General features: G+C 66.2%; 396 protein-coding genes, 5 tRNA genes and 10 pseudogenes (2 of these 411 running past the window's edge). 218 read left to right on the plus strand and 193 right to left on the minus strand.

What is annotated here, in order from left to right; translation table 11 throughout:
- Both CSW63_RS03800 and CSW63_RS03805 read right to left on the minus strand, forming a co-directional pair.
- Positions 1-92, minus strand: partial view of a Crp/Fnr family transcriptional regulator gene (locus CSW63_RS03800; protein ID WP_062094507.1) — the 5' portion only. The gene continues 604 nt to the left of window position 1, outside the view; the window shows 92 of its 696 coding nt (coding positions 1-92); the start codon lies at positions 90-92; its stop codon lies off the left edge, out of view.
- A gap of 431 nt (positions 93-523) precedes the next feature.
- Positions 524-1,183, minus strand: a complete 660-nt coding sequence (locus CSW63_RS03805) for a DUF542 domain-containing protein (protein WP_062094509.1) — start codon at positions 1,181-1,183, stop codon at positions 524-526.
- Positions 1,184-1,419: 236 nt separating this feature from the next.
- Between CSW63_RS03805 and CSW63_RS03810 the strand changes: the two genes are divergently transcribed.
- Both CSW63_RS03810 and CSW63_RS03815 read left to right on the plus strand, forming a co-directional pair.
- Positions 1,420-2,271, plus strand: coding sequence for a helix-turn-helix domain-containing protein (locus CSW63_RS03810; protein ID WP_231737347.1), 852 nt, complete (start codon positions 1,420-1,422; stop codon positions 2,269-2,271).
- Between the two features lie 142 nt (positions 2,272-2,413).
- Positions 2,414-3,604: a hypothetical protein gene (locus CSW63_RS03815; RefSeq protein ID WP_062094511.1), complete on the plus strand. Its 1,191-nt coding sequence runs from the start codon at positions 2,414-2,416 to the stop codon at positions 3,602-3,604.
- A 20-nt stretch (positions 3,605-3,624) separates the two neighbouring features.
- On the opposite strand, the gene CSW63_RS03820 is transcribed toward CSW63_RS03815, so the two are convergent.
- Positions 3,625-4,248, minus strand: coding sequence for a class I SAM-dependent methyltransferase (locus tag CSW63_RS03820; RefSeq protein WP_062094513.1), 624 nt, complete (start codon positions 4,246-4,248; stop codon positions 3,625-3,627).
- A gap of 349 nt (positions 4,249-4,597) precedes the next feature.
- Between CSW63_RS03820 and CSW63_RS03825 the strand changes: the two genes are divergently transcribed.
- The gene (locus CSW63_RS03825) at positions 4,598-5,092 is read left to right on the plus strand and encodes a hemerythrin domain-containing protein (RefSeq protein ID WP_062094515.1); all 495 of its coding nucleotides are present in this window, start codon (positions 4,598-4,600) and stop codon (positions 5,090-5,092) included.
- Here the strand turns inward: CSW63_RS03825 and CSW63_RS03830 are convergent.
- The 8 genes from CSW63_RS03830 to CSW63_RS23490 all read right to left on the minus strand — a co-directional run bounded on the left by CSW63_RS03830 (position 5,057) and on the right by CSW63_RS23490 (position 12,856).
- Positions 5,057-6,178 carry a PepSY domain-containing protein gene (locus CSW63_RS03830; protein ID WP_099502857.1) on the minus strand — a complete coding sequence of 374 codons (1,122 nt, stop codon included), beginning with the start codon at positions 6,176-6,178 and terminating at the stop codon, positions 5,057-5,059. The genes CSW63_RS03825 and CSW63_RS03830 overlap by 36 nt on opposite strands.
- Positions 6,178-8,346, minus strand: coding sequence for a TonB-dependent receptor (locus CSW63_RS03835; RefSeq protein ID WP_062094519.1), 2,169 nt, complete (start codon positions 8,344-8,346; stop codon positions 6,178-6,180). The genes CSW63_RS03830 and CSW63_RS03835 overlap by 1 nt, the downstream gene beginning before the upstream one ends.
- 127 nt (positions 8,347-8,473) lie before the next feature.
- Positions 8,474-8,974, minus strand: coding sequence for a hypothetical protein (locus tag CSW63_RS03840; RefSeq protein ID WP_062094521.1), 501 nt, complete (start codon positions 8,972-8,974; stop codon positions 8,474-8,476).
- On the minus strand, positions 8,971-9,471 hold the full coding sequence (locus CSW63_RS03845; protein WP_099502855.1) for a hypothetical protein: 501 nt from the start codon (positions 9,469-9,471) through the stop codon (positions 8,971-8,973). The genes CSW63_RS03840 and CSW63_RS03845 overlap by 4 nt, the downstream gene beginning before the upstream one ends.
- A gap of 177 nt (positions 9,472-9,648) precedes the next feature.
- Positions 9,649-10,065, minus strand: a complete 417-nt coding sequence (locus CSW63_RS03850) for a hypothetical protein (RefSeq protein ID WP_231737493.1) — start codon at positions 10,063-10,065, stop codon at positions 9,649-9,651.
- 141 nt (positions 10,066-10,206) lie between these two features.
- Positions 10,207-10,650, minus strand: a complete 444-nt coding sequence (locus CSW63_RS03855; protein WP_062095840.1) for a hypothetical protein — start codon at positions 10,648-10,650, stop codon at positions 10,207-10,209.
- A gap of 25 nt (positions 10,651-10,675) precedes the next feature.
- Positions 10,676-12,415 carry a TonB-dependent receptor domain-containing protein gene (locus CSW63_RS03860; protein WP_197425249.1) on the minus strand — a complete coding sequence of 580 codons (1,740 nt, stop codon included), beginning with the start codon at positions 12,413-12,415 and terminating at the stop codon, positions 10,676-10,678.
- Positions 12,416-12,469: 54 nt separating this feature from the next.
- Positions 12,470-12,856 carry a TonB-dependent receptor plug domain-containing protein gene (locus tag CSW63_RS23490; RefSeq protein ID WP_197425248.1) on the minus strand — a complete coding sequence of 129 codons (387 nt, stop codon included), beginning with the start codon at positions 12,854-12,856 and terminating at the stop codon, positions 12,470-12,472.
- A gap of 325 nt (positions 12,857-13,181) precedes the next feature.
- Here CSW63_RS23490 and CSW63_RS03865 point away from each other — a divergent pair, with 325 nt between their 5' ends.
- From CSW63_RS03865 to CSW63_RS03885, 6 genes are all read left to right on the plus strand, one after another.
- Positions 13,182-14,189, plus strand: a complete 1,008-nt coding sequence (locus tag CSW63_RS03865; RefSeq protein WP_062095838.1) for a PAS domain S-box protein — start codon at positions 13,182-13,184, stop codon at positions 14,187-14,189.
- A 27-nt stretch (positions 14,190-14,216) separates the two neighbouring features.
- The gene (locus CSW63_RS23650) at positions 14,217-14,528 is read left to right on the plus strand and encodes a sensor histidine kinase (protein WP_246842043.1); all 312 of its coding nucleotides are present in this window, start codon (positions 14,217-14,219) and stop codon (positions 14,526-14,528) included.
- A gap of 136 nt (positions 14,529-14,664) precedes the next feature.
- Positions 14,665-15,174, plus strand: a complete 510-nt coding sequence (locus tag CSW63_RS03870; protein ID WP_082749455.1) for an SCP2 domain-containing protein — start codon at positions 14,665-14,667, stop codon at positions 15,172-15,174.
- 2 nt (positions 15,175-15,176) lie between these two features.
- The gene (locus CSW63_RS03875) at positions 15,177-16,169 is read left to right on the plus strand and encodes a peptidase U32 family protein (protein WP_062095832.1); all 993 of its coding nucleotides are present in this window, start codon (positions 15,177-15,179) and stop codon (positions 16,167-16,169) included.
- Positions 16,166-17,068, plus strand: a complete 903-nt coding sequence (locus tag CSW63_RS03880) for a U32 family peptidase (RefSeq protein WP_082749456.1) — start codon at positions 16,166-16,168, stop codon at positions 17,066-17,068. Before CSW63_RS03875 ends, CSW63_RS03880 begins: the two co-directional genes overlap by 4 nt.
- A 1-nt stretch (position 17,069) precedes the next feature.
- A complete protein-coding gene (locus CSW63_RS03885) occupies positions 17,070-18,224 on the plus strand; it encodes an FAD-binding oxidoreductase (RefSeq protein ID WP_099502853.1) in 1,155 nt (384 codons plus the stop codon).
- A gap of 870 nt (positions 18,225-19,094) precedes the next feature.
- Here the strand turns inward: CSW63_RS03885 and CSW63_RS03890 are convergent.
- Positions 19,095-19,685 carry a hypothetical protein gene (locus CSW63_RS03890; RefSeq protein ID WP_099502851.1) on the minus strand — a complete coding sequence of 197 codons (591 nt, stop codon included), beginning with the start codon at positions 19,683-19,685 and terminating at the stop codon, positions 19,095-19,097.
- Positions 19,686-19,774: 89 nt separating this feature from the next.
- Here CSW63_RS03890 and CSW63_RS03895 point away from each other — a divergent pair, with 89 nt between their 5' ends.
- Complete coding sequence (locus CSW63_RS03895; protein ID WP_168193593.1) at positions 19,775-20,860, plus strand: transcriptional regulator; 1,086 nt, start codon at positions 19,775-19,777, stop codon at positions 20,858-20,860.
- Positions 20,861-20,899: 39 nt separating this feature from the next.
- Here the strand turns inward: CSW63_RS03895 and CSW63_RS03900 are convergent, their stop codons facing one another.
- Positions 20,900-21,184 (minus strand): DNA -binding domain-containing protein, encoded by a 285-nt coding sequence (locus CSW63_RS03900; protein WP_371415238.1) that lies wholly within the window; start codon positions 21,182-21,184, stop codon positions 20,900-20,902.
- 139 nt (positions 21,185-21,323) lie between these two features.
- Here CSW63_RS03900 and CSW63_RS03905 point away from each other — a divergent pair, with 139 nt between their 5' ends.
- Entirely contained in the window at positions 21,324-22,217 is an 894-nt protein-coding gene (locus tag CSW63_RS03905; protein ID WP_082749424.1) for a DUF2285 domain-containing protein, read from the plus strand.
- A 135-nt stretch (positions 22,218-22,352) separates the two neighbouring features.
- Positions 22,353-22,676: a transcriptional regulator domain-containing protein gene (locus tag CSW63_RS24090; RefSeq protein WP_369797851.1), complete on the plus strand. Its 324-nt coding sequence runs from the start codon at positions 22,353-22,355 to the stop codon at positions 22,674-22,676.
- On the opposite strand, the gene CSW63_RS03910 is transcribed toward CSW63_RS24090, so the two are convergent.
- A complete protein-coding gene (locus tag CSW63_RS03910; protein WP_231737402.1) occupies positions 22,618-23,112 on the minus strand; it encodes a helix-turn-helix transcriptional regulator in 495 nt (164 codons plus the stop codon). The two genes, CSW63_RS24090 and CSW63_RS03910, sit on opposite strands and share 59 nt — an antisense overlap.
- A gap of 350 nt (positions 23,113-23,462) precedes the next feature.
- Here CSW63_RS03910 and CSW63_RS03915 point away from each other — a divergent pair, with 350 nt between their 5' ends.
- The 3 genes from CSW63_RS03915 (at position 23,463) to CSW63_RS03925 (ending at position 26,801) form a co-directional block, all read left to right on the plus strand.
- Positions 23,463-24,095 (plus strand): GntR family transcriptional regulator, encoded by a 633-nt coding sequence (locus CSW63_RS03915; RefSeq protein WP_231737407.1) that lies wholly within the window; start codon positions 23,463-23,465, stop codon positions 24,093-24,095.
- Positions 24,096-24,360: 265 nt separating this feature from the next.
- Positions 24,361-25,041, plus strand: coding sequence for a lasso peptide biosynthesis B2 protein (locus tag CSW63_RS03920; protein WP_062095321.1), 681 nt, complete (start codon positions 24,361-24,363; stop codon positions 25,039-25,041).
- A 2-nt stretch (positions 25,042-25,043) separates the two neighbouring features.
- Entirely contained in the window at positions 25,044-26,801 is a 1,758-nt protein-coding gene (locus tag CSW63_RS03925) for an asparagine synthase-related protein (RefSeq protein ID WP_062095323.1), read from the plus strand.
- Here CSW63_RS03925 and CSW63_RS03930 read toward each other — a convergent pair.
- From CSW63_RS03930 to CSW63_RS03945, 4 genes are all read right to left on the minus strand, one after another.
- Complete coding sequence (locus tag CSW63_RS03930) at positions 26,798-29,203, minus strand: prolyl oligopeptidase family serine peptidase (RefSeq protein ID WP_062095326.1); 2,406 nt, start codon at positions 29,201-29,203, stop codon at positions 26,798-26,800. The genes CSW63_RS03925 and CSW63_RS03930 overlap by 4 nt on opposite strands.
- Positions 29,204-29,248: 45 nt before the next feature.
- Positions 29,249-32,281 carry a TonB-dependent receptor gene (locus CSW63_RS03935; protein WP_062095328.1) on the minus strand — a complete coding sequence of 1,011 codons (3,033 nt, stop codon included), beginning with the start codon at positions 32,279-32,281 and terminating at the stop codon, positions 29,249-29,251.
- 225 nt (positions 32,282-32,506) lie between these two features.
- On the minus strand, positions 32,507-33,538 hold the full coding sequence (locus CSW63_RS03940; protein WP_062095331.1) for a FecR family protein: 1,032 nt from the start codon (positions 33,536-33,538) through the stop codon (positions 32,507-32,509).
- 10 nt (positions 33,539-33,548) lie between these two features.
- Positions 33,549-34,124 carry an RNA polymerase sigma factor gene (locus tag CSW63_RS03945; RefSeq protein WP_082749425.1) on the minus strand — a complete coding sequence of 192 codons (576 nt, stop codon included), beginning with the start codon at positions 34,122-34,124 and terminating at the stop codon, positions 33,549-33,551.
- A 107-nt stretch (positions 34,125-34,231) separates the two neighbouring features.
- On the opposite strand from CSW63_RS03945, the gene CSW63_RS03950 reads away from it, so the two are divergent.
- The 4 genes from CSW63_RS03950 (at position 34,232) to istB (CSW63_RS03965) (ending at position 37,489) form a co-directional block, all read left to right on the plus strand.
- A complete protein-coding gene (locus tag CSW63_RS03950) occupies positions 34,232-34,477 on the plus strand; it encodes a helix-turn-helix domain-containing protein (protein WP_062095333.1) in 246 nt (81 codons plus the stop codon).
- 81 nt (positions 34,478-34,558) lie between these two features.
- A complete protein-coding gene (locus CSW63_RS03955) occupies positions 34,559-34,816 on the plus strand; it encodes a helix-turn-helix domain-containing protein (RefSeq protein WP_082749430.1) in 258 nt (85 codons plus the stop codon).
- A 443-nt stretch (positions 34,817-35,259) separates the two neighbouring features.
- The gene (gene istA, locus CSW63_RS03960; RefSeq protein ID WP_066684306.1) at positions 35,260-36,774 is read left to right on the plus strand and encodes an IS21 family transposase; all 1,515 of its coding nucleotides are present in this window, start codon (positions 35,260-35,262) and stop codon (positions 36,772-36,774) included.
- Positions 36,761-37,489, plus strand: coding sequence for an IS21-like element helper ATPase IstB (istB, locus tag CSW63_RS03965; RefSeq protein ID WP_066684304.1), 729 nt, complete (start codon positions 36,761-36,763; stop codon positions 37,487-37,489). The genes istA (CSW63_RS03960) and istB (CSW63_RS03965) overlap by 14 nt, the downstream gene beginning before the upstream one ends.
- Before the next feature lie 402 nt (positions 37,490-37,891).
- Here istB (CSW63_RS03965) and CSW63_RS03970 read toward each other — a convergent pair whose 3' ends face one another.
- Together CSW63_RS03970 and CSW63_RS03975 are read right to left on the minus strand one after the other, a co-directional pair.
- Complete coding sequence (locus CSW63_RS03970; RefSeq protein ID WP_082749426.1) at positions 37,892-39,151, minus strand: transposase zinc-binding domain-containing protein; 1,260 nt, start codon at positions 39,149-39,151, stop codon at positions 37,892-37,894.
- 16 nt (positions 39,152-39,167) lie between these two features.
- On the minus strand, positions 39,168-40,034 hold the full coding sequence (locus tag CSW63_RS03975; protein WP_062095345.1) for a site-specific integrase: 867 nt from the start codon (positions 40,032-40,034) through the stop codon (positions 39,168-39,170).
- A 290-nt stretch (positions 40,035-40,324) separates the two neighbouring features.
- Between CSW63_RS03975 and CSW63_RS03980 the strand changes: the two genes are divergently transcribed.
- From CSW63_RS03980 to CSW63_RS04005, 6 genes are all read left to right on the plus strand, one after another.
- Positions 40,325-43,507 (plus strand): PAS domain-containing protein, encoded by a 3,183-nt coding sequence (locus tag CSW63_RS03980; RefSeq protein WP_231737409.1) that lies wholly within the window; start codon positions 40,325-40,327, stop codon positions 43,505-43,507.
- Entirely contained in the window at positions 43,497-43,922 is a 426-nt protein-coding gene (locus CSW63_RS03985; protein WP_062095348.1) for a response regulator transcription factor, read from the plus strand. Before CSW63_RS03980 ends, CSW63_RS03985 begins: the two co-directional genes overlap by 11 nt.
- A 188-nt stretch (positions 43,923-44,110) precedes the next feature.
- The gene (locus CSW63_RS03990) at positions 44,111-44,665 is read left to right on the plus strand and encodes an RNA polymerase sigma factor (protein ID WP_062095350.1); all 555 of its coding nucleotides are present in this window, start codon (positions 44,111-44,113) and stop codon (positions 44,663-44,665) included.
- The gene (locus CSW63_RS03995; protein ID WP_062095352.1) at positions 44,665-45,612 is read left to right on the plus strand and encodes a FecR domain-containing protein; all 948 of its coding nucleotides are present in this window, start codon (positions 44,665-44,667) and stop codon (positions 45,610-45,612) included. The genes CSW63_RS03990 and CSW63_RS03995 overlap by 1 nt, the downstream gene beginning before the upstream one ends.
- 117 nt (positions 45,613-45,729) lie before the next feature.
- Entirely contained in the window at positions 45,730-48,228 is a 2,499-nt protein-coding gene (locus CSW63_RS04000) for a TonB-dependent receptor (RefSeq protein ID WP_062095354.1), read from the plus strand.
- A gap of 67 nt (positions 48,229-48,295) precedes the next feature.
- Positions 48,296-49,813, plus strand: a complete 1,518-nt coding sequence (locus tag CSW63_RS04005) for an alkaline phosphatase (RefSeq protein ID WP_062095356.1) — start codon at positions 48,296-48,298, stop codon at positions 49,811-49,813.
- A 161-nt stretch (positions 49,814-49,974) separates the two neighbouring features.
- On the opposite strand, the gene CSW63_RS04010 is transcribed toward CSW63_RS04005, so the two are convergent.
- Positions 49,975-50,814 carry a helix-turn-helix domain-containing protein gene (locus CSW63_RS04010; RefSeq protein ID WP_062095365.1) on the minus strand — a complete coding sequence of 280 codons (840 nt, stop codon included), beginning with the start codon at positions 50,812-50,814 and terminating at the stop codon, positions 49,975-49,977.
- A gap of 126 nt (positions 50,815-50,940) precedes the next feature.
- On the opposite strand from CSW63_RS04010, the gene CSW63_RS04015 reads away from it, so the two are divergent.
- Positions 50,941-53,130 (plus strand): TonB-dependent receptor, encoded by a 2,190-nt coding sequence (locus CSW63_RS04015; protein WP_082749428.1) that lies wholly within the window; start codon positions 50,941-50,943, stop codon positions 53,128-53,130.
- 339 nt (positions 53,131-53,469) lie between these two features.
- Here CSW63_RS04015 and CSW63_RS04020 read toward each other — a convergent pair whose 3' ends face one another.
- The 6 genes from CSW63_RS04020 to CSW63_RS04040 all read right to left on the minus strand — a co-directional run bounded on the left by CSW63_RS04020 (position 53,470) and on the right by CSW63_RS04040 (position 58,305).
- On the minus strand, positions 53,470-53,883 hold the full coding sequence (locus CSW63_RS04020; RefSeq protein WP_099502847.1) for a Fur family transcriptional regulator: 414 nt from the start codon (positions 53,881-53,883) through the stop codon (positions 53,470-53,472).
- Between the two features lie 25 nt (positions 53,884-53,908).
- Positions 53,909-54,265, minus strand: a complete 357-nt coding sequence (locus CSW63_RS04025; protein WP_127846931.1) for a hypothetical protein — start codon at positions 54,263-54,265, stop codon at positions 53,909-53,911.
- The gene (locus CSW63_RS04030) at positions 54,262-54,948 is read right to left on the minus strand and encodes a protein-S-isoprenylcysteine O-methyltransferase (protein ID WP_197425241.1); all 687 of its coding nucleotides are present in this window, start codon (positions 54,946-54,948) and stop codon (positions 54,262-54,264) included. Before CSW63_RS04030 ends, CSW63_RS04025 begins: the two co-directional genes overlap by 4 nt.
- Positions 54,949-55,043: 95 nt before the next feature.
- Positions 55,044-55,217, minus strand: coding sequence for a hypothetical protein (locus CSW63_RS23315; protein WP_168193594.1), 174 nt, complete (start codon positions 55,215-55,217; stop codon positions 55,044-55,046).
- The gene (locus CSW63_RS04035) at positions 55,214-56,308 is read right to left on the minus strand and encodes a PepSY domain-containing protein (RefSeq protein ID WP_062095370.1); all 1,095 of its coding nucleotides are present in this window, start codon (positions 56,306-56,308) and stop codon (positions 55,214-55,216) included. The genes CSW63_RS23315 and CSW63_RS04035 overlap by 4 nt, the downstream gene beginning before the upstream one ends.
- An 8-nt stretch (positions 56,309-56,316) precedes the next feature.
- Positions 56,317-58,305 (minus strand): TonB-dependent receptor, encoded by a 1,989-nt coding sequence (locus tag CSW63_RS04040; RefSeq protein WP_062095372.1) that lies wholly within the window; start codon positions 58,303-58,305, stop codon positions 56,317-56,319.
- Between the two features lie 157 nt (positions 58,306-58,462).
- On the opposite strand from CSW63_RS04040, the gene CSW63_RS04045 reads away from it, so the two are divergent.
- The gene (locus CSW63_RS04045) at positions 58,463-59,491 is read left to right on the plus strand and encodes an AraC family transcriptional regulator (RefSeq protein ID WP_062095374.1); all 1,029 of its coding nucleotides are present in this window, start codon (positions 58,463-58,465) and stop codon (positions 59,489-59,491) included.
- A 68-nt stretch (positions 59,492-59,559) separates the two neighbouring features.
- Here CSW63_RS04045 and CSW63_RS04050 read toward each other — a convergent pair whose 3' ends face one another.
- Genes CSW63_RS04050 through CSW63_RS04060 form a run of 3 tightly spaced genes read right to left on the minus strand, consistent with a single transcriptional unit; the run spans position 59,560 to position 61,797 of the window.
- Positions 59,560-59,877, minus strand: a complete 318-nt coding sequence (locus tag CSW63_RS04050; RefSeq protein ID WP_062095376.1) for a DUF3325 domain-containing protein — start codon at positions 59,875-59,877, stop codon at positions 59,560-59,562.
- Positions 59,867-61,432: a PepSY domain-containing protein gene (locus tag CSW63_RS04055; RefSeq protein WP_062095379.1), complete on the minus strand. Its 1,566-nt coding sequence runs from the start codon at positions 61,430-61,432 to the stop codon at positions 59,867-59,869. The genes CSW63_RS04050 and CSW63_RS04055 overlap by 11 nt, the downstream gene beginning before the upstream one ends.
- Before the next feature lie 56 nt (positions 61,433-61,488).
- The gene (locus CSW63_RS04060) at positions 61,489-61,797 is read right to left on the minus strand and encodes a hypothetical protein (RefSeq protein ID WP_197425242.1); all 309 of its coding nucleotides are present in this window, start codon (positions 61,795-61,797) and stop codon (positions 61,489-61,491) included.
- Positions 61,798-61,954: 157 nt separating this feature from the next.
- On the opposite strand from CSW63_RS04060, the gene CSW63_RS04065 reads away from it, so the two are divergent.
- The 9 genes and pseudogenes from CSW63_RS04065 to cobA all read left to right on the plus strand — a co-directional run bounded on the left by CSW63_RS04065 (position 61,955) and on the right by cobA (position 74,432).
- Positions 61,955-64,219, plus strand: a complete 2,265-nt coding sequence (locus CSW63_RS04065) for a TonB-dependent siderophore receptor (RefSeq protein WP_168193595.1) — start codon at positions 61,955-61,957, stop codon at positions 64,217-64,219.
- A 158-nt stretch (positions 64,220-64,377) separates the two neighbouring features.
- A pseudogene (locus CSW63_RS04070) lies at positions 64,378-64,830 on the plus strand (ATP-binding cassette domain-containing protein); the annotation flags it as partial.
- Between the two features lie 155 nt (positions 64,831-64,985).
- Positions 64,986-65,558, plus strand: a complete 573-nt coding sequence (locus tag CSW63_RS04075; protein ID WP_062095385.1) for an ANTAR domain-containing response regulator — start codon at positions 64,986-64,988, stop codon at positions 65,556-65,558.
- Positions 65,555-66,697, plus strand: a complete 1,143-nt coding sequence (locus CSW63_RS04080; protein WP_062095386.1) for a CmpA/NrtA family ABC transporter substrate-binding protein — start codon at positions 65,555-65,557, stop codon at positions 66,695-66,697. The genes CSW63_RS04075 and CSW63_RS04080 overlap by 4 nt, the downstream gene beginning before the upstream one ends.
- Positions 66,698-66,931: 234 nt before the next feature.
- The gene (locus tag CSW63_RS04085) at positions 66,932-68,152 is read left to right on the plus strand and encodes a NarK/NasA family nitrate transporter (RefSeq protein ID WP_062095388.1); all 1,221 of its coding nucleotides are present in this window, start codon (positions 66,932-66,934) and stop codon (positions 68,150-68,152) included.
- A gap of 28 nt (positions 68,153-68,180) precedes the next feature.
- Positions 68,181-70,649: a nitrite reductase large subunit NirB gene (gene nirB, locus CSW63_RS04090; protein ID WP_062095390.1), complete on the plus strand. Its 2,469-nt coding sequence runs from the start codon at positions 68,181-68,183 to the stop codon at positions 70,647-70,649.
- Entirely contained in the window at positions 70,646-70,990 is a 345-nt protein-coding gene (nirD, locus tag CSW63_RS04095) for a nitrite reductase small subunit NirD (RefSeq protein ID WP_062095391.1), read from the plus strand. Before nirB ends, nirD begins: the two co-directional genes overlap by 4 nt.
- A complete protein-coding gene (locus tag CSW63_RS04100; RefSeq protein WP_062095393.1) occupies positions 70,991-73,669 on the plus strand; it encodes a nitrate reductase in 2,679 nt (892 codons plus the stop codon). It begins immediately after the preceding gene.
- Positions 73,659-74,432, plus strand: coding sequence for a uroporphyrinogen-III C-methyltransferase (gene cobA, locus CSW63_RS04105; RefSeq protein WP_062095395.1), 774 nt, complete (start codon positions 73,659-73,661; stop codon positions 74,430-74,432). Before CSW63_RS04100 ends, cobA begins: the two co-directional genes overlap by 11 nt.
- 160 nt (positions 74,433-74,592) lie before the next feature.
- Here the strand turns inward: cobA and CSW63_RS04110 are convergent, their stop codons facing one another.
- From CSW63_RS04110 to CSW63_RS04120, 3 genes and pseudogenes are all read right to left on the minus strand, one after another.
- Positions 74,593-75,957, minus strand: a complete 1,365-nt coding sequence (locus tag CSW63_RS04110) for a cation:proton antiporter (protein WP_062095397.1) — start codon at positions 75,955-75,957, stop codon at positions 74,593-74,595.
- Between the two features lie 263 nt (positions 75,958-76,220).
- On the minus strand, positions 76,221-78,878 hold the full coding sequence (locus CSW63_RS04115; protein ID WP_246842044.1) for a glycosyl hydrolase 115 family protein: 2,658 nt from the start codon (positions 78,876-78,878) through the stop codon (positions 76,221-76,223).
- Between the two features lie 246 nt (positions 78,879-79,124).
- A pseudogene (locus CSW63_RS04120) lies at positions 79,125-79,190 on the minus strand (DUF1674 domain-containing protein); the annotation flags it as partial.
- 142 nt (positions 79,191-79,332) lie between these two features.
- On the opposite strand from CSW63_RS04120, the gene CSW63_RS04125 reads away from it, so the two are divergent.
- Positions 79,333-79,575, plus strand: a complete 243-nt coding sequence (locus tag CSW63_RS04125; RefSeq protein WP_099502843.1) for a hypothetical protein — start codon at positions 79,333-79,335, stop codon at positions 79,573-79,575.
- Positions 79,576-80,008: 433 nt separating this feature from the next.
- On the opposite strand, the gene CSW63_RS04130 is transcribed toward CSW63_RS04125, so the two are convergent.
- From CSW63_RS04130 to CSW63_RS04145, 4 genes are all read right to left on the minus strand, one after another.
- A complete protein-coding gene (locus CSW63_RS04130) occupies positions 80,009-80,416 on the minus strand; it encodes a DeoR family transcriptional regulator (protein ID WP_062096234.1) in 408 nt (135 codons plus the stop codon).
- 261 nt (positions 80,417-80,677) lie between these two features.
- Positions 80,678-82,198 (minus strand): PepSY domain-containing protein, encoded by a 1,521-nt coding sequence (locus tag CSW63_RS04135; RefSeq protein ID WP_062096236.1) that lies wholly within the window; start codon positions 82,196-82,198, stop codon positions 80,678-80,680.
- Positions 82,198-82,761 (minus strand): hypothetical protein, encoded by a 564-nt coding sequence (locus CSW63_RS04140; protein ID WP_062096238.1) that lies wholly within the window; start codon positions 82,759-82,761, stop codon positions 82,198-82,200. The genes CSW63_RS04135 and CSW63_RS04140 overlap by 1 nt, the downstream gene beginning before the upstream one ends.
- On the minus strand, positions 82,758-85,088 hold the full coding sequence (locus tag CSW63_RS04145) for a TonB-dependent receptor (protein ID WP_062096240.1): 2,331 nt from the start codon (positions 85,086-85,088) through the stop codon (positions 82,758-82,760). The genes CSW63_RS04140 and CSW63_RS04145 overlap by 4 nt, the downstream gene beginning before the upstream one ends.
- A gap of 540 nt (positions 85,089-85,628) precedes the next feature.
- Here CSW63_RS04145 and CSW63_RS04150 point away from each other — a divergent pair.
- The 3 genes from CSW63_RS04150 to CSW63_RS04160 all read left to right on the plus strand — a co-directional run bounded on the left by CSW63_RS04150 (position 85,629) and on the right by CSW63_RS04160 (position 89,703).
- On the plus strand, positions 85,629-86,639 hold the full coding sequence (locus tag CSW63_RS04150) for an ArdC family protein (protein WP_082749480.1): 1,011 nt from the start codon (positions 85,629-85,631) through the stop codon (positions 86,637-86,639).
- Positions 86,640-86,853: 214 nt separating this feature from the next.
- Positions 86,854-88,671, plus strand: a complete 1,818-nt coding sequence (locus CSW63_RS04155) for a ParB N-terminal domain-containing protein (protein WP_062096242.1) — start codon at positions 86,854-86,856, stop codon at positions 88,669-88,671.
- Positions 88,672-88,761: 90 nt separating this feature from the next.
- Positions 88,762-89,703: an IS481 family transposase gene (locus tag CSW63_RS04160; RefSeq protein ID WP_062094136.1), complete on the plus strand. Its 942-nt coding sequence runs from the start codon at positions 88,762-88,764 to the stop codon at positions 89,701-89,703.
- Between the two features lies 1 nt (position 89,704).
- On the opposite strand, the gene CSW63_RS23655 is transcribed toward CSW63_RS04160, so the two are convergent.
- Positions 89,705-90,157: a DUF736 family protein gene (locus CSW63_RS23655; protein ID WP_246842045.1), complete on the minus strand. Its 453-nt coding sequence runs from the start codon at positions 90,155-90,157 to the stop codon at positions 89,705-89,707.
- A gap of 275 nt (positions 90,158-90,432) precedes the next feature.
- Between CSW63_RS23655 and CSW63_RS04170 the strand changes: the two genes are divergently transcribed.
- The 5 genes from CSW63_RS04170 (at position 90,433) to rlxS (ending at position 94,593) form a co-directional block, all read left to right on the plus strand.
- The gene (locus CSW63_RS04170; protein ID WP_099502840.1) at positions 90,433-90,759 is read left to right on the plus strand and encodes a DUF736 family protein; all 327 of its coding nucleotides are present in this window, start codon (positions 90,433-90,435) and stop codon (positions 90,757-90,759) included.
- Positions 90,760-90,963: 204 nt separating this feature from the next.
- Positions 90,964-91,206 (plus strand): AlpA family transcriptional regulator, encoded by a 243-nt coding sequence (locus CSW63_RS04175; protein WP_062096464.1) that lies wholly within the window; start codon positions 90,964-90,966, stop codon positions 91,204-91,206.
- Positions 91,199-91,723 (plus strand): S26 family signal peptidase, encoded by a 525-nt coding sequence (locus CSW63_RS04180; RefSeq protein WP_197425263.1) that lies wholly within the window; start codon positions 91,199-91,201, stop codon positions 91,721-91,723. The genes CSW63_RS04175 and CSW63_RS04180 overlap by 8 nt, the downstream gene beginning before the upstream one ends.
- Complete coding sequence (locus CSW63_RS04185; protein WP_082749516.1) at positions 91,711-92,280, plus strand: lytic transglycosylase domain-containing protein; 570 nt, start codon at positions 91,711-91,713, stop codon at positions 92,278-92,280. Before CSW63_RS04180 ends, CSW63_RS04185 begins: the two co-directional genes overlap by 13 nt.
- Before the next feature lie 327 nt (positions 92,281-92,607).
- Complete coding sequence (gene rlxS, locus CSW63_RS04190; RefSeq protein ID WP_062093814.1) at positions 92,608-94,593, plus strand: relaxase/mobilization nuclease RlxS; 1,986 nt, start codon at positions 92,608-92,610, stop codon at positions 94,591-94,593.
- Positions 94,594-94,765: 172 nt separating this feature from the next.
- On the opposite strand, the gene CSW63_RS04195 is transcribed toward rlxS, so the two are convergent.
- The 3 genes from CSW63_RS04195 to CSW63_RS04205 form a co-directional block, all read right to left on the minus strand.
- On the minus strand, positions 94,766-95,299 hold the full coding sequence (locus CSW63_RS04195) for a DUF2059 domain-containing protein (protein WP_127846932.1): 534 nt from the start codon (positions 95,297-95,299) through the stop codon (positions 94,766-94,768).
- A 211-nt stretch (positions 95,300-95,510) separates the two neighbouring features.
- Positions 95,511-95,930, minus strand: coding sequence for a DUF5615 family PIN-like protein (locus CSW63_RS04200; RefSeq protein WP_062093812.1), 420 nt, complete (start codon positions 95,928-95,930; stop codon positions 95,511-95,513).
- Positions 95,927-96,550 carry a DUF433 domain-containing protein gene (locus CSW63_RS04205; protein ID WP_062093811.1) on the minus strand — a complete coding sequence of 208 codons (624 nt, stop codon included), beginning with the start codon at positions 96,548-96,550 and terminating at the stop codon, positions 95,927-95,929. Before CSW63_RS04205 ends, CSW63_RS04200 begins: the two co-directional genes overlap by 4 nt.
- 253 nt (positions 96,551-96,803) lie before the next feature.
- Here CSW63_RS04205 and CSW63_RS04210 point away from each other — a divergent pair, with 253 nt between their 5' ends.
- The 14 genes from CSW63_RS04210 to CSW63_RS24095 all read left to right on the plus strand — a co-directional run bounded on the left by CSW63_RS04210 (position 96,804) and on the right by CSW63_RS24095 (position 109,504).
- Positions 96,804-98,831, plus strand: a complete 2,028-nt coding sequence (locus CSW63_RS04210) for a conjugal transfer protein TraG (protein ID WP_062093810.1) — start codon at positions 96,804-96,806, stop codon at positions 98,829-98,831.
- A 12-nt stretch (positions 98,832-98,843) separates the two neighbouring features.
- Positions 98,844-99,242, plus strand: a complete 399-nt coding sequence (locus tag CSW63_RS04215) for a CopG family transcriptional regulator (RefSeq protein ID WP_062093809.1) — start codon at positions 98,844-98,846, stop codon at positions 99,240-99,242.
- A complete protein-coding gene (gene trbB, locus CSW63_RS04220) occupies positions 99,239-100,246 on the plus strand; it encodes a P-type conjugative transfer ATPase TrbB (protein WP_171012846.1) in 1,008 nt (335 codons plus the stop codon). Before CSW63_RS04215 ends, trbB begins: the two co-directional genes overlap by 4 nt.
- Positions 100,243-100,590 (plus strand): TrbC/VirB2 family protein, encoded by a 348-nt coding sequence (locus tag CSW63_RS04225; protein WP_062093808.1) that lies wholly within the window; start codon positions 100,243-100,245, stop codon positions 100,588-100,590. The genes trbB and CSW63_RS04225 overlap by 4 nt, the downstream gene beginning before the upstream one ends.
- The gene (locus CSW63_RS04230) at positions 100,587-100,871 is read left to right on the plus strand and encodes a VirB3 family type IV secretion system protein (protein ID WP_062093807.1); all 285 of its coding nucleotides are present in this window, start codon (positions 100,587-100,589) and stop codon (positions 100,869-100,871) included. The genes CSW63_RS04225 and CSW63_RS04230 overlap by 4 nt, the downstream gene beginning before the upstream one ends.
- Positions 100,865-103,306, plus strand: a complete 2,442-nt coding sequence (gene trbE / locus CSW63_RS04235; RefSeq protein ID WP_099502837.1) for a conjugal transfer protein TrbE — start codon at positions 100,865-100,867, stop codon at positions 103,304-103,306. The genes CSW63_RS04230 and trbE overlap by 7 nt, the downstream gene beginning before the upstream one ends.
- Positions 103,303-104,046 carry a P-type conjugative transfer protein TrbJ gene (trbJ, locus tag CSW63_RS04240; protein WP_062099207.1) on the plus strand — a complete coding sequence of 248 codons (744 nt, stop codon included), beginning with the start codon at positions 103,303-103,305 and terminating at the stop codon, positions 104,044-104,046. Before trbE ends, trbJ begins: the two co-directional genes overlap by 4 nt.
- 64 nt (positions 104,047-104,110) lie before the next feature.
- A complete protein-coding gene (trbL, locus tag CSW63_RS04245; protein ID WP_255357784.1) occupies positions 104,111-105,451 on the plus strand; it encodes a P-type conjugative transfer protein TrbL in 1,341 nt (446 codons plus the stop codon).
- 3 nt (positions 105,452-105,454) lie between these two features.
- On the plus strand, positions 105,455-106,228 hold the full coding sequence (trbF, locus tag CSW63_RS04250; protein ID WP_062099209.1) for a conjugal transfer protein TrbF: 774 nt from the start codon (positions 105,455-105,457) through the stop codon (positions 106,226-106,228).
- A complete protein-coding gene (gene trbG, locus CSW63_RS04255; RefSeq protein WP_099502835.1) occupies positions 106,225-107,208 on the plus strand; it encodes a P-type conjugative transfer protein TrbG in 984 nt (327 codons plus the stop codon). The genes trbF and trbG overlap by 4 nt, the downstream gene beginning before the upstream one ends.
- Positions 107,205-108,452, plus strand: coding sequence for a TrbI/VirB10 family protein (locus tag CSW63_RS04260; RefSeq protein ID WP_062099213.1), 1,248 nt, complete (start codon positions 107,205-107,207; stop codon positions 108,450-108,452). Before trbG ends, CSW63_RS04260 begins: the two co-directional genes overlap by 4 nt.
- Before the next feature lie 11 nt (positions 108,453-108,463).
- Positions 108,464-108,697, plus strand: a complete 234-nt coding sequence (locus CSW63_RS04265; protein WP_062099215.1) for a DUF2274 domain-containing protein — start codon at positions 108,464-108,466, stop codon at positions 108,695-108,697.
- Positions 108,697-109,128, plus strand: coding sequence for a DUF736 family protein (locus tag CSW63_RS04270; protein ID WP_062099217.1), 432 nt, complete (start codon positions 108,697-108,699; stop codon positions 109,126-109,128). The genes CSW63_RS04265 and CSW63_RS04270 overlap by 1 nt, the downstream gene beginning before the upstream one ends.
- Positions 109,129-109,237: 109 nt before the next feature.
- Positions 109,238-109,504, plus strand: a complete 267-nt coding sequence (locus tag CSW63_RS24095) for a helix-turn-helix domain-containing protein (RefSeq protein ID WP_082749499.1) — start codon at positions 109,238-109,240, stop codon at positions 109,502-109,504.
- Here the strand turns inward: CSW63_RS24095 and CSW63_RS04280 are convergent.
- The 5 genes from CSW63_RS04280 to CSW63_RS04300 form a co-directional block, all read right to left on the minus strand.
- Positions 109,410-110,720 carry a site-specific integrase gene (locus CSW63_RS04280; protein WP_062096411.1) on the minus strand — a complete coding sequence of 437 codons (1,311 nt, stop codon included), beginning with the start codon at positions 110,718-110,720 and terminating at the stop codon, positions 109,410-109,412. The two genes, CSW63_RS24095 and CSW63_RS04280, sit on opposite strands and share 95 nt — an antisense overlap.
- A gap of 147 nt (positions 110,721-110,867) precedes the next feature.
- Positions 110,868-110,957, minus strand: a tRNA-Ser gene (locus tag CSW63_RS04285).
- Between the two features lie 208 nt (positions 110,958-111,165).
- Positions 111,166-112,011: an MBL fold metallo-hydrolase gene (locus CSW63_RS04290; RefSeq protein ID WP_168193733.1), complete on the minus strand. Its 846-nt coding sequence runs from the start codon at positions 112,009-112,011 to the stop codon at positions 111,166-111,168.
- Positions 112,012-112,101: 90 nt separating this feature from the next.
- Positions 112,102-112,767 (minus strand): hypothetical protein, encoded by a 666-nt coding sequence (locus tag CSW63_RS04295; RefSeq protein WP_062096406.1) that lies wholly within the window; start codon positions 112,765-112,767, stop codon positions 112,102-112,104.
- Between the two features lie 97 nt (positions 112,768-112,864).
- Positions 112,865-113,899 (minus strand): RluA family pseudouridine synthase, encoded by a 1,035-nt coding sequence (locus CSW63_RS04300; RefSeq protein ID WP_062096404.1) that lies wholly within the window; start codon positions 113,897-113,899, stop codon positions 112,865-112,867.
- Positions 113,900-113,991: 92 nt separating this feature from the next.
- On the opposite strand from CSW63_RS04300, the gene CSW63_RS04305 reads away from it, so the two are divergent.
- Complete coding sequence (locus CSW63_RS04305; protein ID WP_062096399.1) at positions 113,992-116,490, plus strand: TonB-dependent receptor; 2,499 nt, start codon at positions 113,992-113,994, stop codon at positions 116,488-116,490.
- A gap of 68 nt (positions 116,491-116,558) precedes the next feature.
- A complete protein-coding gene (locus CSW63_RS04310; RefSeq protein WP_062096397.1) occupies positions 116,559-118,253 on the plus strand; it encodes an alkaline phosphatase in 1,695 nt (564 codons plus the stop codon).
- Between the two features lie 3 nt (positions 118,254-118,256).
- Here CSW63_RS04310 and CSW63_RS04315 read toward each other — a convergent pair whose 3' ends face one another.
- Entirely contained in the window at positions 118,257-118,883 is a 627-nt protein-coding gene (locus CSW63_RS04315; RefSeq protein ID WP_062096395.1) for a LysE family translocator, read from the minus strand.
- Complete coding sequence (hisI, locus tag CSW63_RS04320; RefSeq protein ID WP_062096393.1) at positions 118,870-119,289, minus strand: phosphoribosyl-AMP cyclohydrolase; 420 nt, start codon at positions 119,287-119,289, stop codon at positions 118,870-118,872. Before hisI ends, CSW63_RS04315 begins: the two co-directional genes overlap by 14 nt.
- 90 nt (positions 119,290-119,379) lie before the next feature.
- On the opposite strand from hisI, the gene CSW63_RS04325 reads away from it, so the two are divergent.
- Positions 119,380-120,264, plus strand: a complete 885-nt coding sequence (locus CSW63_RS04325; protein WP_082749497.1) for a DUF817 domain-containing protein — start codon at positions 119,380-119,382, stop codon at positions 120,262-120,264.
- Between the two features lie 140 nt (positions 120,265-120,404).
- Here CSW63_RS04325 and folE read toward each other — a convergent pair whose 3' ends face one another.
- Positions 120,405-121,043 carry a GTP cyclohydrolase I FolE gene (gene folE, locus CSW63_RS04330; protein WP_062096391.1) on the minus strand — a complete coding sequence of 213 codons (639 nt, stop codon included), beginning with the start codon at positions 121,041-121,043 and terminating at the stop codon, positions 120,405-120,407.
- A gap of 195 nt (positions 121,044-121,238) precedes the next feature.
- Here folE and cysS point away from each other — a divergent pair, with 195 nt between their 5' ends.
- The 6 genes from cysS to CSW63_RS04360 are packed head-to-tail and all read left to right on the plus strand — an operon-like array spanning position 121,239 to position 126,759.
- Positions 121,239-122,630 (plus strand): cysteine--tRNA ligase, encoded by a 1,392-nt coding sequence (gene cysS / locus CSW63_RS04335; RefSeq protein WP_062096389.1) that lies wholly within the window; start codon positions 121,239-121,241, stop codon positions 122,628-122,630.
- Between the two features lie 2 nt (positions 122,631-122,632).
- The gene (locus CSW63_RS04340; protein WP_062096387.1) at positions 122,633-123,094 is read left to right on the plus strand and encodes an SRPBCC domain-containing protein; all 462 of its coding nucleotides are present in this window, start codon (positions 122,633-122,635) and stop codon (positions 123,092-123,094) included.
- A gap of 6 nt (positions 123,095-123,100) precedes the next feature.
- Positions 123,101-123,562 (plus strand): iron-sulfur cluster assembly scaffold protein, encoded by a 462-nt coding sequence (locus CSW63_RS04345; RefSeq protein ID WP_062096385.1) that lies wholly within the window; start codon positions 123,101-123,103, stop codon positions 123,560-123,562.
- A gap of 52 nt (positions 123,563-123,614) precedes the next feature.
- Positions 123,615-123,869, plus strand: coding sequence for a membrane protein insertion efficiency factor YidD (gene yidD / locus CSW63_RS04350; protein WP_062096383.1), 255 nt, complete (start codon positions 123,615-123,617; stop codon positions 123,867-123,869).
- On the plus strand, positions 123,866-125,833 hold the full coding sequence (gene thrS / locus CSW63_RS04355; protein WP_062096382.1) for a threonine--tRNA ligase: 1,968 nt from the start codon (positions 123,866-123,868) through the stop codon (positions 125,831-125,833). Before yidD ends, thrS begins: the two co-directional genes overlap by 4 nt.
- Positions 125,833-126,759 (plus strand): glycosyltransferase family 2 protein, encoded by a 927-nt coding sequence (locus CSW63_RS04360; RefSeq protein WP_062096381.1) that lies wholly within the window; start codon positions 125,833-125,835, stop codon positions 126,757-126,759. The genes thrS and CSW63_RS04360 overlap by 1 nt, the downstream gene beginning before the upstream one ends.
- 157 nt (positions 126,760-126,916) lie before the next feature.
- On the opposite strand, the gene CSW63_RS04365 is transcribed toward CSW63_RS04360, so the two are convergent.
- From CSW63_RS04365 to CSW63_RS04375, 3 genes are read right to left on the minus strand one after another with little or no spacing between them, the layout of a single operon-like run.
- Positions 126,917-127,282: a hypothetical protein gene (locus tag CSW63_RS04365; protein ID WP_062096380.1), complete on the minus strand. Its 366-nt coding sequence runs from the start codon at positions 127,280-127,282 to the stop codon at positions 126,917-126,919.
- Positions 127,279-128,178 carry a hydroxymethylglutaryl-CoA lyase gene (locus tag CSW63_RS04370; protein ID WP_062096378.1) on the minus strand — a complete coding sequence of 300 codons (900 nt, stop codon included), beginning with the start codon at positions 128,176-128,178 and terminating at the stop codon, positions 127,279-127,281. Before CSW63_RS04370 ends, CSW63_RS04365 begins: the two co-directional genes overlap by 4 nt.
- Positions 128,175-129,854, minus strand: a complete 1,680-nt coding sequence (locus CSW63_RS04375; RefSeq protein ID WP_062096377.1) for a glycosyltransferase family 39 protein — start codon at positions 129,852-129,854, stop codon at positions 128,175-128,177. The genes CSW63_RS04370 and CSW63_RS04375 overlap by 4 nt, the downstream gene beginning before the upstream one ends.
- A gap of 56 nt (positions 129,855-129,910) precedes the next feature.
- Here CSW63_RS04375 and CSW63_RS04380 point away from each other — a divergent pair, with 56 nt between their 5' ends.
- Together CSW63_RS04380 and CSW63_RS04385 are read left to right on the plus strand one after the other, a co-directional pair.
- The gene (locus CSW63_RS04380) at positions 129,911-130,648 is read left to right on the plus strand and encodes a glycosyltransferase family 2 protein (protein WP_062096376.1); all 738 of its coding nucleotides are present in this window, start codon (positions 129,911-129,913) and stop codon (positions 130,646-130,648) included.
- 98 nt (positions 130,649-130,746) lie between these two features.
- On the plus strand, positions 130,747-131,169 hold the full coding sequence (locus CSW63_RS04385) for a hypothetical protein (protein ID WP_099502833.1): 423 nt from the start codon (positions 130,747-130,749) through the stop codon (positions 131,167-131,169).
- Between the two features lie 3 nt (positions 131,170-131,172).
- On the opposite strand, the gene CSW63_RS04390 is transcribed toward CSW63_RS04385, so the two are convergent.
- On the minus strand, positions 131,173-131,631 hold the full coding sequence (locus tag CSW63_RS04390; protein ID WP_062096373.1) for a tRNA (cytidine(34)-2'-O)-methyltransferase: 459 nt from the start codon (positions 131,629-131,631) through the stop codon (positions 131,173-131,175).
- Positions 131,632-131,835: 204 nt separating this feature from the next.
- Between CSW63_RS04390 and petA the strand changes: the two genes are divergently transcribed.
- From petA to CSW63_RS04405, 3 genes are read left to right on the plus strand one after another with little or no spacing between them, the layout of a single operon-like run.
- Positions 131,836-132,387 (plus strand): ubiquinol-cytochrome c reductase iron-sulfur subunit, encoded by a 552-nt coding sequence (gene petA / locus CSW63_RS04395; RefSeq protein ID WP_062096371.1) that lies wholly within the window; start codon positions 131,836-131,838, stop codon positions 132,385-132,387.
- A gap of 5 nt (positions 132,388-132,392) precedes the next feature.
- The gene (locus CSW63_RS04400) at positions 132,393-133,673 is read left to right on the plus strand and encodes a cytochrome b N-terminal domain-containing protein (protein WP_062096369.1); all 1,281 of its coding nucleotides are present in this window, start codon (positions 132,393-132,395) and stop codon (positions 133,671-133,673) included.
- 5 nt (positions 133,674-133,678) lie between these two features.
- Positions 133,679-134,524 carry a cytochrome c1 gene (locus CSW63_RS04405; RefSeq protein ID WP_099502831.1) on the plus strand — a complete coding sequence of 282 codons (846 nt, stop codon included), beginning with the start codon at positions 133,679-133,681 and terminating at the stop codon, positions 134,522-134,524.
- A gap of 77 nt (positions 134,525-134,601) precedes the next feature.
- On the opposite strand, the gene CSW63_RS04410 is transcribed toward CSW63_RS04405, so the two are convergent.
- The 6 genes from CSW63_RS04410 to ychF form a co-directional block, all read right to left on the minus strand.
- A complete protein-coding gene (locus tag CSW63_RS04410; RefSeq protein WP_062096366.1) occupies positions 134,602-135,375 on the minus strand; it encodes a hypothetical protein in 774 nt (257 codons plus the stop codon).
- Positions 135,376-135,440: 65 nt separating this feature from the next.
- Positions 135,441-135,968 carry a histidine phosphatase family protein gene (locus CSW63_RS04415; protein WP_231737477.1) on the minus strand — a complete coding sequence of 176 codons (528 nt, stop codon included), beginning with the start codon at positions 135,966-135,968 and terminating at the stop codon, positions 135,441-135,443.
- 2 nt (positions 135,969-135,970) lie between these two features.
- Entirely contained in the window at positions 135,971-136,648 is a 678-nt protein-coding gene (locus CSW63_RS04420; protein ID WP_062096363.1) for a dienelactone hydrolase family protein, read from the minus strand.
- Entirely contained in the window at positions 136,648-137,328 is a 681-nt protein-coding gene (locus CSW63_RS04425; RefSeq protein WP_062096361.1) for a dienelactone hydrolase family protein, read from the minus strand. Before CSW63_RS04425 ends, CSW63_RS04420 begins: the two co-directional genes overlap by 1 nt.
- 109 nt (positions 137,329-137,437) lie before the next feature.
- Positions 137,438-138,118 carry a hypothetical protein gene (locus CSW63_RS04430; protein WP_099502829.1) on the minus strand — a complete coding sequence of 227 codons (681 nt, stop codon included), beginning with the start codon at positions 138,116-138,118 and terminating at the stop codon, positions 137,438-137,440.
- 122 nt (positions 138,119-138,240) lie between these two features.
- A complete protein-coding gene (gene ychF / locus CSW63_RS04435; protein WP_062096357.1) occupies positions 138,241-139,341 on the minus strand; it encodes a redox-regulated ATPase YchF in 1,101 nt (366 codons plus the stop codon).
- Between the two features lie 121 nt (positions 139,342-139,462).
- Here ychF and CSW63_RS04440 point away from each other — a divergent pair, with 121 nt between their 5' ends.
- A complete protein-coding gene (locus tag CSW63_RS04440) occupies positions 139,463-140,293 on the plus strand; it encodes a pirin family protein (protein WP_062096355.1) in 831 nt (276 codons plus the stop codon).
- A gap of 43 nt (positions 140,294-140,336) precedes the next feature.
- On the opposite strand, the gene CSW63_RS04445 is transcribed toward CSW63_RS04440, so the two are convergent.
- From CSW63_RS04445 to lgt, 8 genes are all read right to left on the minus strand, one after another.
- On the minus strand, positions 140,337-141,086 hold the full coding sequence (locus CSW63_RS04445) for a tetratricopeptide repeat protein (RefSeq protein ID WP_062096353.1): 750 nt from the start codon (positions 141,084-141,086) through the stop codon (positions 140,337-140,339).
- Between the two features lie 117 nt (positions 141,087-141,203).
- On the minus strand, positions 141,204-141,812 hold the full coding sequence (gene pth / locus CSW63_RS04450) for an aminoacyl-tRNA hydrolase (protein ID WP_062096351.1): 609 nt from the start codon (positions 141,810-141,812) through the stop codon (positions 141,204-141,206).
- Between the two features lie 87 nt (positions 141,813-141,899).
- Positions 141,900-142,496, minus strand: a complete 597-nt coding sequence (locus CSW63_RS04455; RefSeq protein WP_062096349.1) for a 50S ribosomal protein L25/general stress protein Ctc — start codon at positions 142,494-142,496, stop codon at positions 141,900-141,902.
- Positions 142,497-142,652: 156 nt separating this feature from the next.
- Positions 142,653-143,729, minus strand: coding sequence for a hypothetical protein (locus tag CSW63_RS04460; RefSeq protein WP_062096347.1), 1,077 nt, complete (start codon positions 143,727-143,729; stop codon positions 142,653-142,655).
- A 229-nt stretch (positions 143,730-143,958) separates the two neighbouring features.
- A complete protein-coding gene (locus tag CSW63_RS04465) occupies positions 143,959-144,897 on the minus strand; it encodes a ribose-phosphate pyrophosphokinase (RefSeq protein ID WP_062096345.1) in 939 nt (312 codons plus the stop codon).
- A gap of 125 nt (positions 144,898-145,022) precedes the next feature.
- Complete coding sequence (gene pgeF / locus CSW63_RS04470) at positions 145,023-145,808, minus strand: peptidoglycan editing factor PgeF (RefSeq protein ID WP_062096343.1); 786 nt, start codon at positions 145,806-145,808, stop codon at positions 145,023-145,025.
- Positions 145,805-146,956, minus strand: a complete 1,152-nt coding sequence (locus tag CSW63_RS04475) for a class I SAM-dependent methyltransferase (RefSeq protein ID WP_062096341.1) — start codon at positions 146,954-146,956, stop codon at positions 145,805-145,807. Before CSW63_RS04475 ends, pgeF begins: the two co-directional genes overlap by 4 nt.
- On the minus strand, positions 146,943-147,851 hold the full coding sequence (gene lgt, locus CSW63_RS04480; RefSeq protein WP_062096339.1) for a prolipoprotein diacylglyceryl transferase: 909 nt from the start codon (positions 147,849-147,851) through the stop codon (positions 146,943-146,945). The genes CSW63_RS04475 and lgt overlap by 14 nt, the downstream gene beginning before the upstream one ends.
- Positions 147,852-147,965: 114 nt before the next feature.
- Between lgt and CSW63_RS04485 the strand changes: the two genes are divergently transcribed.
- The 6 genes from CSW63_RS04485 to rplL all read left to right on the plus strand — a co-directional run bounded on the left by CSW63_RS04485 (position 147,966) and on the right by rplL (position 151,704).
- Positions 147,966-148,223, plus strand: coding sequence for an accessory factor UbiK family protein (locus tag CSW63_RS04485; RefSeq protein WP_012639990.1), 258 nt, complete (start codon positions 147,966-147,968; stop codon positions 148,221-148,223).
- 130 nt (positions 148,224-148,353) lie between these two features.
- Positions 148,354-148,860: a YbjN domain-containing protein gene (locus CSW63_RS04490; RefSeq protein WP_010918381.1), complete on the plus strand. Its 507-nt coding sequence runs from the start codon at positions 148,354-148,356 to the stop codon at positions 148,858-148,860.
- Between the two features lie 177 nt (positions 148,861-149,037).
- Positions 149,038-149,820 (plus strand): pyrroline-5-carboxylate reductase, encoded by a 783-nt coding sequence (proC, locus tag CSW63_RS04495; protein WP_062096337.1) that lies wholly within the window; start codon positions 149,038-149,040, stop codon positions 149,818-149,820.
- Between the two features lie 67 nt (positions 149,821-149,887).
- Positions 149,888-150,424 carry a hypothetical protein gene (locus CSW63_RS04500; RefSeq protein ID WP_062096413.1) on the plus strand — a complete coding sequence of 179 codons (537 nt, stop codon included), beginning with the start codon at positions 149,888-149,890 and terminating at the stop codon, positions 150,422-150,424.
- A 332-nt stretch (positions 150,425-150,756) separates the two neighbouring features.
- Positions 150,757-151,275 carry a 50S ribosomal protein L10 gene (gene rplJ, locus CSW63_RS04505; protein WP_062096335.1) on the plus strand — a complete coding sequence of 173 codons (519 nt, stop codon included), beginning with the start codon at positions 150,757-150,759 and terminating at the stop codon, positions 151,273-151,275.
- A gap of 45 nt (positions 151,276-151,320) precedes the next feature.
- On the plus strand, positions 151,321-151,704 hold the full coding sequence (gene rplL, locus CSW63_RS04510) for a 50S ribosomal protein L7/L12 (RefSeq protein ID WP_062096334.1): 384 nt from the start codon (positions 151,321-151,323) through the stop codon (positions 151,702-151,704).
- Positions 151,705-151,888: 184 nt separating this feature from the next.
- Here rplL and CSW63_RS04515 read toward each other — a convergent pair whose 3' ends face one another.
- Entirely contained in the window at positions 151,889-152,983 is a 1,095-nt protein-coding gene (locus tag CSW63_RS04515) for a sensor histidine kinase (protein WP_082749503.1), read from the minus strand.
- A 214-nt stretch (positions 152,984-153,197) separates the two neighbouring features.
- On the opposite strand from CSW63_RS04515, the gene CSW63_RS04520 reads away from it, so the two are divergent.
- From CSW63_RS04520 to CSW63_RS04545, 6 genes are all read left to right on the plus strand, one after another.
- A complete protein-coding gene (locus tag CSW63_RS04520) occupies positions 153,198-154,229 on the plus strand; it encodes a YCF48-related protein (protein WP_062096330.1) in 1,032 nt (343 codons plus the stop codon).
- An 84-nt stretch (positions 154,230-154,313) separates the two neighbouring features.
- The gene (locus CSW63_RS04525; RefSeq protein ID WP_062096328.1) at positions 154,314-154,472 is read left to right on the plus strand and encodes a hypothetical protein; all 159 of its coding nucleotides are present in this window, start codon (positions 154,314-154,316) and stop codon (positions 154,470-154,472) included.
- Between the two features lie 125 nt (positions 154,473-154,597).
- Positions 154,598-155,002 (plus strand): hypothetical protein, encoded by a 405-nt coding sequence (locus CSW63_RS04530; RefSeq protein ID WP_062096326.1) that lies wholly within the window; start codon positions 154,598-154,600, stop codon positions 155,000-155,002.
- Between the two features lie 323 nt (positions 155,003-155,325).
- Positions 155,326-159,396 carry a DNA-directed RNA polymerase subunit beta gene (rpoB, locus tag CSW63_RS04535; RefSeq protein WP_062096325.1) on the plus strand — a complete coding sequence of 1,357 codons (4,071 nt, stop codon included), beginning with the start codon at positions 155,326-155,328 and terminating at the stop codon, positions 159,394-159,396.
- Between the two features lie 101 nt (positions 159,397-159,497).
- A complete protein-coding gene (gene rpoC / locus CSW63_RS04540) occupies positions 159,498-163,688 on the plus strand; it encodes a DNA-directed RNA polymerase subunit beta' (protein ID WP_062096323.1) in 4,191 nt (1,396 codons plus the stop codon).
- Between the two features lie 344 nt (positions 163,689-164,032).
- Positions 164,033-165,835 (plus strand): methyl-accepting chemotaxis protein, encoded by a 1,803-nt coding sequence (locus CSW63_RS04545; protein ID WP_062099224.1) that lies wholly within the window; start codon positions 164,033-164,035, stop codon positions 165,833-165,835.
- A gap of 8 nt (positions 165,836-165,843) precedes the next feature.
- Here the strand turns inward: CSW63_RS04545 and hemF are convergent, their stop codons facing one another.
- Complete coding sequence (gene hemF / locus CSW63_RS04550) at positions 165,844-166,716, minus strand: oxygen-dependent coproporphyrinogen oxidase (protein ID WP_062099225.1); 873 nt, start codon at positions 166,714-166,716, stop codon at positions 165,844-165,846.
- A 114-nt stretch (positions 166,717-166,830) separates the two neighbouring features.
- Complete coding sequence (locus CSW63_RS04555) at positions 166,831-166,896, minus strand: hypothetical protein (RefSeq protein WP_024265562.1); 66 nt, start codon at positions 166,894-166,896, stop codon at positions 166,831-166,833.
- Positions 166,897-166,964: 68 nt separating this feature from the next.
- Here CSW63_RS04555 and CSW63_RS04560 point away from each other — a divergent pair, with 68 nt between their 5' ends.
- The gene (locus tag CSW63_RS04560) at positions 166,965-167,267 is read left to right on the plus strand and encodes a hypothetical protein (protein ID WP_062099227.1); all 303 of its coding nucleotides are present in this window, start codon (positions 166,965-166,967) and stop codon (positions 167,265-167,267) included.
- Here CSW63_RS04560 and CSW63_RS04565 read toward each other — a convergent pair.
- Together CSW63_RS04565 and phaR are read right to left on the minus strand one after the other, a co-directional pair.
- Complete coding sequence (locus CSW63_RS04565) at positions 167,264-167,587, minus strand: hypothetical protein (protein ID WP_062099229.1); 324 nt, start codon at positions 167,585-167,587, stop codon at positions 167,264-167,266. The two genes, CSW63_RS04560 and CSW63_RS04565, sit on opposite strands and share 4 nt — an antisense overlap.
- Before the next feature lie 49 nt (positions 167,588-167,636).
- Positions 167,637-168,281 (minus strand): polyhydroxyalkanoate synthesis repressor PhaR, encoded by a 645-nt coding sequence (gene phaR, locus CSW63_RS04570; RefSeq protein WP_062099231.1) that lies wholly within the window; start codon positions 168,279-168,281, stop codon positions 167,637-167,639.
- A gap of 217 nt (positions 168,282-168,498) precedes the next feature.
- On the opposite strand from phaR, the gene CSW63_RS04575 reads away from it, so the two are divergent.
- From CSW63_RS04575 to CSW63_RS04590, 4 genes are all read left to right on the plus strand, one after another.
- Positions 168,499-169,674, plus strand: a complete 1,176-nt coding sequence (locus CSW63_RS04575) for an acetyl-CoA C-acetyltransferase (RefSeq protein WP_062099233.1) — start codon at positions 168,499-168,501, stop codon at positions 169,672-169,674.
- Positions 169,675-169,744: 70 nt separating this feature from the next.
- Complete coding sequence (locus CSW63_RS04580; RefSeq protein WP_062099235.1) at positions 169,745-170,467, plus strand: beta-ketoacyl-ACP reductase; 723 nt, start codon at positions 169,745-169,747, stop codon at positions 170,465-170,467.
- A 123-nt stretch (positions 170,468-170,590) separates the two neighbouring features.
- Entirely contained in the window at positions 170,591-171,373 is a 783-nt protein-coding gene (locus tag CSW63_RS04585; protein WP_062099237.1) for a DUF4908 domain-containing protein, read from the plus strand.
- Positions 171,374-171,594: 221 nt separating this feature from the next.
- The gene (locus tag CSW63_RS04590; protein WP_062099240.1) at positions 171,595-172,584 is read left to right on the plus strand and encodes a LacI family DNA-binding transcriptional regulator; all 990 of its coding nucleotides are present in this window, start codon (positions 171,595-171,597) and stop codon (positions 172,582-172,584) included.
- A 16-nt stretch (positions 172,585-172,600) separates the two neighbouring features.
- Here CSW63_RS04590 and CSW63_RS04595 read toward each other — a convergent pair whose 3' ends face one another.
- The 3 genes from CSW63_RS04595 to gloB form a co-directional block, all read right to left on the minus strand.
- Positions 172,601-173,041 carry a hypothetical protein gene (locus tag CSW63_RS04595; protein WP_062099242.1) on the minus strand — a complete coding sequence of 147 codons (441 nt, stop codon included), beginning with the start codon at positions 173,039-173,041 and terminating at the stop codon, positions 172,601-172,603.
- Positions 173,042-173,292: 251 nt separating this feature from the next.
- Positions 173,293-173,763 carry a cupin domain-containing protein gene (locus tag CSW63_RS04600; protein ID WP_082749816.1) on the minus strand — a complete coding sequence of 157 codons (471 nt, stop codon included), beginning with the start codon at positions 173,761-173,763 and terminating at the stop codon, positions 173,293-173,295.
- A complete protein-coding gene (gene gloB / locus CSW63_RS04605) occupies positions 173,760-174,509 on the minus strand; it encodes a hydroxyacylglutathione hydrolase (RefSeq protein ID WP_062099850.1) in 750 nt (249 codons plus the stop codon). The genes CSW63_RS04600 and gloB overlap by 4 nt, the downstream gene beginning before the upstream one ends.
- Positions 174,510-174,574: 65 nt before the next feature.
- Here gloB and CSW63_RS04610 point away from each other — a divergent pair, with 65 nt between their 5' ends.
- The 3 genes from CSW63_RS04610 to CSW63_RS04620 all read left to right on the plus strand — a co-directional run bounded on the left by CSW63_RS04610 (position 174,575) and on the right by CSW63_RS04620 (position 177,400).
- Positions 174,575-175,381 (plus strand): class I SAM-dependent methyltransferase, encoded by an 807-nt coding sequence (locus CSW63_RS04610; protein WP_062099851.1) that lies wholly within the window; start codon positions 174,575-174,577, stop codon positions 175,379-175,381.
- A gap of 72 nt (positions 175,382-175,453) precedes the next feature.
- Entirely contained in the window at positions 175,454-175,798 is a 345-nt protein-coding gene (locus CSW63_RS04615; protein ID WP_047411696.1) for a P-II family nitrogen regulator, read from the plus strand.
- Between the two features lie 84 nt (positions 175,799-175,882).
- Positions 175,883-177,400, plus strand: a complete 1,518-nt coding sequence (locus tag CSW63_RS04620; RefSeq protein WP_062099852.1) for a phospholipase D-like domain-containing protein — start codon at positions 175,883-175,885, stop codon at positions 177,398-177,400.
- Here CSW63_RS04620 and CSW63_RS04625 read toward each other — a convergent pair.
- From CSW63_RS04625 to CSW63_RS04635, 3 genes are read right to left on the minus strand one after another with little or no spacing between them, the layout of a single operon-like run.
- Positions 177,357-178,136 (minus strand): endonuclease/exonuclease/phosphatase family protein, encoded by a 780-nt coding sequence (locus tag CSW63_RS04625; RefSeq protein WP_062099853.1) that lies wholly within the window; start codon positions 178,134-178,136, stop codon positions 177,357-177,359. The two genes, CSW63_RS04620 and CSW63_RS04625, sit on opposite strands and share 44 nt — an antisense overlap.
- Positions 178,133-178,801, minus strand: a complete 669-nt coding sequence (gene metW, locus CSW63_RS04630) for a methionine biosynthesis protein MetW (RefSeq protein WP_082749819.1) — start codon at positions 178,799-178,801, stop codon at positions 178,133-178,135. The genes CSW63_RS04625 and metW overlap by 4 nt, the downstream gene beginning before the upstream one ends.
- Positions 178,798-179,946, minus strand: a complete 1,149-nt coding sequence (locus tag CSW63_RS04635) for a homoserine O-acetyltransferase (protein ID WP_062099854.1) — start codon at positions 179,944-179,946, stop codon at positions 178,798-178,800. The genes metW and CSW63_RS04635 overlap by 4 nt, the downstream gene beginning before the upstream one ends.
- 78 nt (positions 179,947-180,024) lie before the next feature.
- Here CSW63_RS04635 and CSW63_RS04640 point away from each other — a divergent pair, with 78 nt between their 5' ends.
- From CSW63_RS04640 to CSW63_RS04665, 6 genes are all read left to right on the plus strand, one after another.
- Positions 180,025-180,537, plus strand: a complete 513-nt coding sequence (locus CSW63_RS04640; protein ID WP_062099855.1) for a histidine phosphatase family protein — start codon at positions 180,025-180,027, stop codon at positions 180,535-180,537.
- The gene (locus CSW63_RS04645; protein WP_062099856.1) at positions 180,534-180,878 is read left to right on the plus strand and encodes a DUF952 domain-containing protein; all 345 of its coding nucleotides are present in this window, start codon (positions 180,534-180,536) and stop codon (positions 180,876-180,878) included. The genes CSW63_RS04640 and CSW63_RS04645 overlap by 4 nt, the downstream gene beginning before the upstream one ends.
- Complete coding sequence (locus CSW63_RS04650) at positions 180,875-181,933, plus strand: quinone-dependent dihydroorotate dehydrogenase (protein ID WP_062099857.1); 1,059 nt, start codon at positions 180,875-180,877, stop codon at positions 181,931-181,933. The genes CSW63_RS04645 and CSW63_RS04650 overlap by 4 nt, the downstream gene beginning before the upstream one ends.
- Positions 181,930-182,667, plus strand: a complete 738-nt coding sequence (locus CSW63_RS04655; RefSeq protein ID WP_062099858.1) for a TVP38/TMEM64 family protein — start codon at positions 181,930-181,932, stop codon at positions 182,665-182,667. Before CSW63_RS04650 ends, CSW63_RS04655 begins: the two co-directional genes overlap by 4 nt.
- A gap of 9 nt (positions 182,668-182,676) precedes the next feature.
- On the plus strand, positions 182,677-184,173 hold the full coding sequence (locus CSW63_RS04660; protein ID WP_062099859.1) for a sensor histidine kinase: 1,497 nt from the start codon (positions 182,677-182,679) through the stop codon (positions 184,171-184,173).
- Positions 184,174-184,255: 82 nt separating this feature from the next.
- Complete coding sequence (locus CSW63_RS04665; protein ID WP_062099860.1) at positions 184,256-184,486, plus strand: hypothetical protein; 231 nt, start codon at positions 184,256-184,258, stop codon at positions 184,484-184,486.
- Between the two features lie 7 nt (positions 184,487-184,493).
- Here the strand turns inward: CSW63_RS04665 and ggt are convergent, their stop codons facing one another.
- Positions 184,494-186,233, minus strand: a complete 1,740-nt coding sequence (gene ggt, locus CSW63_RS04670) for a gamma-glutamyltransferase (protein WP_062099861.1) — start codon at positions 186,231-186,233, stop codon at positions 184,494-184,496.
- A gap of 253 nt (positions 186,234-186,486) precedes the next feature.
- Here ggt and CSW63_RS04675 point away from each other — a divergent pair.
- The 6 genes from CSW63_RS04675 (at position 186,487) to CSW63_RS04700 (ending at position 193,368) form a co-directional block, all read left to right on the plus strand.
- Positions 186,487-186,563 (plus strand) — tRNA-Arg (locus CSW63_RS04675).
- A 738-nt stretch (positions 186,564-187,301) separates the two neighbouring features.
- The gene (locus CSW63_RS04680) at positions 187,302-188,420 is read left to right on the plus strand and encodes a DUF4297 domain-containing protein (RefSeq protein ID WP_168193597.1); all 1,119 of its coding nucleotides are present in this window, start codon (positions 187,302-187,304) and stop codon (positions 188,418-188,420) included.
- Positions 188,417-189,730 (plus strand): hypothetical protein, encoded by a 1,314-nt coding sequence (locus CSW63_RS04685; protein WP_099502823.1) that lies wholly within the window; start codon positions 188,417-188,419, stop codon positions 189,728-189,730. The genes CSW63_RS04680 and CSW63_RS04685 overlap by 4 nt, the downstream gene beginning before the upstream one ends.
- A gap of 78 nt (positions 189,731-189,808) precedes the next feature.
- The gene (istA, locus tag CSW63_RS04690) at positions 189,809-191,323 is read left to right on the plus strand and encodes an IS21 family transposase (RefSeq protein WP_066684306.1); all 1,515 of its coding nucleotides are present in this window, start codon (positions 189,809-189,811) and stop codon (positions 191,321-191,323) included.
- On the plus strand, positions 191,310-192,038 hold the full coding sequence (gene istB, locus CSW63_RS04695) for an IS21-like element helper ATPase IstB (protein ID WP_066684304.1): 729 nt from the start codon (positions 191,310-191,312) through the stop codon (positions 192,036-192,038). The genes istA (CSW63_RS04690) and istB (CSW63_RS04695) overlap by 14 nt, the downstream gene beginning before the upstream one ends.
- Positions 192,039-192,309: 271 nt before the next feature.
- Positions 192,310-193,368 carry a hypothetical protein gene (locus CSW63_RS04700; RefSeq protein WP_127846933.1) on the plus strand — a complete coding sequence of 353 codons (1,059 nt, stop codon included), beginning with the start codon at positions 192,310-192,312 and terminating at the stop codon, positions 193,366-193,368.
- A gap of 79 nt (positions 193,369-193,447) precedes the next feature.
- Here the strand turns inward: CSW63_RS04700 and CSW63_RS04705 are convergent, their stop codons facing one another.
- Complete coding sequence (locus tag CSW63_RS04705; protein ID WP_127846934.1) at positions 193,448-194,320, minus strand: AbiJ-NTD4 domain-containing protein; 873 nt, start codon at positions 194,318-194,320, stop codon at positions 193,448-193,450.
- 174 nt (positions 194,321-194,494) lie between these two features.
- Between CSW63_RS04705 and CSW63_RS04710 the strand changes: the two genes are divergently transcribed.
- Entirely contained in the window at positions 194,495-195,076 is a 582-nt protein-coding gene (locus tag CSW63_RS04710; protein WP_099502817.1) for a tyrosine phosphatase family protein, read from the plus strand.
- A gap of 212 nt (positions 195,077-195,288) precedes the next feature.
- Here the strand turns inward: CSW63_RS04710 and CSW63_RS04715 are convergent, their stop codons facing one another.
- On the minus strand, positions 195,289-196,977 hold the full coding sequence (locus CSW63_RS04715; protein ID WP_099502815.1) for a recombinase family protein: 1,689 nt from the start codon (positions 196,975-196,977) through the stop codon (positions 195,289-195,291).
- Positions 196,978-198,513: 1,536 nt separating this feature from the next.
- Here CSW63_RS04715 and CSW63_RS04720 point away from each other — a divergent pair.
- The 3 genes from CSW63_RS04720 to CSW63_RS04730 all read left to right on the plus strand — a co-directional run bounded on the left by CSW63_RS04720 (position 198,514) and on the right by CSW63_RS04730 (position 200,278).
- Positions 198,514-199,095 carry a hypothetical protein gene (locus tag CSW63_RS04720; protein ID WP_099502814.1) on the plus strand — a complete coding sequence of 194 codons (582 nt, stop codon included), beginning with the start codon at positions 198,514-198,516 and terminating at the stop codon, positions 199,093-199,095.
- 69 nt (positions 199,096-199,164) lie between these two features.
- Entirely contained in the window at positions 199,165-199,509 is a 345-nt protein-coding gene (locus CSW63_RS04725; protein WP_099502812.1) for a hypothetical protein, read from the plus strand.
- Between the two features lie 4 nt (positions 199,510-199,513).
- On the plus strand, positions 199,514-200,278 hold the full coding sequence (locus CSW63_RS04730) for an SOS response-associated peptidase (RefSeq protein ID WP_099502810.1): 765 nt from the start codon (positions 199,514-199,516) through the stop codon (positions 200,276-200,278).
- Between the two features lie 32 nt (positions 200,279-200,310).
- Here the strand turns inward: CSW63_RS04730 and CSW63_RS04735 are convergent, their stop codons facing one another.
- The 5 genes from CSW63_RS04735 to CSW63_RS04755 all read right to left on the minus strand — a co-directional run bounded on the left by CSW63_RS04735 (position 200,311) and on the right by CSW63_RS04755 (position 206,370).
- Entirely contained in the window at positions 200,311-201,354 is a 1,044-nt protein-coding gene (locus CSW63_RS04735; RefSeq protein ID WP_210408498.1) for an HNH endonuclease, read from the minus strand.
- A gap of 141 nt (positions 201,355-201,495) precedes the next feature.
- A complete protein-coding gene (locus CSW63_RS04740; protein ID WP_099502808.1) occupies positions 201,496-202,020 on the minus strand; it encodes a hypothetical protein in 525 nt (174 codons plus the stop codon).
- 199 nt (positions 202,021-202,219) lie between these two features.
- The gene (locus CSW63_RS04745; RefSeq protein WP_099502806.1) at positions 202,220-204,004 is read right to left on the minus strand and encodes a hypothetical protein; all 1,785 of its coding nucleotides are present in this window, start codon (positions 204,002-204,004) and stop codon (positions 202,220-202,222) included.
- 526 nt (positions 204,005-204,530) lie between these two features.
- Positions 204,531-205,757, minus strand: a complete 1,227-nt coding sequence (locus CSW63_RS04750; RefSeq protein ID WP_231737436.1) for a serine hydrolase — start codon at positions 205,755-205,757, stop codon at positions 204,531-204,533.
- A gap of 247 nt (positions 205,758-206,004) precedes the next feature.
- Positions 206,005-206,370 carry a PRC-barrel domain-containing protein gene (locus CSW63_RS04755; RefSeq protein WP_197425250.1) on the minus strand — a complete coding sequence of 122 codons (366 nt, stop codon included), beginning with the start codon at positions 206,368-206,370 and terminating at the stop codon, positions 206,005-206,007.
- Between the two features lie 477 nt (positions 206,371-206,847).
- Here CSW63_RS04755 and CSW63_RS04760 point away from each other — a divergent pair, with 477 nt between their 5' ends.
- Entirely contained in the window at positions 206,848-209,781 is a 2,934-nt protein-coding gene (locus CSW63_RS04760) for a TonB-dependent receptor domain-containing protein (protein ID WP_062095856.1), read from the plus strand.
- A gap of 334 nt (positions 209,782-210,115) precedes the next feature.
- Here CSW63_RS04760 and CSW63_RS04765 read toward each other — a convergent pair whose 3' ends face one another.
- On the minus strand, positions 210,116-212,881 hold the full coding sequence (locus CSW63_RS04765) for a DUF5695 domain-containing protein (RefSeq protein ID WP_062095857.1): 2,766 nt from the start codon (positions 212,879-212,881) through the stop codon (positions 210,116-210,118).
- Between the two features lie 207 nt (positions 212,882-213,088).
- Between CSW63_RS04765 and CSW63_RS04770 the strand changes: the two genes are divergently transcribed.
- Genes CSW63_RS04770 through CSW63_RS04780 form a run of 3 tightly spaced genes read left to right on the plus strand, consistent with a single transcriptional unit; the run spans position 213,089 to position 218,267 of the window.
- Positions 213,089-215,461: a glycoside hydrolase family 127 protein gene (locus CSW63_RS04770; RefSeq protein WP_062095859.1), complete on the plus strand. Its 2,373-nt coding sequence runs from the start codon at positions 213,089-213,091 to the stop codon at positions 215,459-215,461.
- The gene (locus CSW63_RS04775) at positions 215,458-216,495 is read left to right on the plus strand and encodes an Ldh family oxidoreductase (protein ID WP_062095861.1); all 1,038 of its coding nucleotides are present in this window, start codon (positions 215,458-215,460) and stop codon (positions 216,493-216,495) included. Before CSW63_RS04770 ends, CSW63_RS04775 begins: the two co-directional genes overlap by 4 nt.
- Before the next feature lie 2 nt (positions 216,496-216,497).
- Positions 216,498-218,267: a DUF885 family protein gene (locus CSW63_RS04780; protein WP_062095863.1), complete on the plus strand. Its 1,770-nt coding sequence runs from the start codon at positions 216,498-216,500 to the stop codon at positions 218,265-218,267.
- A 269-nt stretch (positions 218,268-218,536) separates the two neighbouring features.
- Here CSW63_RS04780 and CSW63_RS04785 read toward each other — a convergent pair whose 3' ends face one another.
- From CSW63_RS04785 to CSW63_RS04795, 3 genes are all read right to left on the minus strand, one after another.
- The gene (locus CSW63_RS04785) at positions 218,537-219,178 is read right to left on the minus strand and encodes a GntR family transcriptional regulator (RefSeq protein ID WP_062095865.1); all 642 of its coding nucleotides are present in this window, start codon (positions 219,176-219,178) and stop codon (positions 218,537-218,539) included.
- A 113-nt stretch (positions 219,179-219,291) separates the two neighbouring features.
- On the minus strand, positions 219,292-220,290 hold the full coding sequence (locus tag CSW63_RS04790; protein WP_062095868.1) for a 4-hydroxyproline epimerase: 999 nt from the start codon (positions 220,288-220,290) through the stop codon (positions 219,292-219,294).
- Positions 220,291-220,309: 19 nt separating this feature from the next.
- Positions 220,310-221,227: a dihydrodipicolinate synthase family protein gene (locus tag CSW63_RS04795; RefSeq protein ID WP_171012844.1), complete on the minus strand. Its 918-nt coding sequence runs from the start codon at positions 221,225-221,227 to the stop codon at positions 220,310-220,312.
- A gap of 74 nt (positions 221,228-221,301) precedes the next feature.
- Here CSW63_RS04795 and CSW63_RS04800 point away from each other — a divergent pair, with 74 nt between their 5' ends.
- From CSW63_RS04800 to CSW63_RS04810, 3 genes are read left to right on the plus strand one after another with little or no spacing between them, the layout of a single operon-like run.
- A complete protein-coding gene (locus CSW63_RS04800; protein ID WP_168193598.1) occupies positions 221,302-222,564 on the plus strand; it encodes an FAD-binding oxidoreductase in 1,263 nt (420 codons plus the stop codon).
- Positions 222,561-223,769 carry a Xaa-Pro peptidase family protein gene (locus tag CSW63_RS04805; protein ID WP_062095873.1) on the plus strand — a complete coding sequence of 403 codons (1,209 nt, stop codon included), beginning with the start codon at positions 222,561-222,563 and terminating at the stop codon, positions 223,767-223,769. The genes CSW63_RS04800 and CSW63_RS04805 overlap by 4 nt, the downstream gene beginning before the upstream one ends.
- A 39-nt stretch (positions 223,770-223,808) precedes the next feature.
- Positions 223,809-225,239 carry an amino acid permease gene (locus CSW63_RS04810; protein WP_062095875.1) on the plus strand — a complete coding sequence of 477 codons (1,431 nt, stop codon included), beginning with the start codon at positions 223,809-223,811 and terminating at the stop codon, positions 225,237-225,239.
- A 214-nt stretch (positions 225,240-225,453) separates the two neighbouring features.
- Here the strand turns inward: CSW63_RS04810 and CSW63_RS04815 are convergent, their stop codons facing one another.
- Positions 225,454-226,812, minus strand: a complete 1,359-nt coding sequence (locus CSW63_RS04815) for a spinster family MFS transporter (protein ID WP_369797859.1) — start codon at positions 226,810-226,812, stop codon at positions 225,454-225,456.
- 180 nt (positions 226,813-226,992) lie between these two features.
- Here CSW63_RS04815 and CSW63_RS04820 point away from each other — a divergent pair, with 180 nt between their 5' ends.
- Positions 226,993-228,618: an NAD(P)/FAD-dependent oxidoreductase gene (locus tag CSW63_RS04820; RefSeq protein WP_062095877.1), complete on the plus strand. Its 1,626-nt coding sequence runs from the start codon at positions 226,993-226,995 to the stop codon at positions 228,616-228,618.
- A 46-nt stretch (positions 228,619-228,664) separates the two neighbouring features.
- Here the strand turns inward: CSW63_RS04820 and CSW63_RS04825 are convergent, their stop codons facing one another.
- Both CSW63_RS04825 and CSW63_RS04830 read right to left on the minus strand, forming a co-directional pair.
- Positions 228,665-229,195 carry a nuclear transport factor 2 family protein gene (locus tag CSW63_RS04825; RefSeq protein WP_062095879.1) on the minus strand — a complete coding sequence of 177 codons (531 nt, stop codon included), beginning with the start codon at positions 229,193-229,195 and terminating at the stop codon, positions 228,665-228,667.
- A gap of 27 nt (positions 229,196-229,222) precedes the next feature.
- Positions 229,223-230,788, minus strand: a complete 1,566-nt coding sequence (locus tag CSW63_RS04830) for a glucose 1-dehydrogenase (protein ID WP_062095881.1) — start codon at positions 230,786-230,788, stop codon at positions 229,223-229,225.
- A gap of 154 nt (positions 230,789-230,942) precedes the next feature.
- Here CSW63_RS04830 and CSW63_RS04835 point away from each other — a divergent pair, with 154 nt between their 5' ends.
- The gene (locus CSW63_RS04835) at positions 230,943-231,770 is read left to right on the plus strand and encodes an enoyl-CoA hydratase/isomerase family protein (RefSeq protein WP_062095892.1); all 828 of its coding nucleotides are present in this window, start codon (positions 230,943-230,945) and stop codon (positions 231,768-231,770) included.
- A 114-nt stretch (positions 231,771-231,884) separates the two neighbouring features.
- Here CSW63_RS04835 and CSW63_RS04840 read toward each other — a convergent pair.
- Positions 231,885-233,389: pseudogene (locus CSW63_RS04840) on the minus strand (enoyl-CoA hydratase-related protein).
- A gap of 242 nt (positions 233,390-233,631) precedes the next feature.
- Between CSW63_RS04840 and CSW63_RS04845 the strand changes: the two are divergent.
- Positions 233,632-235,269, plus strand: a complete 1,638-nt coding sequence (locus CSW63_RS04845; protein ID WP_062095885.1) for a long-chain fatty acid--CoA ligase — start codon at positions 233,632-233,634, stop codon at positions 235,267-235,269.
- A 17-nt stretch (positions 235,270-235,286) separates the two neighbouring features.
- On the opposite strand, the gene CSW63_RS04850 is transcribed toward CSW63_RS04845, so the two are convergent.
- The gene (locus CSW63_RS04850) at positions 235,287-236,060 is read right to left on the minus strand and encodes an IclR family transcriptional regulator (protein WP_062095886.1); all 774 of its coding nucleotides are present in this window, start codon (positions 236,058-236,060) and stop codon (positions 235,287-235,289) included.
- Positions 236,061-236,229: 169 nt separating this feature from the next.
- Between CSW63_RS04850 and CSW63_RS04855 the strand changes: the two genes are divergently transcribed.
- Both CSW63_RS04855 and CSW63_RS04860 read left to right on the plus strand, forming a co-directional pair.
- Complete coding sequence (locus tag CSW63_RS04855; RefSeq protein ID WP_099502804.1) at positions 236,230-239,133, plus strand: TonB-dependent receptor; 2,904 nt, start codon at positions 236,230-236,232, stop codon at positions 239,131-239,133.
- 133 nt (positions 239,134-239,266) lie between these two features.
- On the plus strand, positions 239,267-240,082 hold the full coding sequence (locus CSW63_RS04860) for an SDR family NAD(P)-dependent oxidoreductase (protein ID WP_168193599.1): 816 nt from the start codon (positions 239,267-239,269) through the stop codon (positions 240,080-240,082).
- A gap of 104 nt (positions 240,083-240,186) precedes the next feature.
- Here CSW63_RS04860 and CSW63_RS04865 read toward each other — a convergent pair whose 3' ends face one another.
- The 6 genes from CSW63_RS04865 to CSW63_RS04890 all read right to left on the minus strand — a co-directional run bounded on the left by CSW63_RS04865 (position 240,187) and on the right by CSW63_RS04890 (position 245,965).
- On the minus strand, positions 240,187-241,335 hold the full coding sequence (locus CSW63_RS04865) for an acyl-CoA dehydrogenase family protein (RefSeq protein WP_062096433.1): 1,149 nt from the start codon (positions 241,333-241,335) through the stop codon (positions 240,187-240,189).
- Between the two features lie 7 nt (positions 241,336-241,342).
- The gene (locus CSW63_RS04870) at positions 241,343-242,515 is read right to left on the minus strand and encodes an acyl-CoA dehydrogenase family protein (protein ID WP_062096431.1); all 1,173 of its coding nucleotides are present in this window, start codon (positions 242,513-242,515) and stop codon (positions 241,343-241,345) included.
- A 13-nt stretch (positions 242,516-242,528) separates the two neighbouring features.
- Positions 242,529-243,410 (minus strand): SMP-30/gluconolactonase/LRE family protein, encoded by an 882-nt coding sequence (locus CSW63_RS04875; protein WP_062096428.1) that lies wholly within the window; start codon positions 243,408-243,410, stop codon positions 242,529-242,531.
- Positions 243,407-244,045: an SDR family oxidoreductase gene (locus CSW63_RS04880; RefSeq protein WP_062096426.1), complete on the minus strand. Its 639-nt coding sequence runs from the start codon at positions 244,043-244,045 to the stop codon at positions 243,407-243,409. The genes CSW63_RS04875 and CSW63_RS04880 overlap by 4 nt, the downstream gene beginning before the upstream one ends.
- Positions 244,042-244,785, minus strand: a complete 744-nt coding sequence (locus CSW63_RS04885; RefSeq protein WP_062096425.1) for an SDR family NAD(P)-dependent oxidoreductase — start codon at positions 244,783-244,785, stop codon at positions 244,042-244,044. Before CSW63_RS04885 ends, CSW63_RS04880 begins: the two co-directional genes overlap by 4 nt.
- A gap of 76 nt (positions 244,786-244,861) precedes the next feature.
- The gene (locus CSW63_RS04890; RefSeq protein ID WP_062096423.1) at positions 244,862-245,965 is read right to left on the minus strand and encodes an NADH:flavin oxidoreductase; all 1,104 of its coding nucleotides are present in this window, start codon (positions 245,963-245,965) and stop codon (positions 244,862-244,864) included.
- A 220-nt stretch (positions 245,966-246,185) separates the two neighbouring features.
- Between CSW63_RS04890 and CSW63_RS04895 the strand changes: the two genes are divergently transcribed.
- Complete coding sequence (locus CSW63_RS04895) at positions 246,186-247,784, plus strand: acyl-CoA synthetase (RefSeq protein WP_062096420.1); 1,599 nt, start codon at positions 246,186-246,188, stop codon at positions 247,782-247,784.
- Positions 247,785-247,794: 10 nt separating this feature from the next.
- On the opposite strand, the gene CSW63_RS04900 is transcribed toward CSW63_RS04895, so the two are convergent.
- Entirely contained in the window at positions 247,795-248,649 is an 855-nt protein-coding gene (locus CSW63_RS04900; RefSeq protein WP_082749505.1) for an acyl-CoA thioesterase II, read from the minus strand.
- A 198-nt stretch (positions 248,650-248,847) separates the two neighbouring features.
- Here CSW63_RS04900 and CSW63_RS04905 point away from each other — a divergent pair, with 198 nt between their 5' ends.
- Positions 248,848-250,518: an NAD(P)/FAD-dependent oxidoreductase gene (locus tag CSW63_RS04905; protein ID WP_062096418.1), complete on the plus strand. Its 1,671-nt coding sequence runs from the start codon at positions 248,848-248,850 to the stop codon at positions 250,516-250,518.
- Positions 250,519-250,578: 60 nt separating this feature from the next.
- On the opposite strand, the gene CSW63_RS04910 is transcribed toward CSW63_RS04905, so the two are convergent.
- The 3 genes and pseudogenes from CSW63_RS04910 to CSW63_RS04920 all read right to left on the minus strand — a co-directional run bounded on the left by CSW63_RS04910 (position 250,579) and on the right by CSW63_RS04920 (position 253,264).
- Positions 250,579-251,724, minus strand: coding sequence for an acyl-CoA dehydrogenase family protein (locus CSW63_RS04910; protein ID WP_062096417.1), 1,146 nt, complete (start codon positions 251,722-251,724; stop codon positions 250,579-250,581).
- Between the two features lie 21 nt (positions 251,725-251,745).
- Positions 251,746-251,880, minus strand: a pseudogene (locus CSW63_RS04915) (3-oxoadipyl-CoA thiolase); the annotation flags it as partial.
- A 646-nt stretch (positions 251,881-252,526) separates the two neighbouring features.
- Positions 252,527-253,264 (minus strand): hypothetical protein, encoded by a 738-nt coding sequence (locus CSW63_RS04920; RefSeq protein WP_062096321.1) that lies wholly within the window; start codon positions 253,262-253,264, stop codon positions 252,527-252,529.
- A gap of 138 nt (positions 253,265-253,402) precedes the next feature.
- Between CSW63_RS04920 and CSW63_RS04925 the strand changes: the two genes are divergently transcribed.
- Entirely contained in the window at positions 253,403-255,397 is a 1,995-nt protein-coding gene (locus CSW63_RS04925) for a winged helix-turn-helix transcriptional regulator (protein WP_062096317.1), read from the plus strand.
- Here CSW63_RS04925 and CSW63_RS04930 read toward each other — a convergent pair.
- Positions 255,394-256,734, minus strand: a complete 1,341-nt coding sequence (locus CSW63_RS04930) for a sigma-54 dependent transcriptional regulator (protein ID WP_062096316.1) — start codon at positions 256,732-256,734, stop codon at positions 255,394-255,396. The two genes, CSW63_RS04925 and CSW63_RS04930, sit on opposite strands and share 4 nt — an antisense overlap.
- 1 nt (position 256,735) lies before the next feature.
- Complete coding sequence (locus CSW63_RS04935; RefSeq protein ID WP_062096315.1) at positions 256,736-258,568, minus strand: ATP-binding protein; 1,833 nt, start codon at positions 258,566-258,568, stop codon at positions 256,736-256,738.
- A 241-nt stretch (positions 258,569-258,809) separates the two neighbouring features.
- On the opposite strand from CSW63_RS04935, the gene CSW63_RS04940 reads away from it, so the two are divergent.
- The 14 genes from CSW63_RS04940 (at position 258,810) to CSW63_RS05005 (ending at position 274,967) form a co-directional block, all read left to right on the plus strand.
- Positions 258,810-260,153 (plus strand): dicarboxylate/amino acid:cation symporter, encoded by a 1,344-nt coding sequence (locus tag CSW63_RS04940; protein WP_231737475.1) that lies wholly within the window; start codon positions 258,810-258,812, stop codon positions 260,151-260,153.
- Between the two features lie 57 nt (positions 260,154-260,210).
- Positions 260,211-263,276, plus strand: a complete 3,066-nt coding sequence (locus tag CSW63_RS04945) for a TonB-dependent receptor domain-containing protein (protein ID WP_099502798.1) — start codon at positions 260,211-260,213, stop codon at positions 263,274-263,276.
- Positions 263,277-263,351: 75 nt separating this feature from the next.
- Complete coding sequence (locus CSW63_RS04950; RefSeq protein WP_062096312.1) at positions 263,352-264,683, plus strand: hypothetical protein; 1,332 nt, start codon at positions 263,352-263,354, stop codon at positions 264,681-264,683.
- Positions 264,684-264,848: 165 nt separating this feature from the next.
- Positions 264,849-265,274, plus strand: a complete 426-nt coding sequence (locus CSW63_RS04955; protein WP_127846936.1) for a hypothetical protein — start codon at positions 264,849-264,851, stop codon at positions 265,272-265,274.
- A gap of 160 nt (positions 265,275-265,434) precedes the next feature.
- Entirely contained in the window at positions 265,435-265,866 is a 432-nt protein-coding gene (gene rplK / locus CSW63_RS04960; RefSeq protein WP_010918527.1) for a 50S ribosomal protein L11, read from the plus strand.
- 4 nt (positions 265,867-265,870) lie between these two features.
- A complete protein-coding gene (gene rplA / locus CSW63_RS04965; protein WP_062096308.1) occupies positions 265,871-266,560 on the plus strand; it encodes a 50S ribosomal protein L1 in 690 nt (229 codons plus the stop codon).
- Between the two features lie 144 nt (positions 266,561-266,704).
- Entirely contained in the window at positions 266,705-266,944 is a 240-nt protein-coding gene (locus CSW63_RS04970; protein WP_062096306.1) for a type II toxin-antitoxin system VapB family antitoxin, read from the plus strand.
- Positions 266,944-267,339 (plus strand): type II toxin-antitoxin system VapC family toxin, encoded by a 396-nt coding sequence (locus tag CSW63_RS04975; RefSeq protein WP_062096304.1) that lies wholly within the window; start codon positions 266,944-266,946, stop codon positions 267,337-267,339. The genes CSW63_RS04970 and CSW63_RS04975 overlap by 1 nt, the downstream gene beginning before the upstream one ends.
- The gene (locus CSW63_RS04980) at positions 267,305-268,552 is read left to right on the plus strand and encodes a TIGR03862 family flavoprotein (RefSeq protein ID WP_062096302.1); all 1,248 of its coding nucleotides are present in this window, start codon (positions 267,305-267,307) and stop codon (positions 268,550-268,552) included. Before CSW63_RS04975 ends, CSW63_RS04980 begins: the two co-directional genes overlap by 35 nt.
- Positions 268,553-268,716: 164 nt before the next feature.
- Positions 268,717-269,508: an ABC transporter permease gene (locus CSW63_RS04985; RefSeq protein WP_062096300.1), complete on the plus strand. Its 792-nt coding sequence runs from the start codon at positions 268,717-268,719 to the stop codon at positions 269,506-269,508.
- A gap of 9 nt (positions 269,509-269,517) precedes the next feature.
- Positions 269,518-270,270: an ABC transporter ATP-binding protein gene (locus tag CSW63_RS04990; RefSeq protein WP_062096299.1), complete on the plus strand. Its 753-nt coding sequence runs from the start codon at positions 269,518-269,520 to the stop codon at positions 270,268-270,270.
- A complete protein-coding gene (locus CSW63_RS04995) occupies positions 270,267-272,720 on the plus strand; it encodes a glycoside hydrolase family 99-like domain-containing protein (protein WP_062096298.1) in 2,454 nt (817 codons plus the stop codon). The genes CSW63_RS04990 and CSW63_RS04995 overlap by 4 nt, the downstream gene beginning before the upstream one ends.
- The gene (locus CSW63_RS05000) at positions 272,717-273,772 is read left to right on the plus strand and encodes a DUF563 domain-containing protein (protein WP_062096297.1); all 1,056 of its coding nucleotides are present in this window, start codon (positions 272,717-272,719) and stop codon (positions 273,770-273,772) included. The genes CSW63_RS04995 and CSW63_RS05000 overlap by 4 nt, the downstream gene beginning before the upstream one ends.
- A gap of 10 nt (positions 273,773-273,782) precedes the next feature.
- The gene (locus CSW63_RS05005; protein ID WP_062096296.1) at positions 273,783-274,967 is read left to right on the plus strand and encodes a DUF563 domain-containing protein; all 1,185 of its coding nucleotides are present in this window, start codon (positions 273,783-273,785) and stop codon (positions 274,965-274,967) included.
- On the opposite strand, the gene CSW63_RS05010 is transcribed toward CSW63_RS05005, so the two are convergent.
- Both CSW63_RS05010 and CSW63_RS05015 read right to left on the minus strand, forming a co-directional pair.
- Positions 274,964-275,317, minus strand: coding sequence for a response regulator (locus tag CSW63_RS05010; RefSeq protein WP_062096295.1), 354 nt, complete (start codon positions 275,315-275,317; stop codon positions 274,964-274,966). The genes CSW63_RS05005 and CSW63_RS05010 overlap by 4 nt on opposite strands.
- Positions 275,314-276,459 (minus strand): sensor histidine kinase, encoded by a 1,146-nt coding sequence (locus CSW63_RS05015; RefSeq protein WP_062096293.1) that lies wholly within the window; start codon positions 276,457-276,459, stop codon positions 275,314-275,316. The genes CSW63_RS05010 and CSW63_RS05015 overlap by 4 nt, the downstream gene beginning before the upstream one ends.
- Positions 276,460-276,745: 286 nt before the next feature.
- Here CSW63_RS05015 and CSW63_RS05020 point away from each other — a divergent pair.
- Positions 276,746-276,822: transfer RNA gene (locus CSW63_RS05020), tRNA-Arg, on the plus strand.
- A gap of 28 nt (positions 276,823-276,850) precedes the next feature.
- Here CSW63_RS05020 and CSW63_RS05025 read toward each other — a convergent pair.
- From CSW63_RS05025 to hsdR, 15 genes are all read right to left on the minus strand, one after another.
- Positions 276,851-277,927 (minus strand): tyrosine-type recombinase/integrase, encoded by a 1,077-nt coding sequence (locus CSW63_RS05025; protein WP_127846937.1) that lies wholly within the window; start codon positions 277,925-277,927, stop codon positions 276,851-276,853.
- Positions 277,920-278,105: a hypothetical protein gene (locus CSW63_RS05030; protein ID WP_099502792.1), complete on the minus strand. Its 186-nt coding sequence runs from the start codon at positions 278,103-278,105 to the stop codon at positions 277,920-277,922. The genes CSW63_RS05025 and CSW63_RS05030 overlap by 8 nt, the downstream gene beginning before the upstream one ends.
- Before the next feature lies 1 nt (position 278,106).
- Positions 278,107-278,385, minus strand: a complete 279-nt coding sequence (locus CSW63_RS05035) for a head-tail connector protein (protein WP_099502790.1) — start codon at positions 278,383-278,385, stop codon at positions 278,107-278,109.
- Positions 278,382-279,425 (minus strand): phage portal protein, encoded by a 1,044-nt coding sequence (locus CSW63_RS05040; RefSeq protein WP_246842052.1) that lies wholly within the window; start codon positions 279,423-279,425, stop codon positions 278,382-278,384. The genes CSW63_RS05035 and CSW63_RS05040 overlap by 4 nt, the downstream gene beginning before the upstream one ends.
- Before the next feature lie 170 nt (positions 279,426-279,595).
- Entirely contained in the window at positions 279,596-280,135 is a 540-nt protein-coding gene (locus tag CSW63_RS05045) for an HK97 family phage prohead protease (protein ID WP_099502786.1), read from the minus strand.
- Between the two features lie 3 nt (positions 280,136-280,138).
- Positions 280,139-281,365 carry a phage major capsid protein gene (locus tag CSW63_RS05050; protein ID WP_099502784.1) on the minus strand — a complete coding sequence of 409 codons (1,227 nt, stop codon included), beginning with the start codon at positions 281,363-281,365 and terminating at the stop codon, positions 280,139-280,141.
- Between the two features lie 176 nt (positions 281,366-281,541).
- Entirely contained in the window at positions 281,542-282,126 is a 585-nt protein-coding gene (locus tag CSW63_RS05055; protein ID WP_099502782.1) for a MerR family transcriptional regulator, read from the minus strand.
- Between the two features lie 378 nt (positions 282,127-282,504).
- On the minus strand, positions 282,505-282,771 hold the full coding sequence (locus CSW63_RS05060) for a hypothetical protein (protein WP_099502778.1): 267 nt from the start codon (positions 282,769-282,771) through the stop codon (positions 282,505-282,507).
- A 267-nt stretch (positions 282,772-283,038) separates the two neighbouring features.
- Positions 283,039-284,658, minus strand: coding sequence for a terminase large subunit (locus CSW63_RS05070; RefSeq protein WP_210408499.1), 1,620 nt, complete (start codon positions 284,656-284,658; stop codon positions 283,039-283,041).
- 94 nt (positions 284,659-284,752) lie between these two features.
- The gene (locus tag CSW63_RS05075; RefSeq protein WP_099502772.1) at positions 284,753-285,502 is read right to left on the minus strand and encodes an AAA family ATPase; all 750 of its coding nucleotides are present in this window, start codon (positions 285,500-285,502) and stop codon (positions 284,753-284,755) included.
- Complete coding sequence (locus CSW63_RS05080; protein WP_099502770.1) at positions 285,502-286,539, minus strand: helix-turn-helix domain-containing protein; 1,038 nt, start codon at positions 286,537-286,539, stop codon at positions 285,502-285,504. Before CSW63_RS05080 ends, CSW63_RS05075 begins: the two co-directional genes overlap by 1 nt.
- A gap of 312 nt (positions 286,540-286,851) precedes the next feature.
- Positions 286,852-287,523 (minus strand): hypothetical protein, encoded by a 672-nt coding sequence (locus CSW63_RS05085; RefSeq protein ID WP_062096291.1) that lies wholly within the window; start codon positions 287,521-287,523, stop codon positions 286,852-286,854.
- The gene (locus tag CSW63_RS05090) at positions 287,520-288,917 is read right to left on the minus strand and encodes a restriction endonuclease subunit S (protein WP_127846938.1); all 1,398 of its coding nucleotides are present in this window, start codon (positions 288,915-288,917) and stop codon (positions 287,520-287,522) included. Before CSW63_RS05090 ends, CSW63_RS05085 begins: the two co-directional genes overlap by 4 nt.
- Entirely contained in the window at positions 288,914-290,395 is a 1,482-nt protein-coding gene (locus CSW63_RS05095; RefSeq protein ID WP_099502768.1) for an N-6 DNA methylase, read from the minus strand. Before CSW63_RS05095 ends, CSW63_RS05090 begins: the two co-directional genes overlap by 4 nt.
- Positions 290,396-290,479: 84 nt before the next feature.
- On the minus strand, positions 290,480-293,863 hold the full coding sequence (gene hsdR, locus CSW63_RS05100) for a type I restriction-modification system endonuclease (RefSeq protein WP_099502766.1): 3,384 nt from the start codon (positions 293,861-293,863) through the stop codon (positions 290,480-290,482).
- A gap of 297 nt (positions 293,864-294,160) precedes the next feature.
- Between hsdR and CSW63_RS05105 the strand changes: the two genes are divergently transcribed.
- Complete coding sequence (locus CSW63_RS05105) at positions 294,161-294,493, plus strand: hypothetical protein (protein WP_127846939.1); 333 nt, start codon at positions 294,161-294,163, stop codon at positions 294,491-294,493.
- A 186-nt stretch (positions 294,494-294,679) separates the two neighbouring features.
- Here CSW63_RS05105 and CSW63_RS05110 read toward each other — a convergent pair whose 3' ends face one another.
- Positions 294,680-295,102, minus strand: coding sequence for a hypothetical protein (locus CSW63_RS05110; RefSeq protein ID WP_127846940.1), 423 nt, complete (start codon positions 295,100-295,102; stop codon positions 294,680-294,682).
- Positions 295,103-295,898: 796 nt separating this feature from the next.
- Here CSW63_RS05110 and CSW63_RS05115 point away from each other — a divergent pair.
- The 14 genes and pseudogenes from CSW63_RS05115 to CSW63_RS05185 all read left to right on the plus strand — a co-directional run bounded on the left by CSW63_RS05115 (position 295,899) and on the right by CSW63_RS05185 (position 313,643).
- Positions 295,899-296,078 (plus strand): hypothetical protein, encoded by a 180-nt coding sequence (locus CSW63_RS05115; RefSeq protein WP_099502757.1) that lies wholly within the window; start codon positions 295,899-295,901, stop codon positions 296,076-296,078.
- Between the two features lie 197 nt (positions 296,079-296,275).
- Complete coding sequence (locus tag CSW63_RS05120) at positions 296,276-296,785, plus strand: prepilin peptidase (RefSeq protein WP_099502755.1); 510 nt, start codon at positions 296,276-296,278, stop codon at positions 296,783-296,785.
- A 29-nt stretch (positions 296,786-296,814) separates the two neighbouring features.
- The gene (locus CSW63_RS05125) at positions 296,815-297,708 is read left to right on the plus strand and encodes a hypothetical protein (protein WP_127846941.1); all 894 of its coding nucleotides are present in this window, start codon (positions 296,815-296,817) and stop codon (positions 297,706-297,708) included.
- Positions 297,709-297,730: 22 nt separating this feature from the next.
- Positions 297,731-299,080 (plus strand): type II and III secretion system protein family protein, encoded by a 1,350-nt coding sequence (locus CSW63_RS05130; RefSeq protein WP_168193600.1) that lies wholly within the window; start codon positions 297,731-297,733, stop codon positions 299,078-299,080.
- A 229-nt stretch (positions 299,081-299,309) separates the two neighbouring features.
- Positions 299,310-300,154 (plus strand): annotated as a pseudogene (locus tag CSW63_RS23660) (CpaF family protein).
- Between the two features lie 11 nt (positions 300,155-300,165).
- The gene (locus CSW63_RS05145) at positions 300,166-300,858 is read left to right on the plus strand and encodes a type II secretion system F family protein (protein ID WP_210408500.1); all 693 of its coding nucleotides are present in this window, start codon (positions 300,166-300,168) and stop codon (positions 300,856-300,858) included.
- Positions 300,851-301,351, plus strand: a complete 501-nt coding sequence (locus tag CSW63_RS05150) for a type II secretion system F family protein (RefSeq protein ID WP_099502743.1) — start codon at positions 300,851-300,853, stop codon at positions 301,349-301,351. The genes CSW63_RS05145 and CSW63_RS05150 overlap by 8 nt, the downstream gene beginning before the upstream one ends.
- 165 nt (positions 301,352-301,516) lie before the next feature.
- On the plus strand, positions 301,517-301,957 hold the full coding sequence (locus CSW63_RS05155) for a hypothetical protein (protein ID WP_099502741.1): 441 nt from the start codon (positions 301,517-301,519) through the stop codon (positions 301,955-301,957).
- 1,658 nt (positions 301,958-303,615) lie between these two features.
- Positions 303,616-303,975: a helix-turn-helix transcriptional regulator gene (locus CSW63_RS05160; RefSeq protein WP_062097279.1), complete on the plus strand. Its 360-nt coding sequence runs from the start codon at positions 303,616-303,618 to the stop codon at positions 303,973-303,975.
- Positions 303,965-305,248: a type II toxin-antitoxin system HipA family toxin gene (locus tag CSW63_RS05165; protein ID WP_062097282.1), complete on the plus strand. Its 1,284-nt coding sequence runs from the start codon at positions 303,965-303,967 to the stop codon at positions 305,246-305,248. Before CSW63_RS05160 ends, CSW63_RS05165 begins: the two co-directional genes overlap by 11 nt.
- A gap of 307 nt (positions 305,249-305,555) precedes the next feature.
- Complete coding sequence (locus CSW63_RS23495; RefSeq protein WP_197425270.1) at positions 305,556-305,741, plus strand: hypothetical protein; 186 nt, start codon at positions 305,556-305,558, stop codon at positions 305,739-305,741.
- Positions 305,742-306,239: 498 nt separating this feature from the next.
- Entirely contained in the window at positions 306,240-309,284 is a 3,045-nt protein-coding gene (locus tag CSW63_RS05175; protein WP_062097285.1) for a TonB-dependent receptor domain-containing protein, read from the plus strand.
- 16 nt (positions 309,285-309,300) lie between these two features.
- Entirely contained in the window at positions 309,301-311,811 is a 2,511-nt protein-coding gene (locus tag CSW63_RS05180) for a zinc-dependent metalloprotease (RefSeq protein WP_231737517.1), read from the plus strand.
- Between the two features lie 26 nt (positions 311,812-311,837).
- Positions 311,838-313,643, plus strand: coding sequence for a CIA30 family protein (locus CSW63_RS05185; protein WP_062097287.1), 1,806 nt, complete (start codon positions 311,838-311,840; stop codon positions 313,641-313,643).
- Positions 313,644-313,769: 126 nt separating this feature from the next.
- Here the strand turns inward: CSW63_RS05185 and CSW63_RS05190 are convergent, their stop codons facing one another.
- The 5 genes from CSW63_RS05190 to CSW63_RS05210 form a co-directional block, all read right to left on the minus strand.
- Positions 313,770-315,560, minus strand: coding sequence for an alkaline phosphatase (locus CSW63_RS05190; protein WP_099502739.1), 1,791 nt, complete (start codon positions 315,558-315,560; stop codon positions 313,770-313,772).
- Positions 315,561-315,622: 62 nt separating this feature from the next.
- Positions 315,623-317,833 carry a TonB-dependent receptor gene (locus CSW63_RS05195; protein ID WP_210408501.1) on the minus strand — a complete coding sequence of 737 codons (2,211 nt, stop codon included), beginning with the start codon at positions 317,831-317,833 and terminating at the stop codon, positions 315,623-315,625.
- A gap of 246 nt (positions 317,834-318,079) precedes the next feature.
- Entirely contained in the window at positions 318,080-319,234 is a 1,155-nt protein-coding gene (locus tag CSW63_RS05200) for a TetR/AcrR family transcriptional regulator (protein WP_168193601.1), read from the minus strand.
- 365 nt (positions 319,235-319,599) lie between these two features.
- Entirely contained in the window at positions 319,600-320,226 is a 627-nt protein-coding gene (locus CSW63_RS05205) for a 2-hydroxychromene-2-carboxylate isomerase (RefSeq protein WP_082749700.1), read from the minus strand.
- Entirely contained in the window at positions 320,223-320,960 is a 738-nt protein-coding gene (locus CSW63_RS05210; RefSeq protein WP_062099108.1) for an SDR family NAD(P)-dependent oxidoreductase, read from the minus strand. Before CSW63_RS05210 ends, CSW63_RS05205 begins: the two co-directional genes overlap by 4 nt.
- A gap of 94 nt (positions 320,961-321,054) precedes the next feature.
- Here CSW63_RS05210 and CSW63_RS05215 point away from each other — a divergent pair, with 94 nt between their 5' ends.
- Positions 321,055-321,513 (plus strand): helix-turn-helix domain-containing protein, encoded by a 459-nt coding sequence (locus CSW63_RS05215; protein ID WP_082749699.1) that lies wholly within the window; start codon positions 321,055-321,057, stop codon positions 321,511-321,513.
- A gap of 136 nt (positions 321,514-321,649) precedes the next feature.
- Here CSW63_RS05215 and CSW63_RS05220 read toward each other — a convergent pair whose 3' ends face one another.
- From CSW63_RS05220 to CSW63_RS05245, 6 genes are all read right to left on the minus strand, one after another.
- Positions 321,650-323,179 (minus strand): cryptochrome/photolyase family protein, encoded by a 1,530-nt coding sequence (locus CSW63_RS05220; RefSeq protein WP_062099105.1) that lies wholly within the window; start codon positions 323,177-323,179, stop codon positions 321,650-321,652.
- Between the two features lie 12 nt (positions 323,180-323,191).
- Positions 323,192-323,830 carry a cadmium/peroxide/UV radiation responsive anti-sigma factor ChrR gene (chrR, locus tag CSW63_RS05225; RefSeq protein WP_062099103.1) on the minus strand — a complete coding sequence of 213 codons (639 nt, stop codon included), beginning with the start codon at positions 323,828-323,830 and terminating at the stop codon, positions 323,192-323,194.
- A complete protein-coding gene (locus CSW63_RS05230; protein ID WP_062099101.1) occupies positions 323,827-324,438 on the minus strand; it encodes a sigma-70 family RNA polymerase sigma factor in 612 nt (203 codons plus the stop codon). Before CSW63_RS05230 ends, chrR begins: the two co-directional genes overlap by 4 nt.
- Before the next feature lie 101 nt (positions 324,439-324,539).
- Positions 324,540-324,911, minus strand: a complete 372-nt coding sequence (locus CSW63_RS05235; RefSeq protein ID WP_062099100.1) for a DUF6491 family protein — start codon at positions 324,909-324,911, stop codon at positions 324,540-324,542.
- A gap of 75 nt (positions 324,912-324,986) precedes the next feature.
- On the minus strand, positions 324,987-326,177 hold the full coding sequence (gene nhaA / locus CSW63_RS05240; RefSeq protein ID WP_062099098.1) for a Na+/H+ antiporter NhaA: 1,191 nt from the start codon (positions 326,175-326,177) through the stop codon (positions 324,987-324,989).
- Between the two features lie 12 nt (positions 326,178-326,189).
- Positions 326,190-327,491 (minus strand): DUF5690 family protein, encoded by a 1,302-nt coding sequence (locus tag CSW63_RS05245; protein ID WP_062099122.1) that lies wholly within the window; start codon positions 327,489-327,491, stop codon positions 326,190-326,192.
- A gap of 217 nt (positions 327,492-327,708) precedes the next feature.
- On the opposite strand from CSW63_RS05245, the gene CSW63_RS05250 reads away from it, so the two are divergent.
- Positions 327,709-330,039 (plus strand): PAS domain S-box protein, encoded by a 2,331-nt coding sequence (locus CSW63_RS05250; protein ID WP_062099096.1) that lies wholly within the window; start codon positions 327,709-327,711, stop codon positions 330,037-330,039.
- 67 nt (positions 330,040-330,106) lie between these two features.
- Here the strand turns inward: CSW63_RS05250 and CSW63_RS05255 are convergent, their stop codons facing one another.
- Entirely contained in the window at positions 330,107-330,616 is a 510-nt protein-coding gene (locus tag CSW63_RS05255; protein WP_062099094.1) for a CarD family transcriptional regulator, read from the minus strand.
- 350 nt (positions 330,617-330,966) lie between these two features.
- Positions 330,967-331,308, minus strand: coding sequence for a ferredoxin FdxA (fdxA, locus tag CSW63_RS05260; RefSeq protein WP_010918540.1), 342 nt, complete (start codon positions 331,306-331,308; stop codon positions 330,967-330,969).
- Positions 331,309-331,572: 264 nt separating this feature from the next.
- Here fdxA and CSW63_RS05265 point away from each other — a divergent pair, with 264 nt between their 5' ends.
- Positions 331,573-333,657: a bifunctional diguanylate cyclase/phosphodiesterase gene (locus CSW63_RS05265; RefSeq protein WP_062099093.1), complete on the plus strand. Its 2,085-nt coding sequence runs from the start codon at positions 331,573-331,575 to the stop codon at positions 333,655-333,657.
- Here CSW63_RS05265 and CSW63_RS05270 read toward each other — a convergent pair.
- The 5 genes from CSW63_RS05270 to CSW63_RS05290 all read right to left on the minus strand — a co-directional run bounded on the left by CSW63_RS05270 (position 333,638) and on the right by CSW63_RS05290 (position 339,760).
- Positions 333,638-334,438: a hypothetical protein gene (locus CSW63_RS05270; RefSeq protein ID WP_062099091.1), complete on the minus strand. Its 801-nt coding sequence runs from the start codon at positions 334,436-334,438 to the stop codon at positions 333,638-333,640. The two genes, CSW63_RS05265 and CSW63_RS05270, sit on opposite strands and share 20 nt — an antisense overlap.
- Before the next feature lie 51 nt (positions 334,439-334,489).
- A complete protein-coding gene (locus CSW63_RS05275) occupies positions 334,490-334,795 on the minus strand; it encodes an RNA-binding S4 domain-containing protein (protein WP_062099089.1) in 306 nt (101 codons plus the stop codon).
- A complete protein-coding gene (locus CSW63_RS05280; RefSeq protein ID WP_062099087.1) occupies positions 334,792-337,350 on the minus strand; it encodes a helicase-related protein in 2,559 nt (852 codons plus the stop codon). The genes CSW63_RS05275 and CSW63_RS05280 overlap by 4 nt, the downstream gene beginning before the upstream one ends.
- A gap of 203 nt (positions 337,351-337,553) precedes the next feature.
- Positions 337,554-338,015, minus strand: coding sequence for a hypothetical protein (locus CSW63_RS05285; RefSeq protein WP_062099086.1), 462 nt, complete (start codon positions 338,013-338,015; stop codon positions 337,554-337,556).
- 110 nt (positions 338,016-338,125) lie between these two features.
- Positions 338,126-339,760, minus strand: a complete 1,635-nt coding sequence (locus CSW63_RS05290; RefSeq protein WP_062099084.1) for an amidohydrolase — start codon at positions 339,758-339,760, stop codon at positions 338,126-338,128.
- An 80-nt stretch (positions 339,761-339,840) separates the two neighbouring features.
- Here CSW63_RS05290 and CSW63_RS05295 point away from each other — a divergent pair, with 80 nt between their 5' ends.
- Positions 339,841-340,416, plus strand: a complete 576-nt coding sequence (locus CSW63_RS05295; protein WP_062099082.1) for a methylated-DNA--[protein]-cysteine S-methyltransferase — start codon at positions 339,841-339,843, stop codon at positions 340,414-340,416.
- A gap of 159 nt (positions 340,417-340,575) precedes the next feature.
- Here the strand turns inward: CSW63_RS05295 and CSW63_RS05300 are convergent, their stop codons facing one another.
- Positions 340,576-341,061, minus strand: a complete 486-nt coding sequence (locus CSW63_RS05300; protein ID WP_062099080.1) for a DUF3617 family protein — start codon at positions 341,059-341,061, stop codon at positions 340,576-340,578.
- A 265-nt stretch (positions 341,062-341,326) separates the two neighbouring features.
- Here CSW63_RS05300 and rpmB point away from each other — a divergent pair, with 265 nt between their 5' ends.
- Positions 341,327-341,626 (plus strand): 50S ribosomal protein L28, encoded by a 300-nt coding sequence (rpmB, locus tag CSW63_RS05305; RefSeq protein ID WP_010918547.1) that lies wholly within the window; start codon positions 341,327-341,329, stop codon positions 341,624-341,626.
- Positions 341,627-341,783: 157 nt separating this feature from the next.
- On the opposite strand, the gene CSW63_RS05310 is transcribed toward rpmB, so the two are convergent.
- On the minus strand, positions 341,784-343,709 hold the full coding sequence (locus tag CSW63_RS05310; protein WP_062099078.1) for a TonB-dependent receptor domain-containing protein: 1,926 nt from the start codon (positions 343,707-343,709) through the stop codon (positions 341,784-341,786).
- A 514-nt stretch (positions 343,710-344,223) separates the two neighbouring features.
- On the opposite strand from CSW63_RS05310, the gene CSW63_RS05315 reads away from it, so the two are divergent.
- The 4 genes from CSW63_RS05315 to CSW63_RS23320 all read left to right on the plus strand — a co-directional run bounded on the left by CSW63_RS05315 (position 344,224) and on the right by CSW63_RS23320 (position 345,320).
- Complete coding sequence (locus tag CSW63_RS05315) at positions 344,224-344,433, plus strand: cold-shock protein (protein WP_062099076.1); 210 nt, start codon at positions 344,224-344,226, stop codon at positions 344,431-344,433.
- 142 nt (positions 344,434-344,575) lie between these two features.
- Positions 344,576-344,935 (plus strand): DUF6481 family protein, encoded by a 360-nt coding sequence (locus CSW63_RS05320; protein ID WP_082749698.1) that lies wholly within the window; start codon positions 344,576-344,578, stop codon positions 344,933-344,935.
- A gap of 54 nt (positions 344,936-344,989) precedes the next feature.
- Positions 344,990-345,196, plus strand: coding sequence for a hypothetical protein (locus CSW63_RS05325; RefSeq protein ID WP_062099074.1), 207 nt, complete (start codon positions 344,990-344,992; stop codon positions 345,194-345,196).
- Positions 345,180-345,320 (plus strand): hypothetical protein, encoded by a 141-nt coding sequence (locus tag CSW63_RS23320; RefSeq protein ID WP_156447809.1) that lies wholly within the window; start codon positions 345,180-345,182, stop codon positions 345,318-345,320. The genes CSW63_RS05325 and CSW63_RS23320 overlap by 17 nt, the downstream gene beginning before the upstream one ends.
- A gap of 143 nt (positions 345,321-345,463) precedes the next feature.
- Here CSW63_RS23320 and CSW63_RS05330 read toward each other — a convergent pair whose 3' ends face one another.
- From CSW63_RS05330 to cobT, 4 genes are all read right to left on the minus strand, one after another.
- A complete protein-coding gene (locus CSW63_RS05330) occupies positions 345,464-345,763 on the minus strand; it encodes a hypothetical protein (RefSeq protein WP_168193602.1) in 300 nt (99 codons plus the stop codon).
- A 230-nt stretch (positions 345,764-345,993) separates the two neighbouring features.
- Positions 345,994-346,293 (minus strand): hypothetical protein, encoded by a 300-nt coding sequence (locus CSW63_RS05335; protein WP_197425299.1) that lies wholly within the window; start codon positions 346,291-346,293, stop codon positions 345,994-345,996.
- A gap of 206 nt (positions 346,294-346,499) precedes the next feature.
- On the minus strand, positions 346,500-347,582 hold the full coding sequence (locus tag CSW63_RS05340) for an esterase-like activity of phytase family protein (protein ID WP_062099068.1): 1,083 nt from the start codon (positions 347,580-347,582) through the stop codon (positions 346,500-346,502).
- A complete protein-coding gene (gene cobT, locus CSW63_RS05345) occupies positions 347,579-349,507 on the minus strand; it encodes a cobaltochelatase subunit CobT (protein WP_062099120.1) in 1,929 nt (642 codons plus the stop codon). Before cobT ends, CSW63_RS05340 begins: the two co-directional genes overlap by 4 nt.
- 107 nt (positions 349,508-349,614) lie before the next feature.
- On the opposite strand from cobT, the gene CSW63_RS05350 reads away from it, so the two are divergent.
- A complete protein-coding gene (locus CSW63_RS05350; protein WP_062099067.1) occupies positions 349,615-349,797 on the plus strand; it encodes a DUF1328 family protein in 183 nt (60 codons plus the stop codon).
- Positions 349,798-349,845: 48 nt separating this feature from the next.
- Here the strand turns inward: CSW63_RS05350 and CSW63_RS05355 are convergent, their stop codons facing one another.
- On the minus strand, positions 349,846-351,003 hold the full coding sequence (locus CSW63_RS05355) for a DUF3089 domain-containing protein (RefSeq protein WP_062099065.1): 1,158 nt from the start codon (positions 351,001-351,003) through the stop codon (positions 349,846-349,848).
- A gap of 143 nt (positions 351,004-351,146) precedes the next feature.
- Here CSW63_RS05355 and CSW63_RS05360 point away from each other — a divergent pair, with 143 nt between their 5' ends.
- Positions 351,147-352,193 (plus strand): IMCp domain-containing protein, encoded by a 1,047-nt coding sequence (locus CSW63_RS05360; protein ID WP_062099118.1) that lies wholly within the window; start codon positions 351,147-351,149, stop codon positions 352,191-352,193.
- 3 nt (positions 352,194-352,196) lie between these two features.
- On the opposite strand, the gene CSW63_RS05365 is transcribed toward CSW63_RS05360, so the two are convergent.
- From CSW63_RS05365 to groES, 4 genes are all read right to left on the minus strand, one after another.
- A complete protein-coding gene (locus CSW63_RS05365) occupies positions 352,197-352,511 on the minus strand; it encodes a hypothetical protein (RefSeq protein ID WP_062099064.1) in 315 nt (104 codons plus the stop codon).
- Between the two features lie 40 nt (positions 352,512-352,551).
- Positions 352,552-352,683, minus strand: a complete 132-nt coding sequence (locus tag CSW63_RS23665) for a hypothetical protein (protein ID WP_231737572.1) — start codon at positions 352,681-352,683, stop codon at positions 352,552-352,554.
- A 399-nt stretch (positions 352,684-353,082) separates the two neighbouring features.
- Positions 353,083-354,726: a chaperonin GroEL gene (gene groL / locus CSW63_RS05370; RefSeq protein ID WP_062099062.1), complete on the minus strand. Its 1,644-nt coding sequence runs from the start codon at positions 354,724-354,726 to the stop codon at positions 353,083-353,085.
- A 59-nt stretch (positions 354,727-354,785) separates the two neighbouring features.
- Entirely contained in the window at positions 354,786-355,076 is a 291-nt protein-coding gene (gene groES / locus CSW63_RS05375; RefSeq protein WP_062099116.1) for a co-chaperone GroES, read from the minus strand.
- A 175-nt stretch (positions 355,077-355,251) separates the two neighbouring features.
- Between groES and CSW63_RS05380 the strand changes: the two genes are divergently transcribed.
- The 3 genes from CSW63_RS05380 (at position 355,252) to CSW63_RS05390 (ending at position 356,905) form a co-directional block, all read left to right on the plus strand.
- Positions 355,252-355,662 (plus strand): VOC family protein, encoded by a 411-nt coding sequence (locus tag CSW63_RS05380; protein WP_062099060.1) that lies wholly within the window; start codon positions 355,252-355,254, stop codon positions 355,660-355,662.
- A gap of 18 nt (positions 355,663-355,680) precedes the next feature.
- On the plus strand, positions 355,681-356,109 hold the full coding sequence (locus tag CSW63_RS05385) for a DUF4345 family protein (RefSeq protein WP_062099058.1): 429 nt from the start codon (positions 355,681-355,683) through the stop codon (positions 356,107-356,109).
- 112 nt (positions 356,110-356,221) lie between these two features.
- Complete coding sequence (locus tag CSW63_RS05390; protein WP_062099056.1) at positions 356,222-356,905, plus strand: TlpA disulfide reductase family protein; 684 nt, start codon at positions 356,222-356,224, stop codon at positions 356,903-356,905.
- Here the strand turns inward: CSW63_RS05390 and CSW63_RS05395 are convergent.
- On the minus strand, positions 356,842-357,399 hold the full coding sequence (locus CSW63_RS05395; protein ID WP_062099054.1) for a methylated-DNA--[protein]-cysteine S-methyltransferase: 558 nt from the start codon (positions 357,397-357,399) through the stop codon (positions 356,842-356,844). The two genes, CSW63_RS05390 and CSW63_RS05395, sit on opposite strands and share 64 nt — an antisense overlap.
- Positions 357,400-357,578: 179 nt before the next feature.
- Positions 357,579-358,886: an acyl-CoA dehydrogenase family protein gene (locus CSW63_RS05400; RefSeq protein ID WP_062099052.1), complete on the minus strand. Its 1,308-nt coding sequence runs from the start codon at positions 358,884-358,886 to the stop codon at positions 357,579-357,581.
- Positions 358,887-359,043: 157 nt separating this feature from the next.
- Here CSW63_RS05400 and CSW63_RS05405 point away from each other — a divergent pair, with 157 nt between their 5' ends.
- The 3 genes from CSW63_RS05405 (at position 359,044) to CSW63_RS05415 (ending at position 361,784) form a co-directional block, all read left to right on the plus strand.
- Positions 359,044-359,640, plus strand: a complete 597-nt coding sequence (locus CSW63_RS05405) for a GNAT family N-acetyltransferase (protein ID WP_082749704.1) — start codon at positions 359,044-359,046, stop codon at positions 359,638-359,640.
- Between the two features lie 66 nt (positions 359,641-359,706).
- On the plus strand, positions 359,707-360,942 hold the full coding sequence (locus CSW63_RS05410) for a hypothetical protein (RefSeq protein WP_062099048.1): 1,236 nt from the start codon (positions 359,707-359,709) through the stop codon (positions 360,940-360,942).
- Between the two features lie 74 nt (positions 360,943-361,016).
- Positions 361,017-361,784: a MerR family transcriptional regulator gene (locus CSW63_RS05415; RefSeq protein ID WP_062099046.1), complete on the plus strand. Its 768-nt coding sequence runs from the start codon at positions 361,017-361,019 to the stop codon at positions 361,782-361,784.
- A gap of 164 nt (positions 361,785-361,948) precedes the next feature.
- Here CSW63_RS05415 and mutL read toward each other — a convergent pair whose 3' ends face one another.
- Complete coding sequence (gene mutL / locus CSW63_RS05420) at positions 361,949-363,862, minus strand: DNA mismatch repair endonuclease MutL (protein ID WP_062099044.1); 1,914 nt, start codon at positions 363,860-363,862, stop codon at positions 361,949-361,951.
- A 117-nt stretch (positions 363,863-363,979) separates the two neighbouring features.
- On the opposite strand from mutL, the pseudogene CSW63_RS05425 reads away from it, so the two are divergent.
- The 3 genes and pseudogenes from CSW63_RS05425 (at position 363,980) to CSW63_RS05435 (ending at position 366,448) form a co-directional block, all read left to right on the plus strand.
- A pseudogene (locus CSW63_RS05425) lies at positions 363,980-365,022 on the plus strand (TraB/GumN family protein).
- A 58-nt stretch (positions 365,023-365,080) separates the two neighbouring features.
- A complete protein-coding gene (locus tag CSW63_RS05430; RefSeq protein WP_062099041.1) occupies positions 365,081-366,022 on the plus strand; it encodes a TraB/GumN family protein in 942 nt (313 codons plus the stop codon).
- A 54-nt stretch (positions 366,023-366,076) separates the two neighbouring features.
- A complete protein-coding gene (locus CSW63_RS05435; protein ID WP_062099039.1) occupies positions 366,077-366,448 on the plus strand; it encodes a VanZ family protein in 372 nt (123 codons plus the stop codon).
- Here CSW63_RS05435 and CSW63_RS05440 read toward each other — a convergent pair.
- Entirely contained in the window at positions 366,445-369,681 is a 3,237-nt protein-coding gene (locus CSW63_RS05440) for a carboxyl transferase domain-containing protein (protein WP_062099037.1), read from the minus strand. The two genes, CSW63_RS05435 and CSW63_RS05440, sit on opposite strands and share 4 nt — an antisense overlap.
- A gap of 109 nt (positions 369,682-369,790) precedes the next feature.
- Between CSW63_RS05440 and CSW63_RS05445 the strand changes: the two genes are divergently transcribed.
- From CSW63_RS05445 to CSW63_RS05460, 3 genes are all read left to right on the plus strand, one after another.
- Positions 369,791-370,591, plus strand: a complete 801-nt coding sequence (locus CSW63_RS05445) for an ImuA family protein (RefSeq protein WP_168193603.1) — start codon at positions 369,791-369,793, stop codon at positions 370,589-370,591.
- 199 nt (positions 370,592-370,790) lie between these two features.
- Positions 370,791-372,161 carry a DNA polymerase Y family protein gene (locus CSW63_RS05455; protein WP_062099112.1) on the plus strand — a complete coding sequence of 457 codons (1,371 nt, stop codon included), beginning with the start codon at positions 370,791-370,793 and terminating at the stop codon, positions 372,159-372,161.
- 14 nt (positions 372,162-372,175) lie between these two features.
- Complete coding sequence (locus CSW63_RS05460; RefSeq protein ID WP_062099035.1) at positions 372,176-375,427, plus strand: error-prone DNA polymerase; 3,252 nt, start codon at positions 372,176-372,178, stop codon at positions 375,425-375,427.
- 51 nt (positions 375,428-375,478) lie between these two features.
- Here the strand turns inward: CSW63_RS05460 and CSW63_RS05465 are convergent, their stop codons facing one another.
- Positions 375,479-376,522 carry an NAD(P)-dependent alcohol dehydrogenase gene (locus CSW63_RS05465; protein WP_062099033.1) on the minus strand — a complete coding sequence of 348 codons (1,044 nt, stop codon included), beginning with the start codon at positions 376,520-376,522 and terminating at the stop codon, positions 375,479-375,481.
- 191 nt (positions 376,523-376,713) lie between these two features.
- On the opposite strand from CSW63_RS05465, the gene CSW63_RS05470 reads away from it, so the two are divergent.
- A complete protein-coding gene (locus tag CSW63_RS05470; RefSeq protein WP_062099032.1) occupies positions 376,714-377,619 on the plus strand; it encodes an AraC family transcriptional regulator in 906 nt (301 codons plus the stop codon).
- Positions 377,620-377,627: 8 nt separating this feature from the next.
- Here the strand turns inward: CSW63_RS05470 and CSW63_RS05475 are convergent, their stop codons facing one another.
- The 3 genes and pseudogenes from CSW63_RS05475 to CSW63_RS05485 all read right to left on the minus strand — a co-directional run bounded on the left by CSW63_RS05475 (position 377,628) and on the right by CSW63_RS05485 (position 381,757).
- Complete coding sequence (locus tag CSW63_RS05475) at positions 377,628-379,511, minus strand: nucleoside-diphosphate sugar epimerase/dehydratase (RefSeq protein ID WP_062099030.1); 1,884 nt, start codon at positions 379,509-379,511, stop codon at positions 377,628-377,630.
- An 87-nt stretch (positions 379,512-379,598) separates the two neighbouring features.
- Complete coding sequence (gene glp, locus CSW63_RS05480; RefSeq protein ID WP_062099028.1) at positions 379,599-380,825, minus strand: gephyrin-like molybdotransferase Glp; 1,227 nt, start codon at positions 380,823-380,825, stop codon at positions 379,599-379,601.
- Between the two features lie 9 nt (positions 380,826-380,834).
- Positions 380,835-381,757 (minus strand): annotated as a pseudogene (locus CSW63_RS05485) (ferredoxin--NADP reductase).
- Between the two features lie 359 nt (positions 381,758-382,116).
- On the opposite strand from CSW63_RS05485, the gene CSW63_RS05490 reads away from it, so the two are divergent.
- The 4 genes from CSW63_RS05490 (at position 382,117) to nusG (ending at position 384,069) form a co-directional block, all read left to right on the plus strand.
- Complete coding sequence (locus tag CSW63_RS05490) at positions 382,117-382,533, plus strand: hypothetical protein (protein ID WP_062099025.1); 417 nt, start codon at positions 382,117-382,119, stop codon at positions 382,531-382,533.
- 473 nt (positions 382,534-383,006) lie between these two features.
- A tRNA-Trp gene (locus tag CSW63_RS05500) sits at positions 383,007-383,082 on the plus strand.
- 98 nt (positions 383,083-383,180) lie between these two features.
- The gene (gene secE / locus CSW63_RS05505; RefSeq protein ID WP_062099021.1) at positions 383,181-383,501 is read left to right on the plus strand and encodes a preprotein translocase subunit SecE; all 321 of its coding nucleotides are present in this window, start codon (positions 383,181-383,183) and stop codon (positions 383,499-383,501) included.
- A 10-nt stretch (positions 383,502-383,511) separates the two neighbouring features.
- The gene (gene nusG / locus CSW63_RS05510) at positions 383,512-384,069 is read left to right on the plus strand and encodes a transcription termination/antitermination protein NusG (RefSeq protein ID WP_062099019.1); all 558 of its coding nucleotides are present in this window, start codon (positions 383,512-383,514) and stop codon (positions 384,067-384,069) included.
- A 69-nt stretch (positions 384,070-384,138) separates the two neighbouring features.
- On the opposite strand, the gene CSW63_RS05515 is transcribed toward nusG, so the two are convergent.
- On the minus strand, positions 384,139-384,429 hold the full coding sequence (locus CSW63_RS05515) for a DUF1330 domain-containing protein (RefSeq protein WP_062099017.1): 291 nt from the start codon (positions 384,427-384,429) through the stop codon (positions 384,139-384,141).
- Positions 384,430-384,453: 24 nt separating this feature from the next.
- Entirely contained in the window at positions 384,454-385,518 is a 1,065-nt protein-coding gene (locus CSW63_RS05520; RefSeq protein ID WP_062099015.1) for an alpha/beta fold hydrolase, read from the minus strand.
- 139 nt (positions 385,519-385,657) lie between these two features.
- Here CSW63_RS05520 and CSW63_RS05525 point away from each other — a divergent pair, with 139 nt between their 5' ends.
- On the plus strand, positions 385,658-386,347 hold the full coding sequence (locus tag CSW63_RS05525) for an FABP family protein (RefSeq protein ID WP_062099013.1): 690 nt from the start codon (positions 385,658-385,660) through the stop codon (positions 386,345-386,347).
- Here the strand turns inward: CSW63_RS05525 and CSW63_RS05530 are convergent.
- Both CSW63_RS05530 and CSW63_RS05535 read right to left on the minus strand, forming a co-directional pair.
- On the minus strand, positions 386,344-387,126 hold the full coding sequence (locus tag CSW63_RS05530) for a hypothetical protein (RefSeq protein ID WP_099502733.1): 783 nt from the start codon (positions 387,124-387,126) through the stop codon (positions 386,344-386,346). The genes CSW63_RS05525 and CSW63_RS05530 overlap by 4 nt on opposite strands.
- Before the next feature lie 130 nt (positions 387,127-387,256).
- On the minus strand, positions 387,257-387,523 hold the full coding sequence (locus CSW63_RS05535) for a hypothetical protein (protein ID WP_082749695.1): 267 nt from the start codon (positions 387,521-387,523) through the stop codon (positions 387,257-387,259).
- A gap of 23 nt (positions 387,524-387,546) precedes the next feature.
- Between CSW63_RS05535 and rpsL the strand changes: the two genes are divergently transcribed.
- The 5 genes and pseudogenes from rpsL to CSW63_RS05560 all read left to right on the plus strand — a co-directional run bounded on the left by rpsL (position 387,547) and on the right by CSW63_RS05560 (position 393,120).
- Entirely contained in the window at positions 387,547-387,918 is a 372-nt protein-coding gene (rpsL, locus tag CSW63_RS05540) for a 30S ribosomal protein S12 (protein WP_004624021.1), read from the plus strand.
- A gap of 13 nt (positions 387,919-387,931) precedes the next feature.
- Positions 387,932-388,405, plus strand: a complete 474-nt coding sequence (gene rpsG, locus CSW63_RS05545) for a 30S ribosomal protein S7 (RefSeq protein ID WP_099502731.1) — start codon at positions 387,932-387,934, stop codon at positions 388,403-388,405.
- 114 nt (positions 388,406-388,519) lie between these two features.
- Entirely contained in the window at positions 388,520-390,598 is a 2,079-nt protein-coding gene (gene fusA, locus CSW63_RS05550) for an elongation factor G (RefSeq protein WP_062099009.1), read from the plus strand.
- Positions 390,599-390,718: 120 nt separating this feature from the next.
- The gene (gene tuf / locus CSW63_RS05555) at positions 390,719-391,909 is read left to right on the plus strand and encodes an elongation factor Tu (protein ID WP_010919120.1); all 1,191 of its coding nucleotides are present in this window, start codon (positions 390,719-390,721) and stop codon (positions 391,907-391,909) included.
- A gap of 228 nt (positions 391,910-392,137) precedes the next feature.
- Positions 392,138-393,120: pseudogene (locus tag CSW63_RS05560) on the plus strand (sensor histidine kinase).
- A 79-nt stretch (positions 393,121-393,199) separates the two neighbouring features.
- Here the strand turns inward: CSW63_RS05560 and CSW63_RS05565 are convergent.
- From CSW63_RS05565 to CSW63_RS05575, 3 genes are read right to left on the minus strand one after another with little or no spacing between them, the layout of a single operon-like run.
- The gene (locus tag CSW63_RS05565) at positions 393,200-396,325 is read right to left on the minus strand and encodes an efflux RND transporter permease subunit (RefSeq protein ID WP_099502729.1); all 3,126 of its coding nucleotides are present in this window, start codon (positions 396,323-396,325) and stop codon (positions 393,200-393,202) included.
- Complete coding sequence (locus CSW63_RS05570) at positions 396,325-397,440, minus strand: efflux RND transporter periplasmic adaptor subunit (RefSeq protein WP_062096174.1); 1,116 nt, start codon at positions 397,438-397,440, stop codon at positions 396,325-396,327. The genes CSW63_RS05565 and CSW63_RS05570 overlap by 1 nt, the downstream gene beginning before the upstream one ends.
- The gene (locus tag CSW63_RS05575; protein ID WP_168193605.1) at positions 397,398-398,909 is read right to left on the minus strand and encodes an efflux transporter outer membrane subunit; all 1,512 of its coding nucleotides are present in this window, start codon (positions 398,907-398,909) and stop codon (positions 397,398-397,400) included. Before CSW63_RS05575 ends, CSW63_RS05570 begins: the two co-directional genes overlap by 43 nt.
- A gap of 136 nt (positions 398,910-399,045) precedes the next feature.
- Here CSW63_RS05575 and CSW63_RS05580 point away from each other — a divergent pair.
- Positions 399,046-402,418, plus strand: a pseudogene (locus CSW63_RS05580) (TonB-dependent receptor).
- A gap of 105 nt (positions 402,419-402,523) precedes the next feature.
- On the opposite strand, the gene CSW63_RS05585 reads toward CSW63_RS05580, so the two are convergent.
- The 3 genes from CSW63_RS05585 to CSW63_RS05595 form a co-directional block, all read right to left on the minus strand.
- On the minus strand, positions 402,524-403,639 hold the full coding sequence (locus CSW63_RS05585) for a hypothetical protein (protein WP_062096167.1): 1,116 nt from the start codon (positions 403,637-403,639) through the stop codon (positions 402,524-402,526).
- Positions 403,640-403,730: 91 nt separating this feature from the next.
- A complete protein-coding gene (locus tag CSW63_RS05590; protein WP_062096165.1) occupies positions 403,731-404,957 on the minus strand; it encodes a TetR/AcrR family transcriptional regulator in 1,227 nt (408 codons plus the stop codon).
- A gap of 224 nt (positions 404,958-405,181) precedes the next feature.
- Complete coding sequence (locus CSW63_RS05595) at positions 405,182-407,110, minus strand: ATP-binding protein (protein WP_062096163.1); 1,929 nt, start codon at positions 407,108-407,110, stop codon at positions 405,182-405,184.
- A gap of 124 nt (positions 407,111-407,234) precedes the next feature.
- On the opposite strand from CSW63_RS05595, the gene CSW63_RS05600 reads away from it, so the two are divergent.
- The 5 genes from CSW63_RS05600 to CSW63_RS05620 all read left to right on the plus strand — a co-directional run bounded on the left by CSW63_RS05600 (position 407,235) and on the right by CSW63_RS05620 (position 414,447).
- Positions 407,235-408,461, plus strand: a complete 1,227-nt coding sequence (locus CSW63_RS05600; protein ID WP_062096161.1) for a serine hydrolase — start codon at positions 407,235-407,237, stop codon at positions 408,459-408,461.
- 409 nt (positions 408,462-408,870) lie between these two features.
- Complete coding sequence (locus tag CSW63_RS05605) at positions 408,871-410,961, plus strand: 3-hydroxyacyl-CoA dehydrogenase NAD-binding domain-containing protein (protein ID WP_168193606.1); 2,091 nt, start codon at positions 408,871-408,873, stop codon at positions 410,959-410,961.
- Positions 410,962-411,114: 153 nt separating this feature from the next.
- Positions 411,115-412,671, plus strand: a complete 1,557-nt coding sequence (locus CSW63_RS05610; RefSeq protein WP_062096160.1) for a class I adenylate-forming enzyme family protein — start codon at positions 411,115-411,117, stop codon at positions 412,669-412,671.
- Between the two features lie 127 nt (positions 412,672-412,798).
- Entirely contained in the window at positions 412,799-413,797 is a 999-nt protein-coding gene (locus CSW63_RS05615; protein WP_062096159.1) for a DegT/DnrJ/EryC1/StrS family aminotransferase, read from the plus strand.
- Positions 413,798-413,967: 170 nt separating this feature from the next.
- Entirely contained in the window at positions 413,968-414,447 is a 480-nt protein-coding gene (locus CSW63_RS05620; protein ID WP_062096158.1) for a DUF2199 domain-containing protein, read from the plus strand.
- Here CSW63_RS05620 and corA read toward each other — a convergent pair.
- Together corA and CSW63_RS05630 are read right to left on the minus strand one after the other, a co-directional pair.
- The gene (corA, locus tag CSW63_RS05625; RefSeq protein ID WP_062096157.1) at positions 414,444-415,412 is read right to left on the minus strand and encodes a magnesium/cobalt transporter CorA; all 969 of its coding nucleotides are present in this window, start codon (positions 415,410-415,412) and stop codon (positions 414,444-414,446) included. The two genes, CSW63_RS05620 and corA, sit on opposite strands and share 4 nt — an antisense overlap.
- Before the next feature lie 3 nt (positions 415,413-415,415).
- Positions 415,416-416,441, minus strand: coding sequence for an adenosine deaminase (locus CSW63_RS05630; RefSeq protein WP_369797863.1), 1,026 nt, complete (start codon positions 416,439-416,441; stop codon positions 415,416-415,418).
- A gap of 186 nt (positions 416,442-416,627) precedes the next feature.
- On the opposite strand from CSW63_RS05630, the gene CSW63_RS05635 reads away from it, so the two are divergent.
- Positions 416,628-417,647 carry an amidohydrolase family protein gene (locus CSW63_RS05635; protein WP_062096155.1) on the plus strand — a complete coding sequence of 340 codons (1,020 nt, stop codon included), beginning with the start codon at positions 416,628-416,630 and terminating at the stop codon, positions 417,645-417,647.
- 37 nt (positions 417,648-417,684) lie between these two features.
- Here the strand turns inward: CSW63_RS05635 and CSW63_RS05640 are convergent, their stop codons facing one another.
- From CSW63_RS05640 to CSW63_RS05650, 3 genes are all read right to left on the minus strand, one after another.
- Positions 417,685-417,984: a hypothetical protein gene (locus tag CSW63_RS05640; protein WP_062096153.1), complete on the minus strand. Its 300-nt coding sequence runs from the start codon at positions 417,982-417,984 to the stop codon at positions 417,685-417,687.
- Positions 417,985-418,060: 76 nt separating this feature from the next.
- Positions 418,061-418,957, minus strand: a complete 897-nt coding sequence (locus CSW63_RS05645) for a pirin family protein (protein ID WP_062096151.1) — start codon at positions 418,955-418,957, stop codon at positions 418,061-418,063.
- A gap of 110 nt (positions 418,958-419,067) precedes the next feature.
- The gene (locus CSW63_RS05650; RefSeq protein WP_062096149.1) at positions 419,068-419,565 is read right to left on the minus strand and encodes an Lrp/AsnC family transcriptional regulator; all 498 of its coding nucleotides are present in this window, start codon (positions 419,563-419,565) and stop codon (positions 419,068-419,070) included.
- 142 nt (positions 419,566-419,707) lie between these two features.
- On the opposite strand from CSW63_RS05650, the gene CSW63_RS05655 reads away from it, so the two are divergent.
- Positions 419,708-423,145 (plus strand): indolepyruvate ferredoxin oxidoreductase family protein, encoded by a 3,438-nt coding sequence (locus CSW63_RS05655; RefSeq protein ID WP_062096147.1) that lies wholly within the window; start codon positions 419,708-419,710, stop codon positions 423,143-423,145.
- A gap of 339 nt (positions 423,146-423,484) precedes the next feature.
- Here CSW63_RS05655 and CSW63_RS05660 read toward each other — a convergent pair whose 3' ends face one another.
- Positions 423,485-424,654: a DUF418 domain-containing protein gene (locus CSW63_RS05660; protein WP_062096145.1), complete on the minus strand. Its 1,170-nt coding sequence runs from the start codon at positions 424,652-424,654 to the stop codon at positions 423,485-423,487.
- 128 nt (positions 424,655-424,782) lie between these two features.
- On the opposite strand from CSW63_RS05660, the gene CSW63_RS05665 reads away from it, so the two are divergent.
- The 3 genes from CSW63_RS05665 to CSW63_RS05675 all read left to right on the plus strand — a co-directional run bounded on the left by CSW63_RS05665 (position 424,783) and on the right by CSW63_RS05675 (position 427,176).
- Positions 424,783-425,901 carry an NAD(P)/FAD-dependent oxidoreductase gene (locus CSW63_RS05665; RefSeq protein WP_062096143.1) on the plus strand — a complete coding sequence of 373 codons (1,119 nt, stop codon included), beginning with the start codon at positions 424,783-424,785 and terminating at the stop codon, positions 425,899-425,901.
- Positions 425,902-426,004: 103 nt separating this feature from the next.
- Positions 426,005-427,054 (plus strand): glycosyltransferase, encoded by a 1,050-nt coding sequence (locus tag CSW63_RS05670; protein ID WP_062096141.1) that lies wholly within the window; start codon positions 426,005-426,007, stop codon positions 427,052-427,054.
- A 45-nt stretch (positions 427,055-427,099) separates the two neighbouring features.
- Positions 427,100-427,176: transfer RNA gene (locus CSW63_RS05675), tRNA-Met, on the plus strand.
- 70 nt (positions 427,177-427,246) lie between these two features.
- Here the strand turns inward: CSW63_RS05675 and CSW63_RS05680 are convergent.
- Positions 427,247-428,233: a glycerophosphodiester phosphodiesterase family protein gene (locus CSW63_RS05680; RefSeq protein WP_062094529.1), complete on the minus strand. Its 987-nt coding sequence runs from the start codon at positions 428,231-428,233 to the stop codon at positions 427,247-427,249.
- Here CSW63_RS05680 and CSW63_RS05685 point away from each other — a divergent pair.
- Positions 428,169-428,309: a hypothetical protein gene (locus CSW63_RS05685; RefSeq protein WP_099503918.1), complete on the plus strand. Its 141-nt coding sequence runs from the start codon at positions 428,169-428,171 to the stop codon at positions 428,307-428,309. The two genes, CSW63_RS05680 and CSW63_RS05685, sit on opposite strands and share 65 nt — an antisense overlap.
- Positions 428,310-428,323: 14 nt before the next feature.
- Here the strand turns inward: CSW63_RS05685 and CSW63_RS05690 are convergent, their stop codons facing one another.
- The gene (locus tag CSW63_RS05690) at positions 428,324-428,782 is read right to left on the minus strand and encodes an Lrp/AsnC family transcriptional regulator (RefSeq protein ID WP_062094531.1); all 459 of its coding nucleotides are present in this window, start codon (positions 428,780-428,782) and stop codon (positions 428,324-428,326) included.
- Positions 428,783-428,887: 105 nt separating this feature from the next.
- Between CSW63_RS05690 and CSW63_RS05695 the strand changes: the two genes are divergently transcribed.
- Positions 428,888-430,093 (plus strand): methionine gamma-lyase, encoded by a 1,206-nt coding sequence (locus CSW63_RS05695; RefSeq protein WP_062094532.1) that lies wholly within the window; start codon positions 428,888-428,890, stop codon positions 430,091-430,093.
- Positions 430,094-430,226: 133 nt separating this feature from the next.
- Positions 430,227-430,580 carry a PilZ domain-containing protein gene (locus tag CSW63_RS05700; protein WP_062094534.1) on the plus strand — a complete coding sequence of 118 codons (354 nt, stop codon included), beginning with the start codon at positions 430,227-430,229 and terminating at the stop codon, positions 430,578-430,580.
- A gap of 78 nt (positions 430,581-430,658) precedes the next feature.
- On the opposite strand, the gene CSW63_RS05705 is transcribed toward CSW63_RS05700, so the two are convergent.
- Together CSW63_RS05705 and CSW63_RS05710 are read right to left on the minus strand one after the other, a co-directional pair.
- On the minus strand, positions 430,659-431,090 hold the full coding sequence (locus CSW63_RS05705) for a helix-turn-helix domain-containing protein (RefSeq protein WP_062094542.1): 432 nt from the start codon (positions 431,088-431,090) through the stop codon (positions 430,659-430,661).
- A gap of 201 nt (positions 431,091-431,291) precedes the next feature.
- Positions 431,292-432,119: an acyl-homoserine-lactone synthase gene (locus tag CSW63_RS05710; protein ID WP_099502727.1), complete on the minus strand. Its 828-nt coding sequence runs from the start codon at positions 432,117-432,119 to the stop codon at positions 431,292-431,294.
- Between the two features lie 133 nt (positions 432,120-432,252).
- On the opposite strand from CSW63_RS05710, the gene CSW63_RS05715 reads away from it, so the two are divergent.
- Positions 432,253-432,579 carry an Mpo1-like protein gene (locus CSW63_RS05715; RefSeq protein WP_062094538.1) on the plus strand — a complete coding sequence of 109 codons (327 nt, stop codon included), beginning with the start codon at positions 432,253-432,255 and terminating at the stop codon, positions 432,577-432,579.
- Between the two features lies 1 nt (position 432,580).
- On the opposite strand, the gene CSW63_RS05720 is transcribed toward CSW63_RS05715, so the two are convergent.
- The 3 genes from CSW63_RS05720 to CSW63_RS05730 form a co-directional block, all read right to left on the minus strand.
- On the minus strand, positions 432,581-433,309 hold the full coding sequence (locus tag CSW63_RS05720; protein WP_062094540.1) for a LuxR family transcriptional regulator: 729 nt from the start codon (positions 433,307-433,309) through the stop codon (positions 432,581-432,583).
- A gap of 185 nt (positions 433,310-433,494) precedes the next feature.
- Complete coding sequence (locus CSW63_RS05725; RefSeq protein WP_062099221.1) at positions 433,495-435,018, minus strand: response regulator; 1,524 nt, start codon at positions 435,016-435,018, stop codon at positions 433,495-433,497.
- A gap of 188 nt (positions 435,019-435,206) precedes the next feature.
- A complete protein-coding gene (locus tag CSW63_RS05730) occupies positions 435,207-438,038 on the minus strand; it encodes a TonB-dependent receptor (protein ID WP_099502725.1) in 2,832 nt (943 codons plus the stop codon).
- A 470-nt stretch (positions 438,039-438,508) separates the two neighbouring features.
- On the opposite strand from CSW63_RS05730, the gene queC reads away from it, so the two are divergent.
- The 3 genes from queC (at position 438,509) to CSW63_RS05745 (ending at position 440,304) form a co-directional block, all read left to right on the plus strand.
- Positions 438,509-439,237, plus strand: a complete 729-nt coding sequence (queC, locus tag CSW63_RS05735; protein WP_062094240.1) for a 7-cyano-7-deazaguanine synthase QueC — start codon at positions 438,509-438,511, stop codon at positions 439,235-439,237.
- Positions 439,234-439,866, plus strand: coding sequence for a 7-carboxy-7-deazaguanine synthase (queE, locus tag CSW63_RS05740; RefSeq protein ID WP_062094241.1), 633 nt, complete (start codon positions 439,234-439,236; stop codon positions 439,864-439,866). Before queC ends, queE begins: the two co-directional genes overlap by 4 nt.
- Positions 439,867-439,938: 72 nt before the next feature.
- The gene (locus CSW63_RS05745; protein WP_062094242.1) at positions 439,939-440,304 is read left to right on the plus strand and encodes a 6-carboxytetrahydropterin synthase; all 366 of its coding nucleotides are present in this window, start codon (positions 439,939-439,941) and stop codon (positions 440,302-440,304) included.
- Positions 440,305-440,310: 6 nt separating this feature from the next.
- Here the strand turns inward: CSW63_RS05745 and CSW63_RS05750 are convergent, their stop codons facing one another.
- The 6 genes from CSW63_RS05750 to CSW63_RS05775 form a co-directional block, all read right to left on the minus strand.
- Positions 440,311-440,553 (minus strand): hypothetical protein, encoded by a 243-nt coding sequence (locus CSW63_RS05750; protein WP_062094243.1) that lies wholly within the window; start codon positions 440,551-440,553, stop codon positions 440,311-440,313.
- A 48-nt stretch (positions 440,554-440,601) separates the two neighbouring features.
- Entirely contained in the window at positions 440,602-441,144 is a 543-nt protein-coding gene (locus CSW63_RS05755; RefSeq protein ID WP_062094244.1) for a response regulator, read from the minus strand.
- Positions 441,145-441,320: 176 nt separating this feature from the next.
- Positions 441,321-442,439 carry a chorismate synthase gene (gene aroC, locus CSW63_RS05760; RefSeq protein WP_062094245.1) on the minus strand — a complete coding sequence of 373 codons (1,119 nt, stop codon included), beginning with the start codon at positions 442,437-442,439 and terminating at the stop codon, positions 441,321-441,323.
- 76 nt (positions 442,440-442,515) lie between these two features.
- On the minus strand, positions 442,516-443,874 hold the full coding sequence (locus tag CSW63_RS05765; protein WP_062094339.1) for a hypothetical protein: 1,359 nt from the start codon (positions 443,872-443,874) through the stop codon (positions 442,516-442,518).
- Positions 443,875-443,969: 95 nt separating this feature from the next.
- Entirely contained in the window at positions 443,970-445,298 is a 1,329-nt protein-coding gene (locus CSW63_RS05770; RefSeq protein WP_062094246.1) for a M56 family metallopeptidase, read from the minus strand.
- Positions 445,295-445,669: a BlaI/MecI/CopY family transcriptional regulator gene (locus CSW63_RS05775; RefSeq protein ID WP_062094247.1), complete on the minus strand. Its 375-nt coding sequence runs from the start codon at positions 445,667-445,669 to the stop codon at positions 445,295-445,297. The genes CSW63_RS05770 and CSW63_RS05775 overlap by 4 nt, the downstream gene beginning before the upstream one ends.
- Before the next feature lie 224 nt (positions 445,670-445,893).
- On the opposite strand from CSW63_RS05775, the gene CSW63_RS05780 reads away from it, so the two are divergent.
- A complete protein-coding gene (locus tag CSW63_RS05780) occupies positions 445,894-446,292 on the plus strand; it encodes a hypothetical protein (RefSeq protein WP_127846942.1) in 399 nt (132 codons plus the stop codon).
- Positions 446,293-446,353: 61 nt separating this feature from the next.
- A complete protein-coding gene (locus CSW63_RS05785) occupies positions 446,354-447,313 on the plus strand; it encodes a GNAT family N-acetyltransferase (protein WP_062094249.1) in 960 nt (319 codons plus the stop codon).
- Here CSW63_RS05785 and CSW63_RS05790 read toward each other — a convergent pair.
- Both CSW63_RS05790 and CSW63_RS05795 read right to left on the minus strand, forming a co-directional pair.
- A complete protein-coding gene (locus CSW63_RS05790) occupies positions 447,249-448,001 on the minus strand; it encodes an EAL domain-containing protein (protein ID WP_062094250.1) in 753 nt (250 codons plus the stop codon). The two genes, CSW63_RS05785 and CSW63_RS05790, sit on opposite strands and share 65 nt — an antisense overlap.
- Before the next feature lie 144 nt (positions 448,002-448,145).
- Positions 448,146-449,473: pseudogene (locus CSW63_RS05795) on the minus strand (aspartate aminotransferase family protein).
- 68 nt (positions 449,474-449,541) lie between these two features.
- Between CSW63_RS05795 and CSW63_RS05800 the strand changes: the two are divergent.
- From CSW63_RS05800 to CSW63_RS05845, 9 genes are all read left to right on the plus strand, one after another.
- Positions 449,542-450,213 (plus strand): GntR family transcriptional regulator, encoded by a 672-nt coding sequence (locus CSW63_RS05800; protein ID WP_062094252.1) that lies wholly within the window; start codon positions 449,542-449,544, stop codon positions 450,211-450,213.
- A gap of 64 nt (positions 450,214-450,277) precedes the next feature.
- Positions 450,278-451,768 carry an aldehyde dehydrogenase gene (locus CSW63_RS05805; protein ID WP_062094253.1) on the plus strand — a complete coding sequence of 497 codons (1,491 nt, stop codon included), beginning with the start codon at positions 450,278-450,280 and terminating at the stop codon, positions 451,766-451,768.
- 5 nt (positions 451,769-451,773) lie between these two features.
- Positions 451,774-453,219 carry an NAD-dependent succinate-semialdehyde dehydrogenase gene (locus tag CSW63_RS05810; protein ID WP_062094254.1) on the plus strand — a complete coding sequence of 482 codons (1,446 nt, stop codon included), beginning with the start codon at positions 451,774-451,776 and terminating at the stop codon, positions 453,217-453,219.
- Positions 453,216-454,568, plus strand: a complete 1,353-nt coding sequence (locus tag CSW63_RS05815) for an aspartate aminotransferase family protein (RefSeq protein ID WP_062094255.1) — start codon at positions 453,216-453,218, stop codon at positions 454,566-454,568. Before CSW63_RS05810 ends, CSW63_RS05815 begins: the two co-directional genes overlap by 4 nt.
- Positions 454,565-455,947: a glutamine synthetase family protein gene (locus CSW63_RS05820; RefSeq protein ID WP_062094256.1), complete on the plus strand. Its 1,383-nt coding sequence runs from the start codon at positions 454,565-454,567 to the stop codon at positions 455,945-455,947. Before CSW63_RS05815 ends, CSW63_RS05820 begins: the two co-directional genes overlap by 4 nt.
- A 79-nt stretch (positions 455,948-456,026) precedes the next feature.
- Positions 456,027-457,133, plus strand: coding sequence for a PotD/PotF family extracellular solute-binding protein (locus CSW63_RS05825; RefSeq protein ID WP_062094257.1), 1,107 nt, complete (start codon positions 456,027-456,029; stop codon positions 457,131-457,133).
- Between the two features lie 154 nt (positions 457,134-457,287).
- Positions 457,288-458,196, plus strand: a complete 909-nt coding sequence (locus tag CSW63_RS05835) for an ABC transporter permease (RefSeq protein WP_062094258.1) — start codon at positions 457,288-457,290, stop codon at positions 458,194-458,196.
- Between the two features lie 150 nt (positions 458,197-458,346).
- A complete protein-coding gene (locus CSW63_RS05840; RefSeq protein WP_082749366.1) occupies positions 458,347-459,210 on the plus strand; it encodes an ABC transporter permease in 864 nt (287 codons plus the stop codon).
- A 127-nt stretch (positions 459,211-459,337) separates the two neighbouring features.
- Positions 459,338-460,034, plus strand: the 5' portion of a protein-coding gene (locus tag CSW63_RS05845; protein WP_082749367.1) for an ABC transporter ATP-binding protein. The gene runs 449 nt beyond the window's last position; only the first 697 of its 1,146 coding nucleotides appear in the window; it begins with the start codon at positions 459,338-459,340; its stop codon lies beyond the right edge, outside the window.

Genomic DNA, 460,034 nt, shown 5'->3' on the forward strand with positions numbered 1-460,034 from the left:
CCCGATCGCGTCACGACCTCTCTCGCGTCGTGATCCAGACTGGCGAACATGTCCGCGTCGGTTAGCGCGTGAGCATCGAGAGTGTGGGCCATGACCAGACACGATGGAACAAGCCCGCACGCTACGCCGCTCGCCAGGCCATGAACATCCGGGTCGCTACCTAAAGGCGCCTCCAAGCGCAGCTCTCACGACGGGGGGCCAAGATATTGGGTCCAACCTTGTCGATGAACAACGTCGCCTGTCGCGCTTTCAGGTGAGGGTGACGCATTGCTCTCGACCCACCGACGACTGGGTCGACCTCCCAACCCCCGTCCCGACGCTCGCTGTTGCGTTTGGGCGACTTGGCCGGATGCTGACGCATCCGGCCATTTTGTTGGTCGAGGCGCAGGAGTATTTTCCGATAGGTGTGAGGCGGCCACCAGAAAAAGCTATAAATATCTGAATAGACTATCTTTTTCATCCGAATATGATGGGCTCGAACAGATCGGAAAGGGCGCTAACGCATCCTCTGTGAACGCCGGATTTAGCCAAAGCGGCGGAAGAGATCGTTGTTCTCAAGATGCATGTGGTCACGCAGATCGGCGTCGATTTCCGCGCAAAGGGCGTAGAGCGCCCGCCACGTGTTGCACGCGCCGTCGGGAGGGGTGAAGTCGTTAGTCAACCGAGCCAGTCCGTGAAGCTGTTCGACAACGTCTTCATGCTCATGCGTCATGCAGGCGATCGGACCGCTCAGTGGGCTTTGACCCCGGCGCATCATCGGAAACAGCCCCATCTCTTCTTTTTGGTGGTGGGCCTCCAACTCGTCGAACATGTGAGCAAGATGCTGCGACAAGCCTGTCGGACAGGCGGGATGATCGCGGTGCACGGCCTCGACCCGGGTCGCCAATCGGATGGCTTCGGGAAACTGCCAACGATGGACGTCATGATAGCGCTCAAGGAGGTGATCGATGAGGGCGTTGGTGTCAGCGGGCGGCTTGGTCGTCCCCGGTGCGAGCGCTTCGATCGCTTCGACGACGGCGTCGACCGCCACGCCGCGCTTGGCGGCCGCCGTCTCAAGCGTCGCGCCGCCGCCGCAACAATAATCGATCTTGAAGCGCCGAAACACGGCGGTCGACCCAGGGCGACCAACCGCGATGTCTCGAACGGTGAGGCGGGCCAAGGGGGAGAGGGTGGTGGTCGTCATGCTGGTCTCCTTTGCGCTGTCCCTAGGCGCACAGCCGCCGCCGGACTTTGCGCCACCGCAATCTGCGCGCCCAGTTGGCGGGGTTGATCGCGTTTGACGCAGGTCCAGCTTGGTCTTGAGTCTCGTCATTCTCCGGGCCTGGCATGTGGCCTAAACTCTGGACGGCAAATCAGCACGCGTCGAAATTGATGCGCGGCAAAGTCCCATGCGCTGGCGCGGCGCAGTATCGGCCCCCTATGTCGGCCGCTCACCGGCGGCTGATCCAGCCGGTGGTCTCGCCGTATCGCTTGTTTGGGGCCCAGCTCATGTTGCTCAAGCCTGCCGACCGTCTTCGGCTGCGGCGGTTGCCGTTGTTTGCAACGGCCACGGAAGACACCTTCGCGCGACTGGCGCGCGCGGCCTTTCTGCAACGATTCACCGGCAACGTCCTTTTGACGGCGGAGGGGGAGCTCAACGATTTCCTCTTTGTGCTGATGGAAGGGGCGGTGGAGCTTGAGGGCACCTGGCACGATCGCGATACGACCTTGGCGGTCTTGCGTCCGCTCTCCACGTTCGTTCTGGCCTCGGCGATGCTGCAGCTGCCCGCGCTGATGACGGCGCGAACGATCGAGCCTAGCCAAGTCCTCATGATTCCGGGCGAGCCGTTTCGTGACGCCGTACGGGCGGACTCGGCCCTAGGGTTCGCGGTCGCTGAAGAACTCTCGGGTTGTTACAGCGGGGTCGTGCGGGTTTTGAAGGGCATCAAGTTGCGGGGCGCACAAGAGCGGTTGGCCAATTTCCTGGTCGTCCAGCAGCGCCGGCAAGGTGGCGGGCAGACCCTGCAACTTCCCTATCCCAAGCGGGTCCTGGCCTCGCTGCTTGGCATGACGCCCGAGAACCTGTCGCGGGCGTTTTCGGCCCTCGCAGCCTTAGGTGTGGAGGTTAAGGGCGCCACGGTGCGCCTTACCCGGCCCGAGGCGTTGTTGGCCTTGGCGCGGCCCGACGCTCTCATCGATGATCAGGGCGATGCGACTGCCGAAGCCAACGGACGCGCGGACCGCGAGCGGAGCAGCTTTACTGGCGCCGAGCACGACGCGTCCTCGATTTGACGCCTCTCTCTTGGGGGCGAAGCCTGGGCGGTTGAGCCATCGCAAGGACGCTTGCGCACCATCCATCTGGCGCTCGTCCCGCTGCTGCTTCCAGGGCTGTCGGTGATGCCCGAGGCGCGCATGGTTTGATCGGGAGTGTCTCATGCGAAATCATAGCCTCACTGTCCTTGCGGGGATTGGCGCGGCCGCCGTGGCGGCGCCGGCTCTGGCTGGCGAGGCGTCGACCGGAACGCTCATCTTGGACGCCCGCGCGCGCCTCGAGCATTTTGATACAACAAGCGCCGACGCCACGGCCGGCAGTGTTCGGGTGCGTCTGGGTTGGAAACAGCCGCTGGCCAAGGGGCTGACGGGGCTTGTCGAACTGGAAGCCGTCGGCGCGCCCATCGACGACTATGCCGACGGCGTTCACCCCTCCCCCGGGCGGGCTGTTATCCCAGATCCCGAGATCCTGGAGCTCAATCGTGCGAGCCTGACCTGGGAGCCTTCCCGGCGCTTGGGCGCAGAGATCGGCCGCCAGCGCATCATTCTCGGCAACTCCCGGTACGTCGGCAATATCGGCTGGCGGGAGAATGAGCAGACATTCGACGGGGTCAGGTTTTGGGCCAAACCCAACCCAGGCGTCACGGTCACCTATGCCTATGTCAGTCGCGTAAACCGGCCCCTGGGGACCAAGTCGCCGCAAGGCGTATGGCGCGGTGACGTCCATCTGGCGCAGATCGAGACAGATCTTGGCGCTATCGGCAAGGCCAGTGTGTTTGCTCTGCTGACGGATTTCGACAACGCCGCGTCACAGTCCACGCAAACCCTCGGGGCTCGCCTAGCGGGCGCGCGGGCGATCCGTCCAGGCCTGAGCGCGACCTGGGAACTGGAGCATGCGCGTCAGGGCGATCATGGCGCCAATCCGCAGCGCTTCTCGGTCAATTATGATCAGGCTTCGATTGGATTGAAGACGGCCCAAACTCAAGCCGCGCTCGTCGTGGAGCGACTGGAGGGAGACGGCGTGCACGCCTTCCAAACGCCACTGGGGTCGCTGCACGGCTTCCAGGGACGGTCCGATGTCATTGGCGCAACGCCCGGCGTCGGCGTTCGTGACGTGTTTTTGCGCGGCGCGCGCAGTTTCCGCACCAAGGTCCCCGTCAAGCTGAGCGGTGAACTGCATCAGTTCAACACCACGGTGGGAGACGATCGCCTGGGCCGCGAGGTCGACATCGTGATCGCCGCGCCGGTCGCCAAGGGCTGGTCGCTTGAAGCGGGGCTGGCCCGGTTCGACAGTGCGGCCCGCCTGTACCCCGACGCGACGCGGGCCTGGCTGAGCCTGGAGTTCAAGCTTTAGGGGGCAAGCGGCTCAGCAGATCATCGGGTGGCGCAGGCCCAGGCCATCAGTCCGGCCTTGGTGGGGCGGCGCAGGGTTGTGACATTGGAAAAGCCTGCCGTCGTCAGCAGGGTCTCGACCTCAGCGATCGGACGAATGGCGTAGACCGACGCTGGGAAGTCCCGCGCGAAATTTGGATCCTCGCCGGGACGAAAGCCGATCACCAGCCGCCCGCCGGGGGCCAGGACGCGGTGGATTTCAGCCAGATCCTGCTCCGGGCGCGGCCAGAAGTAGATCGTGTGGACCGCCAGCACCTTGTCGAAACTGGCGGCGGGAAAGGGCAGCTGATCGCTGGACCCTGGAATCAACTCCATCCGGCCCTCGCGCAGGAGGCGAGCGTTTCGCCCGCGCGCGATCCTTAGCATCACATCCGAAGGATCGATTCCCGCCAGGCGCCCGGCGGTGATGCGTTTGGCCGCCGTCGCCAGTGTCCGGCCATGGCCAAATCCGATCTCAAGCAGCCGATCTGCGGGCTGCAGATCCAGCTGGTCCAGCGCGACCAGATTGGCTCCCTGTGTCTCGCGCGCCATGATCCGGCCGACGATGTGGCCAAGCCAGCCGCTGGGCAGGCGGCCTTGTCGCGCAAGGCTCTCGGAACGCTTCATGAGTGGTCTCCTCAACGCGTGATCACAGATCCACAACAGCACGGCATGCGTCTCGTCGATTTCAGAATCAGCCAGCCTTTTCCATGGACCTATCTGCGTTCGGCGCCGGTGGGCCGGTCTTGGCCGGGTTTGGCCCACCGGCGCGCCGCCTGGCGCGGGACGCCGAAAGGGGGATCCGGCTTCGGTGCGAGCCACGCTATAAGTGTTTGATTTAGCGCCTCGTTATCGCGTCAAAGCGATTCGGTTTTGACGCGCGAGGCTCTTGCGTAGATCGCTCGGTCTTCCTTGTTCCCGCGCAACGACTGATCGCGCGCCGCAGAGGAGAGTTCGCGCTTGGAGGTGCTTGCCCATGCACAGCGAAGCGGTTTGGCGGGGGCCCAGGCCCGATCCCGAATTGTCGGTTGAAGAGCTCGCCGACGAACTGTTCGAGAACCACGCGATCCTGATGGATTCGGTGACCGACATCCTGGTGGATGTCCGGGTGCTGGCGGCGCGACGAACCGCAAAGGACCCGATTGTCGAGGCTTTGGCGACGGGGTTGGCTCGGCTCAAGGCCGAGTTGGCCGCACATCTGGGAAACGAGACAAGGCTTGTTCTGTCGCGCCGCATGCCAGGGCGGGGACCCGGCTGGACGGCGGTCGCCCCCGAGTTACGTGCTGAGCATGATCGGTTGCGCCAACAGGCCAAGGCGCTGATCGGCCTTGCGACCACGCCCCGTCATGGGCCCTGCACGCGCGCCATCGCTCAGCGGCTGGAGCGACTGCGCCTCGACTTTGAGGAAGATCTCTTCGTGGAGGAGCGGATTGCGCTACCGCGAATACTGGCGGTCCACATCGGGGCCTGATCGCGTCATGGCGGCCGAAGCCCGGCGCGGGCGCCCGGAGGGATTGCCCCAGAACGTCACCACCGACAGCGCGCCCAGCAGGGTCAAGGCCAGGCCCGACACCGTCATCACCAGCCGGTAGGGCAGGCCGCCGACCTTGGCCGCATGCAGGGGGTAGTCGAGATTGGCCAGGCGCGAGCCCAGCGGCAGGCTTTGGGCGTCGCGGCTGGCGACCATTGCGCCGGTGGTCGGATCGAACCAGACCATCGAGCGGCCGTTCGGCAGCCATTCGGCTTGCTGGCGCATGCGGATCTGGATCAGGCCACCGGCCTTGGCTGGCAAGGTGATGATCCGAACCTCCGCGCCGGGGAACCGCGCCTTGGCTTGGCTGACCACCTTGATCCAATCGAGGTCCTTGGCGAGCGGCCCGCCCTTGATCTTCGGCGGCGTTGAAGCTTTCGCCATCGTCGCGGTTGATGAAAATGGGGCGCGCAGGGCCTCAGAGAACCACTTCAGGTTCATGGCTGCGCCGGTAGCCAGAGAGAGGATCAGCAGCGGCGCGAGCAGGGCGCCCAGGTCACGGTGATGATGCATGATCCCCGCCCGCGTCATCGTCCGCGGCCAGACGCGCAGGTGGAACACCCGCCGCGTCGGCCACCAGAGGATGAGGCCCGTGAGGACGAAGGCCAGGCCCGCCAGGCCCAGAGCGCCGCCGACGATCTCGCCCGCATCGCCGTTGAAGAGATGATGGTGGAAGTCGAACAGCCAGGCCTCCGGGCGATCCCAGTTGGAGGTCCAGGCCTGGATGACCGCGCCGTCCTGGTCAGCGTAGGCGGCCTTCTCTTCTGTGTTGTAGCTCAGCTTGTTGAGGCCAAGACGTTCGGTGGCCAGCACGATCGAGCGCGGGCGATCCTCGGTGGCGAAGACCTTGGCGGCCATCGCCGCCAAGGTGGCCGTGTCCTGCCGTTGGGCGTCGGCGGCGTGGGGCACAGTGGCGCGCAGGAAGGCGTCCTCGTGCACCAACAGCGCGCCGCTCAAACCCAAGAGCGCCAGCAGCAGGCCGATCGGCCCGCCCGTCCAGCGGTGCAGCAGGCGCAGGAGCCGCATCAGAAGCGTGCTTCCCAGCCCAGTGTCGCGGTGCGACCACGGCCGGCGTAGAACTTGTCCTTGGCCGGCAGGGTCGTGTCGGAATGATAAGTGATGTACTGCTTGTCGAGCAGGTTCTGGACGCCTAGCGACACAGCGCCGAGCGGCAGCTGATAGCGCACGAAGGCGTCGACGAGCGTGTAGCCTTCGAAGTCGTCCTTCACCAGCGCGCGCTGCATATTGCGCGACATGTACTTCTGCATCTGCAAGCGCAGGGCCCACGGGCCGCTCTGGTAGTCGGCCGCCAGGTTGAGGCGATCTGGCGAGATGTTGGCCCCGTCAAGGTCGGTGTCGACCTTGCCGTCCCGGTTGGTGTCGGTCTGGCCGCGCAGGCGCGCATAGCCGGCCGAAACCTCTAGGCCCGGGATCGGGGTGTGGGCCCGCGCGTTGGCTTCCAGGCCCTCGATAGCCACGCCTTGGCGCTGCACGTCGAAGATCCCGTCGGCGTTGCGGACCAGGAACTGGCCAAGCTTGGACTTGGACCAGAAGTAGGTGACGCTGGCGTCGAACGGCCCGCGATTGAACTCGGCGCCCAGCTCGCGATTGTTGGAGACGATCGGTTCGACGGCCAGATAGGTGTCGACATCGACATTGTTGACATTGATGGCCCGCAGGATGCGACCAACATCCGGCACGGTGTAGCCCTCGGCGTAGCTGCCATAGACGCGCACGCCCTTGGCCGGTTCGAACACGACGCCGCCATTGGTCAGGGTGGCGTTGAACTCAGGGCGACCGCCGCCAACCTGACGGGAACCGTAGGAGGCCAGGGTCGTGAAGTCGTCCACCTTCAGTTGGACGTTTTCGAAGCGCACCCCGCCGGCCAGACGCAGCCGACCGTCCAGGAGGGCGTAGTTGCCCTGTAGGAACGGCGCGATGCTGTTGAACTTGGTCGGTGGCACCCAGGCCCGGCCCGTCTCGGTCAAGAGTTGTGCTGTCGTGTCGGTGAGGGCGTCCAGACCGGCGGTGGCGGTCATGCCCTCAAGGCCTGGCACGGCGCGCTCATAGCTGGCGCGCGCGCCCAGCTTGCGCGAGCGGTTCGAGGATTGATCGAACAGCGTGCCGACCGGTGCGATGCGCGCATCCTGGAAGGTGGCGCTGATGTCGCCGCCGAAGGTGTCGCGCGAGCGGTTGAAGAAGAGCTGGGCGTTCAGGGCGCCGCCAAAGACTTCGCTGGTCAGCGACGCTGAAAGGGTCTCCACGCGGTTGGCGGCCGGAAGACCCGGTACGACTCCGCGATAGGCGGTGGTAGGCGAACGCAGCGCGCGATTGCCGTCCGTCGGCGCGGCGGCGGCGCCGGTCACGGTCACATAGTCGCCATCGCCCTTCAGTTCGAATCGGCTGCCGACGATGTCGATGCGAGTCGACCCGTTCAGCTGCCAGCCCAGGCGCGCGAACAGGGACAGGGTCTTGGAATCTTGGACGTCGCCCTGGGTGTTGTCCATGCCGATGCGACGGCCCTTGGCGTCGTAGAAGGCGCCGCGGGTCTCGTAGGCGACGCCGGTGGCGGCGTCGAACGCGCCGCCCCGCCAGCCGACCAGGCCCGCGACCTTGCCGCCGACCGCGTCGCCGAAATCATGACCTGCGGTGGTCTGAACCAGGGTACGGCCCGAGACGCCGTCTTCCTTGGGCGCGCCGACCGTCACCTGGTTGACCACGCCGCCGGTGGCGCCGATGCCCTGGAGGGCGTTGGAGCCGTAGATCAGCTCCACCCGGTCGATGAAGAACGGATCGATGGTGTAGCCATCGCGCGAGCCGTCGCGGATCGGGGTCGACTGTGGGATGCCGTTGATAGCGTAGAGCGGTGAGCGTCCGCGTAGGCTCTCGCCGGCGCCCGACAGTTTCTGACGGGTCGGCGAGAACGACGGCGACAGGGTCGAGATCGCATCAATGATCGAACCGCTGACGCTGACCTGCTGGGACAGGCTCTGGTTGTCGATCACATCCACGGTCAAGGGCAGGGCGCTGGCCGGCAGGATGGTGCGCGCAGCGGTGATGACCACCTGTTCCAGGTCCGTGCTGTCGGGTGCGCGCATGTCTTCGGCTTGCGCCGCCGTCGCCAAGGCCCAAAGGCTCAAGCCCGAAAGGGCGAGACGGCGCGCTGTGGCGCGGGCGGGGAACGGACGGGTCATATGAGCCTCGGTGGGTCAGTAAGTTGCCTTGCTCATATAAGATTGCGAGTGAGTTGCAAATATACCCAGTCCTTAAGGACGCGGTTCGGGCTGGGGAGCGATGATCTCGGCTCGACGCCAAGGTGACTTAGTGCAGCGTTGGGTGCGCGCAGAGATTTGGGGGCGTAGGGGGGCGGGGCGTGTCATCGAGCCTCACCGGTAGGATAAAGCCCTCACGCGCCAATGAGGCGTTGACGACCCGCGCCATGACCGCGACCACGTCGGGCGCAATGACCAGGCCCTCAAGCAGGCGCGCCGCCAGGTCGGGTTCGGCGGGACTGACACCACACGCGGTGATGATGTGTTGCTCGTCGCGCGCATAGCCGGGGCAATTGGGATGCAGGATGCAAAGCGGGCGTTTGACGTGTTCTTCAATCGCCATCATCAGCATGGCGACACAGGTCGCACTTCTGGGGGCGCCGTATCGATCCGCGACCGCCGCGAGGCGCGCCCTTGGGCTTTCGCAAGTCACGCGGGCGATAACCCACTGGCGCACCATCCAGAGCAGCAGCTGTTCACCCTCAAAGAGGCGCTCAGGACCGCAGCGCGGCGCCAGGTGGCTGCGGTGATCCAGTCTTGAGCGGGTCATGACGCCGCCCGTAGAGCATCGTGGATCGGCGCGCGGGGCTTAGCGGTTGATCGCACAGGCGCTGGCTCGACGGCGTCGGGGGAAGACAGTCGCTGACCATGAGCGATCAAAGCAGCGGCGACGAAGGTCGCGGCCCTTTGCGCTGTCGGATCGGGAGGGCTCGCCGCCAGCCAGCGGAAGTGGGCTGCGAACCGGGCGGGGTCGCGATCTTGTGCGGCGGAGAAGAGGCGAAGTAGGACCAACTCGTCGCGCATCACCGTCGGGCAGCCGGGGGGCGCATGGTCGATGGAGCGGCGGCCGACCACGCTCAGCTGCTGGACAAAAACCTGCATGGCCGTGAAGGCGGCGTTGGCCTGATCGCCGCAGCCATGCTCGAAGGCCTTGCGGACGATCGCGCACGTCCTTCCCTTGGCCAAGGTGCGAAACGCCCAGACGATCAGGTGCTCGCCGTAGGTCAAATCGTCCAGATCGACGGGTTGGAAAAGGTCGGGCCGCACGCCGGAAATCTCCAATTTGAGGCTGGGCCGACACCCACCCTGAGCCGAAGATCTCGGTGAGCGACCCGACGCGGTCTTGCGAGCGCCTCTCAACTGAGCCTGTATCTCTGTTGAGAGTCAATCGCAAAAACAACCGCTGTCGACAGATTCCAAGGGGCGACGCTCTTGCGGCGCAGCTTACCTGCTTGCCGTGAACAGCCAGCCATGGCTCCCGGCGACGGCGCCCAGGGTCGTGATCAGGCCAAGGCTGAGCAAGACCACGTGGACGCCCCGTAAGGCGGAGAAGGCCAGCCTGGGATATTGCTGGGCCCAGCGGGGAAAGTAGCGGTGGAGGACAAAGGGCTCGCCGATGAACAGAAGAAAGACAAACAGCGACCACACGCCGACCATGGCGGACATCCACCAAGCCTCCAGCGTGGCGAACCGCGACCAGAGATCAAGCTTGGCGGTCATGTAGAACCCACTGAGGCCCACCACGATGACCGCCGCCCGGGCTTGCCAGACAAAGCGCCGCTCGAACGCCTCGAAGGCCTTGAGCCGGTCCTCGCCCAGTTCGCCCCGCTCGACGGCGGGCAAGGCGACGGTTGTCGCCATCGACACGCCGCCAAACCAAATGACGACGCCCAAGACATGCAGTGCGCGTGCAAGCGCCAAGTCATCCATTGCGGTGTTCCTTTGTTCAGTGGGCCCGCACCCGGCCTCGTTGCGGCGCGGGAAGCGTCCGGCGCTGTTGCTCTAAGGGGCCAACTGAGCCTTGACGGCGGGGGTCAGGCCGTTGGTGGGAACCCGCACGACTTGGATCACGACATCGTCTTGACGAGCCGCCGCCCAATGCTCGCCGCCCTCGGCGGGAACCACGATGACGCTTCCGGGGCCAAACCGATGCTCGGCGGCTGGCGCGATCGTGGCGCCGTCGCCCCAGGACAAGGTTCCGCTGACCACGGTCACCAACCGCACGCCGCCGTCGCCGCCGTGTGGCGGAAGGACCTGACCCTTGCTCAGGCGCAACAGGACAGACAACGGTCGACCATCCTCGCCCTGCGCCAAGACGGTTCTCTGGGCGCCATCGGCGATGGCCTCGCCCTGAAGCTTTGCGATGTCAAGGCGGGTGGCGCCAGCCGAAGCCAGACTCGGCGCGAGGGCGGCGCAGGCGGCCAGAACGAGAAGGGAGCGGTTCATGAGAGGGGCCTTTCTTTGAAGGGGGTTAGAAGGTGAGGCGCAGACCCGCACCGATCGCGCGGCCGTCGCCCGGAAGAAAGACCGCCTGATCGGCGCGGGCTTGATCCACGATCAGAGTTGAGGCGGCGTAGGTCGCGTCCAGCAGATTGGTGACCTCCGCATAGACCGCCATGCCCTTGACCAGTCGATATTCGGCCCGCAGGTCCAGGGTCGCGTAGGGATCGCTGTAGAGAGTTCCGAGGTTGTCGACGGGCGTCTTTTCTAGCGACCCATGCAGGGCGGCCTGAGTGGTCCATCGTTGGGATGGGCGCCAGCTCAAACTGGCGTTGATCCAGTGGCGCGGCGCGCCGGCAAGGCGATGGTCGCTGCGGACCGGATCATCGTGAAACCGGAAGTCCTGATAGGTATAGGCTATCCTGCCGGAGAGGGTGGTCGTCAGGCGCGCCGCGAGTCCCGTCTCGACGCCCAGGTGGCGGGTCTTGGCCGCGTTCACCGCGCCGAGGGACACCCCGGTCTCGTCTCTCAGGCTAAGGAGCTCGTTCCTAAGCCAGGCATGATAGATCACCGCGTCCCACGTCAGGCGTTCTGTCGCGCCGCGCCAGCCGGCTTCCAGCGTCAGGGCCCGTTGAGCCTTGAGCGCCGGGGTCGAGAAGGCGGCGGCGGGCTGGGTGGGCGTCGCTGGATTGGGACGCCCCGGGCTGCTGTTGGGCGTGCCATTGATCGTCGCGAGCAGATCCTCGTGGGTGGGCGGCTCGAAGCTTCGGCTGGCCGCCGCGAACAGGATCTGGCGGGGCGCCAGGCGCCAGCTCAGACCCAGGGCGGGGCTCCAGCCGTCATAGGTCCTGGCATAGCGGGTGCTCAGCGCCGGAACCGCGCCGTCGGGCAGGGCGATGGCCGGCTTGGCGGGATTGTAGGCCGCCGTGGGGCGCGTGGCGGCGCTGTAGCGATCCTCATTGTCGCGCGTGGCGCGAGACCACGACAGTGAGGGCGACACTGTCAAACGCTCGCCTTGCAGCAGGTTCAGACCCAGATTGAGCGCCAGGGTGTCGGCCTTCAACCTATTGCGGCCAAAGAGCGCCCCTCTCTGGCCCGAACGGTTCAGATAGTACGCGCGATCGGCGGCGCCGGCCACGTACTGCGCCGTCATCTCCAGTAAGGGGAGGGCCTGGGTCGCGTCGGGCCGGTAGGCGTACCGCAGTACCGACGTGCCGTCGCCGCCATCGGTGACCCGCTCGCCCGCCGAGATCGGGAAGCGGAAGCGGTCATCGGTTCGCACATAGCCCATGGCGAGGTCGAGGACGTGCGCGCCGAGCGCCGCTGTCGCGCGTCCACCAAGCTGCGCCTGGGACGCCTGGCGATGGGGGCGATCACGCAAGACATTCGGGCCAGGATTGATCGCGCCGGTGGGCGTCACCGTGGGACCGGCGAACACGCTGTCAGGCGCGCGGTTCAACCACTCTTGCGTCAGCGGCCCAGAGACATCGAAGTCCAGATCAGCATAGCGCGCGAAGAAACGCGCGCTCACGGTCTCCGAAAGGCGGATCCCAAGATTGGCGCCAAGGCTGGCCCGGCGCGACTGATTGTAGTCGCGGTAGCCGTCGCGACCGGTGATTTCGCCTTGCGCCAGCAGGTCGATGCGCGGCCCTGCGAGGCCTTTCCGGGCGGAGATGTCATATTGACCAAAGCTCCCGCCGCTGATCCCAAACGCTCCGCTCGGCGAGGTCCGCCCGGTCGGCGTCACGAAGTTCAGCGCGCCGCCCAGCACCGTGGCGCCCAGTCTATTGGCCGTGTAGCCTCGGTAGACCTCAAGCGCTGCGACCTAGGCAGGATTGGCGAAGCCAACCACATAGGAGCCGTCGGCGCGGTTCAGCGGTAGGCCGTTCTCGAGAACCAGGACGCCGCGCTCGACCGGGTTCTGCTGCAGGCCCGAGCCTCGGATCTGAATCCGTGGTTGATCGGGTCCGCCAAAGAAGTCCTGGACGACAACTCCGGGCGCCGCAGCGAGCGCACGTGAGACGGTCAGGTTGATGCTGGAGGGCATATCGTCGCCTGTCAGGATCACGCCGCCGCCAGGCGTCGCGGCGAAACGGCGCGCCACCGTGTTCTCCGGCGCGACGACGATGATCTCCTCGACCACGGCGCCGGGACTCGCCGACTGGGCGAAGGCGCCCGCCGGCGCCAGGCCGGCGGCGACGGCCAGGGCCATGAGGGCGATGGCCGGTTCTCGTCGCGGCGGGACCACGTCAGAGAGAGAGCGGCAAGGCACGCGGGAGGGGGAACAGGACATCGAGATCAACATTTGCGATTAAGAGTCGATCGCAAATAACATCTCGGCCTTGGTCTGAAGTTGCGCTGGCGCAACTTCAAGTGTGATCTTCGAAGCCTTCGATAGGCATGTCTGCGAGGCGCGGGGCGGCCGAAGCGGCAGCCAGGGAGGTTGCATGTCACGGGAGTCGTCGGGACTATGCCGAGCGCGACCATCGACCGCCGCAGAGGTCCGCCCTGGTATCGAACGGCGCTGGAGACAGAGCGTGGGGGACCTTGCAAGGCTGCAGTCCATCCTTGAAACCGCCCTGGACGCGGTTGTGGTGATGGACGCCCAGGGCGCGGTCGCCGACTGGAGCCCAAGGGCCGAAACGCTCTTCGGATGGCGGCGAGAGGAGGTTCTTGGGCTCTCACTGGGGGCGTTGATCGTCCCGCCCCGCTCGCGCGACGCGCATCAGGCGGGCATGCGCCGATTTCTCGCTACGGGTGAGTCGCACGTTCTTGGCCGTCTTCTTGAGATGAGCGCGCTTCGTCGAGGCGGTGAAGAGTTTCCGGTCGAGCTATCCATCACCACATGGCCGACTTCGGAGGACGGGCCCTATTTTCTGGGATTTGTACGCGACATCTCCGAACGTCGTCGGACGATGGAGCGCCTGGCCGCCAGTGAGTCGCTGTTTCGCAGCTTGGCGGACGCCGCACCGGCGCCGGTCTGGCTCACCGGCCCAGACGGGAACATGGAGTTCGTCAACGCCGCATTTGCGGAGGTGGCGAACCTCGAGCGCGACGAGCTGACGGGGGAGGCCTGGCTTCATCTGCTGCATCCCGATGATATCGACGGCTTCCTCGCTCGCCGAGCCTCCGCGCGAGAGCGCTACGAGGCCTATAGCTATGAGGCGCGATTTTGGCGGCGGCGCGAAGGCTGGCGCTGGATGCTCGTCAACGCCAAGCCTCGTGTCGACGTCGACGGGGCGTTTCTGGGCTACGTCGGCATGGCGGTCGACTTGAGTGACATCAAGGCTGCTCAGGCCCATCAGCAATTGCTGATCAACGAGCTGAATCACCGGGTCAAAAACACCTTGGCGTCGATCCAGTCGATTGCGCGACAGACGCTTGGGGCGGGCGCGCTAGGGCCGCAAGCGCGAGAGCAGTTCATCGACCGTCTCATGGCGATGTCGGCGGCGCACGATGTTCTGACCAGCGAGAACTGGGCCGGCGCGGTTGTTGACGATATCCTGCGCGAAGCCTTGCGTCCGTTCGCTGATGATCAGGACTAGCAACGCATTTCACTGCAAGGGCCTCCGTTGCGGGTCGGGCCTTGGTCGGCCTTGGCGCTCGCCCTCGCAGCCCACGAACTGGGCACGAACGCGGTCAAGCACGGGGCGCTCTCTTCGCCGATGGGGCAGGTGCGGATCGACTGGTGGGTGCAGGGCGACAAGCATGCGGTTCTGCGCTGGCGCGAATCTGGCGGTCCGCCGGTTCAGCCGCCCGGGCGCCGAGGCTTTGGGCGTAAGCTCCTTGAGCGAGGCTTGGCCGGCGATCTTGGGGGCAAGCCCGAGCTGCTGTTCCATCCCGAGGGCGTAGAGGCGACGCTTCGCTTCCTGGCGGCCTCTTGAGGCGGATTCTGATGTCGTCGTCGTTCCAGAAGAAGGGCCGCGCGATCGTTTGATCCATGTCCAGCCGATGCTTGAGCCGCGTCATTGCGCCGGCCAGGATGCGGCCTAGGGTCGCCGCCCCAGGCTTGGAGCGGACATGACCGGTGCTCGACGACAGGGCGGCAGTGGCCGCTGGGAGACGCTGTTGGCGCGTCCTTTGCTGCTGCCGCCCAGCGCCTTGCTCACCTTCAGCCTGCGCCGACTGGCGCGAGCCTGCCCGGAGGCCTTCGCGCGGCTGGGCGAGCACGCCGAGCAGCTCTATCTGATTGCGCCCACCGAGTTGCCACTGGCCTTCTGTCTGCGCCCGGCCGGAGCCAGCGGCGAGATCTGGCTGGTCCCGGCTAGGGATGCGCCAGAAGCGGCCGTCCGGATCCGGGGCGCCCTGCCGGATCTGCTGGGGTTGTTCGATGGCACGCTGGACGCCGATTCAGCCTTCTTCTCGAGGCGTATCCAGGTCGAAGGCGACACCAGCGCGGTGGTCGCCCTGCACAACGCGCTGGAGGCGGCGGACCTCACACTGGCCGACCTGATCGGCGCGCCCAAGCTGACGCGCGACCTCGTCAATCGCGGCTTGGCCTGGACCACCCAACGCTGGCGGAGCGCCTGAGCATGGGCTCAATCGAACTGGTTTGCCCCGCCGGCTCGCCGCCGATGCTACGCGCCGCCGTCGAGGCAGGGGCTGACAGCGTCTATTGCGGCCTGCGCGACGAGACGAACGCTCGCAATTTCCCAGGCCTGAACTTCTCGCCCGCCGAGATGAAGGACGCTGTCGCCTTCGCACGGGCCCGTGGCGCCAAGGTTCTGGTGGCTATCAACACCTTCGCCCGCGCCGGAGCCGACGAGGCCTGGCGCCGGTCCGTCGACACTGCGGTCGCAGCCGGGGCCCACGCGGTGATCGTCGCCGACATCGGCGTCTTGTCCTACGCCCGCGAGGCCTATCCCGATCTGCGCCTGCACCTTTCTGTGCAGGCCGCCGCCAACTCCGCCGAGGCGATCGCCTTCTACGCCGAGTCTTTTGGCGTCCGTCGCGTCGTACTGCCGCGCGTCATGAGCGCGCCCGAGATCGCAGCCCTGGTCAAGGCGACCAGCGTCGAGCTCGAGGCGTTCGTGTTCGGCGGCCTGTGCGTAATGGCCGAGGGACGTTGCGCCCTGTCGTCCTACGCCACGGGACGGTCGCCGAACCTTTCGGGCGTCTGCTCGCCGCCCGAGGCGGTCAGCTTCGAAACCGACACCAACGGACTGACGCCGCGCCTCGCGGGGGTTGCGATCGACCGCTTCAGGGCCGACGAAGCCGCCGGCTATCCCACCCTATGCAAGGGGCGCTTCGCGGCCATGGGTGAGACGTCATACCTGTTCGAGGACCCCGTCAGCTTGAACGCCATGACCGTTTTGCGGGATCTTCGCGCGGCGGGTGTTACGGCGATCAAGGTCGAAGGGCGCCAGCGAGGCAAGACCTATGTCCGGCGCGTGACCGAGGCGTTCCGGGGGGCGATCGACGCTCTGGATGCGGGCCGCGACTGCGAGTCGTTCGCCCGCATGCTGACGGACTTGGCCGAAGGGGGGCGCGAGACTGAAGGCGCTTACAAGAGGAAATGGCGATGAGCGCGCTGGAGCTGACGGTCGGACCGCTCATGTTCCTGTGGTCGGCGCAGCGCATCGGCGACTACTACGCCCAGATCGCCGCCGCGCCGGAGGTGACGCGGGTCTATCTGGGCGAGGTCGTTTGCGGCAAGCGTTCGCCGCTGACGGTGGAAGCGCTTCTGGGGGCCGAAGAGACGCTGACCAAAGCCGGCAAGGCGGTGGTTTGGGCCAGCCAAGCCTTGCCAGCCACGCCACGGGAGGCGCGATCTATGCGTGAACTGGCCGAGGCCAGCGCCCTGCTCGAGGTCAATGACGTCGCGGCTCTGGCCAGCCTGCCCAAGGGCGCGGCCTTTGTCGCCGGGCCGCTGCTGAACCTCTACAACGAAAGCGCCGTTGCGGCCCTGGCGGCGCGCGGCTGTCAGCGCATCTGCGCCAATGTCGAGCTGTCCTTGGATGCGGTCGCCGCAATCGCCAAGGCCTGTCCCCAGGTCGAGATCGAACTCTTCGCCTATGGCCGGCTACCCCTGGCGCTGTCGGGACGCTGCTACCATGCGCGGGCGCACAAGGCCCACAAGGACGGATGCCTGTTCGTCTGCGAGACCGATCCTGACGGTATGGTCGTGCGCACCGTTGAGGGCGAACCCTTTCTGGCGGTCAACGGGGTCCAGACCCTGTCGCACGGTGTCCATCTTGCTGACGCTGAGGTCGATCGCTTGCTGGCGGCGGGGGTCACGGCGCTGCGGATCTCGCCCCACACAGGCGATGTCCAGGCGGTGCTGACGGCGTTCGGCGCCTTTGTTCGCGGAGAGCTTGACGGCGTGGCGCTGCGGGCGGCGGTGGCGGCGACCAGCCCGCCTGGCCCTTTGATCAACGGCTATCTACACGGCAGGGCCGGTATGCTCGCCCTCGCAGGGCGCTGACATGCGGTTCGACGTCGTCATCCTTGGCGGCGGCATCGTCGGCGTGGCGCTCGCGGCTCGGCTCGCGCCCCATCTGAATGTGGCGCTGGTCGAACGTGAGCCCGCCCTGGGGACCATGACGACCGCGCGGTCGGCGGCGATGTTCCTGCCGTCCTATGGCGGGGCCGCTATCACCCCCCTGACCTTGGCCAGCCGGACCTTCCTCACCGAGGCGCCCCATGCGCCGGGACCCCTTCTGAAGCCGCGCGCTGCTTTACACATCGGCCGCCAGCCGCATCTGGCGGCGTTCGATCAGGCGTGCGCAGCCCACCTGGCCCTGCAGGCGCTTACGCCCCACCAGGCCGTTGCGCTCTTTCCCATTCTGCGCAAAAGCGTCATCGACGGGGCGTGGCTGGAGACCGACGCTGGTGACATCGACGTGGCCGCCTTGCTGGACCTGTTCCGCCGCATGGCCCTCGACGCCGGCGCGCACCTCCTGGTCGACGCCGGGGAAGTGTCTCCCGAGCGTCGGGCCGGCGCCTGGCGCATCAAGAGCCCGCAGGGCGAGCTGGAGGCGCCGATCATCGTCAACGCCGCCGGCGCTTGGGCCGATAGCTTGGCGGCGCGATGCGGCGTCTCGCCCTTGGGCTTGACCCCCATGCGACGGACCGTCGTATGCGGCGTCTCGCCCTTGGGCTTGACCCCCATGCGACGGACCGTCGTCCTGGGCGCGGCGGTTGCGCGGGATGATTTCGAGCGCTGGCCGATCCTCAAGGATGTGCGCGAGCGGTACTATTTTCGACCGTATCATAGCGCGCTGCTGGTCACGCCGGCCGACGCTCATCCCTCGCCGGCCTGCGATCCTGCTCCCGATAGCGCCGACGTCGCGCGCGCTGTCTTGCGGTTCGAGACTATCTGCGATCACCGCCTGACCCGGATCGAACGCCGCTGGGCGGGCCTGAGAACCTTCGCGCCTGACCAGGCGCCAGTGGTCGGCTGGTCGACCGAGGTCGAAGGTTACTTCTGGCTGGCGGGCCTGGGGGGCTTTGGCGTGCAGACCGCCCCGGCCGTAGGAAACTTGGCGGCGAGTCTGATTCTGGGCCGCCAGCTCCCATCGCAACTCGCTGAATGCGGCGTCGATCCGGCTCTCTACACTGCGGCTCGGCTGGCGGCTTGAGTGTCCCGACGGGTTCGCCGCGCTTGTCGGCCGTCTGAGCGAGCGACTTTGGCCGCTTGCATCGCCCCAAACTTTGATCGTGAGCAATGTCCGCTGATGTCTTGGGTCTAGGATCGTGTTCGGGCGACAGGACCCTAGAGCCTCGCGCGTCAAACGGGATCGTTTTGGCGCGACAAAGAGGCGCTTAATCAGATGCTTATAGCGCGACCCGCGCCGAACTCGGTTCCCACTTTCGGCGTCACGCTCTGGGAGAGAAGAAATGATCGGCGCGCTTGAGACGTCGCTCTGTGTGGCTGAGCAGTTGGCGTATGACGCCATCTCCCGCCTGCTGGAAAACTGCGCCAGGGCCGCTGGCCATGCGCTCCGCAATCCCAGGCGTTCGCGGCCCGGATCTACGGTCTTTCCCGAGGACAAAATTCCCGCGAGCATCTCGCGCGTTGCGTGGATGACTATTCGTTCAGTGCAATGTCACGATCACGAGCGTCTTGCGCCCACGGGCGTGACGCAACCCGTAGTGCATCATGGATCGGCGCGCGGGGCTTGACGGTTGATCGCTCAGGCGCTGGCTCGACGGCGTCGGGGGAAGACAGTCGCTGACCATGAGCGATCAAAGCAGCGGCGACGAAGGTCGCGGCCCTTTGCGCTGTCGGATCGGGAGGGCTCGCCGCCAGCCAGCGGAAGTGGGCTGCGAACCGGGCGGGGTCGCGATCTTGCGAGCGTCTCGCAACTAAGCCCTTATCTCTGTTGAGAGTCAATCGCAAAACAACCACTGTCGACAGATCCCAAGGAGGCGACGCTCTTGCGGCGCTGTTCACCTGCTCGCCGTGCACAGCCCGTCATGGCGCCCGGCGACGGCGCGTAGGGTCGTGATCAGGCCAAACCAGGCGCGCGGTGTGCGCCCGCCGCTCGATGGAAGAGGGCCGCCGATGCAAGCCAGAGTAGGCCGAAGACGATGCTGAGCACGATGACCGGCCGGGGCCAGTTCTCCGAGCCCTCGCCCCAGCCCCGCCAGACCGCAACAACGCCGATAGCGACCTGAAGCACGGCGGCCGAGGCCATGGCCCGCGCCAGGCCCGCCGCGCGAAACCGACTGGCCACCGCGCCCACAAAGGCGGCGATGATCACGCCCAGATAGAGCATGTTCGCCGGATGGTCTTCCGAGCCGATGATGCCAACCGCGCCGTTGAACCAGAGCAAGAGCGCTGATGCGAGGACGGCGAGGCCCGCGCCAAACCGATACGACCAGGCGCCCGAGGCGCGCACCGCCAGCTCGGCGATCCCGCCCGCGCCGATGAGAACGATCCCTGCGAAGACGAAGTCGGAGATCGTCCACCGAACCTCATCGGTAAACCGCATGGCGATGGCTGGAGCGACCAACAGGCCCGCAACCACCGTCCAGCCGATCAGGCGCAGCGCTGAAGTAAGTCGATCATTTTTGGTCGAAGCGATAGGGTTCGTCATTGCCTTCATTTCCGGCTTGGGTGAGGCTTGGACTTAGGAGGCGGGGGCGGTGAAAGTCCTGAGCGCCTCGTGAGGAAACCCTGAAAACCGTGTCCAGCCTCTATAGTTTCGGCCCTTTCGTGCTGGAGCCTGCGAACCGCCGCCTGTCTGCGAACGGGCGACCGGTGGAGTTGTCTGGACGCTATCTGGACGCGTTGGTGCTGCTGGTCGTCGAGGAAGGGCGGCTGGTGACCAAGGCGCGGCTTCTGGACGAGGTCTGGAAGGGCGTGCCAGTCACGGAAGAGGCGCTGACCCAGTGCGTACGATCTCTGCGCAAGGCGCTGGGAGACGAAGCGGGACGACCAAGGTTCATTGAGACCGTGCCTCGGCACGGGTATCGGTTCATCGCGTCGGTGACCGCCGCTGAAACCGCTGAAGCAAACAGCGATGCGGCGCGGTTCGAGCCCCGTCCACGACGTGATCGGCGCAAAGCCCTGTCGCACTTTCTGGGCCTGGGCCGAGCTGGCCTTATCGGCGGCGGCGGCGCAGGACTGGTTGGCGGCCTGGCCTATGGCTTCGCAGGCGTTGCGCAGAGCGGCGCCGGCGGCGCCTTGTCCGGCCTCGTCGTGCTCGCGGCTCTGACGGCCGTCATCGGCATGATCGGCGGCTCGAGCGTGGGTTTCGGCGTCGGCGCGGCGGCCTTCGCCTCGCGATATCGGGGGGCGTGGCAGGCTCTCGGCGGCGCGTGCGGCGGAATGCTTATAGGCGGCCTGGTCAGGCTGGCGGGGCTGGACGCCTTTGCTCTGCTGTTCGGATCAGCGCCGAGCACCATGACCGGCGCCGGCGAGGGCATGGCGCTGGGCGCCGCGATCGGCGTCGGGGTCTGGATCACGCAGGCGCAGCCACGGCGGATGGCCCTGATGACCGGCGCCCTTGTGACGGGGGCCGCAGGTGCGGGTGCGACGCTGCTGGGCGGGCGGCTGATGGGCGGCAGCCTGGCCGCCCTTGAAGCCCAGTTCCCTGGCGCCCGACTGGAACTCGGTCACCTGGGCGCCCTTTTCGGCGAGCCGACATTCGGCGCGATCAGCCAAGCCGTCACGGCTGGACTCGAAGGCGCCCTGTTCGGTGCGGCCATGGTGTTGGCGCTACGCCTGGAACAGCAGCACCAGGTTCGCGACGCGGTCCCTTGCCGCTAGAGCGTGAGGCCGAAAGAGGGAACATCGACGCCGCATTGTCTAGAGGTCTCGCAGGCTGGCCAAGTGCTTGTAGCCCGTATGCGTCATCCATTCGGCTCGGCGCATGTGGCTCTCCCAGCAGGCGCGAGAGGCGGGATGGTCCGGATCGCGCGCCAGCACCTGACGCGCCGCCTCACGCCAGTCTGCGCCGTCCCGCGCCGCGTCCAGCAGGCGCAGGTAGGTCACCAGGTGAGCGCGATCGTAGTCGGTGACCCGTTCGATCAATGGCGCCTGGTCGGCTACTGGCTGTTCTAGCTCCGACGTCAAAGAGTCCTCAGCGGTCAAGGCGCGCAGCGCCCAGTCCTCGGCGCTCCAGTTAACCTAATCCGATAAACGCCATGATGACGAGGCTAGCGGCGCGGTCAGAGTCGACAGGCGCGAGCGGATCAGGAACGGTTCGTATCGGGGGGCGGCGAGCGCCGCGATGCAGGATGAACATGCCTCCGCGCCCGACTGGAGACGGGCGGAAACCTATCGGCCCATGCTGGGCGCAGAGCCGGCGGTATGGGCGTGGGAGTTTGCGCGGCGCGGATTGGTCAACAATGGGCTCACGGCGGCCGAGCCCAATCTGCCCGGCCTGTGCTTCGCCGACCCAGGACCCGCCGGCCAGAGGCTCCCCGCCATCCTGTGGCGGCCTGATCCTTGCGCCGCCATTGTCTTGGTTCGCGCCGCGCGCGCCAACGCCTCGGACGCCCTGGATCTTGCAGGCTGCGACCTACCCATCCTGGTTGTCCGCACCGAGCTAGGCGATCAGCAGGTTTTGATCTGTGATGGCCCGCGTCGTCTTCGGTTGGCGGTGATCGAGGGCGATATCCTGAATGGGCCAGTGACCTGCCAGCTTGCGCTGCCCGAGCCCGGCGGCGCGGCCGCCGGGCTCGCCAGTCTAAGGGCGCTGATCGCCCTGCGGGACACCGGGCGACTGCCCGCCGCAACGTCGCGCCCGCCCAGCCGGGCCAAGCGCTGGCTGGAGAGTTTGCAAGCCCACGACGCCCGTCGCGCCGGAGCCAGCCAGCGGGAGATTGCAGCCTTGCTTTTTGGGCAAGACCGAGTGCGCGAAGACTGGGCTGGTCGCTCGGACTATATGCGCATGCGTGTCCATCGGCTGCTGCGTACGGCCGATCGGCTCGTGGCGGGCGGCTATCGCAGCCTTTTGGGAACGAGCGCTAAGCCGTGGCCGCCGCGCGTGAACGTCGTCGAAACCTGGCGCTCGGCCGCCTGGTTTGGCCAATGCGCAGTCCTCACGGCGATGGCCGGCATATTTCTGGAGATGCTGTGGCTGTGTGCGGGACTCCTGCACGAACCATGCGGCTTTGCGTAGGATCTGTGTCGCAGACTTGTCGATCTGGGCCGATAGGCTGCGCGCAACGACCCAGCGCCGAGATTTTACCGATCGCCCCAACATCTTCTCAACCCCGGCGATACCGCATGTCGCCATAGAGGCGCTCAATGGGCTATGGCCAAGTCCCGCCTCGCCGCCGCCAGCTGTTGTTTTCCCGTCGCCGACGCGAAGCTCGTGGCGCTTGCGACGTCGCTAGAACCGGCCGCCCTGGCTTGGGAGTTTCTTCGGCGTAATCCAGCCTATGTCGAGGACTATCGCCACCTACGGGCGGGACGCTTGGCGGCGCTGCCCAAGCATTGGGGACTGCTCCATCCGATCGATCCGGAGGCTCGGGATCTCGACTTTAGGACGATCTGGCGCAGGTCCGTAGGGACAGTGACTACTCCTCCGGCGGCAGGATCCTTGGCAGGTTTTCCGCAAGCCAGCGCTCGGCGCTGAGGTCGCGCCGGTCGATATGCTCTTCAAGCGCGTCGAACGGACGCTTGAAGGCCTCGATCAATACCGGCGAGGCGATGGTGGTTAGCCTGTCGCCGACCCGGTCGTTGAACTGTCGGTAGGAGCCCAAGAGGATCGTCGAGGCCTTGTTGTCCATGGCCCGCAGGGCGTACTCGATCTTGCCCAGCATCAAGGCGTCCATGATGCCGGCGGGGTCGGTCTCCGTGGCGGCTGCAAACCGCCATATGCGGGCGATGATCAGCGGGCCCTCGCCGTTCTCGAAGCTGTAGTAGGTGCGAATCTTCATGCCCATGCGCGCGGCGACGACGCGCGCCTTCAGCCGCCGCAGATCGCGGATCGTCTTTAGGATCGTCGACAGGAGCTGGCGCTGCTGCTCCAGATCATCGGAGGGGCTCTCAACCAAAGCTTCACTCGACACTTGCTTGCGCCATCAAAGCGCGGCGCGATCCTCCGGTCAAAGTACAACCCTGCGTTTGAAGGCGGCCCGTCCTTTTTTGAGCGCCCCCGTCGCCCTGGTCGAACGGTGATCGTCCGAGGTCTGTACAAGCCGTGCGGGCGATTCCGGCTTTTCAGCATTGATCGCGCGGCCTTCTCGCCCGCCTGGGACCATGACGCGCACGGGTCATCCGGATTGTGGGACGCTCAAGCCAAACTGGAGGCGCGCGATCGCGCCAGGGGCGGCCCTGGGCGCCGACTAGGCCTAAGCCAGGCACACTGGCCATTCGAGCAGGATCGTCGCCCTTGCCTCCACCGCGTGACTCCTTTGGCTTGGCCCTTACGGCCCTGAGGCGGCGCCTGCGCCAGGGCGTGGACGCACCGGGCGCGGCGCTGCCAATCAATTTGATCGCTGCTGAGCTGAGGTTATCGACGACGCCGGTGCGCGAAGCGCTGTCGCGTCTAGCGGGCGAGGAACTCGTTTCGAAGAGCGGCCATGCTTACACCCGGCCGCGCCTTGATCCGCCGTCCCTGGCCGAGCTCTACAATCAGCGCCTACTCTACCTAACGGCGGCGTTGTCGCCTGAAATGCAGCGGCGATCACGGCGGAGCCCTTGGCCGACGCGGGCCCCGTTTAACGCTTGGGCGCAGCTCGCCAACCCGGACACGGCTCCATGGGAGGTCGTCGAAGCGCTGTTCCTGGAACTGGTCTTGCGCGCCAACGACCTTGTTCTGGCGCTGGCCTTTCAGCGGACGGCTGCACGCCTGGCGCCGTTCGCGCTCCTGGAAGCGCGGTTGGACGATGATCACGCCGCTGAAGCGTCTGGCCTGATCGCCAATTTTGAGACCGGCCAGATTGCGCCCCTGCGCGCGGCCGTGCGCCAGTATCACCGCCGACGAATGGCGGCGGCCGCGACGATCGTGCGGCTGGCCGAGGACCGCAAATATCCGCCGGATATCTTTTGAATATCAAACTGCAGGGGCGCGGACTTGAAGGGCCGCGATGGGCGGCGATCTTACCAAACGAAGGAGGCCATGATGACCACCCGTCAAACTCTGACGCTGATCCGCTTCGGCTCGGCCAAGACCCTCACCCGGGCCCAGCTGCCGTTCGGCCAGATCGAGGCCGAGGATCCCAGCGACCGCTACGGCGTCTGAAGTCGCAGGCCCGCCGTCGGCGCCCCAAAGCGCCGACGGCGTTGGTTCCACCCTATCATCAAGGCGCTGGCCCATGACTATCGCCCGCCCCTCGATCATCGGGCCAGCGCCTAACGCGGTTTGGCTGGCGCCCAAGGTGCGCGCCGCGCGCGTGGACAACGACATCGTCTTTCTCGACATCGGGGCTGACGCCTACCTTTGCCTGCCTGGCGCTTCCGATGATCTGCAGCTGGGCCCCGGCGGGGCGGTTGCGCTGGCGAGCGCGGCGTTGGCTGAGACACTGACGCAGGCTGGTCTGGTGGCGCGCGATCCTCATGGCCGCGTTGAACACGCCATCCCGATGATCGAGCGCGGCCTCGTGGCGTCCACCGAGGTCTTGACGCCCGCCGCCATCAGCTTAGCCGTCCAGACCAATCGGATCGCCGCCCGCGCGATCGCGGGTTTGCCGCTCGATCAGGTGTTGGCGCTGGCCGGTCCGCTTGACCCGGCCGCCCTGCAAGCGCCGACGCCGTCGCTGCTGGGCGCCTCAGCCGCCTTCGCCCGCATGGCGCCCTGGTTGCCGTATGCGGGCCTTTGCCTGATGCGCAGTCTTCAGCAACGCCTGTTCTTAGGCCGGCGCGGCCATGCCGCGGCTTGGGTGTTTGGCGTGCGAACCTGGCCGTTTGAGGCGCACTGCTGGCTTCAGGCCGGAACGGTCGTGCTCGACGATACGCCAGCCCACGCCGCCCGCTTCACCCCCATCCTTGTGGTCTAAGCATGCGCGACTATCTGGTGATCGAGACGGCGGCGGGCGCGGACCCTGGTCCCTGGCGCGAGGGCGAGGCTCAGGTTCTGGCCAGCGGCGGCTGGACCAAGGTCGCCGAACGACGCAGGTTTTCGGTGTTCCTGGAGACGGCGCGGCCCCCGGTCTATCGTCATCTGCCCGGCGCGGCCGGGGCGCTGATCGGCGATGCCTTCGATGCCGCCGCCGCCCGGCGCGGGGTGGGCGCGGCTCTGGACCTCTTGGGCCTTGGCGTTGACCCTGATCAGATCGCCGAATGCCTGGTGACCCAAGCGTTCGGGCGCTATGTCGCCATCCTCGACGGCGGCGAGGGACCCGTGCGCGTCCTGCGCGATCCGCTCGGCGTGATGGAGGCCATCGGCTGGCGGCGCGGTCCGCTGCGGTTCATCGCTTCGCGGCTGCCGGATCTTCCGCAGCTTTGGCCTCCCGACCTGGCGATCGACTTTGATCGCCTCGCCGCCATTCTGCGCCAGAAGAACCTCGCCAGCCTGATCTGCCCCCTGATCGGTGTGGTCAGCTATCAGCCCGGCGTGCTGTCGGGGCCCGACGGGCAGGGCGCTCGCCTGTGGTCGCCTGGCGGCTTTGCGCGCCGCCCCATGGCGAACGCCGATCCGGCCGCGCTGCGGACGGTGCTGGACGGGGTGGTCGCGGCCTGGGCCCTCGGCCGCCAAGGGGTCTTTTGCGAGATCTCCGGAGGTTTGGATTCGGCCATTGTCGCCACCAGCCTGGCGCGGACCAGGGCGAGGCTGCTCTATGGCCTCAACCACAGCTTTGACCGCGCCGAGGGCGATGAGCGCCTCTACGCCCAGGCGGTGGCCGACCAGATCGGCGTGCGGCTTGAGGTCGTCGCGCGAGCGCCGCTGCGGCTGGATCCCGCCAAGCTGACCGGCGCGGCCGGCGGCGCGAAACTCAACTATGTCGGCGGCGATCCTGACCATGACGCCGACCTGGCCCAGCGCTTGGGCGCGGCGGGGGTTGAGGCGATGTTCACCGGTCGCGGCGGCGATGGGGTCTTCTACCAGCCCCGCCATCCGGTCCTGGTGCGAGACGTGTTGGCCGGCCGGGCGGGCGTGGGCCGGCTGCGCGGCCTTGATCTTCTGGCCCGGCGCAACGCCACCACCGTCTGGCGGCTGATACGCCAGGGCTTGGCGGCCCAAGATATGACGGCGGGCTTGGGCGTGGGGATATTCTTGACGCAGAAGGCTTGCGGCGAGGCGCAGCGCCATCCCTGGCTGGAGGCCGCGCGCACCCTGGCCCCGGCCAAGCAGCTTCAGATCCTGGCCCTGGTCAACGGGCTAAGCGCCTTTGGCGAAAGCCAGCGCCACCGGGCCGGCGACGTCATCGATCCGCTGATGAGCCAGCCAGTGGTGGAGTTTTGCCTGTCGGTGGCGGCCGGGCGCTTGGCCGTGGGCGACAATGACCGGCCGTTCGCCCGGGCCGCCTTCGCCGAGCGCCTGCCACAAGAGGTGCTCTCGCGTCAGGGCAAGGGCGACCTGACGACCTGGTTCGCGCGCGGCCTTGGCGACAGTCTGGAGCCGTTGCGGGCTTGGCTGCTGGACGGGCGCCTGGTCGCGGCGGGTCTGGTCGACCGCGCGCGTCTTGACCCGGCGCTCAGCGTCGCCCAGCTCGTCTGGACCTCCGTCACCTCGGAGCTCTTCGTCCTGATGGCCGCCGAGGCCTGGGTGCGGCGTTGGGAGGCGCGGTTGGCTGCGGTTCGATCGGGCGCGGCTTAAGGCGAGGCGGCGGACCTGGCCGGGCCAAGGGTGCGATCCAGCAAATCAAAGACGCGCTGGTGGTAGTCGCGGACATTGGCCGGGGAAGAGAAGAGATGCCCCTCGCCGCGATAGGTGACGAAGACGGCGTCCTTGTTCTGGCGATAAAGCGCGCTGAACAGCGCCTGGGACTGGTCCAGGCCCTTGTCGTTGTCGCCGTGGAAGATCAGCACCGGCGCGGTGATCTTGTCGGCGTAGATCACCGGGCTGTTGCGCAGGTAGCGCTGCGGATCCTTCCAGGGCGGGACCCCCATCCGCGCCTGGCCGCTCTCCTGCCAGCCGGAGGAGGCGTAGATCGTCAGGCCCGATTCCGGTACCGCGTAGACCATGGGACCAAGGCGACCATAGCTGTTGATCAAATCCACGGTCGGCGCCGTGGCGATCACCGCCTTGAACCGCGTGCTTTGGCTGGCCGCGCCGATCACGCCGTAGGCGCCATAGCTGTGGCCCCAGATCGCCACCCTGGCCGGATCAACCCAACCTTGAGCGGCCGCCGCATCGACCGGGGCGAGTATCTGCTCGGCCAGGGCCTCGATCGGCTCGCGGCCGGCCAGATAGGGCATGGCCGGGACGAGCGCCGCATAACCACGCGCCGCCAGGAGCTGGGCGTTGACCGACAGCTGCAGCACGCCCGGTTCCTGGACGCGGGGCGGCGTGGGCGAGGCCGCGCCCGGATAGGGCAGCACCACGACGGGCGGTGGCCGATCGCCTGGGCGCGTGCCGGGCGGTAGGTAGAGCCAGCTCGTCAGGTCCTGACCATCGACGCCCTTGTGCGGGATGGCGAGCGGCGCGGCGAACGTGACCTTGGCCAAGCCGTCGTTGACGCGGACCAGAGCTCTGGGCGCGGCGGTCTTGGCTGTCAGCACCACCGTCTCCACGCCCTGCGCGTCCTTGGTGATCTCGACCACGCCCTTGGGGGTGACGGCGAGGATGCGGCCGCGTGCGCGGGGCGCGGACAGGCGCGGCCCCGGCCAGGGATGGGCGGGGCTTGCCGCCGGATCGACCAGGGCCAGGTCTTTAAGGCGCGGCAGGGTGTTCAGGGCCCCGCGAAAGCCCTCGACCGGGGCGGCGATCGATTGGACAGCGCTCGGCGCTATTGCCCAGGACCGCGCGCTTTGGGCCGCAACGCGCCAGACCTGGCCACCTGCCGCCACCGCCCAGGCGTCCGCGTCGGCGCCGATCGCCTGAAAGTCCTCGCTAAGCTGCGCGGTCAGATTGGTGCGCCTCGCGCCGTCGATGCGCCAATAGTCCGCCCGGTCGCCGCCCGACGGGCGGGCGCGCACCACCGGCGCGCCGTCAAGCCAGCCGGCCAGCGGCGCGCCGGCGACGTCCCCGGTCGCGCCGAACGCCGCGGTCAGGCCGCGCATCGGCACGAGGCTTGCTGCGCCGCGCGTCGACAGTCGCCAGAAGCGGCCGTCCTTCCAGGGCGTCGGGCCTTGCCGCGCGAAGATCAGGAGCTCGCGCCCGTCCGCCGACCAAGACAGGAACCGCCCAGCCGGATCGCAGGCAGGGCAGGGGGTGAGCGTCTCTCCGCTGGTCAGATCGGCCAGGACCACGGTTTTGCGCAGCGGCTCTGTGGCGGCGTTGGTGGGCTCAGACGACATCGGCTGGATATCCTCGCCCTCGACCACCACCGCCAGCGCGCCAGCGCCTGGCGCCAGGGCCATGTCGCGGATGTTTCCGGCCACCAGGAGGCGCTGGGCGCGGGTTATAAGATCGATCCCTAGGACGCCGACGGCGGGCGCCTTGGGCCGCAGGTCGCGGTGGCGACCGCTGCCGATGGCGGTCACACCCAGCTCCCCGCGGGCCGTGGCCGCCCACTGCTGGTCGATCCGCGCCCGGCCCTGATAGCCAAAGCCAAAGGTCACGTCGGGAAAGTCGGGTGGCCGGGCCGCGACCAGCAGCTCATCCTCGCTACGCCAAAGCACCGCCGGCCCCCAGATCGCCTGGCGAGGGCTGACCCCCAGCCAGCGGGCCTCACCGCTGGTCAGATCGACCACGCCCAGTTCGTAGTCGTGGCCGCGCAGCCGCGCCACCGCCAGGCGGCGCCCCTTGGGCGAGACGCCGAGCGCGGTGTAGCCCGCGCCGGCCGGGAGGTTGAGGCGCGCCTCGGCGCCGCCGGCCTGGAGGTCGAAGGCCTGGATGCGCCCCAGCCGAAGCTTGATGTTGAAATCAAGATCATAGGCGCTGGCCCGGTCCCAGCGATCGTAGCGCTGGACGATCAGCCAGCGCCGGGTCGGATCGAGCCTGACCGACCCCAGCTGCTCGAGGTTGAGCAGGTGATCGAGCGTAAAGGGGGCGGCTGGGACGGCCGTGGGGACGGCGAGCGCGCAGCCGACCGCGAGCGCCGCGAAGCGTCGCATGATGATGTCTCCGAGCAGAAGGGTGGGGGTGGGGGCTCTGTCGCGCTACCAGGTCTTGGTCAGCTGCAGGCTTATCATCCGGCCAAGCGGGTCGGCGTTGGCCGGGTCGTAGCCGATGGCCAGCGGGTTGTCGTAGAACGGCGGATCCTGGTCGAAGAGGTTCTGCACGTTCAGGGTCAAGGTCAGGTTCCGGGCGGCGAGGACCTCGCCCCGCCAACTGCCCTGCAGGTCGACCGTCGTCCAGGGCGCGATGCGCCGGCCGCTCTCGGTGGCAAGATCGCCGACATGGTTGACCGAGGTGGTCACCAAAGCCGGTCCATGCGTCCAGCTCGCCGTGATCCGGGCCCGCAGATCCGCCGGATAGCCGGCCTGCCCGGCCAGTGGGGTCTTGGCCGAGGTCGGGGTGAGCTTGCGCTCATAGCGCGTCAGCCACGAGAGGCTGGCGTTCAGCGCCAAGGGGTCTCCCTTCACCGTGGTGTTCCAGGCGGCGCTGGCGTCCAGGCCCGCCACGTCGAGGCTGCCGGTGTTGACATAGCGCAGATCGATGATCGCCCCGTAGGTGTCGACCGGGTAGGCCGCCAGGCCAGACGCGTTGGGATCGGCCATCGCCGCCAGCACCTTGGCCCGATCGGCCGGGTTGGTCGCGGGGCTGAGGAATGTGCGGAACGGGGCGAACTGCGCCGAGGTCAGGGCCTGGGACAGCACCACCGGCGAGCCGACCCGGTCCTTGAAGGCGGTGCGGTAGGCCGAAAGGCTCAAGGTCAGGTCGGGGACGGCGTTGGGCGTGAAGGTGACGCCGGCCGTCCACGACCGGGCGGTCTCAGGCCGCAGGTTTGGATTGCCGCCCTGATAGACGAGGCTTGGCACCTGGCCCCCTTGGGCGCTGACCGCGATCGGCGTGATCGCATAGGGAATATTGAGCTCCGACAGGGCCGGGGCCCGGAACGAGGTTCCGTAGCTGGCCTTGAGCGTCAGGCCAGGGCGCAGGACCCAGACGAGCCCGACCTTGGGATTGGTGGTGGACCCGACGTCGTCATAGTCCTCGATCCGCCCGGCCAGCGACAACTCCAGCCGCTCGATCCCCGGCAGGGCGTTGTCTGGACTCACCAGCGGCGCGTTGAGTTCGGCGTAGGCGCTACGCACCTCGCGGCTGTAGCGGGCCGGGGCCTTGTTGAAGGGCGCATAGCCCGACAAGAACCGCGCCCCGCCGGTGCGCAGCGCCTCGCGTCGCAGCTGGCCGCCGACCGCCAGGCGCATCAGGCCGCCCGGCAGGCGCAGCAGCGGGCCGTCAAAGCCAAGATTGACCGATCGGCTTTCGCTGCGGACCTTGGAGAGGTCCCAGCCTGACAGGATGAAGTCCAGCACCGCGGCCTTATTGGACCCCTGGCCGATATACGGATTGAAATAGCCGTCGCGCGCGGCGCTAAAGCCGGTCAGCGGGCTGTCGGCGGCAAGGCCCGCCGCCTCGGAGAGGTTGGTGCTGTTGACCTGGCCAGCGCTGCGGCTGATCCCCAGCTCCTGGGCGTAGCCGCCATGCAGCTCCGCGTTCCAGCCGGCGCCGAGCCGCGTCTTGCCCCCCAGGCTCAGGCCAAGACTTTCGGCCTCGCCCCAGTTGCGCACCCCGGGGGCTTCGTTCTGGAACGCATAGGCGATGCGTTCGGAGGCCTGGCCCGTCGGCGAGACGAAGTAGGGATTGGCGGGGGTTAGGATGATGGTGGTGGTCGGGGCGGCGTTATGGGCGTTGATCTTGCGATGGGAAAGACGCAGGTCGCCGCTCAGCGTCACCAGGCCAAGCGCCTGCTCGGCGGCGATCACTGCGCTGTGGCGGGTCGAGCGTGGGATGACGTCATAGGCCGCCTTCTGATTGGTGCGGTTGACTGTCCCGGCGGTGAAATCGCCAGGCTTCAGGGCCGTGCCGTCCTGGCCGGCGGGGATGGCGTAGGTGGCGACATAGGCGCCGGCCGCGTTCAGCCGCAGGATGTTGCCGGGCGCGCCGGCCACCACGCTGCGTCGGTCGCTCCCACCCAGCGCCCGAAGGTCGGCCTGGCCGGTGAACGGGCGGTCAGCCCCGCGCAGGGCCTCGTTGCGGGTGTGTTCATAGGCCAGCAAGACATGACCGCCCGACCAGGTGCGGCCCAGGGCCTGACTGCCCAGATACCGGCTGTAGCCGCCTTGGGTGGCGCTCGCGGCCATCAGCCGGGTCTCGCCGCCGTCAAGATCATGGCGCAGGCGGATGTCGACCACCCCGCCGACCGCGTCGGCCCCATAGAGCGCCGAGGCCCCGTCGAGCAGGACATTGACCTTGCCCACAGCCACGAACGGGATCGCCGAAAGGTCGGAAAAGTCGCCAAACACCCCAGCGCCGGCCATGCGACGGCCATTGACCAGCACCAGGGTCGCATCCGCCCCCAGGCCCCGCAGGTCCACGCCCGTGCCGCGCATGAAATTGGTGCCGTTGGGATCGGCTCCCGTCGAGACGCTGTCTTCGCTGGCCGTGCCGCCGAACGCTTGGGGCAAGGCCGTCAGGGCCTCGGCGATGCTGGCGTAGCCGCCTTGGTCGATGGCCTCGCGGCTGAGCACCACCACCGGCGAGGCGGTGTCCTTCAGGCCACGGATGTGGCTGCCGACCACGATCTCGGCCACCACCGTCGGCTCCTGGGCCGTGACCACCGGGCTTTCGGCTTGGGCGTGACCGGGATCAGCGGCGGCGCTCCCGGCGGCGTCCAGGACCGTCGCCGTCTGAAAAACCCCGCCGCGCGGGCGCAGCACCAGCACCCGCTCGCCCGCCTGCCGCAGCTCAAGGTCGCCGCCGGCGATCAGCAGGGCGACCGCTTGCGGCGGGGTCATGCGCCCGTTCACCGCCGGCGCCTGCCGGCCCTCGACCATCTGGGTGGTGAAGACGATCGATACGCCGGTCTGCTTGGCCAGCGCCAGCAGGGACGCCTCCAGCGGGCCGGCCTGCAAATGCACCTCGGTGGCCGTCATGGGCTTGGGTGCGGCCAGCACCGCCGGCGCGGCCCCAGCGGCCAGCGCCATCGTACTCAAGCCCAGCAAGCGGCGAGGCGGACAGATACGCATTTGTTTTCCCCCATCACGCCTCGGGGCCGCCGTCTTGGCGGGCGCTGCCGGGCGTGGCGTGGGTGAGACACCTGGGAAGGGCTCTTACCCTACCAGGCTTGAGAAACTTTTATGACATGGGGCGGCGGCCAGGCGGAGCGACCGGGCGGCGCGCGGTGGCGAGCGGGCGCCGGGCTGGGCAAGGCGTCGTCGGCCATTGGCCCGGCGGTCATGATCTGGGCGCGCCTAGCCCGCCGTCAGCTCGACCCCGCCGTCCGGCCGCGGCGTGCTCTTAAGGTCGAGCATGGTCGTCACCCCGTCGACGAAGGCGCGGGTGTCGCCCGTGTCGAACACCCCGGTGACGCGCTCCTGGGCCGGGGCGCCGGGGCCCAGCACCACGTGACGGCGGCTATAGCGGTTGATCTCGGCCACGGCCTGGGCCAGGGGCACGTCGCGGAAGGTCACTCGGCCCTGCGTCCAGGCGGTCTCGACGGCCACGTCGACGGGAGCGGGCCTGGCGGGACCTTGCGGGCGCACGTCCAGGCGTTGGCCCGCGCTCAGGGTCACCGGGGCGGCGTGGCGAGCGGGGCTGCTGACCGCAACCTTGCCTTCGGCCAGGATCACCCGCACGCCCTGATCCGCCCGCCAGACCTCGAACCGGGTGCCAAGCGCCCGCACCGCGGTGTCGCCGGCCCTGACGATGAACGGACGGGCCTTGTCGGGGGCCACGGCGAACATCGCCTGGCCCTTCTCCAGCCAAAGGCGGCGTTCGCCCCGGGCCAAGCGCACGCGCACCCGGCTATTGGTGTTGAGTTCGATGGTCGAGCCGTCCTCCAGGCTGATGGCCCGCCGCTCGCCCACCGCCGTATCATAGGTCTGGCCCAGCGGCTGGACCACCAGGATCGCGCCGACCAGAAGGCTGGCGGCGACAAGGCCAAGGCCGCCTATGAGCAGGCCGCGCGGAGGCGCAAGCGCTGCGCGCCAGCCGTCCCTTTCGCGCGGTCGCTGCGCGGCGGCCTGCGCAATCGCCTGCAGCCTTGGATCATCGGCCAGGGCCCGCGCCGTCGTCGTCAGCCGCTCGATGCGGGTATAGGCCACATCGTTCAGCGTCTCGGCCCGCCAGGCGAAAAAGGCGTCAACGTCCTGGTAGCTGGGCGCGCCGCTATTGAGGCGGCCATACCACTGGGCGGCCTCGCGCGCGGCACGCTGGGCCTTGGCGTCCGCCGTCCCGCCGTCTCCCGTCCCGCCGTCGCCGGCCTTGGCGTTCTGCTGGCTCATGGCGCGGCCGTCAGCCCCGCATCATCTCGGCGCAGCGCGCGATCGCCTGGGTCATCCGCTTTTCTACCGCCTTGACCGAAATGCCGCGCAGCTGCGCGATCTCCCGGTAGGTCAGGCCCCTGACATGGTTGAGAGCGAAAACATCGCGCAACTTGGGCGGCAAGGCGAGCATCATCTGCTCAAACGCCACCGCCAGTTCCTGTTCGCCCGGGGCGGACGGGGCGAGCAGGGGGGCGTGCGGGTCGGTGGGGCGCTCGCGCCCGGACTTGCGCAGCCGGTTTGCCGCCACGTTGCGGGCGATGCGCATCAGAAGTGACCTTGGGCTGCGCACCGGGCTTGGCGGCGCATAGCCGTGCACCTTCAGCCAGGTGTCCTGGGCGATGTCGTCAGCCTCTTCGGCGCCATAACGCCAGGCCAGCGCCCGGGTCAGCCAGTCGCGGTGGGCCAGATAAGCGTCGGCCAGAGGCGGAGCGGGAGGCGTCGTGTCGCTTACGGCCAGGCCCGGCGCGTCATCGCGCGCGAGGCCTTGCGGGGCGTCCTTGCGCTCGGCGGTCGAGACGGGGCGGTTGGTGTCGGGCGGAGGCATGAGCCGCATTCCAGGCCGGGTGATGCGGGGAATCTACCGAAATACGGAAAATCTGCATACGCGAATTTTCCATATAGATGGTCCGCCGATCAATCCGTGGTCGGCCCATGCCAAGCTCGATTTTCGACAGCGCGCATACCAGTCTGGTCGAGCTCCTCATTGCGGCTCGCAAGGGGCTTCGCCTTACGCAGGCTCAACTGGGCGCGCGTTTGGGCCGAAGCCAGAGCTTTATCTCCCTGATTGAACGCGGCCAGCGCCGCGTCGATGTTATTGAGTTCGTAGCTTTGGCACGTGCTCTGGAAGTCGAACCCGAAGCCATGTTCGCCGAGCTCCTAACGCAGCCCAAAGCCTAGCTGAGAGAAATATGGAAAATCTGACTATGTGGATTTTCCATATATTTGATCCGCCGTTGCAAATTCCTGCGGTCGGCGGTGATGTCCAAGACGATCTTCGATGGAGCGCACACGCAGCTCGTCGATATTATGATCGCGGCGCGAAAACGATCGGGCCTGACCCAGGTTGAGCTGGCGGCAAAGGTCGGCCGAGATCAAACTTTCATTTCTCTGATTGAGCGTTCTCAGAGGCGTATTGATGTTCTCGAGTTCATCGCCTTGGCCCGCGCCATGGGCGAAGATCCACAGCGCCTCTTTTCAGAACTGATTTCGAACATTCCCTTGGCGATTGAAATCTAGCGCTGGGCGTCTCGCGCTTGCGCCCGCTCGCGCTCTACGGCGCCGGCTGCGCCGGACGCCGCCGAGCCCGCTTCGCGGTCTCGGCCCATTCGGGTGACAAGGCGTTACAGCGGTCCGGAGGCTGGCCTGATGTGAGAGGCTGGTTCTCGATCAACCGGAGGACCCCCGCTGTCGAGATCCATTGCTTAACGGAAGTTGTGTGATTGAGCCCGCTGATCGGGCGCGGTTGCGCGGCGCTGGGCGAATGACTTCGTAGCGATCACTGCGGCCTGGCGATCCAGAGCCGCGAGGGTGACATTCGAAGCATCCGCCCAGATTGGGCTGTGTTCCGGCTTGCAAAACTAACCCCCTTCTCGGGGAGATAGGCGTCCAAAGTTGACCCCCTATCCTTGAGGCTTTGATGGCCAGATCGGCGGCTTGTGGAGCTGCGGATCGAGACAGGGATGTTGGTATTGGAGACGGTGGCGAAGATCCGGCGCGAGCATTTCGCGCGGGGTAAGGGCGTGAAGACGATCGCGCGGGAGATGGGCCTGGCGCGCAACACGGTGCGCAAGGTCTTGAGATCGGGAGAGACCTCTCTGGTCTACGAGCGGCGCGAGCAGCCGCACCCCAAGCTTGGGACCTTCATCGAGCGCCTGGAGGGCATGTTGGAGGCCAATGCCTCGGGCCCTCGTAAAGACCGGCTGACGCTGACACGGATCGCCGACCTACTAAGTCGTGAGGGATACGACGGTAGCTATGATGCGGTTCGGCGCTACGCGAGCCGCTGGGCTGATCAGCGCCGGGGCGTCAGCTCGCCGGTCGAGGCCTTCGTGCCCCTGAGCTTCGCGCCGGGCGACGCCTACCAGTTCGACTGGAGCCACGACCAGGTGGAGATCGGCGGCACGCCGCTGACGGTGAAGGTGGCCCACCTGCGGCTCAGCCACAGCCGCCGCTTCTACATCCGGGCCTATCCGCGCGAGACCCAGGAGATGGTGTTCGACGCCCATGCCCGGGCCTTCGCGCTGTTTGGCGGTGTCACCCGGCGGGGCATCTACGACAACATGAAGACCGCCGTGGAGGCGGTGTTCGCCGGCAAGACCCGGCGCTTCAACCGGCGCTTCGAGCAGATGTGCTCCCACTACCTGATCGAGCCTGTGGCCTGCACCCCGGCCTCGGGCTGGGAGAAGGGCCAGGTGGAGAACCAGGTCGGCTACGCCCGCGACAACATCTTCAAGCCGCGCCCTCGGTTCAGGACCCTGGAGGAGCTGAACGGCTGGCTGGAAGCCGAGTGCGAGCGCCGGGCCCGCAACGACCGTCACCCCGAGTATCGCGACCGCACAGTCCAGGAGGTGTTCGAGGCTGAGCGGCCGTTCCTGGCGCCGTTCGTAGGGCCCTTCGACGGCTTCCACCAGGTCGAGGCCGTCGCCCAGGCCACCTGCCTGATCAACTTCGACCGCAACCGCTACTCGGTGGAGGCCAGGGCGGCGCGCCGGGCGGTGCAGATCCGAGCCTATGCCGACCGGGTCATGGTCCTGTGCGACGGCGAGGTCGTGGCCGATCATCCCCGCGGCTTTGGGCGCGACCACACCGTCTATGACCCCTGGCACTATCTGCCTGTCCTGGCACGCAAGCCTGGGGCGCTGCGCAACGGCGCGCCGTTCCAGGACTGGTCTCTGCCGCCCGCCCTGACCCGGCTGCGCAAGCGACTGGGCTCGGGCGACGAGGCCGATCGGCGCTTCGTTCGGGTGCTGGCCAGCGTCCTCGACGACGGCCTGGACGCCGTGGACGACGCGGTCCGCGAGGCCCTCGACGCCGGCGCCGCCAGTGACGAGGTGATCCTCAACATCCTGGCCCGACGGCGCGAACCGCCCAGGCCCGAGGCGATCACCACGTCACAGGCCTTGGCCTTGCGTCATCCGCCGATCGCCGACTGCGCCCGCTACGACCTGCTGCGAGGTCCCCGTGCAGCGGCATGAGATGATCGAGGCCCTGGGTCAGCTGGGCCTGAAGGGCATGGCCGCCGCGTTCGACGACGCGGTGACCACGGGCCTGCAGCGCAACCGCACCGCCTTGGAGATGCTGGCCGACCTGCTCAAGGCCGAGACCGCGCACCGCCAGGCCGCCTCCATCCGCTACCGGATCACCGCCGCCAAGCTGCCGGCGATGAAGGATCTGGCGCGCTTCACCTTCGACGGCTCGCCGATCAATGAGGGCCTGGTCCGCGCCCTGCACAGCGGCTCGTTCCTGGCCGATCACCGCAACATCGTCCTGGTCGGCGGCACGGGCACCGGCAAGACCCACCTGGCCATCGCCATCACCGCCAACGTCGTGCGGGCCGGCGCCCGTGGCCGCTACTTCAACACCGTCGATCTGGTGAACCGCCTTGAGGACGAGGCCCGGCGCGGCAAGACCGGCGCCTTGGCCGCCCAGCTCTCACGTCTGGACGTCGTGGTGCTCGACGAGCTGGGCTACCTGCCGTTCGCCCAGTCCGGCGGCCAGCGCCTGTTCCACCTGATCAGCAAGCTCTACGAGCGCACCTCGGTGATCATCACCACCAACCTGACCTTCGGGGAGTGGCCCACCGTCTTCGGCGACGCCAAGATGACCACGGCGCTGCTCGACCGCCTGACTCATCACTGCGACATCGTCGAGACCGGCAATGACAGCTGGCGGCTCAGGAACCGCGCCTGACCGGCGCGCCCAGCGTCATCCACAACTTGTTCAACCTCCCCCAGACCCCCTCCGGGCAGCTGAAAGATCAGTGGCTCACTAGGCGGCGACGCGCTGCGCTAGCTGACCGCTACGCGCCTCGCCGCCGGTCCGGGAACAGAGCGTAGAGGGGTCAACTTTGGACGCATATTGGGGGTCAGCTTTGGACGCCGTTTGACAGGCCTATGGGGATTTGAGCGACGCGCTTGTCCCATGAGGTCGCTGGCGATGCGCTGACCGGCATGGTCGCAAGAGTGTGCCGCCAGTTTTCTCCGTCACGACGCTGACGTGACCCCCTGAAACTCCTCCAGAAATAACTAGAGTCCGCCTCGACTTGACCTTGCCCCCGACCTTGGACCAGGTCGGGCCGGGATTTCTCGCCGGTCAGGCGCCGGGCGGGCCATATGGCCCGGCGCCGTTCATGAGCTCGATCGGGCACTTGTCGCCGATCGCGCTGTGGGGACGCTGCTCGTTATAGTCCCTACGCCAAGCCTCGCATTTTGAGCGGGCGTCGTCGAGGGACATGAACCAGGCGGTGTTTAGGCATTCAGCCCGGACCTTGCCGTTGAAGGACTCGGCGAAGGCGTTGTCGGTCGGCTTGCCGGGCCGGCTGAAGTCCAAGGTGACACCGCGCTGGTAGGCCCACAGATCCAGGTCGCGGGAGACAAATTCCGGGCCGTTGTCGACCCGAATGACCCGCGGATAGCCGACGGCCTTTCCAGCCCGCTCGAGCGTCTGGACCACGTCACAGGCCTTATAGGCAAACCGTGGATCCAGCGCCGGCGAGAACCGGCTGAAGGTGTCGATGACGGCCAGGATACGGATCTTGCGTTCGTCGAACAACTGATCGTGCAGGAAGTCCATGGCCCAGACATCGTTGGGCCCGGAGGCCGGCCGACGATCCTCACGCAGCTTGGCCTTGACCACCCATTCGACGCGGCGCAGCGGGGCCAGGCGAGCGGCGAAGGCGGCGCGGTCGGCCAGACTGGCCAGTTCACCGAAGAAGGACAGCTGCCCCTCGGCGTGGGCGGCGGCGAGCTTCTCGAGGAACAGCCGCCGGAACAGCCTGGAGAGCACGCGGACCGGCAGGAAGAACCGGGGGCGACAAGAGACCCAGCTCTGTCCGTCTAAGGCGAGGCCGCCGCCGGGGACGATGCAGTGGACATGCGGATGGTGGGTGAGCGCTGACCCCCAGGTGTGAAGGACGGCCGTCAGGCCGATGCGGGCGCCCAGGCGCCTGGGATCGGCGGCGATGGTCAGCAGGGTCTCGGAGGCGGCCTTGAACAGGGCGGCGTAGACCACGGCCTGGTTCTGGAAGGCGATGTCGCCGATCTGGGCCGGCAGGGTGAAGACCACGTGGTAGTAGGGCAGCGGCAACAGCTCAGCCTGTCGGGCCTCCAGCCAGCGCTGCGCCGCCGCGCCTTGGCACCTTGGACAGTGCCGATTGCGGCAGGAGTTGTAGGCGATCCGCTGATGGTCGCAGTCCTCGCAGCGCTCGACGTGGCCGCCCAACTGCGCGGTGCGGCAGGCCTGGATCGCCGACATCACCTTGAGCTGAGCCAGGCTCAGATGTCCGGCTTGGTCGCGACGGAAGGCCTCGCCATGGGCGTTGAAGATGTCAGCGACCTCCAGGACCGGGCGCACAGGCCCGGTCACTCGCTCAGGCCGGCGGCGGTCTCAATCGCAGCAGATCCAGCGGGCTCTCGATGCCGTCCAGGGTCTTGGCGGCCACATGGGTGCAAACCGAGGTGGTCTCAAGCTTCTTGTGGCCCAGCAGAACCTGGATCACCCGCACATCGACCCCTTGCTCCAGCAGGTGAGTAGCGAAGCAATGGCGCAGGGTGTGCAGGCAAACCGGCTTGCTGATGCCGGCCGTCCTGACCGCCACGTGGAAGGCGCGGTTGAGCGAGCGCGGCGTCACGGCGTTGAACGACGTCAGCCGGTTGGGGAACAGCCACACCGGCGGGCGCGCCACCTTCCACCAGTTGCGCAAGGTCGCCAGCAGATGCGGTGAGAGCAGCGCGTCGCGGTCGCGCCGACCCTTGCCCTGTTCGACCCGAATGCGCATGCGCTGGCTGTCGATGTCGCCGACCTTCAGGCCCACGACCTCGGCGGCCCGCAGGCCCGCGCCGTAGGCCACGCTGAGCGCGGTGCGCCACTTGAGCCCCGGCGCCGCCTGCAACAGCCGCGCGACCTCGTCCGGCGCCAGCACGACCGGCAATCTCTGTGGCTGGCGGGCGATCGGGATGTAGTCCAAGGCCTCTGGCCGCTTGAGCGTCACGCGGAAGAAGAACCGCAGCGCCACCATCGCGCCATTGATGCTGGCCGGGGCCAGGCCGCTCTGCGTCAGGTGCAGCTGGTAGCGCCGTACATCCTCGAACGTCAGCTCGCCTGGGGTCCTGCCGCAGTAGCGGCTGCAGGATCGAACCGCTCGGATGTAGGTCTCCTGGGTCCGCGGATCGAAGTTGCGGAGGGTCATGTCTTCGACCATCCTGCGACGCAACGGGTGGATATCTTCTTCGGGCATCACTCGTCTCCTGTCTTGAGGAGGACGTGGCCGACCCACGTTCCTCTTCAGACAGGAGGATCCCGATGTTCCCCAGCGCCGAACAAATGCCCCTCCCGCGCGAGCGGGTTAGTGCAATGGCGCGCTGACGACAAATGATCGGGGAGGGAGGAGGCTTTGAGAAAGACCCCTAGAGAACGTCGCTCACCGAACGGATGTCACTTTGTCGCACGCATCCGTTAACCCTGTTGCCACCTCTCGCGTCTAAGGTCTTGCAAACGATTGGGTGGGACGAGATGGGTGATCGCGAGGTGCAAAGGCTGGCAGCCTTGCGGGCCTATAGTGTCTTGGACACAGAGGCTGACGCCGCGATTGATCGCCTTGCCGGACTGGCTGGAAACCTTTTTTCGACACCGATTTCGCTGGTTTCGCTGATCGACGAGCATCGACAGTGGTTCAAGGCCAGGGTTGGCCTGGAAGCGTCGGAGACGCCGCGCGATCAGGCCTTTTGCGCCCACGCTATCGCCATGGGTCCCGACGCCGTGATGGTGGTCGAAGACGCCACTCTGGACCCGCGCTTTGCGAACAATCCCCTGGTCACCGGCGCGCCGGACATTCGCTTCTATGCGGGCGCGACCCTGACCACCAAGGAGGGCCACAACCTTGGCACCCTCTGCGTCATCGACGACAAGCCCAGGCCGCGCCCCAGCCCCGCCGAGCTGGAACGGCTTCAGCTACTGGCGCGCATCGTGGTCGACGAGTTCGAACTGACCCGCGCCCACCGCCAGGCCCGCGAAAAACAGCGGCTTCTCGAGATCGCCGAGACCATGTCTGGCGTTGGCCACTGGCGGCTGGATCTAGCCACCAACAAGCCGACCTGGTCAGACGCGGTTTACGCGATCCACGGCGTTGATCGCGAGAGCTTCGATCCCGGACTCGACGACGCCATCGCTTTCTATCATCCCGACGACCGCGACATGGTCCGGTCTCATCTGGCCAATGCTGTCGAGACCGGCGCCGGGTTTGAGTTCAGGCTGAGGCTGATGCGCGCCGACGGCGCCATGCGCCACGTCGTCTCGCGCGGGGTCTGCGAACTGGACGACCATGGCAAGCCGTCTGCGATCATTGGGCTGTTCCAGGACATAACCGACACTGTCACGACCATCGAGACCCTGAAGGATCGCAAGCAGCGCTATCAACTGGTTACCCAGCATGCCGGCGACGTCATCACCCGATACGATTTTGCAGGTGCGGGCCACTTCATCTCGCCGGCCATCGAGAAACTGCTTGGCTACACCGTCGAGGAAACCATCGGACTGACCGTGCCCTCGGTGCTGCACCCGGCGGATCGCGAGCGGGTGATGGCGGTGTTCGAGGCGATGTCGCGCGGGCTGGACCAGAGCACGCTTCAACACCGCTCGCGCCACAAGGCGGGTCACTACATCTGGGTGGAATCCAACCTGCAGCTGGTGCGCGACGAGTCCGGCGCGCCGCAGGAAATCGTCTCGGTCTCACGCGACATCTCCGACCGCAAGGCCCTGGAACTGGAGATGATGGACGCCCGCGACACTGCGCGGGAACAGGCCCAGCGGGCGCGGCTGGCCGAGGACATCGGCGGCGTCGGCTACTGGCGATACGACCTGAAGGCCCTGGACCTGGATGTGTCGCCCAAGATGTTCGAAATCTATGGGTTAGAGCGCGTCGAGCGGCCGGCCATGGCCAGCTTCAACGACCGTATCCATCCCGAAGAACGCGCCTGGACCATGGCCCGGATCGCCGAACGCCTGAAGACCGGCGAGGCCGACTACAACGTCACCACGCGCATCGTCCGCCCGGACGGCGAGGAGCGCTATATTTCCGGCAGCTCGATCATCGATATGGGGCCCGACGGCGTCCCGACCTTCATCATGGGTACGGTCCGCGACATCACCGACGAGCGCCGGGCTCAGGCCGATCTGGCGGCCAGTGAAAGCCGCTATCGGCTGATGGCCGACAGCGCCAGCGACATGATCACATCCTTCGGACCGGCCGGTGATATCCGATTCATCTCGCCGGCATGCCACCCCATTCTCGGCTATACGCCCGAGGAGATGATTGGCCGCCGGGTCATCGATATGACCCATCCCGAGGATGTGGCGGTGATGATGGGATACTATGGCGACCTGATCGCCAAGGGGCCCTCCGCGACCTCCGAGCCCTATCAGTTTCGGGGACGGCACAAGGACGGTCATTGGGTCTGGCTGGAGGGGCAGCCAAAGCTGTTTTTCGATGCGGAGACCGGCAAGCTGGCCGCGATCCAGGACGTTGCGCGAGACATCACCGGCCGCAAGGCGCTCGAGGCGGCGCTGGAACTGGCCCGCGCCGAGGCCGAGGCGGCTGCTGCGGTGAAGGCCGAATTCCTGTCGAACATGAGCCACGAGCTGCGCACACCGCTGACGGCCGTGCTGGGCTTCTCGCGCCTGATCGAGGATCAACCCGAACTGTCGCCCGCCACCCGCCGCTTCGTGGATAGGGTCTCCAACGCCGGCAAGGCGCTGCTGTCGACGGTCAATGACATTCTGGACTTCTCCAAGCTGGAGGCTGGTCAGGTCGAGATCATCGTCGCCCCCAGCAATCCGCGCCAGGTCTTGGAAGACGCCATGGACCTCTTCTCGGGCCAGGCCCAGGAAAAGGGCCTGGATCTGGTCATGACCGGCCTGGATCAGCTGCCTGATGGACTGGCCCTGGCCCCCGACCGGATCCGCCAGATCCTGCTCAACCTGATCGGCAACGCGGTGAAGTTCACCGACCGCGGTCGGGTGACGCTGGACGCCAGGTGGACGGCCAGAACCCGCCGCCTTCGCGTCTCGATCACCGACAGCGGCGTGGGCATTCCCGCCGACCGTCTGGGCCAGCTGTTCAAGCGGTTCTCGCAGGTCGACGGGTCCTCCACGCGCCGACATGGCGGGACGGGCCTGGGCTTGGCGATCTGCAAGGGCCTGGTCGACGCCATGGGCGGCCGAATCGGCGTCTCCAGCCAGGCCGGCCAGGGATCCTGCTTCTGGTTTGAGATCCCGGCCGACAAGACCTCGCGCGCCGTGACCGAGGTGGATGGCGAGACGGCGGTCATACCCGAAGGTTGCCGGGTGCTGGTGGTTGACGACAACCCGGTCAATCGCGACCTGGTCTGTGCGGTGCTGCGTGCCTTCGGCGCTGAAATGGCCGAGGCGCCCGACGGCGAGACGGCCGTCCAGCTCGCCGCCGGCGAGCCCTTCGACGTGATCCTTATGGACCTGCGCATGCCGGGCATAGGCGGCGAGGCCGCGACCCGACAGATTCGCAAGGACGGGCTCAACGGCAATGTCCCGATCATCGCCTTCTCGGCCGATGTGGGCGGCGTCTTGCCGGTGGACGTCTTCGACGGCTTGGTCGCCAAGCCGCTGGATGCGCGCACGCTGATCGCGGAGATCAACCGCACCCTGTCCTTCGAGGGAGATATCGAAAATGCCGCCTAACGCGCGCACGAAACGGATCTTCATCGCGGAAGACGACCGCAACCTGCTGGAACTTCTGACCACGCGGCTTGACCTGGCCGGCTACGCGACCAGTTTCGGTCGCGATGGATGGGAGGCTCTGGAGGGCATCCACAGCACCCGGCCCGCCGCCATAGTCTTGGACGTCAACATGCCCCGGCTGGACGGCTTTGGCGTGCTGCGCCATCTCAGGAAGAGCCCGGCCGTGTCCAATATCCCAGTGATGATGCTTACGGCCCGCAATGCACCAAACGACATTCGCGAAGCCCTCGCACTAGGTGCAAAAGACTATCTCGCCAAGCCGTTCAACGACGCGATGTTGTTGGCGCGGGTAGCTCGCCTGCTGCGCCCTAGGCCGACGGCGCCTCCAATAGTTTCAAACGAGGTGCTGCTCTAGCGGCCGTCATACATATCCAGCGGAGAGGCTCAATCTAGCGGCGTTTCCGCTCAGCGCTGCCTTGTCGGTATCGAATTCAACGTCGTGTTCCCGGATCGACGCCAGAGTCCGCTAGCGGCGCATTGTAGTCGTCGGGGTCTCCCACGGAGTTTCACACGATTGTCGTCAGGCGCTGGCATTGCCGGCTCATGTCCATCCCTGCCTCCGATCAAGGCCTGACGCGTGAGTCGTCCGGCTCGCCAGGCGCCGAGCGCTTTGAGGCCCTGACCCGACGCCTTCGCGTTCCACTGCTGCGCTACTTCACGCGCCGCACCGGCTCGCGGCCCGACAGCGAGGAATTGGTGCAGGATCTGTTCCTGCGACTGCTGCGCCGGCCTGGCCTCATGGCCCTCGAGAGCATCGATGGTTACGTGTTCGAGGCCGCCGCGAACCTCCTTCGCGACAAGGTGAAACGGGAACGGACACGGCCGCTGCTGAGCGCGGTCGACTTGGAACGTATCGACCTGGCTGACGACCTCCCCGACGCGGAGGACGTTGTCGGAGGGCGGCAAAGCCTGGAGCGCATCCAGGTCGCCCTCAAGTCGCTGTCGCCCCGGGCGCGCACCATCGTCATTCTTCGTCGCTTCGAGGACATGAGCCACGCCCAGATCGCCGCCCGGCTGAATATCTCGGTCAGCGCCGTCGAGAAGCATCTTGTGCGGTCGATGGCTGTGCTGCGCAACGCCTTGCGGGAGCAGGGGTGATGAGGCGTCGCATCGTTGACGAGGACGAGGCCGCCCGATGGTTCGCCAAGGCCGATCGCGGGCCGCTGGCGGCGGACGACCGCAAAGCGTTCCTTGAATGGCTCGAAGCCCCCGGCAACGCCGAAGCCTATCAGGAAACCGCCCACGCCTGGTCGTCCCTGAGGGCGGCCAAGGGCGCCGATGGCCTAATGGCGATGCGCGCGGCTGCTTTGCGCGACGCATCCGGGATCAGCCGTCGGCGCGCGATTTTCGGCTTGGCCGGCGCCGCGACAGCGGCGGGCGGGGGCGGCGTCGCGGTGATGATGGCCAGCGCGGCCGGCGCGACGATCCGCACCAGCGCGGGCGAGCGCCTTACCGCCCCGTTGCCGGACGGATCGAGCGTGACCCTGGCTCCGCTGTCGAGGGTTCGTGTGCAGTACGACGCCCAGCGTCGGCGCGTGCGGCTCGTTGAGGGGCAGGCCTATTTCGACATGCGCTCGGCCCCCGACCGGCCGTTCCAGGTCGTTGTTGGCGATGAGCACGCCCAAGGCAGCGGCGGGCGTTTCCAAGTGACCAAGCAGGGCGATACGGCGCAGATTCTTATCGAGGACGGAGCGCTCGACGTCGCCGCGGCCGGACAGTCCGCGCCGCGAAGACTGACGACCTTCCAAATGGTGTCTGGTCAGGCCGGGCCAAAATCCGTGGCGGCGGCGGATCTCGACGCGCTCACGGCCTGGCGCGATGGCCGGCTGGTGTTCAACGACACGCCGTTGCCGCAGGTCGCGGCGGCGTTCAATCGCTATTCCAGCGACCAGTTGTCCCTGGCTCCGGGCGCGCGGTTGAACGACATCCGGATCTCCGGATCGTTCCGCTACGACGGCGCGCGCGAGTTCGCCAACGCCCTGCGCGTGGGCTTTGGCGTGCGCGTCCAGCAGGTCGACAGGACGACCTGGGAGATCGCCGAATGACCGGTTCTGGCGTCCCCGTGCTCGATGAAATTTTCACGACAAGGTGAGGCTTTCGGCGGAGCCGCGGTTCCTGGGGATGATCGGTCGACGGGGGCCGGATTTGCCTAGGAAAGCACGATGACGAACCGAGTTTCCCACGCCGCTGGTCTTCGGCGCGGCCTGATGGCCTGCTGCGCCGTGATGGTCCTGAGCGCGGCCGCGCCGGCCCTGGCCCAGGAGCCCGCCGCGCCGTCGGTGGCCTTCACCCTGCCAACCCAACCCCTGGAACTGGCCCTGCCGGCCTTCGCCAAGCAGGCCGACGTGCAGGTGCTCTATGCGTCGAACCTCGTGAAGGGCAAGCGCGCCAACGCCGTGATCGGCACGCGCCCGCCCGCCGAGGCGCTGCGCGACCTCCTGGCGGGTTCTGGCCTGAGGGCGACGACTACCGGACCGCGGACATTCCTGATCTCGGTGGAGGAAAATCCGGTCGTCGCCGAGCTGGAAGAAGTGATTGTCACCGCCCAGAAGCGCTCGGCGCGGATCGAGAACGTCCCGATCGCCGTGACCGTCGTCGAAGGCGGCGACGCCCAGCGGCGCGGGATCGCCAACGTCGTCGACCTCGTCGATCAGGTCGCCGGCGTCTCGGTGAACTATGCCTTCGGCGGCGTCAACTACGGCCTGATCAGCATCCGCGGCATCGGCGGCGCCGACGATTACAAGCCCAACGGCAACCCCTCGGTCGCCTTGCATGTCGATGGCGTCTACCAGACCTCGAACGCCTATCTGGGCATGCCGCTGTTCGACCTCGATCGCATCGAAGTGCTCAAGGGACCGCAAGGCACGCTCTATGGCCGCAACACCACGGCCGGCGTCATCAACGCCATCACCCGCGGTCCCGGCCAAGTTCTCGAAGGCTCGGGCCGCGTCGAGTACGGCAGCTACGATTTCATTGAGATGGAAGCCTCGGTCGGCGGGCCGGTCAGCGAGAACCTCGGGGTTCGCCTCGCCGTCCTGGCCCAGAACGGCGGCGGCTTCATGGACGGCGCGGGCGCGGGTCTCTTGGCTGGCTATCGCCCGTCGGTGCGCGGCATGGTGCAGACCCAGGTGCCGGCGCTGGTCGATCCGGGGCGCCGCAAGGGTTTCGGCGATAAGGACCTCATCGCCGGCCGCGCGACCTTCGACGTCAAGATGGCCCCGGAAAGCGATCTGGTCGTGAAGCTGTTCGGCAGTCGCGACCGGGGTGACACCCGTCAGTACGACCGGATCTCGCGGGCCCGGGACGCCTCGATCGCCAACGCCGGCGAGAACAACGACCCGTACGAGTTCTACTCGACCGGCTATCCGACCCAGAGCATCGACATCTATGGCGGCTCGGCGAGCTTCAGCCACAAGGTCCGCGAGAACCTGAATTTCACCGCCATCGGCGGCTGGCAGGGCAGCAAGCGCTCTGTTAAAGGCAACGGCGACGGCTCGCCCTATCCGGCCTCCTATTTCGACGCCAACGAGAAGCTCAGCCAGTCATCGCTGGAAATGCGCCTAGCCGACGACACCGGCGGCAAGCTGGATTGGATCGCCGGCGCCTTCTTCGTGACCGACGAGGTCAAGTTCGACACCAACTGGATCAGCTACTCGGCGCTGACGACGTACGACAACCTTCACCGCCAGGAACGGGAGAGCTTCGCGCTGTTCGGCCAGGCCGACTATCGCCTGATCGAGCGCCTGCAGATCTCGGCGGGTCTGCGCTACACGCGCGACAACGCCCACTATGTCGGCCGCAACATCGACCACAATCCGTGGGGTATCAGCACCTTCACGACGACCTTCGTCACCACCAACCCCTTCTCATGGGACGAAAAGTTCGACGACGACAATGTCTCGGGGCGCCTGACCGTGAAGTACGATGTCACGCCAGCCCTGAATGTCTTCGTCTCAGCCGGCACCGGCTATCGCGGCGGCGGCTTCGACGGCACCTCGATCTTTACCGTGGCCGAGACCAAGCCGTTCGCCTCGGAGACCGTGCGCGCCTACGAGGCGGGCCTGCGCTGGACTACCTCGCGCTTGCGCCTGTCACTGGACGTTTTCGACTACCGCTTCAGCGAGCTGCAGGCGACGACGCGCCTGGCCAACGACACCAACGGCCGCGCCAATGTCGGCAAGGCTAGCAGCAAGGGTGTCGAGGTGGCGCTCAGCGCACAGTTGCTGCGTACCGAGCGCCAGAATCTGACCTTTGACGTCAACGCCGCGTGGCTCGACACCGAAGTCCTGTCGTTCTCCTCCAACCGCGTGGCCGATGTGCTGCAGACGGTGGGCGACCCGCTGCCGGGCGCGCCGGATGTATCGGCCACCGCTAGCCTGAACCACAGCATCACGCTGAGGGAAGGCTGGTCGCTGCGCAGCCGGGTGGGCGTCACCCACCATGGCGAGGAATCCAACCGCCTGAACGCGGCGCCAGGCAACACAGCCAAGGCCTACACCCTGGTCAACGCGCGGGTGGACTTGGCCACGCCATCGAACTGGACGGTCTATGCCTATGGTCGCAACATCACCGACGAGGTCTATTTCCCGGAGCTGAACGGCGCGGCTCGACTGGTCGGAGCGCCCGCCACCTACGGGATCGGCGCGCGGCTCGACTTCTGAGCGCGGGGCGATCCGGTCCTCTCGGGTCGGATCGCCTCCACCTCGTTTCTCCGACGGGATTCCAGCGATGTCCCTACTGACGCGCCGCGCGGTGATATCGGCCTCGTCGGGCCTGTTCCTGGCTCGCGCGACGGCGGCGCGGGGACTGGAGATTCGCCGGGCCGCGCCCGCCGAGCCCTTTGCGATGGGCGTGGCCAGCGGTGATCCGTCGACAGACGGCTTCGTGCTCTGGACCCGCCTTAGCGCAGGCGGCGGGCCGCTCGACGCCCCGGCCGTTCCTGTCGCCTATGAGGTCGCCGAGGACGAGGCCTTCCGTCGTATCGTACGACGTGGCCGCCGCGCGGCCACGCCGGTCTTGGGTCATTCGGTTCACGTCGAGCTATCGGGTTTGCGCCCCGGCCGACCTTACTGGTACCGGTTTCACGCCCTGGGCGCGATCAGCCCGGTCGGCCGCACCGCCACCGCGCCGGAGCACGCCGAACGCGCGCGGATCGCCGTCAGCTCGTGCCAGCATTTCGAACTGGGCTGGTTCAGCGCCTATCGCGACATGGTCGCCGCCCAACCCGACCTGATCGTGCAGTTGGGCGACTACATCTACGAGAACAGCTATGCCCAGTTTTCGAAGGTCCGTCGCTTCGATGCGCCCGAGCCCATGGACCTTGACGGCTATCGTCGCCGGCACGCGGTTTACAAGTCCGATCCCGACCTTCGCGAGGCTCATCGGCAGGTGCCTTGGGTCGTGACCTGGGACGATCACGAGGTCGAGAATGACTATGCCGATCAGGCCAACTTGAAGGGGCTGGAACCGGCGATATTCGCGCGTCGGCGGGCCGCCGCCTACCAGGCCTACTTCGAGCACCTGCCGGTGCGACCCAGCCTGTGGGCTCGTCCTGACCAGCCACGGCTCTATCGGCGCCTCGCATGGGGCGACCTTGTCAGTCTTCCCGTGCTCGACGGTCGTCAGTATCGCTCGCCCCAGGCCTGCAATCCGCCCCGCCAGAGCGGGAACCGTCCGCGCCGTGACTGCCCCGCTCTGATCGCGCCAGACCGCACCATGCTGGGCGCGGCCCAGGAGCTCTGGCTGGACCGGACGCTGAAGGCCGAGCGCGGGCGCTGGACCCTGCTGGCTCAGCAGACGGTGGTCGCGCCGATCGAGACGCCCGACGGCGTGATGTCGGATCAGTGGGACGGCTACGCCGCGGCGCGCGACCGCCTTATGCGCAGCATGAGTCGTCCATCGGTGCGCAACGCCGTGGTCCTAAGCGGCGATATCCATGCCTATATGGTCAATGACCTGCGGATCGGCCAGGCCGATGCGGCGCCCGTGGCGACCGAGCTCGTGACGAGTTGCCTGGCCGCCAGCCACGCGCCGCCGGCGCGCTATGGCGATGTCCGGACCCGCAATGACCACGTCCGCTTCGCCGACATCGAACGCTCGGGCTACACCTTGATCGAGGCGAGGCCCCGAAAACTGGACATTGATCTGAGGGCCGTCTCAGATCAGGCAGACCCCAAAGGCGCCACCCAAAGCCTGGCGCGATGCGTGATCGAGGATCAGCGCCCAGGCGCGAAATTCGTCGTATGATCTCCGCCTTGCTCGGCCCTTTTCGTGACCTAAGCGGTGAGGCGCGAATTTTATGTGGCGTAGAGGGCTCAGGCGGGAGCGCATTGATCTGCCTTAAGCCGCCCCCGTCATTCGCCTGACAAGCAGGAGTATTTGGGTAAGGAGGGGCAGCCAACAGCGTCCTACCGGGCCTCTGATCTCGCTCGCCAGACGGTTGGAGAAGCACCGATCAATCGCCGGAACGCGATCGAGAACTGCGCGGGATTGGCGTAGCCGCAAGCGCAAGCTGTCCGAGCCACACTCTCGCCGGAGCGCAGCAGGGCCTGAGCGCGAACCATCCGGCGACGCGTGATGTAGGCGTAGGGCGTGCAACCGATGTCCGTCTTGAACGCACGGGCGAAGCCGCTGATCTCTCGCCCTGCCTGGGCCGCCATGCCGCCGACCGTGATGTCGCTGTCCAGATGGCTCTCGACCCAGTCGAGCACATGGCTCAAGCGTTCTGGAGAGAGGCGCGGCTGGACGCTACGCACCATGGAGCGGCCGGATAGCTCGTCAAGACGCCTAAGCACCAGCTCCGCGCCGTGCTGGAAGAAGGCGCTTGATGCGCCGTGCGCCTCGGCTTCGCACCAAAGCGCTCTCATGACGGATGACAGCAGTTCGTCCTCTACCAGTCCAAGCCGCTCGACGGATTGGAGCGACACGCCCTGGCCAAGCAGCGCTGGATCTAGCGCCAGGCCGAGAGTCGCAACGGCGTCACATCGACTTTCCAGCGGCGCATCCGGCGGCGTCACGACGATCTGGCCCGCCCGCCAGGGCCCCTCGATACGCATGTCCCCGCAACGATAGGTCAGGCGCTCGGCGCCTTCGAGGCAAAGGGCCAATCGCAGCAGGCCACCGCCCTCATAGCGCCCCTCGTGCGCGGGATAGCGGGCTTGGACAAGCACCGCGCCGCCTCCGCTGATGATCCTTCCGTCGGTCGGCGCCGCGCGCCTGACCTGATCGGCCGCTGAGCTCTCCGACATGACGCGCGAAGTTTCCCGCTTTGGAGTGAAGGCGTCCGGCTTTGGAGTGGACGCGATGTTATAATGTATCATTAGAGATCGTGAAAATGGTTCGCAACAGGCGCCTCGGCGCGCCTTGGAGTTTTCATGACGCGCGTTCTTCTCTTGGCCTCGACGGCCGCCGCCTCTCTTCTGAGCCTCCAGGCCGCCGCCCAGGAAACCCAGCCCCCGGCGACCAAGGACGCAAGTACGGTTGAGGACCTCGTCGTGACGGCGACGCGTCGCGCCACGCGACTGCAGGACGCTGACCTGTCGGCCACCGTCCTGGACCGCCAAGCCCTGGACCAAGCGCGTATCCGCGACATTCGTCAGCTGGACGCGGCGGTGGCCAATGTGCAGTTCAACGAAAGCGGCCAGCTGGGCAGCACCTTCATCAGCATCCGAGGCATCGAGTCCAACCCGTTCATCGTCAATCGCGCGGCCGTCTACATCGACGGCGTCCCGTTCCGCGAACTCTCCAACGCGGTTCTGAACCAAGTCGAGAGCATCGAAGTGCTCCGGGGGCCGCAAGCCACGCTCTACGGGGCCAACAGCGAGTCCGGCCTGATCGTGATCAACACCCGCGCGCCCACCGCCGCGTTCACGGGTGAAGCGCGCGTGACGGCCAGCGCCTACAAGGGCGGACACGAGATCGAGACCGACGGGTTCATCGGCGGCCCGCTGGCCGCAGACGCCCTGACCGGTTCGATGGCCTTCAAGCTTTCCAATGGCGACAGCTTCCTGCGAAACTTGGCGCCCAACGTCTCGGCCGGAAGCATTCGGGAGGCGTTCGTTCAGGGGCGTCTGCGGTGGCGGCCAAACGATCGCCTGACCGTCAACGCCCTGGCCTACGTCCTGGAGACGCGCGCCCCGGGAGTCTTCGACCAGGAATACCTGCCGATGGACACCGCGCTGTACAACAAGTCCTACGCCGCCGCTTTCAACGGCGGCCGCGCCGTCAGCGACTTCACCTATGTCAACGACGCGCCCAAGCGGACCGACGAGCGCGAAGCCGTCGCGGGGGGCAGCCTACGCTACCGGTTCGACGTCGGATCTCTGGATGCGGCCCTGTCCTATCGACGTCTCAAGGTCGATGCGCGCGGCTTGGATTTCGATTTCACCGCCCTGCCGACCGCCGCCGGGCAGGACCACAAGGACACCGACTTCATCAACGGCGAGGTTCGCTTCAGCTCGCCCGACGACCGCCCCGTCACCTACATGGTAGGCGCTTCGATCTATCGTCAGGACACCCACCGGTTCCTGGCGACCTTCGTCGGTTCGGGCGGGTTGGATGACTACAATCCCGCCCCGACCCAGCGCGCCCAGGCCCAAGACTGGGGCCTCTTCGCTTCGGTAGGCTGGACGCCCTCAGCGCTGCCCGCGCTGACCATCAATGGTGGTGTCCGCTTCGATCATGCGCACCGCTCGGCGCGGCAATTGGCCGGAACGCTCGATCTTGGGCTAGGGGGCGTGCTGACCTACAAGGAGGCCGACCTCGACGCCGATTTCGAGCAGACCCTTCCTCGACTGGGCGCCAGTTACCGCATATCGCCCGACCTCAGCCTCTACGCCAATGTCGCCAAGGGCTACATTCCGGGCGGCTTCAACCTCTCCGCCGCTCAGGCCGATCTGGGAAGGGACATCCTGCGATACCCCTCCGAAACGATGTGGAGCCGAGAGGCTGGCTTCAAGTGGCGCTCCGCCGATCGCCGGCTGAGGCTGTCGGGCGCGGTGTTCTACATCCGCTCGGACAATTGGCAGGAGATCCAGGTGGCGACGAACGCCTCGGGCCAGATCATCTCCTCGGACTATATCGGAGCCGACGCCTCCATCAACAGTAAGGGTTTTGAACTCGAGGCGGTCGCTCAGCCGCTGCCGGGCCTGGAACTGACGGCGGCCTGGGGGTACGCCGACGCCCGCTATAGGGATCTGCGGATCGACGCGACCACGAACCTCGAAGGCCGGCGCGTGAAACTGACGCCGTCCTATGACGGCTATCTGGCCGCCCGCTACGCGCACCCGAGCGGCTGGTATGTCCGCGCGGAAGCGGCCCTTACAGGCGAGGAGACCTTGGAGAACACCGGCTCGGCCCGGCAGAAGGCCACTCAGGTCTACGGCCTTCAGGCGGGCTTCGAGACACAGCGCTATGCCGCGCGGCTGTTCATCGAGAACCTTACGGATGTCCGTCGCCACAGCGGCATGGCGTTCCGCAATCTCGGCTTCGGCAATGATGGAAACTGGTACGCTCCCTTGGCTCGCGGCCGGCAAGCGGGTCTGGAGCTGACCTCGCAGTTCTGAGCGCTAGGCAAGGCGGACATCGTTCCGCCGCGGTGCGTTTCGGAGGAAACATCGTGCGTGAGCTTGGCGTGGGCGTTAGGCTTCTCGTCAAGCTGCTGGGTAGGCTCAACCGGTCGGTGGTGAGGCGCCTTTCCAATTGATGTCCCCAATGACGGGTCCCCGGAGGTGCGCAAGGGACCGCTTCTGGGGCGACCCGGAACGCACCCTTCCAGAGTACTGCGCTCTCGATTTTGCGTTCAGCTTCCGGATGATTTGGCCAGGACGGTCCGGGTCTGCGGCGGGCACCGGGATATCGGGCGGGCAAGGTCCCCGGCGCGTCGACCGAGGTCCCAACGCCATCTATTCCGGACTACCGAAGGGCACGCCGTAGAGCTCAAGCCGGTGGTCGACCAGCCTGTAGCCCAGCCTACGGGCGATGGCCTGTTGCAGCGCCTCGATGTCCGGGTCCACGAACTCGACGATCTTGCCGGTCTTCATGTCGATCAGGTGATCGTGGTGCTGGTCGGTCGCCTCCTCGTAGCGGGTGCGCCCGTCGCGGAAGTCGCGCCGCTCGATCACGCCGATCTCCTCGAAGAGGCGCATCGTCCGGTACACGGTGGCGATCGAGATACGCCGATCCATGGTGTGGGCGCGGCGGTAGAGCTCCTCCACGTCGGGATGGTCATCGGCTGCTGAAAGCACCCGCACGATGACCCGCCGTTGTTCGGTCATGCGGACACCGCGTTCCAGACAGAGCTTTTCCAGAGGCGTCACGTGGAAGTCTCCTTGAAGGGGGGCGTCATGCCGGCGCCGCGGCGGAGGAGGGCGGACTCATTGTCATCATGATCCGCATCGACTTAACCGCTCCGTCCAGCGCGGCAGCCAGGCCTGCGGAGCAGTGGACGTTGGCGTCGCAGGTGCGGGAGCCGTCTAGCAGTCCCGCCAGCAGACGCTCGTCTTCCGAGGGCGCCAAATCGCCGACCGCGATCGGGCGGCCCAAGACCGCTTCCAGCAGACGAATGATGCTGTCGAACACGGGCGCCAGCATCTCCCCGTGCCGCGTCGCAAGAACCGCGTGAAGGCGCTGCTGGGTTGGCGCGTGCTGATCGCGAGCCAGACGCCAGCACCGCGTGGCCGTGGTCAGCAAATCGATCATGCCGTCCACCGTGGCAGCAGGCGTCCGGCGCGGGCGCAATAGGCTTCCCAGGCCTTGCCGAACTGGAGGTGCATCATGGTTTCCTCCTTGGGAACCCTAATGAACCACATGGCTGCAAAGGCCGGCGCGACAAGGAAGCCGGCGATCCAATTCTGGATCAGCAAGGGCTGGGCTAGGACCGAGATCCAGATCGCCGCGTACATCGGATGGCGAACGCGCGCATAGACGCCACGCGTGATCAAGCTATGGTCCTCGCGCACCTCCAGCCCCGGGCTCCAATTGCGACCGAGGTCGGCGTGCGAGCGCCAGAACAGCCAGAGGCACGGGATCTGGAGCAGCGCGCCCGCGACGATGGCCCCTGAAGGCAGCCGATAGTCGGCGAAGCCGAAGGCGCCGGTCGCCAGTTGCAGGAGCGGCAGCACCATCATGGTCAGGAACATGGCCGCCAGCAGCGCAGTCTCGGCGAAATCCTTGCGCGCATCCACCACGACGTTGCGTCGGTTGCGCAGCGTGTGAGGCGTGCGGATCGCCAACATGACGAGCAGGGCCGCCAGCCAGACCAGCGCGCCCGCACCGTTCTGGCGCCATCGCAGCACCGCCAGTCCTAGCAGACCCACGCCGATCGTCATCGTCACGACGGCGGCCAGGCTGGAGGACATCGATCGGGTCTGCCGGGTGGCCATGGGCTGCTCCTCTGTCGTCCGCTACCGCGTCGATGGCGGTCTAGATAGCTTTGTTGAGAATGACTCGCAATAACATTGAGTTTCTGAGGCTGCACTCAGGCCCTCAGGGCTCCGACGGCCCGAGCCAGGAGGAGGCCGACCAGGATCAAAGCCGGGGAGAGCAGGGCGCAAGCGAGAAGATCCCAGCCGCCGGCGCCGAACAGCGCAAGGACCAAGCCGGCCAGAGTGGCGACCGCCACGAGGACGGGGAACAGCAGAACAGACTTCATGCGGCGACCTCGGCGAGACTATCATGCGGTCCCTTGCGACCCTTCGAGACGGTCAAGATCAGGCCGCTGACCAGCACGGCGATGGTCGTCAGGTCCAAGAGCGCCCAGATCACCTTCAACGTCAGGCCACCGTAGTCGCCGAAATGCAGCGGCTGGGAGAGGGCCAGGGCGGAGATGTACCAGGGCGGCCGCGGCGCGCCGATCACGCGGGCGGTGACGCTGTCGATCAGGACCGGCTGGAAGATGTGCTCTTTCAACCCGTCCGGGCCCCGCAGATAGACGGCGTGGAACCGTTCGCCGGCCATCAGCGAGCCTGGATAGGCGACGAAATAGGGCTGGAAATCGGGATAGCGGGCGCGGGCGGCGTCGACGATAGTGTCGATCGGGGCGGTCCTACCCGTCGGTGGCGTGCCTTGCGCGGCATAGGTCGAAAGCTCGCTCATCTGCCAGAATCGGATGATCGAGGCGCCCCACGTGTTGATGAGGCCCGTGGCGCCGACCACCAACATCCAGGCCAGGATCACCGCGCCCAGCATGTTGTGCAGGTCCAGCCATGCCGTGCGCGTCGTGCGTCCGCCGCGCACCTTGGCGAAGCCGGCCTTGCGCGCGAAGGGGCCGTAGATGACGGCCCCAGAGACCAGGGCCACGATGAACAGGACAGCCGGAACGCCAAGCACCAACGGCCCCATCGGCCCCAGCAGTAGCGTCCCGTGCAGATCGACCAGCCACTGGGTGGGGCTGGCGCGGTCGCCCCCCGAAGGGGGGCTGGCCGTGGCGGCGTCGATCAGCACGTTCTCGTTGTCAAAGAAGGACTTGGCCCCCGGCGGCGCGATCGACAGGGTGATCACGCCGGGCTTGTCCGGCTCCCAGACCAGGAAGTGGATCTTGCCAAGAGGCCGCGCGACCCGCGCGGCCGCCTCTATGGCCGACAGCGGAGCCGGCCTGGCCGCCGCTTGACCGCCCGTCCCATACCCCAAGGCGTGGTCGATCTCGCCCCGGAAGATCAAGGGCAGACCGGTGACGCAGAGCACCAGCAGGAACGCGGTGCAGATGAGGCTCGACCACTTGTGCGCCCAGACCCAGAATCGCATGGCGGGCCTCAGTAGGATGCGCGGACGCGCAGGCCGACCTGGCGACTGGGACCCGCCTGATAGACATTGACCCCCGGCGCGAAGGCCACGCCATAGGGCGCATACAGCTTGTCGCCCAGGTTCTCGCCGTAGAGGTCGAGGCTCCAGCGGTCCGTCGGTCGCCAGGACAGGCGCGCGTCGTACAGCGCGAAGGCCCCCTGGCCGAGGGTGTTGGTTTCCTCGAACCAGTAACGGCCCGAATAGCTCACGCCGACCTGCGCCTCCAGTCGACCCAGCGCGCCGGGCAGGGCCACGCGCCGCGTGACCGCCGCCCTTCCGGTCCAGCTTGGCGCATAGGGCAGGACATTGCCCGTCAGGTTCGCGGTCGGGCTGGTCGGGTTGTGATAGTCGGTGAACTTGGCCTTGTTGTAGGCGACCCGCGTCTCGATCCGCCAGGCGGCGTCGACGTCCCAGTCCAGCCGCGCCTCGGCGCCCTTGGACTCCACCTCGCCGACATTGCTGAGGTACTGGCTGGGCGCGAAGCCAACATAGTACTGATAGTCGTCGCTGCGGGTGAAATACGCCGCCGCGGTGAAGCGCAGCCGGTCCTCCAGGCGTCGGGCGCGCAGGCCCGCCTCCAGGTTCCACAGCTTCTCGGGCTTGTAGGAAAAGCCGACCGTCGCGGGCGTGACGAACCGGCTGAAGCCCCCGGCCTTGTAGCCGCTGCTGGCCTGGGCGTAGAGCCGTGTGTCCTCGCGCAGCTGATAGCCGATCGCCAGCTTGGGCGAGACGCTGTGGAAGTCCTTGTCGCTCTTCAGGATCAGCGCGCCCTGGCCGGCGGTGGCCTCGACGCTGTGCTGGTCCAGGCGCAGGCCGCCCGTGACGTCCAGACGGTCGGACAGCTTGTAGGTCGCCTCGCCGAACGCGGCGTAGGTCTTCAGGGTCTGAGCCGCGCTCTGGCCGTACTGCGGCCGGGCGAAGGTGAAGTCGGTGTGCTCGAAGGCCAGGCCCGCCACGTAGGACAGCGCTCCACTCGCCGCCGCGTCGTCGCTGAGCCGCAATTCCTGGGTGAAGGTCTTCTGGGTTTCGGGGCTGTAGGTGCTCAGCACCGTGCGCTGGTAGTCGCGGTCCTGGTAGGCCGTCACCGAGGTCAGCTTGGCGCGCCCCAGGTCGGCGTCCAGGCGCAGGCTGGCCAGGTCGTGGGTCAGCCGGTGGTGGCTGTCGGCCGGATAGACGGTGCGGGTCGGCAGGTCGGAGGCCAGGACGTACTGCTCCTCCTGCGAGCGGACATCCATCCGCGACAGGGTCAGGAGGGCGCTGACCGGACCGCCTTCCGGCGCGACGCGCAGGCGGACGCGGCCGTTGACGGCGCGGCTGTCGCCCAGGCGCGAGCCGTCGACCGGGCTACGATACTCGCCGTCCTCATCGCGATAACCAGCCGAGAGTTCTAAGAAGGTCGAGGCGCCCAGCGCCAGGTTGGCCAGGGCCGATCCGGCGCGAAAGCGAGAGGCGACTTCGCCCTGAGCGATGAAGGTCTGGCCGTCCGGCGGGCTGGAGACCAGATTGATGACCCCGCCCATCGCGCCACGGCCATAGAGCGTGCTCTGGGGGCCGTACAGAACCTCAACCTGCTGCAGGTTCAGCGGCAGCGCTTGGCCGAACGTCGCCTGATCCTGGGGGACGCCATCCAGATAGATCTGGACGGTGGGATTGTAGAAGTCGACCGACGACTGGCCGCGCAAGGTCAGGCTCAGATAGGTCCTGCTGGCCCGCTGGCGAACGGTCAGGTCGCCGACCACTCCGCCCAGTTGATCGACCGAGCTGGCGCGCGACAGACCGATATCGTCGCCCCGCATCACCACGGCCTGGCCGTCCAGCGAGTCGAGGGCCTGGGCCCGCTTGCTGGCGGTGACGATCAGCGCCTCGGACTGGAAGTTCGATCCGTCGTCGGCATAGGCTTGGCCCCACAGACCGACAAACAGGCTGGCGCTCAGCAACCACAGCGTCTTCGACATCATCAGGACTCCCGCGAGCCTGGCGTCGCCCCGACAGCGCGCCTTGTCTCTATGGCCGCGCTTAGACCCCTGCTGGGAGGCCCGCTAACGCGATCGGGGGCGACAAGGCCGCGATCAGGGAAAAATTGACTTTGAGAACTATTCGCAAATAGAATTGCGCATGCCTCTCGACGTCGACCACCAGTTCCACCTCCAGGAGCGCCGCCTCGCGCAGCACGCGGCCAAGGGTCTCTCCGCCTGCGTGGGCATGCCCGCGGCCCAGTACTTCACCGATCGGATCCCGGTGTCGGGCGTCAGTCGCCGCTTCGCCGCGCGCGAAGGGCTGGATGTCCTGACCCACGACGTCCTGGTGCTGGAGGCCGCCAGCCAGGAAGTTCGCTCCGAACCGTGCCTGGCCCTGACGCTGCTCTTTGAGGGCGAAGGGGAAGGCGTCATCCTCGGCGACGCGGACGGTCCGGCCCTCGGCGTCGCCTACCGGCCGATGACTTGGTACGCCAGCTTTTCGACCCGCGCCCTGGATGCGCGTTCGGCGGCCCCGGCCGGCTCGCGCTATCGGCTGGTGGAGCTGCGGGTCTCGCACGACTTCCTGGCGCGCCTTGGGCGGCTGGACGATGTCATGGCGCTCGACGCCCGCCATCCGCGCCACTGCATGTCACGGCCCGGCGTCTGGGTGGCCGCCGCGCCGGTCACGCCCATGCTGGCCCAGGTCGGCGAGCAACTGCACGCCGCCGCGCGGGCCGAGCAGGTCGACGACCTGACGCTGGACGCTCGCGCCCTGGACTTCCTGGCTCTGTCCATGGACCTGATCGTTCCGCGGGAGACCGCCAAGGCCGATGGACTCTATGGACGCCGCCGTCGCCGCGTCCAAGAGGCCGCTACCCTGTTGCGCGCGGAACTGGCTCACCCCTGGACCATCGCCGCCCTGGCTCGCCGCATCGGCCTAGGCGAGAAGACGCTCAAGCAGGGTTTCCGCGAGGTCTATGGCGTCGGTGTGATCGGCTACCTGCAGGACCAACGCCTTTGGCGAGCCCGTGCCCTGATGGCCGAGCAAGGGGTCAGCGTCATCGAAGCGGCGCTACAAGTCGGCTACGCCAATCCCAGCCATTTCGCGCGCCTCTATCGACGCGCCTTTGGTGTCTCCCCGAGCAGGACGATAAGCCAGAGGGGCGAACCAGGAAACACGGCTTGAGGCGGCGCATAAGGCGAATGGGCTTGTGATGAAAAGGTTCGCACCGCGATGTCGATGAGAGCCTCGGGTTAATGGATCGCGGTGAAGAGGGCGCAGACTAGGCTGACGCATGCCAGGATCGCTGACAGCCTTGGCCGCCACGACAACATGAGCACCAGCAGGGGCGCGGCCACGCACATCTGGCCGATCCAGGCGGTGACGCCCAAGGCCGGGCCCAGGCGCGCGACGGCGGCGATGGCCGACAGGGCCAGCAGCGCCCATCCCAGCACCCGGAGAACGCGCTGCGGGGGCAGGGCGCTCCAACCCAGGCTGCTCCCGTGCTTCTTGGTCGCCAGGGCTAGGCTGGCGAAGGCGGCGTAGCTGATCAGGCCGCTGTCATACGGCATCGGCGTTCTCCGGGACAGATGCCGGCTTGAGCGTCGCGGCTCGGGCCTGGCGAGCGGGCGCGAAGGAGCGCGGCTCCGGTTGGCGAGCAGCCTTCAGCGCGCCGAGGCCGCAGAGCGCTGCGATGGCCAGCATGGCCAGGTCGAAGCTGACGAATAGCCAGTCGGCGGCGGCCAGGCTGGCGACCAGTCCGCGATCGGTGGTCAGGGCGTTGACGACCGGAATCGCGGCGAAGGCGACGGCCGCCAGGCCTAGGGTCTCGATCCAGGCGCGACGGGCGGGGCGTAGCAACGACAGCGCCGCCAGCCCGAACCAGACCCAGAACATCGCCGAGACCTCGAGATTTGCGCGGCCGGGCAGCCCGGCGGGGATCAGGCGGTTGGCCAGCAGGAAGGCGGCCATACCCGCAGGCAGGCAGGCGATGGCGCCGATGTTCAGGCGTTCGACCAGGCGCAGCCCGAAGAAGGGCGGCGCGTTCGCCTTGCGGCGCTTGACCACCCAAAGGACCTGGCCGGTCCCGACCATCGCCGCGCCGGTCAGGCCCAGAAGGAAGTAGATCCATCGCAGCGCGGGGTCAGCGAAGTGCCCAAGGTGCAGACCCAGGATGACGCCGGCGGTGGAAACGGCCGGGCCGGGCTGAGGTGATTTGGAGAGCTGTTGGCCGGTCACGCCGGAGAAGGTGATCGAGTCCGGTCGCGCGTTCAGACGGCTGGCCGTGGTGCGCAGAACCGTGACGGTGGCGGCCGCGTCGTTCGGATTGCGGATCATGATGGTGCGGGGCGGATCGCCGCCCCAAGCGCGCTCGGCGGCTTGGATCATCGGCCCCACCGGTCGCAGCGGCGCGGCCTGGCCCGACGCCTTCCCCTCCGCCGGCGCGCCATAGGCCGCAGCCGTGAAGTCCTCGAACTGTTTGAAGTTCGCCAGCGTGGGCCAGGGCATGTACATCGCCACCAACGTGATCAGGCCCGTGTAGGTGATCATGGCGTGGAACGGCAGGGCCAGGACCGCCGAGGCGTTGTGAGCGTCAAGCCAGCTGCGTTGGCCCTTGCGCCAGCGCAGGGTGAAGAAGTCGGTGAAGATGCGCTTGTGGGTGATCACGCCGGAGATGATCGCCGCGAGCATGAAGATCGCGCAGACCCCGGCCAGCCACCGCCCCCACGGATGGGGCAACTGCAGTTGGAAGTGGAACCGGTAGAAGTGCTCGCCGCCCTTGGTGTCACGGGCCATCAGCGGCTGGCCAGTGACCGGGTCTAGCTTCAGTTCCGGGCGACGCGGCGCAGGCTTGGCGGGATCGGGCTTGGCGCGAGCGAAAACCCTGGTCACCCCAGTGCGGTCGTCGGGCAGATAGATAGTCCAGTGCTGGTCGTCCGGCGAGGTCGCCTGCAGGTGGTTGATGGCCGCTTGGGCGGCCTGCTCGGCGGAGGCATGGGGCGAGCGCAGCTCGGGCTGCATCCAACGGGTGATCTCCGGCCGAAAGTAGCTGGCCGTGCCGGTCAGGAACATGGCGAACAGGATCCAACCCGCCAGCAAGCCGAGCCAAGCGTGGATCCAGGCCATCGACTGGCGAAGGCCCCGGACGGCCGGGGAGCTCTCATTCGGGTTCCACCGGGTGTTCAAGGCCTGACCCCCAGCAGCAAGACCGCGCCGCCAGCCAGCAGCGCCGCGCCCCAAAGCACGGCCGCCACATGGGCCAGCCGACGCGCGTGGAAAGCCCACAGCCCAAGCGCGGCGAACAGCGGGAACGACACGATCATGCCCCAGGCCGAGGCCTCGGCCGGCGGGCCTGGCAGCAGGCGAGCCAGCAGAGAGGAGAGGGCTGCGGCGGCAGCGTAGCCGCCGACCAGTGCTGTGAAGCCCCGTACGCTCATCCGCGTGATGCCTGGCCAATCGACGGCCATCTTCGTTTGTCGATCGCTGCTCACGCGCCCTCCGGAAAGCTGGGTTGCATCTAGCGACCCGCTTCGCTATTTGCAACTAATTCTTAATCGTATCGACTACCTATGAGGGGCGTTCATGGCCATCCGTTCAAAAACGACGCGCGGCGCGCAAGCAGGCGCGGAAGCCTGGAAAGGCTTGGCTATGACGGTCGCCGCCGTCGCTACGTTACAGGGACTTGGCGTCGGCGTGGCCCGGGCCGACGAGACGGACAGCGATCCGAACGCGGTGGAACGGGTCGAGATTACGGGCCTGAAGGCTCGCCGCGCCGCCGCTGGGACCAAGACCGAGACGCCCCTGATCGAGACACCCCAGAGCATCACCGTGATCGACGGCGCCGAGTTGTCGCGCCGTAATGTTCAGTCGATCAACCAGGCGCTGGGTTTCGTCGCTGGCGTCGCCCCTAACCAGCGCGGCGGCATGGTCACGCGCTATGACCAACTGGTCGTTCGCGGTTTTACGCCAGGGGTTTTCCTGGACGGCATGCGTCTGATCGCCGGGCCGTACTCGATGCCGCAGATCGACTTCAATCGCATCGACCACATCGATATCGTCAAGGGACCAGCCTCGGTGCTGTACGGCAACGCCACGCCCGGTGGTCTGGTCAACCTAGCCAGTAAGACGCCCGAGGAGGGCCGGTTTGGCCGCGTGGAAGGTCAGCTGGGCAACTACGATTCACGGAGGTTGGCGGCGGACATCAACACGCCGCTGGATAGCGAGGGCAAGTGGTTGGGCCGCTTGGCCGCCGGCTGGCAAAAGGGCGACGGCCTCACCCAAGGCACCTTCAGCGAGCGCTTCCACGTCAGTCCAATGGTGACTTTCGAGCCCACGGCTGACACCAGCCTGACCCTGGTCGCGGCCTATCAGGAATCACCCAGCGGCGGCGGCTATTCCGGCGTCCCGGCCTATGGTTCGGTGCTGACCAACCCGTTCGGCAAGCTGCCGCGCGATATCAACACCGGTGATCCCGGCTATGAGCGCTACGACCATAAGGCCAAGTCGCTAGCGGCCTTTTTCCGCCATGACATCAACGAAAACCTGACCTTCCGCTCCAACGCCCGCTTTCAAAACAACACCCTCTCGTATCGCCAGTTGTATGTCGCCGGTTTCGCCACAACCGGGACAGGCGCGAACCGCAACACCGACTACTCGACCATCATTCGCGGCGGCGGCGGCGCGGACGAGGACTTCAACACCTTGACGCTGGACAACCAGCTGAGCGGCCAATTCGCGACCGGCGCGATCAAGCACCAGGTGTTGGCCGGTCTCGACTATCAGCGGATCACCGGCGAGAACTTCCAGCAGTTTAACACGGGTCAGACCAGCAACCCGCTGACTAGCATACCGAACCTGAGCTTGTTCGCCCCGACCTATGGCGGAACGCTGCCCAGCTTCGACCTGAAGACGCTGTCGTCGGCCTATGTGAACACCTACACCCGGCGCGAGCAGAAGGGGCTCTACGCTCAGGATCAGATGTCGATCGGCCGGCTGCAGCTGATCGCAAGCGGCCGCTACGACTGGTACGAGCAGGTTACCGACAACAAGAAGAACGCCACCCGCAGCACGCTGAAGCAGAACGCCTTCACCATGCGGGTCGGCGGCCTGTACGAACTGACCGACGGCCTGGCGCCTTATGTCAGCTATTCGGAATCGTTCGAGCCCCAGGCCGGCGCGACCTGGCAGGGTGAAGCTTTCGTGCCTGTCACAGGCCGCCAGATCGAGGGTGGCGTGAAGTATCAGCCCAAGGGGACCTCGGCCCTCTTTACCCTGGCCGCCTATGAACTGGAGCGCCAGAAGGTGCCGGTCGCCGATCCGCTGGCCGGCACGAATGGGATTCCCAGCACCTCGCAGGTGCAGATCGGCGAGGTCCGGGTGCGCGGCGTCGAACTGGAAGGTCGCGGCGAGGTCGTGCGCGGCCTCAGCGTGGTCGCCGCGGTTAGCTATACGGACGCGATCATTACCCAGGGCGCGCCCGCGGTGGCGGCGACAGCGACCAACAGCGGCACGCCCACGACGACCGGCACGCGTCAACTGGGCGTTCCCGAGTGGGGCGCCTCGAGCTTCGTCTCGTATGATTTCGGTCGCGGCGGATGGGCGACGGGGGCGCTGGCCGGGCTGCGACTGGGCGCCGGTGTTCGCTATGTCGGCGGCTCGGACGGCACGACGACCTACGCCGTGATCAACAACGTCACGACGTTCCGGCGCTTCCGCACGGACGGCTTTGTGCTCGTCGACGCGCTGATCGGCTACGATCTGGGCCAGATCTCACCGGACCTGAAGGGCTGGGAGGGGGCGCTGAACGCCGCCAATCTGTTCGACAAGACCTATGTCTCTGCCTGCCCCTTCAACAACAGCTGCTACTTCGGCGCGGCGCGAACGGTCACGGCGACATTGCGATATAGCTGGTAGGCCATGGCGGCTGGCGGCCTCATGTCGCCAGCCGCACAAGCCATCGCTCTTGTGCGTCAGCTGCCATTTGCGAATGGCGACTGAGTGTCTGAGTTCTGGCGCGGCGCCAACGGCGGCTCCTGGCGCTCGCCGCCCCCTATAGGCCTATCGACTGTGTAGCGGCGGCCGAGCGCAAGGATTGGGTGTTTCACAACCTTGAACTGTTGAAGATGACCCATGCGCTCGACAAGCGGCCCGCCGAGATGTCAGGCGGCATGAAGCAGCGGGTGGGCATCGCCCGGGCTCTGTCGATGGAGCCCAAGGTCCTGCTGCTGGATGAACCGTTCGGCGCGCTGGACGCCCTGACCCGGGCGCACCTGCAGGACAGCGTCATGGAAATCCATTCGGCGTTGAAGAACACCGTGCTGATGATCACCCACGACGTGGACGAAGCCACGCTGCTGTCTGACCGCATCGTGATGATGACCAACGGCTCGCGCGCCTGCGTGGGGCAGGTGCTGGACGTGCCGCTGGAGCGACCGCGCGACCGCTTGGCCGTGGCCGAGCATCCGACCTACGTCCATGCCCGCGCGGCGGTGATCGAGTTCCTCTACGCGCGCCGCGCCGCATGACGGTTTGGGCGTCGACGTCGCCGTTGGGGCTCCCGGCGCCGAGGCGCCGGCCTTCTGAGCGTCGGCGCCTTCATTTTCAGCACTCCACGCGTCGAGGCGATATGGGGCGGATTCCTGCTCCGGATCTCGGCGCGCGGACTTAAGGACTGCGGGCGATGCGCGTGCTCGTAATCGATCCGGACGCCGCCCGGGCGGCGCTTGTGGCCCAAGGCCTCGAGGGTGTTCAGCCCTTGGAGGTCCGCCACGCTGCTGTCTACAATGAGGCCGAAGTCGTGGCCTTTGCGCCCGACGTGGTCGTGATCGCCGCCGAGAGCCCCGACCGCGACACGCTGGATAGCCTTAGGGAGTCCAGCCAAGGGCGCCCGGTGGTGATGTTCGTGGATCGCTCCGAGCCGGGCCTGGCCGAACAGGCCGTGCGGGCGGGCGTGGCGGCCTATGTGGTCGACGGTCTGGCCCCGGGGCGGGTGCGGCCGATCCTCGACGTGGCCATGAGCCGCTTCGCCTTGACCCAGCAGTTGCGCGGCGACCTGGCCAAGGCCAAGGCCGATCTCGAAGCCCGCAAAACCGTGGAGCGCGCCAAGGGGCTTTTAATGAAGGAGCGCGGCCTGGACGAGGACGGGGCCTATCGGCTGTTGAGGAAACTGGCCATGGATCGAGGCAAGTCCATCGGGGCGGTGGCCGCTGATCTCCTGGCCTTCGCCGGCGTGCTGCGAGGAGACGGCGCGTGAGCAGCTTCCTCGATTTGCGTCTAGGGTTCATCCCTTTGACGGATTGCGCGCCGCTGGCCGTCGCCAAGACGATGGGCTTTTTCGCCGAGGAGGGACTGGAGGTCGAGTTGTCGCGCGAAGCCTCCTGGGCCACCGTCCGCGACAAGGTGGCGGTGGGGGCTTTGGACGGCGCGCACATGCTGGCGCCGATGGCCTTGGCCGCGACGGTGGCGGGTGAGGCCGACATCATTGCGCCCATGGCGCTGAACCGGAACGGCAGCGCGATCACCGTGTCGCGCACGTTGGCGGGCGCTCTGCACGCGGCTGGTCCGGTGTCTCCGGAGGCGCCCGCCACGGCTGCAGGCTTGGCGGGGGTGGTCGAGGCGCGGCGTGTTCGCGGTGAGCCGCCACTGACCTTCGCCGTCGTGTTTCCCTATTCGATGCACAACTACTTCCTGCGCTACTGGCTGGCGCAGGGCGGGGTCGATCCGGACAAGGACGTGCGCATCGTCGTCATTCCGCCGCCTCGCATGGTCGAGCAGATGCGGGCGGGGGCGGTGGACGGTTTCTGCGTCGGCGCGCCTTGGAACGCTGTGGCCGAGGCGGAGGGTGTCGGGGAGATCCTGATCACCGCCTCCCGGTTCTGGCCGTCGGGTCCCGACAAGGTGCTGGGCATGGCGGCGCGCTTCGCCTCGACACGGCCCGATGATCTGAAAGCCTGCCTGCGGGCGTTGATGCGCGCGGCCGCTTGGGCGGACGCGCCGCAGAACCATGAGGTCCTGGTCGAGATCCTGGCGCGGCCGGAGTGGGTGGGCGCGCCCGCCGACGCCATCGCGCGCGCCCTCAAGAGCGAGATTGTCTTCCACCGCGACGGGTCCGGCCTGCCCATGCCCGAGCATGGCCTGTGGTTCGCATCGCAGATGGTCCGCTGGGGGCAGGCGGGCGCCGACGCCGACCTTGAGGCGCTGGTCGCGCGCGTCTACCGCCCGGATCTCTATCGCGCAGCCGCTCTGTCGCTGGACCCCATTCTCGATCCTGCGCTGAGCTTCGAGGATGCGGCGACCCCGGATGCAGCCCGGCTGTTCGACCAGCGGCCGTTCGATCCCGCCGCGCCCCTGGCCTATGCCTCAAGCTTCGCCATCGGTCGCCTGCGCGACTGACCTGCTTAAATCCTGAGCGCTGTTGTCGCTCATTTGCTGAGCAAGCGTGCGAGATCGAAGAGCCTGAGGGCACCCCGTCGCCGCGCGGGTGACTCCGACCCTCCGCCACGCTCAACTTGGATCAAGGCCACCGAACAACGGCGTTCGCGGCTGCCAGAGGACCGCTCCGATGCGGTCAGTCGCCCGAGGCGCCGCCGCCTCGCTCTCGCAGACACGCAGACGATCGAGGCCCATATGCTCTCCCGTGAATTCCTCAAGGCCGGACACGCGCCAACCCTGTTCGCCGCCTTCCTCTACTTCGATCTCAGCTTCATGGTCTGGGTGATCCTGGGCCCGCTGGGCGTGGCGATCGCCAAGGACTTTGGTCTTGATCCCGCTCAGAAGGGCTTGATGGTCGCCGTGCCGGTGCTGGCCGGCGCGCTTCTGCGCTTGGTCAACGGCGTCCTGGTCGATCGCATCGGTCCCAAAAAGACTGGGATCATTGGCCAACTGATCGTGCTGGCGGGTCTGGTCACCGCCTGGGCTGTTGGTCTTCACAACTATCAACAGATCCTGGCCTTAGGCGTGGTGTTGGGCGTGGCCGGCGCCTCCTTTGCGGTGGCGCTGCCGCTGGCCTCGCGCTGGTACCCGGCCGAGCATCAGGGCCTGGCCCTCGGCATCGCCGGGGCCGGTAACTCCGGCACCGCCCTGGCCGCGCTGTTCGCGCCCGCCCTGGCCAAGACCTTCGGCTGGCAGAACGTCATCGGCCTGGCGGCGATCCCTCTGGTCTTCGCCTTCGTCGCCTATCTTGTCTTGGCCAAGGACGCGCCTGAGCAGCCTGCGCCCAAGAAGCTTGCCGAGTACCTGGATGTCCTGAAGGTTCCCGACGCCTGGTGGCTGATGCTGCTGTATGGCGTGACCTTCGGCGGGTTTGTGGGTCTGGCCTCGTCGCTGACCATGTACTTCAACTCCGAGTACGGTCTGGATCCGGTCATCGCGGGCTTCTTCACTGCCGCCTGCGTGTTCGCCGGCTCGTTCATCCGCCCGGTCGGCGGCGCGCTCGCCGACCGCTACGGCGGGGTGCGGACGCTGAGCGTGGTCTATCTGCTGGCTGCGGTCGGCCTGACGGTGGCCAGCTTCCAACTGCCCTCCGCCGCCGTGGCCTTGGCGGTGCTGCTGTTCGCCATGCTGGCCTTGGGCGCTGGCAACGGCGCGGTGTTCCAGCTGGCCCCGCAGCGATTTCGCAAGGAGATCGGCGTCATGACCGGCCTGATCGGCATGACCGGCGGTCTTGGCGGCTTTTACTTGGCCTCGACGCTCGGCTTGGCCAAGAAGATGACCGGCTCCTACCAGTCCGGATTCATCGGTTTCGCCCTGCTGGCCGTGTTCGCCCTGGTCGCGCTGTTTAGCCTCAAGGCCCGCTGGCGGGCGGTTTGGCCGACCCTGCACGACGACGCCGCGCCCGTCCGCGTCTAATCCTGCGCCCCCCTCAATGAGAAGCCCCATGACCCAAGCTGCGCCCAAATTGCGTCTGGTCGTCATCGGCAACGGCATGGCCGGTTGCCGAGCGGTCGAGGAAGTGCTCAAGCGCGATCCGGACCGCTACGCCATCACCATCTTCGGCGCCGAGCCGCGTGTGAACTACAACCGCATCATGCTGTCGCCGGTCCTGGCGGGTGAGAAGGCCTTTGAGGACATCGTCATCAACGACGAGGCCTGGTACCGCGACAACGGGATCGCCCTGCACGCCGGCCGCGCCGTCACGGCCATCGACCCCTCGGCCCGCAAGGTCTTCGCCGAGGGCGGGTTGGAGGTCGGCTACGACAAGCTGATCCTGGCGACGGGGTCAGACCCGTTCCGCCTGCCGCTGCCCGGCGGTGACCTCAAGGGCGTGGTGACCTTCCGCGACCTCGACGACGTCAACGCCATGCTGGACGCCTCGTCTAAGCCCGGGGCGCGGGCGGTGGTGATCGGCGGCGGCCTGCTGGGGCTCGAAGCCGCCTATGGCCTGGCGCGGCGCGGCATGGCCGCCACCGTCGTCCACCTGATGGACGTGCTGATGGAGCGTCAGCTGGACGAAAGCGCCGGCTATCTGCTGCGCGAGGCTCTCGCCGATCGCGGTGTCGAGACGGTGCTGGGCGCGCACTCCGAGGAGATCGTCGGGGCGGACGGCCAGGTCACGGGGCTGAAGCTCAAGGACGGCCGCGTGCTGCCGTGCGACCTCTTGGTCATGGCGGTGGGCATCCGGCCGAATGCAACCCTCGCCAAGGCCGCCGGTCTTGGCGTCAACCGCGGCGTGGTCGTCGACGACGCCATGCGAACCTCCGATCCGGATGTCTTCGCCGTCGGGGAATGCGTCGAGCATCGCGGCCAATGCTACGGTCTCGTCGCGCCGATCTGGGAGATGTGTCGCGCGCTGGCCGAGGCGCTGACGGACGGGGAGGGGGGCTATCAGGGCTCGGTCCTGTCGACGCGGCTCAAGGTCTCCGGCGTTGACGTGTTCTCGGCCGGCAAGTTCGCCGGCGGCGAGGGCTGCGAGGACATCGTCTTCCGCGACGCCGCGCGGGGCGTCTACAAGCGGGTCGTGATCGAGGACGGCAAGGTCGCCGGCGCGGTGCTGTTTGGCGATGCGGCCGACGGTGGCTGGTACTTCGACCTGATGAAAGCCGGCGCCGACGTCGGCGGCATTCGCGAGACCCTGATCTTCGGCCAGGCGATCACCGAAGGGCTGGCCGGCCTGGACCCTAGCGCGGCCGTTGCAGCCATGCCCGATACGCAGGAAATCTGCGGCTGCAACGGCGTCTGCAAAGGGGCGATCACCGCTGCGATCACGGCTCAGGGCCTAACCACGCTGGATGATGTTCGCGCGGTGACCAAGGCTTCGGCCTCGTGCGGATCCTGCACGCCGCTGGTCGAGCAGGTCTTGAAGTTGACCCTGGGCGATGGCTTCCAGGCTCAGACCGGGCCCAAGCCGATCTGCAAGTGCTCGCCCAAGACCCACGGCGAGGTGCGTCGCGCGATCGTAGAGCAGGGCCTGAAGTCGATGCCGGCGGTGATGCAGGCGCTGGAGTGGTCCACGCCCGACGGCTGCGCCGCGTGCCGGCCGGCCCTGAACTACTACCTGCTGTGCGCCTGGCCCGGCGAGTATCGCGACGACAAGCAGTCGCGGTACATCAACGAGCGGGTCCACGCTAATATTCAAAAAGACGGGACCTATTCGGTGGTGCCGCGCATGTGGGGCGGCATGACCAGCCCGGCCGAGCTGCGCGCCATCGCCGACGTCGCCGAGAAGTTCGCTATTCCGGCAGTCAAGGTCACCGGTGGCCAGCGGATCGACCTCCTGGGCGTCAAGAAGGACGACCTTCCCGCCGTCTGGGCCGACCTCAACGCCGCCGGCATGGTCAGCGGCCACGCCTACGCCAAGGGTCTGCGCACGGTGAAAACCTGCGTTGGCTCTGACTGGTGCCGCTTCGGCACCCAGGATTCCACGGGACTTGGCATGCGGCTGGAGAAGTTCCTGTGGGGCTCGTGGGCGCCAGCCAAGGTCAAGCTGGCCGTGTCGGGCTGTCCGCGCAACTGCGCCGAAGCCACCTGCAAGGACTTTGGCGTGGTCTGCGTCGACAGCGGCTACGAGATCCATATCGGCGGCGCGGCCGGCCTTCATATTCAGGGCACGCAGGTCCTGACCCGGGTGGCGACCGAGGACGAGGCCGTCTGGGTCATCGCCGCAGCCATGCAGCTCTACCGCGAGCAGGGCTGGTACCTGGAGCGGGTCTACAAGTGGATGGACCGCGTGGGCCTGGAGTCCATCCGCGACCAGGTCACCGATCCCGACCAGCGCAAAGCCCTCTACGACCGCTTCGTCTATTCGCAGCGCTTCGCCCGGATCGATCCGTGGGCCGAGCGCGTGGCGGGCCGTCACAACGAGGAGTTCACCCCGATGAGCCGCCGGATGGAGTTCGTTCCCGCATGAATACGCACGTCAAAACGCCAATCTGGATCGACGTCGGGGCGGTGACCGACGTGCCGCGGCGCGGCGCGCGACGCGTGCCCAGCCCGCACGGGGATATCGCCATCTTCCGCACCGGCGATGGCGAGGTCTTCGCCTTGATGGACAAATGCCCGCACAAGGGCGGGCCGCTCAGCGAGGGCATTGTCCATGGCCGGGCCGTGACCTGTCCGTTGCACGCCTGGAACATCGACCTGGCCACCGGCGAGGCGATGGGGGCCGACAAGGGCAAGGGCTGCACGCCCGTTGTCGCACTGCGCGTCGAGGACGGCCGCCTGCTGCTCAGCCTGGAGGGAAACCTCTAAATGGCCGACGGCTGCGCCGCCCTGACCGCGACCCGCACGGCCTGTCCCTATTGCGGGGTGGGTTGCGGCGTGATCGGCGCGACGGCGGCCGGAACGCGCGCGGTGGCGATTTCCGGCGACGCGGCTCACCCCGCCAATCACGGTCGACTGTGTTCGAAGGGCACGGCGCTGGGCGCGACGGTCTCGCTGGCGGGCCGGTTGCTGGAACCGACGATCCAGGGACGCGCCGCCAGCTGGGATGACGCCACGAGCCTGGTCGCCCGACGCTTTCGGGAGACGATCGCCCGGCATGGTCCCGACAGCGTGGCCTTCTATGTGTCCGGCCAACTGCTGACCGAGGACTACTACGTCGCCAACAAGCTGATGAAGGGCTTCATCGGCTCGGGCAATATCGACACCAACAGCCGCCTGTGCATGGCCTCGGCGGTCGTCGCTCACAAGCAGGCCTTCGGCGCGGACCTCGTGCCCGGCTGCTACGAGGATCTCGACCTGGCGGACCTCGTGGTGTTCAGCGGTCACAACGCCGCCTGGACCCATCCTGTGCTGTTCCGGCGGATGGAGGCGGCCAAGGCGCGAGGCCAGAAGCATGTGGTCATCGACCCTCGCCGCACCGACACCGCCGAGGGCGCAGATCTTCACCTGGCCCTGGCGCCGCAAAGCGATGTCCGGCTCTGGAACGGGTTGCTGGCCGATCTGATCGGGCGCGGCGCGATCGATGCGGCCTTCCTGCATGACCATGTCGACGGCTATGCGTCGGTGGTCGCGGCCCTGGACGAAGACGACCAGTCGCCTTCAGCGGTGGCGGCCGACTGCGGCCTGGCCCTTGGCGACCTGCAGACCTTCTTTGATCTCTTCGCCGCCCACCCGCGAACGGTCAGCCTGTTCTCGATGGGCGCCAATCAGTCGGCCCAAGGCGTCGCCAAGGGCCTGGCCATCATCAACGCGCATCTGGCCACGGGCCGGATCGGCAAGCCGGGCGCCTGCCCGTTCTCGATCACCGGCCAGCCCAACGCCATGGGCGGGCGCGAGACCGGCGGTCTGGCGAGCACCCTGGCCGGCCACATGGACTTCTCGCCCGAGGAGCGCGACCGCGTGGCCCGCTTCTGGGGCGCGCCGAACACGGCCCGCGCGCCGGGTCTGAAAGCCATCGACATGTTCGAGGCGGTCCATGACGGGCGGATCAAGGCGCTGTGGGTGATGGCCACCAACCCGGCGGTCAGCCTGCCGGCCAGCGGCGCGGTGCGCGAAGCGCTGGATCGCTGCCCGTTCGTGGTGGTCTCCGACTGCGTCGACACCGACACCACGGCCTTCGCCGACGTCAAGCTGCCCGCCCTGGCCTGGGGCGAGAAGGACGGCACGGTGACCAATTCCGAGCGGCGGATCTCACGCCAACGGGCGCTGTTCCCGCCGCCGGGCCAGGCCCGCGCCGACTGGCGGATCATCGCAGACGTCGCTCAGGCCATGGGCTTCGACGGCTTTGGTTGGCCGCACGCGGCCAGCGTGTTCCGCGAATGGGCCCGCCTGACGGCCTATGAGAACACCGGGCGCGTGCTCAATCTGGAGGGGCTCACCCGGCTGGATCCTCAGGCCTATGACGCGCTTGAGCCTGTCCAGTGGCCGGTGAACGCGGAGGGACGGGGCAGGGCGCGCCTGTTCGAGGACGGGCGCTTTCAGACACCAAATGGTCGCGCGCGCCTGGTTCCGGTGCGGCCTCGCGGACCGGCCGAGGCGACCAGTGACAAGTTCCCGATGGCGCTGAACACCGGCCGCATCCGCGACCAGTGGCACACCATGACCCGAACGGGCCTGGCGCCCGACCTGTGTCGGCATGCGCCCGAGCCCTATGTCGAGGTTCACCCCGACGACGCCAAGGCGGTCGGCCTGACCGACGGCGCTCTGGCCCGGGTGATGACGACCCGCGCCGAGGCTGTGGCCGTGGCCAAGCTCAGCGATCGCCAGCGGCGCGGCTCGCTGTTCATGCCGATGCACTGGACGAACGCCTTCGCGCCGGCCGGTCGCGCCAACGCCCTCGTGGCGCCGATGACCGACTCGGCCTCAGGCCAGCCTGAGTTCAAGCACACCCCGGCGCGCCTTGGCGCCTATCGCGAGACCTGGAAGGGGTTCTTCCTCGCACGCGAACCGGCGGTCGTGGTCGACCCAGAGCTTGTCTGGCGGCGCACGCCGCGAGAGGCCTGTCACCAACACGAGTTCGCTGGGCGGGGAGATCGCGCTCAGCGCGCGGCCTTGCGCAAGCGACTGGTTCGGGGGCTGACGGGCGAGATCGTCGCCTATGAAGACGCCGCCACGGGCGGGCTGCGCGAGGCCTGGGTCCGCGACAACACGCTGGTCGCTGTTCTCTACATGACAGAGGCTGGTCGCCTGCCGCCGCGCGACTGGCTGGTCGAGCTCTTTACCGCGCCGCTGACGCCGCAGACGCGCGCAACCTTGCTGCATGGCTTCGCGCCCGGCGCGCCGATCGACAAGGGGGCGATGGTTTGCGCCTGTCTCAAGGTCGGCGCCAAGGCGATCGAGGCCGCCATCGCCGCCGGGGCTTTGACCGCCGACGCCGTCGGCGCCGTCACCGGGGCCGGCACGAACTGCGGCTCCTGCCGTCCAGAAATCAGTCGCATGATCGGCGTCTTCGCCGACGCCAAACGGGAGACCGCCGATGTCCTTTAGCGTTCAGCCAGGACGGGTTCTGTTGGTCGGCGCGGGACCTGGTCCTGTCGATCTGATGACGGTGCGGGCTATGCGCGCGGTCCAGGAGGCCGGGGCGCTTCTCTACGACGCCTTGTGTTCGGAAGAGGCCGTCGCCCTGGCTCCGCCCGGCTGTATTCGAATCCAGACCGGAAAGCGCGCCGGCAAGCCCAGCATGACGCAGGACGAGATCAATCGGGTCATGCTGCGCCTGGCGCGCCGAGGCCTGCGGGTGGTGCGCCTGAAGGGCGGGGACCCGTCGATCTTTGGCCGCGTGGGCGAAGAGGCCGCGTTCCTGAACGCCTACGGGATCGCGACTGAGGTGGTGCCCGGCGTCACGGCGGCCAGCGCCGCTGCGGCCCAGTTTGGATTCCCGCTGACCCATCGCGGACAGGCGCGACGCGTGGTCTTCACGACGGCACGGGTCGAGAACGGTGCGGTCGTGGGCGACTGGCGCTTCGGAGCGGACGCCGAGGCGAGCATCGCGATCTATATGGGGGGCGAGGCCGCGCCCGACCTTGCCAAGGCTCTGGTCACGGCGGGGCGCGCGACCTCGACGCCCGTAGCCGTGATCGAACGGGCCGGCGCGGCCGACGCGCGCCTGAGCACGACGTCTCTTGGTACGCTGACGTCAGGACCGGTCCCGACGTGTGGAGGCCCTGTGCTCATTGTCGTGGGCGAGGTTGCTGCTTTGGCGCAGGATCAGACGAGCAAAGCCGTCGAACGCTTGCGGGACTGGGCGTGATGGTTTTTTGCGAGACGGGTTCTGCGATGGGCTCGCCAGCTTCAGCTGCCAGAGCGTGACGCCGAAGCCGGTTCGCACTTTCGGCGTTACGCTCTAAGATCCTCGACCGGCTGGACTGCACGCCCGAGCAAGTCACCAAGGAAATTGGCAAGGTCGTGATCTAGGCCTTCGCCGGGGCCGGCGCGGCGTCCAGTTCGCCGCGCTCGCGCGCCTTCCTGCCATAGACGAGCTCAAATAGCGGACTGGCCATTACGGTGGTGACGATGGCCATCAAGACCAGCATCGAAAACAGCGTCGGGCCGATGATACCCTTCTGTAGGCCGATATTGATGATGATCAGTTCCATCAGGCCGCGCGAGTTCATCAAGGCGCCGATACCCATGGCGGTGGCGTGGTCCTCGCCCGTGAGGCGGGCGGCGACGTAGCAGGCGCCCCACTTGGCCAGGATCGACACGGCCAGGACGCCCAGCGCGATCAGCAGCAGCTCGGCCGAGTTGACCATGTCCATCCGGGTGTTGAGGCCCGAATAGGTGAAGAACATCGGCAGCAGCAGCACCACGGCCAGGGGCTCGACCTTCTTCTTCAACTCCTCGGTCAGGCGGCCGCGCGGCATGACCACGCCCATGATGAAGCCGCCGAAGATGGCGTGGATGCCCACCGCGTCCATCAGGAAGGCCGAGACGCAGAACGCCAGGATCACCAGGGCCAGGGCGTGCGTGCTCATCTCGCCCTCGCGCTCGACCATCCGGCCCAGCGGCGCCAGGATCTTCGGACCCAGGTTCAGGACCAGCAGCATCCACAGCAAACCACCGCCGATCGCCAGGATCGCCACGCCCGGCCCGCCGCCGAAGGTGGCCAGCACCAAGGCCAGCACGCACCATGACACCGCGTCGTCGAACGCGCCGGCGGTCAGGGACAGGGTGCCCAGCGAGGTCTTCTGCAGGCCGCGTTCGTTGATGATCCGCGCCAGCATCGGGAAGGCGGTCAGGGCGATGCAGGCGCCCATGAACAGGGTCGCCGCGCCTTGGCTGATGGTCTGCGCGAACAGCCCCGGAACCTTCAGCAGGAACGGCGTGATGATCGCCGCCAGGGCGAACGGCGCGGCGATGCCGGCGAACGACACGCTCATCGCGCTCTTGGCCTTGGCCTTGAAGTGCTCGACCTGAAACGTCGTGCCGACCATGAACATGTAGAGGCCCACGCCCAGTTGGGCGCCGACATAGAGGATGTTGCGCGTCTCCTTGGGAAACAGCGCCAACTGGAAGTCGGGGAACAAAAGCCCCAGCAGCGAGGGGCCCAGGACGACGCCGGCGATCATCTCGCCCACCACCTGCGGCTGGGCCAGGAGCTTGTTGCCCAACCAGCCGACCACCCGGCAGGTGACCAGGATCACCGCCAACTGCAGGAAGAAGTGAATGGAATAGTCGCCAACAGTGTAGCTTTGGGCCGCCGCTGTGGTGGCCGGACCGTGGGGCGATAGGATATCGGCCGCCGTCTTCAGCGTGTCCGCAAGCAGGTCTGACACCTCTGTACGCTCCCCAAAGCCATGGCGCTGGCTTTTTGCCCAGCCTTATGGCGCCCGAACAGGGCGCGCACGCGCGCTGTACGGATCGCTCAGTTTGACAGCCTTGTCACCCGACGAAATCCCTCCGCTCAGCCTCGCAGGTTGCGGCGCAGGCAGGAGCGTGACGCCGAAACTGGGAACCGATTTCGGCGTAAGTCACGCTCTAAGTGTTTGATTTAGAAAATAATTTATTGCGACAAAACGCTTCTATTTTGACGGGGGCCTCAGTTCGGCGCCACGGCTTCGAAGCTGACGCCCTCCAGGATCACGTTGTCGTCGATCCGCCAGACCTTGAGCGTATGGCGACCGGCGGCGACATCGGCGAACGTGTGATCCAAGGTCACACCATTGTCGATCACGGCCTTGTACCAGGCCTTCTGCCCCACCGTGACGGCGCCGCCCCCGGTCGCGGACAGGCGCGCGGTGAGAATCTGGACCTCGCCGTCGTCGAGAGAAACACCCAGCCGGACACCCTCGCCGCCCAGGGTGTCGAGCGTTGGGGCGATCCGCACGGCCACCCGCGCCGGACCGGCGCGCGCGGCGGAGACGTCGAAGCCGAGCCACATCTTGTCCTGAACGCCGGTGGCGGGACGCCCCTGCGGCCAGGCGATCACCGCCTTACTGCGACCCAGGTCCGAGATCGTCTTCCAGGCCAGTCCCGCTCCCTGTGAGGCGCTGGCGTAAGCCGTCGCCGGGATCGCATAGTCGCGTCGAACCGCCGCCGGGCGCGCGAAGACGACCTTGGCCGCCAGCTTCTCCGGCGGTGTGTCGGCCGCGACCCGGACGACGCTGGGCATGGTCTGTTCGGTAGGATCGTTCCAGATGACGTAGTTCATGTGGACCTGGTTCATCATCCCGGCCCACTTGCCGCCGCCCAGCGCGTGGTATCGCGCGGTCAGCTCCGCGTCGCGCCGGAAGGTCGCTTCGACGATATCGGCGAAATAGTTGGCGCGCGCATCGTTGCGGGCGGCCAGCCGACGGTTCCACGCCGTGGCGTAGTACATCTCATAGAGGTTGGAGAGCGCCAGAACCGGATGCTCGACCAGTTGGAAGTAGGCGTCCTGCTGGTCGGGACGAACCCTCGTCTTGGTGTCCTCGACGGCGCGGACAAGCGCCCGCCAGGCCTCGACCAGGGCTCCGAACTCGCCGCCGTCCAGCACCGCGCCAGCGCCTTCGCCGAGCCGGAAGGTGTCCGGATCGATCAGTTCGGGCTTACGGCGGGCGGCGTAGGTTCCGTAGGTCGCCAGGATCCGCCCGATCTCCGGACCAAGTTCGGGACCGAAGGTTTCGCCGGCCCAGCGACGGGGGAAGGTCTCGAGCGCTTCGGGCGTCATCGCCTCCGGATTCCACGCCATGCGCATGAAGAACGACAGCGGATATTCCATCGGCTTGATGTCGCCGACATTGACGATCCAGAGGTTTTTGGCCCCGCGCTGATAGGCCAGATCCATCTGCTGCCAGACCTTGGCGACCTGGTTGGTGTTGATCCACTTGTAGTTCCGGGGCGCCCCGACATAGTCGAAGTGGTAGTAGACGCCGTAGCCGCCGGCGCGATCCAGGCGGTCCTTGCCCGCCACCGGCAGCCGGCGGATCTGGCCCCAGTTGTCATCGGCGAACAGCAGGGTCACGTCGTCGGGCACGCGCATGCCGTGGTCGTAGTAGTCGAGCACTTCCTTATAGAGCGCCCAGACCTGCGGGGTTTTCTCCGGCGGCTTGCCGGTGACGTCGGCGATGATCGCGCGCTGGTCGCGGACGATCGTTTCGAGCAGTTCGGTGGCCGCCCCCTCGGCCATCGGTTCGTCGCCGTCGCCGCGCATGCCGACGGTGATCAGGCTCTCGTAACCGACGCCATCGCCCTTGGACATCATCCGCTCGACGCCGCCGCGCCAGAACGTCCGCAGGTTTTCGGCGTTGGTGGCGTAGTCCCAGCGGCCGCCGGTGACGCCCTTGTCCTTGTTGCGGTGCCATTCGTCCTGCGCCCGGGTCATGGGCTCGTGGTGGGAGCTGCCCATCACCACGCCCATCGCGTCGGCGAGCACCTTGTTGTCCGGATCGTCGTCATTGAACGCCTTGGGCGCCCACATGGCGGGCCAGAGGTAGTTGGCCTTCAGCCTCAGCATCAGTTCGAAGACGTGCGCATAGGCCTTGGCGTTGATCCCGCCGAACTTGGCTTTCGCCCAGCCGCTGAACGCCGGGTCCTCATCATTGATGAAGAAGCCGCGATACTTGACGCGCGGATGATCGGCGCGCGCGCCGGCGCCCAGATACAGCGCCGAACGCTGCGTGACCGGCACGTCGGCCCACCAGACCCAGGGCGACACGCCCATCCGCTCCGACAGGTCATAGGCCCCGAAGACGGCGCCCCGCCGGTCGGAGCCGACGATGACGAGGGCGCGCTGGATCGCAGGGGTCGGCCGCTCGACGACCACCTGGCGGTAGCCCTCCCACTGTCCCGCCAAATCCTGGAGCTGGAGCTTGCCGCTTTGCACCAGCGCGTCGATCGTCGGGCTCTTGCCCAGTTGGCCCAGAATGATCGTCGGCCCTCGCGCATCGGCTAGCGTCGCCAGCGCGGCCGCAGGCCGTCTGCTGACCCGCCCAAGGTCCTCGCGCAGGCTCGCAGCCGCATGGCGCACCGCCGGGTCAGCCTCAGCGTCGACATACACATCGGCGGGGACGCCGCCCTCGATCAGCGTGAAGCCGCCCGAACGCTTGGTGGCGCAGACATCGACGGGCGCGACGCAGGCCATGGCCGCCGAGGCGACCATCGTCACAATCAGCGTCAGGGCGAGGCCGGCCGCGTGGCGGGTCTGGACCCAGGAAAGGCGACGCCATGCCCGCCACGGACCGCTGACGCGGCCGGCCGTCTCAAACCCAATCACCACGCGCTTCTCCCCGGCATCCTGGTTTCGGGCAGGGTCGAGGACCGGTCCAGACCCTTGGGCTGGACGCATGGGGACCGACGACATGACCGCACCAGATTGTAAACTGGTCAGGCCACAGGTCAGCACAACAGTGATGTTACCGCAATCATTTCCACTCCCACCCTAGGCGGGATCTTGCATTGTCGATAAATAACAGGGCCTTGCCCGTCCGGTCGGAACAACTGGAATGGTCAGATGAGTTCGCGCTCAGAAGTCGACGGCGACGCCCTTTTTCTCCCAGTCGCCGAAGCGCGTGGGCTCAGGGCCGTCGCGCCGTGTTGACGCGCCTAGCCAACAGCGTCAGCCGGGGAGCCGGCGCGGTCGTGATTGCACCGTCCAACAGATCATGATCAAGGTTTGGTCTCGAACAGCGACCAAGCCGGTGGTTCTGCAGTTTCTGAGCCGGAGAGATGGGTTGAGCAGCTACACCTTCATCTGTCTGACCGGCAATCAGGTCGCGACCTTTGTCGATCCGCAGCCGATCGGCGTTGAGGCCATCCGGGCCCACGCTTTCAAGCTGCTCCGCGAGCACGCTAGCGCGGCGGTGATAGAGATCTGGCGGGACGAGCAGCTGGTCGATGAGGTCGTGCGCGAAGGCCTTCGGCCGGCGCGCGCGGTCTTCGGTGTAGGCCAAGGCCGGGGCGGCGAGCCGGTCTAAGCTGCGCCTTGGTCATCGATGGCGCTCCCTGACCAGATTGGTGGAGAGGCGGAACTTGGCGGCGTCTATGGCTTAAGCGTTCGCCAAAAGCGGCGAGACGACCTCTTCGGGGATCGCGATGGCGTCGTTGGCCGGGTCCATGGCCTTGCTGCTCACCGTCCTCTGGAGGCGAGTTCAATCGGGGCCCTTGAAACAGTGGCGCGCTGGCGCGCCAGCAAGACGATAGGGCTCTTGGACGTCTTTAGATGCGGCGGGACACTGGCGCCATCCCATCTTGGTCAGGCGCCTGCGGCGTTTGAGGGGGCGGACAGAGGAAATGGACCGAGCGGAGGCGCTGGGTCTTCAAAGGCGAACAGGGCGCAATTGATCTCTTGAACCGTTTCGGCGCCCTTCGCGCGCGGACCGCTCCATGGGGCGCGAACGCCTTGAGGATTCAGGCTCGGATTCCGACGGCCGCTAACTCGCGAACGAGCCTGCGGACCTGCCTCAGCTGGTCTCTGGCGTCCTCTTCACTGTCGGAGTTTTCAAGCAAGCACGCCACATAGCCGTCTTTTGTTCGCCGAATACTGCCTTGCGCATGCAGCGCGATAAAACGGCGGCGGACAGTCTCGTAGGGCTGCTGCAACGATGCGGCGATCTGCTTGACGGTCAGCGGTTGCAAGCTGCTATTGGCCTCGGCTGGGTAACGCAGGTTTTCCGCCGCCAAACAAGCGAACACGATCGCCTCCAAGAGGTCGCCCTGGTGCCGCTCGAGGGCGGCCACGCTCCACCTCAAGAGAAAGTCCGCGGCGATGCGGACTCCAGCCCGGCTAAGGGACGACTCGTCCGAGGCGATGCTCATGCCCGCCGCTTACGCTCTCGGCGGGGTTTTAACAACGGGCGAGAAAAGGTGGCGAATCGTCGCAGGGCATGGGCGTCGCAGCAAACTCGCCCGAGGTTTGAAGCGAGCTTAGCCGCGCATGGGCTGCAAGCTGCGCGGCGGGGTCTTCCCAAACCGCCGCGCGCCGGCGAAAGCGACCGCATCAAGGTGTCGCTCCAGGCGCGAGCGGGTTCAGCCCGCTTGGTCCAGGGCTGTGGTTCTGACGTTTGGCCAGCACAGCCCTTACCCATGGCCAAGGGGGGCGCGGCGGGCCAGCGTGGTGAGCGCCAGCAGCAGAGCCGCCGCCAGCAAGGCCGCGTCGATCAGCCAGCCGATCGGGTCGGCCATCGTGCTTGCATAGAGCGCGGCATGGGCGAGCGCGACCAGGGCTAGCAGACCCGCTGTGATCCAGCGCAGCGCTTTGGAAACCCCGGCCGGCGTCCCAACGAGGGCCGAGGCGCAGGCGGCCAGGGTGGCCAGGCCCCAGACCGCCACAGGCGCGGGGCTGGGCGACAGGAGGCCGACCAAGGCCGAGAACGCATAGGCTAGCGGCTGGCTCCAAGCGAAGGCGACCCATAGCCGCTCCCAGCGCGGCGCTGGTCGGCCCTTGTCGCGGCGACGCGCCAGCCAGATCGCAACGCCGCTGGCGGTGACGGTGGTGAGACCAAGCCCCAGGAGAAAGTAGGCGATCTTGACCGGCCAACCGCCAAACCAGCCAAAATGCAGTGGGGTCATGGCCGAGAGCAGCTCCAGGCCCAGAGCGCCGCTTTCATAGCCGACCTCGCCCAGACTCCGGCCCTCGCCGTTCACCACGACGGTCTCGCCGCGCGACAGACGCGCTTCAGTCGCGACATTGACGAGGGCGTGCTGGCCGCGCTCCCCGGGATGCTCGAGATAGATGTAGGTTGGCCGGGCGTTGGGATAGCCGACCGCGACGGCGCCGAGCACCGCAGCCATGTCGATGACCTTGGCCGCCGGGCGGGGGTCGTCCTGGACGTTTGGACCTTGAAACAGCGCATAAGCCTTGCTGGTGTCGCCCTTGAAGGTGGCCAGAGCCAGAACGCCCACGATGATCGTTGTCAGGCCCAGGAAGGCGCCGGTCAGCGACACGATCAGATGGAAGGGCAGGCCCCAGACCGATATCCGGTTATGAAGATCCGCCTCCTGCAGGCGTTTGCCGCCGCCCCACCGAAACGCAAAGGCGTCCTTGAAGACGCGGGGGTGGGACAAGACGCCCGACACCAGCGATGACAGGAGCGCCACGCCCGTCAGCCCGACCACAAACCCGCCAAAGGCGCGGGGCAGGTGCAGCGCCGTATGAAGCTTGGCCTGGAACTCAGTCCACGGGATGTGCGCCTCACCGACCAGCCGGCCGGCCTGATCGGCGACATAGGTGTGCTCGCCGCCGTCCGCATCATCGCCATGCACGGTCAGGCGCGGGTGGTCGGGCGTCGGCAGGCGCACAAGCAAGTTGTGGGGTTTGGGAATCTTGGTGAGCGTCGCCTGGACAGCCGCGTCCGCCGCCCTGGGCGAAACCGCGTACAAAACCGGTCCCTGCGGTTGCTCCCAGCGGCTGAACTCCTGGGTGAAGACGGCGATCGATCCCGAAAAACAGACGAGATAGATCAAGGCCGCAAAAGCCAGACCCAGGGCCGAGTGACCGGCCAACATCGCGCGCACGAAGTCGGCCGGAATCCTTGGCCAGATCGGTTTGCCGACGGCTCTTGCCGTCGACGATGGGGTCTTGTCCGTCTTGGCCTCCATCACAGCGCGCCCTTCAGAAAGGCCGCGCCCAAGGTTAGGGTCGCGACGCTGAACAGGACCGCAAAGGCCCGCAGAATCTTGTCGTCGGACAGGGTCCAGGCCATGCCGCCGGCCCACAGGAAGGGGACAATCAGCCCGCCGATGACCATCCGGCTCTGGATCTGGCCCGGCGCGCAGATCGCCACCGCCAAGCCGCAGCCCAAGGCCGCGACGCCGGCCAGAGGACCGGCCAGGAGGCCGCGTAGCCATCCGCGCCAGGCGATGCGGCGGCGGTCCGACGGCTCGGGCGCCAGCTCGCGGGCGGCTTTCTTACGGGCGTTGCGACGCTCGACGCCGCTCGCCACCAAGACCAGGGCCGCAGTCGAGCCCACCGCCAGGATGGCGGCCGGCCCCCGCGCGGCGCCCATCAAGGGAACCGAGGCGGCCAGCGCCAGGGCCAGGAGGCTCCAGCCGCCTAGGATCAACCAGGGGCGCTGCGGGCTAGGGCCGTCCCAGGCGCGCTTCAAGAGCAACACGCCGATGATCGGCGGCAAGACCAGGGGCAGAGACCAGAGCGCGCTCACCAACGGCGCTCCAGGGTCAGGCCCAGGATCCGAGGCTCACCCAGCATCGCCACGCCGACATCCGCGCGGACGTACTGGGCGTAGGTCGCGTTCAACAGGTTCTTGCCGTAGACATAGACACCCCAATGCGGCCGCGCGTAGCCAAAGCGGCCGTTGAACACCACGCGTTCCTTGACGACATCGTCCTGCGCCTGTTGCAGGCCGGCCGAGGAATAGCTGCGAGACCGGTAAGCCCCGTCCAGATGGGCGATCAGGCCGCTCGCCCAGCGATAATCGGCCCCCAGCGCCACGGTCCAACGTGGCGCATAGGGAAACTCCGAGCCCGCCAGGTTGCGGGTGTCGACGCCCGAAGTGATCGCAAAATCGTCGAATTTCGTCTGGGTGTGGCCAAGAGAGGCGTACCACGACAGGGTCTCAGAGAAGCGCTGGGCGACTTCTAGTTCGAACCCGTAGAGGTGCGACTTGCCCGCGTTGCGAACCTCGTAATCGTAACTGTTCAAGCCCAGGTTCACCGTCACCTGTTGGTCCTTCCAGTCGACATAGAAGGCGTTGGCGTTGAGCGTCAGGGTTCCGTCCAGCCAGACGGTCCGCAGCGAGGCCTCATAGTTCCAGGTGTATTCGGGGTTGTAGGCGACGACGCTCGAGCGGGCGGTGTTCACCGTCGAGCCGCCTGAGCGATAGCCGCGCTGGGCCAGCAGGCTGGTGTTGATGTCCGGCGTCCAGTCGTATTTGAGCCCGACCTTGGGGAGGAAGGCCTTGAACGATCGCCTGGTCTTGGGCGCAGAGGAGCTCGCCTGGGCCACCATGCCGGCCACGAAGGCGTTCACCTGGGTCACGTACGGCGCATAGGGGCCAAAGGCCGCCGGGCTGGGATAGGCGCCGGTAAAGCGGGCGGTCTGGGTGCTGGCGCTAGTGTTCGTCTCATGATCGTAGCGGAATCCGCCCAGCAGGCTCAGCCTGTTCGTCAGCGCAAAGCTGGCGTCGGCGAACATGGCGCTGGTGGAGATCACCGACGGCTGGTCGCCGGCATAGTCCACAGGGATCACGGGCAGGGCGGAGATATAGAGGTTGGCGAAGGCGTTGGCCTGAGCGGCCGCAGCGGCCTGTTGGGCCGGCGTCGGGCTGGATGCGTTGGCCAAGAGGGTCGCGGTCAGGACATTGACCAGGGTGGCCCTGGGGAAGTCGACATTGACCTGGCTGGTGCTCTGGTCCGCAGCGTCTCGCCGGGCGTGGTAGAGGCCGATCAGACCTGTCAGACGCGCGCCTTCGTGGTTCAGGCGCAATTCCTGGGAGACCGTATCCGTGTCCTGACGCCGCGCGCCAAAGGACGTCCGGGCGGGCGTAAAATCGATGTCGTAGGTCGCGCTGGTCTTGACCCTGTTCCACGAGGCGACGGCGCTCAGGCTCAGGGTGTCGCTGAGCTTGTAGCCGATGTCGGCGGTGAGAATGTCGGTCTTGGTCTGGGTCCGCGTCGGATCGCCCGATAGGTCCACCCGGTGTTTATAGAACTCGGGCGTATCGATGCGGGCGTAGGTGAACTGATAGCCCGCGTCACGGTCGGCGTGGGCGTAGGTCACGGTCGCCTTCAGGCCAGGCAGGGCGGTGGGGGTGAGCAGCAGCTTGCCCCGGACGGTCAGGCTGTCTAGCGCGTCGACATCCCGCTTCAGCGTCGGGTTATAGATAAAGCCGTCACTGTCCTTCTTTTCAATCGCGGCGCGGAAGGCCAATTGGTCAGGCATGATCGGGCCGCCGGCGGCGAGCGCAAGGCTGCGCTCATCGCCGCTGGCGAGGTTCACGCGCGCCCGAAACTGCGGGGTGTAGGTCGGGTTGGCCGAGGTGATGATTACTGCCCCGGCCAGAGCGTTACGGCCTTGCAGGGTCGATTGAGGTCCACGCAGGACCTCGACCTGGCCGATGTCCCACATCTCCAGCGGACCGCCATAGACCGCCTCGAGCGGCAAGGCTGCGCCATCGACATAGACCGTCGCCAGGCCGCCGGCGCCGCCGCCCGACACGTTCATGTTGCTGACGCCCCGGATCGTAAAACCGGTCTTGCCATAGGTTTCGCTCATGTTCGCCGTACGGGCGACCACGTCATAGAAGGTCTGTATGTTCTCGCGCTCGATGCGCGCGGCCGTGGTGACCGCGACGCTGGTCACGGTCTGTTGCAGCGAACGTGAGGTCTTCTCACCCGTGACGATCACAGCTTCGACGGCGGTGGACTGCTCGTCGTTGGGCGCCCCTTCGGCGTCGATCGCCTCGGCCCAAGCGGTCTGAGCCAGGCTCAGCATTGTGAAGGAACAAACAGTCAGCAGACGGCGACGCATGGATACCCCCGGAAGAAACATGGCGAGGCCGCTACGCTAGATAATATTGCGAGTCAATCTCATATGCGCGCGAGCGCTGAGCCCAAGCACGTCGTCACCCGACCTAAGGCAATGGGGTCATGCCTCGCCTGGGGCCAGAGCCACAGGGAGTCCATGAATGGCCTCGGGGGCGCCGCTGAGGGCCTACAAGCGCTTCCAGCGCTGGTGGCGCGGCGAGGACGCGTCGCTCGGCTGCAGCTTAAGGCTGGTGATGGAGCGGTGTTGAGGCCGTTGATCGAGCCCCAAAGACGCCCTCCATACGGCCATCGCGCTGCGCGCGATGACTTTTTGGTTTTTCCTTTCGCCTGAAACGGGGGTGGGCGGCGCGCCGGTCTAGGCCCGCCGCGGACGCCGGCAACCGGCCTCGCGGCCGGTCCTCCACTTTCGTTCCGGCCCTTCGGGTGCCAGCGCCCGCTCTTGCGGGCCTTCCCGTCGCTCTTCGCCGCCCACCCCCCTTTCCGGCGAAAGGATGCGGGCCTTGGGCGGTGAAGGAGGCCCCTCATGCGCTCGCCCCGTCCTTCTCCCGGCGCGGCCGAACCGTCCCAGGCGCAAGCCCAGTCTGAGACCAAGTCCCAGGCCCGGTCCGGGACCAAGCCGTCCGCCCTGGGTCTTGGCCGCAACCTCTATGAGGAGGTCACGGCTCGGATCGTGGCCCAGCTCGAAGCGGGCCGCTTTCCCTGGGTTCAGCCCTGGACAGGCTCGGGCGCGCCCGCCCTGGGCCTGCCGCGCAACGGCGCCACCGGCCGCCGCTATTCGGGCATCAACATCCTCTTGCTGTGGGACGCGGCCGTCGAGAACGGCTTTGCGACCCAGAATTGGTTGACCTATCGCCAAGCCCAGGCGGCGGGCGGGCAGGTGCGGCGCGGCGAGCAGGGGACCATCGTCGTCTTCGCCGACCGCTTCGTCCCCGAAAAGGAGAAGGAGCGCGCCGCGCGCGAGGGCGGCGAGCCCGGTGCGGTGGCGTTCCTCAAGCGGTTCACCGTCTTCAACCTGTCTCAGTGCGAGGGCCTGCCGGCGCCGGACGAGATCGCTTCGCCGCCCGTGGAGCGCGAGGCGATCCCGGTCGCCGAGGCGCTGATCGCCGCCACGCTGGCGGACTTCCGTATCGGCGGCGAGCGGGCGTTTTACGATCCGTCGAAGGACTTCATTCGCGTCCCGCCGCAGACCGCGTTCGGCGACCAGATCAACTACTACCGCACCTGTTTCCACGAGTTGGCCCACTGGACTGGCCACCCCACGCGCCTGGGCCGCAACCAGTCCGGCGCCTACGGCTCCAAGGACTACGGCCGCGAGGAACTGGTGGCCGAAATGGGGTCTGCCTTTGTCTGCGCGAGCCTGGGCATCGTCCCCACCGTGCGCCATGCCGACTATCTGGGCGCGTGGCTGGAGACCCTGCGCGAGGACAACCGCGCCATCTTCAAGGCCGCCTCGGCGGCCTCCAAGGCGGCCGATTTGTTGCTGGCTTTCGGCGAGGCCGGGGCCAGATCGGACGACGCGGCGGGCGCGCGATGATCCGCTCGCCTTGGCGTCCGCCGACGAAGGCACGGTCCGAGTGATGGCCGCCCGCCACGCCCCGCCGTCCTGACATCCGGCTTTTCCCCTCCGCGCGCCGGGCTCGCCCGGCGCGGGACCTAGCGCCAATCCTGGCGCATCCCGGCCCCGCCCTCATGCCTGGACAGCCTAACGGGCGGGGCCGGTTCACCCCCTGGAGACAAGGAGCGCTCCGATGAAACTGGCTTTCGCAGACCCCCGCAACATGACGATCTCGAAGCTCAACATGCACCATGGGCGGCCCGCGCCCGATGTGTCCGACATCCGGCCCTCCATCGGCCAGCGCGGCGTGCTGGTGCCGATGCTGGTCCTGGAGAAGGTGGCCGACGGCGCTGTGGTCGAAGGTCATTTCGAGGTCGTGGCCGGGGCGCGCCGCCTGACGGCGGCGCTCGCCGAAATCGCCGCAGGCGTCGAGATCGACCCGGTTCCCATCGTCGTCCTAAGCCCCGGCGACGACGCAGCCGCCATCGAGGCCTCGCTGATCGAGAACCTGCAGCACCTGCCGCCCGACGAGGTCTCGACCTGGGAGACCTTCGTCAAGCTGATCAAGGAAGGCCGCACGCCCGAGCAGATCGCCGCCACCTTCTCCAAGAGCGACGTGGCCGTGCGCCGCATCCTGGCGCTGGGCGCCCTCCTGCCGCGCATCCGCCATCTCTATCGGCGCGAAGCCATCGACGTGCCGACCATCCGCATCCTGACCCTGGCCTCCAAGAGCCAGCAAAAGGAATGGCTGGCGATGTTCGACGACCCCGAGCAGCGCGCGCCCACCGGCGTCCAACTCAAAGCGTGGCTGTTTGGCGGCGCGCCGATCGCCACCAAGCACGCGCTGTTTTCCCTCGACGACTATCCGGGCGCGGTCATCGGCGATCTCTTCGCCGAGGACAGCTATTTCACTGACCCTGCCCTGTTCTGGACCCACCAAAATGAGGCTATCGCCCAGCGCCGCGACGCGCTTCTGGCCGAAGGTTGGGCCGCCGTCGAGATCCTAGAAGCGGGCCGATCGTTCGAAAGCTGGAAGCACGAACGTGTCTCCAAGGCCCAGGGCGGCAAGGTCTATATCGCCGCCAGCCAGCGCGGCGAGGTCACGCTGCACGAGGGCTGGCTGACCCCCAAGGAGGCGCGCCGCGCCCAGGCCGTCGCCGCCAAGGCGCTCAAGGCGAGCAGCGCCGGGACGGCGGACGCCGAGGCGCCCGCCGCCCGGCCCGAGGTCACCAGCGGCCAGCAGACCTATATCGACCTGCACCGCCACGCGGCCGTTCGCGCCACCCTGACGGATCATCCGGGCGTGGCCCTACGGTTGCTCCTGGCCCATGCGGTGGTCGGCTCGCCCTACTGGCGGGTCGAGCCCGATCCGCGACGCAGCGGGGCGCAGAGCGTGGCCCAGAGCCTGGAGGCCAGCCCCGCCGAAGCGGCCTTTCGGGCGCGGCGGGCGGCGACCGCCAAGGTGGTCGGGCTCGACGCCGAGCGTGACCTCGTTGGCCAGTCGCCGGGCGGCGGTCTGGCGGGTCTCTTCGTCAAGCTCCTATCGTTGCCCGACGCCGACATCCTGGCGCTCGCCGCCGTGGTCATCGGCGAAACCCTGGCCTCCGGCGGCGAGGCGGTCGAGGCGGTCGGGCTTTACCTGAAGGTCGACACCGGCGCCTTCTGGTCGCCGGACACGGCCTTTTTCGACCTGATCCGCGACCGCGAGACCATCAACGCGATGCTGGCCGAGGTCGGCGGCAAGAAGGTCGCCGACGGCAATGTCGGCGAGAAGGTCAAGACCCAGAAGATGATCCTGCGCGATTGCCTGGACGGGACGGCCGGGCGTCCCAAGGCGGGCAAGTGGACGCCCAAGTGGCTGACCTTCCCGGCCGGGGCCTACACCCAGCGGCCCCTGCGCACCGCCGCCTTAAGCCGGGCGGTCGCGCCCCTTTTGCGCCAGGTGCGGAGTCCGGCGACCGTGGCGGCGCCGCCCGCCGTCGTCGCCGAGCCAGGCGCGGCGGCGACCTAGATGTCGAAGCTATGAAGGTTGTTCACCCGGAGGCGGGCTTGAACGAAGCTGGGGTTGCGACACTCCACTTACATGGCCGGGAGCCCCCGGATGAACATCCATCAGAATGCCCGCCTGACGCCGCTTGGTCGAGCGGCGATGATTTCACGGATCGAGGTTGAAGGCTGGTCGGTGGCTAGGGCCGCCGAAGCCTTCGGAATTTCACGCCAGACGGTCGGTAAGTGGCTGCAACGGCATCGGCGGGGCGGCGAGCGAAGGCTTCACGACCGCAGCTCGGCGCCCCGCCGATGTCCGCGCAGGACGTCCGCGGAGATCGTCGACCAAGTTCAGACCCTGCGCCGCCAGCGGATGACAGGGCCGGCCATCGCCCGCAACCTGAGCCTGGCCCGCTCGACTGTGGGGCTGATCTTGCGCCGGCTGGGCCTGGGCAAGCTATCGGCCCTGGAGCCCAGGCCGCCGATCGTCCGATATGAGCGCGCCGCGCCTGGCGAGATGATCCACCTCGACATCAAGAAGCTGGGCCGGTTCACCGTCGAGGGCCATCGCGTCACCGGCGACCGGCGGGCGGGACGTTCCAAGAAAGCCGGCTGGGATTTCCTGCACGTCTGCGTCGATGACGCCTCGCGCTTGGCCTACACCGAGATCCTGCCCTCCGAAGGCCAGCACGATACGACCGCCTTCCTCGAACGCGCCCTGGCCTGGCTGAGCCGCCACGGCGTCGCCGTCCAGCGGGTGATGACCGACAACGGTTCGGCCTATCGCTCCAAGCTCTTCGCCCAGGCCCTGCGGATCGCCGGCGCCAGGCACGTGCGCACCAAGCCCTACACGCCCAGGACCAATGGCAAGGCCGAGCGCTTCATCCAGACGAGCCTGCGCGAGTGGGCCTATGGCAGGCCCTATGCCTGCTCGGAGGAACGATCCAACGCCATCAAACCCTGGACCGACGCCTACAACCTAACCCGACCACACTCTGGCATCGGCGGCCTCACCCCCTGGCAGCGTGTAAACAACCTTCTTGGAAACGACACCTAGATCACCTCTGATCGGCTTCATCCTCAGCCCCCGCGCGCCAGCGCGGGGGCCTTTTGCGTCGGCGCGGCTGGGGAGAGGGACGGTCGGCCAAAGCCCCCGCGCCGAGCGGCGCGAGGCGAGGACGGGCCAGGCCTTCGGCGCTCCTGATCAGGGCGAAAACGCTGTCGTCGCCCTGGTCGGCGCGTGGCCCAGATCGGGCCCTGTCGGCGCGCGGTCCCAGGTCCGGATGGACGAGGATCAGGCGGGCGCAGGGCGCCGCCGATCCGCCGACCTTGATCCAACCGGCCCCGATCTCGACCCCGCCGCACGTCACCCGGTAGTCCGGATGGGCGGGCCAAGGCTTGTCGCGCAGGGGCGCTGTCGCCGTGAATGTCGCCCCGGAAGTTGAGGGTGCGCAGCGGGCCCTTGAGGCCGCCGCCTCGCGCTGGGCGGCGCCACCGACGACGCCGGTCATGGCGGGGCTCGGTGTCGCGCCGACGAGGACGAACCCACGACGATGGCTTGAACCCTATGGCCGTCCCGGCCCGCCTTGAACCGTCGCGGCGAACTTTTTTCCCCGCCGCGCCCGAAGACAAGAGGGCGCGTCTCCTCGCGCCGCTTTGCTTCAAAAAAGCCCGCCGCTCGGGTCCTCCGCTGCGCTGCGGCCCTCCGGGTCCAGGCGGCCCGGGACGGCCAAACGGGGCGCCTGTCGCCGGGGATCGGCCCCGACGAAGCACAAGGAACCCCGCCATGACCGCCACCCTCGGCCACGTCACCCAACTCGAAAACGGCGCCTTCAAGGGCCCGCTGCGCACCCTCAACTTCCGGGGCGACATCGACGTCGCGCCTCTGCGCGACAAGGCCTCGCCCGCCCATCCGGACTACCGGGTGACGTGCGGCGGGGTCGAGATCGGGGCCGGTTGGATCAACATCAACCAGACCACCGGCAAGCCCTACACCAGCCTGACCCTCGCCCACCCGGACCTGGGACCGCGCGCCTACAAGGTCAATCTGGGACGCGCCCCCGACCAGGACGACGACAGCGTCTTCGCCCTGATCTGGAACCCCGAGGCCTGACCCGCCCTCGCCCCCGCGCCGCCCGGCGCGGGGGCTTTGGCCGACCGCCCAGGTGAGGTGGAAAGAGGAAAAAGGGGAGGGGGAACGCTTTCAGGGGCGCCTGCTTTCGTACGTCCCAGACCCGCTTACAGCCAGGTTTGCTCGCCCCAGCGCGGCGAACCCCTGATCCCGCCGCGCCCGTGCGATCAGACCAGGAGCACAGCGATGCTGGACGAGGAAGACGCAATTTGGCGAGCCGACCGTGCTCGCAAGGGCACCCCGTTTCTCAACACCGCCCAGGCCGCCCACTATATCGGCCTCACCGAGCGGACCCTGGAACTCATGCGCAAGGAGGGCCGAGGTCCGGTCTTCCGCCGCCATGGGCGCTTCGTGCGCTACCACATCGACGACCTCGATGCGTGGTCCAGCCAGAGCCGCGCCCCGTCGGAGGAGCGGCCCCATGGCTAGGGTCGCGCTCTTCACCCCGCGCGGGCGCTGGCTCGTCGGCCCCGCCGCCCTCGCGCTGGCTGCGCTCGCCGCGCCGGTCCTCCTCGATCCGGTCCCGCGCCTGGTTTGGAACACCAGCGCTAGCGCCCCCATCGGCCTGTGGCGGGTCTTTCCCGACGCGCCCGTCCAGGTCGGCGACATGGTGGCGGCCACCGCGCCGCCGGCCGCCCGCAAGCTGGCGGCGCAGCGCCACTACCTCCCGGCCAATGTGCCGCTGATCAAGCGCGTGGCCGCCGCCAAAGGCGACAAGGTCTGCGCTGTTGGTCCCTGGTTGGAGGTCAACGACCGGCCCGTCGCCCTGCGCCGCGCGACCGACCGCCAGGGCCGCCGCCTGCCCTGGTGGCGGGGATGCCAGCGGCTTTCGGGCGACCAGGTCCTGCTGCTTGCGCCGTCTCCCGAGAGCTTCGACGGCCGCTATTTCGGTCCGGTCGACCGCTCGCGGATCATCGGCAAGGCGACCCTACTATGGCGGCGCTGATCCTTGCCGCCACCGCCGTCGTGTCGGCCCCCGTCCCGTCGTCGAGCGAAGAGCCGATAGCCCAATGGCGACCCCTGATCGCGCAGGCGTCGGCTCGCTTCAGCGTCCCGGAGGCCTGGATCGCGGCGGTGATGGCGGCCGAAAGCGGCGGACGAACCCACCTTGATGGACGCCCGATCACCTCGCGGGCCGGGGCGATGGGGCTCATGCAGGTAATGCCCGACACCTATGCCGACCTCGCCCGCGAACACGGTCTTGGCGTCGATCCCCATGACCCGCGCGACAACATCCTGGCCGGCGCGGCCTATCTCGCCCAGTTGCATCGGCGGTTCGGCTACCCTGGTCTGTTCGCCGCCTACAACGCCGGACCGGCGCGATACGCGCGCCATCTGCGCACTGGCGCGCCGCTTCCCGAGGAGACCCGTAGCTACATCGCGCTGCTGGGCAAGACGCCCGGATCAGCGGTGCTTCCGCCCGCGATCTTGTCGGGAACGCGCCTGTTCTTCCGGTTGTCGACAGAGGCGGAAGCCGTCCCAAAGGCGGAGGCGATACGGTGACCTCGCGACCTTCGACAGCCCGGCCTCCTAGGCGCGGGCCAAGCTGCTTCAGCCCCGGTCCGCACGATCCCGAGGGTGAAGCTTTCGGGATGGGGAACGCCGCTGGGGAGGGAAGGCCGGTAAGGCAAGATGAAGGGACGGCGCCAATCCTGCGGATCGCTCGCCCTAAGTCCTTGTCTGCACATCGGTTTTAGCGTTTGTGGCTTGGCGTCAAAGGCGCTTGCATGGCGCCATGTCGCCTCTAAGGCCCTGAGTTATATGACAAATTCCTGGCGCCAATGGCCTCGATCGGAGCCGGCGCCCTATCGGCCGCGAAAGGCTGCGATAATGGGCCAGGACGATGATTTCGAACCGCGACTAGGGCGTATCCGGGCTCAGGGCGGCCGGCGGGGCAAGACCTATCTCTCGAGGGTCATGCGGGCGGCGATGCTGGCCAGCGGCGGCGCCTTCGGCCGCGCGCCCGGCGCGAGCCGCTTCACCGGCGCGCGGATTGGCAAGGGCGCGGGCGTCGGCGGCCTGCTCGCCGCCCGCGACCACCTGGCCGCCTTCCGCGCGCGCCGGGTCATCGTCAAGATCTCGACCCCGAAGCTGGCGGGCAAGGGCCTGGCCGCCGCCCGCGCCCACCTGCGCTACGTCCAGCGCGACGGGGTGACCCGCGACGGAGCGCCGGGCCAGCTCTACGACGCGGCGTCCGACCGCGCCGACGGCCGGGCCTTCATCGACCGCGCCGAACAGGCCAGAGACGTGCGGCAGTTTCGGTTGATCGTCTCAGCCGAGGACGGGGCGGAGTACGAGGATCTCAAGCCGCTGGTCCGGCGGTTGATGACCCAGGTTGAAAAGGACCTCGGGACCAAGCTCGATTGGGTGGCCGTCGACCACCACAACACCGGCCACCCTCACACCCACATCATCGTGCGCGGCCGCAATGACCAGGGCGAGGACCTGATCATCGCCCGCAACTACCTAACCAAGGGCGTTCGCGCGCGGGCCGCCGAACTCGTGGCGCTGGATCTTGGACCGCGCACCGACCACGAGATCGAGGACCGGCTGCGCAAGGAGGTCGATCAAGAGCGCCTGACCAGCCTCGATCGCGGCTTGCTCGGCGACGCGGCGCAGGACGGCCTGGTGTCGCCCAGCCATGCCGACAGCCTGCGGCAGGCCTTGCGCACCGGCCGGCTGCAGACCTTGACGCGCTTGGGCCTGGCCGAACCGGTCCAGCGCGGCCAGTGGCGGCTCGCCGCCGATCTCGAACCGGCCCTGCGCCGGATGGGCGAACGCGGCGACATCCTCAAGACCCTCTATCGGGCGCTGGCCGAAGACGGGCTGGAGCGCGCGGCGACCGATCAGGTAATTTTCGAACCGGCCACGACCCGGCCGCTGGTCGGGCGCGTCGTCCAGCGCGGCCTCGCCGACGAGGTTCGCGACCGCCACTATCTCATCATCGACGGCGTTGATGGGCGCGCTCACTATGTCGACATCGGCGCCGGCGCGGCCGTTGAGCCGATCCCGATCGGCGCCGTGGTCCGCGTCGAGGGGCGTCCCACACAGGCGCGGCCCGTCGATCGCACGGTGGCGGAGATCGCCGCCGCCAACGAGGGTCGCTACAGCGTCGATCTGCACCTGGCCCATGATCCCGCCGCCACGGAAGCTTTCGCCGAGACCCACGTCCGGCGCCTGGAGGCGATGCGCCGGGCGGGCGCCGGCTTAGAGCGTGATCCCGATGGCATGTTCCGCGTCGGCGCCGACTATCTTGACCGCGTGGCGGCCTATGAGCGCCGGCAGGCCGAGCGCTCTCCGGTCGTCGTGGGGACCTTGTCGGCCCATCCCCTCGAGCGGCAGACCGCGGCCATCGGCGCCACCTGGCTCGACCGCGAACTGATCACCGAGGCGCCGGAGCCGCTGCGTGACGCGGGCTTCGGGCGCGAGGCGCGATCGGCGCTGGCTCAAAGACGCCAATGGCTGATCGACCAGGGTCTGGCCTTCCAGCAGGACGGCCAGGTGGCGTTTCGGGCCGGCTTGCTTGGCGCGCTGCAGCGCCGCGAGCTGGCGAGCGTCGGTCAGGACATGGCGGGCGAGCTGGGGCTGACCTATGCCGAGACGCACAGCGGCCAGCGGACCGAGGGCGTCTACCGACGGGCGATCGATCTCGTGAGCGGCAGGTTCGCCGTGATCGAGCGTAGCCGTGATTTCACCCTCGTGCCGTGGCGACCTGTGCTCGACGGTCTTGAGGGCCGCACCGTTTCCGGTGTGGTGCGGGGCGCCGGCGTCAACTGGACGATCGGTCGGGGACGGGCGGGCCCGTCAATCAGTTGAAGGTCCGATTGTCGCCGTTACGATGAAGGCATCTCAACACCCTTGTCAGACATTCGCTAGGTCCGGCTCAAGGATGATCGTCTAAGGTCCGGTTTCGGGCGGCGGGCCAAATTCCGTTCTCGACCCATGTGGGACATTCAAGGGGCTCGCAGCGCCGGCCGAACTCAAAGCCCTATTTCATGAAGGGGCCGCACTCCTTGGCTTCGCGACAGTGTATCGCTTGCGCTCGGCTAATCAGCCTTTCACCGAAGGCCTTGACGATCGGCATCAAGTCTTGCCCGATCGCATGTTCCTTGGCTCGGAACGCTAGCCCCGCCGGGGTCCGAATGAATGCTTGAGCCGCGCGCACCTCTTCCGCCGACAAACGGTCGGCCTGCTGCCTGAGAATCTTCTGCTCGAACGACGCACCGACGGGGCTCTCGAAGAAGTCGGCAGCCCCCTCCATCTCGGATGGGCTTAGATGGCGAGCATATACCGTTGCTAGCGCGGTTCTCAGGCCGTCGACTTCCGAACGACTCTCGGCGATGGCGGCCTCCATGGCCCGCCGGCGAGCGGGCGGCAGGTTTGTCTCAAATGACGCAACGAGCTGATCATCCGGCAATGAGGTTGCTCGCGCCAACCGTTCCGCAACGGCGGGTATGGACGGGGACGCCCCTTGTCCTCCGCCTTGGGTCAGGAGAACGAGAACCATGGAAGCAATCAGCACTCTAAGCTCCTAGCGTGAGGCGAGCCTCGTACCATTCTGCGAACCATTCAAATACGTCCATAGGGCAAAGCTAGCGCGGGGGCGGACTCATGGAAGGAATGTCCGCTCCCCACCCTGCGCAGACCAACAGAACGTCCGCTTCGGGCGCCGGCTCCCGGCTGACCGCTCTTACCCGAGGGCTGGCGGAACGGTTCAGCTCTATCGAGCGGGCTCATTCCGGGGGGAGGTCGTAGCGGATGATCTCGGCGTCCTCGTCATCCAGCCCCAAGGTGACCTCCAGCCCCATATTTGTCAGGTCGGGAGCGCCTTCCAACGCGTTCAGCGCGAGCTTGAACCCCGTCAACTGCATGGACAGATTCATGGCGGGCGGACCGTTTAAGCAGATCAGGCCAGCATGAAGGCTGGCCAGCCTATACTGGCCTTTCGCTCCCGGCGCCGAGGCTGGTCCACGAAAATCGACCGAGTTCTTCGTCACGAATGTCCAGTCGCCATCGAGGATCAGCGGCATGAGCTTCCAGTCCGGCCAGCCGGCCGCGCCGAGCCAGGTCACGTGGGAGCTTTCGGCGTAGCCGGCTTCGATAGCGTGCTTGGTCAGCTGAGGACTGAGGCATTCATCGACCAGGAACTTCATCCCGCCTCGCGCACCGCCGCCTTCTTCGATGAGATGACCTTCAGGCTCGGGTTGATCTCATGCATGCGCCGCGGCCGGCCGCGTTGGGGCGTGGCGTCCGCGAAGATCACCGCGAGCTCCACCTTCTCTTCGTTCAGGCTTGGATAGCCCTCGAGGATGTCGGAGACCGAGAGACCCGCCGCCACCGAAGCCGCGACGTCGTATACCGGCACGCGCGTGCCCCGGATGACCGGCGTTCCGCTGAGGATCTCAGGGTCCTCGACCACAAGTTCGCGGGCGCGTTCAAGCTTGCTCAGCCTGGCTTCGGTGTCTGCCGCCATCGTCGTCAGGTCGTAGGTCAGGAAGCCGTCTTGAATCGTCCATTCGGATGTATCTGGACGCGTCTGGGCCGCCGCCCGCTCGATCAATAGGGCGCGCTCATCGGCGGTCAGTTGCCCAGCGGCGTGGACATAGAACCGCACGTAGGTGCAGCCGCTGCTGCGCAGCCGCCGTCCGCCCTTCCAGGCGTAGAACCGCTCAGGCAGCACTCGCGTGTCGATGATCCGGTTGACATCGCGAACCGTCACGCCCGCCACGACAGCAGCCTCGGTCGGCGTCAAAAGGTCGAGCTTGGCCGGCATGTCACGCTCCAAATGTTTCCCGCGCACGGGAAGATATATAGCCCCTTTCGCGGGGTGACGGAAGGCCGGTGCGAATGACCCGAGCCAAGCGCCATCGAAGGCTCCTCGCCACCCTCGAAGCTTGAGTGTAGGGCGAAACCGTACCTGGTCGCGCCGAAGGGGGACACAACCGCCGTAAGCGATTTGGGGGCTTCGCCAGAGGCTTTCCGTGACCCCGCCGCATCCCGTGGCGGCAGCGTGCGGGAGGCGGCCGGTGACGCCCACCAAGCTTCTGATCGGACAGATCCTCGCGGTCTTCGCGGTGATGATCTTGGGGGTCTGGGCCGCGACACAGTGGGCGGCCGCTATGCTGGCCTATCAGCCTCAGTTGGGCGCGCCGTGGCTGATGCTCGCCGGTCAGCCGATCTATCCGCCGTGGCGCCTGTTCGACTGGTGGTTCCATTATGAGGCTTATGCACCGGCCGTCTTCGATAAGGCCGGACTGCTGGCCGGGGCCAGCGGCTTTCTCGGCTGCGCGGCGGCCATCATCGGTTCTCTCTGGCGCGCCCGGCAATCGGCCCTGGCGACGACCTACGGCTCATCGCGCTGGGCGCTTCGTCGCGAAGTCGAGAGGGCCGGCCTCTTGGGCGACGCCGGGGTCTTCCTGGGGCGGCTCGATCAGCGCTATCTCCGCCACGACGGTCCCGAACATGTCATGGCCTTCGCCCCGACCCGCTCGGGCAAGGGTGTCGGCCTGGTCGTGCCGACCTTGCTGTCCTGGCAGGGCAGCGCCGTCGTCCATGACATCAAGGGCGAGAACTGGACCCTGACGGCCGGCTGGCGCGCCAAGTTCTCCCACTGCCTGTTGTTCAATCCAACCGACCCGCGCTCGGCCCGCTATAATCCACTGCTGGAGGTGCGCAAGGGACCCAACGAGGTCCGCGACGTCCAGAACATCGCCGACGTCTTGGTCGATCCGGAAGGTGCGCTCGAGCGCCGGTCGCACTGGGAAAAAACCAGCCACAGCCTGCTGGTCGGCGCGATCCTCCACGTTCTCTACGCTGAGGAGGACAAGACCCTCGCACGGGTCGCCACCTTCCTCTCCGATCCCCAGCGTTCGTTCGCCCACACCCTGCGACGGATGATGGCCACCAACCACCTGGGTTCGACCAAGGCGCCCAAGGTCCATCCCGTGGTGGCCAGCGCGGCCCGGGAGGTCCTGAACAAGTCGGAAAATGAACGCAGCGGCGTACTCTCCACGGCGATGTCGTTCCTGGGTCTCTACCGTGACCCCACTGTCGCCGCCGTCACCGCCGCCTGCGACTGGCGCATCGCCGACCTCGTCGACGCGCCGGTCCCCGTCACGCTCTATCTGGTCATTCCGCCCTCGGACATCAGCCGCACCAAACCCTTAGTGCGCCTGGTGCTCAACCAGATTGGCCGGCGGCTCACCGAACGGCTCGAAGGCGATCCTGGCAAGCAGCGCAAGCATCAGCTCCTGATGATGCTTGACGAGTTCCCGGCGCTCGGTCGCCTGGACTTTTTCGAGACCGCTTTGGCCTTCATGGCTGGCTACGGCATCCGCGCCTATCTGATCGCCCAATCCCTCAATCAGATCTCCAAGGCCTATGGCGAAAACAACGCCATCCTGGACAATTGCCATGTCCGGATCGCGTTCTCCTCGAACGATGAGCGGACCGCCAAGCGGATTTCGGACGCCCTCGGCACGGCCACGGAACTGCGCGCCCAGCGCAACTACGCCGGCCATCGGCTCTCCCCCTGGCTCAGCCACGTCATGGTCAGCCGCCAGGAGACGGCCCGACCATTACTGACGCCCGGCGAGGTCATGCAGCTGCCGCCGGCCGACGCCCTGGTGCTCGTCTCTGGCCTCGCGCCGATCCGCGCCAAGAAGCTGCGCTACTACGAGGATCGCAACTTCACCCGCCGGCTCGCCGATCCGCCGCTGTTGGCCGACGGCGGCTATCGGGATCGCCCGCCGGCCCGGCCCAACGACTGGGGTGGCCAGGTTCGCGGTCCGCACGCCGGCCTCGCCGCCGCCGTCGACGAAGACGCGCGCGCCGATGAAGACGGGGGTCTGCAGCAGCAACGCCATCCAGGCCTGTTCGACGAACAGACGGTCCGCACGGTCGAGACGCCCGATGCGGGTCTGGGACTGGGCGAGGACGAAGGCGACGGGGTCGCCGACCGTCAGGCCCTGGCTCGGGCCGCCAGCCAGCCCGTGACGCGGGCCCACGCCATGAACGAGGGGGCCGGTCGGCAAGACCTGCTCCCCGATTTCTGAGGGGCGCTGAAGATGAAGCCTCGCCATCAGATCTATCTCGACGAGCGCCTGACCGAAGCCCTGGATCGGCTCGGCGGTAGGTCCGGCACGTCCAAGTCGGCCATCGTCGCCGACGCGCTGCGGGCCTTCCTGGAGCGTCGCGCGGCCGGCGAGCTCGACGAGCTCCTGAAGATCCGCCTGGATCGGGTCAGCCGGGCCCTCAACCGCGTCGAGCGCAATCAGAAGATCCTGATGGAGAGCTTGGCGCTGTTCGTGCGCTACCAGCTCACGATCACCGCGCCCCTGCCGGAGGCCGACCGCGCGGGCCAGGCCCTGGGACGCGAGCGTTTCCAGCGCTTCGTCGACCAGGTGGGCCGCCAGCTGGCTAGCGGCCGCGCGACCTTCGCCGATCCCGACGAGGCCGCGTCATGACTGTCGCGCGCGCTGAAACTGCGGAGCGTCGCCGGACCATGCTGCGCACGGCCATGGGCGCGCAGATCGCGGCGGCCTTGGCCGACGCCGCCGTCGTCGAGGTGATGGTCAATCCCGACGGCCGGCTGTGGCTGGACCAGCTTGGAGCGGGCCGCATCGACACTGGCGTTGTTATGTCGCCGGCTGACGTCGAGCGGATCATTCGGCTCGTCGCCAGCCACGTGCGGACGGAGGCCCATGCCGAGGCGCCGATCGTCAGCGGCGAATTGCCACCGCGCGACGGCGCCATGGTCGGGGAGCGGTTTGAAGGCGTCTTACCGCCCGTGGCCCGGGCGCCGTTCTTCTCTATCCGCAAGCCAGCCGGCCGCATTCACACCTTGGACGACTACATCACCAGCGGGGTGATGGCGCCGGTGCAGGTGGAGACCCTGCGAGACGCCGTCGCGCAGCGTCTCAACATCCTGATCGTCGGGGCGACTTCTGCCGGCAAGACCACCTTGGCCAACGCGCTGCTGGCCGAGATCGCCAAATCGGGCGAGCGCGTCATCGTCCTGCAGGATATCCTTGAGCTGCAATGCGCGGCGCCTGACACCGCCTCGCTGCGCACCATCCCAGGCTCGGTCACTATGGCCGACCTGGTCCGCTCGACCTTGCGGCTGCGGCCAGACCGCATTGTCGTTGGCGAAGTGCGCGGCGGCGAGGCGCTCGATCTCCTCAAGGCCTGGAACACCGGCCACCCGGGCGGGCTGTCGACCATCCACGCCAACTCCGCACGCTCGGCCCTCTACCGCCTCGAACAGCTGGTCCAGGAGGTGGTGGTTTCCGCGCCCCGCCGGCTGATCGCCGAGGCCGTCGACATCATCGTCTTTATTCGGGGCCGGGGAACCGGCCGCCGTGTCGAGACCGTCGCCCGGGTCACCGGCCTCGACTCTTCTGGCGAGTATGTCCTCGCCGACCTCGACCCTCCACAGCTGAAACGCTTCAGACAGGGACAACCCCAATGACGCACCTCGTCTCCAAGACCCGGGCGAGCGCCGCTCCGCGCCCGCTCCGCCACCTGGCCACCGCCATCCTGACGCTGCTGCTCGCTGCGCAGGCCCAGGCCGCCGGCTCCGGCATGCCCTGGGAAGAACCCCTGCAGCAGGTCCTGGAGTCGGTCGAAGGGCCGGTCGCCAAGATCGTCGCGGTGCTGGTGATCATCACCACGGGCCTGGCGCTCGCGTTCGGCGAGACCTCGGGCGGCTTCCGCAAGCTGATCCAGATCGTGTTTGGCCTGTCGATCGCCTTCGCCGCGTCGAGCTTCTTCCTGACCTTCTTCTCGTTCGGCGGAGGCGCGTTGATTGCATGAGCGCGCCGGCCACCCCTTCGCACGGCGAAACCCCGGGTTTTGAGGTTCCGCTCCATCGCTCGCTGACCACGCCGATCCTGCTTGGCGGCGCGCCACGGTCCATCGCCATCCTCAACGGCACGCTCGCCGCGGCGCTGGGCCTTGGTCTCCAGCAGTGGATCGCAGGCCTTGTGATCTGGCTGATCGGGCACAGCCTGGCGGTGTTCGCCGCCAAGCGCGATCCTGACTTTGCTCCGGTCCTCACCCGTCATCTTCGTCAGAAGGGGTGGCTGGCATGCTGAACCTGCGCGAGTACCGCAACCGCGCCGATCGCCTGGCCGATCATCTCCCGTGGGCGGCCCTGGTCGCTCCCGGCGTGGTGCTGAACAAGGACGGCGGCTTCCAGCGCACCTTCCACTTTCGCGGACCCGATCTTGAAAGTGCGACCGAGGCCGAACTGGTGTCGGTCTGCGCCCGCGCCAACAACGCCTTGCGGCGGCTCGGCTCCGGTTGGGCATTGTTCTTCGACGCCGAACGTATCCCCGCCCTCGGCTATCCCGACGGCGTCTTTCCCGACGCGGCCTCGTGGCTGGTCGACGAAGAGCGCCGCGCGCAGTTCGACGGCCGGCGCGACGAGCACTTCGAAAGCCGCTGTCATCTGACCTTGTTCTTCCTGCCGCCCGCCGATCAGGTCAGCCGCGCCGAGCGCGCTCTGATCGAGCCGTCGGGTCCGGTACAAGGCCGCGATTGGCGTCAGGAGCTTGCGGCCTTCGTCGCCGCCAGCGACCGCGTTCTCGATCTCCTGGCCGGCTTCATGCCGCAGGTCCGCGCCCTCGACGACGCCGAGACCCTGACCTACCTGCACGGAACGATCTCCTGCCGCCACCACCCCGTCGCCGTGCCGCAGACGCCGATCTACCTCGACGCCCTGCTGGCCGACACGCCGCTGACCGGAGGCATAGAGCCGCGGCTGGGCGATCAGCATCTTCGAACCCTGACAATCCTGGGTTTCCCGAATGCGACGCGCCCGGGGCTGCTCGACGCGCTGAACCATCAGGCCCTCGCCTACCGGTGGTCGACCCGGTTCATCTGCCTGGACAAGCCCGACGCCACCAAGGCGCTGACCCGCATTCGCCGCCTATGGTTCAACAAGCGCAAATCCGTCGTCCAGATCCTGCGCGAGGTGATCAGCAACGAGCCGGTCCCCCTGACCGACAGCGACGCCGACAACAAGCTCGCCGACGCCGATCTCGCGCTCCAGGCCCTGGGCGGCGACCATGTCGCCTTCGGCTATCTGACCACCACCATCACCGTCGCCGACGCCGACCGCGCGCTGGCCGACGAGAAGGTCCGGCTGGTCGAGCGGATCGTCAACGGACTGGGCTTCACCTGCATCCGCGAGCAGGTCAACGCCGTCGAAGCCTGGCTGGGCTCACTGCCCGGTCACGTCTACGCCAATGTCCGCCAGCCCTTGGTTCACACCCTGAACCTGGCTCATCTGATGCCCCTGTCGTCGGTGTGGGCGGGGCAGGAGGCCAACGCCCATCTTGGCGGGCCGCCGACCTTCCATGCCCTGACCAGCGGCGCGACGCCGTTCCGGTTCTCGACGCACATCGAAGACGTTGGCCACATGCTGGTGGTCGGCCCGACCGGCGCGGGCAAGTCCGTGTTGTTGGCGCTGCTGGCCCTCCAATTCCGGCGCTATCGCGGCGCTCAGGTTTACATCTTTGACAAGCGGTTCTCGGCGAGGGCCGTGACCCTGGCGATGGGTGGCCAGCACTACGGCCTCTCGAGCGACAGCGGGCTGGCTTTCCAACCCCTGGCCGACATCGACCGTCCTGGCGTCCGCGCCTGGGCCAGCGCGTGGCTGGGCGATCTCCTGGTCGGCGAGAACATCGCGCTGACCCCTGAGATCAAAGAGGCCTTGTGGTCGGCATTGACCAGTCTGGCCGGCGCCCCTCGGGAAGAACGCACCCTGACCGGCCTTTCGATGCTCCTTCAGTCCAATCGGCTGAAGGCGGCCTTGGCGCCTTACACCCTGGATGGCCCTTTCGGCCGCCTGCTGGACGCGGCCGAGGACGGCCTGGCGGTTGGCGACGTGCTCTGCTTCGAGACCGAGGCTTTGGTCGCCACCTCGTCGGTCGTCGGCCCTGTGCTGACCTATCTCTTCCATCGACTGGAGACGCGGTTCGACGGCCGGCCGACCCTGCTGGTGCTCGACGAGGCCTGGAAGTTCCTCGACGAGCCGCTGTTCGCCGCGCGGATCCGCGAATGGCTCAAGGAGCTGCGCAAACGCAATGTCAGCGTGGTGTTCGCCACCCAGTCGCTGGCCGACATTGAGGGCTCTTCGATCGCGCCGGCCATGATCGACGGCTGCGCCCAGCGGGTCTTTCTGGCCAACGACCGGGCCGCCGAACCGCTGTCGCGCGCCATCTATCAGGGCTTTGGCCTCAATGATCGCCAGATCGAGCTGATCGCTAGGGCCACGCCCAAGCGCCACTACTATCTGCAATCGCGGCTGGGAAACCGGTTGTTCGAGCTGGGGCTTGGCCCGATCGCCCTGGCGCTCTGCGGGGCGTCCGATCCTGCGAGCCAGACCCTCATCGACAAGGTCCTGGAAGACCACGGCGAGGCCGGCTTTGCGGCCGGCTTCCTCTCCGCGCGGGGCCTGGATTGGGCCGCGCGCCTGGCCGCCGCCTTCGACACCCCCCCAACCGAAATGGAGCCCACGCCATGACCCGGCGCAAACCCGCACGTCCCTTTATCTCCGCCCTGGTCGCCGCGAGCCTGGCGCTTGCGCCCATCCCAGGCCTCGTCACGCCGGCTGCGGCGCAGTTCACCGTGTTTGACCCGACCAACTACGCCCAGAACCTGCTGACGGCCGCGCGATCGCTGCAGCAGGTCAACAACCAGATCAGCTCGCTGCAGAATGAGCTCGTCATGTTGCAGAACATGGCGCGGAACTTAAAGTCGCTCGACTACACCGCGCTCGCGCCGATCAAGGAGGCGCTTTCCCAGGTCGACGCCCTGATGGGCGAGGCCAAGGGCATGGCCTTCACGGTAGCCTCGACCGAAGCAATCCTGAAAGACGCCTACCGGGCGGACCTCGATCCGAGCGCGACGACCAGCCAGCTTCTGGCCCGCGCCCGCGCCCAGGCGACCGCGGCGATGGATGGCTACCGGCAGACCCTGAAGGTCCAGGCCAAGGTGGTCGAGAACGTCCAGGCGGACGCCGGCCTGATCGATCAGCTCATCCAGCGCAGTCAGGGTGCGGCTGGGTCGCTTGAGGCCCAACAGGCGGCCAATCAGCTGCAGGCCCTGGCCATCAAGCAGGATCAGCAGATTCAGACCTTGATGGCGGCGCAGTACCGGGCCCAGGCGCTGGAGAGCGCCCGCCAGGCCCAAGTGCTGGAAGCCGGCAAACTCGCCGCCCGCCGCTTCGTCGGCGAGGCCCCCGCCTACACCTCCAGGCCCTAGCCGTCGCCCTAGCGACGCGCTTAATGGAAAGGCTGCCGCCGTGGACCCCGCGCCGGACCTCAACATCATCGACCGCATGCTGGCGGCGTTCGTCACCTACATCGACAGCGGCTTTGGCGCGCTGGGGCCCGATGTGGGTTTCCTGACCACAACCCTGATCGCCATCGATGTGACCATGGCGGGCCTGTGGTGGGCGCTCGAGGGCGATGATAATGTACTGGGCCGCCTGATCAAGAAGGTGCTCTATGTCGGCGCCTTCGCCTTCATCCTGAACAACTTCAAGACGCTCAGCGAGATCATCTTCCGATCGTTCGCCGGCCTTGGCCTGACCGCCGGCGGGGGCGGCGTCACGGCGGAGGACCTGCTGCGGCCAGGACGACTGGCCAGCGTCGGGTTCACGGCCGCTCATCCGTTGATCCGCAAAGCCAGCGAGCTGACCGGCTGGCCCGAGATCGTCGTCAACGCCCTGACCGTGGCGCTGCTCGCCCTCGCCTGGGTCTTCGTCGTCCTGGCCTTCTTCATCATGGCCATCCAGCTCTTCGTCACCGTGCTGGAATTCAAGCTGACGAGCCTGGCCGGCTTTGTGCTCGTGCCGTTCGCCTTCTGGAACAAGACCAGCTTTCTGGCCGAACGCGTGCTCGGCAACGTCATCTCCAGCGGCGTGAAGGTCATGGTGCTGGCGGTGATCGTCGGCATCGGCGAGGGGTTCTTCGACGCGTTTGTCGCCACCCTGGGTCCCGACCCCGATCTTGGCGACGCCATGACCTTGGTGCTGGCCGCCCTGACGTTGGCGGGCCTGTCGATCTTCGGACCGGGTATCGCTTCAGGCCTGGTCTCTGGGGCGCCGCAGCTGGGCGCCGGCGCGGCGGTCGGGACAGCGGCGGGCGCGGCCATGCTGGTCGGCGGCGGCGCGATGCTCGGCGCCCGCGCCCTTGGCGCAGCGGGCGCTGGCGGTCTTGCGGCGGTGCGCGCCGGCGCGTCGATGGCCTCGGGCGCCAGCGCCGCCTACAACCTTCGCCAGGCGACTTCCGGCGCCACAGGCGCGGCAGGCGTGGCGTCCGGTCTGAGCGGCGTTGCGCGCGCCGCCGCCGGCGCCGTCGCCCAGCCCTTCCGCAACATGGCCAGTCGCGCTGAAACGTCCTTGGCTTCGAGCGCCCAACAGGGCCGCACGGCGGCTTGGCGGGCCACCGGCGGGACGAGCCCGGTCTCGGCCGGAGCGCCAGACAACACGGCCGCTGCAGCGGGGTCGGCAGGTCCAGCGTCGCAGGGCGCGCCCGCCTGGGCCGAGCGTCTTCGCGCCGACCAGGCCGCCCATGTGCGCCGCCATGCCGTGCTCCAGACCATCAAGGACGGCGACCGGCCCGGCGGGTCGGCCAATCCCGACCTCAGCAGCAAGGAGGATTGATCCATGGTCTTCAAGCGAACACCGCAGCGCTATGGCCTGACGCCCGACGCGGAAACGCCCTACCAGCGGGCCGGTCAGGCGTGGGACGAGCGGATCGGCTCGGCGCGGGCCCAGGCCCATAGCTGGCGGCTGTCGTCCTTCGCCGCCCAGGCCTTGGCGCTGGTGCTGGCCGGCGGGCTGATCTGGCTTGCGGGTCAAAGCCGGGTCGAGCCCTACGTCGTCGAGATTGATCGCCTGGGGGAGCCGCGCGCCATCGGACCGGTCGAGCAGAACTATCAGCCGGACGACACCGTGGTGGCCGCGCAGCTGCGGCGGTTCATCACCGATGTGCGGTCTCTTTCCACCGACCCGATCATCGTCCGCGAGCGCTGGCTGGACGCCTATGACCTGTCGTCGGCGCGCGGCGATACTTTTTTGGATGCGCACGCGCGGGCCAACGATCCCCTCACGGCGATCGGCGCCCGCAGCGTCTTGGTGCAGGTCACCAGCGTCGTTCGCGCCTCGCCGACGTCCTTCCAGGTCAAATGGGAGGAACGCACTTATGAGCGGGGCAGCCTCGCCAAGACCGAGCGCTGGACCGCGATCCTGACCCTCATCCGCCAGAAGCCCAAGACCAAGGCCGAGCTCAACCGCAATCCCCTGGGCCTTTTCGTCGACGCCGTCGACTGGGCCCAGGAGGCCGACACCCGGCCCGTCGCGCCGCCTTCCGCTCTTCCGCCGCCGGCCGCAGGCGTCGCAACGCCTGCCGCGCCACTGCAAGGAGATCTTCAGCCATGACTGTTCGTGTTCCTATCCTGCTTACGTGCGCCACCGCCCTCGCGGCCTGCGCGTCGGGCAAGACGCCGCCTCCAGTGATCACCTACGACGCGGCTGACTTCACGCCGGCGCAGATCGCCGTTGAGCCGCCGAAGGCGGTGGAAATCGTCGAGATCCCCAAGCCGCTGCTGTTGCCGGGGCAGTTGCTGCCCCCGCCGACGACGCGCCCCGAGATTGGGCCGCCGCGCGCCCGCGTGGACGCGGCCAATCGCGCGGCGACCCGGGAGCCGAGCGCCGCCGGCTATCTCAATGCTGTGCAGGTTTATCCTTGGACCGAGGGGGCGCTCTATCGGCTGTACGCCGCCCCGGAACGCGTGAGCGACATCGCCCTGGAACCTGGCGAGCAACTGATCGCGGTGTCGGCCGGCGACACGGTGCGCTGGGTCGTCGGCGACACCACCAGCGGCGCGGGCGAGGCCAAGCGGGCGCACATCCTGATCAAGCCGTTCGCTGCGGGCCTCACCACCAACATGCTGATCACGACGGACCGACGCGCTTATCACCTGACGCTGGAAAGCACTGAGGCGACCGCTATGGCCGCGATCTCATGGGTCTATCCGCAAGATCGTCTTGTGGCCCTGCGCAAGCAGAACGCGCTGGCCGCAGCCGCCGAACCCCTGGCCGCCGGGATCGCCGTTGAGGCCCTGAATTTCCGCTACGCGATCTTGGGCGACGCACCGCCCTGGCGTCCGGTTCGCGCCTGGGATGACGGGGCGAAGGTCTATATCGAATTTCCCGAACGCCTCGATCAGGGCGAGGCCCCGCCGCTGTTCGTGGTCGGCCCCTTGGGCGACCACCAGCTGGTCAACTATCGCGTTCGCGGCAACCGCTACATCGTCGATCGCCTGTTCGCCGCCGCCGAGCTTCGCATGGGCGAGGCGCCCCAGCAGGTCGTGCGGATCAGCCGCACCGACGCGAAGGCGCGGGAGGCCACGCGATGAGCGGCGAAGCCGAGCAGCCTCCGAGCGCGGGGCAGGAACCAGCGTCGGACAAAACGCCGGCCGAGGCGCTGACCCTGCGCGCGCGTCCGCCACGGGCCGTGAGGTTCAGGCGTGGGTTGCTGATTGGTGCGGCGGGCGTAGGAGCTGCGGGCCTATCCGCCTTGGTCTGGTTCGCCCTCAGCCCGAAGATCTTGCACATCGCCAAGCCGTCGGCCGAGCCGGTGGCCGATCGCGGCGCCCCCGCTGAGGCGGTCTCGCGCCTGCCAAGTGATTATGGTCAGGCGGGCGCGGTCCCCAAGCTTGGCCCGCCGTTGCCCGGGGATCTGGGGCGCGCTGTCATCGACCAGCAGCGTCGGGACGGTCTGGCGGTCGGCGCCGAAGCTTCGGAAACGCCGCCGCGTCTGACGCCTGAACAACAGGCGGCTTTGGCTGAGCGTCAGCGGCTGCAGGGCCAAGCCAGCCAAGCCCGCGAAGCGGGGGTTATGGTCCAGATGGCGGCGCGTACGCCCGCTCTTTCGACGGTCGGCGACCAGAGCATCATGACGCCGATCATGTCGTCGCCGTCCGTGGCGGCGACCGCGTCACCCGATCCCAATGGACAGGAGCGCAAGGCCGCCTTCCTGGAACGATCTCGCGGCGGCGATGTCTACAACGCCCATCAGCTGGAGACGCCGCGCTCCCCCTACCAGGTGATGGCCGGAAGCGTGATCGCCGCCAGCCTGATCACGGGGCTCAATTCCGAATTACCCGGTCTCGTCACGGCCCAGGTGACCGAGAACGTTTTCGATAGCGTGTCAGGCCGGTTTCTCCTGATCCCGCAGGGCGCGCGCCTGATCGGTCGCTATGGCAGCGTGGTCGCCTATGGTCAGAGCCGGGCGCTGCTGGTCTGGCAGCGGATCATCCTGCCGGATGGGTCGTCCATCCAGCTCGACAACCTGCCGGCCACCGATGCGGCGGGCTACGCCGGTGTCGCCGACAAGGTCGATTTTCACGCCTTTCGTCTGCTGAAGGGTGTCGCGCTCTCGACCATCCTTGGCGTCGGGACCGAACTTAGCCTTGGCGATGACGAGAGCGATATCGTGCGGGCCATCCGTCAATCGACCCAGCAGAGCGCCTCCCAGGCGGGCCAGCAGATCGTCAGCAAGGAGCTCGACGTGCAACCCACGATCCGCATTCGGCCCGGTTGGCCGCTGCGGGTGGTCGTCCACAAAGACCTGATCCTTCGTCCCTGGCGAGCGTCTTAAGGAGCAACGTCATGCCTGATCTCAAACTTGGCAAACTGCCCAACCGAACCCGGGCCAAGCTCACCTTGGATCTGTGGCCCGATCTCGACGATCAGCTGCGCCTCTACGCGACCTTGCATGCGGCTCGCTACGGCGAGGAGGTCTCGGCGGCGGAGATCGCGCCCTACATTCTCGCAAAGTTCCTCGAAGCCGATCGCGAATTTCAAAAGGCGCTGCTGGCCGGCAAGACCAAGGCGGGCGTCTGATGTCGATCATCGGTCATTTTCGCCCGAGCCGCTCGGGTGGCTGGGAAGGGCAGGTCCGGACGCTCTGCCTGAACGTCTCGCTGAGGTTCGCGCCGAACGACGACCGGAGCCATCCCAATGCGCCGACCTTCCGCGTGATGGTTGGACATTCGCACATCGGAGACGCGTGGGAGCGGGGCCGGCACACCGATCCGCCACGCCCGATGTTCCGGGTCCTCCTGGATGATCCGCTTCTTCCAGCGGTCCTCGACGCGGCGCTCTTTCCAGATGAAGCCGGTGAGAAGGCGATCCTCGTATGGCAGCGGCAAACGCCGCGGCGACGTGGCGAGCAGAGCGCTGCGTCAGATCGCGAGCGGGCGGCCAGCGACCAGGAGCCGGTTGCTGATCGGTCGAGCCCGTTCAGTGGAGACGCCGCCTTCGCCCATTCCTGAAGAGGCGCAGATCGGGCGGCGCACGAGAACTCACCAGAGCGCCACCTGCTTGCGCCATCGCGCTTCTGTTCCCGAGGTGAAGACTATGACGCATGAACCGCGTTCAGCCATGCACGACCTTGACGCCGAAGGCCGGCGGTCTTCGAGAACGCCGCCTGTCGACAAGCTCGCCTACAGCGTCCGCGAGGCCGCCCAAGCCGTCGCCATCAGCCGAAGCCGGCTCTACGAACTGATCGGCGCCGGGGAGATCAAGATCCTCAAGGATGGCGCAAGGACGTTGATCAGGAAGACGGAGCTGGAAGCCTATCTTCACCGGCTTGAGCTGGCGGATCAGCCGCCTTTGCGAGCCCGGTCGCGATCGCCCAATCGTCCATGAGCCGTCTGCGCTTCTCGAGCAGATCACCGCGCCGGTAGGCGGCCTCAACCTTGTTGTCGATCGTATGGGCGAGCGCCATCTCAACGATCTCGCTGCGATGCTCGGTGGTTTCGGCGGCCCAGTCGCGGAAGGTGCTGCGAAAGCCGTGGGCGGTGAGATCGCCGCGCTTCATCCGCTTGAGCACCGCCAGCATCGCCATGTTGCTCAGCTTCTTGCCAAACAGCCTGCCCCAGAAGATCGGACCAACTGGATCGATCTCATCGGGGACGGGTCGGCCTTTGGATTCAAGAACCCTGCGCACGACAGTCGCGTACTCGGCCTGCCGCGCTTTGAGGATCTCGAGCATGGGGGCGGTCAGTGGCACGCGATGCTCTTTGCGGCCCTTCATCCGGTCGGCAGGGACGATCCAGACGTTGCCGACCAGATCGATCTCGCTCCACTCGGCGCCGATGACCTCACCGGTACGCGCGGCGGTCAGGATCGTGAACTCCAGCGCTCGAGCCGCTGCGCCGGGTTGCGCCCTCAGCTTGGTCATAAACGCGCCGAGTTCCGCGTAGGGGAGGGCGGCGTGATGTTCGACCTTGTGGACCCGCGACTTGGCCGGAAGCAGCTTTTCCAGGTGTCCTTTCCAGCGGGCTGGGTTTTCTCCCGTCCGCAGTCCCCTGGCGCTGGCCCAATCGAGAACCGCCTCAACGCGGCCTCGCACGCGGCTGGCGGTTTCCGGCTTGGAGGACCAGATCGGCTCGAGCACGGCGAGCACCAGGCCGGTGTCGATTTCGCAGACGCCGCGATCTCCAAAGATCGGATCAGCATAGGTCGTCAAAGTGCTCTGCCATTGCAGGGCATGCTTGTCGTTGCGCCAGCCGGCCTTGTTGGCGCGGATGTAGGCGGAGGCTGCCTGTTTGAAGGTGAAGTCCGCGGCGGCTTCCAGCGTCGAGCGCGCGCGAGCCGCTCGGCGGTGATCGATCGGATCGATGCCGTCGTACTTCAGGCGCCGCGCCTCGCGGGCCATTTCCCGCGCTTCGGAAAGGCTGATCGTATGGGTTGGACCAAGGCCCATCTCCCGGGCGCGGCCATCGAGCATGTAGCGGTAGACCCACGATTTGGCGCCGCCAGCCTGGACGTAGAGGTTCAGGCCGCCGCCGTCAGCGTACATGCCAGGCCGCGTGGCTCGTTTCACCTGCAGCGCCGTGAGGCGGTCCCGAAGCTGGGCCATTTCGTCCCACAAATCGTTCCACAACCAAGACGTGGAACGTGATGGATCCCGCTGGACGTGTCGAAACACGATTTCGCGATTTCCCCTTATGCGACGGGGATTTACGGGACGTCTTCGGACGTGGTCGGATTGATTAGGATGGGGGGCTGGCGGAGAGGGTGGGATTCGAACCCACGTTACGCTTTCACGTAAACCGCATTTCGAGTGCGGCGCATTCGACCACTCTGCCACCTCTCCAGGCGCCGTCCGGGAGGCCGATAATCGCCGCCCGAGGTCGAGGGCGCGATACCTAGCGGCGTCGTCGCCGGGACGCAAGCCCCCCGAACCGCTTTCTTTTCACGAGCTTTCCTGGACTGCCGTGCGCCCGAGAAATCATCCGGGTTCAGGGGAAACCCGTCGTCTAAGGAGACGCGCGCTGATCAGGCCGCGTTGATCACAAGCCCGCTCAGAGCGCGCCGAGGTCGACAGGTGGGAAGCGCGGGCCGGACTCGGGCGGCGAGGGCGGTCGCCCAGAGCGGATGGCGACCCGCAGCGCCGCGGAGGCGACCGTTGGGTCGGGCAGGAATGCGTCGGCGGCGGTGCGAAGGGCGATGAAGTCCAGTCGATCGATCTTGTCGTTGAGCTGGATGTTCGACGCCTTTTGCTCGGCCACCGTCGCTTCGGTCGGCTCTAGGGCGCAGACGCCCGGAAGCACGCGGGTCTGCGGCGGCAAGGCGAGGATCTTCTGGACATCGTCCCAGGTTCTGCCGGCGTCCGCGCCGGGGATGTCGCACCGACCCGCGCCCTCGGCCGGCGCCAGCAGCAGATCGCCGGTGAAGATGACATCCGCCATCTTGTAAGCGACCGCGCCGGGCAGGCGGCCGGTCAAAGCGATCGGGGTGATCTCGAGGCCGCCCATGGGAAAGGTGTCGCCGTCCTGGGCCAGCTTGTCGAAGTCCCAACCGTCGAGGTCGACCATGGTCTCGCCGAATTTGGGGGCCAGACGCTTGAGGCTGTCGACCACGGCGGCGCCGATACAGACTGAGGCTCCGGTCTCGTATTTGAGATGACCGGCGGCCGACAGGTGGCCGGCGTGCAGTCCGGTTTCCAGAATCCAGGTCGGACCCAGGTCTTTGGCGCGGATGTCGGCGATCATCTTGTCGACGAAACCCGTATCGACGGCCTCCGTCACCGGATCAAAGTCCAGGACGGGGTCGACGATGGCGCAGAGAAACGTGGCCGGGTCGACAATCAGGTAGCTCACCGTCCCGGTGGCGGGATGATGATAAGGAGTTATTTCCGGCTGCATCAGTAAGCCTCAGACGCCCGAGGCAGGCACCATGAGGCTCAAGCCGTTAAACATGAGCGAACGGCGCCGCTGGAAAGAGCGGTTTTCTGGCGGCTAGCGAAGCGGCGTCGTCTCGGCGCAGGGATGGGCCCCGTCACGCAGGCGCTCAACCCAAAGCGGCTCGATATAGCGGCCGCCGTCACGGAAACCCGGCGCGCAGCCTTCGGGCGTGTCCGCGTGTCCGCTGGAGCGGCCGGACATCACCGACAGCGCGATGGACTGGCGCTCGCCGCCACGCATCCGCCCAAAGCCAGGCCCGTAGCCGCCATAGACGGGGTCACCATAGAGCGGACCGCCGTACCAGCCGCCGTGCTTGCCAAAATCGGTCTTCGAGACCGCGACACCGACCGTGGTGCTTTCGCCGACAGGGATTAGCGCCGACGCATAGGCGCTGCGATAGCCGCCTGTCCCGACCGAAACGCCCATGGAGCCGTGTATCTTGCGTCGACCATCGGCGTCGCGGTCGGCGGGCAGAAGACCGCGTGGCGCGTCGGCCGCCTCAGGGGTGGGATTGGCGGCGATGAAGGCCGCGATCTGCTCCTGGGTGGTCAGGGGACGAGGCGGCGTCGCGGTCGGCGCTACGCTTGACGCCGTCGCCGAAAGAACCTGAGCCGAGGGCCGCGCCTGGGCGGTGGCGATGACTTCGTCGTCAAGCGCCGCGAACGCGGGCGTCGCGAGCGCGCCTGCGGCGAGGGCCAGGACGGTGACTATAGGCCGCATGGGGACGCTCCACGGTGACAGAACCTGACCCTGGGGCGCCAAGCCAGCACAATTAGGGCGCTTTTGTTGCGCGGACGCAAGCTTGGCTCTTTTCCGCTCAAAGCTGCGCCAGTGCGCGCTCCAAGGTCGCCATGTCGGGAGGAAGCGGCGTTTCAAATCTCAGGGTCTCGCCGGTGATCGGATGGACAAAACCCAGCAGCGCGGCGTGCAGCGCCTGGCGGCGCAGGCCGGACGCTTCCATAGACTCCCGAACCGTCGCCGCCGGCTGCCCGGCGCCATAGACGGGATCGCCCAGGCAAGGCGCGCCCTTGCTGGCCAGATGCACCCGGATCTGGTGCGTGCGGCCGGTCTCAAGCCGGCACGCCACGCGGGCGGCCAGAGGCCGTCCCTGAGAACCGAACTGTGTCTCGACCCGGTAGTGCGTGATCGCCTCGCGGCCGCCGGATCGCAACACCGCCATTCTCTTTCGATCGCCGGGCGAGCGGCCGATCTGGGTCTGGATCGTGCCCGTCGGCGGTGACGGCGCGCCTCGGGTGAGGGCCACATAGAGCCGGTCGATGTCGTGGGTGGCGAATAGAGACGAGAGTCCGCGGTGCGCGGCGTCGGTCTTGGCCGCCACCATCACGCCCGAGGTATCCTTGTCCAGCCGGTGAACGATGCCCGGCCGGGCAACGCCGCCGACGCCGGAAAGGCTGTCGCCGCAGTGATGAAGCAGGGCGTTGACCAGCGTACCGCTGTAAGTACCGGGCGCGGGATGAACGGCCATTCCGGCGGCTTTGTCGACCACGATCAGGTGGGCGTCTTCGTAGAGGATCGACAGCGCAATGGCCTCGGGTTCCGGGTCAGCCGGCGCCGGCGGCGGCACATTGAGAATATAGACGCCGGCCTTCGCCTTGCGGGCGGCGTCTCGGATCGGCTCGCCGTGAAAGGTCAGGCGGCCGTCGTTGATCAAGGCCTGAAGGCGGGCTCTGGACAGGCCCGGAAACAGCGGCGCGAGCACGCGGTCCAGGCGCTGTCCGGCAAGGCTGCCCGGGAGTTCGGCGACCAGCGCCTCGCCGATCTCGTCGTCGCGCGCATCCAAGGCGCCGGCGCCCAGGATGTCATCGTCCAGAATGTCGTCCGCGCCGCTCAAGGGGGTTTCATCGCTCCGTCATCAGCCCGTCGCAACGCCGACACGCGCGGCGCCTAGGTGCGTGGCCGAGTTCTGTTTCCGGGGGATAGTCCATGCGCGCCTTTCGCACCACCACGCTGTTGACCGCCAGCGTCCTGAGCCTGCTTGCCGCCGCTCCGGCTCTGGCCGCCGGTCAGGAACGCGCCGAACCCGCCACGGCCAGCAACAACGATCCGGCCCTTCTGGGCGAACTGGTGGTGACGGCGCAAAAGCGCGCGCAGGATCCCGTAGAGGTGCCGATCGCGGTTACGGCCTATTCGGGCAAATTCCTCGAAGCGATCGGGGTGAAGGCGTTCGACGAGCTGTCGGCGTTCACGCCCGGCTTCCTCGTGCAGAACCAGTCGAACAACAATTCCGGCTTCGTGATGCGGGGCATCACGTCCGACTCCGGTTCGGCCACCGACGAGACCCGCGTCTCGATCTATCAGGACGGCGTGCCGATCTCGCGTTCGCGCGGCTCGTATGTCGAGCTCTTCGACATGGAGCGTGTGGAAATCGCCAAGGGGCCGCAGTCGACGCTGTTTGGTCGCGGCGCCCTGATCGGGGCCGTCAACCTAGTCCAGAACAAGGCCAATCCGGGCGGCTTCGACTGGGCGGTGAAGGCCGAGGCGGGGACGCGCGGCTACCGCGTCGGCGAGGCCATGGTCAATTTCGCTTTCGGCGAAAGCTCGGCGCTGCGGATTGCGGCCCGTACGCGTCAAGCCGACGGCTATGTGAAGGACGCCGCGGGCGGCGACGCCTACGACTCGACCGACACCCAGGCCATCCGCGTGGGCTTCCATACCGAAGCCGGCGGCCTGAAGTTCGACCTGATCGGCAACTACCAGGTCGACGACACGACGGGCACATCGTTCAAGAGCAACACCTTCAATCCCAGCAATCCGGTCACCGGCCAGGCGCTCAGCGACACCCAGGTCGGCGGCTTCGCGACGCTCGCCCCGGGTGCGGGCTTTGAAGGCGGCAAGCCGCTGGGCCTGGACCGCAAGGTCTACGGCCTCACCGCGCTGGCCGACTATCGCATCAACGACAGCCTGACCCTGTCGTCGATCACGGCCACGCGCGCCTTCCACTCGAACGAGGTCTTCGATCCGGACGGTTCGTCCCTGCCGATCCTGACCTTCGCCGAGGACGCGCAAGGTCGTCAGCAGAGCCAGGAACTGCGCCTGCGGTACGACGCCGGCGGCCGCTTTTCGGGCTTTGTCGGCGCCAACTATTTCCACGAAACCGGCTCGTGGCGCATCCCGGGCCAGATGGACGAGCGCCTCGTGCTCGCCCTGCTGGCGGGCGCTTCGCCGTTGGGCATCAGCCGTCCGACGCCGCAGCCGCAGGCTGTCCTGACCAACCCGGCCTATCTGACCCAGGTGCTTCAGCTGGGCTTTGGCATCCCGTCCGTGATCGCGCCGGGTATCGCCTCGAACCTGAAGCCGATTCACCGTGAGGAGTTCGCCAACTACGGCGAGAACACCACCTACGACGTGTACGCTGACGGCACGCTGCGCCTGACCGACAAGCTCGAGCTGACGGCCGGTGTTCGCTACACCAGCGAAGATCGTGAGGCGGCCTTCCGCTCAACCGTCCAGAATGGCCGATCGATCCTGGGCGTGCTGCTGGCCGCGCCGACGCCGACCAACCTGTTCTTGGCCGCCCAGCCGAACGCGGTGAACAATCCGGGGCTGCCGCTCCTGGGTCTTCTCAACCAGCCCACCGCCAACAATGGCGATACGTTCCGCAAGTCGATCTCCGACAGCGGCGTGACCTGGCGCCTCGTCGGTCGCTACGCGGCCTCCGAGGATGTCAGCCTCTACGCCTCGTTCGCGCGCGGGCGTCGCCCGGATGTCATCTCGGCCAGCGCCCCCGCCACGCCGCTGGGGCAACCGCGCTTCAGCACGGTCGACGCCGAGGTGGTCGACAGCTACGAAGCCGGCGCCAAGGGCAAGCTGATGGACGGTCGCCTGTACCTGTCGGGGGCGGTGTTCCGCTACGACTACGACAACTTCGCCACCACCTTCCGCCAGGGCGCTCAGGTCGTGACGCTCAACGCCGGCAAGGCCAAGGCCTATGGCTTCGAGGGCGAGGCGCGTCTGCAGGCCGGTGACTACTGGACCCTGTTTGGGACGTACGGCTACAACCACGCCCGTCTAGAAAGCGGCCTGCGCAAGGGCAACCAGTTCCGCCTGTCGCCTGACCATGCCGTCTCGGTGGGCGCGCTGTTCAGCCGCGAGGCGCTGGGCGGCAAGGTGACGTTCTCGCCGACCTACACCTGGCGCTCGAAGATGTTCTTTGATGACAACAATGACCGCGCCGACCTGCAATCGGCGGGCCTGTTTCCCGACACCAAGGTCGATGAATTCCAGGACGCCTATGGCCTGCTGAACGTTCGCCTGGGCTTTGGCGCCGTCGATGATCGCTGGAAGATCGAGGCCTTCGTCGAGAACCTGAACGACGAGCGCTATCTGAAGGACGCGGGCAACACCGGTGACAGCTTCGGTATCCCGACCTTCATCGCCGGTAAGCCGCGCTTCATGGGCGTCGGCGTCACGTTCCGTCACTAAAACGCGCGCGCCCGGCCCGATCTGGCGTATGTCGGGTCGGGCCGTCAGGGGCATCCGGGGAGAACATCATGACCATCGATCGTCGCAGACTGCTTGGCCTGCTGGGCGTCTCGGGCGCCGCCGCCAGCGAAGCCGCCGCTCAACCGATCAACTATTTCAAGGGGCCGGTCGCCTTTGAGCATGGGGTCGCCAGCGGCGATCCGGGTCTGACCTATGTGATCTTCTGGACCCGGGTGACGCCGAAGCAACCGACGACGGGCGACATCGACGTCGACCTCGAGGTCGCCGCCGATCCGGACTTCAAGACCCTGGTCACCACCAGCCGTGGTCTGCGGGCCCGCGCCAGCCGTGACTGGACCGTCAAACACGACCTTGATGGCCAGGGCCTCAAGCCGGGGACCGAGTACTGGTATCGTTTCAAGGCCAATGGCGTCACGTCGCCGGTCGGGCGCACCAAGACCCTCGTGAAGGGCGCGACCAAGGACGCCGTGCTGGCGGTGGTTTCCTGCAGCCTTTATCCGAACGGCTACTTCAACGCCTATGACGCCATCGCCAAGCTGCCGCGCGTCGACGCTGTCGTGCATCTGGGCGACTACATCTACGAGTACGGGGGCGCGCCGCAGGACTACGGCATGAACTCGCCGGTGGCCAAGTCTCGCACACCCGAGCCGCCGCACGAGATCGTCACCCTCGACGACTATCGCCGCCGCCATGCGCAATACAAGACCGATCCAGCGCTGCAAGCCGCCCACGCCCGCGCGCCTTGGATCGTGGTGTGGGACGATCACGAGACCGCCAATGACAGCTGGGTCGGCGGCGCTGAGAACCACAATCCGGACAAGGGCGAGGGTGAGTGGACAGCGCGGAAGGCTGCGGCCCTGAAGGCCTATTACGAGTGGATGCCCATCCGTGAGGCGGCCCTGCCCGAAGCGGCATGGCGGTCGTTCCAGTTCGGCGATGTCGCCTCGCTGCTCATGGTCGAAACGCGGCTCAGCGCGCGGACCGCCGAGCTGAACTATGACCGCGACATGCCGATCGTCGACGGCAAGCCCGATGTCGCCGCCTTCACCGCTAAGTGGAAGGATCCGGCCCGCCGGATGATGGGCGAGGGCCAGGAGCAGTGGCTGGCGGCTCAGATCGGCGCCTCGGTGAAGGCTAACACCGCCTGGCAGGTCCTGGGCAACCAGGTCGTCATGGGCCGCGTCGCCTCTCCCAACCTGAAGGCGACGATGGGCGAAGCGGCCTACGCTCAACTGCTGGACAAGATGCCGGACTACGCTCGCAAGCGCGTGGATCAGTCGGTCGCGATGTCGGCTTTCGACATCCCTTCCAATCTTGATGCCTGGGACGGCTATCCGGCCGACCGGCAGCGAGTCTACGACATCCTTACGGCCACCAAGGCGAGTCCCATCGTCTTGGCCGGTGACAGCCATATGTTCTGGGCTAACGAGCTGTGGAACGACGCAGGCCAGCGTCTGGTGGCGGTCGAGTTCGGCACGACCTCGGTGACCTCGCCAGGCTATGGCGACATCCTGCCGGGCGTTCCGCTGGGCGAGGCGTTCGTGCAGCGGAACAAGGAAGTGAAGTACGCCCACCCCAGCGCCAAGGGTTTCGTTCTCCTGACCCTGGAGCACGGCAAGGCGACCAGCGAGCTGATGGCCGTCTCGACCATCACGGCGCCGACCTATGACGTGGCGCCGCTGAAGCGCTTTGTGGTCACGCCGGGCGCCGACGGCGGCGTCGCGCCGCTGCGAGAAGCCTAGGGCCTATCGGCGCTCCAAGACCAAGCGAAGGCCGAACGCGACAAAGACCCCGCCGGTGATCCGATCCAGCCATCGGACCACCGGCGAGAGTCGCAGCAGGCCGGCGATGGGCACGGTGGCGGCGATCAGCAGCGCGAACCACGCCAGCCCCTCGACGACGTGGATCGCGGTGAGCAGCAGGCCGAACCGCGCGGGGTCGACGCCCACGGGGATGAACTGCGGCAGGAACGAGACGTAGAAGACTCCCACCTTGGGATTGAGCAGGTTCGTCAGCAGTCCGCGACGCAACGCTGCGACAGGGCCCGCGTCCACAGCATCGGTCTCACCGGGTTCGAAGGCCTCGCGCGGCTTCAGGATCATCCGCAAGCCTGTCCAGGCCAGATAGATCGCCCCGACCCATTTCAGCACCGTGTAGGCGGTCTGAGACGCTGTCAGCAAAGCGCCAACTCCGAGTGACGCGGCCGCGCCCCACACCAGGCATCCCAGTCCAATCCCGATGGCCGCCCCTGCCGCGCGCTGGGGGCCCTCCGCTGCGGCCGTTCGGATCACCAGCGCGGTGTCCAGGCCCGGGGTCAGGGTCAGCAGACCCGCCGCCAGGGTGAAGGCGATCAGCGCCTCAGGCGGGGTCATGGGCGGGCGCTTCTCGTTCGACCAGCGCGCCGTCCTCAAGCACGCGGTAGAAGCAAGACCGGAAGCCGACGTGGCATGCGCCGCCATCACCGCGCGGGCGGACCTTCAGCAACACCGCGTCCTGGTCGCAGTCGACCCGCAATTCGACCACGTCCTGCAACTGACCGCTGGTGTCGCCCTTCTTCCAGAGTTCGTTGCGCGACCGGCTGAAATAGTGGGCGATCTTGGTCTCGACCGTCAGTTTCAGCGCCTCGGCGTTCATCCAGGCCAGCATCAGGATCTCGCCAGTGTCGGCGTGCTGAGCCACCGCCACGATGAGACCGTCGGCGTTGAAACGCGGCGCCAGGGTCGCGCCGCGTTCCAGGTCGTGCTTGCTGTGGGCTTGGGGGAACAGGTCGGTGCTCATGGCGCCACATATGGCGCAGGCCTTGCGTCTGCGCTAGGTTCCGCGCCGCTTCTGGGGAACGGAGCGCGACCGCGCGCTTCAGGGAACGCGATGAACTTGAAAGACCGCATCAAGGCTGGCGTGGCGGCGCTGGACGAGCGGGCCAGGCCATGGGCGCGCAGGTCGCGCTGGAACGGCTACGCCTACGAATTTCTGCTTTTTGGCCTCAAGCAGGCCTGGGCCTGTCTGTTCGGCGGGCTGATGCTGGCGCTGCTGGTCGGCACCAAGCTGTTCTGGCCGGAGGTCGCCCCCATCGCCCGGTACGACTTCCTGGTCGTCGCCGCCGTGGCGATCCAGGTCGCTCTGCTGGCCCTCAAGCTGGAGCGCTGGGACGAGGCGCTGGTGATCTTCATGTTCCATGTGGTCGGAACGATCATGGAGCTGTTCAAGACCGCCCATGGGTCGTGGATCTATCCGGAGGAGAGCCTGCTGCGGATCGGCGGCGTGCCGCTGTTCACGGGCTTCATGTACGCCTGCGTCGGTAGCTACATCGCGCGGATCTGGCGGCTCTTCGACATCACCTTCATCCGCTACCCGCCGTTCTGGACCACCCACATCCTGGCGGTGCTGATCTACGCCAACTTCTTCACCCATCACTACATGATCGACATCCGGGTCGGGCTGTTCGCGCTGTCGGTGTTGCTGTTCGGGCGGACCTGGTTCGTGTTCACCCCAGACCAGACTGCGCGCCGCATGCCCATGCTGATGGGGGCGGTCCTGGTCTCACTATTCATCTGGATCGCCGAGAACCTCGGCACTTTCGCCGGCGCCTGGATCTATCCTAGCCAGGCCGACGGTTGGCGTATGGTGCCGTTCGAGAAGATGGGAGCCTGGTACCTGCTGATGCTGATCAGCTTCGTGCTGGTCACGCTCGTGCATCGGCCGGTGGACGCCTGCGTGGCGAAGATCCGCGAAGGAATCTGGCGCGCGGCATAGTCGCCTCGCAGCCAAGAGAAAGCGTGTCATCCCGGCCGTAGCGAAGCGCAGAGCCGGGACCCAGGGGCAGCCGCTCTGGGCTTGGCCCTAGGTCCCGGATCGGCCCTACGGGCCGTCCGGGATGACATGGATTTTGAATCTTATTTTTTCACCAGATCCATGAAGCGCTGTTGCAGGACCTTGTCGGTCTTGAACACGCCGCGGAACTGGGTGGTGATCGTCGAGACGTCGTGGTGATGGACGCCCCGGGTGCTCATGCACTGGTGCTCGGCGTCGATCAGCACGGCGACGCCAGCGGCCGACAGGTGATCCTCGATGGAGTCGGCGATCTGCATGGTCATGGTCTCCTGGGTCTGGAGACGCTTGGCGAAGATCTCGACCAGGCGCGCCAGCTTCGACAGGCCCACGACCTTGCCGGTCGGCATGTAGGCGACCCAGGCCTTGCCCAGGAACGGCGCCATGTGGTGTTCGCAGTGGCTCTGCACGTCGATGCCGCGCAGCATGACCATGTCGTCATAGCCCTGGACGTCCTCGAAGGTGCGCGACAACTCCTTGGCCGGATCGCCGTGATAGCCGGCGAACCACTCGTCAAAGGCTTCGACCACGCGCTTGGGCGTGTCGATCAGGCCTTCGCGTTCCGGATTGTCACCGGCCCAGGCCAGCAGGGTCCGAACGGCGGCCATCGCCTCGTCTTTAGTGGGGCGCTGTGCGGGTTCAAGATCAAGACCGGTGGTGTCGTCCGAGCCGATCAGGGTTCGCTCGCGGGTCAGTGCGTCCATTTTGGAGGGTTTCTTTCCACGGGCTGAGTTGCGCCGAGACGCCGATCGCCTCGGAATGACGCGTGCCACCCGTTTCACATACGGCCGGGCCTGGAACTTAGACGCATCACGCCGTGGCCCTTGCCGTAACAGAAAGCTATATGGGGCCGTTCATGGGGTGGGCAACACCCTTCCGCTACGTCAGAACCCAGAGTCATGACCCTGAAGATCCACGACACCCTGACGCGCGAGAAGCGCGACTTCGTTCCCGCCGATCCCGAGCGGGTGACGATGTATGTCTGCGGTCCGACGGTCTACAACTACGCCCACATCGGCAACTTCCGGCCGGTGGTGGTGTTTGACGTGCTGTATCGCGTGCTGCGCCACCTCTACGGCGAGGACGCGGTGGTCTACGCCCGCAACGTCACGGACGTGGACGACAAGATCAACCAGAAGGCTGTCGACGAGGGCGTTCCGATCAGCGTGATCACCGAGCGCTACCTGGCGGCCTATCATGAGGACGCCGACGCGCTGGGCGCCCTGCGGCCCGACCTCGAGCCCAAGGCCACCGAGCATATCGGCGCCATTCTCGAGATGATCGGCCAACTGGTCGACAACGGCAGCGCCTACGCCGCCGAGGGTCACGTGCTGTTCGACACCCAGAGTTTCGCCGACTACGGCCAGCTCTCGGGCCGTCCGCTGGACGAGATGATCGCCGGCGCCCGCGTCGAGGTCGCGCCCTACAAGCGCCACCCGGCCGATTTCGTGCTGTGGAAGCCGTCCAAGCCGGGCGAGCCCGAGTGGGACAGCCCCTGGGGTGCGGGCCGTCCCGGCTGGCACATCGAATGCTCGGCCATGATCGACAAGGCGCTGGGCAAGACGATCGACATCCACGCCGGCGGCATCGACCTGACCTTCCCGCACCACGAGAACGAGGTCGCCCAGAGCCGCTGCGCCCACAAGACGTCGGTGCTGGCCAACTACTGGATGCACAACGGCTTCCTCGACATGGGCGGGGAGAAGATGTCCAAGAGCCTGGGCAATGTGATCATCCCGCACGAACTGCTGAAGACGGTTCCGGGCGAAGTGATCCGCTGGGCGCTGCTGTCGGCTCACTACCGCCAGCCGCTGGACTGGACGCCCGAGCTCTTGGAGCAGTCCAAGAAGTCGCTGGACCGTCTCTATGGCGCCTTGCGTCGCGCCAAGGACATAGCGCCTGACCAGGCCATGGAAGCGCCTGCCGACGTGATTTCCGCGCTGATGGACGATCTCAACACTCCGCTGGCCACCTCGGCTTTCTTTGAGGTGTCGAGCCTGATCGAGAAGGCCGTGACGGCGGGCGACACCGTCGCCATCGCGGCCAACAAGGCTCGCCTGCTCGAAGCCGGCGCCCTGCTGGGCTTCCTGCAGGCGGATCCCGACGCGTGGTTCGAGGGCGACGCCTCCGACGAGTTGAAGGCCAAGGTTGAAGATCTGTTGGCTAAGCGGGTCGCCGCCCGCGCCGCCAAGGACTGGCCCGCCGCCGACGGCATTCGCGGCGAGTTGGACGCCCTGGGGGTTGTGGTCATGGACGGCCCGACCGGCGCTACCTGGCGGATGAAGGACTGACCATGCAGCGCGCTGTCGAGCATCGGATCGGGGTCCAGGCTCCCGCCGAAATTGTCTGGGAGGTCGTCTCGGACTTTGAAGGCTGGGCCCACTGGAACCCGCTCTATCGCAAGGCCGAGGGGGTGATGAAGGTAGGCTCGGTTCTGGTGCTGGAACAGCACCTGCCTGGGCAGGCGCCCACCGTCATCCAGCCTGTGGTCCAGGACTGGGTGCCTTACGAGCAGTTGCACTGGCGTTCGAGCCGGCTGGGCGGTTTCGTAACGGCGATCCGCTACCTTGAGATCGAGAACATGGGCCCGGCCAACGCGACCTTCTCCAACGGCGAGCTGTTCATGGGCCTGCTACTGCGGTTCGTTAGCCGCGATGAGCGCCGACGGCTGAAGGCGGCGTTCACCGCCATGGGCGAAGCGGTCCGGGATCGCGCCGAGGCCATATGGTCCGAACGGTCCAACAACCCCACCTAGGCGACGATGATCGACGATCTCTACAGCGCCAAAATCCTCGGGCTCGTGGCCAACATGCCGCGCGCCGGACGCTTGGCCGCGCCCGACGCCAGCGCGGAGAAGACCGCCAAGCTGTGCGGCAGTCGGATCACGGTCGATGTGGTGGTCGAGGACGGCAAGGTCGTCGACTACGCCCAGGACGTTTCAGCCTGCGCTCTGGGGCAGGCCGCTGCGGCGATCCTCGGCGCGAACGTGATCGGCGCGGAACTTTCCGACATCGAGTTGGCGCGGGACTCGCTTGCCGCTATGCTGAAGGCGAACGGCTCGCCTCCTGCGGGCCGGTTTGCGGAGCTCGCCGTGCTGGAGCCGGTCAAGGACTATCCCGCTCGTCACGCCTCGACGCTTCTGGCGTTCGAGGCGACGGTCGAGGCTGTCCGGAAGGCCACAGGCAGCGGTGAAACGCGAACTAGCACCGCCGGCGCGGCTTGATCCCTACCCCCTTCGGGGTGTGTAACCGCATCGCAACAATTCGCGCGCCGGCATGACCTTCTACGAACGCACCGTCGACCTGGGTCTTAGAGCCTACAAGTTGACGCTCTCGCCCCTCATCGGGCGGCAGTGCCGCTTCGCGCCGAGTTGTTCGGAGTATGCGGCGGCCGCCCTCAAGGATCATGGCCCGCTCAAGGGTTCCTGGCTGGCGTTGCGACGGATTTGCCGTTGCAATCCGTTGGGTGGTTCGGGTTACGACCCGCCGCCGCCGCGACACCAGCCACGTCAGTGGATATGTGAAGAATGATCGATCTGGTTTTCCCCGACGGTTCGTCGCGTCAGTACCCCGACGGCTCGACGGGACGCGACGTCGCCGCCGCCATCTCCAAGTCGCTGGAAAAGAAGGCGCTACTGATCAAGCTGGACGGTCAGGTCCTGGACCTGGATCGCCCGCTGACGCCCGACCTGCTGACGGGCGAGCGCAAGTTCGAGATCCTGACGCGCGAGGCGCCCGAGGCCCTCGACACCATCCGCCACGACACCGCCCACGTGCTTGCCGAGGCCGTGCAGGAGCTGTTCCCCGGCACCCAGGTCACGATCGGCCCTAACGTCGAGGATGGCTTCTACTACGACTTCGCGCGCGACGAGCCGTTCAGCCTGGACGATCTGGAAAAGATCGAAAAGCGCATGAAGGAGATCGTCGATCGCGACGAAAAGATCACGCGCGAGGTCTGGGACCGCGACGAGGCGATCAAGCACTTCGACGAGATCGGAGAGCAGTACAAGGCGCAGATTATCCGTGACCTGCCGCCGACGGACACGATCACGGTCTATCGTCAGGGGAACTGGAAAGACCTCTGCCGCGGCCCCCACCTGCCCTCGACCAAGCATGTCGGCAAGGCGTTCAAGTTGACCAAGCTGGCCGGCGCCTATTGGCGTGGGGATCAGAACAACGCCCAACTGCAACGCATCTATGGCACGTCTTGGGCGTCGGAAGCCGATCTCGAAGCCTATCTGAAGCGCATCGAGGAGGCCGAAAAGCGCGATCACCGCAAGCTCGGCAAGGCGCTGAACCTCTTCCATATGCAGGAAGAAGGTCGGGGTATGGTCTTCTGGCACCCCAAGGGCTGGAAACTGTGGCAGACGCTGGAAGCGTACATGCGCCGCAACCTCGACCGCGCCGGCTACATTGAAGTCAAGACGCCCCAGGTGCTGGACAAGACCTTCTGGGAAAACTCCGGTCACTGGGACAAGTACCGCGCCAACATGTTCGTCTGTGAGACGGTCGAGGGCGAGGTTCTGTCGCTCAAGCCGATGAACTGCCCCGGACACGTTCAGATCTGGAACGTCGGCCAGCGCTCTTATCGAGAGCTGCCCATGCGCATGGCCGAGTTCGGCGCGTGCCACCGGTACGAGCCGTCGGGCGCGTTGCACGGCCTGATGCGGGTGCGCGCGTTCACCCAAGACGACGCCCACATCTTCTGCCGCGAAGACCAGATCGTCGAGGAGACCGAGCAATTCATCCGTCTGGCGCGCATGATCCACGCCGATCTGGGCATGACGACCAAATACATCGCCCTGGCCACGCGACCGGAGCTGCGCGCCGGTTCGGACGAGTTCTGGGACAAGGCCGAAGGCATGCTGGCCGAGGCCGCGCGTCTGGCCGGCGTTGAACCGGTGATTGCCGAGGGCGACGGGGCGTTCTACGCGCCGAAGCTGGATTTCATCGTCCAGGACGCCATCGGCCGCGAGTGGACCTGCGGTACGCTGCAGCTCGACTACGTTTTGCCGGAACGACTTGGCGCTGAGTACGTTTCGGAGGACGGTTCGAAGAAGCGTCCGGTGATGCTTCACCGCGCGATTCTGGGATCCTTCGAGCGTTTCATCGGTATTCTGCTGGAAAACTTCGCGGGCGCATTGCCCGTTTGGCTGGCGCCGACACAAGTGGTGGTGGCTACAATTACCTCGGACGCCGATGACTATGCCCGCGAGGTCGTCGAAAAATTGACGAAACTGGGTATGCGGGCGGAGCTGGACCTGCGAAACGAGAAGATCAACTACAAGATCCGCGAGCATAGTCTCGCTAAGGTGCCAGTGATCGCGGTGGTGGGACGTAAAGAAGCGGAAACAGGGCAATTGGCTCTTCGTCGCCTCGGCGGCGAAGGCCAGAGCGTGCTGTCGCTTGAAGACGCGCTTCGGGTGCTGAAATCCGACGCTACGCCTCCCGACCTCGCGCGCGCCCAAGCCGCGCAGGAGGCAGCGACCGCCTGATGAACAGCATTCTCCCGTCCGTATCGACCCTTGCCGTTGGCGCGCGTCCGGCTCGTCCGAACGTGTCCGTTGTCATGGTCGTTTATCGGACGGGGGAGGCGCTGGTCGAGAGCATCCGCCACGTGCTGGCAGAACCGCTGGTCGACGAATTCATCATCGTCGACAACGGTTCGTCCTCGCGGGACGAAGACATGCTTCGGTCGCTGGCCCTGACCGAACCGCGCGTCGTGCTGAAGCAGGGACACGGCAATGTCGGTTTCGCACGGGGGGCCAATCTGGGTGCGGTGACCGCTGCAGGCGAATACATCGTCTTCCTGAATCCCGACGCGAATCTGCAGCCTGGCTGCGTGGCGTCGCTGGTTACAGCCTTCAAGGGCCAGCCAGTGCCCACGATCGTGGGCGCGCGGGTGTTGAACACCGACGGCACCGAGCAGCGTGGCGGCCGTCGGGGCGAGGTCACGCCTATCAGCACCGTGCTGAGCTTCGGCCAACTCACCCGCCGTTACCCCAAGCTGGCGGCTTTCGAGATTCATCGTGAGAACGAGCCCCTGCCACCAGGGCCGGCGCCAATGCCGACGATCTCGGGCGCCTGCTTCGCCATGCGCCGCGCCGATTTCGTCGCCCTCAAGGGCTTCGATGAAGGCTACTTCCTCCACGTCGAGGATATTGACCTCTGTTGGCGCGCCCGCCGAGCGGGTGGCCAGGTGCTGTTCCAGCCCAACGCCCAGGTGATCCACCTGGGCCACACCAGCCTGGAGCACCCGGTGAAGGTCGAATTTCACAAGGGCGTGGGCCTGACCCGCTACTTCATCAAGCGCGCCGACAGCCTCCAGCTCTTCGCCGCCGCCGTGCTGCTGGCGCCGGCGATCATGCTGATGAGCGTCTGCCGGCCGCTGCTGTGGAAACTGACGGGTCGGCCGATCTAGGGGCGGCCGTCAGAGGGGGCGCTCCCTACGTTAAATCGCTTCCTCAGCGTTCTTTGGGGGGGGGCAGCGAGGCAGTCCGGCGGCGGCTTGCGGTGGCGCCGATTGAGCAAGAGCCACGAGCCTAAAACCTACCCCGACCGCTGTGTAGAGCGTCCGCCTACATCGGCGCGATGGTTTCGAACCTCAGACCATCCGGTCCCTCGATAGATGTCGGCGCCTTCAGATTCTTACTGGGCAGCATGGCGCGATAGCGTTCGTACGCAGCTTTGGCGTCTCGTCCCGGCTTCACCGTCAAGCACTGATCGAATTCGCCCTCGCGGCCCCAGGGCTTGCGTTCGGAGCGGGCGATGTCGCTGTCCTTCTTGACGGCTGCGGCGATCTTGTCGGCGAGCGCATGGTCGATGCCCGCGCCATAGCTGCCAAACTTGATCGTGACATCGCAGCGTGCGGGGCCTGCGTCGGCCACTGGCGCGGCGACACAGGCGGACAGGCCAAGGGCGAGCACGACGGCCAGAGATCTCATGCGGGGAATCCTCCGGCGCGGGCGAGGGACGAGGCGGGAGCCTTACCCAACTTGGCGCTGATGTCGCGGCCGATCTCGATGAGGGCGCCCAGATTATAACCCGTCTCGAAGCCGGCGCGTTCCAGCATGTAAACGAGGTCCTCGGTGCCGATATTGCCTGTCGCGGCGGGGGCGAACGGACAGCCGCCCAGGCCGCCGACCGAGGCGTCCAGCACATCAACGCCCGCCTCGACGCTGGCGAAGGCGTTGGCCAGGCCCGTGTTTCGGGTGTCGTGGAAGTGCATGCGAAGGCGCGCATCCGGGGCAGCGGCGCGGACGGCCTCGATCCGCTTGCGGACTGTCCAGGGATCGGCCACCCCGATGGTGTCGGCGATGGCGATCTCCGGAACGCCCAGCGTTGCGGCCTCGCGGACGATGGCGATGACCTGATCTTCCGAAACCTCACCGTCGAACGGGCAACCGAACGCCACTGAGATCGTGGCGGTGATCGGCGGGCCACCTTCGCTGGCCTGGCGTTCGACGATGGCCGCCAGGGTTTCGACCTGCTGGCGTGTCGTCGAGCCCTGGTTGCGGGTGGCGAAGCCGTCGGAGGCGCAGACCACGACATTGGCCTCGTCGCATCCGGTCGACACGCACCGCTCCCAGCCGCGCATGTTCAAGACGAGACCGATCCGGGAGTGGATCAGGTCGGCGGGCAGGGCGGCCATGATCTCCTCCGCCCCCGCCATCTGCGGCACGCGGTTCGGATTTACGAACGAGACCACCTCGGTGCGCCTAGCGCCAGCAGCCTCGAGACGGCTGATCAGATCGAGCTTCTCCGCGACGCTCAGAACGGTCTTCTCGTTCTGCAGCCCATCGCGCGGACCGACCTCGACGATCTGGATGAAGCGGCTCACGGCTGTTCCTCCTGCGGCGCGATGCGTTCGCCGCGATAGACGGTCAACCGCTCCTGGTCGCCGTCCGAATAGTTCAGCCCATCCACCACGGCGACGGGACGCGCGGTCAGGCCAAGCCCCGCCAGAGCGTCACGGAACGGCTTCTCCTCGCGCGCCTCGACAATGGCCGGACGCCCCTCAGCAACCGCGTCGGCGGCGCCGGCGCCGTCGGTCAGTTCGGTGGCGGTCCCTAACTGGAAGATCAGACTGGGTTCGGCGTAGCCGGTGACGGCCACGGGGCCCGGCGCCCCCGAACGTGGCGACAGGCGTGCGGCGTCCAGGGTCTCGGCCAGATCACGCGACAGGAACAGAGGTTCCAGGCGCGGGATCAGCCCGGCGGTCAGGGCGATGTGGGCGGCTACGCCCAGGACCCCGGCGGCGACCAAGGCCCGCGCCGAGCGATGACGGAGCAGGAGGAAAGCTCCCGTGACGCCCGCGCCAAGCGCCAGCAGGGCGGCCAGGGCGGTCCAGACGAGATCGCCTGCCGTCCCGAACGCGGTCTGGCCGTAGATCGCCACGGCCGCGAGCAACGCGCCCATCAGCACCGACAGCGCGCCGCCGATCCAGCGCGAGCGCTTGCCCAGCGGCTCGCGCACGGCGGCGGCCATCAGCATGGCCAGGGCGCCATAGGCCGGCAGTTCGTAGTGAACCAGCTTGGTCGGCAGCAATTCGAACATCAGCCACGTCGGGATCAGCCAGCAAAGCGCGAAGCGCACGCCGGGCTCGTCGCGCTTGGTCCAGCCCACGACCAGCGCCGCCGGCAAAAGCAAGGTCGCGGGGAACGAGAGCAGGGGGGCGAGCAGGGTGTGATAGCCGAACGGGCCCGCGTGCCCCTCCTGGCCGCCGGCCAGCTTCGGGGCCAAGTCCGCGCCCACCGCCGCGCCCCAGAAGGCGCCGTCGGTGGCGACGGTGATCATCATGGCCCAGGGCAGGGTGATGGCTGCGAACAGGATCAGGCCCCAGGTCCAGCCGAGATCCTTCATCCAGCCCGCCTTGCGATCCCAGAGCGCCAGGGCGATCAGAGCGAAGATCGCCACGAGAAGACCGACGGGGCCCTTGATCAGCGCCGCGAGCGACAGGCCGAGCCAGAAGGCGAGTTTTGTCCACTTGCTCGAAGATTCACCTTTGAGGTGGGCGATATAGACCCGCGCCAGAGCCGCCATGGCCAAGGTGGTCGTGCCGCAGAGCGCCGCGTCGGTCTTGGCGATGAAAGCCTCGGACGACAACAGGAAGGTCGCGCCAAGGATCGAGCCGGCGAGCAGTCCAGTGCGTTGATCGAAGAGAGCCGCCGCGCCCCAGGCGCAGGCCGCCGCCGCCAGCATCGCTCCCAACAGAGACGGAATTCGGTAAGCCCAGATTCGCCGCTCCTCGGCGTCGGACAGCGCCTTGACGCTCAGCGCCTGCATCCAGTGGATGCCGACCGGCTTCTTGAAGCGCGGCTGATCCTGAAACCGGATCACGACGTAGTCGCCTGTCTCGATCATCTGCGCGGTCGCCTGGGCGAAGCGCGATTCGTCGCGATCCAGGGGCGGCATGGCGAAAAGGCCGGGCAGGCCGGCGATCAGGGCGACGAGCGCGGCGAAGAGCGGCGCGCGCCACCCCCGGCTCCAGTCATCCAGGCGAGATTCAAGCGTCATGCCGTCTGCTTTAGCACGATCCTTTCGTGGGGAAATTTTTCCGGTATTAGAGGGCGATGAACGCCGCCAGCGCCTCCGCCCCCGACTACTCTGTCGTCGTCCCCGTTTTCGATGAGGGAGAGGCCGCGCCGAAGCTGGCTCGCGAGATCGCGGCGGCGTTTGCCGGCGAGGCCTATGAGATGATCTTCGTCGACGACGCCAGCCGTGACGACACCAAGGCGCGTCTGGTCGCGCTGAAGACCGAGATCCCGCAACTGCGCGTGCTGGGCCATCGCAAGAACTCCGGCCAAAGCCGCGCCGTGCGTAGCGGCGTCCTGGCCGCGCGGGGGGCGATCATCGTCACGCTGGATGGTGATGGCCAGAACGATCCCGCCGATGCGCCTCGCTTGGCCAAGGCCCTGGCGGCCGGTCCCGAAAACCTTGCTCTGGTTGGCGGCGAACGGGTCAAGCGCCAGGACAGCAACGCCAAGCGTTTTGCGTCGAAGTTTGGCAACGGCGTGCGCAAGCGCTTGCTCAAGGACACCGCCAACGATACCGGCTGCGGCCTCAAGGCGTTCAAGCGCGAGGCTTTCCTGCGTCTGCCGTACTTTGATCACATCCATCGCTACATCCCGGCGCTGATGCTGCGCGAGGGCTACGAGGTGGCGTTCCAGCCGGTCAATCACCGCCATCGCGAGACCGGGGTGTCGAAGTACACCAATCTCGGTCGCCTCAAGGCTTCGATCTCTGACCTGTTGGGCGTGATGTGGCTCCAGTCGCGGGCCCGCAACCCGCAGGGCGTGGACGAGGCCTAGTCCCGGCTCAGGCGAGCCGACTTCACCACAAGCGAAATTCCGGCTAGGCCTTAGCCATGGCGGTTGACCACACCGGGGCCGCCGGAGGGGGAAGCTCGATGTTCGCGGCCGTTCCGCTGCTGGCCTTGCCGGTCATTGTCTACAACCTGGTCGCCTTGACGCTGACCGGAGGCTTCAGGGCCACGGACGCGACGGCCCGGATGAACGAGGCGCTGTTCACCATCCACATGACCTCGCGCACCGACTGGGCCGTCAGCCTGGGCGATCTGCTGATGGCCGCCTCGCTGGTAGTGCTGTTTGTCGAACTCTTGAAGTCAACGACCAGCCGCAAGATCGCGATCATCAATCATTCGCTGTCGATGGTGCTGTTTATTCTATGCCTGGTCGAGTTCCTGCTCGCCCCCGCCTTTGCGACCTCGACCTTCTTCCTGATCACCCTGATGGTGCTGCTGGACGTGCTGGCGGGCTTCATCGTGACCATCGTGGCGGCGCGTCGCGACGTCGATTTCGGCGATCATTGAGCCCTAGTCGGGGAAGCCTCCGGTCTGCCTCAGCGCCTCGCCCAGCGCCATGGCCGCTGTGGTCGCCAGGTTCATAGACCGCGTCTCCGGCCGGATGGGAATCACGATCCGAGCTTGTGCTGCGGCGTGAACCTCCTCTGGCGCGCCGCGACTTTCGTTGCCGAAAAGCAGGGTGTCGCCGGGCTCGAATGAAAACCGGTGCAACGGAGTCGCGCCCCGGGTCGTGAACAGCAGAAGCCGCCCGTCAACGCGTTCCGGCGCCTTAAGGAATGTCTCCCAACTGTCGTGCCGAGCCAGGTGCGTCAAAGGGCCGTAGTCGAGGGCCGCGCGCTTCAAGCTTTTGTCATTCAACGGGAAACTGCAGGGCTCGATCACGTCGAGCCCCAGGCCGAAGCAGGCCGTTAGCCGAATGCAGGCCCCTACGTTTTGGGGAATGCCTGGTTGAAAAAGTGCGATGCGCATAATAAGCGAACCAACCACAAGGGCAGCAGGGGCTTTGCCACGAATCGAAAGGACTTGCGGACTTCGCCCGCGCGTCCGATAGGACGATTTGACCGCTGCCTTGTGGCGGAGATCCGCTTGCGGGTCGAGCAAGATATGGCGCCGCAAGGCGCGTCTCCAAGCCGGTCGCTCCCGCGGCCTGGCGGAACCAAAGGGTGACTTAAGGTGGCCGACACCGCCGTGGGCGCAACGACCGAGCCGGAACACGGGGGCGATCCCTCCCGGCGCGACTTCATTCATATCGCCGCGATCGCCGCCGCTGCTGGCGGCGCGGCGACTCTGGTGTGGCCGTTCATCGATCAGATGAACCCGTCGGCGGACACGCTGGCCATGGCCTCGACCGAGTTCGACCTGACCAAGGTGCCGGAAGGCCAGCAGGTTACGCTGAAGTGGCGCGGCAAGCCGCTCTTCGTGCGCAACCGCACCAAGGGCGAGATTTCCAAGGCGGTCGCCGACGACAGCGCGCCGATGAAGGATCCGCAGAAGGACGCCGATCGCGTGAAGCCCGGCAAGGCCCAGTGGCTGGTCCTGATCGGTTCGTGCACGCACCTGGGCTGCGTGCCCACGTTCGGCGGCGGCGACTACGGCGGCTGGTTCTGCCCCTGCCACGGCTCGCACTACGACACCTCGGGCCGCATCCGTAAGGGTCCCGCACCGCTGAACCTGGTGGTGCCGGAGTACGAGTTCCTGTCCGACACCAAGGTCAAGATCGGTTAATCCAGATGAGCGGACATTCGACCTACCAACCCAAGACCGGTTTCGAGCGTTGGCTCGACGCCCGTCTGCCGATTATCCGCCTGGGCTACGACTCCTTCGTCGACTATCCCACGCCGCGGAACCTGAACTACTGGTGGACCTTCGGCGGCATCCTGTCGCTGTGCCTGGCCTCGCAGCTGATCACCGGCATCATCCTGGTGATGCACTACACCCCGAGCGCCGACCACGCCTTCGCGTCCGTCGAGCACATCATGCGCGACGTGAACTACGGCTGGTTGATCCGCTACATGCACGCCAACGGCGCGTCGATGTTCTTCATCGCCGTCTATATCCACATGATGCGCGGCCTTTACTACGGGTCCTACAAGGCCCCGCGTGAAGTCCTGTGGCTGCTGGGCTGCGTGATCTATCTGCTGATGATGGCCACCGCCTTCATGGGCTACGTGCTGCCCTGGGGTCAGATGTCCTTCCACGGCGCCGTCGTGATCACCAACCTGTTCGGCGCCCTGCCGATCGTCGGCGAAAGCATCACCACCTGGCTGTGGGGCGGCTTCGCGGTCGACAACGCCACGCTGAACCGCTTCTTCTCGCTTCACTACCTGCTGCCCTTCATGATTGCGGGCGTCGTGATCCTGCACATCTGGGCGCTGCACGTGGTGGGCCAGAACAACCCGACCGGCGTCGAGCCGAAGTCGAAGGCCGACACCGTGCCCTTCACGCCGTACGCGACGGTGAAGGACGGTTTCGCGATGAGCGTCTTCCTGATTCTCTTCGCCTTCTTTGTCTTCTACATGCCCAACGCCCTGGGCCACGCCGACAACTACATTGAGGCCAACCCGCTGGTGACGCCGTCGCACATCGTTCCGGAATGGTACTTCCTGCCGTTCTACGCGATCCTGCGCGCCGTGCCGGACAAGCTGATGGGCGTGCTGGCCATGTTTGGCGCCATCGCGTGCCTGTTCGCCCTGCCGTGGCTGGACACGTCGAAGGTGCGTTCGATGCGCTACCGCCCGACCGCGAAGGTCTATTTCATGATCTTCGTCGTCGCCTGCTGCATCCTGGGCCTCTGCGGCGCCAAGCTGCCGGACGACAAGGTCATCCCGCACCTGACCACCTTCAAGCTGATCGACGCCGACCTGAACAGCTTCGTCTGGCTCAGCCGCTTCGCATCGCTGTACTACTTCGCCTTCTTCCTGGTGATCCTCCCGATCCTGGGTCTGAAGGAAAAGCCGCTGCCCGTGCCGGAATCGATCGCTTCGCCGGCGCTGACCGAGAAGAAGGGCTGATCCCGATGCTGCGCAAACTCTCCATCATCGCAGCCGTCGCGGGTCTGGCCTTCGCCGGCCAGGCGCTCGCCGCCGGGCACCCGCTGCCGCCGAAGGACGTCCAGTGGTCGTTCGAAGGCCCGTTCGGCAAGTTCGATCAGGCCCAGCTGCAGCGCGGCTACAAGGTCTATCGGGAAGTCTGCTCGTCGTGCCACTCGATGAAGCTGCTCAGCTTCCGGAACCTTGGTGACAAGGGCGGCCCGTTCTACAACGAGAAGTACAAGAACTCGAACGACAACCCGTGGGTCAAGGCGATCGCCAAGGACTACGAGGTCGCCGACATCGACTCTGAGACGGGTGATGCGATCAAGCGTCCGGCCACCAGCGCCGACCGCTTCCCGTCGCCCTTCGCCAACGAAGTGGCCGCCCGCGGCGCGAACGGCGGCGCCCTGCCGCCGGACATGTCGCTGCTGGCCAAGGCCCGTTCGGGCGGTCCGGACTATATCTACTCGCTGCTGACGGGTTACGTGGATCCGCCGGCTGGCCTGAAGGTCGGTCCGGGTCAGCACTACAACCCCTACATGCCGGGTGACCTGACGGCCTATTGGTCGGGCTCGCATGAGCACGTCCCGCCGGGCGGCTTTATCGCCATGGCCGCCCCGCTGAAGGACGGTCAGGTGACGTTCGACGACGGCACCAAGTCGACCCTCGACCAGCAGGCCAAGGACGTGTCGGCCTTCCTGATGTGGGCCGCCGAGCCCAAGCTGGAAGAGCGCAAGCAGACTGGCTTCGCCGTGATCATCTATCTGCTGCTGCTGAGCGGCCTGCTCTACGCCAGCTACAAGACGGTCTGGCGCAACGAGTCGCACTAAGCGGCTAGCGTCTTCCAGGACTGGAGAAGCCCGGTGGAAACACCGGGCTTTTTCTTTTGCGCGTCAGCGGTGCGTGCTCAGGGCGCGATCGCGATCGTCCGGGCGTCGGCCGCCAAGCGCAGCCGATGGCGCGCCCATAGTCCCGTTCCCAGGGTTCCCACGACCCCTTCAGGCAGATCGTCGGCAAGCGTCGCCGGGACGTTCTCGGCCAGGACGCCGGCGATCGATAAGGCGCGAAGGCGCGCCGGCGCTTTATGGCGGGCGTTTGAAGTCAGCTTTCCAGTGACCGTGGCGTCACGCGTGGACAGTCGCGTCATCGCGCGCGAACCAGTGTCGATCGCGAATGCGCCGCTGCGGGCTGTGGGGCCGTCGCTGATTGCGGCCGTGATCGTGGGGAGTCCTTCGACGACTTCAACCGGCAGCACTACTTGTCGCCGCGCCCGCCACGGTTGGTCGATACGCACCCTGCATTGCGCGAAGTCGATCTCGATACTGTGCCCCGAAAGGACGTCCATGCCGATGACGCCGGCTATGGGTGTGACAAAGCCTGCGCCCCGATCGTCAAGATCGGCCACCGTCACCGACACCGCTGGCGCCTTGAGCCCGGCGATTTCGACCGGGAGGGTCACCGTCTCGGTGACGATCCCGGCCATCTGAGCCTTGGTCTCATGCAGCAGTGTGCGCGGCGCGGAGAGATCGATCACGTAATCGCCAGCCATATCGGCGATTGCTGCGGGCGCGACAATCGCACCGTTCTCGAACCAGCATCGCGTCTCCCCGGCGTGCGCTGGGTGGGCGACGGAAAACGGCAAAGCGACACAGGCCAGCAGGACGGAAACGCGAGACCGCATGGCGCCGAGCCTAGCTCAGCCTTGGCCGTTGTGCGACGCTTTCGATAATCAGCGGTGACAGGACCTCAGCTTCCCGGGCAAGCTTGCGTCGGCGCGCCGTAGCGAGCGTGCAGCGTCCGTGGCTTGGACCCGCCGAGGGTTATGACCGTCATCTGGTCGTAGTCGCAATCCGTCAGCACTGTCGGTGCGGCGTCCCCCAGCGCGCGGGCGATTTCGCCCACGGTGTTGCTGTGCCCGACGACCAGGACCGTCGTGTCCTTGTCCGCCTTGCGCGCGGCGTTGGCGACGCGCTCAGCGTGCGCCAGGACGCCGCCGTCGAGCGCGATGGTCTGGACGGTCGCGCTCTGGGCCTCTGCGGTCGGCCTGCCGGTTTGCTGGGTTCGCTTCAGCGGCGTCGCCAGGACCAGGCTGACCCGGGCGCCGGAAAGGGCGGTCGCCAGGGCGTTGGCGCGAGCCAGACCGGTTTCCGACAGATCCGGATCGCCGTTGGGTGAGACCTTCTCGCCATGACGGACGATCACGACCGTCTGCGCCAAGGCAGGGCTCGCGGCGAGCAGCAGGAAGACGGCGAGGGCGCTCAGACGACGGATCATGCTCAAGCCTCGGCCTTGGCCCCTCCGGACCGTTGAAACAGTTGCAGCGTGCGTAGCAGGGACAGCCGCGCGCTGTCGGCGTGATGCCCGTTCGGCGCGACGAAGGCATGTCCGGCGTCATAGAGATAGATCGGCAGATCCGGATGGCGCTCGCGGATCGCTTCGACATCGGCCAGCGGGATCATCGTGTCGACCTTGCCGAAGTGAAGGATAGTTGCAACCTTGGGCGTCTCGTCGCGATAGGCGATGATGTCACCGCCGTAGAAAGCCGACACCGCCGAGAGGCCCTCGCAGCGACACGCCGCCAGCCAGGCCGTGGTGCCGCCGTAGCAGAAGCCTAGCGCAAACACCGGGCCACCGAGAACATCAACGCAGGCCTGGACACGGGGCAGGGTGCTAGCTCCCCAGCCGGTCCGCTCGCCCATGGCCATGCGGGCTTCGAGGATCGCTGGCGTGGTGTCTTCAACAGGAAAGTCGGCGTCAGCCGCGTCCATCAGACTGGGAACGATCACCTCATAGCCCTGCTCGGCCAGGCTGTCCGCCAACTGACGCAGATGCGGGGTAACGCCCCAGATCGCGTGCATCATGACGACGCCGCCGCGCCGCGCTTCCGTTGGTGGTGCGTGATACGCAGCGAAGGGCGCGCCGTCCAAGGTGGCGAGGGCGATCCGCTCCCCCACTACGCGGCCCCGTGCGCAGCGAAGAAGTCCATTGTCCGCTGGCGGGCCAGTTCGGCGTCGGCGAGATCGGAATCCGGGCGGCCATCGTTGTTGAAGCCATGACCGCTAGCTTCGTAGATATAGACGGGAACGTCAGGGTGAGCGGCTTGTATCGCCGCCTTCACGTCGTCAGCCGGGATGTGCGGGTCCTTCCGTCCCAGATGGACGATCACCGGCGCCTTCAGCGCGAACTTGGCCATGCCAGCGACTTGACCGCCATAGTAGCTGGCGCCCGCCGCAATCCCCTCGCAGCGCGAAGCCGCCAGCCAGGTCATCGTACCGCCGTAGCAGTAGCCGACCACGAAGACCGGTCCCCGGTCCTTGAGGAAGTCCACGCACGCCTGGATGTCGCCCATGGCGTTGTCGGGCCCGTTGGCGAGGGCGTGCTTGACGCCGTTCTCGAAGCCAGCCGGATCGTGCAGAGCGGTGAAGCCCTTCTCCTGTCGGTCGAACATTGACGGCGCCACGACTTCGAAGCCGCGGGCGGCCCAGCGGGCGACGTCCTCGTGGACGTAGTGGTCCAGACCGAAGATCTCCTGGATCACGATGACTCCGCCTCGGCGCGGGCCGTTCGGCTCGGCATGCAGGGCGGTGAACGCAAAGCCGTCATGCGCGGCGGTCAGGGTGATCATCTGGGCCATGGAGCCTCCTTCCAACGGACCGCCCCTTTTAGACGGCCCGAGCGTCGCGCGAGCAACGAAAAACGGCCCGCGGCGGGCGCGGGCCGTTACTGGTCTTCAACCGCCGAGCTCAGCCCTTCGGTTTTAGCGCGCAAGCGCCCATGCCCGCCGCCTTGGCCCGCGCGCAGGACATGGCGAGCATGGCGGCCGACGACTTGGGCTGAGGCGCGTCGATGATGTAGCCGGCGCCGCCTTCGCACAGAACCTCGTAGCGCGAGATCGGCGGCGTGCCGCCGCCGCCCAGATAGACGCCATCCGCGGGCTTGCAGGTCAGGCCGGCTCTTTGCGCCAGGGCGCCCAGCCCCGCCGTAGAGCCGACGTTCTCGCGCAGACGACAGGTGGCCAGCTTGCCCTTTGCCGCCTTCTCCGAAGCGGCCAAGGCGTAGCAGTCATAGGCGTTGACCTTGCCGCCGGCCTTGCTCACGATCCAGCCAAAGTCGTTCTTGCAGGCGATCTCGTAGGTTTCACCGCCACCGCGATGGGCGTTCACCTGGCCGGCGCTGACAAGATCACAGTTCACGCCGGCCTCCGCCGCCAGCGCGCCAGCGCGCTTCTGCTGCAGGGGATTTCCGGGCTCGAGGAACTGCTGCCCTTCCTGCTCCGCCCGATAGCGGCCGGTGGTATAGGTCGGATCGACCGCGCGTGGGCCGGTGCGGTTGGCGTCGGATGGCTGCCAGCCCGCGCGGCTCTGGCCGAACGCGGAACCAGCGAGCATGGCGCAGGCGACGCCGAGGATGATGATCTTTTTCATGGTGCCCTCCACTTGACGTGTCGAGGTTACACCGTCCGGTTGCCGCGTCGAGCCTTCTCGCGGGGAACCATCAATCCGGCATAAGCGCGGCGCCGTTTAGGTCACGGACGCCGCGCGACGCATCAGACGTTGAAGCGGAAGTGCATCACGTCGCCGTCCTTGACGACGTACTCCTTGCCTTCCGAGCGCATCTTGCCGGCTTCCTTGGCGCCGTTCTCGCCGCCCAGCTTGACGTAGTCGTCGAAGGCGATGGTCTCGGCGCGGATGAAGCCCTTCTCGAAGTCGGTGTGGATGACGCCGGCGGCCTGCGGGCCGGTGGCGCCCACGGGGATCGTCCAGGCCCGGGCTTCCTTGGGACCGACCGTGAAGTAGGTCTGCAGCCCCAGCAGGCTGTAGGCCTCGCGAATCAGGCGGTTGAGGCCCGGCTCGGCCAGCCCCAGGGTCTCGAGGAACTCGGCGCGCTCTTCTTCATCCAGCAGGGCGATCTCGCTCTCGATCTGAGCCGAGATGACCACGCTCTTGGCGTTGTCGCGGGCGGCCCGTTCGGCCACCAGGTCCGAGAACTTGTTACCCTTGTCGGCGCTGGCTTCCTCGACATTGCAGACATAGAGGGCCGGCAGCGAGGTCAGCAGCTGCAACATGGCCCAGGCCTTGGCGTCTTCCTTGTCGATCTGGGCGGCGCGGGCGGGACGACCGGCGCGCAGCTGCTCCAGCGCCAGGTTGATCAGGCGCAGGGTCTGGATCATGTCCTTGTCGCCGCCGCTCTTTGCGCGCTTCTCGACGTTGGGCAGGCGCTTTTCCAGGCTCTCCAGGTCGGCCAGCATCAGCTCCATCTCGATGATCTCGAGATCGCTGATCGGGTCGATACGGCCCTCGACGTGGGTGATGTCGCTGTCTTCGAAGCAGCGGGCGACGAAAGCCACGGCGTCACAGTCCCGGATATTGGCCAGGAACTGGTTGCCCAAGCCTTCACCCTTCGAGGCGCCGCGCACCAGGCCTGCGACATCGACGAAGTTGATCCGGGCCGGGATGATCTCCTTGGAGCCGGCGATCTTTGCCAGCGCGTTCAGGCGCGGCTCGGGCACGGCGACGTCGCCGGTGTTGGGCTCGATCGTGCAGAACGGATAGTTGGCGGCCTGGGCCGACGCCGTCTGGGTCAGGGCGTTGAACAGGGTGGACTTGCCGACATTGGGCAGGCCGACGATGGCGACTTTCAGGGCCATGGAACTCTCGTGAATTTCGTTGGCGCGCGCTTAGCACGGATGGCCGCGAAAGGCGAACCTGGGGAGGGGCTTGCGCGAATTGCAACCAGATCAGATATCAAAGCCGCAACAGGAGTTCGCCATGCCCGTCCGTCCCGTCCTGAAGATCATCAAAGGCCAACCCACCTCAGACGGCGCCGGGGTGCGGCTGACGCGGATGCTGGGTACCCCGGAAGCCCAGATGTTCGACCCGTTCCTGATGTTGGACTGCTTCGACAACGACCAGGCGTCAGACTATTTGGGCGGCTTCCCCGACCATCCGCATCGCGGCTTCGAGACCGTGACCTACATGCTGGAAGGCCGGATGCGTCACAAGGATAACACCGGCCGCGAGGGCGTGATCGGACCGGGCGGGATCCAGTGGATGCGGGCCGGCAAGGGCATCGTTCACTCCGAGATGCCCGAACAGGCCGATGGCCGCATGCGCGGCTTCCAGCTGTGGGTGAACCTGCCCGCTAAGTTGAAGATGAGCGCCCCCGGCTACCAAGAGTTTGAGGCCGACAGCATCCCGGTCGAAACCCGCGACGGCGACGTGACGGTCAAGGTGATCTCCGGCGCGACCGAAGGCGGTACGGCGGGGCCGATCGGCGGCGGCGCGGTGGACGCCCTATATTTCGACGTCGTGCTGCCGGCCGGGACGGTGTTTGAAGAGCCTGTCGGTGATGACCGCAACACCATGCTGGCGGTCTATGAAGGTCAGGTGCGTGTGGCCCATGACACGGTCGACGCCTTGTCGGGCGTCTTCCTGGGACGCGGCGACACGGTTCGGGTCGAGGCGGTCACCAAGGCGCGTGTGCTGCTGTTGGCGGGGCGTCCGATCGGCGAGCCCGTGTTCTGGCACGGCCCGTTCGTGATGGACACGCGCGAGGGTCTCGTTCAGGCGTTCGAGGACTTCCAGCGTGGAAGGTTCTAAGAGGCGTCGTGCGGGCGGCCGCTGACGACGCAGGGACGGAGCTTCACCCCGCCGCGGCCGCCGCGAAGTCGCGCCAGGTCTTGGCTTCCTTGCGGAAGTGGGCGTGGGTCTTAGACAGGCGCCGGTCGATCTCAGCCAGCTTGGCATGAGCCTCGTCCCTGCGGCCCTGTTGGGCCAGGAAGGCTGTGTAGCGGGCGATGCCCTCGAAGCCCGGATAGTGATCGGCCGCCCAGCTAAGCGCCGTCTCGGCCTGTTCGTCGCGGCCGAGCGCTTGGTAGACGCGGCCAAGCGCCAGCAGAGTGTGTGGGGTGCGGCCGGCGGTCGGGGTTTCTCCAAGCTTTTCGAGCAGGGGCAGCGCCTCGGCGGGGCGGTTCAGCTCGATCAGGGCGTTCGCGCGGCCCAGTAGCAACTGCGGGTCGTCGGCGTAGAGGCCCGTAAGGCTTTCGGCGTAGAGGCGCTCGGCCTCGGCGTGCCTACCCAGTTCGGTCGCGGCCACGGCCAGGCGAACGCGATTGGCGACCGTTGGCGCGTCATCCACGGCCTTAGCCGCCTCGCGATACTCGCGTTGCGGGTCGAGCGCCTGGCGCGCGGCGGCGCCCACCTTCTGCGCGGTGCGGCCTCCCAGCAGTTCGGGCAGGATCACGGCGACGAGATAGACCACGCCGCCGACCGGCTGGAACAGTAGGATGATCCAAAGCCAGTACATCTCTCGCTGGGTCCGCACGACGTGGACGCACAGCGCGATCGAGAACAGCAGCGACAGGCCCAGCAGCGGCAACGGAAGCGAGAACATGGGCTGGTCATTCCCTCACGGGCTGGGCGTCGTCAATCCGGCGGCTTGAGCGCCGACGGTGTCTAGATGGGAACGCTTTGAAGGACGCGTAAGGCGCCCGCCTGGGGCCCTAGGATCCTAGGCGGGTTTGCGCGGATCGGCCTTGGGCGCGGGGGCCAGGCGCATGACCTCGGCTTGATAGCGTTCGTCATCACCGACGGCGGCGAAGGGCAGGGCGTCGGCGATGGCGTCCAACATCGGGTCCAGCCACTGGTGCTCTACCTTGTGGAAGTCGCCCAGCACGTAGTGCATCACCGCGTCCTTGTGGCCGGGATGACCCACGCCGATGCGGCCGCGGCGGAAGGCGTCGCCGACCTGGCTGGTCACAGAACGGATGCCGTTGTTGCCGGCCGCCCCGCCGCCCGACTTCATCCTGAAGCGGCCCGGCGCCATGTCGATCTCGTCATGAAAGACGATGACGTCCGCCGGCGTCAGCTTGAAGAACTTCATCGCCTCGCCCACCGCGCGGCCGCTTTCGTTGTAAAAGGTCTTGGGCTTCAACAGCAGCAGCTTGACCGGGCCGTCAGGCGTGGAGACCTGGCCCTCGCAGGCCAAGCCCTGAAAGCGCGCGCGCCACGGGGCGGTCCCCCACTTCCGCGCGAGGGCGTCGACGGCCATGAAGCCGACGTTGTGGCGGTTCTTCTCGTACTTGGGCTCGGGATTGCCCAGGCCGGCGAGGATCAGCATCGCGAAGATCTCGGGAGTTCAAACGAAAACGGGCGGACCCCAAGGTCCGCCCGTCTGTAATATGCTTCGATCCGAGGACCGATAGGCTTAGGCGGTCGTCGTGTCGCCGGCGTCCGACTGAGCGGCGGACGAAGCCTTGACGTTGGCGATCACGAAGTCGCGGTCCATGGCCGGCTTCACGCCTTCCGGCAGCTTCACTTCCGAGATGCGGATGACGTCGCCGATGTCGTGACCGGCCAGGTCGATGACCAGTTCTTCGGGGATCTTGTCGGCCGGGCAGGCCAGTTCGACGGTGTGACGGATGACTTCGAGCGTGCCGCCCTTCTTCAGGCCGACCGAGGTTTCGTGGTTCTTGAAGTGCACCGGCACTTCGATCTTGATCAACTGGTGCTCGTCGACGCGATACAGGTCGAAGTGGACGGGCTCGTCGGTGACGGGGTGGAATTGCACGGCCTTAGCGATGACCGATTGCTTTTCTTCGCCGTACTGAAGGGTGACCAGGTGGCCCAACAGCTTGCCGGTGTACAGCGACTTGCGGAATTCGTTGGCCTTCACGGCGATGTTCACGGGAGCCTTGCCGCCGCCGTACAGAACGCCCGGGACCTTGCCGGCGCGACGGGTGGCGCGAGCGTTGCCGGTGCCGGCGCCGTCGCGGATTTCCACGTTCAGAATGATCTCGCTCATGGTGCAGTCTTTCTAGAGAGCCGTATGCTCTCTTCTGGGACCAGAGCGCCTATGGCTGGATCGCCACGCTCGCCCGGTCGTTTTGGGGTCGCGCTACATACACAAAAGGGCCGGGCGACGCAACGCCCGGCCCCTCGTGATGGAAAGCGAGGAAGATCAGCCCTTTTTGACCGGCTTCTTGGCGGCCGTCTTGGCCTTGCGCGATTTGGAGCCGGCGCCCTTGGTGGCGATCGTTTCCTTGACCGGCAGAACCTTGGGCGGCTCGGGCGGCACCGTGGCGCCGGCGGCCTTGATCACGCAGGCGCCGGTGTCGATCAGGATGTGTTGGCCGAGGCAGAAGATGTCCTCGTAGTGGGGCTTCGAGACGGCCAGGCACTGGTAGAGGTTCAGCTTGGCCATGTTCAGGCAGCTGCTGGTTGCGGGATCGGTGCTCAGCGCGTCGATCGCACTGAGGTTGTTGTCGCCAGCCGCGCCGAGGGCGGCGAGAGCGGCCACGGCCAGGCCTCGGATCACGACCGGCGAATAGGGCGCGACGGCGGCGCGCGGGGTAAGGCCCAGAGACTGGCCCCCCATCGACGCTTGCTGCAGCACCGCGACGTCCGCGCTTTCGGCGAGGGCGGGGCTGGTCGACAGCGACTTGGCCGACGCCAGGCGGCCGTCGCGATCAACGACCGCGCTCTTGGACCAGGTCGCCTTCTGCACATCGTAGGCCGCCTGCTTCACCGCCTTGCCCGCCATGAAGACCTTCAGGCCGTCGCCGCCGATCGTATCGATGATCAGGCCTGCGGCGCTGTCGCTACCCTTGAAGACGGTCGCGTACGAGGGGTTGGAGAAGATGTTGTTGACCATCTCCTGGCGTTGGGTCGGGTGGGCCGCGACCTCGCGCACCGAGGCGACAAAGGTGGGGTCCTGCAGCGCCAATACGGCGGCGTAAGCCACCGCGCCGTTCATGAACGACCTGGCCTCGTAGGACGCTCCGACCTTCAGCGAAGTCTGGATCTGCTCGCCGTTCTGGAACGTGGGCGAGACCTGGCTGGCGCGCGCCATGTAGCCCCGGAAGGCGCTGGCGCGCTCGACCACGCTGGCCGAGAGGGTGATCGGCGGCGGCGGCGGCGGGGCTTGGACAACGGGCGGCGGCGGCGGCGGTGGGGGCGAGCTACAGGCCGCAACCAGCGCGGCCAGCGCCACGACGGTCGTTGTCAGTACGACCCGCGTACGCGAGAAGGAACGCATTATCCGAAATTCCCCATCAAGACTCTGGTGGCGCGCTTAGCAGCCTGGGCAGGCGATATTGTGACTGTCGCCCCGTTAACCAAGCTTTTACAAGCGTGACCGTGCGAGAGGCGAATTCCCTTTGGAATGCGCCGCTTCACGCGAAAAATAACCTTAATCGGGTCTCCGCCGCGCAACGCCGGCGATCAGCACGGCGCGGCCGGTAACGAATGGGCGAAGCGCCGACAACCTAGTCGAACAGCTTGGACACCGACTCTTCGTTGGCGATCCGGCGAATGGCTTCGCCAATGAGCGGCGCGCACGACACGTAGCGGATCTTCGGACAGGCCTTGGCCGGGTCCGAGGCTTCGATCGAGTCGGTGACCACCAGTTCGGTGAGCACGGAATTGGCGACGCGGTCGGCGGCTGCGCCCGAAAGCACGCCGTGGGTGATGTAGGCGCTGACCGACTTGGCGCCGTGGCTCATCAGGGCCTGAGCGGCGTTGCACAGCGTGCCGGCCGAGTCGGCGATGTCGTCGAACAGGATGCAGCGACGGTCCTTGACGTCGCCGATGATGTTCATGACTTCCGACTGGCCCGGACCCGAGCGACGCTTGTCGACGATGGCGAGGTCGGCGTCGTCCAGGCGCTTGGCCAGGGCGCGGGCCCGCACCACGCCGCCCACGTCCGGCGAGACGACCATCAGGTCGTCGCCCATCGGGTAGTGACGGCGGATGTCCTCGGCCATCAGGCGCGAGGGCAAGAGGTTGTCGGTCGGGATGTCGAAGAAGCCTTGGATCTGGCCGGCGTGCAGGTCCATGGTCAGAACCCGGTCGGCGCCGGAGCGGGTGATCAGGTTAGCGACCAGCTTGGCCGAGATCGGGGTGCGGCCGCCGGTCTTCCGGTCCTGGCGGGCGTAGCCGAAGTAAGGCAGCACGGCCGTGATCCGCTTGCCCGACGCGCGCTTGAGGGCGTCGATGCAGATCAGGAGCTCCATCAGGTTGTCGTTGGCCGGATAGCTGGTCGACTGGATGACAAAGACGTCCTCGCCCCGCACGTTCTCGTCGATGGTGACGAACACCTCGAGGTCGGCGAACCGGCGCACCTGGGCGCGGGTCAGCGGCATGTCGAGATATTCCGCGATCGCCTGGGACAGCGGGCGGTTGGAGTTGCCGGACAGCAGCTTCATGATGATCTCGGGTGTGGGGGTCGCCGTTGGCGGGCCTTCTAGCAGGCGAAGCCCCGGACACAAGTGTTAACGGCGAGACTTTTTCGTTTCCGTACCCGGAGCAATGCTCACGGGGGGCGCAGGCGTCACGCCTCCAGCATGATCGCCGACAGAAGGCGGCCGTAGTCGCCCTCGTTGTTGAGGAAGGCGCGGCGGTTGGAGAAGAACCATTCCTCTTCGGCGCGGGTGTCGCGGCCCACCCACTCGCGGCGCTCCACACCGGCGGTCGCCAGACGGTCCAGCACGAAGGCCGGCAAGTCGAAGAAGCGCTTGTCCTCGGCGACGCCCGGCTTGAAGAACCGTCCCGAGCCAGGGCAGTCGGCTTCGAACTTGTGCAGGAAGTCGAGGCCCACCTCGTAGGACTTCGGTCCGATGCAGGGGCCAACAACGCCGGTCATGTTGGCGGGGGTGGCGCCCAGCTCGACCATGCGGTCCACAGCCGACTGCACCACGCCGTCCAGCGCCCCGCGCCAGCCGGCGTGGGCGGCGGCCACGATCCGCGCTTCAGGATCGACCAGCAGCACCGGCGCGCAGTCGGCCGCCATGGCGCCGCAGATCACGCCGGGGGTCTTGGACACCACCGCGTCGCCTTCGGGCCGCGCCTCGCCCCACGAGCCGTCGGCGACGATCGCGATGGTCGAATGGATCTGGTAGCAGACGTTCAGATCCTCGGGCCCGCCGCCGAACCAGCGCGCGATCCGAGCCCTGTTCTCCTCCACATCGGCGGGCTCGTCCTTGCTGCCGCGTCCGACGTTCAGGCTGTCATAGATGCCCTTCGAGACCCCGCCCTGGCGCGTGAAGAAGGCGTGCTTGACGCCCGGCAGGCTGGACAGCAGCGGCGACTGGACGGTGGGCAGAACGGGTGTCTTCACGTCGCGTCCTCGAAGAGGGGGGGCGAAAGGTCGGGCGCGCAAAGACACGCGACCTTGAACAGATCGCCCATCTGCGCCTCTCCGATCAAGCGATCAAGCTGTCTTCCGATCTGGTCGGCCCGATCGGGTTGGCGCGTGGCCAAGGCTTCGGCGCGTTGGACGATTCCCAAGGCGACCAGAAACGCGCCCTGGCTGAGGATCGGACCCGCCTTCGCGCCAGTTTCGCGCGCGGCCGTCACCACCGACGGGAAGTCGGCCCAGACCGTCAGGTCGGCAAGGCCTGCCGTCTCCAGCGGATCGACCTTCTGATGGTTCCGCACCGCCTGCAGCGTGTCACCCGGCTCGGGGTGGGCTCGGCCATAGTCGATCAACAGGGCCGCGCCGCCGTCGGTGACGAGACGATGGGCGATGTCCGAGGCCAGCGCCGCCTGGGCGGGGGAGGATTCCCAGATGCTCCCTGCTTCCAAATCCTCCCCCCAGCGGGGGAGGTAGTCCGAAGGACCGGAGGGGGAAGGGGCGGGGGCTACGGGACTTCCCCCTCCGTCCGCTGCACGGACACCTCCCCCTCTGGGGGGAGGATTTATGGCGCGCAACCCAAACGCCAGCGCGCCATCCGCGCCCAGTCCGATCACCCGCTCCGCCCATCCAGTCTGTGTGCGGACAAATTGACGCGCGGGCAGGCAATCCAGAAGCTCGTTGGCGACCAGGATCGTCGGCGCGCCGCCCGGAACCTCGTCGAGGCGCGAGGCCCAGCGCGGGCCGTCACCGAGCCGCGCGGCTTGCTTGTCCTTCAGCGGCTCGGAAACCTCGACAAGCCAGACTTCAGCGGCCGATAGGAAGGCCGAATCCAGTCGCCCGACGCGCAGCACGTCGCTCATCAACGTCCCGTCGCCGGGCCCCATCTCGACCAGACGGAACGGCGCGGGCCGACCCATGCGCGTCCAGGTCTCGATCACCCATAGGCCGATCAACTCGCCGAACATCTGGCTGACCAGGGGCGCGGTGATGAAATCCCCTGAGGTCCCTAGATCCGGCCGCGTGGCGTAATAACCGTCGCGCGGGTCGTGCAGGCAGCGGGTGAAGAACTCAGGAACGCCGATCGGTCCGTCCTGGGCGATCTGGGCCTTCAGGCGGTCAAGCAGGCTCACGCGCCCCGGCCTCGTCCTGAATCGGTTCCTTCAGCGCCTTCCATAGCAGCCACCCGCCGGCCATGATCATCGGGATCGACAGCATCATCCCCATGGTCAGGCCCAGCGGGAACTCAGGCATGCCGATGTCTGGATTGCGCACGTTCTCCAGCGACAGCCGCGCCAGACCGTAGCCCAGCAGGAAAGTTGCCACGAGCGCGCCGCGCCGGCGCAGCCACTTCAGACGATAGATGGCGAAGCCCATGATCAGGAACAGCGCCAGTCCCTCCAGGCCGGCCTCATAGAGCTGGCTGGGATGGCGGGGCAGGGGGCCGGCGGGGCAGATGTGCTGCGGATGATTGGCCTTGATCGTCTCGTTGCAGAAGATGATCCCCAAGGGGCCGTCGGTGACGCGGCCCCACAGCTCGCCATTGATGAAGTTGGCGATGCGACCGAAGAAGATGCCGATCGGCGCGACGGGCGCGATCAGGTCGCCCAGCCTCAGCATGTCGATCTTCTGCTGGCGGGCGAACAGGATCACCGCCGCGCAGACGCCCAGGAAGCCGCCATGGAACGACATGCCGCCTTCCCAGATCTTGAAGACGTCCATCGGGTGCGCGAGCAGCCAAGCGCGCTGGTCGTCGTTCATCAGCATGTAGAAGAGGATGTAGCCGAGCCGTCCGCCCAGAATGATGCCGAGCGTGATCCACAGGACCAGGTCATCGATCTGCAAGGCGGTGGCGGTCGGGGTTCGGCCGCCCCACACGCTTGCAGTCCGCGTCAGGCGGATGGCGTAGCGCCAGCCCAAGAGAATGCCCGCCACGTAGGCCAGGGCGTACCAGCGCAGGGCCAGAGGCCCGAATTCCAGGGCCCAGGGGCCGATGTGGACCACGGGGTCGATGTTCGGAAAGATCACGCGCTCGGGCTCCGTGCGGGACAGATCGACGCAGTCCTATAGTGTTCGGGCTTCGCTTTCATCCACCGTTTCCCATATAAGAGCGCAAGGCCCATTCGCGGGCATGGATTACCGATGCACAGCCAGAACCCCTTCCTCGACGAATTCGCCAAGCTGACCCAGGCGGCCATGGGCATCGCTCAGACGGCCGGCGAGGAAGCCAAGACCGCGATGCGGGCCCAGGCGGACCGTCTGGCGGCGGAGTTCGACCTGATCCGCCGCGACGATTTCGAGGCCCTGAAGGCTGAAGTGGCGGCGCTGCGCGAGGAAGTGGCGGCGCTGAAGGCGGCCAAGAAGGCCCCCGCCAAAAAAACCGCGAGTTCAGGCGAATAGCCGACTCGTCGCTCGCTCCAGGCGTGAAGCGAGTTGAGACGAACGCCGCGAAGCAGATTAGTGTCCCCGTACGTGAGCGATTCAGCGCGGGGCTAACCCCCGCCGTCGCCGGCGGGGACATAGGTTTTTCATGGACACCCAACCGGAAGACGACGACGTCCTGATGGCGCTGGACCCCCTGGAGGTGGTCGAGCACGTGCTGTCGGCCGAGAACCTCACCTTTGACCGCACCGAGGACGGCGATCTGGCCTTCGCTCTGAAGGGCGACTGGAAGGACTACGAGCTGTGGTTCGCCTGGCGCCCTGAGGCCGACTGCCTGCAACTGTGCCTGTCCCTGGACCTGCGCGCGCCCAAGTCCAAGCGCGCCAACGCCTATGAACTGCTGGCCCTCATTAACCAGCGCGTCTGGCTGGGCCATTTCGAGGTCTGGACCGAGGACGGCGAGGTGGTCTTCCGCCACGCCCTGGCCCTGCCGTCAGGCGAGCGTCCGACCATGGCCCAGGCCGCCTCGATGATCGACGCCGCAGTGGAGGCGGCCGACCGCTTCTTCCCGGCCTTCGAGTTCCTGCTGCAGGGCGCCAAGACGCCGGACCAGGCGATGGCCGCTTGCATGTTCGAGACCGTCGGCCAGGCCTGATTGGGGCTTCAAATCCTTATCCCCTTGCGGGAGAAGGTGTCGCGAAGCGACGGATGAGGGGTCGTACAGGCGAGCGCTCGTCATTTTGCGGCGAAGTCCGAGAAACCCCTCATCCGACCTGCTCCGCAGGCCACCTTCTCCCGCAAGGGGAGAAGGACAGAGATCGAGGTAACGCTCATGACCCCCATCCTTCTCCTCGGCGCAGGCCGCATGGGCGGCGCCCTGATACAGGGTTGGCGGGCGGCAGGGGCGTTTGACGCCTCCGATCTCATCATCCGTGATCCCCATGTCGACGCCGCCGCCTTTGCGGGCGCCCGCGTGAATCCGCCGCTTGAAGCGCTGTCGGCGGCCAAGACCGTGCTCTTGGCGGTCAAGCCGCAGATCTGGCGCGAGGCCGTCCAGGATGTGCTCCCGCATCTGGCGCCGGACGCAGTGATTGTGTCGATCGCCGCCGGCGTGCGGGCCGCCGACATCTCGCAAGCTTTCGGAGGACGGCGCGTGGCGCGGGTCATGCCGACCACGGCCGTCGCCATCGGGCGCGGCGCGGCCAGCCTCTATGCCGACGACGCCGAGGCTCTTGAGCGCGCCAAGGCGCTGTTCGCGCCCGTCGCGGCGGTGGCGATCCTGCCGACCGAGGACCTGATGCACGCGGCCACCGCCGTGTCGGGTTCGGCCCCGGCCTATCTCTACGCCTTCATCGAAGCGCTGGAGGCGGCGGGCGCGGCCCAGGGGCTTGATGCGGCCGAAAGCGCTCGTCTGGCCCGCGCGACCATCATCGGCGCGGCCGCCCTGATGGAGCAGAGCGGCGAGGAGCCGGCGGAGCTGCGCAAGCAAGTGACTTCACCCGGCGGCACGACGGCGGCGGCGCTTTCGGTGCTGATGGGCGCGGGGGGCTTTGGCGATCTTCTGCCCAAGGCGCTGGACGCCGCCGTCGCGCGCTCCAAGGAATTGGGCGGCTAGAGAGCTTGGAGCCCAAACGTGGCGGAGTCGTCTTGTTCCTGTGGCTGCGCGAGGCCATGTCTTGAACATGACCGCCGACATCCTCGACCGCGCCGCCGCCGCCGCCCTGGCCCTCGCCGCCGACAAGCCCTGGAACCAGATCGCCCTGCGCGACATCGCCGTGAAGGCGGACGTGCCCTTTGCAGCGCTTTATGCGCTGGCTGACAGCAAGGCGGCGGTGCTCACCCATCTGTCGACCCGGTTCGATCAGGCGGCGCTCGGCGTAGACTATTCCAAAACCTCCACCTGCCATGATCGCCTGTTCGACGCCGCCATGGCGCGGATCGAGGCGATGGAGCCGCATCGCGCGGCGCTGATCGCCATAGCCTCGTCCGAAGGCGTGCTGGCCTCCACCGCCCGCTTCCCCCGTATCGCCCGCGCGATCCTGGAAGCGGCGGGCGTCGAGGCCACCCTCCCGCGCCTGACCGCCATGACGGCCGTGTGGGCGCGGGTGGTCCAGGTCTGGCGCGACGACGAAGGCGCGCTGAACCGCACCATGGCCGAGTTGGACAAGCGTCTGAAGCAGATGGCCGGGCAACTCGGAAAGCTGGGCGCCGGGTTCTAGGCGCTGCTTTCGAGCCCCTGTTGAAATCTCCGCCGTCTTCGTCTATATGGCGCGCCTTCTCCGATGGACTCCGGTCCGTTGGCGAACCTGTTTAAGAACAACGGGGCGTGGGGTCACCAACGCCGTAACCGAGGAAGAGCCCTTCCTCGCCGTCGGGAGACAGGGATAGAGACGCCAAGCCTTCCTGCTCGTGACCCTACGGTCCGAGACCGGAACGCGGCCGACTTTCCTTGAAACAGGCACATGCGACTCGCACGCGGGAGCTATCCCGCATGGGATTCGCATCTGGCTGCCGGAATGGTCCGGCCGCTGTTATTGAGTAGGAGACCGCAATGGACCGCGCTCAAAAGCAGGAATCGATCGAGTCGCTGAAAAGCGTCTTCGCCGATGCCGGCGCTGTCGTCGTGACCCACTACATGGGTCTGACCGTTGCGGAAATGACCGACCTTCGTCTTCGCCTCCGCAAGGAAGGCGCCGCGATCAAGGTTGTGAAGAACACCCTGGCCCTCAAGGCTCTGGACGGCAAGCTCGGTGACAAGGGCGAAAAGCTCTTCACCGGTCCGGTCGCCATCGCCTACGGCCCGGACGCCGTTTCGGCCGCGAAGATCGCGGTGCAGTTCGCCAAGGAAAACGACAAGCTGAAGCTCGTCGGTGGCGTTCTGGACCAGACCAACGTGCTGGACGAAGCCGGCGTGCGTGCTCTGGCGACGCTGCCGTCGCTGGACGAACTGCGTGGCAAGCTCATCGGCCTCATCCAGGCTCCGGCGACCAAGGTTGCTGGCGTCCTGCAGGCCCCGGCTGGCCAGCTGGCTCGCGTTTTCAACGCCTACGCGACCAAAGACGCCGCGTAACGGTCATCCCCGCAATCTATCCCAATCTCTCTAAGGAACTGACATATGTCGAAGCTCGAAAAGCTGGTCGAAGAACTGTCCACCCTGTCGGTGCTGGAAGCCGCTGAACTCTCGAAGCTGCTGGAAGAAAAGTGGGGCGTCTCGGCCGCCGCTCCGGTCGCCGTGGCCGCCGTTGGTGGCGCTGCTGCTGCTCCGGCTGAAGCCGCCGAAGAGCAAACCGAATTCACCGTCGTCCTCGTCGACGGCGGCGACAAGAAGATCAACGTGATCAAGGAAGTCCGCGGCGTCCGTCCGGACCTCGGCCTGAAGGAAGCCAAGGACCTGGTCGAAGGCGCTCCGCAGAACGTCGTCGAGAACGTCTCGAAGCAACAAGCCGAAGAGATCTCGAAGAAGCTCACGGAAGCCGGCGCCAAGATCCAAATCAAGTAATTCGGTCCCGGCTTTCGCCGGGAACCGGGTTCCTTTTGGACCTGCCGAAGCGGCCTCGGAGGGAAACCTCCGGGGCCGTTTTCTTTTGGGGTTGGCGCGCACGGCGTTCGCGCATCCCCTGAGGCCCGGATGGCCTCTGCGAGGTTTCCGGGATGACGCCTTCTTGAGAGCAGGGCGAAGGGGCTTAGACCGCTTCCTGCGCGGGAACCGCCTCTCCATCCGCGTCCGGCGCCGGGTGGATCAGCGAGATCATGGTCCCCGGTGCCGTGTCCGTCACCAGCACCTGAGCTTTCAACTGGCGGGCCAGAGCCTGGATGATGCTGGAGCCGAGGCCCGCCGTTGGCGGGGCGTCCTTGGCCATGCCGACGCCGGTGTCGGCCACCGACAGCGTCCAGGCGGCGCCGTCGACGCGGTAGTCGACGATGATCCGGCCGGGCTGCTTATCGGGGAAGGCGTGTTTGAGCGCGTTGATGACCAGCTCGGTGACGACCAGGCCGATACTGATCGAGGCGCCCGCATCGATCGTCGCCTCCTCGGCCAGGACGACCAGGGCCAGGCGGCTTGGGTCGGGGATCATCGACGCGGCAATCGTGGCGCAAAGCTTGGTCAGATAGGCTCGGAGCTCCACCGCCCCCGTGGTCGCCCCGGCGAGCTGCTGCTGCAGGTCGGCGATCGACATCACCCGCGCGTGAGCGTCGCGCAGCTTCTCGCGGGCCTCTTCCGATTGGGCGGCGCGGGCGTTCTGCATCAGGACGGCGGCGATGATCTGCAGGCTGTTGGCCACCCGATGACGAATCTCCATCAGCAGGGCGTGGTTCTCGACGGCCAGCTCGTCGCTGCGGGCGGTGTTGGCCCGCAACAGGTCCTGGCTCTTTTTGGTAGCCGCTCTGGCTTCGGTGACGTCGGCGACTGACGCCAGGAGCCGGACCGCGTCGAGATCGCTGTAGGCCAGCTTGCGGATATTGATGACAAGGCGGCGGTCGGGCTTGCCTTGACGCTTGAGGTCCATCTCGTAGGCGTCGATCAGAACGCCTTCGGCGGTGCTTTCCAGCAGCATCTTCAGCTGGGGCGCGCGCCATTCGCCGTCCCCGATCTCCGTCATCTCGCGGCCGAGGGTCTGGCTGGGGTCAACGCCGAAGGTGCGCTCGAACGACTCGCTGGCCGCGATCACCTTCAGATGGCCGTCGATCAGTAGCAGCGGCGTCGTCGAGGCGGTGATCATGGCCATGGCCAGGCTCAGGCCCGGGGCGTCAGGGTGGGATAAAAGGCGGTCGGGCACTTGCGGCCCTTTCAGCGGACCGGAGGCTCGCGAAGCGAAAGCCATGCCCGGGGCGGTCGATGAGGCGCGCGAAGGCCTCGATCACCACAACCCTAACACATCCAAGGCCCGATTGTTGGATTTAGGTTCACTTACGCGCATTCTGCGCCCAGGCGCGCTTGCGCTCGTCGCCGTTTCGCCCGAAGCCAAGGCGTCGAACCTCAGGCGGGTTTCCATGAATCGCAGAGACGTCATCCTAGCCGGCGCCGCCGCCCTGACCTCGAGCGCCGCCGCGCCTGCCGTCGCGGGCCAAAGTCTCGGGGGGATTCGCATCCCCGCTTCGGCGAGCGACAGCGAACTGAGGGGCCTTTCGCCGACGGGCGGTGGGACCTATTGGGCCTCGGGCTCCAAGGGCTGGATCATCCGTGGCAAGAGCGAGCGGCAAGATGCGATCCGCATCGTCGGCGCGGAGCGGCTCGACTTTCGAGGGTTGCACGCCTTCGATGACAGCCACGTGCTGGCCATGAGCGCCGGGCCGGGCGAGGCCTCACAGCTGTGGCGCACCAAGGACGGCGGCAAGACCTGGAAGCGGATCGCCGCCAACCAGGATCCCGAGGGCTTCTGGGACTCGATCGCCTTTGTCGACCATAGGCGCGGCTACATCCTTGGTGATCCGACGCAAGGACGGTTCACCGTGCTCTACACCGCCGATGGCGGCGAAACGTGGACGCGACTGAAGCCCGAGGGGGTGCCGCTCGCCGCGCCGAACGAGGGAGCCTTCGCCGCCTCCAACGGCTGCGTCGCCATAGGCCGCCGTGGGCAGGTCGCCTTCTGCACGGGCGGGGCAGGCAAGGCGCGGGTCTATCTGTCGCGCGGCGGTGGCGGCGTCTTCGTGGCGTTGGACACGCCGATCCTGGCCGACGCGCCGTCCAAGGGCGCGTTTGCGGTCGCCTTCGCCAGGGACGGAGCCTTGTGGGTCTGTGGCGGCGACTACAAGGCTCCACGCGCTGATGGCGTGAACCTTACGCGGCTGGCTCCGGGCCGCCTGGCTTTCGAACCGGTCGCCGCGCCGGCCGGGTATCTGTCGGGAATCTCTGTCCTGGGCGACACGGTGATGGCCACGGGCCTGTCCGGGACCATCGTCAGCCAAAACGGCGCGTCTTTCGAGCGGGTGTCTGAAGCGCCGATGAACACGGTGCGACTGACCTCGAAGAAGACGGCCGTGCTTTGTGGTCCAAAGGGGACTGTGGGCCTATGGCGGGCTTGACGGCGGGCGCTCGGGCGCAACTCCACGTCGTTGCGTCACGAGGCCGGTGAGGGAACCCCAGTCCGTTCCTCGCGTTCCATCGCCATGCTGAAGCTCGCCGCCATCCTGCTTGTTCTGATGATCCTGTTCGGGATCCTGGGCTTCGTCGTCAATGTGGCGGGCGCCATCACCAAGGTCGCGTTCTTCGTCTGCTTGATCGCGCTGGCGGCCTCGCTGGTCATGAAGGCGATGCGGAAGGCTTGAGGCGCCGCCCGGCGCCCTTTTCCTAGCGAAGTCTGCTCGCAACCACCGAAACTCGCCCCATAAGGCCGCGCCAGCGTTGGCGCGCTTTTTGCAACCTCAGAGCGCGAAAGCGTGGAGGGCGCGAGATGTCGGTGACGGGTGTGGGCGGATCGGCGGGCTGGGCCTCGTTGATGATGCGCGGCGTGAACAAGGCTGAAGGCGCGTCCGGCGCCACGGCGTCCGGACCCACCAGCGATATCGAGGCGGTTCGAAAGGACGGCCTTCTAACCTTTGCCAAGAACGCCAAGAAGGAAGCCTGGCTGGAAAAGCTCCGCCAGTGGCGCGAGGAGGCGATGAAGTCGCTGGGATTGACCGAGGAAAAGCTGGCCTCCATGGCGCCGGAGACTCGAACCAAAGCGCTCCAGCAGGTGGAGGACGCCGTTCAGCGCAAGATCCAGGACGCCTTGGAGACCGCGCGTGAAGAGGGCAAGCGCAAAGGTGACCAAGGCGGTCAGGTCAATGTGCCGCAGTTCGTCGACTTCAGTGTCTGACCCGAGAGGTCCGGGCGTCGGCCTGCCCGCCCAAGCCCTTTACGCTTCCAAAAGAATCCCTCTTTCCTTCTAGAGCCTCATCCCCTATATCCCCGCGTTCACGATGACATCGGCGGAGCGCCTACGCGCGTCCGTATTACGCCCCGAGGCGCGGTCAGCCGCCCTCCGACCAGCGCGAAGGGGCGCCCGTCAGGCTTCCGGTCCCGGTCGCCCGACAGGGGAATTCCAGCGTCCGCGGCTCTCCGGTGAGGAGAGCGGCGAGGGTGGACGCAGCGGATATTCGAATTCACGCGCGGACTCCGTCCGCGCCGCAGGGAAACAACATGGCGCAATCCTTCACCGGCAAGAAGCGGATCCGGAAGTCGTTCGGCCGCATTCCCGAGGCTGTGCAGATGCCGAACCTCATCGAGGTTCAGCGCTCCTCCTACGAGCAGTTCCTTCAGCGCGAGACCCGTCCAGGCCTGCGTCGCGACGAAGGCGTCGAGGCGGTCTTCAAGTCGGTGTTCCCGATCAAGGACTTCAACGAACGCGCCGTGCTCGAGTACGTTTCGTACGAGTTCGAAGAGCCCAAGTACGACGTTGAAGAGTGCATTCAGCGCGACATGACCTTCGCCGCGCCGCTGAAGGTCAAGCTGCGCCTGATCGTGTTCGAAACCGAAGAAGAAACCGGCGCCCGCTCGGTCAAGGACATCAAGGAGCAGGACGTCTACATGGGCGACATCCCGCTCATGACGGACAAGGGCACCTTCATCGTCAACGGCACCGAGCGCGTCATCGTCTCGCAGATGCACCGCTCGCCGGGCGTGTTCTTCGACCACGACAAGGGCAAGACCCACGCCTCGGGCAAGCTCTTGTTCGCCGCCCGCGTGATCCCGTACCGCGGCTCGTGGCTGGACTTCGAGTTCGACGCCAAGGACATCGTCTACGTCCGCATCGACCGCCGTCGTAAGCTGCCGGCCACGACCTTCCTCTATGCCCTGGGCATGGACGGCGAAGAAATCCTGACCACGTTCTACGACGTCGTCCCGTTCGAGAAGCGTTCGGGCGGCTGGGCGACCCCTTACAAGCCCGAGCGCTGGCGCGGCGTGAAGCCGGAGTTCCCGCTGGTCGACGCCGACACGGGCGAGGAAGTCGCTCCGGCCGGCACCAAGATCACCGCGCGTCAGGCCAAGAAGTTCGCCGACGGCGGTCTGAAGACCCTGCTGCTGGCGCCTGAAGCCCTGACCGGCCGCTACCTGGCCCGTGACGCCGTCAACATGTCGACCGGCGAAATCTACGCCGAAGCCGGCGACGAGCTGGACGTCACCTCGATCCAGGCCCTGGCCGACCAAGGCTTCAGCACCATCGACGTGCTGGACATCGACCACGTCACGGTCGGCGCCTACATGCGCAACACCCTGCGCGTGGACAAGAACGCCATCCGCGAAGACGCGCTGTTCGACATCTATCGCGTCATGCGTCCGGGCGAGCCGCCGACGGTGGAAGCCGCCGAGGCCATGTTCAAGTCGCTGTTCTTCGACGCCGAGCGCTACGACCTGTCGTCGGTGGGCCGCGTGAAGATGAACATGCGTCTGGAGCAGGACGTGTCGGACGAGGTCCGCATCCTGCGCAAGGAAGACGTCCTGGCCGTGCTGAAGGTCCTGGTGGGCCTGCGCGACGGTCGCGGCGAAATCGACGACATCGACAACCTGGGCAACCGTCGCGTTCGCTCGGTCGGTGAGCTGCTGGAAAACCAGTACCGCGTCGGCCTGCTGCGCATGGAGCGCGCCATCAAGGAACGCATGTCGTCCGTCGACATCGACACCGTGATGCCGCACGACCTGATCAACGCCAAGCCGGCGGCCGCCGCCGTCCGTGAATTCTTCGGCTCCTCGCAGCTGTCGCAGTTCATGGACCAGACGAACCCGCTGTCGGAAATCACCCACAAGCGTCGTCTGTCGGCCCTCGGCCCGGGTGGTCTGACCCGCGAACGCGCCGGCTTCGAAGTCCGCGACGTGCACCCGACCCACTACGGCCGGATCTGCCCGATTGAGACGCCGGAAGGTCCGAACATCGGTCTGATCAACTCGCTGGCGACCCACGCCCGCGTGAACAAGTACGGCTTTATCGAGAGCCCGTACCGTCGCGTGAAGGACGGCAAGCCGCAGGACGAAGTCGTCTACATGTCGGCGATGGAGGAATCCAAGCACGTCATCGCCCAGTCGAACATCAAGGTCGACGGCGGCGAGATCGTGGAAGACCTGGTTCCGGGCCGCATCAACGGCGAACCGACCCTCCTGCAGAAGGAGACGGTCGACTTGATGGACGTGTCGCCGCGCCAAGTCGTGTCGGTGGCCGCCGCCCTGATCCCGTTCCTGGAAAACGACGACGCCAACCGCGCCCTCATGGGCTCGAACATGCAACGTCAGGCCGTGCCGCTGGTGCAGTCGGACGCCCCGCTGGTCGGCACCGGCATGGAAGCCGTCGTCGCCCGTGACTCGGGCGCCGTCGTGATCGCCAAGCGCACCGGCGTGGTCGAGCAGATCGACGGTACGCGTATCGTCATCCGCGCCACGGAAGAGACCGATCCCGCGCGTTCGGGCGTCGACATCTATCGCATGTCGAAGTTCCAGCGCTCCAACCAGTCGACCTGCATCAACCAGCGTCCGCTGGTGAAGGTGGGCGACAAGATTCGCGCCGGCGACATCATCGCCGACGGTCCGTCGACCGAGCTGGGCGAACTGGCCCTGGGCCGCAACGCGCTCGTCGCGTTCATGCCCTGGAACGGCTACAACTTCGAAGACTCGATCCTGATCTCCGAACGCATCGTCCGTGACGACGTCTTCACCTCGATCCACATCGAGGAATTCGAAGTCATGGCCCGCGACACGAAGCTGGGTCCGGAAGAAATCACCCGCGACATTCCGAACGTCGGCGAGGAAGCCCTGCGCAACCTCGACGAAGCCGGCATCGTGGCGATCGGCGCCGAAGTCCAGCCGGGCGACATCCTGGTCGGCAAGGTGACGCCGAAGGGCGAGTCGCCCATGACGCCGGAAGAAAAGCTGCTGCGCGCCATCTTCGGTGAAAAGGCTTCGGACGTCCGTGACACGTCCCTGCGTCTGCCCCCGGGCGTCGCCGGCACGATCGTCGACGTGCGCGTCTTCAACCGTCACGGCGTCGACAAGGACGAGCGCGCGCTCGCCATCGAACGCGCCGAGATCGACCGCCTGGGCAAGGACCGCGACGACGAGTTCGCGATCCTGAACCGCAACATCTCGGGCCGCCTGAAGGAACTGCTGATCGGCAAGGTCGCGCTGTCGGGTCCCAAGGGCCTGTCGCGCGGCGAGATCACGGCCGAAGGCCTGGCTCAGGTCGCTTCGGGCCTGTGGTGGCAGATCGCCCTGGAAGACGAAAAGGCGATGGGCGAACTGGAAAGCCTGCGTCGTCTGTTCGATGAAAACCGCAAGCGCCTCGACCGTCGTTTCGAAGACAAGGTCGACAAGCTGCAGCGCGGCGACGAACTGCCTCCGGGCGTCATGAAGATGGTCAAGGTCTTCGTGGCGGTGAAGCGCAAGCTGCAGCCGGGCGACAAGATGGCCGGCCGTCACGGCAACAAGGGCGTCATCTCGCGCATCCTGCCGATCGAGGACATGCCGTTCCTCGCCGACGGCACGCACGTCGACGTCGTTCTGAACCCGCTGGGCGTGCCGTCGCGCATGAACGTCGGTCAGATCTTTGAAACCCATCTGGGCTGGGCCTGCGCCAACCTTGGCAAGCAGATCACCAACCTGATGGAAGACTGGCAGGCCGGCGGTCAGAAGCAGGCGCTCATCGACCGCCTGCGCGACATCTACGGCCCGGACGAAGAGCTGCCCGAAACCGAAGAAGAGCTGATCGAACTGGCCAAGAACCTGGGCAAGGGCGTTCCGATCGCCACCCCCGTGTTCGACGGCGCGCGCATGGACGATATCGAGGACCACCTCGAAATGGCCGGCGTGAACCGCTCGGGTCAGTCGATCCTGTTCGACGGTCTGACCGGTGAGCAGTTCAAGCGTCCGGTCACGGTCGGCTACATCTACATGCTGAAGCTGCACCACCTGGTCGACGACAAGATCCACGCCCGTTCGATCGGTCCGTACTCGCTGGTCACGCAACAGCCGCTGGGTGGTAAGGCCCAGTTCGGCGGTCAGCGCTTCGGGGAAATGGAAGTGTGGGCTCTGGAAGCCTACGGCGCGGCCTACACCCTGCAGGAAATGCTGACGGTGAAGTCCGACGACGTGGCCGGCCGGACCAAGGTCTACGAGTCGATCGTCCGTGGCGATGACACGTTCGAAGCCGGTATCCCGGAAAGCTTCAACGTGCTGGTCAAGGAAATGCGCTCGCTCGGCCTGAACGTCGAGCTGGAGAACAGCTGATCCGGATCTCCCTCCTCTGCCCGAACGGCAGGGGAGGGGCCTCCCTTTCAGCGCACGCTCCACTTTGAATTTTCGCGGGTATCCCCGCAGAAGGAACCAAGATGAACCAGGAAGTCCTGAACATCTTCAATCCGGTCCAGGCCGCTCCGACCTTCGACCAGATCCGCATCTCGCTCGCTTCGCCGGAAAAGATCCGTTCGTGGTCGTTCGGCGAGATCAAGAAGCCCGAGACCATCAACTACCGCACGTTCAAGCCCGAGCGTGACGGCCTGTTCTGCGCCCGTATCTTTGGCCCGACCAAGGACTACGAATGCCTGTGCGGCAAGTACAAGCGCATGAAGTACAAGGGCATCATCTGCGAAAAGTGCGGTGTTGAAGTCACCCTGGCCCGCGTCCGCCGCGAGCGCATGGGCCACATCGAACTGGCCTCGCCGGTCGCCCACATCTGGTTCCTGAAGTCGCTGCCCTCGCGCATCGCCATGATGCTCGACATGCCGCTGAAGGACATCGAACGCGTCCTCTACTTCGAATACTACATCGTCACCGAGCCGGGCCTGACGCCGCTGAAGCAGCACCAGCTGCTCAGCGAAGACGACTACATGCGCGCCCAGGAAGAATACGGCGATGACAGCTTCACCGCCGAGATCGGCGCGGAAGCCATCCAGAACCTGCTGAAGGCGATCGACCTCGAAAAAGAGGCCGAGCGTCTGCGCGAGGAACTGGCCGGCACCGTGTCGGACATGAAGCAGAAGAAGTTTTCGAAGCGCCTGAAGATCCTGGAAGCCTTCCAGGAAAGCGGCAATCGTCCCGAGTGGATGGTCATGACCGTGGTGCCGGTGATCCCGCCGGAACTGCGTCCGCTGGTGCCGCTGGACGGCGGCCGCTTCGCGACCTCGGACCTGAACGACCTGTATCGTCGGGTCATCAACCGCAACAACCGCCTCAAGCGCCTGATCGAGCTGCGCGCGCCCGATATCATCATCCGTAACGAAAAGCGGATGCTGCAGGAGTCGGTCGACGCCCTGTTCGACAACGGCCGTCGCGGTCGCGTGATCACGGGCGCCAACAAGCGTCCGCTGAAGTCGCTGGCCGACATGCTTAAGGGCAAGCAGGGCCGCTTCCGTCAGAACCTGCTGGGCAAGCGCGTCGACTACTCGGGCCGTTCGGTCATCGTGGTGGGTCCCGAGCTGAAGCTGCACGAGTGCGGCCTGCCCAAGAAGATGGCGCTGGAGCTGTTCAAGCCGTTCATCTATGCGCGCCTTGACGCCAAGGGCCTGTCGGGCACCGTCAAGCAGTCCAAGCGCATGGTCGAGCGCGAACAGCCGCAGGTGTGGGACATCCTCGAAGAGGTGATCCGCGAGCACCCGGTGCTGCTGAATCGCGCCCCGACCCTGCACCGTCTGGGCATCCAGGCGTTCGAACCCAAGCTGATCGAGGGCAAGGCCATCCAGCTGCACCCGCTGGTCTGCGCCGCGTTCAACGCCGACTTCGACGGCGACCAGATGGCCGTGCACGTCCCGCTGAGCCTGGAAGCTCAGCTGGAAGCGCGCGTTCTGATGATGTCGACCAACAACATCCTGTCGCCCGCCAACGGCCGCCCGATCATCGTGCCGTCGCAGGACATCGTCCTGGGTCTGTACTACCTGTCGGTCGCGCGCGAAGGTGAGCCGGGCGAAGGCAAGATCTTCGCCGACCTCGGTGAAATCGAAGCCGCCATGGACGCGGGCGTCGTCTCGCTGCACGCCAAGATCAAGGCGCGCCACACCGAAATGAACGCCGACGGTCAGCTGGTCCGCAAGGTGATCGACACTACGCCGGGCCGCATGAAGATCGCCGCCCTGCTGCCGCACCATCCCCAGATTGGCCACCGCCTGATCGAGAAGGCGCTGACCAAGAAGGAAATCGGCAACCTGATCGACATCGTCTACCGCCACTGCGGTCAGAAGGCGACGGTCATCTTCGCCGACAAGGTCATGGGCCTGGGCTTCAAGGAAGCCGCCAAGGCGGGCATCTCGTTCGGCAAGGACGACATCATCATCCCCGTTCGCAAAACCGCGATCGTGGAAGAGACCCGCAAGCTGGCTGAAGAGTACGAGCAGCAGTACGCCGACGGCCTGATCACCAAGGGTGAGAAGTACAACAAGGTCGTTGACGCCTGGGCCAAGGCCACCGATCGCGTCGCCGACGAGATGATGGCCGAGCTTCAGATGAAGCATAAGGACGAGAACGGCCGCGAAAAGGAAATCAACGCCATCTACATGATGGCGCACTCCGGCGCCCGTGGTTCGCAAGCTCAGATGAAGCAGCTGGGCGGCATGCGCGGCCTGATGGCCAAGCCTTCCGGTGAAATCATCGAGACCCCGATCGTCTCGAACTTCAAGGAAGGCCTGACCGTTCAGGAGTACTTCAACTCCACCCACGGCGCCCGTAAGGGTCTGGCCGACACCGCGCTGAAGACCGCCAACTCGGGCTACTTGACCCGTCGTCTGGTCGACGTCGCGCAGGACTGCATCATCGTCGAGGAAGACTGCGGCACCACGCGGGGCATCACCCTGCGCGCCGTGGTCGAGGGCGGTGACGTGCTGGTCTCGCTGGGCGCCCGCGTCCTGGGCCGCTTCACGGCCGAGGACGTCAAGGATCCTGGCACCGGTGAACTGGTGGTTCCGGCCGACACCTATATCGACGAGAACATCGCTGACGCCATCGAGGCTGCGGTCGTTCAGTCGGTGAAGGTCCGCTCGGTTCTGACCTGCGAAGCCAAGATCGGCGTCTGCGGCGCCTGCTACGGCCGCGACCTGGCCCGCGGCACGCCGGTGAACATCGGTGAAGCGGTCGGCGTCATCGCCGCCCAGTCGATCGGTGAGCCCGGCACGCAGCTGACGATGCGCACGTTCCACATCGGCGGCACCGCCCAGGTGGCTGAGCAATCGTTCTTCGAGGCCTCGAACGAGGGTACGGTCCGCGTGATCGGCCCGACGGTCGTGGGTTCGGACGGCGCGCTGGTCATCATGAGCCGCAACACGACCGTCAGCGTTCTGGTCGACGGCAAGGAGCGTGAAACCTACAAGCCGCCGTACGGCGCCCGCCTGCGGGTGAAGGACGGCGACCTGGTGAAGCGCGGCCAGCGCCTCGGCGATTGGGACCCCTACACCACCCCGATCATCACCGAAGTGGCCGGCAAGATCCGCGCCGAAGACCTGGTCGATGGCCTGTCGATCCGCGAGGAAGTCGACGAAGCCACCGGCATCGCCCAGCGCGTGGTCGCCGACTGGCGCACCTCGGCTCGCGGTTCGGACCTGCGTCCGGCTATGGGCGTGCTGTCGGAAGACGGTTCGTACAAGCGCCTCAGCAACGGCGGCGAGGCTCGTTACCTCCTGTCGGCCGGCGCCATTCTCTCGGTCGCCGACGGCGACGAGGTGAAGCCGGGTGAAGTGATCGCACGTATCCCGACCGAAGGCGCCAAGACCCGGGACATCACCGGTGGTCTGCCGCGCGTCGCCGAACTCTTCGAAGCCCGCCGTCCGAAGGACTGCGCGGTCATCGCGGAAATGGACGGCCGTGTCGAATTCGGCAAGGACTACAAGAACAAGCGCCGTATCAAGATCACGCCGGACGTCGACGCCGACGGCAACCAGCCCGAAGCGGTCGAGTTCCTGATCCCGAAGGGCAAGCACATCGCTGTCCACGACGGTGACTACATCACCAAGGGCGAGTACATCATCGACGGCAACCCGGATCCGCATGACATCCTGCGCATCCTGGGCGTCGAAGCCCTGGCCAACTTCCTCGTCGACGAGATCCAGGAGGTCTACCGTCTGCAGGGCGTGCCGATCAACGACAAGCACATCGAGACGATCGTTCGCCAGATGCTGCAGAAGGTCGAGATCATCGAGCCGGGCGATACGGGTCTCATCAAGGGTGACCACCTCGACAAGCCCGAGTTCGACAAGGAACAGGAAAAGGCGATCGCCCGCGGCGGCCGTCCGGCTGTGACCCAGCCGGTGCTGCTCGGCATCACCAAGGCCTCGCTGCAGACCAAGAGCTTCATCTCGGCCGCGTCGTTCCAGGAAACGACCCGCGTCCTGACCGAAGCCTCGGTGCACGGCAAGACCGACACCCTGGAAGGCCTGAAGGAAAACGTCATCGTGGGTCGCCTGATCCCCGCCGGTACGGGTTCCTACCTGCGCAGCCTGCAGCGCGTCGCCGCCAAGCGCGACGAGCAACTGGCCCAGCAGCGCGAAGATGCGATGGAGCCGCTGCCGGCCGAGATCGCTCTTTCGGACGCCGAATAGGCGTCCGAAACAAGCCAGGAGTCGGGCGCTCTACTGAGCGCCCGAGGCGGACGCCGAATAGGCGTCCGAAACAAGCCAGGAGTCGGGCGCTCTACTGAGCGCCCGAGGCGGACGCCGAATAGGCGTCCGAAACAAGCCAGGAGTCGGGCGCTCAGCAGAGCGCCCGCGGCCGACGTCGAACAGGACGTGGGCTTGGACCTGAGACGGAAAGGCCCGGGAGTGATCCCGGGCCTTTTTCGTGCACGAAACCCGGGTGATGCGCAGATCGGGTAGCTCGTAGAACGGCGTTACCCGCTCGTTAAGAGTCATCCCCGCAAACCTCCTGCCCGGGGAGAATGCAAACGATGTCACTACGAATTTCAGGTACGTTGAACCTCTTCGCGGTGTCTTTGATCGCGGCGTTCGCTATCGCCACGGGCGCAGCCACCTATGCCTTGATGACCTTGCGCGTGGGCGGTCCAGTCTCGGAGCGCCAGATGGAGGCCGACGCCCTGGTGGCCGATATCCTGCCGCCACCGCTGTTCATTGTTGAAGCGCTGCTGACCGCGCACCGCGGTCCGGACGAACTGGACAAGTCAGCCGAACTCGACCGTCACATCGAAGAGCTGCAAACCAGTTACGAAGACCGCCGCGCCCATTGGGCGACACGGCCTCTTACGCCCGAGATCAAGGAGACTTTGGCGGCCTCTGACACTCATGTGCGCGCGTTCTGGGACATCGCCGACAAGCAGTTCCGTCCCGCCCTGCGCGCCGGCGATGTGGCCGCCATGAATGCGGCGCTCGATCGGATGAGCATAGCCTACCTGGAGCACCGCAAGGTTATCGACAAGCTTACGCCGCTGGCGGTGGGTCTTTCGAAGGCGCAGGTCCACTCCGCCGAGGCGCAATCGAGCCGCATCTTCATCGCGGTGGGCCTAGCCACGGTGCTGATGCTGGTGGTGGCGGCGGTCGGCGTGTGGATTTTGCGCCGGAAGGTCGTCACGCCGCTGCTGCGTATGACCCAGTACATGGGCGCCCTGGCTGACGGCGACTACGATAAGGACGTCCCCCATCAGGGACGCCCCGACGAGATCGGAGAGATGGCGCGTTCGGTCGGCGTGTTCCGCGCCGCCGTGCTGGAGCGCCGCGCCGCCCGCCAGCAGCAGGAGGCCGCCGACGCCCGTTCGATGGAGGCCCAGCAACGCCAAGCCGAAGAGGCCACGGCCGAGGCGCGCCGCCGGGATCAGGTTGTCTCCGCGCTGGATCGCGGCTTGAGCGGCCTTGCGCGTGGCGAACTCAATCAGCGGATCGATGAGCCATTCCCGCCCGAGTTCGAGCAGCTTCGGATCAACTTCAACGCCTCGGTGCGGACCCTGGAGTCCACCTTGGCGAAGGTTGTCGCGATGGCGGGTTCCGTGGGTGGTGGCGCGGGCCAGATCTCCTCGGCGGCCGACGACCTGGCGCGGCGCACCGAACAGCAGGCGGCCAGCCTCGAAGAGACGGCGGCTGCCCTGCAAGAGGTCACCTCGACGATCCGCCAGAGCGCCGAGCGCGCCGCGACAGCCCGGCAGTCGACATCGCGCAGCCGCTCGTCCGTGACCCAGTCGGCGGACCTGGCTGGCGAAGCGATTCTCGCCATGGAGCGTATCGACGGTTCTTCGCGCCAAATCACCCAGATCATCGGGGTGATCGACGAGATCGCTTTCCAGACCAACCTCCTGGCCTTGAATGCCGGAGTCGAGGCGGCGCGCGCGGGCGAGGCGGGACGTGGCTTCGCCGTTGTCGCCATGGAGGTCCGCGCGCTGGCTCAGCGGTCGGCCGACGCGGCCAAGGAGATCAAGGGCCTGATCGCCGAAGCCTCGTCCAGCGTCGAAAGCGGCGTCGGCCTTGTGGGGCGCGTCGGTCAGGCGCTGGGCGCAGTCGTCGATGAGTTCACGGGGATTGAGTCCCTGGTCAACGACATCGCCCTCGCCGCGCAGGAACAAGCCATCGGCCTTGGCCAGATCAACAGCGCCGTCGTTCAAATGGATCAGGTAACCCAGCAGAACGCGGGCATGGTCGAGGAGACCACTGCCGCCAGCCACGGTCTGACCCGCGAAGCCTTGGAACTGATGCGTCTGGTTCAGGCCTTCCGGCTAAGCGAGGAGGCGCGCCGCCAAGCCGCCTAGGCGCTACCTCAGGGCCACTTCACCGTTGGCGGCATCGAGCTCAAGATCGATTCGACGTTGCCGCCGGTCTTCAGGCCGAACATCGTGCCGCGGTCGTAGAGCAGGTTGAACTCGACGTAGCGGCCCCGCTGCACCAGTTGCTGCTCCCGCTCATCGGCGGTCCAGGCCTCGCCCATCCGGCGGCGCACCAGGGTGGGATAGACCTCTAGAAATGCCCGGCCGACGTCCTGGGTGAAGGCGAAGTCGCGCTCCCAGTCGCCGCTGTCGTGGTGATCGTAGAAGATCCCGCCGATGCCGCGTGGCTCGTTGCGGTGCGGCAGGAAGAAGTACTCGTCGCACCAGGCCTTGTACTTTGGGTGCCACGCCGGATCGTACTTGTCGCAGGCCTGCTTGTAGGCGGCGTGGAAGTCGATCGCGTCCGGGAAGTCCTGCTGACGCTGATAGCCGAGCAGGGGGGTGAGATCCCCGCCGCCGCCGAACCAGCTCTGGGTCGTGGCGATAAAGCGCGTGTTCATGTGCACCGCAGGCACGCGCGGATTGGTCATGTGGGCGATCAGGCTGATTCCTGTGGCGAAGAACCGGGGGTCTTCCGCCGCGCCCGGCATGTTCTTGGCCATTTCCGGGGTGAAGGTTCCGAACACGGTCGAGACGTGGACGCCCACCTTCTCGAACAGGCGACCGTGCATCATGCCCATCACGCCGCCGCCGCCGGCGGGACGCTCCCAGGCCTTTCTCTCGAACCGTCCCGGCGCGCCGGGATAGAGGTCGGCGGGGGCCTCGTCCTCAAGCTGCTCGAACGCGGCGCAGATCTGATCGCGCAGGTTTTCGAACCACGCGCGGGCGGCGGCCTTCTTGGTGTCGAGATCTTGATCGGTGCTCATACCCGCCGATTAAGCCCCCTCGCGCCCGTGTGCAAATGGGGGTTTGATCAGATGACGCCGGAGCGTTCGACAACGGGCAGGGAGCCCGGCCATAATCGCCGGTAAGGGCTCGAACTAAGTCAGCGCCGTGAAGATCAGGGCGACCACGACAATGTCGAAGATACGGACGGCGATGGACATGGCGAGCTCGCGGCGATGAATTCACCTTCGATTAAGCAAGAACGGCGCCAGCCGGCGGTGGTGAACTGATGGCTCTGTTCTTCGATGCCGCCTGGTACGACCAGCGCCTGACCGAACGCGGGCTTTCCCGCGCTGTTCTGGCGTCCGTCGCGGGCATGGCCGAGGCCGATCTCGCCTTGGCCTTCAAGGACCAGCGCGAGCTTTCCATGCGGGAAATCAACGCTTTCGCCGAGCTGTTGGGGGTATCGTCGGACGAAGCGGCGTCGCGCGCGGGAGTGCGCACGCCCCCGCCAAGCGACCGGGATCGGATCGCGGCGTTGGAGGACCGCGTCGCCGCGTTGGAGGCGCGCCTGGCGCGTCTAACGGCTTAGATGTTGGTCTTTTTCAGCAGGCCGGTCGGGGGACGGCGGTCCGCTGGACCGGAATATTCCGTCTCAAGATAGGTCGATCTCGCCGTATCCAGCACTTCCTTCCCACCACGCAGGCCGCGCTTTTGGCCCGACTGTCCCATCAGGTGCGCGGCGAAGGCGGCGAAGCCTTCGCGTCGCGGGGGCGTCGGCGGGGCTTGAACGTCTTCTTCGACCACGAAGACCACGTCTTCGTCTGTGTCCTGGCGCGCCGAATCGCGCGGCGCCGGCAGGGCGCGGCGCGTGGGGCCAGGGCGTCGAAGGGGATCGATCGGACCGCTCATGGGCGAAATCCTAGAGCCAGGACGGTTAAGAACGGCTGGATCGGCTTGGTTAAGACTTGCTGGCCAGCTTGGCGATCTGTTCCTGCATCGCCTCCAGTTGGCGCTTCATCTCCGTCAGGGTGTCGTCCGTCTGCGGAGCAGGGGCGGGAGTGGGCTCCGCCGGCGCGGCAGGAGCGTCCTCGGGGCGAACATAGGCGAACGGCGAGAACATCTTCATCGCTCGGTCGAACAGCGCCATGTTCTGACGGATCTGGTCTTCGTAGACGCCAATGCCGGGCATTTTGCCGGGGGCCATGTTGCTCAGTTGGCCGCGCAGCCGTTCCTGCTGCTTGGCGAAGCTCTCCAGCGACATTTCCAAGTACGAGGGCAGGAAAGCCTGCATCGAGTTGCCGTAGAAGCCGATCAGCTGGCGAAGGAACTGGATGGGCAGCAGGTTCTGACCGCCGCCGCGGTTTTCTTCTTCGAAGATGATCTGGGTCAGGACCGAGCGGGTGATGTCGTCGTTGGTCTTGGCGTCGTAGACTACGAAGTCGACGCCTTCCTTCACCATATCCGAAAGGTGTTCGAGGGTGACGTACGAGGAAGACGCTGTGTTGTAGAGGCGACGGTTGGCGTATTTCTTGATGATCACGCGCTGGCCGGCCGATTTCTCGGTCCCGGCGGCCGTTTCGCCTTTTTCAGGGTTCTCGGACATTTCGTTCCCTAAGACAGCGGTTACGTCCGCTTTTCGCATCGCACTATCGCGAATGCAAAGGCATGACGCCAGTGGTCTGATGACTTGGAGCTGTCGCCAAGGCGTGAAAATGTGCTCGTGACGAACGCGGTCATGGCGTGCATGGTGATGCTGCATTGCAAAAGAACGGGCGCCGCAATCGCGAAGCGTCACGTCAGAACGTTACGGGAGCTATCGCATGAGCGAGATTGTCATCGTTTCCGCCGCCCGCACGCCGGTGGGCTCGTTCAATGGGGCCCTGGCCAGCCTGCCCGCCGCCGAGCTGGGCAAGGCCGCCATCGAGGCCGCCATCTCCCGCGCGGGCATTGCGCCGTCGGACGTGGATGAAGTCATCCTGGGCCAGGTGCTGCAAGCCGCCGCCGGCCAGGGGCCGGCGCGTCAAGCCTCGGTCAAGGCCGGCATCCCGGTCGAGGCGCCGGCCTGGAGTCTGAACCAGCTTTGCGGCTCGGGCCTGCGGGCCGTGGCCCTGGCGGCTCAGCAGATCGCCGACGGCTCGGCCAAGGTGGTCGTCGCCGGCGGTCAGGAGAGCATGAGTCAAGCCCCGCATGCTCAGAACCTTCGTGGCGGCCAGAAGATGGGCGACCTGCAGTTCGTCGACACCATGATCAAGGACGGCCTGTGGGACGCCTTCCACGGCTACCACATGGGGCAGACGGCCGAGAACATCGCCAGCCGCTGGCAGATCACCCGCGAGGATCAGGACAAGTTCGCGGTCACCAGCCAGAACCGCGCCGAGGCCGCTCAGAAGGCCGGCAAGTTCGATGACGAGATCGTTCCGATCACGATCAAGGGCCGCAAGGGCGACACCATCGTCGACAAGGACGAGTTCATCCGCCACGGCGCCACGATCGAGAGCGTCCAGGGCCTAAAGCCTGTGTTTGCCAAGGAAGGCTCGGTCACCGCCGCCAACGCCTCGGGCCTGAATGACGGCGCCGCCGCCCTGGTGCTGATGAGCGCCGAGGAAGCCGCCAAGCGCGGTCTCAAACCGCTGGCCAAGATCGCCTCGTGGGCCAACGCCGGTGTCGAGCCCGAGATCATGGGCACCGGCCCGATCCCGGCCTCGAAGAAGGCGCTGGAGAAGGCTGGCTGGTCGGTGTCCGAGCTCGACCTCGTAGAGAGCAACGAAGCCTTCGCCGCCCAGGCCCTTTGCGTGGTGCGCGAGCTGGGCCTCGACCCGGCCAAGGTGAACGTCAACGGCGGCGCGATCGCCATCGGCCACCCGATCGGCGCTTCGGGCGCGCGCATCCTGACCACCCTGGTTCATGAGATGAAGCGATCGGGCGCCAAAAAGGGTCTCGCCACGCTGTGCGTCGGTGGCGGCATGGGCGTGGCCATGTGCGTGGAAGCGGTCTGAGGCAACTCTTCGGTGACCTGCCCTTCCGTGGGTCACCGCCAACCATAAGAAAAGCGATCGGGAGAGATTTATGACGAGAGTTGCGTTCGTGACCGGCGGCACCCGCGGGATCGGTCGAGCCATCTGCGAGCGGCTGATCGCCGACGGCCACAAGGTGGCGGCCGGCTACTCCGGCAACGAAGCCGCCGCCGAGGCCTGCGCCAAGGAATTGGGCGTGATGGTCGTGAAGGGCAATGTCGGCGTATTCGAGGATTGCCAGGCGGCCGTGAAGAAGGTCGAGGCCGAGCTCGGCCCCATCGACATCCTGGTCAACAACGCCGGCATCACCCGCGACGGCATGCTGCACAAGATGACCTACGAACAGTGGTCGGAAGTGATCCGGGTCAATATGGACTCGGCCTTCAACATGACCCGTCCAGTGATCGAGGGCATGCGTGATCGTAGCTGGGGCCGCATCATCAACATCAGCTCCATCAATGGCCAGAAGGGCCAGATGGGCCAGACCAACTACTCGGCGGCCAAGGCCGGTCTGATCGGCTTCACCAAGGCGCTGGCCTTGGAGAACGCCAAGAAGGGCGTGACGGTCAATGTGATCTGTCCCGGCTATATCGACACCGACATGGTCGCGGCCGTGCCGGAAAACGTGCTGGCGCAGATCGTCGCCGGGATCCCGGTGGGGCGCCTGGGCCGGGGCGAGGAGATCGCCGACATGGTCTCGTTCCTGGCCGGCGAGCGCGCGGGCTTCGTGACCGGCGCCACGCTCACCCTGAACGGCGGCCAGTACATGGCCTAGTGACGCGGCCCCGAAGCTCGGACTTGACGCTGACTGTTGCGGTTTGGCCTCATGTTCCGAGCTTTGGGTGATCGGCGTTTACGCGTCCAAGATTCGCCCCACTCCGGGGGCACTACGGATCGCATGACATTCTGTAAGGCGGAGTTTGGCGGATGGAGCGCCCGGGCGGCGCTGATGATCGCCGCTCTGGCGTTCATGGGGGCCTCGGCGCACGCTCAGCAGCTCCCGCATTCGCTGCGTGACGCTCTGCTGGGTCACAAGGGCCCGGCCGAGGCGCGCCGCGTGCCCGCGCCGCCCGTGGCCCGCTACGTGTCCGAGACCGGCGGCGCCTTTGTCTTCGACCAGGCCGCGTCGCGGCCGCTAATCAAGTTCGACAACAGCGCCGAGATCTGGGTCCTCCAGCCGCAACCGGCTTCGCGCGGCGACGTCATCTACCGTAACGATCTTGGCGAGCCGGTCCTGCGGGTGACCAAGCTGGGCGGGATTATCCTCTTCACTGACGACGCGCCGATGGGCGCGGCAGCGGCGCTTTCGGGACGCGCGCCCTCGATCCAGCCGCCGGCGATCCTCTCGTTCAACGTGTTCGTGCAGCGCGTGCGTATCGCCACTGCGCGCGCCAGTCGTGCGGCGCAGCGCGATATCGAATTCGCCACTGTGCAGGATGTGCGCCCGGAAACGGCGGTGCTGGCCGCCGACTCGGCCACGGTGGTCGCCGAGGCGTTCGAGCGCATGGCCCGCAAGGGCGACCGCTCGTTGATGTCACAGATCGCTCGGGTGCTGCTGGCCGAGGGGCGCAAGCCTTCGGCGACCTTGAAGGACGGGGCGCTTACCGTGACCTACTCGCCCGACCAGGGGCTGGCCGGGCGGCCGTCCTCGAAGAAGATTATCAAGGTGATCCACCGCTAGCAGTTCGTCGAACATCGTTATTTAGATTCGATGTCGCGCCCTCCGCCGCCATTTACGCCGCTGAACGAGGTCGCTATCGATACTGCCGTGAGGTGTTGGCGCGCGAATTCAACCTTGCATAACGCGACGCCATTGCGTCTTTTCGCGCGTTCGCAGAGTCCTAATATCACCTGATGGTCAGTCCCGATCCCGCCGCAGCGCCTGAACCAAGGCGTCTGAAGATGGCCGACATCGCCCGGATGGCGGGTGTGTCGATCTCCACGGTCTCGCGGGCCCTGGCCGGCAATCCCCTGATTCCCAAGCCGCTGCGCGACCAGATCGTCGAGATTGCGCGTACACACGGTTATGTCGTCAATCAGTCGGCCCGATCCCTGCGCCTGCGCAAGACCGATACGATCGGGGTCATCATCCCGCTGGCGCACGAGACCGGGCAACTGATCTCCGATCCGTTCTTTCTGGAAATGGTGGGCCGGCTCGCCGACGAGATCACGCAGCGTGATTACGCGGTCTTGCTGCACAAGGTGGTGATCACCCAGACGGGTTGGTTGGAACGGATCATACAATCGCACCGGGCGGACGGGCTTTTGCTGATCGGGCAAAGCAATCAGCACGAAACGCTGAACGCCATCGCCGAGACCTACCGGCCGTTGGTCGTTTGGGGCGCGCAGTTACCCGGGCAAAAGTACTGCGCGGTCGGAAGTGACAACGTCGCGGGCGGCCGACTGGCGGTGGCGCATCTGGCGCAGGCGGGGCGCAAGCGGATTGCGTTTCTCGGGGCGACCGACGCCCCGGAAGCTGCGCAGCGTTTTGACGGCTACCGACAGGGTTTGGCGGAAGCCGGCCTGCCATTTGATCCCGCCCTTGTCGTGCCTGCTCACTACACCATGGAAGAGGCGGGCCGGACGGTCGCCGACTTTCTTGCTGCCGGGATTCCCTTCGACGCCATTTTCGCCTTTTCCGATGTGATCGCCCTGGCGGCGGTATCGGCGCTGAACGAAGCGGGTCGAAGCGTCCCGGCGGACGTAGCGGTGGTCGGCTTTGACGACATCGTGCTGGCGCGACACAGCGCCCCGCCCCTGACGACCGTGCGCCAGGATCTGGCGATGGGCGCCCGGACGATGGTGGATCTTCTGTTCGAGCGCATGTCCGGCGGACCGGTGCGTTCAGCCTTGACGCCCGTCGACCTCGTGACGCGTGGGAGCAGCCTCTAGCTAGAAGCGTGGGGCGTCAGGCCGCTTCGATGCCGATCGCCTTCAAGTCCTTCAGGAAGCGGGTCAGGCTCTGGTGCGAACGGCGCAGGCCTTGAAGCACTTCCGGTTTGGCCAAGGCCGAGTGAGGCACGATGAAGCCCTCGCGTCCGACGCGCTGGGCCATGCCCTTCTCCAGCATCTCCACAAAGCGACGGCGAACCGTCTCGTAGGGAAGGCCCAGGGAATCGGCAACCTGCCGCACTGTGAGCGGGCGTCGCTCATGGTCTGGCGGAACGTCATCTACGTCGGCGTAGTGCCCGCCCCGGATATGCGAACAGTTCCCGGCCCACAAGGTGGTGAAGACCAGCGCGTAAAGCAGGTCGGAGCCATGGACCTCGTTGGCGATCTCAACCCAGCGCAGAATATAATCGGTCGCGTACCGCGATGCGGCCCGCGCGTTGGCGTAGTCTTCGGACATAGACGACTTCTTCCCCCCGGAATCAGCACTTGTAATGTGACTTGAAAAGGATTGCATGGCTCACCGAACGACGCCATGCGACCAAGTTGCCCACAATGGGTACCCGCCTTGGGCGCCTGCGACATCCTGTCGCAGGGCCTCGCGGCGTGCGGCTAAAGAAGCTGGCCGAAGGCGAAAACACGCCCCGCATCTCGCGCGCGAAAGGCAGGCGCGCCCTGATCCAGGGCAAACCGCCGGCAAAATCTGGTGAGCTAGCCCTGGGTGGGCGTCCAGTCGGGCGGGGCCATCTCGAACCCTTCGAATTGAAAGCCGGGCGCCACGGTGCAGCCAACCAGCGTCCAGGCTCCAAGGCTGACGGCGGTCTGCCACCAGAGGGTCGGGACGATCACCTGGGGGCGGCATCCGGCGCGTAGATCTGGGCCAAGCACATGGGCCGTAGCGCCCTTGCCATCGGGCGGAGACAGGGTCAGCGAGATCGGCGCGCCAGCGTAGTAGTGCCAGGTCTCGACCGCATCGACGCGGTGCCAGGCCGACATCTGCTCGGCTTCCAACAGATAGTAGATGCAAGTCGAGGCGGCGCGGCCGTCAGGGCCCGGCGCATCCTCAAACGTCTGCCGATACCAGCCGCCTTCGGGATGCGGCTGAAGGTCCAGCATCCGCACGATCTCCCGCGCGCCCAGATCGCCTGAGAGGCCAAGCCCCGCTCTGGTCATGTCGCTCATCCCTTGAAGCCGTCCTTGGCCGCGCGGATGTCGCCGAAGGCTTGCGCCGGCGAGGCTGCGCCGGGCCGCAGCAAAGGCGCGCGGAGAAAGGGGTTGGTGGCCTTCTCGACCCCGATTGTGGTGGGCACGGTCGGCTCGCTACGATCGCGGGCGGCGAAGACACTTTCGGCCCGCGCTTTTGTTTCTGGCGCATTGTCCACCGCGAGGGCGAAGCGCGCGTTCGACGCTGTGTACTCATGGGCGCAGTAGACGGCCGTTTCGTCCGGCAGGGCGGCCAATCTCTGAAGCGACGCCCACATCTGTTCAGCCGTGCCCTCAAACAGTCGTCCGCAGCCGAGCGCGAACAGGGTGTCACCGACAAAGGCGATCGCATTCTCGGCGTCATGATAGCTGATATGGCCAAGCGTATGGCCGCCGGTGTCGATGACCTGCAGACGGGTCTCGCCCAGCATCACGACATCGCCGTCGCGAAGCGCGCGGTCCAGGGGCGCGATGCGGGTGACCTCGGCGGGGCCTGCGATCGTCGCGCCGGTGGCCGTCTTTAGGGCCTCGTTGCCACCGGCGTGGTCCGGATGCCAGTGCGTGTTGAGGATCATGTCCAGGGGCCAACCCAGCCTGCCCAGTTCGGCCAGGATGGCCCCGGCGTCGGGCGTGTCGATGGCGGCGACCTTGCCGGTGGCCTCGTCGCGCACGAGAAAGCCGTAGTTGTCGGACAGGCAAGGGAACTGGTGAACGATCAAGGCCATGAGGGTGCTCTGGTGCGGTGACGCCGGGGAGCCTACAACGAAGGTCTCGTGGTTCGGGAGACTCAATGCGTCGCGACGTGCTCGATCTCAGGGCCTTCTACGCTTCGCCGCTGGGGCGCGCGGCGCGGACGATGCTGACCCGAAAGGTCGAAGAGGCCTGGGGCGACACCCGCGATCTCGATGTCTTGGGCGTGGGTTACGCGACGCCGTTCCTGGACGCGCCTCGCGCCAAGGCCCGCCGCGTGGTGGCCGCGATGCCCGCCCAACAGGGGGTCGAGGTCTGGCCCCACGGCGGGCGTAACCTGGCCTGCCTGGTTGAGGACGCCGCTCTGCCTCTGCCCAACGCCATGTTCGACCGCGTCCTGGCGGTTCACGCGCTCGAGGAGGCGGATGACCCGAGCGCTCTGCTGGGGGAGATTGGCCGGGTGATGGCGCCGACCGGTCGGCTGATCGTCGCCGTCTCTTCCCGCGACGGCGCTTGGGCGGGCGCGGAGGGCACGCCGTTCGGGCACGGCCGCCCTTATAGCCGCAGTCAGTTGGAGAGCCTGATTCGCGAGGCTGAACTTGAGCCCGCGGGCTGGACGCGCGCGCTCTATGTTCCGCCCATCGCCGCTATGTCGAACTGGGCCGAGGGCTTCGAGCAGGTCGGCGCGACCCTCTGGCCGCGTTTCGCCGGCGTGATCCTGATGGAGGCGATCAAGCAGACCTTCGCGGTCAAGCCGCGCGGTCATCGCGCCCGGGCGAGAGTTTTCGCGCCCGGCGTGTTGTTACCCAGTCCGGCAGGGCCGACTCCCGCGCGCCACACCGGTGATCGCCCCGTTTCGGTCCATAAGGCGCCCGTTCCTCAGGCGCCGAGTGGCCTTGATCTCTGAACGCACTTGGAGCGAAGCGTCTCGACGCCTAGCTTGGAGTCGTAGAAACCGTTCGCTGGCTGGAGCCGCGCCATGAAGATGATCGTCGCCGTGATTAAGCCGAGCCGCCTCGACGCGGTGCTCGAAGCGGTCACCGAGGCGGGAGCGTCCGGTCTGACCGTGACCGAGGTCCGCGGCTATGGCCGCCAGAAGGGCAAGACCGAGGTCTACCGCGGCGCCGAGTACGAGGTGAAGCTGCTTCCCAAGGTGAAGCTGGAGATCGCCGTGCCCACCGATGTGCTGGAACCGGTGATCGAGGCGCTCCAGCGCACCGCCAACACCGGCAAGATCGGCGACGGCAAGGTCTTCGTCCTGGACTTGGAACAGGCCCTGCGGATTCGCACCGGCGAGCGTGACGCCGCCGCCATCGCCGGCTGACCCGAACAAGAGTTCACGAGACCGCGCGCTCAAGCGGAGCCATAACGCCTTCACGCGCGTTTCACAGCGAGTCGCGGCGTTAGGGTGGACATGGTCGAGCGCGCTTCAGTCTTCCAACCAGGCTACAACTGCTGGCGGGTCGAGCCCGCCGACCGCGTAGCCCTGTTCATCGACAACGATGAAACCTTCGACGCGCTGAAGCCCCTGCTTCTGGCGGCGCGGAAGTCGATCTGGATTCTGGCCTGGGTGTTCGATCCGTTGACCCGTCTCGATCCGGACCGGGTGCGAAAGAGCCGTGACCCCACCTCGGCGGATCGGATTGGCCTGATCCTGCGCCGTCAGGCCGCGCTTAACCCGGGGCTCGACGTAAGGGTGCTCACCTGGGACATGCCGTTCCCTATCGCCGCATCGCAGCTGTTCGGTCCCCACCGCGGCGCGGCGTTCTTCGCCGGTTCGCAGGTCAAGTACCGGCTGGACGCCACCTTGCCGGCAAGCGCCTGCCATCACCAGAAGGCGGTCATCATCGACGGGGTGACCGCGCTGGTCAGCGGCGGCGATATCAGCGTCGACCGCTGGGACGACACCCGACATCTCGACGACAATCCGCTACGTCGCCTGCCGACGGGCCGGCGCTATCCCGCCCGCCACGAGGTCTCGATGCTGGTTGATGGCCGCGCGGGCGAGGCGATGGCGGACCTGTTTGTCGATCGCTGGCGGGCATCGGGCGGCGACGCCATCGAGCGTCCCACGCGGCCAGAGGAAACGCCTTGGCCAGAAGGGCTGGTCCCCGATCTGCGCCGCACGCCAGTGGCCGTCGCCCGTACCTCGGCCGCGTGGCAAGGACGTCCGGAGGTCACCGAGTGCATGCTGCTGCACCTCTCCGCCATCCGGCGGGCCAAGCGGCTCATTTATCTTGAGAACCAGTACGTCACCTCACCGGTGCTCGTTGAAGCCCTGGCCGAGCGGCTGGCCGAGCCTGATGGGCCCGAGGTCGTCACCATCGGGCCGGCCCGCAGCCCCAGCTACTTCGACCAGATGACCATGGACAGCGCCCGGACGGCGGCGATCAACCGTCTGCGCGAGGTCGACATCCATCGCCGATTTTCAGCCTTCTCCGCCCATACGCCAAAGGGCGGACCCATCATCGTTCACTCCAAGGTCTCGATCATCGACGACGAAGTGCTGCGGATCGGGTCGGCCAACCTGAATAACCGCTCCATCGGCCTCGACAGTGAGTGCGATCTGGCGTTCGAGGCGCGCGACGATCGCGAGCGCGAGACGATCCGAGGCTTCCTCGGACGGCTAGTCGGTCACTTCATCGATCGCTCGACGCTGGATGTGCTGGAGGCGATGGCGCGAGAGGGCGGACTGGCGGCGGCGATCAACGCGCTCGACGTGCGTGGCGGGCCGCCGAGACGGCTTCAACCGGTGCCGGTGCGCAAGCTGAGCGCGGTCGAGCAGTTCATCGCGGACTGGAGTCTGGGCGACGCCATCGCGCCGGACGACGCCTGGCGGCCCTGGGGTCGTCGCAAGCGCCTGCGGCGTGACATCGCCCGGCTCACCGCGCCGCCGCCGCTGCCTCCGGACCACCTTCGTCCGTAATTTCAAGCTCGATCACCAGCGGCAGGTGATCTGAGGCCAGTCGCGCGCGGGCGTCGTAGGGGGAGCTGATCGCGCGGGTCTCCAAGCCCTTCGTAAGGAATACGTGGTCGATCCGCATGAACGGGAAGCTCGACGGGAACGTCGCGGTCGCAGGGCGCAACCAGGCGGGCCCCGGCGCCTGAGCGTCGCGCAGCGCCGTCCGCAGCATGCGGTAGGTGGCCGAGTAGGGCGTGGCGTTGAAGTCGCCGAGCACTACGCCAGGGGCGACCCAGGCGTCATCGCCCATCCATTCGGGACCGAGCAGGGCGGCCGCCTGGCGCTTCTGCTCTTGGGGGACGAGGCCAAGGTGCGTGTTGATGATCTGAACCTTGGCGTCGCCGACCTCGACCTCGATCCACAGTGCGCCGCGCGGCTCCAGGCCGGGCACCCGGCGATATACTGGCAAGCCCTGGGCCTTGATCCGGCGCTCCGGCAGGGCGGTCAGGATCGCGTCGCCATAGAGCTCTTCCTCTACGGCCATGGCCGGGTGGAAGTGGAAGCTCATTTTCAGCAGTTCGGCCAGGCGATGGGCCTGATCGACTCCATTCGTCCTGGCGCGCCCCACGTCCAGTTCCTGCAAGGCCACCACGTCCGGCCGTTCAGCCGCGATGACCTCGGCCACACGCTCGATGTCGAGCCTGCGGTCCGTGCCCACACATCGGTGGACGTTGTAGGTCATCAGACGAAGCGTCTTCATCCGTCGAAGAGATCGCCCGAGTTCGACGGAAGTTCCCGAGTCGGCGGCGCGCCGTTGCGGCTGAGCATGAACAGGCAGGTTTCGGTTCGCCAGTTCTCAAGTGCGCTGGAAGGGTTCATCGGCCGCGCCGCGCCCTTGCCGGCGAAGGCGGCGCTGGCGTCGACCCGCAAGTTCAGGTCCTCCGTCAGAGCCATGAAGTCGGCCAGGGTGCAGAGGTGGATGTTCGGCGTCGACCACCAGGGCAGGGGCAGGGCCTTGGTCTCAGGCATCCGGCCGCGGCTTAGCAGCGACCAGCGCACGCGCCAGTGGCCGAAGTTCGGGAACGAGACGATGGCGCGGTCGGCGATGCGCAGCAGCTCGTCCAGCACGTGACGCGGATTGCGCGTCGCCTGCAGGGTTTGCGACAGCACTGCGTAGTCAAACGAGCGGTCCGGGAAGTGGTCGAGGTCCAGGTCGGCGTCGCCCTGAACGACCGACAATCCGCGCGCCATGCAGGCCGCCACGCCGGAGGCGCTGAGCTCCAGGCCTCGGGCGTCCACCTGCTTCTCATGAGCCAGGAGGTCCAGCAGCGCGCCTTCGCCGCAGCCGACGTCCAGCACGCGCGAGCCTGGGCGCACCAGGCGCAGGATCTCGCGGAAGTCTTCACGGATCACGGTGTTGCTCAAACCAGCCCCCGATCGCGTTCCGCCGAGGCCAGGAAGCCCTCCAGCGCGGCGTCCATCACCGGTTCGTCCAGCAGGAAGGCGTCATGTCCCTTATCGCTCTCGATCTCGGCGAAGGCGGCGCGGGCGCCGGCGGCGGTCAGTGCGCGGACCAGATGGCGGTTCTCTGCGGTGGGGTAGAGCCAGTCGCTGGAGAAGCTCAGCACGCAGAAGCGCACGTGGCGCGCTCGGGTGAAGGCCTTGGCCAGCACGCCGCCGTGACTGGCGGCGATGTCGAAATAGTCCATCGCCCGGGTGATGTAGAGATAGCTGTTGGCGTCGAACCGGTCGACGAAGCTGGACCCCTGGTGGCGTAGATAGCTTTCGACCTGGAAGTCGGCGTCGAAGCCCCAGGACAGGCCGTCGCGCTGCAGCTCGCGGCCGAACTTTCGTTGCAGGGCGGGTTCGGACAGATAGGTGATGTGTGCGGCCATGCGCGCCACGGCGAGACCCTTCTCAGGCCGCACGCCGTGGTCGGCGTAGGCGCCGCCGCGCCAGTCCGGGTCAGCCATGATTGCCTGTCGGCCCACCTCGTGGAACGCGATATTCTGGGCCGAGTGGCGCGAGGCCGAGGCCAGCACAACGGCGCTGAACATCCGCTCGGGATAGTCCACGGCCCATTGCTGCACCTGCATGCCGCCCATTGAGCCGCCAACGACGGCGAACAGGGTCTCGACCCCGAGCGCCGAGACCAGCATCGCCTGGGCCCTCACCATGTCGGCGATGGTAATGACCGGGAACGACAGGCCGTAGGTCTTGCCGGTCGCCGGATTGATCGACGCCGGCCCCGTCGAGCCCATGCAGCCGCCAATGACGTTCGAGCAGATGATGAAGTGCCGCGCGGGATCCAGTGGCTTGCCTGGACCGACCAGACGCGGCCACCAGCCGGGTTTGCCCGTCACCGGGTGGGGCGAGGCCACATACTGATCCATCGTGAGGGCGTGGCAGATCAGAACGGCGTTGGACTTGTCGGCGTTGAGCTGCCCATAGGTCTGATAGGCGATCTCGAGGCCTTCGATGACCCCCCCCGAGTCCAGCCGTAGAGGTTCGTTGGCGGGAAACCGCCAGGTTCCCCCGCTGGTGGGCGTGACCAGATTGAGAGCAGCCATGCCGCCTTGGAGCGCTTGGCGAAGAAGGTGTCAACCGCCGGCTTCCTGATAGGGCGTGAGACGGCTATGGAGAGCGCCATGGAGCGACTGATCCTGATGCGCCACGGCAAGGCCGAGCGGCACGCCCAGACCGGCGGCGACTTCGAACGCGCCCTCGTTGAAAGCGGGCGCGCCGACGCGTCGATGATGGGCAAGCTGCTGGCGGGCCTGGCCTATGCGCCGGATCTTCTTTTGGTGTCGTCGGCGCGGCGGACGCGCGAGACCGCCGACCAGGTGCTGGCTCATTTCCCGAAGGCGCGGGTTGAGCATCTGCGTGACCTGTATCACGCCGCCCCGGAGGAGATCCTACAGGCGCTGGAGGACGCGGGCGACGGCGCCGGTACGGTGATGGTGGTCGGACACAATCCCGGAATGCATGATCTGGCTCTGCGGCTGGCGCTGGGCGGCGAGTCTTCGCCGATCCAGACCAACAAGCTGCGCGGGCGTTTTCCGACGGCGACCGTCGTGGTGCTGACTTGGGACGGCGCCCAGAGCCCGCGTCTCGAGCACCTGCTTTACGCCAACGAGAACGGTGGAATGGGCGGCGAATGACCCTGATCTACAAGATCCTGTCCCGCGCCGAGTGGGACGCCGCCAAGGCTGTCGGGCGCTTCGAGGGTTCCGCAGTCGATCTCGCCGACGGGTTCATCCACCTCTCCTCTACGGATCAGGCCCAGGAGACGGCCGCCAAATGGTTCAAGGGGCAGGAGAGCCTGGTCCTGCTGGCGATCGAGGCCGAGCCGCTGGGCGAGGCCCTCAAGTGGGAGGCTTCGCGCGGCGGGGCCTTGTTCCCGCACCTCTATCGTCCACTGCTCGTCGCCGAAGTGACGCGCGAAGCCGATCTTGATCTGGACGCCGAGGGCGTGCCGCAGCTGGACGCCCACCTCGCATGAGCCTTCACGACATCGCCGCCCGTGCTCTCCACGCCTTCGATCCGGAGGACGCCCATGGCTGGGCCCTTCGTGGTTTGAAGTGGGGCCTTGGTCCGCGCGACGATCAGCCCGACGATCCGATTCTGGCGGTCACGATCGCCGGTCTGGAGCTGTCCAACTGCGTGGGCCTGGCGGCGGGCTTCGACAAAAACGCTGAGGTCCCCGACGCCATGCTGGCGGCGGGCTTCGGTTTCGTCGAGGCGGGCACCGTCACGCCGATGGCCCAGGCCGGAAATCCTCGTCCACGCCTATTCCGACTGAGCGAGGACAGGGCGGTGATCAACCGCATGGGCTTCAACAATGGCGGTCTGGAACCCTTCGCGCGGCGTCTGTCGGCGCGTAGGACCCGGGGGGGCGTTGTCGGCGCCAATATCGGGGCCAACAAGGACGCGAGCGATCGCATCCAGGACTATGTGACCGGCCTGACGCGCCTCTGGGGGTTGTCAGACTATTTCACCGCCAACATCTCCTCGCCCAACACGCCGGGCCTGCGCGCCCTGCAGACCAAGGCTGCCTTGGAAGAGCTTCTCGGCCGGCTGGCGGAAACCCGCGCGGCGCTAAGGATCGCGTCCGGCGCCGACTATCCGATCTTCCTGAAGGTCGCTCCCGATCTCGAGGACGGGGAGGTTGAGGCCATCGTCGAGACCGTGGTGGGCGCGGGGCTCGACGCCATCATCGTCAGCAACACCACCATCGCCCGCCCCGAGACGCTGACGTCACGTTTCGCCGCCGAGAGCGGGGGTCTATCGGGCGCACCGTTGCTGGCTCCCTCGACCGCCGTGTTGGCGCGCTTCCACGCGGCCGCTGCAGGCCGGGTGGCCCTGATCGGCGCGGGCGGGGTGGCTGACGGCGCTGGCGCCTATGCGAAGATCCGCGCCGGCGCGCGGGCCGTGCAGCTCTATTCGGCGCTCGTCTATGGCGGTCCGGGCCTGGTTACCCGGATCAAGCGCGATCTCGCCGCCCGCCTTCGCGCCGACGGCTTCGCCGCCGTCGAGGACGCGATCGGCGCCGCATGACGCGTCAAAGGGTCCTGACGCTTCTGCGTCGTTTCGGGCCGCTCGCGGTGGTCGCGATCCTTTGCGCGGTCGCCTTCGCCAGCGGCCTTGTCGAACATCTGTCGCTGGAGGAGCTTCGCCGCCGGGGAACAGAGCTCCAGACGTTCGCGCGAGAGAAGCCGCTGCTGTGCGCGGCGATCTATCTGGCGATCTATGTGGGGTCGGTCGCGATCTCGCTGCCCGGCGCGTTGATCCTGTCTCTGACCGGCGGCTTTCTGTTCGGGCCAGTGGGCGGTGGCTTTGCAGCGGTCACCGGCGCCACGGGCGGCTCCACCGTCACCTTTCTGGTCTTCCGCACCGCGTTTGGCGAAGCCCTGCGGCTGAAGTCCGGCGCCTTTGTTTCGCGCCTCGCCGAGGGCTTCAAGGGCGACGCTTTCAACTATCTGCTCACCTTGCGCCTGATCCCCGCCTTTCCGCTGCTGGCGGTCAATGTCGCGGCGGGGGTGATGAACGTCCGGGTGCGCACCTTTCTGCTGGCGTCTCTGCTTGGCATGATCCCAAGCTCCTTCGTCTATGCCGGCATAGGTGCGGGTTTGGGGCACGTGTTCGCCAAGGGCGGGCCCGTGACGGTGGAAAGCCTCTTGTCGCCGCGCGTCTATCTGCCGATCATCGGTATGGGCGTTCTGGCGTTTCTGCCGCCGTTGTGGCGCCATTGGCGCAATGGGCGCGCAATCGCGTCGCTGGACGAGAAGTAACCGCCCCGGATGGTCGAACCCGGCTCGCCCTCGGAAGACGAAAACCCCAGGCCCCGGAGGCGCTTTCCGTGGCCAGGCGGACTGTCGGCGCGCCTCCTGCTCTTTACCGCCATCGTGGTCAATTTCGGTGGCCTGCTGATTCTGCCACCGGCCCTGGCGGCCTATGAGGAGCAGTGGCTTCTGGATCGGGTGCGGGCGGGGGAACTGGCCTCGACCATCGCGGAATCCGATCCTGAGCTGCGCGTCAGCGACGCGGTCGCCAGCCAGATGTTCGATCAGGCCGGAGCGGTGACCGTGGCCGTCCAGGTCGATGGTGCGCGCCGTCTGGTGCTTCCGCCCAAGCAGCCGTTCGAGACGCCCTATCTGGTTGACCTGCGTCGGCAGAATCCGGGCTCGTGGCTCGCTGCGCCGTTCTTCACCCTGACCAGCCCCAAGGGCGCGATGGTCCGCGTGATGGCCGAACCGCGCTTTCGCAAGGCTGAGTTCATCGAGGTGGTGCTGCCTGACGCCCCTCTAAAGGCCAAGCTGGTCGCCTATTTCTGGCAGCTGGCAGGGGTGACCATCTTTGTGGCTACCCTCGCTGGGGTGCTGGTCTACGCCTTCCTGAACATCTTTCTGGTGAGGCCGATGCAACGCATCACCCGCGCCATGGAGGCGTTCCGCAGCGACCCTGACGACCCGGCCGCGCGCATCGCCGTCTCCAATCGCCGCGACGAGATCGGTCGCGCCGAGCTAGAGCTTGATCGCATGCAGGCCGACCTCCTGGCGGCCCTTGCCTCGAAGGCGCGGCTCGCCGCTCTGGGTGAGGCGGTCGCCAAGATCAATCACGATCTGCGCAACATGCTGACCAGCGCCCAGATGGCGTCCGACCGTCTGGCGGCGCTAGGCGACCCCAAGGTGGCTCAAGCCCTGCCGCGTCTGGAACGCGCTCTGGACCGCGCTATCAACCTGGCCTCCGACGTGATGGCCTATGGGAAATCGCGGGAACCGGAGCCAGTGGCTCGGGTGATCCCGCTCCGGCCGGCGCTGGACATGGCCGCAGAGGACGCCGGCCTCACCCCGGCGGGCGTCAGCCTGGAGACCGTCATCGGTCCGCGCGAGCAGGTGCTGGCTGATCCAGATCAACTGCATCGCATCCTGACCAACCTGCTGCGCAACGCGCGCGAGGCCATTGAAGGCGCGCCGGATCGCGGCGGCAAGGGCAAGGTGTTCATCGAACTGCGGCGGGCGGACGGGGGCAGCGTCCTGCGCCTGTCCGACGACGGTCCGGGCGTTCCTGAGCGGGCCCGCGCCAACCTGTTCCAGCCGTTCGTGGGCTCGGTGCGACGGGGGGGGACGGGACTTGGCCTGGCCATCGCCCGCGAATTGGCCCAGGGGCACGGTGGGGACCTCGTGCTGGTGGAAACCGGACCCGGGGGTTCGGTGTTCGATCTTACCCTGTCCGGCGCACCGGATCCCTTACCCGAGGCGCCGCAGGAGCCGGGCCACCGAGCCGCCGACGCCTAGGCCCTATTTTTACACTTGGAGCGCGTTCGAGCGGTTTAACCGCGTACACTTAAACCTAACGCGCTCTTGAGGAGGCCCCAAAATGGCCACGACCTGGACCATCGCTGTGAAGCTCGGCGCCTCGCCAGACAGCGCACCGATACACGAGATCACGGTCGACGCGCCTGACGCGCCTTCCGCCTTGCGCCGCGTCGCGGCCATGGTCGCCGTCCAGAACGCCGCCGACGCCGAGCTGCTCGTCGATGGACAGGAAGAGGTCTTCTCCCGCGCCGAGGTCGAGGCGGGCCTGGAAGAGCACCAGGCCCAGACATGAACCGTCCTTAGAGCCCTTTGGCGACGCCCTCGCGACGCGGATCGGCGCCGCCTTCCAGCACGTTGCCGGGCCGCACGATAACGCCCTGCAAGCCGGAGGTCTCCAGCTGACCGACCTTGACGCCCACGCCTCGGGCGTTCAGCGCCGCCAGCATCTCCGGCCCGAACAGGTCGGCGTCGCCCGAGAAGCTTTCGCCGCGCGCCACGAGATTCGGCAGCGAGACGGCCTGCTGCATGTTCAGGTTCCAGTAGAACAGCCCGACCATGGCCTTGAGGTTATAGGACAGAATGGCGTTGCCGCCCGGCGAGCCGACGGCGGCCAGGAACTTGCCCTTCTTGTCCAGCACGATCAGCGGCGACATCGACGAGCGGGGCCGCTTGCCCGCCGCGATGGCGTTGGCGGCCGGCGCGCCGTCCTTCTCGACCGGCGAGAACGAAAAGTCGGTCAGCTGGTTATTCAGGAAAAAGCCGCCCACCATCCGGCCGTTACCGAAGATGCTCTCCACCGTGGTGGTCATCGAGACGACATTGCCTTGCGTATCCGCCACTACGAAGTGGGTTGTGCCACCCGGTTCATGGGTCATGTCGACGCCGACCTTGGGCGCGCCCTTGGGCTTGCCGAACGGCGGCGCTGCGCCGGCCTTGTCGGTGATCAGCTTGGCGCGCTCCGCAACGTACTTGGGATCCAGCAGGCCATCGACCGGGACGGTCACGAACGAAGGATCGCCCACATAGCGGTCACGGTCGGCGTACATGACCCGTTCGGCCTGGGCGAGCAGGGTCCAGGCCACCGGATCGGTCGGGCCGCGCTTGCCGATGTCGGTGTGCTCCAGCATCTGCAGCGCCTGTATCACCGCCAGGCCGCTGGACTGCGGATTGGGCACGCAGACGGTGTAGACCTTCCAAGGTCGGCACAACGCCGCTCCCGACCTCGGCTTGTAGGCCTTCAGGTCCTCAAGCGAGATGCTGCCGGGCAGTTCGCCTTCATGGACCCGGTCGACGATCGCCTGGGCGATCGGACCTTCATACAGCGCCGAAGGGCCCTCGGCGGCGATCCGGCGCACCGTCTCGGCATAGGCCGGGTTCTTCAGCACGTCGCCAGCCTTGTAGCGTGTCCCGTCCGGCTTGGTGAAATACTTGACCGCGTCCGGCTGCGAGGCCTGGGGCGCGCGACTGGCGATCATCCCCGCCAGGCGGGGGCTGACCACGAAGCCGTCGGCGGCCAGGGTCTCTGCGTCCTTGAACAGCGTGCTCCAGGCGACCTTGCCGTGCTCCTTCTGGGCCTGGGCCAGCATGGCGACCGCGCCGGGGACGCCGGACGAGCGGCCCGACAGCAGCACCTTCACGAAGGGCAGGGGCTTGCCGTCAGGCCCCATGAACATATCGGGCGTCGCGCCGCTCGGCGCGGTCTCGCGACCGTCATAGGCGGTCACCTTGCCGGTCTTGGCGTCGTAGACCATCAGAAATGCGCCGCCGCCCAGGCCCGAGCTCTGCGGTTCCACCAGGCTCAAGACCGCCTGGATCGCGACGGCCGCGTCGACCGCCGATCCGCCGTCGCGCAGGACCCGCAGGCCCGCCTCGACGGCCAGCGGATTGGCGGCGGCGACCATGCCCTTGGCCGGTGTCGAGGTCACCGCCGGACGCGGGGTCGGCATCGCCAGAGGAATGGACTCGGCGTGCGCGGCGAGCGGGGCTAGGGAGAGTTGCAGCGCGGCGGACAGGGCCAGCAGGGAAGCCAAACGACGCATACGGATCCTCGTGACGGACGCGGGGAGCAGCCTGCCCGCCGCTCCGGATGTCTCCATGGACACCAATCATGCGGCGCTGTCACGCCCGTTCGCCGCTACACGCCCCCAAAACACCGCCCTTGAAGCTCCGTCAGGCAAGGCGCGACGCGAAACCGAACGCGGGTGCGCGAAACTTTTCGAAATTATCCGCCAAACCGGGCTTGCGTCCCCCGAACGGCTGGGCTATCTCCCCCGCCTCGCCGCAAGGCAGTGCGCGCCCGTAGCTCAGCTGGATAGAGCATCAGACTACGAATCTGAGGGTCGGACGTTCGAATCGTTCCGGGCGCGCCATTTCTCCCAAGCAATTGTTTTATATAGGCTTTGGGGTTCTTGCGCGGCGCTTTTCACAACGGTTTTGTCAACGGTTTAGAGGCTGGTCAGCCACGACTGCGCGGGGCCGCTATTGTGCGACCGTGGCTTGGCTGGGCAGGTGGCATTGTTTCTGAAACTGCCCGACCAGGGTCACGCCGCCGTGCGAAAATTTCGTGAGGGTGAGGGCAACTGGAGCTTTGACCCGTTGCCGTAGATTTTTCTCGCAGATTGTCGGGCTGGGTCACGCTGCGGGTAAAAGCAAATTTCTGCGAACTACCGGGCAACTTCCCGGGAATTTCCCTCTCAAAATCTGATTTATTGAAAAACGATAAAATCAGTATCTACAGATCTCCTCTCCAGCCCACATAGGGCGGTTCCGCAAAAGAGGTGGAGGTGAGGGAAGGTGTTTCAGGATCGTCTCTGCCAAGTGGGGAGCGTTCGCTATTATAATAGTACCAGAGCCAGTTCTCGCGAGCGCAACGACCGACACAGGCTCCTTGCTGACCTTCGCTGCGTCCGCATCGGTCACCTGTGTCCTACCGTTAGGAGGCTGAACCCAATTTTTCGCTGACAGAAAGGTCGCGGGGTTCGGGCAAAGCCAAGTTCTCCAGCGGTTGCCACCGCCCAGAGCTGCTTGCCACTCCGGCCAGCTCCCAGTCGCGCGTTGCGTGTTTGTATGTTCTAGATAGACTGTCGGTGGCGCGAGGGGAAAGCCGATTGTCGTTAGCAGAGAAGCTCATCTCGAAACCGCAGCGCGAAAAGGGCGGCGAAACGGGGTTCGAGCGTTACGACTATCAAGCTCTCTGGGGTCTCGCGCTGATCTTCGAGCAGCACGGCGGTGGCGATGACTATGCGATCGCGTTTGAGTTCCACGACGACATTCTGGTCATGGACAGCGCATCAGAGCCGACGTCCGTCAGATTCTATCAGGTCAAAACAAAGAACAAGGGTCACTGGACCCTTGGCGATCTAACTAAGCAGCGCCCCAAAAAAGATAGTCCTTCGGAACGTCTCCCATCTTTCCTCGGCAATCTGTACGCCAATTACATCGCGTTTCCCGATGAAACCGCGAGCCTTAACTTCGTTTCGAACGTGCCTTGCGAGTTCCTTAGTCCGGCGACAGGGACGCAAGCATTCAGTGACTGCAGCCGCGAGGCGTTCGAGAAATTCCTTGCGAAGCTGCAGGCTGAACATCCGACAGCCACTGAATCCACCGCGACCCTTATCCACTTCGTGAGGGCGGACCTCAGCCTGCACGACGCGGACGCCCATCTCAAAGGAAAGCTGATCGACTTCATCACGCAGGTCGTAGGTGAGATCGAGTACAGCCCGGACACGCTCTACAAGGCGATCGTCGAGGAATGCCGTACGAAGTCGAAGTTTACAGGAGTGATCCGCAGCTTTGCCGATCTCGTCCGCCATAAGTCCATCACCCGCGCGCAGGTAGAGGGGTGGCTTGATCACGTGCGTCAACGCCAACGTTCTCCAGAGTGGGCTGATGTAAGCCAAAACCTAAACCTGCCTGCGATGGAGCTGGTTGAAGTTCATCGAGAATGGCGGAGGTACAGGCCCCTCGCGCTCAGCCCCGGAGACGAGGCGTTGAACAGGTCGAGAGAGGCTATCCGGCACCATATACGGCAAAATCGAGCTTCCACGCTTCCGCTGCCGGATCTAATCGACCTCATCTATGGCGCTACAGAACGCGCCATCAGATCCAACATGAACCCGTTCATGCCCGCCAGGGTGAAAGCGATGATCCTCTACGAGGTGTTCTCCTATGAACCGCCAGGAGAAGTTCAAGCGTCTGATCCGGAATCTGAGGACCAAGGGTCATGAAAAGCTTGCGCTTACAAAAGCTCTATCTTTGCTCCGATCTGGAACGGGCGGCGAGGATGGTCTCGTTCGATCCCAAGACGACGGTGATACTCGGCGGGAATGACACCGGTAAATCGTCACTCATCAAATCGATCTATTCGGCCTTCGGCGCGGACGCTTACAAAGTCCACCCGAACTGGCGGAAGGCCAATCCGCACATCCTCGTCGACTTTACATTGAACGGTACCCCGTATCGGATCCTGCGGACGGGAAGCAATTTTGCCCTCTTCAACGGCAGCAGCGAGTTGCTGTGGCTCGCGTCAGGAATTTCGTCGGGTGTGGCGGAGAAGATGGCTGAGCTATTGGATTTCCGGCTGCAGCTGCGGAACAGAGACGGTGATCTCGTTGTTCCCCCGCCAGCCTATAGCTTCCTGCCCTACTATATCGATCAGGATATCGGGTGGCTGAAGACGTGGAGTTCGTTCGCCGGGCTCGCTCAGTTTGAAAACGCCAAGCAGGACGCGGCCTACTTCCATACCGGTCTGCGCCCGAATGACTACTACGTAGCCAAAGCCGAGAAGCTCACCGCCGAAAGCGAGAAGGAGACGCTTCGCATCGATCGCCGCGCGGTCGACCGGGCATCCAGGCGGCTCCAGGCGAAGCGCACGAGCCTGAAGTTTGACCTGCAGCCCGCCGCTTTCGGCGAGCGGCTAGAGGAGCTGCTTGAGCGCTGCCAGAGGCTCCAAGCTGAACAGGAAGCCATCCAGAAGTCACTGGTTGAGCTGCACTCGCAGCGAGCCGTGGTTCTGGAACAGATGCACATTGCTCAGCAAGCGCTGGCTGAACTCGACGGGGACTATGAGTTTCTGAGAAATATTTCGGAATCCGAGGTTTTCTGCCCTACCTGCGGGACTTCGCATGATAACGACTTTGCCAACAAGTTTGGTCTCATTGGCGACGCAGATCTCTGCCGTGGCTTCCTTCTTGAAGCAAAACAGGACCTGGCCCGGCTTGAGCAGCGGATCACTGAGCAACGGGCTAAGTTCGACGGCTTTAGCGATCAGATAGGTAGTATAAACCGACTGCTGGATGAACAGCGGGGCGACGTCAGGCTGCGCGACCTTCTGGAAGGAGAGAGCGAACGCCTTGTTGATGAGGCTATCGCATCCGAGCTGTCGTCACTGGATGAACAGATCGGCGCGCTGGATGCTCGCGCTGACGAGGCCGCTGCGACTATGAAGTCGTACGACGACCGAAAGCACCAGAAGTCAATAAAAGATCTCTACCTTGTGTTCCGGCTTGCAAAACTAACCCCCTTCTCGGGGAGATAGGCGTCCAAAGTTGACCCCCTATCCTTGAGGCTTTGATGGCCAGATCGGCGGCTTGTGGAGCTGCGGATCGAGACAGGGATGTTGGTATTGGAGACGGTGGCGAAGATCCGGCGCGAGCATTTCGCGCGGGGTAAGGGCGTGAAGACGATCGCGCGGGAGATGGGCCTGGCGCGCAACACGGTGCGCAAGGTCTTGAGATCGGGAGAGACCTCTCTGGTCTACGAGCGGCGCGAGCAGCCGCACCCCAAGCTTGGGACCTTCATCGAGCGCCTGGAGGGCATGTTGGAGGCCAATGCCTCGGGCCCTCGTAAAGACCGGCTGACGCTGACACGGATCGCCGACCTACTAAGTCGTGAGGGATACGACGGTAGCTATGATGCGGTTCGGCGCTACGCGAGCCGCTGGGCTGATCAGCGCCGGGGCGTCAGCTCGCCGGTCGAGGCCTTCGTGCCCCTGAGCTTCGCGCCGGGCGACGCCTACCAGTTCGACTGGAGCCACGACCAGGTGGAGATCGGCGGCACGCCGCTGACGGTGAAGGTGGCCCACCTGCGGCTCAGCCACAGCCGCCGCTTCTACATCCGGGCCTATCCGCGCGAGACCCAGGAGATGGTGTTCGACGCCCATGCCCGGGCCTTCGCGCTGTTTGGCGGTGTCACCCGGCGGGGCATCTACGACAACATGAAGACCGCCGTGGAGGCGGTGTTCGCCGGCAAGACCCGGCGCTTCAACCGGCGCTTCGAGCAGATGTGCTCCCACTACCTGATCGAGCCTGTGGCCTGCACCCCGGCCTCGGGCTGGGAGAAGGGCCAGGTGGAGAACCAGGTCGGCTACGCCCGCGACAACATCTTCAAGCCGCGCCCTCGGTTCAGGACCCTGGAGGAGCTGAACGGCTGGCTGGAAGCCGAGTGCGAGCGCCGGGCCCGCAACGACCGTCACCCCGAGTATCGCGACCGCACAGTCCAGGAGGTGTTCGAGGCTGAGCGGCCGTTCCTGGCGCCGTTCGTAGGGCCCTTCGACGGCTTCCACCAGGTCGAGGCCGTCGCCCAGGCCACCTGCCTGATCAACTTCGACCGCAACCGCTACTCGGTGGAGGCCAGGGCGGCGCGCCGGGCGGTGCAGATCCGAGCCTATGCCGACCGGGTCATGGTCCTGTGCGACGGCGAGGTCGTGGCCGATCATCCCCGCGGCTTTGGGCGCGACCACACCGTCTATGACCCCTGGCACTATCTGCCTGTCCTGGCACGCAAGCCTGGGGCGCTGCGCAACGGCGCGCCGTTCCAGGACTGGTCTCTGCCGCCCGCCCTGACCCGGCTGCGCAAGCGACTGGGCTCGGGCGACGAGGCCGATCGGCGCTTCGTTCGGGTGCTGGCCAGCGTCCTCGACGACGGCCTGGACGCCGTGGACGACGCGGTCCGCGAGGCCCTCGACGCCGGCGCCGCCAGTGACGAGGTGATCCTCAACATCCTGGCCCGACGGCGCGAACCGCCCAGGCCCGAGGCGATCACCACGTCACAGGCCTTGGCCTTGCGTCATCCGCCGATCGCCGACTGCGCCCGCTACGACCTGCTGCGAGGTCCCCGTGCAGCGGCATGAGATGATCGAGGCCCTGGGTCAGCTGGGCCTGAAGGGCATGGCCGCCGCGTTCGACGACGCGGTGACCACGGGCCTGCAGCGCAACCGCACCGCCTTGGAGATGCTGGCCGACCTGCTCAAGGCCGAGACCGCGCACCGCCAGGCCGCCTCCATCCGCTACCGGATCACCGCCGCCAAGCTGCCGGCGATGAAGGATCTGGCGCGCTTCACCTTCGACGGCTCGCCGATCAATGAGGGCCTGGTCCGCGCCCTGCACAGCGGCTCGTTCCTGGCCGATCACCGCAACATCGTCCTGGTCGGCGGCACGGGCACCGGCAAGACCCACCTGGCCATCGCCATCACCGCCAACGTCGTGCGGGCCGGCGCCCGTGGCCGCTACTTCAACACCGTCGATCTGGTGAACCGCCTTGAGGACGAGGCCCGGCGCGGCAAGACCGGCGCCTTGGCCGCCCAGCTCTCACGTCTGGACGTCGTGGTGCTCGACGAGCTGGGCTACCTGCCGTTCGCCCAGTCCGGCGGCCAGCGCCTGTTCCACCTGATCAGCAAGCTCTACGAGCGCACCTCGGTGATCATCACCACCAACCTGACCTTCGGGGAGTGGCCCACCGTCTTCGGCGACGCCAAGATGACCACGGCGCTGCTCGACCGCCTGACTCATCACTGCGACATCGTCGAGACCGGCAATGACAGCTGGCGGCTCAGGAACCGCGCCTGACCGGCGCGCCCAGCGTCATCCACAACTTGTTCAACCTCCCCCAGACCCCCTCCGGGCAGCTGAAAGATCAGTGGCTCACTAGGCGGCGACGCGCTGCGCTAGCTGACCGCTACGCGCCTCGCCGCCGGTCCGGGAACAGAGCGTAGAGGGGTCAACTTTGGACGCATATTGGGGGTCAGCTTTGGACGCCGTTTGACACCCCAAGAACCAACTTCGTACGGGTGGACAGCTAAGATCAGTCTTGGTTGGACCTGGTAATCCCGATCAGACCATGAACTCACTTCGAGCTGCTGGTGGATTTCTTGCTGGCAGACCTAAGAAGGTTTCCGAGATCGCGTCGGGGAAGGGGCGGAGCCCCGAGACGGTAGCGATCGCAGGAACTGCGGAGCAAGGCCAAAGCCTTGCGCAGCCTCAGCCTCAGTCTCTCCCCGAACTCCTGAAGTCGCTTGGCTTCACTGTTCCCAGGCTAATGGCGCCGGAAGGCGAGAAGCCCGTCATCTGGATTCAAACCCCTGATTGGGATCGAGCAGGCGACGCCATGAAGATGGCGGCAATGTGCGCTGTCGCGGCCCGCCCCGAAATGAACGGTAGGGCTTTTTCGATCAACCTCTCTGAGGATCTTGTGAAAGAGGCGCTGGCGTCTCCCCTTGGCTTCACGGTCTTCCTTCAGCGCCGCTTGAAGCGCTTTTTGAAGAGGGTCCTGCCGAAAGCTGACTTCGCCTTCGCAATCGACGTCACCGATGAGACCTACCGTCTTCATCTCCACGGCGTAGTCGTCCCGAACCAGCCATTTCTTTGGACGCGCTCAAAGGGTCCCAACGAGCTCAAACAGGCCCTTCGCAAGTTCGCGGACAATCAGTCCAAGCAAGCGGTCGAGGCGTCTCCTTGGAGCGATGTGCCTGAGGGATGGGGTGGCTATTCGACCAAGTTTGCGAGTCTAGTCACCGCCATGATCACCGAGAATGATGGCGGGGATAGGCACCAAACGACGCTGCTGACTACTCGGCCTCTAACACAGCTGGCTCGCGACCATTGGATGACCGAGCGGCGGGACAACCTCGCGGCTTTGATCAAGCTTGCACGCCAGGATGTTGATGATCGCGGGGACGATCCTGACCGGGCTGTTGCCAGGCGGTCGAAGCCGAGTTCGTTCCAGAGCAAGATCAAGCAGGACCGCGCTCACGTTAAAGCTCGCGACAAAGAAGTCAGGAAGGCCAACAAGAAGCTTTTCGACGAGGCGATGAAGGAGGGCGAGGAAAGGAAGCAGCAGGGTGTCCCTGCCCCTCAGTTCATCCGGGAGCCACCCGACATTCTGCTGGTCAAAGATTGAGTCATATCCCCGAGTGGCCGGGCCGGAGGTGAGTCCGGAAGGGAGGCGGCTTCCCGCCCTCTTCCAACTCAGATAACCGTCAGCCATCGGTGCCGGTCACCATTAAGCCGCCGGCCCTGCCTTTCGCGACAAGATAAGACACGAACGATGCGCAGGCGCCGAGCATGAAAAGAGCGTCCGACTCGTCTACGGCAGGTCCATCTTGAAAGACCAAAGCGTGGCGGACTCCCTCCTCGTCGGATGTGTATCCATACAGCGCACCGAACGCCTTCTTGAGTCCGCCATGGATGTGCTGCTGCGCACTTAGAACGGCTAGAGCGTCTCCGAGTGTGTCTTTCGAAGGGGCAAGTTGGACGGCAACCGACTCCACGGCGTGGATACTCTCACGCACGCTCGCCGCCCAATCTCCGTTTCTTAGGCTTGTTGATGCATTCACTAGGTGGTTAGCGGCTCCAGGCAGAGATGCCGCATCTTGAATTCCGAGCTCAATCGCGGCGGCTTGTTCTGCCGTGCCAACCGCGCCAATGGTTTTCCCCTCAAAAACGCGATAGGCCGCGCGAGAGTCAACAAATGCTCGCTCTAGCGCTATGCTAATTGTAGGTGGCGTTCTTGGGTGCTGTAGGATGAACTCTACAAAGTCGAAAAGGCTGCCTAGGCTCGACACCATCAGCATAGCTTCTAGTCGCTTCTCGTTGGCGTAAGATTTGTTATCCCAACGGTTAATATTTTTTCCTTCCACCAGAACGAAATGATCGCGTAACAAATCCTCCCACCAGCCGGAAATCCAAGAATCTGTGTAGTTGTTCTTTGTATTGTTTTTGAAATCTAACGCCAATGGATAGTGCAGCCTATTGCGTAATTCTCTACTAACCTCCCCTAGCCTCAACTGGGGCGGCACAGGTGACAGGCCATTTCGCTGAGAAAAAGTAAGACTATTGGGCGGCTCTTCCATTCCTTCTCCGAAATCCGGACGCGCTCGCCTGACAGCCTACACTATTTCGCCCAATGACCGAGACGGGCTGAGACCGGAAGATCGATGCTCGCGCTGAACCGGGCATCTGACCGACTGCCCGGAAGCGGACGCTGCCACGTCAGAAAAGGGTGGAAAGAGGACTATCCAGACTCCATGGCTGAGCATCCCATGTTGCCGCTGTCTCCGCCCCCAAAGGGCATCGTTGTTGCTGGCCTGTCTCAAGCCAGGAGGCATAAGCGACGCTTTGATGCGGTCATCACTCTCGAAGATCCCGGTTGTCGGTCGGCAAACCAGCTCCGCTTCAATCGCCAACCCGCTCCCGCGCATCTGATCCTCGCGTTCGAGGATGTTGACGATGACACCCTCGGCGTTCGCGTAGCAACGAGAGAGCAGGTCGCGGAGGCTCTAACCTTCGCTCAAGAGCATGCAGCGGGCTCGCTGCTGGTGCACTGTTTTCATGGCGTGGGAAGGTCTGCGGCGATAGCGCTGGCGATCATGGCCGATCGGCTAGGCGCGGGCTCAGAGGCAGCAGCACTTGAGCATCTGCTGGCTATCCGCCCCATCGCAACGCCTAACCTTGTGGTAGTCAAACTCGCCGACGACATCTTGGAGCGTCGGGGCGGGCTGATCTCTGCAGTCTCGGCCTGGGAAGCCTCCGCCCCCGGGCTGAAGGAAAAGCGCGAGGCTCGGCTGCATCTCGTGAAGTCCAGCCCACAGCTTTACTCGTGGCTTTAGAAGCCAACGTGCGGGGACCGAGACAACGCTAACCCCTCAAGGCCGCCATTGAGAAGGTCGCTAGGAAGCGCACGTCTCGGACCTCCAGAAATGGCGGATGACGGACGTTAGACGGCCCATAGGGCTCCCTCCGAATGTCCGGCAACCTGCAGAACGGGTTGTCCATTCGCACTGAGTATCGCGGAAAACGTCCCGTGGCAGAGATGATGCGATCACGCCATGCGGGGCGGGATAGCGGACACCACCGTCGTATCCGCCTTCCGTTGCGCCGCCGCTTCGCTGCGAGCCCGCGCCGCTCGGCTCCAGATGTTGAACCGTCGGTTCTCGAGACCGGCGCGTCCGTAGGCATCAATCAGCGTGCCGAACCGATGGATGTACACAACCGGCGTTGGAGTGTCCGGGTCTGCGCGCATAAGCTTGGCAGTCACGTAGCCGTGCTTGTGGTGCAGCTGCCGCAGCCGATCCAGCAACTCCTCGTCACTATATCGTTCGCTGATCTCAGACCAGCGAGGCAAGCTGATCCTGCGGGGTGGCTCGCCGGCGCGCCTGGCGCGCAGCCTTTCGAGGCCGAGCCGCTGAAGATCACCTTGCTTGTAGGGCAGACCTGCCAGCCGATACGCGTTGGTGAGCTTGCCGAACTTGGACTGGTATCCAGGAGCGCTGGGAACTGACGGCTCCGCATTTATGGTCGCCTCGGTCACGTAGCCGTCGCGCTCGAACAGGCGACGCAGCGCCGCCAGCATCTCCTCCTTGGTCACAGGCCGGTCCTGGCCGGGCGGACGCCACCAGCCGGACGGCTGAAAGCCAACCAGCTCATAAACGCGGTGAATCGAACCGAACTGTTGAAGCAGGACGTGCTGGCCTGGGGCGTAAGGGCACTCGTCGATCAGCTTGCCGGTGAGGTAGCCCTTCGCCTTGAACAGGCGCGCCACCGCAGCCAGGTTCTCTTCCGCCGGTACACGGTGCCGACGGATGCGCCGTCGCCGAGCCGCACTCTCGAACAAGGTGCGGCTGATGATGGGCTCCAGAATCTTCGTCTTCACCAGATCCTCCGGCGCATTCTTCCGCCGCTTGCTTTTCAGCTTCTGGGTTGTGCGGTTGAACACATAGATGCCCAGCACCAGCTCGTCGGTGAGCAGGTGACGGACGCGGGCCTCACCCCAGGTCGGATGATCGCCCGCCGGAACACCCATCTCGTTTAGCCGCCTGGCGATACCCCTGAAGCTCATGCGGTCGCGCGTGTACCAGGCGAACATGTCCCGGATGATCTTTACCTCGTGATCCGGACCGACCGCATAGACGACCCTTTGGTTGTTGAAGGCTTTTGTCTGTCCAGGCTTCAGCTTCTGGATCGGCTGGTCATGTTCATCGACCAGAATACGTTCGAATCCGTAGCGCCGGGGTCCGCCGAGCTTGTGGCCGATCTTCGCCTGCAAGAGCTGCGCATAGAGCACCTTGCTGGAGAGGTCGCGGCTGAACTCCGCCGCCTGGTAGCGCTTGAACTGCTTAAGCAAGGCCATGATCGGCGAGCCGTCGTTCTCGAACATTTCGGCGCAGTAAGAGACGGGGACCCCTGCCGAGTGACAGATAAACTCGTAGTGGCCGCCTTCATCGAGGTACTGGAAGCGGCCCCATCGGCTGACATCGAAGACCAGCAGCCGCTCGTATGGGCGCTCCACCTTGATCACGTCAGCAAGGAGCGCCTGAAGGCCGATGCGTTCGCGCAGCGTCAGGCCGCTTTCGCCGGGGTCGGTGTAGGTTTTGACGATGGTGTAGCCGCGCTCGGCGGCATAGGCAGCGATTACGCGCGCCTGATTGCGGATAGAATAGCGCTGGTGATCCTTCGACATCCGCAGGTACTGCGCTGCCGGAATAAGTGCAGGCTTGAAGCCGTCTGGCATGGTGAACCTCCACCGGTTCCCCCCTCGCTAGGATACCAGCGCGCGACCGCGCTCAACAGGTCGTCAAAAGGTGGATTTTCGCGAAATTTGCCATCCTACGTCTTGTCCGGGTGGTTCAGTTGGCGACTTTCTCAAGTCCGGTCCATGGTCGGGCGGTACGAAAATCAGCGTCGGCACCGCAGGCGAACTATTTAGCTGGGCCGTAGAGCGGGCGGTCCTAGTTCAGGATAGGGTCGGAAGCGGCAATTGGCATCCATATGAAGAGCTGACGTTTAAAAGCGCGTCGCGCGACTAGGGGCTCTTGGTTGCGCGCTCAAAACGCAAACGGCCCTCGACCAGGAGAAGTGCTCCTAAAGCCGAGGGCCTTGCCAGTAGGCGTCGTAGTGCAAACGCCCGACATCATTATTCGATACTACGCGTGTAGTTTCAAATGGACTCGCATGGCTTCCATCGGTCGACTGAGGTGAGCGCCCAGCTTCAGCTGAAGGTCGAAGTCTTAGAAAATTGACCTTCAGCACGATCCGGGTCGCTTCATTGGCGGCGGAAGTCGAAGCTTACTTCTTATACCCTCTAGATCGCGCTCATTTGCCCGTAGGGCGGCTTTTGCTGTTTGCGGCTCCAACTTGAGCCTGGGCGCGCTCCTGCCTCTAGCGGCGATCTAATCGGGCCTAGCGGCGGCTTCAGGCGCGCCCCCTCTTTGCGAGCCAATCGTCCAAGTGATCGCCCAGTAGCAACCGCGTTAGGCCGAACCCGCCTTCTTCTCGGCCTGCAAGCCAGTTGAGCTTCTCCTTCTGATAGATCCCCGGAAGGCATCGGTTGGCCGGCGGCGGGGAGCCCGTCAGGTCCCGAGCGACCTCATACGTCAAGCGCTCCGCATACTGTGCGTGTTCGCCGCATGCGAGGACTAGCGCGAAGTCTTCCGGCTTCGGCCTGCACGGCAGTGAGGCAAGCCAGTCTGGCAGCCCTCCGAAACGAAGATCGCCTCGGATGTCTGAATGGCCGTCCCAGCCAAGAATGCGAGCCAAAGCGCGTAAGCGGGTTGTGATATCGCGCGTTGCGGAACCGATACGAACCATCGCACCCCCGAGGAGGTTGAGGGATGATGATCCGGGGTCGCCTCGATAGATTAAGGCATAGATCCCGGGAGAAACCGGCACAGCGTCCGGCACATGAGTTCTCCCGCTTGATGAAATTAGTTCTTTCGCTTCAACTACAATCTTTTTCATGTGTGCTCCAAATATTAAATGGCGCGTTATGTATCGATCGATTCTTCGGTAGGGGCAATCGCTATGATTTAAACGTTATTTAGTGTCATTTCTCGACAAGAGATCCTTGTTCAATATTTGATCGAGGCAATGCTTGTATGGGCGCGATTTCGAGTTCGGGTTGCGCCGCTATTCGTTTTCCGCGCTCGGCGCAACGGCGTGCCCAAGGCCGAACTTGCGGGCGCTGGTGCAACGCAATTGGAATCAGCTCCAACGACCGAACAGTTGACTCGACGCCCCCGCCGAAGCAGAACGTTTCGGGAACATCATCATGCGCCGCGACCTCAAGCCCCCGATCGGCTGGAAGATCATCGCCGGAACCTTGGCTCTCGATCGAACGATCTCCGGTTACCTCGCGCGTGACCACGACGTGCGGGGGCGCTGTTACCAGCGCGACTGCCGCCGGAACTGCCACATCGACCACGCCCGGATCGTCGAGCGGGGTCTTGGCGCCCTCACGATCGAACAGGTGAAGACCGCAATGCGGTGCGCGCGCCTGGAGGGCTGCGGGATCGAGTGGCTGGAGAACCCGAACCGCGCGACCTTGTCGCTAGTGGTCTTGCGAGGGCGCGTAGCGGTGAAGGTCCGGATCATCTGCCGTGGATGCGCGACGGTCAGCCTAATTTCGCCGGAGACGATGATCGCCCGCCTGAAGGCCGAAGGGTTGGGCGACGAAAGCACGACGATCGCCGCGATCCCCGGGCTGCTCAGGAAGGGGTGCGCCTGCGGAAAGACCGCATGGGAGGTCAACGTCGCTTGGCCGGACCCAAACACCTATGGAGGTCGGTCGACGATCGAGCGGGAGATGCGCAAGCTGAACATCGGTCGCCTGCGCGAGCCGACGGATTTCTAGGGACGCACTCGTGGATCTCAACGCCTCCCGCTCTTGGCGCCCCCGGTTGCCCCAGATAGCGTCCACGCCATGAACGACACCACGCCCGACGCCCTCTTCTTCATCGCCGACCATGACGTCTCGCTCTGGTCTCTTCCCTGGGTCGCCCGAGCCGAGGTCACGCCGGCTGAAGGCGGCAAGGAGGGCGAGAAGCAGGTGAAGCTCTGGTTCCGTCGGGAGGCGAACCAAGAGGTGGTATCGTCAACCCTGCCGCCCGTTCCGGACCGCCCTCACGACCTCGAAGCGTATAACTACGGGAACGCCCCGCCCCCGGTGTTCTGGCACATCCACCCGGCGTTCGAATCCTACCGTCTCGAGTACGACAACGATGATGGTGCGCACTGGTGGGCGCGGATCTGGCTGAAGAAGACCTAGCCCCATGTGCAACAACTACGCGATGAGGCGCGGCCAAACCGAGATCCTGGCGTTGCTCGCCGCGATCGACGGCGTCGGGAACATGCCCGACTTCCCGGGGATCTTCCCAGACATGGCCGCTCCGATCGTGCGTAGCAGCGTAGGCAGTGGTCAGGAACTCGTCTTGGCCCGTTGGGGGATGCCCTCTCCGATGTTCGTCCAGAAGCAGGCGGCGGAGAAGCGGGCGGACGCTCTGCGCAAGAAAGGACACGAGGTCGACGCCGCCCGGTTCGCCGAGCTTCTGAAAGCCGAACCGGATCGGGGCGTCACCAACGTCCGCAAGACCGATAGCCCGCACTGGCGACGCTGGCTGACACCGGAGCATCGATGCCTGGTGCCGCTGACGTCCTTCGCAGAGCCTAACCAGGTGGGCGGACAACCCGGAGAGAACGTCTGGTTTGCGCTGGGCGAGGATAGGCCGCTCACCTTCTTCGCAGGCGTTCACCAGCGCGATTGGACCTGCGTCCGGAAGGTTTCCGAGGGCGAAGTGACCAGTGACCTCTACGCCTTCCTAACCACCGAGGCGAACGGCATTGTCGGTCCGGTCCATGACAAGGCCATGCCGGTCATTCTCACGACCGCTGAGGAACGCGACGTCTGGATGCGCGCGCCGTGGGACGAGGCCAAGGCGCTTCAGCGACCGCTTCCGGACGATGCGCTCATGATCGTCAGCCGGGGCGTCGGGCAGAAGCAGGACCCGCCGAAGGAGAGCGCGGCGCTGCTGCTGTGACGCCCTACTGGACGCCAGGCTTGCTCGCAGACCTATCGCCGTAGCATGGCTCGCAACTCTTCAACGGATAGCCACGGTCGAGCGACATGGATCATCCGGTGACAATTTGAACAGAGGAGGGCGAGGTCATCGATATGCGTCTTCCCCTCCTCACCGAGCTCCTCAACGGGCTTGGTGTGGTGAGCCTCAATGAACATCCTTCCCCTGGATCCGTAGGTCTCCTCGAAGTCGAAGTCACACGCCTCACAGATCAGCTTCCCGGTCGCCTTGAAGACCTTGGCCTTCTTCGTGTCGACGAGCTTTCGGTTCCGCTCTCGGGTCCGGTGAACGCGGGTTAGAACACGTCCCTCCGGAGCTTCGAAAACCTCGTCCAGATCGTCATAGGCGGTGGTTTCGAAGGTGGGGCTGTCGACAGCCTCACGGATCGCCTGAGCGACCTTCTTGAGCTTCTCGCGGTCTCCGGCGAACTCCTCCCAAACGACCTCCTCATCCTTGTTCCCCCGGGACAGGCCCTTCTTGCCGAGTGCGGTGAACCGAGGATCGAGCCGCCTGAAGTTGCCGAGCTTCATGTACGTCCCGTTCTGGTTTCGGAACGTCGCGGATCCCACCGGATGGATCTTCGCGCTCAGGCGGTTCAGGAGCGCGGACAGCTCGGCGATCTCTGACGACCTCTTATCCGGGAGAACGCCTTCGTGGGCCAGGTAGAGGTCAAGGGCGAGGATTAGTTCATCCCGGGTCCAGGGCGGGTTCCTGCCTGGCTTGTCGGCCTCCGGCTCAGCAACCCGCTTGTCGGCGCCGAGGCGAACGACGTCAAAGCCTAGTGCCTTCAAGACGCGGGCGACCGTCGCATCACCGCCCGAGAAGTCCTCCGGTTTCAGCGGAGCAGCACCTAGGCCGAGATAGCCGTGCGCCGCGCCGGCGATGGCCTTGGAGTCGTAGAGGCTCTCACCGCGCCGGACGAAGTAGCTGCGAGCCTCCCCGAACCCGTACTTCGCGAGAAACGCGGCGCGGCCCACAGCGTCGAATTCGTCCAGCGCGCGGGTGACCGCTTTCGCATCAAGATCTCCGAGTGCCAACGTTCATCTCCCGGGCGTTCGTCTCACTACAGCTGCTTCTTCCAGTCTCTGAGGCGGGAGAGAGCGGCGCGCTCAGCTCAGGGCCTACGCACCGCCCTCTAGTTCAATCAGGCCGGATTATTGCGCAGCCGATCGGGCCGGTTAGCGCTCAAGGGGCGGCTTAGGGGCCGGCCAATCGATCTCGGTATCGCCATCAACGTAGGCTTTGATCGACTGCCCTTTGTTGATCTCGATGTCCTTGCCCTTCTTCAGGAGGCCGAGCGGACCAAAGAGCACGGTAAGAACCACGGTGGTGCCGACGCGGGCATCACCCTCGCCAGCCTTCGTGCCGCGCAGGCGGATCTTCTGATCACCGACCTTGATGTAGTCGAACCGAACGTTCAGCTCGCCAGCCTGGCCCATGGCCTTCCGCTTCTTGGAGTGGGTGACCTCTCCCGCGCCCACAAATCCAGCTGGCACCGACTTGCCCGCGCCAAGGTCGATCGACTCACCATTGGAGATCGTAAACCGATCTCCCTCCTTCGCCGTGGCGGAGGTGATCGCCTCCTCGAACCGCACGACGACCTCGGTGCCTTCCGGGATCTTCAACTTATCGGCAAAGGCCGACGTCGCGAAAGCGCACGCGACCGCCGCGACCGAGGTCGCGAGGAAACGGTAGTTCTTCAAGATTAGCCCTCCCAGCCGTCCCCCTGACGGCCAAGCGCCACCATAGGGGAATGGTCTGCCGTGGCGCAACCTCTGGGGGCGCTGGTCCGCGATGGTTGCCCGTAAGCGGAGGCTATGCAGGTCCCAGGCATTCGCTCCTATCTCCGCCACCGTCCAGACGCCAACGGAGAGCGCGAAACTGCTCTAGCTTGGGAACCCGCTAGGGCTTGATCTGTGACAGATCAAGGAAGTCGTAGGTGACTAGCTCGATTTCTCCTTTCAGCCGCTTCAACTGCGCCTTTCGCTGGTCTGGATCAGGCGGTATATTATTGGTATAAATTCGTGCCGTGCTCGCGACCTTCCGACCGGTTAAGCGCTGCCGAACTTCGTCGGAGGGGATTTTCGAAGCCGCTTCCTGCTCAAAGGAATTCCGGAAGCATTTTATTGAGCCGCCGTTTCCATCAGCGTCGGCATGCTGAAGGTGGGTTCGATTGAACTGCCGCATGATCAGGGCGGCGGAAAGTCCCCGCTGCGCCTTGCCATAGCTTGCGTCTTGATAGTTCACAGTCCCAGCCATAGGGAAAAGTCGCTGATCGCGGCCCTTTATCCGTGCCTTTACAAACTGCGCAAAGCCGAGATCCAAAAGTCGGGAATGGATAGGTACCATCCTTCGCGAATGGCGGTTCTTAAGCCTGGGTCGAGTGCTGTTAGGTGAGATCAGAAGATGCGGAACTTCGTGGTCCAGCACGACATCAGCGGTCTCTAGCCCAACGATTTCGGAAGAGCGTCCTCCGGTGAAGAGTAGCAAAAGAGGGATCCAAAAACGATCGTCCCTGATTTTCACAGATCCTGGCTTGAAGAGTCCGCCAGCGACGTTTTCCCCCATGCATCCAGTGAAGAGCGGTAGAGCAAAAATCCTATTCAACTCTGCCGCCGTGAACGGGCGACCGGCGTCCTCAGTGTCTTCAAAGCGAACTTTAACGCCGCGTGCGTCCGCTTTATCGATGTGTCGGCGACGTTCGGCAAAATCCAGTATCGAAGATATGTTGGAGAGATGCTTGTTGGCCGTCTTCGGGCTAATAGCGGGCAGTTTTAGAGATCCGTCTTCAACCCGCTTGAGGATTTCTCTCGCGCTGACGTTCTTGAGATTGCCGGGAAGTTTTCGGCTGTCAGGCAGTTTTAGGATTTCATCCAAGAAATCATACAACTTGCCCTTGGTGATATCCGCGATCTGAAGATCACCCATGATCTGCGAGAATATTTGTACCGAATGCCGTTTGCCCCCGATGTTCCGTTCGCCCGCGCGCGGGGCGGTTACGTGGTCGTTGGACGTCGAGTAAATTTTATCGAAGTACGCTGTAATCGACAGAGCGCCTTCGTCAGCGATAGCGTTCTTTGAGCTTTTCGCCGGAGCGCGGCGCGTCTCAACCGCATTCAATAGGGCATGACCAATTGGGGCGGATGGCTCCTGACCAGCATCGATGTCGTTCTTTGCGATGTTAGCGTCAGCAAGCATCGAAGCGCATTGGCGCACGATCTGCTTGTATCGTGGAGAGGCTCGATCTATCGGCCACTTATTCTTCTCAAAAAAGTAGTCTGCAGCCCAGCCTGCGGTAGCGATCTGCTCCTCGAAATCGTCTGACAGAAGGGCTTTTCCGTAGTCGACCCGGTTCGCCCTCGCCCGATTAATCTTCAACGCCTCAAGGGAAGAGCCGTCCAATCGCGCCAGCTGCCGATCGCGCGCTGCGTTCGCGATCTGGGTTCGAAAATCTTGTAATTCCGCTTCGTGAATTTGGACCAAGAATTCGCTCAGAGCGACGCTTCCCGAGGCCGCACGCAGTTTACTGATCTCGTTTCTGATCGAGACCCTTAACTGATCCGCTTTGGCGTTCCCGAGCTTTGGGTCCCTCGTTCCGAGCGAATGAATAAGTAAGCGCCTTGGCCCGGACGCCCTTGGGAATGCGTAGGCAACATCACCTGGGATCGGGTAGCGGAGTTCCAGCATCCCGCCCGACCGAACGTGAACGTACTCGCCAAGCCGTTCATTACCTACGCTACGCTTACGCCCCATAGCCCTACCGAAACGCTCATTCTCAACGAAATTGTCAACGGTTATTGCAACGAGGCGCTGGTGTAAGCAACTGTAAAGAAACAAAAAAGATAGGCTTCAATGAGTTAGGCGGCGACGTAGATCGGCTCGCGAACGCATCGTTCCGGGCGCGCCATTTTCTCCCAAGAAAAACAGAGGCCTAGGTCGGCGCGGTTTTCGCGTCGGTTCCGCTCATGGTGATCGGAACCACTCCGGAACAAAAATCCTCTTATCGACAATCCAAGAGCGCTCTTCGGAGCGTCCTCGGATTGTTCGGCCATCGTGCTGTCGGACATCGACGACCAGATCAACGAGGCGATCGCCGCGCAGCATCAAGGCGACTGCCTCAAGGTGGTCCTGCTGCCGGATAGATAGGTTTTCGGGAATGGGCGAGAACACGCCCAACTGACGGGCGCGGCCGCCCCCGCGCCAAGAGCGCCGGCTAGACCAAGGACTTCAGCCGGTCGATCCCCGTCGCCTGCCGAACGATCCGGGCGGCTAGCGCATTGCCGTTCGCGGCGTTGGTGAAGACGACGATCGCGCGCCCCCGGCGGGCGTCGCCGACGCCCAGCGTCTTGAAGATCCCGTAGTTGCTGCCGCTGTGCTGGAACAGCGGGCCCGCCGAGGATTGTTCGAGTTCCCAACCCAGTCCGCGCGAAATATCGCGCCCGCGGATGTCGAGCAGAGGGGTGAGCATCGCTCGCCTTGACGCCTCGCTGATCTCCCAGTCCGCCCGTGTCGGCCGATCGATCATCAGCTGCATGAACCTCGCGTAGTCGGACGCTGTCGTCAGGAGCCCGCCGGCCGAATTGACCAGCAGGTCGTGCGTCGACGGCGCGGTCTTGGGATCGGTCTCGCGCATGGCCGCGATCGACTCTTCGTAGGTCCATGACGCGATCGGCTTGCGCCACCGCGACGCGACCGGAAGCAGCCGGTCGCCCAGCTCGCGCGTGGGCTGGGGCGGAAGCGTTTCCTCGCCCTCCGGAGGCTCGGAATGGCCAAAGACGGCCGACCTGGCGATCTGTTCGTCCCAGCCGAAGCTGCTGTGAGACATTCCGGCCGGACCGAACAGCTTGGCCTGCATCACGCCGCCAAGGCCCATTTGCATGATCGTCTCGACGACCAACTGCAGCCAGATGAAGGCTTCGCCCGAATAGGTGTAACTGGATCCCGGCGCCTTGCTCGTGACGAGCGGTCCGGTCGCCCAGTTGGGCAAGCCGGTCGAATGCGCCAGCACATGCCGGGCCGTGATCCGTTCGAGGTTCGGGTCATCACCCAGGTTCGCGGGCCGGCGGTACGCGACGAGCGGCGTGTCCAGGTCCAGGCGCTTTTCATCGACCAGCCGCATCACGACATAGGCGAAGACCGGCTTCGTCATGGACGCCGCTTCAAACAACGTGTCCTCGCGCACCGGGGCGCGGGTGAGCATGTTTTTCACGCCGAAGCTGCGGCTCCAGGCGAGCTTTCCGCGGTCTATGACCGCGATGGCGACGCCGGGGACCCCGGCAATGCGCATGAAGCGTGGAAGCTCGTGAACCAGGTCTACCGACGGAATCCAGGCGGCATCCTCGTCCCGGCATGGCGCGCGCGGACGGGCGCGGGCGGCCGTCGCCCCGCCGCTGACGGCCAGCGCCGTCGATCCAGCCAGCAAAGCCCGCCGCGCGAACATCGGTCCAGAAGGGCTCATCTCGGTTTCCATAGGCGGGCGCGAAGCCTTGCGTTCCGGCGAACGTATTTGAAGGACTGGGCGCGCGGAAAGAGAGCGCGGTCCGAAACCTTGAAGTCGAGGTCGATGCAGGCGCTTTAGCGCAGCCGGTGCGCCCCCACCGAACGTCGTGTTCCGGGAGGCGCGCCGACGGCAGCTATTGGCGCAAGGTGTGCGGCGCCCGCCCTCCTCGAAGGCGGGCGCACAAAGCCTAGCCCTTCCAATCAGGCAGTGCGGCCAGCTGCGCCTTCGTCAGCTTCGTTCGAACGATGTGATCGTCGGCATCGCCCACTTCGGGCGCTACCGTGACGTCGGCCAAGGCGACGACGACCTTCTTGTCTGGTCCCATCCGGTCGATCTCGATGACGATGGCCGTCGGCTTACCGGCGGCGTCGAGCAACACGTGCTCGACCTCGCCGGCCTTGCGATTGGCCGAGTCGATGACGTCGGCGTCTTCGACTTGGCCGACCGTGAACGCGCCCTTGGCCGGTTGGCTCTCCACGCGCGCGATCGTCGTCTGAGCGATTGCGCCGGTCGCGAGCGCGGCGACGGACAGGGCGAGGATGGCGGTTTTCATGGGCGTACTCCTTCGATGTGGACTCGAACAACGTTGGCGGGAGCAGGGTGTTGCTACGGCGTCTTTCACAACACCGTATACGGAGTATTGCTCGCGCGTCCTGACAGGGGGCTGACGATCGGAGTGGGGATCGGTCTTCTCGGCCCCTCCGCCAAGCGTCCAGTTACCGGAGGTGCGCTAACGTCCGCATTTGACCATCGCCCACGGCTAGTGAGCGTCCAGCGGAGGTTTTGCGCTGCTCAAGGACGGAAGCTTGCAGAACGGGGTCATAACGAGGGCCGCGAAGAACAACATCGCCGGAGTCCTCGATCAAGCCGGCCATTTCGATCCGGCAGCTGTGCGACAGAGCGGCTGAAACGTTAGGCGAGAGAACGAGGGTTTGGGTATATCGTATAAGATATTTGACATAATTTGTATAATCGGGCCTCCTGCTTTGCAACGCCGTCGGTCGTGACGGCGCCTTGGGAGGGGACATCCATGGGCAATAGGCAGGTTCGATTAGATCTCTTGGCGGGAGCGGCGTCTGTCGCGATCCTGTCCTTCATAGCCGGCGCGCCAGCCGCTTTCGCGCAGGAGGGGACAAAGGCCGAAGAGCCCGCGACCCTGGACGCGGTGGTGGTGACCGGCTCGCGCATCAAGCGTCCGAACCTGGTCTCGGCTAGTCCGATGACCGTCGTCGGTAGCGACGAGGTGAAGTTCCAGGGCGCGACCTCGATCGACAGCGTGCTGAACCGCCTGCCGCAGTTTACCGCGGACGCGAACGAGAACGGCTCGAACGGGTCGGACGGCACGGCGCGGGTGAACCTGCGCAACATGGGTTCCAGCCGCGTGCTGGTGCTGGTCGACGGCCAGCGCATGCTCCCGACAGAGACGGCCGACGTGAACTTCATTCCCAGCGCCCTGGTCGATCGGGTCGACGTCGTGACCGGCGGCGCCTCGGCGGTCTACGGTTCGGACGCGGTGTCGGGCGTGGTCAACTTCATCCTGAAGAAGGACCTGAACGGCCTGCGCTTCGATGCGCAGTACAGCATCGCTCAGCACACCAACGACAACGCCTATCCCCGGTCGCTGATCAGCCAGGCCAACTACAAGCTGCCCGACAAGCATGTGCGCGACGGCGAGAAGATCGACGTCAACCTGGCCATCGGCATGAACGCGCCGAACGGCAAGGGCAACGTCACCTTCTATGTCGGCTATCGCGAAATGAAGCCCGTCACCCAGGACAGCCGCGACTATTCGGCCTGCGGGCTAAACCTTGCCGGCGCCAACAACAACGCCCTGGTCTGCGGCGGCTCCAGCAACAACGCCTACGGCCTGTTCACCCTGCTCAGCGGGCCCAACGCCGGCCAGACGCTGAACAACACCAAGGACGGGGCCAAGACCTGGGTCCCGTACAACAGCTCGTTCCTCTACAACTACGCGCCGACCAACTACATCCAGCGCTCGGACGCCCGCTATACGGCCGGCGCCTTCGCCCACTACGAAGTGAACAAAGCCGCCGAGATCTACGGCAGCGTCATGTTCATGGACGACCACACGTTCTCGCAGGCGGCGCCGTCCGCCCTGTTCCAAGGCACGACGTTCAAGATCAACTGCGACAACCCGCTGATGTCCGCCTCGCAACGCGCCACCCTGTGCGGCACGGCGGCAGGCACGAGCACCAATCAGGACGTCTTCATCGGCTACCGTCTGACCGGTCCGGGCAGCAGCCCGCGCCGCGACGACCTGCGCCACACCGACTATCGCGTGAACCTGGGCTCGCGCGGCGAGATCGCGCCGGGCTGGACCTATGACGCCAGCTTCCTGTTCTCGACCGTTATCCTGGACGAGAGCTACAAGAACAACGTCGACAACGCCAAGGCGATGAAGGCGCTGCAGGTGGTCAACGTGGGCGGCGTGGCGACCTGCAAGTCGGTGATCGACGGATCCGACCCGAACTGCGTGCCGATCGACGTCTTCAAGTATCAGGGGCTGAGCGCAGCCGCGTACAAGTACCTATACGCCCCGACCTACACCCACGGCGTCCAGCGCGAGAAGGTGCTCAGCGCCAACCTCAACGGCGATCTTGGCCAATATGGGATCAAGAGCCCGTGGGCCAACGACGGCGCGGCCCTGGCCCTCGGCGTCGAGCACCGCCGCGAGGAGCTGAAGTTCGAGGCGGACGCCCTGGCCCAGGCGGGCGGCGCCAAGGAAAACAACGGCGCCTTCAGCGTGAACGAAGTCTATGGCGAAATGGACCTGCCGCTGGTGCAGGACGCCCCGTTCATCAAGACTCTGTCGGTGAACGCCGGCTACCGGACCTCCGACTACAACTACCTCGACAAGCGGGTCTCGACCTACAAGGTCGAGCTACAGTACGCGCCGACCTCGGACGTGCGTTTCCGCGCCAGCTACAATCGCGCGGTGCGGGCGGCCAATATCAGCGAGCTGTTTGCGCCCCAGGGCCTGGGTAACGTCTCGGCCGTCGACCCGTGCTCGGGCCCAACGCCCAAAGCCAGCGCCCAGGCGTGCGCCCTGACCGGCGTCAGCGCGGCCCAGTACGGCAAGATTCCGGACTGCCCGGCCGAAACCTGCGTCACGCAAGGCGGCGGCAACCCGAACCTGAATCCGGAAGTGGCCGACACCCGCACCGCCGGCGTCGTCCTGACCCCGCGCTTCCTGCCGGGCTTCTCGATGTCGATCGACTACTTCGACATCCATGTCGACAAATACATCGGCGCGGTCGACGCGCCGACCGTGATCAATCAGTGTGTCCAGACCAGCAATCCGTACTTCTGCGGCCTTTTCCACCGCGACCCGACCTCAGGCGTGCTGTTCGGTGACCGCGGCTACATCGTCGCGACCAACCAGAACACGGGCTACCTGCAGACCTCGGGCATCGACGTGACCACTAACTACCGCTGGGACCTGTCGTCGTTGGGTAATCTGGGCGACGTCGACTTCAGCTTCGTCGGAACCTACCTGAACAGTCGCAAGATCGAGCAGCTGCCGGGCCTGGGCTCCTACAACTGCAAGGGCCTCTTTGGCCCGACCTGCGGCCAGCCCAACCCCGGCTGGCGTCACCAGCTGCGCACGACGTGGAACCTGCCGTGGATCGACGCTGCGCTGTCGGTCAACTGGCGCTATTTCGGCGCGGCCGATCTGTCCAGCAACAACAACAATGCGTTCTTGAAAGGCGACTACGTCGAGATCAACAAGAAGATCAAGGCGTACAACTACATCGATCTGGCCGCGAACTGGAATGTGCGCGAGCAACTGACCCTCCGGGCGGGCCTGAACAACCTTTTCGACAAGGATCCGCCGGTGATCGCCGCCGGGCTGCTCAGCTCGTTCGGCAACGGCAACACCTACCCCGGCGTCTACGATCCGATGGGTCGCACGATGTTCGTGGGCCTGACCATGGACTTCTAAGCCTTGGTCATAGGGGACCGTTCAGCCCCGGTCCCCCGTTCTTCCCCGAAACTGCAAAGCCGTCCGCGACACCGCGGGCGGCTTCTTTTTCGTCGGGGGTAGGCAGGGGGAAGGCGCCTAGGGATTGGGGCGGCGCCTCGAGGACTCAAGACCGCGTCTTCCCAGCCTTCGCGCAGCGGAAAGCCGGGAGGGGGACAGCGCCAGGGCGCGGCAGCCTTCGGTGAAGGCCGCGCAACACCCGCGTTAGGACAGGTGCGCCCGTCGCCAGGGTGACCAGGACGATCGCGATATTGGTGAAAGGACCCTGAGGCGGACGAAAGGGCGGAACGCTAACTCAGTTCGGCTTAAGGACAACCGTGACCGGTTTGCTGGCCAGGGGCAGGGCGTAGGCGCCGCGCTCCAGGGCCGCGCCGACCACGCGATAGGGGCGCTTGCCGGCCGTGGCGGTCTCGACGACCAGCCGAGCGGTCGAGGTCGACGCGTCCCTGGCCGCGAGGGTCAGGGTCAGCTCCCCCGTGGCCGGGCGGTATTCGGCCGCGTCGATCTTGCCGGCCTCCAGGGTCAGCCAGGCGCCCGTCGGGGCCACGAACAGCCGCGATCGGGCGCCGTCCTTGGGCTCGATCCGCACCACGCCGGCCTTCTGGCTGACGTCGCCGCCAAAGCCCAGCCAGCCGAAGGTCGGATGATCGACCAGATAGGTCGCCGCCGCATAGGCATGTCCGAAGAAGCCCATGCCGTAGTCGCCGCTGTAGGGGTCCCACGACATCATGTCCGGGGCTGAATGGAAGGCCGCCGACGAGAAGCCCTCCTGGTCGATATTGGTGGTCCCGCCCATCAGGCCGCCATAGGCCACGCGCAGCAGATGGAAGTCGGCCGGGTTGGCGCGATAGGCGTCGAACAGCGGCACGGCGTTCAGGGTCGAGCCGTAGTGGTGGATCTGGCGCTCGATGCGCGGGACCTTGCCGCCGTACAGGAAGTCCCAGTAGCGGCGGGCGTTGCCGTTGTAGCCCCAGCTGGGCAGGGTCGGGTCATAGGCGAGAATGACCTCGCGGGTCTCGTCGGCCTGCGGCTGGTGACCGAAGAAGCGCATCCAGGCATAGACCTCGGCCTGGCCGGTGGAGTCCCAGGCCATCTCGCTGCCGAACGGATAGGGCAGGGTCTTCCAGTGGTCGGCGCGCTTCTTCATCAGCGCCTCGACCTGGTCGGCCTGGGCGGTCATGCCCTCGCGGCGCAGGTCTTTGAGGATGTCGACGAAGACGTCGCCTTCCATCTGGCCGAACTCGGCGTAGTCGGGGGCGTCGCGCATCATCGCCACGACCGTGGCGTGGGCATGGTCCAGGTACCAGCGCCAGTCGTGGTTCCGGACCAGGCCCTCGTGGTTGCGGGCCAGGCGGTAGAGCACCCAGTGGGCGATGGCCACGTGGGGATAGTTGTAGGACCGGCCCAGATCCTCGGAATCCTTCTTCGACCACGAGGCCCAGGTCTTCCAGTTTAGCTTGGGGTCGTAATAGGACGGCAGGGCGGCGGGGTCGTAGTAGAACAGGCTCTTGCGCACCGCTCCGGCCCGCGGACCGTCGGCGACCTGCAGACGGCCGACGATCGTCTCGTCGACCATTCGCTCCAGCTTGGCGACCTCGGCGGGGTCGGGATTGTCCAGCTGCTTGCTGAACGCCGCCACCCAGCTGCCCGCGCCGCCCTCGTCGCTGAGACCGGCGATCCAGACCCGCTGATCCTGGGTGACGATCCTGTCGGCCTGGCGGTCGTAGGTCATGACGCTGGGGCCGCGCTTGAACGGGTCGGCGGGGTCCTCGAACCACTGCCTCGTCGTCGAAAACCGGCCGAGGTCGGCCATCACCTGGTCCAGCGGCTTGGTGATGAAGTACGGGATCGCCTGCACCTGCCCGTCGGCATAGGTGATCGAAAGGGTGGCCCGGCCCCAGCCCGAGGCGCGGATGGCGTAGCGGGACCAGCCCGCCCCGGCCTTGACCGGCGTCGCGGCCAGGGCGCCGGCCGGCAGGCTCTCGATCCTGGCCACCGGCTTTGGCGACTTCAGGAACAGCGACAGCGTCTGGTCGGTGGGCGCGACATAGCCTGGGATCCCGACGGCCACGGGGCGGCCCTCGGCGGCCAGCGTGTCCTCGATCGCCCGGATCGATGGCGAAGTGACCAGACGCACCCCGATCACGCGCTGTGCGCCGGGCGCCAGGGTGAAGCTGGTCGGTGGGTTCCAGGGCTGCCCCGCGCCCTTCCAGTCCTGCTCGGCGAAGGCCTTGGAGGCGATCGTCCAGTCGTAGAAGCCTTCCGAGGTCTGGGCGCGCTTGCTGCGGTCGGTGAAGATGTCGCCAGGCTTTGCGCCGGCGCCGCCGGCCTGCTGGATCGGACGGTAGGCCTCCAGCGGCGTGGCCTTTTCGGGCAGCACCAGCAGGGCCGGGCCCTTGCCGTTCAGACGGGTCACCTGCAGGTAGCCGGCGTCACCGCCGATATAGGGATCGACGAAGCTGGCCTGGGCGTGGGCCTCCTCCAGCGAGCGGTCGGTGATGATGTTGTCGAACACCATCGGCAGGCCCAGCCCGCCGACCTCGACGGCTTGTTTCGACGTGTTGGTCAGCACAAACCGCAGCGCCAGGCCGCCGCGCGCGGAGATCCAGCGCCGCTCGACGCGCAAAGGTGAGGTCGCGCCCAGCGAGGCGGTGATGTCAGCCGCCGCGAGCACCGCGCCGCCGGCGGGCAGGGGGCGGATCGGCCGGCGCTGGTGGGCCGAACTGAAGTCGCGCCAAGGGCCGCCCGGCGTCCGGACGCGCAGGTGAATGTCGCCGACATGAACATAGCCGTCTTCCGCCCGCTCGGCCTCGCGTCCACCGGGGACGAAGTCGAAGGCGGACTCGCCGACCGGCGACAGCCGCGCCAGGGTCTGGGTGTCGGTCCGTAGATCCAGCTGGAACTGGGCGGTGCGATAGGCGGTCCTGGCGATGGGCGCATAGATCGGCTTTGCGGGCGCGGCCGCGGGCGTCTGGGCCCGCGCCGTCGTCGCCAGGTTCAGGGCCAGCGGCGTTGTGGCCAACAGCAGGGCTGTCAGGGCCAGCGGGCGAAGGTTCGTCATCTGGTCCTCGTTTCGCGAGAGCGAAAAAGAATGCGTCGTCCCAGCACAGCCGCTCGGCTTGAGGGCGTCAAGAAAATTATACGATATAATATTCCGAGTGGCGCTCTCGTCCCGTCCTGCCGACTTCTGTCAACGTGGCGATTGACAGTCTCACGAAAAGCCGGCCACCTTAATATCGTATACATTATCAAATTTGAGGTGTGGCTCATGGCGACTCGCCGGGATCTGATGCTTACCGCCGTGGCGTTCGCGGCCGGCCCGGGCGTCAGCCTGGCCGCGCCACGCGGCGGCCTTCCGGCGAAGGCCAAGCCTCTGCCGCTCAAGTCGGTGCGCCTGACGCCATCGCCCTACGCGACCGCAGTCGCGACCAATCGCGCCTATCTGCTGCAGCTCAGCCCCGACCGCCTGCTGCACAACTTCATGACGTTCGCGGGTCTGCCGGCCAAGGGCGAGGTCTATGGCGGCTGGGAAGGCGACACCATCGCTGGCCACACCCTGGGCCATTACCTGTCGGCCTTGGTGTTGATGTACGAGCAGACCGGCGACGTCGAATGCCGTCGTCGCGCCGACTACATCGTCTCGGAACTGTCTCGCGCCCAGGCCAAGCGCGGCACGGGCTATGTCGGAGCCCTCCAGCGCAAGCGGAAGGACGGCAAGGTCGTCGACGGCGAAGAGATCTTCGGCGAGGTGATGAAGGGCGATATCCGCTCCGGCGGCTTCGACCTGAACGGCTCGTGGTCGCCCCTCTACACCGTGCACAAGGTGTTCGCGGGCTTGCTGGACGTCCATCAGGCTTGGGGCAACGCCCAGGCGCTGCAGGTCGCCATCGGCCTGGCCGGCTATTTCGAGCGCGTGTTCGCCGCCCTGGACGACGCCCAGATGCAGACCCTGCTGGGCTGTGAGTATGGCGGCTTGAACGAGAGCTATGCCGAGCTTTACGCCCGCACCAAGGACAAGCGTTGGCTGGCCGTGGCCGAGCGGATCTACGACCGCAAGGTGCTGGACCCGCTGGTCGCCCAGCGCGATGAACTGGCCAACCTCCACGCCAACACCCAGGCGCCCAAGCTGATCGGCCTGGCGCGCCTCCACGAGCTGACCGGCAAACCGCAGGACGCGGACGCGGCGCGGTTCTTCTGGCGCACGGTCACCCAGCGCCACAGCTACGTCATCGGCGGCAACGCCGACCGCGAGTACTTCTCGGGTCCCGACACCATCGCCGCCCATATCAGCGAGCAGACCTGCGAGCACTGTAACACCTACAACATGCTCAAGCTGACGCGGCATCTTTACGGGTGGAAGCCGGACGGCGCGCTATTCGACTATTACGAGCGCGCGCATCTGAACCACGTAATGTCGGCGCAAAACCCCAAGACCGGCGGCTTTACCTACATGACGCCGCTGCTGACCGGCGCGGCCCGCGAGTTCTCCAACCCCGCCGACGATCCGTTCTGGTGCTGTGTCGGCACCGGCATGGAAGTCCACGCCAAGCACGGGGAGGCGATCTTCTGGGAAGGCGAGGGGACCTTGCTGGTCAATCTCTACATTCCCGCCGAGGCGCGATGGGAGGCGCGGGGCGCCGGGCTGAAGCTGGAGACTCGCTATCCGTACGAGCCGGAGTCGCGGCTGACCCTGTCCACCCTGGCCAGGCCCGGTCGGTTCACGGTGGCCCTGCGGGTCCCGGCCTGGGCCGGTGACGGCGCCGAGGTCACTGTCAACGGCCAAGCCTTCGCCCCCCGTATGGACGGCGGCTACGCCCTGATCGAGCGGGCTTGGAAGGCCGGCGACGTGGTGGCGATCAGTCTGCCGCTGGACCTGCGTCTGGAGTCCGCGCCGGGCGACGAGAGCACCGTGGCGGTGCTGCGTGGCCCGATGGTGCTGGCCGCCGATCTCGGTCCCGTCAGCGCCCCGTGGCAGGGGGTTGATCCGGCCATGGTCGGCGAGAACCTGCTGGACCGCTTCCAGCCGGTGGCCGTGGAGAAGGCGACCTATGTGGCGCGTGGGATCATGCGTCCGACGGACCTGACCTTCGTCCCGTTCCACAGCCAGTACGAACGCCGCAGCGCGGTCTATTTCCGCCGCTTCACCGAGGACGCCTGGAAGACCGAGGAGGCCGCGTTCCTGGCCGAGCAGGCGCGCCTGAAGGACATCAGCGCCCGGTCGGTGGACGTCATGCACCTGGGCGAGATGCAGCCCGAGCGCGACCACAACCTGACCTCGGAGCTCTCGTACCCGGTGGCCTATCGCAACCGCAACGGCCGGGACGCCCGCTCGGGCGGCTTCTTCGAGTTCGACATGAAGGTCCGCCCCGGCCCGCTGATCCTGCAGGCCACCTATTGGGGCGAGGAGCGCAAGCGACAGTTCGACATCCTGGTCGACGGCGTGAGGATCGCCACCCAGCAGTTGCAGGCCGACCATCCGGGCAAGTTCTTCGATGTCGAATATCCGGTGCCCGAGGCGCTAACCCAAGGCCGGACCAAGGTCCGGGTGCGGTTCGCGCCGCCCGAGCGAAACACGGCCGGCCCGGTGTTCGGGGTGCGGCTGTTCACCGCCCAGCCGGCCAGCGCCCAATCGGTCGTATGAGCATCACGTCGGATGCTGACGCCGTGCGGCTGTCGCTCGACGAGGCCAGGAGCCTCGCGCGGCGGGCGCTGACGGCGGCGGGCTTGTCGCGAGCCCATGTCGACGCCGTGGCCGAAACCATGGTCGCGGGAGAGCGCGACGGCTGCGCCTCGCACGGCCTCTATCGCCTGCTGGTCGCCAGCGACAGCGTCGCCAAGGGCGTGGTGTCGGTCGACGCCGTTCCGGTGCTGGACGAGCCGGCGCCGGCTCTGGCGCGGGTCGACGGCGGGGGCGGCTTCGCTCAACTGGCCTTCGAGCGCGCCTGGCCGCTGCTGGTTGAAAAGGCGCGTCGTTTCGGCATCGCCGCCCTCGCCCTGAACAATGTCGTCCACTTCGCCGCCCTGTGGCCAGAGGTCGAGACCCTGGCGCGGGAGGGGCTGGTCGCCCTGGCCCTCACGCCCAGCCACGCGTGGGTCGCGCCCGAGGTGGGGACAAAGCCGGTGTTCGGCACCAATCCCATCGCTTTCGGATGGCCGCGGCCGGGCCGGGATCCGTTCGTCTTCGACTTCGCCACCAGCGCCGTAGCGCGCGGCGAGATCGAACTGCGCCGCCGCGCTGGCCAGCCCGTGCCGCCCGACTGGGGCTATGACGCCGACGGCGCTGCGACCACTGCGGCCGAGGCGGTCCTGGCCGGGGCCATGCGCACCTTCGGCGGCCACAAGGGTTCGGCCCTGGCGGCGATGGTCGAACTGCTAGCCGGCCCACTGATCGGCGATCTGACCAGCCAGGAATCGCTGGACGCCGACGCCGGCCGTAAAGGCTCGCCTCTGGGCGGAGAGCTGATCGTCGCCCTGGACCCGGCCGGCTTCCTCGGCGCGGCCGCCGGCCAGCATCTGGCGCGGGCCGAGGCGCTGTTCGAAGCCATCCAAGCCCAGGGCGCGCGGCTGCCCTCGCAGCGCCGCTACGCCGCCCGCGCGGTGAGCGAGCGCGAGGGCGTGACGATTCCAGCGGCCCTGCACCGCGACATTCTCAAGCTGCTCGAACGGAAGGACTAGCCATGCGTCGCAACGGACTCTTCGGCACGGCCGTGATCTGCGTGGCGGCGGTGACGGCGCTGGCGTCGGCTCCCGTCGCCGCCGCGCCCTCGCCTGATCAGCTCTTTAGCGCCATCGCCGACGGCGAGTACGCCTGGCGCAAGGCCCAGATGGGCCCCAGCGAGGATGGCCCGAAGTCCGAACGCTTCAAGCTTCCCGATGTCGGCGCGAAGGTCCAGGCCGAGCGCCTGACCCGCTGGGCCGAAGTGTCCAGGCAGTTGGCCACGATCCCGGTCGCCAAGCTGTCCCACGTCAACCAGGTCAACTACGCCGTTTACAAAGGCCAGATCGACGCCCTCCTTGCCGAGCAGCGCTACCGTGAATACGAAAAACCACTGAACGCCGACAGCAGCTTCTGGGGCGACGTGGCCGAAACCGCGCGCGACAGCTTCCAGACCGAGGCGGACTACCGCGCCTATATCGCCATGCTGCGCGACATTCCGCGCTATTACGACCAGCAGATCGTCAACATGCGCGCGGGCCTGAAACGCGGCTTCACGCCGCCGCAAATCACCCTGCGGGGCCGCGACGCGGGCGTCGCCCTGGTCGCGGAGGCCGCGACGCCACAGGACTCGCCGTTCTACGCGCCCTTCAAGAAGGCCCTGCCGGCCGTCATCCCCGCCGAGACCCAGGCCGCCCTGCGTCGCGAGGCCGCCGAGGCGATCACCCAGGCGGTGGTCCCGGCCCACGCCCGCCTGCGGGCCTTCCTGCGTGACGAGTACATCCCCGGCGCGCGACGCGAGCTGGCCGCCTACGCCCTGCCGGACGGCCAAGCCTACTACCGCTCCAAGGTGGCCGAGTTCACAACCACCGACATGACGCCCGAGCAGATCCACCAGATCGGCCTCGCCGAGGTGGCCAAGATCCGCGCCCGGATGCTGGACGTCATGAAGGAGACCAAGTTCGAGGGCGACCTGCCGGCCTTTCTGACCTTCCTGCGCACCGATCCCCGCTTCTACGCCAAGACCCCGCAGGACCTGCTGGACCGCGCGGCCTGGAACGCCAAGCGCTTCGACGGCGTGGCCTCGCAGTGGTTCGGCCGCCTGCCGCGCAGCCGGTTCGCCATTCGTCCGGTGCCGGACGAGGTCGCGCCGTTCTACACCGGCGGGCGCGGCGGGCCGGGGATCTATCTGGTCAATACCTACAACCTGCCGTCCCGGCCGCTGTACTCACAGATGGCGCTGACCCTGCACGAGAGCGCGCCGGGGCACGCCTTCCAGATGCCGCTGGCCGCCGAGAACACCGGCCTGCCGGCCTATCGCCGCGACACCTACCTGTCGGCCTATGGCGAGGGCTGGGCGCTATACAGCGAGGCGCTAGGCGAGGACATGGGTCTCTACGACACGCCCTACGATCGGTTCGGCATGCTCAGCTACCAGATGTGGCGCGCCGCGCGGCTGGTCGTCGACACCGGCCTGCACACCAAGGGCTGGACCCGCGAGCAGGCCCAGCAATACCTGCACGACAACACCGCCATGGCCGACCACGAGATCCAGACCGAGGTCGACCGCTACATCGCCTGGCCGGGCCAGGCGCTGTCCTACTACATGGGCATGCTGGCCTTCGTGAACGCGCGCCAGCGGGCCGAAAAGGCGCTGGGGCCCAAGTTCAACATCCGCGCTTTCCACGACGCGGTGCTGGAACTGGGCTCGGTCCCCCTGCCGGTGATCGACGCCCGGGTTGACCAACTGATCGCGGCGGGGGGCAAGGGTCCCTATTCCGATGTGGAGTGAGCCGCCGGGTAACCCGATCCTTGCGGACGGCCGATACTGCTCCACCGACCCCGCGCCGATCGTGGCGGGCTGCTGTATCGGGGGCTGGACGGCGGGATCGTTCGCCCGACGCCGTTGCCGCCCGACATGTGGGCCTGCCGAGCCCGGCCCGACTCGGCAGTGGCTGGAATATTGGTTCGACAAGCCCGTCACCCTGAACGACGCTCGGACCCGTTTCGTCATACCGCACCAGGGCCTGACGCTGCTGAAGGCGAGGGGCCGGTAGAACCTCAGCTCGCCAGCTGCTGCTTCAAATCCGATAGGGTGCCGCGGATGTGGTTGGCGGCCAGAGCCTCGACGGTCTTGGCGTCGCCGCGGACCCAGGCCTCTAGCATCTCGCGGTGTTCGCGGCTGGCCCGCTCGTCGCGACCGTTGGGCTCCAGATGCACCCGCACATAGCGCTCGGCTAGAATCTGCAGCCGTTCCATCAGCTGGAATGTTATGTGCCCGCCGGGGCGCACTAGGGCCATGTGGAAGGCTCGATTGAAGCTGACATGGTCGCCGTCGGGTTTTGACAGTTCGGCCTCCAGCGCTTCCAGCGCGGCCGTGGCGGCGGCGTGGTCCTTGGCTGTCGCCCGTCGGCAGGCCTCGGCCACCGCGCCAGGCTCCAGCTTCAGGCGCAGGGCGAAGACTTCGCTGGCTTCACTGGCGGATAGATCGCGTACGACATAACCGCGGTTAGGATAGGATTGCAGCAGGCCGTCTTGCTCGAGACGGCCTAGGGCCTCGCGTAGGGGGATTTTGCTGACGCCCAACTCAGTCGCGATGATGTCCTGTCGTACGGCGGTCCCAGGCTGCATCGCGCCGACGAGAATGCGGCGGCGGACGATCTCGTAGGTTTGGTCGGACAGCGATCGGACGACGATGTTCATGGGCCGGAAGGGATCTCTCTGAAGGGTGTTCTCAAAGGCGCCGGTGGGTAAAGCGCCACGCGACGATCCGAGAAGGGCAGATCGTATACCGTCACCCGTCAGGAGGCGGGAGTCTAGATCACCTGAAAGCCCGCCCAGAAAGCATCCTCGCGGTCGATCCAGAGGATATTGTGGCCCGTGGCGATCGCGGAGCCTTCGATCGAGGGGATAAACGCCTTCTGGCCGCCCAGTTCGGTTTCCGCCTCGACGCGACCGATGAAGCGGCTGCCGATGATGCTCTCGTGGACGAAGGTGTCGCCGACTTTCAGCTCGCCCTTCGCCGCCAGGTGCGCCAGGCGCGCCGAAGTGCCCGTACCGCAAGGGCTGCGATCGATGGCGCGGTCACCATAGAACACCGCATTGCGGCCATCGGCGTCCGGAGCCCGGGGGGCGTCGGCCCAAAGCACGTGGCTGACCCCGCGGATCGTCGGGTCCAGCGGGTGGACCGGCTCATAGGCCTCGCGCACCAGCGTGCGGATGATCGGGCTGAGGCGCAGGATCTCGGCCGCGCCCAGGGCGTCTATGCCGGTATATGGCCCCTGCGGTTCGACGATGGCGTAGAAGTTGCCGCCGTACGAGACATCGACGCTGAGCGGACCGAAACCGGGGACCTCGATCTCGATGCCCGCCTTGGCCAGATAGGCCGGGACATTTCGGATCCTCACGGCGGTGACCCGGTCGCCCGCAGTATGGTAGGCGATTTCGATCACGCCAGCTGGGACCTCCAGTCTTAGCTTGCCCGGCTCGCGTGGGGTCACCAGGCCGTTCTCCAGGGCGAAGGTGACGATGCCGATCGTGCCGTGGCCGCACATCGGCAGGCAGCCGCTGGTTTCGATGAACAGGATGCCAGCGTCGCAGTCGGCCTGGGTTGGCGGATAGAGGAAGCCGCCCGACATCATATCGTGACCACGCGGCTCGAACATCAGGCCGGTGCGGATCCAGTCGAAGCGGGCGAGAAAGTCCTGGCGTCTGGCGCTCATCGTATCGCCGCGCAGCAGCGGCGCGCCGCCGGCCACAAGACGCACCGGGTTGCCGGCGGTGTGGCCGTCGACGCAGAAGAACGTGTGACGCATGGGCTTCCTCTGGTGCTGCTTAGGCGGCCGCAGCCGGGGCCAGGACGGGCCGGGTTGCGGCGGCCTCCTCGACCATGGCGACGACTTGGGCGCGGCGGGCGCCGGCCAGGGGCAGACGCGGCAGCCGCACGTACTCGGTCCCGCGACCCATGATCGTCTCAGCCAGCTTGATCGACTGGACCAAGTCGTGCTCGGCGTCCAGATGTAGCAGCGGCATGAACCAGCGATAGATGCGGCGAGCTTCTTCCAGGTCGCCGCGGTCAACGGCCGCGACCAAGGCCACCGATTCCTGCGGGAAGGCGCTGGTCAGGCCCGAGACCCAGCCCCTAGCGCCGAGCAGCAGGCCTTCCAGCGCGACGTCGTCGAGGCCGGCCATCAGGATAAAGCGCTCGCCGAACGCGCGGGCCAGGTCGGTGAAGCGGCGCGTGTCGGGGGCGCTTTCTTTGATTGCCACGATGGTCGGCTCGTCGGCCAGGCGGGTCAACACCTCCAGGGTGATGGCCGCGCGGTAGGCCGGCGGATTATTATAAAGCATGATCGGCAGGCTCGACGCCTGGGCGACCGTGCGGAAGTGGGCTTCCAGTTCGGCCTCGGTCGGCACGTAGACCATGGCGGGCAGGGCCATAAGGGCGTTGGCGCCCAAGGACTCAGCGTCCTTGGCGAAGGCGGCGGCGCGGGTCGTGGTCAGCTCCGAGACGCCGACGATGATCGGCACCCGGCCGGCCACCACCTCGACGGCGGCTTTCAGCATCTTGCGCTTCTCGTCGGCCTCCAGCGAGTTGTTCTCACCGCAGGTGCCCAGCACCACAAGACCGTGCACGCCATCCCGGATCAGGGCGTCCAGCACCCGTTGGCTGGCGTCAAAATCGATGGACAGATCTGGATTGAATTGGGTCGTCGCGGCCGGGAACACGCCCGACCAATTCATGGAACTCATACGCCTTGCACCTCCAGCTGCTTCGGATACTGTATACGAAATGGCATGGCGGAGGTAAAGCCTGGGTGGACAGCATGTCGGGTATCTTGGTGGTCGGGGGTGGCGTGGTCGGCAAAGCCTGCGCCCTTTCCCTTCAGCGCGCCGGGGAGGCTGTCACCCTACTCGATCCCCAACAATCGCCGCCTCCGGCCTCGTATGGAAACGCCGGCCACATCGCGACCGAGCAGGTCGCACCCCTTGCCTCGCCGACCGCGCTGGCTTCGGCTTTCCGCCGGCTGTACGGCCTGGGCGGAGCCTTGGATTTCCGGCTGAGCGACATCGGAACCTGGGGGCCTTGGGCTGCTCGCTTCGTGGCGGCCTCGACACCCGAGGGCGCGGCCCGCGGCCAGCGGGCTCTTGGCGGATTGCTGAAGGACGCCCTGCCGGCCTGGCGGCGACTGACCGTGTCTCTTGGTCGTCCCGATCTTCTTATAGAGCGCGGCCATGTGGTGGTCTGGGAGACACCCGCGAGCGCCCGCGCTGGACGTGCCGCCTGGGAGGCGGCAGACATCGGCCAGGCCCGTCTGAGCCCGCTTGCTGAATCGACCAAGGTTAGCCTGGAACGCCTGATCAAGCCGGCGATCACGGGCGGGCTCACCTTTCAGAACACAGGCCAGGTCAGCGATCCGGGCCTAGTGCTACGTCTCCTGGACGAGGCCTTCGAGGCCGTCGGCGGCCAGCGCCTGACCAGCCAGGTCCGGCGTTTGTGGAACGCGGACGGCCGCGTCGTGGCCGAGCTCGTTGACGGCCGGCGCCTGACGCCCGAACGCGTGCTCGTGACCGGAGGTGTCGGTTCGGGCGCGCTGATGCGCGGGGTGGGCCATGTCGCCCCCGTGATCGCCGAGCGCGGCTACCACCTCGAGGGCGGTGCGGAGCATTGGGATGATCTGCCGCCCGTGGTGTTCGAGGATCGCTCGCTGATCTTGACCCGCTTCGGCAACCGTCTGCGGGCCGCCAGTTTCGTCGAGTTCGGCCATGAGGCCTCGCCGCCCGATCCGCGCAAGTGGGCCCGGCTGAGACGCCACCTGTCGGAGCTGAATGTACGCCTGGAAGGCCCCGTCGCCGAATGGATGGGGGCCCGACCCACCTTGCCCGATTATCTTCCGGCCATCGGCGTCAGTCGGCGGGTCGACAATCTTTACTACGCCTTCGGTCACCAGCATCTGGGCCTGACCCTGGCGGCGACGACCGGCGAGCTTGTCGTGGCCTTGATGGGCGGCGGCGCGCCCGCCGTCGATCTGACACCGTTCGACCTCGCCCGTTTCGAGCGCGGACACAGCAAGAGGAGCAATCCATGACCCTGGGCGTCGGCGGTTCGACCATGGATCTGCAACTGGCGGGGCTGTCGCCTCGGCCCGGGCGTCCGCCGGCCATCACGGCCGGCGAGTACGCGGCGCGTCTGGAGCGGGCGAGGGTCCTTACCGCCGCTCTGGGCGGCGAGGCCCTGCTGGTCGGGGCGGGCGCCAGCCTGCGCTACTTCACCGGTGTGCCATGGGGCGCAACCGAGCGCCTGGTGGCCCTGCTGCTGCCCCGCGTCGGTCGGCCGATCATGATCTGTCCGGGCTTCGAGCTGGGCTCCTTGCAGGCCGATCTGAAGATCGAGGCCGACATCCGCCTTTGGCAGGAGCACGAAGATCCCGCCGTCCTGGTGGGGCGCGCCCTGTCGGAGGTCGGCGCCGGAACGCTGGCCCTGGACCCCGCCGCGCCCTTCTCGGTGTTCAGCGCGTTGGGCAAGGCCGCGCCGTCGCTGCGGGCGGTCGACGCCACGCCGGTGATCGACGGCTGCCGGAGCGTGAAGTCTATGGCCGAACTGGCTTTGATGCGGCACGCCAAGTCCATCACCCTGGACGTCCAACGTCGGGCCGCCGCGATCCTGACCTCCGGGATCAAGGCGAGCGCGGTCAAGCAATTCATCGACAGTGCGCATCGCGCGGCTGGCGCCGACGGCGGCTCGACCTTCTGCGCGGTGCAGTTCGGTCTGGCCACGGCCTATCCGCACGGCCTCCCCGGCGACCAGACTCTGAACGAAGGCGACTTGGTGCTGATAGATACTGGCTGCCAGATTGAGGGCTACAACGCGGACATCACCCGCACCTACGTCTTCGGCGAGCCAGGCGACGAGCATCGCCGAATCTGGAACATCGAACACGAAGCGCAGGCCGCCGCTTTCGACGCCGTGAGGCCGGGCGTCCCTTGCGAGGTTATCGATCAGACCGCCCGCGATGTGCTGGAGCGCCATGGCCTGGGACCCGATTACGCTCTCCCGGGGCTACCGCACCGCACCGGCCACGGCATTGGCCTGTCGATCCACGAGGGACCCTATCTGGTGCGCGGCGACCGTACGCCGCTGGCGCCCGGCATGTGCTTCTCCAACGAGCCGATGATCGTGTTGCCCGACCAGTTCGGCGTGCGGCTTGAGGACCACTTCCATGTCACCGAGGACGGCGCGGCCTGGTTCACCGAGCCCTCGCCCTCGATCGATGCGCCGTTCGGCAAGGCCTGATCGAACGCCGCGCAAAGATACAGTTCAGGGGGATATCACATGAGTTTCTGGACCCGCCGCAAAGCGCTCGACGCGATCGTCGCGGTCGAGGCCGACCGCCGGCTGAAGCCGACTCTGTCCTGGCCGCACCTGCTGGCCCTGGGCATCGGGGCGATCATTGGCACGGGCATCTACACCCTGACCGGCATTGGCGCCGAGCGCGCCGGTCCGGCGGTGATCCTCGCCTTCGCCGCCTGTGGGGTCCTGTGCGTGTTCGCCGCCCTGGCCTATGCCGAGGTGGCGACCCTGATCCCGGCGGCCGGTAGCGCCTACACCTACGCCTACTCGGTGCTGGGCGAGGGGCTGGCCTGGATCGTCGGCTGGAGCCTGGTGCTGGAATACGCCGTCACCTGCGCGGCCGTGGCGGTCGGGTGGTCCGGCTACATGGCGGGCCTGCTCAAGAGCATCGGGATCAGCCTTCCGCCCGAAATCCTGGCGGGGCCGCACGCCGGCGGCGTCATCAATCTACCCGCCGTGCTGATCACGGTGGCGGTGACGGCCCTGCTGGCCAAGGGGGCGCGGGAAAGCGCGACGCTGAACATCGTCCTGGTGGTGATCAAGATCGTCGCCCTGGCTGTGTTCATCGGCCTGACCTTCACAGCCATCAGGAGCCAGAACTTTACGCCGTTCATGCCCTACGGCTTCGCGGCCCATACCGAGGGCGGCCATCCGCGCGGCGTGATGGCGGCCGCCGCCATCGTATTCTTCGCCTTCTTCGGCTTCGACGCGGTGTCGACCTCGGCCGAGGAGGTCAAGAACCCCAAACGCGACCTGACCATCGGCATCATCGGCTCGATGGTGATCTGCACCCTCATCTACATGGTGGTGGCCGCTTGCGCGGTCGGGGCATGGCCCTATGTCGAGTTCTCCCGCTCGGGCGAGCCGCTGGCCTTCATCCTCCGAGGCCTTGGCCATCCGGTCGCCGCCTTCGGCATCGCCGCCGCCGCGATCATCGCCCTGCCAAGCGTCATCCTGGTGATGATGTTCGGCCAGACCCGGGTGTTCTTCGTCATGGCGCGCGACGGCCTGCTGCCACGCAGCCTGGGAAGGCTGCACGCCAAGAGCGGTGGCCCGCTTACCCTTACCTTGATCACAGGAGCGGCGGTGGCGGTGGTGGGGGGCTTCCTGCCGCTGGACCAAATCGCCGAGTTGTCCAACGCTGGCACCCTGCTGGCCTTTATCTGCGTGGCGGTGTGCCTGATGGTCCTGCGGGTGCGGCGGCCCGATCTGCCGCGCCTTTTCCGCTGCCCGGCCGCCTGGATCGTCGCGCCGCTGGCGGTGATCGGCTGTCTCTACTTCATGGCCAGCCTGCCTGCCGGGACCCTGCTGCGCTTCCTGGGGTGGAACATAATCGGTCTGGTTGTCTATCTGGCCTATGGCCGACGCACGAGTTTGCTGGCTTCGGCAGAGTCTGGGTTGCCTCGCCCTTGATCCCGCCGGCGGATTATCAGGCCTGGACCAGGTGAACGGATCGCTCCGGGATCCGCTTGGAGGGCGACGACCCGTGCCGGCTCGTGGCCCTGATTGCGCTTGCTCGAAGCGGACTTGGCCGATCAGCGCCGCCTGTTGGTCGCTCACCGCCGCGCGGATCACGATCGGCGTCTAGAAGGCTTGGCTTCCGCCAGCAACTGCGCGTCTTCGCCCTTCAGGCGCCATGGCTGGCTGCCGTTGGCGCAGCAGACGTTTCGCCGGACATTTGCTTGGCCGCGAAGCCGAAACAGACCACGGATGCGATCATCGTGATCGAAGCGCCCGCGCAGGCGATGTTGAGGCTCTGAGCGGGGCCGAGGCTGGCGCGAAGCAGATCACTGACGAGTCCCACGGCGAGTGGGCCGAGCCCTAGGCCGATAAGGCTGGTCATGAAGAACAGGATCGCTGACGCCGTCGCGCGCACACGAGGAGTCGCCAGGACCTGAACCGAGGCGAAGGTCGGGCCGTAGGCCATAGCGTGCAGGAAAACGCCGATCGTGAGCGCCGCCAGGGCGAGCGGAAAGCTGGGCGCGAATGGCGTAACGCCCAGGAAGGGCGTCGACGCCAGTAGAACCACCATTGGCTGCTTGGCATAGCCCGATACGCCGCCACGCGCGGCGCGGTCCGCGAGTTTGCCGCCGATCAGGGTTCCCGCGCCGGCGCTGACGCCGATAGCGAGGCCCAGGGCAAGGCCTGCCAGTCCGGCCGGCCCAAGACCGAGCTCGGCGCCGAGGCGCGTAAGAACCGGGCCGTGGTTGCGCAGGAACACCGAGCCGAAGAAAGCCGACTGGCCATAGTAGGAGAAGGAGGTCAGGGCGGCCGCCAGGGCGATAAGCCAGAAGGCCGGCTTTTGCCTCAGCTCCGCCAGAGCCGCCGCCAGGGACAACATTTGGCCGGACGCGCGCGCGAGCCGGGGGCGCAGGCGCCGGGGCTCTCGAAGGGTGAGAGCAGCGATGACCGCGACGCCAACGCCCGGCAGGCCTGCGAGGATGAACGCGGCGCGCCAGCCCATGGCGTCGACGAGAAGGCCGCCGATCGCCAGCCCCAACAACGAACCCAGCGGAATACCTAACGAATAGAAGGCCAGGGCCGAGGCCAGCTTGGCGCGCGGCGTGAACTCGGTGATCAGCGAGTGCGCCGCGGGCGTGCAACCGGCTTCGCCCACACCGACGCCGATGCGCGCCAGGATGAGTTGCGGAAAGGTTCGCGCCAAGCCGCACGTCGCAGTGAAAGCGCTCCAGACCGCCAGGGAGATGGCGATCAGGCGGACGCGGTCACCCTGGTCCGCGAAACGCGCCATCGGTAAGCCGACGGCGGAGTAGAACAACGCGAAGGCCAGACCGCTCACCGCGCCGATCTGCCAATCGGCCAGATTCAGTTCCGCCTTCATGGGCTCGGCGAGGATGGTGATGATCTGGCGATCAAGCATGTTGAGCGCATAGATCAACATGAGAAGGCCAAGCGCGTAGCGCCTATAGCGGTCCGACCATGCAACGGGCGGCGACTCGAGTTCTGTTGGATGGGGGTCAGGCATGTCGCGCTCGCGGATCGTTTTGCGATCGAACGCTAGGCGGCGCAGCGGTTGGGCGCGCGGCGCCACCGCTTAGGGATCCAATATCGCCTATGTGATCTTCCGGGCTGCGAGTGCTTTTCGCCTTGAGCGCGCGGCGACGCCGTCAACGACTGCCCAAGTTGCTTTGGGAGACGTTGCGCCATGGACATCAACACTTCCGCGAACCCGAAAGTCCACCGAGCGCAGGCCATCGTTGTGGGCGCCGGATTCGGCGGGATGTACGCGGTCCACAGGCTGCGCCAGGAAGGCCTGTCGGTGCTCGGCCTGGAAGCAGGCGGCGATGTCGGCGGGACCTGGTACTGGAACCGCTATCCGGGCGCGCGCTGCGACGTCACCAGCATCGACTACAGTTACGCCTTTTCCCAGGCGATCGAGCAGGAATGGACCTGGAGCGAAGTGTTCGCGGCCGGGTCCGAAATCCTGGCTTACGCCAACTTCGTCGCCGATAGGCTGGACCTGCGCTCGGCCTACCAGTTCAACACCCGCGTGCGGACAATCGCCTTCGACGACGCCCGTCGCGTGTGGACTCTGACCACCGAGCAGGACCAACGGTTCGAGGCGGACTATCTGGTCATGGCGACCGGGCCGCTGTCGCTGCCCAAGCCGGTCGACATCCCGGGCGCTGACCGTTTCAAGGGCGAGCTCTATCGCTCGGGCAAGTGGCCCCATCACGAGGTCGACTTCCGGGGCAAGCGGGTCGGGGTCGTGGGCACGGGTTCGTCCGGTATCCAGATCGTCCCCGTGGTGGCCGAGACCTGCCAGTCGCTGACGGTGTTCCAGCGTACGCCCAGCTTCACCCTGCCGATGCGCAACAAGAAGGTCTCGGACGATTACGCCGAGCAGCTGAAGGCCAACATGGCGGGGCTTCGGGCGGTGGCGCGCACCACCTTCACCGGCGGGGTCCGACCGCTATCGACCCGCCCGCTTTTCAGCATTCCGGTGGAGGAGCGCAACGCGCTGATGGAGGAGGCCTGGGACAGGGGCGCGCTCCATTTCCTGGGCCTGTTCTCGGACCTGCTGACCAACGCCGCCGCCAACGAGATCGTCGCCGACTTCGTGCGCGACAAGATCAGCCAGACGGTCAAAGACCCCGTGACGGCCGAGAAGCTGAAGCCGCGCGGCTATCCGATCTACGCCCGACGTCCGTGCCTCGACACCCACTACTACGAGACGTTCAACCTGCCGCACGTCTCGCTGGTCGACTGCTTCGAAGAGCCGATCACCGAATTCACCGACACCGGTCTTCGCACCACCCACAGCGAGGTCGCGTTGGACGTGATCATCATGGCCACCGGCTATGACGCCCTGACCGGGCCGATGCTGGCCATCGACATCACAGGGCGTGACGGCCTGAAGCTCAGCGAGGCCTGGCGCGATGGTCCAAGGTCGTACCTGGCCCTGCTGATGCACGGCTTTCCGAACCTGTTCATCATCGGCGGTCCGAACGGTCCCTCGATCCTGGCCAACTATATCCGACTGGACGAGATGAACGTCGATTGGGTGGTGGACTGCATCCTGCACATGCGTCGCGAGGGACTGGCGACCGTCGAGGCTACGGCTGAGGCGCAGACGCGGTGGAGCCAGACCGTGGGTGAGATCGCCGATCGCACCCTCTATGTGAAGGCCGACACCTGGTACACCGGGACCAATATCGAAGGTAAGCCGCGCGGGTTCTTCGTCTTCGCCGGCGGCCTCAATCGTTACGCCGAAATCTGCGCCGGCGTGGCGGCGGCGGGCTACGAGGGCTGCCGCTTCACGCCGCGCTAGGCTCTAGACAAACGGGGCGCGGCGATGCGCGCGCCCCGGCCGGACCTCAGTCGCGCTGGCCCAGGAACGCGTAGAGCGGATCATCGGGGAAGCGTCCGCCTACCGGTGTGCGGCCTCCGAAGCGTTCAGGATGGACGCCGGGCGTCGGGGCGGACTTCTCGATCCAGTCGAAGATCACCTGGCGGGCCGCGATGCGCCATTCGCCATTCCGCTTCTCGAAACGGTCCAGATAGCGGCCGCACATGTGCAGAACGACGAGGGAGCCGTCGTCGTCCGGTTGCCGGTGCAGGGCGGTGAAGACGGATTCGACCGAGGCGGCGGCCTCGCCTTCGAAGGCGATCATGACATTGTGCACTTGGTGCACGCCGCGCTCGACATGCGGCAGGATCTTCAGGGCCCAGTCGACGAACTCCGAGGCCGTGCCAATGAAGGAGCCGTGTTGGTCAGGGCCTTCAGGCCAGGCGACCGAGCGCAGGGTCGTCTCGTCCATCCGATCGATGCCGCGGCAATAGCGGTACAGGCACTGACGGATCTGCTCGCTGTCCCATAGCTGCTGGAGATTGGGTTGGTCCGCCATGACAAGGCCTCGAGTAGTGAACGGGGGTTACTGGATGTCGCTGGCGTCGCCGGCGTCGCCGAAGGCGGTCCAGCCGCCATCGACGCTGAGCGTTGCGCCGGCGATGTAGCTGGCGGCGGGGGAGGCCAGGAACGCGATGGCTCGGGCGACTTCCATGGGATCGCCCAGACGGCCGATCGGCGCGCGGCGCCGGATCTTCTCGAACTGCGCGCGTCCTGCCGACTTGAGCGCAAGCACGGCGGGGGTCTCGATGTATCCGGGCGCGACCGTGTTCACGCGGATTCCGGCGGGGCCCCATTCGCACGCCAGGCTGCGGCTCATCATCGTTACGGCCGCCTTGGCCGCGCAGTAGGCGTTGCGCTGGGGCAGGGCGCTCAGGCCCGCGATGGAGCCGAGATTGACGATGACGCCGCCCTGGCTCATCAGGCGCGCGGCGGCTTTGGCGGTCGCCAGCGGGCCGCTGAAGTTGATGTCGTAGACGCTGGTGAAGTCCTCGGCGGTCTGCTCCAGCGTGGGCTTGAAGACGTCGGCGGCGCCGGCGTTGTTGATCAAGACATCCAGCCTTCCCCAGCGCGCCTGAGCCTGGGCGAAGGCCGCCTCGACCGCCGCCACGTCGGTGATGTCGGCCTGGACGACGATGTGTTCGTCGCCCAGGGCTTCGGCGAGCGCCTTGGCGCCCTCCGGATCGCGCTCGATCACCAGCAGGCGGTCGCCGGCGGCGTGAAACAGATCCACGACGCAGCGGCCGATCCCCCGGCCGCCGCCGGTGATCGCGCTGATGCGAGGCTTGGGAACTTGGGGGCCTGGTGCGGGCCTCGTCGAGGCCGGCCCCGAACCGCCATAGACCGTATAGCCGCCGTCCACGACCAGGGTTGCGCCCACCACATAGCTGGCGGCGTCGCTGGCCAGGAAGAATGCACCCTCGGCCATCTCCTCGGGTTCGCCCATCCGTCCAAGCGGAATGCGGGAGAGCACGATCGAGGGATCCAGAATCCCCGCGTCGATCTGGTCCTGGACCATCTGGGTGCGGGTGTAGCCGGGCAGCACGGCGTTGACGCGGACGCCCTTGGCCGCCCACTCGCAGGCCAGGGTTCGGGTCAGCGAGATCACCGCCGCTTTGCTGGCGCTGTAGCTGGTGCGTCTGGGCAGGGCGACAAGGCCTGCGCCGGAGGCCAGGTTGATGATCGCGCCGTGGCCTTGCTCAATCATCAGGCGTCCGGCTTCCCGTGCGGCGAGGAAGGCGCCGGTGACGTTGACCGCCTGCAGTCGGGCCACCTCTTCGACCGTCTGGTCCAGGGTGGCGGTCGGCTGGGGGTCGGTGACGCCAGCGTTGTTGACCAGCACGTCAAGGCGACCGAACGCCCGGCGCGCATGCTCGAACCCTTCGCGAACCTGGGCCTCGGAGGAGACGTCCATCGCCATCGCGTGGTGATCGGGACCCAGGCTGGCGGCCCGTTCGCGGGCGCGTTCGACGTTTCGGTCGGCGACAAGCACGCGGTCACCCGCGCGGGCGAAGCGCTGGCACGCCGCCCAGCCGATGCCATCCGCGCCGCCGGTTACAAGCACCACGCGCGACTGCGCCTTGGAGGTCATTGCGTACTCTGTCTTGCGGGGACGTCGCAGATGACGGCCTTCGAGAAAAACCTAGCAGTGCTCGTCCATGCGCCACGCTGGGGTCCGGGCGACCGCCAAATATCGCCTATGTGATGTGGCGCGCGCCGCCCGGCCGGACTCAGGCCACAGCGGCGTGAGCAGCTACCAAGTTCACGAGACGGTCCGCGACCGCCGACTGGGCAAGGAGCAAATGATGTCGTGCTTGAAGATTGAGGTCGAAGACTTCGTGGCGACGGTGACGCTGGCCAATCCGCCGGTGAATTCAGCGAGCGTCGACATGATGCTGGAGCTGACGGCGGCCTTTGACGCTTTCAACGAGAACCCCGACGTCCGCGCGGTGCTGCTGACGGCCGAGGGCAAGACCTTCTGCGCCGGCGCCGATCTGAAGAACCGCCCGGGTCCCGACGCTCCGGCCGGCACGGCCTTCGCCCGTCAGCGCATGGCGCGCGAGATGAGCTGGTCGATGGTCGAGTGTAGCAAGCCGATCGTCGTGGCCGTCAACGGCGCGGCCCTGGGCGCGGGTCTGGGCATCGTGGCCAGTTGCGACATCATCGTGGCCTCGGAACGGGCGGTGTTCGGTCTACCCGAGATCGACGTGGGCCTGGCCGGCGGCGCCAAGCACGCCCTGCGCTTCATTCCCCATTCACTGGCGCGCCGCATGGTGCTGACCGGCTGGCGCGTTCCGGCCGAAGAGCTGTACCGCCGAGGCCTGATCGAAGCGGCGCTGCCGCATGAGGCGTTTCTCGACTACGCCCGCAACATCGCCAAGGAGATCGCCAGCAAGAGCCCCGTCGCCGTCGCTGCGGCCAAGGACAGTCTGAACGTCATCGACAATCTGAGCTTGCGCGACGGTTACCGGTACGAGCAGGGCAACACCTACAAGCTGTCCAAGAGCGAGGACGCCAAGGAAGCGGTGCGGGCCTTCATTGAGAAGCGTCCTCCGGTCTTCCAGGGGCGCTGACCTGAGGCGGCGCTCGGCCCTCGGGCAGGGCGTCGGCGCGCCGAGCTTTCCGGCAACAAGAAGCCAGCGTCACAGGGTGACGCTGGCTTTTTCGTTTCAAGATTTCGACGGCCGTCAGGCGTTGGCGATGATCCGGCGCAGCAGTGGAGCGGCCACGCCGGCCGTGTTGCGGACCTTGCTCCAGCGGTTGAGGCTTGCGAGCGGATCGCAGGCGCCGGTCCTGGCCATGTAGAGCGGTCCGCCGCGCCACTTCGGAAAGCCCAGGATCTTGGTCCAGATCGCGTCGACCAGGCTCGGTGACAGGTCTGGGTGCGCATCGAGCAAATGCGCCGTGCCGTTGATCGCCGCCGTCAGGCACCGCTCGACAACCACCTCATCGTCGATGGGGGCCCGCGCACAGCGCTGGAAGGTGGCCGAGGCTTGCAAAAGCCGCTCGACTTCCGGTTCGAAAGTGTAGCGACCATCGCTGCCATGGCGGTACCAGCCTGGCGCATCGCCGCCGCCGGTGCGGCCCGCGTCGATCATGAGGTCTAGGGTGGCGAATAGGTGATCCAGTCCTCGCCGTTTGCCGGGCCAGACTGACGGCGAAACACCGCCTCTAGGCCTTCCCGATCAGAGCGCAGGAACGGTGCGATGCGGAAACCGAATTTCTGTAGCTCTCGATCAATCTGCCCAGGCGTGGCGCCTTCATCCAGGAGGTGGATGGCTTCACGCAACAAAGGCCATGCAAGATCGTGCGCGATGTCGGCGGGAACCGCCACACGCGCCAACGCGGCCTGCCCGCGCTCGGCATAGGTCAGAGCCTGGGCTTCTGGCGAAGCGGCGAAGGCCTCGTCGAGCCGATCGATCTCGCTGCGGGCGCGCCGCGCGGGTGTCTGCCAAGCCAACTCCAGGGCGCGCAGAAGCATCATCGGCGCGGTCTGTTGCGGGGCGTCGCGACGTACCTTGGCGCGCAGTCCATAGATCTTCGCGGCGATCACTTCGGGCTCGGCCGCCAGAACAGGACGACGTTCGCCTTTTCGACTTGCGCCGAGCTTTTCGGCGACTTGAACGAGATCGCGGGCGGCGATCAGGTCGATCAAGCCACATTCGACGGCCGCTTTGCTGTCCCAGACCGCTCCAAAGACGGCGAGGCCGGCGGCGCGCTCGATCTCGACATGGCGCGCCAGGCGGATGAGGGTTTCGGCGGCGGGGAGATGACCCTCGCTGCGGGCGAGGTTCGAGAAGGTCGCATTCGGCAAGGCGACGCGCGCCTCGCAGGCCAAGGCCAACTCCAGACCGGAGCCCGTCACAGGGCCCGAAAGCGCGGCGACGATCGGCTTTCTGGACCCAGAAACCGCCGCGTACACTGCGGCGCGCGCATCGTCTGCGGCGATCTTGGCCGCCAAGACGTCGTTGAACAGCCGGCGGCCGTGGAGAACGATGGCGCAAACCTCAGGGTCCTCACCGAAAGCGGCGATCGCTTCGATAAAGGCTTGAGCGTGCGTTGCGTCCCAGCTGCAAGGCGGTGGGCAGTCCAGCTTCAGCTGAGCGACGCCCCGTCTGGGCGGGATGGCCGAAGTCGCCGAAAGGTCAGCCAGCATGTTGAACGCCAGCCGACGGGTCGTTTCCGTTCCCATATTTCCTCCAACCGGGTGCGTATCGCGATCCGCTTTGAGCGGTTATTTTTCCGGTCCGGCGCGCGCCAAAGCGCCCGCCATGACGAACAACAGCACGCGAGAATGAAAGGTTAAAGCCACGCGGCTCTCGCTCGGCTCAGTATCGCGTATGTGAAAAGACACGGGGTGAGCCGGCCATCTCCGGGTAAGGCGCGATCCGTCCCTATGGTCTGGCGCGAAGACCACCGGATACAGGAATAGCCATGCTCGGCCTGATGCAGGATACGCCTCTGACGCTGTCCTCGCTGCTCGATCACGCAGCGCGCTTCCATGGCGAAGTCGAGATCGTTTCCAAAGATCCCGGCGGTGCGACACGAACCAACTACGCGCGGATTGCGGCGCGCGCGCGCCAGCTGGCCGCCGCGCTGCGGCGTCGGGGACTGCGCGAAGGCGACCGTGTCGCCAGCCTGGCCTTGAACACCGCGCGGCACCTGGAACTGTACTACGGCGCCACCGGGGCGGGCGGGATCCTCAACACGGTCAATCCGCGACTTTTCCCCGAGCAGATCGCTTTCATTCTGCGGCACGCCGAAAACCGGATCGTGTTCTTTGATCCGGCCTTCGGACCCTTGCTTGAGACCTTGGTCGACCTGGCGCCGCAAGTCGAAGCCTATGTCTGCCTGTCCAGCGCGAGCGACATGCCCAGCCTGCGCCTGCCCAATCTGATCGCCTATGAAGACCTGCTCGCGCCCGAGGCCAAGGACGCGGCCTGGACTGCGGTCTCGGAGAACGCGGGCGCGATCCTCTGCTATACCTCGGGCACGACGGGAGATCCGAAGGGCGTACTCTACAGCCATCGTTCGCTGATCCTGCACGCCTTCGTCGCGACAGGCGCGGACGGCATGGCGATCTCACGTCGCGACAGCATCCTGCTGGTGACGCCGCTGTTTCACGTCAATGCTTGGGGCATACCGTTCAGCGCCGCCATGTGCGGGGCCAAGCTGGTGTTGCCCGGCGCCGCCGTCGATGGCGAAAGCCTGTTCTCCCTGCTGCGGGCCGAGCGCTGCACCTTCAGCCTGGGCGTGCCGACAGTCTGGCTGGGCTTTCTCGACTATGTCGCCACCCATCGCGAGGAGCTGGACCTGGCGGGACTGGCCCTGGAACGGATTCTCGTCGGCGGCTCAGCCGCGCCGCGCAGCATGATCGAGCGCTTCGACTACATGCTGGGCGTCTATGTCATCCATGCCTGGGGCATGACCGAAACCAGCCCGCTGGCGACCATCGGCACGCCGCTGCCCGAGCACGCCTTCCTCGATCGCCAGACGCGATACGACATTCAGGCCCTGCAGGGGCGCGCCATCTATGGCGTCGAGCTTCGCATCGTCGACGCCGACGGCGTGGTCGCGCCGCATGACGGCGTGGCCGTTGGCGACCTTCAGGTCCGCGGACCGTGGGTCGTGCAGCGTTACTTCAAGGCCGAGGCGCCGGCCACCACTGCGGACGGTTGGTTTCCCACAGGCGACGTCGCCAAGATTCATCCCAACGGCTACCTGCAGCTAACCGACCGCTCGAAGGACATCATCAAGTCGGGCGGCGAGTGGATCTCATCGGTCGACCTGGAAAATGTCGCTATCGGCCACCCCGACATCCGCGAAGCTGCGGTTATCGGCGTGCCGCATCCCAAGTGGCAGGAGCGTCCCTTGCTGATCGTCGTGCCCACGCCAGAGACGACGCCCGACAAGGCCGACATCCTGAAGTTCCTGGCCTCGCGCGTGGCGCGCTGGCAGGTGCCCGACGACGTGGTGATCGTTGACAGCCTTCCGCACACGGCGACCGGCAAGTTGCTAAAGGCCAAGCTGCGCGAAACGTATCGCGACTACCTCGCTGAACCGGCCGAGTAGGGCCTGAGAGCAGGGCGTCAAGCCTCGGGCGCTGAATAGTGCCTGAGGCTCTCGGCGTAGCCGGCCACGCCCGCCTTCATGATCGCGACGATCTCGCTCTTGTGGCGGGCGATGCGGCTGTTGAGGCCGCCGACCCCCAGGGTCAGCTGCACGCCGTGCGGTGCTGCGGGCAGGGGCATGGCGATCCCCGCCGCGTTGGGGAACGGGAAAGCGGCCAGCAGGCTGTAGCCTTCGCGTCGGACCCAGGCCAGTTGCTCCTGCAACTGGCCGATGTCGATCCGGTCGCTTGTTCCGCCAAGATAGGCGTTGATGTGGCGGCACAGCTTGTCGACGGCCTTGCTGGGCATCCGACTCATCAGCACCAGGCCGGCGGCCGAGTGAGGCAGCACCCGCATGCTCCCCTCGGTCATGGCGATCTTGTGCGGATGGCTGGGCTGTACGATGCGCAGGTGCTGGATGAAGATGTCGTTCTGAGACGAGATCACCACCGTCTCATTGGTCTGCTCGAAAATGCTTTTGACCAGGCGATCCAGATCGCCGGACCCAAACAGGTGGTGGTTGACCCAATCGCCCAGGGCCGCGACCCGCGGCGTCGGGAAGTAGGTGCGCGAGGCGCGGTCGTAGTTCAGGTAGCCCAGAACGACCATGCTCTTAAGCAGGGTCGTGGTGCTGGATTGCGGATAGCCGAGCTTCTCAAAAATATAGGTCAGCCGTAGCGGCGCGCGCTGTTCCTGGAACAGCTCCAGGATTTCCAGGGTGCGCGCTGCGGATTTGATCGGGTCTCGGCGCATTCGGACATTCCCAGTCGTGGCGGATTCACACTGCCAGAATAGCGTCTTAGAGCGTCGCGCCCGCGCCGCGTCCAGGGGTTCAGCACATATGTGATGTTATCGAAGCCTGCGGCGAGGCCTTCGTGGCGGCGAAGAGGCTGGCCACCTCCGCAGCGCGTCACCTTGATGAGTGTTCGCGCCGCTTCATCTCAATTATCGCGTTTGCGATATTCGGACCCTTCCATCCCCCGGTCTGGCCAGATCTTGTCCGCCCCGGCTCCCTAGGCAGGACGCTAGAGCGGCGTCGCAACAATCACAGATGAGCCCGCGCCGCGCGGAAGCTTATTGGGGGAAACGAATGGTGATCTCGCAGACCTTGCGCCGTGCGGCCTTGCTGGCTGGCGCCTCTACGCTCTCCTTGTTCTTGGCGCTGCCAGCAGCAGCCCAGACAGCCCCCCCGGCGGGGCAGGAGACCGTCACCATCGACGAACTGGTCGTCACCGCCCAGCGACGCGAGGAAAAGCTGCAGGACGTGCCGATCGCCGTTTCGGCCTTTTCCAATGATATGCTCCGTCGCCAGAAGATCGACGGCGGTCCGAACCTGCAACTGGCGATTCCGAACGTCACCTTCGCCAAGAGCTTCTACAGCGGCTACAACTTCCAGATCCGCGGCATCGGCACCAAGCAGACGGCCGTGACCGGCGACTCCTCGACGGGCGTCCACTTCAACGGCGCTCCGCTGACGTCCAACCGTCTATTCGAAGCTGAGTTCTTCGACGTCGAGCGCGTGGAAGTCCTCCGCGGGCCGCAAGGCACGCTCTACGGCCGCAACGCCACGGGCGGTGTGGTCAACGTCCTCAGCGCAAAGCCCACCGGCGAGTTCGAGGGCATGCTGCGCGCCGAGGTCAGCAACTATGACGGCCGCAAGCTGCGCGGGATGATCAATGTCCCGCTGGTCGCCGACAAGCTGGACCTGCGCCTGGCGGGCGCGACGCTGAATCGCGGGGGTTTCGTCGATAACCTGGGCACGGGCGACAAGGTCGATGACCGCGACCTCTATTCCTTCCGTGCAAGCCTGCGCTGGCGTCCCACCTCGACCGTCGACGCCAACTTCGTCTGGCAGCACTTCAAGGAGCGAGATGCTCGCCTGCGTACCGGCAAGGGACTCTGCACGCGCGACAGCGGCCCGAGCTCGGTGGGCGGAACGGCGATCACCAACGCCACGGTCCGCGGTTTCCTCAGCGCAGGCTGCGCCGACGCCTCGGTCTACAACGCCGCCGCCTACGGGACGCCGAACTCGCTCTCAACGCTGTATGGCATCATCGGCTTTGCGCGGGGCCTGGTCAGCGGCGATGTGTATGGCGAAACCCAGCCTCAGGGACTGGACGTCATCGACTCGGCGAAGAACCCCTACTATCGCGCGGAGGAAGACGTCTTCACGCTGAATGTGGCGTGGGACATCAATGACAAGCTGCAGCTCAACTCGCTGACGTCATATTACGACGGCGAGCTGGACGCGCGCCAGGAGATGAACCGCTTCCAGGCCTCGACGGTGTTCAACAGCACCACCCTGGCGCCGGGCGGTCTGGTGAATGATCCGCAGTTGGGCGCGTCCAACCGCATGTCGGTGTCGGACCGGATCACCACGCCGTCGCGCCAGTGGAGCCAGGAACTGCGCTTGCAGTCGAGCTTTGATGGTCCGCTCAACTTCAGCCTCGGCGGCCTGGCCCTGCGTTATGACGTGGTCCAGTCGTTCTACATCATGTCGAACGCCTTCACCTACGCGGCGATGGTGGCCAATGGCGGCGCGAACTGCGCGCCGGGCGGGACGTGCGTCTATATCGATCCGAACCGCGCGCCGACCGGCGAGGGCCACGGCAACTATCTGAGCTTCCAGCCCTATCACCTCAACTCGAACGCCTTGTTCGGCGAGGTCTATTACGAGGCGACGCCGGAGCTGAAGTTCACGGTGGGTCTGCGCTACACCGACGACAAGAAGACTCTAGACAACTTCCCGGTCAAACTGCTGACGCCGGGCAGCGGTCTGACGCCTGGAACGCCGCCGCAGCTGACCGCTCAGTTCAAGAAGTTCACCGGTCGCGCAGGCTTCGACTGGAAGCCGGACCTGGGCTTCACCGACGACACCCTGGTCTATGCGTTCTATTCGCGCGGCTATAAGGGCGGCGGTCCGAACAACATCGGTCAGGTCGCGACCCTGCGGCCGTTCTACGAGCCGGAATATGTCAACGCCTTCGAAGTGGGGACCAAGAACACCCTGCTGGGCGGCGCCCTGGTCCTGAACGGTTCGGCGTTCTTCTACGATTACAAGGGCTACCAGATCTCGAAGTTCGTGAACCGGATCTCGGTGACCGAGAACATCGACGCCGAGATCAAGGGCATCGAACTGGAAGCCGTCTGGGAACCCGTCAAGCGCTTCCGCATGAACGGCACGCTGGGTCTGCTCGACACCAAGATCAAGAACGGTGAATCGATCGATCCGATGAACCGTACCGGCGGCAATTCGAACCTGACCCTGGTCAAGACCTCGGGCGCGGCGGGATGCGTGGTTCCGACGGCCGCCCTGGCCAACCTGCTGGCGGTCATCCAGCAAGCTCCGGGGGCGGCCACGGTCGCCGGCGTCTCGGGCAACCCCTCGGCGCTGCTGGGCGCTTGCTCGGGCAGCTTCGCGACCTCGTTCGGCGTGACGCCGACCGACGGCGTCGCGGCCAAGCTGAAGGGCAACGAGCTGCCGGGCTCGCCGAACTGGACGGCCTCGATCGGCGCTCAGTACTCGTTCGACGTCCTGGACGGCTGGGAGGGCACCGTGCGCGGCGACTACTACCGCCAAGGCGACTCCTACGCCCGGGTCTTCAACACCTCGGTCGATCAGCTGAAGGGCTGGGCGAACGCCAATCTGTCGTTCCGTCTGGTCAATGACGAACGGGGCCTCGAGATCGAAGGCTATGTGAAGAATGTCTTCAACAAGCGTTCGATCACCGACGTGTTCCTCATGGATGAAGCCCTGGGACAGGTCGCCAACGCCGTCTTCACCGAGCCGCGCATCATCGGTGTGTCTCTCCAAAAGACTTTCTAGGTTCTCCCGAAAACGCCTCGGACATCTGGCGGCGGTCGAAAGACCGCCGCCCTTTTTTGTGCGCGCATCACGTCGGTGATGTTTCCGCTCGGCGGCTCGCTTCAGCGAGCGCGGCGGCGAGGGCGGGATAATCATGGACCCTGACAGCGATCGCGCCTCGGGCCGGTCGGCAACACGGGAGGAGGGAACGATGGCTGGTCGTCTAGAGGGGCGCGTCGCCGCGGTGACGGGGGCCTCGCGAGGCCTGGGACGGGCGACTGCGGCCATGCTCGCCGCCGAGGGCGCGGTGGTCGCTCTGCTGGACCTGAAGGCGCACTGGGCCCAGGCCGCTGCCGACGAGATCATCGCGGCCGGCGGGCGGGCTGTGGGGCTGGGTTGCGACGTCTCCGATCGCGAAGCCCTGACCACCACCTTGGGCGGGATCAACGACCAGTACGGCCGGTTCGACGTGCTGGTGAACAACGCCATGTGGAACGTCTATGAGCCGCTGGCGGCCATCCGTCCGGAAAGCCTGGACCGCATGGTCGGCGTGGGCTTCTCGGGCGTGATCTGGGGCATGCAGGCCGCCGCGCCGCTGATGGCCGCCTCGGGCGGCGGCTCGATCGTCAACATCGCCTCGGTCAGCGCCCAGCTGGGCATTCCGAATGGCATCGCCTATTGCGGCGTCAAAGCGGGGGTCGCGGGCATGACCCGCGCGGCCGCCGCCGAACTCGGCGCGATGAATATCCGTGTCAACGCCGTGGCGCCGTCGACGGTGGACACGGAGGGCGTGCGTCGGGTGGTGTCCGAAGAGCGCATCGCCATGCGGATCGGACAGACGCCGCTCGGCCGCCTGGGAACCACCCAGGACATCGCCAAGGCCGTCCGCTACCTGGCGTGTGACGACAGCGACTTCGTCACGGGCCAGATGCTCACCGTCGACGGCGGCCTGGCCACCGCCCTGTCCTAAAAAGGTCTGGGCCGGATGAAGTCATCCGGCCCAGACCAACGTCGATGTTGATGTCTTGGAGCGCGTCAGGGGCAGATCACACCGTCCTCGACGCGCTTCTTGATTCAGGCTGCTACGGCGCCGGGCCGCAGGCTGGCCGCCAGTTCGGCGCGGTGATGGTCGGCGTTGCCGAACGCCATGTCGATCATGATCAGGCGCTTCAGATAGTGGGCGACCGCCAGCTCTTCGGTGAAGCCGACGCCGCCGTGCAGCTGCACCGCCTGACGGCCGACATACAGGCTGGTCTGGCCGACGCGGGCCTTGGCCGCCGCGATCACCTTCCTTCGTTCGGCCGGATCGCCCGAGAGCGCGATCGTCGCCAGATACATCATCGAGCGGGCTTCCTCACAGGCGATCGCCATGTCGACCGCACGGTGCTGTAGCGCTTGGAACGAGCCCAGCGTCTGGCCGAATTGCTTTCGGGTCTTCAGGTACTCCATCGTCATCTCGCGGACGGCGTCCATGGCGCCGACGGCCTCGGCCAAGCGGGCCACCACGCCGTGATCCACGGCGTCACGCAGCAGGAGGAAGCCTTCGCCTAAGCCACCGATCAGGTTCGCGGCGGGAACCACCACGCCATCAAGCTTCAGACTGGCGTTGTGGCGGTTGTCCATGGCGCGGCTGCCCATGATCGTGAGGCCTTCGGTCCGGGCCGGAACCAGGAACAGGCTGACGCCGTCCTGGCTGTCGTCGGCGCCGGCCGTGCGCGCGGGAACGATGAACCCGTCGGCGGCGCCGCCATCCAGCGCGTGGCTCTTCTGGCCCGTGAGTCGAAAGCCGCCTTCGACGGCTTCGGCGCGTGTGGCGATGCGGTTAAGATCAAACCGGCCGTTCGGCTCGCCGTCGGCCAGGCTGAGCACCATCGTGCCCCCGGCGATCCCAGCCATCAGTTCGGTGCGAACGTCCTCGGTCGCCGCGGTCAGCAGCACCGGCGCGATGACGCCGGTCGAGACGAACGGTTCCAGCATCAGGTGGCGACCGACCGCCTCGGCCACGACCATGGTTTCCACCGGGCCCGCGCCCAGTCCGCCGTCATCCTCGGGGATGTTCAGCATCAGCCAGCCCAGGTCGGCCATGCGCCGCCAGCTGGCCGCGTCAAACGCTTCGCCCCTTTGGACGCGCGCGCGCCAGGCCGTGAAGTCGCCGTAGTCGGCGCCGAGCCGCCAGGCGCTGTCCTTCAGGAGCTGCTGCTCTTCGGAAAGGTCGAAATTCATGGGGGCCTCAGAGACCGAGCGCCCGGCGGGCGATGATGTTGCGTTGGATTTCGTTCGAGCCGCCGTAGATGCTGGTGACCCGGGAATAGATCATGCCCTTGGCCGCCCAGGCGTCGGGCGCCTCGAACGGGCCCAGCGGCGCGAAGGCCATGGCGCCATAGCCCTGCAGCTCGACCCAGTATTCGGTGATCTGCTGCAGCAGCTCGGACCAGCGGATCTTGATCATCGAGGCGCGGGGTCCCGAGTCCTGGCCGGATGCGGCTTCGGCCATGGTCCGCATCACCATGCCTTCCAGGGCCATGACCTCCAGCTCGAACTGGGCCAGGCGGTCGGCGACCCGCGGGTCGTCCAGCAGGCTGCGTCCGCCGACCAGGGTCTCGGCCGCGACCTTGCGGGCGCCGCGCAGTTGTTGGGCCAGACGCGTGGTCGTCGCGGCGGTGACGCCGCGCTCGCGATCCAGCAGCACCTTGCCGTAGCTCCAGCCCATGCCTTCCTCGCCCAGCAGCGCCGAGGGCGGGACGCGGACGTTGTCGAGGAACACCTCGTTGGTGTGGTGGATCTCGTCCATGGTCACGACGGGGCGGATCGTCACGCCCGGCGTGTCGATGTCGATCAGGAACAGCGAGATGCCGGCCTGCTTGCGCGCGTCGGGATCGGTGCGGGCCAGCAGGAACATCCGGTTCGCCACATGGGCGTAGCTGGTCCAGGCCTTCTGGCCGTTGATCACGTACTCATTGCCGTCCCGTACCGCGCGGGTCGACAGCGACGCCAGGTCAGAGCCGGAGTTGGGCTCGGAATAGCCCTGGCACCACCAGTCGTCGCCCGAGACGATCGCCGGCAGGTACTTGGCCTTCTGTTCGGGGCTGCCGAAGGTGAAGATGATCGGACCGATCAACTCCAGGCCCTGGTGGAACTGAACGGGCGCGTCGGCGCGCGAGGCCTCGGTCTCGAAGATGTAGAGTTGGGTCGGGTCCCAGCCCGTGCCGCCGTATTCCTTGGGCCAGGAGGGCGCGCCCCAGCCGCGCGCGTGCAGCAGCTTCTGCCACTGGGTGAACTCGTGAGGCTCAAGGCGCATGCCGGCGCGCACCCGGCTCTTGAATGACTCGGGGACGTTCTCGGCGAAGAAGGCGCGCACCTCGTCGCGGAAGGCGGACTGCTCCGGGGTCAGATCAAGATTCATGGTTCACCACGGGTCAGAGGAAACAGCGGGTCTCGGCGATGCCGCGCACGCCAAGACCGTGGAACGCCATCAGGCGCCCAGAAGCGTCGACATCGGTCTTCAGGCGGCCGCCGCTGTCGGAGATCGAGGTCACGTAGAGGACGTCGAGGTCTTCGCCGCCGAAGGCCGGGCACGAACAGAAGGGCGCGGGGCTTTCGACGACCCGATCCAGGCGGCCGTCCGGCGAAATGCGGATCAGCTTCTGAGCCTGCACCAGGGCCAGCCAGATATGGCCTTCGGCGTCGACCGTCGCCCCGTCCGGGGCGCTGCTGAAGCCCGATGTGTCGAAGAAGTCGCGCTTCTCGCCCACCGCGCCGGTCTCGGGATCGTAGCTGAACGCCCAGACCATGTGGCGCAGGCTGTCGGCGAAATAGAGGGTGTCGCCGCTGGGGCTGAAGCAGGTGCTGTTGGCGATCTCGATCGGTTCGGTGGGCAGCACTTCCCAGGCGCCGCCGGCCGTGAAGCGATAGAGCTTACCGATCCGTCCCGTTTCGTTGTGCATCGCCATCGTGCCGGTGACGAAGCGGCCTTGGCGATCGGCCTTGCCGTCGTTGAAGCGCTCGATCGGCGCGAGCGTGTCGGGCAGGGCGATCGGCGTGAAAGTTCCCGTGTCCAGCTGGACGCGATAGGCGCCGTCGGCGAGACCTGCGATCAGTTCCCCGGGGCGGCCCAGAACCACGCTGCCGATGGGCTTGGGCGCGGAGAAGGATGTTTGCTCGCCCGTGAACGGGTCAAAGCGCCAGATGGCCGGCGCCATGCTGTCGACCCAGTAAAGCAAGCCCGCATCGGCGTCCCATAGCGGCGACTCGCCCAGCCGACAGCGTTCCTTGCCGATGATCTCGACGGTGAAGGTCATAGGGAGGGTCCTTTGCTGGAAGCGCTCGCGGCGAAGTCCGCACGACGGTCCTTCGCTTCGCGCACGCGCAGGCTGCGGCCGCGATTGGCCAGGATGATCTCGCCGTTGATGGCTTGGCCGGCGGGCGAGGCGAGGTGGACGGCCAGGTCCGCGATCTCGTCGGGATCCACGCCGGCGCCGTCTTGAGCTAGATCCAGAGCGATGCAGTTGGCGCGATGGCCCGCGCTAAAGCCTTCCAGGGTGACGCACCGCATCAGCGCGACATAGGCGCCGGAGAAGGCGCAGGCGTCCGCCGCGCCCCAGGCGCCCAGATAGCCCCGATCGCCCACCAGCACGATCGCGCCCTTCGGGTTCAAGCGGCCCAGCAAGACGCCCAAGGCCTCGAACAGGTCGGTGAAGTGCGCCAGTTGGGCGTCCAGCCGCGCGTCGTCGATGTCGAGAAATAGCGACGACGAGGGGGCGGGCGGCGCCACGATCACGGCAGCGTCCAGGCTGGTTTCCAGCGCCGTGATCGCTGCGGCGTCGGGCTGGGCCAGCGTGATCAGGTCGCCAACCTCGACGCTAACGCGGCGCAGAATCGCCTCGGCGACTGGTCCCTGGCCGATGACCAGGATCGAAGGAATGGAGGTCGTCATAGCGGCGGTAGCCCAAGGGATTTCCCGCCGTCGGCCATCAGGATCTGGCCGTTGACGAAGCTGGCGTCCGGACCGGCCAGGACGCTGACAATGGCGGCGATCTGGGCCGGATTGGCCGGAGCCCCGGTCGGCTCCATGCGCTTGAGCGCGCCCAGCATGTCGCCGAAGCCGTCGATCATCCGGGTGTCGACCATGCCCGGCGCGACAGCGTTCACGCGGACGCCGCGCCAGCGCAGCTCGATCGCCATGGCCCTTGTGAGCGACACGACGGCCGCCTTCGACGCCACATAGTGCGCGGCGCCGGCGCCGCCGAGGTAGCCGCGTGAGGCGATGTTGATGACGCTGCCGCCGTCCGGCATGCGCCGTACGGCCTCCTGCGCGACACGGATCGTCGCCAGCAGGTTGACGCTCATCACGCGGTCGCAGCCCGCCCGGTCGACCTGTCCGATCGGGTCGAGAATTCCGCTGATCCCGGCGTTGTTCACGAGGACGTTCACCGCCTCCACCCCATCCAGGGCCTTGATCACCGCGGCGCGGTCGCGGCAGTCGGCGGCGGCGGTGCGAACGCTCAGTCCGGCTTCGCGCCAGTCTGCGGCGGACCGCGAAAGCTGGGTCTCGTCCGCGTCCACCGCCAGGATCTCAAAGCCGTCCGCGCCAAGGCGCTCGACGATGGCGCGCCCGATGCCTTGGGCCGCCCCGGTGACCATGGCCAGTTGCGGCATGACTGATTTCCTCCTCATGGCGCAGCAAACGCCAGCTCGCCGACGCCGCAGACATCCGATCGCCGGCGGCGGCGCTAATCACATGGGTGATGGATCAGACGAGGGTCTCGAGCGCTGAGCGCGTGAAGCCGACCAGTTTGTCGCTCTCACCGTCGCGGACCTTTTCCACCCAGCGCGGATCGGCCAGCAGGGCGCGGCCGACGCCCACCAGATCGAAGTCCCCGCGCTCCAACATCACGTCCAGCTTGTCGAGCGAGGAGGCGTGGATGACATCGACGCCTTCCCGCAGGCTGGCGACGACGTCGCCGTCCAGGCCGACCGAGCCGACGGTCATCGTCGGCTTGCCGGTCAGTGTCTTGGTCCAGCCGGCCAGGTTCAGCGGCGAGCCTTCGAATTCCGGCTCCCAGAAGCGCCGTTGCGAGCAGTCGAAGACGTCGACACCGGCGTCGACCAGCGGTTGGACGAAGGCCGCCAACTCTTGGGGCGACTGGCAAAGGCGCGCGGTGTAGTCGACCTGCTTGAACTGGGAATAGCGGAAGAAGATCGGGAAGTTTGGCCCCACCGCCGAACGACAGGCCTTGATGACCTCAATGGCGAAGCGCAGGCGCTCGATCATGTCGCCGCCATAGCGGTCGCCGCGCTGGTTGGTGGCCGACCAGAAGAACTGGTCGATCAGGTAGCCGTGCGCGCCATGAATCTCGACGCCGCTGGCGCCGATCGCCACCGCGTCGCGCGCGCCCTGGGCGTAGGTCTCTATCACCGTCTCAATCTCGGCCTCGGTCGCGGGCGCCCCAAAGGGCTTGCCGGGCTCGTAGACGCCGGAGGGCGAAATGGAGGGCGCGCTGGCGTTCGGCGGGTTGGCGGTGAGGGAGCGGTGGCCGCCGATGTGCCAAAGCTGGGGAATGAACGCCGCGCCCGCCGACGTCACCGAGGCCGCGATCGTCTTCCATTGGTTCAGGGCCGGGCCATGGAAGTTGGGGATGTCCGCGTGGTCGACCGCCGCCGGATGGTTGATCGCGACGCCTTCGGTGATGATCACGCCGACGCCGGCCTCGGCGCGCCGGCGGTAGTAGTCGGCGACGGCCTGGTTCGGAACGCCGCCCGGCGAGAAGCGTCGGGTCATCGGCGACATGACTACGCGATTGCGAAGCGCGAGACCCGCCACGGTGGTCGGCGCGAAAAGCGTGGAAGTAGACACCGCGAATCCTCCAGGTGCGTGCACGGGCCGAGGCGTCTCGCCCCAGGCTTTGAGCTGGGTTTTCGCAACGACTAGGCGGGGGCGGCGGTCAGGCGCATCAAAGTTCGCGATCGCGCCGCGCGCATCACCCACGTGATTTATGGAGGCGATGGGACGGCCTGCGCGGCGACGCTCCCGTCGCCTCTTAGACCTTCCAGGAAAGAGACCTCGGGAGGCCGCCTTGAACTGGAACTATGGTGACATCTTCGACGCGGTCGCGCGCGCCGCGCCGCCCGAGCGTCCCGCCTTGATCTGGCGCGATGCGGTCGTCACCTGGGGGGAGTTTGATCGCCGTACTAACAACCTGGCCAAGGCTCTGATCGATCTTGGCTTGAAACCGGACGCCCGGATCGGGATCCTGTGCCGCAATCACCCGGCCTATCTGGAATTCCTGGTCGCCGGCGTGAAGGCGCGGCTGCTGACCGTCAATCTCAACTACCGCTACACGGCCGACGAGATCGCCTACGTCCTGAACGACTGCAACGCCGAGGTGCTGTTCTATCAGTCGGACTTCGACGGGATGCTGGCGTCGTTGCAGGAGCGACTGCCCGGCGTACAGGCCTGGGTGCGGATCGAGAACGAGCGCTCGCCTGAAGCCCCCCCGGAAGGCGCACTGTCCTACGAAACCCTGGCGCGGACCGGCGACGGCAAGCCGCTGGACATCACCCGCTCGGCCGACGACGGCTATCTGCTCTACACCGGCGGCACGACCGGCAAGCCCAAGGGCGTGCACTGGTCCACCGATCAGTCCCGGCGCGTCCAGCTGGAGTCGCCGCTGATCGCCCGCGTCCCCCAGACCATGGAAGAGCACCTGGAGACCGTCCGCGCCACCGACAGCCGGATCATTCCGGCTTGTCCGCTGATGCATGGCTCGGGCAGCAATTCGGCCATGGGCGATTTGCTCAATGGCGGGACGGCGATCATCCTGTCCGGCGACCGGTTTGACGCGGCCCAGCTTTGGCGCGAGGTCGAGAAGCATCGCGCCACGCGGGTCTCGATCGTCGGCGACGTCTTCGCCAAGCCCATGTTGAAGGCGCTGGACGACGCGCCGGGCGCCTATGACCTGTCCAGCATGCGGGCGATCAGTTCCGCAGGCCTGACCTGGTCCAAGGAGGTCAAGGAGGGGCTGCTGCGGCACATGCCCAACATCGCGCTGGTCGACATCCTGGGCGCATCGGAAGCCTCTGGGCTGGGCTACTCGGTGGCCAAGGCGGGCAAGATCCCAGAAACCGGCGTGTTCGACGCCGCACCCCTGACTGTTCTGATCGACCCCGATACGGGCGCGATCATGCCGAAGGATCGGCCCTCCGAGGGCTTCATCGCCCGCAGCGGCGCCATGGCCAACGGCTATTTCGGCGATCCGGAGAAGACGGCGGCCACCTATCGGGTGATCGACGGCGTGCGCTACGCCGTGCCCGGCGACTTCGCTCGTTGGATGCCGCCCAATCAGTTCACCCTGATCGGCCGAGGCAACCTGTCGATCAACACTGGCGGCGAGAAGGTCTTCCCCGAGGAGGTCGAGGAGGCGCTGAAGCTGCAGCCGGGCGTCGCCGACGTGCTGGTGGTGGGCCAGCCCGACGACAAGTGGGGCAAGATCGTCGTGGCGATCCTGAAAGCCGACGGCGTGTTCGACGAGGCGCGCGTTCGGGCGGGCCTGGCTCAGACGCTGTCGGCCTATAAGCACCCTAAGCGCTTCGTATTGGTGGACACCGTGCCCCGGCACGAGAGCGGTAAGGCCGACTACCGCACCGCGATCGCGCTGGCGACCGAGACCGCCTGATCTTTAGCGCCTAACGGCGCGGCGGCCAGGCGTTCATCGACTGGCCGCCGATCGCCATCAATTCGCCGGTTCGGGCGAACAGGCGGATGTCACCATGGGCGAAGCCCGAACGGATGCCCTGGATTCGCGCGTCGCAGAGGATCCAGTCTGTTTCGACGCGCCGGATCACTCGCAAGGTGTTGTCCAGGCTCACCCCGCCCAGGCCGCCTCCCAGCGCCTTGCTGAGAGCATAGGGCGTGAAGTCGCCAAAGAGGGCCAGGACGCTGATGTCCATCGGCAGCGCCTGGCGCGCCCGCACCCAGAAGACGGTCCTGCCGCTGTCGGCCAGCTTTCCGGTCGGCTCGGTCTCCGCGAAAGCGCCGGGCGGGATGCGCATCTCCAGGGTCTCGAGCAGCGTGCCGGGTTCCTGGCCGTGGGGCCACAGCTTGGCCGTTTCGCAGGCCTCTGGCGGGGGAACATCGGGCGCCGCATCCCAAGCATGGTCGAGCGGCTCTTCGCGGACGCCCAGGGCCGCCGTGGCGAGGAAGATCTCGCGATCGCCCACACGGCCGACCACGCGCGCCTGAGAGACCGTTCGTCCAGGTCCTGGAACCTGGATGGTCAGCTCAAGTGTCTCCTCGGGGCGTACGGGGCTCAGAAACTGGATCGTCGACCAGACGACCGGGCGTTGGAGGTGATCCTCCAGAGCCGCCAGGGCTGAACCGAAAAGCACGCCGCCAAAGACGAAGACATTGCCAGGAGGGCCAACGCACAGGCGTCGGTCGGCGATCAGGGTCTGGCGCGACGAACCCGGCGTCGCCTCGAAGCGCATCAGGCGTGATGGCGAAGTGTTTTCGGGCGCCGTCGAGGCGTTCTGGTCGGTCATCTGCGTTTCCTCGCGGCGTCCGGGCCAAGGCCAGGGGACGCCAGGCTCAGCCATTCGACGGGCGGGCGGATTCGATCAAGGGCGCGCTAGCGTCGACTCCCAACAGACACATCCGTGATGTTCGCGCGCCAAGGCGGCCGCGTCTGGCGAAGGGGAGGGTGTCGCCGCGACAAAGGGGCGTTCCTGAGGGAGATCGCCATGACCGCGTCGCAACAACCGACCGCAAGCCAACAACCGACCCGGATCGACGCGCTCGTTATCGGCGCGGGTTTTGGCGGCATGTACGCCGTTCACAAGCTGAGCGGCATGGGCCTGACCGTCCAGGGCTTCGAGGCGGGCGGCGACGTCGGCGGGGTCTGGTACTGGAACCGCTATCCGGGCGCGCGTTGCGACCTGATGAGCCTGGACTACTGCTATTCGTTCTCGCCCGAGATCGAGCAGGAATGGACCTGGAGCGAGCAGTTCGCCGCGCAGAGCGAAATCCTGGCCTACGCCAACTTCGTCGCGGATCGTCTGGACCTGCGCCGACACTTTCTGTTCGAGACCTGGGTCACGGGCGCGGCCTATGACGAGGCGGCCAATGTCTGGCGCGTCACGGTTGATGATGGCCGGGTGTTCGAGGCGACCTATTGCGTGATGGCCTCGGGCCCGCTGTCGATCCCCAAGGGCGTTCCGTTCGAGGGCGCCGAGGACTTCGAGGGCGAGATCCTGCTGGCCGCCAAGTGGCCGCACACGCCCGTCAGCTTCGAGGGCAAGCGTGTCGGTCTGGTCGGCACCGGCTCGACAGGCATCCAGATCGTGCCGGAAGTCGCCAAGACCGCCGGAGCCCTCACGGTCTTCCAGCGCACGCCGAGCTTCACCCTGCCAATGCGAAATGTGACGCTGGAGCCGGACTATGTCGCCGAGTTGAAGCGCAACTACGCTGGCATTCGTCAGGTGGCGCGCAACAGTCCGCTGGGCGGTGTGCGGCCTCAGTCGACCCGGCCGTTCTTCAGCGTCACGCCCGAGCAGCGTCGCGCCCTGATGGAGGACTCCTGGGCGCGGGGCGGTCTGGCGTTCCTGGGCACTTTCTCGGATCTTCTGGTCAATCCCGAGGCCAACGACCAGGTCGCCGAGTTCGTGCGCGGCAAGATCAGTGAGGTCGTCACCGACCCGGTCACGGCCGAGAAGCTCAAGCCGCGCGGCTATCCGATCTTCGCCCGCCGTCCGTGCCTGGACACGCACTACTACGAGACCTTCAACCTGCCGCACGTCAAACTGCATGACTGCCTGGAAAGCCCGATCGTCAGGATCACCCCCGCAGGACTGCTGACGGAAGGCGGAGAGGTCGAGCTGGATGTGCTGATCTTCGCCACCGGCTATGATGGGCTCACGGGCGCGCTGCTCAACTTCGACGTGGTCGGCCGGGGCGGCCTGCAGCTACGGGACAAGTGGCGTGACGGGGCCAAGTCGCACCTGGGTCTGATGATCTCTTCATTCCCGAACCTGTTCCTGGTCTGTGGCCCCAACGGTCCGGCCGCTCTGGCCAACATCATCACCTTGGACCAGCAGAACATCGACTGGATCGCCGACGCGATCACCCACATGCGCCAGGAAGGTCTTGCGACGATCGAGCCGACGGAAGCGGCTGAAGAGGCCTGGATGAACACCGTCTATGGCCTGGCGGAGCTCACGCTCGTCTCCAAGGCCAACACCTGGTATGTGGGGGGCAATATCAGCGGCAAGCCGCGCGGCTTGAGCATGTATACCGGCGGCTTCCAGCGCTACAGCGAAGCGTGCCGTCTCGCAGCCGAGAACGGCTACAAGGACTTCGTTTTCGCCCGGGCGCCTGCGTCTCAAGACGTGCGAGGTCTTGAGCGGGCGAGCTAAGGAAGGCGCGCGCGCGAAGCACTAAGGGCGGCGTCGCTCGGCGGCGCCGCCCCTGCTGTTTCAGCCGCCGCGCTTGAGGGTTTCGCGGGCGATGATGAGTTGCTGGATCTGGCTCGTGCCTTCGTAGATGCGGAAGATGCGGACATCACGAAACAGACGTTCGATCCCGTAGTCTGCAACATAGCCCGCGCCGCCGAACAGCTGAACGGCTCGATCCGCGACCCGGCCAACCATCTCGGATGCGAAGAGCTTGGTGGCCGCCGCCTCGAGCGTGACATCCTGGCCGGCGTCGCGCTTGCGAGCGGTGTCCAGCACCAAAGCCTTGGCGGCGAGCGCCTCGGTCTTGCTGTCGGCGATCATCGCCTGGATCAGCTGGAAGTTAGCGATCGGCTGGCCAAACTGCTTGCGTTCGCGCGCATAGGCCACGCAGTCGGCGATTAGGCGCTCGGCAACGCCAACGCATACCGCTGAGATATGAACGCGGCCGCGATCCAGCACGCGCATGGCCAATGTGAAGCCCTCGCCCTCGGCCCCCAAGCGGTTACCCACCGGCACGCGGACATCCTCGAAAACGACGTCATGAATGTGTGCGCCTTGTTGGCCCATCTTCTTTTCGGGCTTGCCGACACTGAGACCAGGCAGGCCCGCCGGAACCAGGAAGGCCGACACGCCAGCGCCACCTTGGACGGCCGGATCGGTGCGCGCCATGACTGTGAACAAGTGAGCACGGCCGGCGTTCGTGATGTAGCGCTTCACGCCGTTAAGAACGTAGTGGTCGCCGTCAAGGACTGCTCGGGTTTGTACCGAGCCACTGTCGGATCCTGCTTCGGCCTCCGTCAGAGCGAAGGCTGTGATGGTTTCGCCCGAGGCGATGCTCGGTAGCCAACGCGCTTTCTGCTCTTCATCGCCGAACATCACCAGGCCTTGGCTGCCGATACCGACGTTGGTGCCGAATGCCGAACGGAAAGCGGGCGCGGCGTGGCACAGGGCCATGACGATCCGCGCTTCTTCTTCAAGGTTCAGGCCCAAGCCCCCATAGGTTTCCGGGATCGACAGGCCAAACAGGCCCAGCGCCTTCATTTCTTCAATCAGTTCGGGGGGTATGGCGTCGTCCTCAGAGGCCTTGCTCTCGGCCGGTCGCAAGCGCTCGGAGGCGAACCGCTCGATCGTCTCGATCAATGCGCTGAGGGTTTCTGGTTCGATCATTTGCGGGTCCTTGTCACTTTGCTAGAGGCGCTCGAAGGCTAGGGCCGCGCCCGGGCCGGCGCCGATGCAGAGGGTGGCGAGACCCCGGTTGCCGCCGCTCGCCTCCAGTTGACGCAGGGCGGTGAGCACTAGGCGCGCGCCGTAGCGGCCGATCGGGGTGCGGATCCCGTCACAGATATGGGCGGTGTCGTTCATACGTTGTCCCTTGGCTCATCCCACAAGCGCAGCGGTAGGAAGGGGCCGAACGAGCGTCAACAATGCGGGGAGCGACGCTGCAAACCGCACGTATGGGATTTGCGAAAGCCGTGTTCAGAGGGCCGTCAGGCCAATTGCGCCCGGTGGAGGCGAGCCCATACGCGACCGTTTCAGGCTGCCGCCTTCTCTTGCAGGTGAAGGTTGGGTCGCCGCATCAGATGTCGCCGGACGGAGAAGGTGCTGTACGCCGCGTCGTGGGCGCCATTTGTTGCGCCTTCCGCTCTGTCCGACCTGGGTCGGGAACGGAAACGAACGCCAGAACAGGATAAGGCGAAGGTCTGGTTGTTGGGGCGGCGCCAGTTTCAGGACCCGACCCATACTCGCCCCCTCCGCGCCTTCGGCGCTCCTCCCCCATAGGGGGAAGAAGGGAGCGCACCTTCTGCCCCCTATGGGGGCGGACGACCATGCATAGCATGGTCCGGTGGGGGCCTGCGGCCTGTCCGACTTCCACCCCTTCGCGGACCTTCACGGCGTCCGCCCCGGCGCCAGAATCTAGAGAGCGAGGGCCTACGCATAGCTCTCAGTTCCGACCGCCTCTGATGCGCGGCTAGCCCTGCAGGCGCGCGGCGAGAGCCAGGATCGGCGGCGCGAAGCCGAGGCCGGCGATCAGGAGCTGGGTCAGGATGATCGCGCCCGTCCCCCAGGCGTAAGCGGGATGGACCTTGCCGCGCGTGGCCCGGTCATAGAGGACCGCGACCAGGACATAGAGCAGCATGGTCCCGCTGACCGCCCAGCTGGCCCAGGGGCCAAGCAGGGGCATGGGCAGAAGTCGGCCTAGGGCTGGGCTCATGACCATGATCGTGCCGCACAGCATCAGCCGCTTGTGCCAGGCGGCGTCGCGGCGCAGGGCCACCGCAGCCAAGGTCAGCGCCGCGAAGGTCAGGACTCCGGCGACGTCCAGCACGAGAAAGACGCCCGGCGGGAAGAAGGGGGGCACACGGTGCAGCACCAGAGCCATCACCGTCGTGTGGATTCCGACGGCCACCATGACCAACACCCAGCCCGCGCCGAACACCCCCAGGGTGCGGTGAAGGCCGAAGTTTCCCCGGGTCACCAGTGCGTTCTGCACGAGGTAGAGCGCGATCCAGAGGCTGAATACGGCCGCGTGGAGATGCACGTGCCAGGGCGCGCTGGCGAAGGCGGTCTGGGGGCGCGCGAAGCTGACCGAGAAGCCGACCACCACGGTCAGGGCGATGGCGATCGCCATGATCAGGAAGAAGCCGCGGTCGGACGTGGCACGGGTCGGTTCGCGGCCTCGCGCGATGGAAGTGGGATGGTCGGTCATCTTGTTCAAAGCCCCCGTTCTGGACGCCCGATGAGGAGGCGGTCACTTGCCGGTGAGAAAGGACCGGGACCTGTTGGAAAACTGATTTCTTCCTGATGACCTTGGCGTATCAAGGTTACGCGGGCGGACCAGGGGCGCATGACCCAAGCATTGGCGGATCAGGCTGAGATGGCTCTGGGCGTGGCGCGGCTGCGCCCGTCCTCATGCGAAGTCAGTGTCGACGGCCGCGATCACGTGCTCGAGCCTCAGGTCATGCGCGCCCTCCTGGTGCTGGCGCGAAGTCAGGGCAAGGTGGTGTCCCGCGCGGCGCTCGTCGACGCCGCCTGGGACGGTCGGGCCGTCAGCGAGGATGCGATCAACCGCGTCATCTCGCGCCTGCGCAAGCTGGCCGCAGAGACTGGCGCCTTCACCCTGACCACCCAGCGCAAGGTCGGCTATCGCCTGACTGCAGTTGAGGTGGCTTCCGCCCCGGCGGCAGAGCCCGCGATCCCGAAGTCCGCGCCGCTGCGCTGGCGCTACGCGTGGTCGGCGCTGCTTGCGGCGGTGGCGCTGTTGATCGCGGGCCTTGCCGTCTGGCGGCTGCTGCCGCCGCGTGCGCCAGAGATCGCTAGCCTGACAGTCGTCGCCCTGCGGCCCGCGAACCCGGAGCTGGCGCCGGAGGCCGCGCGGCTGACGGCCGATCTGACGACGACCTTGTCGCGGATGAAGGGGCTGCGTGTGGAGTCCGAGGGCGCGCAGGGAGAGTCCGGCGACAAGCCCGCCCTGCTGCTGGGCGGCGTCGTCTCTCCAGCCGAGCCCGGCCTGTCATCGCAGCCGGCCGTGGCGCTGACCCTCACCGATCGCCGTAGCGGCGCGCGGGTCTGGAGCGCGGCCTTCGATGCGCGGGGCGTGGTGGACCCCACCGTGCGGGAGCGGGCCCTGTCGGCGGTCGCCCGCTACGTCGCCATCTGGCTGGGCGATCGAGTGCAGGGCGTCCCCGCCGCGCGCGAGCCGGCCAATCCCGAGATCACACGCTTGGTGGCCGAGGCTCGGCAGACCCTGTCGGCTGCGCACAAGGCGCGCCACAATCGCGACTGGGCCACCTTCACCCGCCTGGAACGCGAGACGAGGGCGGTCCAGGCCAGGGTTCTGGCCATGGACCCCGACGCCGCGCCCGGTTTGATGCTGGGCTATCAGGTCGAGGCGGTTCCGGAGTTTCAGCGCCCCGATGAGACGGCGCAGGCCTATCAGGCGCGCCAGCAGCGCGCGGCGCGGTTCCTGGCGCAGGCGATCGCCGCAGATCCCGACGACACCGAGGCCCTGGCCGCCACCGCCCGTGACTTCCGACGCGCCCTGCGCTGGGAGGAGGCCGACAAGTTGCTGGAACGCGCGGTGGCGATCGATCCTAACTCGCCGGACGCTAACACTTGGTACGCCTACGGCCTGGCGCTTTCGGGGCGTTGCGAGGCGGCGCTGCGCCACGCCCGGATAGCGGCGGGTCTCTTGCCGGGAGACGACTGGCGGGCGATGGCTGTGCCGCGGATGCAGCACTGCGCCGGTCGGACCGCCGTCGCCGCAGCGGATTACCGGAAGCTTCTGGACCGTTCGCCGGGGAATGTCTTCGTGCTTCACGACCTCTATCTCATGCGGCTGGGGGCGGCGGACGCGGCGGGCCTCCGCGCCGACGCCGACGAGGCGGTGCAGCGGCGCTGGCGCGGTCGGCCGCCGCCTGGGGTCGCCGCGCTGGCCGAGCGTATGCGACAGGCCGCGAACGCCTTGGACGGCCGGCCGGCCGCCTTCCTGGCGGTGCTGGCCCGCGAGGATCGCGAGATCGGCGGACCCGAGGCCTTCGCGGGGGCGGGCGAGGTGAAGTTCGGCAGCACCTGGGGCGATCAGGCTTTCACCCTGGCGTTCGAATACGCCGCCGCCGGTCGCGCCGACCGCGCCCTGATCCTGCTCCGCCAAGCGGTCAACGCCGGCTCGCTCTATCTGCCGTGGGCCTTGCCCTACGGCGTCCACGAATTTCCGCCTGCCGTTCGCGAGGACCCCGCCTACGCCGCCATCTGGCGCTCGTCGCCCGGTCTCGCCGCTCTGATCGAGCGCCGCCGCGCTGCGCGGACCGATCGGTTCGGAGGGGCCGCGCAACGCCCTTAACGTTCCTCGCGTCGGCGGAATCGCTCAAGATCCAGTCCGTGACGCTCGACCTTGTCGTAGAAGGTCTTGCGGGGAATACGCAGGATCTCCAGCGCCGCGCGCACGTCGCCGCCTGTCGTGGTCAGCGCCTCTTCAATGATATGGGCCTCATAGGTCGCGACGCGCTCGGGCAGGGGCGGCAGGTTGGTCGTGGCGTCTGCGACCTGATCGGCGAGACCGAGGGCGACGCGCTGGGCGTAGTGGCCCAGTTCACGGACATTCCCGGGCCAGTCATGATTGTGCAGACGCCAGCGGACCTTGTCGTCCACGGCTGGCGGGGCGCGGTCGAGCCGCTCGCAGGCCCGGGCCAGAAAGTGCGCGAACAGCAGTGGGACATCGTCGCGACGCTCGCGCAGGGGGGGGATGCGGATGCGGACGACATCGAGGCGGTGAAACAGATCCTGCCGGAAGACGCCCGCCGTAACCGCCTCGCCCAGATCGCCCTTGGCGGCGGCCACGACACGCAGGTCCAGCGTATGGGCGCGGTTGGAGCCGATCGGCGTCACCTCCCGCTCCTCGAGCACGCGCAGGAACTTGCCCTGCGCTTCAGGCGCGAGGGTTTCGATCTCGTCCAGGAATAGGGTGCCGCGATCGGCCTGCTGGATCCGTCCGACCCGCTGGCGCACTGCACCGTTGAATGCGCCAAGCTCGTGACCGAACAGCTCGCTGTCCAGCGTTCCGGCGGGCAGGGCAGCGCAATCGACGGCGACGAACTCACGATCCCGGCGGCGCCCCCAGGCGTGCAGGGCGCGCGCCGCCAGTTCCTTGCCAACGCCGGTCTCACCCTCGATCAACACATCGACGTCGGCGCCGGCGAGCTGCCGCAAGGTGGCGCGCAGGCGCTCCATGACCGGGGTCTGGCCGATCAGCGGCCAATCGCTCTGGGCCTGGCTGGCCATGGCCCGCAAGGCGCGGTTCTCCAGGACCAGGCGCCGCTTTTCCATGGCGCGCCGGACGCTGGAGACCAGCCGATCCGGCGGATAGGGCTTGGCGACAAAATCGTAGACGCCGTCCTGCAGCGCCTCGACCGCTTCGGCCACGTCGGCATGGCCCGTCACCAGGATCACCGGCAGGTCGGGGTCCTCCGCCTTGAGGCGGCGGTAGAGCTGTCGGCCGTCCATCCGCGGCATGCGGATGTCACTGACGACGACGCCGGCGAAGCTTGCATCCACCGCGCGAAGAGCCTCTTCGGCCCCGGCGAACGCGCGCACCTCGAAACCGGCGAGTTGGAGCGTCTGCACGTTGGCGGCGCGCAGCATGTCATCATCGTCGATGAAGGCGACCAGGTTCACGGACATTCTAACGGGCCTTGGGAAGAGACATGACGAAGCGCGCCCCACGCGGTGACGGCTCCAGATAAAGCTCGCCGCCGAATTCGGCGACGATGTCGCGGCTGATCACCAGGCCAAGACCGAGGCCGCGTGGCTTGGTGGTGGCGAAAGGCGTGAAGAGCGTACTGGTGGCCTCGGGCGCGACGCCCGGGCCATTGTCGGCGACGATGATCCGGACCTGCGCGCGCTTGACCAGGACTTGGACGGCGATCTCGCCGTTTTTGGTCTCCTCCAAAGCCTCAATCGCGTTCTGCAACAGGTTGACCAAAACCTGTTCGAGGCGAAATCGCTCGGCCAGCACCTTGGCCGCCTCGTCCGCCACCTCGCGCACGACACGCACGCCCTGTTGTCGAAGGCGCGGCCCCACCAGAAGAAGCGCGCCGTCGACCACCTCACGCACCGCCAAGGGGGCGGGCGATCCTCCGGACTTACGGGCGAAGGCGCGCAGTTCGTCGGTTATCAGCCCGATCCGGTCGGTCAGTCCGGAAATCAGGTCCAGGTTGGTCCGTGCGCTCCGGCTGTCGGCGCGGTCGAGGAAGACAGCGGCGTTATCGGCATAAGCCCGGATGGCGCCGACCGGCTGGTTGATTTCGTGCGCCACTCCCGCTGCGATCTGACCCAGTGTGGCCAGCTTGTTCGACTGGATCAGTTCGTCCTGCATCAGATGGACGTGCGCTTCGGCGCGGCGACGCTCCTCCATCTCGACGGTGAGGCGCTGGTTGGTCTCGCGAAGCGCGGCGGTTCGCTCGGCGACATGGGCTTCCAGCTCTCGGCGCGCGGCTTCTTCACGCGCGGCGCGAAGGCTGGCCCGCCCCCGCCAACGCACGAGCGCGGCGGCCAGGGCGCAGACGGCGAGACCGGCCAGAAGCGCGATGGCGCGGGCGCCGGTCACCGCCGTCCGGAGCGCCGCGCCGACCGGGGTGAAGGTGTAGACCGTCCAGCCCGCCGCGCTCAGCTTGACGCTGGCGGTCATGTACCGGGTCTCATCCTGGCCCGGAACCTTGATCGTCGTGAGCGCGGGAGGACGATCCCCTGCTGGCGGCGGCTGGGCGACTAGCACGTCGAAGGGCGCATTACCGAAGCGCTGTTCGGCGCGGAGTCGTGCCTGCTCAGTACGCGGCAGGGGCGCGAGCGTCATAAACCGCCAGGACGGGATCGAGGTCACCAGGACGACGCCCTTGGGGTCGACCGCGAACGCCGGCTCCGAAGCGGACCACTCCGCCTCAAGGGCCTCGAACTCGACCTTGACCACAACGACGCCCAGAAGACCATCGGGGCCTTCGATCCGGCGCGCCATGAACAGGCCAGGACGTCGACTGACAGTGCCGAGGGCGAACAGCTCCGCGACGCCCTGGTCGCGCGCGTCCTTGAAGTAGGGCCGGAAGCTGTAGTCGGAGCCGACGAAGCTGGTCGGTTCGCGCCAGTTGCTGGCCGCGATGGTCATGCCCCTGGCGTTGAGGACATAGATGACCGCCGCCCGCGTGCCGGCGCTGAGCGTCTCCAGCTTGCGGTTCAGAGCATCCACGCCGCCTGGATCGGCCGAGCGCAGGGTCGCCGCCACATCGGGGTCCTGGGCCAGCACGAAGGGCAAGGAGCGATGCTTCGCCAACTCGCTGCGCAGAACAGCGGCGTGCAGGGCTGCGGAGCTCTGCGCCTGACGGGCCAACTCGGCCACGGCCCGCCTCTCCACCACAGCGCCGGTGAAGCCGACGAGACCCGTTAGCAACACGAGGCTCATCGCCAGGAAGATCGCCCAGCGTCTTACGACCGGATCGGTGAACTGGGGTGGTTGGACCCTCATCTCGTGGCTTCCCAAGTTTGTGCGGATTTCCGCACATTGTGGCGAGGGGTGGTAGGGGTTTTCGCCAATCGCCGGAGCGTCCGCGTCGTTCGTGGCGGGGATTTTGTTCTAAAAGACAATGTCTTGGCGCTTTTTTCGGGTTTTCTTGCGCGGTTTCCTCGTCCCAAGGATCGTCTATCCAAGCGCCCCGGCAAAGGCGCGGGGTGGAAACATGGCTCTCGGGCCAGGCCATGAGGCGACAGTGAAGACGATCCAACCGGGCGCTGCGGCGCGACCGTCAGAGCAGGCCAGGCCGTTCTATCGAAACCTGTACTTCCAGGTTCTGCTGGCGATCGTCGGGGGTGGTTTGATCGGGCATTTCCTGCCTGATCTCGGTCAATCGCTGAAGCCGCTTGGCGACGCCTTCATCAAGCTGGTGAAGATGGTCATCGCCCCGGTGATCTTCCTGACCGTGGTGACCGGCATTGCGGGCATGCGCGACCTCGACAAGGTCGGGCGGGTCGCGATCAAGGCGCTCACCTATTTCCTCATCTTCTCGACCCTGGCCCTGATTGTCGGCCTGATCGTCGCCAACATCGTCCAGCCGGGCGCGGGGATGAACATCGATCCCGCGACCCTGAAGACCGACAAGGTCTCCGAGTACGCCGCCAAGGCGCATGACCAGACCATCGTCGGTTTCCTGATGAACATTATCCCGTCGACCGTGGTCAGCGCCTTCGCCGACGGCGAGATCCTGCAGGTGCTGTTGATCTCGATCCTGTTTGGCCTGTCCCTGACCCTGGTGGGCGAGCCAGGCCGGCCGGTCATCGATTTCCTGGAGCTGGTTGCTCAGGCCTTCTTCAAGTTCGTGCACATCGTCATGAAGGCCGCGCCGATCGGCGCCTTCGGGGCCTTCGCCTTCACCATCGGCAAGTACGGCATCGCCTCGATCGCCAACCTGGCCCTGCTGGTTGGCACCTTCTACCTGACCTCGCTGTTGTTCGTGGTGGTGGTGCTGGGCGCGGTCGCGGTCGCCAACGGCTTCTCGATCTTCAGCCTGATCCGCTACCTGAAGGCCGAACTGCTCCTCGTGCTGGGCACCAGCTCTTCAGAGGCGGCGCTGCCCAGCCTGATCGAGAAGCTGGAGCAGGCCGGTTGTCCTAAGTCGGTCGTGGGGCTGGTGGTCCCGCTCGGCTACTCGTTCAACCTCGACGGCACCAACATCTACATGACCCTGGCGGCCTTGTTCATCGCCCAGGCCACCGGCGTTCACCTGTCCTGGGAGCAGCAGGCGCTGCTGTTGGGCGTAGCGATGCTGAGCAGCAAGGGCGCTGCGGGCGTCACGGGCGCGGGCTTCATCACCCTGGCGGCCACACTGTCGGTGGTGCCCTCGGTTCCTGTCGCCGGCATGGCGCTGATCCTGGGCATCGACCGGTTCATGTCCGAGTGCCGGGCCCTGACCAACTTCATCGGCAACGCGGTGGCCGCGATCGTCGTCTCGCGTTGGGAGCGCGGGCTGGATCTCGCGGCCTTCAAGGCGGCCCTCAGCGCCAAGACCCCGCCGTCCGACACCGACGATTCCATTCCCGACCCGGCGCGCCCTTAGGCGGCTCCGTCGAACTCAAGCGCAGTCAGAACAAATATACATTGGGGAGCTGAACACGTGACCTACCAAAGCCGTAGCGGCCATCGCCGCCATCTCGTCCAGGGCGCCGCCCTACTGGTCTTGCTGAGCGCCGCCGGCAGCGCGGGGGCTCAGGAGGCCGAGGCCACCAAGGTCGAGGAAGTCGTCGTGGTCGGCAGCCAGATCAAGGGCGCCAAGACGACGGCCGCCCTGCCCGTCACGGTCCTCGACAACAACCAGATCGCCGCCACCGGCGCGGTCTCGGGCGACGATCTGTTCCGCTCCATCCCGCAGATGGGCGACGTGTTCATCAACCCCAGCAACGCTCCGCAGACCAGCAACTCCACACGGGGCGACGTCAACTCGATCAACCTTCGCAGTCTCGGCGTCGGCAACACCCTGGTGCTGCTGAACGGACGCCGTCTTGTGTCTCACCCGACCAGCCAGTCCTCGGGCACGGTGCCGCTGCTGGGCTACAACGCCAACGCCATTCCGACGGCGAACCTGGAGCGCCTTGAGGTGCTACGCGACGGCGCGGCGGCCATCTATGGCGCCGACGCCGTCGCGGGGGTCGTCAACACGGTGCTGCAAACCGACTTCGACGGCGTGACCGTCGACGCCCAGTACGGCTGGGCTGAAGGCACCCACCGCAAGGAATACAGCAGCAACATCTTTGCCGGCCGCAACTTCGCCGAAGGGCGCGGCAACATCTCGCTGAACGGCAATTTCACTTGGCGCACCGCCCAGCGTCCCAGCGACCGAGACTACACCGCGACCCAGGACCTGCGACCGCTGTTCGCGGGCTTCGCTGACTACGCTGCCAGCAGCGCGCCCGACAATCGCGGCAACCAGAACTCGTTCGCCAATTTCACTGTCTTCGGCGCCACCAGCGCCATCCGTCAGGGGACGACGGCGCTGACCACGGCCGCCGGCGCCAGCCACGTGCAGCCCAACACCATCCCGGGCTGCGCCACTCAGATCGGCAACGGCCTCTGCATCGGAACGGGCAATCTGGCGACCGGCAGCACCGCCAACGCCTACCGCTACAACGCGCCGCAGAACGACGCGACGACCATCGCGCCGGAGATCGAACGCCAGAACATCTTCCTGAACGCCCACTACGACATCAACGACACCCTGACCGCCTACGGCGAGCTCGACTTCTATCACGCGACGTCCGAGGGCCTGACGACGCAAGGCACCAGTCTCGTCGCGATCGGCGTTCCGGCCAGCAACTACTGGAATCCCTTCGGCCCCGTGACCTTCGCCAACGGCCAGGCCAACCCCAACCGGCTGCCAAACCTGACCAACGTGGCGGCCAGCGGCGCGGCGGTGACCTTCACCAACTACCGCTTCAACGACCTGGGGCCCAACAAGGTTGAGGTCGAGAACTATCAAACCCGCCTCCTCGGCGGTTTGAAGGGCGAGACCTGGGGCTGGTCCTGGGACTCGGCGATCCTGTACTCCAAGGCCGACGCCAAGGACGAAAGCGACGGCATCGACAGTCAGAAGCTGGCTAACCAATTGGCCCTGTCGACGCCAGACGCCTACAATCTCTTCAACGGTGGTTGTCTGGACGGCTCAGGTGGCCGTGACTGCACGCCCAGTTCCCGGGCCGCGCTCGACGCGATCCGTTTCCGCCTTAAGCGCCATTCGACCACGACCCTGACACTGGCGGACTTCAAGGTCTCCAAGCCCGATCTCGTCACCCTGTGGGCGGGGCCCGTCGGCGTGGCCGCTGGCGTAGAGTTCCGCCACGAGACCCAGCAGGACCGTCGTGATCCGATGCTGGACGGCCGTACGCCGTTCACCGATCCGGTCACCAAGAACACCAGCAACAGCAACGTCACCGGCGTCAACGACACCCCCAGCACCAAGGGCTCGCGCGATGTCGGGTCGGCGTTCGTGGAATTCGCCGTGCCGCTGGTTTCGCCTGAGATGAATATCCCGCTGGTCCGTCGCGTCGACGTGCAACTGGCTGGACGCTTCGAGAACTACAGCGACTTCGGCTCGGTCGCGAAGCCGAAGATCGCCGTGGCGTGGGACGTGGTCGACGGCGTGCGCGTCCGGGGCTCCTGGCAGCAAGGCTTCCGCGCACCCAACCTGGAGACCACTAATCCGTTCAGCTATTCGCGCACCAACACCGTCACGGACTATTATCGCTGCGAAGCAGACCTTCGTGCAGGCCGCATCTCGACCTTCACCGCCTGCTCGCGCGGCGTCGGCATCCGTTTCACCACGGCCGGGAATCCGGATCTGAAGGCCGAAGAGAGCGAGAGCTACTCGGTGGGGGTGGTGTTGCAGCCGACCTTCATCCCCGAGCAGTTCGGGCGCTTAACGGTCACCCTGGACCGCTGGCAGATCAAGCAGGAGGGTATCGTCGGCACGTTGGGGTCCACCAACGGCGCGATCCAGGACTACCTGTTCCGCTTGAACGGTTCGAACAACGCTGCGGTCATCCGCGCCGCCCCAACGGTCGATGACGTGGCCTTCTTCAATGGCACGGGCCTGACGCCCGTGGGCCAGATCCTGGAGATCCGCGATCAGTTCAAGAACCTGCAGCCCCAGACCGTCAGCGGCATCGACATAGGCTTGAACTGGACCTTGCGCACCGAGTCGCTCGGCCGCTTCAGCGTAAACGTCGACGGCACCTTCATGGACAAGTACTCCCAGCAGCTCTCGCCGCCGCTCGCCGAGCTTTTCGAGGCGCGCGCGAGCGGCAAGATCAATCGCGCAACGCCGCTGACCGATCCGGGCGATCTGCTGAAGAAGAACGGCAAGCCCAAGTGGAAGTGGAATGGCTCTGCGACCTGGCGCGCCGGCCCTTACCAAGTGGGGGCCTCGGTGATCTACACAGGCTCGGTGCTCGACACCGACTTCCTGTCGACCACCGGCGAACCCTGGCGCGTCAAGCCGCTGACCACGGTCAATCTCTACGGTCAGTATCGTTTCGAGCAGAAGGGCTGGGCGAACGACACCCGCATCCGGGTTGGCGCGCGCAACATCTTTGACAAGGATCCGCCCCTGTCGTCGAGCGGCTACATCGGTTCGCTCTACAACCCCTATGCCCGCTACTGGTACGTCAGCGTCAGCAAATCCTTCTGATCGCGACTGGCCGGCCGGTTCGGGGGGCGAACCGGCCGGCGCCAGCACTATTCCTAACGTCGAGGCGCTGTTGTGATGAAGCTTTCCGCCGCCCTTCTGGGCTTGGGTCTCGCTTTGACCGGTTGTGCGACCCTCGCGGAACCTGCGGCGGACAGGGCTTGTCCGAATGGTCTGCCCGCCGCGACGCACTGCCTGGCCGGTCAGGATCAGAATGGCGCCTACTACTGGATCGCCATCCCGAAAGCTTGGAACGGGTCTCTCGTCGTTCATGCCCACGGCGGACCGCGCCTGAAGACGCCCAAGCCCGACGACGCCGTCGAGGACCTCCAGCGCTTCGCCGTGACGGTGGCCGAGGGCTATGCTTGGGCGGGATCCAACTATCGCCGAGAGGGCTATGGCGTCCGCTCGGCCGCCGAAGACACCGACAACCTGCGCAAATTGTTCTGGGCCCAGTTCGGACGCCCTAAACGGACCTTGTTGCACGGCCAGTCCTGGGGCGCGAACGTCGCGGCCAAGACCGCCGAGCTCTATGCGCGCGACACCGACGGCAAGCCTGTCTACGACGGCGTGATCCTGACCAACGGCGTTGTGTCGGGGGGCACGCGCGCCTACGACTTCCGCGCCGACCTGCGCGCGGTCTACCAGTACTATTGCGGGAACCACCCCGCCGCTAACGAGGCCCAGTACCCGCTGTGGCAGGGCCAGCCGGTGGGCTCCAAGCTGACCAATCGGCAACTGGATGAAAGGGTCAACGCCTGCACGGGAGTCGATCTTCCGCCCGAGCAGCGATCCACCGTCCAGAAGCGAAACCTCGCGAATATTCTGGCCGTGACGCGCATCCCTGAGCGCACGCTGGGCAGCCACCTGGGCTGGTCGACCTTCACCTTCGCCGATCTCGTCAACAAGCGCTTGGGTGGGCGCAATCCGTTCACCAACGAAGGGGTCGTCTACCAAGGGTCCGATGATGACGCAGCCCTGAACAGCGGGGTTGCGCGGTTCGCCGCCGACCCCGAGGGCGTGCGTCTGTTGTCGGAGGATAGCGACCTGACCGGCGACCTTCAGGTTCCAACCCTGACCCTGCACGCCATCGACGACCCTACTGCGTTCGTCGAACTTGAGCAGGTCCTGCACGACACAGTCGCCAAGGCTGGCAAGAGCGCGCTGCTCGTTCAGGCCTTCACCGACGAACACGAGCATTCCAAGCTCGCCACGCCGCAGTACGCCGCGCTGTTTCGAGCGATGAGCGCCTGGATCGATTATGGCGCTAAACCTGATGCCGCACGTCTTGCCGCACTCTGCGCCGACGCGGTGAGCGTCTACGGAGAGGCCTGCCATTTCCGGCCGACCTATACCCCGCCGACGCTGACCAACCGGAGCTATGTCCGCGAAAAGCCAGGCTTGCGCTAGGCTTTACAGCGGCGCCGCCAGGGGAAGCGCTTGCCTTCTCGTTGGGCCAGGCAAATGCCTCCTTTTGCGCGAAGCGTGAATAGCTCTATCGTTCGACGGGCAATCAGCGAAGCGAGGCTAAAGGTGAACGGCCGTCTCCCTCCCGTCATCATTGCGAGCGTCAGCATGGCTTTCCTCCTCGGCGGCTGCGCCACGCTGCCCCCCGCCGGACCCCTCCATTTCTATGCCAGCCATCCGGGCGACGACGCCCAGACGAGTCCGGTTTTCGACCTTTTGGATGCGCGGCTAAGGCTTGAGCCCGGCCTTGTGCGGGACTTTGACGAGCCGATGAACGTCCACATCGCCAATGGAACGCCCTTAGCGGACGGCGCCTACGCCTACCGTGTGACCCTGTCGATCCCGGCTCGGATGTCGAACCGCCGCATCCCCGAGAAGAGCCGAACGCTCGCGGCCTTTACCGTCAGCTGCGCGCCGAGCCGTTCGGAATCTTGCGTCGACCGTATCCTCGAAGAGGTTCGCCCCCAGCCGGCGCGGGTCCGGCGGATTGTCGCGCGGTCGCCTAAGATCAAGGCGGGGCGGAGCAGGGGCTGACCACCCCCTTTGACTCACCGTCCACCGCCTGCTACACGCCGCGCCTCGCTCCCGGACCTCGTCCTGGGGCGTGCTCGTCGTTATCCATTCTGGGTGAGGGCGGGTTCAAATCCGTGGGAGGGACGCCAAGCCCGCACCACGGCTCACCAGTGAGGACACTATGGCTAAGAAGATCCTGGGCTACATCAAGCTCCAGGTGAAGGCTGGCTCGGCCACGCCTTCGCCCCCCATCGGCCCGGCTCTGGGTCAGCGCGGCGTCAACATCATGGGCTTCTGCAAGGAGTTCAACGCGCGCACCGAGAACGTCGAAAAGGGCACCCCCCTGCCGACCGTGATCACGGTCTATCAGGACAAGTCGTTCACCTTCATCACCAAGACGCCTCCGGCGACGCACTACCTGAAGCAGATCACCGGTCTGAAGTCGGGCGCGAAGCTGACCGGTCGTGAGACCGTTGGCGAAGTGACGCGCACCCAGCTGCGCGAAATCGCCGAAAAGAAGATGAAGGACCTGAACGCCAACGATCTCGAGGCTGCGGCCAAGATCATCGAAGGCTCCGCCAAGGCCATGGGCCTGAAGATCGTGGAGGCCTAATCCAATGGCTAAGCAACCCAAGCGCATCAAGGCCTGGACCGGCGACCGCGACGCGGCTCACTCGGTCGAAGCCGCCATCGCCCTGGTCAAGGCCAACGCCAAGGCCAAGTTCGACGAGACCATCGAGATCTCGGTGAACCTGGGCGTTGACCCGCGTCACGCCGACCAACAGGTCCGTGGCGTCGTGAACCTGCCCTCGGGCACCGGCCGTGACGTCCGCGTCGCCGTCTTCGCCAAGGACGCCAAGGCGGCCGAAGCCACCGCGGCGGGCGCCGAACACGTCGGCGCCGAGGATCTGTACGAAAAGATCGCCGGCGGCTTCATGGACTTCGATCGCGTCATCGCGACCCCGGACATGATGGCCCTCGTCGGTCGCCTCGGTAAGGTGCTGGGCCCGCGCGGCCTGATGCCGAACCCGAAGGTCGGCACCGTGACCCCGAACGTCGGCCAGGCCGTCAAGGACGCCAAGGGCGGCGCCGTTGAGTTCCGCGTCGAAAAGGCCGGTATCGTTCACGCCGGCATCGGCAAGGCCTCGTTCACCGACGAAGCCCTGGCGATCAACGTCAAGGCCCTGATCGAAGCTCTGAACCGCTCCAAGCCCTCGGGCGCCAAGGGCGTGTTCATCAAGCGCGTCGGCCTGTCGTCGACGATGGGCCCGGGCTTCAAGGTCGACATCGCCTCGATCGGCGCCTGAGACACCTAGGTTTTAGTAAGCGTACCAGTAAAGCGTAGCGGCACGGGCGCTGGAGCAATCCAGCGCCCGTTCTGCGTTTGGGGGCTGGGCGTTGTTGTGGGGCCAGCTAGCCAATGTTATATTTCGTCTAGACGGAGATGACGGATGGCTTTCCACGTCAGAGACCCAGAGACCGACGCCCTTGTGCGCGAGTTGGCTGAAAAGACGAAGCTTGGCATTACCGAAGCGGTGAAGCTGGCCGCCGCTGAAGCCTTGCAGGCGCGGGATAAGGCTCGGGAAGAGAAGCTCGCCAAGATGCGGGCCATCTGCTCGGAAGTCGCCAGCTGGCCCCGAACGGGTCTGCCGGCCGACAAGGCGTTCTTCGACGACATGTACGAAGACTGATGTTCGTTGACGCGTCGGCCTGGACGGCCATGCTTCTCGAAGAGCCCGAGGCAGAAGCTTTCAGAGAGAAAATCGCTGATGCGGTCGAAGTCACCACCTCGGCGATCGCGAACTGGGAAACTGTTCGCGCCGTCGCGCGCCAAACGAACAGGAACATCCACGCCGTCGCACAGGAACTTCGTGCTCTCCAGCTCTATGCCGAGGCGCAGGTGCTCCTGATCGGACCCGCCGAACAAACCGCAGCCCTTGAGGCGCACGCGCGTTTCGGCAAGGGCGTGCATCCCGCGAGGTTGAATATGGGCGATTGTTTCGCTTACGCCTGCGCCACGCTTCGCAATACGCCGCTCCTCTACAAGGGTGATGACTTTTCCCAAACCGACGTCATGGCCGCCTGACGTGACCGACGAGCGCATCCTCGACATCGCCGTGATCGGCGGCGGGCCCGCAGGACTGATGGCGGCCGAGACGATCGCCAAGGCCGGGCGGTCAGTGGCCGTGTTCGAGAAGATGCCGACCTTCGGGCGCAAGTTCCTGATGGCCGGGCGAGGCGGGCTGAACCTGACCCACAGCGAGGACTTCGAGCGCTTCGCCGCGCGCTATGGCGAGCGATCTGCGTTGCTGCGGCCGATGCTGGACGCCTTCACGCCTCAAAACCTCATCGCCTGGGCCGAGGGACTAGGACAGGAGACCTTCGTCGGGGCCAGCGGCCGGGTGTTTCCACAGGCGATGAAGGCCTCGCCCCTGCTGCGCGCCTGGCTCTCGCGCCTGGAAGCTCTGGGCGTGTCGCTGCGTCCGCGCTCGACCTGGAAGGGCTGGGACGCCATGGGGGCCTTGCTGATTGAGGGGGCGGACGGCCGTCATTCGGTACGCGCGCGCCTGACCATCCTGGCGCTGGGCGGCGCCAGCTGGCCCAAGCTCGGTTCCGACGCTACCTGGGCGCCGCTGCTGCGGGTGGGCGGCTCGGAGATCGCACCCTTCCGGCCGGCGAACTGCGGCTTCGATGTGGCCTGGAGCGAGGTCTTCCGTGACCGTTTTGCGGGCGAGCCGCTGAAGAACGTGGCTTTGAGGCTGGGCGAAGCCCGCGCGCGGGGCGACGCGATCATCGCACGCTATGGCCTGGAAGGCGGCGCGATCTACGCCTTGGGCGGGGTGGCGCGCGACGCGGCTCTGGCGGGCGGTGCGATCCTGACCATCGACCTGCGGCCCGACATTCCCGCCGAAACGCTGGAACGCCGCCTCCACGCTCCGCGCGGCGGCCAGAGCTTGGCCAACTTCCTGCGCAAGACCGTCAAGCTGTCGCCGGTCGAGGTCAATCTGCTACGCGAGGCCCATGGCCTTCATCTCCCCCTGGAACCGGCCGCCCTGGCCGCCGCGATCAAGGCCGCGCCGCTACGCCTGACAGGGGTCCAGCCGCTGGACCGGGCCATCTCCTCGGCCGGCGGCGTTCGCTTCGAGAGCCTGGACGGCCTTACACTAAAGGGGCGTCCCGACGTGTTGCTGGCCGGAGAGATGCTGGACTGGGAAGCGCCGACCGGCGGCTATCTGCTGCAGGCCTGTTTCGCGACCGGCGCCGCAGCCGGCCGGGCGGCGCTGGAGCGATTGGGCTAGAGCTGATCTCGCGCCAAGGCTCCGCAACTAAAGTTTTTACGCAACACACAATGAGAAGCGTCACGCTGCGTCGCCCGACGGCCGCTCAAGCCATTGTCCGGACGCTTTCGCCCCTATAAGCAAGCGCCTTGCTGACCGCCGTGAGGCGCTAAGGAAGGTTACGGATGCCGAGTCCCCTGATGGCGGCCCTGAAGGATGTCGCAGACGGAATCCGTCTCGCGCCCTTGTGGTGGCGGCTGGGCCTGGACCAGACGGCGTCACGCTTCCAGCGCTCGGTGCTGGGGCCTTTCTGGATGGCCTGCAACCTCCTGGTCATCGCCTTCGCCCTGGCCTTCGTCGTCAGCGCCCTGATGGGCGTGGACATGATGAAAAGTTACCCGCAGGTGATGGCGGGCCTTCTGGCCTGGTCGCTGGTGGGCACCACCATCGCCGAGGCCCAGGCGATCTTTTTGATGAACGCGGGGCTGATGCAGAGCCAACGCCTGCCACTCAGCTTCTATGTCTTCCTGCACGCCCAGAAATCGGCGACCAACTTCCTGTTCCAGGCGATCGCCTTCTGGGCGACGATGTTGGTGCTGCAGCGGTTTTCGATCCCTCACTGGACGTTGATCCCGGCGCTGGCGCTGATCATGCTGATCGTCTGCTTTCAGGGCTTCATCATCGCCATCCCGTCCACCCGCTTCCGCGATGTGGCCTACATGATGAGCTATGTCGTCCAGCTGCTGTTCTACGTGACGCCGGTGTTCTGGATGACCGCGAACGTCAGCGAAAAGCACCGTTGGGTGGTCGAGCTGAACCCCTTCACCCACCAGGTCGAGCTGCTGCGCGCGCCGCTGACCGGCCATGCGCCGGAGGCCATCCACTGGTGGTGGACACTCGGAACCCTGGGCGTGCTCGTCGTCGTCGCCATCACGCTGCTGGCGATGTTCCGCAAGCGCGTGGTCTTCTGGCTGTAGGAGACGACGATGACGCACCAGATCAAGCTGACCAACGTCGATCTCGACTACTTCGTCTACAGCCTGCGTTCGCAGTCGCTGCGGAGCGCCGTGTTCAACCTCGCGGTGGGCGGACGGATGTACAAGGCGGCGGGCGATGTCGCGGCGGTCAAGGCGCTGCACGACATCAATCTCGAGATCAACGAAGGCGACCGCATCGCCCTCGTCGGCCACAACGGGTCGGGCAAGACGACCTTGTTGAAGGTGATCGCCGGCATCTATTCGCCGACGCGGGGCGAGCTGTCGATCGACGGTGATATCACCTCGATGATCGCCATCAACGCCGGCCTCGACATGGAGGCGACGGGTCTTCGCAACATTCACAAGCTGGGCCTGATGCGCCGGCTTTCGCGCAAGGTGATCGACAGCCGCGTCGACGCGATCGCTGAGTTCTCCGGCCTGGGCGACTTTCTGCACCTGCCGGTGCGCACCTATTCGGCCGGTATGCTAGCGCGCCTGATGTTCACGGTGGCGACCGAGTTCGAGGCCGACATCCTGGTGCTGGACGAGTGGCTCAGCGCAGGCGACGCCGCCTTCGTGCAGAAGGCCGCCCAGCGCATGCACCGGATGGTCGAGGACGCCAAGATCATGGTGATGGCCACCCACGACCACGACCTGGTCCAGCGCGTCTGCAATCGCGTCTGCGAACTGCAGGGCGGGAAGATCGCTTTCCTGGGTTCGACCGAGGCGTGGCTGGCCTACCGCGAAACCCAGGCCGCATGAGCCGCCTGCCGCCCGGCCTGAAGACCGGCCGCGACGTGTCGGTCGCCGGCGTCGACGCGACCGGGCGCACGGTGCTGGCGGCGCGCGACGGTGATCCGCAGATGCTCTGGACGCCTACCCGTGAGGAGCGCAAGGCGCTGCGGTCGGCCAAGGCGGTGCGGATCGACGTCAAGCTTGAGGCGGTCGAGGGCAAGCTGGTCGGCCCCGCGCTTTACGCCGACTGGGGCGATGGCTTTTCGGAGGATTCCTACGCCCGCCTGAAGGCCGGTCCCGACGGTTGGTTCGCCTCGTTGCCTGCCCGCAGCTTCCAGCTGAACGGCGTGCGGCTGGATCCGTCCGAAGGCGCCTGCGCCTTCACGGTCGATGCCTTCAAGGTCACGCGCATCGGCGACCTTGGCAAGGATCCGCGCGGCCTGCGGGGCGCAGCGATCCAGGCGCTGAAGCCGATGCTGGGCCCTCTGCGCGGCCCCGCCGGCGCAGCCTGGCGTTGGGGCCGGGCGCTGCTGGCCAAGGGACGCGTGGCGCGTCCGGCGGCCGATGGCGGCGCGGTCGGCGCGACCTACGCTCACGCGATCGCGGTCTCCCGCAACCTGCGCAGCCCGCACTACGCCGCGCCGATCGCCGCCCCGATCACCCTGCCGGCCGACGCGCCCAAGGTCGTGGCCTTCTACCTGCCGCAGTTTCATCCGTTTCCGGAGAATGACACATGGTGGGGCAAAGGCTTCACCGAGTGGACTAACGTCTCCAAGGCCCAGCCGCAGTTCCTGGGTCATTACCAGCCGCGCCTGCCAGCGGATCTGGGCTTCTATGACCTGCGCCAGCGCGAGGTGCTGGCCCAGCAGGTGGACCTGGCCAAGGGCGCGGGTCTCCACGCCTTCTGCTTCCACTACTACTGGTTCGCCGGAAAGCGCCTGCTGGAGCGGCCGCTGGACCTGTTCCTGAACGATCCGAGCCTGGACCTGCCGTTCGCCCTCTGCTGGGCCAACGAGAACTGGACCCGCCGCTGGGACGGCGATGAGAGCGACATCCTGATGGGCCAGGAACACTCGCCTGAGGATGATCGCGCGGTGTTCGAGGACTTGGCCCGCTACATGCGCGACCCGCGCTATCTGCAGGTGGGCGGAAAACCGCTCCTGGTGCTCTACCGCCCCGAGATCCTGCCTGACGCCAAGGCGACGACTGAACGCTGGCGTGGGCAGGCGCGGGCCATGGGCCTGGGCGAGCTGCATCTTCTGTGCACCACCGCCTTCGGCTTCCAGGACTATGCCGGCCACGGCTTCGACGGCATCGTCGACTTCCCGCCCCACGCGATTGTCGAAGGCGAGATCACCAACCGGGTTACGCCGCTGCACGCCGGCTTTACCGGCAAGGTCTATGACTATCCGGCCGTCGCCCGCCACAAGCTGGACGAGCTGGTGCAGGTTCCGGCCGCCTTCGTGCCCGGCGTCATGCCCGGCTGGGACAACCAGGCCCGCAAGCCGTGGGCCGGGGTCGCCTTCCACAACGCTGACCCCGAAAGCTACTTCGGCTGGCTGTCGGGCGCGCTGAAGCACGCCGAAGCCAGGCATCCCAAGGGCGAGGCGATGGTATTCGTCAACGCCTGGAACGAGTGGGGGGAGGGCGCCTATCTCGAGCCCGATCGCTGGTTCGGCCACGGCTATCTGCACGCCACCCGCACGGCGCTCAGCGCCTGGCTGCCGCGCCTGACCGACGCCCACCCGCTGGTCGCCGAAGCGCAGGGGCAGTTCGTAAAGCGCGCCGATGCGGTGACCTTGCTGCACCTATTCTATCCGGAGCTGATCGGCTGGTTCGCCGAGCGCCTTTCGGCCACGGCGGACGTCCTTGATCTGATGATCACCGTACCGGAGACTTGGAGCGAGGCGGATCTGGCCCGCGCCCGAGCCGCATTCCCGGCCGCCCATCTGGCGATCGCCGAGAACCGGGGCCGCGACATCCGCCCGTTCGTTGAGACCCTGCGCCGCGCCCGGGCGATCGACTACTCGGTGTTCTGCAAGCTGCACTCCAAGCGCTCGCCACACCAGGCCAAGGGCGACCAGTGGCGGGCCAAGCTGGTCGAGGGCCTGCTGGGCGGCGAGGCGGCGGCCCTGGCCCTGCGCGCCTTCGCTCGAGACCCGAAGCTGGGCCTGCTGGCCGCCGCCAGCGCCCGCATGCGCATCGGCGATCCCGACGTGATGGACAACAACCGCGCCGAGGCCGACCGGCTGTCGGCGCGGATGGGCCTGAAGCCGCGTCCGGAGACGCCGTTCGCCGCCGGCTCGATGTTCTGGGGGCGGACCGAAGCCTTTGCCCCGCTGACGGACCTGTCGGACGCCGAGATCGCCTTCGGGCCGGAGCTCGGGCGCGTCGATGGGACCACCGCCCATGCGATCGAACGCCTGACGGCGGCCATCGTCGAGCGCGCCGGCTATCGCGCGAGCTTCGAGCTGTGAGCCGACTGGCCCGCCTCGCCCGCCGGGTCGGTCGCAAGCTGAAGGCCCTGGCGCCGACGCCGAGACCGCCGGAGCCGCCATCTCTGCCTCTTGTTCTGGATGGCAGGGTCCCATTGGCGGGCTATCCCACGGTGCGAGACGTCTGGTGCGCCCCCGCGTTCGGCGTGGTTGTGGATCGTCAGGGGCATGTTCTCGGCGGCGCTGCGGACGAGGCGTTGCGGGTCAGTCCGGATCTGGCGGCGCTGCCGGGCGTACGCGTGCATCAGGGCCAAAGTCGCCTGATCCTGCCGGACGCCGCTCTGCGGCTGCCTAAAGCGGCGGTGATCGCTGGATGGGGCGGATTGCGTAACTATGCCGGCTTTCTACTCGACACCCTGCCGGCGTTTCTGGCCGCTGACCAAGCCGGCGTACTGGCCGGGCATCCCCCGGTCCTGCCGCCCCTGACGCCCTGGCAAGCCGAGCTGCTGACCCTGACGGGGATCGCCGCGCCGCAGACGCTCGACGCGCCGTGGACCGAGCTGGACGAGGCGGTGCTTACGCCAGCGCTTGGGCCCGTCGTCGCACACCCGATGCTGGCCGAGGTTCGCGGGCGCGTGCTGACCGGGCTCGGCGGGGCAAACGGCGCCGGCCGAAAATTGTATATCAGCCGGTCGGACCTGTACGACGCGGTCATGGTCGACGAGGCTGGGGTCGAGATCGAACTGGCGGCGCTGGGTTACACGATCGTCCGTCCCGAGACATCCTCGGCTCGCGAGCTGATCCAGTTGTTCGCCGAGGCGGACCTCATCGTCGCCGCCACGGGAACGGCGCTGGCCAATCTTCTGTTCTGCCCGCCAGGCGCCGAAGTGGTCGAAATGCGGCCGCCGGGCTCTACGAGCGTCTGGGTCCAGAACCTGGCGACCGGCTTGGGGTTGAAGTGGCGAGGTTTCGACGCCGAGGGCGTTCGCGAGATGCTGGAGACGCCCCTGGACGCCGCCTTGCGCCCCGCCTCCGCCTTCGCCTGGCGCGCCGACGTGGTGGCGCTGCTGGCGTTCCTGGCGCAGCGGGCCTAAGGACCGGGCCGTGGCTTCATTCCTCGATCTGTCCAACGCGGAGTTCGTGCCGCTATCGGGCGCCCTGCACGGACCCGACCGCGTGGCGCGCGCGCTGCTGATCGAGCGCGGGACGCTGGTGCCGCCTCGACCGATGCTGTGGCCTTGTCCGGGGGACTTGGTGAATGGCCCGCATATCGAGGGCGACCTTCGCGCGCCGCCTGTTGACCTGCTGGTGGTCCGGCGCGCCGTGGCCGGCGGCACGGGCGCTCACCTGAAGCTGGACGACCAGTTGCTCTACGCCGAGGGCGCATACCCCTTCTACATCCAGCACTGGTACCGCCACGACATCGCCCGCCAAGCCTGGGATTTCGATGCGCCGGTGACTCACCGGCTCGACCGGGCCTTTGTCATCACCCACTTCAACTTCGTCTGGGGTCACTGGCTGACCGAGATGTATCCGAAGCTGTTCGTGATCCGCGCCCTCGCCAGGGCTGGCATCGTAGCGCCGCTGCTCCTGCCACGGACCGCACCGGGCTATGTGGCGCGGATCGTCCGGATGATGCTGCCCGATCAGGAGATCATCACCTACGACCCGCGCGACGAGGCGGTCGAGATCGGCGCGGCGCTGCTGCCGCATATGCTGAACCGCAACTACGTGTTCCACGACTTTCTGCGTTGGAACCTGGAGCGGGAGGCCTTGGCATGGCCTAAGGGCGGTGGCGACGACATGATCTTCGTCAGCCGCGGGGGCGTGAGGACCGCCCAGTCCTTCCGCGAGCTGGCCAACGAGGCCGAGATCGAGGGGATCGCGCGGGAGGCCGGCCTGACCGTGCTGCGGCCGGAGACGCTGAGCTGGGAGCAGCAGGCGCGGCTGTTCTCCAAGGCGCGGCTGGTGGCCGGCGAGTTTGGCTCGGGCCTGCATAACGCGCTCCTGTCGCCGCAGGGCTGTCAGGTCGTGTCCTTGAACTGGCTGGTCGAGGTGCAGTCGCGGATCGGCAATTTCCGCCGCCACGACGTCGGCTACATCCTGCCGTCCGATGGAGAGGCGCGTCTCTATTCGATCGAAGCGCGCGCCAATCAGCCTTTCACCATCGACGCCGATGTCTTCCGTGAGAAGCTGACGATCGCGGTGGATCGCGCTCAGACCCGCAAAGCGATGGCGGGTTGGGATGATGCGCCGTTCCCGGTCGCGGATCCGGAAATGCGGGTTTAGCCCGCCCGGAAGCGGTCGACGGCCATACGCAGCGCGCCGGCGTTGATGGGTTTGGCCAGGACCTCGACAGACTCGAAGCCGGAGCGGGGCAAGTCGCAATAGCCGGTGGCGAAGACGAACGGCACGCCGCGTTCTCGCAGTTTCTCCGCGACGGGAAACACCATCTCACCGCCGATATTCACATCCAGCACGGCTCCGTCAGGCGGCGGATGATCGCTGAGCCAGGCCAGCGCCGTCTCGACCGCGCCGAACGAGCCGGCCACCTCGCAGCCCATGTCGTCCAGCATGTCCTCGACCATCATGGCCACCAAGGCCTCGTCCTCGACGATGATCACGCGAGCGGTCTTCATGCGGCCAGGCCCATGCGCTCGGACAGCGGCGCGCGCAGCGTGAAGACGAGGCCCGTCGGTTGGAAATCGAGCACGGCCTGTCCCCCCAGATCTCGCGCCAGGCCCTGATGGACCATCTTCGAGCCGAATCCGCGCCGCGACGGCGGGCCCACGAGCGGGGGGCCGCCCTGCTCGCGCCAGGTCAGGGTGAGCAGCGCCGGGGCGGTTGTCTCGTCAATGCTCCAGTCGATGACGACGCGGCCCTCCGGCGTCGAAAGCGCGCCGTGCCGCGCGGCGTTGGCGAGCAGTTCGTGGATGGTCATGTGGACGGACACCGCCGTCTCGGCGTTGAACGCCACCGCCGGTCCATTGACGGCGAAGCGCGCCGCGGCGTCGTCGGAGAATGTCGTCAAGGCGCGTCTAAGGATCTCCTCCAGCTGCGGACGGCCCCAGGCGTGGCGCGTCAGAAGCTCATGCGCGTGAGACAGGGCCAGGATCCGGCTCTCGAACACCTCGGCGAAGGCGTCGGGCGACGGTGTGGTCCGCAGGGTCTGGCGGGTAAGCGACTGCACGATCGCCAGCGTATTCTTCACCCGGTGATCCAGCTCGCGCAGCAGGAAGTGGCCGTGCTCGAGCGAGGCCGCCAGATAGTCGTTCAGCCGCCCGCTCTCGAGGGCCGACGCCGTCGCGCGGGCGATCACCTGCAGCTTTTGCAAGACCTCGGCCGAGGGCGTGTGCGGACGCGCCCAGTAAACGCCGATGGCCGCGAGCGGATCGCGGGGGCGGACGGGCGCGACCACCAGGCTTTTGACGAAGGTCGGACGATAGGCGTCATGCGGAACGTCGGCGTCGGCATAGATGTCGGGGCAGACCACCACGCGGCCAGCCATCATCGCGCGTCCCGCGACGCACTGGTCCATCGGGAAGCGCTTGCCCTTCCAGAGCGGGCCGATCGCGTCCTCGTTCACATACCAGCACTGGTCCTTGTCCCGCATGACAAAGGCCACGCCGTCGGCGTTGAGGATTCGCCGCGCCGCGCTTCGCACCACGTCGGCGACTTCCTCGATCGTACGCGTCGCCGACAGCGACTCGATCAATTCGATCAGGGTCGTCAGGCCGGCTTCGGCCTCGCCGATGCTGTGGTTGGCGTCGAGCTCCTGCATCGCTCCAGTCGCACGATGGTTGTGCCGTGAAACCCTAACATGTAGCCGCCGCCGAACAAGCGCGACCGCTATTCGCGAATCAAAAACACAGTCCACGCGAACCGTAGAGAAAATCGCATGGTCGCCGCCTGTCGTCTTGATAAGTCTCAATCTTCCGCAGGGGGCGTCACTCGGTCGCAGTCGCGCCGCCAAAAGCGCCGACCGCCGAACGATGGCGCAAAGGCCACGCCGACGGGGTTCTAACCGCCCCCGTCTTGCGCTATGCACCCTGACCCGCGCGCCGCGCGGCCCGGTAGCTCAGCAGGATAGAGCAGCGCTTTCCTAAAGCGAAGGTCGGGGGTTCGAGTCCCTCCCGGGCCGCCATCGGCGTGAAAAAGGACTTATTTTTCAACTAGATATCTCCTTTTTTGTCTAACTTTTTGGACCGGTTAGACAGTTTTTGATCACTGTCCGTTCTTCGAAACTTCTTCATCGCCGCCTCGGCGTTGGCCCGTTGGTTGGTGGCGGCGGTGTAGCGCTGCACCTCTTTGAGCGACCGGTGGCCAGTTATGGCCATGATCTCGTGAGGCGTGCAGCCAGCGTCCGCAAGGCGAACGGCGGCCGACTTCCGAAGGCCGTGAGCTGTACAGCCGGAAAGGCCGGCCTTTCCGGCAGACTCAGCAATCCAGTTGCTGAATCCCTTAGCGGTGAAAGGTCGGCCATACTGAGTGGTGATCAGCACCAGGTGATCACCGGCAGCGGCGTGCAGCGAAGCGTCTAGGGCGGGATGAACGGGAATGACGAGCGCTTCGTCGGTCTTCGATTGACGAAGCGAAACCGTCCCGTCTTTGACCTGTGCGCGGGTCATCAAGCGCACGTCGCCGCTGCGCTGGCCGGTGTAGAGCAGCAGGTCGAAGGCAAGCCGCTCATTCGTCCCGACAGGCCACCGGGCTTCGAACTTCGCGATTTCAGCCTCTGACCAGGTGTGAAAGCCCTCGGAGCGGATGCGCAGGCGCTTCACGTCCTTGGCCGGGTTATCGTCTCGCCAGCCTCGCTCGACGGCGAAGGCCATAAGGACCCTGAGAATTCTCAGCAGGTTGTTGGCAGCGTTAGGCGTGGCGGCCTTAAGGTCCATCATTCGCTTGATGTGCTGTGGCTTCAGGTCGCGAACGAACGCTTGGCCATCCTCAGCACGAAAGCGCTCGATTTCACCGCGATAGGATCGTTGGGTCTCCGGCCTCAGCAGCTGCCATTGAGAGGACTGATAGAAGGCCACAATCAGGGCGTTGAAGCTGCCCGGGCTAGAGCGCTCGCTGCCAATCTGACGCGGTGCGCTGGATAGGGCCGCGCGGTACCAATCCCACCAGTCAGAAGACCCGAATTCGGCTGACGTCTGAGCCTCCTGTTGGCCAGCCTTACGGAACCGCCAACGGATCTTCCCGTGGCGGTCCCTGTACATGCTGACGTGAGGAGGCTTCTTCTTAGGCACCGTACTTTCGATCCAGTGAGTTGTTCTTGCTGGTCGGGGTGTGGCCTGTAGGGGCGGAGCGGAGGACAATATCCCCGGTAGGCTGGATCACAATTTCACCGACCGGGAAGCCAGCTTCCAGCGCACCTTTGACGTAGCGCTTCACATCTGACTGTTTGACGGCAGCGGCCTTGGACATGTCAGACGCTCCAATTCCGGTGACGCCTGGCCAGCGCCGACGATGCCGGCGGAACACCGCCCTCGCTACGCTCCTCGAAAAGCGACGTGACGTGGAGCAAGACAGCCGTCTTGAGCGTAGGAGGCACCTCCTCGGCGCCTTCCTCCAGGCCGTCAGCAAGGTGAAGGGCTTCGGCGGTGGCCGTCTCGATCATCGCCTGGATCACAGTGTCTTCATGATCCTCAATTTCACTGAGGCGAAGCCACGCCTTGGCCTCCTCGAGCGTCACGATGACGGTCATTGGACACCCCCAGGCGAACCGGATTCGCCAAGAACAACCCAGTTCGCGGGCTGGTGATAAATATCGCCGCCGGGGATAGGAGGCTCATTCTCACGGCGCCGAATGTCGTTAGGCGACATGGCGCCGATTTCGCGGGCGATGCGGTAGGACTCGAAGCGGGCCTGGACGTCGCCGCGAAGGACCGACGAGAGGTCATGTTCGACGTACAGCGAGCGTCGTGCTTCCGGCGTTAGCAGGCAGCGCCTGAGCGCGGATTCGACGCGGGCCGCAAGCGGACCAAGGCAGTTCTGCACAAGGGCCCGTCCCTCCTGTTCGGTGTTGGCATAGGTGGCCTTGTCCGTGATCCCGACGCTCGTCGGCGGAACGCCAAAGAGCCGCGCGACGTCTTCGTTGCTGAGTTTCTGAGACGCCAGGAACTCAGCATCTTCGGCGGAGAACGCCAGCGGCGTGAACGTGGCGCCGCCGTCCATGATGATCAGCTGGCCAGCATTGGCGGAGCCCTGGAGGCGTTCGGAGACCGACTCGCGAAGCTTGGCGCGATCGGCAGCATTGATCTTTTCGGGGTAGCTCATGACACCGCTGGGGCGTAGGCCGTTGTCGACCATGGCCGTTGCGGTCTGCGACTGCGAGATCCGAAGCCCCATGGCCTGGCGTCCAAGCTGGATCGCAGAGACGCCGACCAGCCCATCGCGCGAAGGGCCTCGGATGTGCAGAACTTCTTCCTGCAGAAGAACGACGGTCCCGGCCCTGCCGTCGCTGACACGATATCGCACGCGACCAGACGGCAAGCGCTCCACGACCACGCTAGGCGCTTGAAGAGGATAGAGGGCGACGACCTGGCCGCGCTGGTCGCGCTCAATGCGGGCGTAGCCGTTGCCGTAGAGGTCCAGCGAGCGAACAAGAAACTCCCGCCCCTCGAACGCCGACAGCTGGTCATTCATCTGATCATGAAGAACGCTGTAGAGCGGGACGTCATCGGCGCGCTGCCGGCCGCCATTGTCCGTGCGGCGGAAGAGAAAGAGGCCGACGCTGGCGAGCATTTCAGAGCGGATGCCGACGCAACGGACGGCGACGGCGCTATTGCTCAAGAGAAGATCGGGCTGGACGCCGGTAGCGCCCTGACCGCGAAGGCCGAAGAACTCGGCTAGGTAGGGATCACTCGACGTGATCGAGGCGGCCCGCTTCTCGCGGTTGAAAAATCCAAGAATGCTCACAGCAGCGACTCCAGATGAAGGCGCGCCATGCGCAGGGTGCGTTCGCGCTGCGAAGGCTTCGCTCGGACGGCGACGACGGTGCCGCTGTAGGCGGGGAAGGCCTTCACGACACTGATTTCATGGAGGCGAACGGATTGCAGGACGCGAACCCGGTTCGCCCGGCTTTCGCCCCCTGGCAGGACGTTGAAGCCAAACGACATGCCGCCAAGGTCGCCGCGCTCCGCCAGGGCGAGAATATCGCGGCCTTCGCTGGTGTCGGGGACGTCCAGCTCAAACGCCAAGCCATGGCTGTCTTGAGACAGTCGCAGGGTCTTGGACCGCGTTCGGGCGAGAAGCCGGGTGGGATCGTGGTCAACGAGCGCCAGGGTGTCCAGGCCGCTGGCCAGGTGGGATGAAAAGGCGCCGGGGCTGATCTCTTCTTCAAAGTCACCGATGGCTGCCCGCACCCCAAAGAGGGCCGCATAGCCTTCAAGGCGACGGCCCTTGGCGCGAACTTCGAATTGCGCCGCGCGGCGCTCAGGGGTGCGGACATCCATGGGCTAGATCTCCGCGTAGCGGAACGCGGCCGGGTTACGGACGGCGACGTCCGCATCAAGGAACGCGTGGATCAGGGCGCCGCCGTTGCTGGCGACGTCGGCGTGATAGGGGTTCACCAGGACGTCGACCGCCGACCAATAGCCGATGACCAGCTGCGACCACAGGCCATAGATCAGGCCCTTCTTGTTCGTGCCGCTGCCAAGGTTGGTGGGGACTTGGGTCGTCGTCTCCACCCGCTGGTTATGGAACAGCTCCTGCAGGGTCACGATGTGGCCCTGACCATCCTTGATCTTCCTGCAGGCGTTGATCACGCCGGGGTGGGTCAGGAACGCCGCCGTACCGGTGATGTCGTCCACTTCCAGGGCCGAAATCAGATCGGCCGTGGTGTCGGAGAACGCCGTCGCGGTCGTCACCTTAGCGACGCCCGAATTGGCGATGACGCCAACCGGCTGGTTAGAGCCGCCGCCCTTGATCGCAGCGGCGTCCAGCGCTTGGGCGAGCAGCTGGCCCAGGTCGGTGCGCAGCAGGTTCTCGATGGCCTCGTTGCTTTGCAGGATGAGGCGACGCGACAGCTGATACTCGGCGGTCACGGTCTTCGGCGCCATCGAGACCTTGCTGAAGGTCGCCGCCGAACGCGTCGCGTCGCCGTCCTCGGCGACCCAGGCGGTCGAACCGGACGCCGAAAGGTTCGGCAGATCCAGGAAGCCAGTGAGGTTCCGCATTACGGTAGCGCCCAGCGCTTCGATTTTGAGCGCCGGGCGATTGATGCGGTCAGCGAGCGGTGCGAGCTGCGTCGCCACAGTGTGACCGCCGGCCGAGGCGGTGCCGACGGTCTGGGTACGGACTTCGCCCAACAGCACGGTCGTGGGGATCATGACGCCGCGCGTCTCGCGACCGCGAGACAGTTCGGTGTGCATTTCGCCTTCAAGGCCGTCGAAGCGGCCGGTCATAGCGCAGCGGATGGCGCGAGCGGCGCTGTAACGGCTCAGGTCGGGTTGTTGCAGGTTGTCGTTCACCGGGTCGCCAGGACCGCGGCGCTCGGCTTCGGCTAGGAATTGGGCGTTACGCAGGTCGCGGTCGATCCGTTCGACGTCGGCGCGACCGCTCTCGAAGGCGTTGTTTTCTTCGGTCGAGAGGTCGCGATTTTCAGTTTCCGCCTTCGTGACGATGGCCTTGAGGGCGTCGACACGGGCGGCTCGTTGCTCTTGCAACGCGGCAATGCTTCGCATTGGCCAGGCTCCTAGCTATGGGTGGCCGTGCCCGCTCACGGCCTGGATTTACGGGAAAACTTGTTGCGGCCTTGAGACCTTGACCCTCTTTGACCGGCTCGGCCGGCGGGCGTCAGGGAGGTCTCTTTCCGTTGTTCGCTGGGCCGCTGCAGCGTCGATGAGCGACGCCCTAAAACCTATTTCTTGGCCTCCATCACGCGATGGTCGAGCCAAGTTTCGAAGTCTTCTTCCGTTTGCGGGCGGCCAGCCTGAACGTATTCGATCGGGAAAAGCACCCATTCGTTCAGCTGAACGTCGATAGCGATCCACATCGCTGTGGGGGGGAGATGGTGAAAGGGCCGGTCTGGGATCAGAGCGCCGTCAGGACCGCGCACAAACTCGGCAGACACCATCCCCCAGCGATCGATCAGCCAGTACCGGTAAGTCCGATCAAGTTGGCCATGTGAACTGGTTGCGGGCTTGCCAATCGGGACAAAACGACTGAGCGGCCAAGCGGTGATGAGATCGGCAGCGAGCGGCCTTAACTGTTCAAACACCAACGCTGATAGGCTGGGATCAATACCAGCCTGCGCGAAGCTGTTGAGAACTTGGATTTGGACCAGGTTCATCTGATCGTATGCGCGCCTCTTTCCGCGCCCCATCGAGGCAACGGCGGGAACCACGTAGCCCCGACGAACCCAGCTATGCAGCGCCTCATCCGAGACGCCGGTCACTAGGACGGCTTCGCGGTGTGAAAACAGGAGGTGCTCAGACTCGGCCATAAAGTAAGGCTCGCACGTTCCAATTTGATGGTCAATTGCCCATCAAATTGGAACGGGGGTAACTTTCGGTTGGCGGGTGGTAAGGCGAATTGAATTCGCCTCACGCCAAGCAAGCGACCTGCCCACCAGGGCCAAAGATCCTTTGAGCACCAGCGAGCGACCCGAAAATCGCATAGGGGACGCGGGGTTGCCCTTCCTCGGGTCGGTCGAAAATAACGGCGGCCAGGTCGTCAGGCGTGAGCCCATCGGCGCGGGCATGAGCCATGCACTCAGGCAACTGGCTGTGCCAGAAGGCGGCCGCGTTCCAGTCGAAAGCCTGCCATGGATCCTGCGCCGACAAGGGCGCAGGCCGCTGAAACTTGATGACGCGCGCCACGGCTAAGCCCCCCATGGGCGAGCGAAGACGTTGGTCTGGTCAACCTCACCGTCTGGCCATGCGCAAATGTAAAAGTCGTCGGGTTCGCTGTCCGCATCGAAGCCGTCGTCTTCGCAGGCGGCTTCCTGGTCGAAGCTGTCTTCAAGATCGGAATCGCCGTCCAGGGCGTCGAGCGCAGCGATAGCGGCCTCGATCGACGCTTCCAGGCGACGCCGGAGTGACTGTTGATTTGGGCGCGCGACAGGGCGTGCTATGGCAAGCGAAGCCATGGCCTGATCTCCTCGAAAGATCGGTTTCGGTTAGGGCTGCGCGGTCGTTGGTAGCTTCCGCGTAGCCCGCCTTTTGTGCTATCATAAACCCTATGACGTCAAGCCGTGATAGCAAAAACCTCGGGGGCCGCCCGGCTACGGGCAAAGGTACGCCGGTGATGGTTCGGCTGCAGCCCGATCAACTAGCGGCGCTTGATGCATGGATCGCACGCGAATCCGATTCGCTTTCACGCCCCGCCGCTATCCGCGCGATCCTCGACCAAGTGTTCAGCCAAACTCGACCATAGGCGACCAAGCCTCTTCTTCAGGGTGCATCTGCATTGCGTTGAGCGCCATCGCGAGCGCAACGGCGCCGTCGATCCGGCCGGTTGAGCGGCTCTTGTCCAACTTGGCGTTTCCGGCCGGATCGCGGATCGCGACGGCGTTGCTGACACACCAGGTCAGGACGGGGTGTCCGCCGTGGCGAAGCCGGCGCTCAGCAACCGCCAGCTCGAAAGCATCCACCGCCGGCCCCATATCGCGAAAGCCCTGTCCATGGGGGATAAGCGGCACGTCGTCGACGCCCTCATCGATTAGCGCGAGCTTGAATTGCTCAATACGCCAACGGTCATAGGCGAGCGCCTGGACGCGATAGCGAGAACGGATCTCAGCGAAAGCGGCGGCGATGAACCGGGGATCCGTCGCGGCGCCGGGCGTCGTCTGCAGCAGGTCCTGGTCGCGCCACAGCACATAGGGCACGCGATCCTGTTCGGCGCGATCGGCCAGGTTGGCGGATGGAAGCCAGAACGTCGGCAGCACGTCGATTCCGCCGGCTTCGTCCGGGAACACCAGGACCAGGGCGGTCAGATCCCGCGTCGCGGCAAGGTCAAGAGCCGCCCAACAGGCGCGCCCCTCTAGGGCTTCGTAGTCGATCCGACCGGCGCAGGCTCTCCACTCGCTCACGGGCAAGAAGCGCGTTTCGGCCGCGACGCGCTGGTTGAGGATCAGATTTCGAAAGGCCGCTTCCTTGGATGGGATTCGGCGCGCTTGAGCCGCCTGGCGCTGCACATCCTCCAACGACCGAAAGTCGCCAAGCGCCGGGTTCGAAGCCCGCCAAGCCTCCTCGGACCAAGGGTCCATGGTCTCAGGCGTCGCGAACAGCGTGAGGTGAAACGAAGCGTCCTCAAGGTCGCCGTCGAGCACGCGCTGGCCGTAGTCGATTAGCTCCGACATGGGCGCGAGGTCGCTGGCCGCCTGAGTGCTGATCACCAGCATCAGAGGTTCGGCCCGAGCGCCCATGGCGGTATCCAGGGCGTCGAACAGATCGCGGCTGGTGGCCTGCCCAAGCTCGTCATAGACGACGAAGGAGGGCGAAAGCCCATGCTTGCCGGCGACGTCCGCGGACAGCGCGCAGTAGATCGAACCCGTCTCCATGTCCTCGATCTCTTTCGAGTGCCGGCGGACGCTGAGACGGGCCGCAAGCCAAGGCACCTGCGCGATGATGGCGGTCATCTCGTTGTACAGGATCGCGGCTTGGGGCCGGTCATTCGCAGCAGAATAGACCTGGCCTCGGGGCTCCGCTTCCGGTCCAGCGAGGTGGCAGAGGGCAAGGCCGGCGGCGAGACCGGACTTCCCGTTCTTGCGAGCCATGGACAGCACGGCGGTGCGGACCTGGCGCGCGCCGTCTTCGGTCTCGCTGTAGACCGCTTCGAGGAACTCACGCTGCCAATGGCGAACGGAAAAGCGCTGTCCGGCGAGTGAGCCTGACGTGATCGGCAGGGTTTCCAGAAAGGCGATCACGCGCTCAACCCGCGACAGGCCTGCAGCGTCCCAAGGGTGCGGCGTGGTCGGCGCTACTGCAGCGGCGAACAGGCTCGGATGTTCGTCGTTGCTGGCGACCAGCCTCACCGGCTTTGCTCCAGGTCCGCGCAACCCCATCAGACGCTCCAATCTCGAACTAACTGTGTCCTTCCTTCCCTGGGCGGTCCTGACGCGTCAGCTTCTAGTCCTTCGAGGGGGTATCGGCCTCGTACCTGCGCCACCAATTCGCGACAGCTGCGACGTGCTTGGCTCTCTCAGCAGGCGGACGGCGAGGATCGGCGTTGATCCGAGCAACGCAGACATCAGCAGAGACCGGCAGCAGCACGGTGCACGCGTCGAGATCCCAAGTGATCCGCGTGCGCTCGTCGACAGTCGCAGCGCCGGCGATGATCCAGGCATGGCGAAGATCATGCTGGCGTCGCAGTCGATCGAGTACAGCGTCGCGTGCATGGAGGGCGAAGGGCAGCAGCTCCACCGGCGCTTGGTAGAGATCTTCTCCACTCAGCGCAGACATGACGACATCCAGGTCAAGAACGAGATCACCGGTCTTGCGCTGAGACTGGACATAGGTCGACTTGCCCGACCCGGGAGGGCCACAGACGAGCGTGACGCGATGGTCTGCGAGATCGCGGAACGGGTGGGCGGCGTCGAGGGGCAGACCATCTGGACCGCACCCCTTGAACGCGACGCCCTTTCCGCCCTTACGGTCAAGCGCGGCAGTCTTGACCGAGTGGCAGGGGACGCACATCGAGCGTAGCCCGGTCAACGGCGGGAAAGGCTGGCCGCCGCTGGCGATGCTGACGATGTGGTCGACAGCGGTAGCGGGACGTTGCACGCCGCGCCATTGGCAGGGCTCGCACAACGGATCGGCCGACAGCTTGGCAGCGCGCAGGCGCTGCCAATTGGCCGTGCTGTAGGGCCAGACCGCCATTACGCGGCCCTCACGTCAGCAGCCGAGATGAGGCGCGCGTGTTCCTCAGCGTCGGCAATCACCCGGACGCTCATCGCCTGCAGCACCCGCCCTGCCCGTTCTCGGAGCGCGCGGGCGGCCGTCTCGCCACGGCAGACCACAACGCGGTCGACCGCCCGCCATGCTGCGGGATCGAGGTAGCTGACGGTCGCAGGATCGCCCATGGCGCGGCAGGCGGCGGCGCGAATCTCGGCATCGGCAAAGGCAGCGACGAATTCAGTTCGCGGCTGATTGCAGTTGGCCGCCTTGTGGCCCTGCCAGCAGGCTTCGCGAAGCCAGTGGTAGGGGGTCTTGGTGCGGTCGGGAGTTTGACCCGCCCGCTTGCGAGCATACGCAGCAGCAGCGGCGATCAGCGCCTGTGGCGTTGCCTGGCGACCATCAACGATCCCCTCGAATGCCAAGCGAGCGCGCAGCATCCCGGACGGGGTGGCGTGGTTCAACGGATATGCCGCCTCGAACGCCTTCCAGTGAACCTCAATGGCGGACTCAGGCGACAGCCGCTGCGGCTCGGGTTGCTCCTTATCAGAGGCTTGGGGGGTATAGGGGGGTTTAAGGTTTATCTCTTGGTATGGGGGGGTCCTAGTGTCCGGTTTTTCAGACACCAGTGTCCGGTTTTCCGCTGTGTCGCTGGACACCAGCGCCCGGTTTTCCGCCTCATCGCTGGACACCTGTGTCCGGTTTTCGGCGTCGTTGGAAGCGCCCGAGAACACCGCTTCGTAGAAGTTGGCGTGACCCCGGCCGCGAGAAATTGTGGCCTTGAGGTAGCCGCTCGCGACGAGTGAAGCGAGCGCACGGCGAACGGTACGCACATCAACCCCGATGAGCGCAGCGATGCTATCCTGAGAGCGCCAGGCGCCGCGCCGTTCGGAATGAAGGTCGTGCATCAGCTGACAGGCGATCAAGCGGGTGACAGGCGAAAGGCTTTGATCGCGGATGGCCGCTTCCTGCCAAGCGAGCTTGCTGCGCATGTAGTCGTGCAGTTCGAGGACGGCGCTCATGATTGCACCCCCTGGACGGCGGAAGCGCGGCGCGCGCTTGCGAGGCTGACCGCTTGCGGGTAAGCTTTGCCCGCTTGGGTTTTCGTCTTCCCTTGCAAGGAATTGACCCCGTTCGAGGTGCCAGCCTCGGCGGGGTTTTTCTTTGCCTTGCGGTTAGACGTCCGTCCGAGATTGTCTTTAGAAATCAGCAGGCGCTCAGGACGGGTTAGACGGTCGAAGCGCTTGATTTTTCGGGGGTCAAGGACACCCTCCCGGGCCGCCAGCGGAAATGAAATCGCCGATCCGACCGGGCGGAATAGCCGCCAGGGCTGATCAGTCGGGCGGCGGCGGCAAGCTCTCGGCGCTGAAATGATCGAAGCCGGGTTTCACGACGAGGCAGGGCGCGGACAGGACGGTCAGGTCGTGGGTCCAGCCGGTCCGCAGCAGCGCCGCGCCCAGCAGGCTGAAGACCTCGGGCTCGTCGATGGCCGAGCGGTAGGGGCGGTCGCCGCCCAGCAGGGCGCGGGCCTCGCGGGCCGCGATCAGGGCGTCGTCGGCGTGGTCAACGCCCTTCGCCGAGGCGGTGACGAAGGCCTCGAAGGCCAGCAGGTCGCCGGGCCGTTGCGGCGGATGGCTGACGTCGACCGAGGCGGTGGCGTCGGGAAGGCCGCGCCGCAGCCCGGCCAGGGTGTAGGTGACGACCGCCAGGGCGGCGGTGGTGACGGCGGCGCCGGCCCCGGCGCTCCAGGGCCGCGAGCCCTCGCCCCGGCGGCCGCTCAGGATCCGCATGGCCTCGGACGGGGTCGGGATGAACAGCGGGGCCTCGAAGCCGATGGCGAGGGGATGGGCCGCGCCCAGCGCCGTCATCGCCTGGACGAAGGCGTCCAGATCCTTGCCCAGGCGCGGCGGCTCACCTTGCGACAGCACCGCCCAGCCCAGCTTGCCGCTCTTGGGCGAGCCGACATCGACCACGCCGATGGCGATGTCGGGGCGTCCGAAGGTCACGCCAGGGCGGGCCTGCGGCCCCGCTTGGCCTTGGGCGCGGCGGCGCGTTCGGCGCGGATGCGGTCGAGCAGCACGCTGGCGGGCTCGTCGGCGGGGTCCTGCGGGACCAGTTCGCCCCGGAAGGCCTTGGCGAGGACCGCTTGATCGAGACGGTCGAGCAGGCGGCGGGCGGCGGCGGCTTCGGCGGTCAGTCGGTCGATCTCCGCGAAAGCGCGGTCGATGCGGCGGACTATCTCGGCTTGCTCGTGCAACGATGCCACGGGGAGGCGAATGCTTCCGAGGACCTCCAAGTTGATGTTCTTCTGCGCCGTTGCCGGCGCGAACTGTTCCAGGTCAGCCTTTGCCGTCCTGATGAAGTACTCAACATAGTCGGGCAGGCAACGCGCTGCGTCGGCGTTAAAGCCAACAACGCTATCTGGAAAGCAGGCCTCAATTCCCAGGATGGCGGTTTCGGCGATGTTAGCCGCGATGGTGATACATACGGTCCCGATGGGCCACAGTTTGCTCTGCTCCAATCCGAAGGCGCTGTACGTCTTGGAATAGGAGGTCAGGTAGCGGTCGGCGGCGCGGACCTCTCCAGTCTGTACAAACGGGAACGGGCCGTCGAACAGCCGAGCATCATCGCGAGGGCGGTGGCGCGACTTGCCGCGATCCATGTCTCCGAGCTGTGGCAGGCGCAGCCAGCGCCACGTCTCGGGAACCGCATATGGAGGCGCGAAGTCAGGGGCTGCGCCGCCTAGTCGATACTTCGGGCGGATGTCGTTTTCGCTACGCGGCGATATGGGCTCAAGAGCGGGCTGCGCTGCCCGCCAATCCGCCGTCAGCTCCCCGCTGAACGCCCTCGACAGCACCGCCTGCTTGTAGCGGGCGGCGAGGGCGGGGATGCGGTCGAGGTCGGCGCGGGCGCGGGCCGTGCGGGCGGTCAGGGCGTCGAGCTTCGCCACGATCCGCCGTTGCTCGGCGAGGGGGGGTAATGGCACATCGATCTCGGCCAATCGGTCCTTCGAGATCACCCCCTGTGCGCTCCCGGTGGCCCCATGTCGCAGCGAAAGCACGAGCGGCTTGAGCAGTGCATAGAGGTAGTGCTGCTCTAACCCGGGGTTCGGCCTTATGGCCGCAACGCTGCGTCCAATCGCGCAATCGGCTCCTAAATTGAGCTTTCCGCAGGTAGCGCCGACGACACAAATCAAGACGTCCGTCGAGCACGCCATTTTCAGAGGCTTCGTCGTCCATTCACGAATGGCGGGCCGCTCAGCGCCAAACTCGCCTGCCTTAACAAATGGGGTGCCCACTCCATCGAAGTTACATGCTGCTCCAGGAGGAGCCTGCCCCATCACGAAATCGGCAACTTCTCCGAGGGTTGTGGCCGCCCAGTCCGCCGGCAGCTCGCTCACGCTTCCACCTCCGCCGGCACGGCCTCCTCGCCGGCCAGCTCGGCATCGACCGCCTCGACCTCCGCCAGGGCCGCGCGCAAGTGGCCCAGGATCGCCGCCGCGATGTCCTCGGGGTCGCTGAGGTCGTCCTCGGCGGCGTCGCTGTCGTCGCGCAGCCAGGCGATGTCGAGGTTGTCGTTGCGGGCGGCGATGTCGGCGCGGCTGAAGTAGCGGAAGCGGCCCTCGGGGCCTTCGTCCTGGCGCGGCGAGCCGCCGTTGGGGTCCTCGCCATAGGCCGCCTCGAAGGCCGCGAAGTCCTCGGGACGCAGGGGGCGGGTCTTGCCGAAGGCCGGCATGTTGGCGCGCAGGTCATAGACCCATACCCCCGTCGTCGCGCCCCGGTCGGTCTGGCCGCGCTGCAGGAACAGGACGTTGGTCTTCACCCCCTGGGCGTAGAAGATGCCGGTCGGCAGCCGCAGGATGGTGTGGAGGTTGGCCAGGTTCATCGCCCAGTCGCGCAGGCGCTTGCCGGTGTTGTCCTCGAACAGCACGTTGTCGGGCAGCACCACCGCCGCGCGGCCGCCAGGCTTCAGCGCCCGGATGATGTGCTCGACGAAGGCCAGCTGCTTGTTCGAGGTCTCGGCCGTCACCGAAAAGTCGGCGCGGCTGGGCCGTCCGCCGCCCTTCTTGGTGCCGAACGGCGGGTTGGTCAGGATCAGGTCGGCCTGCTCCAATCCCTCACCCTCACCGGCCAAGGTATCGCCCTGGATGACCGTGCCCTCGATGCCGTGCAGCATCAGGTTCATCAGGGCGAGACGCCGGGTGTCGGGCACCAGCTCGACGCCGATGAAGGCGTTGTGGCGCTGGAAGTACGACTGGGCCGAGGTCAGGCTGTAGAGCTGGTCGGTCTGGGCTTTGATCGCGTGGTCGGCGGCGACCAGGAAGCCGCCCGTGCCGGCGGCGGGGTCCTGGATCACCTCGCCCGCCTTGGGCTTCATCAGCCGGACGATGCAGTCGATCAGCGGCCGGGGCGTGAAGTACTGGCCCGCGCCCGACTTCTTTTCGGCCGCGTTCTTTTCCAGCAGGCCTTCGTACAGCTCGCCCAGACCCTCCTCGCGGGCCGAAAACCATTCGAGGCCGTCGATGGCGGTGGTCAGGGTCTTGAGGTTGGCCGGCTTGCGAAGCTTGGTCTGGGCGTCGGTGAAGATCGCCTGGATGGTGCGGTCGCTCGATTTGCCCAGCTCCAGCAGGGCCAGCTTGTAGTGGTCCAGCTGATCCACGCCCTCACGGTTCGCGATCCGGCCCCAGCGATAGGCCTCCGGCAACCGATCCTCGCGGCCGGTCTCCTCCATCATCTTCAGGAACAGCAGGAACGTCAGTTCGGTGACGTAGTCCTGATAGCTGACGCCGTCGTCCCGCAGCACATGGCACAGGTTCCAGAGCTTCTGGACGATGTCCTGGGTCGTGACTCGACCCTTGTTCGTGTCGGCGGTCGCCATATTCACCACTTCAAGGCTGGTTGATGCGCGGGCATCGGGGCTCAGATGCCTTATGCGTCTGTCTCAGGGAAGGGACGCTCGCCCTTAACCCGTCTGTTTCCAAACTTCCTCGGAGAGATCCGACAGAACCTGCTCCAGCTTCCCGCCCAGGCGCTTGTCGATCACCCGGAAGCCGCCGTCCGCGCTGAACGGCTCCTCGTCGAGCGATTGGCGATCGACCACGACTTCCTTTTCCAGCTGCTGACCGATCCGGCGCAGCCAGCTGACCTGGACGGGGGTCCAATCGCCATTGCGGATCACCGTGTCCACCGCCCGCTTCACCCGGTCGGCATAGGGCACCAAAGCGTCCCCGAGGGCGACCTGGCGAACATAGCCGATGATCGAGGCGGCGATGTCCTCGTTGCGCGCCTCGGCCCAGGCGCGGCGGATCTTGAGGTCGGTGAAGCCCTGGGCGTCGAGCTGGAGGCGCAGCTCCTTGAGCGCGGCGCGGGTCAGGTCGCGCGGGCGCTGCACCACCGTCGTCAGGGCCGGGATCTTGTTGATGTTCTCCCGCACATAGGCCTCGAACGCCCCCAGATAGTCCTCGGGACGCTCGGCGCCGCCGTAGCCGTGGGAGACGTCCACGACCTCGTCGCCGTGCTGCGAGATCGGCACCATCACGGGCGTGCCGCCCTGGGTCTTGAAGTCGAGGGCGGGACCCAGCGCGGGGCGATCCCTGATCCAGGCGGCGAGGTCGTCGGCGGCGCCGGCGCGGAAGCGCGCCAGAACGTCCTCGGGCGTCTCTCCGGCCGCGATCTGCACCTTGGCCCTGGCCTCGTCGCTCAGGCGCGCCAGGCGGCGGCTGAGCTTGACGATGATCTGATCGCGCAGGTCAGCCCGGATGCGGGCGTCCTCCTGGGCGGCCAGCTCCTCCATCAGCTGGGCGAGCGAGATCTTGGGGTCGGTCACGACCGGCCGCATGTCCGTCATGCTCTGCAGCTGGCTGTAGAGGTCGACGGCGTCGAAGATGCGGAAGGTCTCCTTGCCGATCTCCGGGCACAGGCGCGTCGCGCGGCCCAGCATCTGATCGTAGAGGATCCGGCTGTTCACGCGGCGCAGGAACACCAGGTTGGTGATCTTGGGCACGTCCACGCCCGTCGTCAGCAGGTCGACGGTGACGGCGATCTTGGGCAGGGCGTCGTTCCGATAGCTCAGGATCAGCTTGCCGACATTGTCGACGCGGCCGGTGAGCTTCTGGATCTGGGCGTCCTCGATCTCGCCATAGGCGTCCCGAAAGGCCTCCCGCAGGACCTTCACCACGATGTCGGCGTGGGCGTCGGAGACGGCGAACACCAGAGTCTTGTCGGGCGCGCTGAGGTCGATGTGCTTGGTCAGCTCGACCGCGACCGCCTTGTTGAATGGCTCGGTGATCACCGTCTTGTTGAAAGCCTCGACGTCGAAGTCGAGCTGGTCGGGCAAGGTGACGGTCTCGAACACGCCCGTGGGCGCGTGGACGAAGTCGACCGCCTCCTCGGCGGCGAAGTGGATGCCGTCGCGCGACAGGGCGGTGGTGATCCGCGTGGGCGGCTCGTGGTCGATCAGGTAGCCGTCGACCACCGCCTCGCGGTAGCCGTAGGTGAAGATCGCGGGTCCGAAGATCTCCGCCGTGTGCAGCGCGGGCGTGGCGGTCAGGCCGATCTTCACGGCGTCGAAGTGCTCAAGAACGCGCCGGTACTTGGAGACGTAGTCGTCCTGGTCGCGGAAGGTCAGCTCGGCGTCCGACATCTCGCGGTCCAGCAGATAGCCCCGATGGCACTCGTCGACGATCATCAGGTCGTACTGGTCGACCGGCGGGATGGTCGCGGGGTCGCTGGCGTACATGACCCGCTTCACCAGGCCCTGGATCGTGCAGATATGGATCCGCGTCTCCTCGTCCGGCCAGACGTCGGCCAGGCCCTTGAGGCCGAAGATCTCGGCGAAGCCCTTCCCGCCGACTACCTTGGTGGTGATGAACTCGCGCTCGGTCTGTTCGCCCAGCGCGCTGCGGTCGACGACGAAACACACCCGCCGGAACCGCTTGGCGGCGATCAGGCGGTAGAGCATGGCGATGGCCAGCTTGGTCTTGCCGGTGCCCGTGGCCATGCCGACCAGCATCGAGGTGCGGTCCTCCACGAGACCCTGTTCCACGGCCTCGATGGCCTTGCGCTGGTAGGGGCGCAGCTGGAAGCCGAACTCGAAACCCTGGGTGCTCAGGGCGGCCTCGGCGGCGTCGCGGTCGACCTCCAGCCTCTTCAGGAGGCCCTGAGGGGTCGGCCAGCCCGTCAACGCCTTCGCCGGGTTCGTCGGCCGCCGCAGATCGCGCTGCCAGATGCCTGAGGCGGTTTCCAGCTGGCGTAGGTAGGGCCGACCGTTGGTCGAGAAGGCGAAGGGAACCTTGAACTCGCCCCAGGGCGCGCCCTCGACGAGCAGGTCCGCATCGACCCTCGCGGTCTCGGCGTAACGTTCCGCCTGGCGCAGCACGCTCATGACGTTGGCGTTCTTGCGCTTGGCTTCGACCACGCCGACCAGCTTAAGCCCCGCGAACAGGGCGTAGTCGGCCCGGCCGCCCTCGGTAGGCCATTCGGCGATGGCGAGGTTGCGGCCCTTGGTGGGCCGAGCGCCGGCCTTGTGGCGCAGCAGGGTGCTGTCGGCCTCCCAACCTGCGTCGCGCAGCTGCTGGTCGATAATCGCCCGCGTGGCGGCCTCGTCGAGCACGATGCCGCTGTCGGCCTCAACAGCAGCGGCCTCCAGCCGGGCGAGTTCGGCGGCCGGAGCGCGCTGGGCTTCCCGCTGGGTTTCCAACAGGGCCTGGCGCACCGCTTCGGCGGCGGCTTCAGCTTCCTCGGCCAGCCTCTGCCAAGTTTCCCGTTCCTCGGCCTCGCGGCGCAGCCTCTCTGAGGCGTCCAGGTTCTCACGAGCCAGGGCCTCCGCACGGGCCTGGGCAAGTTCGGCAGCCGTCTTGTTGCTCTCGGCCTCGGCGCGTAGGGCGGCCAACTGTTCCCGAAGCTCAATGGTGGGATCCACCGGCGCGGGGGGCGGAACGAACGGACCGGGGTTGAACTGCGGCTGTCCGCCGTAGCTGCGGACGAACCATACGGCCAGCTGCCGGGCGACCTTCAGGCCGGTGAGGGCCACCGCGAAGTCGTCGAGGTCGCCATGAACGGCCTCGTTGCCGGCGGTGCGGAGCTGGTGGAACAGCGTCATCGCCTGGCCTGGCACATAGCCAGACCGCCCCAGCTCGCCGAGAAGGTCCACGAACCGGTCGTCGGCCGATCTCAGCGAACCGGTGCGCGCCGCGACCTCCTTGGCCAGGAGTTCCGCGAACTGGCGCAGCTTAACGAGGGTCGTGTTCGGGTCGGTCCGAAAATAGTGGTCGGCCTGAGCCGCAAGTCGAAACAACTGCTGCCCGTGCGCCCGCAGGAAGTCGAAATTGGCGCTGTTTGGCTGCATTCTGTCCCCTGAGCCGTGCCTCCTGGTACTTGAGACGAAAGGCGAATGGCGCGCAACCAGTTGTAGAGCTTGGGCTGGCCTGGTTGGATGCGGCCGCAGTCCTTGAAGGCGAGAACCAGACCTGTGGCCGTTCCTGTCGATGGAGAAGCGCTTGGCCCAATGGCGGGGCGGCTTTTCCAGCAAAGACATGCGGGCCTTTTCCCAGCTCGATCGCGCCCGCGCGAACTGGCCGTCGGTTACGCCCGCGCCGCGGCCAACGCCCAAAGCCCCGTTCTGGAGCCCTCGCGGCCCCGGCAGATGGGCGATCCGGTCGACGGCGAACGCTTCCTCAGCATCTTCGACGGGCGTCGCAACGGGCTGGAAACTCTGGCGGAAGCCTTCGCGGCCCTGAAGCTGCCAGGGCGCGTTGGCCAACGCACGCACTTGCTGATCCGCCAGGACGTGTTCGCCGCCTCGGACGCGACTGCCATCAGCAAGGTCGCCGCGACGGTGCGCGGTCAGGTTCGGATCGGCGGCCTCGCGGCCACAGAGGAGGGGGGCGATGCGGAGGTTTATGTCGCCCAGGGGGAAATTGGCTCGCCGGCCTGGAGGGTGTTTCTGAGCCGAACGGGCGTGGCCTCCAAACTCTAGCCACTGCCCAAGGTCACGTTTCTGGAGAGGCGCCAACGTCATCAATTGATGCTGTGGACGGCTCTCCACCCCACCGGCAGCCTTGGCTTCCGGTTTGAGCTGGATGAGAAATGGGGGTCACGTCAGGGGCTCGTCAAGCCGGGTAATCTGGTTGGCCAGTGTGAAGTCGGCGCCAGCGGCTTTGGACTATTCGCGAACGAGCCATCCGAGCATCTCGACGATGTCGAGATCGGGCCAATAACGGTCCATGAGGTAGACACCGTTCGCCTCGGAAACCAGCAGGCCAGCGCTGCAGAGCTTGATGAGCTTGCGGCGAACCGTCTCACGAGGAATGCCGGTCATGTTCGCGATCGTTGATGCGTTGAGGCGTGCCGAGAAGGTCTCGACTCGAAACAGCCCTTGCGCGCCGAGATCGCGACAAGACTCCGCTAGACCCGCGAGCTTGAATGCGAAAAGGATTTGCTGGCTATCGCTATCAATACCCCACTGGCGTCGCGCCTTAGCGAAGTGGGAGAAAAGTTTGGATGCGATTTGGAGGCGAACTCCAACATGGTCCAAACGCCTGTGGGCAAGCGCGCGATCGAAACGCCGCTCAGAGATCTGAGCCACTGGCATGCTTCCCCTGATTTCGACGGCGCATGCTGTATGCATCGCGTCTAGCCCCGGAGAAGTCGTACTGACGTAACGTCGTTTTCACAATCGGCTTAGATTTTTCAGGCGCCCACTTTGGGGACGCTGTCGCAGGGCGGCATGGTCTGCAATTTCAGATTGTAAAAAGCAATATTAAAGTTGAATCTTTTGGCATTATGTTCTTTATTTTATTGAAAGCAGTTGATGATTCTTGCTCCTAGGAAGTAATTTTATCTCTGGAGCATGGTATCAAGCGGCGTCGATTTGTCGGAATAATTCGCCCCGTGCGCCAGCGACCAGGCCTAGTCGCGTCTGTCTTGCGGGGTATCGCGAGGCTGCAAAAGGCGGATGAGATAGATCAGTCCGCCGCTAACGCCTCCGCCGAGCAACAGGCCCGCCACAACCTCCCAAAGATTGGCGTGGAGGGCCACGCCTAGCGCAAGGCACGCGGCGGTGACGATGAGTAGCAGCACCGGAAAGGAAATGCGCATAGCTGGCTATCCATTGACAATGGTTGCGAGGTCTCGAGCTTGCCCCATGCTAGTCTCCACCCGCAATTTGGAGCCTGATAAACCATAATACCGACGAGCAACTATGAAAATCTTGCGGGCGGAAAGGTAAGCTCTTTTCCGAGATAGAATTCTTAGCTTCGCCGGGAAACTCTAGCTGCTTGGACCTTGTCGCCCAATTTGGGCAGAGGCGTCGTTGACCTTAAAAATCTGTAAATGCTACCAGTTTAGGGTCTGGTACGGATCGGTACCTTGGAGGGCGAATTATGCAGACCTTTAGCCAAACCATTCTTGAGCTGCTGCGCGACGAAACCGGCACCGTTGGCCTGGAATATGGCACGACCGCCGGCGCGGCCGCTGGTGGCGTCTCTGGCGCTGTGGGCCAAATCTCGGACGCCGTGGCCAGCGCTTCGGACTCTGTCTCGGCGGTCCTGACTTCCGAGTAACTCGCCACTAGCTAAGTTCTTGCTTAGGCTGGCGATTTTTCTCGCTTAAGTCGCCAGTAGGGGGAGGCGCTTCTTGCCCCTACTGGTTCGACTGCTTGTAGGGCGGCTGCTGGTCGCGGATCCTACTTTCGCGGATTGTCGAGCGGGGCTCTCTTGGGGATCGCTCGACGACGAGGCTTTTTGGGTGTGCTACTCGGATGCAACCAGGCCCGTTTAGCCACTTTTCAGACCTGGCGCCGATTATTTTGATCTTGGTAAATGCTACGGCTGTGCTCGCCGGCGCGCTTACTGATCTGTTCTATCGGAAGATTCCAAACGTACATGTCGCGATTGTCGCAGTCTGCGCCGTGACTTACGTCGCGCTTTTTCAGCGCGATCAGTTGCTACTTCATCTCCTTAACTTCTTTTATGTTGCTGGAGTGGGGGTTATTCTTTTTCGGAAGAAGGTCCTCGGGGGAGGCGACGTGAAGTTCATAGCGGCGTTGGCGCTGTGGTTCCTGCCGCAGCAACTCGGCGCCTTTATCATGACAGTGCTGATTTGCGGGGGCGTGCTGGGCTCTATCTATCTGGCGTTTTGTCTGCTGCACCTGCTTTGTAAGAAGCATCTCCCCTGGCTCAGAGTTCCCGAGGTCAAGGCCAATGCTGGCATGCCTTACGGCGTCGCCACCGCGGTCGGATTTGCTCTTGTCTCGCTGAGGTTCATGTAATGGCGCTTCGTCCGCAGTCTCGCCCCGACGTGCGCGCCGCGCGGCCCAAGTCGACGCTCTCGCCGGCGATGTCGGTCGTCGGCAACATCGCGATGTTCATCATCGCCGCCGTTATTTGCTTTGGACTCATGCGGGGCTTTCGCGGCTTGGTCGCCAACGCCGGCGAGCCCGCTGGCTACATGCTGGTGACCAGCCGCCCGGTGCAGGCCGGAGAACAGCTTTCAAGCGACAACGCCGAGTGGAAGGCGATCAAAGGGAAAAAGCCTACGGGCTTTGTCATAGCGTCTGACAAGCGCACCCCTATAGACGGCTATGTCTCGATGATCCGTTTGGCGTCTAACAAGCCGGTCAAGTTGAGCCTTGTCGCGAAGGAGCAAGTCTCGGCGGTTCGCGCGACCGGTAGCCTGACGGGCTTTGTGCTTTCGCAGGAGGACCTCGCCGCGCTCGCGCCGTTTCTGAAGGCCGGCGATCGCGTTGACATCATCGCAATTCGCGGCGCGGGCAAGACCAGCGCTGAGGTGGGCGCGGATCTCTCCGTCGCCACCGTGGTCTCTTCAGCCGAGGTCACCGGCTTGATCAAACCCATGTCTGTCGGGCGCGCCGCTCGCCAGGGCGCCGCCGTGATCGCGGTCAGTTCCGAGCAGGCGCGCATGCTCGGTTTGCTGCGACAGGTGGCTAAGCTCGAGGTGGTGCTATCGCCTTCCCGCCCCCGCGAAAGCCAAGGCGTCGTCTTTCCGTTTATTCCCTGGGAAAGCGCCGGCGAGCTGGGCTTGACGTCGAACGCTGCGGAGGGCGCGGACGCCAGGGTCGACGTCGCGTCGCAGGGCGGGACGCAGCTTGGGCCGGTCGTTCCGTTAAAGCCGCAATATACTGTCGCCGTGATCACGCCGTCCGGAACCACTCAGGCCAACGTACCGAACTGACGATGTGTGTCGGAGTACCGTCGTGACCATTCTGAAATTCGTTGTCGCGCACTGCCAGCAGGCCATTGCGCGCGGCCTGGGAGTGACTTTGGCGGCGGCGCTGCTGCTGTCGCCGGTCGCCGCGGCGGCCCAAACGCAGCCTGCCCAGCCCCAACCCGCTAAGACGGTCATCACATTGTCTGTGGGAGGGGCGCAAACGCTGAAGTCGGATCGCCCTTTCGACAAACTGGTCAATCCCAATCCTACGGTCGCAACAATCGAAATTCCGGATCGCAGGACCCTTGTGCTGTTCGGCGCCCAGGAGGGCGTTACCGAGCTGAGTCTGATGGACGCCAAGGGCGTGGAGTTTCAGCGTTTTCAGGTCGTGGTGGAGCAGAACGTCGATAGCCTGCAACGCCTCCTGGTCGAGGTGGTGGGGGAACCGGCCATCAAGGTCCGTCGTGTAGGCTCGTCGATCGTTCTGACGGGCGAGGTTGACAACCCCGGTCGGGTGGCTCTCGCCGGCGATATCGCTCGCAAAGCCTCCGGCGTTGGCGACGGCGTTGTCAACCTGCTGCAGAGTATTGGCCAAGATCAGGTCACGCTTTCGGTCAAGGTGCTCGAGGTTAAGAAGAGCGAGATCAAATCGCTTGGTTTGAAGTGGGCGGCGCGGAACGCTCGCACCGGCATTGGGGCTAACCAGATCGGCAACATCTTCAATAGCGGCACCATCCTGCGGCCGACGGACCAGTTCTCGTTCGCGGCCGCCAGCACCTGGCGCGCCGGATCGGGCGTGATCGACGCCTTTGTCGATTTCCTGCGCACCGAAGGTCAGGCCAAGCTTCTCGCGGCTCCGACCATTGTGGCGACCAGCGGGAAACCGTCGAAATTCTTGTCGGGCGGCGAGTTTCCAGTCCCGATGCCCTACAATAACTTCCTGGGCAACCAGACTACCGCCGATGGTCGCGCATCGACTTTCGTTGGTCTGGATTACAGGCCCTTTGGCGTGTCATTGACCTCGACGGCGACGATTACAGCCGACGGCCGGATCGATCTTCTGGTGGCCCCGGAAGTCAGCTCAATCGACTACGGCAATTCCATCGACTACGGGGGCAATCGTGTGCCCGCCATGGCGACACGCCGGGCTGAGACCAGTCTGCGTATTGCGTCGGGCGATAGCGTCGTGTTTGCGGGCCTGACGTCGCGGGCTAGCGACAGCCAAAAGAACCGCTTGCCGGGCAAGATGAAGTTCCTGGATTTTCTTGCGGGATCATCCAGCGAGAGTGAGGCCGAGACCGAGCTACTGATAATCGTTACGCCGGTGATCGGCGGACCGGTGGCCTCGGGCCAGGCCGCGAAGGGCGCCGAAGGTGGCTCAAATGAGCCGCACTGAGACCTCGGCCTATCCGACGGAAGCGACTGAGGACGATCCCTATTGGCGTCTGATCGACGCTGCGCTTGAGATGGGCGATGGGGAAACTGCGGCGCTTCCGGAGGAAGCCGAGATGCGCGCGCGAATGGCGACGCTGGTGGCCGACGGGCTGGTGCCGGCCTGGATGGCCGAGGAGATCCCCAGCTGCGCGGATGAGATCTACCGCTACGGGCCTCTGACGCCTCTGATGATGGCGGGCGACATCACCGATATCGTGGTGAACGGTCCCGACGAGATCCTTGTTGATCGAGGCCAGGGTCTATTGCCCGAGCCTGTTCGGTTTCGGAGCGCCGATCATCTGTACGCCTTCGCCGCCCGACGTCTGGGACGGGCAGGGAGAACGGTCAATCGGGCTAGTCCCCTGGCCGAAGTCGACATGGAGGACGGCTCGCGCCTGCACGTGGTCGCGCCGCCGATCTCCACCGGGGCCGTCCAGCTGTCAATTCGCAAGTTCCGCGCCAGCATGCGGCTCGAAACCATTGTCGAAAGTGGAATGATCTCGGCCCAGGACGCCCAGTTCCTGCGTGAGGCGGTAGGCTCCCGAAAGAACATCATCGTCGCCGGGGGCCAGGGGCGGGTAAGACAACCCTCATGGGCGCCTTGTTGGACGAGGTCGATCCTCGTCAGCGCATAGTCGGGATCGAGGACGTCCCGGAGCTGCGGCCTGCGCGCGCTCAGTACGTTCGTCTGCTAACGCGCCCAGCCAACGGTCCCTTCATGGCTGAGACAACCGTCAGGGATCTGGTGCGGGAAGCGTTGCGGATGCGGCCAGACCGCCTCATCGTCGGCGAGGTGCGTGGAACCGAGGCTTTGGACATGGTCACTGCGATGTCTACCGGGATGGCCGGGTCGATGACCACGCTTCACGCCAACAGCGCCGCAAGCGCCCTGGATCGACTAGAGGTTCTGCTGCACATGGCGAGTGGCTCTGCGCGATCCGTCGAGCTGGGCCGTCGGGCAGTGGATCTGGTGATCTTCATTCGTCGCCAGGATGACGGTCGTCGGGTCGTCGAGTCCATCGAGCGGCTCGGCTAGTCGAAGCCATGATGCGCCGGGAAACCCAGTTGATTGGGCTCGCCGTTGTAGGTGCAGCGACACTTGTGGCGGCGCTTGTGTTCGGCAACCTGATCCTCTCCCTGCCACTCGGCTTGGGAGTCGGCGCTCTGACCCTGCAGGCGCTGGCGGCGCAGCGCACCCGCGCCAGTGACGCTGATCGCGACGAGACCCTGCTGCTGCTTCAAGCCGCGACGCCCAAGCTGCGAGCGGGTGTGCCTATCGACGCTGCGTTTCTGATGGCGGCCGAGGAGGCGCCGACTTCGGTCGCGAAGATCGTTCGGCGCTACTGCCAAAGGTCAGGATACGTACCGCCGGGCTCCGCCGAGGTTATGGCCCGCGAAGCCGGCCCCCTGACCCAGGCTATCATCGCGATGATCCGGTCGTGCAGAGAGAATGGTGGCGATGTCGCCACCCCGTTCGTCAACTTGGCTGAGATGATCGAAACCGACCAGAAGTTGCGCCGTCGCCAGGACACCGCGACCTTGCATGTGCGCGCCCAGGCCAACGGGCTGACCGTGATTGCCGCGCTGGTGGTGCTATCAATCATCTTCGGCTCCGGCAGCAGCGTAGACTACTTCCGTGAGACTGCCGACGGACGGCTTGTCATGCTGGGCAGCCTGACCGCGATGGTCTGGGGCTACGTGATCCTGTCGGCGCTGAACGCAAGGATCGGTCATGCCTAAGCGGCCGTCGATCACCGCCCTGCTGTCATTGGAGCCGCCGCCCCTGTCGCCGGACATTCTCGCGGCGATCTTCTCGTCGGCGTGCGCGTCAGGCCTGACAGCCGAACAAGCCATCGGCGTCATGGCTGAGGTTGCTGACATTATGGATCCCCATCTGGCCTACGAGATCCAGGACACCCATCGTCGACTCAGCCTGTCGACCAATCGCGACAAGACCTACGCCCGTCTGATCGAAACCCGCGAGAGCGACCTGATCGTGCGTTTGCTGACGATGCTGCGCACGGCGGAGAAATCGGGCGAAGAGATCATTGTCCGATCCCGCAAACTCTTCGAGGCGATGTCGCAGGAACGCGAAAATCGTGTCGCCCAGAGAGTCGAGACATATCCACTGATCATGGTGGTCGTGGTGGTGCTGTTTTTCCTTCCCGCCCTTGTAATTCTATTGGCCGCGCCTGTTTACATCTCTGTTCTAGAGATTTTGCGGAGCTTCTAGGGCAACTGGACCAAGGTCGATGTGGGCCAGCTGGACGAAGATTCAGTTTTCGCTCGCCCAATGTGGGCACATACCCAGGTTCCGCAGCCTGCCAGCAGTGTTAAGAAATCGTAGACGTCCGCGCTCGATCGAGTTGGCGGCGAGAGGGATTTGAGGGGCGAGCTAATGAAAGTTACGAAATCGATCATCCTGAGTGCCGTCGCGGCTCTTATCGTGGCCGCTGGCCCGGAAGTGAGCGCGCCCCTCATCGGCGTCGATAACGCGGCTGAAGCTGCGGTGCCCGCCAAGGGTTGTAAGGCGGGTTTCGTCCCGATCACGAAGTCGCGCACGCTCAAGAAGGGCGGGAAGACGATTACGTCTACGCGCTGCTACAAGAAGGGCACGCAGCCAGCGCTGAGCTGCAAGGCGCCTAAGGTAAAGGCGAACAAACTCGTTAAGCAAAAAGGTGCGATGGTCGCGATTGGCGTCTGTAAGAAGGCGCCGCCGGTCAAGAAAGCCAAGACCTGCAAGGCCGGTACGGTTGCTAAGACCAAGTCAGTCCGTATCACGAAGGGCGGCGCTCCCGCCACGAAGACCGTGGTTAACTGCGTGGCGGTCAAGAAGTAGGCTAGCGGATAACGGCGCATACCTCGTAGGCTAGGTGTGCGCCGGTTCGCTGCATGATAAGTGCTGAGGGTTTTATGAGGTTTTCCGATTTTCGAGCTTGGATACGAGACGAAAACGGGACTGCCTCGATTGAGTTCTCTATTGTCTTGGGTGTTCTCGTTGCAGCGTTTCTTGCCGCTGGAATGGTAATTGGGCCGGCAGTCCACAATTATGCGACTCGCCTGAAAACCATCACATTGGAAGCGCGCGCGGTGCTCGACGAGCTCAAGGCGGCAACGCCCCCCGCGACTGCGCCCTAGTTTTCAGATGCTCGGCGCCAGCTGTTTCCTGATCTGTTTACTCGCCCTGCTCGTCGGGATGGAGATCCGATCGCCTGGAACCGTTCATGCGGTCGTCGAAACTGCAACGCTGGTTTGGATGACCGCTAGCCAGCACGTCCCGCACGACATCTGCACTGGTCTTTCGGATCTGGGGCGTCCGATCGCCGCCTGTGCGGGCCTATAGGCTTTAAAACCGGGGCGGCCTCAACCCACCGTCGCCAGTGCACGCTCGAGCGCGGCCTTCTGCGTTTCACGAAGCACCTCAAAAGCCCAAAAGATCATTCCGGACAACGCTCCGCCCGCCGCGCAGTATTCTAGCGTGGCTGAGCCGCTTTCGTCATTTGCTAGATCTGAAAGCGTCAATCGAATGCTTCTAATATATCCTGTTATATATGAAATCATGGCGCGCCTCCTGAATTGACGCGTCATTCTGATATGGAGCGCTTTAAGCTCGTTCAAACATTCTTGGTTTAGCAAGTTTAACTGTGTTTAGTTGGTTTGGATTAAGATGACTCGGGCCCCTCAATGTGCCGTGCCCCCCCGAAACTCCTCCAGAAAAAACTAGTGTCCGCCCCGACCAGAGGACGGACAGATGAAGCGATCGTACCATCCGGTGAACACCCCAGCTGACTGAACTCGTGCCCGACGACCGCGAGACGCTGTGGCTCGCCTGAAGGGGAGAGGCCCGATCGGGCTAGAGCCTACAGGCTCGCTTGTAGGTGAGATTGCACCTACGCTCTCGGGATGCGCGCTGAGAGCTAGCCACCTCACACGGCCCAATGTCGCCTTCCTGGAGCTGGCACGAGGGCAGCTCATGGCGCGACCGCGCCGCAGATGTGGACATCAATGACGACAGGGCAGGGTGGAAAGAGACTTGGTCCGCTAGGAGCACTTCGCCCTTCACGGAACAACTCCGTCTTGCCCATTGAGCCCGTGCGAATTCATCAAATAGATATCGGCACGCTGTGACCAGGGGGTGACCGACTTGGCGGCGATGTTGGGGCTGATGTTCGCGGCAGCTGGCGTGGCGAGTCTGAGCGAATGGGCCAAGTTTGGGGAGCAGCGTACCGGCGCGCGGCGAACTGAGGGCGGTGGACCATTGTGGCCTGCTGGGCGACGGCCTCAATGACCGGATCTCGTGGACCGCCTGGGCGCTCTCTGCTCTTAAAGCCCGACAAACCCGTTCTTTGGGGCGGCCCTTCGTGCATCATATATAAGACGTTAGACCACATAATGTCTCACTAATAAGACGTTTCTTGATATCAAGGCCCGACCGAGGTATAATGTCTCATAAGTGATACCATAAGCCTTAATTCGTCTCATTAGTGGGGCTTAACTATGCCAAAGCCTGCCGACCGCGCCTATTCGAGAAGCGCCCTTGAGGGGATCGCGCTGCTAGGCCAGCTCATCCGGATTGGCCGCATTGAACGCAAGCTCACAGCTCAGGATCTGGCTGCCCGCGCGGGCATTTCGCGCGCGCTCCTCTATCGCATCGAACAGGGCGACCCGGCCTGTTCGATTGGGGCTGTCTTTGAAGCGGCGACGATCGTCGGCGTGCCGCTGTTTGATCCGCATCAGGAGAGCGGCCGCACGCTGCGCGATCTGCGGAACGTCTTAGCCCACGACACAGCGCGCCGGCTGACACTTCTGCCAAAGAAGGTTCGGACAAGCGCGAAGGTGGTCAAAGATGACTTCTAGCGCGCGCCTCGACGAAGCCTATGTGTGGATTTGGCTGCCCGGCGAGACCGCGCCTGTGGTTGCCGGCCTGCTGTCGCGTGACGGCGAAGATCTCGTCTTCAATTACGGCCGTTCTTATCTCGAACGCGACAACCGCATCGCGATCTACGAGCCGGAGCTTCCCCTCATTACCGGCATCCAGCGCCCCGCTCCGGGATTGCAGCTTCCGAGCTGCATTCGCGATGCGGCGCCTGACGCTTGGGGCCGCCGGGTCATCATCAACCGACGCTTCGGGGCGAAACGCGACGACATCGACATCAACCAGCTCGACGAGCTGACCTATTTGCTGGAGTCTGGATCAGACCGCATTGGGGCTTTGGATTTTCAAGCGTCGCCAACCCAGTATGTCGCGCGCGAACCGAGCGAGGCTTCGCTTGAGGAGCTGATCGCGGCGGCGGATCGCGTTCAGCGCGGCGTGCCCCTCACACCCGGGCTCGAGCGCGCGCTCTTCCACGGCAGCTCGATTGGCGGTGCGCGTCCCAAAGCGCTCATCGTCGATGGCGATCAAAAGCACATCGCGAAATTCTCGGCGCAAAGCGACGTCTTCAACGTCGTCAAAGGTGAGTTCGTCGCGATGCGGCTCGCCGGTCGCGTCGGACTCAATGTTGCTCCGGTGCGCCTCGTCCAGGCCGCCGGCAGAGACGTTCTGCTCGTCGAGCGTTTCGATCGTCCGCGTGTAGACGGCGGCTGGGCGCGCAAGGCCATGGTGTCGGCCCTGACCATTTTCGGACTTGAAGAAATGATGGCGCGCTACGCGAGCTACGAAGAGCTCTGCACCAAGATCCGCCACGGCTTCACAGCGCCGGAGGCGACGCTACGCGAGCTCTATGCCCGCTTGGTATTCAACATCCTCGTCGGCAACACCGATGATCATGCCCGCAACCACGCAGCCTTCTGGGACGGCCGCATGCTTACGCTCACGCCCGCCTACGATATCTGCCCGCAGTCGCGCGCCGGGAATGAGGCCTCGCAGGCGATGCTAATTGTGGGCAATGAGCGGATGAGCCAACTGGCTGTGTGTCGCCGCGCGGCCGCCAATTTCCTCCTCACGCCTGCGCGGGCAGATGAGATCATCGAAGAGCAGCTACGCACCATTCGCGCCTCATGGAGCGAAGTCTGTGATGAGGCCGAGCTTGGTGAGGTCGATCGCAATCTGATGTGGAGGCGGCAGGTTCTGAACCCCTACGCACTCGAAGAATTGCCCAAAAATCTCCTGAACGCTGCGGAGTCCTGACGGCTCATTTGCTGGGCGGGGGCAATAGCCGCAAGAGAAGAGGACGCGAATCCACTCCTCGGTGACGTTGGCTGCGTTCGCTTCGGGACGTCCAGCGCCACGGCGTCGCCCGTCCGGGTTCGAGGCGCTGACCGTTCCGTGGATAGCGCCCTGCATCAGAGCGCCGGGGAGCCCAGACCGCTCCAGGGCGAGCACTGACTTTTCAGGTCCAGGCTCTTAGGAGCGCAGGCGCACACCAGGATTGCCGTCCGCCTTTGATCCGTCAGGGCCGCGCCTGGTGATCAACAAGCGAAAGCGGGGCGCGTTGATGCTCCCGCTTCGTCAACACCATGCTGAGGACATCGCCACCCGCGCCGCAAAGGCGATCAGCGTCGGCCTTGAGGCTGTATGGTTCGAAGAGCTGGAGATCCCCGCCTCCGCCAAGCGTCGCGCCGCAGACTTCCGCAGCCGTGGGCGCTGCATCCGGCGACGCCGACGGCTCTCGCGGCGTTGAAGATCCAGTTGCTGAAGCCCTTCTCGCTACGCGGCTTGCCGTACTTGGTCGTCACCAAGACCAGGTGCTGGCTTTCCCGTGCCGCCAACGAGGTCGCGAGCGCCGGATGGATGGGGATCAACAGCGCCTCGTCGGTTTTCGACTGACGTCGTGAGATGTAGGTCGACCGAATTTGGCTGACCTCGGCGCGACCCTCGCCAAGTTAGTCCTTGGCGTTGATGCCGTTAGGACCGTCAGCGCGCTTTCTCGCGCATCCGTCAATCCATTTCTTGGGGCAATTATTTGCCCTTAGCTTGGGCAAAAGGGCCTCGTTAGGGCTGTTTCTGTGGCCATACCTGCGCCCGCTATCAGAAAAATTCCATTTTAAAACCCCATCGATTTGGTGGGAATTGGTGTGGTTTGATCCACTTGTGTCTGGAGTGTGGCGGGAGCCACGCCCTGTTTCGTCAGATGCAGGGCGGGGGCGGCTCACGCGTTGCGTTTATTGGAGGGGCTTTAATGACCATCAAACACCGCAAGCTCGTGCTTGCGACGACGGCGCTTTGCGCCGCAAGTTTCGCCGCCCAGGCCTGGGCCCAGGCCGCGCCGCCGGCGGAACCCACCGAGATCGAGGCCGTCGTTGTCGTCGGCTCGCAAATCAAGGGCGCGAAGGTCAATTCGGCCCTGCCGGTGACAGTGGTTGGCGAAGACCAGATCGGCGCTTCCGGCGCGGTGTCGGGCGATGAGCTCTTCCGGTCCATCCCGCAGATGGGCGACGTCAACTTCAACGCCCAGTATCTGCCGGGCAGCAGCAACAGCGCCCGGGGCGACGTCGGTTCGGTGAACTTGCGCAACCTGGGCATCGGCAACACCCTGGTGCTGCTGAACGGCCGCCGCGTGGTCACCCACCCGACCAGCCAGGCTAATGACAACCTCGTGCCGGTGCTGACCTACAACACCAGCGCCATCCCGGTGTCAGGGCTCAAACGTTTGGAAGTGCTGCGCGATGGCGCGGCCGCCATCTACGGCGCCGACGCCGTGGCCGGCGTGGTCAACACCGTGCTGCGCGACGATGTCGACGGCCTGACCGCCTCGGGCCAGTACGGCTTCGCCGAGGGGACGAACCTGAAGGAGTACAACTTCAACGCCTTTGGCGGGAAGAACTTCGCCGACGGCCGCGGCAACATCAGCGCCTTTGTCTCTTACGACCAGCGCACGCGCATGCGCTCGACGGACCAGGACTACACCGCTTCGTCAGACCGTCGCGGGCTGTTCGCCGGCACCCGCTTTGACGGTGTCGCCAGCCTGGACGGGCGCAGCACCACGACGCCGTGGGCCTATGTCCAGACGCCGCAGAGCTTCGGCACGGTGCGTCAGGGGACGACGGCGCTGACCAGCAGCGCCGGCTACTTCCACATCCAGCCTTCGACGTTCGCGGGCTGCCAACTGAATATCAGCGGCGGCTTGTGCATCGACGACGGCGCCCTGGCGACCTCCGCCGCCGATCGGGACCTGCGCTTCAACACGGCCGCGCTGGGCACGACGGTGATTCCGGAGCTCAAGCGCGCCAACGTCTTCCTGACGGGCCACTACGATATCTCCGAGGACCTGACCGTCTTCGGCGAGCTGGGCCTGTACCACGCCAAGACCAGCGCCCTGCAGGCGCCGATCGCCACGCTGTCCTCGGGCGTGATCAGCATCCCGGCCAGCAACTACTGGAACCCCTTCGGCCCGGTGACCTTCGCCAACGGGACGGCCAACCCCAACCGCCTGCCCAACCTGAACGTCCCGGCCAGCGGCTTGCCGCTGACCCTGCGCGGCTACACCTTCGCCGATCTGGGCCTGACCCATGTCGACGTCACCAACGATCAGTACCGGGTGCTGGGCGGCGTCCGCGGCCGGAAGTTCGGCTTCGATTGGGAATCGGCTCTGGTCTATTCGGAAGCCACCGCCGACGACATCAGCGACAACATCTCCAACACCAAGCTCTACGCCCAACTGGCCCTGTCCACGCCAGACGCCTACAACGTCTTCAACGGTTCGAACGTCGCCAACCCGAGCGGCGCCGACACCACCCGCAACAGCGAGGCGGCGATCGACGCCATCCGCGTCAAGATCAAGCGCCGCACGAAGAGCACGCTGGCCTCCTGGGACTTCAAGGTCTCCAAGCCCGATCTCTTCAGCCTGCCGGGCGGCGACGTCGGCGTGGCCTCGGGCGTCGAGGTGCGTCGCGAAACCCAGCTGGACGACCGCGACAAGCGCATCGACGGGACGATCACCTTCACCGACCCGATCAGCGGCGTGGTCCTGAGCGACCTGATCAACTCCAGCATGAACCCCGACACCAAGGGCCACCGTTCAGTGGCCTCGACCTATATCGAGTTCGCCGTTCCGCTGGTCTCGCCCGAGATGTCGATCCCTCTGGTCCACCGCCTGGATCTGCAACTGGCGGGTCGCTACGAGCACTACAGCGACTTCGGCAACACGGCGAAGCCCAAGATCGCCGGCGCCTGGGACCTAGTCGACGGCTTCCGCATCCGCGGCTCGTGGGCCAAGGGCTTCCGTGCGCCGAACCTCGAGCAGATCAACGCCACGGTCGTGTCGCGGTCGAACACCCGCACCGACTACGCCTTCTGCGAGGCCGACCTGCGGGCCAAGCGCATCACCTCGTTCGCGGGCTGCTCGCGCTCACTGCTGACCACGGCGCGCCGGGCGGGTAACCCCGACCTGGATCCCGAAGAGTCCGAAACCCTGTCGTACGGCGTGGTCCTGGAGCCGAAGTTCATTCCCTCCGAATATGGTCGCCTGACCTTCACCGTCGACTATTGGAAGGTGAAGCAGACGGGCCTGATCGGGGTGTTCGGCGAAGGCAACGCCCTGATCCTGGACTACCTGCTGCGGCAGTCGGGTTCGAGCAATCCCAACGTCATCCGCGCCGCGCCGACGGCCGACGACATCGCCGCCTTCGCCGGCACCGGCCTCACGGCCGCCGGCCAGGTCCTGTACGTCAACGACAAGTACACCAACCTGCAGCCGCAGGACATCGAGGGGCTGGATCTGGGCCTGATCTATCGCCTGAGCACCGATACGCTGGGCGACTTCGACTTCAACCTGAACGCCGCGCACCTGATCAAGTACTACCAGTCGCCGTCGCCGGGCATCGCCGAGCTGATGGCGGCGCGTTCGGCGGGCAAGATCAACGCCGGCACCACCATCAACGGCGGCGGCAACCTGCTCCGGCAAAACGGCAAGACCGATTGGAAGGTCTCCGCTGCGCTCACCTGGCGCTACAAGCAGCTGACCGTCGGCGGCTTCACCCAGTACATCGGCGACTACAACGACACCGCCCTGCTGGACTCGGCCGGCTCGCCGTGGGTGGTGGACTCGCAGATCACCGCCAACCTGTATGGCGAGTACGACTTCGCGAACGCCAACACCAAGCTGCGCTTGGGCGTCCGCAACATCACCGACAAGGATCCGCCGCTCAGCTCTGCGGGCTATGACGGAACGGTCTATCTGCCGTACGCCCGCTACTGGTACGTCTCGGTCAAGAAAACGTTCTAGAAACAAGGGGCGGATCGTGAAGTACGTGTTCAGCGCTTACCGTGCGCGCTGGCGGGTTTCGAGCGCGCTTGCCGCGCTCGCGCTCGCCGCCGCGCCGGCGACTTTCGCTCAAGCCGCTGGCGCTTCGGCGCCGGCGGCCGCCTCGCCCTCGAGCCTGCTGCCGGTCAAGACCGACGCGGCCAAGGGCGCGGTCGTCGTCACCCTGCCGGCGCCCGCCGCCGACGGGGTGTCGGGCCGCTTCCTCTATCAGCCCAGTCTCAGCGGCGGCCTCGGATCGACGCCGGTGGGCCTGGACCGGGCCGCGACGGGCGAGACCCAAGTGCTGATCTTCCGGCGCGTCGGCAAGAAGGTGCTGATCGCGTTCGAGAACTACGGCTTCCGCGCCGTCGGCGGAACGCCGGAGGAGGCTCGCACCGTCCAGGACAGCTTCCCGGCCTCGGTGGTCTGGACGGGCGATGTGATCGCCGAGACCCCGGACGGCGGCGTCACGGTCGATATCGCCTCGTTCCTGCTGCGCGACGCCTTCGACATCACTGCAGGCCTCAAGCGCGGCAAGCAGGGCGCCTATAAGTTGGCGCCGACGCTCAGCTACGTCGATCTGCCGGTCACGGGCGTCTTCCCCGACAACCTCGAATTCGAAACGCGGCAGACCTTCACCACCGACGAGCCGGGGCCCGAGGTCAACGGCATCGTTCCGGACGGACGTGCGGTGACGTTCGGCGTCCATCACAGTTTCATCCGCCTGCCGCCGCCGGGCTTCGTCCCCCGCCTCCAGGACCCTCGCACCGGCACCTCGGCGCAAGTCCTGTTCGCCGACTACGCCACGCCGCTGGATCAGCCGATCGTTCAGCGTCTGGCGCGCCGCTTCCGGCTGGAGAAGACGGATCCCCACGCGGCGCGCTCCCGCGTCAAGAAACCGATCGTCTACTACGTCGATCGCGGCGCGCCCGAGCCGATCCGCACCGCGCTGATCGAGGGCGGTCGCTGGTGGGCCAAGGCGTTCGAGGAAGCCGGCTACATCGACGCTTTCCGGGTCGAGGCGCTGCCCGAGGGCGTCGATCCGATGGACGCGCGCTACAACGTCGTGAACTGGATCCACCGCCAGACCCGCGGTTGGTCGACCGGCACCACGGTCGTCGACCCGCGTACCGGCGAAATCGTGCGTGGCGTCGTCCAGCTGGGCTCGCTGCGCGTTCGCCAGGACCGCTTGATCTTCGAAGGCTTGGTCGGGGCGGACAAGACGGGGAAGGGCGGTCCCGACGATCCGCTCAACGTGTCCCTGGCCCGCATCCGCCAGCTGTCGGTGCACGAGATCGGCCACACCCTGGGCCTAGCCCACAACTTCGCGGGCAGCACCTATGGACGCGCTTCGGTCATGGATTATCCGGCGCCGCTGGTGAAGATCGACGGCGACCGGCTGGACCTGTCAGAGGCTTACGCCAAGGGCGTGGGGGCCTGGGACCGCTTTGCGATCAACTGGCTATACTCGCAGGGGGCGCCAGGGTCGGACGAGGCTGCGCGCCTGGACCGCTTGGCGCGCGACGCTCAGGCCAAAGGTCTGCGATTCGTCACCGACGGGGATTCGCGGGGCGCCGCGTCCGGCCAGCCCTATGGCGCGCTGTGGGACAACGGTCCTGACGCGGTCGCGGAGCTGAATCATGTGCTGGCCGTGCGCAAGATCGCGCTCAGCCGGTTCGGCTTGGCGAACCTGCCCAAGGGCGCGCCGGCCGCAGACCTCAAGCGGGTCCTCGCGCCGATCTACCTGTTCCATCGGTACCAGGTCGAAGCCGCCGTAAAGCTGATCGGCGGTGTGGACTATGCGTACGCCGTTCGCGGCGATGGTCACGAAAGCGCATCGATCACAGCCGCCGCAGCGCAGCGCAAGGCGTTGGAAGCGTTGCTGCGGACCATCGATCCCGCCACGTTGGACCTACCCGATCCTCTGCTGAACCTTTTGTCGTCTGGCCAGTCGGGCGCGCGCGACAAGGCCTACGAGATCGAGATCTTCCCGACCTCGGGACCGTCGGTCTTCGACCTGGCGACCGCCGCCGAAATGGCCGCTGACCAGACCGTGTCGCTGCTGCTGAACCCGCAGCGGCTGAACCGGGTGGTCGAGCAGAACCGCCGTGATCCGAGTCAGCTGGGCGTAGGCGAGCTGGCCGAGCGCCTGCTGGCGAGCGTCGCGCCGAGCGGCGACGAAGGGCGGTTGAGCGACCTGCGTCGTCGCATCCGGGCCCGCGTCGTCGGCGACATGGTCGAGGCGCAGGGCGAAAAGGCGCTGTCGCCGACGGCGTCCGCCCAGCTCGACGCGGCGTTGCGCACCTTCGGAAGGACTCTGGCCGCCTATCAGGGCGGCGGGGCCGAGGGCGCCCAAGCCGCAGCGCTGTCGCGGGCCTTGCTCAGCGAGGATCTCGCCGCTCGGCAGGCCCTTGCCGCGCCCCGATCCGGGGCGGTCGAAACCCTACCACCCGGCATGCCGATCGGCGGGGAAGACTGTTGGTTCTGCGCTCCAAGCGCGGGTTTGTAATGCGTATCTCAGAAAGAAGGCGTCTCATGACCGCTTACTCCGTCCACCTCATCGAGGCCTGTTCCCGAGGCGCGCTGATCGTCGCCGCCGGCGTCCTGCTGCCGCTGGCCGCCGCCCAGGCCGCGACGCCCGCCGTGGCGATCGTCAACGCCCAGATCTTCGACGGTACGGGCGCGGCGCCCTACAAGGGGACGCTGGTGGTGAAGGACGGCCGCATCCTCGACGTCGGTCCCGCCGTGAAGGCTCCGAAAGGCGCTCAGGTGATCGACGCCAAGGGCGAGGCCCTGACTCCGGGCTTCTTCGACGTCCACACTCACTGGACGCCGGCCGGCGCCCCCAACATCACGCCCAAGATCGCCGACGCCTACGTCGCCGCCGGCGTCACGACGATCAACGACTTCCACCAGCAGCCGGAGTCCTTCGCGCCGCGTCGCCAGTGGCTGTCGACCCTGACCGCGCCGCACGTCAACTTTGTCGCCCGTGTCAGCACGCCGGGCGGCCACGGCGCCGACTGGGCCGACGAGGCCACCACCCGCTGGGTCAACACCCCCGAGGCGGCCAAGGCCGCGATCGAGGGTCTAGCCCCCTACAAGCCCGACGCCATCAAGGCCTTCACCGACGGTTGGCGCTACGGCTCCTCGCCGGACAACACCAGCATGGATGGCTGGACGCTGAAGGCCCTCACCGACGCGGCCCACCAGCAGAACCTGAAGGTGCTATCGCACACCGTCACGGTGGAGCGCGGCGCGGTGGCGGCCGAAAGCGGCGTCGACATCATCGCCCACAGCCTGCAGGACCAGCCGCTCGACGCCGGGACGGTCGCAAAGTTGAAGGCCAACGGCACTTACTACGCCCCGACCCTGGCGGTGTACGAGCCGGTGAAGCCGGGCCAGAAGCCGCCGGCCGACGCTGACAGCCCTCGCGCCCAGCAGGCGGCCCGCAAGTTCGGCTACGCCCTGGCCAACGTGAAGACTCTGAAGGACGCTGGCGTGCCGATCGCCCTTGGCACCGACGCCGGCATGCCCGGCACAGTGCACGGCTTCTCGACGCTGCATGAGATGGAACTGCTGGTCCAGGCCGGCCTGACCCCGTCCGAGGCCTTGATCGCCGGCACAGCCACCAGCGCCAAGGCCATGAACCTGCTGGCTGATCGCGGCACGCTGGAGAAGGGCAAACGCGCCGACTTCGTGCTGATCGCCGGTCAGCCGTGGGTCAACATCGCCGACGTCCGCAAGGTGGAGCGGGTGTTCATCGACGGCAAGGCGGTGTTCGGACCCGGCTCGACTCGCTCGCCCTTCAACGACAAGCCGACCCTGCCGGTCGCGAAGGCCAAGGGTCCGCTGGTCGACGACTTCGAGCGCGCCGATGGCCGCACCAGCCTGGACACGCTGCGTCTCAGCGACTTCGACGGCGGTCGCGACCGCAGCGTCGAAGTGCTGCAGACGGTCGACAAGGGCGACGGCGACCATGTGCTGAGCGTGGCGGCCAAGATGGCCCAGAAGCCAGAGCCCGATGCGGGCGTCCTGCTGCCGCTGAGCCGGGGTTCGGTCCAGCCGGTCGACGTCTCGGCCTTCAAGGGCCTGACCTTCGAGCTGCGCGGCGACGGCGGCCCGTACATCGTGACGATCAACACTGTCTCGGGCTCCTGGACCGCCAAGGTCACGGCCGACAAGAGCTGGGCCAAGGTCACCGTGCCGTTCGCCGACTTCAAACGCTCGGGGCGAGGCGAGGGGGCCTGGACCGGGACGGACCTTCTGGAAGTGGGAGTCTCGGGCTCGCGTCCGGCCGGCCGCAAGTTGTGGTTCGAGCTCGATGACGTGGTCTTCTACTAAGCCCGCGGACCGACGCTAGGGCCGAAGCCCCCGCCGTAAGGCGGGGGCTCTTGTCTTGGCGATCAGAGTCGGCGCTGGTCATTAGTCTGTTTATCGAGATGGTCGATCGTAATCGCCCACCTTCCATTAGATTTCCTCGATCGCGCTGACGCCGCCCGTTGGGTTGGCGGGAACCCGATAGGACTTGAGGACGAACCGCTCATAGTTTCGATCAAGAACGGTGGTGACGCCGATCAGATCGATCCGGGCGGAGTCGGGCCGCAGGGTGACCAGCCCGTAGCCCTTGGTCAGATGCTGGCAGAACCGGACCTCCGGGCAGGCCTTTGAAAAGGCCGGGCCCAGCTCGACGTCGCCCAGCATGTTGCCAAGACTGCTGCTAGTGATGGCGGTGACGCCGAGTTCCGCGGCTACGCGCCGACCTTGGGCGTCGTGGAGTTCATTGACCCAGAAGGCGTGGCTGTCGCCCGAGAGCACCAGTGGGCGGCTTCCCGTCTCGGCGAACATTCGGTCCATGCGAGCGCGAGCGGCGGGATAGGAATCCCAGCCGTCGAATTCGAACGGAACATCGCTCGGGAGAGTCGCCAACTGCTCCAGCCAAGGTCGCAGGATGGGCGTCACCTGAGCAAAGGCCCGCGCCCAGCCCTCTTTCCCCAGGAAGCGGGCGATGTCGGTGCCGGTCGTGTGCGCCATCACCACCTGATTGCCGATGACCTGCCAAGGCTTTCCAGCCTGCACCGACTGCTCCAGACGGTCGCGTAGCCAGGCCTCCTGCGCATGACCGTAGACGCTGCGTTCGGGACGGGACATGGAGCGACGGATGGAATCGGCGTCCATCCTGACGCCGTAGGGCGCCGCCACCGGGCGGCCCTGGCTGAACGCGGTCAATATCTTCCGCCGGAGCTCGGGATCGGAGACCACCACCGGCTGGTCCGGCACGGTCAGGTCCACCGCATTCCAGGTCACGTCATTAGGGTCGCGCAGATTGATCTGGCGGTCTCGGCCAAGGAATCGGTTTTCGACCATGATGAGGGTCGCCAGATCGCCTAGTTCAAAGGTGCGATTGATCGCGAGCAGTGATACGCCCGGTTCAGGTTCCCGAATGGGAATCCACTCATAGAAGGCGCGGACTGCGGCGTCGCGACGATCGCTCCAGACGCTTTCGTCAGGTTGATGATTCTGCGCCCCACCGCTCCAGGAATCATTGGCCGTTTCGTGGTCGTCCCAGACGCAGATCCAGGGCGCACGCGCATGAGCCGCCTGCAGATCGGCGTCCAGTTTGTAGCAGGCGTGCCGCTCGCGATAGTCGGCGAGGGTGCGCGCCTCGTTCGCGGGGGTGGGCGCCCGGCCGATTTTCGTTCCGATGCTCATGCCGAGTTGGTCGGGTCCGCCGCCGTATTCGTAGATATAGTCCCCCAGATGCAGAACGAGATCGACACGATCGAGGTTGGCGATGTCGCGGTAGGCGTTGAAGAATCCGGTCGAATAGAGCGAGCAGGACGCGACGGCGAGGACCATTTCCGACACCGCGCCGACCGGGAGGGTGCGCGTGACGCCGATGGGGGAGATCTGATCGCCGGCGCGGAAACGATAGCGGTACTCGGTGTTCGGCCGCAGCCCCGCTACATCGACCTTGACGGTGAAGTCTCGGGCGCTGGTCGTTGTCGCCGCGCCGCGCTGGACCACGTTCTTGAAGCCGATATCGGTTGCGACCTCCCACTCCACGGACACCGCCGCAGCGTCGGGCCGCAAGGGTGTGGCGCGGGTCCAGAGAATGACCCGATCCTGCAGGGGATCGCCGGAGGCGACGCCGTGCAGGAAGCGGGTGGGCTCTTTGGAGCGCGCGCTGGCTTTCGCCGCCGTCGCTGCATAGGCGGCCGCGCCCACAAGGCCGAGCGCCGCTCGTCGATCAAGTTTCATGTCTCTGGTTCCCTGGGAGGGCGGTGACCGTCGCGCGCGGCGCTCCGGTCACCGACGATGCGTCAGAAGTGAGCGCTGACTTCGAACCGCACGGTGCGGCGGGGCCCGGTGATGAAGGTCGGCATGCCGAAGGAGTCGCCGGTGTTCCCGCCGTCGACGATGTATTTCTTGTCCAGCAGGTTCTCGCCCATGATTGCGAACGACCAGGGGCCGGATGCGGGTGTCAGGCCAAGACGGACGTTGAGGATGCCGAAGGCGTCCTGGTATTCATCGACTGTCTTGTCCGAAAACGCCGGGCGAGAGCGGACCTGAAGGTCGCCGCGATCGTTGTCGTCGGAGAAGAAGATCTTCGATTGCCAGCTGTAGACGGGGGAGAGCGATAGCTCGCCCAAGCGCGTCGAAACGGCGGCGTTGACGCCGAGCGCGAACTTGTTGTCCGGGCTGTTGCGGAAACTGTTGCCGTCATAGGCGCCGCCGTTGAAGCGCGCGTGATTGTAGGCGTAGCTTCCGAACACCGACAGGCTGTCTGTCAGTCGCCAGGTCGCCTGGGTCTCTAGGCCGGTCGCCTTGGCCTTGCCGGCGTTCACTGGCTCAAGACGATCGCCATTCCGTCGGAAGGTCTGGAAATTGGAATAGTCGAAGCTGTAGATCGACGCGTCGCCATACAGCGCGCCGCTGAAGAGGCGATATTTGATACCCACTTCGGCGGACGACAGTTTCTCGGCGGGAAGTATGTTGACGGCGCCGGAGGCGGCCAGGTCGATGCTCTCGGGGCGTTTGCCGATCCCATAGACCGCATAGACATTCACGGTCGGCGTCACCTGATACCGTAGCCCGGCCCGTCCCGTGGCCAGGCTGGAGGAATGGTCGCCCCTGACGACGGCGCCGGCCGGCGTAAGGGTCATCAGCAGGGCGGCTCCGGTCAGGCGCGATACGCTTTTGGGCGTCGTGACCTGCATGGACACCGCCTTGTCGTCCCAGGTCAGGCGCCCGCCAACAAAGGCCTGAAGCTTATCGGAAAGGTGGAACGTTCCGTCGGCGAACAGGTCGTAGGTCTCGATGTCGGCCGTCTGCCGCCGGCGATCCAGGTGGAAGGGCTTGTAGTTGGCCGCCGCCGAACCGAGAGCGGCGTTGACCTGGCTGTTCGTCAGGCCGTTCGGCGCATATCGGTGCAGGGCGCCCGACAGCAGCAGCGCCATGGCGCGCTCGTCGGCGCCGAGGTCTGTCTGCTGGGAGTTGCTGGCCTTGAAATAGCTGGCGCCGACGAAGCCTTCGAAAGCGCCGTCACGTCGAATGTTGAGGCGCAATTCCTGGGAGAACTGTTCCCCGTTATTGCAGAGGTCGTAGGCGATGATGTTCGTGGTCGTACCGTCGATATCGCCCGCCTGACAGGCCTTGTACCAGCGATACCCGCTGATCGACGTCAGGTCTAAGCGCTCGTTCAGGGTCAGGTCGGTGGTTCCGCTAAGGCCCACGATCTTGCGTTGGCTGTAGTCCGCCGCCATGTCGCCGAACGTGCCAAGGTGTGTCGGCGTCCAGAAGCGCAGGTCGCCCTCGACCGCGCCGGTCTGTTGGTTGCGGGGAAGGAAGACGTTGGACTTGAAGGCGCCGCCGCTGTCGGTGTTGTCGCGGTCGTATGTTCCCGAGAACCGGAAGTTGAAGGCGTCGGTGGGCGCGTAGCGAGCCGTCAGTCGATAGGCCTGGCCGTCGACGTTGTTGTAGGTTCCGCCCTGGGTGTTCTTCAGGAAGCCGTCTCGCTGGCGCTGCAGCGCCCCGATGCGAAGGCCGAACGTCTCGTTCACGGGAAGATTGGCCACGGCCTGCGCCAGTCGCTGACCATGGTCGCCGAGCCCGGCGCGGACCTCCAGGCCCAGCGTGTCGGTCGGCATTTTCTGGAAGGTGGAAATTCCCCCGTTCAAGGCCGAGCGACCATGCAGGGTCGATTGCGGACCCTTTTCGACCTCAACGCGGTCGACGTCGAACATCTCGCCATAAGCGGAAGCGATCTGCGTGATCGGCACGCCATCCTGGAAGAGGGCGACCCGCGGCTCGGCCGCCGGCGACGTATCGTCCGAGGTGATGCCGCGTAGCGAAATCCCCGGCAGCAGGCGATCCTGAAGTTGGATGACCAGGCCCGGCGTCAGCTGGGCGATCCTGTCCAGCTCCGTCACCCCTAGCCGCTCCAGCGTCGCGCCGTCATAGGCGCTGATCGACATGGGCACTTCTGAAATGCGTTGGGTGCGCTTCTGCGCCGTGACGATGATATCGCCCACGGTTGCGACATCGTCTTGGGTGGGCAGGTCTTGTCCAAACGCTTGTCCAGCACCAAGCGCGCTGACGCCGCAGCAAAGAGCCAAACGGAAGGCCCATAAAATTCCTTGTGCCGACATAAATACCCCTCCCTAAAAATTCGTTGGGTGGGTGCTTAATTGCAGGTGATTGTGACGTCAACATAACAGTTGTCCTAATTGAGGGCGGCGAAATCCTTTCAGCGCCTCCTTAGGGTAGCGAACGGTTGTCTAGTCCTTGTGGCGCGCGATCAGCCAACTCACCAACGGGTCGCGCCGGTCGTCGCCGTCCACACCCGATAGGATTGTTTGTCCGGTGGCGATCATCGAAGCGGTCTGGCCGTCGAGGGCGTCGAGACCGGAATAGCCTTTGGATCGTAATAGGCGGACATAACTGACGCCACGCCAACGACGCTGATCGATGACGTAGGGGGCCAGCGTGGGATCCCGGGCGGCGGCCAGGATCACAGCCAATTCACCGCGCACTACGGTCTGACCACGCCATAGGGTTGGATCGGCTCCGGGCGGTAGGGTGGGCGGAGCGCCACGCCCATCGGCGATCAAATAAACTCCGCTGATCGCGGCCTTGAACAGATCCGCCGCGGTCCTGAAATAATAGCCCACGGCCGAACGGGACAAGCCGGCGCGCTCGGCGACCGCCCGATGGGTGAGCGCTTCTGCGCCGCCATCGACCAGAACATGACAGGCGGCGAGGGCGGCTTCGCGCCTTGGGCCTGGACCCATGGCGTCCGCCGCCACGTCGCCCGTCGGCAGGCCCAGGCGCCGATCCATTCGCCGCACGAGCCGCGAGAAAAGCGGTTCGAGCCCTACGCCGTCGCGCTCCAGCCGGCTGGCCAGCCGGTCGATAGCCATCCGACGCAGCAGGCGGTAGTCGGGATCGTCCCCCACGACCAGTCCGTTAAAGCCCTCGTCCGTGACATAGGCTGCGGCCAGACCGGCCCATATGGCGGCGTCCTCGATGCGTCCTTCGAATAGTCGGGACCAGAAGCCCCGCCGCTCAGCCAGCCAGGGCGCAACGAGGGTCGCTACCTCGGCGTCGCGCGGCGCTCTTAGCGTCAGGTCCATCCAGATCAACTGCGTCAGGCGCGCCTCGCCCTGGACCAGGGCGTCGAGATATTGTTCCAGGATGGCGGCCAGGGCCTGGCGATCCACTCGCTCAAGGCCATCCAGGCGTTCCAGCCATTCGTCGTGCCAGCGGCGATCGCGAAGCCGCTCGCGCGTAACGACCTCGTTCAGGATGGCGGCCTTGGCGCCGAGATGGTAGGCCAGCGCGCCTGATGTCGCCCCAACGGCGTCGCCCAGGCGGCGGAAGCTCATCGCGCGCAAGCCGCCCTGGGCGAGCTCTCGTCGAGCCGCCTCGATCAAGCGATCTACCTGAGCCTCAGGGGGGGGAACGGCGTCGGGTGGTCCTGACTTCATGACTTTCTATAGCGCGAGAGCGCCTGCGAACCTCAAGAAGGATACCACTCTCGCTCGACGGCATTTTATGCGCGCGGCCGCAGCGGGCAATCGTAGTACGTCCTCTTGGCTCAAGGGGCGCCCCTGATACTCAGATTCCCAGACCGGACCTCCCGCGACGAGCGGAAATGGTTAGACACCGTCCAGAATTTCCCAAGGAATTTCGGGGAGGGCGGGGATAGGGTAAGGCGCTCTATAGTGTTGTATTTATTAGTCTATGTGATGCCGTCTCGGGCCGCCAGCGAGATAGGTCTAAGCGCTCCGCCGCTACGTTACGCTTTCGCCAACTCCGCCTCGACCTGGCCCAGGCGCTCCTTGCCAAAGAAGATCTCGTCGCCGACGAAGAACGTCGGAATCCCGAACGCTCCTCGCGCCACGGCCGCGTCGGTGTTGGCAGCAAGCTCGGCTTTCACCGTCGGATCGCCGGTCGCCGCCAGCAGCGCCGCGCCGTCGAGGCCGGCGGTGTTGGCGACGGTGACGAACACCTCGGGGTCGTCCAGCTTCTGGCCGTCTTCCCACATGCCCTTCAGCATCGCCTCCAGATAGGTCTCGCCGACGCCCATGCGCTGGGCGGCGATCATGCCGCGCATCAGCAGCAGGGTGTTGACCGGGAAGTGCGGGTTGAAGCGGAAGGCGGTCAGACCGTGGGCGGCGATGAAGCGCCGGGTCTCCAGCATCTCGTAGTCCATCTTCCCCTTGATCCCGCCGAAGGCGATCATCGGGGCCTGGTTGCCGGTGGCCTTGAAGATGCCGCCCAAGAGACACGGGATTAGTTTCACGCTGGCGCCCTGGCGCGCGGCGATCTCCGGCAGCAGCTTCCATGACAGGTAGGCGTTGGGGCTGCCGAAGTCGAAGATGAAGTCGACGGTCTTGTTATCGGTCATGGCGGGGCTCCTCACCAGGTCTCGGACCAGGGGCGCAGATCAAGCTCGTGCGTCCAGGCCGAGCGCGGCTGGTTGTGCAGATGGACATAGTTGGCCGCGATGTCGGCGGGCTTGAGGATCAGGTCCTGATCGAGCAGGTCTTCTACCTCGCCGCGCATCGAGCGGATGAAGACGCCGTCGATGGCGCCGTCGACCACCACATGGGCGACATGGATTCCCTTGGGGCCCAGCTCCCGCGCCGCGCTCTGGGCCACCGCCCGCAGGCCCGCCTTGGCCGAGGCGAAGGCGCTAAATCCCTCCTTGCCGCGCAGCGAGGCGCTGGCGCCGGTGAACAGGATCGTGCCCTGGCCGCGCGGGGTCATGACACGGGCCGCCTCGCGCGCCGTGAGGAACCCGGCGAAGCAGGCCATCTCCCAGACCTTGCTGAACACCTGGGCGGTGGTTTGCGTGAGGTCGAAGCGCACGTTCGCGCCGATGTTGAAGACCGCGACCTCCAGCGGGCCGATCTCGGCCTCGATGCGGTCGACCAGGGCGATCATATCGGCCTCCTGGCGGGCGTCGACGCCGAAGGCGCGGGCGTCCTGGCCACTGGAGCGGATTTCTGCCGCCAGGGCCTCCAACTGGTCGAGGTGGCGGGGCCTGCGGGTCATGCAGACCGTGTAGCCTTCGGCCGCGAAGGCCTTGGCGATGGCGCTTCCCACCCCGTCGCCAACGCCTACCACCAGGCACGCGCCCTTGGTCGCCGTCATGTCTGTTTCCTCCGCGTCTGGCCCTCAAGTTCGTATTGATTCTGTACGGAGTCAAACGCAGAATGGCGACACTTGGAAAGGCTATGAGTCACCGATGAAGTGGGATGACCTCTCCGCCCAGCCCTGCTCGATCTCGCGGGCTCTGGCCGTGATCGGCGATCGCTGGACGCTGATGATCCTGCGTGACTGCTTCTTAGGGATCCGGCGGTTCGAACTGTTCCAGAAGCGCCTGGGCGTCTCGCGCACCATCGTCACCGACCGCCTGCGCACCCTGGTTGACGAAGGCGTGCTACGGCGGGTTCCGTACCAGGACAATCCCGTGCGTCACGAGTATCGCCTGACCGAGAAGGGTCTCGACCTGTACCCCGTAGTGATGGCCATCGCCCATTTCGGCGACACCCACTATGCGGGCGCCGAGGGGCCGCCGGTGCTGCGCCGGCACAAGGCCTGCGGCTGCGACTTCCATCCCGTGCAGGTCTGCTCCGAATGCGGCGAACCGGTCAGCGCCCGCCAGGTCGAGGCGCGGGCGGGGGCGGGCTTTCCGGCGCCGTAAACCATCCGTGTCATCCCGGCCGTAGCGCGAAGCGCGGAGAGCCGGGACCCAGGGGCGGCAGGCGCGGCGTTCCTTCACCCCCTGGGTCCCGGGTCGGCTTCGCCGTCCGGGATGACACCGAGAAAAGGGTTGGGCTTTAACCCGTCACGCCCATCTTCACCCGCAACGCCGTGGCCTGCTTGCGGAACGCCTCGCGCTCGGCGTCGGGCATCTTTTCCAGGGTGCGCAGCGACATCATCATCCGGCCGTTGCCGGCCAGACGCTTGGCGTGACGGTCGATGAAGTCCCAGTACAGGGCGTTGAACGGACAGGCGTCGTCGCCCAGCCGCTTTTTCACCTCGTAGCGACAGCCTTTGCAGTAGTCGCTCATGCGGTCGATATAGGCCCCGCTGGCGGCGTAGGGCTTGGAACCGACAATGCCGCCGTCGGCGAAGGTGGCCATGCCGCGGGTGTTGGGCATCTCGACCCACTCATAGGCGTCGGCGAACACCACCATGTACCAGTCGTCCACCGCGTCGGGATGTACGCCCAGCAGCATGGCGAGGTTGCCGGTCACCATCAGCCGCTGGATGTGGTGGGCGTAGGCGTGCTCGCGGGCGGCCCGGACGGTGTCGGCCACGCACGCCATGTCGGTCTGGCCGGTCCAGTAGAACCAGGGCAGCTTGCCCTGCGCGTCCAGGGCGTTGCGCTGGGCGTATTCGGGCATCTTCAGCCAGTAGATCCCGCGTATGAACTCGCGCCAGCCGATGATCTGGCGGATGAAGCCCTCCACCGCGTTCAAGGGCGCGCGGCCCTCGCGCCAGGCGGCCTCGGCGCGGCGGCAGATGTCCAGCGGGTCCAGCAGGCCGATGTTCAGGGCCGGCGAGATCAGCGAATGCCACAGGAACGGCCGCTGCCAGCTCATCGCGTCCTGCCAGTCGCCAAAGCTAGGCAGCATGTCGGCGATGAAGTGGTCGAGGATCGCTGTGGCCTCGTCCGGATTGGTGGGCCAGCCAAAGCCTTTGGTGTCGCCGAAATGGTCGTCGAAGCCGCGCGAGACTTTTTCGAGCACCGCCCGCGTCGTCGGGTTGGGCGGGATGCGTAGGCGCTCGGGCGGACGCAGGCCTGGCGGCAGCTTACGGCGGTTCTCGGCGTCGAAGTTCCAGCGCCCGCCGGCCGGCTGGTCGCCGTCCATCAGAAGGCCCGTCTTGCGGCGCATCTCGCGGTAGAAGAACTCCATCCGCAGTTCGCGCCGCCCTTCGGCCCAGGCGGCGAACTGGGCGCGCGAGCACAGGAACCGATCGTCCTCGCGGGCCTCCATCGGCACGGGAAGCTCAAGGCCCAGCAGGTGGTTTTCCAGCCCCCACTTCCCGCAGGCGGTGCGCACCACGCGGTCGAACGCGCCGGCCTCTAGAGCTCGCCGCAGCTCGCCGCTGATCGAGCCGGTGTTGCCCGGGTCTTCCAGCGCCACGTAGCGCACGTCAAAGCCGCGCGCGCGCAGGCGCTCGGCGAACTGACGCATGGCCGACCAGACGATGACCAGCTTCTGTTTGTGGTGCTTCCAGGCGGTGGCTTCCACCCGGCTCTCGACCATCAGCACCTGGTCGCGCGCCAGGTCCGCGTCCGCCAGGGCCGACAGATTGTCCGACAACTGATCGCCCAGCACGAGGCGCAGGGCGCCAGCCATGTCAGAAGGGGCCTAGAGCTTGACGAAGGGCGCGAGTAGCTTGCCCAGGCGACCTGGCAACTGGATCTCGCCGTCCAGGGCCGCCACGCACAGGCACGGCTTGCTGGAGACCACGCGTGGCTGGTGCAGCACGCTGGGATCGGCTTCCTCGAAATCGCCTTCGCCGAACACGCCGCTCTCGGTCTCGTAGGCGCCCTCGATCACGCAGGTCAGCTCGACGCCGCCATGGGTGTGGCGCGGCGTGGACTGGCCCGGCGCGATCTTCAGCAGGATCACCCGGCAGTCGCCGTCGCGCGGACCCAGAACGTTGCGCACCCGCACGCCCGGACCCAGCCAGCGCCAGGGACCGAGCTCAAAGCCACGCAGCGGGGCGGGCAGGGTGGGGTCGGTCTTGTCCAGACGCACAGTCGGCTCCTGAGGCGCAGGCTGATCCAGCAGCGCCAGGGTCTTGTCGAGCGCACCAGCGCCGAGGGCGCTCGGCTCGAGATCCTCCAGCACGCCGCCGCCGACCGCTTGGCCAAGCTCGGACCAGACGCGGGTTTCGGGACGCAGCGCCAGGTGCGTGGCCACGACCACGGCTTCGGGCGCGCTCAGGGTGCCGGCGGCGTAGGCCAGCAGGCGCTCTTCACTGGGCAGACGACGCAGGCTCACGGCGCAACCCCCGCCTCGCGCTCGATAAAAGCGCGCAGCTTCATCATGCCAAAGCGGATACGCGCCTTGACCGTACCCAGGGGCACGCCCAGCGCCTCCGAAATCTGACTGTGGGTCTGTTCTTGGAAGAAAGCCATTTCGATTGCTTGGGACTGGTCGGGATTGAGGGTCCGCATCGCGGAGCGGACGATCTGGGCGTCCTGCATGCCGCTGAGGATGGCGTCGGGTTGGGCGGGCTCTTCAGCGCCGAGGTTGAGGTCAACGGCGTAAAGGGCCGAGGAGCCGCGCCGCAGGCTGTCGATCCGCAGATTGCGGGCGATGGTGAAGATCCAGGCCGCCGCCGAGGCGCGTTTGGGATCGAAATAGTGAGCCTTGCGCCAGACCGCGAGCATGACCTCCTGGGCCAACTCCTCAGCTGCAGACGGGGTCGAGCCGCTGCGAACCAGCAGCGTCTTCACGCGGGGGGCGTAGTGGGCGAACAACTCCGCGAACGCGGCGCGGTCCTGCGCCTGCGCGATCCGCGTAATCAACGCGCCGCCGTCGCATTGCGCGGCGCTCACGCGCGCGCCGCTCCGAGATCGGGTCTCTGCATGTCCTGTCGCATACATGCCCTTTATACGCGGCTGTTACGGGAACGGATGACTCAAGTTCCGCGTTGGCGAAGTTTTTTCTAAGCGTCGACGCATGAGGGCCGGGCGAGGGCGTCAGCTCAGCGTGGCTTACGCTTGGCCTGGATCTCCTCGAGCGTCAGCTTGCGGATCTTGGTCACCGGATAGCGTTGGATGCCGATGGCTTCGGGGACGATCAGCGTCGCGTCCATGCCGGCGCAGACCCAGGAACCGCCACGGGCCTCAATCCCGATTTGCATGGTCCAGTCGATGTCGCGGGATGGGGCGAACAGGGTCAGGCGATAGACGTTTCGGGGACTGATCGAGACGTCCACGGTCTGGTCGTCGACGACATTGAAGCCGCTGACGTCCGAGGCGCGGAAACAGGCACGCTCGGCCTTGGGCTCTGCCGCTAAGGCCGGGGCGGCGACGAAGATCGCGCAGAGCGCATTGGCAGCCGTGAGAAGACGCATGGGGTTTGCTCCGAGATTAGCGCCCGCCAGGCTCAGTGTCGCGCCGGAGCGTGGCTGGCTCAAGGCGCGACCCGCTCAGGTCTGGTCGGTCTTGGCGGGCGCTAGCCGCAGGATCGCCATGCCAAAGAGCGCCGAGGCGAGCGAGCCGGCGAGCACGCCGATCTTGGTCTCGTCGATCAGGAGCGGATCGCTGAAGGCCAGGGCGCCGATGAACAGGCTCATGGTGAAGCCGACGCCGCACAGCACCGCCACCCCATAGAGCTGCATCATGGACGCGCCGCGCGGCAGGCGCGCCCAGCCCAGCTTGACCAGCGCCGCAGAGACGCCGAACACGCCGATCTGCTTGCCGACGAACAAGCCCAGCGCCACCCCCAGCGGCACCGGATCCAGCAGGGCGGCCAGCCCGATCCCCGCGAACGACAGGCCGGCGTTGGCGAAGCCGAAGACGGGCGTGACCACGAACGCGACCGGCTTGTGCAGCGCGTGCTCCAACGCATGCAGCGGCGAGTGGTCGCCCGCTCGCAAGGGAATGGCCAGGGCCAGGGCGACACCGGCCAGCGTCGCGTGAACGCCTGACTCCAGCACGAAGTACCACAGCACGACGCCCAGCAGGAGATACGGCCACAAGCTCAGCACCTTGAGCCGGTTCAGCGCGATCAGCGCCACCAGCACCGCGCCGGCGCCGGCCAGCGCCGCCAGATGCAGTTGCTCGGTGTAGAACACCGCGATGATCATGATGGCCGCCAGATCGTCCATGATGGCGATGGCGGTCAGGAACACCTTCAGCGAGGTCGGCACGCGCGATCCCAGCAGGGCCAGGACGCCCAGGGCGAAGGCGATGTCGGTCGCCGAGGGGATCGCCCAGCCGGCGATGCTCTCGGGGTGTTTGGCGTTGAAGGCCAGATAGATCAGAGCCGGCAGCGCGACGCCGCCCAGGGCCGCCGCGCCGGGCAGCACCACGTCGGCCGGCCGGGACAACTGGCCGTCCAGCACCTCGCGCTTGATCTCCAGGCCCACCAGCAGGAAGAACAGCGCCATCAGGCCGTCGTTGATCCAATGCAGGACGCTCTCGTCCAGGTGCACGGGGCCGAGCGCAAAGCCGAAGTGGGCGTCCAGCGCCTTGAAGTAGGTCGGCGCGAGGGGCGAGTTGGCGACGATCAAAGCCAGGGCGGCGGCGATCATCAGTACATAGCCGCCAGCGGCTTCGTTCTTCAGAAACTGCACAAGCGCGACCCGCGCGCGGTGGCTGACCGTTCGCAGCACCATGTGGTCTTACTCCTACAGTTTCGCCAAAAGCCGGTTCGCGAAAAACAGTCCCACAAGGCCCAGGCCGCAGGCCAGATAAGCCCCGTTGGCCAGGAACTGGCCCCAAGCGATGTCAAGCTTGGCGAACGACTTCACCAAGAGTAGCGAGATGCTCCCGATATAGCCGAACGAGTCGGCGACGTAGATCAGAAAGCCCGCCGTGCCGATCTTGCCGGTCGCGGCAATCATACGGTCGAATAACATGGCGTTGAACGGGGTGTAGCCCATGTAGAGCCCCGCCCCGGCCAGCACCATCCACCACACCGGGCCCAGCAGGTGCAACTGATAGGCCAGGGTCGAGGCGCCCAGCAGCACGAAGCCCAGCGCCACGAAGCCCAGATTGAACGCTACGGCGCGGCGGTTGTCCTTCACGCCCATCAGCGCCGCTAGGCCTACCAGAACGATGGCGGCCACCGGCAGTTCCGACAGGGTGAAGATCGACGCGGCGTTCTTGAATCCGAGCTCGGCCCATATCTCGGCCGAGAAGTTGTCGCGGAAGTCGCGCAGGGCCGTGAGGATCATGTAGACCGCGATCAGCAGGACCAGGGCGGGCGCATGGGCGGCGAACAGAGCCGCGCGGTCCTGGGCGTTCATCGGCGCTCGCTTGACGCGCTCGGCCTCGTCGGCGGCGGTGGGTGGGGGTAACTGCGCTAGGGCCAGCACCGCCACTAGCATGAGGGGGGCGAAGATCAGTCCGGAGACGAACGGCATCCACTTTTCGTCGACATGCGAAAGCAAAAGCATCTTGCCGACCGACTTGGCCACGCCCGACGACAGAATGAAGCTGGCGCACAGCATGGCGCCGAGCACTTCGGTTAGTCGGCGGCCCTCCAGGAAGCCGAACACCAGGCCCCAGATCATCCCCAGGCACAGGCCGTTCAAGTAGAGCGCCAGCGGCCCGGCCACCGTCGGTAAGGCGCCGAACAGCAGCAGCGACACCTCGGCACCGAAGATCAGGGCCAGGATGGAGACAGCCCGCCGGCCCGGCCGCATCTCAGAGATCACCTTGACCCCGATAAACTTGGCCGTCGCGTAGCCGGCGACCTGAGCGATCACCAGCGCGATCTTGAAGTCGAAGTCGAAAGGCCAACCCTCCGGGTGGGCATAGGCGGCCGCCGTGAACGGCTTGCGATAGCCGAACATCGCGAAATAGACCGCGAATGACGCCAGACCGCCATACAGGGCGAAGAGCCAGGGCGGGGCGGACGCCAGAAAGCGGGTCACGGCGCCGCCGACGGTGGGCCTGCGGCCGGGCGCGTCGGACGCTGGAGTCATCATGCTTGCCTTCGTTCGCGCGCCAGCCAGCGCCACGCCTCAGCTAGCCCGCTTTGATCCGGCTGAGCAACGAAACTCGGCGCTCGGCGGCTCGGTCGTGAAAGGGTTGAGTAAACCTGATGTCTTGAATGTCGCGCGCGGTCGGGGCGCCGCGACGCATTGTCGCAACGGCGAAGTATAATGATGTTGTTGAGAGTTTTAAGGCGATGAACGGGTGATGCCGACGCCGTTCCAGCAAGACATCGATGCGCTGAAGGCCAGCGAGGCTTTCTTCCGTCTCCTTACCGAGCAGGCGGGAGACGTGATCAGTCGCCACCGGTTCTCCGGAACCGATGACTATGTTTCCCCGGCGGTCGAGCGGATGCTGGGCTGGACGGCGGCGGAAGTGCTGGAGGCCGGCTTTCAGGCCTACTATCACCCCGACGATGCGCCCGCCGTAGCCGAGGTTTACGAGAAGATCCGCGCCGGCGCCGACCAGGGCAGCGTACGGTACCGCGGACGGGCCAAGGACGGCCGCTATGTCTGGCTGGAAAGCCATCTCAGTCTGGTGAGGGACGAGCACGGCGAGCCCTCGGAACTGGTGGCGGTCACCCGCGATATCGACGAGCGCGTTAGGTTGGAGGAAGAGGCGCGCCAAGCTCGCGAGGCCATGCGCGAAACGCTGCAACGCGCCATGCTTGCGGAACAGGTCGCCCAAGTCGCCTTCTGGCGGGTGGATCTGATCACCAATGAGGTCTACCTGTCGCCGCGTTGTCGAGAAATCTATGGCTGGTCAGCTGATGAGCCGGTTTCCTTGGGCGAGGTGCTAAGCCGCTTTCATCCTGAAGACCGTTCGGCCGCGCGCGCCTGGGTCGCCGAGCGTCTGCGGACAGGCGAGCCTTCACGCAATCGCATGGACCGTATTGTCAGGGTCGATGGAGAAGTTCGTCATATCGTCGGCAGTTTCGAGTTCGACCTCGGCGAGGATGGACGGCCCGTCGCGATGTCGGGCACCACTGTCGACGTCACCGACCTGGTGGCGGCGCAACAGAGTCTCGCCAAAACCGAGTCACGGTTCCAGGACTTGGCGAAGGCGACGCGCGACATCGTTATCGAGGTCGACCGACGGGGGAACATTCTCTTCGCCAGCGCGGCCGTCGAGACGGTGCTGGGCTACACCGAGGCCGAACTGCTGGGACGCAAGGCCGCCAAGCTGACCCACCCCGACGACCTGCCGGGTCTGGTGCAGGGCTTTGGCAAGGTGCTGGCCGATCCTGAGTCCGTGCCGCCTATCCTGGAAGCGCGGGGGCTTCACAAGGATGGTCACTGGGTCTGGCTGCAAGGCCGGCCCGTGCTGGATCGCACCGCCGGACGGATCGAAGGCGTGGTTCGGGACATCACTGAGTACAAGCGCGCGCGGGACGAACTCGCCGCTGAACAGGCGCGGACGCAGCAGGCGCTTGAGGCCCGCTCGGCCTTCCTCGCCAACATGAGTCACGAACTGCGAACCCCGCTGACCGCCGTGATCGGCTTCGCGGCGTTGGTCGAGGGGTTAGACGACCTGCCCACGCAGGCCCGCGATTATGTCGGCCGGATCTCCACGGCGGGGAAGGCGCTGCTGTCGGTCATCAATGACGTCCTGGAGATGTCGAAGCTGGAGACGGGGCAGGTGCAGGTGCACATTGCGCCATGCGCCTTGACTCCCCTGATCGAAGACACGGTCCGCATGTTCGCGCTGCACGCGGCCGAAAAGAACCTCGAGATCGGCGTGCGGATGGTCGATCCACCGCCACGCGTGCTGATGATCGATCCCGATCGGGTCCGGCAGGTGCTGATCAACCTGATCGGTAACGCCATACGCTATACCGATACCGGATCGGTCACAGTCGAGGTGATCTGGCGCGCGGCGATGGGCGAGCTGTTCGTGGCGGTCAAGGACACGGGTATCGGCATTGATCCTACCGACCAAGTGCATCTCTTCAAGCGCTTCTCCCAGGTCGAGGCTTCGCGATCACGCTCACGTGGCGGCTCGGGGTTGGGGCTGGTGATCAGCAAGGGGCTGGTCGAGGCCATGGATGGGCGCATCGGAGCCAGCAGCAAGCCAGGCGAGGGCAGCACCTTCTGGTTCGCGATCCCCGCCGCCGCGCCGCTTCGTGACGAGGACGCTGGCCCTGACCCCGAACCGATCTTCGAGCCCGTTCGTTCGGGCGGCCGCATCCTGCTGGCCGACGATAATGCGCTCAATCGCGAGATGACCCGCGCCATCCTCGGCGTGTTCGACGCCGAGGTGGTCGAGGCCCGTGACGGTCAGCAGGCGGTGGAGGCAGCGCGGGCCCAGGCCTTTGACCTGATCCTGATGGACATCCGCATGCCGGTGCTGGACGGCTTGGACGCTACGCGCCTGATCCGCGCCGAACCCGGGCCGAACCAGAGCGCGCCGATCCTGGCCTTCTCGGCGGACATGGACTTCCAGTTGTCCGACATCTTCGATGGCCTGGTGCGCAAGCCGATCACCGCCGCGCAATTGATCCAGGCCGTGGCCGGCGCTCAGCGTTCCGTCGCGATCTGACCCCGGAAAACAAAAAACGCCCTCCGCATTGCGGAGGGCGCCTTGTGTTCGCGGTCCGGAGCGCTGCTTAGGCGGCGGCGGCCTTGACCAGCGACTTGGTCAGGATGCCGATCGCGGCTTCACGGTCGATGCGCTCGATGGCGGCGACTTCACGGGCCATGCGGTCCAGCGCCGATTCATACAGCTGGCGCTCAGAATAGGACTGCTCCGGCTGGTTCTCGGCGCGGTGCAGGTCGCGGACCACTTCGGCGATCGAGATCAGGTCGCCGGAGTTGATCTTGGCTTCGTACTCTTGGGCGCGGCGCGACCACATGGTGCGCTTCACGCGGGCGCGACCCTTCAGGGTGGTCAGCGCCTGGCTGACCGTGCCGCCTTCGGCCAGCGGACGCAGACCGGCCGTCTTCGCCTTCTTGGTCGGAACGCGCAGGGTCATTTTTTCGTGGTCGAAGGTGATGACGTAAACCTCGAGCGACATGCCGGCCACTTCCTGGGTCTCGATCGCCTGAATGCTGCCCACGCCGTGCGCGGGATAAACGACGTGATCGCCGACCGAGAATTCCAGACCAGTCTTGCTCATGTTCGTCCTCTTCAATACGGGCCCGCGGGGCCCGAACGCCGTCATCATTCCCAAACCAAAAGCGACAGGTTCCCACTCCGCGGGACACGGATCGCGGGGCCAAGCCTGTCAGGATTTGGAATAGACCTCTAAGACACCCTTCGCCTTCGATCGGGCGGGCCGATTCAAATGGGTTTTCTGAAACGGCTTCTTCGACAAGACGGACCGTCGCGAACGAGCGCCACTGTCACGTCGTCAAAGACAATAGCATAAAATTAAGCCCTATGAAAGGGTTGCGTCCAGGCAAGCAGGATCGCGCGGCCAAGCTTTCGCTGGCGCTCGGTTATGCCGCTTGAGAAATCGCGCTGGGATCAGGAACCCTTGCCGGGCTTTTCGCTGAAGTACTTTTCGAACTTTCCGGTCTCGCGCTCGAAATCCTCACGGTCGGCGGGCGGCTCGCCCTTGACCGTGATGTTCGGCCAGACCTTGGCGTAGTCGGCGTTGATCTTCAGCCACTTGCCGTCGGCCTCGTCCTCGGTGTCGGGCTTGATCGCGTCCACCGGGCATTCGGGTTCGCAGACGCCGCAGTCGATGCATTCATCCGGATTGATGACGAGGAAGTTCTCGCCTTCGTAGAAGCAATCGACCGGGCACACCTCCACGCAGTCCATGAACTTGCAGCGGACGCAGGCGTCGGTGACGATGTAGGTCATCGAAAACTCGATTGAGAACGGGCGGAGTTCGGCGGGCGCGTTTTCGAAGCCTGGGGCCCGCTTGTCAATGCGGCTTGGTCGCGTACGGGCTCAGGAATTCTGACGACGACGACAGGACGGCCGCTTTTCTCGTCTGGTGCGTGGGCGGCTATCGATCGACGCCGCGACAAGCGGTTACGCGCCCGACAACCATTTCTTATTGAACGAACGGAATTATGCCGCTCGGGAAACGTCCAATAAAAACAATGTCGGGAACCCGACTATATGAAGATCGAAGCCTTGGCTGTCCGACGAGATCCGTACGCCGAAGACGAGGAGCGCGCCGTTGGTAAGGCGCGAGCTCGGGCGTTTGGCGCGTTCGTCGCCGAGATACCGTTCGCCGCAGCGCTGCTGGATCGAGACCTGTCGCTTATCGCGGTGAGTCAGGAGTGGATGGCGCAGGGGATCGTCGCCGGCTTGTCGATTGGCGACGACGCGGCGGACGGGGGTCTTGTTGCGCCCGAGGACGCCGCCGCCCTGCTGGCTTGCGCCGAGGAGGGGTTGGCGTTTTCGCGGTATCTGCCGGTGACCGACGAGGCGGGCGCCCAACGCGTCTGGCGCACCGAGTTCAGCGCCTGCCGCGATGGCGGCGAACCATACGCGGTGATGGTCACGGCCCGGGACGTCACCGGCTACGCCGAGAGCGTGCTGCGCGCCGAACGCGACCGCCAGCGCCTGACCATGGCGTTGGAGTTGGATGACCTTCTCGTGCGCGAATATGATCTGCGCACCCGGCAGGTGTACTTTTCGGGCCATGCTCCAGAGCTTCAGAAGTACTGCACGTTCAAGGATGATCCATTGGAGATCGTGCATCCCGACGACCGCCAGCGCTGCGCCGACCTTGTGGCCAGCCGCAAGCTGGGCGAGGCGCGGGTGTTCGAGTTCAAGCTCAAGCGCGACGATGGCGTCGAGACCTGGGTCCGGTCGGTCGGCAAGGTGTTCATCGGCCAGGACGGTCAGCCCGAGAAGCTGGTGAACCTGTTCAAGGACATCACCGACCGCCGTCGCCAGACCGAGGCGATCGAGACCCTGGCCTTCAAGGACCCGCTTACGGGCCTGCCCAACCGAACACTCTTCCAGCACCGCTTCCAGGAGGCGGTGTCGGCGTCGGAGACGCTGGGTGAGATGTTCGGCCTGATCATGATCGACGTCGATCACTTCAAGGACATCAACGACACCCTGGGTCACGACGCCGGCGACGCCCTGCTCAAGCGCTTGGCGGGTATGCTGCAGCACGCTTTCCGGGCGGGCGACACGGTCGCGCGCCTGGGCGGCGACGAGTTCGCGGTGATCTTGCGCGGTCTGCACGGCGAAGCCGACATGATCCGACCGATCGAGGCGCTGCAGGACTTGCTGCGTCGACCTATCGAGCATGGCGGGCGCAGCTTTACCGCAAGCGCCAGCATCGGCGCCGCGCTGCACGGCGATCTGGACGCCGACCCGGCCCACATGATCAAGAACGCCGACATCGCCCTCTATCGGGCCAAGGAGGCGGGCCGCAATCGTAGCATCCTGTTCGAGCCGTCGATGCGATCGGAGGTGGAGCAGCGTCTGGAACTGCTACGCGACGTGCGCGCGGCCCTGACGGAGAATGAGTTCACGCTCTACTACCAGCCTGTGGTCGACATCCGCGAAAACAGGGTCGCTGGCTTCGAAGCCCTGATGCGCTGGGTTCACCCTGAGCAGGGGGTCCTGACGCCGGCGCGGTTCATGGCCGCCTTCGAGGACCAGGACCTGTCGCTGAAGCTGGGCGATGTGGCCTTCGAGGCCGCGCTGAAACAGATGCGGGCCTGGCTGGATGAGGGCGTCGAGTTCGGCCGCGTGGCCGTCAATATCAGCTCGGCCCAGTTCCGCAGCGGTCGCCTGGCCGAAGAGGTCCAGGAGCGCCTCGCCCGCTGGAACGTGCCGTGCGAGCGCCTGACCATCGAGGTCACCGAGAACGTCTATATGGGCTGGGGTTCGGATCTGGTCAGCGACACGGTACGCCGCCTGCACGAGGCGGGCGTGATGATCGCCCTGGACGACTTCGGCACCGGCTACGCCAGCCTGGCCAACCTGCGTCAGTTCCCGATCGACCGTCTGAAGATCGACAAGTCCTTCGTCCAGAACGGCGAGGACGAGGCCATCGTGAAAGCCGTCATCACCCTAGGCTCGTCCATGGGCATGAAGGTCGTGGCTGAAGGCGTTGAGGACGCCGAGCAACTGAAGACGCTTCAGCGCTACGGTTGCGACCAGATCCAGGGCTACCACTTCGGCCGCCCGATGCCGGCCAGCGCGGTGGCGGCCTTTCTCAGGGGCTTTGGCGCTTGATCGGCGAGGGCCGGCCGATCCGGCCTTCCTGGACCGGCCAGAACTGCTCGCCGGTGACGACATACAGCGGCTGCCGGTAAGCGAGGCTGAGAAACACGTGAGTCTCGACCGGGGTCGGTGAGACGACATGGCTGGCGACGAGACCCGCCGCCTTGGCGTCGGGCGGGGGCGGCTGCAGGGTCAGGCAACTGGCGGACAGCGCATCGACCTGCTTCACGGTTCGGCCGTCGGCGCTGATCGAGAAGCGATAATGCCCGCCGACCGGAACCGCGCCTCTGGCGGGGCTGGGCGACAGCAGCCAGACTAGCCAACCGTCGCTGGTCGGGTCCTTGGCGACCACGCTGTTGAAGGTTCCGGCGCACGGCTTGGGCGCGATCTTGGCGGCGCTCATGCGCGCGGCGAAGGCGGCGCGTTCCCGGTCGGTCAGGGCCCGGTCGGACGGCGTTGTCGGCTTGCCGGCGCCCTTGGCGGTGACCTCGACGTCGAAGCCGGCCTCGGGCCCCTGGCCCGTGTCGCGCACGAAGCGGACAGTGTCGGCGTCCCCACGGCCCTCGACGACCCAACCGACGATCTTCTCCTTGGCGGGATCCTTGATCTTGGCCATCAGCGCATCGCTGGCCAGCCACGCCGCGCGGTCCTGGCGATAGATCGTGGCGCCCAACTGCTCGAGTGTCCGGGTGTCGAACACACGGATCGGCGGGCGTAGGGTCTCGGCGGCGATCGCCGGCGCGGCCACGAGCAGCGCCAGGCCCAGCAAGCCCGAGAACAGACGCGACGTCATTAACCCCTCCGTACGAAACTCGACCCAGGGTAGCGATCCGCGCGGCGGCGTCTAGCCCTCCACCGCCTCGTACAACCCCCGCGCCTCGGACGCCGGCCCGCGTCGTTCGCCGCAGTCGAGCACCCGGATCGCGACCAGGCGCCCCGCCAGGCCGAACACCAGCACGTCCCCCGGCTTCAAGGTGCGCGAGGGCTTGTCGATGCGGCTCTCGATCCCGGCGCGGGTCAGGCGGATGCGGCCTTCATCGACGAACTTGGCGGCCAACGAGCGGGTCTTGAAGAAGCGGGCGCGCCACAGCCAGACGTCGGCCCGGGCAGCCTCCTTGGCGGCGTCGTTTCCGGATGCGGCGTCGCTCACGAGGCGGCCTGCTTGGGCGCGGCGGATTTCCGGCGGCGCGGGCGCTTGCGGCGCGCGGGCGCAGGCGGTGGTTCAGTCAGCTTGGCCAGGGCCGCAAAAGGCGAGTCGGGCCGCGCCTCGACCGGCTTCTGCTCCAGCTTGGCCGCGCCGCGGCGCTTCCAGACGATCGGCTGGTCCGGCTTGGCGCGGATGGCGGGCGTATAGTCGAGCGCGCGCAGAACGGTCGAAGCCTGGGCGGCGTTCCAGCCCAACTGCTCCAGCGCCGCATCGGTCAGGACCACGCCGCCAGGCCGCTGCTCTGCGCGAAGAAGCGTGTCGAGCGTTTCGAGCTGTTCGACCGGGATGCTGAAGCCAGCCACCGCGCGCAGGCCGCTGGCCGAGAGCTCGCGGGCCGACGGCTCAGGCGAGGGCAGTTTCTCCAGCGTCGTCAGGGCCCCGCGCCAGCCAGAAGGAGTGAGGGCCCGGGCGCAGGCGATCGCCTCGGCGCGCAGCACGCCAGGGCAATAGAGGCTGAAGGCCCCGATCCTCACGCCCAGGCTCTTGAGCGCGCGCCGCTCGGCCTGGCTGAGCGCCTTCAGCTCCGGATCAACCGGGCGCTTGTCGAGCACGCCGCCCGCTTCGAGAAGGCGGTGGGCGACGCCCCTCGGCAAGCCTCGAAGGTCGCCGCCGGCCAGCGCCCGCTCCAGCTTGCGTAGCGGGGCCAGATGCCGGTCGACCTCTCCGGCCAGGAAGGCTTCCAGCCGCCGTTCGGCCCGCTCGCGCACGGCGGCGGGACCCAGGTCCCCCAACAGGCGGGCACGGGGAGAGAGCAAGGGCTGGTCGCGACGCACCGCGCCCGCCACCTCGCCGCGCCACAGGATCGCGCCGTCCGGCGTCAGGGCGAAGGCGTCGTCGGCCTCGCTGGCCAGCAGGCCGAGGCGCCGGGCGACCTCGGGGCCCACCGCGCGCTGGGCGGCGTTGCGCAGGGCCTTCTCCTCCAGTGGCGAGGCGCCCTTGGCCGGCGTGAAGGCCACGCCCGACAGGTGGCCGACCACATGGCCCTCCACCGTCACCTCGCCGTCCTGGCCGACCCCGGCGTAGAGCGTCTCGCGCTCGCCCAGCTGCTTGAGGAGCACGCTGGTGCGCCGGTCGATGAACCGGGCCATCAGCTTTTCGTGCAGGGTGTCGCTGATCCGGTCTTCCAGTTGGCGGGTCAGACCCTGCCAGTGAGCGGGGTTGGCGACCCAGTCGGGGCGATTGGCGATGTAGCTCAGCGTCCGCACCCCCGAGAGCCGCGCGGCTAGGCTGTCGATCTCGCCATCGGTGCGGTCCAGGGCCTTGAACTGGGCTCCCACCCAGTCCTCGGGCAGCCGCTTCCTGCCTGTCGTCAGGTCGTCGAACAGGGTCCGCGCCATGCGCTGGTGGTCGTCGTCGGTGGTCTTGCGGAAGTCTGGCGTCTGGCAGACCTCCCACAGCCGGATCAGCGCCGAGCGGTCGGCCTTGCAGCGCTTGATGACGTCTTCCTGCTGGGCCAGGGCCCGCAGAGTGCGCTCGTCCAGCGCCTCGTCCGACAGCTTGAGGGCGCCGCGCTGGGGCGTCTCGGACAGCGAGCGCAGCAGGCCGGGCAGGGAGCCAAAATCCAGGCGGGCGTTGCGCCACTCGGCCTGGGTGATCGGCTCGAAGGTATGGCTCTCGACGGCTTCGACGAGGTCCTCGTCGATCTCCTCGCAGTCGCCGGTGACGCCAAAGGTGCCGTCGCGGGTGTAGCGGCCCGCCCGCCCGGCGATCTGGCCCACCTCCTGCGGATAGAGCCAGCGCGTGCGCTTGCCGTCGAACTTGCGAAGCCCCGCGAAGGCCACATGGTCGACATCCATGTTCAGGCCCATGCCGATCGCGTCGGTGGCCACCAGGAAGTCGACCTCGCCGGACTGGTAGAGGGCGACCTGGGCGTTGCGGGTGCGAGGGCTCAAGCTGCCCATGACCACGGCGGCGCCACCCCTTTGACGCCGGATCAGCTCGGCGATGGCGTAGACCGCGTCGGTGGAGAAGGCGACGATCGCCGTGCGCCGAGGCAGGCGGGTCAGCTTCTTGGAGCCGGCGTAGGAGAGGTTGGAGAACCGCTCGCGGCTGACGATCTCGGCGTCGGGCAGCAGGCGGCGGACCAGCGGGGCCATGGTCCCCGCGCCCAGGAACATGGTCTCGAACTTGCCGCGCGCGTGCAGCAGGCGGTGGGTGAAGATGTGGCCGCGCTCGGGATCGGCGCACAGCTGGATCTCGTCGACCGCCAGGAACTCGACCTCGCGGGCCAGCGGCATGGCCTCGACCGTGCAGACGAAATAGGCCGCGCGGGCCGGGACGATCTTTTCCTCGCCGGTGATTAGCGCCACGGCCGCCTTGCCGCGCAGCTTGACGACGCGGTCATAGATTTCGCGCGCCAGAAGGCGCAGCGGCAGACCGATCATGCCCGAGGCGTGGCCCAGCATCCGCTCGACGGCCAGGTGCGTTTTGCCGGTATTGGTGGGGCCCAGAACCGCAGTCAGCTTCGAAGGGGCCAGGCCGGTCGAACGGTCGCTCATCGCCGCAAGGTGGGGCGGGAATCGGGTGGGGGCAAGCGTGACGGGCTGGACTTGCGCTGACAGACCGTGCAGGCGCCTTACATCCTCCGGATGCGCCCCGCGGGCAGCGCCTCAGGCCGCTTGCGTTATGCCGCCAGGCCTTGAGGTGCGGCGCGCGGAGCGCCGCCCGAACGCGGGGGCTGAAACGTTCGGGCGGAACGGGATCAGAGGGTGATCCAGCCGGCGGGGAGCTGGGCGAGGCTGACGCCGGTCAGGGTGACCTGATCGCCGCTTGAGAGGCTGACCACCACATCGCTACCCACCTGGGCCACCGTGTAGGCCACATGGTCATCGAGGTGCAGCCGGTCACCCTGCGCGGCCGAAAAGTCGGTGATCACGTCGCGGCCGTCGCCGCGCTCGAATTCGAAGATGTCGGCTCCGGTCCCGCCCGTCAGAATATCGTTGCCTTTGCCGCCTTCGATCTTGTCATTGCCGGCGCCGCCGTCGATGCGGTCGGCCCCGCGACCGCCCTCGATCTTGTCGTTCAAGGCGCCGCCGGTCAGCGTGTCGTCGCCGGAGCCCCCTTTCAGCTTCAGCCCATTGAAGGCGAAAGACTCGCGGCCTTCGTCGGAGTCACGATCGTACGACGTAGCGGAACTGTTGGATCGGCTGCTCTTGTTGGACATGTGTGGTGGCTCCTCTTGGAATGCCCCCACACATGCCGCCGTTGCCTGAACCCTCGCTGAGCCGAAGCTGAAACGAGGCTGAATCCACGGCTTTCGAACCGAATGTGGGTTTATCGAGAGAACACCACCTTGCCGTTCACCACCGTCAGCACCGGCTGAGCCGTGAGGATGGCCTTGGGCTCGACGGTCATCAGGTCGCGATCGAAGGCGGTGACGTCGGCCTTCTTGCCCGCCTCTAGCGTACCCAGCTCCTTCTCGCGGAACACGGCGTAGGCCGGAGCCAGGGTCAGCATCTTGAGCGCCTGCGCCCGGCTGACGGCCTGGTCGAGGCCCCAGTCTCCGTTGGCGAAGCCGTCCAGGCTGTGCCGGTAGACGGCGGCATAGAACTCGATGCGCGGATCGCCGACCTCGACCGGGGCGTCCGAGCCTGCCGCCACCACGACGCCGGCCTTCAGGAAGTCCGCCCAGCGATAGCCCTCATGCAGGCGGGCCTTGCCCAGGCGCGCCGGGGCGAAATAGAGGTCGCCGATCGCGTGGCTGGGCTGCATCGAAGCGATGACGCCCAGCTTGGCGAAGCGCGGCACGTCGGTGTCGGCGACGATCTGAGAGTGCTCGTTGCGCCAACGGGCGGCCTTGGCGTCGGCGCCCAGGCTCTCCTCGAACCAGTCCAGCACCAGGCGATTGCCGCGATCGCCGATGGCGTGCATGGCGACCTGCGCGCTTGCGGCCTTGGCGCGCTTCATCAGAGCCAGGCCCTGGTCGCGGGGCGTGAGCTGCAGGCCCAGGGTGTCGGCGTCGCTGTACGGCTCCAGCAGGGCCGCGCCGCGCGAGCCCAGGGCGCCGTCCATATAGAGCTTGATGCCGCGCGTACGGATCAGGCCGGTGGCGTCGGTTTGCGGGCCTTTGGTCAGAACCTCCTCTGCGCCGCTGGGGTCCATGTAGTTGTCGACGCGGATGTGGAAGGCGCCCTTGGCCGCCTCGTCGCGTAGCAGGGCCAGATCCTCGGCCATGACGCTCATATTGGCCATGCCGGTCCAGCCGCGCGCAGCGTAGAGTTCGCCCGCCTTGCGCAGCGCTTCGCGCTTCAGGGCCTCGTTCGGCGGCGGGATGACGTCCTTCACTAGGCTCTGGGCGTGGTCGATCAGCATCCCGTCGGGCTGGCCGTCGGGGCCTTTTAGAATGTCGCCGCCGGGGGGCGGGACGGTGGCGGCGTTGACGCCAGCCTTGGCCAGGGCTGCGCTGGAGGCGACGCTGGCGTGGCCGTCCGAACGGCCCAGCACGACGATCCGCCCCGGCGCGGCGGCGTCGAGGTCAGCCTTGGTCGGGAAGCGCTTCTCGGGCCAGTGGGTCTCGATCCAGCCCCGGCCATAGATCGCGCCCTCGGGATGAGCGGCGGCGTAAGCCTTGACCGTGGCGACCAGCTCCGCGACAGACTTCACCTGGTCGAGGTTCAGCGTCAGCTCGCGTAGGCCGATGCCGGTCAAGTGGGCGTGGGCGTCAACGAAGCCCGGATAGGCCGCTGCGCCCTTCAGATCGATGGCGCGGGCATCCTTGGCGGCCTTGGCTTTGGCGACGGCCAGCGGACCGACGAATAGGATCCTGTCGTCGCGGATCAGCACCGCCTCAGCCGTCGGAGCCGCCTCGACGCCGGTATGGATCGGCCCGCCATGGATCAGAAGGTCGCCGGCTTGAGCCGTGGTCAAAGAGGTTGCGGCCAGCAGGGCGGCGAGAACAAGGCGGCGCACGGGCGGTCTCCAGAGAGCAAGATCTGGAAAACGTACGGCGGCCGCCTGCCAAGTCGCAACAGGCCTGCTAGCTTTTGCCCATGACCACGCAGGGTTTCGCCTTTTTCGACACCGTGATCGGCCGCTGCGGCCTCGCCTGGGGCGCTGGCGGCCTGATTGGCGTGCAGTTGCCCGAGGCCACGCCCGGCGCGGCCTGGGCGCGGCTGCGCAAGCGCTTTCCCGACGCCGTCGAGACCGAGCCGACGCCTGAGATCGAGGTTGTCATCGATCGCATCCGCGACCTGCTGGCCGGCGGGCGCGACGACCTCGCCAACATTGTTCTCGACCTGGAGGGGCAGAGCGCCTTCCACATGCGAGTCTACGCGATCGCCCGGGCCATTCCGCCGGGCGAAACCTCGACCTATGGCGAGGTGGCCCGCGCCATGGGCGAACCCGGCGCCGCGCGCGCCGTGGGCAAGGCGCTTGGCGAGAACCCCTGGCCGATCGTCGTGCCATGCCATCGGGTGCTGGGGTCGTCGGGGAGCATGGGCGGCTTTTCGGCCTCGGGCGGCTCGACGACCAAGGCTCGGCTGCTGACGATCGAGAAGGCGAAGACCGGCGCCGCGCCGACCTTGTTCGACCTGGAGTTTTCGGTGGCCCCTCCGAGGGGTGGCTGAGCGCCCGGCATAACCGCTTAACGCGCGCTAACGCTTCGCCGAACAGGGGCGAAACGAATCGGGACCGAATCAGCGACGTTCGCCAATTCAGTGTTTGTTCCCTACTAGCTATTGTAGCTTAAACTGCATTAACCACAAATCGGTTTCCGCGCCTCGCGGCTATTTGGCCGCCGTCTGGTCGGGCGGGCAGTCGGCCGACAGGCGCTTGGCGGTCATGGTTCCGGCGAGCGGCAGGCCGTTGATCGTCTTCATATGGATGTTCAGCTTGAAGCTCTCGGGCGTGTAGCTGCCCTCCGCGTTGACCGGGGCGACGCGGTCCTTCTTGTCGGTCCACGAGCCCTTCAGCCGGATCTTGCCGTTCTGGACGATATTGGTTGTGTAGTCGCAGCGGTACTTCCGGGTGCAGATGCCGCGCGAGAACTGCTCGACATCGGCGGGCTTCAGGCAGCGGGTCTCTGTGCCGGCCGGGATCGGGCCGATCTTGTAGTCGTATTCCCAGTGACCGGGGAGAATCGTCGTCTTCGCCGCAACTGGCGTCGCGACGCGACTCGCCGCGCTCACCAGCGGCTGGGCCAGGCTGAATCCGGCCACGGCGACGCCGGCGGCGAGAGCCAGGGCAGAGGCGGCGAGGGTGGTGGAACGCATGGGCGGGTCTCCTTCAGGCGACTTCTATATAAGGCGCCAGATGAACCGTGCTTGAAGGCGGCGCGAACGGGTCAGGTTCCTTCGCAGCCGCAAAAGCCGACGGACCGGACAAGCCGAGACCAGCCTTGACTCAAGGGCGGGCCTTCGCCTATATCGCCCGCTCTCGCGCGGCGGACCCCAATCCGACTGCGTGCCCGAATTCATATCTTAGCGGGCCAAGCTCTTCTCAAGAGGGCGGGGCTTCGCCCAAGCCAAGGTAACCACCATGTCGCGCCGTTGCGAACTTACCGGTATCGGTCCGATGGTCGGCCACAATGTGAGCCACTCGAACATCAAGACCAAGCGCCGCTTTCTGCCGGCCCTGTCGCCCGCCACGCTCCAGTCGGAGTCGCTGGGCCAGAGCTTCAAGCTGCGCATCAGCAACGCGGCCCTGCGCACGCTCGACTTCAAGGGCGGCCTGGACACCTTCCTGCTGGGCGCCAAGGACGAGCAGCTGTCGCCGCGCGCCCTGAAGATCAAGGCCCAGGTGAAGGCCAAGGCCAAGGCCGCCGCTCAGGCCGCCTAAGGCTTCAAGCCTTTTAAGGCTGACAAGTTCAAGACCCGCCAGGAGCGATCCTGGCGGGTTTTTCGTCGTGAGCGGCGTGAAGCGCGGCGGACGCAGGACGTAGAGCCGGTGCTTGCGGGATGAGCGCCCGATTAGGGACGTTGAAGCGCCCCCGCCCTCAGAAATCCATCGTCAGGAACAGCGCCGCCGCGCGGGGCGCGTTGACGTCGTAGGTTCCGCTGCTGACCACGCGCCAGTCGAAGGCGTTCGTCAGGTTGGTCACCTGCAGGCGCAGCAGGGCGGGCGTCTTCCCCATGTCGAAGCGATAGCGCAGGCCCGCGTCCCAGATCGTGGCGGCTGGGGTCGAGACGCGGTTCAGCTGGTCGGCGGTGCGGCGACCGTGGTGGTTGGCGGCGAAGGTCAGGGCCAGGCCCTCGACCGGCAGGGCCCATGTGCCGCTGAGGGTCAGGGTCCGGGCTGTCTGACCCACCGGCTTGGGGCCAAGTCGGCCTTGCGCGACGGGCGCGCCAGTGACCCGGGGCCGCATCAGGACCGCACCGGCCACGAGGTTCAGGCCCTCGATCGGCGAACCGGTCATGCTGACCTCCAGGCCCCGGTGACGGACCATGCCCATCTCGCGGAACACATTGGCCTCGTCGGGCGCGAAATACGGTTTGCGGACGTCGAAGGCGCCGGCGACCAGTCGCAGGTCGCCCGGCAGCACCCAGCGCACGCCCGCGTCCCACTGGTCGGTCATGATGGCCGGCAGAGCCTGGGTGCGGTTGGCGGCGCTGTCGGGGGCGACGCCGCTTTCCTCCAGTCCGCGCGTGACGCTGCCATAGAGGGCCAGCTGGCGCGTCAGGGTCCAGGAGGCGGCAGCGTTGTAGAGCCAGGCGCTGTCGCGAGTGAGGGTGGCCGCAGCGCCGGGGCGGCGCACGGTCTTGCGATAATCGGTGCGCTGCAGGCCCAGCATCAGCGAGCCGCGACCACGCCAGCGCAGGTCGTAGGCCGCGCCGCCCGTCCACTGCTTGACCTCTTCTGCGGTGCGCGGGCCAAGCACAAAGGTCGGCGGCGGCGTGTCGACGCGATCCTCCAGCCGCACCTGACCGTAGGTCTGGGCGCCGCCCCCGCTGTACAGGCTGTCGCGAACCCGGCCTCGCACCGAGACGTGCAGGCCGTGGGAAAAGTCGCCCTGCACAAAGGTTCGGCTGAGACGGGCCTCACCGCTGGTGGCGTTGCTGGTCTGTTGGGGATCGCGGCTGATCCGACGTGTCGCCCACCCGTCGGCGGTGATTCCGGTCAGGACGTGGGCGTAGTTGTCTCGGGTGTCGTTTTCCGAGCGGAAAAGGCCCAGCGAAAGGCCGAGCTCGGCGGGTAGCGGCGCCTGGACGACGATGCCGCTGTTGGTGGCGAGGCTGCGGATATCGGCCCAGCCGGGTCCGACATAGCGTCGACGCGCAACCTCGGGCGGCAGCACGCCCAGGCTGGCCACATAGATCGGCGCGGACTCGCGGTTCCAGGTGTCGACGCGACTCCAGAAGGGCATGATCTGGACGCCGGGAGCCGGCCGCCAGCGCGCCCCAAGGGCATAGGAGGCGTAGATAGCGTCGGCGCCGCTGCCATACTCGTCGTCGAAGCTGGCGACGCCGCCGAACAGGCTGAGGGTCTTGGAGACGGGAAGCTGACCGTCGAGCTCCAGGCGACCGCCGTCCAGGGGGCCGTAACCCGCGAGCACGCTCAGCACCGGCTGATCTCCGGACGGCCGAATGCGGTAGTCCACGACCCCGGTCGGGGCAGGGAACAGGTAGTTCTGGGCCGCTAGGCCCACCCGCACCACGTTGCTGGCCACGAGGCGGTCGGTGAAACCGGCGGGGCGATCCACGTAAAGCCCCTCAAGCCGGATATTGCCGGCGGCGATCGGCGAGAAGCCCCGCACCTCACTGGCGCTGTAGAGACCCACGCGTTCGTTGCCGATGCTGGCGCCGAACGCGTCTTCCGCCCCGGCCACGGCGTTATCGCCGACGCGCTGGGCCAGGGCTGCGCCCGGAACGGCGAAGACGGAGGCCAGCATAAACGCCGTCAGGCGGCGGGAGGGGAAACGCATGTCAAGCGCACTCGCTGGGACAGGGGCGAGCGGTTCGCGCGCGGCTGGGCGCGTGATCCTGAGGCTTCCCCTTGTCTGTTATTCTGTAACAGGGGCAATGGGGCAATTGCGCGGATTTGGCAAGCCGGGGCGCCGGGGCATTCCTTGGGTCCGGCAGTCAGCCCTGATCGGCGGGTGGCGTCCAAGGGGGTGAGCTTGGCGGCGAAAATAGCTCTGTCTCAGCTCCTAATTTCCACTGCAAATACTCATAAATTCCGCGCTGTTGAATGAAATTGCGCTAGAAAATTCGAGTCGTAGTTCGAAAAATAAACGCTAGAAAATTCCCCCAATAAATAAATGATTTGCATAAAATATATTTATGAGTCAGTATTGATTTATTGAATATCGCACTGGCTCGGTTGCTCTCCACGCTTGCTCTCCGGATCGAGCTTCGAAGCCTGCCAAGAACCTCTCCGACAATTTGATCGCAGGGCCTACTTGAGGTCTCGCGTCACCACATCTGAAAGATACAAACATGGCTACCGGCACCGTGAAGTGGTTCAACGCCGCCAAGGGCTTTGGCTTCATTCAACCGAGCGACGGCGGCGCGGATGCGTTCGTGCATATCTCAGCCGTCGAGCGCTCCGGCCTGGGTTCGATTGATGAAGGTCAGAAACTCAACTACGAGCTCGAACGCGACCAACGCAGCGGCAAGATGTCCGCCGGGCAGTTGTCCGCAGCGTAACGAAAAAGGGGTCGGTCAGCACACGCTACCGGCCCTTTTCTTTATTCAGGCCTATGGGCGTCTTGGTCTGTCCGGGTGAGCGTCAGCTCAAGCTGGCCCCGCCGCAGATTGGCAAGCCTGCCCTCAAGTCGCTGAAGGTTTCATGATCCCCACCTACGATACAAAATTCTCGAAGCGCCTCGAAACGGCGGCGGCCGCCAAGGCGCTGCTGGTCGCCAAGCTCCGCCCCAAGGCGGCGGTCGCCGACCCGCTGTTTGCGCAGCGCCAGGCCATGCGGGCCGAAGAACTCAACGCGGTCCGGGCGGCGCGCCTGCAAACACGCGCGGACGCCAAGCAGGCGATCGCCGACGCGCAAGAAGGCGCCGTGCAAGCCCAGGCCGCCGTCGACGCCGAAGCCCTGGCCGCCAAGCGCGGCGCACGCAAGGAGCGCAAGGTGCTCAGCGCCGCAGAAGCCAAGGCCAAGCGTGACGCCAAGTACGCTGCGCGCCAAGCCCGGCGCTAGCCCAGCCGTTCAGGCGTTCCAGTCATTTTACTCGCCTCGCATTCAAGGACAGCCATGAACAAGTTTATCGGCCAACGCATCGTCATCACGGTCCGCCGCAATGAGGGCCTTTGGGCTGCGGAGGAGGCCGGCGTCTATTTCGGCGCCTCGGCGGACAAGGATATCGCCAAGGCGTCAGCCTCAAAACGGGCTCGAGAGCGCATCGGTCAGGGTCACGCCTGCCAGGTTCGGATATCGGGCGAGCATGGCTTCGCGATCTGACCTGTTGTCAGTCGGCTTGGCCGCTCTGACCGGCCTTGGTCTGGCCGCGCGGACGGGAGGGCTGTGGATGATCACGGACGCCGGCGTCGACCTCGTCCAGCGCCTGGGCCAGGCTAGCGACTGACCTTCGGCTCGGGCGAGCCTGTGGTGAGTAATCCCAGACCGACGCCAGTCATCGCCGCCCTGCATCTGACAAAGCAAAACCCGCCGCGACCTGTGCTGCGGCGGGTTTTGAAAGCTTGGTACTAACGCGAACTGAGGGGCGGCTTAGCGCGAGACGATAGCGCCCGTGGCCGGGTTGGCGGCGTTGTAGGCGGTCAGGGCCGGGCTGTTGAGCTTGGCGACGGCGTCGTTGACCGAAGCGCGGATGCAGGCCGGGTACAAGTAGCCGGCGAGGGCTTCGCCACGGACGTCTTTCCAGCAGACGGTCGAGGCCGCCTTGACGATTTCGGCGCGGACTTCGGCGGCCGGGCGACCGGCGACCTTGATGCGGACTTCTTGAGCCGAGGCCGGGACGGCGACCAGGGTGGCGATGGCCGAGGCGGCCAGAACGAACGAGCGGATCATGTCGAAGGGTCCAAAAAGGAGGTTGTGGTCAACCCCCTCCAGACGCGTTCCTCTGACGGCCGGTCCCCGGTCTGTCGCCTGTTGGGCCGTCGCTGAGTCCATAGCAACGCTCTTTTGAGTGATCAACGATTATGTTGCGCTGCACACGTTGAAATTTACTGGCGCCGATAATAGCGCAACAGGCGCCTTGACCGGAGCGTGTAGGCCCCGGCCAAGGCGTGGATCGATCATCAGCGGGAGGCGACGCGCATATAGGCGGCGCGGCCTTGGGCCTTGTTGTAGGCCCGCAGTTCGGCGTTCTTGGCGCGAACCACGGCGTCGCGGGTGACTTCACGGACGCAGAACGGCGTCAGGTCGCTGGCCTGAGGGTTGCCGGCCAGGTCTTCCTTGCAGAGCTGCCGGGCGGCGCTGACGATTTCGGCGTGGACGACCGGCGTGGCGCGTCCGCGAACCTTGACAGTGATCTCGCCGGCGTTGGTGGCGGTGGCGGCCATCAGGGCGGTGAGGGCGATAACAAGCAGTCGGATCATGTGGGTGGTCCCGGAAAGGAGGTTGAGTGCAACCGCCTCCCGACGCGTTCCTCTGACGGCCCCCAGGATCTCGCCTCGTCGTCCGTCTCGGGCATTGGTGTATGACAACGTTGTCTACCGCAAGTGCGAAGGTGCTCGCTTCACGAAAATGTTAGCGGTAACATATCGTTGCCAACGAAACCACTTTACGGGCGAGCGCTCGGTCCTCAGCGCTTGCGGATGGGTGACTTCCTGGCGGGCTTGGGCGGCAGGGCCGGCGGTAGCGGCGGCGGAGACCAGTCGAAGGCCAACAGCAGAGTGCGCTGCGTCTCGGCGGCGTTGTCGTCCGAGATGAGGTAAAGGCGCGTGCCGCCCGAGGGCGAGCGGGTCAGGGCCACGCCCTCGATGTTGTCGCGCGTCGTCGAGCCTTCCAGCCGCAGGGTGGCCGAGATCCGCTGACGCGCGGTCGGGACGGTGGGGTCGGACACGAAGCGAACGATGGCGCGCCAGCCGCGTACGGGGTCGAAGCCGCGATGCAACGTCGCCACGGCCGGGCCGGCGAACGGCGCGAAGCCCGAAAGGCCCCAGGTGAAGTCGGGTCCGGATTGAGGCGGCAGCGATTTGCAATCGGCTGACACCCTGCAGATCCAGACTTCGCCTTCCTCGCCGCCGACGATGTAGGCGTCGGGCCCGGCGGCAGGATAGGCGGCCAGGGCCTCCATGCCTTCGTTGTCGGGAAAGACGGTCGCGGGCTTGGGGGCGGGGCGGGGCGTTCCCCAGCCGCCATCAGGCTGGACAGGATAGAGCCAGATGCGATGGTCGCGCTCGAAGCTGACCAGGCGATCGCCGTTCGGCAGCACCGCCAGGCCCTCGGCGTCGGCCTGCTGCTTGCCCTGCAGAGGGCGTCCGTCGAGCCCAGACAAGGAGCGCAGCTTGCCGCCGGTGACGCTGACCAGACGTCCGCTCGCGTCCAACTGAATCCGCGCCTCGAACAGGTCGCCGTCGTCGGTGATGGCCATCAACTGGCCGTCGGCGCCGACCGCCAAGTCCGACAGGCCATGCAGCCGCGTAGTGGTTGCGCTCGTCAGAGCCAGGCCGCCGACATAGGTGAAGCCGCCGTCCAGCGTGGTCTTGGCCGGGTTGGTCGCGTCCAGCGGGACCGGCGTGGCGGTCACCGCGATCTCGGGGCCTACCTTGACCGGCGCGGGCGGCGTCGCGACGGCGGGCGGCCGACGGGGCGCGCACTGGGTGGCGAGGCCACCCAATCCGGCGACCATGCCCAGAACGAGCGCCGTGCGCAGACCGATCACGCCGGGACCTTGCTGGCGGTCTTGGGGACCTGCGGCGTGACGACAGGCGGCGGGGCCAGCAGGCCGCGCGTCCGGGCGATCTGCCGAGGCTCTTCCTCGAACAGGGCCGCCAACTGCTCGACCAGCACGCCGCCTAACTGCTCGACATCGACAATGGTGACCGCGCGGCGGTAGTAGCGGGTGACGTCGTGGCCGATGCCGATCGCGATCAGCTCGACGGGGCTCTTGCCCTCGATCTCGGCGATGACCTGGCGCAAGTGGCGCTCCAGATAGTGGCCCGAATTGACGCTCAGGGTGGAGTCGTCCACCGGCGCGCCGTCGGAGATCACCATCAGAATGCGGCGCTGTTCCGGCCGGGCGATGATCCGCTGGTGGGCCCACATCAGGGCCTCGCCGTCGATATTCTCTTTCAGCAGCCCCTCGCGCATCATCAGGCCGAGGTTCTTGCGCGCCCGCCGCCAAGGCGCGTCGGCGGCCTTGTAGATGATGTGACGCAGATCGTTGAGGCGGCCCGGGGCGGCGGGCTTGCCGGCCTTGATCCACTCGTCGCGGCTTGTCCCGCCCTTCCAGGCGCGGGTGGTAAAGCCCAGCACCTCGGTCTTGACCCCGCAGCGCTCCAGCGTGCGGGCCAGGATGTCGGCGCAGATCGCCGCCACCATGATCGGCCGGCCGCGCATCGAGCCGGAGTTGTCGATCAGCAGGGTCACGACCGTGTCGCGGAACTCCTGGTCTTCCTCCTGCTTGAAAGACAGGGGCGCGGTCGGATCGATGATCACCCGGGTCAGGCGGGCGACGTCCAGCATCCCCTCCTCGAGGTCGAAGGTCCACGAGCGGTTCTGCTGGGCCAGCAGGCGACGCTGCAGCTTGTTGGCAAGGCGCGAGACGACGCTGGAAAGCGCCGTCAGCTGCTGGTCCAGATAGGCGCGGAGGCGCGTCAGTTCCTCGGCGTCGCATAGGTCTTCTGCGTCGACGATCTCGTCGTGGGCCGTGGTGAAGATCTTGTACTGCGGCTCGCCGCCCTGACCGGCGCTGGCGTCGGGACGGGCCGGCTTGGCGCCGTCGCCCATCTCGGGGCTCTCGTCCGACTCCTCGGGCTCGCCTTCCTGGTCCGACTGGACCATCTCCTCGTCGCCGGCCTCGCTCTCGCGGTCGGTGGCCTCGCTTTCCTGCGGAGCCGAGCCTTCCTGCTGCTCGCCTTCGCCCTCGCCCTGATCCTCGTCGGAGTTTTCGGTCGGGGCGTCGTCCTCGCCGTCTTCCTCGTCGGCGCTTTCGGTGGCGTCGGCCATATCCTCGGAGAGATCAAGGTCGCGCAGGATCTCGCGAGTCACCTTGGCGAAAGCGGCCTGGTCGTCGATGGCGTCGGCCAGTCGGTCTAGGTCCTTGCCGGCCCGGGCCTCGATATCGTTCCGCAGAATGTCGACCAGGGCCTTGGCGCCGTCGGGCGGTGCGTCGCCGGTCAGGCGCTCGCGCACCATCAGGCCCAGGATCTCGGCCATCGGCGCGGACTGGCGGTCGGTGGCGACGGCGCGGGTCAGCCCCTGCTTCTCCAGGCGAGCTTCCAGCGCGGCGGTCAGGTTGGCGCGCACGCCGCCCATGGCGTTGGAGCCGATCGCCTCCAGCCGCGCCTGCTCGATCGACTCGAAGGCGGCCTGGCCGTCCGGAGAGCTGGGTCGCGCGCGGGCGTGGGCGAGGGGGTCGTGGTGCGCCAGGCGCAGGGCCATCTGATCGGCCAGGCCCCGGATGCGCGCGGCTTCCTTGCTGTTCAGATCGCGGGGCGGGTGCGGCAGCACCGCCCGGTTGCCCAGAAGCTGGGGGCCATCGCCCGAGAACACGACCTCCAGGTCCGGCGTCTCGGCGAGCGAGCGCGCGGCGTGCGCCAGGGCGCGCTTGAAGGGTTCGGTCGGGCTTTCGGGCTTGGAGACCATGAGGTTCGAGTTAAAGGCGCCGGGCGGGGAAAACAAGGAACGCCGCGCGCGGGAGCGACGTTGATTTTCTGACCGCGCCTCGTGCGCGCTGCTGGAGGGAACTCAATATGCTCAAGTGGGCCATCATCCTCGCCGTCGTCGCCCTGATCGCCGGCGCGCTGGGCTTCACCGGCGTGGCGGGCGCGGCCGCCGGCGTCGCCAAGATCCTGTTCTTCCTGTTCTTGGTGGGCTTCGTGCTTGTGCTGCTGCTGGGCGGTACGTTGTTTAAGGCTGCGACGGGCCCGAAGTAGCGTTCGAACTCTGCTCCCCCGCTTCGCAGGGGAGCAGAGAACCTTGCTCTACTTCACGCCGTAGGCCTTGGCCTGACGGCCGGCCAAGGCGACCAAATCGCCCATCTGCAGGTTCACGTCGACCAGGTGCAGGCCCCAGTCCTTGAGGGTCACCGGCCCGACGACGACGTCGCCGCTGATCTCGTCGGTGCGCGGATCGGCCGGGTCTGCGTTCACTTTCACCGACAGATAGGTGAAGTCGCCATCAGCGACGCACTTGGCCGAGAGCAGGCCCGGCATCGACACGAACGGAGTCGACACGCTTAGGTCCTTGGCAAACGGCTTAGGTGGCTGGCCCGACACCGCCCCGAAGCCCTTGGCGCTGAGATAGGTGTGTAGCGGGGCGGAGTCGGTCGAGGCCCTGCCAGCAAGCAGGGCGGCGGGATTGACGCAGCCGGCGCGGCGGCCCTCGGCGTCGGTCTTGCCAAAGCGGCTGTTGGCGGGCGGCGGGCTGGCTTCGCGGAACGAAACGTAGGTCACGACGCACCCGGCTTGGTCGGCCTTTTCACACAGCGGGATCGAGCCGTATTTGCCGTCGGTGACCGGCGTGTTCATGCCCAGCACATACGCGGCGATCATCTGCTTCTGGACCGGCTTACCGTCGACCTCGCTCTTCAGCAGTTCCAGCAGCATCCGCGAGCCCTGGCTGTGGCCCATCAGGATCACACCCCGGCCGTTGTTTTCGTTCTTCAGGTACCAGTTCCAGGCGTCGCGCACGTCGCCATAGGCTAGCGCCGCGTCGCCGGGCGCGCCTTGTCCCATCATCACCGCACGCAGCGCCGCCAGGGTGACCTGGCGATACATCGGCGCGAAGACGCGGCAGGTCGAGGCGAAACGCGCCAGCTGCTGCTCGACCACCCGGCGCTCGGCCTCGTCGATGCTCATGTCGCTGTTGCCGCCCGGATCGGTCGATACCGTCGGATAGACGTAGAAGCAGTCATACGCCGGGGCGGCTAAGGGCTTGAAGGTCTCCACCGAGGTCTTGCCGTCGGCCTGGACGATCGTAGTGGTCTGGTCTACGGCGCAGGCGTCGGCACGGCCGGGCAGGCACAGCCACGACTCTGGTTTGCCGTAGTCGTTGGGCGCTGGCGCCGCGGTCTGAGCGTTCGCCGCGCCCGCCAGTCCCAGGACCGCCATCGCCGCAAGGCCTGCCAAAGTCCGCTTCATCCTGCTTCCCTCCCACGCTCAAACGCGCGTTTGGCGCGACAATGCGGAAAAGAACGACGGTCGCCAAGAGGGGTCTGGCCCGATCGTTGCGCGAAGGCGAAGCCTCGTCCCGGTTCGGGACGGTGAACAGGAGCGTCGCGCCCGTGAGCAGCCTCAAAACCCTTTCGCGCGTGGGGATCGTGATCGTCGCCGCGTTGTCTGTCAGCGCATCGACCGTGCTGGCCGACGGCTTCCCGGCCGCGGTCCGGACCCCCGCGCCTGTCTCAAAACGGGTGACACCCAAGCCGCGAGTCAAGATCGTCTATGTCGATCGGCCCGTCGTGGTGGAAAAGCGCGTGCCGGTCTATGTCGACCGCCCCACGACCCAGATCGTCGAGAAGGTGGTCGAGAAGCCCGTGATCGTCGAACGCCCCGTCGTCGTGGAGAAGCGGATCGAGGTTCCGGTCGAGAAGCTGGTTCAGGTTCCGGTCGAGAAGAAGGTCTATGTCGATCGCCCGGTGGAAAAGATCGTCTATGTCGACCGCGTGGTCGAGAAGCGGGTCGAAGTGCCGGTCGAAAAGATTGTCGAGAAGATCGTGGAGAAACCCGTCTATGTCGACCGGCCTGTGCCAGTCGAGAAGCCGGGCGAGGTGGTTGAGAAGATCATCCAGGTGCCGATCTACGTTTATGTCGATCGTCCGGTCTACACGGCGGCGCCGTCTCAGGGATGCGCCAACCCGTGTGGCTATGTCGAGCGCCCGGCCCCGTGCGCCGGCCCCTGCGGCTCCAACTGGCGGCCTGCTCCGCCGCCGAGCTGCGCCCATCCCTGCGGCGTCCCCGTGCAACCGGCGCCTGGCTGCGCCCAGAGCTGCGGCTACCTCGAATGGCCCGCTGCGCCGGTAAATGGCTGTGCGGCGCGCAACTGCGGCGAGCTGATCGAGCACAGCGAGGAGCGCTACGAGCAACGCTATGGAGGTGAGATCGAACCGCCGCCCTTGCCGATCGGCTATATCGGTCGGGCCTCGGGCGGACGGGGCGGTGGTTATGGCGGGATCGGCCTAGTCGGCGGTGGTGGCTGGCGCAGCGGCGGCTATGCGGGCGGCTCAGCGTCGGCGACCGCTTCGGCCACCGCGTCAGCGACGGCCTCGACCTCGATCCGCATCGGCGGCGGGGGCGGCGGTTGCTCGGGCTGCGGCGGCAAGCGCCACTGACTCTTAGAGCGAAAGCCAGCGGCGAGGGTTCTTGTCGCCCAGGGCTCGCGCTTCGCCGGGCTTGAGGCCAAGATCGCGCATCCGGTAGGCGACGATCTCGCGTAGCGCCTCGACCGGCTCCTGGCCGCCCACCGGGCTGGAAGCCACTGCGCCGGCGTTCATCGCCAGATCCACGGCGGTCCACTCGGCCTGGGCCCGATCGGCCTTGCCGACGGCGAAGTAGTGGCGCACCGGCGCGCGCTCGCCGGGGACTTCGACCATCACGCTGATGACCCAGCCTTGAATGATGAGATCGGCGTCGGGGCGCTGGCGGAACATCCGTGGGATGTAGCCGTGCGCGGCGGTGTCTGGAAGGGGCTCAGCCGATCAACTGGAACGCCGCCTGGCTGATCAGACCCAGCGCCAGCCATGCCGACAGACCCAGGATCACCAGCGACGTCCGCGACGGGCGGCGGCGGCGGTGGTTGGGATACAAACGCACGAACGACATCTGACGCCTCCATGCCTTCAAACCTTGGCCAGAGGTTAACGCCGAATCCGCTGCTTGGATGCGCGACCTTTTCGCTCGTCACGGGAGTGTGAAGGACCAAAGAAAAGGGCGGAGCCTTGCGGCCCCGCCCTAATCCATTTCAGCTCTTGAGCTTAATGGACTTCCTTAGAAGTCCATGTCGCCGCTCTGGATCGGCTGGCCGATCCAGATCTCTTTGAGAGATGGGCGACTTTATGGACTTCCTTAGAAGTCCATGTCGCCGCTCTGGATCGGCTGGCCGATCCAGATCTCTTTGAGAGATGGGCGACTTTATGGACTTCCTTAGAAGTCCATGTCGCCGCTCTGGATCGGCTGGCCGATCCAGATCTCTTTGAGAGATGGGCGACTTTATGGACTTCCTTAGAAGTCCATGTCGCCCATGCCGCCGGGCATGCCGCCCGGGGCGCCGCCGGCCGAGGCCTTCTTCGGGGCTTCGACGATCGCGGCTTCCGTCGTGATCAGCAGACCGGCCACCGAGGCGGCGTTCTGCAGAGCGGTGCGGACCACCTTGGCCGGGTCGATGACGCCGTCGGCGACCAGGTCGACATACTGCTCGGTCTGGGCGTTGAAGCCGAACGAGCTGCTGTCGTTTTCCAGGATCTTGCCGACCACGATCGAGCCCTCGACGCCGGCGTTTTCGGCGATCTGACGGATCGGGGCCTGCAGGGCGCGGCGGACGATGGCGATACCAGCGGTCTGGTCATCGTTGTCGCCGGTCAGGCCAGCCAGGGCCTTGGAGGCCTTCAGCAGGGCCGTGCCGCCGCCCGGGACGATGCCTTCGTCGGCGGCCGCGCGGGTCGCGTTCAGGGCGTCGTCAACGCGGTCCTTCTTTTCCTTCACTTCGACTTCGGTCGAGCCGCCGACGCGGATGACCGCGACGCCGCCGGCCAGCTTGGCCAGACGCTCTTGCAGCTTTTCCTTGTCGTAGTCCGAGGTGGTGTCTTCGATCTGGCGCTTGATCTGGGCGATACGAGCCTCGATGTCGGCCTTCTCACCAATGCCGTCCACGATCGTGGTGTCGTCCTTGGTGATCGAGACCTTCTTGGCGCGGCCAAGCATGTCGAGCGAGACGTTCTCGAGCTTGATGCCGAGGTCTTCGCTGACGACTTGAGCGCCGGTCAGGATCGCGATGTCTTCCAGCATGGCCTTGCGGCGGTCGCCGAAGCCCGGAGCCTTGACGGCGGCGACGCGCAGGCCGCCACGCAGCTTGTTGACGACCAGCGTGGCCAGGGCCTCGCCTTCGACGTCTTCAGCGATGATCAGCAGCGGACGGCCCGACTGGACGACGGCTTCCAGCACCGGCAGCAGCGGCTGCAGCGACGACAGCTTCTTTTCGAACAGGAGGATCAGCGGCTCTTCCAGCTGAACTTCCATCTTGTCGGCGTTGGTGATGAAGTACGGCGACAGGTAGCCGCGGTCGAACTGCATGCCTTCGACGACGTCGAGTTCGGTCTCGGCGGTCTTGGCTTCTTCGACGGTGATGACGCCTTCGTTGCCGACCTTGTCCATGGCCTTGGCGATCATCTCGCCAACTTCCTTGTCGCCGTTGGCCGAGATGGTGCCGACCTGGGCGATTTCGCCGTTGGTGGTGACTTTCTTCGACGAAGCCTTGATGTCTTCGACGGCGATAGCGACGGCCTTGTCGATGCCGCGCTTCAGGTCCATCGGGTTCATGCCGGCGGCGACCGACTTGAGGCCTTCCTGGACGATGGCTTGGGCCAGGACCGTGGCGGTCGTGGTGCCGTCGCCGGCCTTGTCGTTGGTCTTGCTGGCGACTTCGCGGATCATCTGCGCGCCGAGGTTCTCGAACTTGTCAGCCAGTTCGATTTCCTTGGCGACCGAGACGCCGTCCTTGGTCGTGCGCGGAGCGCCGAACGACTTTTCGATGACGACGTTACGGCCCTTCGGACCCAGGGTCACCTTCACCGCATTGGCGAGGATGTTGACGCCGCGCAGCATGCGGTCACGAGCGTCGGACGAGAAATAGACGTCTTTGGCGGCCATTTCGGGTGCCTTTCTAGAAAGAGGTTAGATTTGGAGAGCGTCGGCGGAGGTAGGAGGCCTTAAGCCTCAACCACGCCCAGGACGTCGCTTTCCTTCATGATCAGGAGGTCCTGACCGTCGACCTTCACTTCGGTGCCCGACCACTTGCCGAACAGGATGCGGTCGCCAGCCTTCAGGTCCAGGGCGACGACGTCGCCCTTGTCGTTGCGGGCGCCGGGGCCGACAGCGACGACTTCGCCTTCTTGCGGCTTTTCCTTGGCGGTGTCAGGGATGATGATCCCGCCCTTGGTCTTGGTTTCTTCTTCGACGCGCTTCACGAGGACGCGGTCGCCCAGGGGACGAAACTTCATGGTCTTCTCCGTCGGAACGGTTTGAAATAAGAACTCGTCGGCCATGGGGGAGCGGGACTGTTAGCAGTCGCTCCCTTCGAGTGCTAACGACGCTGGTGAGTTAGGCGCCGGCCCTCGGGGAGTCAAGGACGCCCTGAATGAAGTTTTTTCGGTGCGGTGAAGGGGAGCGGCTTCTATGATCGACCATATGGGCGTGACGGTGCGCGATCTCCAGGTCTCCAAGGCCTTCTATGACGCCGCGTTCGCGCCGCTGGGGATCGCCGTGGTGATGAGCGTCAGCGCCCAGGAGACGGGGGGCGCGGCTTTTATCGGCTATGGTCCGACCGAAGATCGTCGCGACATCCAGGCGGGCAAGCCCAGTTTCTGGGTTAGCCAGGGCGATGCCGTGACCGGCCCCATGCACGTGGCTTTCCTGGCGGCCAGTCGCTCCCAGGTCGACGCCTTCCACGCCGCCGCCCTGGCGGCGGGCGGTCGTGACAACGGCGCGCCCGGGCTGCGGCCTCATTATCACCCCAACTATTATGGCGCCTTCGTCCTTGACCCGGACGGCCGGAACGTGGAGGCGGTCTGTCACGCACCGGCCTGATCGCTGTTAGGAGACCCGATGTCGAGCTACGCCCTGTCGCTGCTTCTGGCTGTCATCGCCTGCGTCATCGGCGGCGCCTTGGGCGGCATGATCCTGGCGCGACCGGCGACCCTGCTGGAGGCGGCGGGTCTCTCCGACGACGACACGCCCAAGCCATCGCTGTTCGCTGAGGGACGGGCTCTGGGCGGCATGTTGATCGCCTCGCATGGCGTCGCGGCGCTCTATCTCGGCTATCAGCCCCGGATCGGCGCGGCCATGGCGCTCGTCCTAGCGCTGGCCTGGCTGGGCGCGGCCATCGGGCGCGCGGTGTCGCTGGGACGGGAGGGCGACGCCGGGCGCTACAATCGCGGCGCGCTTCTGTTCAATGTCCTGATCGGCGTGACCCTGACCCTGCCGTCGTTCCAGGTCGGCAAGGTCGTGCTTCGCGGCGCGTTGGGGCTGGCCTAATTTCCGCCGCAAGGCGAAGCTCTAACTCCCTCAAAGATTGTGGGGGTGGGCGGTGGTGACTTCACGTAGAAATGTAATCGGTGGCGGACTTTCGGTTCTCGCCCTAGCCGATGTGGGCGAAGCGCAGGACCGCGCGACCGCTGAGCAGGTCGCTAAGTCGCTGATGTCAGGGCCTCGGGCCGAGGCGCTCGATACGCCGGCGCTGCGCGGGAATATCCTGGCCTTCACGTTCAAGCAGCCGCCGACAGATCTCGTCGTTCCCAAGGTCAAGCTTGAGCGTCGATCCGGGCTGCACGGCTTCCAGCCCGAGCCAGGGCTGACGCTGGTGTCGCTCTGGGCGCCCTGGTGCGCGCCCTGTCTCCTCGAATTGAAGGACCTGGCCGAGCAGCAGCGCCTCTATGCGAATAAGCGCTTTAGAATTCTGCCGATCCTCACTGGAACCAGAGATCCGATCACGCTGGCGGAGGCGCAAGGCACGCTCGAAAAGGCCGGCGTCCGGGGGCTCGAAGCCGTCGTCGATCGCTCGCCAGCCTCCGATTCGCTTTTTGAGCAGCTGACGCGCCGCGAAACCCCTGGCGGTAGTATCAAGGGCTTGCCTTGCAACCTTTTGATCGATGCCCGCGGCAAGGTCCTCGCCCGCCAGTTTGGCGCCCCGCTGGATCTTCCGCGCGGAACCAAGCCGACGCCCGAGATGCGGGCCAACGCGCGCTCGATGTGGATGGCCGCCGACGGTCATGCATTGCTAAAGGCGCTGCGGGACGGCGAGATCGCCGGGAGCGTCGCCCGCGCTTCATGAGCAAGCAGCCAACGCTTGCGGTGGATCCCGCCTGCGTAGCCGGTCAAGGCGCCGTTCACGCCGATGACTCTGTGGCAGGGCGCGACAAGGCTAAGCGGATTGGCGCCGTTAGCTGCGGCGGCCGCCCGGATCGCCAGAGGCTTGCCGACGCGGCGGGCCAGTTCTGAATAGGTGATGGTCTGACCGGCGGGCATCTTGGTCAGCGCTGTCCACACCGCCTGCTGGAACGGCGTGCCACCTGTCTTCCAGGGCAAGGATGACAGGGCGTCTGTCGCGCCCTCGAAATAGTGCGTGAAAGCTGTTCGGATCGCCGAGGGCGCAGACCCAGTCTCAAGGGGCAGTTCGCCATAGTGCAGCCGCGCCAGGCCCCGCATCCGGGGCTCGAAGTCATGGAAGTCGACGGCGCGTAGCAGACCGCTCTCGTCGGTGACGATCAGGATCTCGCCGATCGGCGAGGGCAGGCGGTCGACAAAGAGGCGGGCAGGGCGGGTCATGGGGCCAGGATCGCCGAGGTCAGCGTCGCTGTCCGCCCGGATTTTGCGGCGGCCTACTTGCCCCCACCTGACCGCTTCGCGGTCGTCCGCCCCCGGGAGGGAGCGGAAGGTGCGCGATCTTTCTTCCCCCTTTGGAGGAGGAGGACCGAAGGTCCGGAGGGGGCGAGTAGAGCTCTGGCCTACCGGATCCCCGGCACGTGCAGGGCGGCTTCGCGTTCAGCCTTCTGCTTGTACATCAGGTCGCCGTACTTGCTGTATTCCATGCGGGCGATCGTGCGCTGGTGCACCTCGTCCGGACCATCGGCCAGGCGCAGGGTGCGAATGCCGGCATAGGCCTTGGCCAGGCCGAAGTCGGTGGTCACGCCGCCGCCGCCGTGGGCCTGGATGGCGTCGTCGATGATCTTCAGGGCCAGACGCGGCGCGGCGACCTTGATCATGGCGATCTCCAGACGGGCCGACTTGTTGCCGGCCTTGTCCATCATGTCGGCGGCCTTGAGGCAGAGCAGGCGGCACATCTCGATGTCGATGCGGGCGTCGGCGACGCGCTCTTCCCACACCGAGTGGTCAGAGACGTACTTGCCGAAGGCCTTCCGGCTCATCAGGCGTTGGCACATCTTTTCCAGCGCGACTTCCGCCGTGCCGATGGTGCGCATGCAGTGGTGGATGCGGCCGGGGCCCAGGCGGCCCTGGGCGATCTCGAAGCCGCGGCCTTCGCCCAGCAGCAGGGCGTCCTCGATCGGCACGCGCACGTCCTTGAGGATGACCTCGGCGTGGCCGTGCGGGGCGTCGTCATAGCCGAACACCGGCAGCATGCGGACGATCTCGATGCCCGGGGCGTCCAGCGGCACCAGCACCTGGCTCTGCTGGGCGTGGCGGCTGGGGTTGTCGGGGTCGGTCTTGCCCATGACGATGGCGACCTTGCAGCGCGGATCGCCCACGCCCGAGGACCACCATTTGCGGCCGTTGATCACATAGTGGTCGCCGTCGCGCTCGATGCGGGTCTCGATGTTGGTGGCGTCCGAGGAGGCCACCGCCGGCTCGGTCATCAGGAAGGCCGAACGGATCTCGCCGTTCATCAGCGGGCGCAGCCACTTTTCCTTCTGCGCCAGCGTGCCGTAGCGCATCAGCACTTCCATGTTGCCGGTGTCGGGCGCCGAGCAGTTGAACACTTCCGAGGCGAAGCCGACCTTGCCCAGCTGTTCGGCGATCAGGCTGTATTCCAGGTTGGTCAGCTGGACACCTTCGAACTGGAAGGTGTCGTCGACATGGGTCTGGCCGCTGTGCGGCGGCATGAAGAAGTTCCACAGGCCCGCAGCCTTGGCCTTCTTCTTCAGGTCCTCGACGACCTGAACGACCTTCCAGCGCTCGGCGCCGAGGACGTTCATCTCGGCCTCATAGGCCGGGATCGCCGGATAGACGTGCTCGTCCATGAACGCGGTGACGCGATCCAGGAATGCGCGTTGTTTGGGGGAAATGTCGAAGTCCATGGCCGTTCCCTCTACCCGCTTCTTTCGGTGTCAAACAGTTGTTTGAAGCATTTGTAGACCGCCTTTCCGCGGGCGGCAAGCGGGCAGGATTACCTACGTGGGTCACAGGGGGCGGCATTGGGTTGTCTTGATGGCGATCATCGTCGACAACGGCCCCATGCTGAACCTGACCGCCGACATCCTGCAGGGCCGCTACGTCCGGCTCGAACCCGTCACCGTCGATCACCGCGACGAACTGAAGGCCGCCATCGACTGCGATCCCGAGAGTTGGGAGATCATGTCGGTCAATGGCTGCGGCGAAGGCTTCGAGGACTTCTGGGGCGCGCTGCAGGGCGAAACCGACCGGGGCGAGCGCGTTGGCTTCGCCATTCGCCGATTGTCCGATGGCAAGGTCGTGGGCACCTCCAGCTACCTGAACATCCGCCGCTTGCACGGCGGCCTGGAGATCGGCGCCACCTTCCTCAATCCCGAGGCGCGGTCGGGCCCGGTTAACCCCGAGAGCAAGCGGTTGATGCTGGGTCACGCCTTCGACAAGGCCGGGGCCATCCGCGTGGAGTTTGTCACGGACGTGCGCAACGCCCGCAGCCAGGCGGCGATCCTGAAGCTGGGCGCCAGCAAGGAAGGCGTGCTGCGCAACCACAAGGTCACATGGACGGGCCACATCCGTGACACCGCCGTGTTCTCGATCACCGACTACGACTGGCCGGCGATCCGCGAACGTCTGGAGTTCCGGCTGAGCGAGACGTTCGCCTAAGAAAAACGGCGATATCTGGGAACGGTGTAAGACTTCGCCAATCTTGGGCGTCTAGGGTCTTAAACCATGACGGCCATCGCCTGCCTTCGCATCCTGTTCACCGCCGACGGCGACATGCGCCCCGGCGACATGCCCAAGCACAAGGCGCAGGGCGTGGCGGACGCGTTTCTGAAGGCCAAGTGGCGCGCGCCCCGCAAATGCGGCGCCGTGGCGCCGTTGGCCTTTGTTCTGGCCGACCACAAGGCCCAGCACCTGGATCCGCGCGAGGTGCAGGGTCTGGCGGTCGAGCTTGAGAAGGTTCTGTTCCCCAACCGACCCATTGGCCAGATCGCCCTGATGACGTTCGAGGGCGACGAGACTGCGGTGCTTCACTTCGCCGCGCTGTCGCAAAAGGAACTAGCGGGGCTGATGGCCGGTGAAGGTTATGGCGGGGAGCCCGGCCGGGTTCACGTGGTCACTGCCGACGCGATCAAGCCGATGCCAGTCACGCGCGAGGAGGCTAAAGCCTACGCGGCTGATAAGGCCAAGGCTGTCGAAGCCGAAAAGCCGACCGCCAAGGCGGCGCCCGCGCCTGCGCCAGCCGCCGCCAAGGTTTCCGCTCCGCAGAAGCCCGCCGACACGGGCTGGTGGGGCGTTTACGATCTGCCCCAGAGCGCTTTTGTCGGCTCAGCCATCGGCCTGCGCGCCGATCTCGTCGAACCGCCGCCCGAAGATGACACCAAGCTGCTCAAGCGCGATCTCGTCGCTCTGACCGATGTGCAGGCGGTGCTGAAAAGCTCGCCGTTCGGCGAGATCCAGGCCTCGTTCGGTTTCTGGAATCTGATCACACCCGCCTCGCAAGAGTCCTACAAGGCGCGCCTGTCACGCTATCCGCTGGACGCCCGCTCTCGGCTGACCGCTTCGATCTATGGCGCCCCGCGCGAGGCCTCGATCGGCATGCTGCAACAGATGCGCGTCCAGTTGTCCGGCGCGTTCGCGGCGATGGACTTGCGGATCATCGATCCGACTTTCCCCGTTCAGGGCCTGCCGCCCGAGCTCTTGGAGAGCGTGACCCTGGTGCTTTCAGGCGAGACCGAGCACGAGCGCCTGAAGCAGATCCTCAAGTTCGTCGAGCGCAAGTCCGCCTACGCCGCCAAGGGGGTGATGCAGTGCGTCGCCAATGTCGCCTCGGCGGTAGAACTGGAGGCCTGCAAGGTCGCCGGCGTGGTTCGCGTGCAAGGACCGGCGATCACCGACTTCATGGATGCGCCCGTAGCCGCCGCTGACGGCGCGCCGCTAGCCTTGGCGCAAAGCGCGGCTTGACCGCGTAAACGCGCCGCTTGACCCTCACGTCACGTCAGACCTGATTGCCTTCGCCATCGAGAGGGAAGGTTGATTTGAGCGTCTACACGGTCAAGCAGATGGCAAGGCTTTCGGGCGTTTCGGTGCGCGCGCTGCACCACTACGACGCCATCGGCCTGCTGAAGCCCCGCGCCGTCGGGGCCAACGGCTATCGCTACTATGATCGCCAGGACCTGCTGCGCCTGCAGCAGATCCTGTTCCATCGCGCCTTGGAAACGCCGCTGAAGGACATCCAGGCCGCTTTGAACCAGCCGGGGTTCGACCTCGCCGCCGCGCTGCGCGCCCAGCGCGAACGCCTGGCGGCGCAGGCCGAGCGCTACGCCCGGCTGGTGGACGTTGTCGACCGCACCCTCGCCGACCTCGAAGGAGACGAGACGATGGATGACAAGAAACTCTTTGAAGGCTTCGACCCGGAAAAGCAGGCGGCCTACGAGGCCGAACTAGTCGAGCGCTACGGCGATCCGATGGCCGAGCGGATCGCGCAGTCCAAGGCCGGCATGAAGGCCTGGAGCAAGACCGATTGGAACGGCTTCCAGCAAGAGGCCGCCGCGATTGAGCACGACATGGCCAGGGCTCTGAGCCAAGGCCTGCCGGTCGACAGCGATCCGGTAACGGCGATCATGCGCCGCCACTGGGCGTGGATCGCCAAGTCCTGGAACCGTGAGCCGACGCCGGACGCCTTCGCGGGCCTGGCGCATCTCTATCAGGACAATCCTGAGTTCACCGCCCGCTACGAGGCGATTGCGCCGGGTCTGACCGAGTATCTGGCCGAAGCCATGCGGGCGTTCGCGGAGAAGCGTTAGCCGCCTGCCTCAGCATCAAAACGCGTGTCATCCCGGAAGCCTCGTAGAGGCTATCCGGCACCCAGGGGCGGCGCTCGCTGAGCCTCGTCACCCCCTGGGTCCCGGCTCTCCGCTACGCTGCGGCCGGGATGACACAGGATGGCATGCAAGGGGAGGGGGCGCGCCTAACGCCGCCCGAACAGCTTTTCGATATCGGCCAGCTTCAGCTCCACATAGGTCGGGCGGCCGTGGTTGCACTGGCCCGAGTGGGGCGTGGCCTCCATCTCGCGGAGCAGGGCGTTCATCTCGGCCCCGTTCAAGCGGCGGCCGGCGCGGACGCTGCCGTGGCAGGCCATGGTCGAGCAGACCTCTTCCAGCCGTTCCTTGAGGGCCAGGGCCTGGCCGTTCTCGGCCAAGTCGTCGGCGATGTCGCGCACGAGGCCCGCGGCGTCGGTCTTGCCCAGCAGGGCTGGCGTTTCGCGCACCAGCACCGCCCCAGGACCAAAGCTTTCGATGACGAGGCCAAGGCTGGCCAGTTCCTCGGCGCGGGCGACCACGCGCTCGGCCTCGGCGGGATCCAGGTCCACCACCTCGGGCAGCAGCAGGGTCTGGCGGGCCACGCCGCCGGCCGCCATCTCGCCCTTCATTCGCTCATAGACGAGGCGCTCGTGGGCGGCGTGCTGGTCGACAATGACCATGCCGTCGCGCGTCTGGGCGACGATATAGGTCTCGTGGACCTGCGCCCGCGCGGCGCCCAAGGGGTAATCGACCGGGTCGAACGGCGCGCCGCCGGCCTGATAGTCCGTAGTCGGACGGTTTTCGAAGGCGACGCTTCCATAGGCCTCGCGCACCACCTCGGCCAACTCGCCGCCGTAGGCGGGCTCGACCCTGGCGGAGACTTCCGAAAGCCCCGGCAAGTCCATCGGCCGCTGGGTCGGCGGCGTCCAGCCGCCATCGCGCCAGGCCGAAAAGCCCGCCGCCGAGGGACCCGGCTGATACTGCGGCTGGTTGCCGGGGAACGGGCTCTGCTGGGCGCGGATGCTGTCCAGTGCCTGGGCCGCCACGGTGGTCGAGGCGCGGTGGCCGGCGCCGGCCAGGGCGTGGCGCAGGGCGCCGACGATCAGGCCGCGCACCAGGGCCGGATCGCGGAAACGCACCTCGGCCTTGGCGGGGTGGACGTTGACGTCGACCTCGGTCGGCTCGAGCGTGACATAGAGCGCCGCCGTCGGGTGCCGGTCGCGTGCCAGGAAATCGGCATAGGCCGCGCGCAGGGCGCCTTGCAGCAGGCGGTCGCGCACCGGCCTGCCGTTGACGAAAAGGTACTGGTGGGCCGCATTGCCACGGTTGTAGGTCGGCAGGCCCGCAAAGCCCGACAAGCGGACGCCGTCGCGGGTCTGGTCGATCTCCAGCGCGTTCTCCTGGAACTCACGGCCCAGCACGGCGGCCAGACGCGCCAGGCGTCCCTGCGGTCCCGGATGCTCTGGCGGCAGGCGCAGCACCCGGCGCCCGTCGATGTCCAGCGAGAAGCCGACGCTCTCATTGGCCATGGCCTGGCGCTTGATCTCCTCGGTGATCGCCAGGGCCTCGGCGCGCTCGGACTTCATGAACTTCAGGCGCGCGGGCGTGGCGTAGAAGAGATCCCGCACCTCGATCCGCGCCCCGTGCGGGCCGGGGAAGGCGGCCGGCGCCACCTCGCCGACCTGGCCGCCCTCGACCAGGATCGAAAAGGCGTCCGCCTGGCCCTTGGCGCGGGAGGAAATCTGTAGCCGCGCCACCGAGCCGATCGAAGGCAGGGCCTCGCCGCGGAAGCCCATGGTGTGGATGCGCAAAAGGTCCCACAGGCCGTCGGCGTCAGGCGCCAGCTTCGAGGTGGCGTGGCGCTCGATGGCGACCGGCAGTTCCTCGGGCGAGAGGCCGCAGCCGTCGTCGGCGACAAGAATCCGGGTCAGGCCGCCGCCATGGGCCTCGACCTCGATCCGTGTGGCGCCCGCGTCGATGGCGTTGTCGACCAACTCCTTGATGGCGCTGGCCGGCCGCTCGACCACCTCGCCGGCGGCGATGCGGTTGACGGTCTCGGGGGGAAGGCGGCGGATCGGCATCAAGCGGGCTTTCAACGAAGCAGTCCGGTCCGCCTTGAAGCGGAGCCGTACATTGCAACTCCTTAAGTTGACCGGACGAACGCCGATCAGCCAACGAAGAGGCGAGGGACGACTTTAGTGCGATTCCGCGCGCCTTCGAGGAACTCAAGATAGTGACCCTGATCCGTTTCGCCGCAGCCGGCCTGGCGCTTTCCTTGCTGTGCGGCGGTTCCGCCCTGGCTCAGGTTCAGGGCAAGAACGAGGTGTCCATCCACCAGACCAAGCCGGTGGACCTGACGCCGGTCGACAGCCAGGCCAACCTCGTGGAGGAGTTGATCGTCAACGCCCGCCTGCCAGGGCCGGCCTGGTGGAAGGTCAGCGACGGCGACACCAACGTCTATGTGATGGGCGTGCCGGCCTTCGCGCCGCAGAAGCTGGACTTCGACGACTCGGTGCTGCGTCGCCGCCTGGACGGGGCCAATGTGCTGATCATGGGCCAGGAGCCCGAGGTTCGGCTTCTGAGCCTGCTGGCCCTGATCCCCGGGCGCGGCAAGCAGTTCATCACGGATAAGCCGATGCGCGACACCCTGCCGCCCGACCTGCGCGCGCGGCTGGAAAAGCACCTGACCGCGCGCAGCAAGCCGGTCAGCGAGCATGACCAGATCAAGCCGGCCCTGGCCGGCTTCATCATCGCCAACGACAAGGGCGGCAACGTCTCGATCTCGGTCGGCGACCTGACCGACCGCATCCGCGACCTGGCCAAGAGCAAGGACATCGCCGTCCAGCCGCGCGTCAAGAAGCTGGACGACTATGACCTGATCGGCATGGTCAAGTCGCTGGCCGAGGCGCCCCAGCCGCTGCAGGAGCTTTGCCTGGACGCGGGCCTCAAGGAGGCCGAGAACGGCCTGGCTGGCGTGCGTGAAACCGCTGAGCAGTGGGCCGAGGGCGAGGTCAAGGCGGTGGTCGCCGCGGAGCGCGGATATCAACGCTGCCTGGCCTCCACGCCCTGGATCGCCCGCCAGTTCAAGGACGGCCAGGACGATGCGGTCGGCGCCATCACGTCGGCCCTGAAGAAGCCGGGCAAGGCCGTGGCGGTGATCGAGCTGCGCTCGCTGCTGACCGAAGGCGGCGTGCTGGATCGCCTGCGGGGCAAGGGTTTCACCGTCACCGCGCCTGAATAAGGTCAAGCTTCGGTCACACGGCGAGGCCAAGGTCGAGCGTCATGCGAGGGGGATCCAGATGCGGGCGATAGCGGCGGCCTTGGCCATCAGTCTCACGATCGCTGGCGGCGCGGTCGCCCAGGTGATCGACGACCCTGAAGCCACGGTCGTCGAGGCCCTGGTGGTCAGCGCCAAGCTTCCGGGTCCGGCTTGGTGGCGCATCTCCGACGCCGATACGACCGTCTACATCCTGGGCACGCCCGGCGCGACGCCCAAGGGCATGGCCTGGGACAGCTCGGTGGCCGATCGCCGTCTGGACGGGGCCTTCGCCCTGCTGACCCCGCCGACCCTGCGGGCGGGCCTGACCGACATTCCGGCGCTGCTGCGTCTGCGGGGCAAGATGAAGGACGACGGCGACTGGGCGGCGGCCGAGCCCGCGCTGGCCGCCCGTGTCCAGCGCGCCTGGGCGGCGGTGGAGCCCAAGGACCCGGACGGCTGGCGCGACTGGAAGCCGCTGGTGCTGGGCGGCCTCATCGCCGGCAAGACCAACCGCAAGGCGGGGTTGGAGTACGGCCAGGTCAGCCGCCGAATCGAGAAGCTGGCGCGCAAGCATCGGGTCAAGACCCGCGCCGCCGAGACCTACAAGGCCATGCCGCTGATCAAGACCGTGGCCCGCCAGGCTGCGGACTCCGCCGGTCTTGTCTGCCTGACCGAGACGCTGGAGACGGTGGAGCAGGGCCAGGATCGCTACCGCCTCGCCGCCCAGGCGTGGGCCGAGGGACGCGTCCGTGCGGCCCTGTCCGCGCCGCGCAGCGCCGATCGCTGCCAATACCTGCTGCCCGGCGTCGCCGAGATGAGCCAGCGCTTGAAGACCGCCGAGGTCGAGGCGCTGGCGAACCTCCTGAAGACTCCGGGCCACGCCGTAGCGATCTATCCGATCCGCGGCCTCGTCGCCGAAGGCGGCGTGCTGGACCACCTTCGCGCCAGGGGGATCACGGTGAAGACCCCCGCAGAGGGATAGAGGGGAGGCCCCTCCTTCAATCGTCAGAACCAGCAAGCGCTGACAAGGTTACGAATGCCCCTGCTCGTTCCCCGCAAGATCAATCGGCCCGGCTTGCTGGTCTTCATCGCCGCAGTGGCGTTCACCCTCTATGCTGCGCTGGCCCCAGGCGACGACGGCGCCGGCTTGATCCCGTGGGACAAGGCCAAGCACTTCATCGTCTTTTACGGCCTGACCTTTCTGGCCTCTCTAGCTTTGCCCAAAAGCCGGTACTGGAAGATCGGCCTTGTTCTTCTAGGCTTCGGGATCGCGATCGAGATCCTGCAAGGCCTGCCGATCGTCGGGCGCGACGCCGATGTGTTCGACATCGTGGCGGACGCGCTGGGCATCGGCTTCTTCTTCGGGCCGATCGTCGTCACACGATGGGTGAACGCAAAGGACGCTTAGAAGCTATCCACCCGCACTTCCCACGGCTTTTTGACCCCGGCCGTCGCGTCCAGTCCGCCGATCACCCAGCGTCGGGTGTCAGCCGGGTCGATGACGGCGTCGATCTCCAAGGCGGCCGCCATGCTCGTGGCCTTGCCCGCCGCGTAGAGCCGCGCGACCAGCTGGTCGTAGAGCGCCTTCTGTTTGACGGGATCGGTCTCGGCCTCAAGCTCCTTGCGGTAGCCGAGCTTGACCGCCCCCTCCAGGCCCATGCCGCCGAACTCGCCGGTCGGCCAGGCGGCGATGAAGGCGGGGCTGTGGAAGCTGCCGCCCGCCATCGCCTGCGCGCCCAGACCGTAGCCCTTGCGGGTGACGACCGTGAACAACGGCGAGCGCAGCTTGGCGCCGGCGATGAACTGGCGGCTGACGCGGCGCACGGCGGCGGCGTCCTCGCTGTCGGGCCCCACCATGAAGCCGGGTGTGTCGCACAGGCTCAGGACCGGAAGGGCGAAGGCGTCGCACAGCTGCAGGAAGCGCGCGGCCTTCTCGGCGCCCTCACAGTCGATGGCTCCGCCCAGATGGCGCGGGTCGTTCGCGATCAGGCCCATGGGGCGGCCCTCGATCCGGATCAGGCCCGTAACCATCCCTGCTGCGAAGCCGCCGCGCAGTTCGAGGAAGGAGTCTTCGTCGACGAGGCCGGCGATCAGGGCGCGCACGTCATAGACCCGCAGGCGGTTCTCCGGGATCGCGTGGCGGAGCCGGCGCTGGTCCGGCGCTGTCCAGGCCGGGAGAGGGCCCTGGAAGTAGGACAAAGCCTGCTTGGCCAGCCGCGTGGCGTCAGCCTCGTCGTCCGCCAGGATGTCGATGACGCCGTTCTTCCACTGATGCGCTGACGGCCCGATCTGCTCGGGACGAAAGACGCCCAGGCCGCCGCCTTCGATCATCGCCGGACCGCCCATGCCGAGGTTGCTGTCGCGGGTGGCGATGATGATCTCCGAAAGGCCCGCGATGGCGGCGTTGCCGGCGAAACAGCGGCCGGCGACGATGGCGATCTTGGGAACCAGGCCCGACAGCTGGGCGAAGCTGCGGAAGGTCGGCACGTCCAGCCCGGCCACGGCGGTCGTGTCGGTGTCGCCCGGACGCCCGCCGCCGCCCTCGGCGAACCAGACCACCGGCAGCTTCTGGTCGGCGATCAGCGCCATCAGCCGGTCGGACTTGCGATGGTTCATCGCGCCTTGCGTGCCGGCCAGCACGGTGAAGTCATAGGCCAGCGCCGCCGTCCGCGCCTTGTCGGGCGGGAACAGCGCGCCGTTGACCGTCCCGATCCCGGTGATCAGGCCGTCGGCGGGGGTGTTGAGGATCAGGTCCTCGGTCGTACGGCGACGCTTCTGGGCGGCGATCGCCAGGGCGCCGTATTCCAGGAAGCTGCCCGGATCGACCAGATCGTCGATGTTCTCGCGGGCGGTGCGGTGGCCGGTCTTGCGCCTTTTGGCGACGGCGTCGGGACGAGCCTCGTCCAACGTGTAGCGATGGCGGGCGATGACCTCGGCGAGATCTGGGCGAAGCGTGTCCAGGTCTTCCTCGACGGTCTGGGCGTCGGCGACGCCCTCGACCTCAGCGGCTTCCAGGAACACTACGGGCTGACCTTCGGCGACGGTCTGTCCGGCCTCGACAGCGATCTTGACCACCCGGCCGCCGGCGCTGGCGCAGACCAGGTGCTCCATCTTCATGGCTTCCAGAACCGCTAGAGCCTGGCCCGGACGGACGAGGTCGCCTTCGCGGATGTTGATTGCGCCGACCGTCGCGGCCAGGGGCGCGACGACGGGCTCGGCTCCGGCCATGGTCTCGAAGACGCCGGCGGTCGTGTGCGCGTCCGGCGCCAGGCGTTCGGCCTCCGCCGCAAGGGTCTCGGCGTGCTGGGCGATGAAGGTCGTCGTGGCCTCGCCGGTCACGGCGGTCGGATGGGCCAGGATGGCGCGGACCAGCGGCCCGGTGGTCGCCACGCCGGCGACCTTCAGCTCGGCCAAGGCGCGGTCCAGCCGGCTGGAGGCTTCACCGGGCGTCCGGCCTCGGACGATCACCTTGGCCAGTAGGCTGTCATAGGCCGCGCCGATCGTCTGGCCAGCGATCACACCCGCGTCGACGCGCACGCCGGGACCGCCCGGCGGCGTCCAGGCGCTGAGGGTTCCGGTGGAGGGCCGCACTTGCCCCTCGGCGGTCAGGGTCTCGGCGTTGATCCGCGCCTGGATGGCCACGCCGAACGGCGGCGGGGTGGTCGTCAGGCCAAGCTCGTCCAGACGCAGGCCCGCCGCGAGGTCGAACTGCAGCCGCACGAGGTCCAGGCCCGTGACCTCCTCGGTCACCGTGTGCTCGACCTGCAGGCGCGGATTGACTTCGATGAAGAAGGCCTCGCCCCCCAAGGGCGAGCTCGGATCGACCTCGACGAGGAACTCGACCGTCGCCAGGCCACGATAGCCGGCGCACAGGCGTTCGGACCAGCCGGCCAGGGCGGCGCGCAGGTTGTCGGACAGGGCGGCCGGCGCGATCTCGACCAGCTTCTGGTTTCGTCGTTGCAGCGAGCAGTCGCGATCGCCCAGCGCCAGCACCTCGGCGCCGTCGCCGACGATCTGCACCTCGATATGGCGGGCGCGCTCGATCAGCTTCTCGGCGTAGAGACCGCCGTCGCCGAAGGCGGCCAGGGCTTCGCGCTCGCAGGCGGCGAAGGCGGCGTCCAGTTCACCGGGGTCCAGCACCATCCGCATGCCGCGCCCGCCCCCACCGGCGCGGGCTTTCAGCATGATCGCGCCGTGCTCGGCCTGAAACGCTCGCGCGGCCTCCAGGGTGATCGCGCCCGTGCCTGGGATCAGCGGCAGGCCGCGCTCGGCGGCCAGGGCGCGGGCGGCGGCCTTGTCGCCGAAGGTCGTAAGGTGCTCGGGCGAGGGGCCGATGAAGATGACCCCGACCTCGGCGCAGGCCCGGGCCAGGGCCGGGTTCTCCGACAGAAAGCCGTAACCGGGATGCAAGGCGTCGCAGCCTTGCGCCGTGGCGGCGGCCACCGCAGCGGCGATGTCGAGATAGGCCCGCGCGCCCTTGCCGGGCAGGGCGACGGCGTGATCGGCCGCGCTGACATGCGGGCTCTGCGCATCGTCGGCGGCGTACACGGCGACGCTCTCAAGTCCCGCCTCGGCCGCCGCGCGGGCGATCCGGACGGCGATTTCGCCCCGGTTGGCGATCAAAACGCGGGAGAGGGACATGACGCTTCCTACGGGGCTTCATACGGCCGTTTGAGACACTTTGGCCGCTCGGGCGCGACTCTCCAAGCCTTGACTCTCCAGCTTCGGAAGATCAGAACAAAGGTAGAACATGGAGTGGGAAATGGCCGGATCGCGCGAGGCGCGTCTTGCGGCCCTGAGAGGCCGGATCGCCGCGATGGAAGCGGGGACTCGGACTCCGACTCCGGTCTTGCCGTTCGGAGAACCCGCCATCGACGGATGCTTCCCGGGCGGTGGGCTACCGCTGGGGGGGTGGCATGAGGTGACTGGCGCGGGGCTGGAGGATGAAACCGGGGCCGCGCCGGCCGCCTTTGTCGCGCAATTGATCCGTAGACTGACAGATCGAAAGAGCGGTGTGGTGGTCTGGGTGGCGCGGCGCGCCGATCTCTTTGCACCGGGCCTCCTGGGGTTGGGGTTTCCGGCGGCGCGGCTGATCCAGGTCCGGGCCCGCGACGAGGCGGAAACCTTGTCCTTGCTGGAGGATGCGCTGTCGACCCAGGGTGTCGCCGCCGCCGTGGCCGAGGCCGAGGCCCCCGACCTGACCGCTGGGCGCCGTCTGCAACTGGCCTGCGAGAAGCGGGGCGGCTTTGGGGTGGTGCTGCACCGGCGTCCTTACGGCGGACGGGCGGGGGGAAGGCCAAGGCTGGTCTCAGGCTCGGCGTCGTTCAGCCGCTGGCGGATCGCACCTGCCCCCAGCGGCCCGCCGCCGGACGACATCGGCCTGGGGCCGCCGAGATGGCGGGTTGAACTCGAGCGCTGCCGGGGCGGGCGTCCCGGCGGCTGGATCTTGCAAGCTCAGGAGGCCGGCCATGGCCCGCATCCTTTCCGTCTGGTGTCCCAACTGGCCGATCACGACGTGGCGCCGGCGGAATCCGTGCGGCGCGTCGGGTAAGCCATCCTCCCCCCAGGGGGGAGGAGGCCGCAGGCCGGAGGGGGAAGAGGCGGGGGGCGCTGGACTTCCCCCTCCGTCGCCTACGGCGACACCTCCCCCACTGGGGGGAGGAACTGTTGAATCCCCCTTCGCCCTTCTCGTCTCCGAACGCGGAACCCGCCGCCTCGCCGCTGTCGATGACCAGGCCCGAGCCCTCGGTCTGTTTCCAGGCCAGAAGGCCGCCGACGCCCTGGCCCTGGTCCCGAACCTGGTCACCGCCGACCACGATCCAGCGGCCGATCGTGCAGCCCTGGAAGCGCTATGCGACTGGTGCGTGCGCTTCTCGCCTGCGGTGGCGATCGACGGTGACGACGGCCTGTTCCTGGACATCACCGGGACCGATCACCTGTGGGGCGGCGAGGCGGCGATGCTGGTCGATCTGGTCTCCCGGCTGGCGCGCTGGGGCGTGCCGGCGCGGGCGGCGATCGCCGATACGGCCGGCGCGGCCTGGGCCCTGGCGCGGTTCGGGCCCGACCTCGCCATCGCGCCGCCGGGTGAGCAGCGGGACGCGATCGCGACCCTTCCCGTCGCGGCCTTGCGCCTGGGCGACGCCGCCGAAGCCCAGTTGCCGCGCCTGGGCTTGCACCGGGTGGGTCAGGTGGTGGCCTTGCCCCGGGCGCAACTGGCCAAGCGCTTCGGCCTGGCGGCGGTCCTGCGGCTGGATCAGGCCTTGGGCCAGGCCACAGAGGCCCTGACCTTCCGCCGCCCGGCCTCGCCATGGTTCGATCGGTTGGCCTTCTTCGAACCGATCAGCGCACCCGAGGATCTCGCCCGAGTGGCGGCCGACGCCCTGACCCTGATCTGCGCCCGGCTGGAGGCCGAGGGGCGAGGCGCCAAGCGGTTCGAAGTGGTCTTCCACCGTCTTGATGGACGGAGCTTTCCGGTGCGCGTGGGATTGGCGCGGATCGGCCGGGACGCCCGGCGGCTGGCCAAGCTGGTCAAGCCCAAGCTGGACATGGTCGATCCCGGCTTTGGGATCGAGGTGGTCACCGTCCACGCCTTCGCCGTGGAGCCGATGGCGGCGGCGCAGGAGCGCCTCGACGCCGACGCGGAGGCCAGCGCCGACGAGACCCTGGCGCCGCTGATCGACCGTCTGGTCAACCGCCTGGGCGAGAGCCGGGTCTGGCGCGCCGATCCGTTCGAGAGTCATGTTCCCGAGCGTTCGGTCGTGCGCGTGGGGCCGCTGGACCCTCCCGCGTCGGCCCGGTGGGACCCCGACCGGCCGCGTCCGGTGCGGCTGTTCAAGCGGCCCGAGGCCATCGTCGCCATCGCCGCCGAGCTGCCCGACTATCCGCCGCGCCTGTTTACCTGGCGCGGGCGCTCGCATCGGGTCCGACGGGCCGAGGGGCCCGAACGTATCGGCCAGGAATGGTGGCGGGCCGGCGTAGCGCAGGGGGAGACCGGGCCGGGCAAGGTGCGTGACTATTATCGGGTGGAGGACGACGCTGGCGGCCGGTTCTGGATCTTCCGGCAGGGCCTCTATGGCGGCGAGGACGCGCCGAAGTGGTGGATCCATGGCCTGTTTGGTTAGGGGCAGGTCCTAACATGAGCCCGCCCGCCTATGCCGAACTGCAGGCGACCACCAACTTCTCGTTCCTGCGCGGCGCTTCGCACGCCGAGGAGCTGGCTCTGGCGGCCGAGGCGCTGGGCCTGACGGCGATCGGTATCGTCGACCGCAACAGCCTGGCGGGCGTGGTGCGCGCCTGGACGGCGGCCAAGCGACGATCAATCCGTGTGCTGACGGGTTGTCGCCTGGACTTCATGGATGGCACGCCCAGCCTGCTCTGCTACCCCACTGACCGCGAGGCGTTTGGCCGCCTGACCCGCCTGCTGACCATCGGTAAATTGCGGGCCGAAAAGGGCGAGTGCCATCTGACCTGGGCGGATTTCCTGGATCATGCCGAGGGGCAGTTGGGGCTGATTGTTCCGCCCAGGGTTCTGGATGACCCGTTTGAGCGAGCCCTGAACCGTATGGCCGGCGACCTGCGGGGCCGTTCGTGGCTGGCCGCCAGCCGGGCCTACGCCGCCCGCGATCTTCAGCGCCTGGCGCGGCTGGAGAGTCTTGGCCGAGCGGCTGGAGCGCCGATGGTCGCCACCAATGACGTGCTCTATCACGGCCCTGAGCGGCGGCCGCTCCAAGACGTGATCAGCTGCGTGCGCGAGCATTGCGCGATCCAGGAGGCGGGCTTCCGGCTGGAAGCCAACGCCGAGCGCCACATCAAGTCGCCCGAGGAGATGGCGCGCCTGTTCGATCGCTGGCCGCGCGCGGTCGAGCGGACGGTCGAGATCGTCGAGCGCATCGGCTTCGACCTGAAGGACATCCGCGAACAGTATCCGGACGAACCGGTGCCGCCCGGCAAGACCGCGATGCAGCACCTGACCGACCTGACCTGGAAGGGCGCGGCCTGGCGCTACCCGAACGGGGTCAGCGCGAAGGTCACCGCCCAGATCCAGGAGGAGCTGCGGCTGATCGAGAAGATGGACTACCCCAACTACTTCATCACCGTGCACGACATCGTGCGCGAGGCTCGCAGCATGGGCATCCTGTGCCAGGGGCGGGGCTCGGCGGCCAATTCCTCGGTCTGCTTCTGCCTGGGCGTCACGGCGATCGACCCCACCGAGCACCGCCTGCTGTTTACCCGTTTCATCTCCGAGAACAGGGGCGAGCCGCCCGACATCGACGTCGATTTCGAGCACGACCGGCGCGAGGAGGTGATGCAGTACGTGTTCCAGCGCTACGGTCGGGAATATGCGGCGATCTGCGGAACCGTGATCCACTACCGGCCGCGCAGCGCCATCCGGGACGTGGGCAAGGCGCTGGGCCTGACCGAGGACGTCACCAGTCTGCTGGCCGGCACGGTCTGGGGCAGCTGGGGCGACGGCCTCCCCGAGGAGCATTTGCGTAAGGCGGGCCTGGATCCCGAGGCGCCGGAGATCGCCCGCGCGGTCGGGCTGGCCAACGACCTGATCGGCTTTCCGCGTCACCTCTCCCAGCATGTCGGCGGCTTTGTCCTGACCAAGCGTCGCCTGGACGAGACCGTGCCGATCGGCAAGGCGGCGATGAAGGACCGGACCTTCATCGAGTGGGACAAGGACGACATCGACAGCCTGGGCCTGATGAAGGTCGACATTCTGGCCTTGGGCATGCTGCACGCCATCCAGCGGGCCATGACGATGCTGCGCGAGGACCATGGCCTGGACTGGCTGAAGGATCTGGCCGACATCCCCAAGGAGGTTCCGGGCGTCTATGACATGCTCTGCGCGGCCGACAGCGTGGGCGTGTTCCAGGTCGAGAGCCGAGCCCAGATGTCGATGCTGCCGAGGCTCCGCCCGCGCGAATTCTACGATCTGGTCATCCAGGTGGCGATCGTGCGGCCGGGGCCGATCCAGGGCGACATGGTCCATCCCTACCTGAAACGCCGGAACAAGGAGGAGCCGGTCGACTGGCCCAAGCCCTCGCCCGAGCATGGTCCGCCCGACGAATTGCAGGAGATTCTGGGCAAGACCTATGGTGTGCCGCTGTTCCAGGAACAGGCCATGAGCCTGGCCATCGAGGCGGCCAAGTTCACGCCCGACGAGGCCGACGGTCTGCGCAAGGCCATGGCGACGTTCCGTAATCTGGGCTCGCCGGACGCCTACCGTCACAAGTTCATCGAAGGCATGGTCGGGCGCGGCTATGAGCGCGCCTTTGCCGAGCGCTGCTTCAAGCAGATCGAGGGCTTCAGTCACTATGGCTTTCCGGAGAGCCACGCGGCCAGCTTCGCCAAGCTGGTCTATGTCTCGGCCTGGATCAAATGGGCCTGGCCCGACGTGTTCTGCGCGGCCCTGATCAACGCCCAGCCGATGGGCTTCTACCAACCGGCCCAGCTGGTTCGCGACGCGCGGGAGCACGGGGTGGAGGTGCTGGCGCCCGACATCCTGGCCAGCGACTGGGACTGCACGCTGGCGCCGATCAGCACGGGCTTCCGCGCGCCTCCCATTCGCCATGACAAGGTCGCCTGCCAGGAGACCCGCCCGCGCTGGAAGGCGGTGCGTCTGGGCTTTCGGCAGATCAAAGGCCTGAAGGAGAAGATCGACATCCCGCCCCTGCTGAAGGCCCGGGCCGAGGGCGCGCGCACGCCGGCGGAATTTGCCCAGGGCGGCGTTCCGCAGAAGGCGCTGGAACTATTGGCCGAGGCCGACGCCTTCGCCTCGGTGGGGCTCAGCCGCCGCGAGGCCCTGTGGGCGGTGAAAGGGCTGAAGGGCGAGCACAAGGCGCCGGTCCAGGCCCCGCTGCTGGCGGGGCTGCCGCTGTTCGAAGAGCGCGTGGCCTTGCCGGCCATGGCCGCGACCCAGGAGGTGGCCGAGGATTATCGGACCACCAGCCTCTCCCTGAAGGCTCATCCGATCGGCTTCTATCGATCCATGCTGGCCGCCCAAGGCGTGGTCCCCGCCGAACGGCTTCTGACGCTGAAGGACGGGAGCAAGGTGTCGGTGGCCGGTCTTGTTCTGATCCGGCAGCGGCCCGGTACAGCCAAGGGCGTAGTGTTCGTCACCCTGGAGGACGAGACGGGCGTGGCCAATGCGGTGGTTTGGAAGGACCGGTTCGAGGCGGATCGCAACGTGGTGATGACCGCCTCGTTCCTGATCGTGCACGGGCGAGTTCAGCGAGCAGACAACGTGATTCACGTGGTGGCCGAACGCTTCACCGACCTTTCGGCCGAGCTTTCCAGCCTGCGCGACGAGCCGGGCGCGCCCGCGCCCCGCGTGCGCCAGAAGGTGTCGGGCCGCCTGCTCCGTAGTCGTGATTTCCACTGAGGCGAGGGGGCGGGGGAAGCGACAGGGGCGACGCTTCCCCCTCCAAGCCTACTAGAGCGTGGCCATGTCGATCACGAAGCGATAGCGCACGTCGCTCTTCTGCATGCGCTGGTAGGCCGCGTTGATCTGGTCGATCGGGATCACCTCGATGTCGGCGACGATGTTCTTCTCGCCGCAGAAGTCGAGCATCTCCTGCGTTTCCCTGATCGAGCCGATCATCGAGCCCGCCAGGGTGCGACGGCCGGGGATCAGGGCGAAGGCGTTGAGCTGGGCCGGTTCTTCCGGCGCGCCCACCAGAACCATGGTCCCGTCGACCTTCAGCAGCGCCAGATACGCGCCCCAGTCCAGCGGAGCCGAGACGGTGCAGATGATCAGGTCAAACGTATCGGCCAGACTCTCGAAGGTCTTGGGATCATTGGTGGCGGAGTAGTGATCGGCGCCCAGCCGGAGGCCGTCGTCCTTCTTGGACAGGGTCTGGCTGAGAACAGTGACCTCCGCGCCCATGGCGTGGGCCAGCTTGACCCCCATGTGGCCCAGACCGCCCATGCCCAGGATCGCGACCTTCTTGCCGGGACCGGCGTTCCAATGACGAAGCGGCGAATAGAGCGTGATGCCAGCGCACAGAAGCGGCGCGGCGGCGTCCAGCGGCAGATGCTCGGGGATCGACAGGACGTAGTCGTCCTTGACCACGATATGGTCGGAGTAACCGCCGTAAGTTGGAGTGTCCGAACCCGGTTCGAAGGCGCTGTAGGTCAGCACCAGACCGGGCTGGTACTGCTCGCGGTCCAGGTCGCGCGCGGCCTTGCAGGTCACGCAGCTGTCGACGAAGCAGCCGACACCGACATGGTCGCCTTCCTTAAAGCGGGTGACATTCGCGCCGACGGCGGTGACGACGCCTGCGATCTCGTGACCCGGCACGATCGGATAGACGCTCTGCCCCCAGCCGTTGTCGACCATGTGAATGTCGGAGTGGCAGACCCCGCAGTACTTGATGGCGATGACGACGTCGTCGGGATTGGGGTCGCGACGGTCGAACGTGAAGGGCGCGAGCGGCGCGCCGGCGGCGGGCGCCGCGTAGCCTTTGGCGATGGCCATGGGGGAGTCCTCGATTTTTGGGGAGCGATCGGGGAGGATCACGGGCTACGATATGCCACGCGGACCGTGTGTTGAGTTAGGCGGATCCTGCAAGTCTCTTGCACGATCCTGCAAAGCCGTGGCGACCTTGGTTTCCCGCCTCTCCATTCCCACCTAGAACGATCGCTTCTCACGCCAGGAAATCGAAGGCCTTGAGACCTGCTTCCACCACTGACGTGTACGGGCAGATCGCCGCGCTTGTCGCCCGTTACGCCAGAGATGAATCGCCCGAGTCCATCATCGGGGGACTGTTCCTGACGCGTCGCTGCGCGCCCAGCCAGCCGCTCCACGCCGACCAACGCCCGTCGTTCTGGCTCGTCGCCCAGGGACGAAAGCGCCTGACCGTAGGCGGCGAAACACTCGACTACGGCGTGGGCGATTGTCTTCTGGTGGCGCTGGACCTGCCGGTGACCTCCCGGGTCATCGAAGCCAGCGAAGCGCATCCGCATCTGTGCGTGGGCATGGAGATCAATACTCCGCGCCTGGTCGATCTAATCGGCCGACTACCGGACCGCGCGACCTCTCCGAAGGCCGAGATACGTGGCGCGGCGGTCACCGCGGCCTCGTCTGACCTATTGGACGCTACGCTACGGATGCTGCGTCTATTGGAGCGTCCCAACGACATCGCGGCTATGGCGCCTCTGATAGAGGAGGAGATCCTCTATCGCCTGCTGACCGGCCCTCACGGCGCTCGATTGATTAATATCGCCATGGTCGAGGGACCCGGTCAAAAGATCGCACGAGCCGTGGCCTGGCTTCGTAGCCATTTCTCTCAGCCGCTGCGCATTGGGGTGCTGGCCGAGTTGGTGGGCATGAGCGAGTCATCGTTGCATCACCACTTCAAGGCCGTCACCAACATGACGCCGATGCAGTACCAGAAGCAGCTGCGACTGCACGAGGCGCGGCGCCTGATGTTGTCGGAGGGGGCGGATGTCGGCGCGGCCGGCTATGCGGTCGGCTATCAAAGTCCGTCTCAGTTCAGTCGGGAGTACCGACGCTTGTATGGCGCGCCGCCGTCGCGGGACCTGGCGTCGCTGCTGCCGTCCGCCGCCGCGTGACGCGGAAATCAGGACGCCCGGATCTTGACCACCTTGGAGGGGCCGACCTGACGCAGGTCTTCGACCAGCTCGAACAGCCGCGCGCGAACGGCGGCTTCGTCGCCGACCTCCGCCAGGTCGTCCAGTTCGGTCAGTCGTTCATCGGCGATCGTGGGGGCGGGCGCCAGGCGGACCGCTTCCATGATGCCGGGGGCTTTCAGGCGAGCGACCTCGTTCACATCCACCAGCGTTTCCGTCAGCTTCTCGCCGGGCCGCAGACCGGTGATCTTGATGTCGATGTCGCGCCCGGGCGTCAGGCCCTGCAGCTCGATCATTCGCCGAGCCAGATCGATGATCTTCACCGGTTCGCCCATCTCCAGGGTCAGAACCCCGGCTTCGGGTTCGGAGGCGATCATCGACAGCGCGACCGCGCGTAGCACCAGTTGCACCGCCTCCGGAATGGTCATGAAGTAGCGTTCGACCTCGGCGTGGGTCAGGGTGATCGGGCCGCCTCGGGCGATCTGGCTCTTGAAGATCGGCACGACCGACCCCGCCGACCCCAGAACATTCCCGAACCGGACGATGCTGACGCGCATATCGCCGCCGCCGCCATACTGACGGGCCACCGCCTCGGCCACGCGCTTGGCTGCGCCCATGACGCTGGTAGGCGCCACGGCCTTGTCGGTGGAGATCAGGGCCAGATGAGCCGCGCCGCACGCCTTGGCGGCCAAGGCCACGTTTCGGGTGCCCAGGACATTTGTCCGCACGCCCTCGCACGGATGGTTCTCGACCAGGGTCACATGCTTCAGCGCTGCGGCGTGGAACACGATATCCGGCTTCATCTCGGCGAACACACGCTCGACACGGGCGGCGTCCCGCACGTCGCAGAGGACCTCGCGCCGCGACAGGATCGGATGGCGTTCGGCGATCTCGCGGTCGATGTGGAACAGATTGTACTCGGACGCGTCCACCATGGTCAGGTGCGCGCAGCCGCTGGCGGCGATCTGGCGGCAGAGCTCGGAGCCGATACTGCCGCCCGCTCCGGTGACCAGGACGCGCCGACCCGACACTAGCGCGCGGACCGGCTCGGGGTCGAGGCGTACGGGAGGGCGGCTCAGCAGCTCTTCGATGCTGATTTCGCGCAGCAGCGGCGTATTGGCCGCTGCGCCCATCTCGACCACGCCGTAGCGGCGCAGCAGCCGAACGCCCTCGGTCTTGAGGCGGCCCAGTCGCTCGGCGCCGAAAGTGCTCATGGCGCTGTCGGTTAGGAAAAGGATCGCCGCCGGCGAAAGACCGCTGTCGCGCAGACGGGCCAGCACGCTGTCGAAATCGGCGATCGAGCCCAGGACGCAGACCCCGCGTAGTTCGTCGCCGGTTTCGCGATCGAGCGGCGAGACCACGCCGATGGGGGCGTACCGTTCCCCAAGACCTGCTGGCGCGCGCAGGAAGGCCTCGGCTTCCGAGGCCGAGCCGATGATCAGCAGGCGGGGCAGGGCGGGGTGAAGAGACGCGGGGCCAAGGCGAAGCACCGAGTCGAGGAGCATCCGTTCGTGCAGGCTGCGACGGATCACGCGCAGGGCCGAAAGTAACGCCGCTTGGATCAACGCCGCGCCGGCGACGGTCCGCAGGCCGCCATCTATCCCCGGATGCGTCAGGCGCGTCACCACCAGGAAGGCCGCCGCCGTCAGCACCGCCGAGCGAACGAGCCGCAGATGGTCGGTCGCTGACACGAAACGCCAGGGCGCGCGCTCCACGCGGAACGCCAGCTCCACGATGAAGGCAGACAGACCGTAGAGGGTCGCTTGCAGCAGCGTGTCCCGGGTGAACGGCATGTCGATGACGAGATAGCGGCCGGCAAGCAAGGCCACGAAGGCCAGCAGGACGTGGGTCGCGATCTTTCCTGCATGCCCCATGAAAAGAACCTCTGAAGCGGTGAAGGTCGGGTCTCGCCCGGCGGACTTGAACCGGGCTTAGCACGCGAATGTGTCGCCGTCGCGGCCTCAGCCTCGCGGAAGGGGCAGAACGTCCACGATGTCCCCTTTCGCGGCGGCCGGCGTACCCGCTCGACGGCGTAGTAGAGCATCGGCGCGCGCGAACACCCCGACCAGCGAGGAATCCTGATCGGGGAAGGGCGTCACGAGCATTCGCCCATCAGGATCGATGGACAGCGCGGCCCGCATCCAGTGCTCGCGTGGGCCGCCGGCCGGAAGCGGTTCGGCGAGGCAGGCCGGGCGAAGGCGGATCTCCGGATCGACGCCGGTGAAAGCCGCCAGCAACGGACGCAGAAAGAGCTCCGCGCAGACCAGGGCCGAGGCCGGGTTGCCAGGCAGGCCGAGCACGCGCCGGCCATCGGCGAGAGATCCGCTCCAAGTCGGTTTGCCCGGGCGCACGGCGACGGTCTCGACGACCAGCTCCAGGCCGAGAGTCCGCAGGGCGGGCTTGACGAGGTCGTGATCGCCGACCGAAGCGCCGCCGACGGTCACGATCAGGTCTGCCTGCACAGGCGCGATCGCCGCAGCGATGGCTTCGATGTCATCCCCCTGTGCGCTCAGCCGCACAGCCTGCCCGCCCCAGGACTGGACTAGCGCCGCCAGGCTGTAGGAGCCGCTTTCGAAGATCTGATCGGGGCGGGGCGCGCCGCCGGGAGGCGCAAGCTCATCGCCGGTCGCCAGGATCGCCACGCGCGGGCGCCGCGCGACCGCGACATCGGAGAGTCCCGAGGCGGCAATCAGCGAGAGTCGCCAGGGATCAATGACCACGCCGGAATCCAGGAGGCGGTCGCCGGCCTGAAAGTCGCCCCCTGCGGCGCGGACATTCGCCTTGGGTTCGGGGCCGGCCTCGAACCAGACGGCGTCGCCGTCGCGTTTGGCCTCCTCCTGTAGGATCACAAGGTCCGCGCCGGACGGAACGGGCGCGCCGGTGAAGATGCGCACGGCCTGTCGCGCGCCGAGATGTCCGGAAAAGGCCTTTCCGGCCGCGCTTTCGCCCACGATGACCAAGCGTTCGCCAGGCGCGTAGTCGCTGCGCCGGATCGCCCAGCCGTCCATGGCCGAGGCGTCGAACGGCGGCTGCGGACGCTGTGCCGTGATGGGCTCAGCGAGCGCGCGTCCCAGACTTTCGGCGAGGGGAACCGTCTCGAGCCCCAGGGGCGCGACGCCCGCGAGGACGCGACGGCGCGCCTCTTCGACGGTGAGGTTTCTGAGGCTGGAGGGCGGAGAGTCGCTCATGCGCCGACCTTAGCCGACGAAGGCGCGCTCGATCACGAAATCGCCGGGCTCGGCGTTTGAGCCTTCCTTGAGCCCCTGGGATTCGAGCAGGGCCGCAGTGTCCTTGATCATCGCCATCGAGCCGCACAGCATGGCGCGATCGTGCTCGGGATCGAACTTGCCGCCCGCAATCCCCAGATCGGCGAACAGCTTGCCGCTGGTGATCAGATCGGTGAAGCGGCCCTGGCGTTCGAATGGTTCGCGGGTGACGGTCGGATAGTAGGTCAGCTGCGCGCGCGCCTCTTCGCCCACCAGCGGATCCTCGAAGATGTCGCGCGTAAACAGGTCGCGATAGGCCAGTTCCTTCACCTCGCGCACGCCGTGAGCGACGATCACGCGCTCGAAGCGGCTGTAGGCGTCGGGGTCGCGGGCCACCGAGAGCCAAGGGGCAAGGCCCGTGCCGGTGCCGAACAGGAACAGGCGCTTGCCCGGACGGACGGCGTCCAGCACCAGGGTGCCGGTCGGCTTCTTGCCCAACAGGATTTCGTCGCCTTCCTGGATCAGCTGCAGACGCGAGGTCAGCGGGCCGTCGGGGACCTTGATCGAGAAGAATTCGAGCTCTTCGGCGAAGGACGGCGAGCCGATCGAATAGGCGCGCAGGATCGACTTTTTCTCGCCGAGCTCTTCGCGGGGCGGCAGGCCGATCATCACGAACTCACCGGAGCGAAAACGGAAGCTGGCCGGCCGGGTGATCGCGAAACTGAAAAGACGGTCGGTCCAGTGCTTCACCCACAGCACCTTCTCGACGAAGTACGGGGCTTCCTTCACGGCGGCGGTCGCGGTGGCCGTCATCTTAACTCTTCGTGTCGCTGGCGCGCTCGGCGCGGAAAAGGCGGTCGCGCCACGGGGCGCGCGAGAATGCCGCCCAGGCCCATCGGCGACGCTCGTCTCATGTGAGGAAGCCCGTCTTGATGTCAACGCCGGTTGTCTAATGCCGGCTTTGGAAAAACTCCCTCGGGTGGGGAGGGGCGCGCTTTGACCCTGTTAGATTGTCGGTCAATCCGTGCTTGGGTTTGCGAACATTTGTTTCAATGAATGAGCGTTGGATCGGGTATCGGGGAATTCTGGAAGTCAAAAATTTCAGATCAGAGACGGTCTTTGCTCTCCAAATTCGCGTCGATCGTCAGAAGCAGAGATTTAAAAACATACGAACCCATTTTTCAAAAATGGCGAAAATAAGATTGCCGCCCTCCGAAACGAAGCGCAGACTTCGGTTTGCTTCGTTCGCGAAGCCAACGATACGGAGGAACGTATGCGGGTTAGGTTCATAGGGGCCGCCGCGGCGGCCGGTCTGTTAGCGTTTGGTTTGGCTGGTTGCAGTGAAGGCGCGAAGTCCAAGGTGGCGCAGGCGCAACAAGTTGTCGTGGAAGGCTCGCCTGTCACCGCGTCGGGCTGTGTCCGGCCGGTCGAGAACACCAATTGCCTGGTCGTGAAGGGGCGAGGCGGCGGCTATTACGACATCAGTTCGGCAAGCCCGGCCCCCGATCTCAGCAAGGGCGTGGCGATTTCCCTGCAAGGCAAGGACATGGGGAAGAACACGCAGTGCGGTCGTGAGCTGACGAACGTGAAGTGGTCGTATCTGGGCATTCAATGCGGCGCCAGCATTCCGTCCAGCGCCACGACCTCGACAGATAAGGACGCATCGGCCAAGCCGGGCAAGGCTGGCTAGCGCTCGATTAAGGCGCTCCGCCGCTTTCTTGCGGCGGGGAGTGCGTTCAGGCCTCGCCGGAACCTGGATCCGTCCGGGTTTCCGGTGAGCGGGTGCTCTCTGCTGCGCCCTTTGGCTCAGTGGCTGGACGGGGCGCCTCGCCTGAACGCGCCGGGCGCATGTTTTCATGCTCCACCTCGCGATTCGAGGCGCGGTCCGACGTGGGAGGATTCGATACGGTAGGCATGAGCCGGAAACGCGCCAGAGCCTTTCAGGATCCCCATTGTCAGAGCTCGTGTCGGCTGGCGCAGGCGTCCGCAGGCCGAGACGAGCCGCGCAAAGTCGTCAATCCGTCGCCCCCCGCTTGCCGGGCGGGTGCGACCCTGCTAAATGGCGCGGCTCTGGCGACAGAGACAGGCGCGCCGAGGCTTGAAGGCTTCCGGCGCGCTGTCTGTCTCCGGATGTCCGTCGGCCCGAAAGGGCGGTCGGTCCGCAGGAGTGTAGCTCAGCTGGTAGAGCATCGGTCTCCAAAACCGAGGGCCGGGGGTTCGAGTCCCTCCACTCCTGCCACTATATGTTTCCGACGGGTCGGTGTTTCGGCCCGATCGTTTTGGCCACCGGGTCGCTTGTCGACCTGGGTCATTTAGAAAGTCGTGAGCCTCAAGAGCATGGCCAGGAAACCGGGATCCAGCCCGTCCGCGATGAAGAACCGCGCCGCCAAGACGGCCGCGGCGATGGCGCCTGCGGGCGCCGGCGCGACGTCCGGCGCGGCCGCCCCCGCCCCGAAGAAGCGCACCAACCCGGTGCAGTTCTTCCGCGAGGTTCGCGCCGAAGCGCGCAAGATCACCTGGACCACCCGCAAGGAGACCTGGATCACCTCGGTGATGGTCTTCATCATGGTGGTGCTGGCTTCGCTGTTCTTCACCGCCGTGGACGGCGGCATTGGCTTCGCCATCAACCAGCTGCTCAAGCTGGCGACCGCGGGATAAGATAGAGACGATGAGCACCGAAACCGCGTCCAACCCGAACCACAAGTGGTACATCGTCCACGCCTACTCGAACTTCGAGAAGAAGGTGGCCGAGAGCATCCGCGAGCAGGCCAAGAACCAGGGCCTGGAAGAGAACTTCTCGGAAATCCTCGTCCCGACCGAAGAGGTCGTCGAGATCCGCCGTGGCCGCAAGGTCAACGCCGAGCGCAAGTTCTTTCCGGGCTATGTCCTGGTGAAGATGAACCTCTCGGACGAAGCCTACCACCTGATCAAGAACACGCCGAAGGTGACGGGCTTCCTGGGCAGCGGCTCCAAGCCGATGCCGGTCTCCGAGAAGGAAGTTCAGCGCATCGTCGGCGCCATCGAGGAGGGCGTCACCGCCCCCAAGGCCGTGGTGCTGTACGAAGTCGGCGAAAACGTCCGCGTCACGGATGGCCCGTTCGCCAGCTTCAACGGCTCGGTGGAGTATGTCGACGAAGAGAAGTCGCGCCTGCGCGTGACCGTCTCGATCTTCGGCCGCGCCACGCCGGTCGAGCTGGAGTACAATCAGGTCGAAAAGATCGCCTGACTTTCTTCAGGCCTGCTGACATCGAAAGCCCCGCGTCTTCACGGCGCGGGGCTTTTTTCTTTGGGCCGCTCAGTCGCAGCCATCCACAAGAACTAGGCGGCCATCGGTTGCCGCGTGGCGTACAGCAAAAAGGGCCTTGGACTCAGGGTCTGACAAAAAGCGCTGCGCGTCCGCCCGTGATGGGAATTCCAGAATCACCAGCCGTTCCGGCGCCCAATCGCCTTCGATGATGGTCGGCGACTCGCCGCGAACGATGTAGCGCCCGCCATGTCTCTCAATCAGCGTCGGGATCGCCGTGACATAGGGCATGAAGCCTGCTGCATCGCGGATAGCGAAGTCCAGAACGAGATAGGCCTTCATAGTAGCCTCCGCCTCAAGCTAGCCCTACTGCGCAAGCAGCTTGGCCAGATCCGCCTTCCAGAACTTCGCCGCCGTATGCGTGCCATGGCCCCTGGTTTCAGTCGACGCCGGGATCAGCACGAAGCGAGCCTTGGGCATGCGCTTGACGAGCTGTTCGGCGAGCCCGAGCTCCGGCGGATTGATGAAGTCGTCTGCGGAGTTCACCCACAGCACCGGCACGGTGATCTTCTCCAGGGCCGGGGAGGGGTCATAGTTCCGCGATGCGTCGATGTAGTAGAGCGCGTCATTGGCGTCGATCGCCCCGATCCGCGCGTTGAACGCCTGGTCCAAGGCCTTTTCGGTCGCCTCGCGCGTCGGATACTGAGCCTGCTGCGCGACAGGGTTCGCGCCCGCCAGGATCAGCAGGTCTATGACGGTGCGCAGGCCCGCCAGGGGCTGGGTCGTGTAGTTGCCGCCCATCCAGGCCGGGTCGGCGCGAATGGCGTCGATCGCCATTTTGCGCCACATGCGGTTACGGCCGGCCAGGGCGACGGCGTTGCACGCGAACGGCGCCAGGCGCTCGGCGAAGCCTGGATAGGTTTCACCCCAGACAAAGGCGTGCATGCAGCCCATCGAGGTTCCGAGGATCAGCTTCAGGCGCTTGACGCCCAGGCCCTCGACCAGCAGTCGATGCTGCAGCGCGACCATGTCGTCGTAGTCGTAGCGCGGGAAGGCCATGCGCAGCCCATCGCTGGGTTTGGATGATCCGCCATGCCCGATGTTGTCGGGCAAGATCACGTAGGTGGTCGCCAGGTCCAGCGGCTGACCGGGGCCATAGAGTTCATCGGCGAACATCGGGACCAGGAAGTTTCGGCCCGAACCGCCCGTGCCGTGCAGCACCATCACCGCGTTGTCGATCTCGCCCTTGGCGTTCCGGTGCGGCGTGCCCAGCGTGGTGTAGCGCATCCGCACCTCCGCCAGCGTCTCGCCCGATTTGAAGGCGACGTCTCGGGCGATGAAGTCACCGGTCTTTGTCGGCCACTCAGCGGCCTGCGCGGACCAGGGAAGGAACAGGGCGAGCGCCACGGCGGCGAGGATCTTACGGGTCATGGGGCGAGCCTAGGCCGGTGGCGCGGTCGGTCAAGATCGAGGCGGGCGACGCTCGGCGTCGCGATCTTTGCGTCCGTCGATTTCCTTGCCACCGAAAAGGCTCTAGACCCTGGCCAAGCTTGACCGGAGCCTGGACGCGATGCGCGATTTTCCCGACGACATCTTCACCGAACCGGAAGACGTTGATCCCGACACCCTCGCCAATCTGGGTCCTCTGCGGCGGCTGGCGGGTGTCTGGGAGGGTCTCAAGGGCGTGGACCTGAACCCGAAGGCCGACGGTCCCGAGCGTCGCGAGTTCCTCGAGCGCATCGAGATGCAGCCGATCGACCCGCAGGCCAACGGTCCGCAGCTGCTCTATGGTCTGCGCTATCACGTCCATATCGTGGCCTCTGACGAAGAGAGCACCTTCCACGACCAGATCGGTTACTGGCTGTGGGAGCCGGCGACGGGTCTGATCATGCAGACGCTGGCGCTGCCCCGGGGGCAGACGGCGCTGGCCGGCGGTCAGGCGTCGCCGGATGGAGCCGGTATTCTGGTGCGGGCCGAGCGCGGCGCGCCGGGCTACGGCATCTGCTCGACCGACTTCCTGGAGTGGGCGTTCCGCACGGACTCTTACGAGTTGGACGTTCGCTTCGAGGCCGACGGCGGCTGGTCCTATGTCTCGACCACGATGCTCAAGGTGCGGGGCCGAGACGAGCCATTCCGGCATGTCGACCGCAACACCCTGCACAAGGTCGCCGAACCCAGGCCCAACCCCTTGGCGCGGATCGCGACGGGAGAGGCGACTCTGGCCGAGGCGCACGGCTTCGTCACGCTGGCCGGGCGCTAGGGCTTTCCGCCGCCCTGCTTCTTCTGAAGCTCGAGGAATTTGGTCGCCCGCTTTTCCAAGTCCTGATTCTTGCGGATCTCGTTGACCACCGACTTGCGCTCGCGACCGAGGCCGTCCTGCTGCGCCCCGAGCACGAACGGGATTTCCTTCATCGTGCCTGGCTGGTCCTTGCTGCGGTGATCGACCCCGGGCCCCATGGGCGCATCCCGGTAGCGGCGACCGGACTCCTGGTCGGCGGCCTGGGCGTCGAGCATCCGACGCTTACCGGCGTCCATGCCATCCAGCGGTTGTCCCTTGGCCTTGGCCGCGCCGAAGCGCTCGTCGCATTTTTCACGCTCGCGGCGATTGAGACCGACGGCGTCGGCGCTGACGCAGCCGGTGGCGCTGTTGCGCAAGGCCGTGCGCAGGTCCCCGGCGCCTTCGCCCGGCAAGGGCGCGGGGCGGATGGCGACGCCGGGACGCGTCAGGCCCGAGGCCGGAACCTCCAGGGTTGGCGTTCCCGCAGGGACGGGCTGCTTGGGCGCACGAACCGTGAAAGGCAGGGCGGTGGGCGGTGCGGTCGCCGCGACGGGCGATGGACGCGGCCTTGGCGCTGCCTGAGGCGTCGGCCGTTCGAGTTCGAGCGTCATGATCGGCAGGTCGTCTTCCGAAAACGCCTGAAGCAGCGGGGGCGTCGGGATCGCCAGCCAGGCCAGCAGCGCGACGTGCAGCAGCAATGAGCCGGTGACGATGGCCGCGCGGCGCCGCCTGTCGACGCTATATCCTGTCCTGACGCTCACCCCTGCTCCTGCCCCTCGCGGGCCTCTTGCCACCTCCCCAAATGGCGCGTCTGGCGGCCAAGGCAAGCGACTCCCTCATCGGTGAAGCTGCACAGCTTCAAGTGGCGAAATCAGGGCCTGGATTGGGGCTTTAAGGCGGCGTTAACCGACGCGGGAACAGGCGGTTGACGCTGGACCACTTCGCGAGTAAATACCGCGCTCTTTTTCGAGGCGGCCGTTCGCGTCCGTCCTGATGAGCTTCCGTTCCTGCCGGGCTTTTTGTTTGGCCGGGAACCTGAACCCGCCGGTGTGCTTCCTGCGCTCCGGCGAGTTTCGTGTTTATCGGGTCTCTTAGCTGAGCCTTGAAAAGCCGAAAAACAAAGACAAGGACCTGAAGCGCCCCGGCCGAAAGGCACACGCTTCCATCAGAGCAGAGACTTAATGCCTACCATTAACCAGCTCATCCGTAAGCCGCGCTCTCCGAAGCCGGTGCGGAACAAGGTGCCCGCCCTGAAGGGCTGCCCGCAGCGTCGCGGCGTTTGCACCCGCGTTTACACCACGACCCCGAAGAAGCCGAACTCGGCTCTGCGTAAGGTCGCCAAGGTCCGTCTGACCACCGGCATCGAAGCCGTGTGCTACATTCCGGGCGAAGGCCACAACCTGCAGGAGCACTCGGTGGTGCTCATCCGCGGCGGCCGCGTCAAGGACTTGCCCGGCGTCCGCTATCACATCCTGCGCGGCGTCCTCGACACCCAAGGTGTCAAGGATCGTAAGCAGCGTCGTTCGCTCTACGGCGCCAAGCGTCCGAAGTAAGGAATAGAAGAAGATGTCCCGCCGCCGTCGCGCCGAGAAACGCCAAGTCCTGCCGGATCCCAAGTTTGGGGATCTGGTCGTCACGAAGTTCATGAACTACGTGATGTACGAGGGCAAAAAAGCCGTCGCCGAAAACATCATCTATGGTGCTTTCGACATCCTGGAAGCCAAGCGTAAGGACCAAGGTCCGCTTGAAACCTTCCACTCTGCTCTGGACAACGTCGCTCCGGCGATCGAAGTCCGCTCGCGCCGCGTCGGCGGCGCCACGTACCAAGTGCCGGTTGAAGTCCGTCCGGACCGTCGCCGCGCCCTGGCCATCCGTTGGCTGGTGACCGCCGCTCGTAAGCGCGGTGAAAACACCATGACCGAAAAGCTGGCTGGTGAGCTGCTCGACGCCTCGAACAACCGCGGCAGCGCCGTGAAGAAGCGCGAAGACACCCACAAGATGGCTGAAGCCAACCGGGCGTTCTCGCACTACCGCTGGTAACCTTTCTTATCAGCACTCTTTCAGGCGCGGGCGGTTTGAGATAAACCGCCCGCGCCGCACGTTTAATCCCGGTCGTGTCCGTCCTGGGCCGTCCCGTTTCGCAGAGCGATCGCTATGCCCCGCACGCATAAAATCGAAGACTACCGCAACTTCGGCATCATGGCCCACATCGACGCGGGCAAGACGACGACGACCGAGCGGATCCTTTATTACACCGGTAAGTCGCACAAGATCGGTGAAGTTCACGATGGCGCCGCCACCATGGACTGGATGGAGCAGGAGCAAGAGCGCGGCATCACGATCACGTCGGCCGCGACGACCGCTTTCTGGAACGAAAAGCGCCTCAACATCATCGACACCCCCGGGCACGTCGACTTCACCATCGAAGTCGAGCGCTCGCTGCGCGTCCTCGACGGCGCCGTGACGGTGCTTGACGGTAACGCCGGCGTCGAGCCGCAGACCGAAACCGTCTGGCGCCAGGCCGACAAGTACAAGGTTCCGCGGATCGTGTTCGTCAACAAGATGGACAAGATCGGCGCCGACTTCGACAAGTCGGTCGAGTCGATCCGCGACCGTCTGGGCGCGAAGGCCGTTCCGATCCAATTCCCGATCGGCGCCGAGTCGAACCTGAAGGGCCTCGTGGACCTCGTCCGCATGAAGGCCGTGGTCTGGGACAACGACGGCCTGGGCGCTTCCTACCGTGACGAAGAAATCCCCGCCGACCTGATGGACAAGGCCGTCGAGGCCCGCGCCTATCTGGTCGAGAACGCCGTCGAGCTCGACGACGAGGCCATGGAAGCCTATCTGGGCGGCGAAGAGCCCTCGATCGAAACGATCAAGAAGTGCATTCGTAAGGCCGTTCTGACCGGCGCGTTCTATCCGATCCTCTGCGGCTCGGCCTTCAAGAACAAGGGCGTGCAGCCCCTGCTCGACGCCGTCGTCGACTACCTGCCGTCGCCGGTGGACATCCCGCCGACCAAGGGCATCGACTTCAAGACCGAAGAAGAGACCACCCGTCTGGCCTCGGACGAAGAGCCGCTGTCGGTTCTGGCGTTCAAGATCATGGACGACCCCTTCGTCGGTTCGCTGACCTTCTGCCGCATCTACTCGGGCAAGATGGAAACCGGCATGTCGCTGCTGAACTCGACGCGCGACAAGCGCGAGCGCGTCGGCCGCATGCTGCTGATGCACAGCAACAACCGCGAAGACATCAAGGAAGCCTATGCCGGCGACATCGTCGCCTTGGCTGGCCTGAAGGAAACCCGCACGGGTGACACCCTGTGCGATCCGCTGAAGTCGCCGGTCATCCTGGAGCGCATGGAATTCCCGGCTCCGGTTATCGAAATCGCCGTCGAGCCCAAGTCGAAGGCCGACCAGGAGAAGCTGGGCGTCGCCCTGCAGAAGCTGGCCGCCGAAGACCCGTCCTTCACCGTCTCGACCGACTTCGAAAGCGGTCAGACGATCCTTAAGGGCATGGGCGAGCTGCACCTCGACATCAAGATCGACATCCTGAAGCGGACCTACAAGGTCGAAGCCAACATCGGCGCGCCGCAGGTGGCCTATCGTGAATCGCTGGGCCGCAAGGTCGACATCGACTACACGCACAAGAAGCAGACCGGTGGTACGGGCCAGTTCGCCCGCGTCATGATCACCTTCGAGCCGGGCGAGCCGGGTTCGGGCTTCGTGTTCGAAAGCGCGATCGTCGGCGGCGCCGTGCCGAAGGAATACATCCCCGGCGTCCAGAAGGGCCTGGAATCGGTCAAGGACAGCGGTCTGCTGGCCGGCTTCCCGCTGATCGACTTCAAGGCGACCCTGACGGACGGCAAGTTCCACGACGTCGACTCGTCGGTCCTGGCCTTCGAAATCGCCGCCCGCGCCGCCTTCAAGGAGCTGCGCGAAAAGGGCGCTCCGAAGCTGCTCGAGCCGATCATGAAGGTCGAGGTCGTGACGCCGGAAGAATATCTGGGCTCGGTCATCGGCGACCTGAACAGCCGCCGTGGCATGATCCAGGGGCAAGACATGCGCGGCAACGCGACTGTCGTGAACGCCTACGTCCCGCTGGCCAACATGTTCGGTTACGTGAACACCCTGCGGGGCATGTCGCAAGGCCGCGCTCAGTTCAGCATGGTCTACGACCACTACGATCCGGTGCCGCAACACGTCGCCGACGAAGTGATCAAGAAGTACGCCTAACTCTTTTCCCTCGGGAGAAGGTTTCGGTGAGAATTGGGAAGGGGCCGCATTTGGCCCCTTCCAGCCCACCCCAGAAGTTCAACCAATTAAAGGCCCCTCTGGGGTCCTGGAGCTAAGAAGATGGCCAAGGAAAAGTTCGAACGCACTAAGCCGCACTGCAACATCGGCACCATTGGTCACGTTGACCATGGCAAGACGACGCTGACCGCCGCGATCACGATGACGCTGGCGAAGTCGGGCGGTGCGACGGCGAAGAAGTACGACGAAATCGACGCGGCGCCGGAAGAAAAGGCCCGCGGCATCACGATCAACACCGCGCACGTGGAATATGAGACGGCCAACCGTCACTACGCCCACGTCGACTGCCCCGGCCACGCCGACTACGTGAAGAACATGATCACGGGCGCGGCGCAGATGGACGGCGCGATCCTGGTGGTTTCGGCCGCTGACGGCCCGATGCCGCAGACCCGCGAGCACATCCTGCTGGCCCGTCAGGTCGGCGTGCCGGCTCTGGTCGTGTTCATGAACAAGGTCGACATGGTCGACGACGAAGAGCTGCTGGAGCTCGTCGAAATGGAAGTGCGCGAGCTGCTGAGCAGCTACCAGTTCCCGGGCGACGACATTCCGATCACCAAGGGTTCGGCTCTGGCCGCCGTTGAAGGTCGTGATCCGCAAATCGGCGAAGAGAAGATCCTGGAGCTGATGGCTTCGGTCGACGCCTACATCCCGCAGCCGGAACGCCCCGTCGACATGCCGTTCCTGATGCCGGTCGAAGACGTGTTCTCGATCTCGGGCCGCGGCACCGTGGTGACCGGTCGCGTCGAGCGCGGCATCGTGAAGGTCGGTGAAGAAGTCGAAATCGTCGGCATCCGTCCGGTCCAGAAGACGACCTGCACGGGCGTCGAAATGTTCCGCAAGCTGCTGGACCAAGGTCAAGCCGGCGACAACGTGGGCGTGCTGCTGCGCGGCACCAAGCGTGAAGACGTCGAGCGCGGCCAAGTGCTGTGCAAGCCGGGTTCGATCACGCCGCACACCAAGTTCGTGGCCGAAGCCTACATCCTGACCAAGGAAGAAGGCGGCCGTCACACTCCGTTCTTCACCAACTACCGTCCGCAGTTCTACTTCCGCACGACGGACGTGACGGGCATCATCAAGCTGCGCGAAGGCGTGGAAATGATCATGCCGGGCGACAACGCCGAGCTGGACGTCGAGCTGATCACCCCGATCGCCATGGAAGAGAAGCTGCGCTTCGCCATCCGTGAAGGCGGCCGCACCGTCGGCGCCGGCGTCGTCGCGAAGATCGTTGAATAACGATCATCGCGACCATGCTTAGTTCGCCAGAAGCGCATCGCGCTTCTGGCGGGCCAAGATCGTTGAGTAATCCAACGATCTTCAGTGCACGCTGAACTGATCTAAGCGAAGGCCCCGGAGAGCATTCTCCGGGGCCTTTTGCTTGATGGGGCAGGCTTGGCCCTATGTCGGCTACCGGCTTGACGCCAAGGCACATTTCGCTGAGGAAATAACACCTCGGGGGAAAGCTTGACCGTTAGCACGCTCATTCGCGGAAAGGTCGGTGGCTATGTGTTCGCCATCCTGGCGACGCTAGTGGCCTGGGCGTTGCGCTATGCCCTGAACGACTGGTTCCCGCCGGGCTTTCCGTACCTGACCTTCTTCCCGGCGGTCGTCATCACCGCCTATTTTGTCGGCCTACGCCCGTCCATCTTGTGCGCGGTGCTGTCAGGGGTCACGGCCTGGTACTTCTTCATTCCGCCGTTCCATACCCTCAAGATCAGCTTTCCTACGACCGTAGCGCTGGCGTTCTACGGCTTCGTCGTGGCGGTCGATATCTTCTTCATCGACGGCATGCGTAAGGCCTTGCGACAGTTGGAGGAGGAGCGCGGCCGCTACGCGGCCCTGGCCGAGAGCCGGGACCTGCTCTATCGCGAGCTGCATCACCGGGTGAGCAACAATCTCCAGGTCGTGGGGCCCTGCTGCGGCTGCAAGGTTCGGGGATCCAGGATGAGGACGCTCGCCACGCCCTGGCCGAGGCCGGTGGGCGCATCGAGCTGATCGCAAAGATCCAGAGAGAGCTTCACAACGCCGTGGGCGAACCTGCGCCCTTCCGGACGTTCGCGGAGGTTGTTCTGGCGGGCGCCGCCGCCGCCGCAGGAGCGAAGATCCGGCTTGCCATTGAAGGCGGTGAGCACCCCCTTCATCCGGACCAGGCGACGCCTGTGACGCTGGTGATGCTGGAAAGCTTCAACAACGCCCTCGAGCACGGGTTTGGGGAAGGGGGCTCAGGTCGTGTTGAGGTCCGGTTGGACCAGTCCGGCCTGACCCATGTTCTCACCGTCCGCGACGACGGCGCGGGTCCTCCCGCCGATTTCGACCCCGCCCGGTCCAAGAGCTTGGGGCTCAGGATCGTCCGCGCCATGGCTCAGCAGTTGGGCGGCAAGTTTGAAATGGGCCGTGAAGACGGCTGGACGGTGTGCCGGCTAAGCTACGCGCCCAGGCGCGACTAGCCTTGCCAAGCACACACCCTGAGGCGCGGTCGCTCATCCAAGCCCATGAGACGAGCGACCGCGCTTTCGGTGAGCGCGGCTAAGGCGTCGATGCACCCTTCGGCGCCTCGCGGGGCGTGATCACGCGACCCAATTTCGGCTTCAGCCACATTTCGAAGTCGTCGACGATCTCGTAGACCACAGGCACCAGCACCAGAGACAGTACGGTCGAGGTGATCAGGCCGCCGATCACCGCGACCGCCATGGGCTGACGGAACTCGGCGCCGGTGCCGATCCCCAAGGCGGTCGGCAGCATGCCGGCCATCATCGCCAAGGTGGTCATCACGATCGGACGCGCCCGTTCGTGGCAGGCGTCGAGGATGGCCTCGCGCTGGCTCATGCCCGCGCGCTCCTGTTCGATGGCGTACTCGACCAGCAGAATCGAGTTCTTGGCGGCCAGGCCCATCAGCATCAGGAAGCCGATCAGCGACGGCATCGACAGCGACTGGCCCATGACCAGCAGGGCGAAGAACGCGCCGCCAATGGCCAGCGGCAAGGCGGACAAAATCGTGATCGGCTTGAAAAAGCTGCGGAACAGCAGCACCAGCACGCCGAACACCAGGCCGACCGCCGAGAGCAGGGCGATCGCGAAGCCACTGAAGAGCTCAACGAACGCTTCCTGGTCGCCGGCGGAGGCGGGGCCGACGCCTGGAGGCAGGTTCTTCATGGTGGGCAGATTGCCGACGTCGGACATCGCCTCGCCCAACTGGGCGCCGTTGTTAAGATCGGCCTCGATGGTGACCTGTCGCTGGCGGGCGAAACGGTCGATCTTGGCCGGACCGGCCTGGAACGACAGGTCGGCGACCGTGTCGAGCCGGGTGCTGCCGCCGTTCGCCGTTGGCACGCGCAAGGCGCCGAGGGCGTCGAGGTCCTGGCGGCTCTCGGCGGGAAGGCGGACACGGATCGGGATCCGACGCTCGCCCTGAGTCATCTTGGCGACGTTGGCGTCGATGTCGCCCACCGTGGCCACGCGGGCGATGGCGGCGATATCGGCCGAACTGACGCCCAGGCGCGCGGCTTCGTCAGCCTTGGGGCGGATCAGGATCTCCGGGCCGCTGGGCGGTGAAGAGGGGCGCGGGTCGGCCACGGTCGACAGACCCTGCATCTCCCGCTCGATCTTGGCCGCGGTCCGCTCGAGCAGCGGGCCGTCTTCGGACACCAGAATGGTCTGGACCTCTGACGAGCCCCAGTCGCCCAAGAGGTTCACGCGGGCGTCGGGAATGTCGCGCAGGCCGGCGCGAACCTCTTGTTTGATCTCCGTGACCGACAGATCGCGGTCGCCCTTCAGGACGATGGTGATCGTGGCGTCGCGGATGTCGGCGCTGCTTTGACCGCCCCAGCCGCTGCCGATGTTCGAGCCGACCTGGGCGAAGACGTTGGTCACCTCGGGGCGCTTGCGGAACATCGTGGTCACCGCCTGCACGGTGCGATCCATGTCAGCGACGGTCGCGCCGGGCGGCCCTTGGACCTTGAGGTAGTAATAGTTGTTGTTGGCGGCCGGCTGGAACGCGGTCGGTAGCAGACCGGCCAGCATGATGGAGCCGACAAAGATCACGCCGCCGATGACACAGGCGAGAATCCGGTGGTCGAGCGACCAGTCCAGGACAGTGCGATAGAAGCCCTTGAACGGTTTGCGCGGTTGGGGCGCCTTGGCTGGCTTGAGGAAGTAGGCGGCCAGCAGTGGCGTGAGCAGGCGCGCGACGACCAGCGAGAACAGCACCGCCACAGCGACCGTCAGGCCAAATTCCTTGAAGAACTGGCCAGGCATGCCGGGCATGAACGATACCGGGACGAACACCGCCACGATCGTGAAGGTCGTGGCCACGACCGCCAGGCCGATGGCGTCCGCGCCTTCGACGGCGGCTTGATACGGTCTCTGTCCGCGCGCCACCCGCTTTTCGATGTTCTCGATCTCGACCACGGCGTCGTCCACGAGAATCCCGATCACTAGGGTCAGGGCCAGAAGAGTCACGACATTCAGCGAGAAGCCCATGAACGCCATGAAGGCGAAGGTGGGCACCAGCGACACGGGCATGGCGATGGCGGTGATCAACGTCGCGCGCCATTCCCGCAGGAACAGGAACACCACGAGCGAGGCCAGCAGCATGCCCTCCAGCAGCGTATGCTCGGTAGCCTTGAAGCTGGCGCGGGTCTCGTCGACGGTCGAGAAGATCTTCACGAACGTGACGCCCGGAGTCTTTTCAGCCAGGCGGTCTACGGCGGCCTTCACGCGATCCTCGACGGCGACATCGCTGGAGTCACGGGTCTTCATCACCTGGAAGGCGACGACGGGACGACCATCCAGGCGCGCGAAGCCACGTTCTTCTTCCGAGCCTTGACCAACCTGGGCCACGTCGGTCAGCTTCACATAGCGCCCGCCGCCGATGGGAATGGTGATCTGACGAAGTTGCTCGATCGTCGTCGCCGCCCCCAGCACACGCAGGGTCTGTTCGCGCCCGCCGACGTTGGCCCGACCGCCCGGGGCGTCGACGCTGAAACTGGCGAGGGCCTGGTTCAGTTGAGGCGCGGTGACGCCGAACGAAGCCATGCGATCGGGATCGAGGATGACATTGATCTCGCGATCGACGCCGCCCACCCGCGCCACCTGCGCCACGCCCTTTTCACCCTGAAGGGCGCGGGTGACGGTGTCGTCGATGAACCACGACAGGTCCGTGGTGCTCATGCCCGGCGCCGACACCGCATAGGTGATGATCGGCGCGCTGGTGATCTCCAGGCGCTGGACGATCGGTTCGTCGACCTCGCGCGGCAGGACGGCGCGAGTCTGGTCCACCTTGGAGCGCACCTCGTCGGTGACCTTCTGCAGGTCCTCGCCGAGGTTGAACTCTATCGTGGTGGTCGAGGCGCCTTGGACCACCGAGGAGCGGATGGTCTTGACGTTGGAGATGCTGGCGACCGCGTCCTCTATGGGACGTGTGACCTGGGTTTCCATCTCGCCAGGCGCGGCGCCGCTCTGGGTCACAGTCACGGTGACGGCGGGGAATTCGACGTTCGGGAACTGCTTGATCGGCAGGCCCAGATAGGTCCCGACGCCGGCGATCAGCAGGGCGATGAACATCACCGCGACGGGGATCGGGTTACGGATCGCCCAGGCCGAGACTCGCAACTGTCCGGTCGGATGTTCGTCGATGTTGTGGGTCTGGGTCATCAGCGCGTCGCCTGCTGGGCCGGCGCGGGACGCACGACGTCGCCGTCGGTGACGAACGAGGCTCCGCCGAGGACGATCCGCGTGCCCGCAGGCGGGCCTTGGACCAGCTGGGCCCAGCCCCCGCCTTTTTGGCCGATCTTCACCGCCACCTGATGGGCGCGGTTGTTGCTGTCGACCGTCATCAGGAACAGGCCGTCGGCCTCATAGCGGATCGCCGATTCCGGCACGGCGGTCACCGGCGCGCCTGAGGCTCCGAAGGTGGCGCGGCCAAAGCCGCCGGGGCGCAGATCGGGGCGGACGGGCAGGCGGATGCGGACCTTGCCAAGGCGGTTGGCGCTGTCGACTCGCGGGCTGACCAGGCGCACGACGCCCGTCAATGCTTGTCCAGCGGGCAGTGAGACGGCCACTGACTGCCCGGGGCGTATGCCGCCGAGGTTGGCTTCGTTCACCTCGGCCTCCAGCTCGACTAGGCCGTCTCGGGCGATGGTGAACCAGGGTGAGGTCCCGCCACCCGCGATCTGGCCCGGCTGGACGCCGCGCGATAGCACCCGGCCGCTGACGGGCGCGGTGATCGTCATCCGCGAGGCGCGAGTCCGCAGCTCCTTCAGCGCCGCTTCCTGGGCCTTGGCCTGGTAGCGACGGGTTTCGATCTGCTCCTGGCTCAGTACGCCCTGGCCGTCGAGGCCGGACACCCGCGCCGCCTCGGCCTGGGCCTGGGCGGTCACGGCGGCCTGCTGATCGATCTGGGCGCGGAGGAGGGTGTCGTCCAACTGCACCAGCGGCTGGCCGGCCCGGACCCAATCGCCCTCGTCGGCGTAGAGCCGCGCCACGCGGTAGCCTGTCAGCTCCGAACCCACAGCGGCTTCCTCGCGGGAGACCAAGAGGCCGGACGCTTCGACTCCGCCCCCGAGCGGGCGGGTCTCAACGCTGCCGACGCTGACGGTTCGAGCCGAGGCGGCGGCGGGCGCCTTTTCGGCGGAGGCGTCCTTCTTGCCGCCGCAGGCGGTCAATCCCACCCCAGCGCAGACCAAGGCGGTGGCGATCAGATAGCGGGTCGTCATCGGAGCGGGTCTCACTGCGCGGAAGCCTTGGTCGGGACGGTCTCGGGCGACCATCCGCCGCCGAGCGCCTTGTAGGTTTGCACGGCGCGTTGCAGCGCCTGGGTTTGGGCGCCGGTTGCGGCGGAACGGACGTTCCGCCAGGCCTGCTCGGCCTGCAGCGCCGTGGTCAGGTCGGTCAGTCCGGCCGCGTAGCCTTTGCGGCTAGCCTCATAGGCGGCCGCCGCGCGACGCTCGCCCGCCGACAACAACGCGACGCGTTGTTCGTCTGCGGCCAGTTGCACCAGGGCGTTGTCGGCTTCGCCGAACGCGGTCTGAACGGCCTTCTCGTAGGTGATGGCGGCTTGTTCGACGCGGGCGTCGCTAGCCTTGATGTCGGCCATCAGCTTGGGGATGTTCAGGACCGGAACCGACAGGTTGGCCCCGATCGTCCAGGCCGAGCTCGTCGTCGAGGTCTCTGCGCCCGGGTTCAGGAAGCTGGGGCTGATCGCCTTGGAAATCCCCACGCCCGGCGTCAGCGTCAGGGTGGGGAACAGAGCGAGCTCGCTGATGTTGAGATTGCCCGACGCCGAGGCCAGACGCGCGGCGGCCTCGCGCACGTCGGGGCGCCGCGCCAGCAACTGACCAGGCGTCGCGGCTGGGACGGCGGGCGGCTTGGCCAGCACAGGGCTGATGGCCAGCGTCTCCAGCGGATCGACGCCCTTGCCGACCAGGACAAGGAGCGTGCGTCGCGCGCCACGAAGTTGCGCCTCCAAGGCGGCGGCCTGCGCTTCGGCCTGAGCGAGGTCGGCGGCGGCGCGCTCGCCCTCCGACGTCGCGGTCAGCCCGCGACGGCCCCGCTCAAGGGCGACATCAGAGAGCGCCTTGGCGATGCGAACGCTCTCACGCGCGTCTTCCAGTTGCACCGCTAGGCCGCGCGCCTCGAAATACGACTGGGCCACATTGGCCGCGAGCGCCGCGCGAGCGCCCTCATAGGCAAAGCGGGCGGCCGCCATGTCGTTCTTGACGACCCGCAGCGCGGCGTTGCGGCGTCCGAGCAGGTCCAGCTCCCAGGAGACGTCGAAATTGGCGGAGTAGGTCTTGCTCACCCCACCCTGGGTGAAGCCGCCAGTGCCGCTCTGGTCGATGATGTCGGTGTCGGTGCGTTGGGCGGAGCCCACGAGCGGAGTTTGCGGGATATAGATCTGCCGCACCTGACCTTGTCGGATGGCGCGGGCTTCCTCCAGTCGCGCGGCGGCCAGCCGAGCGTCGGGGCTCTGGGCGAGGGCCGTGCTGACCAGATCGTTCAGAGCTGGGTCCCCGAACTGGGTCCACCATTGGTCCAGCGCTTGCGACGCCAGCGGCGCGCTGGTCGACGCCTCATAGGTGTCGGGTAACTTGACCTCGACCTGCCGCGCGGGGGTTGTGCAGGCGGCCATGACCGCGCCCGTCAGCGCAAGGGTCGCAAGATGGCTGGCGCGGGAGACGCCACCCGGCCGGTCCAGTCTCTGGAAAGCGCCGGTCTTGGCGAGACGCATGAAATTCAATCCGGTTGTTATGACGCGAGACGCGCCCAGGCGACCATCGGTCTCCCAATTAGGGGGCTGGCCCCGGGAGGGAAACCCCTGGTCGAAAGCTTTAACGGTCCTATTCGCCGGCTGGACGCAGTCTTGAACGGCGCCGATCCCATACCTGTCAGCAGTGTGGTCGATTGACGCGGCGCCGAACTGGCGTCCCTGGCGCAGGTTGACGTCGCGGTAAAACATACCGCATCATCGAAACAGGTGTTCGGCTCGTTTTGTCGAATGCTCGCTCGCCGCAGTTGGCGAGCCAGTGGCGTGGCTTTTCAAGCGTCCGGCCCCGGGGGACCAAGGCTTGTCGGCTCTAAACGGCGCATCTCAAGGTTTCGAAAAAGGACCTGCTGGTCGGCGCGGCTGCATCCGCGTCGGCAGGCTCGCGCGCGCCGGAGGTCTGTCAGGAACACCGCCGCCCGGCTGAACGCGATCTGGCCCCGCGAAAAGACGACCGGCCAATCAAGAACGAACCGAGGGAGGGAATACGAATGAACAGAAGCAGCTTCCTGCGTGGAGGGTCATGCCTAGCGCTGGCCTTGGCGATGGCGGGCGCGGCTCAGGCCCAAGAGGCCCAGAAGCCGGACGTGTCGACCCAGGTCGAGGAAGTCGTGGTCACGGGCTCCTTCATCAAGGGAACGCCCGAGGACGCGGCCCTGCCGGTCGAGGTGATCGGCGCCGAGGAGCTGCAGAAGCGGGGTTCGCCTTCCACCGTGGAACTGCTGAAGGCGCTCTCGGTCTCGAACGGGGTGCTGGGCGACACCAACCAGTTCGACAGCCGCGCGCAGGGCTCTGAAGGCTCGGGCTCCGTCAACCTGCGGGGTCTCGGCTCGCAGCGCACCCTGGTGCTGCTGAATGGTCGTCGCCTGGCGATCAACCCGTTCGGTCAGGCGGGCGCAGGCATCGTCGACACCAACATTATTCCCGCCGCCGCGATCGGCCGCCTGGAAGTGCTGAAGGATGGCGCGGCCGCCACCTATGGCTCGGACGCCATCGCCGGCGTCGTCAACTTCATCACCAAGAAGAGCTTCGAGGGGCTGGAGGTCGCCGCCGACTATCGTCACATCAACGGCTCTGACGGCGATTACGGTCTCAACTTCACCTGGGGCAAGGTCTGGGAGAACGGCAACGTACTGGCCAGCTTGGGCTGGCAACACCGCTCGAAGCTCTCGGTGGCCGAGCGCGACTGGGCCAATCGGTCCTATCTCAGCAACCCCGAGGCCGGCTGGTCCGCAGCCGGCAACCCATCGACCTTCATCCCGCTGGCCAGCACCACCAACGGCATGCGTGACCCGGCCTGTTCCAGCCTGGGCGGCTTCGCCGGCTTCAGCGGGCTGACGCCGGTCTGCTACTGGCACTATACGCCGTTCGACAATCTGGTCGAAAAGTCCAACGCCATTCAGGCCTACGCCGAGGCCAACGCCGACCTGTCGGCGACGACCAAGTTCCATGTCGAGGTGCTCTACGCTCACACCGACGTGCCCGAGTGGAACACCTCGCCGTCCTACGCCGCCTTGGCCGTTCCGACCGCCGAAGCGTCTCCCGTTCCGGGTCGCTACATCGTGCCGGCCACCAATCCCGGCCTGATCGCCTTCATGGCGGCCAACCCGACGGTGCAACTGTCCAGCCTGGCGACGGGCGCCGTGTCGACGGTTCCGAGCTCGGTGTTCGCGTTCGGCGCGATCAACGCCGCCAACCGGCCGTTTGGCATCGGGGGCAATCCGAAGTTCGGCTATGGCCCCTCGATCGGCGCCCGCTCATTCGACGCCTTCCGGGTGTCGGCCGACCTGTCGGGCGAGTTCGAGAACGGCATCGGCTGGGACGTGGCGCTGACCTACTCCCAGGAAATCGCCATCCGCACCGGCTACGACACGCTGGTCAACCGCTTCGCCCTGGCGCTGCAAGGCCTGGGCGGTCCGCTTTGCGACAGCAATCCGTCGCTGCCGGGCATCCAAGGCACGCCCGGCGTGGGCCAGTGCATGTATTATAACCCGTTCGCCAGCGCGATCCCCAGCAACGCGATCACAGGCCAGGCCAACGCCGGCTACAACCCAGCCCTGGCCAACAACAAGGATCTGGTCGACTGGTTCTTCAAGAAGCTGTCGACCAAGCAGTCCTCGCGCCTGTTCGTGGGCGAGGCCGTGTTGAACGGCAAGACCAACATCACCTTGAAGGGCGGTGACGTCGCCTGGGCGGCCGGCGTCCAGTATCGCCGCAGCTACTTCACGGCCGACTACAACGACATCAGCAACGCGGCGATCAATCCGTGCGTCAACACGCCGGACTTCGGGGTCACCACGTGCACCGGTTCGGTGCGGAACGGACCGTTCATGTTCCTCGGCGTCGGAAACGAGGCCGACAACCAAAGCGACGTGATGGCGGCTTTCGGCGAACTCTCCGTGCCGATTACCGACGACTTCCAGGCGCAGCTCGCGGCGCGCTACGAGAAGTACGGCGGCGCGGTGGGCTCGACCTTCAATCCGAAGGCGTCGCTGCGCTGGCAAGCCACGCCCTGGATGGCCTTGCGGGCTTCAGCCGGCTCGACCTTCCGTGGGCCGCCGGATCCGCTGACCACCACCACCTCCGTGACGTCGCTGCAGGGCATCCTCGGTGTGTTCCGAGCCGTCGACATCTACGGCAACCCGAACCTCAAGCCGGAGAAGGCCAAGACCTATAACGCCGGCGTGCTGTTCAATAAGGGGGACTTCAAGGCCAGCGTCGACTACTTCTATTTCGACTTCAAAGATCCGATCGTCGCCGAACCGGTCGCCGGCATGGTCGCTTCGCTCTATCCGAACGGCGCGGCCGGGGCCAACAACTGCGCCGATCCCGCCTATGCCGCGCTGGTCGCGCGCTTCACCTTCACAGGCGCCTGCGCGACTCCGACGACCAGCATCGCGCGCCTGCGCACCAACTACATCAACGGCGCGCCGGTGAAGAACGCCGGCTTCGACTTCTCGGCCGACTATCGGTTCCGTGAGGTGATGGGCGGCGACATCTCGATCGGCGGCTCCGCCACCTACATCCAGAAATACAAGGTCGGCGCCACCCAGGTGGAAGGCATCACGGTCGAGAAGGCTTTCGACGCCGTGGGCCTGCTGAACTATCAGACGACTGTGGTGCCCATCCCGAAGTGGAAGGGCGACGCCTATGCTGAATGGAACTCCGGGCCGCACAACCTGCGTCTGTCGGTCCACTACATCGGCTCCTACACCGACCAGCGCACCGCGCCCTTCGCGGCCAACGCCTACAAGGACACTACGGGCGCCGGTGTCACGGTCAGTGCGGGCAAGAAGATCGAAAAGCAGGTCCTGACCAACCTCGCCTATCGCGTCTTCCTGCCTTGGGACACCACGGCGACCCTGGCGATAACCAACATCTTCGACAAGGACCCGTCCTACGCCCGTCTCGACCTGGGCTACGACCCGTTCACCGGCGATCCGCTGGGCCGCACCTACAAGGTGGGCCTGCGCAAGAAGTTCTAGTTCCTCGGCGTTTTGTGGGAACTTGCGGCGCGTCCTTACCCAAGGACGCGCCGTCTTCTTGAGATGTCGTTGGGAGCAAGCGCGGCCGAAGCCTGCCGCGGGCGCCTAGAGCCAGTCCAGCAGGCTCGCGGGGCCGGCCAACGAGCCATCCGCGTTGAACATCTGGGCCAGCTTGTCGCGCGCGGACTGCAACTCGACCATCCTGGCGTAGATGTCGGCGGTCCAGCCGCCCGCCTCGCGTTCCTCGGCGGTCATGGCGGCGTAGCGCGTGATCATCGCCTTGCCAAAGCCGCCCGCGTCCTCGGCCGTGGACTGGTAGCTGGCCTTGATGGCGGCGCTGTCGCGCGTGCGAATCTCGGCCTTGGCTTGCGTGATCTCGTGCGGAGAAAACAGCTCGTCCTTGTTGAGGGCGATGGCGGACAGCGAGCGGTCGTCGAAACGGCGGAAGTCGATCTCGCCGCTGTTGGGGTCTTTCGCCGCATCCGGCTGGAAGGCCAGGGCGTACTGCTTGTCCAGCGCGGCGCGCACGTCGGCAGCCAGCTTACCGAACTCCCGGGTCTTGGCGCCGGCCACCGCGCTGCCGGTCTCGGTCATGTAGGCTGCGACGCTGTCATGCGCGATCCCGGCGGGCGCGAGGCCGGGCCGAGCCAGGGCCTGCTTGCGTCCCTCGACCAAAGCGTCGTGCTCCTGGGTCCACGCTGCGGAAGCCTTCTCTTCCGGACCCGCAGTGTCGAGGTGATCGAGCGCGGCTTGATAGAGGCTGGCATAGTCGCCGGTCAGTCGCGCCTGGGCGGCTGGGCTGGCGAGCACGCTGTCTTGCCGCGACTTGAGCGTCAGGCTGGCGACCACCTGCTGTTCGATCGGGAACTGGCCGCCCTTGTTGCTGGCCACCGCGAACAGCGTCCGACGATCCAGAGACGAGAGATCGATCGTCGCGTTTCCGTCCTTTAGCGCGCTCGTGGCGCCGGCCGCTTTCAGGCGCGCATTGATCGCCGTCCGGGCCTCGGACACGACCGTCTCGATCGTCCGGGAGTCGGTCTGGGCCTTCAGCGCGGCCTGGGCGGCGGGCGAGAGCGTGACGTTCACCGCGGGGGTGTTGATCGTTTCGCTCTGGTCGCGCGTCTTGGCCTGGGCGGCTGCCTGACTGGCGCGCTGCGCCGCCGTCTGGCCGGCGGTCAGGCCAGACGTATAGGTCGACGTGTACGGGTTGATCGTCGTCATGTCGCACGACTTCAAGCGAATCAATCGCTCGAATTTAGCAGCCGCCAGGGCGCTTGGGCGCCCTATGGTTAATCGGGCGTGACCGAGGCGATCAGGAGAGCACGCCGGTCAACAGCGGCCGCGCGAAAAGATCCGCCGCCTCTTCCCGCTCCAGTCCGGGAACCCAGGCCTCCAGTGACGCAGCGGCGTTCAGCATCGAATTGATCATGTGAGCGGCGATGCTGGGATCGATCGCCCGGACCGATCCGTCGGCGATGCCGTCCGAAATGATCGAGGCGAAGCGCTGCCACCCGCGCATGTAGCCGTCGGCCATGTCGCCGCGCAGCGGTTCGGGCAAGGCGCCCAGCGATGAAGCCCGCAGTAGGGGGCCGTGCTCGGACAGCTGGTATGTGGTCAGGCCCGCAGCCGTGGAAACAAGCTGCGTCCAGCGGTCCGCCGGCAGCGCGCGGGCGTCGAGCTGCGAGCGGCGCGTGACGGTGAAGGTCCGCTCGAAGCACTCGGCCACCAGGGCGTCCTTGTCTTCGTGGTGGTGATAGAACGATCCCTTGGTCACGTTCAGGGCGGCCGAGATGTCTTCCACCGAAGCGCCGCGATAGCCGCGCTGGTTGATTAGTCGCGTGGCGGCGACCAGGAACGTCTCACGCCACTCCAGACCTTCGGGCGAAAGGGGCGTTGGATCGGGCAGGGGCATTGGCCGCCACGCGCCACCCGGGACGTGCAGGCCATTCAGCAGGATGTCGCTCATCCGCTCCAGCACCCGGCCATAGTCCTCGACGTCGTAGCGGCGCAGCCAACGGCCCGACCAGAACACCTGCTCCATCAGGAGATGGGTGCGCGCGTTGCGCTGGCGTTTGTCGAGATGCGCCAGGGAAGGATCGTCGAAGAAGCTCCTGACGCGCCGGAACAGATCGTTGAACACGCCGATGACCGAACCGCGTAGCGGCTCCTTCAAAGCCTTGATCTCGGCGAAGCTTGTGAGGGGCGTCGCCTCGCCGAGGCGCACGCGGCGATTGAGGTAGAGATAGAGTTCGAGGAACTTGACGATGCGCTGGGCGGGCGCGCCTTCGGCGGCGGCTTCCTCGACCATGGCCTCGAACCGTTCCAGGCCGCGCATGAAGCAGGCGGCGGCCAGATCGTCCTTCTTGCGGTAGTAGTAGGTGACGCTGGTGGTGTTGAGGCCGACGCTGGCGGCCACGTCGGCCAGAGTCATGCCGCGAACGCCCTGGCGGTTGAGGATCGCCGTGGCCGCCGCCAGGATCGTCTCCTTTTTCCGCGCGTAGCGCGCTGTCGCTGCGCCCGCGATCCGACCGTCGTCCATCGCCTCTAGATCCCCGGAGTCCCACAACAACCGACGGTCGCGCCGGCCACTGGACTCTAGTGTCCAATCTAGGCGTCCATCGGGCCAGCTTAAAGGCCGACATCGTCCGTTGCGGGACCGTAGGGGCTGCGTAGCGCCACGGTTTGTCAGGATTATTGCAAGGTGGATGGTTTCTGCGGCCTGGATAGTCGCGCGCGGCGAAGGCTATCTATGCCAGACGGACCCTAGCAAACTTTGCGCACGGCCTGGCGCTCGGTGGTCAGCGCGACGGCGATCGTTCGAGCCAGGGCCGCAGGAGACAGCGGTTTGGCGATCGCGCCGTCCATGCCAGCGGCCAGATAGCTGGCGCGCTGATGCGCCATGGCGTTGGCGGTCATGGCCAAGATCGGCACGGCGCCGACGGAGCCCTTCATCGCGCGGATCCGCTGCGTGGCTTCAACACCGTCCATACCCGGCATCTGGATGTCCATCAGGATCAGGTCAAAGCCTTCCCCGGCGGCGGCGACTCCCTGCCGCCCGTCCTCCGCCGTTTTCACCCGAGCGCCCAGCGCCTCGAGCATCCGGGTCGCGATCAGGCGGTTTGTAGCGTTGTCTTCGACGACCAGGACGCGGAGCCCTTCGAACAGAGGTTCATCAGCTTCCTCGGCGCCCTGGTCAGGACGCTCGCAGGCCAGGGCCTCGACCTCGAGCCAGAAGGTCGAGCCCATGCCCAGTTGGCTTTCAAAGCCGACCTCACCGCCCATCAGTTCGGCCAGCCGTCGGCAGATGGCCAGGCCCAGGCCCGATCCGCCAAACCGCCGGGTGGTCGAACCATCGCCTTGGCGGAAGCGCTCGAACAGCCGCGCGCCCGCCGCTTCGCCGATGCCAACGCCCGTGTCGTCGATTTCGAAACGCAGCCGCAGCCGTCCCCCGTCGGGACTATCGAGCCGCCGACCGGACAGTCGTGCGACGATGCCGCCGCTCAGCGTGAACTTCACTGCGTTGCCGATCAGGTTGAACAAGGCCTGACGCAGGCGAAGCGGATCGGTCGCGGCCCAGCCCAGATCATCTGGGGTCTCGACCCGCAGATAAAGGCCCTTGGCCTCCGCCTGCGGCCGCAGCATGTCGGCCACTCCGCGCAACAGCACGGCGGGGCAAACCGGCTCGGTCGAAAGTTCCAGCTTGCCCGCTTCGATTTTCGAGAAGTCGATGATGTCGTTCAGAAGTTCCGAGAGCATCTCGCCGCAACTCAAGGCCTCGGTCAGCAGGCGGCGGCCGTCTTCGGAAAGCTTCTCGCTCTTCAGCAGGTGCAGCACGCCCAAGACGCCGTTCATGGGCGTGCGGATCTCGTGGCTCATATTGGCGAGGAACTGTGACTTTGCGTCAGCGGCGGCGAGCGCAGCGTCGCGCGCCTCGACCAGTTCCGACACGTTCTGGCTGATGCCGATGATGTCATAGGCCTCCGGACTCGATCCGCGGACGCCGCGCCATGCCGCGTGCATATGCGCCCAGGCCTTGGTGGCGGGATCGAGATATCGGTAGTCGACCTCGACATGCTCCCCGGTCTGCAGGCACTTCGAAAAGGCCTCCCAGACCCGTTCTCGATCCTCGGCGTGGATCGACAGGGTCATCTCCGCCACCGTCATGGTCCGCACACCGCCCTCGGGAGCGCTGGGCGTGGGGATGTCCTGGTCGAAGATGTAGACGCCCTTGCGCGGGTTGAACCGCCAGACATAGACGCCCGCGGCGTTCCGCAGCAGTTCGTTGGATCGTTCAGCCTGTTGGCGGGCGATCTCGCGAGCACGGTCCTCACTGAAGTCCTGGTAGACGATCATCAGACCGCCGTTCTCCAGTACCTTGGACTGCGAGCGCACCCACAGCCAGCCTCCGCCTTTGCGGGCCAGGCGGTGCTCGCCGGACGCTTGACCGCGCAAGTTCAGTGACTGTCCGATATCCTCAATGATCGGTCTGTCGTGCAGATGGAAGAAGTCGTGCATATGCCGGCCGACCGATTCCTCGGGCGACCATCCCGTCAATTGCACCCAGGCCGGGTTGACGCGAGCGATGATCCGACCGTCCAAGACGACGAACATGTCCAGGCTGTTCTGGAAGAACCAGTCGGCCGCTGCGACTTCTATTCTGAAGGCGGCCTCGGTATCCAAGTACTTGCCCATCCCGCTTGGCTCGTTTTCAATCGATAATGCGCAGGGTTGGGTAAAGTTTACGTTGCGGCATAACGCCTCGGCGCGAGTCCTGGTCCGAGCCAATCAAGACGTGAAATAAGGGGAGAACAGGACGTTGAGCACGCCGGAAGCCGTAGGACTGTCGTCGGAGCGCCTAAAGCGCATCGAAAGTTTCATTCAGGCCAAGTACATCGACTCGGGAAAATTGCCTTGCGCCTTGACCCAAGTCTGGCGACGGGGGCAGCTGGCCTATACCTCAGTCTTGGGGAGCGCGGATGTCGAACGCGGCAAGCCGCTGAAGGCTGACAGCCTGTTTCGCATCTATTCCATGACCAAGCCCATCACCAGCGTGGCCTTCATGATGCTGGTCGAGGAGGGGTTGGCCTCGCTTGATGATCCGGTGCACCGCTTCATACCGGCTTGGCGTGATCTCGGCGTCTTCCAGGCCGGCGTCGCCGGCGCCTTTCAGACGACCCGTACCAAGGAGCCGATGCGCACCATCGACCTCCTGCGCCACACTTCTGGCCTGACCTACGGCTTTCAGCAGCGCACCAATGTCGACGCGGCCTATCGCAAGCTGAAACTCGATGGCGTCGACAGCGAAGGCGGCCTGAAGACCTTCGTCGAGACCCTCGGTACGGTGCCGCTGGAGTTCTCGCCGGGCGAAGCCTGGAACTATTCGGTCTCGACGGACGTGCTCGGCTATCTGGTCGAGGTGATCTCGGGCATGCCGTTCGACGTGTTCTTGAAGACCCGGATCTTCGACCCGCTGAAGATGGTCGATACCGGCTTCTTCGTGCCGGAAGGCCAGCGCGAGCGCTTCACCGCCTGCTACGCCCTGACCCCGTCGGGCAAGGTCGTGCTGCAGGACGATCCTGAGAAGAGCCGGTACCTGTCGGACCCGTCTGTCAAGTCGGGCGGCGGCGGTCTGGTCTCGACGGCCGACGACTACATGCGCTTCTGCCGCATGCTGCTGAATGGCGGCGAGCTGGACGGGGTGCGCCTGCTCAGTCCCAAGACGATCCAGCTGATGACCATGAACCACATTCCGGGAGGGCAGGAGCTGGTGCAGGCCTCCAAGTCGCTGTTCAGCGAGGCGGTCTTCGAAGGCCTCGGCTTTGGCCTCGGCTTCGCCATGACCATCGATCAGGCGCGAACAAAGAACCTGGGCTCGCACGGCGAGTACTTCTGGGGCGGCATGGCCTCGACGGCGTTCTGGATCGATCCGGTCGAGGATCTCGCCGTGGTGTTCATGACTCAGCTGATGCCGTCCACCTCGTACCCGATCCGGCGCGAGCTGCGGACCCTGGTCTATTCGAGCTTCACTGAAAGCGCCGGATAGGCGCTTTATCACGGATAAGAAAACGGCGCGGGAGGGGCTCCCGCGCCGAGTTGCGCTTTACCAAAGTCCGACGCATTGCGAGCAATACGTCACGCTCGCGAAATCTACCGACTTCGAAACGTCAGGACGCGTGCAAGGCGCGTCCAAAGCCCATGAAATCCCGCGAACGCCCTCCCCGGCACGGATCATTCTCTCTGGATTTCAGACGGGTGCGGCGCCGGTCAGCCCCCCGGCGCCGCCTCCGCCCCCACGGATAATCTCGGCCGAACTTCTGATTTCGAATTTGTAGTATGGCGTTCGGGCCGTCAACAGGCGGCGCCTCTGAAATGGGCGCCGTCGCGTAGGTCTGGACATCCGTGACGGAGCATGCACGCTGCGGTCAAACAACCGTTCAAACCAAGAAACAGGGGTGGAAGCCGCCATGGCCGCGATCAACGCCGTCACCGATTTTTCCGTCGAAGGCGACATCGGCGTCGTCACGCTGAACTCTCCGCCGGTCAACGCACTGTCGGCCGCCGTGCGCGAAGGCCTGGCGGGCGCGTTTGACGCCGCGATCGCCGATCCGGCCGTCAAGGCCATCGTGCTGATCTGCGAGGGCAAGACCTTCGTCGCCGGCGCCGACATCACCGAGTTCGGCAAGGCCATGACCGGCCCGTCGTTGCAGGACGTCCAGAACACGATCGAGAACTCGCCAAAGCCGGTGATCGCTGCGATCCACGGCACCGCCCTGGGCGGTGGTCTGGAAGTGGCGCTGGTGGCCAACTACCGCGTCGCCGTTCCCTCGGCCAAGGCTGGCCTGCCGGAAGTGAACATCGGCCTGCTGCCCGGCGCGGGCGGCACCCAGCGTCTGCCGCGCATCGTCGGCGTCGAGAAGGCGCTGGAGATGGTCACCAGCGGTCAGCATGTGCCAGCCAAGGCCGCGCACGCCATGGGCCTGTTCGATGAGCTGGTCGAGGAAGGCAAGCTGCGCGAGGGCGCGATCGCCTTCGCCAAGACGGTGCTGGCCGAGAACCGTCCGCTCAAGAAGGTCCGCGACCTGAACGACAAGGTCGAGGCCGCGCGCGGCAAGCCCGAGATCTTCGAGGCCTTCCGCAAGGCTAACGGCAAGAAGTTCCGTGGCTTCATGGCCCCGGAAAACAACATCAAGTGCATTGAGGCGGCGGTGAACCTGCCCTTCGACGAAGGCCTGAAGGCCGAGCGCAAGCTGTTCATGGAGCTGATGACCGGCAGCCAGTCGGCCGCCCAGCGCTATGTCTTCTTCGCCGAGCGCCAGGCCGCCAAAATCCCGGACGTGCCGGACGACACCCCGACCATCCCCGTGAAGAAGGTCGGCGTCATCGGGGCCGGCACCATGGGCGGCGGCATCGCCATGAACTTCCTCAACGCCGGCATCCCGGTGACGATCATCGAAGCCAAGCAGGAGAACCTTGAGCGCGGCGTCGGGATCATCCGCAAGAACTACGAGAACACCGCCAAGAAGGGGCGCCTGACCCAGGACGACGTCGAAAAGCGCATGGCGCTGCTGACCCCCTCCATGGAGATGGAGGCGCTGGCCGACTGCGACATGATTATCGAGGCCGTGTTCGAGCTGATGGCGATCAAGAAGGAGGTCTTCACCAAGCTGGACAAGATCGCCAAGCCCGGCGCGATCCTGGCCACCAATACCTCCTATCTCGACGTCAACGAGATCGCGGCCGTGACCAGTCGTCCGGAAAGCGTGATCGGCACGCACTTCTTCTCGCCGGCCAATGTCATGCGCCTGCTGGAGCTGGTGCGCGGTGATGCGACCTCCAAGGAGGTCATCGCCACCTGCATGAAGCTCAGCAAGACCATCGGCAAGGTGCCGGTGCTGGTCGGCGTCTGCTACGGGTTCGTCGGCAACCGCATGCTGGCCCAGCGCCAGCGCGAGGCCCAGAAGCTGATCCTGGAAGGCGCGATGCCCTGGGACGTCGACCGGGTGCTGTATGACTTCGGCCTGCCGATGGGCCCCTTCGCCATGAGCGATCTGGCCGGCCTCGACATCGGCTGGGATCCGGCCAAGACCAGCTCCTCGACCGTGCGCGAAGTGCTGTGCGAGATGGACCGTCGCGGCCAGAAGAACGGCAAGGGCTTCTACGACTACGACGAGAACCGCAACGCCAAGCCCTCGCCGGTCGTCGAGGCGGTCATCCGCGACTTCGCCGAGAAGCGCCAGATCCAGCGCCGCGCGATCAGCGACCAGGAGATCCTGGAGCGTTGCCTCTATCCGATGGTCAACGAGGGCGCGAAGATCCTCGAGGAAGGCAAGGCCATCCGGGCCTCCGACATCGATATCGTCTGGATCAACGGCTATGGCTGGCCGGTCTATAGCGGCGGCCCGATGTTCTGGGGCGAACTGGTCGGCCTCGACAAGGTCCTGGCCAAGATGAAGCAGTTCCACGCCGAGCTGGGCGACGACTTCAAGCCCTCGGCCCTGCTGGAGCGCCTGGTCGCCGAAGGCAAGGGCTTCAAGGACGCCTAAATTGAACCCTTCCCCCTTGATGGGGGAAGGGCAGGGTTGGGGGTGATGTGGCGGTTGGGTTGTCTCGGCCGCGCTTCATCCGGACCCGCTGTCACCCCCATCCCCGACCCTTCCCCCATCCAAGGGGGAAGGGAGTTTGCTAGAGGCGTCCCCATGTCCACCATCGCCGCCATGATGTCCGCCGACTACGGCGTGATGGGGGATATCCTCCGCATCCGCGCCGGGGAGGCCCCCAGCCATCCGGCCGTGATCATGGAGACCGGCGAGGCCGTCACCTATGCCGAGTTTGACGCGCTGGTCGACCGTGTCGCCGCAGCGCTCCAGCGCGACGGGGTGGCGCCGGGTGAAGCGATCGCCGTCTGCGCCTTGTCTTCGATCCCCTATGCGGCGGTGTTTCTCGGCGGACTGAGGGCGGGGGTCGCGGTCGCCCCCATCGCGCCGTCTTCGACGCCGGAGTCGATCGCGGTGATGGTCGCCGACTGCGCCGCCAAGCTGTTCTTCCTGGATGCGGGCGTCGCCGAGGCTCAGAAGTCCGCGCCGATTCCGGTGCGCCACATCGCCCTGGACGGGTCAGAGGCTGGCGAGGCTTTCGAGTCCTGGCTCGCGCCCGTGGGCGCCCAGCCAGCGCCGGTCGACATCGGTCCAGATCACCCGTTCAACATCATCTATTCTAGCGGCACGACGGGCACGCCCAAGGGCATCGTCCAGTCGCACGGCATGCGCTGGAAGCACGTCTTCCGGGTTGACGCGGTCGGTTACGGTCTCGAGGCGGTCAGCCTTCTATCGACGCCGCTGTATTCGAACACGACCCTGGTCTGCTTCTTCCCGACGCTGGCGGGCGGCGGCACGGTCGTACTGATGAAGAAGTTCGACACCGTGCGCTATCTTGAGCTGGCGCAGAAGCATCGCATGACCCACACCATGCTGGTGCCGGTGCAGTATCGGCGGCTGATGGAGCATCCCGACTTCGACCGTTACGACCTGTCGACGACCCACCTGAAGTTCTGCACCAGCGCGCCGTTCGCCGCCGAGCTGAAGGCCCAGGTGCTCAAGCGTTGGCCCGGCGGCCTGGTCGAGTACTTCGGCATGACCGAGGGCGGCGGCACCTGCATCCTCATGGCGCACGAGCACCCCGACAAGCTGCACACGGTCGGTAGGCCCGCGCCGGGCCACGACATTCGGCTGATCGACGAAGACGGCGTCCAGGTTGGGCCGGGCGTGGTCGGCGAGATCGTGGGCCGGTCGCCCGCAATGATGAATGGCTATTTCGGCCGACCGGACAAGACCGCCGAGGCGACCTGGGTCTCGCCGGAGGGCTGGACCTTCATCCGCACAGGCGATGTCGGCCGGTTCGACGAGGAGGGCTTCCTCACGCTGATGGACCGCAAGAAGGACATGATCATCAGCGGCGGGTTCAACATCTATCCGTCCGACCTGGAGGCCGTGCTGGTGCAGCATCCGGCGGTGGTCGAGGCCGCAGTAGTCGGCGTGCCGTCCGACGCCTGGGGCGAGACTCCGGTGGCCTTTGTCGCGCTGAAAGGCGGACAGACGGCGGTGGGCGAAGACATCAAGACCTTCGTCAACGGTCAGGTCGGCAAGACCCAGCGCCTTGCCGAGGTGGTGATCGTCGACAGCCTGCCCCGAAGCCACATCGGCAAGGTCCTGAAGCGCGAACTGCGCGACTCATGGCAGAAGTCGCCTACTGAGTAGCGTCATGCGGCGCTTTTTGCCGCGACCGCGCGCCGCATTAGGGCGGGCGGAATCGATGAATACGGTTGCTTAACCATATGGTGCGGCCATCAGGTCGCCCGGTTCGTCGTGGATTGCGTTCAAGCTCATGCGCCCGAAGCCCGTCGCCGCTCCGATTGATGTCTTCGCCGACCTAGCGCGCGAGGCCAGAAGCCTCATTCGCGCCTCGGGTCTGCCGATCGACTTTGACGCTGTCAGCCAGGCGCTGGCCGCCGCTGGTCATGCCTCCGATCTGGAACGGCGTCTGGCCGCCCGTTTCGCCCGACCCGTCGCCGCCCGCGCCTTCGCCGCCCGGGTAGAGGCCACCGCCGCGACCTTGAAGGCGCTGGGCGTACGCGAGGGCGGCGTCTGCGTCGTCTCGGCCCTGGCCGATCCGGAGACGCTCGCCGGGGTCGCCGCCGCCGGCCTCAAGGCCTGGCTGGTCGATGTCGACCCGTTCAGCGCGATGTTCGACACAGATCATTTGCGCGAGCGCCTGCCCGAGGCGCCGGGACCGCTTGAGGCGATCGTTCCGGCCGCCGCCCATGGGCGCGCGCCGGACATGCGCGCCTGGGCCGCCTTCCGCGACGAGACCGGGTTGCCGATCCTGGTCGACGCCCACGGCGCCTTCGACGTCATCATCGATGCGCCAGTGCCTGTTCTGGTGGGGCTGCCCAGCGGCCAAGGCGTGTTCCTGGCCTGCGAGGACGCCACCCCCGTCAACGCCGTCGAGGCTGCGCCGTTCGAGGGCGACGACGGTCTCGCCGCCTGGCCTGGCCTGCGTCAGCGTCTGTGCGGAACCGCGCAGCAACTGCGTGTCCTGCTGCTGGACAGCGGCGTCGGCTTTCAGCCGGGCTGGGGCATGAGCTGGATTTCGCCGCTCTGCGCCTTGAGCCTGCCGACCGACGACGCCGGCGCGGTGGCTTGGAAGCTCCAGGCGGCCGGCGTGCCGGCCAGCTGCTCGGTCCGCGATCGCACGCTTTTCGCCGACGACACCCCCAACGCCAATCACCTCGCCGCCTCGACCGTCGTGGTGGCCCTGGACCCCAACCTCGATATCGAAGGCCTCGACCGCCTCTGCGACGCTCTGCGCGACGCGGTGGGGTAGAGCCTGTCTGGTTTAGATGGGACCAACTAAACCAGATAAACAGGATCTATTTCATGCGCTTAGAGCGCGTTCGAGCGGTTCAGCCGTTCACGCTTAAACCGAACGCGCTCTGGAGGCAGGAGCCCACTTGTCCTAAGCATCGGCGCGTCGTTTTCACGCCGAGAGGTCCGATGGCTGAGGCCCCACCAGAGCCGCTTTCCCTAGACTGGGGCTTTGCCCTTCCCGACGAGGTCTTCGCCTTGCCGGAGGCCGAACTAGACGCGCAGGTGCGTTACGACGACGACCTCTGCCAATGGGGCGATCGCTACTTCATTCGCTGCATTCTACCCGTGCCGTTGAAGGGCGAGGACGACTATTTCGGCTGGGGCGCGTGGGCCGAGGTCGATGCTGACGTGTTCCAGCGCTATCTTGAGCTTTACGAGGAGGACGGGCGCGAAGAGCCGCCGCATCCGGCCAAGCTGGCCAACAGGCTGGCGCCCTATCCTGGCACGACATTGGGCACGCGCCTGTTGATCCAGTTCCAGTCCCCCGATGAGCGGCCGAGCCTTATGCTGCCAGAGGGCGACAAGAGCCGGCTGGCCCAAGAGCAGCGCGACGGGATCGACGCCGCGCGGCATCACGAGATCATCGAGGTTTGCGAGGCCGCCTAGAGCCAGCCCACCCGCTTGAAACGCCTATACAGAAGGCCGCAGATCACCGCGATCCCGGCCAGCACCGTCGGATAGCCATAGGCCCACTTGAGCTCGGGCATGTGCTCGAAGTTCATCCCATAGACGCCGGCGATGGCGGTGGGCACCGCCAGGATCGCGGCCCAGGCGGCGAGCTGGCGGGTGATAACCCCCTGGCGCTGCTGCTCCAGCAGGCTGGCGATTTCGAACACGGAGGTCAGCACTTCACGCAGACCGTCGACGAGGATCTCAGTGCGCTGGATGTGGTCGCGGACGTCGCGGAAATAGGCGCGGACTTCGGTGTCGATGCAGGGCAGATCGTGATGCTCGAGCGCGCTGGTCACCTGCGCCATCGGACCCAGCAGTTTCTTGAACTTCATCAGGGTGCGGCGGAGATTGAAGATGCGGGCGATCTCGGCGCGGGTCAGAAAGGCGTCCAGCGCGCGTCGTTCGAAGGCCTGAAGGTCTTCCTCGATCTGGTCGACGATCGGCATGTAGCCGTCGACGATGAAGTCGAGCACCGCGTGCAATACATAGTCGACGCCATGCGCCAGAAGGCCGGGAGCGGCTTCAAGTTGGGCGCGGAGCTCGGTATGCGCCCGCGCTGAGCCGTGGCGCACGGTGATCAGATGCTGGCGGCCGACGAAAAAGTCCGTTTCGCCATAGCCGATATGATCGCCTTCCAGATGGGCGGTCTTGGCGACCACGAACAGCTGGTCGCCATAGACATCGACCTTGGGTGTCTGTCGGGCGTTCAGCGCGTCCTCAACCGCCAGCGGGTGCAGGCCGAACACCGCCTGCAGGGTCCGAAGCTCGGCTTCGTCCGGATCGACAAGGCCGATCCAGATGAACTCGCCATCGCGCGGCGCAAGGCTTTCGGGCGTTTCGAAGCCGAGAGCCCGGACCGGCTTGCCGGCGACGTAGGCCTGGGCGGCGACGACGGCCATCGGCTAGTGCGCCGCCGCGTAGGCCTCGACCTTCGCGATCCGCTCGGCCTTCTCGGCGTCGGTGAGGAACGAGCCGGCGAAGCTGTTCTTGGCCAGGGTGACGACGTCGTCGCGGGTCAGGCCCACGGCGTTCGCGGTCGCCAGATAGTTTTCCAGCAGATAGCCGCCGAAATAGGCAGGATCGTCCGAGTTCACCGTGGCCTTCAGGCCCAGGTTCAGCATGCGCTTGAGCGGATGCACATCCAGGCTCGGCACGCCGCAGAGTTTCAGGTTCGAGAGCGGGCAGACGGTCAGAGTGATCCCGTCCTTCACGAGACGCGCGGTCAGGGTCTCATCCTCCAGGGCGCGGTTGCCGTGGTCGATCCGGTCGACCTTCACCAGATCGATGGCTTCCCAGACATACTCGGGCGGGCCCTCTTCGCCGGCGTGCGCCACGACCTTGAGCCCCAAGTCGCGCGAGGCTTGCAGCACCCGAGCGAACTTGGCCGGCGGATGGCCGACTTCGGAGCTGTCGAGACCCACGCCCGCCAGGTGCGAGAGCCAGGGCTTGGCCTGCTCGAGGGTTGCGAACGCAGCCTCCTCGGAGAGGTGGCGGAGGAAGCAAAGGATCAGCTTGGAGGTGACGCCCAGGGTTTTCTCGGCCTCGTCCATGCCGGCCAGCAGGCCCTTCATGACGGTGTCGAGGGCGATACCCCGGTCGGTATGGGTCTGCGGATCGAAGAAAATCTCGGCGTGGGTTCCGCCGTCGGCCGCCAACCGCTTGAAGTAAGCGAGCGCCAGATCCTTGAAGTCGGCCTCCGTAATCAGCACCCCGGCGCCCTGGTAATAGATGTCCAGGAAGTCCTGCAGGTTCGAGAAATCGTAGGCCGCGCGGATTTCCTCCACCGAGGCGAAGGGCAGGGTGATCCCGTTGCGCTTGGCCAGCTCGAACATCAGCTCGGGCTCGAGGCTGCCCTCGATGTGCATATGCAGCTCGGCCTTGGGCAGGCCACGAACGAAGTCGGCGAAGGCGGTGTCGGTCATGGGCATGTCATCGGGCGTGCGCGCGGCGGGGTCAAGGCGGTGATGGTTAGGCTGGCGCGTCTGTATGCGGATGTCCACGTCGTCTCCGGCGGGATTTACTGTGGCGCGCGATTCAGTTTCATTGGTGATCGGTCGTCGAACGGCGTTTCTCCATATCGGAGCGCGATCCGCGTGCGCCTTCTCGGGGGAACGATGCGATTCAGATCCATACTAATGGCGCTTGCTGGCGCCGCTCTGTTAGCCGCTCCGGCCCGCGCGGCCGACCCGATCATCGACATGCACCTGCATGCCTTGCCCGCCGACAGTCAGGGTCCGCCGCCTCTGGCCATGTGCACGCCGATCAATCCCATGCCGACCTGGGATCAGCGCCAGCCCTGGACGGACGGCCTTATGGGGATGTTCAAGCACCCGACTTGCGCCGACCCGATCTGGTCGCCGACCAGCGAGGATGAGATCCGCGACAAGACCCTGGCGATCATGCGGAAGCGCAACATCATCGGGGTCGTCAGCGGTTCCTACAAGCGCGTGATGGCGTGGCAGGCCTTGGCCCCCGACCGGGTGCTCCCGGGCCTGATCCCGGCCGACGCCGAGTTAGGCAAGCCCAAGGTGATGCTGGAGGAGTTCGCTCAGGCCAAGGCGGCCGGCAAGCTGGCGGTGATCGGCGAGCTGGGCTTCGAGTACGAGGGCATAGCGCCGAACGATCCGCGTCTGGAAAACCTCTGGGCCACCGCCGAGGCCCTCGACTTGCCGGTGGCGATCCATATCGGCCCCGGCCCGCCCGGCATGGCCTACGTCCCGGGCTCCGGCTACCGCGCCCGGCTCAGCAGTCCGCTGTTGCTGGAGGATGTGCTGGTCAAGCATCCCAAGTTGCGCGTCAACGTCATGCACGCCGGCTTTCCGATGCTCGACGACACTCTGGCCCTGCTCTACGCCCATCCGCAGGTCTATTTGGACACCGGCGTGATCGTCTACACGCAGCCCCGCCCGGCCTTCTATCGTTACCTGCAGGCGCTGGTGGACGCGGGCTTCGGCGAGCGGATCATGTTCGGTTCCGACCAGATGGTATGGCCTGAAACGATCGAGCGCTCGATCGCTGTGATCGAGGAGGCTCCGTTTCTGTCTGCTGAACAGAAGCGGGATATCCTCTACAACAATGCCGCGCGGTTCCTGCGGTTGGATGAGGCGACAAAGGCCAAGCATCGTACGATGTAGCCGGCCGCTCTTTGGAGCGACCGGCGGCTGATGCAACCTAGTGGGCGGCGTCCTTAGCCTTCTCGCCGGCCTTCTCGGCGGCGTCACCGGCCTTTTCGGCGGCCTTGCCAGCGGCGGCGGCGGCGTCGCCTGCAGCTTCCATTGACGCTTCGGTTCCCGCTGCAGCGGCGTCAGCCGTTGCGTTTGCCGCCTGGGTCGCGGCCTGGGACGCGGCAGCGGCCTGACTGGCGGCGGCCGCGCTTTCGACGGTGGCCTCCTGGGCCTTCTCGGCCTTGTTCTCGCAGGCCATCAACGTCAGGCCCATAGCGGCAACGGCCGCGATCGTTACGATACGCATCAGCGTCTCCTCCCAGCCCCGGCCTAGCGCCGGGCAAGGGAGTAATCCGAACGTCGCCATTGGGTTGCCAAGCTTGTCACGACATCGGGTTGGCCGGCGGCGGCGGACCTTCGGGCAGCGGGATGAACTCGTCGTGGTCGAGGTCGGGCAGCTTCATGCGGCCGGCCTTCCAGTCGGCCTTGGCCTGTTCGATACGGTCCTTGGACGAGGAGACGAAATTCCACTCGATAAAGCGCGGGCCCACCGGCTCGCCGCCCAGGAGCATCACCGTAGAGCGCTCCAGGGCCTTGAAGACGATCGTCTCCCCCGGAGCGAACACGGCCATCTGGGCTTCGCCGAGCTCTCGGCCATCGACCTCGACGCGGCCCGCAGCGATGTAGGCGGCCCGCTCGGGATATTCAGCCGGAAGCGCGGCGGTGACACCGGGCTCCAGTTCCCAGTGCACATAAAAGAGCGGGGAAAACACCGGCACGGTCGACTTGGCGCCGAACGCCTCGCCGGCGATCAGCCGGGCCTTCAGCCCCCCGCTTTCATAATAGGGCAGATCGGCCGAGCCCTCGTGATGGGTGAAGCTGGGCGCGACTTCCTCGAACTCTTTGGGCAGGGCGACCCAGGCCTGCATGCCGTCCATGCGGCCGCCGCGCTCGCGCAGCCCCTCGAAGCGTTCGGAGTGGGTGATGCCCGAGCCGGCGGTCATCCAGTTGACCTCGTTCGGCTTGATCACGGCCAGCGAGCCCACGCTGTCGCGGTGAGTGATCTCGCCCTCGAACAGATAGGTCAAGGTCGAAAGGCCGATATGCGGGTGCGGGCGCACGTCGGCGCTCTTGGCGAAGCCGGGGTCGAACGCCGCCGGGCCCATGTGGTCCAGGAAGGTGAATGGACCGACCATACGATGCGCGTGAAACGGCAGCACACGCCCGACCTCGAAGTTGCCGAGGTCTTTGCGGCGGGCGTCGAAGACGAGATCGATCATGGGAACTCCGGCGGTGAGGTGGCGCGGAGTTTAGCGGGGAGTTATGGTCGGTGCTTGGATAAAAGCGGCGGCGCTGTCGCTCCCCACAAGGCGGGAAAGCGACTTTCGCCTCAGCTCAGAGGGCTGACATACGGGCTGATCAGGCCCAGCGGCACGGCGGTGGAGTTCTTGACGCCCCGGATCACGATGCGGCTTTCGATGTTCGACACCAGGCCCAGCGACAGCAGCTTGTCGCGCAGGAACTCGTCGAAGGCGCGCATGTCGCGGGTGACGATCCGCATTTCGTAGTCGGCCGCGCCGGTCACGGTGGCGCACTGGACGACCTCGGCCCACTTGCCGACTGCCTGTTCGAAGGTGTCGAGGTTTTCCTTGGTCGGCAGCGAAAGCTTCACGGTGCAGTACACCTCGAAGCCCAGGCCCAGCTTTTCACGGTCCAGAATGGTGACGCGGCGCTGGATCACGCCGGCGTCTTCCAGGCGCTTGATCCGGCGCCAGCAGGGGCTGGACGACAGACCGACGCGTTCGGCGATCTCCGCGACGGACAGTCCGGCGTCGTGTTGGATCAGATCCAGAATCTTGGCATCCACGGCGTCGAGTTGTTCGGACAAGAAATTCCTCCCCCCAGAGGGCGTTGGCGCTTTGATTTTGCGCAAAGCGCCCCTGAGTCGGGCACGCCTTGGGCAAACATTTTCCGCGCTTCTATAAGATATTGCGTAGCGGGCGAGAAGACCCGGGAGGAAAATTTTTGCCATGCGGCACTCGGAAGTCACTCTCGACGACAAATATGTGCTCGAAGATGGTCGCGCCTTCATCACCGGCGTGCAGGCCCTTCTCCGCGTCTTGCTGGATCGCAAGCGCCTCGACCGCAAGGCGGGGTTGAACACGGGCGGCTACCTGTCGGGCTATCGCGGGTCGCCCTTGGGCGGGCTCGACCAGCAGGCCGCGCGCATCAAGAAGCTTCTCACCGCGCATGATGTCGTCTTCCAGGAAGGCCTGAACGAAGACCTCGCCGCGACCGCCGTCTGGGGCAGCCAGCAGGCCAACCTGTTCCCGGGCGCGCTTTATGATGGCGTGTTCGGCATGTGGTACGGCAAGGCGCCCGGCGTCGACCGCACCGGCGATGTCTTCAAGCACGCCAACTTCGCCGGGACCTTCCCGACCGGCGGGGTCCTGGCGGTGGCTGGCGACGACCACGCCTGCAAGAGCTCGACCCTCCCGTCGCAATCGGAATTCGCCTTCCAGGACTTCGAGATGCCGGTGCTGTCGCCGGCCGACGTGCAAGAGGTGCTCGACTACGGCCTGCTCGGCATTTCGATGTCGCGGTTCTCGGGCCTGTGGACGGGCATGATCGCCCTGGCCGACACCATGGACTCCGGCGTGACCATCGACGTCTCGCTGGACCGCCACCAGATCGTGGTCCCCGAGTTCGCGTTCCCGCCAGGCGGCCTGGGCATCCGCCAGAAGGACCAGCCGATGGAGAAGGAGCGGCGCATGCGGCTCCACAAGATCCCGGCGGCGTTGGCCTTCGCGCGCGCCAACCATATCGACCGCGTGGTGCTGGGCGCCTCGCATGTGAAGGTCGGCAAGGCGCGCCTCGGCATCGTTTGCCAGGGGCAGGCCTATAAAGACGTGCTGGAGGCCTTCACGGCCATGGGCATGACCTTGCAGGAAGCCGCCGACCTGGGCGTTTCGATCTATAAGGTCGGCATGCCCTGGCCGCTGGAGCCGCTGGGCCTGCGCGCCTTCGCCGCCGGCCTCGAGACCCTGATGGTCATCGAGCACAAGCGCGCCCTGATCGAACCGCAAGCCCGCGCCGCGCTCTACGATCTTCCCGCCCAGGCGCGGCCGCGCGTGATCGGCAAGACCGACGAGAAGGGCGGCCCGCTGTTGTCGGAGCTGGGCTCGCTGTCGGTCGCCGAAATCGCGCTCGCCATCTATGACCGCCTGCCTCAAGGGCCGCACATGGAGCGGGCGCAGGCCTATCTGAACCGCGTCAGCGCCGCCGGCGTCGCCGCCGTCAGCCTCGCCGCCGACCAGGCCCGCAAGCCGTTCTTCTGCTCGGGCTGTCCGCACAACACCTCGACCAAGCTGCCCGAGGGCTCGCGCGCTCTGGCCGGCATCGGCTGCCACTACATGGCCGGGTTCAACGACCCGATGACCGACCTCAACACCCACATGGGCGGCGAGGGTCTGACCTGGGTGGGCGCCGCGCCGTTCACCCGCGAAAAGCACGTGTTCCAGAACCTGGGCGACGGCACCTACAACCACTCGGGTTCCTTGGCCATTCGCGGCGCCGTCGCGGCCGGGACCAACATCACCTACAAGCTGCTCTATAACGACGCCGTCGCCATGACCGGCGGCCAGCGCGCCGAGAGCGGCTTCACCCCCGCCCAGATCACCCGCCAACTGGCGGCCGAGGGCGTCAAGAAGACCGTCATCGTCGTCGATGACCTCAAGCGCTACGAGGGCGTCAACGATCTGGCGCCGGGCGTCGAGATCTTTCCGCGCTCGGACCTGATGCGTGTGCAGGAGATGCTGCGCGAGACGCCCGGGACCACGGTGCTTCTGTATGATCAGACCTGCGCCACCGAGAAGCGCCGTCGCCGCAAGCGCGGCTCGATGCCCAAGGCGACCCAGCGGGTCTTCATCAACCCGCTGGTCTGCGAGGGTTGCGGCGACTGCTCGGTGAAGTCCAACTGCGTGTCGGTCGAGCCGCTGGCCACCGAGTTTGGCCGCAAGCGCAAGATCAACCAGTCGTCCTGTAACCAGGACTACTCCTGCGTCGAGGGCTTCTGCCCCTCGTTCATCACCCTGGAAGGCGCCGAAAGCGCCCAGTCCAAGAAGACCCCTGCGGCCCTGACCGCCGAGTCGACGCCGCTGCCCGAGTTCGAGCCGCTGACCGGCGTGCGCAAGATCTTGTTCACGGGCGTGGGCGGGACGGGCGTCACCACGGTCGCCTCGATCCTGGCCATGGCCGCCCACATCGACGGCCGCGCCGGCAGCGTGGTCGACATGACGGGTCTGGCCCAAAAGGGCGGCTCGGTGTTCAGCCACGTCAAGATCGGCGAGACCGAGGAGACGATCGTCGGCGGCCGCGTGCCTGCCGCCAGCACCGATGTGCTGATCGCTTGTGATCTTCTCGTGGCAGCCAGCCCCGAGGGCCTGTCCCTTTACGCCAAGGACCGCACGCGCGCCTTCGGCAACAGCGACTTTGCGCCCACGGCCGACTTCGTCACCAGCCGCGACGTGCGCTTCGACAGCGGGGCCATGGCGCGCCGCGTGAAGGGCGCGACCCGGACCTTCGACGCCTGCCCGGCCCAGCGTTTGGCTGAGACCGAGTTCGGCGACGCCATCTACGCCAACATGATCATGGTGGGCTTCGCCTGGCAGCGCGGCGTGATCCCGCTGTCCAGCCGCGCGGTCTATCGGGCGATCAAGCTGAACGGCGTCGACGCCGAGGCCAACCTCCAGGCCTTCGAGCTGGGTCGCCGGGTGGCCCACGATCCGTCGACCCTGAAGGTCAAGGAAGACGCCACCCCGACGCCCGAGACCATGCCGTTGGACGCTCTGATCGCCCACCGCATCGCTCAGCTGACGGCCTATCAGAACGCCGCCTACGCCCAGCGCTATGCGGACAAGGTGGCCAAGGTCCGCAGCGCCGAAACCGCCGTGTCCGGCGAGGACGGCGCCCTGCCGCTGACCCGCGCGGCGGCGGTGAACCTCTACAAGCTGATGGCCTACAAGGACGAGTACGAGGTCGCGCGCCTCTATACCGACGGCCGTTTCGCGGCCGAGCTGGCGGGTACCTTCAAGGGCGGCAAGGCCAAGGTGTGGCTGGCCCCGCCGCTGCTGGCCCCCAAGGCCGCCGACGGCAAGCCCAAGAAGATCGCCTTCGGCGGCTGGATGCTGGACCTGGCCTTCCCGATGCTGGCCAAGCTGAAGGGCCTGCGCGGCACGGCGCTCGACATCTTCGGCAAGACCGAGGAGCGGCGCATGGAGCGCGGCCTGATCGCGTCCTACGAGACCGGTCTGGACCGTCTCGCGGCGGGGCTTTCGCCGGAGAGCGTGCCGCTGGCCGTGAAGATCGCCGAGATCCCCCAGCAGATCCGCGGCTTCGGTCACGTGAAGGAGGCCTCGGTGAAGGTCGCCAAGGCGGCCGAGGAGAAGCTGTGGGCGCAGTGGGGGTAGGGGCGACGTCGATCCAATAGACCGACTTCCCGGCGAACGCCGGGGCCCAGATTCATCCGGGGCGGCTGGGGATGATGCGCCATCACACGGCGCTTATCGGATAGCCGCAGGTGGGTTCGATCTGGATCCCGGCGTTCGCCGGGAAGGTCGGACTGTGGATGGAAGCTGGGGGCTGCTTTCGATCCACACTTGCCCCCTCCGCGCCTTCGGCGCTCCTCCCCCGGAGGGGGAAGAAGGGTGCTGGCCTTCTGCCCCCTATGGGGGCGGACGACCATACGAATCATGGTCCGGTGGGGGCCTGCAGTCTGACCCCAAGCCGTCGTCCCAAACGTCAGCCTCTCACCGCACAAACGGCACCTTCACCGTTCCATAGGTCGCCGCGCGCCAGAGCCACTCCAGCGGGCCGTAGTGGAAGCGCTTGAACCACAAGGTCGCCAGCACGCCCTGGATCACCAGGAAGCCGAGGCCCAGCCATAAGGCCGTTGCCTGCGGCAGCCATTTCCAGGCTCCCAGGCCAAAGCCGTAGAACACCGGAACCCAGATCAGCGACTGCAGGACATAGAAGGTCAGGGTCATCCGGCCCATCGGGGCCAGGCGTTCCAGCAGCTTCCGGCCAACGCCCTGATAGGCCTCGACGATCAGAAGCACATAGACGCCCATCACCGAAACGTCGAACCAGCCGCCCATCAGGTTGCCCAGCAGCTTGCGCGCCATCGGGGCGGCGGTCGCGTCGGGCAGCAAGGCGGCCAGTGGGGCTTGGCCAAAGCGGGCCAAGAGCGCGACCACGGTCAGCGCGACCAAGGCGCGGCGGCGCTGGCGGACGAACCGTTCCGGCGCGTCGAACACCCCGGCGCGGCCCAGGCTCAGGCCGATCAGGAACAGGGCCAGGATCTGGAAGAGACGGCCCGTCTCGATGAAGAACCACCACTTGAAGCTCTGACCCTGCCAGACGTTCCAGGTCAGCATCTGCTCCAGCGGCGCGGTGCGGTAGAAGGCCGGGCCGGTGTCGCCCCAGTGATGCGGCGCGGCGTTGGCCCAGGTCGCGCCCGTCGCGGCGCTGATGATCTGGAAGGCCAGCAGGGGCTGGGCCAGCAGGATCGCCGCGACCGCCAGGATCACCTTGTTGCTTGCCCGATAGAACGGGATCAGCAGCAGGCCCAGCGGCGCCAGCACCATCAGGATGTCGCCGCGATAGACGAGGCTATGGGCCAGGCCGATCAGGGCCAGCACCACCATCCGCCAGGCGAACCGGCCCGAGAAATTGGTCCCCCGCCGATCGGCCTTGTCCATCAGCAGGAAGAAGCTGAGGCCAAAGCACAGGGTCAGCAGGCTGAACGCCTTGCCCATGAAGAAGGTGGTGAAGATCGTGTGGGTCAGGTTCTGGTTCGGCGCGGCCCAGTAGATCTCGTACTGCTCGAACATGTGGACCATGTAGACGCCGATCAGGGCGAAGGCCCGCAGCGTGTCGATCAGCAGATTGCGCGCAGGCGCGGCCGGCGTGCCGTCCATCTTCTCATTCCCCCCGGGTGCGACGTCTGGGCGTCGAGCCGCCAGACCATGCCTTGCCTGTTAGCGCTGTCAATAAGGGCGGGGTCGTCGCGACTGGCGGATCGGATCGCCTCGTCTAAGGTGGGCGCATGAGCGATTTCGATTTTGACGCGGTGGTGGTGGGCGCCGGTGCGGTGGGGCTGGCCTGCGGCTACGCCCTTGCCCGGCGCGGGCTGGTGGTTGCGGTCCTCGAGGAGCAGAGCCGCATCGGCGAGGGTGTATCGTCTCGCAATTCCGAGGTCATTCACGGCGGGCTCTACTATCCGACCGGCTCACTGAAGGCGAAACTGTGCGTCCAGGGGCGACGGGCGCTGTACGCCTTCTGCGACGCCCATAAGGTTCCCTACAAGAAGTGCGGCAAGCTGGTGGTGGCGACCTCCGAGGACGAGATCGCGCGGCTGGACGCCATCTGGGACCAAGCCCTGGCCAATGATGTCGAAGGCATGGAGCGCCTGACCGGCGCGCAGGCGCGGGCGCTGGAGCCTGGCCTCAACGCCCATGCGGCGCTGCTGTCGCCCGAAAGCGGCGTGTTCGCTAGCCACGACTACATGCTGGCCTTGCAGGGTGAGATCGAAGCCGCAGGCGGGGCGGTGGTGGTGTCGACGCCGTTCGAGGCCGCCACGCCTCTGGCCGGCGGCGGATTCCGAGCTCGCGCCGGTGGCGCGGAACCGACCGACCTGACCTGCCGGCTGCTGGTCACAGCGCCGGGTCTGTCATCACAGGCGGTTGCGGCGCGGATCGAGGGCTTTCCCGCCGAGGGGATCCCGAAAGCTCACTTTGGCAAGGGCGTCTATTTCCGGCTGGCCGGCAGAGCGCCGTTCCAGCGTCTGATCTACCCGCCGCCGATCCACGGGGCGCTGGGAACGCACTATCGTAACGACATGGGCGGTCAGGCGGTGTTCGGCCCGGATCTGGAGTACGTCGCCGCCCCGGACTATTCGATCGACCCCGCCAAGGCCGACGCTTTCGCCGCCTATATCCGTAAGTTCTGGCCCGGCCTGCCCGCCGACAAGCTGGTCCCTGACTATGCTGGGGTAAGGCCCAAGCTGCATGGTCCTGATGAACCACAGCCCGACTTCCAGTTGCAGGGCGTGGAAGATCACGGTCTTGCCGGCCTGATGGCCCTGTTCGGCATCGAAAGTCCGGGCCTCACCAGCTCGCTGGCGATCGGCGAGACGGTGGCCGAGCGGCTGGCTCGGACCGCCTGACGCTGGCCTTCCACCGCAAGCGGATCGCCAGCCCAAGCTCCCGCGTTGACACGGCGGACGTGCGCCACGATGGTCGCGGCCCGTAAGCCTCCCGGAGTTCGCCTTGACCACCATCCTGCACGCCATGCTGGGCAAGGGCCTGGGCGGTCTTGAGCAGGTTTTCCTCGACTACCAGCCGATCCTTGAGGCCTGGGCCGTGCGACGCGGCGGCCAGTGTGTCGGCGTGGTGCGCAAGGGCGGCAAGGTTGCGGCGGCTCAGGCGAGCCGGACGCCGCCGCTCGAGGTAATGCCCGCGCTGACGGACTGGGATCCAATCACCGTCGGCGCCGCCCGTGCGTTGGTCAAGCGCCTTCGTCCATCGCTGATCCTCAGCCACGGCCAGCGCCCGGCGCGGGTGTTCGACAAGGTCGCGCCGGCGGACGTGGTTCGCGCCGTCTGCCTGCATAAGCCCTCCTTCGACCTTACACCGGGCGCGCATTATGTGTGCGTCGGCCAGCATCTGGCGGCCCTGGCCATCGCGCGCGGCGCGCCGGAGGACCACGTCTGGTTCGTCCCCAACGCCGTTCAGCCGCCTCGGGCCGAAGCCGCTCCGTTTACGAGAGGCGATGGGCCGGTCCGCATCGTGGCCGCCGGACGGCTGCATCCCAAGAAGGGCTTCGACATCCTGATCCACGCGATCGCAAAACTGCGTGCCTGGGACTATGAGGTGACGTGCGAAATCGCCGGGGAGGGCGATGCGCGCGCCGGGCTGGAGGGCTTGATCCGCGAGCTCGACCTGGAATCCTGCGTCACACTGAAGGGCTGGACCGAGGATGTTCAAGGCTTTCTCGCGACGGGCGACCTGTTCGCCTTTCCGTCGCACCAGGAAGGCTTTCCACTGACCCTGCTTGAGGCGATGTCCGTGGGCCTGCCGGTTGTGGCCAGCGAGATCGAAGGCCCTCTGGAGATTCTGACCGACGGCGTCGATGGCCGGCTCGTGCCCGACGACGATCCGGACCGTCTGGCCGAGGCTCTCGCCGAACTGATCAGCGATCGCGACACCGCGCGGCGCCTGGCCGGAGCGGCGCGGCGCCTGGTGTTGACCCAGTACAGCCCGGATGAACTCAAACGTCGCTTGGAAGCTGCGCTGGACGGAATGACATCCCGGACTTGATGCGAAGCGCGCTTGGGCGTATGACCCCCCCTCCGTCCTGGCTATGGCTGGGTAGCTCAGATGGTTAGAGCGGTGGATTCATAACCCACAGGTCGGCGGTTCGATCCCGCCCCCCGCCACCAGGACGGACTGAATTTTCCTAGAAAATCAATGTCGAAACCGCTGCAGCTCGCGCTGCCCGCTTGGTCGCCTTTATCGGGCGGGGGCCAGGGCTGCGTGCGTGGTGGAAGACGAGGACGCGTCCACGGTCGCAACGCTGACGCCCTCGCGCAGGCGGCGGCTTTTCAGATAAGCCAGAAGACGCGCGGGGTGATCGGTCTGAATGATGCTGGCGCCCTGGTCGATCAGGCGACCCCAAGAGACGTCCGGATCGCGCAACGCGCGCCGGTCGCCGGCGAGGCCCACGAAGCTCTTCCAGCTGCTCATGCCCAGGGTGTTGATCCAGACACGAACGCGAGCGGCTCCCGCCGCGTCGCGAACCGCAGCGAAGCCTTTCGCCCGCAGGCCGCGCGTTTCGACCGCCGCAATCGGGCGGGTCCCCGAAGCCTGCCGGGTGATGACCTCGCCCAGCTGCCTCGAATGGCGCGCAGCCCTTTCGCCGACCATCGGCATGAAGGCGACGTCTCGATAAAGCGGCTGATCGACGATGGGAGACATGCCCTCCTTCGCCCTGGCCTTGAATAACACCCATTCGCTAGCGTCGACGTCGCGCGCGACATCGGCCGCCTGGGCGGCGAACGGACCCTTCAAGTGCAGGGTCACCATGACGCGGCCCCGCGCGGCGCGCAGGAAGGCCTCCAGCGTCGGTGGCGCTTCGTTTCCGCCCTTGAGCCGGAGCGCTTGGAATTGGGCCAGGGTCAGCTTGGACACAGGGCCGTCGCCATCGGTCGTCCGATCAACGCTAGGATCATGCATGATCACCAGTGCGCCATCCTTGGTGCGGCGCACATCGGTCTCGACCATATCGACGCCGAGGTCGATGCAGCGCTGCAAGGCCTCCAACGAATTTTCTGGCGCGGTCGACGCGAAGCCCTGGTCCGGAGCGGCGGCATGGCAACCGCGATGGGCCACGACCATCACCCCGGCGGCGGGATTGTAGAGCCGATCACGGAACGTGGCGGCCCCCGCCGGTGTGGCGGCGGCGAGGAGCAAGGCGAGGGTCGTCGTCAGGAGGCGCATGGTCGGAAAGGTCTCCGCGCCGCCGTATGCGCGATTCATGCGACAACAAAGCGGCGGTTCCGCCTCAGGCCCGTGACGCCTTCGGCGATTTCAACCCGCCACCGGAAACACCCGGGTCTGCTTGACCACCCCGTAGGCGAAGCTGGTGTCGATCGAGGCGATGCCGGGAATGGCGTGCAGCTTGCGGCGCATGAAATCCTCATAGGCCTCCAGGCTGTCGACGATGACCCGCAGCAGGTAGTCGTCGCCTCCCGCCAGCAGGAAGCAGTCGAGGATCTGGTCGATCCGCGCCACCGCCGCCTCGAACCCCTTGATCAAATCCTGTCCATGGCGATCCAGACGCACCCGAACAAAGACGGTGATGGGCAGGCCGTAGGCTTTCTGATCGACCAAGGCGGTATAGCCGGTGATCACACCCTCCGCCTCGAGGTTGCGAACCCGCCTCAGGCAAGGCGAGGGCGACAGGTTAACCCGTTCGGCCAGCTCCTGATTGGTGAGGCGGCCGTCCTTCTGGAGTTCGCGGATAATCTGGCGATCCTTGGCGTCCACGGCGGTCTCCTGAGCAGAATCTGCCAATATGAAAGCTCAGTATGGCAGATTTCGCAATTCCAGGCGCTGCGCTCTGCGCCACAGTGGCGTCAAAGGGAGCGGCACATGCGCGACGACCAGACCGGCTTTTCCACGCGGGCGATCCATGCGGGCTATGATCCCGCCGAGGAGCAGGGCGCGTTGACCCCGCCGCTGCACCTGACCTCGACCTTCGCCTTCGAGAGCGCCGAGGCGGGCGGCGAGATGTTCGCCGGAACTCGGCCGGGGCACTTCTACTCGCGCATCTCCAACCCGACGACCGACCTTCTGGAGCGCCGCCTCGCCAGCCTGGAAGGCGCCGAGGCGGCGGTCGCCACGGCTTCCGGCATGGGGGCGATCACCGCGACCCTGTGGAGCTTTCTGCGGGCCGGCGACGAGGTCATCACGGACCAGACCCTCTACGGCTGCACCTTCGCGTTCCTGCGTGACGGGCTCACGCGGTTCGGCGTGACGGTGAAGCAGGTCGACATGACCCAGCCTGAGGCGCTGGCGGCCGCTATCACTGACCAGACCCGGATTGTCTATTTCGAGACGCCGGCCAATCCGAACATGCGTCTGGTCGACATCGCCGCGATCACGCGGATCGCCCACGGCGCGGGCGCCAAGGTGGTGGTCGACAACACCTATGCGACGCCCTGCCTGACGCGGCCCTTAGCGCTGGGCGCCGACATCGTCGTGCATTCGGCGACCAAGTATCTGGGCGGCCACGGTGATCTGGTCGGCGGCTTGGCCGCTGGCGGCGTCGAGGACATGGCCCGCGTGCGCCTATGTGGCGTGAAGGACATGACCGGCGCGGTGATGTCGCCGTTCACCGCCTTCCTGGTCCTTCGGGGCCTCAAGACGCTGTCGCTGCGCATGGCGCGTCATAGCCAGAGCGCTCAGGTCGTGGCGCGGTGGCTGGAAGAGCACCCAGCCGTGTCGCAGGTCTTCTATCCTGGCCTGCAGAGCTTCCCGCAGCGGGACCTGGCCTCGCGACAGATGGCTTCGGGCGGCGGCATGATGGCGTTCGAGCTGAAGGGGGGGCATGCGGCGGGGGTCGCGATGATGAACCGACTGGAACTGATCCGCCGCGCGGTGTCGCTGGGCGACGCCGAAACGCTGATCCAGCATCCGGCCAGCATGACCCACTCGCCCTACACCCCTGAGGAACGCGCCGCTGCGGGCATCGGGGAGGGCATGGTCCGTCTGTCCGTGGGCCTTGAGGATGTCGCCGACATCCTGGCCGACCTGTCGATGGCGCTTGAGCCCTTGAAGATCACCGAGCGCGCCTAGGCTAGGCGACCGAGGCGCACAGGTCTGTGTCAGACACCGCGCAGTCACTCCCGCAGGGGGAAGCGCGTTAACCTTTCCTGCAAAAATCTTACATCTGCACGGCCGATTAACCGCGACGTGCGTTTATCCCCTCATGACGAGGCGCGCGTCGGACGCGGAACATGATCGAAGGACGGCCGTCCGCATCCAGACTCAGAGGTCCGGCAAGATCCTGTGCGGCGCCTTTGCATGGGATTGCGTGATCCGGGATCTTTCCAGCCAGGGCGCGCGGGTTCAGATGCTGACGGGGGCGGCCCCTGCGGGGCAGATTCAGCTCGTAGATCTCGTCGCGGGCCTGGCGCATGACGCGTCGGTCGTGTGGCAACGGGATCGCGAACTGGGCCTCAAGATCATGCGAACCTATGACCTGCGCGGCCTGGCGCCGGCGGCGGCGGGCACCGCCAAGCGTATCTGGAGCGCTTCGCGATCCGAGGCGTCGGCAGGGTAGAGGCGCAAAAAAAGAGAGCTCCGATCCTCAGATCGAAGCTCTCCTTTTTAGTGCAGGGCCGGCTAATGGTAACCAGGCTTAGGCTTGGTCGCGCGACGCCTCGTCAGCCATGGCGCGGACGAGATCCAGCACTTGGCGCCGGACGCGACCACGACCGATGCGCGGGAAAACTTCGGCCAGTTCCAAGCCTTCCGGGGTCGTCAGGAACTCCTGGACCACCTTCTCGGCGCGCAGGCTGGCGTCATCGACCTCGGCGCCGCTCATCGGATCAGCCAGGCCGTCAAAGAAAAACGACACCGGGACCTGAAGGGTCTTGGCGATCTCGTAAAGCTTGCTGGCGCTGACGCGGTTGGCGCCGCGCTCGTACTTCTGAACTTGCTGGAAGGTCAGCCCCAGGGAATCAGCCAATTGCTCCTGGCTCACGCCCAAGAGCTTCCGGCGCATGCGAACACGTCCGCCCACATGCAGGTCCACGGGGTTGGGGCGACGGCCTTCGGTTTCTTCGCTCATCTTTTCTTCCGCCTCCAACGGTTGTCCCGAGAACATGGCACGACCGTTGCGTTGGTGAAAGCCAAGCGCCCCTGGCGCGGCGTTACGTCGCGATGGTGGCGCTTCCTTCCCTGGTTCGGAAGCTAACGGTCGGAAAGACGATTCGCCGCCAACCAGAACTTGATCAGCGCCCGCTTCGCGCGAGTGCGGGCGGCCTCGACCTTAGGCGTTCAGAGTTCTCACCTCGGGCATGGAGGCTGAGCGGCTGTCCCAGATTCGCCGGGCTCGGCCCGTGTTGTCGTGCAGGCGATACAGGGTTTCGGCGGCCAGGACCTCGTCCCGCTCAGCGCCTGTGACCAGTTGCGGAGTCATCGCGCGCGTGACCTGGCGTTGGACCGCCGCGAGATCGCCGAAGGCCATCAAGTCCAGGCTGTCCACTTCGTATCCGACGGGCGACTCGCGGCCGATGGCCTCCAGAACACGATCTAGCAAACCCTGCGAGATCGCGATCTCCGAGCCGGCCACCACGCCATGCGGATACGGTCGGGGGATCCCGACCAGGCGCGTGTCGATCGGGGAGTTGAGGATGCCGGGATAAAGCTGCATGTCGATCATCCCCACGAAGCGCGTCACGCCGTGGCGGAGGGCCAGTTCGAACGCGGCGGCCCAGCACTCGAACACGCGCTCGCCTCGGCCGGGACCCTTGCGCCGGCGGTAAGCCTCCGTGGTGAACAGGCGCGTGGCCTCCCACACGTCGGCGCCCTTCTTGGGCGTCTCGCCGGGCGCGATGAGATGGGCGAACTTGTCGGCCAGCATGCAGCGATCGTCGGTCGGACGCAGGCGCAGGCCGACCTCGAGCTGCATCTCGGCGTTGAATCCGAGCAGATAGATGGCTCGATGATCGTCGTAGTCGTCGACCTCGCCGCCATCCAGCACCACAAGATCCACCCAGCCGGACTTCTCGACGCACTGCTTGCGGCGTTCCTCGTGCATCGCCCAGAGCTGGGGTCCGTAGAGGTGACGATTTTCGGACGTGATGATGTGGATCATGGCCTGCCCCAGAGCTGTGAACTGGAGGCATTAAGGCCCGGCGGGGCCCCGGCCGCCGATAGGCCAAACGGCCTATGCGCCCGAACGTGCGAGGCGCTTGCCATGGATCCGGGGAGGGCGCAGCCTAGCCGTTATGGACAGCGCCCCCTCCACCCGCGTCGCCGAGCGCCACCAGAGCTTTGCGGCGTTCTATCCGTTCTACATTTCCGAGCACGCCCATCCTGTCAGCCGACGCCTGCACGTGGTGGGTACGAGTCTGGTGATCGTCTTCTTGGTTCTGGGATTGGGGCTGGATTGGCGCTTCTTCGTCGCTGCGCCGCTGACCGGCTACGGCTTCGCCTGGGTCGGTCACTTCGTGTTCGAAAAGAACCGTCCGGCGACCTTCAAGTATCCGGTCTACAGCTTGATGGGCGATTTCCGGCTTTGGTTCGAGACTGTGACTGGGCGACGCAAGTTCTAATCTAGAGCTTGCTGAACAAGCCCAGTTCACCGGCCTTCAGCACCGCTTCCTGGCGCTTGACGACGCCCAGGCGCTTCTTGGCCGCCTCGACATGGTGATGCACCGTTCGGGGCGACAGCTCGAGGATGGCGCCGATCTCCCAGTCGGTCTTGCCGCGACTGGCCCAGTAGAGGCATTGGGCCTGCCGCTCGGAGATGACGCCGTAGTCTGGATTGTCGTCCTGCAGTTCCCAGTGCTTGAGCATGATGGTGCCGAACACGGTGGCGAGGCTTTCGATCACGGCGCGCGCGGCCGGATCGGTGTCCGGGGCCTCCGTCGACATCCGTATCAGCACCTCCTGGCCGGCGGGCCCGAAGACCCGGACGACATAGCCGTCGTTCATGCCCAGGTCCGAGGCCTCGCCCCACATCGATTGTGCACGACTGTCGCCGATGGGCTTGGCGTCCGTCCAGGCGAAGGAGCGCGGCGAGCGCAGCAGCAGCTTCACGCAGGGATCATGGACGACGTAGCGCTGGCCCCAATAGCGCTGGTCCCAGACCTCGAAGTCCTGGCGGCTCAGCGTGGGCGGTTCCTTGCCGTAGTGCTCGGCGTTGACCAGCGTGGCGCAGAACTTGTCATACCCGAAGGCGGCGATGGCTTGCGCGAACGCGATCTCAACATCTTCCGCCGTGCGCAGATGTGGGGCCTGGCTCAAGAACGCCCAAGCCTGTTGTTCCGCCGTCGTCAGCACGCCTTGCTCCGTACGCTACCGTCCGCAAGCTAAGGTCAGTTCGTCGGAAAGAAAACTGTGGCGGAAGCTCGCGGTCTAGAGCGTGACGCCGAAAGTGGGAGCCGGCTTCGGCACGGGTCACGCTCTGGTGTTTACTCTAGAGCCTTGTTATCGCGTCAAACGATTCCGTTTTGACGCGCAAGGCTCTACGCGGCCGCTTCGGCGTCTTCGTCCGCGAGCAGAGCGTTCAGCACCATGGCGAGGCGCTCGGGCTTGATCGGTTTCTCGACCACGTCCTGCATGCCCGCAGCGAGGTAGGTCTGCACGTCGGCCGGGTCGGCGTTGGCGGTGAGGGCCACGATCGGGGCCGAGCCGCACCGTCCTCCCAACTCGCGGATCGCGCGCGTCGCCGCGACGCCGTCCATGCGTGGCATCTTGATGTCCATCAGGATCAGGTCGTAGCGACCGCCCTTGGCCATCTCCACGGCCTCCAGGCCATCGACGGCCTGTTCGGAGGTGCAGTCGAACATGTCGCAAAGCGCTTCGGCGACCATCCGGTTCGTCGCGTTGTCGTCGACGATGAGAATGTGCGCCGCGCGTCCGCCTGCTGTTTCGGGCGCGTCTTGCGCGGCCGCCTCGGCGGCGGCGGCTTCCAGGGACAGACTGAAGCCGACCGTAAGACCCGCCCCCCGATTGGCTTCGGCGACCAGTTGACCGCCCATGGCGCCGATGACCTTCCGGGCTAGCGCCATGCCTACGCCCAACGCCATTTCGCTACGGTCCTGCGCGCCGACCTCGCCCAAGGGATCGCTGACGCGGGCCAGACGGTCTTCGGCTAGTCCGCCGGCGTTGTCGCGCAACTGGCAGTCCAGCGTGATCCGTTCGCCTTCGCCCCGCCCGGTGAGGCGAACTTCGGTCATGCCGCGCCCGGCCGATAGCGCATTCTCGATGAGGATGTCGATGACCTGAAGTAGGCGCTCGCCGTCCACCTGGACGCCGCACTCGGGTTCGCCGTCGTAGGACACCAGCAGGGTCGAGCCGCCCTCCTGCGCCCGATGGGCCCAGCGCGCTTCGACCGCGTCGGCTAGATCGCGGAGACGGGTCGGGTTGGAGGACAGGGATAGTCCGCCATGGACCGAACGATGCAGATCCACCGCGCGGCCGACCGTCGCGCTCATGTCGCGGCTGGTGTCGCCGATGGCGCGCACGAAGGCTGCGGCGTCGGGTGTCAGGCGTTGTTGCTCAAGGCGCTCGGTGATTGCCAGCACGCCGTCCAGATGGGCGCCAATATCGACAGCCATGCGCTCCACCATCGCCATGGCGTCGTTGGCCTCGCGCTGGCGCCGGCGATGCGATGTCAGGAGTGAGCCCAGTCCGCCGACGCCCGCGTAGCGCCCGTCGGCGTCGACGGCGACATAGGCGGTGCGAAAGATCGGCGTCGGGCTGTCGGCAAGGGAATTTACGAACGCGTCGGCGTTGGTGTCGATCAGAACCTTGCGCGGTGCGGTGTCCATGATCTCGGCGATGGGCCGCTCGGCGAGATCGGCGCCAGCCACGCGCATCATGCCCTGCAGAACGTCCCGATAAACGAGGCCCACGGGCATGTCGTTTTCGACCACGGGCAGCGCGGCGAGCGTCGGATCGGCGTCGAACATCGCAGCCACGGCCGCGCTCGGCGTCGCCGATGCGATCGGCGCGACAGGATCGATCAGACGGGAAAGCGTTTCCATGCGGCGCTTCGTCAACGGCTCGGGGCCGCCAACTTGCCCCGTGCGCCCTTGCGGAGTCGTTAAGGTGACAACGCACGGACCTTAGGAATCGGGCCTGCCGGGCCTTATCGGTCCCTTAAGGGGGGCGACCAAGCAAACGGGGCGGCGGATTGACCGCCGCCCCTCCATGTCCGCTTGGCGAGCTGGGCTTACCAGGACTTGGTGATCGCGATGCCGTACAGACGCGGCTCGGCGGTGATCACGTTGGTGAACAGACCCGAGCTGTCGTCGGTGGTGTAGGCGTCGACGATCGGCGTCTTGTTGCCGATGTTCTTGACATAGGCGTCGATGGAGACACCCCACTCAGGCTTTTCTACCTTCAGCGTGATGTTGCCGTTGTCCCAGGACTTCAGCAGATCGTAGGCGGTGTTGTAGACGCGAGCATATTGCTTGCTCTGGCGGTAGTAGTCTCCGCGCAGGGTCGCCGACCAGCCGCCGGACAGCTCGAAGGTGTACTGGGCGCCCACCGAGGTGGTCCAGTGCGGGGAGTTCGGCAGTTCGTTACCCGACAGGTTCGCCGCCGTACCTTCCAGCGAATAGCCGGCCCCGTAGGCGTAGAGCCCCGTGGCGTTGGCCAGGAACGCCGCCGTGGCCGCCGGCAGGCCCGCGCCGCCGGCCGCAGCCGGAGCCGCCAGGAAGCCCTGATAAGCTGCGGCGCCCGAACAGGCGAAAGGCAGGGTCGCACCTGCGCCCGCGCCGAGGATCGTGGCGACGCCCGCCGTGGTGAGCACGCAGTTGGCGCCGACCGACGAGGCGTTCGGACCCACCTTTACCACGGTGTAGGCGGCGTTCGACTGGGTGCGGTTCATGGTGTCGATCGAGCTGACGCCGTCGCCGATCTTGGTCTTCAGGTAACCGATATTGGCGTTCAGACGCAGGTTGCGGACCGGCGACCAGATCGATTCCAGCTCGAAGCCGTGGACCTTGGCGTCGACGTTCTCGTTCACCGAGGTGCGGTTCACGATCTTCGAGATCTGGTACCCCTTGTAGTCGTACGAGAAGGCGGTCGCGTTGAAGAGCAGGCTGCCCCCCAGCATCGTGTTCTTGGTGCCGACCTCGATCGCGTTGACGAATTCAGGTTCGAAGGTCTGCTTGATGCCGACCGAGTTGGCCGGCACGCCCGGGTTGATGCCGCCGCCCTTGTAGCCCTTCGAATAGAAGGCATAGAGCAGCGTATCGTCCGTGAAGCCCAGATGCGCCTTGTAGTCGACGCCGGCCCGGCCGGTGGTCTCGTTGAAGCGCGCGCGCTGGTCAGGATTGGTGGGGTTCAGGGTCAGGCCGTAGCCCGGCGCCAGGAGCACGGTCGAGTAGTTCTTGACCGCCTTCTTGTCGCGGGTCTGGCGCAGGCCCAGGGTGAACTTCAGGTCGTCGTTGACCTGATAGTAGACCTCGCCCAGCAGAGCGTCCGACACTAGGTTATAGGGCGTGCGGTTGTCATAGTAGTTGTGGCCGTCGCCGGTCGGGTTGGCCGAGGTGTCGATCCCGATGCAGTTGGCGGTGGTCGCCGGGTTGCAGGTCGGGTTGCCCGTGCGCTGGAAGTTCAGGGCCATCGACGACAGGGTCAGCGAGTTGCCGATCACGTAGTAGTCGGTCAGCGTGCGATAGGTGAAGTGGATGCCGCCGACGGTGAAGTTCAGCGGACCGTCAAAGGCCGACTGCAGGCGGAATTCCTGGCTGAACTGCTCGGAGCGGCCCGATGAGACGTCGATGGTGGTGAACTTGTTGGTGCGGCCGACCTGCGGGTCGGTGAAGAAGCCGCCCGGCGTGAACGGTGTGTTGTTGAACGGAACCGCAGCGACGTTACGGTTGTAGTCCTGCTTGGTGAACACGTCGCCCTTGCCGTACGACGTCATCGACGTGAAGGTCAGCTCGTCGGTGATGTCGTAGTTCAGGGTGAACTGGTAGGTGTTGGACTTCGACTGATAGAGCGGATCCAGCGCGGTCTCGATCTCGCGCAGGTTGGTCGAGGTGGTGTCGCCGGCGTTCACGTCCCCCGAGGTGAAGCCGAAGATATTGCCGAGCAGGCCGGTCAGCGAGCCCGACGTGTTCACCGTTCCATAGGCGGCGGGCGTGTAAAGCGAGCCCGGCAGACAGCCTTGTGTGAGGAAGACGCGTGACGCGCCGGTGGGCACGCCGCCGACGGTCGCCGGACCGTTGTCCTTGTTGCAGAGCTGCTTGCCGGTACGGGCGCGGCTGTCGTCTTCGTGGAAGCGTTCCCACAGGAAGTTGGTGCGCAGCTTCTCAGTGGGGTTGAACATCACCTGGACGCGGGTTGAGTACAGATCCCGGTCGTCGACCTTGTGCCCGTTGAAGGTGTTGGTCACGAAGCCGTCGCGCTTCAGGGTGGTCCCCGCCAGGCGCACGGCCAGCTTGTCGCCGAAGATCGGCACGTTCACCATGCCGCGCAGCTTCATCGAGTTGTAGTTGCCGTATTCGGCGCGAACGTTCGCTTCGAACATGTCGGTCGGCTTGGCGGTGATCACGTTGACCACGCCGCCGGTGGCGTTACGGCCGTACAGCGTGCCTTGCGGGCCGCGCAGCACTTCGACGCGCTCGACATCGTAGAACTCGGCTTCGAACAGATTGCCCGACTGCTGCGGGGCGTTGTTCATGTGAACGCCGACGCCCTGGTCAGCCGAAGCGCCGACGGCTTTGGCCCCGATGCCGCGGATCTGGAAGTTGAAGCTGTTGGTGAAGTTGCTCTTGGCGAAGGTGACGTTCGGGATCGCGAGCTGCAGGTTGGGGCCGCCGTCGATCTTCTGCGCTTCCAGGGTGTCCTGGCTGAACGCCGACACCGCGATCGGCACGTCCTGCAGCGCTTCTTCCTTCTTCTGGGCGGTGACGACCAGCTCTTCGATGACGGTCGTGTTCTGCTGAGCGGGCTTGGCCTGCTGGGCGAACGCGGGGACGGCGAAACCGGAGATCGCGACCGCCGAAGCGCCCATGACCAGCAGGCTCCGCATACGCAGAGTTTGCGACATTGAATTCCCTCCCTGAACGCAAGCGGCGCCTTATGGGTGGCGCCTGCGAGCGTCGATGTTTCCTCGGCGCCGTACTGTTTTCACCGCGTGGGCGTACGGCGAGCCCCTCGCAGCATTGGGAGATTGCATACTTGCGTTTGAAGGCTGTCAACTGGCCAAAATGTAAGTGAACAGCGATAGGTTACGGCTTTTCACTTTCCGGGAGGTGGTGTTCTCCTGGAGCGCGTAAGTTCTGAGGCGATTAGAAGAACCGGTTTGTGATTTCCCTTGCGTAAGTGAGTGGGTGGCGGCGGTTCCTTGGCTAGCCAACGCTAAGCTTATCATTAGTTCGTAGGCGAAAGAGTTCGCTGGAATTAGTCGGCGGAGTATTGGGATGGTCGCTGACGTGCGCGGCGAGCGGTTCCGAGCTCGACGGTCCTCGTGTAGAGAAGGGCCATGTTCCCCCTTTTCATGGAAGTCGAGAGGCCCGCATGAGCCCCCGTGAGCGCCAGGCGGCCCTGGTTCTGTTTTCCGGCGGCCAGGACAGCAGCGTCTGCCTGGCCTGGGCGCTGCAGCGCTATGATCGTGTCGAGACGGTCGGCTTCGACTACGGTCAGCGCCACGCGATCGAGATGGAGGCCCGCCAGGCGGTGCGTCGTGAGATCGCCGCCGGCTTTCCGCAATGGGCCGAGCGCCTGGGCGAGGATCACGTCCTCGATATCCGGAGCTTCGGCCAGGTCGCCCAGTCGGCCCTGACGGCGGACCGCGCCATCGAGATGACCGAGCGCGGCCTGCCCTCGACCTTCGTGCCGGGGCGCAATCTGGTGTTCCTGATCTACGCGGCCGCCTTGGCGGACCGGCGGGGCGTCGACGCCTTGGTCGGCGGCATGTGCGAGACCGACTTCTCGGGCTATCCCGACTGCCGTCGCGACACGCTGGACGCCATGCAGAGCGCCCTGAACCTCGGCATGGACCGCGACTTCCGCATCGAGACGCCGCTGATGTGGCTGACCAAGGCCCAGACCTGGGGGCTCGCCAAGCAACTCGGCGGCGAGGACCTGGTCCGGCTGATCGTCGAGGAAAGCCACACCTGCTATCAGGGCGAACGCGGCGAACTGCATGCGTGGGGGCATGGCTGCGGGACCTGCCCCGCGTGCGAGCTTCGCGAAAAGGGCTATGTCGAGTGGGACGCGGCGGGGCGCGAGGCGCTGGCCCAATGACCTACTCCGTCAAGGAGGTCTTCCTCACCCTGCAGGGCGAGGGCGGGCAGGCGGGCAAGGCGGCGGTGTTCTGCCGCTTCTCCGGCTGCAACCTGTGGAGCGGGCGCGAGCAGGATCGGGCCAAGGCCGTCTGCACCTTCTGCGACACCGACTTCGTTGGGACCGACGGTGAGAACGGCGGCAAGTTCGCCACCGCCGAGGACCTGGCGGCCGCGGTCGAGGCGCAGTGGCGCGGCGGTCCAGATGATCGTCTGGTCGTCTGCACCGGCGGCGAGCCGTTCCTGCAACTGGATGAGGCCGCCATCGCGGCGCTGCACGCCCGTGGATTCCAGATTGCGGTCGAGACCAATGGCACCCTCCAGGCGCCGGCCGGGGTCGACTGGATCTGCGTCAGCCCCAAGGCCGACGCCCCAGTCGTTCAGACCTCGGGCCAGGAACTGAAGCTGGTGTTTCCGCAGGAGAAGGCCATGCCCGAGCGCTTCGCGGGCCTCGATTTCGAGCGCTTCTATCTTCAGCCGATGGACGGTCCGGACCGCGACGCAAACACGCAATTGGCCGTGGCCTATTGCCTTTCGCACCCACAATGGCGTTTAAGCGTCCAAACGCACAAATATCTCGGCCTGCCCTGACGGATAAGGCGCGCGACTTGGTGACAGGGTCGTTGCGCTAGAGCCTCCCAGGCCTAGTCAAAGAAGCAACAGATGAAGCCCGTCTTCGAGATCACGAAGGCCGCGTATTTCGACGCGGCCCACTACATCGAGCAAGGTCCGTCCGACCATCGCTATCGCCGCCTGCACGGCCATTCGTTCAAGGTCGAGGCCAGCGTGCGCGGCCCCATGCAGGAGGCCGGGTGGGTCGCCGATCTCGACCGGCTCGACGTCGCCCTGAAGGCCGTCGCCGCCGAGCTGGATCACGGCCTGCTGAATGACAAGCCCGGTCTGGAAGTCCCGACGCTGGAGCGCCTGTGCCTCTATTTCGCCGAGCGGCTGACGGCCAGTTTCCCGGGCCTGTCGCGGGTGGTGCTGTCGCGTCCGACGATCGGCGAGACCTGTTCGCTGGCGCTGTAGGGCGGGCTACTCTTCTTCCTCGCGGTGGTCGCGAGGGGCGTTCTTGTCGCTGTCACCGGGGATGATCGCCTTACCTGTGGCGACAACCGCCTTGCCGCCGACCTTGGCTGCGCCGCCCACGACCGCGCCCGTGACCCCGATCGCGGTTCCGGCGACCGTGCCGACGGCCGCTGCGGCCATGCAACTGGCCTGGGTCAGGGACAGAGCGCCCAGAAGCAGAGCGATCGGGGCAAGGCGGCGGAGGGTCATGGCGAAACTCGTCAGGCGCTGTTCACCCTCTTCTAGACGCGGAATGGTTTACAGTCTGCGCGTCGGATGGCCGCGTTCCAGATCGGCCTCGTCCAGATAGACCCGTTCGCTGTCCTCGGCCCGGCGTCGGGGACCGCGATAGCGAGGGTCGTCGCGTCTGCGGCGATCCGGCCCGAAATAGTCCGCCGTGCGTATGAACGGGCGGGGGTTCTCGATCAGCAGGGTCAGGCGATGGACCAGGCCACGCGCCGTAATGGGCTTGGCCAGGAACTCATTGACCCCCGCGTCGCGGGCCTCGCGCACCCTGCGCTCGGTGGAATGGCCGGTGATCATGACAATGGGGCAGAAAGGATTGGGGCTGTCGGGTGATCGCCGCAAGAGGTTCACGAACTCGACGCCGTCGAGACCGCTCATGGAGAGGTCGGTCAGCACCACGTCGATATAGGTCGAGCGCATGGTCGCCAGCGCCTCGGCTCCGTCCCGCGCTTCATGAATGTGGCGCACGCCGATCGCGCGCAGCATCTCGATCAGCAGGATCCGCATGTGCTGGTTATCTTCGACCAGCATGACCTTCAGGAGGTCGAATCGCACGCTAAGCCTCCCTTGGGTCTTCGCGTTTTAAGCAACCATGGCGCGCAAATTGTTTCACGGCCGCCACGTGGGCGCAGACGCTTAGCGGTCTGCGAGCGACCAGGTCAAGTTGGAACGTCCAACAAAATCAGTGCCATTACACGAGTCTGGGGTGGCTTGACGCGTTGGGCGCCGTCTCAGCGACTCTCGCCCAGCGGGAAGGCGTCCCGTCCCGTCTGGCCACGATGGCGGAGGAAAGCGTCGGCCAGGACGCAAGCGGTCATCGCCTCGACCACGGGGACCCCCCGGATGCCGACGCAGGGGTCATGGCGACCCTTGGTGCGCAGGTCGATCTCTTCACCGGCCTCGTTGACCGTCTGGCGCGGGATCAAGATGGAGGAGGTCGGCTTGAACGCGACGCGCGCGACGACGGATTGCCCGGTCGAGATGCCGCCCAGAATCCCGCCGGCGTGATTGGACTGGAAAACAGGCTGGCCGTGTTCCCCCATCCGCATGGTGTCGGCGTTTTCCTCGCCCGTCAGCGCCGCGCTGTCGAAGCCGTCGCCGATCTCGACGCCCTTGGCGGCGTTGATCGACATCAGGGCCGAGGCCAGTTCGGCGTCGAGCTTGCCATACAGCGGCGCGCCCCATCCGGCGGGAACGCCCGTGGCCTCGACCTCGACGACAGCGCCGGTGGAGGAGCCGGCCTTGCGGATCCTCTCAAGGTGCTCCTCCCAGACAGGTACGATCGCCGCGTCGGGCGCCCAGTAGGGGTTCTGCTCGGTTTGAGCCCAGTCCCAGTTGGACCGATCGATCTTGTGCGGTCCGATCTGAACCAGAGCCGCGCGCACGGTCACCCCCGGAATGATCAACCGCGCCACCGCGCCGGCCGCCACCCGCGCGGCGGTCTCGCGCGCTGAACTGCGCCCGCCGCCGCGATAGTCGCGCACGCCGTACTTGGCGAAATAGGCATAGTCGGCGTGGCCGGGCCGGAAGGCCTGGGCGATCTCCGAATAGTCCTTGGAACGCTGGTCGGTGTTCTCGATCATCAGGCTGATCGGCGTGCCGGTCGTGCGCTGGCCGTTCGAGCGTTCGTCCTCGAACACCCCCGACAGGATGCGCACCGCGTCCGGCTCCTGGCGCTGGGTGACGAATTTGCCGCTGCCCGGGCGGCGCTTGTCGAGAAACGCCTGGATCATCTCCGCCGTCAGCGCGATTCCGGGAGGGCAGCCGTCGACGACGCAGCCGAGCGCCGGACCATGGCTTTCGCCCCAGGTGGTGACGCGGAACAGGTGACCAAAGGTGTTGTGCGACATGGCCCGGCTTCTAGCGGAAAGCACGCCAGGGGGCAAAAGCGGCAAGATCCTCCCCCGTCAAAGGGGAGGATCGGGGCTATCCCCGCGCCTTCGCCGCATCGGCGAGGTAAAGCTCTAGGTTCGTCCAGCCCGAACCATCCTTGGCCAACGCCGCGCCGTCGGCCAGCTTGGGGTTCAGGCCGCGCGTCTTCTCCCAGGCGTCTGGCATGCCGTCGCCGTCGGTGTCGGTTAGCGCCTTGCCTGCGGGCAGAACCGGCCAGCCGCCGACGTCCTCCTGGGTGTTGATCACCTTGCCGGTGCGCGTGCGAACGCCCTCGACGATGCGGCGATCGACCGGATCGCGCCACACCGAGGCCCCGGCGTCGGCCAGCACTCGCTCATAGGCCTTATCGGCGCTTTCCGGCGTCACCGGCGCGACGTCGAGCGGGGCGGTCAAACGATAGCCGGCCGGTTCGGGAATGGTAAAGGTCACCAGGCTCCACGGATCGGCGGGAACCACGCCGTCCATGCTGTTGCCGGCGAAGTAGCCCTTGGCCTCCAGATTGCTCTCCTGGAAGATCACACGCTTGCCGGTGTTTGGGCCGGGCACATAGGCATTGTCGACGAAGTTGTAGGCCGCGCGCGTGGCCGTGTCGGCGTTGTAGCCGGCATAGCCCTTGCCCCAGTTGTAGAAGACGTTGGAGCGGAAATCGAACAGGGGTCCGACGGGGTCCTTGTCCGGTCCGTCGTAGTTCCCGGGCCTTGGCATGCGGGCCATGTGGTTGGCCCATAGGTTGTGGTGAAAGCTGATCCGGCTGCCCTGGCCGCCTCGGATCAGGCTGCCATAGCCGTGGTCGCCCTTGACGTGGATCGAGTGCGCCAGGCTCTCGGCGATGATCGACCACTGGACAGTCAGGTCATGGAACCCCTGGCCTGCCTCAGTGTAGCGGGCAGAGGCCGACAGGGTCTCGTCCACAGACCAACTGGCCGAGACGTGATCCAGGATGATCCGCCGGCCGCCGCTGATCCAGATCGCATCGCCCTCGACCTTGCTCTCAGCGCCCAGGCGCGAGCGGATGAAGCGGATGACGACATCGTCCGCGCCGATCACCAGGGTCTGGTCGCGCAGGGTGATGCCGCCGCCCGGCGCGGTCTGGCCGGCGATGGTGATGCGCGGGTGGCTGATCTTCAAAGGTGACTTCAGCTGGATCGTCCCGGCGACGTCGAACACCACCGTGCGCGGCCCCTTGGCCTCGACCGCCGCGCGGAGCGAGCCCGGCCCGGCGTCGTTCAGGTTGGTGACCCGCAAAACCGCGCCGCCGCGCCCGCCGAGACTCAAGCGTCCCGCCCCCTCGGCGCCGGGAAACGCGACGAGCTCGCCGGCGAGCGCCGGCGAGGCGACGAACATCATCAGGGCGAACGCGCCCGTGACGGCGTGAAGTCGGCGGTCTCGCATGGCGTTTCCCTCGAAGACATCGGCGATCAAGCCGCCGTCGGGTCTGCCGCGAAAATGCCGAGCGGAGCCGCTTTTGTCCACCGGTGTCATTGGCCCTACATGATGACGTTCAGCACCATTCGCTGGGCGGCGCCTGACTCGTAGTTCGTGAGTTCCAGCGTCTTGATCGATCCACGGGGAAGGTTGCTCGGATCAAAGCCAGCCGGGGGCGTGGCTCCGTTGAGCAAGATGCGTGTCGCAGCGGTGTTCGGGCGGAGTTTGAGTTTCACGTCGCCCGAATAGATGGTCCTATCGATGGGCGCTCCGAACCTGTCCTTGGCTTGCGGTGGCCGGACGCGGCGCACTTCGTCGGCGACGATGTCAATCAGCAGCCCGTCATCGTCGCTGATCGTGCTGTGGGCGTAGCTCGCGCGGTCGATTTTCTTTTGCGCCAGCGCCATTGCGCCGCCGGCCGTCAGCGTGGCGATCAGGACCGCGAGGGCTCCGAGGGCCGCCTTGCGGGCAGTGCTCGCGGGCGCTTGGGGTTTGGCAATGGCCTCTAGACGCATGGCGATTGATCTCCTCGATTTGCCGGTGAAGGCTGGTTGAAGCTCTGGCGTGCTTTGTGCGCGTAGAGCGCGGACCAGGTTTTCGGCGTAGCGACGTCGCGCGCGAGCGTCGGCGCCCTCGAGGGCTATGCCGTCACATCGTTCCTCGCGAACGGCCGCCGCGCGGATGTGCAGCGCGCCCTGGGGCGCCGCCATCCAAAACAACCCGGCCGACAAGCCCTCGATCAGGAGCCGCCAGTTGTCGTGGCGTTTGAGGTGAGCCAGCTCGTGGACGCAGATTGGTAGGAGTTGCTCAGTCTCCAACTGCCGGCTCAGGTCGGCGGGAAGCAGGATCACGGGTTTGAAAAGGCCCGCGAGAAGGGGCTGTTGAACGTCTTCACTGAGGCGAACGTCGGGCCAGACGCAGCCAAGCCGCCGGGCCGCGTCGCGCACCGCGAGGGTAAGATCAGGCTGCGCGGGGATAGCGTCGCGGACAATGGCCCTCAGGCGCAACAGTCCGATGACCTGCCGCGCCACCGCGACGACAAGCCCGCCGAACGCCCCGAGAACAAGCCCCCGCGCCAGGACCTCAGAGATCTCAGGGACGAGCGGGGCGGCCTCGGAGACCTGGCTGAAAGCGGCTGTGGCCCCGACGGCCATGTTGCTGACAAGGGTGATCTTCTGGACCGGAGCGGTCAGCGATCCGGGCATCAGCGCGGCGCCGACCGTGAGGGCCAGAGCGGACGGGGCGAGGGCCGTGGCGAAGCCCCATACCCGGTCGCGCGGCCCCGGATCGCGGGTGAGCTTGTCTGAGAGCGTCCCCAACGCCCAGCCCAGACCCGCAGCGGGCCAGGCGACCAGCAAGCCAAGCGCCGCAGAGGCCAGCAGCGGGTTCACGCGTCATCCTCCGGCTTGGTGGTGTTCAGCAGCGCCTCCAGTTCCTGGATCTCCGTCTCCGACAGAATCTGGCTGCCTGAGAAGGCCGAAGCTGGCAGGCGTCCATCGATCTCGAGCAGGCTGCGAAGGCGGTTCAGCACGCCACCGATGACATGCACCTTGGCCTTTTTGGCTTCGTACACCGCCAGGCCGTGCACAGAGCGGCGGGTCAGCAGGCCCTTGGCCACCATGCGCTCCAGCACGGTACGGGTGGTCGAGCCGCTCCAACCCAATTCGGGCTCGATGGCAGCCTGCGCCTCGCGGGCGCTCATCGCGCCGCCCCGCCAGAAGGCTTTGAGCACTTCCAGCTCCAAGTCCGACGGTTCGGTCATCCCGTGCCTCCTTGATGTAGCGAGTACGCTACAAATGTAGTCGACTCGCGTCAAGTGTGGTGAGTCCGGTTTGGGGGTGGCATTCAGGCGCGTTCGTTTTACGTCTGTAGTGCAAGATTACAAATGTAAGTTCTTGGGCCGTGAATCCCATTCATCCTGAAAAACCGCCGCGCGACCGCCGCTCCGCCCGTCGGTGGCGAAGTGTGGGGCTCGCCCTCGGTTTCTTGGCGGTGCTGATCGTGGGCGCTCAGATCGTGGCGCGCCACGATCGCGCCGAGCAGACCCGTAGAGATCTGACCTGGCGGCGGCTTGCTGGCCCTTCATGTCCGCCGCTTGACCCGAAAGTCTTCCGCGCCATGACGCGGTATCCTCAGGCGACTCCTTACGACGATGTGCTGTATCGGCGCTTTGGTGGGGCGATGACCTGCACTCATCTGGTCGATCGTATCAACGGCGCAAAGGTCCGATATCAGGTATGCAAGTTCAGCGCGCCCGAATATCTGGCTGTAGCCCAAGGGGGCGCGGAACGTTTCTACGACCTGTCCAACGGCCGGTCCGCCGCCGTCACCGTGAACGGCGGGCAAGTTCGCTGCGTTGCTATCGCGCCATTCGCGATGAAATAGGCCTTGCCTCTCCTTCTATAACATAGCTAGCTATATAGCACGCTATATTGAGGGGGCGGCGATGGACGTAGATCTTCTGGCGGGCTTGGGCGTCGGGTTTCTCGGCAGCCGGCTGAAGCGCCTGGCCGAGCGGATGCAGGCCGATGCGGCCGAGGTGGCGCGGTCGTTGGCGCTACCGGTGCAGCCGGCGCAGATGTCGCTGCTGATGGCGATCCGCATGCATGAGCCGATCGCGGTGGGCGAACTGGCCGAGCGCCTGCAATTGGCCCAGCCCACGGTCACCCGCGCGCTTGGGCCCTTGGAGCGGGACGGCTTCATCGAGACGCGCCGGACGCCGGGCGATCAGCGCTCCAAACGGCTGGTGTTCACCGACAAGGGGCGAGCGTTGATGGCACGGATCCAGACCGAGCTCTTGCCCCGTATCGAGCCGGCGGCGGCTGAACTGGTCGCCGGACTCGCCGGCGACTTCATGCTGGGCCTTTCTCAGGCGGAGGCGCGGCTGGCGGAGCGATCCTTGCTGACCCGCGCCCAAATGGCGGGACGTCCGATGATCTGGGCGCGCGACTTCTCCGACGATCTCGCAGAGGCTTTCTATCGGATCAACGCCGAGTGGATTCAGGAGATGTTCGCCCTGGAGGACAACGACATTGCGCTGTTGTCGAAGCCTCGAGACCTGATCCTTGACCGGGGCGGTGTGGTGCTGTTCGCCGAAACGGCCGACCTTGGCGTCGTGGGAACCTGCGCCCTGATGGTCTCCAAGGACGGCTGGGTCGAGCTGACCAAGATGGGCGTGCTCAAGAGCGCGCGTGGGCTTAAGGCGGGCGAGTTCCTGCTGGCCAAGACCCTCGAACGGGCGGCGAGTCTCGGCATGGACAGGATCTATCTACTGACCAACCGCAAGTGCGCCGCCGCTATCCATCTCTATGAGAAGCTGGGCTTCGTCCACGACGAGGAGATCATGCGGAAATTCGGGGCGCGCTATCAGCGCTGTGACGTGGCGATGTCGTATCGCCCGCAGTGATCGCGGTCAGGTCGGGCGTCGCCAGCCCCTGAAACATGGGTTTCGCGATTACGTAGCCCTGGATGTAGTCGACGCCCAGGTCGCGCAATGCGGCGAGTTCGTCGATCGTCTCCACGCCCTCGCAGATGGCAAGCGCGTCGAGCTCGCTGAGCATTTTCAATAGGTTTGAGACGATTACGCGCTTGCCGCGATCGCGGTCGATGCCGCGGATCAGCTCCATATCCAGCTTGACTATGTCTGGCTGGTATTGGGCCAGCAGGTTCAAGCCCGCATAGCCTGCGCCGAAGTCATCGATCGCCGTCTTGAATCCCATGGCCCGATAGGTGCGCAGGATGTTCAGCACATGCTGGATGTCCAGCTTCTCGTTTTCGGTGAACTCGAAGATCAGGCGATTGAGCGGAAAGCCCGTCCGCATGGCGGTCGCCAGCGTCAGGCGAATACAGGCGCGCGGTTCGTAGACCGCGTTCGGCATGAAGTTGATGGAGAGATGGGCGTCTGTTTTCGGGAGATCCAGCGTGGTGGCCAGCTCGATCGCTTTGACCCGGCACTGCTGGTCGAACACATAGCGGTTCTGATCCGAAATCGTTGACAGAACCGTCCCCGCGCCCTGGCCTTCAGGACCACGCGCCAAGGCCTCATAGGCGAAGACCTTGCCGGAGCACAGGTTGATGATGGGCTGGAAGGCCATCGAGAACGGCGTCTCGAAGTCCTGACCATCCCGGCACCCGGCGCATGCTTTGGACACGGTCTACCCCTAGAATTTAAAAGGAAATCAGGGATGACCGAAAAAGATGAAGCCAGACTTAGTGCGCCTGCGACAGTCTGCCGCGCCTCAGTCCACTTTCGACAGCACGGCCCGGAGGGTCTCGACCATCCGGTCGATATGGTCCTTCTCCAGAATCAGCGGCGGCGACAGGGCGATGATGTCGCCGGTGACGCGGATCAGAAGGCCTTGGTCGAAGCAGGTTTCGAACACCTCCATCGCGCGGGCGGTGGGCGCGCCGGGACGCGGCTCCAGCTCGATGCCCGCGACTAAACCAAGGTTGCGGATGTCGACGACGTGGCGGGCGTCGGCGAGGCTATGCAGGGCCTCTTGCCAATAGTTCTCCAGGCTGGCGGCGCGGGCGAAGAGGTCGTCCTCGCGATAGGTCTCCAGTGTCGCGAGACCGGCGGCGCAGGCCAGCGGGTGGGCCGAATAGGTATAGCCGTGGAAGAGCTCGATCGGGGCGTCTGCGCCGTCCATCATCGCGTCGTAGATCTTGCCCGAGGCGGCGACCGCGCCGCAGGGGACTGCCGCGTTGGTCAGGCCCTTGGCCATGCAGATCATGTCCGGCGTGACCCCAAAACGGTCGGCGGCGAACGGGGCGCCGACACGGCCAAAGCCGGTGATGACCTCATCGAAGATCAGCAGGATGTCGTGCTTGTCGCAGATAGCTCGCAGGCGCTCCAGATAGCCCTTCGGGGGATAAGCACGCCGGTAGAGCCCGCGACCGGTTCGACGATCACGGCCGCGATGTTGGAAGCGTCGTGCAGCGCCACGATCCGTTCCAGGTCGTTGGCCAGGTGCGCGCCGTGCTCGGGCTGGCCTTTGGCGAACTGGTTGCCGGGTAGGCCATGGGTGTGAGGCAGGTGGTCGACGCCGGTCAGCAGGCTGCCGAAGTACATCCGGTTCTTGGGAATCCCGCCCACCGAGATGCCGCCGAAACCCACGCCGTGATAGCCGCGCTCGCGCCCGATCAGCCGGGTCTTGGTCCCCTTGCCGCGCGCGCGGTGATAGGCGAGCGCAATCTTCAGCGCCGTGTCGACCGACTCCGAGCCCGAGTTGGTGAAGAAGATCCGGTCCAGGCCCTGCGGGGTGATCTGGGCCAGGCGTGAAGCGAACTGAAACGCCAGCGGGTGGCCCATGTTGAAGCAGGGCGCGTAGTCCATCTCCGCCGCCTGCTTCTGGATCGCCTCGCGGATCTTGGGCCGGTCATGGCCGGCGTTGACGCACCACAGTCCGGACGTCGCGTCCAGCACCTCGCGGCCTTCGGGCGTGCGGTACCACATGCCGCTGGCCGAGGAGAGCATCCGGGGGTGGGCCTTGAACCGCCGGTTGGGCGTGAACGGCATCCAGAAGGCGTCGAGGTCGTTGGCGCCGAAATCGGGCATGGGCGGGATCCTTGCGAGCGCTTGCATTGTGATCGCAATTGGGGGCCAAATGGCAAGGCCTTCCTGGAAACCCGCGCATGAAGACCCGCCGGCCGCTCGCCGATTCCACAGCCGTCCACGACCAGGTGTACGAGGCGATCCGGCAGGCTCTGATCACCGGGCGCATCGCGCCGGGCAAGGGCGTCTCGCTGCGCAGTCTCGCCGCCGAACTGGGCGTGTCGCCGATGCCCGTGCGCGACGCGGTGAGACGGCTGGTGGCGGAACGCGCCCTGGCGATCAACCCGGCCAACAAGCGCCTGTCCGTGCCCTCGCTGACGGCCGACCGCCTGGAGCAGTTGTCGATGGCCCGCCTTTGGGTCGAGCCTGAATTGGCCGCGCGAGCAGCGGCCCGAGCTGACACCGGGCTCGTGCGTCAGCTCCAGGCCATCGACGCCGACCTCGACGAGGCGCTTCGCTTGGGGGACGTGGACCGCTACATGGCCGCCAACCATGCGTTCCACTTCGCGCTCTATGAGCGGGCGGACGCCGAGGTCCTGCTGGCCATGGCGGGTGGTCTTTGGTTGCAGATCGGACCGTTCATGCGTGTGGTCTTCGGTCGGGTCGGCGCCGACGTGCTGGTCGCCGACCGTCATGCCGAAGCGATCGAGGCCATCAGGGCCGGGGACGTCGACGGCGCCCGCCGCGCCATCGCCGCTGACCTTTCCGAAGGCATGGAGAAGATGCGCGTCGCCGTCGAGGCCGCCCTGTAAGTCAGGCGCTTGACACGGCCGGTGGCTCGGAAAACTGTGATCACAATTATTGGGATTTTGTTGCGTGACCCTTCCCGCCGACATCGCCGAGCGCCTTGCCAGGCTCGCGCCGCCCAGCCGGGCGGTGATCGACGGCGACTTGGTCGAGGCCGCATCGGGCGCGACCTTCCACAACGTGTCGCCTCGCAACGGGCAGGTGCTGAACCTCGTGACGGCCTGCCAGGCGGAGGACGTCGAGCGCGCCGTCGCTGGCGCCCGCGCGGCGTTTGAGGACGGCCGTTGGCGCGACCAGGTGCCCCGCCAGAAGAAGGCGGTGCTGTTCCGCCTAGCCGAACTGATGGAACGCGACGCCGACGAACTGGGGCTGCTGGAGAGTCTGGATGTCGGCAAGCCGATCAGCGACGCCCGGAACGTCGACATCCCGCTCGCGATCAACACCTGTCGCTGGTACGCCGAAGCGCTGGACAAGGTCTATGGCGAGGTGGGCGCCTCGCCTGCGGATCGGCTGAGCTATGCTGTTCACGAGCCGCTCGGGGTGATCGGCGCGATCGTGCCGTGGAATTTCCCGCTGCACATGGCGATGTGGAAGGTCGCCCCGGCCCTTGCCATGGGCAATTCGGTCGTGCTGAAGCCCGCCGAGCAGTCGCCGCTGAGCGCGTTGAAGCTGGGCGAGCTGGCGCTCGAGGCCGGGCTGCCGCCGGGCGTTCTGAACGTCGTGCCGGGCCTGGGCGGCGTCGCCGGCGAGGCGCTGGCGTTGTCGATGGATGTCGACATGATCGCCTTCACGGGCTCTGGCCCCGTGGGCCGGCGGCTGATGGAGTATTCGGCCCGCTCGAACCTCAAGCGTGTGTCGCTCGAGCTCGGCGGTAAGTCGCCGCAGATCGTCTTCGCCGACTGCCCTGACCTGGAGGCCGCCGCCCAGGCCGCCGCCTGGGGCGTGTTCTATAACCAGGGTGAGGTCTGCACCGCCGCTTCGCGCCTATTGGTCGAGGCCTCGATCAAGGACGCGTTCCTGGAGCGCGTGGTCGAGGTCGCCAAAAGCATGCGGATGGGCGATCCGCTCGATCCCTCGACCCAATTCGGCGCCATGGTCAGCGAGCGGCAGATGAACACCGCGCTCGACTATATCGCCACCGCCGACAGCCAGGGCGCGCGGCGCGTGCTGGGCGGTCAGCGCGTGCGCCAGGAGACCGGCGGATTCTATGTTGAGCCGACGATCTTCGATCAGGTCAGGCCAGACCACACCCTCGCCCGGGAAGAGGTGTTCGGCCCGGTCCTTGGCGTGATGAGCTTTGAGTCCGAGGGCGAGGCGATGCGTCTGGCCAATGACACCGTCTATGGTCTTGCTGCGGGGCTCTGGACCGCCGATGTCAGCCGAGCGCTGCGGGGGGCGCGGCGGTTGAAGGCGGGGCTTGTCTGGGTGAACGGCTGGGACGCCTGCGACATCACCATGCCGTTTGGCGGCTTCAAGCAGTCAGGCTTTGGCCGTGACCGAAGCCTTCATGCGTTGCACAAGTACGCCGACCTGAAGTCGGTGTCCGTGACGCTGAGGTGACCTGAATGACCGCCCTGAAACTTGTTGAATCCGAAGCCTTCATCGATGGACGGTGGGTGCGTGGCGATAAGGCCTTCGAGGTGCTGAATCCCGCCGACGGGACCGTTGTCGCCACCGTCGCTGACCTTGGCGCCGACGAGACGACGCAGGCGATCGAGGCCGCCCATCGCGCCTTGCCAGCCTGGGCCGCCAGGACCGCCAAAGAGCGCGGTGCGATCCTGCGTCGGTGGAGCGATCTGATGCTGGCCCACGCCGACGATCTGGCGCGATTGATGACGGCCGAGCAAGGCAAGCCGCTGTCCGAGGCCAAGGGCGAGGTGACCTACGGCGCGGCGTTCATCGACTGGTTCGCCGACGAGGCCAAGCGCGCCTACGGCCACACGATCCCGACGCCCATGCCGGGCAAGCGCCTGGCCTCGATCAAGCAGCCCGTGGGCGTCTGCGCGGCCATCGCGCCGTGGAACTTCCCTATCGCCATGATCACCCGCAAGGTTGGTCCGGCCCTCGCGGCCGGCTGTACGGTGGTGGTCAAGCCGGCCGCCGAGACGCCGCTTTGCGCGCTCGCCATCGCGCGTCTCGCCATCGAGGCAGGCGTGCCGGGCGGGGTGCTGAACATCGTCACGACCACTCGCTCCGCAGAGGTCGGCAAGGTGCTGTGCGACGACAGTCGGGTGCGGAAGCTGTCGTTCACCGGCTCTACGCCGATCGGTAAGGTGCTGTACGAGCAGTGCGCCGGCACCATGAAGAAGCTGTCCCTGGAGCTCGGGGGCAACGCGCCCTTCATCGTCTTCGACGACGCCGATCTGGAGGCCGCCGTCGACGGCGCGATCGCCAGCAAGTACCGCAACGCCGGCCAGACCTGCGTGTGCGCCAACCGCCTGATCGTGCAGTCCGGCATCCACGACGCCTTCGCCGCACGCCTGGCCGAAAAGGTCGCCGCGCTGAAGGTTGGGCCTGGTACGGGCGAGGGCGTGCAAATTGGCCCGCTGATCAATGAGAAGGCCCTGACCAAGGTTGTGGGTCTGGTCAGCGGCGCCATGCAGGGCGGGGCCGAGGTGCTGACCGGCGGCGACGTCCACGGCCTGGGCGGGCTGTTCTACCAGCCGACCGTGCTGGTCGGCGCGAAGCCCGAGATGCGGATCTTCCAGGAGGAGATCTTCGGTCCCGTCGCGCCGATCGTGAAGTTCGAGACCGAGGCCGAGGCGGTCGAGCTGGCCAACGCCACGCCCTTCGGTTTGGCTGCTTACTTCTACAGCCGCGACGTGGGCCGCTGCTGGCGCGTGGCCGAGCAGATCGAGGCCGGCATGGTCGGGATCAACGAAGGCCTGATCTCCACCGAGGTCGCGCCCTTCGGTGGGGTCAAGGAGTCGGGTCTGGGGCGTGAAGGCGCTTCCGAAGGGCTCGATGAGTATCTGGAGACCAAGTACCTGTGTTTCGGTGGGGTAGGATGATCGCCGACCTCGCCCCATCGCTCTCTGACCTCCTCGCCGCCGAGCGCGCCCGCTTCACGGCCGAGCATCCGCGCTCGGTCGCTATGGCCAAGGCGGCGGGCGCCCACTGGCGCGGCGGCGCGCCGATGCACTGGATGAACGATTGGGCCAGCCCATCGCCCATCTTCGCCGCTCAGGGCGTCGGGGCACAGATCACCGACGTTGACGGCAAGCTCTATGACGACTTCTGCCTGGGCGATACGCCGTCGATGTTCGGGCATGGCGATCCGTCGGTCGCCGCCGCTGTCGCCGATCAAGTCAAGCGCGGCGCGGGCTTCATGCTGCCGACGCCGTCCGCCGCCATCGTTGGCAAGCTCTTGGCTGAACGCTTCGGCCTGCCGCTATGGCAGACAGCGACCACAGCCAGCGACGCCAATCGGGCGGCGATCCGCTGGGCGCGGGCGGTCACCGGCCGGCCCGTGATCCTGGTGTTCGACGGCTGCTACCACGGCATGGTCGACGACGCCTTCGTGGTGCTGAAGGACGGCGCACCGGTGATGAAGCCGGGTCTGCTGGGACAGGTCCAGGACCTGACCGCCACCACCCGCGTCGTGCCCTTCAACGACCTCGCCGCCTTGGAAGCCGCTCTGGCGCCCGGCGATGTCGCCGCCGTCCTCGCCGAGCCGGTGATGACCAACTGCGGGATGATCCTGCCCGAGCCCGGCTTCCTGGAGGCGTTGCGTCGCCTGACGCGCGAGGCTGGAACCCTGCTGGTCATCGACGAGACCCACACCATCTCGACCGGCCCCGGCGGCTATACGCGGGTCCACGGCCTGGAGCCCGACGTCTTCGTTCTGGGCAAGGCGGTCGCGGGCGGCGTGCCGGCGGCCGTCTGGGGCGTCACCGCTGAGCTCTCGGCGCGGATGGACGAAGCCCAAGCCAGGATCGGTTCTGGCCAATCGGGTATCGGGACCACCTTGTCGGGCAACGCCCTGGCCATGGCCGCGATGCGGGCCATGCTGACCGAGGTGATGACCGAGACGGCCTATGAGAAAATGCTGGCGGGCGCTGAACGCTTAGTAGACGGCCTTTGTGGCGTGGTCGCGAGGCGCGGGCTGTCCTGGTCGGTGGTCCATCTCGGGGCCCGGGTGGAGCTGGTCTTCGCCGACCCGCCGCCGAAAAACGCCGCCCAGATGCGGAAAGTGCTGGACCACGAGGCGGTGGAAGCGCTGCACTTGTGGCTGATCAACCGGGGCGTGCTGATCGCGCCCTTCCACAACATGATGCTGGTCTCGCCCGTCACCGAAGACGCGGCGATCGACCGACTGGTCGCGGCCGTCGATGGCTTCGCGGCGGCGATGGGGGAATGATGAGCGCTGTAGCCGACATCCAGGAATGCCGCGACTTTCTCGCCGCTAACCCGCAGGTGAGGTTCGTCGAGGTGTTCTTCACCAGCTTGACCGGCGTGCCGCGCGGCAAGCGACTGCGCGTGCATGAGTTGGAGGCGATCTACGAGTATGGCCGCTTCCTCCCCGGCTCGGTGCTGGTGGTCGACACCAACGGCGCTGACTGCGAGGACACGGGCCTGGTCTGGGAAGACGGCGACGCCGACCGCCGCGCGCGGCCCGTGCCCGGAACCCTGACCCTGGCGCCGTGGCTGGGGCCCGACGTCGCCCAAGTGATGCTGTCGCTGTACGAGCTGGACGGAACGCCCAACGATCTCGATCCCCGCCACGTGCTGCAACGCGTCCTCGACCGCTACGCCGCCGACGGTCTGACGCCGGTCGCGGCCTGCGAGCTGGAGTACTACCTCGTCGATCTTCAGCGTGGCCCGAATGGCGAGCTCCTGCCCGCCAAGTCGCTGCAGACCGGTCTGAGACCGACGGGCATCCAGGTCTACGGTCTGCCGGAGCTGGAGGCCCACGCCCCTTTCCTGCGCGAACTGTGGGACGTGGCCGACACGATCGGTGTGCCGCTTGAGGGGGCGATCTCGGAGTTCGCACCGGCTCAGGTGGAACTGACGCTCAAGCACAAGCCCGACACCCTGCGCGCGGCTGATGACGCGGTGCTTTACAAGCGCGCGGCCAAGGGCGTGGCTCTACGTCACGGGATGGAGGCCACCTTCATGGCCAAGCCCTGGAGCGACCGCGCCGGCAACGGCTTCCACGTCCATCTCAGCGTCAACGACGCGGCCGGCAACAATCTCTGCGCCAGCGAGGACCCCGAGGGCTCGGCGCTTCTCAAGCATGCCATCGGCGGCATGAAGGTGCTGCTGGGCGAGGGGATGGCGATCCTTGCGCCGAACGCCAACAGCTATCGCCGGTTCAAAGCCAACAGCTACGCCCCGGTGGCGCCGACCTGGGGTGTGAACAACCGCACGGTCAGCCTGCGCGTGCCGGCCGGTCCGCCCAAGACCCGCCACGTCGAACACCGCGTGGCTGGCGCCGACGGCAATCCGTATCTCGTCCTCGCTGTGCTGCTGGCCAGCGCCCACCACGGCATCACGAACAAGCTGGACCCCGGTCCGGCAGTGATCGGAGACGGCTACGCCGCAGCCGCCAAGGAGAACATTCGGCTGCCCAACAACTGGTTCGCGGCCGTGGACCTGTTCGAGCAGTCGACGGTGCTGCGCGACTATCTCGGCGATCGTTTCGTGGACATGTTTGTCTCCGTGAAGCGCACCGAACAGGCGCGGTTCTTCGAGGTCGTCACCGAACTGGATTTCGATTGGTATCTCCGTAACGCCTGATGGGCGCGGCGATGTAGCGTGAAGTCAGCCTTGGGCTTGGGCCCTGCATTCAACGAAGCGATAGGGGAGTTTCGAGACGATGAGCACGATCACCCAGCGAGGACTCAACAAGGCGGGCCTGAGCCGCCGCTCGCTCCTGACCGCCACCGGCGCCGCCGCGATCGGCCTGACGTTCACCGCCTGCGGTGAGAAGCCCAACGCTACGCCCGGTGGCGAGGAGCCCAAGCTGAACTTCTACAACTGGGACACCTACATCGGCGAAACCACCCTGGGCGACTTCAAGAAGGCGACCGGAATCGACGTGAACATGAGCCTGTTCGCGACCAATGACGAACTGTTCGCCAAGCTCAAGGCGGGCAACCCGGGCTTCGATGTCGTGGTGCCGTCGAACGAGTTCGTGACGCGGATGAGCCAGGGCGGCCTTTTGGAGCCGCTGGACCACGCCAAGATCCCCAACATGAAGAACATCGACCCGTCGTTCCTCAATCCGGACTTCGACCCGGGGCGGAAGTACTCGATGCCCTATACCTGGCTGTTGTTGGGCATCGGCTATCGCAAGAGCAAGGTCCAGGGCGTGCCCGACAGCTGGAAGTGGCTGCTCGACAGCGACAAGTACAAGGGCCGGATCACTCTGCTGTCGGAAAGCGCTGACCTGGTGCGCCTGTCCGCGAAGTATCTGGGCCACTCGGTCAACAATATCCCCGAAGATATGCTGCCGAAGATCGAGCAGATGCTGATCAAGCAGAAGCCGTTCGTGAAGGCGTTCCATGACGACAACGGTCAGGATCTGCTGGCCTCGGGCGAAGTCGATCTGGTGCTCGAGTACAACGGCGATATCGCCCAGGTGATGAAGGACGACCCGGACATCGGCTTTGTCGTGCCTAAGGAGGGGTCTCTGATCAACTCCGACACCCTGTGCATTCCCAAGGGCGCTCCGCGGCCGAACAACGCTCACGCCTTCATCAACTACCTGCTCGACGCGCAGGCCGGGGCCGAGATCAGCAAGACGATCCTGTACCCGACCCCCAATGCAGCGGCCAAGGCGCTGATGCCGGACGATTACAAGAACAACCCCGTGATCTTCCCGCCCGCCGACGTCATGGCCAAGTGCGAGTACGGCGCGTTCGAGGGCGCGGAGAAGGCCAGCCAATACGAGGAACTGATCACCCGGGTGCGGGCGGCTTAAGGACGCGACGAGGAAATAGTTCCTCCCTCGCGTTGCGGGGGAGGTGGCCCAGAGGGCCGGAGGGGGCAAGTTCGGTCAACCTCCAGCTAGCCCCCTCAGTCGCTCCGCGACAGCTCCCCCGCAGTGCGGGGGAGCATCTTCAAGGACGAGCTCCATGGAACAATCCTGGAAACAGGCGAAAGCCGTGTTCGCCACGGCGCTGGGACCGCCACTGGTGTGGCTGGTGCTGTTCTTCCTCGCGCCCATGGCGATCGTCTGGGCCTACAGTTTCGGCCACAATGTCGGGCTGACCGACATCGCCATCTCGGGCACCTTCCACAACTACGCTCGCGCCATCGAGCCGCTGTACCTGAAGATCTTCCTGAAATCGGTCTGGGTCGCGGGTCTCACGACAGGCCTGTGCCTGGTCATCGGTTTCCCGGTGGCCCTGGCCATCACCTTCGCCTCGGACAAGGCCAAGGCCTGGCTGCTGCTGCTGATCATGCTGCCGTTCTGGACGAACCTCCTGATCCGCACCTACGCCCTGATCGCCGTGCTGCGCACCGAGGGCTTTGTGAACCAGGGCCTCGAATGGCTGTGGAAGGGCGGTGGCGCCCTGGCGACGCTGGTCGGTCTACAGCCCCTGGGCGACTTCCAGCCCCTGGAGCTGCTGCACAACAATTTCGCGGTGATCCTGGGGCTCGTTTACGTGCACCTGCCTTTCATGGTGCTGCCGCTCTATTCGGCGCTGGATCGCCTGGACAAGTCGCTTCTGGAGGCCAGCCTGGACCTCGGCGCCGGGCATCTACGGACGATCTTCAAGGTCGTCGTGCCGCTGGCGATCCCGGGCATCGCCTCGGGGGTGTTGATCACCTTCATTCCGGCCCTGGGCGCCTATCTGACCCCGGACCTGCTGGGCGGTCCCGACAGCCAGATGATCGCCAACATCATCGAACGCCAGTTCAAGCGCGCCAACGACTGGCCGTTCGGTGCGGCCATGTCCTTCTTGCTGATGTACCTGACCTTCATCGCTATCGCGATCCAGGCCGTGCTGAACAAGAAGACGCCGGAGGCCAAGGGATGAGCGCCTTCAATCCGACCTTCCCGGCGAATGCCGGGACCCAGATTCAGCCCAAGCGTTTTGGGTGTTCGCGCTTCTCGATACTGCCCGCTGATCCAGCGTTCGTGTGTTCGATCTGGGCCCCGGCATTCGCCGGGGAAACGGGGGAGGGGAATGCGCATGGCTAAGCGAAGCGCCCCCGGCCCCCTAGAATACCTGCGCCGCTGGCAGATGCAGGCCTGGCTGGCGGCCGTGTTCATCTTCCTCTACGCGCCGCTGATCGCGCTGATGGCGTTCAGCTTCAACGACAGCAAGCGCAACATCGTCTGGAAGGGCTTCACGCTCAAATACTACGAAAAGCTGTTCAATAACTCGGCCTTGCTCGAGGCGTTCGGCAACAGCCTGACGATCGCGGCGGTGTCGACGGTGATCAGCCTGTTCCTGGGCGCGGCGGCGGCGCTGGCGCTCTGGCGGTTCCGCTTCCCCGGCAAGACAGCGATGGACGGGGCGATGGCCCTGCCGATCGTAGTGCCCGAGATCTGCATGGGCGTGGCTATGCTGGTGTTCTTCGCCAAGGTCATGCCCTGGCCCCAGGGGATGCCCTGGCCGTTGAACCTGGGCGCGATCATCATCGCCCACGTGTCATTCTCATTCCCGTTCGTGGCGGTGGTCGTGCGCGCCCGCATGACCAGCTTCAACCGCGAGATGGAGGAGGCCGCCCGTGACCTGGGCGCGGGCGAGTTCCGCACCATCAAGGACGTTATCCTGCCCCACATGGCGCCGTCGCTGGTGGCCGGGGCGCTGCTGGCCTTCACGCTGAGCCTGGACGACTTCGTCATCACCTTCTTCACCGCGGGTCCCGACACGGTGACCTTCCCGGTGAAGGTCTATTCGATGGTCCGCTTCTCAGTGACGCCCGAGGTCAATGCGGCCTCGACCGTCCTGATCGTGCTGACCGTGCTGCTGACCGCAGCGGCGCTGAAACTGCAAGGCAATCCGGCCGCCACGGCGGGTCATGGGGCGGGGGACGGCAAATGAGTGTTTCATCTCCGCCGATCTTCCCGGCGAATGCCGGGACCCAGATTCCGCCTGAGCTTTCGCCCTTCCTGGCTCCTTCCAGCCTTATGATCTGGACCCCGGCATTCGCCGGGGAGGTCGGGATTTTGTGTGTCGGGGGACATCCGCAATGACCGCGCCAAAACCCATCATCACCTTCGAGAACGTCACCAAGCGGTTCGGCAAGCTGGCCGCCGTCGACGACGTGTCGCTGACCGTCAATGAGGGCGAGTTCTTCGCCCTGCTTGGGCCGTCCGGCTGCGGCAAGACCACCCTGTTGCGGATGCTGGCCGGCTTCGAGACGCCGACCGAGGGACGAATCCTGATCGATGGCCAGGACATCTCCAACGTGCCGCCCAACAAGCGGCCGGTGAACATGGTGTTCCAGTCCTACGCCGTGTTCCCGCACATGACCGTGGCCGACAACGTCGCCTACGGCCTGGTGGTCGACAAGGTCGGCAAGGCCGAGCGCGAGGCCCGCGTGGCCGAGGCGCTGGAGTTGGTGCAACTGGGCGGTCTGGGCGAGCGCAAGCCTGATCAGCTTTCGGGGGGGCAACGCCAGCGGGTGGCCTTGGCCCGCGCCCTGGTCAAGCGTCCCCGCGTGCTGCTGCTGGACGAGCCGCTGTCGGCCTTGGACGCCAAGCTGCGCGAACAGATGCGCACCGAACTTTGCACCCTTCAGGAGAAGGTCGGCATTACCTTCATCATGGTCACCCACGACCAGGACGAGGCCCTGGCGCTCGCGACGCGCTGCGCTGTGATGAGCCGGGGCGTGCTGCAGCAGGTGGCCACGCCCAGCGACCTCT

It is taken from the genome of Caulobacter sp. FWC26 (genome assembly GCF_002742645.2).
Lineage (GTDB): Bacteria > Pseudomonadota > Alphaproteobacteria > Caulobacterales > Caulobacteraceae > Caulobacter.

Bases quoted from the DNA above. Each gene is read 5' to 3' on its own strand.
- cysS (WP_062096389.1), top strand. From the start codon at position 121,239: ATGACCCTGAAGATCCACGACACCCTGACGCGCGAGAAGCGCGACTTC.
- CSW63_RS04980 (WP_062096302.1), top strand. From the start codon at position 267,305: ATGACTTTTCCCAAACCGACGTCATGGCCGCCTGACGTGACCGACGAG.
- CSW63_RS05220 (WP_062099105.1), bottom strand. From the start codon at position 323,179: ATGGCTGGCGCCCTGCGCCTCGTGCTGGGCGATCAGTTGTCGGACAAT.
- CSW63_RS04500 (WP_062096413.1), top strand. From the start codon at position 149,888: ATGACCGCCGACATCCTCGACCGCGCCGCCGCCGCCGCCCTGGCCCTC.
- CSW63_RS03815 (WP_062094511.1), top strand. From the start codon at position 2,414: ATGCGAAATCATAGCCTCACTGTCCTTGCGGGGATTGGCGCGGCCGCC.
- trbG (WP_099502835.1), top strand. From the start codon at position 106,225: ATGACTGTTCGTGTTCCTATCCTGCTTACGTGCGCCACCGCCCTCGCG.
- CSW63_RS04660 (WP_062099859.1), top strand. From the start codon at position 182,677: ATGGTCGAACCCGGCTCGCCCTCGGAAGACGAAAACCCCAGGCCCCGG.
- thrS (WP_062096382.1), top strand. From the start codon at position 123,866: ATGATCGATCTGGTTTTCCCCGACGGTTCGTCGCGTCAGTACCCCGAC.
- CSW63_RS05395 (WP_062099054.1), bottom strand. From the start codon at position 357,399: ATGACCCGCCCTGCCCGCCTCTTTGTCGACCGCCTGCCCTCGCCGATC.
- istA (WP_066684306.1), top strand. From the start codon at position 189,809: ATGTTGGTATTGGAGACGGTGGCGAAGATCCGGCGCGAGCATTTCGCG.
- CSW63_RS03810 (WP_231737347.1), top strand. From the start codon at position 1,420: ATGTCGGCCGCTCACCGGCGGCTGATCCAGCCGGTGGTCTCGCCGTAT.
- CSW63_RS04295 (WP_062096406.1), bottom strand. From the start codon at position 112,767: ATGCGGCCTATAGTCACCGTCCTGGCCCTCGCCGCAGGCGCGCTCGCG.
- CSW63_RS03905 (WP_082749424.1), top strand. From the start codon at position 21,324: ATGCAGGATGAACATGCCTCCGCGCCCGACTGGAGACGGGCGGAAACC.
- CSW63_RS05410 (WP_062099048.1), top strand. From the start codon at position 359,707: ATGACGGCCATCGCCTGCCTTCGCATCCTGTTCACCGCCGACGGCGAC.
- CSW63_RS04805 (WP_062095873.1), top strand. From the start codon at position 222,561: ATGACCCTGGGCGTCGGCGGTTCGACCATGGATCTGCAACTGGCGGGG.
- CSW63_RS04645 (WP_062099856.1), top strand. From the start codon at position 180,534: ATGACCCTGATCTACAAGATCCTGTCCCGCGCCGAGTGGGACGCCGCC.
- CSW63_RS04785 (WP_062095865.1), bottom strand. From the start codon at position 219,178: ATGAACATCGTCGTCCGATCGCTGTCCGACCAAACCTACGAGATCGTC.
- CSW63_RS04995 (WP_062096298.1), top strand. From the start codon at position 270,267: ATGAGCCGCCTGCCGCCCGGCCTGAAGACCGGCCGCGACGTGTCGGTC.
- ggt (WP_062099861.1), bottom strand. From the start codon at position 186,233: ATGCGTCGTTTGGCTTCCCTGCTGGCCCTGTCCGCCGCGCTGCAACTC.
- CSW63_RS04820 (WP_062095877.1), top strand. From the start codon at position 226,993: ATGGACATCAACACTTCCGCGAACCCGAAAGTCCACCGAGCGCAGGCC.
- CSW63_RS05700 (WP_062094534.1), top strand. From the start codon at position 430,227: ATGACGAGGCGCGCGTCGGACGCGGAACATGATCGAAGGACGGCCGTC.
- CSW63_RS04750 (WP_231737436.1), bottom strand. From the start codon at position 205,757: ATGTTCGCGCGGCGGGCTTTGCTGGCTGGATCGACGGCGCTGGCCGTC.
- CSW63_RS24090 (WP_369797851.1), top strand. From the start codon at position 22,353: ATGGCCAAGTCCCGCCTCGCCGCCGCCAGCTGTTGTTTTCCCGTCGCC.
- CSW63_RS04385 (WP_099502833.1), top strand. From the start codon at position 130,747: ATGTTCGCGGCCGTTCCGCTGCTGGCCTTGCCGGTCATTGTCTACAAC.
- CSW63_RS04715 (WP_099502815.1), bottom strand. From the start codon at position 196,977: ATGCCAGACGGCTTCAAGCCTGCACTTATTCCGGCAGCGCAGTACCTG.
- CSW63_RS04340 (WP_062096387.1), top strand. From the start codon at position 122,633: ATGCAGCGCGCTGTCGAGCATCGGATCGGGGTCCAGGCTCCCGCCGAA.
- CSW63_RS04380 (WP_062096376.1), top strand. From the start codon at position 129,911: ATGAACGCCGCCAGCGCCTCCGCCCCCGACTACTCTGTCGTCGTCCCC.
- CSW63_RS04975 (WP_062096304.1), top strand. From the start codon at position 266,944: ATGTTCGTTGACGCGTCGGCCTGGACGGCCATGCTTCTCGAAGAGCCC.
- CSW63_RS04745 (WP_099502806.1), bottom strand. From the start codon at position 204,004: ATGCTGGAACTCCGCTACCCGATCCCAGGTGATGTTGCCTACGCATTC.
- CSW63_RS03835 (WP_062094519.1), bottom strand. From the start codon at position 8,346: ATGACCCGTCCGTTCCCCGCCCGCGCCACAGCGCGCCGTCTCGCCCTT.
- CSW63_RS05445 (WP_168193603.1), top strand. From the start codon at position 369,791: ATGGAGTGGGAAATGGCCGGATCGCGCGAGGCGCGTCTTGCGGCCCTG.
- CSW63_RS05270 (WP_062099091.1), bottom strand. From the start codon at position 334,438: ATGACGTCGCGTCTGTTCTCGGGCTTGCTGGGCCTGGCGCTGCTCGTG.
- CSW63_RS03920 (WP_062095321.1), top strand. From the start codon at position 24,361: ATGACTATCGCCCGCCCCTCGATCATCGGGCCAGCGCCTAACGCGGTT.
- CSW63_RS04155 (WP_062096242.1), top strand. From the start codon at position 86,854: ATGAAACTGGCTTTCGCAGACCCCCGCAACATGACGATCTCGAAGCTC.
- CSW63_RS05405 (WP_082749704.1), top strand. From the start codon at position 359,044: ATGCTGAACCTGACCGCCGACATCCTGCAGGGCCGCTACGTCCGGCTC.
- CSW63_RS04040 (WP_062095372.1), bottom strand. From the start codon at position 58,305: ATGATGTCGAAGACGCTGTGGTTGCTGAGCGCCAGCCTGTTTGTCGGT.
- CSW63_RS04525 (WP_062096328.1), top strand. From the start codon at position 154,314: ATGCTGAAGCTCGCCGCCATCCTGCTTGTTCTGATGATCCTGTTCGGG.
- CSW63_RS05245 (WP_062099122.1), bottom strand. From the start codon at position 327,491: ATGACTCCAGCGTCCGACGCGCCCGGCCGCAGGCCCACCGTCGGCGGC.
- CSW63_RS04575 (WP_062099233.1), top strand. From the start codon at position 168,499: ATGAGCGAGATTGTCATCGTTTCCGCCGCCCGCACGCCGGTGGGCTCG.
- CSW63_RS05430 (WP_062099041.1), top strand. From the start codon at position 365,081: ATGCGGGCGATAGCGGCGGCCTTGGCCATCAGTCTCACGATCGCTGGC.
- CSW63_RS04445 (WP_062096353.1), bottom strand. From the start codon at position 141,086: ATGTTCTCGCTTCCGTTGCCGCTGCTGGGCCTGTCGCTGCTGTTCTCG.
- rplL (WP_062096334.1), top strand. From the start codon at position 151,321: ATGTCGAAGCTCGAAAAGCTGGTCGAAGAACTGTCCACCCTGTCGGTG.
- CSW63_RS03930 (WP_062095326.1), bottom strand. From the start codon at position 29,203: ATGCGACGCTTCGCGGCGCTCGCGGTCGGCTGCGCGCTCGCCGTCCCC.
- CSW63_RS04705 (WP_127846934.1), bottom strand. From the start codon at position 194,320: ATGGAAGAGCCGCCCAATAGTCTTACTTTTTCTCAGCGAAATGGCCTG.
- CSW63_RS04265 (WP_062099215.1), top strand. From the start codon at position 108,464: ATGCCTGATCTCAAACTTGGCAAACTGCCCAACCGAACCCGGGCCAAG.
- CSW63_RS04055 (WP_062095379.1), bottom strand. From the start codon at position 61,432: ATGGCCTGGATCCACGCTTGGCTCGGCTTGCTGGCGGGTTGGATCCTG.
- CSW63_RS03855 (WP_062095840.1), bottom strand. From the start codon at position 10,650: ATGAACCGCTCCCTTCTCGTTCTGGCCGCCTGCGCCGCCCTCGCGCCG.
- CSW63_RS05585 (WP_062096167.1), bottom strand. From the start codon at position 403,639: ATGACGACGATCAACCCGTACACGTCGACCTATACGTCTGGCCTGACC.
- CSW63_RS05815 (WP_062094255.1), top strand. From the start codon at position 453,216: ATGATCGCCGACCTCGCCCCATCGCTCTCTGACCTCCTCGCCGCCGAG.
- CSW63_RS04780 (WP_062095863.1), top strand. From the start codon at position 216,498: ATGCGTCGCAACGGACTCTTCGGCACGGCCGTGATCTGCGTGGCGGCG.
- CSW63_RS04270 (WP_062099217.1), top strand. From the start codon at position 108,697: ATGTCGATCATCGGTCATTTTCGCCCGAGCCGCTCGGGTGGCTGGGAA.
- CSW63_RS05790 (WP_062094250.1), bottom strand. From the start codon at position 448,001: ATGGCCTTCCAGCCCATCATCAACCTGTGCTCCGGCAAGGTCTTCGCC.
- CSW63_RS04005 (WP_062095356.1), top strand. From the start codon at position 48,296: ATGTCCCTACTGACGCGCCGCGCGGTGATATCGGCCTCGTCGGGCCTG.
- CSW63_RS05325 (WP_062099074.1), top strand. From the start codon at position 344,990: ATGAACAAGTTTATCGGCCAACGCATCGTCATCACGGTCCGCCGCAAT.
- CSW63_RS04685 (WP_099502823.1), top strand. From the start codon at position 188,417: ATGAAAAGCTTGCGCTTACAAAAGCTCTATCTTTGCTCCGATCTGGAA.
- CSW63_RS03995 (WP_062095352.1), top strand. From the start codon at position 44,665: ATGAGGCGTCGCATCGTTGACGAGGACGAGGCCGCCCGATGGTTCGCC.
- CSW63_RS04520 (WP_062096330.1), top strand. From the start codon at position 153,198: ATGAATCGCAGAGACGTCATCCTAGCCGGCGCCGCCGCCCTGACCTCG.
- CSW63_RS04180 (WP_197425263.1), top strand. From the start codon at position 91,199: ATGGCTAGGGTCGCGCTCTTCACCCCGCGCGGGCGCTGGCTCGTCGGC.
- CSW63_RS05105 (WP_127846939.1), top strand. From the start codon at position 294,161: ATGGGCGATCCGGTCGACGGCGAACGCTTCCTCAGCATCTTCGACGGG.
- CSW63_RS05115 (WP_099502757.1), top strand. From the start codon at position 295,899: ATGCAGACCTTTAGCCAAACCATTCTTGAGCTGCTGCGCGACGAAACC.
- CSW63_RS05715 (WP_062094538.1), top strand. From the start codon at position 432,253: ATGGACAGCGCCCCCTCCACCCGCGTCGCCGAGCGCCACCAGAGCTTT.
- CSW63_RS05475 (WP_062099030.1), bottom strand. From the start codon at position 379,511: ATGGGGCATGCAGGAAAGATCGCGACCCACGTCCTGCTGGCCTTCGTG.
- CSW63_RS04065 (WP_168193595.1), top strand. From the start codon at position 61,955: ATGACGGTCGCCGCCGTCGCTACGTTACAGGGACTTGGCGTCGGCGTG.
- groL (WP_062099062.1), bottom strand. From the start codon at position 354,726: ATGGCCGCCAAAGACGTCTATTTCTCGTCCGACGCTCGTGACCGCATG.
- nirB (WP_062095390.1), top strand. From the start codon at position 68,181: ATGACCCAAGCTGCGCCCAAATTGCGTCTGGTCGTCATCGGCAACGGC.
- rplA (WP_062096308.1), top strand. From the start codon at position 265,871: ATGGCTAAGCAACCCAAGCGCATCAAGGCCTGGACCGGCGACCGCGAC.
- CSW63_RS05255 (WP_062099094.1), bottom strand. From the start codon at position 330,616: ATGAGCAAGACTGGTCTGGAATTCTCGGTCGGCGATCACGTCGTTTAT.
- CSW63_RS04920 (WP_062096321.1), bottom strand. From the start codon at position 253,264: ATGACCGACCATCCCACTTCCATCGCGCGAGGCCGCGAACCGACCCGT.
- yidD (WP_062096383.1), top strand. From the start codon at position 123,615: ATGACCTTCTACGAACGCACCGTCGACCTGGGTCTTAGAGCCTACAAG.
- CSW63_RS05595 (WP_062096163.1), bottom strand. From the start codon at position 407,110: ATGGGCAAGTACTTGGATACCGAGGCCGCCTTCAGAATAGAAGTCGCA.
- CSW63_RS03820 (WP_062094513.1), bottom strand. From the start codon at position 4,248: ATGAAGCGTTCCGAGAGCCTTGCGCGACAAGGCCGCCTGCCCAGCGGC.
- CSW63_RS04430 (WP_099502829.1), bottom strand. From the start codon at position 138,118: ATGAAAAAGATCATCATCCTCGGCGTCGCCTGCGCCATGCTCGCTGGT.
- CSW63_RS04765 (WP_062095857.1), bottom strand. From the start codon at position 212,881: ATGACGAACCTTCGCCCGCTGGCCCTGACAGCCCTGCTGTTGGCCACA.
- CSW63_RS04810 (WP_062095875.1), top strand. From the start codon at position 223,809: ATGAGTTTCTGGACCCGCCGCAAAGCGCTCGACGCGATCGTCGCGGTC.
- CSW63_RS04025 (WP_127846931.1), bottom strand. From the start codon at position 54,265: ATGATCGATTTGCTGACCACGGCCACGCGGTGCTGGCGTCTGGCTCGC.
- CSW63_RS04200 (WP_062093812.1), bottom strand. From the start codon at position 95,930: ATGAAGTTCCTGGTCGATGAATGCCTCAGTCCTCAGCTGACCAAGCAC.
- CSW63_RS05035 (WP_099502790.1), bottom strand. From the start codon at position 278,385: ATGACCGTCATCGTGACGCTCGAGGAGGCCAAGGCGTGGCTTCGCCTC.
- CSW63_RS04075 (WP_062095385.1), top strand. From the start codon at position 64,986: ATGCGCGTGCTCGTAATCGATCCGGACGCCGCCCGGGCGGCGCTTGTG.
- CSW63_RS05350 (WP_062099067.1), top strand. From the start codon at position 349,615: ATGCTCAAGTGGGCCATCATCCTCGCCGTCGTCGCCCTGATCGCCGGC.
- CSW63_RS05440 (WP_062099037.1), bottom strand. From the start codon at position 369,681: ATGTCCCTCTCCCGCGTTTTGATCGCCAACCGGGGCGAAATCGCCGTC.
- CSW63_RS05320 (WP_082749698.1), top strand. From the start codon at position 344,576: ATGATCCCCACCTACGATACAAAATTCTCGAAGCGCCTCGAAACGGCG.
- CSW63_RS05250 (WP_062099096.1), top strand. From the start codon at position 327,709: ATGCCGACGCCGTTCCAGCAAGACATCGATGCGCTGAAGGCCAGCGAG.
- hemF (WP_062099225.1), bottom strand. From the start codon at position 166,716: ATGAGCACCGATCAAGATCTCGACACCAAGAAGGCCGCCGCCCGCGCG.
- CSW63_RS03935 (WP_062095328.1), bottom strand. From the start codon at position 32,281: ATGCGTATCTGTCCGCCTCGCCGCTTGCTGGGCTTGAGTACGATGGCG.
- CSW63_RS24095 (WP_082749499.1), top strand. From the start codon at position 109,238: ATGCACGACCTTGACGCCGAAGGCCGGCGGTCTTCGAGAACGCCGCCT.
- CSW63_RS04760 (WP_062095856.1), top strand. From the start codon at position 206,848: ATGGGCAATAGGCAGGTTCGATTAGATCTCTTGGCGGGAGCGGCGTCT.
- rlxS (WP_062093814.1), top strand. From the start codon at position 92,608: ATGGGCCAGGACGATGATTTCGAACCGCGACTAGGGCGTATCCGGGCT.
- CSW63_RS04770 (WP_062095859.1), top strand. From the start codon at position 213,089: ATGGCGACTCGCCGGGATCTGATGCTTACCGCCGTGGCGTTCGCGGCC.
- trbB (WP_171012846.1), top strand. From the start codon at position 99,239: ATGACTGTCGCGCGCGCTGAAACTGCGGAGCGTCGCCGGACCATGCTG.
- CSW63_RS03945 (WP_082749425.1), bottom strand. From the start codon at position 34,124: ATGCCTCCGCCCGACACCAACCGCCCCGTCTCGACCGCCGAGCGCAAG.
- CSW63_RS05355 (WP_062099065.1), bottom strand. From the start codon at position 351,003: ATGAAGCGGACTTTGGCAGGCCTTGCGGCGATGGCGGTCCTGGGACTG.
- CSW63_RS04230 (WP_062093807.1), top strand. From the start codon at position 100,587: ATGAGCGCGCCGGCCACCCCTTCGCACGGCGAAACCCCGGGTTTTGAG.
- CSW63_RS05630 (WP_369797863.1), bottom strand. From the start codon at position 416,441: ATGCCCATGACCGACACCGCCTTCGCCGACTTCGTTCGTGGCCTGCCC.
- CSW63_RS05525 (WP_062099013.1), top strand. From the start codon at position 385,658: ATGCGCGATTTTCCCGACGACATCTTCACCGAACCGGAAGACGTTGAT.
- CSW63_RS05400 (WP_062099052.1), bottom strand. From the start codon at position 358,886: ATGGACTTCGACATTTCCCCCAAACAACGCGCATTCCTGGATCGCGTC.
- CSW63_RS05745 (WP_062094242.1), top strand. From the start codon at position 439,939: ATGAAGCCCGTCTTCGAGATCACGAAGGCCGCGTATTTCGACGCGGCC.
- CSW63_RS03840 (WP_062094521.1), bottom strand. From the start codon at position 8,974: ATGACCCGCTCAAGACTGGATCACCGCAGCCACCTGGCGCCGCGCTGC.
- CSW63_RS04545 (WP_062099224.1), top strand. From the start codon at position 164,033: ATGTCACTACGAATTTCAGGTACGTTGAACCTCTTCGCGGTGTCTTTG.
- CSW63_RS05660 (WP_062096145.1), bottom strand. From the start codon at position 424,654: ATGGACGGCACGCCGGCCGCGCCTGCGCGCAATCTGCTGATCGACACG.
- CSW63_RS23495 (WP_197425270.1), top strand. From the start codon at position 305,556: ATGCTCCCGCTTCGTCAACACCATGCTGAGGACATCGCCACCCGCGCC.
- CSW63_RS05150 (WP_099502743.1), top strand. From the start codon at position 300,851: ATGCCTAAGCGGCCGTCGATCACCGCCCTGCTGTCATTGGAGCCGCCG.
- CSW63_RS05665 (WP_062096143.1), top strand. From the start codon at position 424,783: ATGAGCGATTTCGATTTTGACGCGGTGGTGGTGGGCGCCGGTGCGGTG.
- CSW63_RS04850 (WP_062095886.1), bottom strand. From the start codon at position 236,060: ATGCGCCGAGACCCGATCAAATCCGCAGCGCGCACCCTGGAAATCCTG.
- CSW63_RS04205 (WP_062093811.1), bottom strand. From the start codon at position 96,550: ATGCCGGCCAAGCTCGACCTTTTGACGCCGACCGAGGCTGCTGTCGTG.
- cobT (WP_062099120.1), bottom strand. From the start codon at position 349,507: ATGGTCTCCAAGCCCGAAAGCCCGACCGAACCCTTCAAGCGCGCCCTG.
- CSW63_RS04225 (WP_062093808.1), top strand. From the start codon at position 100,243: ATGACGCACCTCGTCTCCAAGACCCGGGCGAGCGCCGCTCCGCGCCCG.
- CSW63_RS05060 (WP_099502778.1), bottom strand. From the start codon at position 282,771: ATGGCTTCGCTTGCCATAGCACGCCCTGTCGCGCGCCCAAATCAACAG.
- CSW63_RS23315 (WP_168193594.1), bottom strand. From the start codon at position 55,217: ATGAAGTCTGTTCTGCTGTTCCCCGTCCTCGTGGCGGTCGCCACTCTG.
- CSW63_RS05045 (WP_099502786.1), bottom strand. From the start codon at position 280,135: ATGGATGTCCGCACCCCTGAGCGCCGCGCGGCGCAATTCGAAGTTCGC.
- CSW63_RS04950 (WP_062096312.1), top strand. From the start codon at position 263,352: ATGAAGCTTTCCGCCGCCCTTCTGGGCTTGGGTCTCGCTTTGACCGGT.
- CSW63_RS04590 (WP_062099240.1), top strand. From the start codon at position 171,595: ATGGCCGACATCGCCCGGATGGCGGGTGTGTCGATCTCCACGGTCTCG.
- CSW63_RS05710 (WP_099502727.1), bottom strand. From the start codon at position 432,119: ATGATCCACATCATCACGTCCGAAAATCGTCACCTCTACGGACCCCAG.
- CSW63_RS04425 (WP_062096361.1), bottom strand. From the start codon at position 137,328: ATGGCCCAGATGATCACCCTGACCGCCGCGCATGACGGCTTTGCGTTC.
- CSW63_RS04410 (WP_062096366.1), bottom strand. From the start codon at position 135,375: ATGCGGTCTCGCGTTTCCGTCCTGCTGGCCTGTGTCGCTTTGCCGTTT.
- CSW63_RS04345 (WP_062096385.1), top strand. From the start codon at position 123,101: ATGATCGACGATCTCTACAGCGCCAAAATCCTCGGGCTCGTGGCCAAC.
- CSW63_RS05315 (WP_062099076.1), top strand. From the start codon at position 344,224: ATGGCTACCGGCACCGTGAAGTGGTTCAACGCCGCCAAGGGCTTTGGC.
- CSW63_RS03805 (WP_062094509.1), bottom strand. From the start codon at position 1,183: ATGACGACCACCACCCTCTCCCCCTTGGCCCGCCTCACCGTTCGAGAC.
- CSW63_RS04845 (WP_062095885.1), top strand. From the start codon at position 233,632: ATGCTCGGCCTGATGCAGGATACGCCTCTGACGCTGTCCTCGCTGCTC.
- CSW63_RS04145 (WP_062096240.1), bottom strand. From the start codon at position 85,088: ATGCGTCGCCGTCTGCTGACTGTTTGTTCCTTCACAATGCTGAGCCTG.
- pth (WP_062096351.1), bottom strand. From the start codon at position 141,812: ATGCTGATCCTCGCCGGCCTGGGCAATCCCGAGCCCAAGTACGAGAAG.
- CSW63_RS03925 (WP_062095323.1), top strand. From the start codon at position 25,044: ATGCGCGACTATCTGGTGATCGAGACGGCGGCGGGCGCGGACCCTGGT.
- CSW63_RS04615 (WP_047411696.1), top strand. From the start codon at position 175,454: ATGAAGATGATCGTCGCCGTGATTAAGCCGAGCCGCCTCGACGCGGTG.
- CSW63_RS05050 (WP_099502784.1), bottom strand. From the start codon at position 281,365: ATGCGAAGCATTGCCGCGTTGCAAGAGCAACGAGCCGCCCGTGTCGAC.
- CSW63_RS05365 (WP_062099064.1), bottom strand. From the start codon at position 352,511: ATGTTCCGCCAGCGCCCCGACGCCGATCTCATCATTCAAGGCTGGGTC.
- CSW63_RS04970 (WP_062096306.1), top strand. From the start codon at position 266,705: ATGGCTTTCCACGTCAGAGACCCAGAGACCGACGCCCTTGTGCGCGAG.
- CSW63_RS04910 (WP_062096417.1), bottom strand. From the start codon at position 251,724: ATGATCGAACCAGAAACCCTCAGCGCATTGATCGAGACGATCGAGCGG.
- istA (WP_066684306.1), top strand. From the start codon at position 35,260: ATGTTGGTATTGGAGACGGTGGCGAAGATCCGGCGCGAGCATTTCGCG.
- CSW63_RS04490 (WP_010918381.1), top strand. From the start codon at position 148,354: ATGGACACCCAACCGGAAGACGACGACGTCCTGATGGCGCTGGACCCC.
- CSW63_RS05565 (WP_099502729.1), bottom strand. From the start codon at position 396,325: ATGACCCAGACCCACAACATCGACGAACATCCGACCGGACAGTTGCGA.
- CSW63_RS04315 (WP_062096395.1), bottom strand. From the start codon at position 118,883: ATGACCCCGCCTGAGGCGCTGATCGCCTTCACCCTGGCGGCGGGTCTG.
- CSW63_RS05030 (WP_099502792.1), bottom strand. From the start codon at position 278,105: ATGTCCAAGGCCGCTGCCGTCAAACAGTCAGATGTGAAGCGCTACGTC.
- CSW63_RS04930 (WP_062096316.1), bottom strand. From the start codon at position 256,734: ATGTCCGTGAACCTGGTCGCCTTCATCGACGATGATGACATGCTGCGC.
- hisI (WP_062096393.1), bottom strand. From the start codon at position 119,289: ATGAGCACCGACCTGTTCCCCCAAGCCCACAGCAAGCACGACCTGGAA.
- CSW63_RS04260 (WP_062099213.1), top strand. From the start codon at position 107,205: ATGAGCGGCGAAGCCGAGCAGCCTCCGAGCGCGGGGCAGGAACCAGCG.
- CSW63_RS04530 (WP_062096326.1), top strand. From the start codon at position 154,598: ATGTCGGTGACGGGTGTGGGCGGATCGGCGGGCTGGGCCTCGTTGATG.
- CSW63_RS05285 (WP_062099086.1), bottom strand. From the start codon at position 338,015: ATGTCCAACAAGAGCAGCCGATCCAACAGTTCCGCTACGTCGTACGAT.
- CSW63_RS05075 (WP_099502772.1), bottom strand. From the start codon at position 285,502: ATGGCGGTCTGGCCCTACAGCACGGCCAATTGGCAGCGCCTGCGCGCT.
- CSW63_RS05800 (WP_062094252.1), top strand. From the start codon at position 449,542: ATGAAGACCCGCCGGCCGCTCGCCGATTCCACAGCCGTCCACGACCAG.
- CSW63_RS04600 (WP_082749816.1), bottom strand. From the start codon at position 173,763: ATGAGCGACATGACCAGAGCGGGGCTTGGCCTCTCAGGCGATCTGGGC.
- CSW63_RS05615 (WP_062096159.1), top strand. From the start codon at position 412,799: ATGCGCCCGAAGCCCGTCGCCGCTCCGATTGATGTCTTCGCCGACCTA.
- nhaA (WP_062099098.1), bottom strand. From the start codon at position 326,177: ATGGTGCTGCGAACGGTCAGCCACCGCGCGCGGGTCGCGCTTGTGCAG.
- CSW63_RS05730 (WP_099502725.1), bottom strand. From the start codon at position 438,038: ATGTCGCAAACTCTGCGTATGCGGAGCCTGCTGGTCATGGGCGCTTCG.
- CSW63_RS23655 (WP_246842045.1), bottom strand. From the start codon at position 90,157: ATGACCGGCGTCGTCGGTGGCGCCGCCCAGCGCGAGGCGGCGGCCTCA.
- CSW63_RS04100 (WP_062095393.1), top strand. From the start codon at position 70,991: ATGGCCGACGGCTGCGCCGCCCTGACCGCGACCCGCACGGCCTGTCCC.
- folE (WP_062096391.1), bottom strand. From the start codon at position 121,043: ATGGACGCACTGACCCGCGAGCGAACCCTGATCGGCTCGGACGACACC.
- CSW63_RS04595 (WP_062099242.1), bottom strand. From the start codon at position 173,041: ATGTCCGAAGACTACGCCAACGCGCGGGCCGCATCGCGGTACGCGACC.
- CSW63_RS05515 (WP_062099017.1), bottom strand. From the start codon at position 384,429: ATGAAGGCCTATCTCGTTCTGGACTTCGCTATCCGCGATGCAGCAGGC.
- aroC (WP_062094245.1), bottom strand. From the start codon at position 442,439: ATGTCGCACAACACCTTTGGTCACCTGTTCCGCGTCACCACCTGGGGC.
- trbF (WP_062099209.1), top strand. From the start codon at position 105,455: ATGGTCTTCAAGCGAACACCGCAGCGCTATGGCCTGACGCCCGACGCG.
- CSW63_RS05655 (WP_062096147.1), top strand. From the start codon at position 419,708: ATGCGGCACTCGGAAGTCACTCTCGACGACAAATATGTGCTCGAAGAT.
- CSW63_RS04880 (WP_062096426.1), bottom strand. From the start codon at position 244,045: ATGACGACCTCCATTCCTTCGATCCTGGTCATCGGCCAGGGACCAGTC.
- CSW63_RS04580 (WP_062099235.1), top strand. From the start codon at position 169,745: ATGACGAGAGTTGCGTTCGTGACCGGCGGCACCCGCGGGATCGGTCGA.
- CSW63_RS05055 (WP_099502782.1), bottom strand. From the start codon at position 282,126: ATGGCCGAGTCTGAGCACCTCCTGTTTTCACACCGCGAAGCCGTCCTA.
- CSW63_RS04085 (WP_062095388.1), top strand. From the start codon at position 66,932: ATGCTCTCCCGTGAATTCCTCAAGGCCGGACACGCGCCAACCCTGTTC.
- CSW63_RS04935 (WP_062096315.1), bottom strand. From the start codon at position 258,568: ATGAGGGTCCAACCACCCCAGTTCACCGATCCGGTCGTAAGACGCTGG.
- CSW63_RS04860 (WP_168193599.1), top strand. From the start codon at position 239,267: ATGGACCCTGACAGCGATCGCGCCTCGGGCCGGTCGGCAACACGGGAG.
- ychF (WP_062096357.1), bottom strand. From the start codon at position 139,341: ATGGCCCTGAAAGTCGCCATCGTCGGCCTGCCCAATGTCGGCAAGTCC.
- CSW63_RS05165 (WP_062097282.1), top strand. From the start codon at position 303,965: ATGACTTCTAGCGCGCGCCTCGACGAAGCCTATGTGTGGATTTGGCTG.
- CSW63_RS04725 (WP_099502812.1), top strand. From the start codon at position 199,165: ATGAACGACACCACGCCCGACGCCCTCTTCTTCATCGCCGACCATGAC.
- secE (WP_062099021.1), top strand. From the start codon at position 383,181: ATGGCCAGGAAACCGGGATCCAGCCCGTCCGCGATGAAGAACCGCGCC.
- CSW63_RS04485 (WP_012639990.1), top strand. From the start codon at position 147,966: ATGCACAGCCAGAACCCCTTCCTCGACGAATTCGCCAAGCTGACCCAG.
- rpsL (WP_004624021.1), top strand. From the start codon at position 387,547: ATGCCTACCATTAACCAGCTCATCCGTAAGCCGCGCTCTCCGAAGCCG.
- CSW63_RS04985 (WP_062096300.1), top strand. From the start codon at position 268,717: ATGCCGAGTCCCCTGATGGCGGCCCTGAAGGATGTCGCAGACGGAATC.
- CSW63_RS05610 (WP_062096160.1), top strand. From the start codon at position 411,115: ATGTCCACCATCGCCGCCATGATGTCCGCCGACTACGGCGTGATGGGG.
- CSW63_RS05215 (WP_082749699.1), top strand. From the start codon at position 321,055: ATGAAGTGGGATGACCTCTCCGCCCAGCCCTGCTCGATCTCGCGGGCT.
- CSW63_RS04625 (WP_062099853.1), bottom strand. From the start codon at position 178,136: ATGAAGACGCTTCGTCTGATGACCTACAACGTCCACCGATGTGTGGGC.
- CSW63_RS04825 (WP_062095879.1), bottom strand. From the start codon at position 229,195: ATGGCGGACCAACCCAATCTCCAGCAGCTATGGGACAGCGAGCAGATC.
- CSW63_RS04865 (WP_062096433.1), bottom strand. From the start codon at position 241,335: ATGAATTTCGACCTTTCCGAAGAGCAGCAGCTCCTGAAGGACAGCGCC.
- CSW63_RS05120 (WP_099502755.1), top strand. From the start codon at position 296,276: ATGCAACCAGGCCCGTTTAGCCACTTTTCAGACCTGGCGCCGATTATT.
- CSW63_RS04185 (WP_082749516.1), top strand. From the start codon at position 91,711: ATGGCGGCGCTGATCCTTGCCGCCACCGCCGTCGTGTCGGCCCCCGTC.
- rpsG (WP_099502731.1), top strand. From the start codon at position 387,932: ATGTCCCGCCGCCGTCGCGCCGAGAAACGCCAAGTCCTGCCGGATCCC.
- CSW63_RS04635 (WP_062099854.1), bottom strand. From the start codon at position 179,946: ATGGCTGCTCTCAATCTGGTCACGCCCACCAGCGGGGGAACCTGGCGG.
- CSW63_RS03975 (WP_062095345.1), bottom strand. From the start codon at position 40,034: ATGCCCGAAGAAGATATCCACCCGTTGCGTCGCAGGATGGTCGAAGAC.
- CSW63_RS05095 (WP_099502768.1), bottom strand. From the start codon at position 290,395: ATGGCGACCGCCGACACGAACAAGGGTCGAGTCACGACCCAGGACATC.
- rplK (WP_010918527.1), top strand. From the start codon at position 265,435: ATGGCTAAGAAGATCCTGGGCTACATCAAGCTCCAGGTGAAGGCTGGC.
- gloB (WP_062099850.1), bottom strand. From the start codon at position 174,509: ATGGCCTTGATCGTTCACCAGTTCCCTTGCCTGTCCGACAACTACGGC.
- CSW63_RS04310 (WP_062096397.1), top strand. From the start codon at position 116,559: ATGACCATCGATCGTCGCAGACTGCTTGGCCTGCTGGGCGTCTCGGGC.
- CSW63_RS03875 (WP_062095832.1), top strand. From the start codon at position 15,177: ATGGGCTCAATCGAACTGGTTTGCCCCGCCGGCTCGCCGCCGATGCTA.
- CSW63_RS03985 (WP_062095348.1), top strand. From the start codon at position 43,497: ATGCCGCCTAACGCGCGCACGAAACGGATCTTCATCGCGGAAGACGAC.
- CSW63_RS04150 (WP_082749480.1), top strand. From the start codon at position 85,629: ATGCGCTCGCCCCGTCCTTCTCCCGGCGCGGCCGAACCGTCCCAGGCG.
- CSW63_RS05160 (WP_062097279.1), top strand. From the start codon at position 303,616: ATGCCAAAGCCTGCCGACCGCGCCTATTCGAGAAGCGCCCTTGAGGGG.
- CSW63_RS05765 (WP_062094339.1), bottom strand. From the start codon at position 443,874: ATGCGAGACCGCCGACTTCACGCCGTCACGGGCGCGTTCGCCCTGATG.
- queC (WP_062094240.1), top strand. From the start codon at position 438,509: ATGAGCCCCCGTGAGCGCCAGGCGGCCCTGGTTCTGTTTTCCGGCGGC.
- CSW63_RS04665 (WP_062099860.1), top strand. From the start codon at position 184,256: ATGGCCACGACCTGGACCATCGCTGTGAAGCTCGGCGCCTCGCCAGAC.
- CSW63_RS05190 (WP_099502739.1), bottom strand. From the start codon at position 315,560: ATGAAACTTGATCGACGAGCGGCGCTCGGCCTTGTGGGCGCGGCCGCC.
- CSW63_RS05620 (WP_062096158.1), top strand. From the start codon at position 413,968: ATGGCTGAGGCCCCACCAGAGCCGCTTTCCCTAGACTGGGGCTTTGCC.
- CSW63_RS04400 (WP_062096369.1), top strand. From the start codon at position 132,393: ATGAGCGGACATTCGACCTACCAACCCAAGACCGGTTTCGAGCGTTGG.
- CSW63_RS03885 (WP_099502853.1), top strand. From the start codon at position 17,070: ATGCGGTTCGACGTCGTCATCCTTGGCGGCGGCATCGTCGGCGTGGCG.
- CSW63_RS04010 (WP_062095365.1), bottom strand. From the start codon at position 50,814: ATGTCGGAGAGCTCAGCGGCCGATCAGGTCAGGCGCGCGGCGCCGACC.
- CSW63_RS05465 (WP_062099033.1), bottom strand. From the start codon at position 376,522: ATGGCCATCGCCAAAGGCTACGCGGCGCCCGCCGCCGGCGCGCCGCTC.
- rpoC (WP_062096323.1), top strand. From the start codon at position 159,498: ATGAACCAGGAAGTCCTGAACATCTTCAATCCGGTCCAGGCCGCTCCG.
- CSW63_RS05645 (WP_062096151.1), bottom strand. From the start codon at position 418,957: ATGATCGATCTCGTCTTCGACGCCCGCCGCAAAGACCTCGGCAACTTC.
- phaR (WP_062099231.1), bottom strand. From the start codon at position 168,281: ATGTCCGAGAACCCTGAAAAAGGCGAAACGGCCGCCGGGACCGAGAAA.
- CSW63_RS04730 (WP_099502810.1), top strand. From the start codon at position 199,514: ATGTGCAACAACTACGCGATGAGGCGCGGCCAAACCGAGATCCTGGCG.
- CSW63_RS05835 (WP_062094258.1), top strand. From the start codon at position 457,288: ATGGAACAATCCTGGAAACAGGCGAAAGCCGTGTTCGCCACGGCGCTG.
- CSW63_RS04875 (WP_062096428.1), bottom strand. From the start codon at position 243,410: ATGACCTTCACCGTCGAGATCATCGGCAAGGAACGCTGTCGGCTGGGC.
- CSW63_RS23320 (WP_156447809.1), top strand. From the start codon at position 345,180: ATGGCTTCGCGATCTGACCTGTTGTCAGTCGGCTTGGCCGCTCTGACC.
- CSW63_RS04925 (WP_062096317.1), top strand. From the start codon at position 253,403: ATGACCCAAGCATTGGCGGATCAGGCTGAGATGGCTCTGGGCGTGGCG.
- CSW63_RS04870 (WP_062096431.1), bottom strand. From the start codon at position 242,515: ATGAATCTTGATCTGACCCCGGAGCAGTCCGCCTTCCGCGACGAGGTG.
- CSW63_RS05750 (WP_062094243.1), bottom strand. From the start codon at position 440,553: ATGACCCTCCGCCGCCTTGCCCCGATCGCTCTGCTTCTGGGCGCTCTG.
- CSW63_RS05335 (WP_197425299.1), bottom strand. From the start codon at position 346,293: ATGATCCGACTGCTTGTTATCGCCCTCACCGCCCTGATGGCCGCCACC.
- CSW63_RS05040 (WP_246842052.1), bottom strand. From the start codon at position 279,425: ATGCTCGCCAGCGTCGGCCTCTTTCTCTTCCGCCGCACGGACAATGGC.
- CSW63_RS05210 (WP_062099108.1), bottom strand. From the start codon at position 320,960: ATGACGGCGACCAAGGGCGCGTGCCTGGTGGTAGGCGTTGGCGACGGG.
- CSW63_RS04755 (WP_197425250.1), bottom strand. From the start codon at position 206,370: ATGAAAACCGCCATCCTCGCCCTGTCCGTCGCCGCGCTCGCGACCGGC.
- CSW63_RS04720 (WP_099502814.1), top strand. From the start codon at position 198,514: ATGCGCCGCGACCTCAAGCCCCCGATCGGCTGGAAGATCATCGCCGGA.
- CSW63_RS05590 (WP_062096165.1), bottom strand. From the start codon at position 404,957: ATGGACGACGGTCGGATCGCGGGCGCAGCGACAGCGCGCTACGCGCGG.
- CSW63_RS05175 (WP_062097285.1), top strand. From the start codon at position 306,240: ATGACCATCAAACACCGCAAGCTCGTGCTTGCGACGACGGCGCTTTGC.
- CSW63_RS05280 (WP_062099087.1), bottom strand. From the start codon at position 337,350: ATGAGCGACCGTTCGACCGGCCTGGCCCCTTCGAAGCTGACTGCGGTT.
- trbJ (WP_062099207.1), top strand. From the start codon at position 103,303: ATGACCCGGCGCAAACCCGCACGTCCCTTTATCTCCGCCCTGGTCGCC.
- CSW63_RS04305 (WP_062096399.1), top strand. From the start codon at position 113,992: ATGCGCGCCTTTCGCACCACCACGCTGTTGACCGCCAGCGTCCTGAGC.
- CSW63_RS05230 (WP_062099101.1), bottom strand. From the start codon at position 324,438: ATGTATGCGACAGGACATGCAGAGACCCGATCTCGGAGCGGCGCGCGC.
- CSW63_RS03950 (WP_062095333.1), top strand. From the start codon at position 34,232: ATGCCAAGCTCGATTTTCGACAGCGCGCATACCAGTCTGGTCGAGCTC.
- CSW63_RS04415 (WP_231737477.1), bottom strand. From the start codon at position 135,968: ATGATCCGTCGTCTGAGCGCCCTCGCCGTCTTCCTGCTGCTCGCCGCG.
- CSW63_RS04900 (WP_082749505.1), bottom strand. From the start codon at position 248,649: ATGACCGACCAGAACGCCTCGACGGCGCCCGAAAACACTTCGCCATCA.
- CSW63_RS04800 (WP_168193598.1), top strand. From the start codon at position 221,302: ATGTCGGGTATCTTGGTGGTCGGGGGTGGCGTGGTCGGCAAAGCCTGC.
- proC (WP_062096337.1), top strand. From the start codon at position 149,038: ATGACCCCCATCCTTCTCCTCGGCGCAGGCCGCATGGGCGGCGCCCTG.
- CSW63_RS04795 (WP_171012844.1), bottom strand. From the start codon at position 221,227: ATGAGTTCCATGAATTGGTCGGGCGTGTTCCCGGCCGCGACGACCCAA.
- CSW63_RS04375 (WP_062096377.1), bottom strand. From the start codon at position 129,854: ATGACGCTTGAATCTCGCCTGGATGACTGGAGCCGGGGGTGGCGCGCG.
- CSW63_RS04460 (WP_062096347.1), bottom strand. From the start codon at position 143,729: ATGCGTTCCTTCTCGCGTACGCGGGTCGTACTGACAACGACCGTCGTG.
- CSW63_RS04465 (WP_062096345.1), bottom strand. From the start codon at position 144,897: ATGAAGCTGCTGTCCGGCAACTCCAACCGCCCGCTGTCCCAGGCGATC.
- CSW63_RS23490 (WP_197425248.1), bottom strand. From the start codon at position 12,856: ATGGCCCTGGCCGTCGCCGCCGGCCTGGCGCCGGCGGGCGCCTTCGCC.
- CSW63_RS04440 (WP_062096355.1), top strand. From the start codon at position 139,463: ATGCCCGTCCGTCCCGTCCTGAAGATCATCAAAGGCCAACCCACCTCA.
- CSW63_RS05235 (WP_062099100.1), bottom strand. From the start codon at position 324,911: ATGCGTCTTCTCACGGCTGCCAATGCGCTCTGCGCGATCTTCGTCGCC.
- CSW63_RS05520 (WP_062099015.1), bottom strand. From the start codon at position 385,518: ATGACCCGTAAGATCCTCGCCGCCGTGGCGCTCGCCCTGTTCCTTCCC.
- CSW63_RS05295 (WP_062099082.1), top strand. From the start codon at position 339,841: ATGACCACGCAGGGTTTCGCCTTTTTCGACACCGTGATCGGCCGCTGC.
- CSW63_RS04365 (WP_062096380.1), bottom strand. From the start codon at position 127,282: ATGAGATCTCTGGCCGTCGTGCTCGCCCTTGGCCTGTCCGCCTGTGTC.
- CSW63_RS04175 (WP_062096464.1), top strand. From the start codon at position 90,964: ATGCTGGACGAGGAAGACGCAATTTGGCGAGCCGACCGTGCTCGCAAG.
- CSW63_RS03830 (WP_099502857.1), bottom strand. From the start codon at position 6,178: ATGCGGCTCCTGCGCCTGCTGCACCGCTGGACGGGCGGGCCGATCGGC.
- CSW63_RS04135 (WP_062096236.1), bottom strand. From the start codon at position 82,198: ATGGAGGCCAAGACGGACAAGACCCCATCGTCGACGGCAAGAGCCGTC.
- CSW63_RS04905 (WP_062096418.1), top strand. From the start codon at position 248,848: ATGACCGCGTCGCAACAACCGACCGCAAGCCAACAACCGACCCGGATC.
- CSW63_RS04160 (WP_062094136.1), top strand. From the start codon at position 88,762: ATGAACATCCATCAGAATGCCCGCCTGACGCCGCTTGGTCGAGCGGCG.
- hsdR (WP_099502766.1), bottom strand. From the start codon at position 293,863: ATGCAGCCAAACAGCGCCAATTTCGACTTCCTGCGGGCGCACGGGCAG.
- CSW63_RS04610 (WP_062099851.1), top strand. From the start codon at position 174,575: ATGCGTCGCGACGTGCTCGATCTCAGGGCCTTCTACGCTTCGCCGCTG.
- CSW63_RS05380 (WP_062099060.1), top strand. From the start codon at position 355,252: ATGATCGACCATATGGGCGTGACGGTGCGCGATCTCCAGGTCTCCAAG.
- CSW63_RS04885 (WP_062096425.1), bottom strand. From the start codon at position 244,785: ATGAGGAGGAAATCAGTCATGCCGCAACTGGCCATGGTCACCGGGGCG.
- CSW63_RS04045 (WP_062095374.1), top strand. From the start codon at position 58,463: ATGCCTCTCGACGTCGACCACCAGTTCCACCTCCAGGAGCGCCGCCTC.
- CSW63_RS05820 (WP_062094256.1), top strand. From the start codon at position 454,565: ATGATGAGCGCTGTAGCCGACATCCAGGAATGCCGCGACTTTCTCGCC.
- CSW63_RS05265 (WP_062099093.1), top strand. From the start codon at position 331,573: ATGAAGATCGAAGCCTTGGCTGTCCGACGAGATCCGTACGCCGAAGAC.
- CSW63_RS04955 (WP_127846936.1), top strand. From the start codon at position 264,849: ATGGCTTTCCTCCTCGGCGGCTGCGCCACGCTGCCCCCCGCCGGACCC.
- CSW63_RS04700 (WP_127846933.1), top strand. From the start codon at position 192,310: ATGAACTCACTTCGAGCTGCTGGTGGATTTCTTGCTGGCAGACCTAAG.
- CSW63_RS03890 (WP_099502851.1), bottom strand. From the start codon at position 19,685: ATGACGAACCCTATCGCTTCGACCAAAAATGATCGACTTACTTCAGCG.
- CSW63_RS04585 (WP_062099237.1), top strand. From the start codon at position 170,591: ATGACATTCTGTAAGGCGGAGTTTGGCGGATGGAGCGCCCGGGCGGCG.
- CSW63_RS04815 (WP_369797859.1), bottom strand. From the start codon at position 226,812: ATGCCTGACCCCCATCCAACAGAACTCGAGTCGCCGCCCGTTGCATGG.
- CSW63_RS04170 (WP_099502840.1), top strand. From the start codon at position 90,433: ATGACCGCCACCCTCGGCCACGTCACCCAACTCGAAAACGGCGCCTTC.
- CSW63_RS03990 (WP_062095350.1), top strand. From the start codon at position 44,111: ATGTCCATCCCTGCCTCCGATCAAGGCCTGACGCGTGAGTCGTCCGGC.
- CSW63_RS04990 (WP_062096299.1), top strand. From the start codon at position 269,518: ATGACGCACCAGATCAAGCTGACCAACGTCGATCTCGACTACTTCGTC.
- CSW63_RS04050 (WP_062095376.1), bottom strand. From the start codon at position 59,877: ATGCCGTATGACAGCGGCCTGATCAGCTACGCCGCCTTCGCCAGCCTA.
- CSW63_RS04000 (WP_062095354.1), top strand. From the start codon at position 45,730: ATGACGAACCGAGTTTCCCACGCCGCTGGTCTTCGGCGCGGCCTGATG.
- nusG (WP_062099019.1), top strand. From the start codon at position 383,512: ATGAGCACCGAAACCGCGTCCAACCCGAACCACAAGTGGTACATCGTC.
- rpmB (WP_010918547.1), top strand. From the start codon at position 341,327: ATGTCGCGCCGTTGCGAACTTACCGGTATCGGTCCGATGGTCGGCCAC.
- CSW63_RS05460 (WP_062099035.1), top strand. From the start codon at position 372,176: ATGAGCCCGCCCGCCTATGCCGAACTGCAGGCGACCACCAACTTCTCG.
- CSW63_RS04130 (WP_062096234.1), bottom strand. From the start codon at position 80,416: ATGAGCATCGCCTCGGACGAGTCGTCCCTTAGCCGGGCTGGAGTCCGC.
- CSW63_RS05570 (WP_062096174.1), bottom strand. From the start codon at position 397,440: ATGGTCGCCCGAGACCGTCCCGACCAAGGCTTCCGCGCAGTGAGACCC.
- CSW63_RS05145 (WP_210408500.1), top strand. From the start codon at position 300,166: ATGCGCCGGGAAACCCAGTTGATTGGGCTCGCCGTTGTAGGTGCAGCG.
- nirD (WP_062095391.1), top strand. From the start codon at position 70,646: ATGAATACGCACGTCAAAACGCCAATCTGGATCGACGTCGGGGCGGTG.
- tuf (WP_010919120.1), top strand. From the start codon at position 390,719: ATGGCCAAGGAAAAGTTCGAACGCACTAAGCCGCACTGCAACATCGGC.
- CSW63_RS05435 (WP_062099039.1), top strand. From the start codon at position 366,077: ATGCCCCTGCTCGTTCCCCGCAAGATCAATCGGCCCGGCTTGCTGGTC.
- CSW63_RS04560 (WP_062099227.1), top strand. From the start codon at position 166,965: ATGGCTCTGTTCTTCGATGCCGCCTGGTACGACCAGCGCCTGACCGAA.
- CSW63_RS05775 (WP_062094247.1), bottom strand. From the start codon at position 445,669: ATGACCGAACCGTCGGACTTGGAGCTGGAAGTGCTCAAAGCCTTCTGG.
- CSW63_RS04035 (WP_062095370.1), bottom strand. From the start codon at position 56,308: ATGCGATTCTGGGTCTGGGCGCACAAGTGGTCGAGCCTCATCTGCACC.
- CSW63_RS04030 (WP_197425241.1), bottom strand. From the start codon at position 54,948: ATGGCCACCCGGCAGACCCGATCGATGTCCTCCAGCCTGGCCGCCGTC.
- CSW63_RS04215 (WP_062093809.1), top strand. From the start codon at position 98,844: ATGAAGCCTCGCCATCAGATCTATCTCGACGAGCGCCTGACCGAAGCC.
- CSW63_RS05385 (WP_062099058.1), top strand. From the start codon at position 355,681: ATGTCGAGCTACGCCCTGTCGCTGCTTCTGGCTGTCATCGCCTGCGTC.
- CSW63_RS04405 (WP_099502831.1), top strand. From the start codon at position 133,679: ATGCTGCGCAAACTCTCCATCATCGCAGCCGTCGCGGGTCTGGCCTTC.
- CSW63_RS05725 (WP_062099221.1), bottom strand. From the start codon at position 435,018: ATGGAAACGCTTTCCCGTCTGATCGATCCTGTCGCGCCGATCGCATCG.
- CSW63_RS05310 (WP_062099078.1), bottom strand. From the start codon at position 343,709: ATGCGTTTCCCCTCCCGCCGCCTGACGGCGTTTATGCTGGCCTCCGTC.
- CSW63_RS03850 (WP_231737493.1), bottom strand. From the start codon at position 10,065: ATGGCGACAACCGTCGCCTTGCCCGCCGTCGAGCGGGGCGAACTGGGC.
- CSW63_RS03880 (WP_082749456.1), top strand. From the start codon at position 16,166: ATGAGCGCGCTGGAGCTGACGGTCGGACCGCTCATGTTCCTGTGGTCG.
- fdxA (WP_010918540.1), bottom strand. From the start codon at position 331,308: ATGACCTACATCGTCACCGACGCCTGCGTCCGCTGCAAGTTCATGGAC.
- CSW63_RS04455 (WP_062096349.1), bottom strand. From the start codon at position 142,496: ATGAGCGAGATCATTCTGAACGTGGAAATCCGCGACGGCGCCGGCACC.
- rpoB (WP_062096325.1), top strand. From the start codon at position 155,326: ATGGCGCAATCCTTCACCGGCAAGAAGCGGATCCGGAAGTCGTTCGGC.
- CSW63_RS05080 (WP_099502770.1), bottom strand. From the start codon at position 286,539: ATGAGCGCCGTCCTCGAACTGCACGACTACATGCGCAGCAAGCTCGCT.
- CSW63_RS04565 (WP_062099229.1), bottom strand. From the start codon at position 167,587: ATGAGCGGTCCGATCGATCCCCTTCGACGCCCTGGCCCCACGCGCCGC.
- CSW63_RS03825 (WP_062094515.1), top strand. From the start codon at position 4,598: ATGCACAGCGAAGCGGTTTGGCGGGGGCCCAGGCCCGATCCCGAATTG.
- CSW63_RS05640 (WP_062096153.1), bottom strand. From the start codon at position 417,984: ATGCGTATCGTAACGATCGCGGCCGTTGCCGCTATGGGCCTGACGTTG.
- trbE (WP_099502837.1), top strand. From the start codon at position 100,865: ATGCTGAACCTGCGCGAGTACCGCAACCGCGCCGATCGCCTGGCCGAT.
- CSW63_RS05810 (WP_062094254.1), top strand. From the start codon at position 451,774: ATGACCGCCCTGAAACTTGTTGAATCCGAAGCCTTCATCGATGGACGG.
- fusA (WP_062099009.1), top strand. From the start codon at position 388,520: ATGCCCCGCACGCATAAAATCGAAGACTACCGCAACTTCGGCATCATG.
- CSW63_RS04325 (WP_082749497.1), top strand. From the start codon at position 119,380: ATGAACTTGAAAGACCGCATCAAGGCTGGCGTGGCGGCGCTGGACGAG.
- rplJ (WP_062096335.1), top strand. From the start codon at position 150,757: ATGGACCGCGCTCAAAAGCAGGAATCGATCGAGTCGCTGAAAAGCGTC.
- CSW63_RS05695 (WP_062094532.1), top strand. From the start codon at position 428,888: ATGCGCGACGACCAGACCGGCTTTTCCACGCGGGCGATCCATGCGGGC.
- CSW63_RS03870 (WP_082749455.1), top strand. From the start codon at position 14,665: ATGACCGGTGCTCGACGACAGGGCGGCAGTGGCCGCTGGGAGACGCTG.
- CSW63_RS05490 (WP_062099025.1), top strand. From the start codon at position 382,117: ATGCGGGTTAGGTTCATAGGGGCCGCCGCGGCGGCCGGTCTGTTAGCG.
- CSW63_RS05705 (WP_062094542.1), bottom strand. From the start codon at position 431,090: ATGAGCGAAGAAACCGAAGGCCGTCGCCCCAACCCCGTGGACCTGCAT.
- queE (WP_062094241.1), top strand. From the start codon at position 439,234: ATGACCTACTCCGTCAAGGAGGTCTTCCTCACCCTGCAGGGCGAGGGC.
- mutL (WP_062099044.1), bottom strand. From the start codon at position 363,862: ATGCCGATCCGCCGCCTTCCCCCCGAGACCGTCAACCGCATCGCCGCC.
- CSW63_RS05680 (WP_062094529.1), bottom strand. From the start codon at position 428,233: ATGCGCCTCCTGACGACGACCCTCGCCTTGCTCCTCGCCGCCGCCACA.
- CSW63_RS05010 (WP_062096295.1), bottom strand. From the start codon at position 275,317: ATGAAGACCGCTCGCGTGATCATCGTCGAGGACGAGGCCTTGGTGGCC.
- CSW63_RS04390 (WP_062096373.1), bottom strand. From the start codon at position 131,631: ATGCGCATCGCACTTTTTCAACCAGGCATTCCCCAAAACGTAGGGGCC.
- CSW63_RS03940 (WP_062095331.1), bottom strand. From the start codon at position 33,538: ATGAGCCAGCAGAACGCCAAGGCCGGCGACGGCGGGACGGGAGACGGC.
- CSW63_RS04710 (WP_099502817.1), top strand. From the start codon at position 194,495: ATGGCTGAGCATCCCATGTTGCCGCTGTCTCCGCCCCCAAAGGGCATC.
- CSW63_RS05635 (WP_062096155.1), top strand. From the start codon at position 416,628: ATGCGATTCAGATCCATACTAATGGCGCTTGCTGGCGCCGCTCTGTTA.
- groES (WP_062099116.1), bottom strand. From the start codon at position 355,076: ATGAAGTTTCGTCCCCTGGGCGACCGCGTCCTCGTGAAGCGCGTCGAA.
- CSW63_RS03955 (WP_082749430.1), top strand. From the start codon at position 34,559: ATGTCCAAGACGATCTTCGATGGAGCGCACACGCAGCTCGTCGATATT.
- glp (WP_062099028.1), bottom strand. From the start codon at position 380,825: ATGAGCGACTCTCCGCCCTCCAGCCTCAGAAACCTCACCGTCGAAGAG.
- CSW63_RS05840 (WP_082749366.1), top strand. From the start codon at position 458,347: ATGCGCATGGCTAAGCGAAGCGCCCCCGGCCCCCTAGAATACCTGCGC.
- CSW63_RS04015 (WP_082749428.1), top strand. From the start codon at position 50,941: ATGACGCGCGTTCTTCTCTTGGCCTCGACGGCCGCCGCCTCTCTTCTG.
- CSW63_RS05330 (WP_168193602.1), bottom strand. From the start codon at position 345,763: ATGATCCGCTCGTTCGTTCTGGCCGCCTCGGCCATCGCCACCCTGGTC.
- CSW63_RS05300 (WP_062099080.1), bottom strand. From the start codon at position 341,061: ATGCGTTCCACCACCCTCGCCGCCTCTGCCCTGGCTCTCGCCGCCGGC.
- CSW63_RS05155 (WP_099502741.1), top strand. From the start codon at position 301,517: ATGAAAGTTACGAAATCGATCATCCTGAGTGCCGTCGCGGCTCTTATC.
- CSW63_RS04360 (WP_062096381.1), top strand. From the start codon at position 125,833: ATGAACAGCATTCTCCCGTCCGTATCGACCCTTGCCGTTGGCGCGCGT.
- CSW63_RS05015 (WP_062096293.1), bottom strand. From the start codon at position 276,459: ATGCAGGAGCTCGACGCCAACCACAGCATCGGCGAGGCCGAAGCCGGC.
- CSW63_RS04655 (WP_062099858.1), top strand. From the start codon at position 181,930: ATGACGCGTCAAAGGGTCCTGACGCTTCTGCGTCGTTTCGGGCCGCTC.
- CSW63_RS23665 (WP_231737572.1), bottom strand. From the start codon at position 352,683: ATGTCGTTCGTGCGTTTGTATCCCAACCACCGCCGCCGCCGCCCGTCG.
- CSW63_RS05785 (WP_062094249.1), top strand. From the start codon at position 446,354: ATGGACGTAGATCTTCTGGCGGGCTTGGGCGTCGGGTTTCTCGGCAGC.
- CSW63_RS04830 (WP_062095881.1), bottom strand. From the start codon at position 230,788: ATGACCTCCAAGGCGCAGTCGCGCGTGGTGCTTGTAACCGGCGGCGCG.
- CSW63_RS04640 (WP_062099855.1), top strand. From the start codon at position 180,025: ATGGAGCGACTGATCCTGATGCGCCACGGCAAGGCCGAGCGGCACGCC.
- CSW63_RS04775 (WP_062095861.1), top strand. From the start codon at position 215,458: ATGAGCATCACGTCGGATGCTGACGCCGTGCGGCTGTCGCTCGACGAG.
- CSW63_RS04790 (WP_062095868.1), bottom strand. From the start codon at position 220,290: ATGCGTCACACGTTCTTCTGCGTCGACGGCCACACCGCCGGCAACCCG.
- CSW63_RS05825 (WP_062094257.1), top strand. From the start codon at position 456,027: ATGAGCACGATCACCCAGCGAGGACTCAACAAGGCGGGCCTGAGCCGC.
- CSW63_RS05185 (WP_062097287.1), top strand. From the start codon at position 311,838: ATGACCGCTTACTCCGTCCACCTCATCGAGGCCTGTTCCCGAGGCGCG.
- corA (WP_062096157.1), bottom strand. From the start codon at position 415,412: ATGGCCGTCGTCGCCGCCCAGGCCTACGTCGCCGGCAAGCCGGTCCGG.
- cobA (WP_062095395.1), top strand. From the start codon at position 73,659: ATGTCCTTTAGCGTTCAGCCAGGACGGGTTCTGTTGGTCGGCGCGGGA.
- CSW63_RS04280 (WP_062096411.1), bottom strand. From the start codon at position 110,720: ATGGCCCAGCTTCGGGACCGCCTCACGGCGCTGCAGGTGAAACGAGCC.
- CSW63_RS04650 (WP_062099857.1), top strand. From the start codon at position 180,875: ATGAGCCTTCACGACATCGCCGCCCGTGCTCTCCACGCCTTCGATCCG.